Source organism: Trichlorobacter thiogenes, from assembly GCF_900167465.1.
GTDB classification, from domain to species: domain Bacteria; phylum Desulfobacterota; class Desulfuromonadia; order Geobacterales; family Pseudopelobacteraceae; genus Trichlorobacter; species Trichlorobacter thiogenes.
In genome coordinates, this window is record NZ_FUWR01000001.1 from 288500 (window position 1) to 684616 (window position 396117).

The 396117-nt window shown below is 53.2% G+C and carries 388 protein-coding genes, 2 tRNA genes, 1 other RNA gene, 6 pseudogenes and 8 riboswitches (1 of these 405 running past the window's edge); of the genes and pseudogenes, 191 read left to right on the forward strand and 206 right to left on the reverse strand.

The window, feature by feature from the left end:
- The 29 genes from B5D39_RS01375 to B5D39_RS01515 all read right to left on the reverse strand — a co-directional run.
- Positions 1 to 665, reverse strand: the 5' portion of a protein-coding gene (locus B5D39_RS01375) for a TonB-dependent receptor (protein WP_078788589.1). 229 nt of this gene lie to the left of the window's left edge; only the first 665 of its 894 coding nucleotides appear in the window; the start codon lies at positions 663 to 665; the stop codon falls past the left edge of the window.
- A gap of 653 nt (positions 666 to 1318) precedes the next feature.
- Entirely contained in the window at positions 1319 to 2152 is an 834-nt protein-coding gene (locus tag B5D39_RS01380; protein WP_078788590.1) for an adenosylcobinamide amidohydrolase, read from the reverse strand.
- Positions 2145 to 3251, reverse strand: coding sequence for an anthranilate phosphoribosyltransferase (gene trpD / locus B5D39_RS01385; RefSeq protein ID WP_078788591.1), 1107 nt, complete (start codon positions 3249 to 3251; stop codon positions 2145 to 2147). Before trpD ends, B5D39_RS01380 begins: the two co-directional genes overlap by 8 nt.
- On the reverse strand, positions 3248 to 4252 hold the full coding sequence (locus B5D39_RS01390; RefSeq protein ID WP_078788592.1) for a zinc-dependent alcohol dehydrogenase: 1005 nt from the start codon (positions 4250 to 4252) through the stop codon (positions 3248 to 3250). The genes trpD and B5D39_RS01390 overlap by 4 nt, the downstream gene beginning before the upstream one ends.
- Before the next feature lie 100 nt (positions 4253 to 4352).
- Positions 4353 to 4569, reverse strand: a riboswitch (cobalamin riboswitch).
- 38 nt (positions 4570 to 4607) lie between these two features.
- Positions 4608 to 5234, reverse strand: coding sequence for a precorrin-6y C5,15-methyltransferase (decarboxylating) subunit CbiE (cbiE, locus tag B5D39_RS01395; protein WP_078788593.1), 627 nt, complete (start codon positions 5232 to 5234; stop codon positions 4608 to 4610).
- Positions 5216 to 6001 (reverse strand): precorrin-6A reductase, encoded by a 786-nt coding sequence (gene cobK, locus B5D39_RS01400; RefSeq protein WP_078788594.1) that lies wholly within the window; start codon positions 5999 to 6001, stop codon positions 5216 to 5218. The genes cbiE and cobK overlap by 19 nt, the downstream gene beginning before the upstream one ends.
- Positions 5998 to 6666 (reverse strand): precorrin-3B C(17)-methyltransferase, encoded by a 669-nt coding sequence (gene cobJ / locus B5D39_RS01405; protein ID WP_244161320.1) that lies wholly within the window; start codon positions 6664 to 6666, stop codon positions 5998 to 6000. Before cobJ ends, cobK begins: the two co-directional genes overlap by 4 nt.
- A 41-nt stretch (positions 6667 to 6707) precedes the next feature.
- The gene (locus tag B5D39_RS01410) at positions 6708 to 7487 is read right to left on the reverse strand and encodes a cobalt-precorrin 5A hydrolase (protein WP_078788596.1); all 780 of its coding nucleotides are present in this window, start codon (positions 7485 to 7487) and stop codon (positions 6708 to 6710) included.
- On the reverse strand, positions 7484 to 8242 hold the full coding sequence (cobM, locus tag B5D39_RS01415) for a precorrin-4 C(11)-methyltransferase (RefSeq protein ID WP_078788597.1): 759 nt from the start codon (positions 8240 to 8242) through the stop codon (positions 7484 to 7486). The genes B5D39_RS01410 and cobM overlap by 4 nt, the downstream gene beginning before the upstream one ends.
- Complete coding sequence (gene cbiD / locus B5D39_RS01420; protein WP_078788598.1) at positions 8239 to 9315, reverse strand: cobalt-precorrin-5B (C(1))-methyltransferase CbiD; 1077 nt, start codon at positions 9313 to 9315, stop codon at positions 8239 to 8241. The genes cobM and cbiD overlap by 4 nt, the downstream gene beginning before the upstream one ends.
- Complete coding sequence (gene cobI, locus B5D39_RS01425) at positions 9312 to 10049, reverse strand: precorrin-2 C(20)-methyltransferase (protein ID WP_078788599.1); 738 nt, start codon at positions 10047 to 10049, stop codon at positions 9312 to 9314. Before cobI ends, cbiD begins: the two co-directional genes overlap by 4 nt.
- On the reverse strand, positions 10046 to 10834 hold the full coding sequence (locus tag B5D39_RS01430; RefSeq protein WP_078788600.1) for a sirohydrochlorin cobaltochelatase: 789 nt from the start codon (positions 10832 to 10834) through the stop codon (positions 10046 to 10048). Before B5D39_RS01430 ends, cobI begins: the two co-directional genes overlap by 4 nt.
- Positions 10831 to 11517, reverse strand: coding sequence for a precorrin-8X methylmutase (locus B5D39_RS01435; RefSeq protein WP_078788601.1), 687 nt, complete (start codon positions 11515 to 11517; stop codon positions 10831 to 10833). Before B5D39_RS01435 ends, B5D39_RS01430 begins: the two co-directional genes overlap by 4 nt.
- Entirely contained in the window at positions 11514 to 12890 is a 1377-nt protein-coding gene (locus B5D39_RS01440; protein WP_078788602.1) for a cobyrinic acid a,c-diamide synthase CobB, read from the reverse strand. Before B5D39_RS01440 ends, B5D39_RS01435 begins: the two co-directional genes overlap by 4 nt.
- Positions 12887 to 14296, reverse strand: coding sequence for a uroporphyrinogen-III C-methyltransferase (cobA, locus tag B5D39_RS01445; RefSeq protein WP_078788603.1), 1410 nt, complete (start codon positions 14294 to 14296; stop codon positions 12887 to 12889). The genes B5D39_RS01440 and cobA overlap by 4 nt, the downstream gene beginning before the upstream one ends.
- Positions 14297 to 15151, reverse strand: coding sequence for an energy-coupling factor ABC transporter ATP-binding protein (locus B5D39_RS01450; protein WP_244161321.1), 855 nt, complete (start codon positions 15149 to 15151; stop codon positions 14297 to 14299).
- Positions 15152 to 15153: 2 nt separating this feature from the next.
- Positions 15154 to 15882 (reverse strand): cobalt ECF transporter T component CbiQ, encoded by a 729-nt coding sequence (cbiQ, locus tag B5D39_RS01455; protein ID WP_078788605.1) that lies wholly within the window; start codon positions 15880 to 15882, stop codon positions 15154 to 15156.
- On the reverse strand, positions 15872 to 16207 hold the full coding sequence (locus tag B5D39_RS01460) for an energy-coupling factor ABC transporter substrate-binding protein (protein WP_078788606.1): 336 nt from the start codon (positions 16205 to 16207) through the stop codon (positions 15872 to 15874). Before B5D39_RS01460 ends, cbiQ begins: the two co-directional genes overlap by 11 nt.
- Positions 16204 to 16881, reverse strand: coding sequence for an energy-coupling factor ABC transporter permease (locus B5D39_RS01465; RefSeq protein WP_078788607.1), 678 nt, complete (start codon positions 16879 to 16881; stop codon positions 16204 to 16206). Before B5D39_RS01465 ends, B5D39_RS01460 begins: the two co-directional genes overlap by 4 nt.
- A 17-nt stretch (positions 16882 to 16898) precedes the next feature.
- Positions 16899 to 17711, reverse strand: coding sequence for a transporter (locus B5D39_RS01470; protein WP_244161322.1), 813 nt, complete (start codon positions 17709 to 17711; stop codon positions 16899 to 16901).
- Positions 17712 to 17725: 14 nt separating this feature from the next.
- A riboswitch (cobalamin riboswitch) is annotated at positions 17726 to 17900 on the reverse strand.
- Between the two features lie 98 nt (positions 17901 to 17998).
- Positions 17999 to 18192: riboswitch (cobalamin riboswitch) on the reverse strand.
- 209 nt (positions 18193 to 18401) lie between these two features.
- Complete coding sequence (gene metE, locus B5D39_RS01475) at positions 18402 to 20750, reverse strand: 5-methyltetrahydropteroyltriglutamate--homocysteine S-methyltransferase (protein WP_078788608.1); 2349 nt, start codon at positions 20748 to 20750, stop codon at positions 18402 to 18404.
- A 38-nt stretch (positions 20751 to 20788) separates the two neighbouring features.
- A riboswitch (cobalamin riboswitch) is annotated at positions 20789 to 20977 on the reverse strand.
- A gap of 50 nt (positions 20978 to 21027) precedes the next feature.
- Positions 21028 to 21588 (reverse strand): helix-turn-helix domain-containing protein, encoded by a 561-nt coding sequence (locus B5D39_RS01480; protein ID WP_341865405.1) that lies wholly within the window; start codon positions 21586 to 21588, stop codon positions 21028 to 21030.
- A 115-nt stretch (positions 21589 to 21703) separates the two neighbouring features.
- Positions 21704 to 21885: riboswitch (cobalamin riboswitch) on the reverse strand.
- A gap of 83 nt (positions 21886 to 21968) precedes the next feature.
- Positions 21969 to 23843 carry a TonB-dependent receptor plug domain-containing protein gene (locus tag B5D39_RS01485; RefSeq protein WP_078788609.1) on the reverse strand — a complete coding sequence of 625 codons (1875 nt, stop codon included), beginning with the start codon at positions 23841 to 23843 and terminating at the stop codon, positions 21969 to 21971.
- Between the two features lie 17 nt (positions 23844 to 23860).
- On the reverse strand, positions 23861 to 24604 hold the full coding sequence (locus tag B5D39_RS01490) for an energy transducer TonB (RefSeq protein ID WP_078788610.1): 744 nt from the start codon (positions 24602 to 24604) through the stop codon (positions 23861 to 23863).
- A 10-nt stretch (positions 24605 to 24614) separates the two neighbouring features.
- Positions 24615 to 28541: a cobaltochelatase subunit CobN gene (locus B5D39_RS01495; RefSeq protein ID WP_244161323.1), complete on the reverse strand. Its 3927-nt coding sequence runs from the start codon at positions 28539 to 28541 to the stop codon at positions 24615 to 24617.
- Positions 28542 to 28698: 157 nt separating this feature from the next.
- Complete coding sequence (locus B5D39_RS01500; RefSeq protein ID WP_078788612.1) at positions 28699 to 29037, reverse strand: DUF2149 domain-containing protein; 339 nt, start codon at positions 29035 to 29037, stop codon at positions 28699 to 28701.
- Positions 29024 to 29620, reverse strand: coding sequence for a MotA/TolQ/ExbB proton channel family protein (locus B5D39_RS01505; protein ID WP_078788613.1), 597 nt, complete (start codon positions 29618 to 29620; stop codon positions 29024 to 29026). The genes B5D39_RS01500 and B5D39_RS01505 overlap by 14 nt, the downstream gene beginning before the upstream one ends.
- Positions 29617 to 30318, reverse strand: a complete 702-nt coding sequence (locus B5D39_RS01510; protein WP_078788614.1) for a DUF2162 domain-containing protein — start codon at positions 30316 to 30318, stop codon at positions 29617 to 29619. The genes B5D39_RS01505 and B5D39_RS01510 overlap by 4 nt, the downstream gene beginning before the upstream one ends.
- 11 nt (positions 30319 to 30329) lie before the next feature.
- Positions 30330 to 32543 carry a TonB-dependent receptor gene (locus B5D39_RS01515; protein ID WP_078788615.1) on the reverse strand — a complete coding sequence of 738 codons (2214 nt, stop codon included), beginning with the start codon at positions 32541 to 32543 and terminating at the stop codon, positions 30330 to 30332.
- Positions 32544 to 32558: 15 nt separating this feature from the next.
- Positions 32559 to 32743, reverse strand: a riboswitch (cobalamin riboswitch).
- A 98-nt stretch (positions 32744 to 32841) separates the two neighbouring features.
- Positions 32842 to 33147, reverse strand: a riboswitch (cobalamin riboswitch).
- Between the two features lie 193 nt (positions 33148 to 33340).
- On the opposite strand from B5D39_RS01515, the gene B5D39_RS01520 reads away from it, so the two are divergent.
- From B5D39_RS01520 to B5D39_RS01530, 3 genes are all read left to right on the forward strand, one after another.
- Positions 33341 to 34321, forward strand: coding sequence for a response regulator (locus B5D39_RS01520; protein WP_161947402.1), 981 nt, complete (start codon positions 33341 to 33343; stop codon positions 34319 to 34321).
- 24 nt (positions 34322 to 34345) lie between these two features.
- The gene (locus tag B5D39_RS01525) at positions 34346 to 36937 is read left to right on the forward strand and encodes a cobyric acid synthase (protein ID WP_078788617.1); all 2592 of its coding nucleotides are present in this window, start codon (positions 34346 to 34348) and stop codon (positions 36935 to 36937) included.
- 84 nt (positions 36938 to 37021) lie between these two features.
- Positions 37022 to 37708, forward strand: a complete 687-nt coding sequence (locus B5D39_RS01530; protein ID WP_078788618.1) for a hypothetical protein — start codon at positions 37022 to 37024, stop codon at positions 37706 to 37708.
- A gap of 62 nt (positions 37709 to 37770) precedes the next feature.
- On the opposite strand, the gene B5D39_RS17425 is transcribed toward B5D39_RS01530, so the two are convergent.
- From B5D39_RS17425 to B5D39_RS01540, 3 genes are read right to left on the reverse strand one after another with little or no spacing between them, the layout of a single operon-like run.
- A complete protein-coding gene (locus tag B5D39_RS17425; protein ID WP_425274623.1) occupies positions 37771 to 37905 on the reverse strand; it encodes a PIN domain-containing protein in 135 nt (44 codons plus the stop codon).
- Between the two features lie 18 nt (positions 37906 to 37923).
- The gene (locus B5D39_RS01535; protein ID WP_161947403.1) at positions 37924 to 38319 is read right to left on the reverse strand and encodes a type II toxin-antitoxin system VapC family toxin; all 396 of its coding nucleotides are present in this window, start codon (positions 38317 to 38319) and stop codon (positions 37924 to 37926) included.
- On the reverse strand, positions 38306 to 38545 hold the full coding sequence (locus B5D39_RS01540; RefSeq protein ID WP_078788620.1) for a type II toxin-antitoxin system Phd/YefM family antitoxin: 240 nt from the start codon (positions 38543 to 38545) through the stop codon (positions 38306 to 38308). The genes B5D39_RS01535 and B5D39_RS01540 overlap by 14 nt, the downstream gene beginning before the upstream one ends.
- A 223-nt stretch (positions 38546 to 38768) precedes the next feature.
- Here B5D39_RS01540 and cbiB point away from each other — a divergent pair, with 223 nt between their 5' ends.
- Entirely contained in the window at positions 38769 to 39716 is a 948-nt protein-coding gene (gene cbiB, locus B5D39_RS01545) for an adenosylcobinamide-phosphate synthase CbiB (RefSeq protein WP_078788621.1), read from the forward strand.
- A 57-nt stretch (positions 39717 to 39773) separates the two neighbouring features.
- Here cbiB and B5D39_RS01550 read toward each other — a convergent pair whose 3' ends face one another.
- Together B5D39_RS01550 and rfaD are read right to left on the reverse strand one after the other, a co-directional pair.
- Positions 39774 to 40400, reverse strand: a complete 627-nt coding sequence (locus tag B5D39_RS01550; protein WP_078788622.1) for a hypothetical protein — start codon at positions 40398 to 40400, stop codon at positions 39774 to 39776.
- 26 nt (positions 40401 to 40426) lie between these two features.
- Positions 40427 to 41416 (reverse strand): ADP-glyceromanno-heptose 6-epimerase, encoded by a 990-nt coding sequence (gene rfaD / locus B5D39_RS01555; RefSeq protein ID WP_078788623.1) that lies wholly within the window; start codon positions 41414 to 41416, stop codon positions 40427 to 40429.
- 95 nt (positions 41417 to 41511) lie between these two features.
- On the opposite strand from rfaD, the gene B5D39_RS01560 reads away from it, so the two are divergent.
- The 3 genes from B5D39_RS01560 to B5D39_RS01570 are packed head-to-tail and all read left to right on the forward strand — an operon-like array spanning position 41512 to position 45460.
- Positions 41512 to 43530, forward strand: coding sequence for a molybdopterin-dependent oxidoreductase (locus tag B5D39_RS01560; protein WP_078788624.1), 2019 nt, complete (start codon positions 41512 to 41514; stop codon positions 43528 to 43530).
- A 56-nt stretch (positions 43531 to 43586) separates the two neighbouring features.
- Positions 43587 to 44768: a methyl-accepting chemotaxis protein gene (locus B5D39_RS01565; protein ID WP_078788625.1), complete on the forward strand. Its 1182-nt coding sequence runs from the start codon at positions 43587 to 43589 to the stop codon at positions 44766 to 44768.
- Positions 44769 to 44788: 20 nt separating this feature from the next.
- Positions 44789 to 45460: an OmpH/Skp family outer membrane protein gene (locus B5D39_RS01570; RefSeq protein ID WP_078788626.1), complete on the forward strand. Its 672-nt coding sequence runs from the start codon at positions 44789 to 44791 to the stop codon at positions 45458 to 45460.
- 2 nt (positions 45461 to 45462) lie between these two features.
- Here B5D39_RS01570 and B5D39_RS01575 read toward each other — a convergent pair whose 3' ends face one another.
- The 3 genes from B5D39_RS01575 to B5D39_RS01585 form a co-directional block, all read right to left on the reverse strand.
- Positions 45463 to 46674, reverse strand: a complete 1212-nt coding sequence (locus B5D39_RS01575; RefSeq protein WP_078788627.1) for an MFS transporter — start codon at positions 46672 to 46674, stop codon at positions 45463 to 45465.
- 58 nt (positions 46675 to 46732) lie between these two features.
- The gene (locus B5D39_RS01580) at positions 46733 to 48502 is read right to left on the reverse strand and encodes a flavocytochrome c (RefSeq protein ID WP_078788628.1); all 1770 of its coding nucleotides are present in this window, start codon (positions 48500 to 48502) and stop codon (positions 46733 to 46735) included.
- 128 nt (positions 48503 to 48630) lie between these two features.
- A complete protein-coding gene (locus B5D39_RS01585; RefSeq protein WP_078788629.1) occupies positions 48631 to 49959 on the reverse strand; it encodes an anaerobic C4-dicarboxylate transporter in 1329 nt (442 codons plus the stop codon).
- Between the two features lie 419 nt (positions 49960 to 50378).
- Here B5D39_RS01585 and B5D39_RS01590 point away from each other — a divergent pair, with 419 nt between their 5' ends.
- From B5D39_RS01590 to B5D39_RS01600, 3 genes are all read left to right on the forward strand, one after another.
- Positions 50379 to 50678: a nucleotidyltransferase family protein gene (locus B5D39_RS01590; RefSeq protein WP_078788630.1), complete on the forward strand. Its 300-nt coding sequence runs from the start codon at positions 50379 to 50381 to the stop codon at positions 50676 to 50678.
- On the forward strand, positions 50671 to 50850 hold the full coding sequence (locus B5D39_RS01595; protein ID WP_078788631.1) for a HepT-like ribonuclease domain-containing protein: 180 nt from the start codon (positions 50671 to 50673) through the stop codon (positions 50848 to 50850). Before B5D39_RS01590 ends, B5D39_RS01595 begins: the two co-directional genes overlap by 8 nt.
- 455 nt (positions 50851 to 51305) lie before the next feature.
- Entirely contained in the window at positions 51306 to 55091 is a 3786-nt protein-coding gene (locus B5D39_RS01600; protein ID WP_078788632.1) for an ATP-binding protein, read from the forward strand.
- An 84-nt stretch (positions 55092 to 55175) separates the two neighbouring features.
- Here the strand turns inward: B5D39_RS01600 and B5D39_RS01605 are convergent, their stop codons facing one another.
- The 16 genes from B5D39_RS01605 to nadA form a co-directional block, all read right to left on the reverse strand.
- On the reverse strand, positions 55176 to 56225 hold the full coding sequence (locus B5D39_RS01605) for a Fic family protein (protein ID WP_078788633.1): 1050 nt from the start codon (positions 56223 to 56225) through the stop codon (positions 55176 to 55178).
- Between the two features lie 186 nt (positions 56226 to 56411).
- Positions 56412 to 56852, reverse strand: coding sequence for a C-GCAxxG-C-C family protein (locus tag B5D39_RS01610; RefSeq protein WP_078788634.1), 441 nt, complete (start codon positions 56850 to 56852; stop codon positions 56412 to 56414).
- Positions 56849 to 57610, reverse strand: a complete 762-nt coding sequence (locus B5D39_RS01615; RefSeq protein ID WP_078788635.1) for a substrate-binding periplasmic protein — start codon at positions 57608 to 57610, stop codon at positions 56849 to 56851. Before B5D39_RS01615 ends, B5D39_RS01610 begins: the two co-directional genes overlap by 4 nt.
- A gap of 24 nt (positions 57611 to 57634) precedes the next feature.
- Entirely contained in the window at positions 57635 to 59044 is a 1410-nt protein-coding gene (locus B5D39_RS01620) for a sigma-54-dependent transcriptional regulator (RefSeq protein WP_078788636.1), read from the reverse strand.
- A 238-nt stretch (positions 59045 to 59282) separates the two neighbouring features.
- The gene (locus B5D39_RS01625) at positions 59283 to 60056 is read right to left on the reverse strand and encodes an RDD family protein (RefSeq protein WP_078788637.1); all 774 of its coding nucleotides are present in this window, start codon (positions 60054 to 60056) and stop codon (positions 59283 to 59285) included.
- Positions 60049 to 61056: a stage II sporulation protein M gene (locus B5D39_RS01630; RefSeq protein WP_078788638.1), complete on the reverse strand. Its 1008-nt coding sequence runs from the start codon at positions 61054 to 61056 to the stop codon at positions 60049 to 60051. Before B5D39_RS01630 ends, B5D39_RS01625 begins: the two co-directional genes overlap by 8 nt.
- Positions 61053 to 62390, reverse strand: a complete 1338-nt coding sequence (locus B5D39_RS01635; protein WP_078788639.1) for a DUF58 domain-containing protein — start codon at positions 62388 to 62390, stop codon at positions 61053 to 61055. Before B5D39_RS01635 ends, B5D39_RS01630 begins: the two co-directional genes overlap by 4 nt.
- The gene (locus tag B5D39_RS01640; RefSeq protein WP_078788640.1) at positions 62387 to 63352 is read right to left on the reverse strand and encodes an AAA family ATPase; all 966 of its coding nucleotides are present in this window, start codon (positions 63350 to 63352) and stop codon (positions 62387 to 62389) included. Before B5D39_RS01640 ends, B5D39_RS01635 begins: the two co-directional genes overlap by 4 nt.
- On the reverse strand, positions 63349 to 64515 hold the full coding sequence (locus tag B5D39_RS01645) for a DUF4350 domain-containing protein (protein WP_078788641.1): 1167 nt from the start codon (positions 64513 to 64515) through the stop codon (positions 63349 to 63351). The genes B5D39_RS01640 and B5D39_RS01645 overlap by 4 nt, the downstream gene beginning before the upstream one ends.
- Positions 64499 to 66139, reverse strand: a complete 1641-nt coding sequence (locus B5D39_RS01650; protein WP_078788642.1) for a DUF4129 domain-containing protein — start codon at positions 66137 to 66139, stop codon at positions 64499 to 64501. The genes B5D39_RS01645 and B5D39_RS01650 overlap by 17 nt, the downstream gene beginning before the upstream one ends.
- Positions 66136 to 66456, reverse strand: a complete 321-nt coding sequence (locus B5D39_RS01655; protein WP_078788643.1) for a hypothetical protein — start codon at positions 66454 to 66456, stop codon at positions 66136 to 66138. Before B5D39_RS01655 ends, B5D39_RS01650 begins: the two co-directional genes overlap by 4 nt.
- Positions 66453 to 67004 carry a C2 domain-containing protein gene (locus B5D39_RS01660; protein ID WP_078788644.1) on the reverse strand — a complete coding sequence of 184 codons (552 nt, stop codon included), beginning with the start codon at positions 67002 to 67004 and terminating at the stop codon, positions 66453 to 66455. Before B5D39_RS01660 ends, B5D39_RS01655 begins: the two co-directional genes overlap by 4 nt.
- A complete protein-coding gene (locus B5D39_RS01665; RefSeq protein ID WP_078788645.1) occupies positions 67001 to 67600 on the reverse strand; it encodes a hypothetical protein in 600 nt (199 codons plus the stop codon). Before B5D39_RS01665 ends, B5D39_RS01660 begins: the two co-directional genes overlap by 4 nt.
- Positions 67600 to 68487, reverse strand: a complete 888-nt coding sequence (locus tag B5D39_RS01670; RefSeq protein WP_078788646.1) for an RDD family protein — start codon at positions 68485 to 68487, stop codon at positions 67600 to 67602. Before B5D39_RS01670 ends, B5D39_RS01665 begins: the two co-directional genes overlap by 1 nt.
- 60 nt (positions 68488 to 68547) lie before the next feature.
- On the reverse strand, positions 68548 to 69402 hold the full coding sequence (locus tag B5D39_RS01675) for a deoxyribonuclease IV (RefSeq protein WP_078788647.1): 855 nt from the start codon (positions 69400 to 69402) through the stop codon (positions 68548 to 68550).
- Between the two features lie 2 nt (positions 69403 to 69404).
- Complete coding sequence (gene nadA, locus B5D39_RS01680; protein WP_078788648.1) at positions 69405 to 70322, reverse strand: quinolinate synthase NadA; 918 nt, start codon at positions 70320 to 70322, stop codon at positions 69405 to 69407.
- Positions 70323 to 70383: 61 nt separating this feature from the next.
- Here nadA and B5D39_RS01685 point away from each other — a divergent pair.
- A tRNA-Pro gene (locus B5D39_RS01685) sits at positions 70384 to 70460 on the forward strand.
- Between the two features lie 187 nt (positions 70461 to 70647).
- Here B5D39_RS01685 and B5D39_RS01690 read toward each other — a convergent pair.
- The 7 genes from B5D39_RS01690 to B5D39_RS01720 all read right to left on the reverse strand — a co-directional run bounded on the left by B5D39_RS01690 (position 70648) and on the right by B5D39_RS01720 (position 76177).
- Complete coding sequence (locus B5D39_RS01690; protein ID WP_078788649.1) at positions 70648 to 71331, reverse strand: hypothetical protein; 684 nt, start codon at positions 71329 to 71331, stop codon at positions 70648 to 70650.
- A gap of 1 nt (position 71332) precedes the next feature.
- Positions 71333 to 71713 carry a hypothetical protein gene (locus B5D39_RS01695; protein ID WP_078788650.1) on the reverse strand — a complete coding sequence of 127 codons (381 nt, stop codon included), beginning with the start codon at positions 71711 to 71713 and terminating at the stop codon, positions 71333 to 71335.
- A gap of 171 nt (positions 71714 to 71884) precedes the next feature.
- Entirely contained in the window at positions 71885 to 72139 is a 255-nt protein-coding gene (gene rpmA, locus B5D39_RS01700; RefSeq protein WP_078788651.1) for a 50S ribosomal protein L27, read from the reverse strand.
- A gap of 33 nt (positions 72140 to 72172) precedes the next feature.
- Positions 72173 to 72481: a 50S ribosomal protein L21 gene (gene rplU, locus B5D39_RS01705; protein WP_078788652.1), complete on the reverse strand. Its 309-nt coding sequence runs from the start codon at positions 72479 to 72481 to the stop codon at positions 72173 to 72175.
- Positions 72482 to 72760: 279 nt separating this feature from the next.
- On the reverse strand, positions 72761 to 73417 hold the full coding sequence (locus B5D39_RS01710) for a fumarylacetoacetate hydrolase family protein (protein ID WP_078788653.1): 657 nt from the start codon (positions 73415 to 73417) through the stop codon (positions 72761 to 72763).
- On the reverse strand, positions 73414 to 74946 hold the full coding sequence (gpmI, locus tag B5D39_RS01715; RefSeq protein WP_078788654.1) for a 2,3-bisphosphoglycerate-independent phosphoglycerate mutase: 1533 nt from the start codon (positions 74944 to 74946) through the stop codon (positions 73414 to 73416). Before gpmI ends, B5D39_RS01710 begins: the two co-directional genes overlap by 4 nt.
- A gap of 16 nt (positions 74947 to 74962) precedes the next feature.
- Positions 74963 to 76177 carry an efflux RND transporter periplasmic adaptor subunit gene (locus tag B5D39_RS01720; protein WP_078788655.1) on the reverse strand — a complete coding sequence of 405 codons (1215 nt, stop codon included), beginning with the start codon at positions 76175 to 76177 and terminating at the stop codon, positions 74963 to 74965.
- A gap of 330 nt (positions 76178 to 76507) precedes the next feature.
- Here B5D39_RS01720 and mtnA point away from each other — a divergent pair, with 330 nt between their 5' ends.
- From mtnA to B5D39_RS01735, 3 genes are read left to right on the forward strand one after another with little or no spacing between them, the layout of a single operon-like run.
- On the forward strand, positions 76508 to 77548 hold the full coding sequence (mtnA, locus tag B5D39_RS01725) for an S-methyl-5-thioribose-1-phosphate isomerase (protein ID WP_078788977.1): 1041 nt from the start codon (positions 76508 to 76510) through the stop codon (positions 77546 to 77548).
- 1 nt (position 77549) lies between these two features.
- Positions 77550 to 80753: a bifunctional [glutamate--ammonia ligase]-adenylyl-L-tyrosine phosphorylase/[glutamate--ammonia-ligase] adenylyltransferase gene (gene glnE, locus B5D39_RS01730; protein WP_078788656.1), complete on the forward strand. Its 3204-nt coding sequence runs from the start codon at positions 77550 to 77552 to the stop codon at positions 80751 to 80753.
- Positions 80750 to 82006, forward strand: a complete 1257-nt coding sequence (locus tag B5D39_RS01735; protein ID WP_078788657.1) for a glutamate-5-semialdehyde dehydrogenase — start codon at positions 80750 to 80752, stop codon at positions 82004 to 82006. Before glnE ends, B5D39_RS01735 begins: the two co-directional genes overlap by 4 nt.
- A 115-nt stretch (positions 82007 to 82121) precedes the next feature.
- Here B5D39_RS01735 and B5D39_RS01740 read toward each other — a convergent pair whose 3' ends face one another.
- The 13 genes from B5D39_RS01740 to ndk all read right to left on the reverse strand — a co-directional run bounded on the left by B5D39_RS01740 (position 82122) and on the right by ndk (position 93110).
- Positions 82122 to 83696: an NAD(P)/FAD-dependent oxidoreductase gene (locus tag B5D39_RS01740; protein WP_078788658.1), complete on the reverse strand. Its 1575-nt coding sequence runs from the start codon at positions 83694 to 83696 to the stop codon at positions 82122 to 82124.
- A 4-nt stretch (positions 83697 to 83700) separates the two neighbouring features.
- Positions 83701 to 84105: a response regulator gene (locus B5D39_RS01745; RefSeq protein WP_078788659.1), complete on the reverse strand. Its 405-nt coding sequence runs from the start codon at positions 84103 to 84105 to the stop codon at positions 83701 to 83703.
- Between the two features lie 6 nt (positions 84106 to 84111).
- Complete coding sequence (locus tag B5D39_RS01750) at positions 84112 to 85311, reverse strand: hybrid sensor histidine kinase/response regulator (RefSeq protein ID WP_078788660.1); 1200 nt, start codon at positions 85309 to 85311, stop codon at positions 84112 to 84114.
- 18 nt (positions 85312 to 85329) lie between these two features.
- Entirely contained in the window at positions 85330 to 85782 is a 453-nt protein-coding gene (locus tag B5D39_RS01755; protein WP_078788661.1) for a universal stress protein, read from the reverse strand.
- Positions 85783 to 85796: 14 nt separating this feature from the next.
- Entirely contained in the window at positions 85797 to 86177 is a 381-nt protein-coding gene (locus B5D39_RS01760) for a response regulator (protein ID WP_078788662.1), read from the reverse strand.
- A 129-nt stretch (positions 86178 to 86306) separates the two neighbouring features.
- On the reverse strand, positions 86307 to 87149 hold the full coding sequence (locus tag B5D39_RS01765; protein ID WP_078788663.1) for a helix-turn-helix domain-containing protein: 843 nt from the start codon (positions 87147 to 87149) through the stop codon (positions 86307 to 86309).
- Between the two features lie 9 nt (positions 87150 to 87158).
- Entirely contained in the window at positions 87159 to 87905 is a 747-nt protein-coding gene (locus B5D39_RS01770; RefSeq protein ID WP_078788664.1) for a tetratricopeptide repeat protein, read from the reverse strand.
- A gap of 68 nt (positions 87906 to 87973) precedes the next feature.
- Positions 87974 to 88891 carry a PfkB family carbohydrate kinase gene (locus B5D39_RS01775; protein ID WP_078788665.1) on the reverse strand — a complete coding sequence of 306 codons (918 nt, stop codon included), beginning with the start codon at positions 88889 to 88891 and terminating at the stop codon, positions 87974 to 87976.
- 11 nt (positions 88892 to 88902) lie between these two features.
- Complete coding sequence (gene mtnP, locus B5D39_RS01780) at positions 88903 to 89760, reverse strand: S-methyl-5'-thioadenosine phosphorylase (protein WP_078788666.1); 858 nt, start codon at positions 89758 to 89760, stop codon at positions 88903 to 88905.
- Positions 89757 to 91061, reverse strand: a complete 1305-nt coding sequence (locus B5D39_RS01785; protein ID WP_078788667.1) for a sensor domain-containing diguanylate cyclase — start codon at positions 91059 to 91061, stop codon at positions 89757 to 89759. The genes mtnP and B5D39_RS01785 overlap by 4 nt, the downstream gene beginning before the upstream one ends.
- Position 91062: 1 nt before the next feature.
- Positions 91063 to 91590: a V4R domain-containing protein gene (locus B5D39_RS01790; protein ID WP_078788668.1), complete on the reverse strand. Its 528-nt coding sequence runs from the start codon at positions 91588 to 91590 to the stop codon at positions 91063 to 91065.
- The gene (gene rlmN, locus B5D39_RS01795; protein WP_078788669.1) at positions 91583 to 92638 is read right to left on the reverse strand and encodes a dual-specificity RNA methyltransferase RlmN; all 1056 of its coding nucleotides are present in this window, start codon (positions 92636 to 92638) and stop codon (positions 91583 to 91585) included. The genes B5D39_RS01790 and rlmN overlap by 8 nt, the downstream gene beginning before the upstream one ends.
- A 55-nt stretch (positions 92639 to 92693) precedes the next feature.
- Positions 92694 to 93110, reverse strand: coding sequence for a nucleoside-diphosphate kinase (ndk, locus tag B5D39_RS01800; protein WP_078788670.1), 417 nt, complete (start codon positions 93108 to 93110; stop codon positions 92694 to 92696).
- Positions 93111 to 93304: 194 nt separating this feature from the next.
- On the opposite strand from ndk, the gene rsmB reads away from it, so the two are divergent.
- The 4 genes from rsmB to B5D39_RS01820 are packed head-to-tail and all read left to right on the forward strand — an operon-like array spanning position 93305 to position 97786.
- A complete protein-coding gene (gene rsmB, locus B5D39_RS01805; RefSeq protein WP_244161324.1) occupies positions 93305 to 94678 on the forward strand; it encodes a 16S rRNA (cytosine(967)-C(5))-methyltransferase RsmB in 1374 nt (457 codons plus the stop codon).
- Positions 94675 to 95340, forward strand: a complete 666-nt coding sequence (rpe, locus tag B5D39_RS01810; RefSeq protein WP_078788671.1) for a ribulose-phosphate 3-epimerase — start codon at positions 94675 to 94677, stop codon at positions 95338 to 95340. Before rsmB ends, rpe begins: the two co-directional genes overlap by 4 nt.
- A 13-nt stretch (positions 95341 to 95353) precedes the next feature.
- A complete protein-coding gene (locus B5D39_RS01815) occupies positions 95354 to 96286 on the forward strand; it encodes a diguanylate cyclase (RefSeq protein ID WP_078788672.1) in 933 nt (310 codons plus the stop codon).
- A gap of 45 nt (positions 96287 to 96331) precedes the next feature.
- Entirely contained in the window at positions 96332 to 97786 is a 1455-nt protein-coding gene (locus B5D39_RS01820; protein WP_078788673.1) for a transglutaminase-like domain-containing protein, read from the forward strand.
- A 7-nt stretch (positions 97787 to 97793) separates the two neighbouring features.
- On the opposite strand, the gene B5D39_RS01825 is transcribed toward B5D39_RS01820, so the two are convergent.
- The 3 genes from B5D39_RS01825 to B5D39_RS01835 are packed head-to-tail and all read right to left on the reverse strand — an operon-like array spanning position 97794 to position 100443.
- Positions 97794 to 99071, reverse strand: coding sequence for a M16 family metallopeptidase (locus tag B5D39_RS01825; protein WP_078788674.1), 1278 nt, complete (start codon positions 99069 to 99071; stop codon positions 97794 to 97796).
- Entirely contained in the window at positions 99068 to 99502 is a 435-nt protein-coding gene (locus B5D39_RS01830) for an HIT family protein (protein WP_078788675.1), read from the reverse strand. Before B5D39_RS01830 ends, B5D39_RS01825 begins: the two co-directional genes overlap by 4 nt.
- Entirely contained in the window at positions 99502 to 100443 is a 942-nt protein-coding gene (locus B5D39_RS01835; RefSeq protein WP_078788676.1) for a sensor histidine kinase, read from the reverse strand. The genes B5D39_RS01830 and B5D39_RS01835 overlap by 1 nt, the downstream gene beginning before the upstream one ends.
- A 104-nt stretch (positions 100444 to 100547) precedes the next feature.
- Here B5D39_RS01835 and B5D39_RS01840 point away from each other — a divergent pair, with 104 nt between their 5' ends.
- Positions 100548 to 101030, forward strand: a complete 483-nt coding sequence (locus B5D39_RS01840; protein ID WP_078788677.1) for a hypothetical protein — start codon at positions 100548 to 100550, stop codon at positions 101028 to 101030.
- A 60-nt stretch (positions 101031 to 101090) separates the two neighbouring features.
- Here B5D39_RS01840 and B5D39_RS01845 read toward each other — a convergent pair whose 3' ends face one another.
- The 20 genes from B5D39_RS01845 to rpmH all read right to left on the reverse strand — a co-directional run bounded on the left by B5D39_RS01845 (position 101091) and on the right by rpmH (position 120553).
- Positions 101091 to 101645: a YXWGXW repeat-containing protein gene (locus B5D39_RS01845; protein WP_078788678.1), complete on the reverse strand. Its 555-nt coding sequence runs from the start codon at positions 101643 to 101645 to the stop codon at positions 101091 to 101093.
- Between the two features lie 44 nt (positions 101646 to 101689).
- Positions 101690 to 104206, reverse strand: coding sequence for a helicase C-terminal domain-containing protein (locus tag B5D39_RS01850; RefSeq protein ID WP_078788679.1), 2517 nt, complete (start codon positions 104204 to 104206; stop codon positions 101690 to 101692).
- A 1-nt stretch (position 104207) separates the two neighbouring features.
- Positions 104208 to 106154: an ATP-binding cassette domain-containing protein gene (locus B5D39_RS01855; RefSeq protein ID WP_078788680.1), complete on the reverse strand. Its 1947-nt coding sequence runs from the start codon at positions 106152 to 106154 to the stop codon at positions 104208 to 104210.
- A 201-nt stretch (positions 106155 to 106355) separates the two neighbouring features.
- A complete protein-coding gene (locus B5D39_RS01860) occupies positions 106356 to 107042 on the reverse strand; it encodes an ABC transporter ATP-binding protein (RefSeq protein ID WP_078788681.1) in 687 nt (228 codons plus the stop codon).
- A gap of 2 nt (positions 107043 to 107044) precedes the next feature.
- Positions 107045 to 107506 (reverse strand): 23S rRNA (pseudouridine(1915)-N(3))-methyltransferase RlmH, encoded by a 462-nt coding sequence (locus B5D39_RS01865; protein WP_078788682.1) that lies wholly within the window; start codon positions 107504 to 107506, stop codon positions 107045 to 107047.
- Positions 107507 to 107518: 12 nt separating this feature from the next.
- Positions 107519 to 107935 carry a ribosome silencing factor gene (rsfS, locus tag B5D39_RS01870; protein ID WP_139366642.1) on the reverse strand — a complete coding sequence of 139 codons (417 nt, stop codon included), beginning with the start codon at positions 107933 to 107935 and terminating at the stop codon, positions 107519 to 107521.
- On the reverse strand, positions 107932 to 108573 hold the full coding sequence (gene nadD / locus B5D39_RS01875) for a nicotinate-nucleotide adenylyltransferase (protein ID WP_078788683.1): 642 nt from the start codon (positions 108571 to 108573) through the stop codon (positions 107932 to 107934). Before nadD ends, rsfS begins: the two co-directional genes overlap by 4 nt.
- An 8-nt stretch (positions 108574 to 108581) precedes the next feature.
- Positions 108582 to 109622, reverse strand: coding sequence for a bifunctional UDP-4-keto-pentose/UDP-xylose synthase (locus B5D39_RS01880; protein WP_078788684.1), 1041 nt, complete (start codon positions 109620 to 109622; stop codon positions 108582 to 108584).
- A gap of 16 nt (positions 109623 to 109638) precedes the next feature.
- A complete protein-coding gene (locus B5D39_RS01885) occupies positions 109639 to 110535 on the reverse strand; it encodes a formyltransferase (protein ID WP_078788685.1) in 897 nt (298 codons plus the stop codon).
- Complete coding sequence (locus tag B5D39_RS01890) at positions 110532 to 111470, reverse strand: glycosyltransferase (RefSeq protein WP_078788686.1); 939 nt, start codon at positions 111468 to 111470, stop codon at positions 110532 to 110534. Before B5D39_RS01890 ends, B5D39_RS01885 begins: the two co-directional genes overlap by 4 nt.
- A complete protein-coding gene (locus B5D39_RS01895; protein WP_078788687.1) occupies positions 111467 to 112612 on the reverse strand; it encodes a ribonuclease D in 1146 nt (381 codons plus the stop codon). Before B5D39_RS01895 ends, B5D39_RS01890 begins: the two co-directional genes overlap by 4 nt.
- Positions 112612 to 113655, reverse strand: a complete 1044-nt coding sequence (gene mqnC, locus B5D39_RS01900; RefSeq protein WP_078788688.1) for a cyclic dehypoxanthinyl futalosine synthase — start codon at positions 113653 to 113655, stop codon at positions 112612 to 112614. The genes B5D39_RS01895 and mqnC overlap by 1 nt, the downstream gene beginning before the upstream one ends.
- Positions 113652 to 114047 (reverse strand): YbgC/FadM family acyl-CoA thioesterase, encoded by a 396-nt coding sequence (locus B5D39_RS01905; RefSeq protein ID WP_078788689.1) that lies wholly within the window; start codon positions 114045 to 114047, stop codon positions 113652 to 113654. Before B5D39_RS01905 ends, mqnC begins: the two co-directional genes overlap by 4 nt.
- Positions 114048 to 114264: 217 nt before the next feature.
- Positions 114265 to 114912: a 16S rRNA (guanine(527)-N(7))-methyltransferase RsmG gene (rsmG, locus tag B5D39_RS01910; RefSeq protein WP_078788690.1), complete on the reverse strand. Its 648-nt coding sequence runs from the start codon at positions 114910 to 114912 to the stop codon at positions 114265 to 114267.
- 1 nt (position 114913) lies between these two features.
- Positions 114914 to 116788: a tRNA uridine-5-carboxymethylaminomethyl(34) synthesis enzyme MnmG gene (gene mnmG, locus B5D39_RS01915; RefSeq protein ID WP_078788691.1), complete on the reverse strand. Its 1875-nt coding sequence runs from the start codon at positions 116786 to 116788 to the stop codon at positions 114914 to 114916.
- A 30-nt stretch (positions 116789 to 116818) separates the two neighbouring features.
- Positions 116819 to 118201: a tRNA uridine-5-carboxymethylaminomethyl(34) synthesis GTPase MnmE gene (gene mnmE, locus B5D39_RS01920; protein ID WP_078788692.1), complete on the reverse strand. Its 1383-nt coding sequence runs from the start codon at positions 118199 to 118201 to the stop codon at positions 116819 to 116821.
- Between the two features lie 11 nt (positions 118202 to 118212).
- Positions 118213 to 119805, reverse strand: a complete 1593-nt coding sequence (gene yidC, locus B5D39_RS01925) for a membrane protein insertase YidC (RefSeq protein WP_078788693.1) — start codon at positions 119803 to 119805, stop codon at positions 118213 to 118215.
- 18 nt (positions 119806 to 119823) lie between these two features.
- Entirely contained in the window at positions 119824 to 120036 is a 213-nt protein-coding gene (gene yidD / locus B5D39_RS01930) for a membrane protein insertion efficiency factor YidD (RefSeq protein WP_012471661.1), read from the reverse strand.
- On the reverse strand, positions 120015 to 120380 hold the full coding sequence (gene rnpA, locus B5D39_RS17430; protein WP_161947404.1) for a ribonuclease P protein component: 366 nt from the start codon (positions 120378 to 120380) through the stop codon (positions 120015 to 120017). The genes yidD and rnpA overlap by 22 nt, the downstream gene beginning before the upstream one ends.
- A gap of 23 nt (positions 120381 to 120403) precedes the next feature.
- A complete protein-coding gene (gene rpmH / locus B5D39_RS01940; protein ID WP_078788695.1) occupies positions 120404 to 120553 on the reverse strand; it encodes a 50S ribosomal protein L34 in 150 nt (49 codons plus the stop codon).
- 379 nt (positions 120554 to 120932) lie between these two features.
- Between rpmH and dnaA the strand changes: the two genes are divergently transcribed.
- The 4 genes from dnaA (at position 120933) to gyrB (ending at position 127149) form a co-directional block, all read left to right on the forward strand.
- Positions 120933 to 122282 (forward strand): chromosomal replication initiator protein DnaA, encoded by a 1350-nt coding sequence (gene dnaA, locus B5D39_RS01945; protein ID WP_244161340.1) that lies wholly within the window; start codon positions 120933 to 120935, stop codon positions 122280 to 122282.
- Positions 122283 to 122511: 229 nt separating this feature from the next.
- Positions 122512 to 123630 (forward strand): DNA polymerase III subunit beta, encoded by a 1119-nt coding sequence (dnaN, locus tag B5D39_RS01950; protein WP_078788696.1) that lies wholly within the window; start codon positions 122512 to 122514, stop codon positions 123628 to 123630.
- A 7-nt stretch (positions 123631 to 123637) separates the two neighbouring features.
- Entirely contained in the window at positions 123638 to 124744 is a 1107-nt protein-coding gene (gene recF / locus B5D39_RS01955; RefSeq protein WP_078788697.1) for a DNA replication/repair protein RecF, read from the forward strand.
- Positions 124741 to 127149, forward strand: a complete 2409-nt coding sequence (gene gyrB, locus B5D39_RS01960) for a DNA topoisomerase (ATP-hydrolyzing) subunit B (protein WP_078788698.1) — start codon at positions 124741 to 124743, stop codon at positions 127147 to 127149. The genes recF and gyrB overlap by 4 nt, the downstream gene beginning before the upstream one ends.
- Positions 127150 to 127204: 55 nt before the next feature.
- Here the strand turns inward: gyrB and B5D39_RS01965 are convergent, their stop codons facing one another.
- The 3 genes from B5D39_RS01965 to B5D39_RS01975 form a co-directional block, all read right to left on the reverse strand.
- Entirely contained in the window at positions 127205 to 128368 is a 1164-nt protein-coding gene (locus B5D39_RS01965; protein WP_078788699.1) for an RtcB family protein, read from the reverse strand.
- Positions 128369 to 128382: 14 nt separating this feature from the next.
- Positions 128383 to 129441: an RNA 3'-terminal phosphate cyclase gene (rtcA, locus tag B5D39_RS01970; RefSeq protein WP_078788700.1), complete on the reverse strand. Its 1059-nt coding sequence runs from the start codon at positions 129439 to 129441 to the stop codon at positions 128383 to 128385.
- Positions 129442 to 129534: 93 nt separating this feature from the next.
- The gene (locus B5D39_RS01975; RefSeq protein ID WP_078788701.1) at positions 129535 to 130641 is read right to left on the reverse strand and encodes a slipin family protein; all 1107 of its coding nucleotides are present in this window, start codon (positions 130639 to 130641) and stop codon (positions 129535 to 129537) included.
- Positions 130642 to 131333: 692 nt separating this feature from the next.
- On the opposite strand from B5D39_RS01975, the gene rtcR reads away from it, so the two are divergent.
- The 7 genes from rtcR to B5D39_RS02015 all read left to right on the forward strand — a co-directional run bounded on the left by rtcR (position 131334) and on the right by B5D39_RS02015 (position 139777).
- Complete coding sequence (gene rtcR / locus B5D39_RS01985) at positions 131334 to 132941, forward strand: RNA repair transcriptional activator RtcR (RefSeq protein ID WP_078788702.1); 1608 nt, start codon at positions 131334 to 131336, stop codon at positions 132939 to 132941.
- A gap of 104 nt (positions 132942 to 133045) precedes the next feature.
- Entirely contained in the window at positions 133046 to 133501 is a 456-nt protein-coding gene (locus B5D39_RS01990; protein WP_078788703.1) for a CAP domain-containing protein, read from the forward strand.
- Positions 133502 to 133781: 280 nt separating this feature from the next.
- Entirely contained in the window at positions 133782 to 134027 is a 246-nt protein-coding gene (locus tag B5D39_RS01995) for a FitA-like ribbon-helix-helix domain-containing protein (RefSeq protein ID WP_078788704.1), read from the forward strand.
- A 2-nt stretch (positions 134028 to 134029) separates the two neighbouring features.
- Positions 134030 to 134461: a type II toxin-antitoxin system VapC family toxin gene (locus B5D39_RS02000; protein WP_078788705.1), complete on the forward strand. Its 432-nt coding sequence runs from the start codon at positions 134030 to 134032 to the stop codon at positions 134459 to 134461.
- A gap of 171 nt (positions 134462 to 134632) precedes the next feature.
- Positions 134633 to 137179, forward strand: a complete 2547-nt coding sequence (gene gyrA / locus B5D39_RS02005; RefSeq protein WP_078788706.1) for a DNA gyrase subunit A — start codon at positions 134633 to 134635, stop codon at positions 137177 to 137179.
- Positions 137163 to 138779, forward strand: coding sequence for a hypothetical protein (locus tag B5D39_RS02010; protein ID WP_078788707.1), 1617 nt, complete (start codon positions 137163 to 137165; stop codon positions 138777 to 138779). Before gyrA ends, B5D39_RS02010 begins: the two co-directional genes overlap by 17 nt.
- Positions 138770 to 139777, forward strand: coding sequence for an NAD(P)H-dependent glycerol-3-phosphate dehydrogenase (locus B5D39_RS02015; RefSeq protein WP_161947405.1), 1008 nt, complete (start codon positions 138770 to 138772; stop codon positions 139775 to 139777). The genes B5D39_RS02010 and B5D39_RS02015 overlap by 10 nt, the downstream gene beginning before the upstream one ends.
- Positions 139778 to 139996: 219 nt before the next feature.
- Here B5D39_RS02015 and B5D39_RS02020 read toward each other — a convergent pair whose 3' ends face one another.
- The 5 genes from B5D39_RS02020 to B5D39_RS02040 form a co-directional block, all read right to left on the reverse strand.
- Positions 139997 to 140812, reverse strand: a complete 816-nt coding sequence (locus tag B5D39_RS02020) for a flagellar motor protein MotB (RefSeq protein WP_078788709.1) — start codon at positions 140810 to 140812, stop codon at positions 139997 to 139999.
- A gap of 11 nt (positions 140813 to 140823) precedes the next feature.
- Positions 140824 to 141573, reverse strand: a complete 750-nt coding sequence (locus B5D39_RS02025) for a flagellar motor protein (RefSeq protein ID WP_078788710.1) — start codon at positions 141571 to 141573, stop codon at positions 140824 to 140826.
- 3 nt (positions 141574 to 141576) lie between these two features.
- Positions 141577 to 141894, reverse strand: a complete 318-nt coding sequence (locus B5D39_RS02030) for a flagellar FlbD family protein (RefSeq protein ID WP_078788711.1) — start codon at positions 141892 to 141894, stop codon at positions 141577 to 141579.
- A gap of 94 nt (positions 141895 to 141988) precedes the next feature.
- Positions 141989 to 143083, reverse strand: a complete 1095-nt coding sequence (locus B5D39_RS02035; protein WP_078788712.1) for an AAA family ATPase — start codon at positions 143081 to 143083, stop codon at positions 141989 to 141991.
- Positions 143076 to 143438: a PilZ domain-containing protein gene (locus tag B5D39_RS02040; protein WP_078788713.1), complete on the reverse strand. Its 363-nt coding sequence runs from the start codon at positions 143436 to 143438 to the stop codon at positions 143076 to 143078. Before B5D39_RS02040 ends, B5D39_RS02035 begins: the two co-directional genes overlap by 8 nt.
- A 158-nt stretch (positions 143439 to 143596) precedes the next feature.
- Positions 143597 to 143696, forward strand: a riboswitch (TPP riboswitch).
- 72 nt (positions 143697 to 143768) lie between these two features.
- Between B5D39_RS02040 and thiS the strand changes: the two genes are divergently transcribed.
- From thiS to B5D39_RS02115, 15 genes are all read left to right on the forward strand, one after another.
- Positions 143769 to 143969, forward strand: a complete 201-nt coding sequence (gene thiS / locus B5D39_RS02045) for a sulfur carrier protein ThiS (RefSeq protein ID WP_078788714.1) — start codon at positions 143769 to 143771, stop codon at positions 143967 to 143969.
- Between the two features lie 11 nt (positions 143970 to 143980).
- Positions 143981 to 144598, forward strand: coding sequence for a thiamine phosphate synthase (thiE, locus tag B5D39_RS02050; RefSeq protein ID WP_078788715.1), 618 nt, complete (start codon positions 143981 to 143983; stop codon positions 144596 to 144598).
- Between the two features lie 223 nt (positions 144599 to 144821).
- Positions 144822 to 145601: a thiazole synthase gene (locus B5D39_RS02055; RefSeq protein ID WP_078788716.1), complete on the forward strand. Its 780-nt coding sequence runs from the start codon at positions 144822 to 144824 to the stop codon at positions 145599 to 145601.
- Positions 145598 to 146722 carry a 2-iminoacetate synthase ThiH gene (gene thiH, locus B5D39_RS02060; RefSeq protein ID WP_078788717.1) on the forward strand — a complete coding sequence of 375 codons (1125 nt, stop codon included), beginning with the start codon at positions 145598 to 145600 and terminating at the stop codon, positions 146720 to 146722. The genes B5D39_RS02055 and thiH overlap by 4 nt, the downstream gene beginning before the upstream one ends.
- A 275-nt stretch (positions 146723 to 146997) precedes the next feature.
- Entirely contained in the window at positions 146998 to 150117 is a 3120-nt protein-coding gene (locus B5D39_RS02065) for a hybrid sensor histidine kinase/response regulator (RefSeq protein ID WP_078788718.1), read from the forward strand.
- Positions 150118 to 150249: 132 nt separating this feature from the next.
- Positions 150250 to 151122 carry a phosphate/phosphite/phosphonate ABC transporter substrate-binding protein gene (locus B5D39_RS02070; protein WP_078788719.1) on the forward strand — a complete coding sequence of 291 codons (873 nt, stop codon included), beginning with the start codon at positions 150250 to 150252 and terminating at the stop codon, positions 151120 to 151122.
- Positions 151119 to 153116: a putative bifunctional diguanylate cyclase/phosphodiesterase gene (locus tag B5D39_RS02075; protein ID WP_078788720.1), complete on the forward strand. Its 1998-nt coding sequence runs from the start codon at positions 151119 to 151121 to the stop codon at positions 153114 to 153116. Before B5D39_RS02070 ends, B5D39_RS02075 begins: the two co-directional genes overlap by 4 nt.
- The gene (gene dtd, locus B5D39_RS02080; protein ID WP_078788721.1) at positions 153113 to 153550 is read left to right on the forward strand and encodes a D-aminoacyl-tRNA deacylase; all 438 of its coding nucleotides are present in this window, start codon (positions 153113 to 153115) and stop codon (positions 153548 to 153550) included. The genes B5D39_RS02075 and dtd overlap by 4 nt, the downstream gene beginning before the upstream one ends.
- 102 nt (positions 153551 to 153652) lie before the next feature.
- The gene (locus B5D39_RS02085) at positions 153653 to 154471 is read left to right on the forward strand and encodes a GGDEF domain-containing protein (protein WP_161947406.1); all 819 of its coding nucleotides are present in this window, start codon (positions 153653 to 153655) and stop codon (positions 154469 to 154471) included.
- A complete protein-coding gene (locus B5D39_RS02090) occupies positions 154458 to 154742 on the forward strand; it encodes a hypothetical protein (protein ID WP_078788723.1) in 285 nt (94 codons plus the stop codon). Before B5D39_RS02085 ends, B5D39_RS02090 begins: the two co-directional genes overlap by 14 nt.
- 198 nt (positions 154743 to 154940) lie before the next feature.
- Positions 154941 to 155552 (forward strand): fused DSP-PTPase phosphatase/NAD kinase-like protein, encoded by a 612-nt coding sequence (locus tag B5D39_RS02095; RefSeq protein WP_078788724.1) that lies wholly within the window; start codon positions 154941 to 154943, stop codon positions 155550 to 155552.
- 29 nt (positions 155553 to 155581) lie between these two features.
- Positions 155582 to 156733, forward strand: a complete 1152-nt coding sequence (locus tag B5D39_RS02100; protein WP_078788725.1) for an MGDG synthase family glycosyltransferase — start codon at positions 155582 to 155584, stop codon at positions 156731 to 156733.
- Complete coding sequence (locus B5D39_RS02105) at positions 156730 to 157221, forward strand: hypothetical protein (RefSeq protein ID WP_078788726.1); 492 nt, start codon at positions 156730 to 156732, stop codon at positions 157219 to 157221. Before B5D39_RS02100 ends, B5D39_RS02105 begins: the two co-directional genes overlap by 4 nt.
- Positions 157222 to 157272: 51 nt before the next feature.
- On the forward strand, positions 157273 to 157770 hold the full coding sequence (locus tag B5D39_RS02110; protein WP_139366643.1) for a GbsR/MarR family transcriptional regulator: 498 nt from the start codon (positions 157273 to 157275) through the stop codon (positions 157768 to 157770).
- A gap of 77 nt (positions 157771 to 157847) precedes the next feature.
- Positions 157848 to 158762, forward strand: coding sequence for an SDR family oxidoreductase (locus B5D39_RS02115; protein ID WP_078788728.1), 915 nt, complete (start codon positions 157848 to 157850; stop codon positions 158760 to 158762).
- A 145-nt stretch (positions 158763 to 158907) separates the two neighbouring features.
- Here the strand turns inward: B5D39_RS02115 and B5D39_RS02120 are convergent, their stop codons facing one another.
- The 4 genes from B5D39_RS02120 to B5D39_RS02135 form a co-directional block, all read right to left on the reverse strand.
- Positions 158908 to 160023: a 3'-5' exoribonuclease YhaM family protein gene (locus B5D39_RS02120; protein WP_078788729.1), complete on the reverse strand. Its 1116-nt coding sequence runs from the start codon at positions 160021 to 160023 to the stop codon at positions 158908 to 158910.
- 128 nt (positions 160024 to 160151) lie between these two features.
- Positions 160152 to 160661 carry a hypothetical protein gene (locus B5D39_RS02125; RefSeq protein WP_078788730.1) on the reverse strand — a complete coding sequence of 170 codons (510 nt, stop codon included), beginning with the start codon at positions 160659 to 160661 and terminating at the stop codon, positions 160152 to 160154.
- Positions 160662 to 160742: 81 nt separating this feature from the next.
- Positions 160743 to 162101, reverse strand: coding sequence for an MATE family efflux transporter (locus B5D39_RS02130; RefSeq protein ID WP_078788731.1), 1359 nt, complete (start codon positions 162099 to 162101; stop codon positions 160743 to 160745).
- 185 nt (positions 162102 to 162286) lie between these two features.
- Positions 162287 to 165196, reverse strand: a complete 2910-nt coding sequence (locus B5D39_RS02135) for a CHAT domain-containing protein (protein ID WP_078788732.1) — start codon at positions 165194 to 165196, stop codon at positions 162287 to 162289.
- 78 nt (positions 165197 to 165274) lie between these two features.
- Here B5D39_RS02135 and B5D39_RS02140 point away from each other — a divergent pair, with 78 nt between their 5' ends.
- On the forward strand, positions 165275 to 165769 hold the full coding sequence (locus tag B5D39_RS02140; protein ID WP_078788733.1) for a hypothetical protein: 495 nt from the start codon (positions 165275 to 165277) through the stop codon (positions 165767 to 165769).
- Between the two features lie 5 nt (positions 165770 to 165774).
- Here the strand turns inward: B5D39_RS02140 and B5D39_RS02145 are convergent, their stop codons facing one another.
- The 19 genes from B5D39_RS02145 to B5D39_RS02230 all read right to left on the reverse strand — a co-directional run bounded on the left by B5D39_RS02145 (position 165775) and on the right by B5D39_RS02230 (position 179767).
- Positions 165775 to 167010 carry an MFS transporter gene (locus B5D39_RS02145; RefSeq protein WP_078788734.1) on the reverse strand — a complete coding sequence of 412 codons (1236 nt, stop codon included), beginning with the start codon at positions 167008 to 167010 and terminating at the stop codon, positions 165775 to 165777.
- The gene (locus tag B5D39_RS02150; protein ID WP_078788735.1) at positions 167010 to 167963 is read right to left on the reverse strand and encodes an HD-GYP domain-containing protein; all 954 of its coding nucleotides are present in this window, start codon (positions 167961 to 167963) and stop codon (positions 167010 to 167012) included. Before B5D39_RS02150 ends, B5D39_RS02145 begins: the two co-directional genes overlap by 1 nt.
- Positions 167964 to 168065: 102 nt before the next feature.
- Positions 168066 to 168650, reverse strand: a complete 585-nt coding sequence (locus tag B5D39_RS02155; RefSeq protein WP_078788736.1) for a DNA-3-methyladenine glycosylase I — start codon at positions 168648 to 168650, stop codon at positions 168066 to 168068.
- On the reverse strand, positions 168640 to 169242 hold the full coding sequence (locus B5D39_RS02160) for a transglutaminase-like domain-containing protein (protein ID WP_078788737.1): 603 nt from the start codon (positions 169240 to 169242) through the stop codon (positions 168640 to 168642). The genes B5D39_RS02155 and B5D39_RS02160 overlap by 11 nt, the downstream gene beginning before the upstream one ends.
- A 46-nt stretch (positions 169243 to 169288) precedes the next feature.
- Positions 169289 to 170464, reverse strand: coding sequence for an acetylornithine transaminase (locus B5D39_RS02165; RefSeq protein ID WP_078788738.1), 1176 nt, complete (start codon positions 170462 to 170464; stop codon positions 169289 to 169291).
- Between the two features lie 317 nt (positions 170465 to 170781).
- Entirely contained in the window at positions 170782 to 171453 is a 672-nt protein-coding gene (locus B5D39_RS02170; RefSeq protein WP_078788739.1) for a hypothetical protein, read from the reverse strand.
- Positions 171454 to 171588: 135 nt separating this feature from the next.
- Positions 171589 to 172809 (reverse strand): MFS transporter, encoded by a 1221-nt coding sequence (locus B5D39_RS02175; protein WP_078788740.1) that lies wholly within the window; start codon positions 172807 to 172809, stop codon positions 171589 to 171591.
- Positions 172810 to 172867: 58 nt separating this feature from the next.
- A complete protein-coding gene (locus tag B5D39_RS02180) occupies positions 172868 to 174034 on the reverse strand; it encodes a phosphoribosylaminoimidazolecarboxamide formyltransferase (RefSeq protein WP_078788741.1) in 1167 nt (388 codons plus the stop codon).
- A 115-nt stretch (positions 174035 to 174149) separates the two neighbouring features.
- Positions 174150 to 174539 (reverse strand): tautomerase family protein, encoded by a 390-nt coding sequence (locus B5D39_RS02185; RefSeq protein ID WP_078788742.1) that lies wholly within the window; start codon positions 174537 to 174539, stop codon positions 174150 to 174152.
- Between the two features lie 107 nt (positions 174540 to 174646).
- A complete protein-coding gene (locus tag B5D39_RS02190) occupies positions 174647 to 175093 on the reverse strand; it encodes a GNAT family N-acetyltransferase (protein ID WP_078788743.1) in 447 nt (148 codons plus the stop codon).
- Positions 175094 to 175149: 56 nt separating this feature from the next.
- Entirely contained in the window at positions 175150 to 175857 is a 708-nt protein-coding gene (locus tag B5D39_RS02195) for a hypothetical protein (RefSeq protein ID WP_078788744.1), read from the reverse strand.
- Between the two features lie 27 nt (positions 175858 to 175884).
- Complete coding sequence (locus B5D39_RS02200; RefSeq protein WP_078788745.1) at positions 175885 to 176208, reverse strand: DUF1634 domain-containing protein; 324 nt, start codon at positions 176206 to 176208, stop codon at positions 175885 to 175887.
- Entirely contained in the window at positions 176205 to 177035 is an 831-nt protein-coding gene (locus tag B5D39_RS02205; RefSeq protein WP_078788746.1) for a sulfite exporter TauE/SafE family protein, read from the reverse strand. Before B5D39_RS02205 ends, B5D39_RS02200 begins: the two co-directional genes overlap by 4 nt.
- Positions 177036 to 177150: 115 nt before the next feature.
- The gene (locus B5D39_RS02210; protein ID WP_078788747.1) at positions 177151 to 177417 is read right to left on the reverse strand and encodes a Txe/YoeB family addiction module toxin; all 267 of its coding nucleotides are present in this window, start codon (positions 177415 to 177417) and stop codon (positions 177151 to 177153) included.
- Positions 177411 to 177653: a type II toxin-antitoxin system Phd/YefM family antitoxin gene (locus tag B5D39_RS02215; RefSeq protein ID WP_078788748.1), complete on the reverse strand. Its 243-nt coding sequence runs from the start codon at positions 177651 to 177653 to the stop codon at positions 177411 to 177413. Before B5D39_RS02215 ends, B5D39_RS02210 begins: the two co-directional genes overlap by 7 nt.
- Before the next feature lie 222 nt (positions 177654 to 177875).
- The gene (locus B5D39_RS02220; protein ID WP_078788749.1) at positions 177876 to 178250 is read right to left on the reverse strand and encodes a winged helix-turn-helix transcriptional regulator; all 375 of its coding nucleotides are present in this window, start codon (positions 178248 to 178250) and stop codon (positions 177876 to 177878) included.
- Positions 178251 to 178334: 84 nt separating this feature from the next.
- The gene (gene dmpI / locus B5D39_RS02225) at positions 178335 to 178535 is read right to left on the reverse strand and encodes a 4-oxalocrotonate tautomerase DmpI (protein WP_078788750.1); all 201 of its coding nucleotides are present in this window, start codon (positions 178533 to 178535) and stop codon (positions 178335 to 178337) included.
- A 181-nt stretch (positions 178536 to 178716) separates the two neighbouring features.
- Positions 178717 to 178893: a hypothetical protein gene (locus B5D39_RS16900; RefSeq protein ID WP_153304300.1), complete on the reverse strand. Its 177-nt coding sequence runs from the start codon at positions 178891 to 178893 to the stop codon at positions 178717 to 178719.
- Positions 178894 to 179071: 178 nt separating this feature from the next.
- On the reverse strand, positions 179072 to 179767 hold the full coding sequence (locus tag B5D39_RS02230) for a hypothetical protein (protein ID WP_078788751.1): 696 nt from the start codon (positions 179765 to 179767) through the stop codon (positions 179072 to 179074).
- 306 nt (positions 179768 to 180073) lie between these two features.
- Between B5D39_RS02230 and B5D39_RS02235 the strand changes: the two genes are divergently transcribed.
- Together B5D39_RS02235 and B5D39_RS02240 are read left to right on the forward strand one after the other, a co-directional pair.
- Positions 180074 to 180316, forward strand: coding sequence for a type II toxin-antitoxin system ParD family antitoxin (locus tag B5D39_RS02235; protein WP_078788752.1), 243 nt, complete (start codon positions 180074 to 180076; stop codon positions 180314 to 180316).
- 23 nt (positions 180317 to 180339) lie between these two features.
- Positions 180340 to 180618 (forward strand): type II toxin-antitoxin system RelE/ParE family toxin, encoded by a 279-nt coding sequence (locus B5D39_RS02240; RefSeq protein WP_244161326.1) that lies wholly within the window; start codon positions 180340 to 180342, stop codon positions 180616 to 180618.
- Positions 180619 to 180971: 353 nt separating this feature from the next.
- Here the strand turns inward: B5D39_RS02240 and B5D39_RS02245 are convergent, their stop codons facing one another.
- The 9 genes from B5D39_RS02245 to B5D39_RS02285 form a co-directional block, all read right to left on the reverse strand.
- Positions 180972 to 181487, reverse strand: a complete 516-nt coding sequence (locus tag B5D39_RS02245; protein WP_139366644.1) for a hypothetical protein — start codon at positions 181485 to 181487, stop codon at positions 180972 to 180974.
- A gap of 52 nt (positions 181488 to 181539) precedes the next feature.
- Positions 181540 to 181959: a DUF4288 domain-containing protein gene (locus B5D39_RS02250; protein WP_078788755.1), complete on the reverse strand. Its 420-nt coding sequence runs from the start codon at positions 181957 to 181959 to the stop codon at positions 181540 to 181542.
- Between the two features lie 43 nt (positions 181960 to 182002).
- Positions 182003 to 182689, reverse strand: a complete 687-nt coding sequence (locus B5D39_RS02255) for a DUF2461 domain-containing protein (protein ID WP_078788756.1) — start codon at positions 182687 to 182689, stop codon at positions 182003 to 182005.
- A 32-nt stretch (positions 182690 to 182721) separates the two neighbouring features.
- Positions 182722 to 183498: a hypothetical protein gene (locus B5D39_RS02260; RefSeq protein ID WP_078788757.1), complete on the reverse strand. Its 777-nt coding sequence runs from the start codon at positions 183496 to 183498 to the stop codon at positions 182722 to 182724.
- Between the two features lie 129 nt (positions 183499 to 183627).
- Complete coding sequence (locus B5D39_RS02265; RefSeq protein ID WP_078788758.1) at positions 183628 to 183978, reverse strand: MmcQ/YjbR family DNA-binding protein; 351 nt, start codon at positions 183976 to 183978, stop codon at positions 183628 to 183630.
- 39 nt (positions 183979 to 184017) lie between these two features.
- Positions 184018 to 184473, reverse strand: a complete 456-nt coding sequence (gene tsaA, locus B5D39_RS02270; protein ID WP_078788759.1) for a tRNA (N6-threonylcarbamoyladenosine(37)-N6)-methyltransferase TrmO — start codon at positions 184471 to 184473, stop codon at positions 184018 to 184020.
- Between the two features lie 24 nt (positions 184474 to 184497).
- On the reverse strand, positions 184498 to 185397 hold the full coding sequence (locus tag B5D39_RS02275) for an MBL fold metallo-hydrolase (protein ID WP_244161327.1): 900 nt from the start codon (positions 185395 to 185397) through the stop codon (positions 184498 to 184500).
- Complete coding sequence (locus tag B5D39_RS02280; protein WP_078788761.1) at positions 185394 to 185810, reverse strand: tautomerase family protein; 417 nt, start codon at positions 185808 to 185810, stop codon at positions 185394 to 185396. Before B5D39_RS02280 ends, B5D39_RS02275 begins: the two co-directional genes overlap by 4 nt.
- 2 nt (positions 185811 to 185812) lie before the next feature.
- Positions 185813 to 186439 (reverse strand): cysteine hydrolase family protein, encoded by a 627-nt coding sequence (locus B5D39_RS02285; RefSeq protein WP_078788762.1) that lies wholly within the window; start codon positions 186437 to 186439, stop codon positions 185813 to 185815.
- 123 nt (positions 186440 to 186562) lie between these two features.
- On the opposite strand from B5D39_RS02285, the gene B5D39_RS02290 reads away from it, so the two are divergent.
- A complete protein-coding gene (locus B5D39_RS02290) occupies positions 186563 to 187531 on the forward strand; it encodes a GlxA family transcriptional regulator (protein WP_078788763.1) in 969 nt (322 codons plus the stop codon).
- A gap of 7 nt (positions 187532 to 187538) precedes the next feature.
- Here the strand turns inward: B5D39_RS02290 and B5D39_RS02295 are convergent.
- Both B5D39_RS02295 and B5D39_RS02300 read right to left on the reverse strand, forming a co-directional pair.
- Positions 187539 to 188866 (reverse strand): annotated as a pseudogene (locus B5D39_RS02295) (alanine/glycine:cation symporter family protein).
- A 176-nt stretch (positions 188867 to 189042) separates the two neighbouring features.
- Positions 189043 to 189822, reverse strand: coding sequence for a hypothetical protein (locus B5D39_RS02300; RefSeq protein WP_078788764.1), 780 nt, complete (start codon positions 189820 to 189822; stop codon positions 189043 to 189045).
- A gap of 149 nt (positions 189823 to 189971) precedes the next feature.
- Here B5D39_RS02300 and B5D39_RS02305 point away from each other — a divergent pair, with 149 nt between their 5' ends.
- The 21 genes from B5D39_RS02305 (at position 189972) to B5D39_RS02400 (ending at position 209989) form a co-directional block, all read left to right on the forward strand.
- Entirely contained in the window at positions 189972 to 190553 is a 582-nt protein-coding gene (locus B5D39_RS02305; protein ID WP_078788765.1) for a TetR/AcrR family transcriptional regulator, read from the forward strand.
- Positions 190554 to 190613: 60 nt separating this feature from the next.
- Positions 190614 to 191615, forward strand: coding sequence for a YhdH/YhfP family quinone oxidoreductase (locus B5D39_RS02310; protein ID WP_078788766.1), 1002 nt, complete (start codon positions 190614 to 190616; stop codon positions 191613 to 191615).
- Positions 191616 to 191670: 55 nt separating this feature from the next.
- Complete coding sequence (locus B5D39_RS02315) at positions 191671 to 192240, forward strand: flavodoxin family protein (RefSeq protein WP_078788767.1); 570 nt, start codon at positions 191671 to 191673, stop codon at positions 192238 to 192240.
- 23 nt (positions 192241 to 192263) lie between these two features.
- Positions 192264 to 192908, forward strand: coding sequence for a flavodoxin family protein (locus B5D39_RS02320; protein WP_078788768.1), 645 nt, complete (start codon positions 192264 to 192266; stop codon positions 192906 to 192908).
- Positions 192909 to 192990: 82 nt separating this feature from the next.
- Positions 192991 to 193848, forward strand: coding sequence for a 4Fe-4S ferredoxin (locus B5D39_RS02325; protein WP_078788769.1), 858 nt, complete (start codon positions 192991 to 192993; stop codon positions 193846 to 193848).
- A gap of 27 nt (positions 193849 to 193875) precedes the next feature.
- On the forward strand, positions 193876 to 194301 hold the full coding sequence (locus tag B5D39_RS02330; protein ID WP_078788770.1) for a cupin domain-containing protein: 426 nt from the start codon (positions 193876 to 193878) through the stop codon (positions 194299 to 194301).
- A gap of 97 nt (positions 194302 to 194398) precedes the next feature.
- On the forward strand, positions 194399 to 194995 hold the full coding sequence (locus tag B5D39_RS02335; protein ID WP_078788771.1) for a TetR/AcrR family transcriptional regulator: 597 nt from the start codon (positions 194399 to 194401) through the stop codon (positions 194993 to 194995).
- An 80-nt stretch (positions 194996 to 195075) separates the two neighbouring features.
- On the forward strand, positions 195076 to 196416 hold the full coding sequence (locus B5D39_RS02340) for an SCP2 sterol-binding domain-containing protein (RefSeq protein ID WP_078788772.1): 1341 nt from the start codon (positions 195076 to 195078) through the stop codon (positions 196414 to 196416).
- A gap of 114 nt (positions 196417 to 196530) precedes the next feature.
- Positions 196531 to 197316, forward strand: coding sequence for an SDR family NAD(P)-dependent oxidoreductase (locus tag B5D39_RS02345; protein WP_078788773.1), 786 nt, complete (start codon positions 196531 to 196533; stop codon positions 197314 to 197316).
- Positions 197317 to 197350: 34 nt separating this feature from the next.
- Positions 197351 to 198493, forward strand: coding sequence for an efflux RND transporter periplasmic adaptor subunit (locus B5D39_RS02350; RefSeq protein WP_139366645.1), 1143 nt, complete (start codon positions 197351 to 197353; stop codon positions 198491 to 198493).
- Positions 198493 to 201573: an efflux RND transporter permease subunit gene (locus B5D39_RS02355; protein WP_078788774.1), complete on the forward strand. Its 3081-nt coding sequence runs from the start codon at positions 198493 to 198495 to the stop codon at positions 201571 to 201573. Before B5D39_RS02350 ends, B5D39_RS02355 begins: the two co-directional genes overlap by 1 nt.
- Positions 201570 to 202985: an efflux transporter outer membrane subunit gene (locus B5D39_RS02360; RefSeq protein ID WP_078788775.1), complete on the forward strand. Its 1416-nt coding sequence runs from the start codon at positions 201570 to 201572 to the stop codon at positions 202983 to 202985. Before B5D39_RS02355 ends, B5D39_RS02360 begins: the two co-directional genes overlap by 4 nt.
- A 111-nt stretch (positions 202986 to 203096) precedes the next feature.
- Positions 203097 to 204746, forward strand: a complete 1650-nt coding sequence (locus tag B5D39_RS02365) for a DUF3373 domain-containing protein (protein ID WP_078788776.1) — start codon at positions 203097 to 203099, stop codon at positions 204744 to 204746.
- 160 nt (positions 204747 to 204906) lie between these two features.
- Positions 204907 to 205695, forward strand: a complete 789-nt coding sequence (blaOXA, locus tag B5D39_RS02370) for a class D beta-lactamase (RefSeq protein WP_078788777.1) — start codon at positions 204907 to 204909, stop codon at positions 205693 to 205695.
- 17 nt (positions 205696 to 205712) lie between these two features.
- On the forward strand, positions 205713 to 206072 hold the full coding sequence (locus B5D39_RS02375) for a nuclear transport factor 2 family protein (RefSeq protein WP_078788778.1): 360 nt from the start codon (positions 205713 to 205715) through the stop codon (positions 206070 to 206072).
- 111 nt (positions 206073 to 206183) lie between these two features.
- On the forward strand, positions 206184 to 206522 hold the full coding sequence (locus B5D39_RS02380; RefSeq protein ID WP_078788779.1) for a hypothetical protein: 339 nt from the start codon (positions 206184 to 206186) through the stop codon (positions 206520 to 206522).
- A 130-nt stretch (positions 206523 to 206652) separates the two neighbouring features.
- On the forward strand, positions 206653 to 206802 hold the full coding sequence (locus B5D39_RS16905; protein ID WP_153304301.1) for a hypothetical protein: 150 nt from the start codon (positions 206653 to 206655) through the stop codon (positions 206800 to 206802).
- Between the two features lie 135 nt (positions 206803 to 206937).
- A complete protein-coding gene (locus B5D39_RS02385; protein ID WP_078788780.1) occupies positions 206938 to 208131 on the forward strand; it encodes a hypothetical protein in 1194 nt (397 codons plus the stop codon).
- Between the two features lie 133 nt (positions 208132 to 208264).
- Positions 208265 to 208630: a CidA/LrgA family protein gene (locus B5D39_RS02390; RefSeq protein ID WP_078788781.1), complete on the forward strand. Its 366-nt coding sequence runs from the start codon at positions 208265 to 208267 to the stop codon at positions 208628 to 208630.
- On the forward strand, positions 208627 to 209346 hold the full coding sequence (locus tag B5D39_RS02395) for an LrgB family protein (RefSeq protein WP_078788782.1): 720 nt from the start codon (positions 208627 to 208629) through the stop codon (positions 209344 to 209346). The genes B5D39_RS02390 and B5D39_RS02395 overlap by 4 nt, the downstream gene beginning before the upstream one ends.
- A gap of 133 nt (positions 209347 to 209479) precedes the next feature.
- The gene (locus B5D39_RS02400) at positions 209480 to 209989 is read left to right on the forward strand and encodes a hypothetical protein (RefSeq protein WP_078788783.1); all 510 of its coding nucleotides are present in this window, start codon (positions 209480 to 209482) and stop codon (positions 209987 to 209989) included.
- Here B5D39_RS02400 and B5D39_RS02405 read toward each other — a convergent pair.
- A complete protein-coding gene (locus B5D39_RS02405) occupies positions 209979 to 210728 on the reverse strand; it encodes a TIGR03915 family putative DNA repair protein (protein ID WP_078788784.1) in 750 nt (249 codons plus the stop codon). The genes B5D39_RS02400 and B5D39_RS02405 overlap by 11 nt on opposite strands.
- Positions 210729 to 210916: 188 nt before the next feature.
- Complete coding sequence (locus B5D39_RS02410; protein ID WP_244161328.1) at positions 210917 to 212209, reverse strand: putative DNA modification/repair radical SAM protein; 1293 nt, start codon at positions 212207 to 212209, stop codon at positions 210917 to 210919.
- Between the two features lie 241 nt (positions 212210 to 212450).
- Here B5D39_RS02410 and B5D39_RS02415 point away from each other — a divergent pair, with 241 nt between their 5' ends.
- From B5D39_RS02415 to B5D39_RS02430, 4 genes are all read left to right on the forward strand, one after another.
- Positions 212451 to 214787, forward strand: coding sequence for a PAS domain-containing hybrid sensor histidine kinase/response regulator (locus tag B5D39_RS02415; RefSeq protein WP_078788786.1), 2337 nt, complete (start codon positions 212451 to 212453; stop codon positions 214785 to 214787).
- A 34-nt stretch (positions 214788 to 214821) separates the two neighbouring features.
- Positions 214822 to 215910 carry an alkene reductase gene (locus B5D39_RS02420; protein WP_078788787.1) on the forward strand — a complete coding sequence of 363 codons (1089 nt, stop codon included), beginning with the start codon at positions 214822 to 214824 and terminating at the stop codon, positions 215908 to 215910.
- Between the two features lie 499 nt (positions 215911 to 216409).
- Positions 216410 to 216868: a hypothetical protein gene (locus B5D39_RS02425; protein WP_078788788.1), complete on the forward strand. Its 459-nt coding sequence runs from the start codon at positions 216410 to 216412 to the stop codon at positions 216866 to 216868.
- A 21-nt stretch (positions 216869 to 216889) separates the two neighbouring features.
- Entirely contained in the window at positions 216890 to 217792 is a 903-nt protein-coding gene (locus B5D39_RS02430; RefSeq protein ID WP_078788789.1) for a pirin family protein, read from the forward strand.
- Between the two features lie 114 nt (positions 217793 to 217906).
- Here B5D39_RS02430 and B5D39_RS02435 read toward each other — a convergent pair whose 3' ends face one another.
- Positions 217907 to 218119 carry a helix-turn-helix domain-containing protein gene (locus tag B5D39_RS02435; RefSeq protein WP_078788790.1) on the reverse strand — a complete coding sequence of 71 codons (213 nt, stop codon included), beginning with the start codon at positions 218117 to 218119 and terminating at the stop codon, positions 217907 to 217909.
- 9 nt (positions 218120 to 218128) lie between these two features.
- Positions 218129 to 218620 (reverse strand): DUF2975 domain-containing protein, encoded by a 492-nt coding sequence (locus B5D39_RS02440; RefSeq protein ID WP_078788791.1) that lies wholly within the window; start codon positions 218618 to 218620, stop codon positions 218129 to 218131.
- Positions 218621 to 218759: 139 nt separating this feature from the next.
- On the opposite strand from B5D39_RS02440, the gene B5D39_RS02445 reads away from it, so the two are divergent.
- The 6 genes from B5D39_RS02445 (at position 218760) to B5D39_RS02470 (ending at position 224949) form a co-directional block, all read left to right on the forward strand.
- A complete protein-coding gene (locus B5D39_RS02445; protein ID WP_078788792.1) occupies positions 218760 to 219074 on the forward strand; it encodes a hypothetical protein in 315 nt (104 codons plus the stop codon).
- Positions 219075 to 219087: 13 nt separating this feature from the next.
- Entirely contained in the window at positions 219088 to 220893 is a 1806-nt protein-coding gene (locus B5D39_RS02450; protein ID WP_078788793.1) for a serine hydrolase domain-containing protein, read from the forward strand.
- Positions 220894 to 221079: 186 nt separating this feature from the next.
- Positions 221080 to 221820: a hypothetical protein gene (locus B5D39_RS02455; RefSeq protein ID WP_078788794.1), complete on the forward strand. Its 741-nt coding sequence runs from the start codon at positions 221080 to 221082 to the stop codon at positions 221818 to 221820.
- A gap of 401 nt (positions 221821 to 222221) precedes the next feature.
- On the forward strand, positions 222222 to 222743 hold the full coding sequence (locus B5D39_RS02460) for a MarR family winged helix-turn-helix transcriptional regulator (protein ID WP_078788795.1): 522 nt from the start codon (positions 222222 to 222224) through the stop codon (positions 222741 to 222743).
- A 2-nt stretch (positions 222744 to 222745) separates the two neighbouring features.
- Positions 222746 to 223753, forward strand: coding sequence for an aldo/keto reductase (locus tag B5D39_RS02465; protein WP_078788796.1), 1008 nt, complete (start codon positions 222746 to 222748; stop codon positions 223751 to 223753).
- Positions 223754 to 223761: 8 nt separating this feature from the next.
- Positions 223762 to 224949, forward strand: coding sequence for an MFS transporter (locus tag B5D39_RS02470; RefSeq protein ID WP_078788797.1), 1188 nt, complete (start codon positions 223762 to 223764; stop codon positions 224947 to 224949).
- A 245-nt stretch (positions 224950 to 225194) separates the two neighbouring features.
- On the opposite strand, the gene B5D39_RS02475 is transcribed toward B5D39_RS02470, so the two are convergent.
- The 5 genes from B5D39_RS02475 to B5D39_RS02495 all read right to left on the reverse strand — a co-directional run bounded on the left by B5D39_RS02475 (position 225195) and on the right by B5D39_RS02495 (position 227325).
- Positions 225195 to 225527, reverse strand: a complete 333-nt coding sequence (locus B5D39_RS02475) for a hypothetical protein (protein ID WP_078788798.1) — start codon at positions 225525 to 225527, stop codon at positions 225195 to 225197.
- A gap of 90 nt (positions 225528 to 225617) precedes the next feature.
- Positions 225618 to 226127 carry a DUF3106 domain-containing protein gene (locus tag B5D39_RS02480; RefSeq protein ID WP_078788799.1) on the reverse strand — a complete coding sequence of 170 codons (510 nt, stop codon included), beginning with the start codon at positions 226125 to 226127 and terminating at the stop codon, positions 225618 to 225620.
- Complete coding sequence (locus tag B5D39_RS02485) at positions 226117 to 226389, reverse strand: hypothetical protein (protein WP_078788800.1); 273 nt, start codon at positions 226387 to 226389, stop codon at positions 226117 to 226119. Before B5D39_RS02485 ends, B5D39_RS02480 begins: the two co-directional genes overlap by 11 nt.
- A complete protein-coding gene (locus B5D39_RS02490; protein WP_078788801.1) occupies positions 226376 to 226735 on the reverse strand; it encodes a DUF3619 family protein in 360 nt (119 codons plus the stop codon). Before B5D39_RS02490 ends, B5D39_RS02485 begins: the two co-directional genes overlap by 14 nt.
- Positions 226732 to 227325, reverse strand: a complete 594-nt coding sequence (locus tag B5D39_RS02495) for an RNA polymerase sigma factor (RefSeq protein ID WP_078788802.1) — start codon at positions 227323 to 227325, stop codon at positions 226732 to 226734. The genes B5D39_RS02490 and B5D39_RS02495 overlap by 4 nt, the downstream gene beginning before the upstream one ends.
- 139 nt (positions 227326 to 227464) lie before the next feature.
- Between B5D39_RS02495 and B5D39_RS02500 the strand changes: the two genes are divergently transcribed.
- From B5D39_RS02500 to B5D39_RS02530, 7 genes are all read left to right on the forward strand, one after another.
- Complete coding sequence (locus B5D39_RS02500) at positions 227465 to 228397, forward strand: NADPH-dependent FMN reductase family protein (RefSeq protein WP_078788803.1); 933 nt, start codon at positions 227465 to 227467, stop codon at positions 228395 to 228397.
- A 29-nt stretch (positions 228398 to 228426) separates the two neighbouring features.
- On the forward strand, positions 228427 to 228717 hold the full coding sequence (locus B5D39_RS02505; RefSeq protein ID WP_078788804.1) for a YciI family protein: 291 nt from the start codon (positions 228427 to 228429) through the stop codon (positions 228715 to 228717).
- A 220-nt stretch (positions 228718 to 228937) separates the two neighbouring features.
- Positions 228938 to 229309: a hypothetical protein gene (locus B5D39_RS02510; RefSeq protein WP_078788805.1), complete on the forward strand. Its 372-nt coding sequence runs from the start codon at positions 228938 to 228940 to the stop codon at positions 229307 to 229309.
- 97 nt (positions 229310 to 229406) lie between these two features.
- Entirely contained in the window at positions 229407 to 230129 is a 723-nt protein-coding gene (locus B5D39_RS02515) for a hypothetical protein (RefSeq protein WP_078788806.1), read from the forward strand.
- A gap of 18 nt (positions 230130 to 230147) precedes the next feature.
- On the forward strand, positions 230148 to 230612 hold the full coding sequence (locus B5D39_RS02520; RefSeq protein WP_078788807.1) for a pyridoxamine 5'-phosphate oxidase family protein: 465 nt from the start codon (positions 230148 to 230150) through the stop codon (positions 230610 to 230612).
- Positions 230593 to 231033, forward strand: coding sequence for a VanZ family protein (locus tag B5D39_RS02525; RefSeq protein WP_208610532.1), 441 nt, complete (start codon positions 230593 to 230595; stop codon positions 231031 to 231033). Before B5D39_RS02520 ends, B5D39_RS02525 begins: the two co-directional genes overlap by 20 nt.
- Positions 231034 to 231177: 144 nt before the next feature.
- Positions 231178 to 231867 carry a hypothetical protein gene (locus B5D39_RS02530; protein WP_078788809.1) on the forward strand — a complete coding sequence of 230 codons (690 nt, stop codon included), beginning with the start codon at positions 231178 to 231180 and terminating at the stop codon, positions 231865 to 231867.
- Between the two features lies 1 nt (position 231868).
- Here B5D39_RS02530 and B5D39_RS02535 read toward each other — a convergent pair whose 3' ends face one another.
- From B5D39_RS02535 to B5D39_RS02570, 8 genes are all read right to left on the reverse strand, one after another.
- Positions 231869 to 232402, reverse strand: coding sequence for a MerR family transcriptional regulator (locus B5D39_RS02535; protein WP_078788810.1), 534 nt, complete (start codon positions 232400 to 232402; stop codon positions 231869 to 231871).
- Positions 232403 to 232448: 46 nt separating this feature from the next.
- Positions 232449 to 232634 (reverse strand): MerR family transcriptional regulator, encoded by a 186-nt coding sequence (locus B5D39_RS02540; RefSeq protein WP_078788811.1) that lies wholly within the window; start codon positions 232632 to 232634, stop codon positions 232449 to 232451.
- Positions 232635 to 232744: 110 nt separating this feature from the next.
- The gene (locus B5D39_RS02545; protein WP_078788812.1) at positions 232745 to 234187 is read right to left on the reverse strand and encodes a hypothetical protein; all 1443 of its coding nucleotides are present in this window, start codon (positions 234185 to 234187) and stop codon (positions 232745 to 232747) included.
- 20 nt (positions 234188 to 234207) lie between these two features.
- Positions 234208 to 234504 carry a YceK/YidQ family lipoprotein gene (locus B5D39_RS02550; RefSeq protein ID WP_078788813.1) on the reverse strand — a complete coding sequence of 99 codons (297 nt, stop codon included), beginning with the start codon at positions 234502 to 234504 and terminating at the stop codon, positions 234208 to 234210.
- Between the two features lie 4 nt (positions 234505 to 234508).
- Positions 234509 to 234979, reverse strand: coding sequence for a hypothetical protein (locus B5D39_RS02555; RefSeq protein WP_078788814.1), 471 nt, complete (start codon positions 234977 to 234979; stop codon positions 234509 to 234511).
- A gap of 98 nt (positions 234980 to 235077) precedes the next feature.
- Positions 235078 to 236925 (reverse strand): sensor histidine kinase, encoded by a 1848-nt coding sequence (locus tag B5D39_RS02560; protein WP_078788815.1) that lies wholly within the window; start codon positions 236923 to 236925, stop codon positions 235078 to 235080.
- 52 nt (positions 236926 to 236977) lie between these two features.
- Positions 236978 to 237370 carry a GxxExxY protein gene (locus tag B5D39_RS02565; protein WP_078788816.1) on the reverse strand — a complete coding sequence of 131 codons (393 nt, stop codon included), beginning with the start codon at positions 237368 to 237370 and terminating at the stop codon, positions 236978 to 236980.
- A gap of 27 nt (positions 237371 to 237397) precedes the next feature.
- Positions 237398 to 238747 carry a sigma-54-dependent transcriptional regulator gene (locus tag B5D39_RS02570; protein ID WP_078788817.1) on the reverse strand — a complete coding sequence of 450 codons (1350 nt, stop codon included), beginning with the start codon at positions 238745 to 238747 and terminating at the stop codon, positions 237398 to 237400.
- A gap of 221 nt (positions 238748 to 238968) precedes the next feature.
- Here B5D39_RS02570 and B5D39_RS02575 point away from each other — a divergent pair, with 221 nt between their 5' ends.
- From B5D39_RS02575 to B5D39_RS02595, 5 genes are all read left to right on the forward strand, one after another.
- Positions 238969 to 240099 (forward strand): hydrogenase small subunit, encoded by a 1131-nt coding sequence (locus B5D39_RS02575; RefSeq protein ID WP_078788818.1) that lies wholly within the window; start codon positions 238969 to 238971, stop codon positions 240097 to 240099.
- Entirely contained in the window at positions 240083 to 241030 is a 948-nt protein-coding gene (gene hybA / locus B5D39_RS02580; protein WP_078788819.1) for a hydrogenase 2 operon protein HybA, read from the forward strand. Before B5D39_RS02575 ends, hybA begins: the two co-directional genes overlap by 17 nt.
- Complete coding sequence (gene hybB, locus B5D39_RS02585) at positions 241017 to 242282, forward strand: Ni/Fe-hydrogenase cytochrome b subunit (protein WP_078788820.1); 1266 nt, start codon at positions 241017 to 241019, stop codon at positions 242280 to 242282. The genes hybA and hybB overlap by 14 nt, the downstream gene beginning before the upstream one ends.
- A gap of 178 nt (positions 242283 to 242460) precedes the next feature.
- Positions 242461 to 244140, forward strand: a complete 1680-nt coding sequence (locus B5D39_RS02590) for a nickel-dependent hydrogenase large subunit (RefSeq protein WP_078788821.1) — start codon at positions 242461 to 242463, stop codon at positions 244138 to 244140.
- A gap of 218 nt (positions 244141 to 244358) precedes the next feature.
- Entirely contained in the window at positions 244359 to 244841 is a 483-nt protein-coding gene (locus B5D39_RS02595) for a HyaD/HybD family hydrogenase maturation endopeptidase (RefSeq protein ID WP_078788822.1), read from the forward strand.
- A 58-nt stretch (positions 244842 to 244899) separates the two neighbouring features.
- Here B5D39_RS02595 and B5D39_RS02600 read toward each other — a convergent pair whose 3' ends face one another.
- The 4 genes from B5D39_RS02600 to B5D39_RS02620 form a co-directional block, all read right to left on the reverse strand.
- Positions 244900 to 247998 (reverse strand): InlB B-repeat-containing protein, encoded by a 3099-nt coding sequence (locus B5D39_RS02600; protein WP_139366647.1) that lies wholly within the window; start codon positions 247996 to 247998, stop codon positions 244900 to 244902.
- A 160-nt stretch (positions 247999 to 248158) separates the two neighbouring features.
- Positions 248159 to 248836 carry a hypothetical protein gene (locus B5D39_RS02610; RefSeq protein WP_078788825.1) on the reverse strand — a complete coding sequence of 226 codons (678 nt, stop codon included), beginning with the start codon at positions 248834 to 248836 and terminating at the stop codon, positions 248159 to 248161.
- A gap of 455 nt (positions 248837 to 249291) precedes the next feature.
- The gene (locus tag B5D39_RS02615; protein WP_078788826.1) at positions 249292 to 250029 is read right to left on the reverse strand and encodes a hypothetical protein; all 738 of its coding nucleotides are present in this window, start codon (positions 250027 to 250029) and stop codon (positions 249292 to 249294) included.
- Between the two features lie 89 nt (positions 250030 to 250118).
- Positions 250119 to 250673 carry a lipocalin family protein gene (locus B5D39_RS02620; protein ID WP_078788827.1) on the reverse strand — a complete coding sequence of 185 codons (555 nt, stop codon included), beginning with the start codon at positions 250671 to 250673 and terminating at the stop codon, positions 250119 to 250121.
- A gap of 161 nt (positions 250674 to 250834) precedes the next feature.
- On the opposite strand from B5D39_RS02620, the gene thiM reads away from it, so the two are divergent.
- Both thiM and thiE (B5D39_RS02630) read left to right on the forward strand, forming a co-directional pair.
- The gene (thiM, locus tag B5D39_RS02625; protein WP_078788828.1) at positions 250835 to 251638 is read left to right on the forward strand and encodes a hydroxyethylthiazole kinase; all 804 of its coding nucleotides are present in this window, start codon (positions 250835 to 250837) and stop codon (positions 251636 to 251638) included.
- The gene (thiE, locus tag B5D39_RS02630; protein WP_078788829.1) at positions 251619 to 252251 is read left to right on the forward strand and encodes a thiamine phosphate synthase; all 633 of its coding nucleotides are present in this window, start codon (positions 251619 to 251621) and stop codon (positions 252249 to 252251) included. Before thiM ends, thiE (B5D39_RS02630) begins: the two co-directional genes overlap by 20 nt.
- A 450-nt stretch (positions 252252 to 252701) precedes the next feature.
- Here thiE (B5D39_RS02630) and nifJ read toward each other — a convergent pair whose 3' ends face one another.
- From nifJ to ffs, 5 genes are all read right to left on the reverse strand, one after another.
- Positions 252702 to 256283: a pyruvate:ferredoxin (flavodoxin) oxidoreductase gene (gene nifJ / locus B5D39_RS02635; protein ID WP_078788830.1), complete on the reverse strand. Its 3582-nt coding sequence runs from the start codon at positions 256281 to 256283 to the stop codon at positions 252702 to 252704.
- Positions 256284 to 256333: 50 nt separating this feature from the next.
- Positions 256334 to 256927, reverse strand: a complete 594-nt coding sequence (gene recR / locus B5D39_RS02640) for a recombination mediator RecR (protein WP_078788831.1) — start codon at positions 256925 to 256927, stop codon at positions 256334 to 256336.
- Positions 256928 to 257061: 134 nt separating this feature from the next.
- Entirely contained in the window at positions 257062 to 257376 is a 315-nt protein-coding gene (locus B5D39_RS02645; protein ID WP_078788832.1) for a YbaB/EbfC family nucleoid-associated protein, read from the reverse strand.
- Between the two features lie 51 nt (positions 257377 to 257427).
- A complete protein-coding gene (gene dnaX / locus B5D39_RS02650) occupies positions 257428 to 259101 on the reverse strand; it encodes a DNA polymerase III subunit gamma/tau (protein ID WP_078788833.1) in 1674 nt (557 codons plus the stop codon).
- A gap of 52 nt (positions 259102 to 259153) precedes the next feature.
- An RNA gene (gene ffs / locus B5D39_RS02655) (signal recognition particle sRNA small type) lies at positions 259154 to 259252 on the reverse strand.
- Between the two features lie 186 nt (positions 259253 to 259438).
- Between ffs and B5D39_RS02660 the strand changes: the two genes are divergently transcribed.
- Positions 259439 to 261061: a mechanosensitive ion channel family protein gene (locus B5D39_RS02660; protein ID WP_078788834.1), complete on the forward strand. Its 1623-nt coding sequence runs from the start codon at positions 259439 to 259441 to the stop codon at positions 261059 to 261061.
- Positions 261061 to 263079 (forward strand): site-specific recombinase, encoded by a 2019-nt coding sequence (locus B5D39_RS02665; RefSeq protein WP_078788835.1) that lies wholly within the window; start codon positions 261061 to 261063, stop codon positions 263077 to 263079. Before B5D39_RS02660 ends, B5D39_RS02665 begins: the two co-directional genes overlap by 1 nt.
- 2 nt (positions 263080 to 263081) lie before the next feature.
- On the opposite strand, the gene B5D39_RS02670 is transcribed toward B5D39_RS02665, so the two are convergent.
- Complete coding sequence (locus B5D39_RS02670; RefSeq protein ID WP_078788836.1) at positions 263082 to 265448, reverse strand: fatty acid cis/trans isomerase; 2367 nt, start codon at positions 265446 to 265448, stop codon at positions 263082 to 263084.
- An 81-nt stretch (positions 265449 to 265529) separates the two neighbouring features.
- A tRNA-Ser gene (locus B5D39_RS02675) sits at positions 265530 to 265620 on the reverse strand.
- Between the two features lie 96 nt (positions 265621 to 265716).
- Between B5D39_RS02675 and B5D39_RS02680 the strand changes: the two genes are divergently transcribed.
- The 6 genes from B5D39_RS02680 (at position 265717) to B5D39_RS02705 (ending at position 273059) form a co-directional block, all read left to right on the forward strand.
- Positions 265717 to 266478, forward strand: coding sequence for a phosphorylase family protein (locus tag B5D39_RS02680; RefSeq protein ID WP_161947409.1), 762 nt, complete (start codon positions 265717 to 265719; stop codon positions 266476 to 266478).
- A gap of 178 nt (positions 266479 to 266656) precedes the next feature.
- The gene (locus B5D39_RS02685) at positions 266657 to 268048 is read left to right on the forward strand and encodes a HAMP domain-containing protein (protein ID WP_139366649.1); all 1392 of its coding nucleotides are present in this window, start codon (positions 266657 to 266659) and stop codon (positions 268046 to 268048) included.
- A gap of 1 nt (position 268049) precedes the next feature.
- Entirely contained in the window at positions 268050 to 269102 is a 1053-nt protein-coding gene (locus B5D39_RS02690; RefSeq protein WP_078788839.1) for a sugar ABC transporter substrate-binding protein, read from the forward strand.
- 24 nt (positions 269103 to 269126) lie between these two features.
- On the forward strand, positions 269127 to 271388 hold the full coding sequence (locus B5D39_RS02695; protein ID WP_078788840.1) for a PAS domain S-box protein: 2262 nt from the start codon (positions 269127 to 269129) through the stop codon (positions 271386 to 271388).
- A complete protein-coding gene (locus B5D39_RS02700; protein ID WP_078788841.1) occupies positions 271360 to 271746 on the forward strand; it encodes a response regulator in 387 nt (128 codons plus the stop codon). The genes B5D39_RS02695 and B5D39_RS02700 overlap by 29 nt, the downstream gene beginning before the upstream one ends.
- An 11-nt stretch (positions 271747 to 271757) precedes the next feature.
- A complete protein-coding gene (locus B5D39_RS02705) occupies positions 271758 to 273059 on the forward strand; it encodes a sensor histidine kinase (protein WP_078788842.1) in 1302 nt (433 codons plus the stop codon).
- Between the two features lie 22 nt (positions 273060 to 273081).
- On the opposite strand, the gene B5D39_RS02710 is transcribed toward B5D39_RS02705, so the two are convergent.
- Together B5D39_RS02710 and B5D39_RS02715 are read right to left on the reverse strand one after the other, a co-directional pair.
- On the reverse strand, positions 273082 to 273927 hold the full coding sequence (locus B5D39_RS02710) for a carotenoid biosynthesis protein (RefSeq protein WP_078788843.1): 846 nt from the start codon (positions 273925 to 273927) through the stop codon (positions 273082 to 273084).
- A gap of 55 nt (positions 273928 to 273982) precedes the next feature.
- Complete coding sequence (locus tag B5D39_RS02715) at positions 273983 to 275266, reverse strand: O-acetylhomoserine aminocarboxypropyltransferase/cysteine synthase family protein (protein ID WP_078788844.1); 1284 nt, start codon at positions 275264 to 275266, stop codon at positions 273983 to 273985.
- Between the two features lie 148 nt (positions 275267 to 275414).
- Between B5D39_RS02715 and B5D39_RS02720 the strand changes: the two genes are divergently transcribed.
- The 3 genes from B5D39_RS02720 to B5D39_RS02730 all read left to right on the forward strand — a co-directional run bounded on the left by B5D39_RS02720 (position 275415) and on the right by B5D39_RS02730 (position 277236).
- Complete coding sequence (locus B5D39_RS02720) at positions 275415 to 276476, forward strand: NAD(P)H-dependent flavin oxidoreductase (RefSeq protein WP_078788845.1); 1062 nt, start codon at positions 275415 to 275417, stop codon at positions 276474 to 276476.
- Positions 276477 to 276784: 308 nt separating this feature from the next.
- A complete protein-coding gene (locus B5D39_RS02725) occupies positions 276785 to 276991 on the forward strand; it encodes a hypothetical protein (RefSeq protein ID WP_078788846.1) in 207 nt (68 codons plus the stop codon).
- A 20-nt stretch (positions 276992 to 277011) separates the two neighbouring features.
- The gene (locus tag B5D39_RS02730) at positions 277012 to 277236 is read left to right on the forward strand and encodes a hypothetical protein (RefSeq protein ID WP_078788847.1); all 225 of its coding nucleotides are present in this window, start codon (positions 277012 to 277014) and stop codon (positions 277234 to 277236) included.
- Between the two features lie 106 nt (positions 277237 to 277342).
- Here B5D39_RS02730 and B5D39_RS02735 read toward each other — a convergent pair whose 3' ends face one another.
- Complete coding sequence (locus B5D39_RS02735) at positions 277343 to 278275, reverse strand: rhomboid family intramembrane serine protease (protein ID WP_078788848.1); 933 nt, start codon at positions 278273 to 278275, stop codon at positions 277343 to 277345.
- Between the two features lie 165 nt (positions 278276 to 278440).
- Here B5D39_RS02735 and B5D39_RS02740 point away from each other — a divergent pair, with 165 nt between their 5' ends.
- From B5D39_RS02740 to B5D39_RS02805, 14 genes are all read left to right on the forward strand, one after another.
- Positions 278441 to 279385: an ArsR/SmtB family transcription factor gene (locus tag B5D39_RS02740; protein WP_078788849.1), complete on the forward strand. Its 945-nt coding sequence runs from the start codon at positions 278441 to 278443 to the stop codon at positions 279383 to 279385.
- Complete coding sequence (gene ahcY / locus B5D39_RS02745; protein ID WP_244161329.1) at positions 279375 to 280769, forward strand: adenosylhomocysteinase; 1395 nt, start codon at positions 279375 to 279377, stop codon at positions 280767 to 280769. The genes B5D39_RS02740 and ahcY overlap by 11 nt, the downstream gene beginning before the upstream one ends.
- Positions 280770 to 280908: 139 nt before the next feature.
- The gene (locus tag B5D39_RS02750; RefSeq protein WP_078788851.1) at positions 280909 to 281220 is read left to right on the forward strand and encodes a rhodanese-like domain-containing protein; all 312 of its coding nucleotides are present in this window, start codon (positions 280909 to 280911) and stop codon (positions 281218 to 281220) included.
- 4 nt (positions 281221 to 281224) lie between these two features.
- On the forward strand, positions 281225 to 281482 hold the full coding sequence (locus B5D39_RS02755; protein ID WP_078788852.1) for a YkgJ family cysteine cluster protein: 258 nt from the start codon (positions 281225 to 281227) through the stop codon (positions 281480 to 281482).
- 15 nt (positions 281483 to 281497) lie between these two features.
- Positions 281498 to 281827, forward strand: a complete 330-nt coding sequence (locus B5D39_RS02760; RefSeq protein WP_078788853.1) for an RNA recognition motif domain-containing protein — start codon at positions 281498 to 281500, stop codon at positions 281825 to 281827.
- Positions 281828 to 281864: 37 nt separating this feature from the next.
- Positions 281865 to 282629, forward strand: coding sequence for a DUF169 domain-containing protein (locus B5D39_RS02765; RefSeq protein WP_078788855.1), 765 nt, complete (start codon positions 281865 to 281867; stop codon positions 282627 to 282629).
- The gene (locus B5D39_RS02770; protein ID WP_078788856.1) at positions 282629 to 282952 is read left to right on the forward strand and encodes a hypothetical protein; all 324 of its coding nucleotides are present in this window, start codon (positions 282629 to 282631) and stop codon (positions 282950 to 282952) included. The genes B5D39_RS02765 and B5D39_RS02770 overlap by 1 nt, the downstream gene beginning before the upstream one ends.
- Before the next feature lie 66 nt (positions 282953 to 283018).
- A complete protein-coding gene (gene metK / locus B5D39_RS02775) occupies positions 283019 to 284185 on the forward strand; it encodes a methionine adenosyltransferase (protein WP_078788859.1) in 1167 nt (388 codons plus the stop codon).
- Between the two features lie 129 nt (positions 284186 to 284314).
- Entirely contained in the window at positions 284315 to 285406 is a 1092-nt protein-coding gene (gene leuB, locus B5D39_RS02780) for a 3-isopropylmalate dehydrogenase (protein WP_078788860.1), read from the forward strand.
- 30 nt (positions 285407 to 285436) lie between these two features.
- Positions 285437 to 286537: an aspartate-semialdehyde dehydrogenase gene (gene asd, locus B5D39_RS02785; RefSeq protein WP_078788862.1), complete on the forward strand. Its 1101-nt coding sequence runs from the start codon at positions 285437 to 285439 to the stop codon at positions 286535 to 286537.
- A 118-nt stretch (positions 286538 to 286655) separates the two neighbouring features.
- Positions 286656 to 287420 (forward strand): tRNA pseudouridine(38-40) synthase TruA, encoded by a 765-nt coding sequence (gene truA, locus B5D39_RS02790; protein WP_078788863.1) that lies wholly within the window; start codon positions 286656 to 286658, stop codon positions 287418 to 287420.
- Between the two features lie 170 nt (positions 287421 to 287590).
- The gene (locus B5D39_RS02795) at positions 287591 to 289186 is read left to right on the forward strand and encodes an acetyl-CoA hydrolase/transferase C-terminal domain-containing protein (protein WP_078788864.1); all 1596 of its coding nucleotides are present in this window, start codon (positions 287591 to 287593) and stop codon (positions 289184 to 289186) included.
- A 179-nt stretch (positions 289187 to 289365) separates the two neighbouring features.
- On the forward strand, positions 289366 to 290121 hold the full coding sequence (locus B5D39_RS02800) for a DUF4388 domain-containing protein (RefSeq protein ID WP_078788865.1): 756 nt from the start codon (positions 289366 to 289368) through the stop codon (positions 290119 to 290121).
- A 5-nt stretch (positions 290122 to 290126) separates the two neighbouring features.
- The gene (locus B5D39_RS02805) at positions 290127 to 290801 is read left to right on the forward strand and encodes a hypothetical protein (protein ID WP_078788866.1); all 675 of its coding nucleotides are present in this window, start codon (positions 290127 to 290129) and stop codon (positions 290799 to 290801) included.
- 40 nt (positions 290802 to 290841) lie between these two features.
- On the opposite strand, the gene B5D39_RS02810 is transcribed toward B5D39_RS02805, so the two are convergent.
- Positions 290842 to 291783 (reverse strand): tyrosine recombinase XerC, encoded by a 942-nt coding sequence (locus tag B5D39_RS02810; protein ID WP_078788867.1) that lies wholly within the window; start codon positions 291781 to 291783, stop codon positions 290842 to 290844.
- An 8-nt stretch (positions 291784 to 291791) separates the two neighbouring features.
- Positions 291792 to 292157 carry a hypothetical protein gene (locus tag B5D39_RS02815; protein WP_208610533.1) on the reverse strand — a complete coding sequence of 122 codons (366 nt, stop codon included), beginning with the start codon at positions 292155 to 292157 and terminating at the stop codon, positions 291792 to 291794.
- A 159-nt stretch (positions 292158 to 292316) separates the two neighbouring features.
- On the opposite strand from B5D39_RS02815, the gene B5D39_RS02820 reads away from it, so the two are divergent.
- From B5D39_RS02820 to B5D39_RS17395, 4 genes and pseudogenes are all read left to right on the forward strand, one after another.
- Positions 292317 to 292916: a DedA family protein gene (locus B5D39_RS02820; protein WP_078788982.1), complete on the forward strand. Its 600-nt coding sequence runs from the start codon at positions 292317 to 292319 to the stop codon at positions 292914 to 292916.
- A gap of 34 nt (positions 292917 to 292950) precedes the next feature.
- A complete protein-coding gene (gene pgeF, locus B5D39_RS02825) occupies positions 292951 to 293754 on the forward strand; it encodes a peptidoglycan editing factor PgeF (protein ID WP_078788869.1) in 804 nt (267 codons plus the stop codon).
- Positions 293755 to 294120, forward strand: a pseudogene (locus B5D39_RS17435) (magnesium chelatase domain-containing protein); the annotation flags it as partial.
- Between the two features lie 329 nt (positions 294121 to 294449).
- The gene (locus B5D39_RS17395) at positions 294450 to 296015 is read left to right on the forward strand and encodes a recombinase family protein (RefSeq protein ID WP_078788870.1); all 1566 of its coding nucleotides are present in this window, start codon (positions 294450 to 294452) and stop codon (positions 296013 to 296015) included.
- 158 nt (positions 296016 to 296173) lie between these two features.
- Here the strand turns inward: B5D39_RS17395 and B5D39_RS02840 are convergent, their stop codons facing one another.
- From B5D39_RS02840 to B5D39_RS02850, 3 genes are all read right to left on the reverse strand, one after another.
- Positions 296174 to 296764, reverse strand: a complete 591-nt coding sequence (locus tag B5D39_RS02840) for a tyrosine-type recombinase/integrase (protein WP_078788871.1) — start codon at positions 296762 to 296764, stop codon at positions 296174 to 296176.
- Positions 296765 to 297819: 1055 nt separating this feature from the next.
- A complete protein-coding gene (locus tag B5D39_RS02845; RefSeq protein WP_078788872.1) occupies positions 297820 to 298143 on the reverse strand; it encodes a hypothetical protein in 324 nt (107 codons plus the stop codon).
- Positions 298144 to 298660: 517 nt separating this feature from the next.
- The gene (locus B5D39_RS02850) at positions 298661 to 299602 is read right to left on the reverse strand and encodes a replication initiation factor domain-containing protein (RefSeq protein WP_078788873.1); all 942 of its coding nucleotides are present in this window, start codon (positions 299600 to 299602) and stop codon (positions 298661 to 298663) included.
- 421 nt (positions 299603 to 300023) lie between these two features.
- Between B5D39_RS02850 and B5D39_RS17275 the strand changes: the two are divergent.
- Positions 300024 to 300353: pseudogene (locus B5D39_RS17275) on the forward strand (ATP-binding protein); the annotation flags it as partial.
- 13 nt (positions 300354 to 300366) lie between these two features.
- Here the strand turns inward: B5D39_RS17275 and B5D39_RS17280 are convergent.
- Positions 300367 to 301869, reverse strand: a complete 1503-nt coding sequence (locus tag B5D39_RS17280) for a recombinase family protein (RefSeq protein WP_078788874.1) — start codon at positions 301867 to 301869, stop codon at positions 300367 to 300369.
- 14 nt (positions 301870 to 301883) lie between these two features.
- On the reverse strand, positions 301884 to 302576 hold the full coding sequence (locus tag B5D39_RS02865) for a LexA family transcriptional regulator (protein ID WP_078788875.1): 693 nt from the start codon (positions 302574 to 302576) through the stop codon (positions 301884 to 301886).
- Between the two features lie 30 nt (positions 302577 to 302606).
- Between B5D39_RS02865 and B5D39_RS16985 the strand changes: the two genes are divergently transcribed.
- The 48 genes from B5D39_RS16985 (at position 302607) to B5D39_RS03115 (ending at position 355708) form a co-directional block, all read left to right on the forward strand.
- Positions 302607 to 302801, forward strand: coding sequence for a helix-turn-helix domain-containing protein (locus tag B5D39_RS16985; RefSeq protein WP_161947410.1), 195 nt, complete (start codon positions 302607 to 302609; stop codon positions 302799 to 302801).
- A gap of 293 nt (positions 302802 to 303094) precedes the next feature.
- Complete coding sequence (gene trfA, locus B5D39_RS02870) at positions 303095 to 303934, forward strand: plasmid replication initiator TrfA (RefSeq protein WP_078788876.1); 840 nt, start codon at positions 303095 to 303097, stop codon at positions 303932 to 303934.
- Positions 303935 to 304195: 261 nt separating this feature from the next.
- Complete coding sequence (locus B5D39_RS02875) at positions 304196 to 304525, forward strand: hypothetical protein (protein ID WP_078788877.1); 330 nt, start codon at positions 304196 to 304198, stop codon at positions 304523 to 304525.
- 146 nt (positions 304526 to 304671) lie between these two features.
- Positions 304672 to 305316, forward strand: a complete 645-nt coding sequence (locus tag B5D39_RS02880) for a sigma-70 family RNA polymerase sigma factor (protein WP_078788878.1) — start codon at positions 304672 to 304674, stop codon at positions 305314 to 305316.
- Positions 305317 to 305371: 55 nt separating this feature from the next.
- Complete coding sequence (locus B5D39_RS02885; RefSeq protein WP_078788879.1) at positions 305372 to 305833, forward strand: hypothetical protein; 462 nt, start codon at positions 305372 to 305374, stop codon at positions 305831 to 305833.
- A gap of 87 nt (positions 305834 to 305920) precedes the next feature.
- The gene (locus tag B5D39_RS02890) at positions 305921 to 306517 is read left to right on the forward strand and encodes a hypothetical protein (RefSeq protein WP_078788880.1); all 597 of its coding nucleotides are present in this window, start codon (positions 305921 to 305923) and stop codon (positions 306515 to 306517) included.
- Between the two features lie 214 nt (positions 306518 to 306731).
- Complete coding sequence (locus B5D39_RS02895) at positions 306732 to 307613, forward strand: ParM/StbA family protein (RefSeq protein WP_078788881.1); 882 nt, start codon at positions 306732 to 306734, stop codon at positions 307611 to 307613.
- 9 nt (positions 307614 to 307622) lie between these two features.
- Positions 307623 to 307955 carry a hypothetical protein gene (locus B5D39_RS02900; RefSeq protein ID WP_078788882.1) on the forward strand — a complete coding sequence of 111 codons (333 nt, stop codon included), beginning with the start codon at positions 307623 to 307625 and terminating at the stop codon, positions 307953 to 307955.
- A gap of 492 nt (positions 307956 to 308447) precedes the next feature.
- Entirely contained in the window at positions 308448 to 308786 is a 339-nt protein-coding gene (locus B5D39_RS02910; RefSeq protein WP_012468411.1) for a helix-turn-helix transcriptional regulator, read from the forward strand.
- Positions 308776 to 310068, forward strand: coding sequence for a type II toxin-antitoxin system HipA family toxin (locus B5D39_RS02915; protein ID WP_078788884.1), 1293 nt, complete (start codon positions 308776 to 308778; stop codon positions 310066 to 310068). Before B5D39_RS02910 ends, B5D39_RS02915 begins: the two co-directional genes overlap by 11 nt.
- Positions 310069 to 310346: 278 nt before the next feature.
- The gene (locus B5D39_RS02920; RefSeq protein WP_078788885.1) at positions 310347 to 310952 is read left to right on the forward strand and encodes an OmpA family protein; all 606 of its coding nucleotides are present in this window, start codon (positions 310347 to 310349) and stop codon (positions 310950 to 310952) included.
- Positions 310949 to 311701 (forward strand): DsbC family protein, encoded by a 753-nt coding sequence (locus tag B5D39_RS02925; RefSeq protein WP_078788886.1) that lies wholly within the window; start codon positions 310949 to 310951, stop codon positions 311699 to 311701. The genes B5D39_RS02920 and B5D39_RS02925 overlap by 4 nt, the downstream gene beginning before the upstream one ends.
- 54 nt (positions 311702 to 311755) lie before the next feature.
- The gene (locus B5D39_RS02930; protein ID WP_078788887.1) at positions 311756 to 312055 is read left to right on the forward strand and encodes a hypothetical protein; all 300 of its coding nucleotides are present in this window, start codon (positions 311756 to 311758) and stop codon (positions 312053 to 312055) included.
- A 58-nt stretch (positions 312056 to 312113) separates the two neighbouring features.
- The gene (locus B5D39_RS02935; protein WP_078788888.1) at positions 312114 to 312380 is read left to right on the forward strand and encodes a type IV conjugative transfer system protein TraL; all 267 of its coding nucleotides are present in this window, start codon (positions 312114 to 312116) and stop codon (positions 312378 to 312380) included.
- A 22-nt stretch (positions 312381 to 312402) separates the two neighbouring features.
- Positions 312403 to 312981, forward strand: a complete 579-nt coding sequence (locus B5D39_RS02940) for a type IV conjugative transfer system protein TraE (RefSeq protein ID WP_078788889.1) — start codon at positions 312403 to 312405, stop codon at positions 312979 to 312981.
- Entirely contained in the window at positions 312981 to 313928 is a 948-nt protein-coding gene (locus B5D39_RS02945) for a type-F conjugative transfer system secretin TraK (protein ID WP_078788890.1), read from the forward strand. Before B5D39_RS02940 ends, B5D39_RS02945 begins: the two co-directional genes overlap by 1 nt.
- The gene (locus tag B5D39_RS02950; RefSeq protein WP_078788891.1) at positions 313918 to 315198 is read left to right on the forward strand and encodes a TraB/VirB10 family protein; all 1281 of its coding nucleotides are present in this window, start codon (positions 313918 to 313920) and stop codon (positions 315196 to 315198) included. Before B5D39_RS02945 ends, B5D39_RS02950 begins: the two co-directional genes overlap by 11 nt.
- Positions 315195 to 315689: a TraV family lipoprotein gene (locus B5D39_RS02955; RefSeq protein ID WP_078788892.1), complete on the forward strand. Its 495-nt coding sequence runs from the start codon at positions 315195 to 315197 to the stop codon at positions 315687 to 315689. The genes B5D39_RS02950 and B5D39_RS02955 overlap by 4 nt, the downstream gene beginning before the upstream one ends.
- Before the next feature lie 20 nt (positions 315690 to 315709).
- Entirely contained in the window at positions 315710 to 318139 is a 2430-nt protein-coding gene (locus tag B5D39_RS02960) for a TraC family protein (protein WP_244161331.1), read from the forward strand.
- 136 nt (positions 318140 to 318275) lie between these two features.
- Positions 318276 to 320099 (forward strand): hypothetical protein, encoded by a 1824-nt coding sequence (locus tag B5D39_RS02965; RefSeq protein WP_244161332.1) that lies wholly within the window; start codon positions 318276 to 318278, stop codon positions 320097 to 320099.
- 6 nt (positions 320100 to 320105) lie between these two features.
- Complete coding sequence (gene traN, locus B5D39_RS02970) at positions 320106 to 323480, forward strand: conjugal transfer protein TraN (RefSeq protein WP_078788895.1); 3375 nt, start codon at positions 320106 to 320108, stop codon at positions 323478 to 323480.
- A complete protein-coding gene (locus B5D39_RS02975; RefSeq protein WP_078788896.1) occupies positions 323477 to 324133 on the forward strand; it encodes a hypothetical protein in 657 nt (218 codons plus the stop codon). Before traN ends, B5D39_RS02975 begins: the two co-directional genes overlap by 4 nt.
- The gene (locus tag B5D39_RS02980; RefSeq protein ID WP_078788897.1) at positions 324130 to 324600 is read left to right on the forward strand and encodes a hypothetical protein; all 471 of its coding nucleotides are present in this window, start codon (positions 324130 to 324132) and stop codon (positions 324598 to 324600) included. The genes B5D39_RS02975 and B5D39_RS02980 overlap by 4 nt, the downstream gene beginning before the upstream one ends.
- Positions 324584 to 325606, forward strand: a complete 1023-nt coding sequence (locus B5D39_RS02985) for a TraU family protein (RefSeq protein WP_078788898.1) — start codon at positions 324584 to 324586, stop codon at positions 325604 to 325606. The genes B5D39_RS02980 and B5D39_RS02985 overlap by 17 nt, the downstream gene beginning before the upstream one ends.
- Positions 325582 to 326568, forward strand: a complete 987-nt coding sequence (locus B5D39_RS02990) for a type-F conjugative transfer system pilin assembly protein TrbC (protein WP_244161333.1) — start codon at positions 325582 to 325584, stop codon at positions 326566 to 326568. Before B5D39_RS02985 ends, B5D39_RS02990 begins: the two co-directional genes overlap by 25 nt.
- A gap of 23 nt (positions 326569 to 326591) precedes the next feature.
- Positions 326592 to 326984: a hypothetical protein gene (locus tag B5D39_RS02995; RefSeq protein ID WP_078788900.1), complete on the forward strand. Its 393-nt coding sequence runs from the start codon at positions 326592 to 326594 to the stop codon at positions 326982 to 326984.
- Complete coding sequence (locus B5D39_RS03000; protein ID WP_078788901.1) at positions 326962 to 327456, forward strand: S26 family signal peptidase; 495 nt, start codon at positions 326962 to 326964, stop codon at positions 327454 to 327456. Before B5D39_RS02995 ends, B5D39_RS03000 begins: the two co-directional genes overlap by 23 nt.
- 10 nt (positions 327457 to 327466) lie before the next feature.
- Positions 327467 to 327718 carry a hypothetical protein gene (locus B5D39_RS03005; protein ID WP_078788902.1) on the forward strand — a complete coding sequence of 84 codons (252 nt, stop codon included), beginning with the start codon at positions 327467 to 327469 and terminating at the stop codon, positions 327716 to 327718.
- An 8-nt stretch (positions 327719 to 327726) separates the two neighbouring features.
- Positions 327727 to 328467, forward strand: a complete 741-nt coding sequence (locus B5D39_RS03010; RefSeq protein WP_078788903.1) for a hypothetical protein — start codon at positions 327727 to 327729, stop codon at positions 328465 to 328467.
- A gap of 22 nt (positions 328468 to 328489) precedes the next feature.
- Entirely contained in the window at positions 328490 to 332053 is a 3564-nt protein-coding gene (locus B5D39_RS03015) for a conjugal transfer protein TraG N-terminal domain-containing protein (RefSeq protein ID WP_244161334.1), read from the forward strand.
- 3 nt (positions 332054 to 332056) lie between these two features.
- The gene (locus tag B5D39_RS03020; protein ID WP_078788905.1) at positions 332057 to 332371 is read left to right on the forward strand and encodes a hypothetical protein; all 315 of its coding nucleotides are present in this window, start codon (positions 332057 to 332059) and stop codon (positions 332369 to 332371) included.
- Between the two features lie 735 nt (positions 332372 to 333106).
- Positions 333107 to 335446 (forward strand): type I restriction-modification system subunit M, encoded by a 2340-nt coding sequence (locus B5D39_RS03030; RefSeq protein WP_078788907.1) that lies wholly within the window; start codon positions 333107 to 333109, stop codon positions 335444 to 335446.
- Positions 335443 to 336756: a restriction endonuclease subunit S gene (locus B5D39_RS03035; protein WP_208610534.1), complete on the forward strand. Its 1314-nt coding sequence runs from the start codon at positions 335443 to 335445 to the stop codon at positions 336754 to 336756. Before B5D39_RS03030 ends, B5D39_RS03035 begins: the two co-directional genes overlap by 4 nt.
- Before the next feature lie 39 nt (positions 336757 to 336795).
- Positions 336796 to 337521, forward strand: a complete 726-nt coding sequence (locus B5D39_RS03040) for a DUF3800 domain-containing protein (RefSeq protein ID WP_078788908.1) — start codon at positions 336796 to 336798, stop codon at positions 337519 to 337521.
- Positions 337515 to 338057: a hypothetical protein gene (locus B5D39_RS03045; RefSeq protein ID WP_078788909.1), complete on the forward strand. Its 543-nt coding sequence runs from the start codon at positions 337515 to 337517 to the stop codon at positions 338055 to 338057. The genes B5D39_RS03040 and B5D39_RS03045 overlap by 7 nt, the downstream gene beginning before the upstream one ends.
- Positions 338058 to 338208: 151 nt before the next feature.
- Positions 338209 to 341235, forward strand: coding sequence for a type I restriction endonuclease subunit R (locus tag B5D39_RS03050; RefSeq protein WP_078788910.1), 3027 nt, complete (start codon positions 338209 to 338211; stop codon positions 341233 to 341235).
- A 260-nt stretch (positions 341236 to 341495) separates the two neighbouring features.
- A complete protein-coding gene (locus B5D39_RS03055; RefSeq protein ID WP_078788911.1) occupies positions 341496 to 343718 on the forward strand; it encodes an AAA family ATPase in 2223 nt (740 codons plus the stop codon).
- Between the two features lie 2 nt (positions 343719 to 343720).
- Positions 343721 to 344746 (forward strand): 5-methylcytosine restriction system specificity protein McrC, encoded by a 1026-nt coding sequence (locus tag B5D39_RS03060; RefSeq protein ID WP_078788912.1) that lies wholly within the window; start codon positions 343721 to 343723, stop codon positions 344744 to 344746.
- Positions 344747 to 344766: 20 nt separating this feature from the next.
- Positions 344767 to 345600 carry a restriction endonuclease gene (locus B5D39_RS03065; RefSeq protein WP_078788913.1) on the forward strand — a complete coding sequence of 278 codons (834 nt, stop codon included), beginning with the start codon at positions 344767 to 344769 and terminating at the stop codon, positions 345598 to 345600.
- Positions 345601 to 345938: 338 nt separating this feature from the next.
- Positions 345939 to 346229: an XRE family transcriptional regulator gene (locus B5D39_RS03070; protein ID WP_139366651.1), complete on the forward strand. Its 291-nt coding sequence runs from the start codon at positions 345939 to 345941 to the stop codon at positions 346227 to 346229.
- A 131-nt stretch (positions 346230 to 346360) separates the two neighbouring features.
- Positions 346361 to 346996: an NADAR family protein gene (locus B5D39_RS03075; protein ID WP_208610535.1), complete on the forward strand. Its 636-nt coding sequence runs from the start codon at positions 346361 to 346363 to the stop codon at positions 346994 to 346996.
- On the forward strand, positions 346993 to 348954 hold the full coding sequence (locus B5D39_RS03080) for an HAD-IIB family hydrolase (protein ID WP_078788915.1): 1962 nt from the start codon (positions 346993 to 346995) through the stop codon (positions 348952 to 348954). The genes B5D39_RS03075 and B5D39_RS03080 overlap by 4 nt, the downstream gene beginning before the upstream one ends.
- Positions 348951 to 350057 carry a phosphoribosyltransferase-like protein gene (locus tag B5D39_RS03085; protein ID WP_078788916.1) on the forward strand — a complete coding sequence of 369 codons (1107 nt, stop codon included), beginning with the start codon at positions 348951 to 348953 and terminating at the stop codon, positions 350055 to 350057. The genes B5D39_RS03080 and B5D39_RS03085 overlap by 4 nt, the downstream gene beginning before the upstream one ends.
- Positions 350057 to 351979, forward strand: a complete 1923-nt coding sequence (locus B5D39_RS03090) for an ORC-CDC6 family AAA ATPase (protein ID WP_078788917.1) — start codon at positions 350057 to 350059, stop codon at positions 351977 to 351979. Before B5D39_RS03085 ends, B5D39_RS03090 begins: the two co-directional genes overlap by 1 nt.
- A 2-nt stretch (positions 351980 to 351981) precedes the next feature.
- Complete coding sequence (locus tag B5D39_RS03095; protein ID WP_078788918.1) at positions 351982 to 353145, forward strand: hypothetical protein; 1164 nt, start codon at positions 351982 to 351984, stop codon at positions 353143 to 353145.
- 191 nt (positions 353146 to 353336) lie between these two features.
- A complete protein-coding gene (locus B5D39_RS03100; RefSeq protein ID WP_078788919.1) occupies positions 353337 to 353600 on the forward strand; it encodes a WGR domain-containing protein in 264 nt (87 codons plus the stop codon).
- 537 nt (positions 353601 to 354137) lie between these two features.
- Positions 354138 to 355226, forward strand: a complete 1089-nt coding sequence (locus tag B5D39_RS03110; RefSeq protein ID WP_078788920.1) for a tyrosine-type recombinase/integrase — start codon at positions 354138 to 354140, stop codon at positions 355224 to 355226.
- On the forward strand, positions 355223 to 355708 hold the full coding sequence (locus B5D39_RS03115) for a hypothetical protein (protein WP_078788921.1): 486 nt from the start codon (positions 355223 to 355225) through the stop codon (positions 355706 to 355708). The genes B5D39_RS03110 and B5D39_RS03115 overlap by 4 nt, the downstream gene beginning before the upstream one ends.
- On the opposite strand, the gene B5D39_RS03120 is transcribed toward B5D39_RS03115, so the two are convergent.
- The 6 genes from B5D39_RS03120 to B5D39_RS03145 all read right to left on the reverse strand — a co-directional run bounded on the left by B5D39_RS03120 (position 355699) and on the right by B5D39_RS03145 (position 360992).
- Positions 355699 to 355929, reverse strand: a complete 231-nt coding sequence (locus tag B5D39_RS03120; protein WP_078788922.1) for a hypothetical protein — start codon at positions 355927 to 355929, stop codon at positions 355699 to 355701. The genes B5D39_RS03115 and B5D39_RS03120 overlap by 10 nt on opposite strands.
- Before the next feature lie 164 nt (positions 355930 to 356093).
- Positions 356094 to 357770 (reverse strand): UvrD-helicase domain-containing protein, encoded by a 1677-nt coding sequence (locus tag B5D39_RS03125; protein ID WP_078788923.1) that lies wholly within the window; start codon positions 357768 to 357770, stop codon positions 356094 to 356096.
- The gene (locus B5D39_RS03130; RefSeq protein WP_078788924.1) at positions 357767 to 359677 is read right to left on the reverse strand and encodes an ATP-dependent nuclease; all 1911 of its coding nucleotides are present in this window, start codon (positions 359675 to 359677) and stop codon (positions 357767 to 357769) included. Before B5D39_RS03130 ends, B5D39_RS03125 begins: the two co-directional genes overlap by 4 nt.
- 238 nt (positions 359678 to 359915) lie before the next feature.
- Positions 359916 to 360044 carry a YpsA SLOG family protein gene (locus B5D39_RS17400; protein ID WP_279627286.1) on the reverse strand — a complete coding sequence of 43 codons (129 nt, stop codon included), beginning with the start codon at positions 360042 to 360044 and terminating at the stop codon, positions 359916 to 359918.
- A 99-nt stretch (positions 360045 to 360143) separates the two neighbouring features.
- Positions 360144 to 360761, reverse strand: coding sequence for a hypothetical protein (locus B5D39_RS03140; protein ID WP_078788925.1), 618 nt, complete (start codon positions 360759 to 360761; stop codon positions 360144 to 360146).
- 3 nt (positions 360762 to 360764) lie between these two features.
- A complete protein-coding gene (locus B5D39_RS03145; RefSeq protein ID WP_078788926.1) occupies positions 360765 to 360992 on the reverse strand; it encodes a DUF2188 domain-containing protein in 228 nt (75 codons plus the stop codon).
- 171 nt (positions 360993 to 361163) lie between these two features.
- Between B5D39_RS03145 and B5D39_RS03150 the strand changes: the two genes are divergently transcribed.
- On the forward strand, positions 361164 to 362300 hold the full coding sequence (locus B5D39_RS03150) for a helix-turn-helix domain-containing protein (RefSeq protein ID WP_078788927.1): 1137 nt from the start codon (positions 361164 to 361166) through the stop codon (positions 362298 to 362300).
- Positions 362281 to 362802 (forward strand): hypothetical protein, encoded by a 522-nt coding sequence (locus B5D39_RS03155; RefSeq protein WP_078788928.1) that lies wholly within the window; start codon positions 362281 to 362283, stop codon positions 362800 to 362802. Before B5D39_RS03150 ends, B5D39_RS03155 begins: the two co-directional genes overlap by 20 nt.
- A 397-nt stretch (positions 362803 to 363199) precedes the next feature.
- Here the strand turns inward: B5D39_RS03155 and radC are convergent.
- The 21 genes and pseudogenes from radC to B5D39_RS03255 all read right to left on the reverse strand — a co-directional run.
- A pseudogene (gene radC, locus B5D39_RS03160) lies at positions 363200 to 363574 on the reverse strand (RadC family protein); the annotation flags it as partial.
- Positions 363575 to 363772: 198 nt separating this feature from the next.
- Positions 363773 to 364285 carry a CHC2 zinc finger domain-containing protein gene (locus B5D39_RS03165; RefSeq protein WP_078788930.1) on the reverse strand — a complete coding sequence of 171 codons (513 nt, stop codon included), beginning with the start codon at positions 364283 to 364285 and terminating at the stop codon, positions 363773 to 363775.
- Positions 364286 to 364311: 26 nt separating this feature from the next.
- Positions 364312 to 366030, reverse strand: coding sequence for a cobaltochelatase CobT-related protein (locus B5D39_RS03170; RefSeq protein ID WP_078788931.1), 1719 nt, complete (start codon positions 366028 to 366030; stop codon positions 364312 to 364314).
- A 9-nt stretch (positions 366031 to 366039) separates the two neighbouring features.
- On the reverse strand, positions 366040 to 366924 hold the full coding sequence (locus B5D39_RS03175) for a DUF3150 domain-containing protein (protein ID WP_078788932.1): 885 nt from the start codon (positions 366922 to 366924) through the stop codon (positions 366040 to 366042).
- Positions 366925 to 367001: 77 nt separating this feature from the next.
- The gene (locus B5D39_RS03180) at positions 367002 to 367334 is read right to left on the reverse strand and encodes a WGR domain-containing protein (protein ID WP_012468349.1); all 333 of its coding nucleotides are present in this window, start codon (positions 367332 to 367334) and stop codon (positions 367002 to 367004) included.
- 10 nt (positions 367335 to 367344) lie between these two features.
- The gene (locus B5D39_RS03185) at positions 367345 to 368268 is read right to left on the reverse strand and encodes a CbbQ/NirQ/NorQ/GpvN family protein (protein WP_012468348.1); all 924 of its coding nucleotides are present in this window, start codon (positions 368266 to 368268) and stop codon (positions 367345 to 367347) included.
- The gene (locus B5D39_RS03190; protein WP_078788933.1) at positions 368258 to 368671 is read right to left on the reverse strand and encodes a TSCPD domain-containing protein; all 414 of its coding nucleotides are present in this window, start codon (positions 368669 to 368671) and stop codon (positions 368258 to 368260) included. The genes B5D39_RS03185 and B5D39_RS03190 overlap by 11 nt, the downstream gene beginning before the upstream one ends.
- A gap of 99 nt (positions 368672 to 368770) precedes the next feature.
- Entirely contained in the window at positions 368771 to 369040 is a 270-nt protein-coding gene (locus B5D39_RS03195) for a hypothetical protein (RefSeq protein WP_078788934.1), read from the reverse strand.
- Positions 369037 to 369237, reverse strand: coding sequence for a hypothetical protein (locus B5D39_RS03200; RefSeq protein ID WP_078788935.1), 201 nt, complete (start codon positions 369235 to 369237; stop codon positions 369037 to 369039). The genes B5D39_RS03195 and B5D39_RS03200 overlap by 4 nt, the downstream gene beginning before the upstream one ends.
- Before the next feature lie 84 nt (positions 369238 to 369321).
- Positions 369322 to 370296: a PD-(D/E)XK nuclease family protein gene (locus B5D39_RS03205; protein ID WP_078788936.1), complete on the reverse strand. Its 975-nt coding sequence runs from the start codon at positions 370294 to 370296 to the stop codon at positions 369322 to 369324.
- A 12-nt stretch (positions 370297 to 370308) separates the two neighbouring features.
- The gene (locus B5D39_RS17080) at positions 370309 to 370473 is read right to left on the reverse strand and encodes a hypothetical protein (RefSeq protein WP_139366652.1); all 165 of its coding nucleotides are present in this window, start codon (positions 370471 to 370473) and stop codon (positions 370309 to 370311) included.
- Between the two features lie 124 nt (positions 370474 to 370597).
- Positions 370598 to 371554 carry a hypothetical protein gene (locus B5D39_RS03210; protein ID WP_078788937.1) on the reverse strand — a complete coding sequence of 319 codons (957 nt, stop codon included), beginning with the start codon at positions 371552 to 371554 and terminating at the stop codon, positions 370598 to 370600.
- 109 nt (positions 371555 to 371663) lie between these two features.
- Positions 371664 to 372083 carry a single-stranded DNA-binding protein gene (locus B5D39_RS03215; protein WP_078788938.1) on the reverse strand — a complete coding sequence of 140 codons (420 nt, stop codon included), beginning with the start codon at positions 372081 to 372083 and terminating at the stop codon, positions 371664 to 371666.
- 518 nt (positions 372084 to 372601) lie between these two features.
- Complete coding sequence (locus tag B5D39_RS03220) at positions 372602 to 373003, reverse strand: hypothetical protein (protein ID WP_078788939.1); 402 nt, start codon at positions 373001 to 373003, stop codon at positions 372602 to 372604.
- A 21-nt stretch (positions 373004 to 373024) separates the two neighbouring features.
- Complete coding sequence (locus B5D39_RS03225) at positions 373025 to 374509, reverse strand: conjugal transfer protein TraH (protein ID WP_078788940.1); 1485 nt, start codon at positions 374507 to 374509, stop codon at positions 373025 to 373027.
- Positions 374510 to 374549: 40 nt separating this feature from the next.
- Positions 374550 to 375389, reverse strand: a complete 840-nt coding sequence (locus B5D39_RS03230) for a conjugal transfer protein TraF (RefSeq protein ID WP_078788941.1) — start codon at positions 375387 to 375389, stop codon at positions 374550 to 374552.
- Positions 375386 to 376852 carry an HD domain-containing protein gene (locus B5D39_RS03235; protein WP_078788942.1) on the reverse strand — a complete coding sequence of 489 codons (1467 nt, stop codon included), beginning with the start codon at positions 376850 to 376852 and terminating at the stop codon, positions 375386 to 375388. Before B5D39_RS03235 ends, B5D39_RS03230 begins: the two co-directional genes overlap by 4 nt.
- A complete protein-coding gene (locus tag B5D39_RS03240) occupies positions 376849 to 378222 on the reverse strand; it encodes a type IV secretory system conjugative DNA transfer family protein (protein ID WP_078788943.1) in 1374 nt (457 codons plus the stop codon). Before B5D39_RS03240 ends, B5D39_RS03235 begins: the two co-directional genes overlap by 4 nt.
- Positions 378197 to 378907, reverse strand: coding sequence for a hypothetical protein (locus B5D39_RS03245; protein WP_078788944.1), 711 nt, complete (start codon positions 378905 to 378907; stop codon positions 378197 to 378199). Before B5D39_RS03245 ends, B5D39_RS03240 begins: the two co-directional genes overlap by 26 nt.
- On the reverse strand, positions 378894 to 379400 hold the full coding sequence (locus tag B5D39_RS03250) for a lytic transglycosylase domain-containing protein (RefSeq protein ID WP_078788945.1): 507 nt from the start codon (positions 379398 to 379400) through the stop codon (positions 378894 to 378896). The genes B5D39_RS03245 and B5D39_RS03250 overlap by 14 nt, the downstream gene beginning before the upstream one ends.
- A gap of 456 nt (positions 379401 to 379856) precedes the next feature.
- Positions 379857 to 381434: a sigma-54-dependent Fis family transcriptional regulator gene (locus B5D39_RS03255; protein ID WP_208610536.1), complete on the reverse strand. Its 1578-nt coding sequence runs from the start codon at positions 381432 to 381434 to the stop codon at positions 379857 to 379859.
- A gap of 191 nt (positions 381435 to 381625) precedes the next feature.
- On the opposite strand from B5D39_RS03255, the gene B5D39_RS03260 reads away from it, so the two are divergent.
- The 6 genes and pseudogenes from B5D39_RS03260 to B5D39_RS17290 all read left to right on the forward strand — a co-directional run bounded on the left by B5D39_RS03260 (position 381626) and on the right by B5D39_RS17290 (position 385802).
- Complete coding sequence (locus B5D39_RS03260; RefSeq protein ID WP_078788946.1) at positions 381626 to 382219, forward strand: carboxymuconolactone decarboxylase family protein; 594 nt, start codon at positions 381626 to 381628, stop codon at positions 382217 to 382219.
- A 50-nt stretch (positions 382220 to 382269) separates the two neighbouring features.
- Positions 382270 to 383256: an alpha/beta fold hydrolase gene (locus B5D39_RS03265; RefSeq protein WP_244161336.1), complete on the forward strand. Its 987-nt coding sequence runs from the start codon at positions 382270 to 382272 to the stop codon at positions 383254 to 383256.
- Between the two features lie 128 nt (positions 383257 to 383384).
- Positions 383385 to 383852 (forward strand): nuclear transport factor 2 family protein, encoded by a 468-nt coding sequence (locus B5D39_RS03270; protein ID WP_078788947.1) that lies wholly within the window; start codon positions 383385 to 383387, stop codon positions 383850 to 383852.
- 26 nt (positions 383853 to 383878) lie between these two features.
- Positions 383879 to 384502, forward strand: a complete 624-nt coding sequence (locus B5D39_RS03275) for a pyridoxamine 5'-phosphate oxidase family protein (protein WP_208610537.1) — start codon at positions 383879 to 383881, stop codon at positions 384500 to 384502.
- A 139-nt stretch (positions 384503 to 384641) separates the two neighbouring features.
- Positions 384642 to 385220: pseudogene (locus B5D39_RS17285) on the forward strand (beta-ketoacyl synthase N-terminal-like domain-containing protein); the annotation flags it as partial.
- 12 nt (positions 385221 to 385232) lie between these two features.
- A complete protein-coding gene (locus tag B5D39_RS17290; protein WP_279627287.1) occupies positions 385233 to 385802 on the forward strand; it encodes a beta-ketoacyl-[acyl-carrier-protein] synthase family protein in 570 nt (189 codons plus the stop codon).
- A 68-nt stretch (positions 385803 to 385870) separates the two neighbouring features.
- On the opposite strand, the gene B5D39_RS03285 is transcribed toward B5D39_RS17290, so the two are convergent.
- Positions 385871 to 386692: an AraC family transcriptional regulator gene (locus B5D39_RS03285; protein ID WP_078788949.1), complete on the reverse strand. Its 822-nt coding sequence runs from the start codon at positions 386690 to 386692 to the stop codon at positions 385871 to 385873.
- Positions 386693 to 386799: 107 nt separating this feature from the next.
- Here B5D39_RS03285 and B5D39_RS03290 point away from each other — a divergent pair, with 107 nt between their 5' ends.
- The 10 genes from B5D39_RS03290 to istA all read left to right on the forward strand — a co-directional run bounded on the left by B5D39_RS03290 (position 386800) and on the right by istA (position 393749).
- Positions 386800 to 387060, forward strand: a complete 261-nt coding sequence (locus B5D39_RS03290; RefSeq protein ID WP_078788950.1) for a hypothetical protein — start codon at positions 386800 to 386802, stop codon at positions 387058 to 387060.
- A gap of 140 nt (positions 387061 to 387200) precedes the next feature.
- Positions 387201 to 387464 (forward strand): hypothetical protein, encoded by a 264-nt coding sequence (locus B5D39_RS03295; RefSeq protein ID WP_078788951.1) that lies wholly within the window; start codon positions 387201 to 387203, stop codon positions 387462 to 387464.
- 80 nt (positions 387465 to 387544) lie between these two features.
- Positions 387545 to 388177 (forward strand): peptide-methionine (S)-S-oxide reductase MsrA, encoded by a 633-nt coding sequence (msrA, locus tag B5D39_RS03300; protein ID WP_244161337.1) that lies wholly within the window; start codon positions 387545 to 387547, stop codon positions 388175 to 388177.
- Between the two features lie 70 nt (positions 388178 to 388247).
- Positions 388248 to 388799 (forward strand): peptide-methionine (R)-S-oxide reductase MsrB, encoded by a 552-nt coding sequence (msrB, locus tag B5D39_RS03305; RefSeq protein WP_078788953.1) that lies wholly within the window; start codon positions 388248 to 388250, stop codon positions 388797 to 388799.
- The gene (locus tag B5D39_RS03310; RefSeq protein WP_078788954.1) at positions 388796 to 390319 is read left to right on the forward strand and encodes a mercuric reductase; all 1524 of its coding nucleotides are present in this window, start codon (positions 388796 to 388798) and stop codon (positions 390317 to 390319) included. The genes msrB and B5D39_RS03310 overlap by 4 nt, the downstream gene beginning before the upstream one ends.
- Positions 390320 to 390323: 4 nt before the next feature.
- Positions 390324 to 391013, forward strand: coding sequence for a TVP38/TMEM64 family protein (locus B5D39_RS03315; protein WP_078788955.1), 690 nt, complete (start codon positions 390324 to 390326; stop codon positions 391011 to 391013).
- A gap of 55 nt (positions 391014 to 391068) precedes the next feature.
- Positions 391069 to 391212 carry a carboxymuconolactone decarboxylase family protein gene (locus B5D39_RS17295; RefSeq protein WP_244161338.1) on the forward strand — a complete coding sequence of 48 codons (144 nt, stop codon included), beginning with the start codon at positions 391069 to 391071 and terminating at the stop codon, positions 391210 to 391212.
- Between the two features lie 5 nt (positions 391213 to 391217).
- Positions 391218 to 391403, forward strand: a complete 186-nt coding sequence (locus B5D39_RS17300) for a carboxymuconolactone decarboxylase family protein (protein ID WP_244161343.1) — start codon at positions 391218 to 391220, stop codon at positions 391401 to 391403.
- Positions 391404 to 391418: 15 nt separating this feature from the next.
- Positions 391419 to 392369: an arsenosugar biosynthesis radical SAM (seleno)protein ArsS gene (gene arsS / locus B5D39_RS03325; RefSeq protein ID WP_078788956.1), complete on the forward strand. Its 951-nt coding sequence runs from the start codon at positions 391419 to 391421 to the stop codon at positions 392367 to 392369.
- A gap of 414 nt (positions 392370 to 392783) precedes the next feature.
- On the forward strand, positions 392784 to 393749 hold the full coding sequence (gene istA / locus B5D39_RS03330; RefSeq protein WP_279627288.1) for an IS21 family transposase: 966 nt from the start codon (positions 392784 to 392786) through the stop codon (positions 393747 to 393749).
- Here istA and B5D39_RS17440 read toward each other — a convergent pair.
- A pseudogene (locus B5D39_RS17440) lies at positions 393730 to 394227 on the reverse strand (enoyl-CoA hydratase/isomerase family protein). The gene istA and the pseudogene B5D39_RS17440 overlap by 20 nt on opposite strands.
- Positions 394228 to 394305: 78 nt before the next feature.
- Positions 394306 to 395679 carry a multiheme c-type cytochrome gene (locus tag B5D39_RS03345; RefSeq protein ID WP_139366655.1) on the reverse strand — a complete coding sequence of 458 codons (1374 nt, stop codon included), beginning with the start codon at positions 395677 to 395679 and terminating at the stop codon, positions 394306 to 394308.
- A gap of 238 nt (positions 395680 to 395917) precedes the next feature.
- Between B5D39_RS03345 and tnpA the strand changes: the two genes are divergently transcribed.
- Positions 395918 to 396117 (forward strand): IS200/IS605 family transposase (gene tnpA / locus B5D39_RS03350; RefSeq protein ID WP_139366656.1); only part of this gene is annotated, 200 nt, incomplete at its 3' end.

A 396117-nucleotide genomic window follows, 5' to 3' on the forward strand; every position in this document is an offset into this window, starting at 1 on the left:
TGATAACCGTCCCGCTCTGTGTTGCCGTAACGCTCAGCTGCTGCAGAAACACCACCCGTGTCCAGCCGGGAAACGCTTAGCGAGTACTGCAGCAGGTTGGTACCGCCATTGATACCGGCGTTTTCCCGTGCCGTGGCAAAGGAACCGCCCTCTGCAGACAGAAAACCTTTCAGCTTGCCATCGCCACGTTTGGTGATGATGTTGATCACCCCGCCGATGGCGTGGGAGCCGTAGAGGGTACTCTGTGGACCACGCAGGATCTCGATCCGCTCAATGTTGTCGGTGGTCAGGTTGGAAAAGTTGTAGCCACCACCACTGGAAGAGGGGTCATTCATCTCGATGCCGTCAATCAGCACCAGGGTATGCTCTGATTTGGCCCCACGCATGAACACGGCTGTGGTGCCGCCAAAGCTGCCGGTGCGGACCAGATCCAGCCCCGGCACCATCCGCAGTGCATCGGCCACGGTCCGTTTTTGCTGCTGCTCAATCTCCTTGGCAGTGACCACGGTTATCGAGCTGCCCACCTGCTCAATCGGCACCTCATCACGGGTGGCGGTAACCACCACCTCACCCAGTTGTGTGGTCTTTTCCTCTGCCACTGCAGATCCACAGACTGCCAATACCAGCCCCAATGCTACCGCATACTTCTGTCTACTGCGTTTCATCTACTGCTACCTCCCTCGGGTTATTCAGATGGAGCGGTCTTCCGGCTTAACCGGGTCATCAAAAACTGTTGCGGAGGCTGTCTACTGCGTTGCGCGGTGCTCACTCCCTCGGCTACCTAGCTTGGTATGCCTCGGTCGTTGTGTTCCATCCAGCCTTCCTCTCGACGTTTTTATGTCCCGGTATGGGCACCCTACTAGTCCGCCTTCCCAGTTTCCCAGTGGCTGTACCCTCCGCTTCCATTTTAAGGCGCTGGCTGCGTTGGCTTCGTCGTCGGCTTCCTCAACGTACTTTGTAGTACGCCTTCGTCGCCTCCTCCTTGCCGTCTTGCCATCATCCTTAAACTGAAAACGGAACTGACTTGGGTTGGACGTTCGTTCCCTTCACGGCTGCGGGGCAGCGGGGGCATTTAACCCCTCTTCCTCAACTCCATCTGTTGTGAAAATAAACTATGTTTGAAGCATTAACAGCTTAACGCAGAGATGCAGAGCTGCGGAGATGCAGAGAAAAATCAATAAAATTGTATAACTTTTCTGGTTTGACGGCTTAATTCCTTAAACTTTATGTTTCTCTCTGCGAACCTCTGTGTCCTCTGCGGTGAACGGTTTTTATAGGATGCTTTTCTCTGTGCCTCTGTCCCTCATGCCTCTCTGCGTTAAGGTTTTTTCTTCAGCTTGAATCCGTTCTGCTTTTCCAACGCCTCCAACACTGCCTGATGTACGGCCTTGGCAATCAGATCACCGATCCGGCTGTGGCCACCGCTGTAGGTGACCTTGGGGCCGGTGGTGCCGCTTACTACAATTACGCTGTCGGTGCCGGTGCCGGTGGCCTGCACCCCTTTGGTGTAACTGCTGGTCACCTTCAGATCTTCCAGCGCTGTGGTTTTAGCCTCGGTGATGGTGACCACGGCCCGGGCCAGGGCTCCGTCGGTTAAACGTGCATTGGTCAGCACAATGATGTTGATGGTGCCGGCTGGCGGGTCGGATGGCTCGATATTGGTACCTTCGTCAACACCGGCCCTCAGGGCATTACTTTTTGCTCCGGCCGTGACCAGCGCTGTCACGGTAAAAGGTGGAAATTGTTTGGTCACTACAGCCAGGTTATCCATATCCGCTGCCGTGCCCACCAGGGTCAGGTCTGCAGGCTGCAGGCCCAGTTTATTAGCGATCATCCCTTTGCGTTGCTGTTCATAGGTCTTGCCACCGCACTGCAACTTGGTGGCCAGCTCAACAGCCAGTTTCTTCCAGAGCAGGGGATGGGCGCTATGGTTAATCGCTCCCAGGCCATTGATGATGCCGTCGCTGGTGGAGAGCAGGTGACGCCGCTCGGGTAGTTGTACAATCAGGCTCTTCTCCCAGAGACCGTCCCGTTCAGTCTTCAGTATCCGGGCGGTTGCACCGAGTTCGGGCGGTAATGTCAGGTTGGCTGCGAACAGTGGTGCAGCCATGAGCAGGCAGATGATTGTCAACATCGGGATGATTTTACGCATTGCAGTCTCCTTTTTTTACCCGTTCAAACCGCTCCAGCCCGACTTCAGCGTTGCTGTTCTGGCAGGCAACCCACTGCTGCAGTCTGCTCAGGGCTGCACCGCTAGCCAGGGTTTCCTGTGCCATGGTAACCCCCTGTTTCAGATCCGTCGCCTTACCGGCAGTCCAGAGCAGCGCACCGGCATTCAGACTGACAAATTCCTCGCAGGCACTGAAACGACCGGTACCGCTAATAACCTGCATGAAACGCCGGATCTCGTCTTCCCGTGCGTTACAGGCGGCAATCTCCTCACCGCGACGGCAGGCCAGCCCCAGATCTTCGGGGACGATGGTGAACTGTTCCTGCTGTTCTCCCTGAAAGCGGCAGACCGTTGAAGGGCCGCAGATTGACAGCTCATCCATCCCCAGGCCGCTGGTCTGATCAATGCCATGTACCACCATGCCCTGTTGGTAGCCGATTTTGGCCATGACCGCTGCGGTGGCAGGTACCATCTGGCGGCTGTAGACCCCCCGTAGCGCCTGACGAGGGCGGGCTGGATTGGCCAGTGATGCTGCAATGTTAAGGGTTGAACCAAAGCGGATCTGGGAGAGGATGCGCCCCAGGCCACCGGGGTGGATGGCCGGGGACATGCCGTTAAACAGGCCGATTCCGGCCTGACGGATGCTGTCGGCCACCTGCGCAGGGGCACAGTCCACATCAATCCCCACTGCTTCCATAATATCCACGGTGCCGCAGCGTGAGGTAATGGCCCGGGCACCGTGGCGCGCCATGACTACCCCGTTGGCTGCCCCTACAATGGCAGCGGCGCTGCTGACGTTGAAGGTCTTGAAGCCGTCCATGCCGGTGCCGGAGTTCTCAAACAACCCGTCCGGCAGATCTTCCGGGTGGATCGTGTCAAACTCGTCAATGGCCTGCCAGGCCCCGGCGATCTCGTCAACGGTTTCGCCCTTGGCGGTCAGTGCTGCCAGCAAGGCCCCCTGCTGCAGTTGACTTTGCCGGTCCAGCATCAGTTCACGGAACAGCAGATAGCTCTGCTCCTGTGTCAGGTCCTGTTTCTCAATCAGCAGCTGAATCTGTGCACCAAACTGTTCAGGGGTCATGGTGTGCAGGCCTCCGGGTAAAGGTGGATCTTCATGCACTGACGGCTGGCCACCAGCTCAAGGGCTTCAGCCAGTTTAGACAGCGGCATCCGATGGCTGATCAGGTCACCTACCTCAAGCCTGCCGGACTGCAGCAGGGCGATCGCCTGTCTACCGTGACGGTAACAACAGCCGTAGGCCCCCACCACCGTCTGCTCCAGATAGTGCAGTTGGTTGAAATCAGTAGTGATAGCAGGGGTTTCTTTTGAGAGTCCGGAAAAGACCACCAATCTGCCACGGGGCGCCAGGCGGGTCAGGGCCTGTTGATAGGCGTCATTATTGCCGACCGCCACCACGCAGACATCAAACAGTTGCTCAGGGGGCTCAGCTACACCCTTCGCCAGTTTTCTGCGTTGTGGGTCCGGTTCAATCACGGTGGGCAGGGCATCGTAAGCGGTTGCTGCTCTGGCCAGCAACTGTCCTGCCGGACCGCCGCCCCAGATGGCAATGGTCTCAAAGGGAGCCAGTCGGGCCAGTTCCAGTGCATTCAGGCAGCAGGAGAGTGGCTCGGCAAAGACCGCCTGCTCATCACTCAGCCCTTCCGGTAAGGGGATCAGGCTTTTCAGTGGCGCAACCACGTAACCGGCAAAACCACCATCGCGATGGAAGCCCATAATCCGCATGAAGCGGCAGAGATTTTCAGCTCCAGCTTTGCAGGCCGGACAGCTGCCGCACCATTCACCGGGGTAGACATAACATCTCTGATGTAAAAGAGTTGTGTCGCATCCCGCTCCCAGCGCTACTACCTCCCCCACCACCTCTTCACCGGGAATACAGGGCAGTACCAGATCACGATGTCCGACCTGGATGATCTTCAGGTCAGTGCGGCAAAGACCGGTTACGGTGACACGCAGCAGCACCTCACCCGGTCCCGGTTGGGGAACCGGACGCTGTTCAAACTGAAACGAGCCGATCTCACGCACGGAGACCGCCTGCATGGTGGCGGGTAACGGTTGGGGCATGGCCGGACTACCGTAACCTGTTGGTTGAATTGAATTTGTTGCTGGAAGCTGAAAAGATTTCCGGCGCGGATTGCTGCTGGTTGTACATGTGTTGCCTCCCCCGAAGCCTACGAATGGAGCGGTGTTCCGGCTCAGGGCGACCTACTTGCCCGCCTTCCCAGGATAATATCCCAGTGGCTGTACCCTCCCCGGAACTGGGTTGGGTTGGACGTTCGTTCCCTTTACGGCTGCGGGGCAGCGGGGGAATAGCTCTATAACAAGCGGCACCCCTCTTCCGCGCTTCCATTCGGTTTTTGAAATGATCGGCAGTATGGTTAGCCTTTTTAGCGTGAAAAAGCAAGCCCTGCAGCGGGGGTTAAGGGGCGTGTCGCAGTAAAATCAGGATGTTCAGATCTGAGCAGGGGAGCTGTAGCAGACTGGGCAGGTCGGTGCAGGTAGATTTTTCCGTGGGCAGCCCCAGGTCTTCACAAAGCCATGCCGTGCAGGGGGCTGATTCCTGTTTCAGCAGTTCCCGGGCAATCACCTTTGGGCTGTTCTCCTGATCAGTCAGGATGCAGACTTTGTCTGCCGCAGCAATCCTGTCAAGGATATCACCAAGTTTTCTGCCGTGGGCCGATACCACCAGCGCATCATCCCAGGGTTCTTTGATCATGGCAAAGGCGTATTGTATGCTGGAGATATTACTGATGATTCTGATCCGCTGCTTGGGCAGGTGGTTCAGCAGGAAGCGCCCCACACCAAAGTAGAGCGGGTCACCGGAGGCCAGCATGGCGGCCCTTTTGGTGGTCGTTTCAAGCTGGTGCAACAGATCAGGCAGTTTTCCCAGAGGGATCTTCTCGCCAGGATGTTCAGAAAACAGCGCCAGATGGCGCGGGTGGCCGATCAGCAGTTCTGCCTGCATGATCGCCTTGCGGGCGGCGCCGGTCAGGCTATCCAGGCCGCCGATCCCCATGCCGATTAACGTTATTTCCGGTTGCTGCATGATTGCTCCAGGTGTGTTGCGATTGCGGTAATGATCTCGGTGATGGTGGTAAACGCCTCACAACCGCCCAGTTGCTGCGGCTGATGGATCAGGATAACCCGGCAGCCGGTCCGTCGGGCCGCCTCCAGTTTTTCCGGCAGGCCACCGGCAGCGCCGCTGTCTTTAGTCACCAGAACACCGATACCAAGCCGGTTGATCAGCTCTGCAGTCTCCTGGACGGAAAAGGGGCCGCGGGCTGCAATGATCTGATCAGGTTCAAGTCCGGCTGCACGGCAGGCCTGCTCCGATTCCGGGTGAGGCAGCACCCTGGCAAAGAGCGGAATACCGGCAGCTTGAACTGCCGCCGTATAGGGCAGCAGATTGCGGGAACCGGTGGTCAAGAGGATCGGTCTGCCAAGGGAAACCGCCTGCCGGGCTGCCTCGTGATGCCCGCTTACCCGGACCACCTCGTCTTCGCGGCAATCGCAGGCCGTGCGTTGCCAGCGCAGGCAGGGGATACTGACGGCGGCTGCCGCTGCCCGGGCGGTTGTGTGGGCCTCGGTTGCAAAGGGATGGGTGGCATCCACCAACACTCTGACCTGCTCCTGCCGGAGCAACAGCTCCATCTGTTGCTGATTCAGGCGGCCATGACGGCGCATAAGCAGCGGGTGCTCCGGCAGATCCAGCGGAACGTCGGTTGCCGTTGAAATCAGGGTCTGCCAGCCCTGGGCTGCACAGGCTGCGGCCAACGGGGCCGTCTCGCTGGTACCACCCAACAGCAGGATCACAGGCGGTAGCCCCGCGCCGTAACCAGCATACCGTTTAGCTCACGGGTGTCTGAATTGCCGATAATCACCAGCGAACGCATGGTGATGGTCTGCTCCAGCAGGTTGCCCAAGGTGGTCAGGGTAGTGGTTTCATCCGCTGCACTGGCTGCGGTGACAATCCCCACCGGGGTGGCTGCCGGACGGTGGCGCAGCAGGATCTCCACCGCCTCTTCCAACTGTCTGACCCGCTTGGTGCTGCGGGGGTTGTACAGCGCCAGTGCCATATCGGCCTGGGCCAGCAGTTCGATCCGTTGCCTGATCCGCTCCCACGGAATCAGCAGGTCGCTCAGGCTGATACAGGCATAGTCCAGCATCAGCGGCGCACCCAGACGGGCCGCTGCGGCATTGGCCGCAGAGACACCGGGGATGATCTCGATGGTGCACTGAAAATCGTGGGCCTGGGCCAGTTCCAGGGCCAGACCGGCCATGCCGTACACCCCCGGATCGCCGGAAGAAACCAGCGCCACCGTCGCTCCTTCTGCGGCGCGGCGCAAGGCAGCCATGCAGCGTTCCCGCTCCTGCTTCATGCCGGAGACGATCAGCTCCTTGCCGCCAGTCAGGTCAGCCACGGAGTCTATGTAGGGGGTGTAGCCCACCACGACGCTGCTTCGACTGATGGCCTGCACAGCCCGTCCGGTCCGGTCAAGGGGGGCGCCAGGGCCCAGCCCTACGACAAACAGTCTTCCTGCGCCACCGCCACGGTGACCCCCTGTATGATGGTTTTGGGTAGTAGTAATTGTGTTCTCCTTCCGGCCAGAAGCGCTGCCGGTTCTGCAACCGCCGGTAGCCCGACCCTGGTTTGTACAAAATCGGAACGGCTAAAACAACGGGCCGTTCCCCTGATCTCTGCAGAGCTGATGATCCGCAGTGGCAGCCCCAGCCTGTGCGCCGCCTGCAGCAACCCTGCCTCATCCGCTTTCAGATCTGCCGATGCCAGCAGACGCACCTGATCCATCCGGCAGCCTGCCAACTGCACCCCTTCGGTAACGGCTGCCATAACCCGCTCCGCCGCTGTCCCCCGGCGGCAGCCGATGCCAACGATTATCCGCTTGAGCGCCTCAGATGAGGTGGTGATGACCGGCTCTGCTCCGATCAGATTAGCCAGCCGCAGGGCGCAGTCATTGGCGCCCCCTTCATGACCGGAAAGCAGGCTGATTACCCAGCGGCCGTGCAGATCAGTCACCACCACTGCCGGATCGCTCAGCTTGTGCTGCAGCACCGGGGCCAGCGCCCGCACCACCACCCCGGCAGGGGCGGCATAGACCAGCTCACGGTAACGATTGAAGATCTCGGCAGTCAGCGGGATGATGGCGCTGAAAACAGTTACATCGTCAGGCAACTCCGGCACTGCCTGATGAACATACAGATCCGCCTCCGGCTCATGGCAACGGATCTTTTGCAGCAGGGCCAGTCCTTCTGCAGACAGGGTGATCAGTGCGGTCTTCATGGCGTTGTGGCGTTGCGGTATTCGTGAGAAAATCCGGCATCATACAGCTTTGATACCGGGATGTCGCGCCCCAGGGCATGGCCCACCACAATCAGTGCGGTCTTGCGCAGTCCGGCCTGGGCCGCCTGCTGCGGGATATCCGCCAGAGTACCCTTCAGGATCTGCTGATCCGGCCAGGAGGCGTGGTACACCACGGCAACCGGGCAGTCCGGGCCGTAGAACGGGCTCAAGGTGGCGCATACCTCATCAATCTTGTGGGTTGAGAGATAGATACAGAGGGTGGAACAACTGGCCGCCAGTAAGGCCAGATCCTCTTTTTCCGGCATCGGTGTCCGCCCGGCGGTGCGGGTCAGGATCACGGTCTGGGACACCTCCGGTGCGGTCAGCTCGGCCTTTAGCGCAGCGGCAGCGGCCTGAAAGGCGCTGATACCCGGCACCACTTCATAGCTGATGCCGTATTGATCAAGGGCGTTCATCTGTTCGCGGATCGCACCGTACAGGGCCGGTTCGCCGGAATGGAGCCGAACCGTAGCAAGCCCCCGCTTTGCGGCATCCCGCATGACCGCCACGGTCTCTTCCAGAGTCATGGCTGCAGAGTCATGACGTTCCGCATCAGGCGGCAAGAGGGTCAGGATATCTGGATTTACCAGCGATCCGGCATAGATACAGACCGCTGCCTGCCGCAACAGCCGTTCCGCCTTGCGGGTCAACAGCTCCGGGTCGCCCGGTCCGGCGCCAACAAAATATACCATCATAGAAGAGATTCCTTTCCTTGCCAGGCGGTGAGGTCGCCACTGCTGCCCAGCCGGTCACCGTTGTTATCGGTCAGCACCACCGCCACCGGAAAAGCGGGGGCAAAGGTGCGGATAATTGAGGCCACAATCGCATCGGCCAGGCTGTTTCCCAAGATCAGGCGAGCTGTTGGTGTAAGGGCCTGAAACAGCCCCTCCACCGTGGGTGTCCCGTCCGGCGCCGTGCCGAACAACTCAGCACAGCGTCCGGTTACCAGCGGCAGGGCAGAATCGGAACGGGCAGAATGGGTATCCCACTGACCAGCCGCCAGCTTGACCAGCTTGCCGGGGTGCCCCAGCAACAAAAGCCGTTCAAGGGGTTCGGTTACAGCCAGCTTCAGCAGATAGCCCCACTCATTGCCCACCTCCACCAGTTGGTGTTCCCTGATCCTGCACTGCCGCTCGGCTGCCCGTGCCCCGATATGCCCCGGCACCAGGATCGGATCGTTGATGCCGCAGGCCAGGGTGATGGCAAAGGAACAGCGAATGGTCTCCTGCACCGCCTCGTGGCTGAAAGGCCGCACCCGGCCGGTGGTGCCCAGTACCGACAGCCCCCCTGTAATCCCCAGACGGGGGTTAAAGGTTCTGGCGGCCAGCTCTCTGCCGCCGGGAATGGCAACGGTGATGACCAGCCCGTCCCTGGTTATCTGTCGCACCGCCTGCTCGATCATCCGGCGCGGGGCCGGGTTGATGGCCGCTTCTCCGGGAGGGATTGCCAGGCCGGGCAGTGTAACGGTGCCGACCCCTTCACCGGCCTGAAACCTGATTTCGCTGCCGGGACAGCGGGCAACCGTTACCACCACGGTGGAACCGTGGGTCACATCCGGGTCATCTCCGGCATCTTTCCTGATTGATGCGCTGCAGCTTTCATCACCACGGGACAGACCGGCAACCGGCAACTGCACCGGACTGCCGTCCGGCAGGATCAGTTCAATACAGGGAGGAACCGGCTGACCATACAGCGCCAGGGTGGCCGCCTGTGCGGCGGCAGCGGCACAGCAGCCGGTGGTGTAGCCTCCTCGCAGCTCCTTACTCACTCCCAGCCTTTCCGTCCCAGTTGCACAATCACGGTGGACATATAGCCCATTGCATCCGGCAGGTCGTCGGTCAGGCGGTTGATGATCACTTCACGCCCCTCCTGTTCCACATGGCAGACCAGTCTGGCCCGCTCCAGCAGGCCCTGCCGGGTAAGCAGTTCGGTCAACGCCTTCAGACGAGGTCCCACCTTGTACAGCACCAGGGTTTCACATTGCTGTAGCGCTGCTTCAACCTGTTCCAGCCGGACTGCAGGCATCAGGATCAGGCGGTCATCCTGAATGGTCAGGGGATCGCCGAATCGGGCAGCGGCGGCCTGCATGGCGCTGATGCCCGGCACCAGATGTATCCGTTCAGCGGGCATCCGTGTTGCCAATGCCTCCAGCAGGTAGGCGCTGGTGCTGTAGAACAGCGGGTCGCCGATGGTGATCTGCACCACCGACTGTCCCTGTTTGCAGCGCGTTGCAGCCAGATCGGCAGCATCGGCCCAGCACTGACGGGTTGCGTCCTGATTGCGCTCCATCGGGTAGCTGTTTTCAATCAACTCCTGTTGGTGCAGCAACGGTCGAATGGCGGTAACCGCCAGACTTTCATCGCTTTTACTGGAGCGGGGGGCGATGATGACGTCGGCAGTCTCCACCAGCCGGGCAGCCCGCAGGGTCACCAGATCCGGCGCACCCGGCCCGACCCCCACCGCATAAAAATGACCGGGCAACGCCTGTTCAAATGGGTTCATCGGGTTCCTCCAAATCCGCCGCTGATGGCGTTCTCAAGATGCTGACCGTACAGTGCAAGTATCTGTTCATTCATGCCTGCCGGACCGCTGCAGGTGGTGACGCCGGCCCCGACCTGAGACTTCCAGGAGTCCTCTTCATCCCCCATGATGTCGTTCATGACATGGTCACCTGCCACCAGCATCAGCGGGATAAAGTGGACCGCACCGCAAGTCTGGGCCATTTCCCGCGCCCTGTCCAGGGGCGCCGTGCCGGGGTTGTCCCCTTCAACGGTGGCCACCATCACCTGGGGATTGCGGGCCTCGATCAGGGCGGCAAACTGTCTGATTTCATGATTGAACTGATCGTGCTGTTCATTGCCGTGGCAGCCGATCACCGTGGGAATCCCAACCGGAATTTCCGATTCAAGGGCGCTGATGACCGCTTCAAGATCCTGTTCTGTGGTCAAAAGCGGCGTGGCGCAGACGGTTTGCAACTCCGGTTCTGCGGCAATGGCAGCGGTAATCTTGCCGAATTCCTGTCCCGGCACGATCAGAAACGGCAGCACCGCCACCCGGCTGAGCCCCTGCTGTTTGAAATCAGCCAGCAGCTCCGGCAGGTTGGGCACCGCAATCCCCCGCTCTTGCAATCTGCGGATCACCATTTGAGAGGTAAAGGCACGTTTGATCGTCATCTGCGGATAACGGGCCGCCATCTGTGCTTCAATCCAGTCATAGACCTTCAGGCCCGCATCGGCGGTGGTGCCAAAAAATACCAGTGCCAATGCCTGGTTGGTAGTGGTGGTCATGGTTCTTTCCCTTCTTGCTGGTTGGCGATGGAACAGACGGCATGCAGGGTTGCCACTGCCAGCGGAGATCCGCCCCGTCTGCCGGTTATGGCGATGAACGGCACCCCAAGCTCCATCAACTCTTCTTTGCTTTCAATCACATGCACAAACCCCACCGGCATGGCCACCACCAGCGCCGGTCTGATGCCTTCTTCAATGATCATCCGGTTCAGTTCCAGCAGCGCCACCGGCGCGTTGCCGAACAACAGGATGCCGCCGTCCGCCATGCTGCGGGCCTTACGCATGGCAAACAGGGAACGGGGCAGGCCGCTCTGGCGGGCCTCTTCCGCCACATCGGCATCTGCCACATGGCAGCAGACCGATTCCGGGCCGTAGGCCGGACAGACCGAGCGCAGGCGGGGTAGCGACAGGCCGGAGCGGATCATGTTGGAGTCGCTAAAGACCGGTCTGCCTGCCTGCAGTGCTGCTGCGCCTGCCGTCAGGGCATCGGGAGAAAAGCGGATCAGCTCGGTCAGACCAAAATCAGCAGTGGTGTGAATCAGGCGACGTACCACCTGCCACTGGTCAGGTAGAAAGCCATGTTCCGGTGCAAGTTGGTCAATACAGGCAAAGGAACGCTCTTCAATCTGCTCGCCGCTTAACGGCCGGGCCAACAGCGAATGAAGCAACGGTGTACGGGTCATAGAAAACTCCTGCAGGTCTGGACAAAACTGGCGGCTGCTTCAGGGTGGGCGGCAAACTGCAGGTGAAGGTAGCTTGCCAGAATTCCCTGCTGGGCATAGCCGTCCCGGCTTGGTTGGGTGGTTCGACGTTTCATAACCAGGTACGGGCGTACCGCGGTCTGACCGGTTTCTTCAATAATCTCTGAATAGTGGAACTCATGCCCCCGCAGGGTCTGACCGGCGTTTCCCAGCAGGCAGTCCTGGGTCAGGGTGGCTTCAACATAGCCTAACGCCTTCCGTCTGGGCAGCATTCTGGTCCAGAACGGCAGCAGTCCGGCCATCTGGTGGCGGCTGCCGTCCAGCAGTTCAATCCCCCGGGACAGGTACATCAGACCGCCACACTCCGCATAGAGAGGCCTGCCGGTGGCGCTGAAAGAACGGATCGCCTCCAGCATCCGGCCATTGGCGGCAAGTTGCGCCCCATACTCTTCAGGATAGCCGCCCCCCAGATAGATCCCCTGCAGGTCAGGAGGCAGGCCGTGATCCAGAAGCGGAGAAAACGGCACCAGCTCTGCACCCTGGGCCGCCAACGCCTCAAGGTTGTCCGGGTAGTAAAAGTGGAAGGCCACGTCTCTGGCAATGCCGATCCTGACCGGTTGGTGCGATGCTGCGGCCTGCAGCTGTGGCGGGAGGTGCAGCGTTGGCGCAGCAGCAGCCAGTGCCAGAATGCTGTCAAGCTGCAGACTGCATTCCACCTGATCAGCCAGTTCAGCCAGCAGGGTTGGTGTCAGCAGGTCGCTTCCGGCGGTTACCAGCCCCAGGTGGCGGCTGGGCAGGGCGGGCAGCCCGTTACGCGGTACCGCCCCAATCAGGGGGGGCAAACCTGCCGACTGCAGGGCATCCGACAGCATGGCGGCATGGCGGTCGGAACCGGACTGGTTGGCAATGACACCGCTGATCTCCACCCCGGCCTCAAAACCGCAGAACCCCCGAACCACGGCAGCCAGACTGCGGGCAACTCCGTGGCTGTTGACCACCAGCAACACCGGCGCAGCAAGCCAGCGGGCGATTTCAGCGCTGCTGCCTGCGGATGTTGTGGCATCGGCGCCGTCAAACAGCCCCATTACCCCTTCAACCACCGCAATGTCGGCATCGGCGGACTTTTCTGCAAACAGCCTGCGGACGTAATTTTCGCCGCACATCCAGCCGTCCAGGTTGTAGCAGGGCCTGCCGGATGCCAGGGCTAGCCAGGTGGGGTCAAGAAAATCCGGCCCCACCTTGAAGGTCTGCACCTTGAGCCCCCGGCGGGTAAGTGACGCAACCAGCCCCAGGGTGAGGGAGGTCTTGCCGACACCGCTGCCGGTACCGGCGATCATGATGCGGGGCAGGTTCATGCTTCGGTCCCGCTTATGGTGACGCAGGGAAACCAGTCCATGGCCGGAATTACGTTTACCACATCCCCCACCACCACCAGACCGGGCCGCTCGGGCCGGTGCCGTTCTGCCAATCCGGCAATGGTTGCCAGGGTGCCCAGGTAGCGGGTTTGGGTTGGATGGGTGCCTTTGGTGATCAGCGCCACCGGCGTGGCAGGAGCCCGGCCGCAGCGGATCAGGTTTCCGGCAATTTCCTGCAGCACGGTACTACCCATCAGCAGTACCAGGGTGTCCGGCCCCTGGGCCATCCGCTGCCACTCCTGATCCGACAGCAGTTCGCCTTCCTTTTTATGCATGCTGTAGAAACCGACCGATGAGGCGAATTCACGATCGGTTACCGGGATGCCGGCATAGGTCGGTGCTGCCAGCGCGCTGGTGACACCGGGGATGATCTCAAAGGGGATACCGTGCTTGGCCAGCAGACGGGCCTCTTCTCCCCCCCGGCCAAACATCAGCGGGTCGCCCCCCTTCAGGCGTACCACCGCAGCGCCGGTTGCAGCCTTTTCCAGCATCAGATCGTTGATTTCAGCCTGTGTACGGCAGGTGCCTCCCTTATGCTTGCCCACATCAATATGCTCAGCATCCGGGCAATACTGCTGCAAAAACAGCGGGTTGGCATAGCCGTCGTACAACACCACCTCTGCCTGTTGCAACCGCTCCGCACCTTTGACGGTAATCAGACCGGGATCGCCGGGTCCGGCGCCGATCAGGCAGACCGGCTGGATGGTTGTTGTGGCGGCCTTGATCCCTGCTGCGGCAGCGAGCAGCTCGCGGGCCTCTGCATGGTTGCCTGACCTGATCAACGACAGCGCCCTGCCGGAACAGCGGGACAGTGCCCGCAGGCCGCTTTTGCGCTGCTGTTGCGCCAGTCGTTGCCACGCTGCAGAACCACGGATTTCCTCTGTCATGGCACCATATACGCTGTATGCCTCGTCGTAGCGTGCTGCTGCCTGATCACGCAGCATGCGGCTGAAGGCCGGATTGACACCGTCGGTGCCAAAAGAGACGGTCAGCGTTCCCTGTCGCAGGGTGGCAGGCAGAAAGAAATCACCGGCATCGGCCTGATCGGTACGTTGCGCCAGAACGCCCAGTTTCTCAGCATCAGCAAGCACTGAAGCATTCACCTGCTGATCATCGGTGGCGGCAATGGCCAGAAATATCCCTGCCAGCAGACTGCTATCATACGGTTGGCAGAGACAGGTTACCCCGGCCTGCTGCCAGACCGGATCATGGCAAAAGGCAGGCGCAACAGCGGTGACACGTGCTCCGTACTCAAGCAACTTCATGCACTTGCGCGCAGCAACAAGTGATCCGCCCACAATCAGGCAGGGGCGGTTATCCATCTGGATATGGATCGGGAGAAACATTTAAATGCTCCTAACAGATACAGACTGTTGTCTGATCAAGGCGGTCAGTTCACTGATACTGCGGGGTGGTACTGCTTCTGCAGGGATTAACCGCTGTTCAAGCAGACTCTGGTAGACCGTGATTACAGCGGGGATGCCAAGGGCCTGTCCGGAAAAAAGATGCAGCAGATCCGGTAACTGTCCGGTCTGGAGGGCATGCATGCAGCTTCCGTTGGCAAGCAGCAGCATCTGGTCTGACCAGCGGTAGATGAAATCGATGTCATGGCTGGCAATGATGATGGTCATGCCGCGCCGGTGCAGGGTTTCAAGGATCGCTTCAAGTTCATCCTGCATCGGTTGGTCAAGTCCGGCCATCGGTTCGTCAAGTATCAGCACCTCCGGCTCCATTGCCAGCAGACCGGCGATACACACCCGCTTTTTCTGGCCATGGCTTAATGCATGCACCGGCTTGTCGGCATAGGCACCCATGCCGACCGTCTGCAGTGCCGTCGCAACCCTGGCCCGCACCTCTGCTGTCCCGAGCCCGAGATTGATCGGGCCGAAGGAGACATCCTCCTGTACGCTGGCAGATAACAGTTGGCTGTCGGGGTTTTGAAACAGAAGCCCCACCTGCGAACGAAGCCGCTGCAGGCCTAAGCGGCTATAATCAAGCGGCAGGCCGTTAAAGCAGACCGTTCCGTCAACAGGTCGAAGAATACCGTTTAGCTGCAACAAAAGAGTGGTTTTGCCGGCTCCGTTAACCCCCATAACCGCAGTGCGGCTGCCGCGTCTGATCGTCAGGCTGCACTGGTCAAGCCCGTTGCTGCCGTCAGGATAGCGGTAGCTGACGGCAGCAAGTCTGAAAAGTTCAGGCATGGTCATACCGGTAAAAGGGCAATCATGATCAGGCCTGCACCGGCACAGAGCGAAACAGCCAGATCGCGCCTCGCATGACCGTAGACAGGCGTAAGAAAGCGCAAGCTGCCATCATTGCAGCGTGCGCTGGCCGCCAGATCAAGGGCGGCGGCCCGTTGCCAGACCTGCAAGGTAACGGCGGCGACCAGTTGCCCCAGGGCGCGCAGGGAATGGCGATAGTTGGCATAGCCCAGGCGGGCTGACTGGGCAGTCCGTATCTGCTGCACGGCATCCGAAAAAACAAACAGCATCCGGTAGCCGATCACCGCCATGTCCAGGAGCAGGTCAGGTAGTTTCAGTTTACGCAGTAATGAAAGTATCTCGGTCATGGGGGTGGTCAACGCAACAAACAGCAATGCGGTAACCGAAGCGGCGGCTCTGCCGCAGAGTTGAGCCGCCTGATCACGACCGGCGCCGGTAAACGTGATGCCGGAGCTGTCAAATGACACCAGCAGGGTCAGGGTACTGAGCCCCAGGAAGAGCAGGGCAGGGGCAATGGCACGCAGATACCGGCTGACCGGGATACCGGCTCCGATGATGGTGATCAGGGCAATGACAAACGCCACGGTTCCTGACATTCCGGGCCGCCCGGCCAGAAAAGCGGCACTGATGCCGCAGAGGCAGAAAACCGCCTTGGCGGCAGGAGAAACCTGCCGCCAACGGTTATTGTATGCAGATTGATCAATCAACACGGGGGCGGTTCAGTTCCTTCTGCAATCTACTCCTGGTTGCTGCGCTCCCTAGATAATAGCCGATAAATCCGGCCCCCAGTGCTGCCTGCAGTGCAAACAGCAGTGATTCTATTTCGCCGCTGGGCGGCTCAAAAAAAGGCTCAAACCAGGGCTTGTAGTCAGGGACAATCTGTTTGATCAGATCCTCTGCCTGCCCATCGGCACCGGCAAAAATTTCAACCTTTTTCCCGTCCGGTCCTGGTTCGGGGCGCTGAACCGTAACAAGCGGAATCAGTGCCAGTACAATAACGGCAATGATCAGAGATATATTTTGATACGGTTTCATGCCTTCACCTCCTGGGGGATCGGCAGATTCATCGATTGCAGCTCACGGGCGTTGTAGCGGGCCAGGGCGTTGAACACCAGCACGGTCAAAAAACCCTCGCTGGCTGCCAGCGGGATCTGGGTCAGGGCAAAGATACCGGCAAACTTGGCAAGGGAAGCGGTAAAACCGCCAACCGGATCAGGAAAGGCCAATGCCAGTTGCAGCGAGGTGGTAACGTAGGTCAACAGATCGCCCAGGGCAGCAGCCAGAAAGACTGAAAGCCCAAAAGGGAGTTTAATCGCCTGGGCCATGCGAAAAATGCCGTAAGCCGCAAAGGGGCCAACAATTGCCATGGAAAAGATGTTGGCCCCCAGTGTTGTCAGGCCCCCATGGGCCAGCAGGATCGCTTGAAACAGCAGCACTATCGCACCCAAGGGGGCCATTGCTGCCGGGCCGAACAGGAGCGCACCAAATCCGGTACCGGTTGGATGGGAACAACTGCCGGTAACTGACGGGATTTTTAATGCTGAAAGTACAAAGGTAAAGGCGGTGGCCACCCCCAGCAACATCCGCTGTTCCGGGTGTTCGGCAACCCTTTTTTTAATGCTGTAAATGCCGTAGGCAACGAACGGGGCCGAAGCTGCGCTCCAGGCCACGGCATGTTTGGCCGGTAGAAAACCTTCCATGATATGCATAGCAGACTCCTTTCGGGTTAAAACTTCAGTACGAGACCGTACACCGCAGTCACATCGGTTTCAGGTTTGGTCAGACCGAACTTGATACCGGCATCAGCATCCAGATGGTCATTGATTTGGTAACGCAGACCGGTGAGGGCATAGACCGGTAGTTCACTCGATGCCTTATCCGGGTTAGTGGCAAGGCCGAAATCAGCCACTGCAAAGAGTCCTTTGGCAACTTCAGCCTCACCGGCGATGGAACCTGACCAGAGATTTCTGCGTTGCGAGCCGTCATCTTCACGGTAATGGTGATACTCATAGCCCAGGTTAGCATGCAGGGCATATTTGCCATCCTCAAACTCCTTGGTGGCAATCAGGGTGCTGCCATACTGCCAACGGCCCTCCGACAGACCGGCGCTGTATTTGCCGGTTGGCATGATGACACTGGGTTTGATAGCCAGGTTGATACCGCCCAGTTCTGCAAACTTGTATTTTACTTCCAGTGTCATGTCACCGAATCCATCGGCATTAGAAATAGTTCCGTCCACGTTGCTGCGTTCGTTGAACAGATAGGGAATGGCCAGAGAGACACCCAGATCTTTGTACAAGCCGGTGGTAATCTTGACCTCTCCATCCACGGTATTGGTCTTGGTCGTGGAACCGTCAGAAGTATGTTTGTCATAGCCATAGGAGCCGTTCAGCTCAATTTCAACCTTGCCGACATCAACGGTACCGGCGTCATCAGTGGCAAGTGGTGGGCCTGCCAGAGCCGGAATAGCCCCTGCCAGCAGACATCCCGCCAGTAAGCCTCGTACCAGCCTTTGCGTACATTTTCTGCTTTTCATCATACATCCTACCTCCCTCGGGTTATTCAGATGAAGCGGTCTTCCGGCTCAAGGCTGCCTACTTACCCACCTTCCCAGGAGTGCTCCCAGTGGTTGTTTCACTTTGCGGTGACGGGCTTTCGTTCCCTTTACGGCTGCGGGGCAGCGGGGGCATTTAACCCCTCTTCCTCGACCCCATCTGTTTTAAATTTCTGCACAAAAAAAGTCCGCAACTGCAATGGCAGATGCGGACTTATCGTATTTAAAGTCGGATTAATAGTTTCACTCACCCTTTACCAGAGGGTTCAATTGAGTGCTTATAATCATCGGCAGGTCTTCTGGCTTGCGATTCATCCTCCGGGCGCCTTCCCAATCAAATGATCAGTGACGTTATTGCCCTTTGTCCTCGCTTACAGCGGCGGGTCCGCGGGGGATTCCTTCCGTACGGAAATACACCCCTCTTCCCTATCAAGCCCGTATGGGCACCGTGATTTTTTTATTATGCTTCTGTCTAACAACGGCAGAATATGACGAGGTACCTTCCTAATTGAATACTTGCATCATGTCAAGGTGTTACTCATTCACCATACTCCTGCAAAGGTTGAAATGCCTATTAAATGTGGTACGGACCGATGATCGCATCATACAAATCAAAGGGTGCCTTCAGATCAATAAAATTGCCGGGCTACGGCGAACCGCAACCCGGCCGGTATGTCAGATGTCGGCTCCAACTGCCGTTATTGTCTGTCCTGTTGCCGGTGGTGCAACAGCCGGGAACGTTCCTGATGATGCTCCGGCGGTCAGTTCCAGCCGGATCTGATGGGCTGCCGTGACCAGATTCCGTAACGAGGCTAGAGTTTCCGGCCACTGGCGGGTCTTCAGGCCACAATCCGGGTTGATCCAGAGCCGCTCCGGCGGGATGACCTGCAACGCCAGACGGATAAGCGCCACGAGCTCTTCCTCCTCCGGCACGCGGGGACTGTGGATGTCGTAGATGCCCGGACCAATTTCGTTGGGATAGTGATACTGGCGAAAAGCGCTCAGCAGCTCCATCTTGCTGCGGCTGGCTTCAATGCTGATCACATCGGCATCCATCTCAATGATCCAGGGCATGATGGCGTTAAATTTACTGTAGCACATATGGGTGTGAATCTGGGTACTGTCGGCTGCGCCGCCAACGGTCAGACGGAAGCAGTCAACCGCCCAGCGCAGATAGCGTTCAGCATCCTTTTGGCGGAGCGGCATCCCTTCCCGCAGGGCAGCCTCATCAACCTGAATGATGCCGATCCCGGCCTTTTCAAGATCGGCAACCTCATCACGGATAGCCAGGGCGATCTGTTTGCAGACCTCGGCACGGGGCAGATCGTTACGCACAAAGCTCCAGTTCAGGATGGTAACCGGGCCGGTCAGCATCCCTTTCACCGGTTTTGCGGTCAAGGACTGGGTGTAGCTGATCCAGTCCACGGTCATCGGGGCCGGCCGGGCAACGTCGCCATAGATCACCGGCGGCTTGACGCAGCGGCTGCCGTAACTCTGCACCCAGCCGTTTTCCATGAAGCAGAAGCCATCAAGCTGTTGCCCGAAATACTCAACCATATCATTGCGTTCAGACTCGCCATGCACCAATACATCCAGGCCGAGCCGTTCCTGTTGTTCAACTGCGGAGCGGATCTCTGACTGAATGAAGGAACGATAGGCCGCTTCAGCCAGGGTGCCTTTATGATAGCTGTTACGGATGGAGCGGATGGTCGTGGTCTGGGGAAACGACCCGATGGTGGTGGTCGGCAGCAGCGGCAGTTGCAGCCAGGCATCCTGGCGTTGTTTACGCACCGGATACGGGCTTGTCCGGGTCAACATTGATTCGTTGACCGCAGCCGCACGTTCACGAACCTCCCGGCGCAGGATACCGGTATCGTTGCACTGTTCGGAAAATAACTGGTCGTTTTCCCGCAGCAGCGGTTCATGTTCACCCTCGGCAATTGCTGCCAGGACGGCAACTTCACGGCATTTCTGTACCGCAAAGGCCATCCGGTCCTTGATCCCGGGCGCAAGACGACGTTCTTGCAACAGGTCAACCGGCACATGCAGCAGCGAGCAGCTTGAGGCTACCATAATCCGGTCGCTGCCGATCCGGCTGGTCAGTTGTTCGATCACCTCTTTGGATTGACGCAGGTTGTTTTTCCAGATATTCCTGCCGTCCACCAGCCCGGCAGACAGAATGGTGGTTGCCGGCAACAGATCAAGTACCTGATCAAGCTGTCTGCGGCCCCGCACCAGATCAAGGTGCAGGCCGTCGCAGCCGGTTTCCAGCGCTGTGGTCAGGTTTTCGTCAAGGGAACCGAAATAGGTTGCCAGCAGCAGTTTTGCGTTGCCTGCCGCCTGCTTCAGCTTGCGATAGACCGGTGCAAACAGCTCACGCACCTGCTGCGGCAGGTCGGTGCAGAGGATCGGCTCGTCAATCTGAATCCAGATGCAATAAGGTGCCAACTCGGCCAACACCGAGCAGTAGACATCGACAATGGCATCCAGATACTGCCAGCGGTCAACCCCGCTGTACTCCATCCCCAGGCTGATGTAGGTCAGTGGGCCGATCAGAACCGGCTTGGCGCGAAATTCACGGGACAGGGCATGTACCGTATCTCGAACCAGTTTGTCCGAGGAACGGCGTATGGTCATGCCGGGGGTGAACTCCGGCACCAGGTAGTGATAGTTGCTGTCAAACCATTTGGTCATCTCCATGGCCGGGATATTGGCAGCGGCATCCCCCCGCGCCATACGGAAATAGCGGTCAAGCTCCAGTTCGTCCGTAACCGTTTGAAACCGTTGCGGGATCATGCCCAACAGGCAGGTGGTATCCAGCATCTGGTCATAGAATGAAAAATCACCGACGGTTACCATTGACAGTCCCTGATCCCGCTGGAACCACCAATGCCGTTCCTTCAGCGCATTTTCGCAGGCAAACAGATCCTCTTTTTTACTGGTGCCTTTCCAATAGCTTTCAAGTGCCTTCTTCAGTTCGCGGTTAGTGCCTATCCGCGGAAATCCCAATACGTGTGTCTCCATCACAATCATCCTTTCTTTGTCTAAACGCGAGACCAAACAACATACCTATGAACAGGACGTCTTCTGGCTCCCAGACCCGTGGAGCCGCTGCCTTCCCGCTTCATGCGAAACAGTGGCAACGGCAGGGAACTGCTCTGGTTACAGCGGCGCGTCCGCGACGGATTTTCACCGTCTTCCGTTTCCTGTTCATTCCTCTTTGCCAACAGATCTTGTTTTCTTGCCCGCCATATCACGCCGGGCCTGCAACACCTCCTTCAGCGGTATAATCAACCTCCGGCTAACGACCGACCACCTTGAGCAGGATGGTCTCATCCTGATTTGCAAGCGACAACTGGTGGTTGACGGTGGCATCGAAATAGATGCTGTCTCCGGCCTCCAGCCGTATCGTGCGTTCATCAAAGGTCAGCTCTGCGCTCCCTTTGACAACAAAGATAAACTCGTCCCCTGCGTGGCTGTGTGAATCGCCAGCCACCTGCTCCCCTGAATTTGAGACCATACAGGGCTCCATCTTTTTGTGCTGCTTCTGAGGCGACAACGCATATGAACGGGCATGAACGGCCTCTTCCAGACAAACAGGCCGACGCTGATCGGCACGAACCAGCTCAAAGCGCTGCTCATGTTCTTCATCAAAAAGATCCGCCATTTTAATATTAAAAAACCTTGCAATCTTTGTGAGTGTCGCAATGGGAGGCGATACATTGTTGTTTTCTATCTGTGAGATCAAAGCCGGAGAAAAGCCGGTTTCACCTGCTACTGCCTGAAGGGTCAACTGTCTGGCATGACGGAGTCTCCTTATTTTTGCGCCGATATTGTAGCTGTTCATGCCAATCTCCGACATTTCCTTCTCCTTGTCGCGGCAACAAAAAAAGCCCGCCTGTGCCAAAGCAACAGACGGGCTTTCCGTATTCAAAGCCTGATGATAACGTTTCACTCTTCCCAGACCACGGGGAACCTTTGAGCGCTAAGATCAGGCAGGTATTCCGGCTTGCGAGTCATCCTCCAGACGCCTTCCCGGCATTATTGCTGCCAGTGGCATTGTGTCTTTTGTCGTCGCTTACGGCGGCGGGTCCGCGGGGGAGTTGCACCCCTCTTCCCTATCAAGCCCGTATGGGCACCATGATCCGATATTCAGTTGTTATTGCTACGTACAACTACACAGGTGAGATACTCTTCAATCATCCATCCTGTCAATAAAAGACAACGTATTGTGTTGGTTCTCTAAAACCTCACCTGAACGCCGCCTAAAGCGCGGATGCCATCATCCGGATAGCCGAGATGGCTCTGATAGGCTGCATTAAACAGGTTGTCAACCTTGACGTAGATATCGGCCTTGGCGTTCTTGAAAGCAACCGGTTGCGTGATCCTGAGGTCTGCCGTCACGTATTCATCCAACTTTTGTGCAGGCAGGTTCTCAACCTGGCTGTAGCGTGCGCCTTCGTACCGTACGGTAGCCTCCAAACGGGTTTTCAAGGTCGGCACGGTATACTGTATCGTTGTCTTCAGTTTCAGATCCGGCGTGTAGGGCAGCTTTGTACCAAGATCTTTGTCCTTTGATTGTTGATAGACAAACGACAGGTCACTGCTGAGTCCTGCCATCCAGCTATATTTGGCGCTCAGCTCGATCCCCTGCCGTTCTGCGCCGGAGATGTTGATCGGACGGTAGATCAGATCAGTGCCACGGCGGGAAGTGATCAGATCCCAGGTGTCAACCCGGAACAGGGTGGCCTGAAGCTGTGATTCTTTGGCTGGTTTGTACTCAATAGACAGGTCGGAGGTCAGCACTTTTTCCACCTTCAGATCGGGGTTGCCCCGGCTCTGGTCAATGGAACCGTGGGTGCTCTGATACAGTTGTTCAAAGGTAGGGACGTTGGTTACATAGCCGACTCTTGCCTTTATCTGCCAGTTTTTGCGTATGCCCCACCCCAGGCCCAGTGACCCTCCGGGATTGAAGCCGAAGTCATTGGTAACATCACCACGGGCGCCGACGGTTGCGGTGAAATCGCCAAACCGTTTGTCAAACTGGGCATTCAGGCCGTTTCTGAACCGGTCGTGCCGACCGGCAAGGGTGTGTTCGAAGTTGTCGAATTCCGACATGCCGCCGATCCGTAACTCCCACTTTTCAGCGTCGTCAAGCCAACTGGTGTCCAGTTTCAGACCGACCTTTCGATCATCAAGGGTGGCGGTATAGCCCTGCTGAGACCGGTCCTTCAGGTTGAGCAGATCACTGTAGCTGTTCAGGGTGTAGGAGCCGGTTTCCTGTATGGCACCGCTTATCCGTCCGTCCAATGAACCTTTGCGGTACTGCTGCCGGGCGTCAGGCGTTACGTTGTCAGTTGGGCCGGGAATACCGTATTCTGCCTGATAGTAGCGCCCGTTGAGCTCGTATTTAGTGCCGTCTTTGGCTGTTCTGCCCCAGTTTGCACTGACATTCCCGTCGTTTCTGTCGCTATTTTGCCGCTTGCCGTCGCGATGGTTGAAGGAGCCTGACAACAACAGGCTGCCGTCACCCAGCTTCAGCGTCTGGCTGGCGCCGGTCTGTATAAGTCCGTAGGATCCTCCTGCTGCCTTGACACTGCTGGACAACGCTTCGCCCTTGCCTGCTGCCTTGATTTCCCTGGTCACAATGTTGATGGCGCCATCACTGCCACCCGGTCCCAGCCAGACCGGCACCGGTGGCTTGAAAACCGTTACTGATTCAATGATGTCAACCGGAATGCTGTTCAGATCCATGCTGCCTGACTGGTTGCTGTTCAGCGGCCTGCCGTTCAGCAGTAGCAGAACGCCGCTGGATTTTCCGGAACCCCTGATGGAGATCCGGGAACCCATGCCTGAAGTGGGATACACCTCTACACCGGGCATGGTTTTTAGTATTTCTTCCACGTTTGAGTGGTTCCGTTTGACGATCTCGGTTCGGCTGACGCTGTTGACATCCTGCGGATAGTTTTTGATATACTCTTCCAGCCGGTCAGCGGTAACCACCACCTCGCCCATGCTGTAGGCAGAAGGGGCCGGCTGCTTTGTCTCTGCATAAACAGCCCCTGAAATTAGCGGTACAACGGTCAATGCGTGGGTTAGCAGTATTTTGTAGTTCATCAGATCTCCTGGTGGATTTAATAGAGCCGGAAGACCACCGGCATGGTGATCTCGGCGGCAACCGGCGGTTTCGGAAAAGGGGCCACACTCTTAACTGTTTCTACGGCGCTATTGTCCAGCAGCGTATGGCCGCTGCTCTCTTTGACATGGATTGAGCGGACGCTGCCGTCTTCAGCCACTACAAATGCCAAAACGACTCTGCCGCTCCAGCCCCTGCGGCGTGCAAGCTGGGGATAGGCAAGATGTTGTATGATCAGGTCGCGAATATAGGTGAAATGCGCGTTGATATAGCGTTGCTGCGCCTTTGCCTCTGTTACCGCTCCCCCACCACCTGAGGGGGGCGACGACGCTGCTACCGTTTTTTTACCTGCCGATTCCCCTGTGGATGGCGAGGTGCCCCCATGAGCACCGGTCTGTGCGGCTGCCGGTTGACGTGACTGCGGCGCCGCGGCGCTTTGCGGTGCTGCTGTCCTTTCCTGCGCTACAGCGCTGCTCTGCTGCGGAGCTGGTGCAGGAAGCGGCTTCTGTTGAGGCATGGGAACCGGTGCGGCCTTCTTTGGGGGCGGAGCCGGCTTCGGCAGCCCGGCACCGGCTGCAGGCGCGGCTTTCGGTGCAGCGGTGACCATCCCGGGCCGTAGCGAGGGGGCCAGAGTCAGGTCGATCATAACCGGCTTTGGCTGCTGCAGGTGTGGACCGGCGGCAATCAATAGGCCGACAGCGCTCAGGTGCAGCGCCAGAGAGAGACCGGTCCATTTGATCATCGGAGCACCTCTACCGTCTCCTGAATCCCCAGCCAACCAACCCGACCACCCCTGCAAACCCCAGCATAAACAGCCAGGGGATCGGGGCCGAGGCAGCGCCGCTCTGTTGCCCGCCGGTTTCTTTCATCTCAAACCCTTCCACCTGTTTACCCTTTGCCGCCTTGCCGCTGCCGTCCGGCGCTGCACCGTTTGCCCCCTGTTTTGATGGTTGTGCGGTTGTCTGCGCTGCGGACTGTTGCGCCTTTTGTCCGCTTTTGCCTGCATCAGGCTGTTTCATATCCTGCAGAGCCTGTTTAAAGCCGGGTACCAGCGGCTTCAACCCCGGCACGGAAAGCAGGGTGGCAGTGGCAAATTCAGTCAGTTGCGGGTTGTTGCAGGTGTGGTCGCAGCAGGCCAGCCCCACTTCCTGAACCGTTTTTGCGTATTCTTCGGCCAGCTTTTCAACCACTTGGCTGTCCGGTTTCCAGTACTGTTTGCGCACCGTCTCCAGCATCCGGGCCACCACCGACTGGTAGGCCCACATGTTCTTTGATTTGCGGAACATATCCTTGATGCCCAGGCCGTTGCGGTCAACTACCCAGGTTTCATGCATCTCCTGCCATTTGGCGGCATCAACCGCCTCCGGCACGGTTACCTGCCAGCCCCAGAGGTGCTCGGTCACCTTGTCCACAAACCGCGCCCCTGCGTACCCCTCCTTCATCATCGCCTTGATCCACTCCGGGTTTAAGTAGCGGGAACGCATCTCCCGTCCCATCATCTTTTCAAGGGTCTCCTGAACCGGCTTCTTCGGGTTGGTCATGTTGGTGACATAGACCTCCGGGCTTTTGCCGTCCACGGCCCGGATCGCCATGGCGGTTCCCCCCAGGTACTGGAAGAAGTCGTCATTATCCAGGGTGGCAATGACATTGGAAGAACGGCTGTGAATGGCAATCTTGCTGCCGGACAGGGCGTTCTTCAGCAGGGTTTCCCCCAGTTTCCTGCCGCCATGCTCGGCGCTGTCCCCCCAGAACCCCTGGCCGTAGAGGTGGCTCATCCTCATAAAGTAGACATCAATCACCTGTTTTTCGTTATCCCAGGTGTTGGAGGCTACAATCACCTTGTCCAGATTGGTGCCGTAGGCCCCGGACGGTTCGGTAAAGATGCGAACCGAGGCCAGCCGCTGCGCCTTGTCCTCCGGCACCCCTTTTTCCAGCAGCATCTTTCTGGTCTTCTCAACATTGCGGCGGATCAGGTTATCCTCTTCCTGCTGATCCCGTGCCGTACTGACCGCCTTGTCCAGCAGATCCATCAGGTTGGGAAACAGGTCGCGATAGAGACCTGAGGGGACCATGGTAACGTCAATCCGTCCCCGTCCCAGTTCGCTACGGGGAATCAGTTCCACCCCCTGCACCCGTCCCCGCTCATCCCACTTGGGGCGCACCCCCATCAGGTACATGATCTGCGATTCCATCACCCCTTCATGGCGGATGGTCTCCGTTGCCCAGATGTTGAAGGTCAGTTTGTCCGGGTAGACGCCGTGACGTTTGCGGTAGCCCTCAATCAACTCCTGTGCCAGCTTTTTCCCGGTGTTGTAGGTGCCGGGTGAGGGGACAAAGGCAGGGTCAAAGGAGTAAAAATTCTTGCCGGTGGGGAGCGAATCCGGGTTCCTGATCGGGTCATTGCCACTACCGGAAGGGATATAGCGCCCTGCCAGGGCAGCCACAAATGAATCAAGTTCCCGCTTGCCGCTTGCCTCAATGGCCTGCTCCATGGCAGCTATCCGTTTTTCCCGCTCGGCAGGGGCAAGGTTTTTCTCAATGGCAACCACCGCCTCTGCCGTACTGCGGCGGTAGCCTGCTTCCGGAGATCTGCCAAAGGTGTGCAGACCGAACGGCGAGATCTTTTCGCCGATCTCCCTCAGGTAGTCGTCCAGCTCTTCCACCTGCTCAGGGGTGCTGATGCCGGTCAGTTTCAGATCGGTCAGCATCCCGGTCTTGCGGGCCAATGCGTTGATATCCTCCAGCTTTGCCGCTGCAAGCTGCAGTGACTTCTCGCGGGCGGCGTTGTAGTCGCTGATTAATGCCGCAAGCTGCTTTGCCTCACGATTCATCCCTGACTTGTCCAGGGGAGGTGTCATGTAGTCAATAACCGTTGCCATGCCGCGCCGTTTGGCCTGCAGCCCTTCTCCCACGTCATCCACGATGTAGGGGTAGATGTTGGGCAGATCCTGAATCAGCAGTTCCGGCGGGTCTTCGCGGGTAAATCCCACCTCCTTGCCGGAGAGCCACTCATGGGTGCCGTGGGTGCCGATATGGGCCACGGCATCGGCCTTGAAGCCCCGTTTCAGCCAGAGGTGGAAGGCGATATACTGATGGTGCGGGGCGATATGGATATCGTGGTACAGCTTCTTGATATCCTGCTCCCACCCCCGTGACGGCTGGGGGGTGAAAAGGATATTGCCGTAGCGGACACCGGGCAGCACCAGAAATTTATTCCCCTTCTGGTCGCTCCAGGTCATGATCTGCGCCTTGTCCGGCTCCCCCCAGTCCTTGACCACTGATTTGCGGAATCTGTCTGGCAGTTCCATGAACCAGCTTTTGTAGACCTGGACCGGCAGCAGTACGGCATGGCCGCTACGGGCCAGCCGGTCGATCTCCGCCGGGGCCCAGTTGCCGATGTTCCGGCCATAGGCATGGACCTCATCAAAAAGCTGCTCTTTGGAAACAGATCTGGCGCCAGCATCGTACCCTTCGATCTTTAAGCGGTTCAGGAGTTCATACAGGCTTTCCGGCATGACATTCAGGTAGGCGGCCCCGATATTCTGCTTGCCCGGCGGGTAGTTGTAGTAGATCAGGGCGATATGCTTGTCGCGGTTCTGCTTCTGCTGCAGGGCCAGCCAGCGTTTGACCCGCTGGGTCAGCCGTTCGATCCGTTCCGGTATCGGGCGGGTCTCGACATACTCCATGCCGCTGGCCTTGTCCTTTACCCGCTCCTTGCTGGCCACCACGGTGGGCTGGATAATACCGGCCAGCTCCGGCAAACCGATGGAAGAGCTGCGTTCAAAGATATCCAGACCCACCGGCGATTTTTCCCATTCCTCCTGTGACTGGGAATGCAGGCTGATGGCATCAATCACCGGCACACCAAGCCGGGTCAGGATCGGCACGGCCCGTTGGGGTGTGATGCCAACCTTTAAGGCAATCCCCACCACCACCTGCACCCTGGACTTGCCGTTTTCGTCAAAGAAAAATTGCTCTACAGATTTTTCCGATGGATAGCCAAAGACCGGCAGCACATTAAGGCCCTGTTTTTCCAGCGCATCAATCAGGCTGTCCAACAGCGCAGTTTCGCCGTTATCCACCAGGTTTTTAAAGAAGGGGATGCCGACCCAGGGGCCGGGCCTGCTGCGGTACAGGCGCTGATACTCTGCAAAACCGGTGACGGTCCGGTGGCCGTCTTTCAGATAGATACCGAACTGGGGAACCTGAGCAGGCGGCGCTGCCTTTACGGCTATACCGCAATCCCGCTGCAGCAGATACAGCACCATGTTGACGCAGTTTTCCAGTCCCCCCTGCTGCTGATAGGCAGCAACGGTCCGGTCGTTTTGCAGACCAAGTTCCTGGTCATCCTTGCCGTACATGCCACCCACGGCGTAGACCTTCATCCCCTGTCGCATCATGGCCTGCAGGGATGCCTTGAACGGCTCCAGACCACGGCGATCCATGATATGGACGACACTGAACCCTTTGCCTCCAGGCTGTAACGCCGGGAGCGCTGCGGCATCCCCCTTGGTCAGCACCTCAAATCGCACCCTGCCGGTCAGCTCGGGGTGGCGCTCCCTGATGGCCTGCACGGTTTTAACTGCCAGACTGCTGTTGTAATCTCCCAGGATCAGACGGACCTGGGCCGTTGTCCCGGCTGGGGCTGCGCTGTTGGAGGAAAATGGAAACACAAGCATTATCAACATGGTTGCCAGAATCAGCCACGCATTGCTTCGATTCCAGCTCAAGGATGATCTCAAGGCGGCGAGGAATTTGGCGACGCAGGCGTACACGAAGTACGTTGAGGAGCCAACGACGAGCCAACGAAGAGAGTGCCTTGAAATGGAATCGAAATTATTCCGGAACATAGATCACCTTCCCGTCTTTAAGTTGATAGGCAGTGCCCAGCCGTTCACCCTCGCCGGAAAGCCGCTTGTCGGTAACCTTACGGACCTTGATCTCCTTGCCCTTTTTGCTGATTACCTCAATCCTGCCGTCGGCAGCCTTCTTGGTGATGGTTACCTCTGACTTCGGGTCCATCAGGTCCAGCATGTTGTAGGCCATGAACAGGGCGATCATCATGCTGACGATAAAGACCACGCTGACGTCAAACAGGTTGGCAACGCCGGAGATCGGGTCTTCCAGCGGTTCGTCGTATTTTTCAAAGCGGTTGCGGCGTTTAAGATAGCGCATCGCTACGCTCCTCCTGCACCGGTTCGCTGGGGCCGCCCAGCCGTTGCCGCAGCATCTTCTCGGTAAAAAACTCCATCTCCCGCAGGTCGGCCCGCACCCATTTTTCCTTTACCAGCGACATCAGGTAGGCCAGCACGCTGCAGCCCAGACCGACCACCACGGTGGTAAAGGCGGTAACCATGCTGCCTGCCATCTTGGGCATGTCACCCTGGGCCAGCGATGAAAGGGAGATTCCCATCGGGATCAGGGTTCCCATCAGGCCCAGCGCCGGTCCGACCCGGATTACAAAACGGATTTTATCCAGAGATTTGATCTGGGCCAGCTCTGCGGTCTGCAGCAGCCGTTCTGCCTGCAGATCAAGATCCGGCGCTGCTCCGGCTTCTTCCAGCGTTGCAGTCAACTGTTTCTGGAAGCGTTCAAGGGGGATTGAGGTGTCACGACGGCGCTCAATCCATTCCCTTAAAAAACCGCCGGAAAAGATGGCAACCCAAGCCACCAGCAGCACCAGTCCGGCCACTACGGGAAACAGCAACACCGATGAAATCAGATATAAAAAGGTCTCAAGACCGGCCAGAATGTTCATTTGGTATCTCCTTTGCGCATAAAAAAACCTGCCAGCAGCGCCGCAGCCAGCAGTATCACCAGCAGCAGCGTCTGGCTGTTGTTCCCGCCTGCTGCTGCCGGTTGCAACTCCTTCAGAAATGAGCCGTACATCCCCTTGGCCTGTTCAACCTTGGCCGGAAGAAACAGTGAGGCGATGAAGTACAGTCCGATGGTGATCATGGCCAGCCCCAGGGCCGGGATGCTTCCCTCGCTTTTCCCGGACTGTGTAAGCAGCATCACCAGCAGGGTCATGACGGTAAAGGAGATGCCCAACACCACCCCCACGGCCCAGGGCAGCAGCGGCAGGCTGTGCAGGGCCGTCCAGGTGGAAAAGGTCATGGCGGTCAGGCAGACCGGGCAGGGGATCAGTAATGCCAGAGAAGAACCGGGGGTGCATGCTGTTCCTGGCTTGCGTACCAGCCAGCCGCCCCAGAGGATCATCCCCAGCGCCATAACCCCATGCAGCCAGGGACCGCCCTTGAGCAGCGGTTCAAGCAGCTTCAGCAACCGCTCGGCCAGCAGGGCAATCAACTCAAACAGCAGCAGATACAGCCCCAGAGTCAGTGCGATTCCTTTGCGGCTGACCTGACCATATCCCAGTCCGGCGCCGGTCTTGACGGCAAAGATTCCCAGACTGAACAGGGTGCCACCGACCCAGAGCGCGATATTCAGATCCATAACGCTTCCTTTCAAAACTTGAAGCCCAGTTCTGCGTAACAGGAACGGCCCGGTGCCAAGGAGGAAGAGTAGTAATGCTCGTCAAACAGATTGGTGACAGACAGCGAGGCGGTTGCCCAGGCGGTAATCTTGTAACGCAACTTCAAGTCCACGGTAAAATAGGGGTCATAGCTGCCCTGTACGCCGTTGACGGTGTCGGTGTTGGTGTCGCTGGAATAGCGCTTACCCACATAGCGACCGGTTGCCGTTGCTCCAAAACTGCCGTAATCCAGATCAGCCCCCAGATTGAACATATGTTCCGGTACATCGGTTACCCGTTTGCCTACGGTTGCGGGAACCGCACTGTTTTCCCTGATGGTCGCATCGGTGTAGGTGTAGTTGGCAAACAACCGCAACAGTGAGTCAAATTTCTGTTCTGCCTCCAGCTCTACCCCCCTGCTTTCGGCCTTGCCCGCGTTGGCCTTGTCTTTCCAGGTGGGGGTGGTTGAGGTGCTGTAGATCAGGTCGCTGATGTAGTTCTCAAAATAGGTGGCGGTAAATTTTGAACCTTGCCAGAGCCGCTGGCTGACACTTGCATCCCAGGAGATGACGGTTTCCGGTTTCAGGTTGGGGTTTCCGGCGTAGGTGGTGCCGCTGGAGGTGGTCCAGGTGCGGTAGAGATCATACACCGTGGGCGCACGAAATGCCTTGCCGCCGGATAGTTTGAACGTGGTTGTGTCAAACGGTCTGTAGACCAGCGCGCCTTTGGGGCTGAAGGCATCGGCGCTACGGGAATCGTAGGTTTGGGGATAGCCGACGCTGCCGACCTGATTGGCGTAGCCGTCGAAGGTCTCCCACCAGTCCTGCCGAAACCCGGCAAACAGGGTCAGCTTATCCAGCAGTGCTATTTCACCCTCCGCAAAGAGAGCAAAGGTGCGGTCGGTTCCCTTTGATTCGTAGCTCAGGGCTCCTTTGGAGTTTTCATCCTGCCAGTTAGAGAGATTGTGTTCTCTGGAATGGGACCAGCCGCTGCGGTAGGCACCACCCACGGTCAGCAGATGCTTATCCAGAATTGGTATTGAAGCCTGAATATCGGCGTTAAAGGCGGCTGCCGGGGTGTCGGACAGCTTGCCCGGCCCGCCGTTGCGGGTACCGCCGTTGGGCGGCGCAGCCGAGGTGGGGGTGGTTCCCCAACTGCTCATCTGATCAAGATAACCCAGGTTCAGCTTGTACTTGACCGTTGCCAGTTCTGTTTCAGCGCCAAATCCGTACAGGTGCTGATCACTGCCGCCATTCCCCCCCAGAAAGGATGCCTCCCGTACTGTGCCGTAGCTCCAGACTTCAGCGCCGCTGCTGTTGCGCAGGTAGGTGGCCGGATTATCATAGGAATATTCGCCGGTTGACTTCATAAAAGATAGCTTGAGCTTCGTATTGGAAGGTAGTTCGAGCTCTGCCTTGGCGGTCAGGTTGTCCTGCCAGGCACCGTTTTTGCCTTTGTCTCCCAGCCGATAGCGGGTTGCGCCGGTATAATCAGTGGTCGGCTCCCAGCCGGTGATACCGGCAGTCGGCTTGCTGCTTTGTACGTTGCTGTCACTGCGGTAGCCGTCGGTGGCCAGATAGTCGTTATGCAGGTAGAGTTTGATTCTTCCCAGATACTTGTCACCGTAGGAGGCGGCAACCCGCCTGGTATTTTGCATGCCGTTGGGGCTGTCCAGGGCAAAACCGTAACCGCCAGTCAGGGTTAGTTCCTGCTTTTCAGGCATTCGGGTGATCATGTTGACCACCCCCCCCATGGCATAGCCGCCGTAGAGACTGGAGGCCGGACCTTTAACCACTTCAATCCGTTCAAGGCTGCCGGGCGAAACACCTACGGACACCACCGATCCGGCGTAAGGACTGTTGATGGTAATGCCGTCCAGCATCACCAGCGTGCGGGACTGCCCCGGAATGCCGCGCAGGGTAATGGCTGACATCCGGTCCATCATCCCCTTGCCCCGGGTTGTCATAACGCCGGGAATGGTATTAATCGCCTCGTCCACTGTTGTGATAGTCCGTTTTTCCATTTCCTCCTTTGTTACAACAGAGATGCTGCCCGGTGCGGTTGCCAGATCCTGTTCGGTTCTGGTTGCCGTCACGACAACCTGTTCCAGCCTTGCCTCACCTGGAGCGGTTTCCGCCTGCGCTGATCCGCACACCGCCACGACCAATGCCATCACTACGGCACATTGTTGCCTGTTCTTCTTCATTACGTTCCCCCCTCGGGTTAATGTACAGATGGAGCGGTCTTCCGGCTCAGGGCTACCTACTTGTCCACCTTCCCAGGATAATATCCCAGTGGCTGTACCCTCCCCGGAACTGGGTTGGGTTGGACGTTCGTTCCCTTTACGGCTGCGGGGCAGCGGGGGCATTTAACCCCTCTTCCTAAACTCCATCTGTCTGAAATCATGCATAAAAAAAGTCCGCTTGCGCATACCACGCAGGCGGACTTATCGTATTTAAAGTCTGGCTCATCAAGGCGCACTCACCCTTTACCAGAGGGTTCAATTGAGTGCTAAGATCATCGGTAGGTCTTCTGGCTTGCGATTCATCCTCCGGGCGTCTTCCCAATCAAATGATCAGTGACGTTATTGCCCTTTGTCCTCGCTTACAGCGGCGGGTCCGCGGGGGATTCATCCTGATTCCATATCAAGGCGCAAGCTTCGTTGGCTCGTCTTCGACTCCTCGACGTACTGCGTGTACGCCTGCGTCGTCGAATTCCTCGCCGCCTTGCTATCATCCTTGATCTGAAATCAGGGGTACACCCCTCTTCCCTATCAAGCCCGTATGGGCACCGTGATCCATGTATTTAACTTCTGTCTGTTTTGACAGAATATGTGGTAGTAGCTTTTGCTCTTCCTCGCTTCCATTCGGTGTAGAAATGTCAGTAACAGATGCCAAGAAACCAGTTGGCTGTCAAGAATTTACTCAAAAGGTTGCGGTTGTTTTTTCACACTTCATACCGTACTATCCAGCATTAATTTGCAAAAACGTTTGGAGCTTACCCATGGCATTACCGGCAAATATCCTTGTTGTTGACGATTCACTGGCAAACGGCAGCGTTATTGTTGATATCCTTGAGGCTCAGGGATATCTGGTGTCTGCCACCTCATCGGCTGAAGAGGCGATTCCGCTTTTCAATGAGCAGGATTTTGATCTGGTGCTGACCGGCCTGATGCTTTCCGGCATGAGCTGTTTCAATATGATGAAGGTGCTTAAGCGCCACAAGCCGGAGATCGATGTTATTGTCCTTACCTCCAATGACTCAAGTTACAACATCATCAAGGCACTGCGTCTGGGGGTCTATGACTATATTGTCATGCCGCTGGATGATGAGAGTGTGCTGTATAATGTGATTGAAAAGGCCCTTGAAAAAAAGGAGCAATTGCGTAAAAGAGCGCATCTGCTTGGAGAACTAACCAGAAAAAACAATGGTTTGCAGGAAACGCTGGAGATGATGAAGTCTGCCAACCAGATCAGCGCGGCGCTTATGTCAACCTTCAGCGTGCCGGAGATCATGAAAAAGCTGGTGGAGCTGGTTACCGAGCATTTGCGGGCGCATCGTGGCTACCTGCTGCTGCTGGACAAGTCAGGCACGACCTTGCAGGCAAAGGTGGCTACCGGTCTGGACCCCCTCTATTCACAATACTATAGCCTGGCCTTGGGCAAGGGGATTTCCGGTAAGGTTGTTGAAGAGGGTAAGCCGTTGATTATCTGTGATATCACTGACGAGGGGTTTGTGGATTGCGTCAGGGAGGAAGACCCTGACGGCGCCATGCTGGCCGGTCCCAGCGTGCTTTCGGTGCCGCTGCGTGTGCAGGATAGGGTCGCCGGGGTTTTAACCATCTCCGGTGGTGTCAGTGGGGAACCGTTTCATAATGACCACCTGGAATTTCTCACCATGCTTTCTCGCTATGCAACCATCGCCCTGGCAAATGCAGGTGTTGTCTATAACCTGAAAAAACAACTCGCCGCATCATCAGTATAATCTGTTTGCCCATCCTGGCCTGACATGACCAACCAGAACCAACAACCGGTACGACATAGCCATGGCGGCAATCTGCGCTGTCTGAGCACCCTGTCAGGTATTCCCCAAACTGAACTGCTTGATTTTTCAGCTAATATCAACCCGCTGGGGCCGCCGGACTGGTTGCGGCCGCTGATTGAAAGCCGGATCAGTGATCTGATCCATTATCCTGACCCGGATGCAACCGAACTGGTTGAGGCGATAGCTGCCCTGCACCAGATACCGGCTGACCAGATCCTGGTGGGTAATGGCGCCACTGAACTGCTGCACCTGCTGCCCCGGGCGCTGGGCTGTTCCTCACTGCTGTTACCAGTGCCCAGCTATGCGGATTATGAGGAACCGGCCCGGCTTTCCGGCCTGAGCATTGAGCAACTGCCACTCTCCCCTGATACCGGTTTTGTACTTGATCCAACCTGCCTTGTACCGTTCTTGAAGCCAGCCCAGCTGGTGCTGCTGGGCCAGCCCAATAATCCCACTGGTCGTACCTTTAATGCTGAAGCCCTGCGCCGGATTGCGCAGGAACATCCAGGCACCCTGTTTGTGGTGGATGAATCGTTCATCGGCTTTACCGACGGCAGCCAGAGCCTGCAGCAGAATCGTCCTGAAAATGTCCTGATCCTGACTTCGTTGACTAAACTGTACGCCATTCCCGGTCTGCGTCTGGGCTACCTGACCGGCGCAACCGGGCATATCCAGCAGCTTAAAAACTATCTGCCCAACTGGACCGTTAACAGCCTGGCCCAGGCAGTCGGGACGCGGGCTGTGCAGGATATGGATTACCTGCAGCGGACCCGCAGCTTTGTCATCCAACAACGTGAGTCGCTGGTGGCTCTGCTGTCCTCCCTGCCCGGCCTGACGGTCTATCCCGGTGAGGCTAACTTCCTGCTGCTGCTGCTGGATCATGCGTCCCTACATGCACAACAGCTTGCCGATCAAGCCCTGCAGCAGGGGATCGCCCTGCGGGTCTGCAGTAATTTCAGCGGCCTTGATCAGCGTTACTTCCGTGTGGCCGTGCGGACTGAAGCGGAACAGCAACGGCTTGTTCATCTGCTGCGATCTGTGCTTGATCCGGCAAAAGTAGCGGTAATAAAGCCGAAAAACCCGGCGATCATGTTTCAGGGCACTGGCTCCAATGCCGGCAAGAGCATCCTGACCACGGCGCTTTGCAGGATTCTGAGGCAGGATGGCCATGACGTGGCGCCATTCAAGGCCCAGAACATGTCGCTTAACTCCTTTGTGACCCGCCAGGGGGGCGAGATGGGGCGGGCCCAGGTGCTGCAGGCCCAGGCCTGTCGGCTTGAGCCGGATGTGCGGATGAATCCGGTGCTGCTCAAGCCCAACAGCGAGACCGGCTCCCAGGTGATCCTCTGCGGCAAGGCAGTGGGAACCACCCATTTTAAAGGTTATGCAGAGCAACGGGCTGAGATCTTCAAGACTGTACAACGCTGCTACGATGAGCTGTCCGCAGAGCATCAACTGATGGTGCTGGAAGGGGCAGGCAGTCCGGCCGAGGTCAACCTGAAGGCCAATGATATCGTCAACATGAGGATGGCGCAGTATGCCAATGCCCCGGTGCTGCTGGTGGGAGATATTGACCGGGGCGGCGTCTTCGCCTCCTTTGTGGGAACCATGGAGGTCTTGAACGAGGCAGAACGGGCCATGGTGGCCGGTTTTGTGATCAACCGCTTCCGGGGCGATGCAAGCCTGCTGGGGGATGCCCTTGAGTACACCCGCTTCCACACCGGTAAGCCGGTGCTGGGCACAATTCCCTACCTGCGGAACCTTGGCTTGCCGGAGGAGGATTCGGTCTCCTTTAAACAGGGGCTGTTACCGATTGGGGCAAAAGATACACAACTGGTTGATATTGCCGTGCTGGATCTGCCCCATATCTCTAACTTTACCGACCTTGACCCGCTGGGGCTTGAGCCGGATGTGGGCCTGCGAATCGTGCGCACACTGGCAGAGCTTGGCCAGCCCGACGCCCTGATCATCCCCGGCAGTAAAAATACCCTGGCTGACCTGGCCTGGCTGCAGCAGACCGGCTTGGCAGTAGGCATCCTTAATCTGGCACAGGCTGGACAGACTGAGATCATCGGCATCTGCGGCGGTTTCCAGCTGCTGGGTAACGGGATCAGCGATCCCTACGCCATTGAATCCGGGGCCGGGGAACAGCAGGGGCTGGGTCTGCTGGCGATAAACACGGTTATGGCTGAAGAAAAGACCACCCTGCAGACCCGTTGTCGCCATCTTCCTTCCGGCTGCATGCTTTCCGGCTATGAGATCCACCACGGCATCACCACTGCAGAAGGGGTTGAACCACTGATCACCGGGCAGGATGGTAGGTTGCTTGGGGTAGGCAGTAGCAGCGGTATAGTTTGGGGCAGTTACCTGCATGGGATCTTTGATGCTGATCCGTTCCGGCGCTGGCTGCTGGATCGGCTGCGGGGTCGTAAAGGCTGGCAGACAGATGGGTTGATCCGGGCCTGTTATGATCTGGAACCAGCGCTGGATCGGCTGGCTGACTGCGTGCGGGGGAGTCTGGATATGAAGGCAATCTATCGGTTGTTGCGATTGTGACCTGCATCCCGGTCACATCCTGTTTGGGAAGATCACCGGTTCACACGCACGCGCGTGAACCGGTCAATAATGAGTTAAACGACTATGAGACCAATTGACAAAAATTTAGCTGAATGGAAGTCTTCTCTTTGCGGATCTGTCGACGTCGGAGGTCTCTACTCTCGCAATGCTATTGCACACAAATGGAAAGCGCCATTTCGAAGCCTGACGCTTAGGGAAATTGTTGCATGGCGTACACAAGACCTTCTTGAACAGTCTTTGCTGCTTTATGACACGAATCACCTTCTTGGTGCACGAATCCTCCTAAGGTCAGCATTTGAAACTGTTTCGGTGTTGATCTACATAAATCAACTTACGCGGAAGGTTCTATCAGGAAAGCTAGATTTTCATGAGTTTTCGGAGAAAACCTCCATATTACTGCTTGGGTCTCGGGATAGTTCGACTATGCATAAGGCAATTAATATTGTCACAGTTATTGAGAAATGTGATGCGCGATACCCAGGCCTCAAAGATCTCTACGCTTCACTTTCAGAAAGCGCACATCCGAACTACGAGGGAACATGCATTGGCTATTCAGTTGTTGATAGAAAAAACTATATCACAACATTTTCAAACAGATGGAAGGCGTTGTACAGCAAGAGCCACATCCAAAATATTGAACTTTGCACAACTGTATTTTACAGCGAGTACAACGAAGAATGGCCTGATGCTTTTGAAGATCTTGAACTATGGATTACACAAAACGACGACAAACTTGAGGCAACTAAGTAGGGTGTTTAGCTAGGTGGTGGCAGACGGGCTACGCTTCGCTTGCCGCTGCGCCCCCGGTCCGTTCACGGTAACGTTCCTTTTACCGCCACCTTTAGCAGCGCTTTATCAAAGGTAAGTAGGGTTTGTTTCTCCTGCAGAGAAGTGGCCGCCAGCAGGCAATCCACAGGATCAAGTGTTGTTCTCATAAAGAGACCAATATGCGGGAGTAGTACCGGTTACCAGACAATCTGGATACCGCTGACGGCAGCCAGTTTTTTGTCCGATGTTACTAGCCGTGCCTTGTTCAATACAGCAGTTGCGGCAATCAAGCGATCTGCCGGGTCACCGTGGGGGCAGAAATCAGTCAGCACGCTTTTTGCGGCAATCTCCGGTGTGACGGGCTGCACTTTAATGGAGCGGGCTGCAAGTACAAGCTGGATAAAGGTCTTTGGATCAGTGCCCGGATCAATACGACCTTTGGATATCAGCATGGCAATCTCCCATAGCGATATATCCGCACAGGCAAGCGTACCTGCCTTGTCAGCCTGCTTGATTGCGGTGATTGCCTTGGCACTGAGGCGTTCCGGGGTCAGTGCGTCAAAGATAAGGGCGCAGGTGTCAAGTATCAGCACGCTCTGCCTCCCATTCAGTATCAATCGGCGAAACCACATCGTCAACGCGGCAATGGGCACGAAGCGCCTGCAGTTGTTCCCGTGCGCTTAAGCGCGTATCCTCCGGTGGCACCAGTCGGGCAACTTCCCGACCTCTGGAGGTGAGAGAAAGACCTTCTCCCTGGCGGACCTTGCCCAGATATTCCGGGATATGTTTGCGAAACACCGTTACGGGTACTTGTTGCATGGCTGGCTCCCTTTGCTCATTGATGTACACTTTAAGTGTACGTTAACTGGTTTGGATGGTCAATAGATTTGTGGTAACGACAGGACAAAATAGTAGTTGGACTGCACTGCCGGTTTTTCGACAAAGGTAATTTCTGAATCAAATTGCCGGGTCTGGGCCTTCGTTTTTTATCAATCTACGAAAATCCGTTCAATCCGCGTTATCCGCGTGCTATTAACAGTCTGTGATCCCTCTCTACCAACAAATACTGCTGGCGATTCTACTGGACCTACTGCTGGGTGATCCCCGTTGGCTGCCCCATCCGGTGCAGGGGATCGGCTGGCTGGCTCAGGGCTTAGAAGCACCGCTGCGTCGTTTGATTGCCAACCCCAAGCTTGCCGGTATCATTGCGGTGTTGCTGATGGTGGGCAGTACGGTGCTGATTGCCTTTGGGCTGTTGAAGGCTGCTGCTCTGCTGCATCCACTGGCCGGTGATGTCGTAGCAATACTGCTGCTGTACACCTGCTTTGCAACCCGCTCACTGCATGACCATGCCCTGGCAGTCTATCGCCCGCTGAAGGCAGGTAATCAGACAGAGGCGCGGCAACGGGTCAGCTGGCTGGTGGGACGGGATACAGAACAGCTGGATGAGGCAGAGGTGACCCGCGCAGCAGTGGAGTCAGTGGCAGAGAATACGGTGGATGGCTGCACCGCGCCGTTGTTGTACGCCTGTCTGGCTGGGCCGCTGGGTGCGCTGGCCTACAAAGCGATCAGTACGCTTGATTCCACTTTTGGCTATAAGAATGAACAATATCTGCAGTTTGGCTGGGCATCAGCCCGGCTGGATGATCTGGCAAATCTGATACCCAGCCGCCTGACCGCCCTGCTTACAGTTGCGGCAGCCTTTGTGCTACGGCTGCGTGCGGGCAATGCCTGGAGGATCTTTTGGCGGGACCGCCACAACCACCCCAGCCCCAACGGCGGGCATATCGAGGCTGCAGTGGCCGGAGCCCTGGGGGTGCAACTGGGTGGGGTTAACAGCTACTTTGGCCAACCCAGTACCAGGCCGTTTATGGGTGATCCGCTGCAGCCTCTGGCAGCGCGGCATATCCTGCAGGCGGCACGGCTGATGTGGTTGAGCTATGGTCTGACAGCACTGCTGGGAATTGGAATACGATTACTGCTACGATAAAAACAAACGGCACCCAGGTTATCCGGATGCCGTTTGTGCATGATGCGCGGTAGAACCTTAATGCGGCAACATCTGACCAAAGGTATGGATACGGTGTGCGCCGCCGTGGATCTGCAGACCGCCTCCCTGGGAGCCGTCGTCAAAGATGGATGAACCCAGCATGACGATCTTTTTGTTACCCATGTTCAGGTCATTATTCAGGGTAAGGGTCTGGCGGAAGTCAGGGTTGTCGTAGAAGATCGAACTGCCGTGCAGATGGACCCGGTTGGCACCGCCACGCAGGATCAGGCCGCCCCCTTGGGAACCGTCGTCGTAGATCGAAGAACCCTGCATGATGATTTTTTTACTGCCCAGATTCAGGTTGCTGCCGATGTTGATGGTCCCCTGACGGAACTCCGGCTGATCGTAGATGATCGGGTTGCCGTGCAGGTGAACCCGGTTGGCACCGCCACGGATAATCAGGCCGCCCCCCTGGGAGCCGTCGTCATAGATGGTTGAGCCGAGCATGATGATCCGGTGGTTGCCCATGTTGAGGTTGCCGTCGTCCTGCATATAGGAGGCCAGCTGTTTCAGGCGCTGGATCTCATGGGGAGCAAAGGCGTCATGGGCCGCTCCTGCGGCAAAGACAGTCAGCAGGGTCACCAGAATACCGATGATGAAGCTTTTTGCGTCAATGCTTTTCATGATGGTTCCTCCTTTTGTACGTGGGTCTACTCATCCCCCAAATGCTTGTTTGGGATCAGGTAGTTACGGATGTAATCGCTGACTGCTGCCTCCAGACTCATCGTCGGGGCAGTGTAGCCGGTCTGACGGATCTTCTCGGTCTCGGCGCAGGTGTGATACTGGTAGGTGTTACGGATTGACTCCGGCATGTCGATGTAGTCAATGGCCACCGGCAGGTCCATGGCGTTGAAGACTGCTGTTGCCAGCCGGTTCCAGCTGGCGGTGCTGCCGCCACCCACGTTGAAGATACCGGCTGCTTCGCGGTTGTCAAGAAAGTGCAGGGTCATGGCTGCCGCATCCTTGACATAGACAAAGTCCCGTACCTGCTCACCATCGGCGTAGTCGGGGCGGTGGGATTTGAACAGCTTGAGCCGGCCGGTCTCGGAGATCTGTTCAAAGGCCTTCTGCACCAGGGAGCGCATCTCCCCCTTGTGTTGCTCATTGGGGCCGTAGACATTGTAGTATTTCAGTCCCGCCAGCTCTGTCAATAATCCCTGCTGTTGCGCCCAGAGATCAAATAACTGCTTGGAATAACCGTACATATTCATGGGGCGTAGCTTGGTCAGCCGTGTCTCATCATCGGAAAAGCCCAGTTCACCGTTACCGTAGGTGGCAGCACTGGAGGCGTAAATAAAACGGGCACCCTGCTCTTTGGCAAACAGGGCAGCCTTGCGGGAGTATTCAAAGTTGTTACGGATCAGGTAGCTGGCATCCCGTTCCGTGGTGGCAGAGCAGGCCCCCAGGTGGATGATCGCCTGCAGCGGTCCTGAAAGGCGGGATGGCAGGCTGCCGTTGTCCAGCAGTGTCTCAAAGGCGTCTTTTTCAAGGTAGTCCCTGAACTTGAGTGGTGCCAGATTACGCCACTTTTCAGTCAACCCCAGGTGGTCAACCACCATAATATTTTCACTACCGCGTTGATTCAGGCCATGTACAACAGCGCTGCCGATCAGGCCGGCGCCTCCGGTTACAATGATCATTTCTTGATTCCTCCCTCACGATTCTGTTAGGGATGATTACCGAAGATAACACTGCTGTCAAATGTAATTCCTTACACATCTGCTGGAGGTGTTCAATGCTCTGCCGTTCTGTCTGTCCCTATGACTGTCCTGATGCCTGCGGTCTGTTGATAACCGTTGAAAATGATCAGGCGGTCAAGATTGCGGCTGACCCGAATCATCCGATTACCCAGGGGCTGATCTGCGGAAAGATGCGGCAGTACCAGCAGACCGTCCACTCGCCTCAGCGTCTGACTACGCCACTGCTGCGGACCGGTCCCAAGGGGAGCGGCCAGTTTAAACCGATCAGCTGGGACGAAGCTGCGCAGCGGATCTGTTCCCGCTGGCAGGAGATTATTCCGCAGTATGGTGCTGAGGCAATCCTGCCCTATTCCTATGCCGGTACTATGGGGCTGGTGCAGCGCAACAGCGGCCATCCTTTTTTTCATAAACTGGGGGCCAGCCGTCTGGCCCGCACCATCTGTACCCCCGCCAAGGATTACGGCTGGAAGGCGGTCATGGGGGATACCCCGGCCCTTGATCCTGCAGAGCGCAGCAAGAGCGACCTGATTATCCTCTGGGGACTGAATGCCGCTGCCACCAGCATCCACAGTATGGCTGTTGCTCAGGCTGCCCGGAAACGGGGGGCGCAGGTCTGGGCCGTTGATACCTACCAGACCCCCACCTGTGATGCCGTGGATCAGGCGATTATTGTTAAGCCGGGTGGAGACGGAGCCCTGGCTCTGGGGATGCTGCAGGTGATGGTGGCAGAAGGACTGCTGGATCAGGCATTTATCCGTGACAATGTTATTGGTTTTGAGGAGCTTTGCAGCCAGATTCTGCCGGATTGCAGGCCAGAACAGATGACCGCCATTTGCGGGCTTTCGGCTGATACGATCCGTGATTTGGCACGGGCCTATGCTACAGCCACAGCACCGTTGATTCAGGTGGGTGGTGGTTTGACCCGCTATGGTAACGGTGCCATGACGGTTCGCTGCATCGCCACCCTGCCCGCTGTGATCGGGGCCTGGCAGCGGCCGGGCGGGGGACTTTTCTGCGGCACCTCCACCGGCGCTGCTTTTCCGCTGCAGCTGGTCACACGGGAGGATTTCATGCCCAGTCCAACCCGGATCGTGAACATGAACCAGCTGGGGGCAGCCCTGAAAAATCTTCATGATCCCAGAGTGATGTCGCTGTATGTCTATCATTCCAACCCGGCTGCCATTGCCCCGGATCAGAATGCGGTTATCAAAGGGCTGGAGCGGGAGGACCTGTTTACGGTGGTGCATGAACGTTTCATGACCGATACCGCCCGCTATGCCGACATTGTCCTGCCTGCCACCAGTTCTCTGGAACATCCTGACCTGTACCGCAGCTACGGCAGTTATCAGGCCCAGCGCTGTAGCGGGGTGATCCCGCCGCTGGGTGAGGCAAAGTCCAACTGGGATACCTTCTGCCTACTGGCACAGGGGCTGGGCTGGGATGAACCGTTCTTCCGCCAGTCAGCCGACAACCTGATTGATCAGCTGCTGGCAGAGCCCAATGACTGGCGTGATGTTGCAATTACTGAACAACTCCGGCAGGGGGAGCCGGTTGTGATGACGCCCCCAAGCTCGCCACGGGGGCCTTGGCTGACACCGTCAGGAAAGATTGAGCTGCGTAATGAGCGGGAATTACATCCCTTGCCCTGCCTGTTGCCCACCCATGCCGAGGCAGACCGGTTTCCGCTGCGGCTGCAGCCAAGCGTCAGCCTGCACAGCCTGAACTCAAGCTTCAATGAACGGGATGACCTGCTGCAGAAACGTGGTGAACCAACTCTGCTGATGAACCCGGCAGATGCCGGGGCACGACAGCTGCAGGATGCTGAACTAGTTCATATCTATAATGATCTGGGGGCCGTTGAACTGTTGCTGAAGGTAACGCAACAGGTGCCAGCGGGGGTCGTGGTCAGCGAAGGGATCTACTGGCTTGATCGCAGCCAATCAGGGCGTGGTATCAATGCCCTGACCTCGCAACGTCTGACCGACTGCGGTGAGGGCAGTACTCTGTACGATGTGGCGGTTGAAGTGTCAGCTGCAAAAAAAGCAGGCAAATAGCGATAAAATAGAGTACTATGCACACTATTTTCTGAACAATATACTTGGAGAGCACCATGAATTTCATCCTGGACCGTTATCTGGCCTTGAAGATCAAAACCCGTATTTACCTGCTCTGTGCCTGCTACAGTCTTTGTATTATTCTTGGTGTCGGGGCTGGACGATCGCTTCCCTTGACCTATTCTATTTTAACTACCGCCCTGTTTGTGGTGGCTGGAGCCTTTTTCGGTGGCCTGCTGTTCTGGTCAGTTAATGATGCCCTACAGCGTATTCTTGGCTACCTGAAGGAGATGACCGACGGCAACCTGCGTCAGACCATCTCTGCCAAGCGCAATAATGAGATCAGCGCCATTATCCGTTCCATCGGCACCCTGCAGACCGCCATGCAGACCATGATATCAGGTATTCGTCATACCACCGACAGTGTTGCCACTGCCTCGGATCGCCTCCGCCAGACCGCTGAAACCATTGCCGATGGCACCGGCAGCGCTGCCACCCAGTCCGATGCGGTCAGCCAGTCAGCCGATGGTATGGCCAGTGTCAGCAGTGAGATCGCCTGCAGTTGCGATACCATGTCGGCCATGGCCACCGAGGCTGAGCAGGTTTCGCGGGAAGGAGAACGGATCATCTCCGGTATGTCCGTGGTGATGGGCAGTATTGAAGGTGTCATGACAGAGACAACCTCTGCAGTCAAAAACCTGGGCGCCACTTCCAACCAGATCGGCGACATCCTGTCCACCATCGGTGATATTGCCGATCAGACCAATCTGCTGGCTTTAAACGCCGCCATTGAGGCAGCCCGGGCAGGTGATCAAGGCCGTGGATTTGCCGTGGTGGCTGATGAAGTCCGTCATCTGGCAGAACGGACAGCCACTGCAACCCGTGAGATTCAGGGGATTATTACCGCTTTGCAGCGTGATGTGCGAGCCGTGGTCGGCTCCATGGAACAGAGTGCTGGCAGTGTTCATGAAGGGGGCGAAGGGGTGCGGCTTTCCTGCGAGGCGATCAGCACCATCCGTGAAAAAATCTGTGAACTGCTGAGTCAGGTATCCCATGTTGCTTCGGCTGCTGCCCAGCAATCAAGTTCAACCGTGGCCATCTCTGACAGTATGCACGGTATCACCTCGGTGATCCGCGAGGCCGCCCAGGGGGCTGATGAAACCAAGATTGCTGCAGCCCAGATGGCATCCTCATCGGCAGAGCTGCAGCAGATGGTCAGTAAATTTAGAATCAATTAACCGTACAAGAAAGGCATGTTATGCAAAAAACGATACGAACCGTACTTATTTCCTGTTTCCTGCTGCTTGCCACGCTAACCGCCCAGGCTGCTGATCAACCGGCAGCAGCGGCAACTCCAGCTGCTGCTCCTGCGCCCGCTGCCCCGGAGGCTGTACCAGCTCAACCTGCCTTAAAACCTGCTCCCGGCCTGTCGCTGTTGCCAACAGCCAAAGAGGAGGCAAAACCGGTTGTAACGATGAAGATCGGTGTGGTGGATATCAACAAGGTGTCAACGGATACGACCATGGGTAAGGCTGCCCAGGCCCAGATCAAGGCCCAGCAGGCCAAGTTGCAGAAGCAGGTGGAAGGCAAGCGGAAGCAGCTGGACAAGTTCAAGGCTGATACCGAGCGTCAACTGCCCACCCTGACACCCCAGCAGCGTGAGGCCAAATCAAAGGAATTTCAGAAAAAGATTGAAGAGTTTCAGAAGTTTGGCATGAAGGCAGAAAAAGAGTTGATGGAGAATCAGCAGAAGTTGACCAAGGGACTGTTTGAGGCGATCGGCAAGGCAGCAGATGAACAGGGCAAGGCCAAAGGGCTCGCCGCAGTGGCCACCAACCGTGATCTGCTCTATCTCAGCTCAACTGTTGCAATGATTGATGTTACTGGTGATATTATTAAATCATTGGATGAGAAGCGTGCTAAGAAGTAGATTTAGTTAATGCGGATCAAGGGGCGTACGCTGGCCAGAATTACCCCGCCGCAGATGGCAGAACCAAAAGACAGGGCTGCACTGACCCCGATTGCCCCGGCAAGGAAGCCCATCAGGGCGTGGCCAAAGGGTGCCATGCCGATCAGCACCAGGGTGTAGACCCCCATCACGCGGCCACGCAGTATTTCAGGGCAGTGGTGCTGCAGGTGGCAGCTGATCATTGCCAGAAAACAGACCATTCCGGCACCGGTAAACAGCAGTGCCAGCAGGGCAGACTGGTAATCACGGGAATGGGCAAACAGAAAGAGACAGCCCGCAAACAACAGTCCGGCCGCCACCATCAGGCGGCCTTTCTTATGGATAACACGTTGCCACGCCACCAGCAGGGCTGCCAATAGTGAGCCAACTCCGCTGGCTCCGGCTAAAAGTCCCAACCCCTCGGGTCCCACCTTAAGTATGCCATCAGCAAAAATCGGTAGCATCGGTACAAAGGGGATACCAAACAGGCTGATCACTGCCACCAGCACCATGATCAGGCTGATCTGGCGTTCTCCTGCCACATAGCGGACCCCTTCTCGTAACCCCTCAAGCATACTGGAACGTAATTTTGTGCCGATACAGTCGCTGGTTTGGGGCGGGATCAGCAGCAATGAAGCGATACCGGCCAGAAAACTGATGGCATTGATCAAAAAACAGACGGACAGACCGGCAGTTGCAATGGTAAAGCCAGCCAGAATCGGGCCGATAATCCGGGTGGCGTTAAACACCACGGAATGCAACGTAATGGCGCTGGTCAGCTCTGATCTGGTGACCAGTTCAGCCAGAAAGGCCTGCCGGGCAGGCAGCTCAATGGCATTGACGGTCCCCAGCAGAAAGGCCAACGCCATGATCCAGCCGACCGTGATCTGTCCGCTGAGGGTCAGGCCAGCCAGCAGCAGGGCCGGTAGTATGGACAGGGTCTGGGTCATGATCAGCAGTCGCCGTCGATCGATTGTGTCCGCGATGACACCGCCAAACAGCGAAAAAAGCAGTACCGGTGCAGACAGGGCCACAGCCACAAGGCCCAGTGAAAGTGGTGATTTGGTCAGGGTGTAGACCAGCCAGCCCTGGGCTACCGACTGCATCCAGGTACCGGTCAGCGAGATGGCCTGGCCAGTCAGGAACCGCCTGAGGTTTTTGTTGGCAAGGGCTATGAAGCGTGTTGATGGTTGCATGGAGAAAACTCCCGGCAGGGGTAGACCTGTCAGCCTACCCCTGCTCAGTCGTTAGGCGCTACTTTGTTGCTGATTTCGCCAGTTTGGCAGCGTTTGCTCCGGCAATCCGGCCAAAGGTGATGGTCTCGGAGATGGAGTTGCCCCCCAGCCGGTTGGCGCCATGCACCCCGCCGGTTACTTCACCGGCAGCATAGAAACCGGCAATCGGCTTGCCGTCCTTGGCGATTACCTGAGTGTCGGTGTTGATCTTCAGGCCGCCCATGGTGTAATGCACGCCCGGCTTGATCTCAATGGCGTAGTACTTGGCGGTCCGTAGCGCACGGGGCAGGTCAGGACGCTTGAATTCAGCATCACTCTTGGCATCAACCGCCTTGTTGTAGGTCTCGATTGAGGCCGCAAGGGTATCGGCAGGCATCTTCAGAGCTGCTGCCAGCTCCTTGATGGTGGCCCCTTCCTTGACCAGCTCCAGGTGGAAGTAGCCGTCGATCTGCTTCAGGCTCTTGCGGATTGCCTCATCAAAGATCAGGTAGGCCGACTTGCCGGTCTGCTGCAGGATCGCCTCAGAGGCCTTATCGCGGGTGGTCAGTTCGTTCACAAAGCGTTTGCCCTCATGGTTGATCAGGATAGCGCCGTTACCCCGCACCGCCTCGGTAATCAGGATCCGGCTGCCAGCTGCCACGGTGGGGTGAATCTGGATCTCTTTCATATCTTTCAGCTCGCCGCCTGCCTTGGCTCCCAGTTCAAGTCCATCACCGGTTGCGCCGGGCTGATTGGACGTGGTCATCCCCTTGAATTCAGGACGATAGAAGGCCACTTTTTCGGGATTGGCAGAGAAACCACCGGCAGCCAGCACCACTGCCTTAGCCTTGATGTTATAGCTGCCGCTATGCTTACCTTCCACTTCAACACCGGTTACCCGACCCTGCTTGTCTTCAATGATCTTGACCACCTTGCTGTTGACCCGGACATCGATCTTGCGGTCAGCAGCGTTCTTGCGCAGCACGTTGGCAATATGGGCCCCCACGGCATGGCCGCCGGTGGGACGGTGGGTACGGTAGACACTGGCACCGGCCATCCGGCCAACATCGCTGATATCAGCGCCGATAGAGGTCAGCCAGTCAACCGAGCCGGATGAGTTCTGGGCCAGAATCCTGACCAAGGCAGGGTCATTGGTGTTTTTGCCACCTTTCATAGTGTCCTGATACATCAGCTCAACAGAATCCTTGATCCCTTTGGCCTTCTGGAATTTCGTGTCGGCAGCGTTCATGCCGCCTGCGGCCAGCATGCTGTTGCCACCGGTAATGGGCTGTTTTTCCAGCAGAATGACCTTTGCACCGGCATCATGGGCCGTAATGGCGGCGGTCATACCGGAGGCTCCAGCCCCGATCACCACCACATCAGCAGTTTCAACCTTCTTGGCTGACTTCTTCAGCTTCAGCGGCACTACTGGGGATGCACCGCCTGGAATCGGCATATCGTAGGTATGGCATTTCAGGCAGTAGGCCTGCGAACGGCTGTGTCCGCTGTGGCAGGTGGTACAGTTGAGCTGGCCCAGGTGGGATTTGTGGGGGTTGATATGTGCCTTGGCCTTGGCACCCACGGCATCAAGATCACCGTGACAACCGATACAGCTCTGGTTGATCCCTTTTTCACTGTCATCAACCGTGATCTTCTTGGCGGTGCCATGGCAATCAGCACAGCCGATCTGCTTGAGCTTGTGCAGCTCCGCCAACGCGGTCCCTCCTGCTGCGGCCTGTACCAGACCAGCGGGTAACAGCAGGCCTACAAGAGCCAGCAGCATAATGATACGTCCAAACGTCTGTTTCATGGTGTTCTCCTCTCTGTACAGGTGATACGTGAAACTGCGGCGGCCTCACCGGTATCCGGTCAGACCGCCTGATGGTATCTGATAAAAGGCTATCGCTTATTTGACGGTTGTCAACCGGTGAATCTGTCTTAGAAGATCATGCGCGAGATTACATAGGCCACCACGGTTGAGGTGCTGACCCCGATCAGGCCAGGGATCATAAAGCTATGGTTTAACAGGTACTTGCCGATACGGGTGGTGCCGGTACGGTCCATGTTAATGGCTGCCAGGTCACTAGGATAGAAGGCAAAGAAGAAGTAGGCGTAACTGGCAGGCATCAGACCCAGCAGCAGAGGAACCGGCAGGCCCAGGGCCAGACCCAGCGGCAGGGTGATGGCCAGTGTGGCGGCCTGGCTTTTCACAAAGGCGGAGATACAGAAGGTGGCGATGGCAAAGGTCCAGGGGGCTATTTTGACCATGATGCCGATGTTATCAACCAGAAAAGCCTTGTTGGCGGAGATAAAGGTATCACTCATCCAGGCGATACCGAAGATGGAGACCACGGCAATCATACCGGCAGTAAAGACGCTTGAGTGGGCGATATCTTTTGCTTTTACGTTACCGGCAAACATGATGAAGGCGCCAAAGGCAAGCATCACAAACTGTACAACCGTGGTCATGGCAACCGGTTTTTTGTTGGCTGCCAGCGGCAACAATTCCGGGAAACTTGCCAGGAAGATGATCGTACCAACACCGGCAAAGAACAGCAGCACTGAAAATTTGGCGGTTGTGGAGATCTTCTGGTCAAGGGTAGTCACGCTGGCGTTCAGAGAGTCACGGAAATCAGGATCTTCCAGGCGAGCCTGGAACTCAGCATCCTTATCCAGGTCCTTGCCACGGTTAAAGCTCCAGGCAGCGGCAGCCAGCACGCCGATCACGCCGGCAGGCATGGTAACCATAATGATGTCGATCAGGGTTACCGGATATCCGGCCTTGGCGGCAAAGCCGAGGAAGAAGGTCACGGCAGCAGCCACCGGGCTGGCAGTGATCCCCATCTGGGAGGCCACGCTGGAGATGGCCATCGGCCGTTCAGGGCGGATACCGGTCTTCAGCGCCACGTCAGAAATAACCGGCAGCAGGGCATAGACCGCATGGCCGGTACCGCAGCAGACCGTCAGGAAAAAGGTGGAGAGCGGAGCAAGAATAGTGACGTACTTGGGTTGTGAACGCAGCAGCCGCTCGGTCAACTGCACCAGATAATCAAGTCCACCTGCCACCTGCAGGGTGGCAGAAGCGGTTACCACCGCCAGGATGATCAGCATCACGGCGATTGGCGGTTCCGATGGAGCGCTGCGGAATCCCAGAGTTAGCAAGGCAACCCCCAGGCCGCCGATCAGGCCAAGGGCAACCCCACCCCGACGGATACCGATTAAGACCGCACCCAGTACCAGTATGAATTGAATCCAGAACATTGCCATGACAGGCCTCCTTGACGTTATGTCGTCTGTTGTGCCCCGCAGGGCGAAAGTAGTAAGAGTTGTCATGGTAGTGAGCAGACAGCGTGCCAATGCGCTGATTTGTTTGTAAGTTGCTGCTATGACAAAGCTAATCTGGGGTGATGGGGCGTCGTGTGCGGGTGAAGGGGTATAACGTTGGTTATGGCAGGAATTGTGCGGTTTAGTGTTAGTTATTTGATATCAGCATGTTAAGTTGTAATAACCGACGTTATCGCTATAACGCCGGTTATGGGGGAAGGGTTTTTACTTGGGATGTTTGTGATTTCAACGGTGTCAGTGGCAATACGCGCCATTTTTTATCTGCTTGTTCCCTGGCGGCCCTTCTTGCATTTTGGGCAGTGCAATGTATACTCCTGCGAATCAATCCTTAGGAGCGCGGTATGGTCAGCAATAAAAACGATATCATCATGTTCCTGCAAACGCACAAGGATGAAATGGCGCAGCGTTTCGGTGTGGTGAGCGTCGGCCTCTTCGGTAGTTATGCCAGAGGAGAGGCTCGCGAGGATTCTGATATCGACATTGCCATAGAGATCAGATCTAAAAAGAAATCCTTGGGGAATTTTCTTGGCATCAGGCGCTACCTTGAACAGCAGCTGGGCAAGACGGTTGATCTTGGCATTGAAAGCACCTTAAAGCCGTTGGCGCGTGAGATGGTCGCCAAGGAGATAATCCATGTCTAAACGTTCGCAGCTTCTCTATTGCCAGGATATATTGGAATCAGGCGCGGCAATATCTTCGTATGTACAGGGTATAACCTGTGATGCCTTTATTCAGGATCGCATGCGTTACTCTGCGGTAATCCGGGAGTTTGAAATTATCGGTGAGGCCGTGGGTAAGCTGTGCAGAAGATAGTGAGCGGAATTAAGTAAACTGTCCCCGGAATCTGGATTGATAGCGTAAACAAAAGAAACGTTGGTTGCAGGAAGCGAAGGGGGCAGGCGGCTTTTTATAAAGTAGCCGGCCCCCTTTTTTTGCCTTTTTGTTTCTAAAAGATGATGGTTCTGTCTCTGATACTTAAATTGTGCTTATGGTTAATATGCTGGTCATTAGGTGTGTTTATGCATAGTATTTTAGCCAACTCTCAGTCGCTATGATTGACCGGATCGAGACGGCAATTCGTGTGAATTTGGAGAGGATCTGTGAAGAGGCGGAGCTGAGTCAGGTTGAGAGAAACTTTCTCTGTGGACGGCAGTTTCTCAATCCGTTTTCTATTGAGTGGTGATCTAGAAGAACAAGAAATGGGCGAGCGATTTCACTCGGACCTTTTTGTTTTACAGAACTCTAAGTAGCTAGAGGAGTTTACAACGATGTCAAAGGTCAACCAGATTCAACAGGCCCTTCTTGAGCTAGATGGGGGACAGTTCCAGAAGCTGGCAGACGCATATCTCGTCGGTAGAGGCGTTGGACGTGTTAACTCCATCGGCTCTGTTGTGGCTGCGAATAAGGTAAAGGTCGGTACACCTGACGCTCTTTTTGCGACACCAAATGGTACCTACATCTTTGCTGAGTACACCACGCAACAGGTTGGCCTGCTGGCTAAGATGAAGGGAGACCTCAGCAAGTGCTTTGATGAAAGCAAGACTGGGATCCCTATCGACAAGATCGAACGAGTCATTTTTTGTTTCACTGGAAGGCTTGGCACCGGAGAGGAGAACGAGCTGGCTGAAGAGTGCCAGAAGAAGGGTGTAAATCTTGATCTATTCGGGATTGATGCTCTCGCTTTTGACCTGTACAGCAAATATCCCGGCCTTGCACTTGACTTCCTGGGAGTCCAGATAGATACCGGCCAGATCGTGCCACCCGAGCAGTTCATAACTATTTACAACAAAGGCAAGCTGGCGACTCGACTCGATCTCGGTTTTCACTTTCGGGAAGAGGAGCTTAGCAAATTGCTTAATGCGCTTGAGACAGAAAAACTGGTGATTGTCTCAGGGCGGGCCGGAGTTGGGAAATCGCGATTAGTGTTAGAACTATTCAGGAGGTTTACGGATGCTCACCCTGAGTATGAAATGTTCTGTATTTTTGGACGCAATCGCGATTTATGGGAAGACCTCCAAACCCACTTCAGGAGACCGGGCAAATTTCTCATACTCGTTGATGACGCAAACAGGGTGAGCAAATTCGACTATATCGTCGACATAATCTTGTATCAGCGCGAAGATCAGCAGATTAAGGTGGTCGTCACTGTTCGTGACTACGCGCTTGCAAAAGTCCTAGACGCAGCGCGTCCTTTGGGTGGTTGTGCTGAGGAGGAAATCGGGCCTTTTGCCGATGATCAGATCAAAGGGCTTATCACTGACGAATATGATATTCACAACTACCATTATTTAAATCGTATCGCTGACATCGCACAAGGCAATCCAAGATTGGCAGTCATGGCTGCTGAAGTTGCAAAGTCTGAGTCATTGAGCAGTATCTCCGATGTGTCTGGACTCTACGACAGTTACTTTTCTTCAATCCGAGATGATCTAAAAGGTGAGGGTGCCGACTTACGAAGTACTGACCTTTTGAAAGTATCCGGCATCGTTTCCTTTTTCAAAGCAGTGGACCGCACAAACGAAGAGATGATGTGTACGGTCGAGAAAGCTTTCGGCATCCCCCGACTTGCCTTCTGGGAAGCGGCTGATCGCCTTCATGACCTGGAGGTGCTCAACATGCACGAGGATGAGGTTGTTCGTGTTTCCGATCAAGTTCTCGGGACCTACCTCTTCTATTTAGCTGTCTTCAAAGAACGTGCTATTGATTTTAGTGTCATCCTAGAGCATTTTTTTCCAAGGCTGAGACAACGGTTGATTGATTCGATCAACCCAGTTCTCAACGCTTTCGACAGCACGTACATCATCAATGAAATGCGTCCACACATCGAGGTGTTATATGCCAAGCTGGAGGAGGAGAGGGATACGCAGGGAATTCTGCATCTACTTGACGTTTTTTGGTTTGTAAAACGTACCGATACATTACTCTGGGCTCAGGAGATGATTGAGGAGTTGGAGATTGAGACGGTGGATGTTGTTGACGTCTCTTTCAAAAAAAGCTCTGAGGCGGTGTCTTCGCCTTCAATTTTAAGCATTCTCCGGCCGTTTGCCTGCTCCTATGTAGAAGAGGCCCGGATTGCGCTTGACCTCATTATCCGCTATGCAATCAAAAGGGCAAAAGAGATTCCGCTTATACTCCGGGTGATTACCGAAGACTATGGTTTCATGCCGGAATCCTATCTAAGGAAGTTCGAAATCCAGCGCGGCGTTATTGATGTGCTCTCTGCCCATGTCAAAGACGGGAATCCATTTGTTTCGCGGCTATTTATGTCTATCGCTCTCGATTTTCTTGGTACCCACTTCAGTAATCACAAAGCGAAAGATAGGCGGACCATTGCTTTTTGCCAATTTGACTTACATGCTACGCCGGAACTGGTTTCCCTGCGTAAGGCGATCTGGGTGACACTGGCAAGTCTTTACATGGATTTAGATCTACAGAAAGATGTGATGCGGTTGATTGCACGCTATTGCTCTGATCGTTACAGGTTAAGAGACAGTGACTTCGTGGAGAGTGATGCGAAGGAGGTACTTCCTTTCCTTGAGTCAGTCCTCACCCCAGAAAACTATCGACACTGCATCATACTAAACGACGTCCTTGACTTACTTGAACGGCACAAGATTAAGATCCCGGAAGGATTACGAGAGCGATTCTGTAACAACACCTATCAAGTTGCCAGAACACTCCTGGAAGAGTATTTCGACCAAAAAATTGATGAGAGGTTATCTTACGAAGAATTCTGGCAGCAGAAGCAGGCCAAATTGGAGCAGTTGACGGCTGGCTACACTTTTGACGATTACGCACTTTTTTTTGATCACTGCATGGTCATACAAGAGGCACTGACCGAGAAACAAAACACCTACCAATTTGCCCTTGCAGTAGAAAATACACTCTGCCCGCTGGCAGAGCGAGACAGTGATCTATATGAGCTGGTGTTGGAATATTACCTCAGACTTCAAGAGCCAATAAGGCTTCCCGGCTACCAGCTTGTAAAGAAGCTTTATGATATTAGAGGTTTTGACGGCACCATTAGACTTCTGTCTGGGCCGGAGTACCCGACAAAACAACGATGGCTTTTCTATCTCCATGAGGTCCTTCCGGAAGAAGCTGTGGACAATGAAAAGCTTGCTCACCTCTACAACCTCTACACAACAATAAATCTTTCAGATCTCCCTTATGGATTCGACTATCTCGTCAAATATCTCCCACTCGATTCGCGGATCGTCGCAAAGGTTGTAAGTACAATCATAGCAAAGCTGGCCAAACAGCCAGAATTTGTGGGAATTCTAGAACCATTATTCAATCCGCATATGGAAGTGGGCAAAAAGATACTTGAGGTGTTTGCACATGATCATCAGCTGCTTAAAGAGACCTATCTAGCCGTGGAGGCGGGTAACCGCCATAGTGACTACAACGGCAAGCTGTTTTCCCATCTTCTCGACATCGACCTAGCGTTTGCCGAAGAGTATGTGACCTGGAAATACAAGATATCTGGGAAGGGATGGTTAAGTAGCCACGATGACAGCAGGGATTACACTTTCATTTGGGAACGTACGGATCATCAAGAAGTTATTAATCTATTATTAAATGCCGTATATGAACATGAAAAGGATAGCTACATTTCAATCGATCCCTATCTCTTGGCATTTTTTAGGCTCAGAGAGGGGAGTAGCGATATGAGCATAGACATTAAGAAGAGGCAGGATGACTGTCTACTCCGGATCATCGCAGAAAGAAACAAGGATATCAATATCATGCGCTATCTCTTCGGAGTCATTTCGGAGTTCTTGCCTGAGAGAAGGCTGGTCTTCGTTGAGCAGTTCGTTCAGCAAAACAAGAGCTTTGATGCCTTTGAAGGTCTCCCTTTGGAGCCAAATTCGTGGAGTAGCAATGGTAGCTGGGTGCCAGTACTCCAGGGACGTGTGAATTTCTGGGAGTCATTGCTGCCTATGTTGAACACTGTAGAACTCCTTCGGCACAAGCAGTATGTTGAGCGCCACATTAATGACTTGCACGCTAATATTGAGAGAGAGAAGAAAAAAGATTTTATGGAGGACTAGTAGAGACTACCCCAGCAGGAATTTTAGGGACAGCAGACCTATTAACGGAGGCGGCCAATCGGCCGCCTCCGTTATACCGCCATCTTATCTCCCCACCGAGTACCACGTTCCCTTACCCGAGCCATGTTGTTCCAAATATCCCTGCTGAACCAGTTGGCGCAGGTGCAGCTTGACCGTGTTGCGATTGGCGGACAGGAGGGTTACGGCATCGGCAATGGTGATCCTGCCTCGCTCCCTAGCGATGGTCAGCATATTTTCCTCCAGCGGCGCCAGCTTCTCCAGCAACTGTTCTTGCTCGATCTTGCCGAGCAGGATCTCTTTCTGCTTTTTCAGGCTGGTCAGGAAGAAACGCAGCCAGTCATCCAGATTTTCCTCTTCGCTTCGAATCAACTTCTGTGATGCCCGCAGTGCCCGGTAATAACCATCCTTGTTTTCCTCTACGATCCGTTCCAGCGAACTGTACGGCACATGGCGGTAGCCGCTTTGCAGGAGCAGCAGCGTGGTCAGGACACGGGAAAGGCGGCCATTGCCGTCCTGGAACGGGTGGATGGCCAGAAAGTGGACGACAAACGCTCCGATCACCAGTAGCGGATGTAGCTCTTTCTCCCGCAGGGCGAACATTGTTCCGCTGACCAGTTCAGCCATCAGTCGCGGCGTGTCAAAAGGGGACGCTGTCTCAAAAACAACGCCGATGCTTTTGCCATCGGCATCAAAGGCCTCCACGTTGTTAGGCAGGGTCTTGTACTCTCCCCGGTGGGCACTATCTTTGCTGCTGTACTTCAGGGTAATGCCGTGGAGCTGTTTGATGTGGTTCTCGGTAAAGGGGATATGCTTCCATGCATCATGGATCGTATTCATCGCCTCGGCGTAACCGGCTACTTCCTCTTCATCACGGGAGCGGAACGATTGCATTTCCAGATTCGCTAGTAGCGTTTCAACCTGAAAATCAGACAGTCTGGATCCTTCAATTCTGGTGGATGAGCCAACGGATTCAATGGTTGCCACACGTTTAAGCGAACCGAGCTTGTCAGGAGCCAGCCGGCCAAGCAGTTCCCAGCGTCCCTTGAATTCATCGAGTTCGGCGATAAGATTCAGTATCTGGGTAGTAATGGTAATTGAAGATGTTTTGATCATAGGTTTGTGCTCCCACCCAAAACAATACCCTTAAATACCCACAAACGCAATCAGGATTACCCATAAATATACCCGAAAACACCCGCATGAACACCTGATACAGAAAAGGGGACAGGTTGAATTCTAAAAATGCGCCTGTCCGCTAAGGTTCTAGAATGATCAACAAAACTAACGACCTCCATATCTTTATGCTGTTTTTAGCAGATAGCCATGCTCCTGCAAAATATCATACAGCATCCCCGCTGCTTCGGCGGTCAGGCTGCGGCAGGCTGTTCTGGTGTCGTCAGTGCTGAAACTGTCACGAAGGGTCTGGCAGATGCTGGCGTCGAAACGTGCTATGAATCGCTCCCGGTAGGCAGCGCTGATCCGGTAGGCCGTTTCTCTGCCCTGTTCCGGGGTTGTCCTGCCGCAAAGCAGGCCGATGGCAAGCACACCGCCGGTCAATGCGCCGCATGCCTCCTGTCGGGAACCAGCCAGACCGCCGCCAAAGCCGGTCGCCATCCGGCAGGCGATCTCAGTTTGCTCAGGACAAAACAGTTGGGTGATGGCTGATGCCACGGATTCAGCGCAATGCAGGCCGGACTCTGAGTGGGCAAGCGCCAGTTGTTTGACCTGTATACGACTCATGGATGTATACTCCTTTGTTGAGCTTCCCAAAGAATCTTTTCAACATCGATTGTGGCGGCAATAGCCTCCAGGTGGGCCATTACTTTGGGGGCGTCTGGATAATTCTTTGCAAGTACCAGATATACATCCTGTCTCGACAGAACTTCCCAGAGAATTCCCGGTATGGGCGTGGTCGCAAGAACTTCAGAAGCCGGTCCAACATAATCAATCACGTAATCTGCACGTTGCACCGCCAGCATTCTGAATGCTGCAGTAGGGGTCTGCACGACATTGTTGGTGATCCGATTGCGTTTGTCGTCAAAGAATCTGAAGAGGCTACCATAGCTGTAGCCGTGGATGGTAATGATGTTCTTGCCAGCCAGATCGTTAAGGCTCTTGATCGGTGCCTTGCCATCAAGGTGATACACCCGGATTTGCAAAACTGTCACGGGTTTGCGACTAAGTAAGCAACATTCCTGTAAGGCCGGAGATTTAACCAGCATGGAAAACTGCGCCGTACCGTCCTGCAGGCTCTTAAACATCCTCGCGGCTGGATAGCTGCGGCTATGCCAGGGAATGTTAGCTTTGCTGAACAGTTTGTCTGCCACACACAGTAACGGGTTGAGCGGTTCACCTGTCTTGGCGGTGCGAGTCGTCCAGACAGATTGTTCGGGGGATACATACTCGATAAAGGCTGGCGATTTTAGAGGTGTATCATCAGCACCCCAAGTCGGAACAGTCATAGCCACCAATAGAAGCGTACTGAGCAGCTTTTTCATCTGAGCTACCTCTCATCTCTATTTTTACAGGTCACGTTGCTTCAACCGTTTAGAGAGGGCCGGCTGCGAGATCCCCAGCAGGCGGGCTGCAATGGTCTGGTTGCCGTTGCTGCGCTGCATCGCCTCATTGACCAACAGCTCGGCTGCCTCGCTGAAGGTCGGTAGCCGTTCGCAGCAGAGAAACGGGTTGCGTCGTTCCGGGGCGGCTGTTGTCGGAGTGGCTGCCTGGGGGCCAATGGCGTTGATGAAGCGTTCCATAGAGAGTACACCGCCAGTGTGCAGACTGACCGCATCATAGACCAGCGCCTTCAGCTCCCGTACATTACCGGGAAAGGAGTAGGTGGCCAGCAACTGGGCCAGTTCCCGCGGGGCAGTTGGTTTTTTCTTGCCCAACGCCTGGGCCGCCTCAGCCAGAAAGTGTTCCAGCAACAGCGGGATGTCGCAGCGCCGGTCCCGCAGGGCTGGAATCCGTACCTGATGGGTCTTCAGGCGGTAGTAGAGATCACGCCGGAACTGGCCTGATGCCTCTTTAGTTGCCAGATCAGCATGGGTGGCCACGATCACCCGAGCCCGTAAACGCTTGGGGCGATCACTGCCCAGCGGGTAGTATTCACCTTCCTGCAGCAGCCGCAGCAGCTTGACCTGCGAGGCGATGGAGAGATCACCGATTTCGTCCAGAAACAGGGTGCCGTCGCTGGCCTCTTCGATCATCCCTTTGCGGGGTTGGTCAGCACCGGTGTAGGCGCCGCGCTGGTGGCCAAAAAGGGTGTCGCTGAAGACGGTGTCATCCAATCCGGCCACGTTGACCGCCACCAGCGGTCCCTTGCAGCCGGAGGCAGCATGGGCAGCCCGTGCCAGCAGTTCCTTGCCAGTGCCACTTTCGCCAGTAATCAAGAGCGGTTGGGGGCTTTTAGCAACTGCTTCGATATAGGCGAACTGGGTCAGCATGGCTGGATCACCAGTGACAAACGGGCTGAACAGTTCCGGTCTGCGCAGACCTCCGCTTAGCAGGCGGCTATGCATCTCCCGGTTTTCCCGCTCCAGCTCCAGCAACCTGATCGCCCGCAGCACCCCGCCGGTCAGGCGATCCTCTTCCACGGTCTTGACAAAGTAGTCAAAGGCTCCTTTTTTGATGCAGTTAACCGCTGTTTCCACCTGATTCAGGCCACTGATCACGATGCAGGTGATTTCAGGGTGCTGCTCAGCGATCAGGGTCAGCAGCTTTTCACCTGAGAGGTGGGGCATGGTCAGGTCCAGCAGCACCAGGCCAAACCCGCCCCCGGCCAGTATCTCCATGACTTGGCGGCTGTCAGCACAGCTGCGGATATTGGTGATGCCTGCAGAACGTTCAAGGGTCAGGGATACAGAGCGCAGCCAGGCCGGTTCATCATCCACCAGCAGGATGCCAAAGGAGGGGAAAAGGGGTTCAGACATGTGCAGACTCCTTTATAGAGAACCGATGAAAGGCCATGATGACAGAACGCAGATTCTACGGATTTACGGAGATCTTTAAACCTTAAGACGACAGTTACTCATGTGGTGCCGTAGAGTACGCGGAGAAAATCGGTGTGTTACGAAAACGGAAGGAGTAGCCCGACGTGTTTGCCCATAAATACGGTAACTACTTGATGTTAACCTTTGCGTCTCCGCCTCTTGCGTGAGTAATGCTGTTTCAGGACTGCCGCCCGCGCTGTTCAAACAGCAGTTCCACCACATTGCGGACATAGCGTTCATCGGAAACCCCGTCCACCGCTTCGCCGGGGAAGGCCACCTGGCTGCGGAACAGGGCTGCCAGTTCACGGAACAGCTCCAGCCGGGCAGCCGGGTCAAGTTCTTCCCGCCGGATCAGGGCCCGCAGGGCAATCGCCCCTTCTTCACGGCTGACCTTCTGCCGCAGTCGGGCCACCAGATGGGGATAGGCCGCCAGTGAGTTAAACTTCTCTGTGCCAAGCTGTTCCAGATCAGGCAGTTGCACCTTGGGGGTACGGATCACGATGGTTCCGGCAGCCAGATCACCCAGACGCTGGCATTTGCGGCTGGTCAGGCTGGCAATCCCCCCCACCAGATAGAGCGCGGGCAGAGAATCAACGATCCGCAGCAGGTTTCTGATCACCACCTGACTGAACTGTAGTTTTAAGCCTTGTTCATCCATGACTCGCAGATGCAGCAGGCGCTTGCCCACGGTCTGCCCCTGCCAGTACCATTCACAGCCGATGCCGTAGCCGATGGAGATCACAAAACCGGACAGGATCGTCAGGGCCATAAAGATATCCTGGCTGATCAGCGCAAACAGCCTTAAGACCGTACTGATGGTGGTGGTTGCGACCGTGATACAACTAAAGTCCACCAGCAGCGCCAGCAGACGACTGGTGGGACCGGCCAGTAGCAGGGAGAAGCGGATCCCCTCCGGGGTGCGAATCTGCAGGGTAGTGGTCTGTTCAGCCACGCTTAGCCACCTTCCCGCCCCGGCCTGAACGGCCCAGAAACAGCACCAGCAGGCACAATTCAACCACGCCAAAGGCGATCTTGACACTGTAGGGCAGCACCGGTTCGTGATACTGGGAGAAAAATGCCTCCACAATACCTGCCCAGACCAGCATCAGCCCTACCCCGCCGATCAGGGTGGTCAGATCAGCCCAGACCTTCCGCATCCGGGCCACCAGGGTCAGGCCGCTGCCCTTGCCGATCAGGGTCGTTGCCAGCACCAGACCGGCCTGCCCGGCGATCAGGATGGCCGGTATCTCAATCACCCCATGGGGCAGCAGCCAGCCAGCCAGAAAAATCCCCTGTCCGGCAGCAAGGTAATCCAGCACCACCGCCCCCAGGATTACGCCGTTGTAGAACAGCAGGATGATGGTCCCCACCCCCCAGGTCATGCCGGTGGCCATGCAGGCGATGGAAACCTGGGTGTTGTGGGTCATCAGGCTGCTGGAAAAGGTTGCCTTGTGACCGGCCAGCCGCTTGCCCGCCTCCTGCTCTTCCTTGGCCACCCGCTCTGTTGGTGAGCCATGCAGATGATCAAAGGGCAGCAGCATCCCCTTTTCTTCCGGCGCCACCATCAGGATGGCTGCGCCAAAAATCGCGCCAACAATGGTGATCAGTACGGCCAGTTGGAACTGGCGGATATGGCGCCTGAAGGTTTGAGGGAAGCTCTCCAGCAACCAGGTACGGGGCACCAGACGGTGGGCATTGTCTCTGGTTGAGTGGATCTCGCCATAGGCCCGGGCCACCAGACTTTCCAGATAGCGACGGAACTCAAGCGGCGCTGCCAGACCATCAAGCCGGGCCAGACCGGCGCTGGCCCGCTGGTAGAGGTAGTGAAAACGGGCAGCCCCCTCAACCCCCAGCCTGCAGGCCGGATCGTTCTCAACCCGTTTGAGCAACCGCTCCAGTTCATCCCAGAACGGCTTTTCTGTTGCCGTAAAACGTTCCAGATCGATGATCATAGCAGTTGTTTCCGTTTCACATCCAGATAATGGGAGACCAGATCAGCAGACAGCCGCTCATCCTTCACCAGCAACAGCCTGATCCCCTGCAGACGCAGCTTCTGCTGCAGCTCCCGCAACTGATGCCAGGTCAGGTGTCCGGCCAGATGGCGATACAGTTCATCGCTGCTGCGCAACCTGGCATCGCTGAACAGCGGGGCAGCGGTGGATGGTTGCGGCATGGCAACACAGATCAGATGGCGGCGGGACAGAATCCGGATGGCCCGGACAAACTCCTCGGCCAGGGCCGGTTCATCCAGCGGCGCAATAAAGATCAGCAGGGCTCGCCGACGCAGGCGGGCAGCCATGAAGGTGGCCAGTTCACCAAAGGAGGGGCTGTCCTCACCGGGCTGAACGGTGTAGAGCAGGTCGCGGCAGTGGCCAAAGTGGGTCTTACCGGTCTTGGCCCGCACAAAGCCCTGTACCCGACTGCCAAAGGCCGCCACCCCAAACAGGTCTCCCTGCCGCTGGGCCACGGAGCCCAGAATCAGGGCGGTACGCACCGCCTGCTCCAGAAACGGCTCACTACCCCCTTCAGCGGTGGGCACCGGCCTGCCGCTCAGACGGGAGCTATCAATCAGCAGGTAAACCTCTTGGGTCCGTTCAATCTGGTACTCTTTGGTGATCAGCTGACGACGTTTGGCAGTGGCCTTCCAGTGGATATCCGCCAGACTGTCGCCGGTCTGATACTGGCGCAGACGGTCAAACTCCCTGCCTTGGCCACGTTGGCGCTGGGCCTGCAGCTGCCGGTCATTGCGTTCCAGAAACAGGCTTGCCAGACGGCGGCGTTCTGCCCGTAGATTGGGATAGACCCGCAGTTCTGTGGCGACCTGATGACGGGTCTGCAACCTCCAGAGGCGAAAAGGGGAACCTATCCGCAGGGCGCATTCTGTTACCTGAAACCTGCCCCGTTGGCTGCCGGTCAGGGGCCAGTCCAGACAGACCGCATCCCCTCCCTTGGTCAGCTTCAGCCGGGTTTCCCGGAAAGGGGAGCTAAAGCTGGTGGGCAGGCCCAACCCCACCTGCAGATCAAAACCAGCCTGATTAATGGCCCGGATGGTGATCCCCAGTTGGCCTGATCGGCCACAGATCAGCGACAGACGCGGGGGAGCCGTCACGGTCAGCTGGTTACGGTAACGGAACAGAGCCAACAGATCAGCCAGCGCAACAATCCCCACCAGTGGCGGCACAAAGAGCAGCAGCGGCCGGAACTGGGGGGTAACCGCATACAGCAGGGCAGCCGGAATCAGGGTGGCGGCAATAAGCCGCAGTATGGCCGGGGCCGGGATGATCACCGGGGAACCGTGACCTCCTGCAGGATCGAGCCGATCACCTCGCCGGGCGTCAGTCCCTCAATCTCGTAATCAGGCTGCAGAATCAGGCGATGCTCCAGTACCGGCAAGGCCATCATCTTGATATCGTCCGGGGTGATGAAGTCACGACCTGCCACGGCAGCAGCAGCCCGGGCAGCCAGGATCAGCGATTGTGAGGCGCGGGGGCCGCCCCCCAACAGTACGGCATGGTGGCTGCGGGTGGCTCGCACCACCTCCAGGGCATAGGCGGCAATCTCATCCTGCACCACCAGCGTCATCAGGGCCTGGCGCAGGGTCACCAGATCATCGGCGCTGATCACGCAGCGGACCGTATCACCGGCCAGCACCGTCTCCGGCGCATCGTTCCCCAGGGTGCGGCGCACCAGGGCCAGCTCCTCTTCACGGGTCGGTGGCGGCATGGTGATCTTCAGCATGAAGCGGTCCTTCTGAGCCTCCGGCAGCGGGTAGGTACCTTCAAACTCCACCGGGTTCTGGGTGGCAAAGACCGTAAAACTGGCAGGCAGGCTGTAGCTCTTGCGGTCAATGGTCACCAGCCGTTCCTGCATGGCCTGCAGCAGGGCAGACTGGGTCTTGGACGGGGCGCGGTTGATCTCATCGGCCAGCAGGAAGTTGCAGAAGATCGGGCCTGGGTTCAGCACGAACTCGTTTTCCTTCATGTTGAAGATGTTGGAGCCGGTGATGTCGGTGGGCATCAGGTCCGGGGTAAACTGGATCCGGGAAAAACGGCCGCCCACCACCTTGGCCAGGGTGCGCACCAGCAGGGTCTTGCCGATCCCCGGCACCCCTTCAATCAGGGCATGCTGCCCGGTCAAAAGCGCCACCAGCACCCGGTCAATCACCTCATGCTGGCCGATGATCACCTTGCCCAACTCACCCTTTAGCGCCTGTACCACTGCGATCAACTGTTGCAACCCCTGGTTCATCGTCTCATCCTCTCTGCCCGCAGCCGGGCAATCCGCTGATAGCGTGCCACCGGATCATCCTGCGCAGTCATTGCATCGTGTAGTTCTTTACGTAACCCGGCATCCTGCTCCAACTCACGTTTAAAGCTCTTTTGCCATTCCTGACAGCAGACCTTCAGCAGCTGATTGACCGGAATGTTCCGTTGCAGCAGGCTCACCAGACCACTGAAACTGTCGTGGGTCACCCCAACGGCCCGATCATCGGAACCTGGGCCTGCAGCAGAGATCAGGGGGATTGACTGCTGCCAGATATACAGCCCTGCCAGCAGCAACAGCACCCCAATAAGTGGCAGCAGGCCAAAACGGCGGGCCAGCGCCATGATGCCCCCCTGCTCACTCACCCCGAGATGGTATTCATCAAAGATAATTCTGCGGTGTTCCCCCATCAGCCAGACCAGCAGCGCTGCCTGGCGATCTGCCTTGAGTGCCTCGTTGCTGAAGAGCGAACTGTCTGACACCAGCACCAGACTGCCGCTGCCGATACTGCGCTCCAGCAGTACCGCCTTCCCATCAACGGCATAGATGGTGCGCCAGCCGGTTGGCGGCGGCTGCAGGGTCAGACGTGACAACAGGCGGATCTCTGCTGGCAGGGCCAATCCCGGCTCAACAAGGGTCGCCTTGACCAGCGTCTTGTCAGGGGCTTCTGCTGCGGGAAGATAACCTGTGCTGATCCCCCATGCGGTATCCGCTGCTTTAACCGGCTTTGGTGGCTTTGGACCAACAGGTTTTGCTGCAGGTGCAGATGTACACGCCGGTGCTGTGGTAACCGGATTAAAGGCAACCACCACCCGATTGCCTGCCGCAACCAGCTGATCCAGCTCGGCAATCTCTTTCTTGTCAGCAGTAGCCAGTTCGTGGTGACTATTGCCCAGCAGCAGGATCGTGCTTGCGGTTACCTTCTGGTGGGCAAGGGAGCGATAATTACGCTGTAGCTTAACCCTACCGGTGCGCTCCAGGGCCTGGTACAGCGCCATGCTTCCCTGGGGATCACTGCGCAGGGATGAACCTGCCGGAAAGATATCCCCGGCTTCAAAACGCAAGGCAAAGAGCTGGTAGAGGGAGGCAGCCGCCAGAACCAGCAACAGGCAGAAGGTGAGGATCAGCAGTTTACTGCGTGCGGACATCGCTGGTGATCCTCCGGTGGTTATCTAGGTAGCTGCGGACCGTCTCGTCATCCGGCAGGTGCATACCGTACCAGGCTGCCTCAAAGATCCGCAGGTTCAGAGAAAACGCCTCGCTTAACCGGGGCATGGCATGGCTGAAGCGCAACAGCTCCCGCTCGTAATCGTGGTTGGTCTTGCAGCGGGCGATGCTCACCAGCTTTGCATCGGCCAAGGCAGCCAGTGTGGCCAGGTACAGCGCCCGCAGCCCCAGACGCAGCTCTCCTTTTTCCAGCAGCTCACGGGCCAGGGCCAACCAGCGTTCTTCGGTCAGCTCACTGGCAATAACCGATTCATCGTGGAGATCAGGCGTCACCTGCAGGGTGTGCATCGGCAGTTCTGCTTCCGGTTTAGGGGTGCGACGCAGCCGACGCCAGGCAAAGATGGCCCCAAAGCAAAGCAGCAACGCCAGCAGGACGTACATCAGCAGCAGTGCAATATCTGAAAAATTACCGCCCCAGTTAGGTTTTGCCCCGGAAAATGACGGCTTGGGCAGTTTTTTATACAGCCATTTGATGACATCGCCAATCCAGCTTCCCACCGTACCGGCGGTATCCTGGACCCAGGTAATGATGGACTGCATGAAACCGGGCAGTTCTCTCTTTTCCAGCTGGTGGTGTTCACGTGGCAGACGCCAGGCAAAACGCGGGTCCTTGATCACCTGCTCAACTGCCCGATCAAGCTGGGCTGCGCGTTGCTGCAGCTGTTGTTGCGGTTCAACAACCGGCGAAGCAGCGTGGGCAGGCAGAGAGACACAGGTTAGAAGGCTGAAAGAGAGAAGAAGCACCAGCAGGGTTGCCCGGCCTGAAACCGTCTGTATCTGGGCCCGCAGATCAGCGCCGCTGGACAGAGATTCCCCATAGTGGCAGCGCAGCACGTAGCAGGCCTTGATCAGTGGATCAAGACAGAGCTGGGTGATGACGGCGATCGCAGCCCAAAAGGTTGAGTTAAGCAGCATCTGGTTACTGCGGGTAAAGATGGTCTCAATCCCGAACAGGCTCTTGAGCAGACGGGGCAGGAAGTAGACACCAACCGCAATATTGGCAAACAGCACAAGAAAAACAAGTGATAACAGCGCCAGCAGCAAGTGGTTTTGACCGGGCCAGAGCAGGGCCAGCCGACGTGCCTTACGTTGCACGGTGCGCCAATCCGGTCCGCCCAATACGGTAATGTTCTGAAAAAAGGCATAACACCAGCCAAACGGCAGGGTTATCAGCCCAGCCAGCGGCAGGATGATAAAACCCCACGGCTGCAGGCCGCCCTGCACCATGACACTACCGGTAAGGGAAGGCAGCTCGGCAGCCCCCCCCAGTTGCATCAGCAGACGACCTGAAAAGCGGCTTTGCCAGACCTTCATCCAAATAAACAGGATCGACAGGGCCAGCGCACCTCCGGCCAGCCGCAGGTCTGCATCGGCACTGCGGCTCATATCAGCCCAAAACCAGAGCAGCACCAGCATAAACGGCAGGGTGCCCAGATAATAGCTGGCCAGGGTATCCAGCGGAGTCTGGCGCAGCAGGGCGGTGGCCTGTTCCAGCAGTTCCACAGCCCCGATCCCTTTTTCAAGACTCTTGGGACGCAGGATCATGGGTGTTCCTCAAACAAACGCCAGATATGACCTTCATGAAATGACGAGGGGATCAGCAGCAGGCCGCGGCCTGCCATGAAAAAGCAGAACCAGAGAATCAACAAACCGATCCCAAGCTGCATAACGCCGGTTAGAATGCTGCGGAAACGGAAAGAACGGGCTGTATCGGCCGGTCGCCCCAGGCAGCGGGCACAGGTCATTCTGCCAGCATGTTCCGTGACACATTCACGGCAGAAAAAATTGCCGCATTGGGCACAGCGGGCCACTGCCTCGCGGTTTGCATGGTTAAAACAGCGCTGAACCTTCAGACTGCTCATGGGGTTGGTGACGGTGCCGGGGTGGAGGGTGCGCCTGTCCGTTGGTTGTCATAACGGGACAGCAGTTCACTACGCAGCATACTGCCCTGCTGGGCAGCGACCAGAGGCCGCAGTTCCTGAATCAGGCGGGTTACCTTACGGGTTCGCTGCAGGGCAGGGATATCGACCAGCCCCAGCGGGGTCAGCAGATTGGTCTTGCAGGTGGGACCTTTGAGCAGATTGACCAGAAAAACGATCAGAAACGGCGTACCTACAATAAAAAGTGCAATGGTGCCGCCTGAAAAAATATCGTTGGTATTCAGGATAACGATCCCGCACAGACCAACGACAATCCCCAGCAAGATATTAAGCAGCATCCAGGTCTTGGTGCGCTGTGACACGATCCCTTTCAGGTCTTTCAGGTAAATCCGCACATAATCTTCGGTATACCCGGTGGATTTAACTGACAGCAGATGGTCATCACCCAACCAAAGCGAACAACGCATGATCATGGCAATGCTACCACGGGCTATACGGCGGTATTTGATCGGTTGGGCCGGGCTGGTCATGAGTTCCACTTCTGAAACAGGAATACACCCAGCGCAGCCCAGCCAATTATTTGCAGCACTGAAAACAGCAGCGCCAGAATAATCCGTATCCTGGTGCGGGGCAGGATACTGGAAGGTTTGCGCCAGGCAGTTACAGCAAGATACAAGGCGATCGGCGCGGTGATTAGGGTTACGGGCCAGATCAAGAGCGGTAACAGGGTTGTGTTCAGGGCAATGCTGTCATGCAGGGTTCGCTTGGTGACCAGTTCAGAAAGCTGTTCATTCTGGCGGCCCTGCTCCAGGCAGACCGGACAGAGGCAGCGTCCAGCCAGATCAATCTCACAGAGACTGCAGATAAAACGGCCGCAACTACTGCAGATTTTAACCGCCTGCTTGTCCGGGTGATAAAAGCAGCTTGCCTCCCCCTCTGCCACCTGCAGACCGACACTGCCACCTTCATGCAGTGGTCGCAGAATAGCCGGAAACAGTTCAACCTGCAGCTGCCTTGAACAGTGCGGACAGTGGATTGATTCACCACTGTTGCAAAGTGCTGCCGGTAACGGTGTATGGCAGGAGCTGCACAGCAGAGGGAAAAGCGAACGTTCACCAGAGGTCATTACTTGAAAACCACCCTGGTGTTACAGATCCGGTCGTGCAAGGTACGTTTTTCATCATCAAAGGCAGCCATAATATAGCCGATCGCCATGATCATACCGCTCAGCATCTCAGCAAAATAACGTCCCACCGCACGGCCAGCGCTGATCTTGTCACCATCAGCAGTGACCACCTTCAGACCACAGGCCATCTTGCCGGGAGTTGCCTGATGATTTCCACTCAGAAAGTAGATGTTGTAGGCAATACCAACTCCAACCTGGATACACACATTCATAATGGCTGCCACAATTGCCATCTGTGGGGAGTTGTTTGAGGCGATCAGAAAGGTTGTTGCCATGGTGGTGGCAAAGTTTACGACCCAGAGGATAATACCGTCGATCATTTTAGCACCGAAGCGGATCCAGAAACCGGCATAGCGCAGATCGCCGGTATTTCCCATCCCCATGGCCAGCATCTGCACGTAGGTCGGCTTGCAGGAGGCGCAGACCAGCTTATCGCCAAAGCGGACCATCTGGCTTTGGGCAAAACGCCCCTTGCAGACAGCGCAGTTGCCGGAGCTTCTGTCTTCAGCTGCAGCAACAGACGGAGGAAGTGTAATGGCTCCATTGCCCGCTGCTGACTGGCGGTTGCGGGCTGCCTCGCAGGCGTTGCAAAGTCCGCCGCTGCCTTCGATAATCCCGCCACAGGCCGGGCAGGGCCGTAGTGGAGCCGGTTCAGCTGCCAGCGCTGGCGGCACCGGGATTACGGGCGGGGCAACAGCTGCTGATTCCAGTGGAGGGAGCGGGAAACTTTGCTTGCAGCGGGGGCAGTTGATACTGGTTGCACCGACAGGTCGTTTTGAATCGTCCAGCTGGCCGCTGGCGCCGCAGTGGGGGCAGGTAATCGTCATGCTCACCTCATGAGGGATAGTAAAAACACCGTAATTGTTATAGCGCGGTTTTCAGGATTGTCAAACTTCTGGTAAGCTTCTCAGCAGAGCCAGATTGACCTGGTCCATGGCATCGTCATCCCCCTTGGGGGTTTCCAGTATCTTCGGAATGGCAACAAAACGGGGGTCGTTCATGATGAAACGAAACGGCTCCAGCCCCAAGGTGCCCTGACCGATATGCTCATGGCGGTCCACTCGGCTGCCCAGCCCTTTTTTGGAATCATTGAAGTGAAAACAGTGCAGCCGCTCAATCCCCAGCAGCCGATCAAACTGCGCCATGACATCTGCGTACCCTTCCGGTGTGGCGGTGTTGTAACCGGCAGCAAAGGTGTGGCAGGTATCAAAGCAGACTCCAAAGCGATCTGGATACTTTGAACCGTTGATGATGGTCTGCAGCTCTTCAAAGGTGCGCCCCAGGTTGGTGCCCTGTCCGGCAGTGGTCTCCAGCAGTATCAGTCCTTCATACTCAGGGGTCTGTTCAAACAGCTGATCAAAGGCACTGATCACCCGCTCTAGCCCGACCTCAGGTGAATCGGTGGTGTGGGAACCGGGGTGCATCACGATCTTGTTGATCCCCAGCCTGGCACAGGTGGCCATTTCATCGCCAAAGGCGATCAGGCTCTTGTCGCGGGTATCCCCTTCCGGGGCTGCCAGATTGATCAGGTAGATGTCGTGAGAGATGACCTCATGCAGGCCAGAGGCAGCAAAGCTGCTGCGGAACAGGTCCGCATCCTTGTCGCTGATCGGCTTGCCTTTCCACTGGTTGGAGGAGCGGGTAAAGATCTGCAGGGTACCGCAACCGGCAGCAACGGCCCGCTCAATCGACTTATGCAGGCCACCGGAGATGGACATATGGGCGCCAAGATAATCAGGCATGGTTAATCCCTCGGTACAGCAAGCATTTTATCCAGCGCAGCCTGGGCCTTAAGCCTGACCTCTTCGCTCACGGTCACGGTCGGCTGCATGGTCTGCAGCGCCAGCAGGATATCCTCCAGAGAGGTCAGCTTCATGTTGGGGCAGATCAGGGCTGGCGAGGCCAGGATAAATTCTTTGTCCGGGCTATCCTCCCGCAGCTTGAAGAGAATCCCGGCTTCGGTGCCGATGATGAACTTTTTGGTCGTACTCTTAGCACAGTAGCTATACATGCCGCTGGTGGAGCAGACATGGTCAGCCAGGGCTGAGACCTCGGGGGCGCATTCCGGGTGGCAGATGAACAGGGCGTCAGGATGGGCGGCCTTGATCTCCTGTACCCTGTCAGCGGTCAGCCGCTCATGGGTAGGGCAGTAGCCTTCCCAGTAGATAAACTCCTTGTCCGGCAGCTGTTTGGCGATCCAGCGTCCCAGGTTGCGGTCCGGCGCAAAGATCAGCTTCTGCTCTTTCAGAGACCGCACCACCGAGACCGCATTGGCTGAGGTACAGCAGATATCTGACTCTGCCTTGACCGCTGCCGACGAGTTGACATAGGTCACCACCGGCAGGCCGGGGTGCTGAGCCTTCAATGCCTGCAGACCGGAAACATCCACCATATCAGCCATGGGACAACCGGCATCGGCCCGTGGCAGCAACACTTTTTTACCGGGCGAAAGAATTGCGGCAGATTCAGCCATAAAATGCACACCGCAAAAGACAATCACGTCGGCAGCGGTCTTGGCGGCCTCCATGGAAAGCTGCAGTGAATCGCCGGTGATGTCGGCAATGGCCTGCACCTCGTCACGCATGTAGTTGTGGGCCAGCAAAACGGCATTGCGCTCCTTGAGCAGGTGCCGGATTTCAGTACGGATATCAGCGGTGGACATGTCCCCTCCAGTGCGACTTGCTGTTGACAAGCGCAAGCATAAAAAGTTATATATTTTTCTTCGGGATGTAGCGCAGCCTGGTAGCGCACCTGCTTCGGGAGTAGGGGGTCGCTAGTTCGAATCTAGTCATCCCGACCAGAAAAATTAGGGGGTTACGCCTAAAGGCGTGACCCTTTTCTGTTTTAAGCCCTTACACACCTAATTCCAGGCAACCGATGAACATTTTTAACAAAGTCCTGAAGCAAATACAATGCCTCATCAAGCATTACGGCCCCATGCTGGTGCAGGGGGCCGTAATGTTGTGACGATATATAGCTACAATCAGCTACTTGGCCGCGGGTGGTGTTGTCGTTTGCGGTGTTTGAGCTGCTGCTGCCGGTGCAGTTGAAGCCTTTTTTAATGCCTCAATCTGGGCAGCCAGGGCGGCTTTTTCATCAGCAAGCACTAGGTTCTGCGTCTCCAGCTTTTTCTTCTCTGCAGCAACCTGCTCAAGTTGCGCAGAAAGCTTTGCCTGATCAGCCTTTATGGTGGTCAACTCTTTGGAAGCGGTCTCACACTTCTGCAGATCCTGACGCAGCTTGTCTTCGCTCTGCTTACGCTCTTCAAGTTGCTTAACCCTGGCCTTCATCAGAGTCAGCTGTTTATCAACCGCAGCAGTTTCCTCTCCAGCACGACCTGTGGCAGCCCGTGAACCAGTTAGAACCAGCGCCATATCTACCATCTGCAGGTTATGGGCAATCTCCTGTTCTGCTTCCGGCTTAAGCCCGCCAAGCCCCATCCACTGCCGCCCCTTATCATAGCCCTGCTCTGCCTTTTTTAAGGAGGCACGTGCCTTGTCTATTTCCGTCAAGGCCTGGGGATAATTGCCTACCTTGGCTGCAAGTTCTTCAATACCGGTCTTTGCCGCAGCAATTTTTGCAGGATAATCAATCTTATCTGCTGCAAAGGCTAAAGATCCGCTGCAGATGACACTCACCATAATGAGAACGAACAGATACATTCGTGTCATATCACTTCCCTCCTGTCTGCAACAACTGATCAAACTGAGCCTCAAGTTTTTTCAATTCTGCTCTCCGCAGCACTAACTGTTCAGCTGCCTCCATCTCGGCCCCCTTGGCCTCGGCAATGGTCAGCTGAAGATCCACCAGTTCTGCTTTTTGCAGCGCAAGCGGACCGTTTTTTGCGGCGATTGCCGCTTTTACTGCACCAAGCGTCTCCTGGGCCGTAGCAAGTTGGCTTTTTGAATAATCAGCAGCCTTACCTGCGCTAATTTTTGCAATCCGCTCAGTCAATGGCTGTAACCTGTCAGAAGCATCTTTCAGTTCATCAGCAAACCCGCTGCCTGCCGTAAAAACCAGCAGACAGAATAGTCCTGCTATCAGACGTTTCATACTATAGTACCCCCTTTGGTAACGTTAGCGTGCAACCGCAAGCTGTTGCTACCCTATACACCCGGAACCGCATCCGGTCAAATCAGCGGCCTTGATTTACCCCGGACTGCGGGCACAAAAAAACCCGACGGTAATAACCGTCGGGTTTTAAAAACAGGGTGTGGCTCAGAATCAGGAAGGATAGACAGAAACCTTCTTACGATCACGGCCCATACGCTCAAACTTGACAACCCCTTCAATCAGAGCGAACAGCGTATGGTCTCTACCACAACCAACATTGTTGCCTGGATGAATCTGGGTACCACGTTGACGATAGATGATATTGCCAGCCAGAACTGACTCGCCACCAAATTTTTTACAACCAAGTCGTTGACCGTCAGAATCGCGGCCGTTACGTGAACTACCACCAGCTTTTTTATGTGCCATGGTTCTTTCTCCTCAAAAAATAATCGTAAGCGCTTAGGCGCTAATCTTCTCAATCTTCAGTACCGTGTGGTACTGGCGGTGTCCGATCAGCTTGCGGCTGTTCTTACGGCGCTTTGACTTGAAGACCAGAATCTTCTTGTCACGGTCTTGCACAACAACCTTGGCAGTTACTGATGCACCAGCCACCAGGGGAGCTCCAACCTTAACGGCATCGCCGCCAATCATCAGAACCTCTGCCAACTCAATCGTGTCACCCACGACGTTGTCCAGTTTTTCAACCTTCAGGAAATCGCCTTCAGCGACCTTGTATTGCTTGCCACCCGTCTTAATTACAGCATACATAGTTTGGTACCACCTGTTCGTATTTTACAGAGTTGTGGACTATAGTTAAAGGATTCCACTACGTCAAGCACTTTTTCTGATGAGCAAATAAAAATCTCGAATAATCTGCAACTACGAGCAGCTACAACTCTGCTGATCCTTATGGTACGAAAGCCGCACCCCGCACTTCTGGCACCGCCAGAAGAGACCGCCTCAGCCAGGTAGCAGGATCATCTTCCCTTTGCATTCCGGGCATTCTTTTTCATTTTGCATCTGCGACTCCTTTTCCAGGTATAAAAGCTATGCAACCGTCACGCAAACACTACCCACTCCGGCAATGCTGGCCTCCATCCGGTCTCCGGCCTGTACCCGGCCAACCCCGGCAGGGGTGCCGGTCAGGATCACGTCCCCTTCTTCCAAGGTAAAGATGCCGGACAGATAGCTGATGATCCTGGCCACGCTGTTGATCATCAGTCCGGTTGAGCCGTTCTGACGCTGCTCACCATTCAAGGCCAGACAGATGGTCAGGTTTTGCGGATCAGCCACCTTGTCAGCCGGTACAAAATCAGACAGCGGGCAGGAGGTATCAAACCCCTTGGCGATCTCCCAAGGCAGCCCCTTTTTCTTCAGATTGTCCTGCACATCCCGCAGGGTCATATCAATTGCCACACCATAGCCTGCCACATGGGCAAGCGCGTCAGCTTCAGCAATATCCTTACCTTCCGAGCCGATCAGCACCGCCAGCTCTGCCTCATAGTGACAGTCACTGCTGTAAGCCGGAATCACCACTGCCTCGCCGTTACCTATTATCGCCGTGGATGGCTTCATAAAAATTATTGGCGCAGAAGGGGCCTCATTGCCCAGCTCTTTGATATGATCCACATAGTTGCGGCCAATACAGAGGATCTTGCCGACGATATATTCGTTGTCTATTGCCGGGATTGATACGGTTTTCATAGCAGGCTCTCTCCGGTCATCTCTTGAGGCTGTTGCATCCCCAGCAGTTTCAGCATGGTTGGTGCGATGTCGGCCAGCTTGCCGCCCTCTTTCAGCGTAGCCCCCTTGCGGGCATCATCCACCAGAATCAGCCAGACCGGGTTGCAGGTGTGGGCGGTGTACGGTTCGCCGTTTTCATCAGCCATCTGTTCTGCATTGCCGTGATCAGCGGTAATCAGCACGCTACCACCCAGCTGACGGACTTTTTCCACCACCTTGCCAGCACAGGCATCCACCGCCTCTACGGCACGGATCGCTGCTGGCAGAATACCGGTATGGCCAACCATGTCGCAGTTGGCAAAGTTAAGGATAATCACATCATAAAAATCCTGATCCAGCCGTTTAACCAGCTCATCAGCCACCAGGTAGGCGCTCATCTCCGGCTTCTGGTCGTAGGTGGCCACCTCTTTAGGGGAAGGGATCAGGGCACGATCCTCATCGCTAAACGGGGCCTCGACACCACCGTTAAAGAAGAAGGTGACATGGGCGTATTTTTCGGTTTCGGCAATCCGCAACTGCTTCAGACCCGCCTCTGCCAGTACGCCCCCCAGCAGGTTGGTCAGCTCTTGCTGCGCATAGGCGATCGGCAGACCAAAGGTGGCATCATATTCGGTCATGCAGACATAGCCGGAGAGCTTCGGTACCCGCTGGCGCTGAAAACCGTCAAACTGCTCAAAGGTCAGGCTACGGGTGATCTCGCGGGCGCGGTCTGAACGGAAGTTAAAAAAGATAATCCCATCACCGTCATTGACGGTACCTACCGGAGTACCATCCGCACAGATCACACAGGGCAGCACAAATTCATCATGCACACCAGCCCCGTAGCTGGACTGAATCGCCTCTGCTGATGAGGCGCGACATGTCCCCTGGCCCAGCACCATGGCGTTATAGGCCTGTTCAACCCGTTCCCAGCGGTTGTCCCGATCCATGGCATAGTAGCGTCCCATCACCGTGGCAACCTTGCCACAACCGATCGTACCCAGCTCTGCCTCAAGCTCTTCAAGATAACCGGCTCCACTCTGGGGCGGTGTATCCCTGCCATCCAGCAGGCAGTGGATGAATACGTCCGTCAGCCCCTGTTGCTTGGCCAGCTTGACCAGGGCATACAGGTGGGTGTTGTGGGAGTGTACCCCGCCATCGGACAGCAGCCCTGCCAGGTGCAGGCGTCCACGGCTGGCCTTAACCTTGGCAATACAGTCCAGCAGGATCGGATTGGTGAAAAAATCGCCATCATCAATGGACTTGGTGATCCGGGTGAAATCCTGATAGACAACCCGACCGGCCCCCAGGTTGAGGTGCCCCACCTCGGAATTGCCCATCTGGCCTTCCGGCAGCCCCACTGCCATGCCGGAGGTCTTAATCTGCACATGGGGAAATTCCTGCAGGTATCCAGCAAGATTAGGGGCCTTGGCCATGGCAACGGCGTTGCTGTCAGGACAGGGGTTGATACCCCAGCCATCCAGAATCATCAGCATTAACGGTTTTTTCATATACGAATACCTCTGGCTACATCCGCGGTCCCATGGGCGAGCCACCCATGCCGGATGATTTTTTCTTTGTCTTGTCAATCTGTTCTACGATCACCTGATCGCCTTCCTTCAGACCACCCTCAACAAGTTCGACAAAGCTGGCATCGCCAAGACCGGTGGTGACCGGTACCGCCACCGGCTTATCCTCTTTCAGCAGATACACCTTCTGTTGCGCTCCGCCAGACTTGCCTTTACCACCCCCTGCCGGTCTTTGGCCTGCCTTTGCTGATTTCTTATCCGTATCTGTCTTGGGGCGGAAACGCAGTGCCGCAGCAGGCAGCTTCAAAACGCCATCACGGCGGCCGGTCTCAATCGAGACATTGGCGGTCATGCCAGGCTTCAACTGCAGGTCCTTGTTATCCACCTGCACCACCACAATATAGGTGACCACGTTCTGGACCGTAATCGGGGCAGAGCGGATCTGGGTGACACGTCCCTTGAAATTGCGGTCAGGGTAGGCATCAACCGTAAAGCTGGCAGCCTGATCCAGACGGGCACGGCTGATGTCTGCCTCATCCACGCTGGTCTCAATCTGCATCTTGGTCAGGTCCTGGGCAATGGAAAACAGGGTCGGGGTCTGAAACGAGGCAGCCACGGTCTGGCCCACATCAATACTGCGTGAAATAACAACGCCATCCACCGGAGAACGGATCACCGAATTTTTCAGGTTAGTCTCAGCCTGCATCAAGGTGCCACGGTACTGAGTCACGCCGGCCTCAGCCGACTTGATCCCTGCCAAGGCCGAATCATACGCGGTCTGGGAGGCATCAAAATCACTCTGGGCAACAATCCCTTGGCTGATCAGCTGTTTATTACGCTCAAGGGTCCGTTTGGCATCCGCCAGAACGACCTTTGCCTTCTGCAGGTTGGCCTGGGCATTCAGGAAGTTGCCTCTGGCCTGCTCAACCTGGGCAAGAAACAGGGCCGGATCGATCTCGGCAATCACCTGTCCTTTTTTCACCCTTGAGTTGTAATCAACCAGCAGTTTTTGAATGGTTCCAGACACCTGCGAGCCAACCTGCACCGTGGTGACCGGATTCACCGTGCCGGTGGCTGAGATGGCAGCAACAACGTTCCCTTTTTCAAGCGGGACCGTCTTGTAGCTAACCTTGGGGGCGCGTCCGAAAAAGAACCAGACGCCAGCGGCGATGGCACCAACAAGTATGATGGCTATAATAATATATTTTTTCATGATTCAGCAGATTACGCACAAAAAAACCCCGTGTCAACCGACACGGGGTTCGTTGTTGTCTGCCTGCCGATACGCTTTCGGCAGGCTAGCTTCGGCACCCTTCCTTGCAGTGGGATACCGGACGGATTCTAAAGTGTGCAGTCCACATAACAGGATTCTCCTTTCGGGCGGAGTTAACTGATGTATAAAAATAATAATAACCGCTACCACAAAAGTCAATCCCGCAAGCGTCATTTACTTTGTAATGCCGCCAATGACGGCTTTTGCTTGAAACAGACCGTGGCCGACGTTATAACTGTTCCGAACAACAAACAAAACGAGGTGCCACAGATGTCTTTCCGAACCATAGAATGGCGCGATGACGCCGTGATCATGATTGACCAGACCCGCCTGCCGATGGAAGAGATCTATCAACGCTACACTGATTTTAATGCAGTGGCAGAGGCGATCAAGGGGATGGTGGTCCGCGGGGCACCGGCCATCGGCGTAGCTGCTGCCATGGGCGTTGCCTTGGGAGCGCGGGAGATCATTGCCGACACCCAGGAATCATTCTTCCGCCAACTTGATAATGTCTGCGATGTGATGGCCCGCACCCGGCCAACGGCAGTCAACCTGTTCTGGGCCATTGAGCGGATGAAGCAGAAGGCACAATCTCTGAAAGGCAGCCCGCTGGACACGATCCGGGCCGGACTAAAGGAAGAGGCGATCCGGATTGAGGCAGAAGACCTGGCCATCTGCAAAAATATCGGCAAACACGGCGCAGATCTGATTCCAGTTGGGGCAACAGTACTGACCCACTGCAATGCCGGCGGTCTGGCAACTGCAGGCTACGGCACCGCCCTGGGGGTAATCCGGGCAGCCCATGAGGCAGGTAAAAAGATTCAGGTCTTTTCCGACGAGACCCGCCCCTGGCTGCAGGGGGCCCGCCTGACCACCTGGGAGCTGATGAAGGACAAGATCCCGGTCACGCTGATCTCAGACAACATGGCCGGTTTCTTCATGTCACGGGGCGAAATCACCTGCTGCGTGGTGGGTGCCGACCGGATTGCTGCCAATGGTGATACCGCCAACAAAATCGGCACTTTCAGTGTGGCGGTGCTGGCCAAAGAGCATGGTATTCCGTTCTATGTGGCAGCTCCGGTTTCCACTCTGGACCTGTCCCTGAGCGACGGTTCACAGATCCCGATTGAAGAACGCCCGACAACCGAAGTCACCCATATCCGCGGCCTGCCGATTGCACCTGAGGGGGTTAAGGTGCGTAACCCCTCCTTTGATGTGACACCGGCAAAGTATATTACCGCCATCATCACCGAACATGGTGTGGCCAAGGGTAACTACCAAGAGGAGCTGGCAGCCCTGGCTGCTGTCTGATATGCCAGGCACCCGTTTTGACCATAACTTTTCCTGGATCATGGCCCTTGAGGATGAGCCGTCCCGTGATCAGGAACTGATCCGGCTGCTTGAGCAATCCGGCTTTGCCTATGGCGCCCGCTCGGCAACCAATCTGCTGCTGATGGCAGGCCTCTTTTCCGCTGAAACCCTTCTGAAGATTGCATTGGCAGCGCTGCATACCCCTTCGCCGGACATGGCCTTAAACGGCTTTGAGCGTCTGGTGGGGATACTTGACCGCAGCCACCTGATGACCGTCATCGCCAATCGTAGACGTCTGAGTCAGTGCATGTTCCTGTGCGGAGCCTCGCCTTTTCTGACCAACCTGATCTTTAAGGAACCGTCCTTTTTCTCCCGCCTCTTTGCCGACAATGAACTGGATCAGTCCCGCACCAGGGCCGAACTGCTGGCTGCCCTGCGTCGCAACACACCGGACCATGCTGACCTGCAGAGCTTAATGAAGGTCTTGCGTTGTTTCAAACGCTTTGAAATCCTGCGGATTGCCGCCCGCGACCTGAACGGACTGGCACCACTGGAAGAGGTGACCAGAGAATTATCAGATCTGGCAGCGGCCACGCTGCAGGTGGCCTACGAGACCTGCCACCACCTGCTGACACAGGAGTATGGCAAACCGCTTAAGCAAACCGATGATGGCCCCCGGACAGCCGTAATGACTATCCTGGGCATGGGCAAATTCGGGGGCCGGGAACTTAACTTCTCTTCTGACATCGATATTATCTTCTTTTATGAGACCGATAACGGCGAAACCGCTGGTATTGACGATGACCGTGGCGGGCGCAAGGGAGTGATCTCCCTGCATGCCTTCTTTAACAAACTGGCTGAGCAGGTCACCAAGGCGATGAATCAGGTCACTGAAGACGGCTTTGTCTTCCGGGTGGATGTGGGACTGCGACCAGAAGGCAAATCAGGCGACATGGCGGTATCGCTGCGTTCTGCCGAGATCTACTACGAATCATGGGGACAGTCCTGGGAGCGGACCGCCATGCTCAAGGCCCGGCCAGTGGCTGGTTCACGGGAACTGGGTGAACAGCTGCTACAGACCCTGATCCCCTTTGTCTATCGCAAATACCTCGACTACACCCTGATCGAGGATATGAAGCTGATGAAGCAACGGATTGATGCCTCCCTGACCCGTAACCGTGAAGGAGAGATCAACCTGAAGCTCGGCAGGGGTGGTATCCGGGAGATTGAGTTCTTTATCCAGGCCCTGCAGCTGGTCTATGCAGGCAAGATGCCCCGCCTGCGTGAACGCAACTCACTGATTGCGCTGGAACTGCTGGCAGAGGCAAAGCTGATCAGCGATGATGACCGCCAGCAACTGAGTGATGCCTACCGTTTTCTGCGTACCGTTGAGCACCGTATTCAAGTGGTGCAGGAACGCCAGACCCACAGCCTGCCGACCAAAGAGGATGAACTGCTGGCACTGGCCCGCCGCAGCGGTTTCCTGCGGGATAACGGACTGCAGCGTTTCAAAGAGACCCTTGAGCAACATCGCCAACGGGTAGCCGCCATCTTTGGCAGCCTGTTCCACAGCCGCGATGAACAGTTGCAACAGCAGCAGGCAAGGCCGGAAATCCTCTATCTGTTGGATACCAAGGCAGAACCGGATCTGGTCAAGGATATGCTGGCAGAACGGCGGCTGGAGGATGTGGACCGCGCCTTTGATAACCTGGCCCTGCTGCGCAGTGGCCCGATCAAGGGCAATGTCACTGAACGTAACCGCCGTATCCATGCCCAGATCGCGCCGCCATTCCTGCAGGCATTGCTTGATGCACCTGACCCGGATATGGCCCTGGCCCATACAGAGCGTTTTCTCTCGGCAATTAGTGGCAGATCATCCTGCTATGCCCTGCTGGCTGAAAACCACGATGCCCTGCGGCTGCTGGCCACCCTGTTCGGCACATCTGCCTTCCTGTCCAAGATCCTGATCAGCCACCCGGAACTGCTTGAATCAATGGTGGCCCACACCTACGCCTCCATGGTCAAGCCACGGGAGGTAATGGATGAAGAACTTACAGGCCTACTGCTGCAGGCAGAGGATTTTGAAGAACGGCTGGATGTCTTGCGGCGTTACCGCAATGAAGAGTTCCTGCGGATCGGCCTGAACGACATTCACGGCCATCTGGGCCAGGGCGCGATTGCCTCCCAGCTCTCCTGCCTGGCCGAGGTCTGCCTTGAAGAGGCCTACCGGCTGGCCACCACCGAACTGGCCCGCTTTGGACGCCCCCGCTATCAGGATAACAGTCAGTTCCACAGCGCAAGCCTGGCGATCGTCGGCATGGGTAAACTGGGTGGTGAAGAGCTCAATTATCACTCAGACCTGGATATCATCTTCATCTACGACCATCAGGGGACCACTGACGGTGAAAAACAGATCAGTAATCACGAGTACTTTGCCAAGCTGGCCCAGAAGCTGATCTCGATCCTCTCCACCGCCACCCGTGAAGGCTATGTCTACAAGCTGGACACCCGCCTGCGCCCATCGGGCAATGCCGGACCGCTGGTTACCTCGCTGGAATCGTTTCTGACCTACCACCGCACAGAAGCCCAGGTCTGGGAACGTCAGGCCATGGCAAAGGCCCGGGTGGTACTTGGCGAACCTGTCCTGCGCAGCAGCATTGATGCCGTTATCCGGCAGACCGTCTATGGCGCGTCACTGGGAGAAGAGGGAAGACAGGAGATTCACCGCCTGCGGATGCGGATGGAAAACGAGATCGCCAAAGAGACCGCCGGTTCCTACAACATCAAGACCGGTCGCGGTGGCATGGTGGATGTGGAGTTCATCGCCCAGTATCTGCAACTGCGCTACGGCCAGCGCTACCCTGAACTGCGCACCCAAAATACGGTGGTGGCGCTGAAAGAAGTCCAAATCCTCGACATTATTACCGAACAGCAGGCAGACATCCTGATTGCCGGCTACAAATTTCTGCGCAAGCTGGAAAACCGGTTACGCCTGCTGCATGACCACTCCATCAACGACCTTGCCGGGGACCAGCGCTACTTGGACAAACTGGCCCGCCGTCTGGCCTATGATCCGCAGCTGCGGCATCCGGGCGAGGCACTTTTGAAAGACTATGAGGCCACCACGGAAGGGATTCGGGATGTCTTTGAACGGATTCTGGGTGAGTTGGCAGAAGAACATGTTATCAAGGAGAACACCCCATGACCATTGCAGAACAGGTAGCCACCATAGCCAAAAACGCCCGCCAGGCCTCCATTGCCTTGGCCCGGCTTTCCACCACCGTAAAAAATGAAATGCTGCTGAAGATGGCCGAAGCCCTTGAGGCTGGCAGCGCCACGCTGATTGCCGATAATGCCAAAGATCTGGCAGCGGGCAAGGAGAAAGGTCTATCCGATGCCATGCTGGATCGCCTGATGCTGGATACCAAGCGGATCAAAGGGATGGCTGATGCCCTGCGCGAAGTGGCTGGCCTGCCAGACCCAGTAGGCGAGGTCACGAAGATGTCGAAACGGCCCAACGGGATCATGGTGGGTAAGATGCGGATACCGCTGGGGGTGATCGGGATTGTCTACGAGTCCCGTCCCAATGTGACTGCCGATGCGGCAGCACTCTGCCTTAAATCCGGCAATGCCGTGGTGTTGCGGGGCGGCTCCGAGGCAATCCACTCCAACCGGGCCATTGCTGCCATTCTGCAGGGGGTGATGAAGGAGCTGAATATACCTGAAGCCGCCCTGTCTCTGATCCCGTTCACGGAACGGGAAGGGGTGCTGGAGATGCTGAAGCAGGAGGAGCTGATTGACCTGATCATCCCCCGTGGTGGCGAGAGCCTGATCCGCTTTGTGGTGGAGAACTCCCGCATCCCGGTCATCAAGCATTACAAAGGGGTCTGCCACCTGTTTGTGGATGCCACAGCTGATTTTGAGATGGCCACCCGGATCATTATCAACGCCAAGACCCAGCGCCCCGGTGTTTGTAACGCATTGGAAACACTCTTGATCCATAAAGATGTGGCAGCTGCCTTTATCCCGGCCTTTGCCAAGACCCTTGGTGATCTTCAGGTAGAACTGCGGGGAGATGAGGAGTTCAGAAAGTACGCACCCCAGGCAAAGGTTGCCACGGAAGAGGATTGGGCTGCCGAGTATCTGGAGCTGATCTTGGCCTGCAAGGTGGTGGATGATATGGATGCGGCCATTGACCATATTAACCAGTATGGCTCGCTGCACAGCGAGGTGATTGTGACCAGCAATTACGCCAATGCCCAGCGTTTTATCCGGGAGGTCAACTCTTCCTGCGTGCTGGTCAATGCCTCCACCCGCTTTAACGACGGTGGCCAGTTGGGCCTGGGTGCTGAGATCGGCATCTCCACCACCAAGCTGCATTCCTTTGGTCCAATGGGGCTGGAAGATCTGACCACCACCAAGTTTATTGTCTACGGAGATGGGCAGGTCAGGAGTTAAGCTTTAAACACCCTAACGCAGAGAGGCATGAGGAGCAGAGATACAGAGAAAACAAAGCTTTTGGTTTTAATGCGCCCCTATTGGTTTATGCTTTTCTCTGCGTTAAGGTCTATTGTCAGCTCATCTGTTCCGCAATCTTATCCGCCACCCGTACCCCATCCAGGGCCGCCGACATGATCCCCCCTGCATAGCCTGCACCTTCACCACAGGGATACAGGCCGCGCAGGGTGGGGGACTGGAAGTCCTCCCCCCGCAGAATTCGTAGCGGGGCTGAGGTGCGGGTCTCCACCCCGGTTAAGGTCGCCTCCCGTGTCACAAACCCTTTCATCTTCCGATCAAATGAGACAATTCCTTCTCGCAGGGTCGTGCTCACATACTCTGGCAGCAGGGTTGCCAGATCTGCCTCAACCGTGCCAGGACGGTAGCTTGAATGGTAGCTGCCAGTGCCCTGACCGATGAAGGCCAGCAGGTTCTGGGCCGGGGCATGGTAGTTGCCGCCACCAGCGGTAAAGGCTGTCCGCTCCCACTGTTGCTGAAAACGAACCCCGGCCAGCGGATCGCTACCATCAAAGTCTTCGGGACGCACATTGACTACCAGAGCACTGTTGGCAAGACCGGAATCCCGCCCCAGATTACTCATGCCATTAACCACCACCATCTCTGCCTCAGAAGAGCTGGCAACCACCAGCCCACCTGGACACATGCAGAAGGAATAGCAGCTGCGTTTGGTCAGATCGTTATTGTAGGTCAGGGCATAGTCAGCCTTGGGCAGGGCAGGGTGGGGCTTACCATACTGGATCCGGTCGATCACCCCTTGGGGATGTTCCACCCGCAGGCCAATGGCAAACGGCTTGGGCTCCATCACCAGATTCTGGCGGGACAGCATGGCATAGGTGTCTCTGGCGCTGTGGCCAATGGCCAGTACCAGATGTTTGCAGGGAAGTTCGTCCTGACCATTGCTGCGTACAGCGCTCAGCTGGCCGCTGTTGCAGACAAGATCCGTCAGACAGGTGGAAAAACGGATGTCAGCACCGCTTTCCAACAGACCCGCCCGCAGGGCGGCGACCACGCTACGCAGCCGGTCCGTACCAACATGGGGCTTGGCCTGGTAGCGGATCTCCGGCGGCGCGCCAAAGCGGATCAGTTGATCCAGCACCCAGCCGGTATTGGGGTCACGCAGGCGACAGGTCAGCTTGCCATCGGAAAAAGTACCGGCACCACCTTCGCCAAACTGGACATTGCTTTCTGTATCAAGCTGGCCATCCCGCCAGAAGCGAGCCACATCTTTAACCCGCTCCTCAACCGGCTTGCCCCGTTCAAGAATAGTAGCAGCAATACCGTAGGCTGCCAGCCGCAGGGCACAGAACAGTCCGGCCGGTCCCATGCCGACAATCACAATCGGATCAGTGCTGCTACGTTTGGTAAAAATCTGTGGGGTTTCAACCGGAAGCTGCTCAAGATTGGGCGTGCCCTGGTGACGTTTCCAGAAACCGGCCTCGTCGGCCAGACTGAAACTCACGGTGTAGACCAACAGCACCCGAGGTTTTTTACGGGCATCAACCCCCTTGCGCAGGATGCGGAACTGTTGCAAGACGGCAGGGTCAAAACCAAAGAATTTTGCTGTCAGTGCAATCAGACGGCCTTCATCCTCGCCTGGCTGGAGGGTGAGATTACGAAAAAGAAACGGCATGGTATCAGTTGAGGGTGGCCTGGGTCTTGGCGCGTTCGATCAGTTGTTCAACCAGAATCACGATATCAAGTGGCGCGGTGGATTTGGGAATATGGAAACGGGCCCCCATTTCAGGGGTTTCATGTTCGTGGGGCCCTTCCTGAAACATGGAGGTCAGCAGGATAATGATCGGCTGCCGCTCGCCAGCCACCCGGTTGATCTCCATGCAGGTGCTGACCCCGCCCATACGGGGCATGACCAGGTCAGAGATAACCACGTCAGGAAACTTTTCAAGGTAGAGCTTTACCCCTTCAATACCATCGCTGGCAACAAAGACCGTGAACCCGTTTTCCTTGAAGGCATCCGAGAGAATCCGCTGAAAAAAGGGATCATCATCAATAACAAGAATATTAGCTGCTGTAGCTGTCATGAACCCTCAGTGAGTACCCTTTGCCTGTTCACGGGGAATGGTTACCAGAAACGTGGTGCCTGCCTTTGATGTCTGCTCAACCACCACATTGCCATGGTACAAGCGGGCGATACGCCGTGCCACCGGCAGCCCGATACCGGTACCGCGACTTTTGGTTGAGAAAAACGGTTTAAAGATGGCCTCCAGGTGCTCAGCAGCAATCCCGCTGCCATTATCTGCAACACGAATCTCGATTAACCCTTCCGGACTGGTGATCTGAATTGACAACTGTCCACCCTGTGGCAACTCTTCAACCGCATTCATCAACAGGTTGGTAAAAATCTGCTCCAGCTCTGTCCGATCAGCCTTAATCGGGGGGACCGCTTCAGGGCAGTTGAAGCTGACCTTGATCTGACGCGCCTCGATCTGTGGCGAAAAGATCTCCAGTGCATCCTGCACGACCTGATCCAGTCGGATATCATCCACCACCAGCCGGGTCCGGTTGGCAGCATCCACCAATTTGCGGATGATACCATCAATCCGGTCCACCTCTTTCAGAATCTTACTGAGGTAGTCGCCGATCTCCACCTCTTCTACCCCCTGCCCCAGCAGCTGGGTAAAGAGTGAGATGGAGTTGAGCGGATTACGGATTTCATGGGCCATACCGGCCGCCAGATACCCCAGTGCAGCCAGCTTCTCAGTCTGCGCTATCTCGCTCTGGGCCCGGTGCAGCGCCTCAGTCCGCTCCTGCACCCTGGTCTGCAGTTCGCGGTTCCAGGTTTCGATCTCCAGCAGCAGATGCTCACGCTCTGCCTGCAGCGCCTGATTGGCCAACTCAATCTCCCGCAGCTTGAGCACTCCCTCAATACGGTCAGACAGGATGCGAGTGTCAAACGGTTTCAGCAGGTATTCCGAGGCCCCGGCCTTCATCAGTTCTACCGCCAGCTCTTCGTTGCCCCTGCCGGTTGCCATAATGACATAGCAAGAGGGGTACTGAGCCTTAATCTCCAGCAGGGCAGAGAGACCGTTACGATCAGGCAGCTGGTAATCCATCAATACCAACTCCGGCTGATGCGCAGCCAGCTGAGCTAAACCATCGGCAGCGGTTCCGGCAGTCAGCACACGATAGCCTCGGCGCTGCAGAATTATGCTCAGCATCGTTTGAATTGCTGGATCATCATCGACAACCAGTACGGTTGTCGTGACGGCTAGATCACCTGGGTGCATGCAGCAACGAACCCGGCGTTATGGTGTGACAGGAAGGCGGATAGTCATAACCGGACAGGGGGCGCTGCGCACCACCCGTTCTGCAGTGCTGCCAAAAATCAGGTGATCAAGACCGGTGCGACCGTGGGTACCGATGACAATCAATGAAATTTCCTGCTCTGTTGCAACGCGGATAATCTCTTCGTAGGGGACACCGGCAACCACTGATGTTTCAAAGGCGCTGAACTCTTTAATATTTTCAGTACAAAATGTTTCCAGCATCTTAACGGCGCCGGTTTCAATCTCTTGCTCCAGCTGTTCAAAGGAGATATGGGGCACGTAAAAACCACGCAAATCTACCGGCTCATTGATGACATGCAGTACCAACAAAGATGAATTGAAACTCTTGGCCAGCGTCAGGGCGTATTCGCAGGCAACCTCAGAATAGTCGGAAAAATCAATTGCCAGCAGGATTTTTTCAAAACGTTTCATCAGTGATTCTCCTCTCACGTGGCAGGCGGCGGGAACATCTTCCCCATCACCTTTCGCAGCTCCTCCAGCCTCAGAGGCTTGTTCAGATACTCAAAGGCGCCCAGGTTCAACGCCTCAAGGTAGGATTCAACCTCACCAAAGGCGGTAATCATGATCACGTTGCTGGTCGGGTATTCCCGATTCAACTCACGCAAAAAGGTAAGTCCGTTCATCTCCGGCATATTCAGATCGGTAATAATCAGTTCAGCTGGATTGTTTCTCAGGCTGCTTAACGCCTCTAAACCGTTTGCAGCGGTATTAACCTCATACCCTTCGCGGCTCAAAAGACGAGTCAGGGCGATACGAGTGTTTTCCTCGTCATCAACCACCAGAATTCTTTTGAGCTGTTCTGCCACGCCTCACTCCAACCAGAAAAGTACCTGCTTGAGGTAAGTCTAACACGGCGTCCCGGTCTGTCAAGGCGAGTGGATAAACCTTTATGACAGGTATAGTGGACAACGGCCATAGCAGCCAAGAAATCCCGGTTACTGCTTGATCCCATGTGCATCAAGAATGATATAGGCCGGTTTGCCGGGTGATGCCTGTAGCTTCAGGGGGGTGCCGTTCAGTTCGATCTCAACACTGGAGGCATCTGTCAGGTCCAGGGCAATGGTGCGGGCTGCCTTCCACTCAATCAGATCACCACTGGTCAAGTCATACCCCTGGGAAGCAGCATCATCAATAATCACGGACAATGAACTGTTCCGGTTAACCTTCATCCTGACCATGAAACCATCACGCGGCTTTATAAGGGGAACTGCCGGCTCTGCTGATTTTTCCACAACAGGTGTTTGAACTGTTTGCGGTTCAGGGGTGACCGCAGGTGCTGCCTGAACGCTGGAGAGAACCGGCTGAACAGCAACGGTCGGCACCGGCTGCGGTTGTTGCTGAAGCGGTGGTGGCAGGGGGCGTTTTGGTGCAGAGGGTGCCATAAACATGGCGGATACAATCAACGCAACCAGCAACACAGCAGGCAGGAGCAGGCGTTGCCAATTGAAGCTGAAGCCGACTGTTGTCTGATGAGCCTGTTCTGTCTTGGCCGGCTCATCAGAAAGAGCTGCCTCCTGCTGACCAGCCAGCTGAATCAGCTCTTCTGACTGCAGACCAAGATAGGTTGCATAGGTTCTGAGGAATCCTTTGAGATAGGCCGGACTGGGAAGGTCCTGAAAACGATCCTCCTCCAGGGCCCGCAGGTAGGTTTTACCGATTTTGGTGGCTTCAGCCGCCTCTTCAATCGAAATATGGCTAAATTTGCGACAACGGCAGAGAATAGAGCCAACGGTATGCTGTTCTGCTTCGTCAATGGTCACCTGCTGATCATGTTCCACTGTCGGCTCCTACCTGAGCAGGTCAATATAACCCATAGCACTGTGACCAATTTCAGAATCAGGTGAAATCCTGACCACTTCTTTAAAGGCAGCCTTGGCTGCTGCCAGCTTGCTTTGCTTCATCAATGCCAGCCCAAGATGAAAATGTGCCTGGTTATAATCAGGCGCGATCTCAATGGCACGGCGATATTCATCAATAGCCTGCTGTGTTTTACCCTGGGCAAACAGCACACGTCCGGTGGTTACCTTAATCATTGGATTACGCGGATCAGCAGCCCGAACAGCCTGCAACTCCTCCAGGGCCGAGCTGTAATCCCCTTTGCCAAGATAGGCCAGAGAGAGGTTAATCAAGGCATGGTCATGATGGGGATAAAACAGGTCATCCTTGACAGCCCGAAACTGTTGGATGGCATTATCCCAGCGACTGGTTTCAAGATAGAGCACCCCTAAATCATTACGGGCTTCTGAATAATTGGGGCGCAGGGCCAGGGCCCGCAAAAAACGTTGTTCCGCAAGATCAAGACGTCGCTTACCGGTCAGGGCCCGCCCCAGATTGTATTGCAGCTCTGCATTATTGGGGTCCATCTTTTCCGCTTCCGTTAAATCGGTCAACGCTGCGGTGTAGTTACGCTCCTCAAGGTATGAGACCCCCATCTGGAAATGATACGAGGCGGGACGCCCGCTTGACGAGGTGGCAGCACACCCGGTTAGTGTGGATACAACCACCAGAACTGTCAGCAGGGTTCCATAGCGCATGGGGGCTCCTTGTTGTTGGCTAAAAACACGTAACATGCTGTAAAAGCTACCAGACAACCGTATGCTTGTCAATTAAACCCCAGATCCCGAAAACTGGTCAACCCCTTGAAGCTGCGATAGCGGGCCTCAATCTCCGGATAGGTCAAACGCTTCATCCGGTTCAGACTGAAATCCTCCACATTGAAGGAGGCCATCACCGAACCAAAAACCAGGGCCTGCCGGATCCCTTCTTCAGACAGGTCACCGGTATTGGCAAGATAGCCCATGAATCCACCGGCAAAGGTATCGCCAGCACCGGTTGGATCAAAAACCTCTTCCAGGGGCCAGGCCGGTGCGGCAAAAACGGTATCGGCAGTAAACATCAGCACGCCATACTCGCCCCGCTTTACCACCAGACGCTTGCAGCCCTGGTTGATCATCTGACGGGCCGCCTTAACCAGGTTTGCCTCACCGGTCAGCATGCGGGCCTCCCCCTCATTGATCACCACAATATCCACCCGCCGCATGACCTCTTTCAACGCCTCCGGCTTGGAGGAGATCCAGAAGTTCATGCTGTCGCAGGCGGTCAGGCGGGGTTTCTCCACCTGATCCAGCACCTGCAGTTGTAGTTCAGGGTCTATATTGGCCAGAAAGAGGACATCAGTATTGCGATACGTCGCAGGCAGTTCAGGCTTGAAATCCAGCAGCACATTCAACTGGGTGTCAAGGGTCTGGGCCTCATTCAGGTCATAGCCGTACTTGCCGGACCAGTGGAAGGTCTTGCCCGGAATCCGCTGCAAGCCCTGCAGATCGATCTCCCGCGACTTGAGAAAGCTGACATGCTCTTCAGGGAAGTCCTCACCCACCACCGCCACCAGCGAGACATCGCTGAAAAAGCTGGCCGAGGTGGAAAAATAGGTGGCAGAACCGCCCAGGACATTCTCTCCCTTGCCAAAGGGGGTCTCTACCGTATCAAAGGCAACCGTACCGACAACAACAATACCCATTATAGAGCTCCTTAGTTCAAATACTTGGAAACAATCGGACCGAGCTTGGCAACGGTGGCTGCCGGAATCACGGAACGATCAGTAATAATAGCGCTCGCCAGGGCACTGCCACAGCAACAGCTCTGCTCAAGCAGCGTGCTGTCGTGCATCAGCTGCCGGATGATCGCCTTGGACATGACCACATTCTTGTGCATGATCTCCAGAATCGCCTCCACCGTGACATCATCATGGGTTTCATGCCAGCAGTCATAATCAGTGGAGAGTGCAATCACACCGTAGCAGAGCTCAGCCTCACGGGCCAGCTTGGCCTCAGTCAGGTTGGTCATACCGATGATATCCCCCCCCATACTGCGGTAGAGGTATGATTCAGCACGGGTGGAGAAGGCAGGCCCCTCCATACAGATGTAGGTGCCCCCTTTGTGGGTCACAGCACCGGCAGTTTGAGCAGCCCGGAACAGCTTGTCAGACAGACAGGAGCAGACAGGATCGGCAAAACCGACATGGGCCACAATCCCGTTTCCAAAAAAGGTGGCATCCCTGACCCCTTTGGTACGATCAATAAACTGATCTGGTATGACAATGTGGCCAGGCACGACCTCCTCTTTCAGGCTACCCACGGCCGAGACCGAGATGATCCGCTGCACACCCAGCTGCTTCATGCCATAGATGTTGGCCCGATAGTTGACCTCCGATGGCAGCAGGCGATGCCCGCGACCGTGGCGAGGCAGAAAGGCCATCTTTACGCCATTCAGCACGCCGGTTATATACGCATCTGAAGGTGAGCCAAAGGGTGTTTCAAGGACTACTTCCTCAACCTGCTCCAGCCCTTCCATCTCATACAATCCGCTACCACCAATTACGCCAATCATTCCGGTGTCCCCTCTTCCTGCGTCTCTTGCTGTTCTTTTTCCTGCTGTTCACGCTGTTTCTTCCGCAACAGTTTCTCTGCCACCATGGCTGCCGAGGCCTCACGCTGCGCACGCAACAGCTCGCTGCCGGTGTGGGCGGTACTGGCACCCATACAGAAAAAAACTGCAGGATCGTGCTCCGAAGCACGGGCAACCGCCGCCCTGAAGCGGATCAACCCGACAGCCGTCTGTTGTTCATCCAGACCCGGCAGCAGGATTGCAAAACCGTCACCTCCGGTACGAGAGACCAGGTCTTCGGCCCGGAACCCCTCCTTCAGCAGACGGGCTGCCTTCATCAGGATCAGGTCACCCCGTTCCCGGCCCTGTTCATCATTGGTCAGCTGCAGGTTATCAAGGGAAGCGATCACCACGCTGACCGGAAAGCGTCGGCCACGGGAAAGCCGCTCAAACTCGGTATCAAAGTAGGCCCGGTTATAGAGGCCGGTCATCGGATCATGGACCGTCAGATAGGCCAGTTGCTTCTCCCGCTGACGCCGCTCTGAGACATCATGCCCCACACTGAGGATCTCCGGCTGCCCCTTTTCATTGTAGGCAGGGGAGTTATTCCAGGCCACCCAGATCCGGCTGCCGTCCCAGCAGATCGTCTCATGTTCCGAGGTACGGAACTGCTCAGGGTTGGCACCGATTTCCGCAATTAACTGCCGCAGGCTCTGTCCGGTACTTTCCACCTCCGGCACAATGGTACCCACCAGATGCCGACCCACCAGTTCTTCCGGCAAAAACCCAAAAAATTCACAGACATGGGAGTTTGCAAAGGTAATGATGCCATCGCTGGTCCAGCGCAGGATGAAACTGCTGGAACGCTCCACCAGTTCCCGGTAATTGCGTTCGGAAAGCCGCATCCGCTCTTCAATCCGCACCCGGTCAGACACATTGCGGGTCACTCCCTGAAAACCGACCAGATCCCCTGCCTCATCACGGATAGCAGAAACCGACACCTCGGCAGGGACAAGGTTGCCGACCTTGGTAAGTATCAGGACCTCCAGCAGCCGATGGCCAGCTTTTTTCCCTGTCTGTTCTTCAGCCACTCTGGCAGCCAGACGGCCCAGTACAAAATCACGGGAGGCAGGAGAAAGCAGTTCAGGGAGAGGCCGGCCCAACAGCTCTTCAGGGCTATAACCGAATTGCGTTGTGACCGCATTATTAACGTAGCAGAAACAAAGCTCGCGGTCAGTCTGCCAGATCACATCCGGGCAGTTTTCAACCAGACCTTGATAGAGAGAGCAGGGTTCAGGATGCATGTCACACCTCGCAGGCGGTCGCTACAAAGCGGCAGGTACGGGCACCATTGGCCCAGCAATCCACCTCACGCACTACAAAAGGTCGTCCGTTGTAACTCTCCAGCAGTGCAGCGATGAAACCTTCATCATAGGTACAGATCGCATTATCCAGCACCGGCAGACCTGAACAATCCAGGTCCTCTGAGACCGTCACCACAAACTGCCCGTTAATCAGGTCGGCCTCTTCAATGGCCAGAATCCCGATCCCCAGGTCACGCAGGGCCTGGCCAAGCCGTTTGGAGAAAATTTGCAGGTCGGCCACCGGCCCGATCAGCTGATCATAAAAATGTTTACCGGAAAGGTAGCCAGCTTCATATAACATGCTGTCGGCCACAGTCGTGCCGTAATGTTTTTCCAGCACCTCACGCAGGGTAAACTGCATCAGGCGGTAGGTCTCAACCCGCATGGTCGGCCCCAGGTTTGGGCGGCCAACCTCAAGATTTCCCAGCAGTTCCCAACTAAAGGGATGCTTGCACGCAGGATCAGTCATCGGAGGACTCCAGAGCTGGCTGACAATCCAGCTTTCCCTTCAGCTGACCGCAGGCAGCCGAGATATCACTGCCACGGCTGTCACGGGTGATTACGGTAAAATGCCGGTCCAGCAAGTACTTGTGGAACGCATCCAGCGCCGCCCTGGTGGGTGGCCTGAAATCAGCCTTTTCATGGGGGTTAAACGGAATCAGGTTGATTTTGCAGGGGATATCAGACAAGAGCCGCACCAGCCGCTTGGCATCCTCAGGTGTGTCATTCAGCCCGCCCAGCAGGACATATTCGATGGTTATCTTGCGTCGTCCCGGCAGGGGGTAGTTTTTCAAGGCAGCCAGCAGCGTAGCGATCGGATAGGCCTTGTTGACCGGCATAATGCGGTCCCGCAACTCATCGGTAGTGGCATTCAGAGAGACAGCCAGGTTGACGGTTATCTCACGCCCCAGCCGTTCCAGCTCCGGCACCAGGCCACAGGTGGAGACCGTTACCCGCCGGGAGGAAAGCTGTAGCCCGTTGTCCTCTGCCATAATCTGCAAGGCGCTGATAACATTATCCAGGTTATGCAGCGGTTCGCCCATCCCCATCATCACAATGTTGCGCACATCCACATCACGCCGCACCGCCAGAATCTGATTCACAATCTCAGCGGTGGTCAGATTACGGGTCAGATTAAAGGTGCCGGTCAGACAAAAGGCACACTGCATGGCGCATCCGGCCTGGGATGAAATACAGAGGGTGTTGCGATCTTCATCAGGGATGATGACTGATTCCACCGCATTGCCGTCTTCAAGCATAAACAGGTACTTACGGGTGCCGTCGTTGCCCACCTCAATGGTTTCAGGCTCAAGACGACTGATGTAGGCGGTCTGTGCCAGCTCAGTACGCAGCGCCTTGGAGACGTTGGTCATCTCATCAAAGCTGCTGGCATCATGCTGGTACAGCCATTTAAAGATCTGGGTTGCGCGATAGCGTTCTTTGCCCTGCCCCTGAAGAAACTGTTCCAGGGCAGGCAGAGTCAGGTTTTTGAGGTCGGTCAGGAGGGGATTGGGCATAGGTTACACAAAAAAGCGGCCCTGTCACGTTGGTGATAGGGCCGCTTCCGTTTGGCTAGCCCACCAGCTCGAAGCTGTTGAAGAAATACGGAATTTCAAAGGCTGCGGTCTCCGGCGCATCGGAACCGTGGGAAGAGTTTTCCTCGATATTCTTTGCAAACTCCTTGCGGATAGTGCCTGGCTCTGCATTGGCAGGGTTGGTGGCGCCCATCAGAGTCCGCCAGTCAGCAATGGCATTCTCTTTTTGCAGGCAGAGCACGATCACTGGTGAACGGGACATGAAGCTGCAGAGGTCGTTGAAGAACGGACGCTCTTTGTGAACATAGTAAAAGCCTTCTGCCTGGGCACGGGAAAGGTGAATCTTCTTCATACCAACAATGGCAAAACCGGCTTCTTCAATCTTGGTGATGATCTTGCCTGACAGGCCCCGCTCAACAGCGTCCGGCTTGATGATGGCAAAGGTGCGTTCCATAACTTTTCTCCTTCGTAATCAAGTATCAATGAAAGGATGCTCATAGCACGTGACTACGTGAAATGTCAAGCTGTTACGGGCTATCGACACGACACCGGCAAACCTTACAGAGCCAGCTTGAGCTGACCACAATCTGCAGCAACAATACGTTAAATGATTGCCAATACAGCCTGTTACGTTCTATGCTGCGATCCATGTCCAAATCAAAACCTGCCATACAAGCAACCAGCTCACCCCGTCAGGCCGCTTATACCACTTTGCAGCGGCTTGTTAACAGTGACCTGCATGCCGATGACCTGATTGATCAGGAACTGTCCCACAACCAGCTACAAGGGCCTGATCGCGGCCTGTTTGCCGAACTGGCCTTCGGCGTGCTGCGCCGTCAGGGGAGCCTTGACCACTACCTGAAGCAGCTGGTGCAGCAACCCCTTGAACGGCTGGAGCTGCCGGTCCTGTTGCTGTTGCGCCTGGGGCTCTACCAACTGCGCTACCTGGACCGGGTACCCAGCCACGCTGCAGTGCATGCCACCGTAGAACTGACCAATGTCATCCTGCCCCGCGCCAAGGGGTTGATCAACGGCGTCCTGCGCAGCTACCTGCGGCAGCAGGAGTCTCTGACCCTGCCCGACCCGGCCCAGCAACCGGTAGCCTGGCTGGCTGCAGCCTATTCTCTGCCTGGCTGGCTGGCTGAGCAGTGGTTGCAGCAGTTTCCCCAAAGCGAGGCGGCCGGTCTGGCTGCAGCATCAACAGAAATTCCGCCGCTAACCCTGCGTGTCAACAGCCTCAGGACCACCCGCAACGCACTGCTGGAGCGCTTACAGGCTGCAGAGTTTATTGCTGAACCATGCCGGTTTGCCCCAGAAGGGATCCAGATCCTGCAACGCTGCCAGATTACCAGCCTGCCCGGTTTTACTGAAGGCCTGTTCATGGTGCAGGATGAGGCCTCTCAACTGGTCGCCCACCTGCTGGCACCCCAGGCCGGTCAACAGATCCTTGATATGTGCGCTGCACCGGGCGGTAAGGCCACCCATCTTGCTCAGCTGATGAACGACCAGGGCTGCGTTACCGCAACAGACCTGAACGCCCGCCGTATCCGCCGGATCTGTGAGTCTGCGGAACGGCTCGGCTTGACAAGTATTCAGGCTGTGGCCGGTGATGCCCTTGGCAACGACTATCTTGAAGGGATGCAGTTTGACCGGATCCTGCTGGATGCACCCTGCTCCGGCCTGGGTGTCATCCGCCGTAACCCGGAGGCAAAATGGCGCTTGACCCCTGCCGAGATCAGCCGTTGTGCTGCCCGCCAGCGCCTGTTGATTGATGCAGCTGCTGCCCGGCTAAAACCAGGCGGTGTGTTGGTCTATGCCACCTGTTCCACTGCAGTGGAAGAAGATGAAGCGGTAATCAAGGATTTTCTTTCACGTAATCCCGAGTTTGTGGTAGAAAATGGCGCTCAGTTCTTTCCTGAATGGGCTGATCTGTTTGACAACTCCGGCTATCTGCGTGCCTGGCCCCACCGCCACGGAACCGATGGTTTTTTTGCTGCACGACTGAAGAGGATTGACCGATGAAAAAGATAGCGCCATCCATACTTTCTGCTGATTTTTCCCGTCTGGGGGACGAAGTCCGGGCTGTTGAGGCTGCCGGTGCTGATTACATCCATATTGATGTCATGGATGGTCGCTTTGTACCAAACATCACCATCGGCCCGTTGGTGGTTGATGCCGTGCGCAAGGTTACCAGCCTGCCGCTGGATGTGCACCTGATGATTGAAGAACCGGAGCGGTATGTGGAGGAGTTTGCCAAGGCCGGTGCCGATATCATTGTGGTGCATGCCGAGGCCTGCCGCCACCTGCACCGGGTGGTGCAGCAGATCAAGGGACTGGGCAAGAAGGCCGGCGTCTCTCTGAACCCTGCCACTCCGTTGAATGTACTGGACTATGTCCTTGAAGAGCTTGATCTGGTGCTGCTGATGACCGTTAACCCAGGTTTTGGCGGCCAATCGTTTATTGAGGCCTGCATCCCCAAGATTCAAGCCTTGCGTGGCATGCTGGATCGCCGTGGTTGTGAGGCAGAGCTGGAGATCGACGGTGGCGCCAAGCCGTCCAATGTTGCACGGATTGCCCATGCCGGGGCCGATGTCCTGGTGGCCGGCAGCGCCGTATTCGGCAGCCATGATTATGCTGCCACCATTGCTGAGATGAAACGCCTGATGCAGGAACCTCGCCTGTAAAAAAGGGAGTCTTATGGCAGACAGTGTACTGATCATTGACGATTCTGAAGCTGTCCGGGAAAAGATCATCAAGACCCTGGAGTCTCGTGATCTTTTTTCCCGTTTTTATCAGGCTGAAGATGGCCTGGAGGGGTTTAAGAAGCTGCTGGCATCGCCGGTGGATATTATCCTTTGCGACCTTGAAATGCCCCGCATGGATGGCTTCAAGTTCCTGGGGATGCTGAAGGGGCGGCCGGAAGTATCCGACACCCCGGTCATCATCCTGACCGGCAACGATGACCGCGAACTGAAGATCAAAGGGCTTGAGCAGGGGGCCTGTGACTTTATCACCAAACCGTTTGATCCTGAAGAACTGGTGGCCCGGATGCGGGTCCACCTCAAGATCAAACACCTGCAGGATGACCTCAAGCGCTCCAATGAACTGCTGCTGGAGCTGTCCAATACCGACCACCTGACCGGCCTGTTTAACCGGCGCTTCCTGATGGAGGCACTGGACAAAGAAGTACAGCGGGCGCGGCGCAAAGATGGCCAGGTTGCCCTGTTGCTACTGGATATTGACCACTTTAAACTGGTTAACGACACCCACGGCCATCTGCAGGGTGACGTAGTACTGCAGAAGGTGGCGCTGCATATCCAGAAAGAGCTGCGCAGCTATGATATTGCTGCCCGCTATGGCGGTGAGGAGTTTGTTGCGGTCTTGCCGGACACCTCCTTAAAAGAGGCCTTTAACGTGGCGGACCGGATCAGGCTTTCTGTGCAGGGGATGCGCTTTGCCGGTTCACTCTCCAATGAACGGGTCACGGTCAGCCTGGGGGTAGCCCTGTTCCCATCCCCCTGTTTTGATGACATCGATGGTCTGTTGCGCTCTGCTGATGAAGCGCTCTATCAGGCCAAGGAGCGGGGACGCAACCGGGTGATTATCAGCGATCCCGGCTGTAAACAGTAAGCCGACGACACAAACCATACCTCTTTACTAACAGGACTATGTACCATGCTACAGCTTAAACGATCTTTTTTTTATCTGTTGTCGGCGGCCCTGGCCGCCGTTTTTTTATCTCTGCCGGTCTTTGCTGCTGCACCGAACCAGCTTGCAACGCCCCCTTTGGGCGAACGATGGTTTGCCATCCTGATCGACAATGAGCAGGTTGGCTTCTACCACCAACAGACCACTGCCCTGCCGGAAGGCGGCTACCGGATTGAAGGTGATGGGTCTGTTCGGATGAAGGTGATGGGCTTTACCAAAGAATCCAGCTCCCGTGAGATCTATCAGGTCGGGCCAAACCTGGCCTTGAAGACGGTTGAGGTGGAACAGACCATCAACGGCAGTAAATCTCGCCTGAGCGGTAAGATGATTCCTGGCGGTCTGCAGATTAGACGGGAGGCAGATGGCAAAAGCAGCCTGAAGACCCTGAAGGCCAAGTCCGAACTGTTTCCCGGCCCCACCTTAAACCTGATACCTCTTTTCAAAGGCACGGCAACCGGAAAAACCCTGCGGGTATTCAGCTTTGACCCGGAAGAACTGGCGATCAAAGAGGTTAAGATCACGGTACAGGGAGAGGGAAAGACCCCGGAAGGAGTACATGCCTTTAAGCTACGTAACAACCTGTATCCCTTTGTTGATAACGAGATCTGGCTTGACCAGCAGGGCAACACCCTGCTGGAATCGGTGCGGGACGGCCTGGTGATTACCAAGGCTGAGCCGCCAGAAAAGCTGGCAGCCTTTGTCAGCGGCATGGCCCTCTCAAAAAAGGATCTGATCTATGACTTCAGCCTGGTTCGGATCAATCCTCCCCTGAAAAAGGCCCCGGCAAAACTTGCTGGACTGTCTGTTGCCATCACCGGTTACGGCGATCAGATCCCTGTGTTGAGTAACGGCTCGCAACAGGTTGAGCGCCAGCAGGGCAGGGTGGTCATTACAACCGGCAGCCTGCGCAAGCCAACTGACATGCTACTCAAACAGGCAGCAGAAGCCTATCTGCAGCCATCGGAAGGGATTGAGTCTACCTCGGCAGAGATTTCAGCCAAGACCAAGGAGTTGACGAGCAGCCTAAAGACCGATCAGGAACGGATTCAGGCACTGACAGCCTGGACTGCCAGCTGGATTGAGGACAGCATTGAAGATGGCGGTAGCGCATTAACGGCACTCAGTAAAAAGAAAGGCAACTGCCAGACCCACGCCAAACTGTACAGCGCCCTGGCCCGTGCTGCGGGTATTCCGACCCGTTTTGTCTCCGGTCTGGTTTCCCAGGACGGGGCCGGTTTTTTATACCACAGCTGGGCGGAAAGCCTGGTGGAGGGACGCTGGATAGCGGTTGACCCCACCTTTAATCAGGTTCCGGCTGACCCGACCCACCTGGCCTTTTTTGAAGGAAACCGGCTGGCTGATCTGTCGCCACTGGTGGGGGTGATTGGTAAAATCAAGGTAACCATACTGGAAGAACGATAACACTGCCCTAAACTTGCAGCAATTGTGCAATTTCCTGCTGATCAATACTCTCTATCGGCCCGATAACCCCTAGAAAACGGTTTTCGGGCCGAAACAGTTCTGCTGCCAGCCTTTGCAACTCTGCCGCAGAAACCTGCGCAACCAGCTGCTGGTCATCATCAATACTGCGGGCCACCCCCATCAGGGTGCCCCAGCCAAACCGGATCCCCATCTCGCTAACCGAATCCCGGCTGTAATCCAGATCTGCCAGGTAGACAGTTCTGACCCGCTCCAGCTCCGCCTCCGGCACCGGAGACGCTGCCAGTAACCGTAACTCTTCCAGGGTTGCCTTAAGCACCGTTGCCAGATTTTCAGGCGCGGTTGAAAGATCAATCGAAAGGCAACCGGTTTCATCATAACTGCCGATTGAGGCATCAACCGAATAGATCAGCCCTAACCGCTCCCGCAACGCCAGGTGCAGCCGGGAGCAGCCACCCCCTGCCAGAATTCTGCGCAGCAGCTTCAGGGTAGTCAGCTCCGGCGCTGCGCGGTGGCAGGCCCGAAAGGCAAGCTGCATCGTGATCTGGCTGTCAGAATCCCTGACAAATCGGCAGCTTGGACCAGCCTCCAGCGGCGTCACAACCGGCTGTATCACCGGCAGATCTGCCCCTTGCCAGCTCCCCATGACACGCTCTGTTGCCTCAACAATCTGGCTATGCTGCACAGGACCTGCTGCCACCACCACGGCATTGTTGGGGCGATACCAGGTGGCAAGGTGCTGTCGCAGATCCTGCTCCGTTATCCGGGCAATATCCTCCAGACTTCCCACTGTGGACTCCCCCAGCGGGTGACCAGGCCAGAGCATCCGCCCCACCACCACATCAGGGCTGATCTCATCGCCATCCTGACTGATATCCTCCAGCGCCTCTTCACCGATAATCCGACGTTCCAGCTCAATCCCCTCCAACCGGGGCCGCAACAGCATGGAGGCCAAGATTTCAAGCCCCTGGGCGGCAAAACGGGGGTGAATCCTGCCATAGTAGCAGGTTGAGTCAGCATCGGTGGCTGCATTGATCCCGCCCCCCAGCGACTCGAAGGCAGCCTCAATCTCGAGCGAACTGGCGTACTCTGCAGTGCCGCGAAACAGCATATGCTCCAGAAAGTGCGATAACCCGGTCCTGCCAGGGGGATCATTGCGCCCCCCCACCTTCAGGTAGACCGCCACATCAGCGCTGTGCAGGTGAGGCAACTCCACCGTAACCACCTGCAGACCATTGGCCAGTGTTGTACAGCAGGGTCTTTTCATCGGCTCTCCAGTGCCTGGCGGATCTGCTCACAGCGCTGGCGGTAGCCTTCTTTTGAAAGGTGGCTCTCTGCATGGGGTTCCGACCAGATCGGCCTGGGCCATAATGGTTCACTGCTGAAGCGCGGCACCAGATGCCAATGGATGTGGGGCACCATATTACCCAACAGCTCGTAATTGATCTTGTCCGGTTTAAAAAGAGCGGCAAGGGCTGCTGAGGTGCTAGTCACCTCTTCCATCATCCCCTGGCGGGTCTTAAGGTCCAGATCAAACAGCTCGGTAACATGTTGCTTGCTAAACAGCAGACAGTAACCGGGAAAAAACTGATCACGGTTCAGGATCAGGTAGCTGTACTCAAACTCCATAATCTGCAGGTCGGCATCATCTTCCCAGCGGCTGCACATCGGGCAGGTTACACTATTTTCAGAACTCATTATTTCTCCACAAGGGGTAGTTGCAGGGTAATGGTACAACCACAGCCAGGACCGGCGCTTTCAGCCTGCACTGTGCCGCCGCAGCCTTCAATAACCGACTGGACGATATACAACCCCAGGCCGGTGCCGCGAATCCGTTCATCCGGCTGTTCTACCCGGTAGAAACGGCGGAAGATTTTACGCAGTTCTGCTGCAGCAAGGCCACGACCATGATCTTTCACTGAAATAGCCGCCCAGCGGCCTTTTCGGCTCAGCCGCAACTCAAGCTCCGGCACACCGGGCGAGTATAGTACGGCATTTTCCAACAGATTGCGCAGTACCGTGCCCAGCTCATCCGGCTCCACCGCCGCCTTCAGATCAGGCTCAAGCTGCAGCTCAAGCCGGGTACCCGGTGGCAGGCGGTCACGGTTATCATCCAGATATTTTTGCAAAAAGGCCGAAAGATCAATGGTCCGCCGATCAGCCGGGCGGCGACGCTGCTCAATCCGGGCGGCCAGCAGCAGGTTGTCAATCTGGGAGTGCAGGCGATGGGTATCATCCAGCATGGTATCCACAAAACTGTCAAGACGTTCTGCCGATGGACGGCGTAGCTGAATGGTCTCAAGATGAAGCTGGATTGATGCCAGGGGTGATTTCAGTTCGTGGGTCACCTGGGTGATAAATTCACGTTGTTCCTGATACAGCCGAGATTGGCGGCGCCAGAAGATGAACAGTGTATAGACACCGGCCAGAATCGCCGCCAGCAGCAGCAACCCTTGCACCAGTGGTGACCAGCCCTCGGTTCGGGCCAGCAGCTCCGGGCTGTAACGGGTAGCCAGTTCTTTTAGCTGACGATGCCGGCCCACAAACCAGGTTACCCACAGCACCACCACCGCTACCCAGACCAACTGGATGGCGACCAGCGCAATCACCGGATTAAAAATACGACGAATCAGCTTCATCTGGTATGACACGTCTTTCCTGGTTGAATTTGTAACGCCGTTCTGTTATAACCCAGACCCGCTGCAGATGACACCACTAAATACACGCAAGTAAGGAAAATGTAATGGCATCCTACGACTTCACCCGCCTCAGACGTCTCACGATCATCCACAACGTGGTGCAGGTCGGCCTGCTTGGGCTGTTGATGTTTATGGCCTACAATTTTATGCTGGCTTTTGCCAAGTACGGCATGTCCGGTTTATTTGTCAAAAGCTTCATCATGGCGGTGGTCGTGCAGCTGATCTGTATGTATCCTGCCTGGTGGCTTGCTCGCAAGGATGTTGAGGTTGAAGTTGAGACAAGCCTTGTGGGGGTTACGCCTGAACAGCTGTTGGCACTTCGCCGCAGACGGCTGCTTGGAGATATCTGGAAGATCTCTGCCCTGGGTGCCTTTGTGGTCTTTGTGTACATGTCACCCAGTGTGGACAAGGGACGTGGCGCATCGTTGATCCTGTCGGTTTCCTACTATTCGTTCCTGCTGGTGGCCCTGACCTACTTCCAGTGTTTCAACTTTATTACCAAAAAACGCCGCAAGGAACTTGCCTGAGAACCTGATTAACCCCATCTGCAAAACGGCCCGGTAGGCACCGGGCCGTTTTAGTTTCAGTTAATCACGGCCATGTCCATGGCCATGCTTTTTATGTTCCTTCCACTCTTCGCGCTCTTCCCGTCTTTTTTCTTTACGACGATCCTTCTCATCACGCCACTCTTCTTTTCCCTCTCTGCCGGGCCTGAAATGTTTACCACGGTAGTGATCACGCTTTTCATGATAGGCTCGATACTCATGGTCACGGTATTCGCGGATCTTCTCAACCTTGTACCGTCTGACCGGCGCCGGAAGCTGCTCGTAGCGGGTTACCACCCAGGGACCATTATAATGATTGGCCCGATACCAGTGATTACCCTGAAAGAGGTAGTAGACGCCGGAAATCAGAACCATATCATGGGGCATATCCACCCCTACATAAAATCCCAGAGAAGATGGTGCCAGAAAGAGCGGCGGTGCATCAAAGACCACCCGGGGAGCAACCACGGCCACGCGCGGTGGCGGAGGCGGTGTAGGCACGCCCAGATTAACATTGACGTTAAAATTAGACTCAGCAGTTCCAAGTGACGGGACCGCCAAAAGTGCTGCCAGAGCCAGAGCTGTTGTGATTCGCATCTGCTGTTTCCTCCTTAGTATAGAATGTCTTGATCGTAGCATATTCAGTGCCATGATTGGAAAAACTGTTCCATCCGGCTGAATACCTCATCCAGCGGAGCGATCAGTTGCGCTGCCTCCGGCAGGGATTTCCTGAAGCGGCTGCCGTAATTCTTGGTCACCATCCGGCTGTCCAGAATCAGCACAGCCCCACGGTCGGTCCTGCTGCGGATCAAGCGGCCAAAGCCCTGGCGCAGCTTAAGCACCGCCTGGGGCACTGACATCTCCCGGAACGGATCTCCACCCAGGCTGGTGATCCGCTCTGCCCTGGCCTGCTGGATCGGTTCAGTGGGCACCTGAAACGGCAGCCGGGCAATCACCACCAACCGTAGGGCATCCCCCTTGACATCCACCCCTTCCCAGAATGAATCAGTACCGAACAGCACGGCATGCTGTTCCTTGCGGAAACGAGCCAGCAGCTGATGCCTGCCGCCCCCTTCACCTTGACGCAGCACGGTCAGCCCCTGATTCTCCAACGCTGACTTGAGCGCAGCATGGGTCTGACGCAGCAGGTTAAATGAGGTGAACAGTACAAAGGCACCCCCCTGCGAGATGCTGACCGCCCGCAGCACCGCATCAGCCAAAGGCTGACGGAAGCTATGGCTGGTGGGATCAGGCAGGTCACGGGGGATAGCCACCAGCGACTGTTCTGCATAATCAAAGGGAGAGGCCAGGGCCAGCTCCTGCAGCCGCTCCGGCTCCAGCAGATCAAGGCCGGTACGACGACGCAGATAGCCGAATGAGCCTCCCACGGTCAGGGTGGCTGAGGTCAGCACCACGGTGGGGATAGGATCAAGCAGTGCGATCTTGATGGTCTCAGCCACATCCAGCGGTGCCACACAGACCGTGGCCTGGCTGCCCCGGCTGGTCTGCTTGGCCTCCAGCCAGCAACAGGCCTCAGGGTCATCGGTACAGAACCAGGCCAGTTCACGGCTGATCGCCACTAACCTCTGACCAATGCCAAAGGCATCAGTCAGCAACCCGTTCACGGTCTGCATGACCGTGTCCGGCAGTTTGGCAGCAGCCCGGTCCAACGCCCCCAGACCATCAGCCAGCTCCTGCAGCTGCTCACCCAGACGCTTCAGACGGCTCTCCAGCTCATGCCAGAACGGTGTGGCCCGCACCTCTGTGGTAATCCTGCGCTTCAGCTCACCACCACGCTGATCATCCCCTCGCTGCATCTCACCTTGCAGGGCCTGGGCAAGCCAGTCCAGCTCACGGTCAACCGCACCTGCCAATTCATGGACCTGGGGCAGCAGGGCAGCCTCAATCAGCCCGGACAGCTCCTGATACAGGGCATCCAGCTCCTCCGGCAGTTCCTTGCCGATCTTGGTGTTCAGTACAGACAGGATACCAGCCCTGCCACCGGATGGCGCCAGTCTGGACAGCTGCTTCATCAGGCCAGCCCGGCTGATCCGCACTGACAGGGCGCCGGTGGCAGCCTCTTCCAGATGGTGGGCCTCATCAATGATCAGGCGGCTGAAGGGGGGCAGGATGGCAACCGCATCATAGCCGCTCTCACGGCGCAGAGCGATATCAGCCAGTAGTAGGGCATGATTCACCACCAGCAGCCGTGCCGAAGCAGCATCGCGGCGGGCCTTATAGAAGAAGCAGCGGTTAAACTCCGAACAGCGGGAACGTCCACACTGGTCTGCCTCGCAGCGCAGGTCATCCCAGACCTCCCAGGCAGGGTGGAAGGAGAGGTCGCTCAGGCAACCGCTGCGGGTGGTCTCGCTCCAGGCAGCTATGGCCTGCAGCTCCTCTGAGGCGCTGTCCGGGAACAGGGACGGCTCATCCATCACCCCGCCCAGTTTACGCAGGCAGAGGTAGTTGCCCCGTCCCTTGACCAGGCAGGCGGTGAACTCTGTGGCAGCATGGCGCTGCAGCAGGGGGATATCCTTCTTGATCAGCTGTTCCTGCAGGTTGATGGTGTTGGTGGAGATCACCACCCGTTGGTCATTACGCATGGCCCAAAGCAGGGCAGGCACCAGATAGGCCAGCGACTTGCCGGTACCGGTACCGGCCTCGATCAGCGCCACGGTGTTGTCGTTAAAGGCACCCGCCACGCTAAAGGCCATCCGCACCTGTTCATCCCGTTTTTCATACCCCTTCAGATGCTTGGAGAGCATCCCGTCATTGCCAAAGACCTTTTCCAGCTCATCAAAATTGAGCCGTTCGCCAGTACGGGGGGTGTGGGGCGCAACCACCAGATAGCAACGCTGGCAGTCATTATCGATGATGCCGAAACCAATCCCGTTGTTACCGCAAATGGAGGCCAGATCAAGATCAGCATCAGAGGGGGTCAGTTCACCGGAGGGGTGGTTGTGTAGCACCATCTGCCCGGCCGAAGCGCGGGAAAGGATGGCTGGCACAGCGTGCCTGTTGCCACGGGCGATCGCATCGGCAGAGACCATGCAGCCGTTATCGTCCAGATCGGCAATGAAGAAGACCTCATTACCACGAGCCTGTTTGATCTCAAAACGGATCAGGGCGCTGCAATCAGGGGAAAATTCAGCGGCCATCTCAGGCGCAGCTTTCCCACTGCGCGTACAGTTCCTCTAATTTGGTGTTCAGCGCCGTGTGCTGTTCACCGGCAGCCAGACCCTGCTCTGGATCATCAAAGAAGCCAGGCCGGTTCATCTCTGCCTCAAGCTCAGCAATCTTTTGCTCAACCGTGGCGATCTCCTTCTCAATCGCCTGCTGCTGCTTCTCCTTGGCCTGCTCTTCTTTTTTACGGCGTTTCTGCTCCTCGCGATCTTTAAGACGGTCTTCCTTGTTCTGGGGAGGCAGTTCACTTACGCCGGTTATTGCTGCTGTCGTTTCTACTGCCTGCTTAGCCGGACGGCCTGAAGTTGGAGGTGTATCCAGTTCACCGGACTTTTTTTCCAGGTAGTACTCATAATCGCCGTAATAATCGATCAGCTTGCCTTCGCCAACCTCCACAATCCGCGTTGCCAGACCGTTCACAAAGTAGCGGTCGTGGGAGACAAACACCACGGTGCCGTCAAACCCCTTCAGGGCATCCAGCAGCACCTCTTTACTGAATAGGTCCAGGTGGTTGGTTGGTTCGTCCATCAAGAGCAGGTTGGAGGGACGCAGCAGCATCTTGGCCAGGGCCAGACGGTTCCGTTCACCACCAGACAGCACCCCGACCTTTTTATGGATATCATCACCGGAAAACAGGAACGCCCCCAGGATATCCCGCAGCTTGGGCACCATCTCGTAGGGACAGTCACTGTACAGCTCATCATAGGCAGTTCTGGTGGCATCCAGCACATTGGCCTGGTCCTGGGCAAAGTAGTCAGCCACCACATTATGGCCCGGCTTCAGGCTGCCCTCCTGGTACTCGCCACCGGCCAGCACCGCCATCAGGGTGGATTTACCAGCCCCGTTGTGTCCCACCAGAGCAACCCGCTCCCCTTTTTCAACGGTCAGATCCACCTTGTTCAGGACAACATTGCTGCCGTAGCTGCGGGTCAGCCCCTGTAGTTCCAACACAATCCGACCGCTCTTGGGGGCATCGGGGAACTGAAAGCGGATCTTCTTGCGCTCCGGCGGCAGTTCAATCCGTTCCACCTTTTCCAGCTGCTTTATCCGTGACTGCACCAGCGAGGCCTTGTTGGCTTGATAGCGGAAGCGGCGGATAAAATCTTCGGTCTTCTGCACCTCTTCATCCTGCAGCCGCTTGGCCTCCCGTAACGCAGAGACCCGTTCTTCCCGTTGGATCAGGTAGCTGGAGTAGGAGCAGTGATAGTCGGCAATGGTATGGTTCCAGACCTCGGCGATCCGTGAGCAGACCTGATCCATAAAGAAACGGTCGTGGGAGACCAGAATCACTGAGCCAGGGTATGAACAGAGGTACTGCTCCAGCCAGTTGCGGGCCTCGATGTCCAGGTGGTTGGTCGGTTCGTCCAAGAGCAGCACATCCGGTTTTTGCAGCAGCAGGCGAGCCAGGGCGATCCGCATCTGCCAACCACCAGAGAACTCACCACAGTCCTTGTGCCAGTTTTCCTTGCTGAAACCGAGACCCTTCAGTACGGTGCCGATCTCGGCCTCCATGGTGTAGCCGCCACGGTGGCGGAACTGTTCCTGCAGTTCGCCATAGCGTGTCAGCAGGAGATCATGCCCGGCTGCATCATGGGGCATCTGCTCCAGTTCCTGTCCAAGACGGTGCAGTTCTTCTTCCAGTGCCAGCAGTTCTGACAGGGCTGAGCGGGCCTCATGGAACAGCATCCTGCCGCTGCTGACAATACCGTCTTGAGGCAGGTAGGCGGCCCTGGCACCCTTGGCCAGCTGGATATCACCGGCACTTGACTCTTCAAGCCCGGCAATGATCTTCATCAGGGTTGATTTACCAGCCCCGTTTTCACCGATCAGGGCAACCCGCTCACCCTTACGCAGGTGCCAGGAGATGTTCGCAAACAGAACGCGACCGGAATAGTCTTTAGAGAGGTTAACAAGTTGGAGCATCTTAAAACCCTGATAGCACGCGGATGACGCGGATTGAACGGATTAGCACGGATTTAAAACCGGAAATAAGGGGATTAACATCTTAAAAGCAAAGGGTACTTAATATTGTTTGACTTAATTCTTGTTTTTGAAGTTTTACCCATTCCTTTTGCCTTTATCCGCGAAAATCAGCCATATCCGCGTCATCCGCGGCCCATGCCTTTACCCTTCAGCGGTGTCTGAAATAATAGAACCATCGCGGAAGGTAATCCGGCGGGAGGCATATTCTGCCACTTCCGGTTCATGGGTGATCATCACAATGGTAATCCCCTGCTGGTTCAGGTCAGTGAAGAGCTGCATGATTTCATGGGTGGTGGTGGTATCCAGGTTGCCGGTCGGTTCATCAGCCAGGATCACCGCTGGCTGATTGACCAGGGCGCGGGCAATGGCTACCCGCTGCTGCTGACCACCGGAGAGCTGGGCACTGGTATGATTGACCCGGTCTCCCAGACCAACCCGCTCCAGGGCTGCCTTGGCCCGGCTGTGGCGTTCTGCTGCTGGAATACCGGCGTAGACCAGTGGCAGTTCCACGTTTTCCAACGCCGTGGTGCGGGGTAACAGGTTAAACCCCTGAAACACAAAGCCAAGTTTTTTATTACGCACCTCGGCCAGGCTATCCGCTGTCATACCGGCGGTATCAATCCCATCCAGCCAATAGGTACCACTGGTCGGTTTATCCAGACAGCCCAGGGTGTTCATGCAGGTAGACTTGCCACTGCCAGAAGCACCCATGATCGCTACGAACTCCCCAACACTAATGGCAAAGGAGACCCCCCGCAGTGCCTCAACGATGTGGTCCCCTTCGCCGAACAGACGGCGGATATTTTCCAGTTTGATGACTTCAGGCATGGTTAGTGGTGGTACGGCTCATTATTCAGAATGGTGCAGGCCCGATAGATCTGCTCAAGCAGGAACGGCCGCACCATCTGGTGGGTAAAGGTCATGGCGGAAAGTGCCAGCACTTTTGCGGCGCGGTTACGAACTTCATCGCTGAAGCCATAGGAACCGCCAATGGCAAAGACCAGCTCGGCAGTGCCACTGTCGCGATGTTTGCCGATAAACTCGGCAAATTTGACGGAATCCAGCTGCTGGCCCCGTTCATCCAACGCCACCAGCACGGCGTTGGGGGAAAGCTGTTTCAGTAACCGCTCACCTTCGCGGCGGCGGCCCTCTTCCAGGGGGGCATCCTTCTCATCTTTCAGTTCATCAATGGCCAGCGGCAGATAGCGGCCAATCCGCCCGCTGTACTCTGTGACCCCTTCCTTGATCCAAGGGTCACGGGTCTTTCCAAGCCAGATAATACGAAGCTTCATGAGATTAGTTGATCAGATGGTGAACGAATCTTTATTGGCAACATCAGTGGCCTGCAGCGCTGCTGATAGTTCCACCTGCTCTGCCTTTTCCCACAGCCCGTCCAGGTCGTAGCGCTTGCGCTGCTCTTCATGGAAGATATGCACCAGCACATCACTGTAATCCATCACAATCCATTTACCTTCGGTCTCCCCCTCAATCTCCTGAACCTTGCCAAACTTTTTCAGTTCTCTGCGGATATGGTCACAGATCGCCTGATTCTGCTTGTCGGACTGGCCGGAGATGATCACCAGAAAATCGGCAATGGTGCTGATGGCGGTAATGTCCAGCACCCGGAGGTCGTAGCCCTTCTTGTCGCTGGCCAGTTCGGCGCAACGGGTCGCCCGCTCAAGCGGAGTCAGGGTCTGTTTTTCTGCAATTTTTTCGGTCATGGTTGATACAATCCCTTCTGGGTAATAAATGATTCAATTTCAGGTGGAACAAGATAGCGGATCGATTGGTTCCGGGCCACCCGTTCGCGCAGTTGACTGGATGAGATATCCAGCCTGGTTCCGATCACAAAACGGATACTGGTGCCGCTGCTATGTCGCAACAGATTGTCGGCCTCGTGTATAAACTGATCCCGTACCGTCTCAGGCAACTGCTGCAGAGGCTCGGTAATCTCTTTTTCAGGCCGTTCCAACACTATCAGTGAGGCCAGCGGGAAAATGGCTGCATAGCGATGCCACAGTCCCAGTTCAAGAAACGAGTCACTGCCGATTATAAAATACAGTTCATCTCCTGGCCGCTCTGCCCTGAGGGCGGTCAGGGTATCGACCGTGTAGGACTTTCCGCTCCGGCGTGCTTCAATATCACTGAACCCGAAGGCCGGGTTGTCTGCAATGGCCTGTTGCACCATGGCTGCCCGCAGTTCAAAGGAAACATCTCCGGCCAACGGCTTGTGAGGCGGGTCTGCAGCCGGGATGAACAGCACCTGATCCAGAACGGCTGCCTCCCGGGCCTCTTCGGCTATCCGAAGATGCGCCAGATGGATCGGGTTAAAGGTACCGCCCAGCAGACCGAGTTTCATGGCTGTTCCTACAAGAACTCTGACAGTTTTTCCCGCTCATCCACCAGATAAAACTCCAGGGTTTTGCGTAGGGCATCATCAATGGTGGTGGTAGGCTCCCAGCCCAGACATTCCTTGGCCCGCTTCACCGACGGTACCCTGGTCAGCATATCCTGGTAGCCTTTACCGTAGAAGCTGTCTGATGAGGTCTCCACGATCTTGCACTTGTCAGCCTTTTCCTTGTACAGCGGGAAGGTTGCCACCATGTCACGTAGCTTTTCAGCCAGCTCCTTGACCGACAGGTCATTTCTGGGATTGCCGATATTGAAGATCTTGCCGTCAGCGCAGCCGTTCTTGTTCTCGATGATCTTCATCAGGGCATCGATACCGTCTTCAATAAAGGTGAAGGAACGGCGCTGATTCCCCCCATCCACCAGCAGGATCGGCTCTTCTGCCAGGATGTTGTAGAGGAACTGGGTCAGTACCCGTGAGCTGCCTTCTTTTGCAGTGTGGATGCTGTCCAGTTTGGGACCGATCCAGTTAAAGGGGCGGAACAGGGTGAATTTAAAATTTTCATGGTTGCCGTAGGCGTAGATCACCCGATCCAGCATCTGCTTGGCGCAGGAGTAGATCCAACGCTCCTTGGCGATCGGACCCAGCACCAGCGGAGAGTTTTCCTCATCAAACTCACTGTCCGGCGACATACCGTAGACTTCGGAGGTGGAGGGGAAAATAACCCGTTTTTTATGTTTCACGCACAGACGAATAATCTTGAGGTTTTCTTCAAAATCTAGTTCAAAGACCCTCAGCGGATCCTTGACATAAGTGACCGGTGTGGCAATCGCCACCAATGGCAGTACCGCATCGCACTTCTTGATATGGTACTCGATCCACTCCTTGTTGATGGTGATATCACCCTCCAGGAAGTGAAACCGCTCATGCCCCAGCGACCGCTCCAGCTTGTCGCAGGCCATATCCAGACCGTAGACCTCCCAGTCAGTGGTGGTCAGGATCCGATGGGTCAATGCATTGCCGATAAAACCATTTACGCCGAGTATCAGTACTTTCATTATTTTCTCCTAAGTATTATGCGAATCGATCAGATTCGGTAAATAAACATGCTGTTGCTTCTGTTTCCTGCCCACCATCAAACTGCACCCTGTGCAATTCCAACAGCCCATTGCCAGTGCCGATACACAACGGATTTAGTGAGACTACCTGCCCAGGTGTACCGCTACCCGCTAACGGCCTGGCTGACCAGACAATCAGTTTTTTCCCGCTCAACTTAGTAAAGGCGCCGGGATAGGGGTGGGTTACGCCACGAATCAGGTTATAGATCTCAACCGCACTTTTGGTCCAGTCAATCCGGCCATCTTCCGGCTTGCGGCCACCAAAATAGCTGCCTGCTGCAAGGTCCATAGGGATGCGTCCAGCATTGCCATCCACCAGCCTGGGCCAGGCCCTGCGCAGCACCGTTACAGCCGCTTCGTTTACCTTGCCAAAGACATCGTGGGCCGTGTCGGTGAACGCTATGCCAACCTTTTCCTGATCAACAATATCACCGGCATCCGGCTTGGCAACCATGTAATGCAGGGTTGCGCCGGTCTCGGTCTCGCCGTTGATCACCGCCCAGTTGACCGGTACTCTTCCGCGATATTTTGGCAAGTAGGAACCATGCAGGTTCAGCGCCCCTTTGTCTGGTAGCTCCAGCAGCTCCGGCTTGATCATATTGCGATAATAAAATGACAACAGAAAATCAGGCGCGATCTGACGCACCCGCTGGATGTTCTCCGGCTCATTGATTGAGCTGGTAAGATACGGAATCTTGTTGGCCTCTGCCAGTTCACGCACTGAACTGAACCAGATCTGCTCCGTAGGGGAATCCTCATGGGTAAAGATCAGGCTGATCTCCGCCCCCTGACGCAGCAGCTCTTCAATGCAGCGGTAGCCAACATTATGGTAGGCACAGATGACAAGTTTCATGGCTCATTGAACCCGTAGGTCTTTCTTACCACAAAGCGTGGTCGTTTGCGGACTTCCTGATAAATCCGGCCCACGTATTCACCCACAATACCGATCCCGAAGATGATGATCCCGATGAAGAAAAACAGGATGGCAAACAGGGTGAAGACCCCTTCCACCTCTGCACCAATCATGAAACGTCGAATGAACAGGAACAGGGCAAAGCCAACTGACAGAAACGAGGTGATGATCCCCAACAGGGCAAACAGTTGCAGCGGTACCACGGAAAAGCCGGTCATCAGGTCAAAATTAAGTCGAATCAGGCGATAGAATGAGTACTTACTCTCTCCCAACGTTCGCTCGGCATGGCCCACCATGATCTCTGTGGGATTGGAGGAGAAGGTTTGCGCAAGGGCCGGGATAAAAGTGGTTGATTCACTGCATTGGTTGATGTTGTTGATAATGTTGCGATGATAGGCCCGTAGCATGCAGCCATAGTCGCTCATCTGCATTCCGGTCATCTTGTTGGTGGTGATGTTGACAATCCGCGATGCAACCCTGCGGAAAAGTGTATCCTGACGTTTTTCACGGATGGTGCCGACCACATCATGGCCAGACTCAATCGCTGCGATCATACGGGGAATCTCTTCCGGCGGATTCTGCAGATCTGCATCAAGGGTGATTACAATTTCACCCGTGGAGCGCTCAAAGGCCGCTAAAATGGCCATATGCTGGCCAAAGTTACCGTTAAATTCCACCACTTTTACACCGGGATAGCGCTGTACATACTCCTGCAGCATCTCCAAGGAGCGATCGCGGGAGCCATCATTGGTGAAGATGATCTCAAACGGCCGCCCCAGCGCCTCTGCCACCGGATAGAGTCGATCTATCAATGGCTGCAGCGACTTTTCCTCGTTGTACACCGGCACGACGATACTGACGTATGGCGCTGTCATGCTGTTTGGATCTCCTTTGCCAGAATCTTGACCATCTCTGAGCCCCACACCCCTATCTGCCACTGGCGAATACCGGGTATGGTGTCAAGTTGTTCAACTGTTGTTGGTTGCTGTTCTGCAACCCGCTCCAACAACCAGTTAGGCGCCAGTAGCCCGGACGCTAACCTCATTCGGTTACTAAGCTCTTCTCGCCATTGCTTGAGCCGTGCAATCCGTGCCTTGATACCGGGATTGGGCTCTCCTTTGCCACGTGGAAAACGTGGAAGCTCTGCGTCAGCTACCCCAAGGCCCTGCCTGACTGCCGCCAGCAGGTGATCACCATATCGTCCAAGAAGGCGTGGCGTCAGCCCGGCTATTCCGTTCATATCGCGAACTGTGCCGGGTAGCAGTTCTGCAATTTTAAGCAATGCCTCTGCCGGCATAACCTTGAAGGCAGGTCGGTCGGCCTCCCGTGCCTGCTGATCCCGAAACTGCAGCAAAGCCTCCAGTACCGCCAGATTACGGGGCCTCAGCTTACCAGCACCCTTGCAGTTCAGAAATAACGGCCCGTTGCCCTTTTCTGTAACCCGGTTGCCAACCAGCAATGCACACTCCTCAGCCACCCATGCCCTGCGGCCAAGCTGTTCCAGGCGCTCTTGCAGTCGATCTGCCAGCTCCAGCAGATGGGCCGTATCGTGGGCAGCATAGTCAGCCATTTCCGTGGTTAACGGCCGCTTACTCCAGTCTGCCTTCTGAAAGCGCTTGTCCAGCTCAATACTAAAATGCTCACGCAGCAGCGCGGCCAGTCCGAACTCTGTGGCACCGGTAAATTGTGCGGCAACCATGGTATCAAACATCAGATTAACCACAATCCCAAAGTCGCGGTGCAGTGAGCGGATATCATAATCGCCACCATGCAGCACCGTAAGTAGACCTGGCTTTGCCAGTAACGCCCCAAGCGGCGCGAGATCGGTAACTTGCAAGGGATCAATCAACCAGTTACCACTACGGTTTGAAAGCTGTAGCAGGCAGACCTTTTCACGGTAGTGGTGCATGGAGTCTGCTTCAAGATCAAGCGCAAGCGCTGTTTCATTGGCCAGTTCAGCACAGAGCTGCACAAGCTGATGATTCTGCTCTACCACGGTATAGCGCAATGCTGGCATCAGAACTGCCTCAATAGGGCATAGCCGGTGCTGCGCTGGGCAGCGCTGAAGCCAGCACCCTGTATCAGCTCAATCATCTCCTGTTGCGACATCCTGAAACAACAGCCAGCCGCAGCTACCACATTTTCTTCCAGCATGGTGCCACCCAGATCATTGGCGCCAAAGTAAAGCGCAACCTGGGCCAGTTTTGCCCCTTGGGTCACCCAGCTGGCCTGAATATTCGGGATATTATCCAGCACAATTCTGGACAGCGCCAGCACCTTGAGGTATTCCACTCCAGTGGCTGTAGATCCTCCCAGCTCTGTGTTTCCAGGCTGATACGTCCACGGTATGAACGCCGTGAACGACCCTCCAGAGGACTGCATTTCCCGTATTCTGAAGATATGTTCTACGATCTGCTCCGGTGTCTCTGTGCTTCCAAACATCATGGTTGCTGTGGTGGTCATACCCAGTGAGGCTGCGGCCAGCATCACCTCGCCCCAGCGCTTCCAGCCGATCTTTTTGGGGGAGATGGCCTGACGTACCTCATCCACCAGTATCTCTGCACCACCACCGGGTACCGAAGCCAGACCCGCTGTCTGCAGACGTTCAAGCACCTGCAGAATCGTAAGACCATGCCGGTCTGCCAGATGGCAGATTTCAGCCGGTGACAGCGAATGGTTTTGTACAGTGGGAAAACGTTTGCGAATCTCGCCAAACAGTTCTTCAAAATAGCTAATGGTAAGGCTCGGGTGCAGTCCGCCCTGCATCAATAGCTGCGTACCGCCATGTTCCACCAGTTCAGCGATCTTGGCAAAAATAGTTTCATGGTCCAGCAGATAGGCATCTGAAGCATCTGCATCACGGTAAAAGGCACAGAATGAACAGCGCGATTCACAGACATTAGTGTAGTTGACGTTACGGTCCACCACAAAGGTGACCCGATTATCCGGGTGCAGCCTCTGTCTGATGCTGTCTGCCCAGCGCCCAAGCTGCAGTAGGTCACCTTTCAGTAACAGCTCAAGCGCTTCTGAGCGGTCTGGCGTCTGTCGCTGCCCCATCATGACAGCAGCCCCTTAACCAACAGTTCCTTTACCTCGCTGGGAATTCGTTTTGCCTTCAGCCCTGGTGTTACGCAGGCCAAGGTAACCTCTGCCTGCACCAGTAGCTGGCCATCAGCATCACGTAACACCTGCTGCTGCAGGGTAAAGGAGGAGCCCCCCACCCGTACAGGTACGGTTGTTACCCGTAGCAGCTCGTCATGTTTTGCCGGGGCCTTAAAATCAATCGCCATCCGTACCACTGGAAAGACTGCACCATCTGCTGCCAGTTGCGCAACCGAGCAGCCCTGCTCCCGCAGGAACTCGGTTCTGGCCCGTTCCATATAGTTCAGATAATTTGAGTGGTAAACCACCCCGGCAGCATCGGTATCTTCGTAGTAGACTCGTATCTTCATAATCGTTCCAAGCTTGTCACTCTACTGCAGTTGGCCCTGCACCGCAACCGCAGATGCTACGTCAGCGTAAAATCAACACGCCCGCAGCGAATTAAACAAAAAGGCGCCAATTTCAGGCGCCAGACGATTTTACACCAAAACCCATAGACAACCATCGACCATCTCAAAAAACCGCCACAGAAGACAATTCTAGCAGCACCCAGCTCAAGCCCTGTGTTTATCGAGCTTTGCGCATGATCACCAGACTACGTTCACCCATTTTATGTGGTAAGCGGTAGGCTATTGGTGGTTCGAGCCCAAATCCTGCTGACTCAATTTGGCCTTGCTGCTGTTTTGCTTCTTTCTCACCATCCACACCACGCATCGAGATCAGCCTTCCGGTAGCCGATACCAGAGGTGCAGCCAACTCGACAAAAAGAGCCAGACTACTGAAAGCCCGTGACGTCACCAGACTGAATGTGCCAGGTCGATCAGCTGCCAGCTGTTCGACCCGTCCATGCAGCGGCTCAAGATTTGCCAGCTTAAGCAGCCTGCAGATATGTTTTTGAAAACTGATCTTTTTCCCAACAGCATCAATTGAGGAGACCAAACAATCAGGCCTGGCAATAGCAAGCACCAAGGCAGGAAAACCGGCCCCAGAACCGATGTCCAGTACCCGATCACCCGATCTGAGCTCAGGCACCAGATGCAATGAGTCAATTAGGTGCTTGATGGTCATCTCATCCCTGCTGGTGATAGCCGTCAGGTTGATCTTCTTGTTCCAGCGCAGCAACTCCTGCAAAACCAACTCACAGGCGCCGACCTGTTGCTCCGCAAGCTCAAGATTCAGTTCTGCAACAGCCTTGGTCAGCAGCTCACGGTTCACCCTACTGCTCTCCTCTGCCTTTCAGCATCACAGACAGTATTGCAATTGCCGCAGGAGTGACACCCTGAATCCTTGCTGCCTGGCCCAGAGTATCGGGCCTGAAGCGCTCAAGCTTTTCCCGTACCTCTGACGTTAGCCCGGAAATAGCTTTGTAGTCGAAGTCAGACGGTATCCTGGCCTCTTCCTGCTTTCGCATCCGCTCAATCTGCTCCAGCTGGCGCTCAATATAGCCCTGATACTTAACCTGTATCTCTACCTGCTCCCGCACCGCACCAGGCAATCCTGTCACCTGAGGATCAATTTCCCGTAGCTGTTGGTAGCCTATTTCCGGCCTGCGCAGTAGCCGTTCGTAACTGGCACCCTTCTGTAAATCAGCGCAGCCATGTCGCTCGCACCAGCTCTTTTCTTCGGGGTTCAGACTGAGACGGGTAACACGAACCCGCTCCAACTCCCCCTGAATCTGCTCCCGCTTGCGACAAAAAGCATCATAGGTGGCCTCGTCAACCAGGCCAACGGAATAACCGATCTCACGTAGTCTGATATCGGCATTATCTTCACGCAGCAGCAGCCGGTATTCCGCCCGCGAGGTAAACATCCGGTACGGTTCTTTGGTGCCCAGCGTGACGAGATCATCCACCATAACCCCAATGTACGACTCATGCCGACCCAACATAATCGGCTGCCTTCCCTTAACCTTAAGGGCAGCATTGATGCCTGCCAGAATACCCTGTGCTGCCGCCTCTTCATATCCGGAGGTCCCGTTAATCTGCCCGGCATGAAAAAGATTTTTTATCAACTTGGTTTCGAGGGTAGCATGTAACTGCACCGGATTGACGTAATCGTACTCAATGCCGTAGGCCGGTCGCATGATCTCGACATTTTCAAGGCCAACCATAGATCGATAAAAAGCGATCTGGATATCAATTGGCAACGAGGTGGACATACCACTGGGATAGTATTCTACCGTTTCAAGTCCTTCCGGCTCAATAAAAGTCTGGTGCCGTTCTTTATCGGGAAAACGGACCACCTTGTCTTCAATCGAGGGACAATAGCGGGGGCCGATCCCCTCAATTACGCCGGCATACAGTGGTGAGCGATCCAGACCACTGCGGATAATATCGTGAGTCCGCTGATTGGTGTAGGCAATATAACAGGGCACCTGCGGCATGGTGATCCGCTCCGTACTGAAGGAGAATGGCACTGGCGGATCATCGCTGTACTGGGCCTCAAGCTTCCCAAAATCAATGGTTCTGCCATCCAGTCGAGCCGGTGTCCCGGTCTTAAGTCGCCCCACCTCAAAGCCAAGCGACTTCAACTGATCCGAAAGCCCCAGCGAAGGCAAATCCCCTGCCCTGCCACCAGCATAATTGATCAGACCGATATGAATCAGCCCCCGCATAAAGGTACCGGTCGTCAACACAACCGTCTTTCCAAGAAAGCGGATGCCACTGCGGGTATCCACGCCGTGCAACTCCTCACCCTCAAGATGCAGCGCCGTAACCTCACCCTGCTTGACATGCAGATTAGCCTGTTGTTCAAGCACTCGCTTCATCCGCAAACGATAGAGCTGCTTATCAGCCTGGGCGCGACCTGCCCGAACCGCCGGTCCTTTACGCGTATTCAACACACGGAACTGAATGCCGGCCGCATCGATGTTTTTTGCCATCTCACCACCGAGGGCATCAATTTCACGCACCAGATGCCCTTTAGCCAACCCTCCGATCGAAGGGTTGCATGACATCACCGCCATGCCATCAAGACTCATGTTTAGCAGCAAGGTCAAACAGCCCATTCTTGCGGCGGCCAATGCAGCCTCGCATCCGGCATGTCCGGCCCCAACAACAATCACATCGTATTTGGTTTCATAGCTATGCATCATGGCCACCATGTTCCACGTGAAACATCATTACTTCCCAATACAAAATGAAGAGAAGATCAGATCAAGGAGATCATCAGTCGTGGTCTCTCCAGTAATCTCACCTAAAGCATCAAGTGCAGCCCTGACATCAAGAGCCAATAGCTCCGGGGGCAACCCAAGGGACAAATTTTCCGCAAAGGCATTAAGCGATTGTTGGGCGCGAATAAGGACATCTCGATGACGAACGTTTGAGATCACTGCGCAGTCATCGGATGAAAACGCCGAAGACTGCACAAAATGACTATAGATCTGAGAAGAAAGCTGATCAACGCCCACTCTATTTTTGGCTGAAACGCTACAAATCCCCAATGGCGCAGCAAAAGCAGATACGTCGAGTAACTGGGGCAGATCCGCCTTGGTCACCACCAGCAGATACGGAAGTGCTGCGAGTGACGTTACCAGGTCTGTCAATTCATTGCTCAACGGAACAGTTCCATCAACAAGCAACAACAGTAAATCAGCCTCCGACACCTTGTCCAGCGCCCGGCGGACGCCTTCCTGCTCGACACAATCCGCGTGATGGGCACGGATACCAGCGGCATCAATGATCTTAACCGGCAACCCCTGCAGTGAAACCGTCTCCTCAATCAGATCACGAGTAGTGCCGGGCAGTGCAGAGACAATCGCACGATCAGTCCCTGACAGAGCATTTAATAAGCTGGATTTCCCGGCATTGGGAAGACCAAGCAGGAGGACCGAAACACCATCACGCAGCACCTTTCCGGTTGCAAAGGTAGCGAGCAACTGGCTGATTCCGGCAAAAACCGATGCAATTCTGGTTTCAATGACGGCAAATACAGCTGGATCAACCTCATCCTCAGGAAAGTCTATATGGGCTTCCACCAAGGCCAAGGCCTCAATAAGCGGCGCCTTCAAAGCAGTCAACGAACGGGACAGATGCCCTTCCCGCTGAGACTGAGCCAGACTTAAAGATCGTTCAGTACGGCTGGCGATCAGATCCATGACCGATTCTGCCTGTGCGAGGTCGATGCGACCATTCAGGAAAGCCCGACGTGTAAATTCACCCGGTTCAGCCAACCTTGCACCAGCAGAAATACAGGCCTGGAGTATCGCACGAACCAGATAATAGCCACCGTGACAGTGCAGCTCAAGCACATCCTCACGGGTGTATGAGCGGGGAGCACGCATCAGAACAGCCATACCTTCATCAATCAGACTGCCGTCAGGCGGGTTAATCAGGCGGCCATAGAAAAGGCGGTGGCTCTCAAAGCCACCGCCATTCTTCGTGCATGATCCTTTAAAAACCTTCCGGCCGATATGCTCTGCATCAGGTCCACTGACCCGGACTATCCCCACTCCTCCTGAACCAAGTGGGGTTGCTATGGCGGCAATGGTATCACGAATATACATGACGCACCGGATTAGTCTTTAACAAGCTTATTAATATAAGCCTGCTGGCCAATGGTCAGTATGTTGTTAATAAGCCAGTACAGAACCAGGCCAGAGGGGAAGCTGAGAAACATAAAGGTAAAGATGACCGGCAGGCCCAGCATTATTTTTTGCTGCATCTCATCCATGTTGGAAGGGGTCATCTTCTGCTGAACAAACATCGTGACGCCCATAATAACCGGAGTTACGTAATAGGGGTCCTTGTCTGACAGGTCAGTGATCCAGAACATGAACGGGGCATGACGCAGTTCTATCGAGAACATCAGCGCCTTGTAGAGAGCAAAAAAGACCGGAATCTGAACGACCATTGGAAGACATCCACCAAGCGGGTTTACCTTATGGTCACGATATAATTCCATGACAGCCCGGTTCATGGCGTCCTTGTCATTTTTATGCTTTTCCTTCAAAGCAGCCATCTTAGGCTGCAACTTGCCCATTTCCTTCATTGATTTATAGCTCTTGTGGGTAAGCGGAAAGAAAAATATTTTAAGAATAACGGTGATGATAATGATTGCAATGCCGTAGTTGCCAACATAACGGTAAAAGAACTTAAGTGAATAGAGCATCGGCTTGGCAAGCGCAGAGAACCACCCCAAATCAAGTGACTGCTCAAGCGAACTACCCTGTGCCTTGAGAATATCGATCTCTTTAGGACCAACAAATAACTTATGTGCAACAGTCACTGCCTGACCTGGAGCCACTGAAAACGCTGGGGTTGTTATGTCAGATTCCAGGAAACCGGTGGCACCCTTCTTCAACTCAACTGAAGCGATACTGTTGTTAACAGAAAGCAAGGCGCTCAAAAAATATTTATCATTAATGGCAGCCCACGTTACGCCCTTGTCATACTTCTTGGTGGCCGAAGCAACGTTCTTTGGTGCGTCGGTATGCAGAGAACCATCAGCATACAGAGAAGAGCCATAGGTTTCATAACGACCATCTTTTTGAGGCGGCTCAAACGGAGAGGTAATCAGATGCTGAAAAGAACCTGCAATGGGAGCTGCAGAGTTATTGACAAGCTGCGTATCCAAGGCAATCCCGTAACCGTTGCCATCAAAACTATACGTCTTTCGGACAACGAATCCTTGAGCATCAACATAGGTGAAAACAAGCTGCTTCTTTTCACCGGTCAAGACCTTTAGCGAACTTACGTTAGGGCTATAAGCAGCTTGAGCTGAAAGCGCAAAACCAACGCCTCGGGTTGAAAAGGAAGGTAAGGCAGGATCGGCATTGGCAAGTAGTTTTACCTGCACCGCGCCAGGCTTGTTGGTCTCACGGAAACCTTTCAACGTCAGGCTCTTCAAAGAAGCTCCCGCAGCACCAAAGACAGCAGTATAACGCTCGGTTTCTACGGTTACATCAGCCGAAGAAACCGACTTGGGCGCAACCACCGGAGCACCAGTCGCAGTTTGAACCGTTACTGCGGGAGGAGCACCGACATTCTCGGTTTTAACTGGAACAGAAGCAGCAGGAGTGACTGCCTTTTTTTCTGGACCGTAAAAAAACGAAAACAGGTAGAAAACACCGATGGAAAGTACTACTGCGAGTATAGTCCTTTTTTCCATGAAAACACTCCGTGGTCACTAGGAGACAGGATCATATCCACCCGGATGCCAGGGATGGCATCTAAGCAGACGGGATACTGTCAACAGCATACCTTTATAGGGGCCGTAACGGCGTATAGACTGCAGTGAATAATCAGAACACGTTGGGTAAAAACGACAGGAACCTGGAAGCAGGGGGGAAATACATAACTGATATGCCCGGATAGCTGTTATAAGGATTCGTGACAGCATGTACGTGAACCGATCTGCTGAAAAGCCCGTTGCAGCTCACTACTAAGAACCGCGACGCTCTTTTCAGCAGCCTGGCGTCGAACAATTACATTCAGATCTACGCCGGGCAACAGTGAACAATGATGACGAAAGAACTCTCTGATATGACGCTTAAGACGGTTTCTTACTACTGCATTACCTGTCTTCCGGCTGGCTGTAATCCCCAGACGGGGATATTCATAGCCGTTCTCTCGCCAAACAACAAGAAAAGACCGTCCGGAGACTACAGTCTTACTGTCGGACAGTCTTAGGTACTCTGAACGGCTTAGCAGACGATACTGCTTAGGAAAGCTGTCGCCACTCACCGAAACTACAGGTACAAATAAAACTATTTACTTGCAATCTGAACAGAGAGACGTTTACGACCCTTGGCACGACGACGCTTAATAACCAGACGACCGTTTTTGCTCGCCATACGTACCAGAAAACCATGAGTACGCTTACGGGATGTATTACTTGGTTGAAATGTTCTTTTCACGACGCTGCTCCGAATACAATGTATTTATGTGGTAAAATAAAAAGGTACCACGTTTTCCTGCACACAGGAACGGAACTTATAATCAAATAAACCTATATTTGTCAAGGCTTTTGTTTTTAGGAAAACCTTGATTTGACATTGAAAAATAGTGGCGGCTCTGTTAAGGTTTCAAGCCCAAAATTAGATAAAGTTGGGTATAAATTTGGATAACTAATTTAATTTACAGCTTTTCATAGTTATCAACAGGTGTTGATAACTATGTTTATAACCGCATTTAGAAAACAAGTCCGTACTACTAATTTCTACAGCTGCGTTAATGACAGCACTGCCCCGAATGGATTGGAACCAGATCAATATGCCATCTTCAAAACAGACTACCATGCATACAATCTGGAATCAGACTGCAACAAATCTGGAAAAAGTTATATCTCCTCAAAATTATGCAAACTGGATTCAGCCTATTCAGTTCAGTCACGCTGATACTCAATCAATCTATCTCAGTGTTCCTAATCTGTTTTTTAAAGAATGGCTGGATGATAACTACGTTGACCTGATCAATAGCGCACTATCGGTTACCGCAGACAAAAATATGCTGGTAAGCTTCATTGTGCAGGAAAAAGATCCTGAAACACTTCCTGAGGAACCACAAGAGGCACCTCTGGTTAAACAGACCACTACTAATCAGCAAAAAGAAACTCCTCTACACAAGGAAACTCCAACCCTGAACCCTCGTTATACCTTTGATCAGTTTGTGAGTGGAGTTGGAAACCAGTTTGCCCATGCCGCAGCTATGGCAGTAGCAAATAACCCGGCGATAACCTATAATCCGCTCTTCATTTACGGAGGTGTCGGCCTCGGTAAAAGTCACTTGTTAAATGCAGTTGGCCACAAAATTATGAGTGATAATAACAACACCAGGGTATGCTACTGCTCAGCTGAAAAATTTATGCATGACATGGTAAATTGCATAAAATTGAATAAAATGGATGAATTCAGAGAACGATTTCGTTCAATAGATGTACTTCTAATTGATGACATCCAGTTTATTGCCCGAAAAGAACGTACGCAGGTTGAATTTTTTCATACCTTTAATGCGCTTTATGAAGCAGGTAAACAAATCATCATCACATCCGATAAATTCCCCCGTGAAATAGACCTGGAAGACAGGTTACGTTCACGGTTTGAATGGGGGCTTATTGCCGATATTCAAGCACCTGATCTTGAAACCAAGATAGCAATTCTCAAGAAAAAGGCTGATAGCAATAAAATACAGTTGCCTGATGATGTTGCCTACTTTCTCGCATCAAGCGACACCCGCAATATCAGAGAGCTTGAAGGTATGTTAATACGACTGGGTGCTTACAGCAGCCTGCAACATATTCCAATCACACTGACCATGGCAAAAAACAACCTGAAAGATATCCTGGTTGATAAACGGAAAGAGATCACGGTTGAACTAATCCAGAAAACCGTTGCAGATCATTTTGGCCTTAAAGTGGCGGATCTAAAATCTGAAAAACGTCTGAAGGCCTTTGTTCAGGCCCGCCAGATTGCCATCTGGCTTTGCCGCGACATGACGACTGCCTCGTATCCTGATATTGGTTCACGATTTGGTGGGAAAGATCACTCAACCGTTATTCATGCTACTAAAAAGATAGAAAAATTACTGACTGAAGATCCTAACCTATTAAAAACAATGGACGAATTAAAAGAGATCATACTTCACTAAAAGTTGTTACCACTACCTGTGTATACAACTGTTGATAGCTGTGGGGAAAATCATACCTGTGCATAAGTGACCTAAAGTGTGGTCTGTAATCAACAACCAAGATTAACGATAAAATAAGTTATTTTAGTAGGTTAAAAGTTATACACGCTTTCCACAGGACTAATAATAAATATAAAGACTTTAAAGATTTAAATACTACTTATTGAAATACAAAACCAAGGAGTCTGACATGAACTTCAAAATCGACAGAGACACCTTTTTAAAGGCGTTGCAAAAAGTGCAGGGAATTGTCGAAAAGCGGACCTCAATGCCGATTCTATCCAATATTTTGATTGAAGCTCAAGGGGACTCACTTGAGATACTTGCCACGGATCTGGAAGTAGGTCTCAAAGGTAGCTATCCAGCTAAAGTGGAAACAGATGGCCGAATTACGGTTGGTGCAAAAAAACTGTATGAAATAGTAAAAGAGCTGCCAAATCAAGAAATTACCTTTATTTCAAAAGAGAATGACTGGGTAGAAATTACCTGCGGCAAGGTTAAGTTTAATATTGTTGGATTACCGTCTGATGAATTTCCTGCTGTTGCGTCGGTAAAGGATGCACAACTGCTTGAACTTGAAGCGTCATTATTAAGAAAAATGATCGAAAAAACATCCTATGCCATCTGCAATGACGAAACAAAATATAACCTGAATGGTATCTTTACCAGGGTTGAACAGACTGAAAACGGTCAGGTTTTAAAGATGGTTGCAACCGATGGACACCGCTTGTCAATTGCGTCAGGCGCCTTTAGTGGAACAGCTAATCCTGAGTTGCTAAAAGGGGTTATCCTTCCTAAAAAAGGTGTCTACGAGATTAAAAAAATTACTGATGAAGGTGACGGGCTGCTGCAATTCGGTTTTGTTGATAGCAGTGCCGTACTTAAAAAAGGTGATACCACACTGGTTATGCGGCTGGTAGATGGAGAGTTTCCTGATTACACACGGGTTATCCCTGCAGCAAATGATCAGATTGTAAAGGCACCAAGAGAAGAGCTGATCCATGCGGTACGGCGGATGGCTATCCTTTCCAGTGAAAAATTTAAGGGAATCATGCTGGAGATTGAAGGAAACGGAGTAAAAATATCATCAAGCAATCCAGAGCTGGGTGATGCCATGGAAGAACTGGATGTGCAGTATGATGGCACCCCGTTCTCAGTTCGTTTTAATGCACGTTATCTGCTTGATGTGCTGATGGTGGCAGAGAGTCAACATGTGTTAATGAAATTTAAAAATGAGCTGTCGCCTTCAATTGTAACGCCAGATTCAGATGATGAACTTCTGGCGGTTATCATGCCAATGAGGCTCTAGTACAGACGTGTTTGTAAAACAGGTATGGCTTGAGCAGTACCGAAACATACAAACAGCCTGTATCCAGCCGGCACGGCACCTGACTGTCCTGTATGGTAGTAACGGTCAGGGAAAAACAAATTTTTTAGAGTCTGTATACCTGCTTGGAAATGCACGGCCATTTCGTTCAGCAAAGGTACCGGATTTAATCTGTCATGACAGTAAAGCAGCCGCTGTTCGCGGGTCAGTACTGTCAGCAGGTATTGAAAGTGATATTTTACTTCGACTGGAACAAAACACCCGCCGGGTAACAGTTGATGGCAAGGCAATCCAGCGGGCAGCGGATCTGCATGGAAAGCTGGCAGTAGTTATCTTTTCTCCTGATGATACTGCCATGGTCAAGCTGGGGCCAGAAACCAGGCGACGATATCTAGATCGATCACTGTATGCCAGTGATGCAGGTTTTCTGCAGGATTATCACAGCTATTACCGGATTCTCAAGCAACGCAATGCCCTGCTAAAGACCAATCAACAGGAAGGGTTGGATCTTTGGACTGAACAGTTGGCAGAAGCCGGTATCAGGTTGATGGATCATCGGCAACGCTACACTGACCGACTCAATCACCTGCTCCAGCAAAAATATCAGCAGATAGCTGGAGAACAGGAAAAAGTAGCGCTTATATACCAGCCTGATGTGCCCTGCCCATCAGAAGAAAACAGAGTAGAAACACTGCAGACTGTGCTGAATAATCAGCGAGAACAGGATCTGCGTTACAAAACAACCGGTCGTGGACCACATCGGGATGATCTGACTTTTTTGATTGGAGGACGGCCCCTGAAAGGTTTTGGTTCCCAGGGGCAGCAACGCAGCTTTGTACTGGCACTGAAAATGGCAGAACTAGACCATCTACACGAAACCTTTGGTGAGATGCCGGTGCTGTTACTTGATGATATCGCTTCTGAACTGGACCTGGAGCGGATGAAAAACCTGCTGAGCTATGTGCGGCAGCGTGAGGTCCAGACACTGATTACAACAACCGACGTAACTCCCTTTCTTCCGGTGTTGCAGCAGGACAGCAAACTATTCCGGGTTGAAGAAGGCAGACTGACGTACGAAGGAAACGGAACACCATGAGCGAGCTTGAACAGAACGGAACAGCAGCATCAAACGACTATGGCGCCGGCAGTATCAAAGTCCTTGAAGGGCTTTCAGCAGTACGGAAACGCCCGGCCATGTATATCGGTTCTACTGCCAGTGCTGGTTTGCACCACCTGGTGTACGAAATCGTTGATAACTCAATTGACGAAGCATTGGCCGGCCACTGCAACGAAGTCACCGTAACCATCAACACCGATGGTTCAATCACGGTGGTGGATAACGGACGTGGTATCCCCACTGACATGCACCCCACAGAAGGACGTTCAGCAGCCGAGGTTGTTCTCACCGTCCTGCATGCCGGGGGCAAGTTTGATAACGACTCCTACAAGGTCTCGGGCGGTCTGCACGGGGTTGGCGTCTCGGTGGTCAACGCACTTTCCAAGTGGCTTGATCTTGAAATCAGGCGGGATGGCAAGATCTGGCGTCAGACCTATCACCGTGGTGAACCGCAAGCACCGCTGGAGGTAACCGGCAACACACGGCGGCGTGGTACCAAAGTCACCTTTATGCCCGATGAGGAGATCTTTGAGACCACGGAATACTCCTTTGATATCCTCTCCCAGCGTTTACGTGAATTGGCGTTCCTGAATGCCGGGGTGCGGATCAAGATCAATGATGAACGGGCTGACGGGAAATCCCATGATTTCTTCTATGAAGGCGGCATCAACTCCTTTGTGGAATACCTGAACCGGGCCAAGACAGCGCTGCATCAAAAGCCGATCTACTTCAAAGGGGAAAAAGGTGGTGTGGAGATGGAAGTCTCCATGCAGTACAACGACACCTATGATGAAAAGATCTTCAGCTTTGCCAACAACATCAACACCCATGAGGGCGGTACCCACCTGGCAGGTTTCAAGGCAGCCCTGACCCGCACCATGAACACCTATGCAGCCGGTAACAACCTGACCAAAAACGCCAAGGTAGCCATATCCGGCGATGACCTGCGGGAAGGCATGACCTGTGTCATCTCGGTCAAGATCCCTCAACCGCAGTTTGAAGGCCAGACCAAGACCAAGCTGGGTAACTCGGAAGTTAAAGGCTATGTTGAATCGCTCTTAAATGAAAAGTTGGCGGTCTATCTGGAGGAAAACCCCCAGGTAGCTAAACGGATTCTGGAAAAGTCCATTGAGGCAGCCCGTGCCCGTGAGGCTGCCCGCAAGGCCCGTGACCTGACCCGCCGTAAAGGAGCCCTTGATCTGGGCGGACTGCCGGGCAAACTGGCTGACTGCCAGGAAAAAGATCCGGCCCTGTGCGAACTGTACCTGGTCGAGGGTGACTCTGCAGGTGGTTCTGCCAAACAGGGACGTGACCGTCGTTTCCAGGCGATCCTGCCGCTGAAGGGTAAAATCCTTAACGTTGAAAAGGCCCGTTTTGACAAGATGATCTCCTCCCAGGAGATCCGCACCCTGATCACCGCCATGGGTACCGGTATCGGCAAGGATGACTTTGACATTGCCAAGCTCCGTTATGGCCGGATCATTGTCATGACTGACGCCGACGTGGACGGTTCACACATCCTGACCCTGCTGCTGACCTTCTTCTACCGCAACATGCAGGAGCTGGTGGAACGCGGCCACCTCTACATTGCCCAGCCGCCACTCTACAAGGTCAAGCGTGGTAAAAAAGAGCTGTACCTGCGTAACGAAGCAGCCCTGCAGACCTTCCTGCTGGAGGAGGGGGCTGAAGAGCTTATCCTGAGTATGGAAAAAGGGGATCGTTCCTACATAGGCAAGCAGATCATTCCGGTGGTACGGCAGCTGATTGAGTGGCGCGCCCTGTTTGAAAAGGTAGTTAAAAAAGGCATTCCTGCAGACCTGCTTGATCTGCTGATCAGGGCCGGAGTAAAGCCGGGTATTGAAGAAGTGGCGGGATTAGAGTCGTACCTGAATATCATGCAGGGACTGATTGACGACTGTGATTACCAGTACCAGGCAGAGGATGAGCGGGTCACCTTCAGGATCGGCAATCTGCGTTCCGTGATTGACAATCAGACGCTTCTGGTCCTTGCCGGCCATGAATATGAACTGCTGGTAGAGTCAAACCGCAAGGTGGCAGAGCTGATGGCAGGCGGACTGGCCCGCCTGGAAGAAAACGGCAAAGGCCTTCTTGAGACCAGCCGTCATGAAGAGCTGCTGACCTACTTCCTTGACTATGCCAAAAAAGGTCTGGCGATCCAGCGCTACAAAGGTCTGGGTGAGATGAACCCGGATCAGCTCTGGGAGACCACCATGAACCCGGAAAACCGGATTCTGTTGCAGGTCAAGATTGAGGATGTTGTTGAGGCAGATCAGATTTTTACGGTGTTAATGGGTGATCAGGTTGAGCCCCGCAGGGAATTTATTGAGCTGAATGCCCTGAATGTCGTCAACCTGGATGTTTAATCCGTGAAGATTAAAGAGCACGGCAGAGATGGCTTTACATTTCTGCCGTGCTTTACTACCCCTTGATAACAGCCATCGGTTCAAGCCGCACGACAGTATCCACAAGATCCCGCTGTTCCTCCATGACCAGATCGATATCCTTATAGGCGCCTGCAGCCTCCTCCAGGTCTTTTTTCCCCCGCAGGGCATGCAGGATACCTTTCTCCTCAAGAGTCTTTTGTTCTTCTTCCAGATCAAGGTTCCTGATGGCTGCTTGTCGTCCCATTTTTCGGCCAGCCCCGTGGGAACAACTCATGAAGCTATCAGGGTTTCCTTTTCCTTGCACGATATAGCTGGCTGTTCCCTGTGATCCAGGAATGATACCCATTTCCCCCTCTCGGGCCGAAGTAGCTCCCTTGCGATGGACAAGGACATTTTGCCCAAAATGGTTCTCCATGGCGGCATAGTTGTGATGGATATTGATTTCGTCTCCAAAGGTTACGTCTGGGATTGCCTCGCAGAATGCGTCGCGTACCCGGCTCGCCATGAGCTGCCGATTAGCCAGGGCAAACCCAAGGCAGTAGTGCATCTCACGCAAGTAGACAGAGGCCTCTTCTGTTTCTAACGGCAGGAAGGCCAGCTCCCATTTTTTAGGAACCTGAACATGCCACTGCTCATTCAGTTTCATTGCAATCCGATTATGACGGTTCGCAACCTTAAGCCCGAGGTTGCGGCTGCCGGAATGGATCATGAACCAGATATGACCGTCGGACCCCTTCTGAACCTCAATAAAGTGGTTGCCTCCACCGAGGGTGCCTAACTGCTTGCAGGCAGAGCGATACTGGCAGCTAACCTCTGGATAACGAGCTGGGTCGTCCAGCAGCGGCATAAGGCTTTCGTCTTGAGGCTGCTTGTGGTGTTCAAAACCCACCGGAATTGTTTTGCGCATCGTCCCGATAACCCGTTTCAGGGTCTGTATATCGATTTCCTCAAGACTTGTGGGCACGGCCAGCATCCCGCAACCTATATCGACTCCTACGGCATTGGGGATAACAACGCCTTTTGTAGCAATGACGCCGCCGATGGGCATACCGTATCCTTCATGGGTATCAGGCATCAGACAGACCTGTCGGAATACAAAGGGAAGATTGGCAAGGTTTCGTGCCTGTGCAAGGGCATTACCCTCAGGCTCATTACACCAGCTCTTTATAACAACATGTTCGGTATCAATGTATTTCATGGTACTAACTCCTTTCATAAGCTTGAGTAGGCTCGGCTACCCACCAGCGGCGGCTTGCCATCAATGGAAACTAACCAGGTCTGCTCATCCTGCTGTTTAACTTTCAGATCCAGATCGAGGAAGTAACGCAGCACCTCGATGTTAGTGGTCGTATGTGCTGTCGGTGAGAGAGTGCGGAATGATCCTGCTCCGGCCAATGCCAATGGCAGCAGGAGCTGATCCGCCAAATGTCTTCCCACTGGTGCGTCAGAGGCAAGATATTCCTGTGCCTCCCTTACGGCACGATCAGCCACTGTTTCTGCGCTTACACCTGATTCGCCGAATCCAGTAAAAATCTCTGTGACCTGTTCGCTGGCCACCGTAATAACAAGGGCGTTTCCTGGCCCACTTGAATCCGGCACCTCCACGGATCTCAGGCAGTCGGCATCCCATGCCAGCTTTTCTTTCACCACCGCAATCTCTCGATCTGCAATGGAGTATGGCAAACGGGCAACAATGGCCCGGGCAGAACGATCAACAATGCCACCGCGCTGAAGAAGGTGGAGTGGTGTCAGCTTCCTGGAAGGTGTTATTTTGACTCTTATACGGCCACCTCCTGCAGGATAGAAGCCTGGGCGTTCCAATGCTGCCTTAACGGATGGTCCCATCTGATTCAATAGCGGCAGAAATGAACCAGCAAGGAAATCAAAGGGAGGTGCAGCAGCGTTATGAGTTCCTCCTTCAAGTACAATTTCAGAGGGATCATCAGCAACAATAAGCGCTGGCAACACGGTTTGGAGCACAAGGGTGCAACTTCCGGCGGTGCCGACAGCAAAATGGTACTGCCCGGAGCTAAGGCCGGTGGGTGCAAAGGTAATACGAGATGAGCCAATACTGTTTCCTGAAACAGCGGCTTTTCCTACCTCAACAGCCGCATTTACGGCAGTCAGGTGTTGACGCATCAGCCCAGGTTTTTTCCTCCGGGCACGTATATTTTCAATACAAAACGGTTTTCCTGTAACCAGGGAAAGAGCCAGTGCAGATCGTAAAATCTGCCCGCCACCTTCTCCTTGCGAGCCGTCTATAGTAATCATGTCAATTTTCCTCCAATGCATAGAAAGGCCGAAGCCGGTTGAAAATAGTTTTAATAGTCAGGTGATCAGCACCTGGATAAGTATAAAGTTTTGTTACAAAAGATTGACAACTCTGTCGGTCAGCCCCTTTTCTCCCAGAACCACTTTCAGTTCTGAGCAGCTGGCTACCTTTTCCAATACCTCCAGCTCGCGCAGGCGCATAAGGGTCGGGTTGCTTTCCAACAACTTGGCTGTATTGGACTGGCTACGCATAGCTGCGGTTTCCTCTCGGCGAATAATAAGGTTGGCCTCAGCTAGCTTTCGGGCCTCAATAACTTTGTTCATCAGTTCCTTCATCTCGCCCGGCAGGATGAGATCACGAATACCAATACCGATGACCCTTACACCAAATTCAGATGTACGACGGCACAGCGCCTGTTCCATTTCTCCGGCCAAACGTTCTTTCCCCTCCAGCAACCCATCCAGCTCATAGCTCCCGACTATGGCCCGAAGGGTCAACTGGAATTCTCTATACAGAGATTGGGAAAGGTTCTCAACTGCAGTTACCGACAGGTGCGGATCGGTCACCTGGTAAGTCACCTGGGCATTTAGGCGTAACGTGACTTTATCCCTGCTCATGATCTCCTGCCCTCCCACATCCAGCACAGTTTCCCGAAGGTCAATCTGCTTGAGATGGACTTTGCCCATCTGTTTCCAGAAGAGGTAGCGCCCGGGCTTAAGGGTCTGCACATATTCTCCATCCTTGAAATAAACTGCTGCCCAACCTTCCTCTACCACGACATTCTCAAGCAGCTCGGAAGAAGAAGGGGAGCTCAAAATTGCATTCATATCCTTATGGTTGAATTGAACCGTGCGTGCATCCACTACCTCGGTTCTGATCTCCTTAAATTTGCTCCAGAGTGCGTGGAGACCGGGACCAAGGATACGGTCAAAGCGACCATCTATCCAGACCAGCGCACGTTCGTAATCCTTGAGGTCCACAACCAGAGCTTCATTCCCCAGGGTACCCGACTTTACGATGAGGTCTAGTGCTTCATGATGTAGCCAGGGACTCCGCTGGGAAACAACATCCACCCGGACTGCGTTAGTCGGATCCCAAAACCAATGCTGCCCTTGTCCCAGTAACCCTTTAAATTCATGATCTTTGAAGTGTAATCCTTTTTCATGGGAATGAACCTTTACATAGCCAATTCCGTACATGGTGAACCTCCACGAGTTAAGTACATTGATAACAATAACAGTTGCCGTCAGGGGGCGAGGCAATTCCTGGGCCGCACTGGATACGCGGGGCAACGTTTGAGCCGGTGGCGAGGTTTCATTATTCAGATGCGGAGGGAACCATCATTTCTGACATGGCGGCTGTCGCGTATGATTGGTATCCGCTTCCTTTTCATGATGACTGCTCACCTGCGAAATTCGTTTGCCGCAAGGCGCATTAACAGCGCTGATCTCCGGCAGTTACTAAACCGGTTTGCCTAAGTGTGACTCGCCCCCTTCGGGCATTGGTGTACCGCCTAAGCGGTGAAGACGGGTTAATAGCCCGTTGCTGGAGCAGGACTCGAACCTGCAACGCCCGTGCATTACACGGTGCTCTACCATTGAGCTAACCAGACGCTGTCATAACCTTCGTTAGAATCCGGTTAGGTACACATAACTCTGACCGCATTGTTCTTTAAATGTCGGAAAGTAATGTGCCGTCGGCCTGGTCATGACTGCGTGTTTAATATCCTATATACAACTGCCATGCCAGCGGCCTAGTATTTAGTGCTTGTTTTATATAATTGTATGTAATTGCTATTGTTTATTTCGAAGTTGATCGTCATCATCATACGATAGTGGTAAATCGCCAGGTGCTATGTTATAAATTTATATAAAATTGTATAGGATTTTATATGAACAAGAATGTGGTTATCGGCCTGTTGGGGCCTGTTTTGGATAGTGGGAAAGAACCCAAGCGGTGGGAACGGTGGCGACCAACGGTATCAGTTTGTCAGCACGAAGAGCTTCTCGTGCATCGCTTTGACCTTATCTACCAGCGTCGTTATGCATCGCTGCTTAAAAGTGTTATTGCCGATATCCGGCAGGTCTCACCTGAGACCGAAGTCGTTCCTCATTGCATTGAGTTCCGTGATCCCTGGGACTTTGAGGAGGTTTTTGCTGCGCTGCACGACTTTGCCAGAGGATATGCTTTTGACACGGAGCAGGAAACGTATCTGGTACACATCACTACCGGGACTCATGTGGCCCAGATCTGCATGTTTCTCCTTACTGAGGCCCATTATTTCCCGGCCAAACTGATCCAGACCGGTCCAACGAATCAGCCTGAGCAGAAGGTGGCCGGCAACTACACTATCATTGATCTGGATCTCTCAAAATATGACCGGATCGCTACCCGCTTTAACCAGGAGAAGCGGGATGACATATCATTTCTCAAGTCAGGTATTGAGACACGCAGTCCACGTTTTAATGCACTGATAGAACAGATTGAACGGGTTGCCATAAACTCGGTGGACCCGATTTTATTGATGGGGCCCACGGGTGCGGGCAAGTCTCAATTGGCACGCAGGATTTTTGAGCTCAAAAAGGCCCGTCGTCAGGTTTCCGGTCTGTTTGTTGAGGTTAACTGTGCTACTTTGCGTGGAGATGGTGCCATGTCGGCACTTTTTGGCCATCGTCGCGGGGCGTTTACCGGCGCCATTCAGGATCGTCACGGGCTGTTGCAGTCGGCTGATAAAGGCATGTTGTTTCTCGACGAGATTGGTGAGCTTGGGCTTGATGAACAGGCAATGTTGCTACGGGCGATTGAGGAGCATCGTTTCCTTCCTATTGGCTCTGATACCGAGGCCCAAAGTGATTTTCAACTTCTCTGCGGTACGAACCGGGATCTTGGACAGGAGGTTGCAAAGGGGCGCTTCCGGGGTGATCTGCTTGCACGTATCAATCTTTGGACCTTTTGTTTGCCCGGGCTGGCAGAACGGACTGAGGATATTGAACCTAACCTGGAGTACGAACTGGAGTGTTTTGCGGAGAAAAACGGTAACCGTGTCAGCTTTAACCAGCAGGCCAAGAGGCGGTTTCTTGCATTTGCCATAGGCCCTGAAGCCCGTTGGTCAGCAAACTTTCGTGATCTGAACGGTGCGGTTAAAAGGATGGCGACCCTGGCTCCGGCGGGACGGATAACCGTTGAGGTGGTAGAAGAAGAGATTCAGAGGCTGCGCAATTCCTGGCGAGACAAGGCTGACGATCCGGGCCGTTCCCTGCTTAGAGAGGTATTGGGTGAGGAGTCAGCAGCAGAGTTGGATAGTTTTGAGCAAGTTCAGCTTGCCGAGGTTGTGCGCGTTTGCAGAAGTGTCGCCACACTCTCTGGGGCAGGACGCAAGCTGTTCTCCGTTTCACGGCAAGGGAAAAAAAGTAGCAACGATGCTGACCGGTTACGAAAGTACCTGGCGCGGTTCAATCTTGATTGGGATAGAGTAAGGCAAGGTTCAATAATGTCCTGATTGTCGTCGTGCCACTGAAAGATGTGCGAGCACAGCTGTTTTCTCGCTCCAACGACCTGTACAAAAGAACAAAACTAACTTTGAAAGCATCGGGGTAACAATTCATGCAATACCTGCTCTGCTTTGTTTTGTTGATGGTAAGTACTGCTGCCCATGCAGCCGACACAGAGCCCGAAAACCTGCTTGCCTTGGTGAATCGGGCCAGAGCAGAGGCACGTACCTGTGGTGAGAGGCAGTACGATGCCGTATCGCCGTTGACGGCAAACGCAGCTCTACAGGCTGCTGCCCAGGGACACGCTGCAGACCTGGCGGCCCGTAATGAACTAAGCCATACGGGAGCCAATGGCAGCAAGCTGTCTGACCGGGTGAAGCAGCAAGGCTATACGTATCGTCGTGTTGGTGAAAACGTGATCAGAAGTCCATTTGGTGTCCAATCAGCCATGAAAAGCTGGTTGAAAAGTCCCGGCCACTGCGCCAATATCATGGCCCCTGATTTTACCGAATTTGGCGCTGCTTTTGAAGGGCTCTACGGCGTACAGGTATTCGGGAGAGCTAAATAAAAGGCTACTGCAGCTAGTCAGGTGACGGGATGGATCTGTTTGACGAAGAGCCACTTCCCGCAAAGTACTTACCTTCAAGCCAAGCACAGTGCTGATGGAGGCACTAATGGCGAACATGCGGCGGCATGATTCGCAAGGTCAGAACTTGCAATGTTTCATAGAGGCTGGTTAACGTGGCCACTACTATGTCTTTAAAGCAATTCCAACACCAACTCAATTTTATTGCCACAACTGCCATCATTGAGTACATTGATAGCAACGCAATCAATGGAGGCATCTCATGGCCAGCCTTACAATCAGAAATCTTGATGAATCATTAAAGACTAAACTTCGCCTGCAGTCGGCACAACATGGTTGTTCCATGGAGGCTGAGGTGCGCAACATCCTGCGTCAGGTTCTCTTGCCCTCCTCAGCGCCAGCTGATTTTGCTGCCCGCATTAATCAACGTTTTACAGGGCTTGATGCAGATGTCCTGCCAATTCCTGAACGCCAGGAAACACGTACACCGCCGGACACGGATCTATAGCCATGAATGGTATTATTCTGGATACCAATGTGCTGTCTGAGCTGATGCGGGCGCAACCAGATCCCATGGTATTAAGCTGGTTTTCAGGTCAAACAGATGCACAGTTTTATACAACCGCCATTACCAAGGCCGAGATTTTATTGGGAATAGCCTTGCTGCCTGTCGGCAAGCGCCGGGATATGCTTGCAGATGCGGCTGAAAAGATGTTTCAGGAGGATTTCTCAGGCAACTGCCTAGCGTTTGATGAATCCACTACAGTTCTTTATGCTACCGTTGTTGCAAACCGCCGAAGGTCTGGTTTTTCAATGACAACCGAAGATGCCCAGATTGCCGCGATAGCCTTGAGTCACAACCTGCCGCTTGCCACCAGGAACACCAAAGACTTCCTGCATATTGATGGACTAATACTTTACAATCCCTGGGCACGGCAATAATCAGGTGATCACCCTTGGCCTCGAACCCCTTCTTCAAAACATCATAGAGTCTGATTGCCGTGGCTGGCTTATCCCACAGACCTTTTGCACGGCATGGTGTACAAGTAGCAGAGGATGTGGTATAAATTTTCGCTTTTATAGCTTTAGATTCTACGCAGTGAAGGAACTCCCATGCAGGAACAGGTAATGCAGAAGGTTGCAGTTAATATTGAAGATGAGATGAAGCGCTCCTACATGGATTATGCCATGTCGGTTATTGTTGGCCGGGCACTGCCGGATGTACGGGATGGACTCAAGCCGGTACACCGCCGCTGTCTGTACGCAATGAACGATATGGGTAACGACTATAACAAGCCCTATAAAAAGTCGGCCAGGGTCGTCGGTGATGTTATCGGTAAGTACCACCCCCACGGTGACACTGCGGTGTATGACACCATTGTCAGGATGGCACAGGATTTTTCGCTGCGCTACCTGTTGGTGGATGGTCAGGGTAACTTTGGTTCGGTGGATGGCGATAGCCCGGCAGCCATGCGGTATACCGAGATCAGGATGAAGCAGCTGACCCATGAGCTGCTGGCTGATCTGGAAAAAGAGACCGTCCCGTTTACCCCCAACTATGATGAATCCCTCTATGAGCCGTCTGTGTTGCCAGCCAAGTTTCCCAACCTGCTGGTCAACGGTTCATCGGGTATTGCGGTCGGCATGGCCACCAATATCCCACCCCACAACCTGGGTGAGATCATTGATGCCATCATTGCATTGATCCACAATCCAGCCCTTTCCTATGAAGAGCTGCTGGAGCTGGTACCGGGTCCTGATTTTCCCACCGGCGGCACCATCTATGGCCGCCAGGGTATTATTGATGCCTACTCAACCGGACGTGGCATCATTCAGGTTCGTGCCAAGGCCCATGTTGAGAACAGCAAGAAGCACGATCGCGAGTCTATTGTCGTCACCGAGATCCCCTATCAGGTCAACAAGGCTCGCCTGATCACCAGTATTGCCGAGCTGGTCAAGGAAAAGAAGATCGAGGGAATTTCAGATCTGCGGGATGAATCTGACCGTGATGGTATGCGGATCGTGGTGGATCTGAAAAAGGACGAAAATGCCGAGGTGCTGCTGAATCAGCTCTATAAGCATACCCAGATGCAGACCTCCTTCGGCATCAACATGCTGGCCATTGTCCACAACCGTCCCAAGCTGATGTCCCTGGCTGAGATGATGCACTACTTCATTGAGCACCGCCGTGAGATGGTTACCAAGCGGACCCTGTTTGAGCTGAAAAAGGCTGAGGCCCGCGCCCATATCCTGGAAGGTCTCAAGATCGCGCTGGACTGGCTGGATGCGGTGATCGAGCTGATCCGTGAATCCAAGACCCCGCCAGAGGCAAAGCTGGGCCTGATGGAAGGACGTTTTGCAGACCCTGATTACCTCCAGCGACTGGACCTGCCCCGCCCTGCTGGCTATGAGAAGGCGGTCCAGCTGTCGGAAATTCAGGCCCAGGCCATTCTGGAGATGCGTCTGCAGCGCCTGACCGGTCTGGAACGGGACAAGATCATTGCAGAGTACGAAGATATCCTGCGTCTGATCGCCCGTTTGAAGGAGATCCTGGGGTCAGATGCCGAGATCATGAAGATTATTGTGGGTGAGCTGACCGATATCAAGGAGCGTTTTGGTGACAAGCGCCGCACCGATATCGTGCTTCAGACTGCCGATATCTCCCTGGAAGATACCATTGAAGATGCCGAGATGGTGGTCACGGTCTCCCACACCGGCTATATCAAGCGCAGTGCGGTTGATCTGTACCGCGCCCAGCGTCGGGGCGGCAAGGGTAAGACCGGCATGAAGACCCGCGAAGAGGATTTTGTGGAGCAGCTCTTCATCGCCTCCACCAAAGACTTCCTGCTGTTCTTCTCCGACATGGGGCGGGTTTACCGGATCAAGGTCTATGAGATCCCGGAAGGCAGCCGTACCACCAAGGGCAAGGCGGTGGTGAACCTGGTCAATGTACAGGAAGGCGAGAAGATCACGGCGATTATGCCGGTCAAGGATCTGAACCGCGAAGACCTGTACCTGCTGATGGCAACCCGCAACGGCGTGGTCAAGAAGACCCCGCTGGTGGAGTATCTGAACATCCGTACCACCGGTATCAATGCGGTTAATCTTGATGAAGGGGATAAGTTGATTTCCGTTGCCCTGACCGATGGCCAGAAGGATGTCTTCCTGGCCTCCCGCCATGGCAAGGCGATCCGTTTCCCTGAAGCAGATGCCCGCCCCATGGGCCGGGTTACCCGTGGTGTACGGGGTATGAACCTTGAGGCGCGGGATGAGGTGATCGGTATGGAGGTGGTTGATCCAACGGCAACCGGTTCCACCATCTTTACCCTGACCGAGAACGGGTTTGGCAAGCGGACCGATCTTGATGAGTATCGCGGCCAATCACGTGGCGGCAAAGGCTTGATCACCATCAAGACCACCACCCGTAACGGTCTGGTGGTCGGCGTGATGCAGGTTAATGATGAAAACCAGCTGATGGTCATCACTGACCAGGGCAAGATCCTGCGGGTGCCGGTGGCTGGCTTCTCGGTGATTGGCCGTAATACCCAGGGTGTCAGGGTGATGGTCACTGAAGAGCAGGAAAAGATCGTTGCCGTGGCCAAACTGGCTGAGCGGGATGATGACGAAGGTCTGGAGCCGGAAGGTGAAGAAGAAGCCTGAGCCGATGGAGCTGACAGCAGTTACCCGTCTGCGCACGGTTGATACCAGCTATCGTGAACGGCGGCGGATCATCCGGTTGCTTGACTTTCTGACCCGTGATCAGTTGACCCGCGACCAGTTGGAGCGGATCGGTCGCCGTTTGCAAAAATCGGGTCGTCGTGCCTTGCCGCCGCTGGTACGGCGGCTCTGGCGTGAGCAGGACCATGAACGGCTCTATCGCTATACCTGTATGCTGGACTTTTTTGATGCCACCTCCTGGCTGGACCAGCTGGTGGCGTTAACTCTTAAACGTCGTGATCTTGCTGATGAAGGCAGGTTACCGCTGCTGGAAATCCTGCAGGATTACGGTGTTGATGTCTCCTCCCCGCCTTTTTCCCGCGATGATGTAAGCAGTGCCACCCTGAACAGCTTTCTTGACCTCTGTCTGCAGGAAGGGGCCTGGGGTATGGTCCGTTTTATGGACCGTTTCCTGAATGCGGATGAGGTGCTGCGGGATCAGTTGATCCGTCGGCTTGGCAATCGGACTGATCATGGCGCTGAATCAGCGGCGTTGCTGCGTATGCTGGCCTATTTTGAGTATAGCGAAGTGGCAACTCTGGCGGTGGAAAGCCTGGGTACCCTGCGCCATGGCTGCGCTGTAACGGTACTGCAGTCACTAACGCATCTGACCGTTGAAGGGCTTGAGGAACAGGTGAACCGCAGTATCCGGCGGCTGGCATTCCTTGGCATTACTCAGCCTGAACCATTAGGCGCGCTGTTTGCAGAACCGGCCGCCCTAATTACCGCACAGGCTGCTCCGTTGGATTGCTACGGGGTACGTACGGTCTGGTTTTCCTGGGAGATTGCTGATGGCAGTCTGGCTGGTCTGGTGCTGCAGCTGGGGGAACATGACGGGGTACGCCATGCTGTGGCATCTCGTTTCCAGAACCGGCGTGAGCATGACGACTATCTGGATGAAGTTAACGCAGAAGAGGGTCTGTTTCCGGTTGGCCTACCCTATGTTATCAACTTGTTGCGGGATGCCATGCTGCAGAGCATAGAGCGCAGTTTCTATCTGCCGCCTGACCTGTATGCCTGCCGCTACCTGCTTGGGGAAACCGACCTGCGTCCTGCTGATTATGTGCCGGGTTTTCCGGTTGAACTGCTTGATGGCTTGATTGAGCGGATGGCCTCGCTGCTGGCAGGCTGCGAAGAGCTGCTGGATGAACCGTTTTTTGAGGGTTGGCTCTTTACTGATCCACTGATTTACGAACTTGCTGAACAGTGCGGAACCGTTCCGCTGGGCAGTTGTTCTGAAGAGACGCAACAGCTGGTGATTGAGCGTTTCTGTACTGAATTGATCGAACCGGATAAACCGGCTTTGTTGCGTCGGCTGCTGTTAACCGCAGACTTTATGGTGCAGACCGATTGCCGCAAACGATCGGTTCAAAAGGTCTTGGCCCTTGGGCTGAGTCTGGCAGGATCAGCACTATCGCTGAGCCGTCATCCGTTTATCAGTCGATTGGGATTTGACAGCATTGAGATGGCTCGACAGGCACTGGTTGAAGGGTTCGACCCGCGTAAAAATCTTGCCTACGATGATGATGAGGAGTGGGAATGAAGATCGGGGTGATCGGAGCAGGTAGCTGGGGTACTGCCCTGGCCAATGTGGTTGCTGCAAACGGCCATGAGACAACACTGTGGGCCTATGAGCCGGAACTGGTTGCCGGAATGTCTGCAACCAGAATCAATCATCTCTTTTTACCCGGTATTGAGCTGCACCGCGGCTTACAGTACACCGGCAGCCTTTCAGAGGCGGTACAGGGTGCAGAGCTGGTGCTGCTGGTAACCCCTACCCAGGTCATGCGCGGTGTGCTTGCCAGTCTGCAGACCGAGATTGATTCATCAGCGGTGCTGGCAAGTGCTTCAAAAGGGATTGAGCTGGGCACCCTCTGTACGGTATCCCAGATCTGCAGTCAGGTGCTTGGTGAGGCAGCAGAGCAACGTTTTGTTGCCCTGTCCGGCCCCACCTTTGCCAAAGAGGTGGCGCTGGGGTTGCCTTCCCTGATTGTTGCCGGATCAACCAATCAAGTCGCTGCTCATACGGTTCAGGCTGCCTTCAGTAATCCGGTCTTTCGGGTCTATACCAGTGATGATGCCATCGGAGTTGAGCTAGGGGGTGCAGTTAAGAACGTGATCGCCATTGCAGCCGGTATCAGTGATGGCCTGGGATTTGGTCATAACACCCGGGCAGCCCTGATTACCCGTGGTCTGGCAGAGATGAAACGTCTGGGGCGGGCCATGGGGGCGCAGGATGCAACCTTTGCCGGTCTGGCTGGCATGGGAGATCTGGTGCTGACCTGTACCGGTGATCTCTCCCGAAACCGTACCGTAGGGGTCAAGCTGGGGCAGGGACAGACGCTGGAGGCGATCATGGCAGAAATGCGGATGGTGGCTGAAGGGGTTAAGTCTGCTGAATCAGTTAATGCCCTGGCCCAGCGTCTTGAGGTAGAGATGCCGATTACCCAGAAGGTCTATGAAATCCTTTATGGTAATAAACCGGCCCGGCAGGCTGTGCTGGAGCTGATGTCACGTGATCTGAAACCTGAACAGGCCTGAGTAGCCCGTACTTTGGCCTGTTGTTTGCCTGATTCAGTCAGCAGCCCTGCATCCTGCAGCAGGTCTACAACTGTCCATATCCCACCAGCAACTACAATCACCCCACCCATAAAAACCATCGGTTCCATAGTACGCCTCCTTTTGCTTTAGGAGACGATACCATAGGGCTATGACACAATATGTCCTTTTGGGAATCTACTGATCAGCTTTGCTGCAAAATCAGGGCTCGCCCTGCTCTGCATCGCCTGAAAGCAGCACAATATCTACCCGCCGATTCTTGGCGCGACCTTCAGCGGTGGTGTTTTCTGTTGTGGGACGGAACTCACCGTACCCGGTGGCAGACAGCTTGCCTGGTTCAACGTCGTAATTTTTCTGCAGGTAGCGTAGCACATTGGTGGCGCGGGAGACCGAAAGCTCCCAGTTGGAAGGGAATACAGGGGTACTGATCGGTATATTGTCGGTATGGCCTTCAACCCGTAATGGGTTGGAATATTCGGTCATCGCCTCAAGGATCGTGTTTAACAACTGATAGCCGGCCGGCTTGATGACTGCAGAGCCTGAATCAAAAAAACCAGCCTCTTTCAGACTGACTACCAGACCGCGCCGGGTAATTCCGATGGTAACCTTGTTTTGGGCGCCATGTTTAATCAGGTAGGCCTCAATGGCTGACTGGATCTCTTTAAACTCTTTTTCTTCTGCCTTGCCTTTACCGCGCCCTTTATCCATACCGCCCTGTCTGGGGCCAGCGGGAGGCATCTTGTTAATCATCGGGATTACGGCCATTTCAGGCTTTATGGCAGGTATCGGCTTGATATCCTGAGACTGCAGCACCCCTTTTTGACCAGCAGCAGCCTGGGTGGAATAGCCGAAGGACTCCCGCATGGAAGCTGCCACCTCCTCAACCTTTTTCTTATCGGTCTGGGACATGGCATACATGGTGACGAACACGGCAAACAGCAGGGTGATGAAGTCTGCGTAGGAAACCAGCCAGCGTTCGTGGTTCGCATGCTTTTCAGGTTCTTTTTTCAGCGCCACTCAGCAGGCTCCTAGTGTTCTTCACCGGCAAAGGCCTTCAGCTTTTGCTCGATAAAGTGGGGGTTTTCACCGTTTTGGATTGCGATCAGACCCTCAACGATCATAACCCGCCGCAGCACTTCTTCCTTCATCCGGATCTTGATTTTAGAGCCGATCGGCAGACAGATAATGTTGGCGGTCATCAGGCCGTAGATGGTGGCAACGAAGGCGGCCGCAATACCGGCTCCCAGTTTTGAGGTATCAGACAAGTTACCCATAACGTGGATCAGACCGAGCACGGCACCGATAATACCGATGGTGGGGGAGTAACCGCCAGCTGCCTCAAAAAACTCAACCGAGTGTTTTTTATGATCCTCGTAGGCCATGATTTCGGCCTCAAGGGTTTCACGGAGTTTCTGGGGATCAATACCGTCAACCACCAGTGAGATCCCCTTTTTGATAAAAGGATCTTTGGCGTTCTGAGCTTCCTGCTCCAGGGATATCAGGCCGTTACGGCGGGCCTTGGTGGCATAGCCGATGATATCTTTGACCACCGCTTCCGGGTCAACCTTTGGGGGTAGGAAGGCGGTCTTGATGTCCTTGAATCCGTTGATACAGGCTTTAAGCGGAAAAGAGATAAAAACGGCACCAAAGGTACCGCCAAGCACGATCATGGCTGAGGTGGGAGAGATCAGGGCGCCAATATGCACCCCTTCCAGCACGGCACCACCAAATACAGCACCAAAGCCGAGAATAATACCAATAATTGTTGCTAAATCCATAGATCAGGTGTCCTGGCGGTGGAGTGGTTGTAGTGCTGCTTTGGTGTTGGCGTTAAGAAAATGCTCACTCTCGCTACGATGATACTGAGCGTTGCGCTGCCGCCGCAAGTAGGCACGACCGTTGGGAACTGCAACGGAACGTCGCAGAATCTTGGTTCTAAAGGCGATGATCCGGTTCAAAATAACCTGACAATGTTCCCTCACCAGAAAATGATGGCCGTTAAACAGGGTAATAACGGTGTCAGGGGTCTCTTCTACACTGACGATATGGTCAGGGTTTAAAAACATTACTTGTCGGTCAAGGCGGGTGACCAAGATCATATCGATCCTTTGAGTTAATTTTTCGCTAACAATATCAAACAACTGGATCTGGTCAAGCTTTTTCGGCGGATCAAGCGGCAGGCGTCATAGACAATCAGGTCAGCATGGCGTCTATCGCATCAAAACTTATATACTTTTCGGCAATTGAGTTAATAAGTTCAATCTTTTCCGTATCGTCAGGCCCTATTTTTGAAACATGCTCTCGCAGGCGGTAATAGACCTGTGAGGTGGTATCTTCGATTCTGATGTACGGTATGTTGCTATCCTCCAGGATTCGTTGCGTAATGTCGGAGATTGGTGCATGGCCGGCTACAATCAGCCCTGCCAGGCGTTGGCGGAATTCCGGGATATGGTGTAGGGATGAGGCGGTTACGATCAGTTCATCACGGGAACTGGTCACAATCAGCAGGGTTGATTCCTCCAGGCTGTCAATCACCCGCTGGGATGAGGCTGCCCCCAGCTGGATCGTGTGACAGATCCGGCTGCGATCAGTCGGGTCGCCATGCAGTGGTAGCTCAAGCAGTTCACCAACATGCTGCAGGGTCGGGTCAGCCAGAATGGGAGAATAGTCAAAGGCGCTGCTGACCAGCAGATCCTGGCTTTGAAACGCCTTGGTCAGATAGGCCATTGATCGCTCCCGTTTTTCCGGCACCAGTTTGTTGGCCATGATGACCCGTACCTTGGCCTGTTCCCGGGCATACAGGGCCAGGTTCAGTTCCACTGCGTCGATCACATTGCCGATCCCGCCGCCGGTTACCATCAGCACCGGAGCGCCCAGCATGGCAGCCACCTGGGCGTTGTTCACCCCCACCACTGAACCGACACCGCCGTGCCCGGCTCCTTCAATGATCAGAAAATCAAGATGTTGTTCCAGTTCTGCACAGGCCTTGAGAATCGCCTGACGCGGTGCCTGTGGATCAACCTTGCCATCCAGAAACTGGCGGGTTGAGCCAGGGGTCAGGGTCATGGGGGACATCAGATGGGCAAACTCATCCATGCCAAAGACACTGGAAAACATGGCGGCATCCTTGTCCATGGTCAGGCCGCGGTACTGGATACATTTGGGGCCGATCGGTTTCATAAAACCGACACGACGGTATTTTTGACGGGCCAGATGCATCAAAGAGAGCGAGATGGTGGTCTTACCGCAATGCTGGCCGGTTGCACCGATAAAGATTTTTTTACACATGCTTGATCCCTCCCGGAGTTGGTGGGTCCTGAAGCTCACACAAATTCATATAGCGGTCACGTCCATTGTGAAAGCGGATAATGCGAATGCCCATACCGCTCTTTTTTACCAGATGAAACAGGTTCTGAGGCACCCGCTTGGCCCACATCACCCGTGCATCAAAACTGATCGGCTGCTCATCAAGCAGCAACTCGACCCTGAGCACGGTATTGGGGTTACAGACATTAGCGGTCTTGATAAACATACCCATAGGTGAAAGATCCTCTGTAAAGGCCCTTCTGCTTCCTTCAGCATCTGTACCAAAACAAAGGGCAATCCGCTTCCGTTTCCGGGCTGTAATCCGTGTGCCTGCCATACGTAGTTATCCTCCGATCTGCTAAGATATTCATAAGCATACCACAGTATTAAAAAACCGCATCTTTCTCCCCCAGAGTGCTGCTGCACAGGGGAGAATACCGTTGACAATTAATGGCTAATCCACTAGGTTTGGCCCAGTTCTTTATGATTAACCATCTGAACCGCTAGGGGAGTTTCGACTGAGAGCAGCAACTGGCTGCGACCCTTGGAACCTGATCCGGGTAATTCCGGCGTAGGGAAGCGGACGATTTTGAGAAGTGTATCAAATTCCGAATCGCCGCCCCTGTAGCTACAGAGGCGGCTTTTTTTATTGCAGGAGGAAACGGTTATGCAGGTGAGTATCAATGGAGAAATACGGCAGCTTGTCGATGGCTGCACCGTCAGGCAGATGCTGGAAGAGTTGCAGATTAAGGCTACACGGGTGGCGGTAGAGCTGAACCTGGAGATCGTTCCCAAGGCAGATTTCGCCGAGCGGACCCTACAGGATGGGGACAAAATCGAGATAGTCCACTTTGTAGGGGGAGGATAGCGAGGCCCATCGTGATTGATTTTTCACTCTATCTGATTACTGATCGTAATCAGACCGCAGGCAGACCGCTTTTGGACGTGGTTGAGGCTGCGCTTGAAGGTGGTGTGCGGGCAGTACAGCTGCGGGAAAAGGATTTGACCCCGGCTGAGTTGTACGAACTGGCCTGGGAAATGAGGGCGCTGACCAGCCGCTATGATGCCCGTTTGCTGATCAATGAGCGGATTGATATTGCCCTGGCTGTTGAGGCTGATGGTGTCCAGCTGGGGGTCAATTCCCTGCCGGTCACGGCAGCCAGGCGGATCGCACCTGATCTGTTGATCGGCTACTCCAGTCACGGGGTAGGTGAGGCTGTAGCAGCCCTGGCCAAGGGGGCAGATTTTGTCACCTTTGGCCCGGTCTTTCCAACACCTTCCAAGGCCACCTATGGTGAGCCGGTGGGGTTGGGAGAGCTGGGACGGGTTTGTCGGCAGGCGGTCGGTGATCTGGTTTTTGCCCTGGGTGGGATTAAACGCGAAACTATAGAACAGGTAACCGCTGCCGGCTGTTACCGGGTGGCGTTGATCTCGGATATTCTGGCTGCGCCAGATCCCGCTGCAGCTGCCGAGGCATTCCGGCGCGGACTGCAATAAGTTTAAACTCTGGGTAACTATTCAGTAGTAATGCAACAGTTCCAACTACCAAAGACATTTTTACAGGGATAAAAAGGATGAACAGGATAAAACCATCTAAACCAGGTTCCCTGATCTGATTTTTTGATTGTATCCGCTTGTATCCCTTGTATCCCTGTTACATTGCTTATTTGCTGAATAGTCACAACTTTGGGCTCAGAGCCCGCTACTGAAAGGTACAGATATGGATGAACTTATTATTGCTGGCCGTTCTTTCCGCTCCCGCTTAATGGTGGGTACCGGGAAATTTTCTTCCAACGCTGAAATGGCCGCCACCATCGCTGCTTCCGGTGCTGAAATCGTGACGGTTGCTCTGCGCCGTGTCAATATTGACGACCGCCAGGATGATTTACTCAATCATATTGACCGTACAACATGCCTGCTTCTGCCTAACACCAGTGGTGCCCGTGATGCCGAAGAGGCCATCCGACTCGCCCGTCTGTCCAAAGCCGCTGGCTGTGATCCCTGGATCAAGTTGGAGGTCACGCCCGATCCTTACTATTTGTTGCCTGATCCTGTCGAAACCTTAAAAGCAGCAAAAATATTGGTCAAAGAGGGTTTCATCGTGCTGCCCTATATCAACGCTGATCCCGTACTAGCCAAGCACCTGCAAGAGGTAGGCGTTGCTACCGTCATGCCTCTGGGCGCCCCCATCGGCTCAAATAAAGGACTAAAAACACGGGACAGCATAGCCATAATTATCGAGCAAGCAATCGTGCCGGTGGTTGTTGATGCTGGTTTGGGAGCACCATCACATGCCGCCGAAGCAATGGAACTCGGGGCCGACGCCGTAATGGTCAACACGGCCATTTCTGTTGCCGGTAATCCGGCCCTCATGGCGACTGCCTTTAGCCAGGCTGTTATTGCCGGACGGAATGGGTATCTGGCAGGGCTCGGCAAAGAACAACACAAAGCCGTCGCATCCAGCCCACTCACCGGCTTTTTGCGCGAGGAACAATCATGAGTTTCGCAGATGAAATAGTACGTTATCCCGTAGAACAGATCCTGGAGCAGATGTCCACGACCACGGCGAGCCGCGTGGAACAAGTCCTGGCTGCCGAGCGGATAAACGAGCGTGACCTGATCACCCTGTTATCACCAGCCGCTGAACCATATATTGAAGCCATGGCGCAAAAAGCTCATCAGATAACCAGGCAGCGTTTTGGCAACACCATCCAGCTGTATACGCCGATGTATTTGTCTAACGAGTGCAACAATGGCTGTAAATACTGTGGGTTTAACGCCAAAAACAACATTCCCCGCGTCACCCTTACCCCAGCCGAGATTGAACAAGAAGCGCTGGCCATCCGTAATTACGGTTTTCGTTCAATTTTGCTCCTGACTGGTGAGCACCCCAAAAAGGCTGATAACAACTATCTGGCTGCGGCAGTAAAGCAGATAAGGCCACTCTTCAGTTCCATCAGTATTGAGGTCTACCCCATGGATACTGAAGGCTATCAGCAAATGGTTGCCGCTGGCGTTGATGGATTAACCATCTATCAGGAAACCTATGATCGTGACCTCTATAAACAGCTTCACCCCTTTGGCAAAAAAAGTGATTATACGTGGCGCATTGAGGCGCCTGACCGTGCCGGGCAAGCAGGCCTGCGGCGCATAGGTGTCGGGGCTTTACTGGGGCTTGGCCCCTTTGCAACAGAAGCATTTTACACCGGTTTTCACGCATATTACCTGGCCCGCCACTACTGGCGCAGTCAAGTCAGCATCTCCTTTCCACGTATTCGCCCTGCCGATGGCGGTTTTGCCCCCATTAACCCGGTCAGCGACAAACAACTGGTGCAGATGGTGTGTGCCATGCGCCTGCTCATCCCTGATGCCGGGCTATTCCTCTCCACCCGAGAAAATGCCAAGCTGCGCGACAGTTTAATGCGCCTTGGCATCACCCACATGAGTGCCGGATCGTGCACTGCCCCTGGTGGCCACGCCAACAAAGGGGAGCATACGGAGCAGTTTGTCATCGATGATGACCGCACACCAGAACAGATGAGTGCTATGATCCGTGCGCAAGGCTATGAAGCGGTTTGGAAAGACTGGGATAGCGCGTTTTTAAACGCAAGCGCCGTATAACGATGCACAAACAGAGCAGTGGACTTTTTGGAGCGATTGCCCCCCGGGTCAGTATCCAGCGCCTGTATGGCTTATCATCGCTTGAAATCAGGGTCGCTCCACAATGGGGTTTGAAGAATAATCAAATGTGGTATGCTGTACTGAACGGATTGAAGTATCGGGGCAGTTGGTAGGGAAGCAGGTGTTATTAGCGACCTCAGGCGATTGAGCGGTAGGAGGCACTATCATGCCCAACTGTTTGCCCCCCCGGACCTTGTTCAGTAGGGACGTGCCCCATGGTCTTCAGCAGCTTTCGACATAAGCTGATTCTTGCCTTCAGCCTGTTTATTACGGTGCTGCTGGCAGGCATTGCCTGGGGAACCTATGCCTGGTTCAAGCATCAGACCCAGCAGATGATTTTTCGAGAACAGAGTGCCATGGTCTCCTCTCTGGCCCGTGGTCTGGATGACAAGCTCCTGTCCGCTCATAATGCCTTGATTGCCGTTGCAAAGGTTGCACCTGCTGAATCAGTTACCAGGCATGCGCAGATGCAGGCTTGGCTGGATAACCGTACCGGTATCCGTTCCATCTTTAACCACGGCCTGTTTCTGTATGATCTCTCCGGTACACTTTTCGCGAACAGCCCCCGTACTCCTCAGTTAATCGGCAGTTCCTACGCCTTTCGGCCCTACTTTCAAGATACCATCAAAAGCGGCAAACCGGTTATTGCGCAGCCTTTTATCTCATCGGTCAACGGCTCTGCAGTTATCGCCATGACGGCTCCAATCCATGATCGTGAGGGGAGGATTATCGCTGTTATGGCAGGCCTGATTGACCTGCGCAATGACAGCGGCTTTTTCCACGAATTGAGCCGGGTCAGGGTTGGCAGTTCCGGCTATCTGTATCTGTTTGGGCCTGATCGGACCATTATCCTGCATCCAGATCCCAGTCGGATTATGAAGCGGGATGTGCCTAAAGGCTCCAATAAACTGTTCGACCGTGCCATTGACGGGTTTGAAGGTGCTGGCGAGACCGTAAACAGCCGAGGCAGACATTTCCTGGCTGCCTTCAAGCGCCTTCAGTCAACCAACTGGATTCTTGCTTCCAATTTCCCTATTGAAGAAGCCTACGCACCGATCACCAGTTTCAGGACAATCTACCTCTGGGGTATGGCAGCGGTTGTGCTGCTAAGCATTGCTGCAGCCTGGTTGCTGGGGCAAACCATTACCCGTGGTATTACCAGTCTGGCCGGGCAGGTGCGTAATCTGAACACGCAAACTGGAGTGGTTTCGCAGATTGAAATGCCCGGTGATGATGAGCTGAAGCTGCTTGCCGATTCGTTTAATGAGCTGCTGGAAGGGGTTGAAAAGCGGGAACAGAAGCTGCTGGATTTCTCGGTTACCATGGAGCAGAAGAATGTGGAACTGGGCATGGCACTTGCCATGGCAGAAGAGGCAACCAAGGCCAAAAGCGCCTTTCTGGCAACCATGAGTCACGAAATCCGTACCCCGATGAACGGAGTGATCGGCATGACCGGCCTGCTGCTGGACACAGAGCTGTCTGAAGAGCAGCGCAGGTATGCCGAGATTGTGCGCAGAAGTGGTGAGAACCTTCTGGATATCATCAATGATATCCTTGATTTTTCAAAGATTGAGGCGTCCCGTCTTGAGCTGGAAGAGATGCCGTTTGATCTGCGGATGACCCTGGAAGATACGGTTGAACTGCTTGCACCCCGTATCTTTGACAAGAGAGTTGAGCTGATCTGTCTGGTTGACCCGGATATTCCCTGGGAGCTGGTGGGTGATCCGGGGCGTTTGCGGCAGATCATTCTGAATCTGGCAGGCAATGCCATTAAATTCACGGAGCAGGGTGAAATTGATATCAGGGCTGATCTGGAAAGCGCTTCAGCAGATCAGATAACGATCCGTTTTTCAGTACAGGACACCGGTATCGGCATACCAGAGCATCGGCTGGAAGCGGTCTTTGCCCCCTTTACCCAGGTAGATGGTTCCACTACCCGCAAATTTGGCGGTACCGGACTGGGGTTGGCCATCAGCAGGCAGTTGGTGGAGCTGATGGGAGGAGAGATCGGGGTTACCAGTCAGGAGGGAAGAGGGTCCTGCTTCTGGTTTACAGCCAGATTGACTGCTGTGGCTGATCCATCTGATGTTGCACCACGTTTTGCGGCGATTGATAGCTTGCATCTGCTGGTGGTTGATGACAACGACACAAACCGGCAACTGTTGATAACCCTGCTTTCCGGTTGGGGCTGTCGCTACGATACCGCCAGCAACGGCTCCACAGCCTTGGGACTGCTGCAGGAATATCATGCCGCAGGTGACCCCTTTCAGGTTGTCTTGATTGACTCGATCATGCCAGAGATGAATGGAATGGCACTGGCTCAGATGATTCGACAGGGTCCGGCCTTTGCAGAGACCAAGCTGGTCTTGTTAAGCGGGTTGGGGGTCAGGGGCGAAGCGGCAGAGCTCCACCAGGCCGGTTTTGCAGCATGGTTGACCAAACCGATTCGACAGCAACAGCTCCATGACTGTCTTTCACTGCTTGCGGGTCGTACCAGTGCCCTCCAGCCGCAGGGTGATGATCTTATCACGCGCCATACGGTCCGGGAGGCGCAACGTCACAACGCCCGTATTCTACTGGCAGAGGACAACCCGGTGAATCAGGCGGTGGCCTTGGCCATGCTGCAAAAACTGGGGTATCGCGCTGATGTGGTTGCAAATGGGCAGGAAGCGATTGAGGCGCTGTCACGCATCAACTATGATTTGGTGTTGATGGATTGCCAGATGCCTGAACTGGATGGCTTTGAAGCCACCTCGCTGATTCGGAGCAGCACTACTCCTGTGTTGAACCATGGCGTGCCGGTTCTTGCCATGACCGCCAACGCCATGGCCGGAGACCGGGAACGCTGCCTCAGGGCCGGTATGGATGATTATCTGTCCAAACCGGTCAAGCAAAAGGAGCTGGAGCAGGCGCTGGACAGGTGGCTGACCACGTCTGAGAGCAGGCCGATTGTGCTGTTGGATGCCGCGCCAGCCTTGTCACCGCCGGATGCCGAGGATCAGTTGCAGCTCTTTGACGAACAGGAACTGCTGGATCGACTAGATGACAACCATCCGTTGCTGCTGGAGATCACCAGTATGGCTTGTGCTGACTTACCAGTGAGGCTGCAACAGATGCAGCAGGCGCTCATCTCAGAAGATCGGGCTGCACTCAGGCAGACTGCCCATACGATCAAGGGAATGGCGGCTAACCTGGCTGCATACCGGTTGCAGCGGGTGGCTGGCCAGCTTGAAGACAAGGCTGAAAGCGTTGATGTCCGTCAATTACGGTTGTTGGCAACGCAGGTTAATGAGCAGGTAGATACTCTGGTGGAGCTACTGCTTAAAAAAGGCTAATCGGGTCGCGCTGGCAGTACAGCAGGATGACGTACCTGGATAGATTTCTGTAACCGGATCAGTTTTAAACTCTGGAAACAGCGGTTGATAAATGGTATGTTGGCAAAATTTTTAAGGAGTAGCTCATAGACCATGATCCTGCCCCGTTCCATGCTTTTACTGGCTGCCTGCCTGTTCTGTTTTCTGCTGTTGTTGGGAAGCGGCCTTTCCCACGCCGCTGAACCGACTAAAAACGAGTATGTACTGGGGGTTTTTCCATTTCTCCCCTCTGCCAACCTGGAAGGGATTTTTGCCCCGATAGCAGCAGAGTTGTCCAAGGCGTTGGGAAAACCGGTACGGCTGCGTCTGACCAGCAGCTATGATTCTTTTGTTCAGGCGCTGCAGGACCAGACCTTTGACATAGTCCATATTCACCCCTTTGACTATGTCCAGTTCGGGCGCCAGAAGGGGTATCACCCCCTGGTAGCCAGATCTGAAGACCTCTTTGCCCTGTTTTCCGTAAAAAATGGTTCTCCCATTGCAAAACTGTCTGATTTAAAAGGTAAGCGTCTTGGTACACCGCCAGCAACCGGCGCGGTCACCTATTTGGCGCTTGATGCAGTACACAAGGCTGGTCTTACGCCGGGCAAAGACCTGGCGGTTCGTAATTTCCCCAATCACCTGGCCTGTCTGCAGCAACTGCAGATCGGTTCGATTGATTCCTGCGCCACCAGCTCTGGTACCTCGAAGACCTTTGAATCCCAGTTTGGCCTGCCGCTTAAACGGATCGGCCATTCCATCTCTATCCCCCACACCCTGTTTGCGGCACACAAACGGATTCCAGCCACAGACCGGGAGATCATCAAAAAGACCCTGCTGACCAGCTCCCTTGCCCAGGTTGATCCACACCTGCGCCAGCTGTTTATTGAAACAGGGAGTGCCAGTACAGGAAGCTACTTTAAGGCGGTCAGCGACAGGGATTACGAATCAGCCCGACGGATTTTGAAACGGCTGGGCACCCATTGATAACCATCTCGCTTAAATACCGGATTGCCCTGGTGGTTTTCATCCTCCAGATAGCAATTTTTACCCCCCTGCTTTGGTTTACCTTTGCCGCCTACCGTGATTCTGACCTGAAACAGCTACAGACCCGTGAGGATGTCTTTATGGGGCTGGTTTCGCAACTTGGGCGGAAAGCACTGCTGACAGCAGAACCAACGGACTTCCAGCTTTTTATCGCCCCCTTCAGTACAGCCCCCCATATCAAGCGGATCATTCTGTTGAATCAGTCCGGTATCGTGGTTGCCAGTACAGTCCCCTCTGATCTGGGCAACCCGGCGCCTGTGTATACCCACAGCAGGAATATTGTTTGCAAAACCAGTGAAATAGCCAATGCCGCCGAGAAGCTGGGTTCGATTTCGGTCCATTTTTCACGCATAGAGATGGAACGGAATGTCAGGGCTCTGTTGTTGTGGGGCGTCCCGATTGCTGTGGCAGGGGTGATCCTGAGTGCCTTGATCGGGTTGGGGCTGGCATCGTTGCTGACCTGTCGCCTAAAGACACTGGAGCAGGCTAGCCGTCGCATGTCTGAAGGGGAGATGGGGGTCACCGTTGAGATTTCCGGCAACGATGAGGTCGCTCGCCTGGCCCAGGTTTTTAACGAGATGTCCGGCAGCCTGCTTTCACAGTTTGAAGAGCTGCAGCAGGTTCAGCAGGAGTTGTCTTTTCAGGCCCAGCATGATCCGTTGACTGGGCTACCGAACCGTTTGCTGTTCGATCTGCGTTGCAGCCAGGCCATTGCAGCTGCCCAGCAGCATCAGCATGCCCTTGCGCTGCTGTTTTTTGACCTGGACCATTTTAAAAATATCAATGACAGCTATGGCCACCAGATAGGTGACAGTGTCCTGCGTTCTGTGGCAGCCCGCCTGACCCTGGTCTTGAAAGATCACAACCTGATTGCCCGGTTGGGTGGTGATGAGTTCTGTGTGCTGATGGAAAAGGTTGAAAAGCAACAGGAAGCAGCCGAAGTTGCCCAGTCAATTCTGGATATGCTGGCAGTACCGCTGGACTGCGAGCAGCATGAGTTCTTTCTCTCTGCCAGTATCGGCATCTGTCTCTATCCGCGGGATGGTGAGGATGAGGTCAGGCTGCTGCGCAATGCTGATACCGCCATGTATCGCGCCAAAACCGCCGGACGGGGGGCCTATCGTTTCTATTCCCATGAACAGACGTCGTCAGTTCGGGAGCGGACCAGTATGGAAAGCCGTCTCCGCAAAGCGATTGAGCGTGGTGAGCTGCGTCTGAACTATCAGCCCCAGATCTGTCTTGATACGGGCGCCATCATCGGGGTTGAGGCGCTTGCCCGTTGGTCAAGCCCGGAGTTTGGTCTGGTGGCGCCGGATAAGTTTATTCCGATTGCCGAAGAAAGCGGCCTGATCATTCCGATGGGTGAGTGGATACTGGATGATGCCTGCCGCCAGATGCAGCAATGGCGCCAGCAGGGCACTGCAATACCACGTGTGGCGGTTAATCTGTCGGCCCTACAGGTCCAGCGTGGCGATGTGACGGCATTAGTTCGACGTGCACTGGATAGTACCGGTTTACCAGCCAGCTGCCTGGAATTGGAGATAACGGAAGGGTACATCCTGCAGGATGCTGACCGGGCGATTGAGGTGTTGCAGCAGTTGCGTGATCTGGGGGTGTCCATCGCCATTGATGACTTTGGTACCGGCTTCTCGTCACTTTCCTATCTGCATCGTCTGCCGATCGACCGGCTCAAAATAGATAAATCCTTTGTACAGGAGATCGGCTCCACCTCACGGGCCGCTCAGGTGGCCCAGGCAGTGGTCCGTCTTGGCAAGACCCTGGGGCTTTCTATTATTGGTGAAGGGGTTGAGCATCCCCACCACGCCGATGCATTGCGCGAATGGGGCTGTCATGAAGGACAAGGATTTCTGTATGCCCATGCCGTTGCTCCAGACCAGCTGCATCTGCTGGCACCGTTTAAGAGGAAACCATGAGAGCGGTGATTCAGCGGGTCAGTTCTGCATCGGTTACGGTGGATGGTCAGGTGGTGGGCCAGATCGCTCAGGGTATCATGGTGTTGCTGGGGGTTGAAAAAGGGGATACCGAGACTCCGGCAGACTGGCTGGCTGAGAAGATCGTCGGGCTACGGATATTTGAAGATGAGGCAGGTAAAATGAACCGCTCGTTGATAGATATTGGCGGAGCAGTGCTGGCGGTTTCCCAGTTTACCCTGGCTGGTAACTGCGACAAGGGGCGCCGCCCCTCCTTTGATACCGCAGCGCCTGCAGAAGAGGGCAAGCGGCTGTATGATTATTTTGTCGAGGCATTGAAGCGTCAGAACGTGCCGGTGCAGACCGGTATCTTTCAGGCAGATATGCAGGTGGCCCTGGTTAATGATGGGCCGGTGACCTTTATTCTGGAGCGTTAAGCAATGTTTTCTCTCTCTTTAGGATCCAGAATAGATCAGCTGCTGTCCTTGTATGTCATTGACATAATGAATACATTGCTATTTTTGGCAGCCTTGCTGCTCATGATCGCACTCTTGTTTGTACGCAAACTGGCCAAAGAGCTGCCCAAAGGACGTACCCGTAATTGGTGGAAAATTCTGGGTGGCCTGATTGTCCTGTTTATCTGCGGTTACTTCAGCTTCTACCTGATGAAATTGGGCACACAGTACAGCAGTTCCGAGATGCTGGTGCCGGTCATTTTCTTTTTTGGTGCCATATTTGTACTGCTGGTCTGCGTACTTGCCTACCGCACCACCTGTGAGCTGAAGCGGATCTTTGTGCTGGAGCAGGAGAGCATTACCGACCCGCTGACCGGTATCTTTAACCGTCGCCATCTTGACCGGCGCCTGCAGGAAGAAGTCCTGCGTTGCCACCGCTACAACCTCTTGCTGGCGGTATTGCTGGTGGATATCGACCATTTCAAGAAGGTGAATGATACCTGGGGACATCAGGTTGGTGATCTGGTTTTAAAGCACGTCTCCAGGATATTTGTTGAGGTGCTGCGCCAAACCGATATGGTTGCCCGCTTTGGTGGTGAAGAATTTGTGATTCTGCTGCCCCACACCCCGGAAACAGAGTCATATAGTCTTGCAGAACGACTGCGGAAAACAGTTGAAAGCACCCCCCTGCAGTTCATGTCAGACGGTACATTGACAGAGATACGCGTCACGATCAGTATCGGCAGTGCCTGCCTGTTACCTGAAAGTGATTCGGCCTTTGATCTGCTGGAACGTGCTGATAAAGCGATGTACCGGGCCAAGCATGATGGCCGCAACCGGGTGGTGCGCTGTCCTGGCCATAGCCCCGTGCAGCCGGGGAGATATCAGCATGAAGGTCGGTAATCTTCGTGATGCCGCAACAAGCGGCGGTTTCTGGATGGCGTGGCTGTTACTGATAACAGCCGTCCTGATACCGGTTCCCACTGCCAGTTTCTGTCTGGCCTTTCTGGCGGTCACCTGTGGGGTGTTTCCGTTGGCGTTTGGCTCCCGCAGGCAACGAATTGGTGCCGTTGCTGCCCTCGTCCTGAGTATTCTGTTGGTCTTTTCACTGGTTGATAAGGCCAAAAACGATCCCTGGTTCAAAAAACACCGCAGCACAAGTTCGCCTGCCTGAACAGATCAGCCAACCTGCCACCTACATTCAACGCCCTGGCTGTAGACACAAATTGTACAACGCCCCCAATCATCAGCCATCAATTTTAGCTCAATACCTTATATAACCTTGCGATACCTATACATTGGGTCGTTTGGTGGTATATTGGCATACTATCTGTAATAGCTATAACGATTCATGAAATGAGGTCCTCAAACTATGCTGCTGCCAACCTATCGCTTTCTGATCATTGTAGCCTGTTGCCTGACCATCCTGGCCGGTATTGCCTGGGCAAATGCTCCTGCTGTAGCCACAAAGCCTGCTGCCAATCAAACGGTAGTAATTCGCTCCTCTGAGCATCTCTACAACCTGCCCGGCCTGGGTAATGCAGGCAGGGTTGCCCCAGGCGTCTATCGCGGCGAACAGCCCGGACCGGGCGGCTATACAACCCTGAAGCAGCTGGGGGTCAAGACCGTGATTGATCTGCGTACCAGTGAGAGCGAAAAAGCCCAGGTGGAGGCAGCCGGAATGCGGGCGATTGCCGTACCGATTGAGATGACCCGCAAGGGACTGAAGGAAAAGGTTGATCAGGTGGTGGCGCTGATGGCTGATCCAGCCAATCAGCCGGTTTACGTTCATTGTCGTCATGGACAGGACCGTACCGGCATTGTGGTGGCAGCCTACCGGATGACACTTGACAACTGGAGTCTGAAGGATGTTGAAGCTGAGATGCAATCCTTCGGGTTTAATGATGTCTGGGTCAACTTCAAGAAGTTTATCCGCAGTTACAAAGTACCGGCTGGTAAGGCACTGCAGCCTGTTGCCAACTAATCAGACCAGCTGTGCAGAGGAGAACCACCATGAGCAGCCAGACCCCAGCAAAAAAGAAGCTCGTCATATTCAGTGTCTCTGCCGGTGCAGGCCATGTGCGGGCTGCTCAGGCCCTGGTTGCTGCGGCCAAGCAATCCTATCCTGCTGTTGAGGCGGTGCATGTGGACCTGATGGAGCTGGTGCCGCAACTATTCAGAAAGGTCTATGCCGATTCCTACCTGAAGGTGGTGGAAAGGCATCCGGCGCTCTGGGGCTACCTGTACGACAAGAGTGACCATGAAAAGGCCGACTCAGGCCTGAACAAACTTCGGCGGGCCATTGAACGGTTGAATACCCGCAAACTGGGTAGCCTGCTGCGGGAAATGCAGCCTGATTACGTGATCTGCACCCATTTTTTACCAGCAGAACTGCTGTCCCGGAAAATCAGGGCGGGCAAATTCAACGCGCCGGTCTGGGTACAGGTAACCGACTTTGATTTCCATGCGCTCTGGATTCAGCAGCAGATGAGCGGCTACTTTGCGGCCCATGACGAGGTGGCCTGGCGGATGGCCGAGCGGGGGATTCCTGCGGATACGATCCATGTCACCGGCATTCCGATCATGCCAGCCTTTGATCGTCAGTATGATCGGGCAACCTGTGCTGCCGAATTTGGTCTTGACCCCAATCGCACCACGTTGCTGATGATGTCCGGCGGCATGGGGGTTGGCGGCATAGAGCAGCTGGCTGAACGGCTGCTGCATCTGAAAGGAGACTTTCAGATTGTGGCCCTGGCCGGACGCAATGAAAAGCTGCTGACTGACCTTAAAGTGGTGGCCATGCAGCACCCCGGGCGCCTGTTTCCCCTGGGGTTCATCAACGTTATTGAGCGGGTCATGGCGGCCAGTGACCTGGCCATTACCAAGCCGGGCGGCCTGACCACCTCGGAATGTCTGGCAGTAGGGTTGCCGATGATCGTGGTCTCCCCCATACCAGGCCAGGAGGAACGCAATGCCGATTTCCTGCTGGAAAACGGCGCAGCCCTCAAGGCCTGCGATGCCGGTGCCCTGGCCTGGCGGGTACAGCATCTGCTGGACAACCCGAAACGCCTCGACAGTCTGCGTAGAAACGCTCTGAACTGCGGCAGGCCTGATGCAGCCCGCAGGGTGCTGGCAACGGTCCTGGGTGAAGCACCACAGCCATGAGTAAGACTCCGCATCGTTGGCCCCATCTGCTGATGCTGCTCTGCGGTGCTGCAGTGATCGGCTTTTTCTTTGGCATGACCGAGATCCAGATCGAAGGGGGCAATGGCTGGGCCTGCGCCCTGCCCACCTGGCGGATTGAATCTCACCCGTTGCTGGATATCTTCTGGGGTGGCAGGCCCATGACCGGCTACCATGCCTGGGTCTTTTCCTTCATGCTGCTGCTGTTTCACTTTCCTTTGCTGCTGATCTGGCGCTTTAGCTGGCGTCTGGAGGCCCGCTGCATGGGCAGCCTGATGCTGTTCTGGATTATTGAAGACTTTGTCTGGTTTGTGATGAATCCCTGCTACGGCCTCAGCAAATTTAAGCCACACTTCATCCCCTGGCATAAACACTGGCTGCTGGGTATGCCCACCGATTACCTGACCTTCAGCCTGGCCGGACTGCTGCTGATCTGGTGGTCATTTCGAGGAAAAGAGATAACCGCTTGACAGCTAACAGCAGGCTTGCTATGTTCACAAAAAAATGAACAAAGGTTTTGTATGGAACCGGAAGTACTAGACAGGTTTGTTGAATCATGGGGGGCGATGGGCTCACTCTGGGGGGTAAACACCTCGGTTGCCCGTATCCATGGCCTGTTGATCGCCTCTGACCAGTCCTGGTGCCTGGATGATATCAGCCAGCGCCTTGCCATCAGCAAGAGCAACGTTAGTATGTCACTCAAGGAGTTACGGACCTGGAATGTTATCCGCAAGGTCTATAAGCCGGGTGATCGCCGTGAGTTCTACGTCTGTGAGCCGGATGCCTGGAAGATGCTGTTTAACATCATGCGGGAACGGAAACGGCGGGAGTTTGATCCGGTGGTGGCCCATATCAAGGAAACCCTGGAAAGTGCGGCCTCTGCGCCGGATGGCATAGCCCTGGAGCGTCTCAGGCAGATGGAACAGATGCTGGCCACCTTTGACAGCCTTGCCAACAAGCTGCTTTCAAGTGAAACACAGGCGCGGGCGGTGATCGGTTTTTTCATGAATAAGATATAGGTGTTGGCTCTTTTTTTTGGGCAGTGTTGTTCACAAAATTCTGAACACACAAAAACAAATTAGAAGGGGGACAGGTCATGAAACAGAATGAACTGCATGTTGTCACCGGGGCATTTGGTTATTCGGGAAAGTACATTGCACAGAGGTTGCTTGAGCAAGGGCATCGCGTGCGTACCATCACCAGTAAGCAACCGGTACTTGATCCATTTCAGGGACAGGTTGAACACCACCCGCTTGCCTTTGACAATCACAACCAATTGGTGGCCTCCCTGCGCGGCGCATCGGTACTCTATAACACCTACTGGGTGCGCTTTAATCATGCTAACTTCAAGCATATTGAGGCGGTAGACAATACGATCAGACTGTTTAAGGCTGCCAAAGAAGCTGGAGTGCAGCGGGTGGTGCATGTCAGCATCACCAATCCATCTGAAGAATCAACTCTGGAATATTTTCACGGCAAGGCAGTTCTGGAGCGGGCATTGCGAGAGTCTGGCATGTCATACGCTATTCTGCGTCCCACGGTGCTGTTTGGTAAAGAAGATATCCTGATCAACAATATTGCCTGGGCGCTGCGTAAACTACCGGTGGTGGGGGTCTTTGGTGATGGCTCGTATCGTCTGCAGCCGATCTATGTAGACGACCTTGCGCAGCTGGCAGTTGAACAGGGAGCAGCAACTGAAAGCAGGACAATCAATGCCATTGGCCCGGAGACCTTCAGCTACCGCGAACTGGTGGCAACCATTGGCAGTATTATTGGCAAACATCGGCCGATTATCTCTGTTTCACCAAATCTGGGCTATTTGGCCTGCTCAGTGATTGGCAAACTGGTTGGTGATGTCTTTATTACCCGTGAGGAGATTGAAGGACTGATGGCTGATCTGCTGTATGTGGACGCGCCACCCACCGGCAGTACTCGGCTGACCGATTGGGCGCGTAAGCATGCAGCTACGTTAGGGGCAGCATATGCCAGTGAACTTGGACGACGTCGCTAAAACAGTAGGTTGATAAATTCGAAAACAGCAGGTACTCACAAGCCGCGAAGGCGCGGAGTCTGAAATAAACACTTGATGTTCTCCGCGAGCTTCGCGGCTCCGCGTGAGTTATCGCTTTTGTTACGAGGAAGCCCGGCTACAACAGTTAATTACCGAACAGATCGAGGTTTTTCAGAGTCGCAAAGGGTTGGTTGCCGAAGCTGTCTTTGGATGGTTTCGGCTTTTCCTTTTCAGCAGGCGCTGCCGGTTCCGGTGCTGCCTCTGCCAGCGGTTCAGACAGGGCAATCATCTCCTCTTCTCCCTCATCCTCCATGCCGTTGCCGGTAAAGAAGTAGAGATTATAGAGCCGGTGGTGGCTGGTCCAGCGGTTGCCCTGGGCGGTTTCCTTGGCAATGTGGGAACGGATGCCATTGATCTTGGAATCCATGTCATCCAGGTAATGCAGGATGGTTGCCTCAACGGTCTTGGGCCGTTTGGGGGAGCCGTAATCATACTGGCCGTGGTGGGACAGCAGCAGGTGTTTCAGCAGCATGCCCAGTTCACGGGGGAAGCCGGGAACCGTGGCGATCCGCTCGGTCAGCATTTCTACACCGATGCTGATATGGCCGATCAGTCGACCTTCGTCGGTGTACTCAAAGGCGCGGTCATAGGACAGTTCTGCCACCTTGCCCAGATCATGCAGCAGGGCACCCACCACCAGCAGGTCACGGTTCAGGCCTGGGTAGAGCGGTACTATTGCATCCACCAGCCGCACTACTGACAGGGAATGCTCCAGAAGCCCGCCAATATAGACATGGTGCATCCCCTTGGCAGCCGGGGCCTTGCAGTAGCCTGCCATGAACTCCGTATCATTGCAAAAGCCATCCATCAGCGCCTTCAGATAGGGGTTGGTCAGTGATGCCACCACACTGGCCAGTTCGGCCCGCATCTCTGCCTGGGGTACGGGCGAGACCGGCACAAAATCCGCCAGATCCACCCCTTCTTCTTCAAGTCGTTTGATCTCTTTGGCCACCAGTTGCATCTTGCCCATGTAGAGCGAGGCAGTGCCGCGAATCTTGACAAAATCACCCTTCTGAAAGGCCTTGTCCAGCTCGTCCACGTTGTCCCACAGTTTGCCGTCAATCTCACCGCTCTTGTCCATGAACTTCAGGTTCATGTACGGCTTGCCGTTCTTGGCCATGGCCATGGTCTTTTCCTTGACCATAAACGGTGAATCAACAACATCTCTATCTTTCAGTTCAGCGATAAATTGTTTGGACATCGGGCTCTTTCAGATCTCGGGAATTGGGTGTCACAGGTAGGACTTAGCTGGTATCAGCAGATTTTGCAACCATGAAAAAACTGCCTGACCGGTTGTGTAGCCGTGTCAGGCAGCCTGAGCAGACAAAATTACTTCGTTATACAGCTATAAAATTCAGGTTCACCGATCACAATCCGCTTGGCGGTGTCGTGGTTGATTCGCAGCTCGCTCTGAACAAAGATCTGTTTGCTGCCACCGGTATCAAAAGTAACGTCCACCGTCTCGCCCGGCTCAACCGTGACAGATTTCAGTATCTCACCATTGCGGTCTTTGTTTTTAAAGGAAAACTCCATCGGTGCCTTGATGCCGTCATCAATATAGATTTTAGCGCGGAAACTGGCAAAAGAGCCGGTTGCCTTCATGGTGCCGCCAAAATAGGCCATACTCTGTGGTTTGGGGTTGGTGATGCCCCAGCGAAAGCCGTGCAGGATGGATTTGTCACTGGTAACGGCGCTGCCGTAGTAATCCTTGTACAGTTTGCCGGATTTAATCGGTAATGAGCGGGTCTTGGTGCAGTCTCCTCCCTCAGCAACGGCAACTGCCGTAATCATCAGCAGGCAACAGGACAGCATCAGTGCGATCTGTAACAGTTTCTTCATGGTTCTCTTCTCCTTTGTGTAAGACTGGCTACAAATTAAATTCTACCAAAGGACTTGAATTTAGCAATGGCAACAACGCTTTTATATGTCAGCCGTGCCGCGCACAATCTGTATCTTTCTCCAGTGTCCGGTTCTAAAGCGCAGCAGCCAGACAACTGCCGTACAAAAGACAAAACAGGTTGCCAGGGTCCATTCAGCCACCAGGCCGGGCATGGTGCGATCAATCAGCCAGAGCAGGGCCACAAAGATGGCCGAAGCCAGGGAAAAGGTGCGGGCAATCCAGCGGGTCTCACCTGCTGAGGCCAACACGCAGCCGATCATGACATTGGCCGCATCAAAGATGCAGTAAACAGCCACAAACTTCATCAGCAGCGTGCCGGTTACGACAATTCCGGCAGATTCCGGGCTGTTGCCGGCAAAGATGGCGTAAAGTGGCCCTGCGGTAGTGGCAAACAGTGTGGCCATCAGCAGCATCCAGACCTCACAGACCGCCAGAGATTGCCAGGCAATGGCTGGCACCTCATCATCCCTGCCAGCGCCACGGGCGTGTCCCACCAGAACACCGGCAGCCTGCCCCAACCCCAGGGCAGGAAAAAAGGCGATGCCGTTAATCCTGAAGGCGATACTTGATGCTGCCAGCTCAACAATGCCGAGCCGTCCCACCACCACCAGAAACAGGGTCCAGGCGGCCAGCTCGCCACTGATCCGCAGCCCCATTGGTGCAGCCAGCGATAGAAAACGGCGAAACTCCACCCGGTTCAGGCAGCGGGCAGCAGAATTCCTGAATCCGCCTGATCGTGCAAACAGGAAGGCGTACAACAGTGCCGCAATCAGCTGGGCTGTCACGGTTGCAAGGGCGGCACCGGCAATCCCCATCCGGGGCAGACCCCATTCTCCCAGCACCAGCCCCCATGCCAAAAGTGCATTAACAACAAGGGAGATAAAGGTAACAGCCGTGACCAGCGCAGGTCGGCCGATGCCGGAAAGCCAGCCAGCCAGGGCGCTGCCAAAGACAGGAAAGAATGAACCGGCCATGCAGATCCAGAAATAGGTCTGTTCATCCCGGGCCACCTGTGGTGCATGGCCGGTCAGCAGAAACAGCTGCGCCAACGGCCAGGCAGCCAGCAAGGCGACTATTCCTGAGGCCAGGGCGGTGTATATACCGAGCCAGGCTGATGATACCACCCCCTGGGGGTTACCATGGCCATGGTTGTGAGCCACAAAGGTACCGGCATACCCGGCAGTGCCAAACAGAAATCCCTGAAACAGGATCACCGCCATACTGGATGGACCGATTGCCGCAAGGGCCTGACTGGAATCATAGGAGAGCACGATGGTGTCAATGATCTGCATCATCGTGATTGCTGAAGTTGAAAGGATCATCGGGCCTGCCAGCTTCAGCAGGCGGGGGATATGATTAAACCTGAGGCGTTGTTTCATGGTCTGTTATTAGCATGCTCTACAGGCTGCTGTCGAAGCCTTATCAGTTATGGTACGGCGTAACAGCTAAAATCAACCCCCCTCAATCCCCCCTTATCAGGGGGGAAGCCTTTAAGTCTCCCCTGATAAGGGGAGGTTGGAGGGGTTTGGTGCGAAACAATAGATGTTCAAGCGTTCCAGAGTCATTAGTCAGGGCTGCCCACCAGCTGGAATGCCCCCCAGTAGAAGGGGTGGGGATATTTCTTCAGCATGGTCCGTTGTGCCTGCCGCAGCGCAGCTGCCTTGGGGGTTCCAGCGGCCATCAGACGATAGAATTCAGTCATCAGTTCGGTGGTCTCCCGGCTTGGTACTGACCAGAGGCTTAAGACCACGGTTTTGGCGCCAGCCAGAATAAAGGCCCGTTTCAGGCCGAAGACCCCTTCACCGGCCTTGATATCCCCCACCCCGGTTTCACAGGCTGAAAGGGTGACCAAATCAGTCCCCAACAGGCGCATCCCCAGAATCTTTTCAGCCGTCACCAGACCATTGTCCTGCCCCTGTGCCAAAGAGCGGTTTACCCCTGCCAGTGCAATCCCGGAACGGAGCATCGGGTTGGTCAGCTTGGTTTGGGCTGCCCCACTAGCTGGTTTCACCAGTTGTACAGCCTTAAGACCTCGGGTCTCACTGCCACCGGGTAGCTCGTCCTGCAGGAAAAACCCGTGGGTTGCCAGGTGCAGTATCCTGGGCTGTGATTGGGCAAGCAGGGTGGATTCAAGCGCCTGGCGACCAACAAGATTTTGTACTTTGAACGGTGTCCCCTGCCTGAGCAGTCCGGCAATGGCATCGGTCTCCACCTTGGTATCGGGTAGCCTGTTGAACTGCAGGGAGGTAAGCTGAGCAAGCAGTGTATCCTGGTTGCGACCTGCTTCACCCGCAGGTAAGGTCAGATCGTAATCAGGATCAGCAAACAGCAACGCCTTTCCCGAGCTGGCTACAAAGCTGCCAAAGCGGGCCATATCCCGACCTGAGCCAACATAGCTGATGGCATACTGTTCCAGCAGGTAGGGCTGACCTTTACCACGCAGAATTTCAAACGGCAGCAGGTGCAGACCGGCATCAGGGCTGATGATAAGCGATGAAACCCCTTGTAGGTAGGGGAGCAAGGGTGCCACTAGCTTGCTGTGGAGTTCGACAGCCACAGCAGCAAGTCGGGCTGGATCAGCTTTGCCGGCACCGGCCTGTGCAGCAATCTGGCGACGGTAGTCAGTAGTCGCCTGGTTAATGCTGTTTGCAGGCCCCAGGTCCAGCAGCTGTGCCGCTGCACCCGGCTGATTGCTGACAATAAAGGCAAGGTAGCGCAGGCCGCGCAGTTCCAACGGCTGGTACTGCCAATCCTCAACCAGCGCAAAATCAATATAGGCCGCACCCTTTGGCAGCAGCCTGCGCAGCTCTGTGCTGGTAAATCGCTGAGATGAACCGGCCTTGGCATAGACAGCGCTGCGTTTGGTCAGATCTGCCTCCAGATGTTCTTTGCGATACTCAAGCAGCTCGATTCTGGCAGCGTGGCTCTGGGCTGAACCGGGATTAGGCTGAATCAGCTGCAGACCAGCCAATTCTCTGCGGACAGCGATCAACTCATCAAATTGTCGCTTCAAGGCAGGGTCATCGGTCCTGTAGAGGGCATCCAGATAGCGCCCCTGGGACTCCATCACAATCCCCTTCCAGCGCAGCCAGGTATCCAGTGCAGCACTCGCAGCACCAGGATCCTGTGCCAGCACCTGGCGGGTATGGGCCAGATACTGCCTGACAAACGCCATCTCGTCCCGTAAGTAGGACAGCTTCTGCTGCTCGGTCAGCAGCAGGAACAGGTCATCACGCTTCCGCTCACTGATCCTGAGCGCCTCCCCCTGCAGCCGGTGGGCCTCCAGGTGCTTGCCCTGCAGCCGCAGGGCATCTGCCAGATTGGTCATCCGTGTAGCAACTTCGGGGTGATGCGAACCGGCGGAACCTGACCTGCTGTCTGCCAGCAGTGCCCGCAACTGCAGCTCAGCATCTGCATAACGATCCTGCAGCAGATAGTTAACGGCAAGGTTGTTCCGCTGCATCAAGGTGTTGGGATGGGTGCTGCCCAGCGCCTGTTGGCTGATGAACACAGCCTCTCGCTGCAACTGCTCAGCCTGCTGGTAGCTCTCCCGTCGCTGATACAGCAGTGCCAGGTTATCCAGATAGATGGCCAACTCTGGATGTTGGTTGCCATAGACTTTGCGGGCAGACTCCACGGCCTGACGCAGTAACGGTTCTGCCTCTTTCTCACGGCCATTGTCACGGTAGATCATCCCCAGATTGTTCATCTCACGCATCACTCTGGGATCATCAGGCGTAAGGGTCTGGAGTTTGACCTCCAGCGCTGCCGCAGTCAGTTCCATCGCCTCACCAGCCCGCCGCATCTTCAGGTACAGGCCGGCCAGATTAGACATCCGCTCTGCCAGAAACAGGCGTTTATTGTCCATGGAGAGGTTCATCCGTATTGCAAGGGAATCTGGCTGAGCCTGCTTTAACGCCCACTGGTACTCGGCCTTTAAGATCGGCTCTGCCTCTGCATAACGGCCCTGATCCTGATAGAGCATGGCGAGGTTGCCGGAGATTGACAGCAGTGCCTCATCATCCTTTGGCTCTATCTGTTTCAGGGTGGCAATCGCTTCCTGGTAGAGCTGCTCAGATTCCCGATACCGACCGGTCTCGCGGTACAGGCCGGCCAAGTTTTGCAGGGCCGCTGCATAATCGTGAGGTTGTTCCCGCTGTAGCTTGCGGCTTATCTGCAGTGCCTGCATAAAATACTGTTCAGATTCACCAAATCGTCCCATCTTGCGTAAAATAGAAGCAATCGTATCCAGGCTCATGGATATTTCACGATGATCTGTACCAAAAAGTTTCCGGGAGGTTGCCAGCACCCGCTGTGCCTGCTTCAATGCCTCATCATAACGCCCTGATGCCTGCAGTTTCTGGGCATAGCGACGCTCCATGAGCAGGTCACTGGCCTCTTCATAACTGGCAGCCAGGGCAGAGATCGGGCAGGTCAGCATGGTCATTAGCAGCAGCAGAAGCATGGAGCGCATTGTTTTCACCTCTTGCTTTTCATTGGTGCAGGATGTGGTACAGTTGAAACGTCTATAATCCTATTGTGGAGGTATGCCATGAAACGTTTGGCCTGCTGGTTTGCAACTGTCGTGATTGCCCTGTTGGTTCTGCTGCCAGCTCTGGTATCTGCTGACCCAACCGACGATATCAACAATAGCCGCCGCTCAAGGATGCTCCGTCGTGGGGTTCCTGCTGCAACAGCTCCGGCAGAACGGCCAGCAGTCACAGAACCAACAGCAGAAACCCCTCAAAACGTCTCAGATGATGCCACCTTTGGCTACACCAAAGAAAACCCGATCAAAATGGGCGGTGCTGATCTGTCTGAAGGGATTGCCGGTTCAAAATATTACCTGCGTTCTCTGCGGGACAAGAACAACAAGCCGTTTAACGTCAATCGGATCGGCAATGTAGGGCCGGGAGAAGACGGGCATATTGTTGACCTCTACCAGTTGGTTGATTCAGAGGGGACCACGTTCAAGCTGTACATTGATGCGTATCACCCGGAAATTCACCCTAAAGAGGCCAAAACACCCAAAGGGATGACCAGATAGCTGTCTTATTCCCCGGCAGGGCAGTTGCGGGCAAACAGAAACAGCAGGCTGGTCAGCAGCAGGCCTGCCACCGGAAGGCTGAAGGCTGCCCGAAATCCCTCCGGCGTGTAACCGCCGTAATGGGCAATCACCACACCCATCCCCTGCTGGGCAACAGCCGCCCCCAGCAGCACAAAGAAATTCAGCGAGGTCAGGCCGGTCCCCACCATGCTGACCGGCACCATGGCCCGGATGATCGGATAGATCATCACGCCGGTTGAGACCGTCAGGCCGATGCCCAGAAAATAGATTGGCAGCGCCCAGAGTGGTAGCAGTGTCAGCCAGCCCAGAAAACCGGACATGAGCGCAGCAAGACAGAGCTGGCCGACCAGCAGGGTACGGCTGTAGGAGCGAAAGATTCTCTGCGCGATCCGGTCAGTCAGCATGGAACCGATGATAAAGCCGACCGAGGTCCACATCAGCATCTTGCCTGCCCCTTCCCGAGTCAGGCCGATCAGATGCATCAAAAACGGCCCGCCCCATAGCCCCTGCACCGCCAGATAGTTGCCGTACCAGCAAAAGGCGATGGCAGCCAGCAGCCAGAAAGAGCGGTCACGGGCGATGATTCCCCAGGCTGCCAGCATGCCCGGTTTTTCCTGATGTTCAGGGGGAGCTGTTCCAGGCGGATAGGTTGGGCGGTCCTGTACCTTCAGAAAGATCAGCACGGTTACCAGGCCCTGCAGCAGGGCAATTATCAGGAATGATGAACGCCATCCCATGTAGCCTACGGCAAAGGCCAGCGGAGCGGTTCCGGCCAGATTGCCCAGGTTACCGGCAGCCACCATCAGACCGGATGCCTTGCCGAACTCCTGCCTGGTGTACCAGTGGCTGAAGATGGTGAAAGTGGCCATCAACACCGCGGCGGTGCCGATGCCGATTAATACCCGGCCAGCCATGGCGGTTGCCAGAGAACCAGCCTGGGAAAACAGCAGCCCTCCCAGGGTGGTTAACAGGCCACAGCCGGAGATCACCAGACGGGGCCCAACCCGGTCAATCAGCGGCCCCAACGGAATTTGGGCCACGGCATAGACGTAAAACAGGATGCCAGCCAGACTGCCCAACTGTTCCGGTGTCAGGGCCAGATCACGGCTGACATCAGCCGACACCACGGCCAGTGAAACCCGGTAGAAATAGACCAGGATGTAGATCAGGGCCAGGGTAAAAAACAGGCGCCAGCGTAGTGTCGTAAAGGATGGTGACATTAAGATTCTTCAGGCAAGACAACGGCCTTGAATTTTTCCAGCAGGCGGGGGCTGAAGACATCCTTGCCAACACTCTCCATCAATGCCAGTGCCTCGTCCTTTGTCATTGCTTTCTTGTAGGCCCGGTTTGAGGTCAGGGCGCTGAACACATCGCAGATTGCAGTCACCTGGGCAGTACGGGGGATCTCGTCACCTGCCAGCTGGAAGGGATAGCCTTCGCCGTTATTTCGTTCATGGTGGTAGCGGACCGCTGCCAGGGTGATCTCGCTGAAGCCCCCCAAATCACGCAGGCATTCGTACCCCCGCTCCGCATGTTTTTTGATCAGGTTGTATTCAAAATTGGTTAGAATATCGGTCTTTTCAAGGATGCCGCTGGGCACGAAGATCATTCCCACATCATGCAGGATGCCGCCAATCCCCACATCCTCAAGCTCATCGGCTGTCAGCCCAAATACCTCGGCATGCACCAGCAGTGAAAGTGAGGCAACATGCACGCTATGGGCAAAGGTATAAAAATCATGGCTAACAATGGAGTGCAAGGCATCCAGCGGATTCGGATTGCCGGCAATATACTGCAGCAACTGGCGGACCAGATTCCGACAACGATCCAGGTTTGAGAGCTTGTCCGGCATCTCAAAGACATCCATCACATAGTTCATGGCCACCTGGGAAAGCAGCTGCCCCTTGACCGGTCCAGAGATGTCACTGTCTGCTAGGATGTCTGAAATACTATCCTCAAGAAAATCGCAAACTTCCCGGATGCTTCCAGAACCAACATACAGCTGCTCTACCTGATTGTTGTTCAAGCGCTGCAGGTCAGCCTTGCTGATAGGGCGATCTGCCGGCTTATACAGCACCAGATTGGTGCCGCTTTGCATGTAGAGGGCAACCTGCGGAAATTTGTCAGGATTGATACAGGCGACATGTACCGGACGGTATTTTTGATCAACCATGGGAGCTGCTCCAGGGATGCTTGGGATACACTCAGCGCGACTAGGCAGGTATCATTTTACCTGAAACAGAGCGGTTGTAATGAAAAATATGGCTGGTTCAGGTTATTTGTTTTGTAGCTCCTGCCAGCGGAAACAATCAACCGTGTGGTCATTTACCATCCCTACGGCCTGCATCATGGCATAGCAGATGGTGCTGCCTACAAAGCGAAAGCCGCGTTTTTTCAGGTCGCGACTGAGGGCGTCGGACACCGGCGTACTGGCCGGTATCTCTTTGATACTGCGCCAGGCATTCTGGATCGGCCTGCCATCCACAAAACGCCACAGATAGGCATCAAAGGAACCGAACTGTTCCTGCACCTGCAAAAAGGCCTGGGCATTGGTGATGGTTGAGGCCACCTTAAGGCGGTTACGGATAATACCTGGGTTCGCCAGCAGTTCCACCTGTTTTGCCTCGTCAAAACAAGCCACCAGAGCCGGATCAAAGTTCTCAAAAGCAGCACGGTAGGACTCGCGCTTACGCAGCACCGTAATCCAGGATAGGCCGGCCTGCGCCCCTTCAAGGGTCAGGAACTCAAACAGCAGACGGTCATCGTGGACAGGTACGCCCCACTCGCGGTCGTGGTAGTCGCGATAGAGCTGGTCATCACTGACCCAGGCGCAGCGGATTGGGTGGTCGTTATGTCTCATATCTACTCCTGATTTTTGGCAGTACCTCAATATCCGGCAGATTGTTGTAGACCTCTTCCACTGTAGCACAGGCGGTCAGTACCTGCACCACCACCGCTAGCGGCTCAGGCCAGATCTCCGGCAGGTCAACCTCATCCGGCACATGCAGTTGAAAGGCCAGCCGTTCCATTGGTGGACAGAATTGGGCATCCACCCCCGGCTTGTTACCCCGTGGATCAATCCGGTACCAGCCGTAGCCTTCCAGCCAGACCGCATTCAGACCATGCAGGCAATAGGGCGGACCACTGTCACCAGCCGACAGGCGCTGGTAGCACAATCCGGCCGCGATACCATTGGCCCGCAGCAGCGCTGCCAGCAGATGGCTCTTGGCATAGCAGTAACCGGTTCCCTGCTCCAGCACATCCGAGGCAGTGCAGGTAACCGGGTTCTGGCGGTAATCCCAGCTATGCCTGATTTGGTCCCTCACAAACTCGAAACAGCGCCGGGCAATTTCGGTCTTGTCGTTTAATCCTGCAGCCAGCTCCCTGGCCTTGGCCAGCACAGCAGGGTGCTGCCAGTTGATGATCTCGGATGCTTGGAGATACTGTTGCATGGGCTGTGTCCTCCGTCTGATCAGTATACCTGCAACTGATTGCCGGTCATACTGATTGTGCAAAAATCTGATCCAACAGGCTCAGGCAGAGCGCCACCTCATCCTTCGTTACATTCAGGGCCGGCATGAAGCGCAGGGTATCAGGCCGAGCCGCGTTGACCAACAGACCCTGCTCACGGGCCACCTCGGCAATGGTGTCTCCGTTGCCTGCTGGCAGCTCAAGTGCCAGCAGCAGCCCGCTGCCCCGCACCTCACCCAGTCCATACTTGATGGAGAGCCTCCGCAATCCCTCTGCCAGTTGCGCCCCCCTGTCACAGACCTGTTCCAGAAAGCCTGGCTGCAGCATGGTTTCCAGCACAGCGCAGCCAACCGCAGCCATCAGCGGATTACCGTTGTAGGTGCCCCCCTGATCACCCGCATCAAAACAACAGACCGCCTCTTTGGCCAGCAGGGCAGCCAGGGGCACTCCGCCGCCGATCCCCTTGCCCAGGGTCATGATATCCGGCTCTATCCCGGCCTGCTGATAGGCAAACAGAGAACCGAGCCGCCCCATGCCGGTCTGCACCTCATCAAAGATCAGCAGCAGTTGATGGTCGTCAGCCAGCTGCCGTAAACCCCGCAAAAATGCCTGGCTGGCTGGAATCACTCCGGCCTCACCCTGGATCGGCTCCAGCATGATCGCCACGGTGCGTTCAGTAATGGCCGCCCGCACCGCATCCAGATCATTCAGTGCTACTTTGACAAAACCGGGCACCTTGGGTTCAAACAGCCCCTGCCAGTGCGGTTTGCCCGAGGCAGACATGGTTGCCAGGGTACGGCCATGGAAGCCGTTGATCATGGTAATGATCTCATAGGCCCCCTGCTTGTGCAGGCTGCCCCACTTACGCGCCAGTTTGATAGCCCCTTCATTGGCCTCTGCCCCGCTGTTGGCGAAGAAGCCCCGTCCAAAGCAACTGTTTGTGGTCAGCAGATCAGCCAGACGAATGGCCTGCTGGTTGTAAAAAGCCGGACTGGGGCTGATCAGCCGGGCTGCTTGGTTGCTGATGGCTTGGCTGATCACGGTTGGCGCATGTCCCAGGCTGTTGACTGCCCAGCCCTGGATAAAATCAAGGTAACGCTTGCCGCTGCTGTCTGTCAGCCATGAGCCCTGGCCCTCCACCATCACAATCGGTGGCCGCTTGGTAATGGTCATTAACGAATCAAATGCGCTGCTTTTGGACATGGTTCCTCCTCCTTGGTACGCCGTCTGCGGAGGGGAAAATAAAAAAGCCCGCCTCCATGGGAGACGGGCTTGGGGTAATTGGTTGTGATGATTCTAAATTGAACGTACCTTACTCCATTGCACCGTGCATGGTGACACCTGCTTGCGCTATGAAGAATTTACGTCGGATCATGGTGAGGAGCTTGCCTGAAAATTTGCGGGCTTGTCAATTATTTTCAGGGTAGAGAGGGGCACTTTCCTTTTTCTGTTAACTAACGGCTGAGGGGTGCAGTAATGCGTCAGCGTCTGTGTGCCGTCATCTGGTTAAGCATATAGAATTATGCAGGATTTCTTGTGATAAAATCTCGAATGCCAGAAATCATTATAATTACTTGCTCTTGCTTGTATTCCTCATATTTTCCATGTGCTGCCTTATTTCTAAGGTCAAGCCATGCCGTTACGCTTTTTTGATCGAGCTTCGTATATGTGCCTACTGCAACTAGATCAGTATTCATGCTTTCGGCCTTCTTCGGGGCTACATCACCATTAGATTTTGTTGTCTCAACTTCAACTCCAGCTTTATGGCATAATTCTCGAAGGTGACTCTCCAAAGTTGATCCTGCAATAACTGCTGCAGCGTCTTTGTAGCCGGAATCACACAAATGCAAGGCCATTTCCAAAAAGTCAGCAAAAATGTCGCTATGCACAATTTCAACAAGTGAACGTGTATAGCCAGATTTTAAGTCCTCCAGAAGAGCTTTTGCAACGCCAATAATGGATGTCGTGTGTAGATGCAGGCTTTGCATGGATTCAAGCAAACGAGTAACTTCTTTTGCGTATGTTGATTCGTTTCCAGTGATGCGATTGATTGCCGCAATTGTGCGGGTAATGAGCGCCTGCCGAGTGTCCTTGGGTAAATCACTCAAATCGTCATGTTGGGATTGCTGTTTTAGTGAATTAAATTCATTTATTATTGTCTGAAGTTGTCCCTCAAAAATTGCAGTATTCATGATTCATCCTTTTTTCAGCCTATTCAGTATTGGCCGGTTCACTCTTATGCGCACGTGAACCGTTGATGCCCTCAAACGGAACATTTATCCAACTATAGCCCAATATCCCGCTGTTGCAACCACTCGCTACTTTTCTTACCTTTTATCCAACCGATCAACCTGCGCCAGTTGTGGAAACAGTCGTATCCAGAGCCCCACCACCAGCAGGGTGCCGATACCGCCGATCAGTACCGATGGTACCGTGCCAAACAGGGCCGCCGTAGCGCCGGATTCAAATTCCCCCAGTTGGTTGGAGGTGCCGATAAACAGAGAATTAACCGCACTGACCCGGCCGCGCATCTCATCCGGGGTTTCTATCTGCACCAGGGAAGAACGGATCACCACGCTGATCACATCCGCTGCCCCCAGCACCACCAGCGCAGCCATCGAAAGCCAGAACTCCTGAGAAACCGCAAACACAAGGGTGGCAACACCAAACAGGGCAACAGAGCGGAACATGGTGCGTCCCACACGGCGTTTCAGCGGCCTGCGGGCCAGCCAGAGCGACATAGCCAGGGCGCCGATGGCCGGTGCCGAGCGTAACAGCCCCAAGCCCCAGGGGCCGGTGATCAGGATATCGCGGGCATAGATCGGTAAGAGCGCGGTGGCGCCACCCAGCAGCACGGCAAACAGATCAAGCGAGATGGCCCCCAGCACTACCGGGTGCTGTTTGATAAAGGAGATACCGGCAAACAGGGAACGGTCTGTAACGGCTTCCGGCCTGGTGCTTTCTGATGCGGGTTGGATGCAGGAGATCAGGATACAGGCTGCCAGAAACAGCAGGCCAATGGTGCTGTAGACCGTGGTCACCCCGGCAGCATAAAGGATGCCGCCCACTGCCGGGCCCACAATGGTGGCGGTCTGGTTGGCCGAGGCAGACAGAGCCAGGGCGCGGGGCAGCTGTTCACGCGGTACCAGACGCGGCACCAGGGCATGCATGGTGGGGTATTCAAAGGCCCGTGCGCTGCCGATGATAACCATGATGGCCAGCAGTACCTCTTTGCCAAGCAGGTTGTAGTACCCGCCAACTGCCAGCGCTACAGCTGCCAACGCCTCAATAAACTGGCAGGTGCGGGCAATGGTGCGGCGGTCATAGCGGTCAGCAATCTGGCCTGCCAGCAGGGTCAGCAGTACCATCGGCAGAAACTGGGCCAGCCCCACCAGGCCCAGGTACCAGGCGCTGCCGGTAATGGCGTACATCTGCCAGCCCACCGCCACCCCCAGCATCTGAAAGGCGATTGAAGAGGACATCCGGCCAAACAGGAACAGGACCAGTGGTTTGGAGTGCGGATTTTCAGGTGTGTGAGCAGGAGTCATAAAAGTCGGGATTGTGCGGAGCAGGCTGCTGCGGCCTGCTCCGCTTCCCGGATAGTAGTTAGTGCAGGAACAACCGCACGCCGGTATGGAGCATGGTCATGCCGTACTGTTGTGCTGCCTCGGTTACTTCTTCGTCACGCAGGGAGCTGCCTGCATGGGCCACAAACTGCACATTACTGCGGTTTGCCCGGTCAATGTTGTCTCGGAACGGGATATAGGCGTCAGAAGAGAGGCAGATCCCCTGGAACTGCTGCATCCATGCCATCCGCTCCTGGCTGGTGACCGGTTCAGGCGCCTGAGTCAGACCGGAGAGCATCTGGGCACGCTCAGGCTCGGAAAGCTGATCCCAGAGCAGAAACTGATCCACGATATTGGCCTTTTCAGGTTTTTTAAGACCATCTTTAAAGGCCAGCCCCAATACCTTGGGATGCTGTTGCAGCAGCCATTTTTCTGCCTTGTCACAGGCCAGCCGGGTGCAGTGGACGCGGGATTGCTGGCCAGCCCCCATGCCGATTACCTGACCTTCCAGGGCAAGACAGACCGAGTTGGATTGCGTATATTTCAGGGCAATCGTGGCAACGATCAACGTCTCCAGCACCTCAGGTGTCAGCGGCTTGCCGGTGGTCACGGCCTGCTGGAACAGTTCAGCGGAGATCTTTGCTGTATTGCGCTGCTGGCGCAGACCAAAGCCGAACAGCTCACGGGATTCGATCCCTTCAGCCTCATAGGAAGGATCAATCTGGAAGATCAGGTACGAGCCACCCTTTTTGGCTTTCAGGATCTCCAGTGCTTCCGGTTCAAAACCAGGGGCGATGATCAGATCAGACACCTCTGTCTTCAGTACCTTGGCCAACGAGACATCCACCACGTCACTGACCGCAGCCACATCACCAAAAGAACACATCCGGTCGCCGCCCCTGGCCCTGATATAGGCATTGGCAACCGGCGACAGCTCACCCACGGTAAGGAACTGCGAGGCGCAGTAGGTCTCGGAAAGCGGTCCGCTAATGGCAGCCCCTGCCGGACTGGTATGCTTGAACGAGGCAGCACCCGGCTTACCGGTGGCAATTTTCAGTTCACGGGCAAGTTGCCAGGCACCAAGGGCATCAAGAATATTGATGTAGCTGGGAGTGCCGTTTAAGACCTTAAAGCCGGAGTTCTCCGGCACCACGATGCTGGCAGGGACCTGGTGGGGGTTACAGCCATACTTGAGTTCAATGTTCATTCGTGCATCCTTTCAATCGGGTTCTGATTTAACCGTTTAAGCATGCTGTTACAATATCTGCAACATGAATTGCGGTAGTATTTAGAAGCGGAATGACGTGGGCCTGTTCCGGCAGCTACAGCTCTACCTTGTAGGTAAGCGTCAACTCATCACCGCACATGCCGCGAATGCCCCAGTTTTCTTTGGGGGTCTCAACGAGGGTTATCTCAATGTCCTGCGCTACGATGCCGCAGGTCTGCTCAATATTTTTGAAGATCATCCTGATCAGGGCTTTCTTGACCTCAATGGAGCGCCCTGCAAACAGTGAAATCTCAATGATAATGTAGTTACTGCTGCGGTCTGCCGGAAATATAAAGTCGTCCGGCTCCAGCTGAATAAAACGCTGAAATTTTTTGTCTGGAGGGAGATTTAACGCAGCAACCGCAGCGTTATGAAGTGCCTTAGAGAGTAGCGTGCGATGGTGTTCAATTGTGGTACGCAGTCCATAGATTTTGATCTGGGCCATTGTCAGTTTTCATCCGTTCGAGAATACCTGTGGACAGGGCACAGAGCAGGTTATTATCAGCGCGCAACGTTGTAGCGGGGCTCTGGAACAGCTTTTCAATACCCTGGTTACAGACTTAGCCGCAACGGTACCATCTCCGACAACCGGAAGCCATGGCGTTCATAAAATTTGATGGCACCGCTGTTGACCCGATCCGTGAGCAGGGTGATACGTCGGCATCCCTGTTGCTTTGCAAATGCAATGGCTCCGTTTAAAAGGGCTGATCCACTGCCGCTGCCGCGTTGGGCAGGATCAACCACCATATCTTCCAGGATAGCCACCTGCTCGCCCAGGGCCGTACTGACAGTATAGAGCAGGTTGACCATGCCGGTGATGGTCGCACTGTCCCGAAGCACCAGAATATGACCCACAGCGGGATTTTCAATAATACGTCGCAATCCTTCGGCCTGCCGTGACGGATCAGGCGTAAAGTCAGCTTCCTGAGAGAACAGGATCGTTAGAAGCTCGGTCAGACGCGGGATGTCGTCACATGTGGCAATAGTGATGGTGCTCATGGCAATCCTCTTTTGGGATGGTTGCGTGGTTTTCTGCAACTGGTGCGGTCTGGTTCTTACTCGGCATCAACAACCTTGCCATCCACAAAGATCACCTTCAGATCAGCATCACAGTAGAGAAAGATGGTCTTTGTCCCCAGCAGGATCTGCTTTTGCGGGGCTCCAAAGGTTGTAGTCACTTCCGCCAAGGTCTGGCCAAGTTTGATGGTACGGGTTGGGTTGACAGCCTTGCGCGGTTTTGTGGCAGGCCGGGTCTCTTCTTCCGTATCAAACCACTCATTAATGTCATCAAGCAGTTGATTGGTGGTCAGACCGGCCAGCCCACCCTCATACTGGAAACGGACAGATGCCTGCAGTGCCTGCGGCCCCCGCATGCCGGGCACACTATAGGTGGCAACGGTGTACAGATCGAGCTGCAGGTAGTTGTCGCCGGTGCTAACGCCGTACAGATAGAGTCGTTCACCCGGCTTCAGCGTGGCGTTGTGAACATCGCCAAGGGATAAGTCACCACCACCGGCCATGACCAGTTGCCGGTTTTTTACCAGGTTTGGTTTAAACATCTTGCTGGGCCGGTTTACCCCTAACCCTGCCCGGCGTGGGGTCAGCACATTGCCAATCGCCTTGAAATCACCAAAAAATCCGGGAATGGTGATCCGGTAGTTGCTGGTTACCGCCGTGGACAGCTCGTCAGGAGTGGCAGCCGATGCCAGGGAAGCCACAGACAACAGCAGCAGGATAGTCATAAAGCGGATCTGAAAATACATAGGTGGTCCTTTTCTGTGTAGAGGGGATTAACCGTGTCCTTGTCCCAGCAGAATACCGGCGGCCAGGGCACAGATCACCACCAGGCAGAAGCAGGCAAAGCGCCAGTCCTTTTCCCGCACAAAGATCAGGCCTGCGGTAATCACCCGCATGATCGGTGTGGCCAGCAGCGCCAGCAGACCGGCAGTAATCAGGCGGGTGGCAACCGCCTCGTTGCCCAGCAGCATAACGCCGATACCGGCTGCAATCAGTACAGCGGCAATAAACGAGCCGATCCGCAGCAGCCGGGCCAGGCTCAGTTCAATCGGTTCATGGGCTGAAGTGGTGGTGCTATCCGGCTTGTGTGGTGTCATTTCAGCCCCCGGTAGATCATTTCAAAGGCGGTGTAGATGATGATCGGAATAAACAGCTTGCGGATGGTGGATGATTTGAGCCTGACCATCAGCTTGGCACCCAGGATCGCCCCCAGCAAGACTCCCAGCACCACCGGCCCGGTGATCATCGGCTTGACATCGCCACGGGCAAAGTAGACCACCGCGCCGGAGGCGGCAGTCACGCCGATCATAAAGTTTGAGGTGGCGGTGGAGGCCTTAAACGGTATCCGCATGATCTGATCCATGGCCGGAACCTTGAAGATGCCGGCTCCAATCCCCAGCAGACCAGCTGCAATGCCAGAAAAGTACATGACGATCAGCCCTGGAATGGTGCCGGTTACCTGATAGTCGATCCTTTCCCCTAATTGGCGGTCAGTGTAGGAGCCCTGCAGTTGCAGTTTTTGGGAGAGCCGGTCCGGCACCACCCCTTCCGGCAGTTCATTTTTGCAGGTCTTGAACATGTTGTAGCCAGAATAGGCCAACAGCAGCCCAAACAGGATGTACAGAAAACGCTGGTTAAGGTAGCCAGCAATCAGTGCGCCGGTAAGTGCGCCGGTGGCGGTCCCCATCTCTAGCCAGATGGCAACGCGGGTGTTGGTCAGGCGATCCTGCAGAAAGGCCACTGCCGCGCCGGTGGAGGTGGCGATGATCGAGACCGTTGAGGCGGCAACTGCTGTCCGCATCGGAACCCCGAACAGCAGCGTCAGGACCGGCACAATGATAATGCCACCCCCCAGCCCCAGCATGGAACCGAACACCCCGGCGGTAATGGCAATCAGAAATATTTCAAGCGTCTGTACAAGCATGCAGCTCCTCTGCCCCAGATTCGGGTGGTGGCATCAGTGTTTCTTTTCCTGTTCAATAGCAGGCAGACAAACGGGTTAACTACACTCTTCTGGTTGTGTAATGTCAGAGCTGGTTTTACTCATAGTGCGTCCACATTCTGAGAACCTTAACGGTCTTGATGTCGTCCAATACTTGGTAAACGATTCGATGTTGAATATTGATTCGCCTTGAATAGGCACCGGACAGGTCGCCTACAAGCTTTTCATAGGGCGGAGGGTTCTGAAAAGGGTTCTCTTTCAGGATTTCAAGGATCTTTTCAGCGTGTGATTTGAGATTTGAGCGTAAAAGCTTTTGCGCATCTTTTTGAGCCTGCTTCGTGTAAACAAGCTTCCAGCCTACCATGCCAGCTCCTCGCTGCATTCTTCGATTGGAGCACTAAGGCCCTTCTGGATGGATTCGCGCATGCCAGGAATGGAAGTTAAGAAAAGAGTTTCCTGGATTGCACGCCAATCATCTTCTGAGACAAGAACCGCTGAATGACGTTTGCCAACTATTTGTATTGGATCGTGGGACAGGGCGACATCGTCTACAAGGTTGTAGAGACTCTTTCTTGCTGCAGTGGCTGTTACTGTTGTCATTGGGGTAACCTCCATTTGTCGTACGTATAATCGTACGATATGGTGTGGCTAAAGTCAAGTTTGCGTCATGCGGAATATCTTGGTTCTAATTCGCTATTAACCGGTTGGAAAAGGTGACTATCATTGTCTTTGCTTGGAATAGATAGCCAGAGGTAGTAAGACGGGGACTTTTCTGTTGTGTCAAGAGAGGGTTGTTCTTGAGTTTCTTAGCTCAAAAGATTGCTAGGGATCAGTTTGTTCCATCTTTTCAAGCAGGCCTGGCCTGTTGTAGTCAAAGACCTCTTTTGACCATACTGCAGACCATTTTCCCAGCGGCAAGATGATGGTGCGCAGTTCATTGCCTCGCGGCGTCAGTACGTAACCATCAAGGGTCTTTTCCACCAGATCGGCCTCACGCAGATCTTTGATGCGGCTATTCAGGATGGAAGGGGAGATATCACCGCAAAGTTCCTGCAGGTTGCGGAATGTACAGGGGCCTTTTTCCAGGTTCCAGAGAATACCAAGCGCCCAGCGACGGCCCAAGAGGTCAAACAGGGCGTTGATCGGCGTACCGGAGAGAGAACCACGTACCTTGTTTCCGGGGCTTGGAATGGACATCGGAAGCGATTATCTCCTTGGGGTTGTAGATGAACAGACACTGATTCGGCTGCCGCGGACAACGAAATCAGTGTCTGGTGTGAATTAACGAGCCTGAGCCGCTTTGATTTCGGCGAGCGTCAGGCCTCCAATTCCGATGTTGGTGCTGTCAAGTTCGTTAATGAAAACAATGAACTTCTCAGCGGGGATATTTGTGACGTCTACAGCGGTCTTTGTCAAGTTTTTGATCAAAGCCTGCTTGGTTTCAGTATCTACGCTGTGCATCTCAATGTTAATAACCGGCATGATAATCTCCTTGTCATTTTTTAGTAGCGCGCTACACATTTAATAGCATGCTACTAAAAACGAAGCAAGAGTTTATATCACGATGCGGCCTTGCACGTTTCCAGTAGCTCTGGTAGCCGCCTAAAATAATCATCCAGCGTAACCGCCGTAACCTCTCGATTCAGCGGTCGGGTAGTGTCGCTCAGCGACAGCAGCAGCCCGGTGCCGGGCCAAGCTCTGCAAACAGCTCGCGGAAGCTGGTAAGCGTGCGGGCCTGCTGTGGCGTCCGGGTTTTGGTCAGTTTAATCTCTACGGGAACCATCTGCCCGGCTGATGGTTCAATCAGCAGATCCACCTCCAGTCCGTTTCCGGTCCGCATGCGCGATTTCAATGCAAATTTAAAGTGGCATTTTAAATTTGCATTGGCTGTGATGAGGCATTTTCAGCCTGACTGGTTGGGAATTGGGTGTTCCCGCCGTTGATTTCTCTCTTTTTGTAAATTGTGTAGTTTTGACACCAATTGCCTCACTTCCTCTTTCCCCTGCAGCTTCCTGATGCTACCTCTTGACTTTTTTATCCCTGAAATAATCTTTTGAAACCTTCAAGACAGCTCCCAGAGTCCGGCAGCTGCTCGCGTTGCATTTTTTATATAACTGTCTGTCTATCAGTTGCTGAAGCTTTTCGTCGAGTGTCCAGGAACCGTCTGCCGCAGGCAGATATACGGCGAAAACATCGAACGGCTCCGTACCGGTCGGTCCGATACCTGTAATGGCCGCTACGTCTATGACGATGGCTCGTTGGCCATTTCCCTGGACATCGCGAAAGGCAACCGATTCGATATGATCAAAGGACCATTCCATTGCCGGATGAGTTGGCAGAGGCCGGATTTCCCCATTCTTCCGGTCGATGATCAAGAAAGAAACGGATTGAGACCAGGTCCTGGCCGCCTTTGTACCCTGTTCATAATCGGCCTGGACAGGAACGAAATAGACGTCTTCCAGCCCCTTTTGTTCAGAGGCTATCCTGAAAGACTGCTTTTGCAGGTCATCTTGCCAATAAAGTCCCGGATACTTTGAAAGCTCTTGCTGGGGGACCCATTTTGATTCGAGCGGCTTGAAAATCCGTTGGAGTTTGGTTTTATCTCCGGCATCAATCGGCTGCACAAGAAACTTACTTTCAGCTGCCGCTAAACTGCCTGATGCCCCTAAAATCAAGCAAAGCATGAAAACAAGCGAGATTTTTGAATAGAACATATTCTCTCCTGCTGTTTCTATCGGATTGCTGCGGATACTGGAGGCGCCTCAAGGCGGACCAGGTATCTACACTAGAGAAATCAGTTTCACGCGGAGTCACGGAGGCGAGAAGAGTGAAATCAGCTGGTTACGCCATCTTGCAGTACAAATTGCTTGATTATATCCGCGAGCCTCTCGGCTCCGCGTGAGTAACTGCCGTTTTCAGGTCTACATCCTGCTCAACGGTTTGGTAGAACCGCTGGCCCTTTACCAATACCAATAAATATTATAAGGTAAAAGTGTATCAGCATCAATGGAGGTGATCTCATGCAAAAAAACACCAGTGTTACCCTTGGCAAACACTACGAAAATTTCATTTCCCAGCAGGTTGTCCAAGGCCGTTTTGGTTCTGCAAGTGAGACAATCCGTGCCGGTCTACGACTTTTGGAAGAACGGGAGACCAAGCTGTCCCTGCTACGCCGTGCGCTTGTTGAGGGTGAGGAAAGCGGCACTGCTGATTACTCGCTCAAGAGCTTACTCGCAGAGCTTGACGGTGAAGGTTTTAACTGATGCCCGCTTTTACCCTCACAAACATGGCAAAGGCAGATATGAAAGAAATTGCCACGTTCACACAAAACCGATGGGGGCGCGAACAGCGCAACTTGTACCTGCAAATGCTTGATGTTTCATTTCATCAGTTGGCCGCCAACCCGCTAAAAGGAAAGGATTGCAGTGATATTCGAATTGGCTATCGGAAATTTAATGCGGGTAGTCATGTAATCTTTTACCGCCAAACTTGTGCCGACATGATCGAGATTGTCCGTGTTCTGCACGGGCATATGGACATTGAAACGCGACTTTCTGAGCGATAATACGGGAAGTATCCCTAATTATTCCTATAAATAAATCTGTCACCTTTGTTTTGTTTGAAATACAAACATGCCCTGCCTTTAACATCTCCCCCGACTCAATCGACCGCTTTAAATCGCTGCAAACTAACGCATTGCATTGGTCAGCCTTTTCAAGGGCACCGGTTGGCGGGAGCTCTTTTCGATCTACGCCAGCCAGGTTGTAGGATTCGATCCAGGCATGCATCTCAGATGCTTTCAGCCTTCCTGAAGCAGGCATAGAAGGTTTGCCATGTCTTATGATGACTATTTTCATTTTCTCAGTCTTTGTAGATAACGACGTGGAGACTCACCAGTGCCTATGGCCCGCCACCTGATTAAGAGCTAATTCTATATATTGCGCAAACTTGACACTCTTGGGCATGGTGATCTTCTGGGAATTGCGTGCGTAGGATGTCTCTAATTCTGAATGCTTCTGCCAAATCGCACAATAATCCATTTTCCATAATCAGATGAGAAAAAATCCCTTCTTCATCAGTTCCCCAATTTGTAAGCATTGAAATATCTAAATGCGAGTCAAGCAGATCAAACCCTAGCAATTCTGGGCTCGCTTCATAGCAAATTTCTTCTGGGAAATCGATCCCAACTATTTCCGCATTTTCATACTGTTTTTGAACTTTTTTTGCATATTCAAAATTTGTGATCAGTGAGATCTTGAAGTCTTCCTGAACGCAGTTCTGCCAGTCCTCGTTGGATTTCGGCTCAAAGAGGTCACCTCTCATAACTCCGTCCACCGACTCAAATCTGGTTAGGTGGAGCCCTCTCCATTTGAGATAGTCACTCCATCTTTCGCCATCTTCCGGCCCAAATTTTTCGATTACTTTGTAGTACATAATTCTCTTAACGGGCTGAGGGTGTGCGAGGGGGCACCGCACTACCCGATGGTTAAGGCTCATTACTGTCCCCAATTGCTGGGGTGTCGTCAAACACCTCCAGTTCGTGCTTTTCCCTAACCCATGACCGGATTTTTCTGACAGTTCTGTTTTTGTATTCTTCCCAAAGAATCTCAGTTCCATCCTCGAGCTCACCATAGATTGGAAGAAGACTCGTCAAGCCGTCTACGACCCAATGTCCTGTCCTTTTGCCTTTTTCATCTTGAAAGGTCGAGGAACTCTGTGCGAGCTGCAATACCTTCTCATATGCGGCGTCTCGGTCTGGGGCTTTAAGAATTATAGTGTTTTCCCAGGCGTCAGTCCTGCTATTCGGGGAAGGGTTCGGATCATCATCCCAGACAGGACGCTCAATGTATGAGGCTATCCACCATCCGTATGGTGAGTGATTTCGGTGTGGTATTTTCTCTGTCATTTTAATTGCCTTAACTCACTATTGACCGGACCAAGCGATGTCATCACCCCTGCTGTACCATCTGCCAGAACAGTTCATACAGCGGTTGCAACTGCCGGAAGCCTGCGGCCAGATCATCACCGATAGCCTGGCTGAAGAGCCGACCGTCAAGCTCACGGTTGCAGACCAGGTAAATGTTCTTGCGGCAGTGCCAGCTCTGCAGGTCATCCGGCAGGGTCGGGTTCAGGGGGCGCTTGTAGCAGTCGCCTTCCAGGGCAAAGGCATCCTGTTGGGCAAGCCAGGCCACGGTTGCGCGGAAGCGGGCCGGCTTGGTCTCGATCAGGCGGCGCAGGTTGTCCATGGTCTGCCGTGAGGCACTGTAAAAGCCCATGCCGTAGCGGTAGCTGTCGGCGGTGATCTCAAAGAAGAAACAGGGGGCGGTCTTCCAGTCGGGGCTGTAACGTTTGAAGGTGATCCAGAGGCAGGTCTTGTAGGGCGATTTGTTATGGGAAAAGCGGGTGTCGCGGTAGATGCGGGAGATGGTCTTGTCCACTGCCGGGATAGTGATTAGATCGGGATCAAGGGCCAGCATGCTGTCAGCCAGTTCACAGACCAGCAGCTTGAGGGGGGCCAGCAGTAGTTTCTGATACTCGTCGCGATGGGCTTCAAACCAGGCCTTGTTGTTATTGACCGCCAGCTGCTCGAAAAATCCCGGTGCCAGCGGTGAAAATCCGTTAAACCGGTCAGCCATCCAAACCTCCAGACAGGTTCTGCACGGACCGGTCAGAAATGCCGGACATATCCGGCTGGCTTAAAGGGAGGCACCGGACCGGTACCACGTTCAATACTGCTGTTGTGGCGCTGCATTACCTTCAGATGCTGGGTGACTTCGCCGGGTAGCAGAATTTTTTCTTTAACAAAGTACTCGCCCAGCCGTGGCTGGCTGTGGTGCTGGTGCCTGACCAGAAAGGCAGCCTGTTTTGGAGACAACATGCCCAGAGCAACCGCCTTTTCACCAAACACGCCGGGAATATCGGTGGCGGCGCGGACAATCTGGATATCCTTATCCGTCAACCAGCCCCAGGCCTTGGCAATTTCGCCGTAGGGTGGGCGCTGGTCACGCTGCCAGCGCATGCCGCGCACCAGATCCTGCCAGGAGATTTCAGCGGCAAAATACAGAAATTGGCCGAATTTAAGCTTGTAGGTGGGGAAGACGCCGCTGTAGTACCGCTCGTGTTCTTTTTTTTGCAGTTTCTCCACAACCGGACGCACCGGCTTGACAATCGTTGGCCGGGCATAGCTGCTGAAGGGGTTTGAAGATTTAGCTGTTGTTGGTCCGGTAGCCTTTTTCTGGGCTGACTCAAGGTGTTCAATCAGGATATCCCGTGCCGACACCAGGGAACTGACCGCCTCACCGCAGTGTTGCGCCACGCTCTGGGAAGAATCCGGGTGAAATATGCGTACCCGGCGCCGGAATGCCGATTTTACTTCGGCAGCGGTAACCCGCCGCAGATCAGTGGCTTCGCCAAACAAAATCTTTACTGCGTCTGATGGATGCATGGGTGATCGTTACTCCTCATCAGCAGAATTCAGACAGCTTCCCCGGTGCTATTTTCGACCACCTATTTGTACTCTGGTATCAGGCTGCTGACAATAGCTGACATCATTTTTTCGTTCAATCAGGAGCCGTTAGCCCAGCGCCTCCCGTTCTGCCTTGCGCAATCCCTTAACCACCAGCCGGTAGGATGCCTCAATCATGGTCAGCAGCAGCTCCTGCGGCACTGATCCATCCAGCGTCACCGTGTTCCAGTGGTTCTTGTTCATGTAGTAGCCCGGCTGGATGGCACTGAAGATACGGCGCAGTTCATCCGCCTCCCCTGGATCAGATTTCAGGGTGATCCGCAGCGGCTCTTCCTGCCAGGCCACCAGCGCAAACATCTTGCCTGCCACCTTGAACACCGCCGCATCAGGGCCAAAGGGATACTCCAGCACCGCCCCTTTTTTGCCCAGCAGCAGGCCTTCCAACGCTTTGTAGTCCATATGCCTGTAAACCTCCTTGTGCGATGTACAGCGCCGGGTCTATTCCCGGCCTTCCGGTTTTTGACGCCACGGAACCTGGGCTGTCCAGCCCGGGTTTGCATCTGGAATGGCATCGTATTGGGGAATGTACGGCTTGATGTCCAAAAGCGGTGTCTCATTCAGCATATCAACACCTTCAACCATAAGCGCTGAACCATCTCTACCGAGCAGCCTGACAATGGAAAGCCCGATGTTGTTTGGCCTGCACGGGTGCCGGGATGCGTAAATGCCGTGCGGGGTCTCATCCAAAAAGGTAGGCCGGGCCAGTATGATCTCACCTGAGCGGTCAAACAGGTAGAGCAGATAGATATGGGAGAAGGTCTCAATATCTTTCAACCCCTCGGCATACTGCGCTAACAGCTCTACCCGGCCTGCGGCGTTGGTAGCATACTGTGGTTGGATCGGGCAGTCCTGCTTGGTGAGATACGGTGTATAGATCGTGCCGATGGCGTGCATGGTCTCGCCTTTCTGAAACACTGACTACTTTTTACCCGAATAGCGTGCCTTCACGTTATGACCAACCATCCACTCGGCCTGAGTCCGTTTTGGCAGTTGTTTCAACAGTTCCGTAGTAATGACATCCGTAGTGGCCCCTTTGGCAGCCATCTCCCGTGCCGTTGTATCAAAGGTGATCAGATACGCCTTCATCTCCTGCAGATCTTTCTTGGTGGAAAGCGGGCCGTGGCCGGGAATAATCCGTTCAACATCCAGGGTCAACAGGCTATCAATGGTTTTGCCCCAGCCGGATAGGTCACCATCGGCCAGAAAGGGGTGGAAGTCGGTAAAAAGGATGTCTCCGCTGAACATAATTTTCTGTTTGGGCAGGTAAACTACCAGGCTGCCCTCGGTGTGGGATGGAGCCACCCGTATCAACTCCACGGTCTCGCCTCCCAGATCAATGGTCAACCGGTCGTTGAAGTACAAGGATGGCAAAACAATTCCAGTTCCAGCCATATCTTCCGGCTTCAGGCCGAAGTTGCCAGCATTCTTCAAGGTATCTGCTCCCACCTTCGCCAACAGTATCTGATCCGCACTGTGGGAGATGATGATTGCACCAAGTTCTGCAAAGACGCAGTTGCCAAAGGCGTGGTCAAGGTGGGTGTGGGTGTTGACCACATACTTGATCGGCTTCTTGGTGATCTTGCGGATATCAGCCAGAAAACGCTCCCCTTCCTTGGCAGAGATCAGGGTGTCCACCACCAGCACCCCGTCCCGCCCGATTACGATTCCGGCGTTAGCAGCGAAACTGTGGGCAGGGGAGGCATCCTTCTCTCCCAAGTATGAATAGACGTTGTCAGACAACTTGATCAGGTCAGCAAAGGCGGCCTGGGTGGTCAGTAACAGCAAGGCAACAAGCGGCAGCAGCAGTCTCATGTTCATAGTTTTCCTCCGACAGAATTAGATGCGGCAATAAAGCGGTATTCCTGCGTCATCCCCTGATAGCCCCACGCATCAGCGTTGACCTCATGGATGACAATGTAGCTGGCTTCGTCCTGTTTTCCCAACAGCCCTTCCATTGCAGAAAAAATGGCACGAATATACTCCGCTTTTTGCTGTTTCGTATTGGTACCACAGGTGATCTTGATTTCAAGGTAAAAGCTGCTGGTATCTTTGCTGGCAAGTGAGGCACCACCAATAAACCAGCGGCCTACCGGAACTGATTCCACAACCACGGCGGTCAATTCCGGCTTCTTGCCCAACAGCTCTGCCGTAAGACTGGTCAGTGTCCTGGCTACATCTTCACAGATCGCCTGCGATGGTTCTCCTGAAACTTTGATGTTGAGATAGGGCATGATCAAACTCCTTTTATGGCACGTTGGTGAGAGGCAAAGATGGTGTCCCGCTCTGGTTCTGCTCCGCTGGCAATACTCTGAAGCCATTCTTCAGTGGTCATCACCGCTGCAAAGCGAGCCTGCAGCACCACCGTCGTTACCCGGTGAATCTCTTCGGCAGTGGCGCTACCAGCCTTGTTTGCATAGGGTAGTGATCCGCTTGCGTCGGACAGGAACTCCACCTGAAAACCCCGGTGCAGGGCAGCAATGGCAGTGGAGAGATCACAGTTGTGGGTTATGTAACCGACAATGGCCAGTGTGGTTATCTGGCGTTCCTTGAGCCAGGCCTCCAGATCAGTCTTGCAGAAAGCCACCGGCATATCTTTTTGCACATAATGGTCCCATCCCCGTGAAGTCACCACCGGGTGCAGCTCAGCACCTGTAGTCCCTTCAGCCATGAATGGCGCCGATGCAGGCAGGATGTTCTGCACCGCCACAACCGGAATCCCGGCAGCCTTGGCTGCATCCATGGCCCGGCCAATATTGGCTAGTGATTGTTCCACCGGCGGCCAGGTGATCGGCAGGTTACCGCCAATGTAGTCGTTCTGCACGTCAATCACGATCAAGGCTCTGCGAATAGTGGTTTGCATGCGGTACTCCTTGTAAGTGAACTGTGTATCATGGCTTGAGTATCTGCCAACACCTCACATAAAACCAGTGGCCTGATTGACATAATTTGCTATTATCGGGCCATATTTAGCCGGGAGACCTTTATGCAGGCCGAAACCATTGCCGTGATCGCCTTTGACCAGATCAGCCCGTTCCTGCTTGCCATGCCCTGTACCGTGTTCAGGGATGACCCAACCAGGCCGGATGGGCCACGCTTCAAGCTGCTGGTCTGTTCTGCGGAAAAGCGCACAATGCAGAGCAGCGCCGGTTTTGCCATACAGACCCGGCATACCCTGAAGGATGCAGAACAGGCTGATATCGTAATCGTACCCAGTTGGCGTGATCCACAGGAGTTGCCGCCGCAACGGCTGTTGGATTGCCTGCAGGCCGCCCATAAACGGGGGGCGCTGGTGGTGGGATTATGTTTGGGAACCTACGTGCTGGCTGCAGCCGGGTTATTGAATGGACGCCCGGCAACCACCCACTGGGGCTGGACAGAGGATCTGAGGCAGCGCTATCCGCAGATAACACTGAAGCCGGATGTGCTGTATGTGGATGATGGGGATATTGTTACGTCGGCTGGGGTGGCGGCGGGGATTGATTGCTGCCTGCATCTGTTGCGCCGCTTGCATGGTGCTGAAACTGCCGCCCATGTGGCCCGGCGGATGGTGGTGCCGCCCCACCGCCAGGGGGGGCAGGCCCAGTTCATTGAGCTGCCGGTTACCAGGAGTGCGGCAGAGGACCGTTTTGGACAAAATCTGGAATGGCTGCAGCTCAACCTTGATCAGTCACACTCACTGGATAGCCTTGCGGAACGGTTCATGATGAGCCGTCGTACCTTTACCCGCCGTTTCCGTCAGGTGGCCAGTTGCACGGTGGGGGCCTGGCTGCTGAACCAACGCCTGGCACTGGCTCAGCGTCTGTTGGAAACCACGGCAAAACCGATTGATCTGATTGCACAGGAGGCGGGCTTTGGTTCAGAGGCAGCCCTGCGGCAGCAGTTCAGCAAGGTGCTCAAGACCTCGCCAGCCCGCTACCGCAGGGAGTTTCGGGGGAGTCGTACAACACAATAGCCAAATGTCAGGGCTTCCACTTAAAGTAGCGATAGGTCTCTTCCTTAACGACCTTTGAAAGTATCAGCAGGCCAATGGTGTTGGGGATGATCATCATGCCGTTCATCAGATCAGAGAAGTTCCAGACAAACTCAAGTTTCATCATCGAACCCACCAGCACGACACAGACAAAGACCACCCGGTACGGCTTGATGGATTTTGGTCCCAGCAGATATTCAATCGCCTTTTCACCGTAGTAGTTCCAGCCGATCAGGGTTGAACCGGCAAACAGTGCAGTTGCGATGGCTACCAGTATCACGCCGGACTGGCCCAGTACGGCGCCAAAGCTGACGCTGGTCAACTGGCCTGCTGGCACTTTTTCAAGCCAGGCAGTGCCGGTTAAAATGACCAGTGCGGTCATGCTGCAGACCACCAGGGTATCAATAAAGGTCTGGGTCATACTGACCAGAGCCTGCTTGACTGGATCATGGGTGCGGGCCGCAGCTGCGGCTATGGGTGCTGAACCCATACCGGATTCGTTGGAGAACACACCTCGGGCAATACCAAAACGCATGGCAGCCGCAATGGTGGAACCGGCAAGTCCGCCCCCTGCTGCTGCAGGGCTGAAGGCACCCTGAAAAATCAGGCCCAGGGCATGGGGGATCTTGTCCAGACTCAGCGCCAGTACCACCAGTCCACCGACTACATAGCCGACGATCATGAACGGCACCAGTATTGAGGTGGCCTTGCCAATGGATTTGATCCCGCCCAGAATTACCAGCCCGGTCATCAGCATCAGCACCACGCCGGTGACCCAGGTCTCTACATTAAAGGTGGATTTGAAGATGGTGGCCACGGCATTGGCCTGGGTCATGTTGCCGATGCCGAAGGTGGCCAGGGCGGTAAAGACCGCAAACAGCCAGCCCAAGCGGGGGAGGTTGGCCCCTTTTGCCAGATAGTACATCGGACCGCCCCGCATGCCGTGGGGCCCTTTTTCGCGGTATTTAACCGCCAGCACCGCTTCGGCGTATTTTGTTGCCATCCCCACCAGGCCGGTCATCCACATCCAGAACACCGCCCCTGGCCCCCCAGCGATATGGCGGTTGCCACACCAACGATATTGCCGATTCCCACCGTTGCTGCCAGGGCTGTCATCAAGGCTGCAAAGTGGCTGATGTCACCGTCAGCGGCATGCTCCTTGTGCCAGATCAGCCGAAAGGCGTGGGGTAGTGCGGTAAACTGGACACCACGCAGGATAACCGTTAGATACAGTCCGGTGCCAACCAGCAGAGCCAATATCGGCGGTCCCCAGACAAAATTGGACAACGTGGCTATCAGGGCTTCAATGGTCTGCATCGGGTCTCCCTGCGCGTTGTGGATTGCCCGCTTGTTGGCCGGGCTGGTTGCAGCGCGGCGCTACGGTACCGTAAATGACTTAAAAAATCAGGTAAAAATTGGTGTATTGGATGAATAAGGGAGAATATTTTCTGCATTTTTACGGAATTAAACAGGTGTCAGGATGGATATCGGGGTTATCCCTTGATGCTGACACCAGCCTCTCTAATGGCTTCTGCGGCTGCTTGATATGCCTGCATCTGCAATGCGGTTTGGGTGGCGGGATCGTTGGGTTTCTGCAGTTTACGCTCAAGCATCTGTTTTACGGATTGAAACAGTTGCTTCAGTTTTTCAAGTTCTTCTTTTTCCGCACGATCAGCAGCGTTCTCACTCTTGATTTGATTGGCCTGCTCAACGGCGTCGTTTTTCGTAGCGGCAGCATCTGTATCCGTTGCTTCGGCAGACTCTCCGTCTGATTTAGACTGCTGTTCAGTATCGCTGTTTTCCGCTGCAGCTTCAGCAGTTGTTTCCACCGAGGCAGCTTCGGTCTGCGTTGCAGAATCAGTGGCAGTACCGGAGGTGGCGCTTGTGGTGGCAGTGGCTTCAACAGCACTACCTGAACTGGAAAAGCCGTCGCTTCCGCTGCTGTCACTAAGCGAAGCTATCTGCGCTGCAATCTGTTTTAGCTCTGCCTTAAGGGATTTTGCAGCTGAGGCGCTCATAAACGGGATCATCTGCTTCAGCATCTTCAGCCGTTCTTTCAGCATCTTTGCTTTTTCAGCCTTGCTTTGCCGATCAGATGTTTTTTTATCCGGTAAACTTTTCAGGGCTTCCCGTGTCTCTGCCAACCGCCTGACCTGCTGTTCGTAATATTCGTCACTACGGGAGGTGCCACCGGACTTCAAGCCACTGAAGAACGCCCGCTCAGAACTGGTAAGCGGTACGTTGTACTGTGTAAGCAGGGATGAGAGTTCCATGCAGCCAACCTCCAGTTGCTCGATACAGTACATATATCGGCAGGAGAGAAGGTTGGCTGAATAGTAGTGGCGATAACGCGCAGACTCCCTGTGCCGCAGGCCACAAAAACAGGTTGACAGACTAGACCGATCAGTCTATTTTGCACCCCATGGAAAAGAAAGATACCCGCAGTGACATCATCAAAGTAGGTACAGAACTGATCTCCCGTCAGGGCTACAACGCCACCGGCATTGATATGGTGTTGAAGGAGGCCGGAGTTCCCAAGGGCTCGTTCTATCACTACTTCAAGAGCAAGGAAGAGTTTGGTCTGGCGGTGATGGACGTTTTTGCCGACTACTACAGCCAGCGGATGACCGCGTTGCTGCAGGATACAGCCCTGTCTCCATTGTCCCGTATCCAAAAATTACTGGAAGGTTCGCTGCAACGTTTTAGCAATAACCAGTGCAGCAAGGGCTGCCTGATCGGCAATCTGGGCCAGGAAATGGCTGACCAGAACGAGCGGTTCCGTGCCCGGCTGGATGAGATCTTTGACGATTGGCGCAGGCTGTTTGCTGTTTGTCTGTCTGAAGCTCAGGCCGTTAAAGAGTTGGACAGTCGCCTTGATGTTGAGGCATTGGCTTCCTTTGTCCTGTCCGGCTGGGAAGGCTCTATTCTGCGAGCCAAGGTAATGAAATCACCGCAACCGTTGCAGGATTTCATTGAAGTGCTGTTTAAAGTAACGCTGCGCTAAAAAAATTTAGCCAATGGCTAGACGACCGGTCTAGTTTTTGATGACAAAGGAGAGAACACTATGGATTCGCACACGACATTCAAGGCCCTGGTGGTGACAAAAGGCGAAGATAAGCAGTTCACACGGACTATTCAGGAGCGGACGATTGATGCATTGCCACCGGGCGATCTGCTGGTGCGGGTCCGTTATTCGTCGCTCAACTACAAGGACGCCCTGTCAGCAACCGGTCACCCTGGCGTAACCCGCCAGTTTCCTCACACACCGGGCATTGATGCGGCCGGTGAGGTTGTCAGCTGCCCACGCGGCAGATTTTCTCCGGGCCAGCAGGTGTTAATCACCGGTTATGATCTGGGGATGGAGACCGACGGCGGCTGGGGCGGTTTTATCCGTATTCCCGCTGAATGGGCGGTAGCATTGCCGAGCGGCCTTGACCTGCGGGAGAGCATGGTGATCGGCACTGCAGGATTCACTGCAGCGCTTTCGGTGCTGAAGCTGGAGCAAGCCGGTGTCAGGCCCAGTGATGGAGATATTCTGGTCACCGGCGCCACCGGCGGGGTGGGCAGCATTGCGGTTGCCATCCTTGCCAAGGCCGGTTACCGGGTGGTGGCTGCCACCGGCAAGAGCAGCGATGAACCATTCCTGCGAACACTGGGCGCGGCAGAGGTGATCAGTCGCGAGCAGCTTACCGAAGGGCTGGAACGTCCCATGCTGAAAGAACGCTGGGCCGGTGTGGTGGATGTGGTGGGTGGCCAGATGCTGGTTGCGGCGCTTAAATCAACCCGCTATGGCGGCGCTGTTACCTGTTGCGGACTGGTGGGATCAACCGATCTGGCCATGAACATCTATCCTTTTATTTTGCGCGGGGTCAGCCTGATTGGGATTGATTCGGTCAACTGCCCAATGGAACCACGCCTGCAGGTCTGGGAACGGCTTGCCGGTGCCTGGCGGCCGGAACATCTGGCGGCAATCGCCCATGAGGTTACCCTTGAAGAACTGGAAGGGCAGATACAGACCATCCTGCAGGGCAACATGCGGGGCCGGGTGGTTGTCTCACTACCATAACACCCTGTAATCTCTGATTGTCAAAAAACTACTTAACACGTACTGGAGGAACACCATGAAGATTGTCAGCCTGCTGGGAAGTCCCAGAAGCAACGGAAACAGCGCCACCATTGCCAATCACCTGATGAAAACAGCTGCCAACCTGGGCGCAGATACCCAGAGCTTTGAACTGAACCGCCTGACCTATCGCGGCTGCCAGGCTTGTTACGCCTGTAAAAAAGGGCGCGAAGATTGCGTGTTAAATGATGGCCTGACGGAGGTTTTATCAGCAGTGGCTGCGGCTGATGTGGTGGTGCTGGCAACGCCGGTCTATTATGGTGACCTCACCATGCAGCTCAAGGGGTTCATAGACCGAAGTTATTCCTATCTGGTGCCGGACTACATCACCAATCCGCAGCCCAGTCGGCTTTCACCCAAAAAACTGGTTTTCATTCAGACCCAGGGCCAACCGGAAGAGAGCATGTTTGCCGATGTCTTTCCGCGCTATGACTTTTTCCTGAAGTGGATGGGCTTTACTGAGTCCAGCCTGATCCGGGTCTGCGGTATCGGGCCAGCCTCTGTGGATGCCGTGCCTGACCATATCCTGCAGCAGGCCGAAAAGGTCGCACAGCAGCTGGTGTCTTGACCTGACAAAAGGAGATACGACAGATGAAGATCATCGCTATTAATGGGAGTCCGAGAAAAAAGTGGAACACGGCTACCCTGCTGAGCAAGGCCTTGGAAGGCGCTGCCGCCCAAGGTGCGGAGACAGAGCTTATCCACCTGTATGATCTTGATTTCAAGGGTTGTGCGAGCTGTCTTGCTTGCAAAACCAGAGGAGGCAGCAGCTATGGCCGCTGCGTACTTAAAGATGATCTGGCGCCGATTCTGGACCGTATCGCCGCGGCAGATGCCCTGCTCATTGGTTCGCCGGTCTATTTTGGCTCGGTTACCGGCGAGACCCGCAGCTTTATGGAGCGGCTGTTGTTTCAGTATCTGACCTATACCGTTCCTTACGGGACCCTGTTCCCCAAAAGGATCAAGGTTGGTTTCATTTACACCATGAACGTCACGGAAGAGCGCAGCAAGGAGTTCGGCTACGAGTACTTCATCAAATCCAATGAGCGTTACACCCAGCTGTTGCTCGGTCCGGCCGAGACCCTCTGCAGCTTTGACACCTGCCAGACCGAGGATTACAGCAAGGTGGTGATCGAGAGCTTTGACCCGGTCCACAAGCACCAGCGTCAGCAAGAGGTCTTTCCGCAGGACTGTGACAAGGCCTATCATCTGGGGGGGCGCCTGGTAACGCCGTAAGAGCAGCGACAAGACCAGTCTGGCATGAGATAGCTACGTGATTGTCTTGTTTTCACGGTCAGACAGATGGTGAGAGGGACGTATGGATTCAGTCACACAGATTGAGGAGATCATCCGCAGCTTCTGGGCCTCTGACCCCAGCAACAGCTTGCAGCTTGCAACCAATGAAAAGGCCTGGCTAGAACCACAGGTTGCGATAGCGCGGGGAGACGATCCCCTGTTTCTTCGCTTAAAAGAGCTGATCGGCCCCTTCCTCTGGACACCGCAAGAGGCCTATGACCTGGCATTTCCAGAAGCGCCGGCAGCTGCAGAAGAGCTGCGGGTGATCAGCTATCTGCTGCCGCAGACACCGGAAACCCGCGCTGATCAGCGCCAGGAAACCACCGTGCCAGCCGAACGCTGGGCCCGTTCACGCTTTCACGGCGAAGAGTTCAACTGTGCATTGCGGCTGCACCTGGCAGACAGACTGACACAGGCCGGGTATCCTGCAGTGGCGCCGGAACGGTTGCCCGGTTTTGCCTACCAAAAGTCAGAACGTTTCGGTCTGGCCTCCAACTGGTCAGAGCGGCATGTTGCTTTTGTTGCCGGACACGGCACCTTTGGCCTTTCAGATGCCCTGATCACCCGCTGGGGCAAGGCTGTGCGCTTTGGCTCGGTGGTTGCGCGCATCAACCTGCCGGTCACACCGCGAGTGTACGGTGATGACCATCATGCCTGGTGTCTCTGGTATGCCAAAGGCACCTGCGGCGCTTGCGCCAGACGCTGCCCGGTTGATGCCATTACCACAGACACGGGGCATGATAAACAGGCCTGTTTTAGCTATATCCGTGAGACAACAGCACCGTATGCAACCGCAACCTACGGCACCGGAGCCACCCCCTGCGGACTGTGTCAGGTCAAGATCCCCTGTGAGGCGAGAGTACCGGCTGCACTGCTTTAACCAATCCGCAGAAGAAAGGAACATGCGATGACAACCAAGGCTAAAAACTACAGCGCAGAACATATCGGGCCGTTTGAGGAGTTGCTCAACAAGGATTTTATGGGCTTTCACGGCAAATACTTCATCGGCAAAGAACTGGGCCTGACCGGTTGTGAGGTCTCCCTCAACCGCCTGCCGGCAGGCAAATTCATGCCGTTTATCCACAGCCATAAAAAGAACGAAGAGCTGTACATCGTGCTGCGGGGCAGCGGTATGTTCTATGTGGATGGCGATGAATTTCCGATCCAGGAAGGCAGTTTGGTCCGGGTTGCACCGGAGGGTGAGCGCGGCTGGAAGGCCGGTGATGAAGACCTGTACTTTATCTGTATTCAGTCCGAGGCTGGCAGTCTGACGCAGGCCACTCTTGAGGATGGCAAGCGGCTGGAAAGCAAGGCATCGTGGATGAAGAAGTAGAACGTTCTTGGATAAAATCAAAACTCAGGTTCGCTGTATTTAACGTTTCAATAAAAGTGGTTGACACATTGGACTGGTCGGTCTAATAATGGTAACCATGAAACGGATTCATAACAAAGAAGATATCGTTCAGATTGGGCTCGACCTCGTGTTAAGCAAAGGTTTTAACGCTACCGGAGTCGAGACAATTCTGAAGCAGGCAAACATTCCTAAGGGGTCATTTTATAACTTTTTCTCCAGTAAGGAAGAATTTGCTCTTGCGATAATCGACAGATATGTTGCTGACAGGAATGAACTTTTTTTCCCCATCATCAGTGATGAATCGGTGTCGCCGCTAGAACGCGTCAAAAAGAGTTTTGAAAAGCTAATCGCTATTTTTGAAGATTATGACTGCTCCAAGGGCTGCTTACTTGGCAACTTGGGCCTGGAAATGTCGGATCATTCTGAAAACGTCCGGCAATGTCTTGAGCAGGCTTTAGAAGGCTGGACTACAGGATTGTCTGGGTTGCTTCTCCAGGCTCAGCAGGAACAGGCGATCCCTGCGAATTTAGACGTGGAAATGCTGGCGGAAAACTTGATCTCGTCATTCCAGGGAGCATTGCTTCGCTCTAAAATCAAAAAGTCACCAGAACCGTTACGGAATTTCATTCATTTTTATTTCGATATATTTCTTGTTGGGAAAGAAGAGCAGTAGTCCGTATTTTTTTGACCGGTATTACATAGACCGGTCTAGGCGAATATCTGAATAAGACATACAATTGGAGATTGTTATTTATGGAGCTGAATCAGCACCCCACGGTAATCCGCTATCATGAGAAAATCGCGGCAAGGGCATCACGTATAACAGCGCAAAAGCTGAATGCCAAGGAACTGCGCGAGATCTGCCTTGAAACAGGGGTGGATGATGTGGGGTTTGTGGAGATCAACAACGCACTACTGGCCGATCAAAAAGCGGATATTTTGCAGATGTTCCCCTGGGCCAAAACGCTCATCAGTTTCGTTGGGCGGATTAACAGGGAAAATCTGCGAAGTCCCGCACGTTCAATTGCCAGCCTCGAACTGCACCAGGTCGAGGAACGGTTGACCCATGCTGCCAATGCTTTGGCAGCGGCACTCGAACGCAAGGGCATCCGCGCCGCAACGCCAGCTGGCGGGTTTCCCATGGAAGCGGACAATTGGTTGCGCGGCAAAATGCAGGTGATATCGCACAAACCGATTGCTGTAGCTGCCGGGCTTGGCAAAATGGGGCTTCATCGCAATGTCATCCACCCCGTATTCGGCAGTTTCGTGCTTCTCGGCACCGTGCTGATTGAAGCCGAATTGGACGAATACAGCACTCCATTGGACTATAACCCGTGTATTGATTGCAAACTCTGTGTTGCTGCCTGTCCTACAGGTGCCATCGGTCCAGACGGATTTTTTAACCCGGTAAACTGCATGACTCATACCTATCGTGAACTGCTTGGTGGTTTCACCGATTGGGTTGAAAATATCGCGGATAGCAAGAACTCAATCGATTACCGAGGCAAGGTAAGTGACGCTGAAACCGTATCGATGTGGCAGACCCTGGTGTGCGGACCTTGCTACAAGTCAGTGTATTGCTTGGCCGTCTGTCCAGCAGGCGACGAGGTGATTCCGCAGTATCTGGATGACAGGAAAGCGTTCGTCAATGACGTGGTCAAACCGCTGCAACAAAAGACAGAGCCGGTGTATGTCCTGCCCGGTTCGGATGCAGAGCATCATGTTCTCAACAAGTTCCCCCATAAGAAGATAAGGCGCGTGGGGAATGGTGTACGACCGCCGACAATAGCGGCTTTCCTTACATCCATGCCGATTGCCTTCCAACGGCACAAGTCTGAAAGATTGAATGCCACCTATCATTTCACGTTTAGTGGCATTGAGAGGGCTGAGGCAACGGTCGTTATCAAAGACAAGACGCTCAAAATTGAGCAAGGACATGTAGGCGTTGCGGACGTTAGCGTACGTGCAGATGCAAGAACCTGGCTGCGCGTGCTGCATAAGGAAACATCGATGATCAAGCAAATTGTCCTGAGAAGAATTCGCGTCAAAGGCCCGTTGAATCTGTTTAAGGCGTTCGGGAAATGCTTTGCCTAGAGGTTTCAATGCCACCGGGGTTGAGATGTTTCTAAAACAGGCAAAATTAGGCAAAACCTTGCCCATTATTACGTAGACTGGTCTAGGCAAATACTTGGAAATTGAGGTACCAAAATGACGACAAAAGACAATTCATGGGTTCTCATCACCGGCGCATCGAGTGGCTTCGGTGAAGAGTTTGCCCGTCAATATGCCGAGCAAGGGCATCCACTGGTCCTGGTGGCGCGCCGCTTGGATCGGCTTCAAACACTGGCCGAGGAGTTGCGCCGATCATTCCAGGCTGAGGTCATTGTAGAGCAGGTCGATCTTTCTGATATTGAGGCAATAACCGGACTGCATGAACTGCTCCGCGAGCAAGGAGTTGTCGTTGAGATCCTGATCAACAACGCCGGCCACGGGCTGCAAGGCCCGTTCCTTGATAGCCAGCTGGATGCAGTCCTGGCAATAGTGCAGCTGGATGTGGCGTGCCTGACTGCAGTGACCCATGTCTTTGCGCAGGATATGCGCAAACGCGGGCATGGAAAGATACTGCTCGTCGCCAGTTTATTGTCCTACCTGGGCGTGCAAAATTTCGCCGTGTATGCGGCCGCAAAGGCCTATGTATTGCGGCTTGGTGAGGCGCTACATCGAGAGCTAAAGAGCGACGGCATAACAGTGACAACGCTCTGCCCGGGCATGTCCGACACCGGATTCGCTGCAGCGGCGCACCAGAAGCTTACACCCGCGTTGAAACAGTTGATGATGCAGCCGGCACCCGTAGTAGCCGCTGGAATCCGCGCATTGCAGGCCGGACGTATCAGCGTCGTACCGGGCTGGATCAACAAGGCCAACGTGATCTTTACCTGGGCAACGCCACGCTGGCTGCATCAGGCTATTTTTTCTCAGATCATGAACGCATAGCAACGCGGCTAACCATCCGGGTGAGGATTTATATATGAAAATAGCAGCATTAAAGGACGTTGGTGGATTGGCGCTCAGGTATCGCATGGCGTTTGTTATGGGAGTAGTGATCATCATTGTCGGTGGCGTTGTTTTGGCGAAAGACAAAAAGAAGTCTGTCGAGTCAGCAACCCATCGTCTGGTTCGTTCGTATACCGTCCTTTCCGCGCAGGGCAGTGCAGCGGAATATACCGGTACGATTCATGCCCGCACGGAAAGCAATCTCGGCTTTCGGGTGCCTGGAAAAATCATTGAGAGAATCGTTAAAGCAGGGGATCACGTCAAGCGCGGCCAAGTCTTAATGCGTCTTGATCCGACAGACCTGCGACTTGCCGCCACTGCAGCCCAGGCAGCAGTGGAAGCGGCACGGGCGCAGAATAAACGCGCTCTTGCTGATGAACTGCGTCAGCGTGATCTGGTTGCCAAAAAAGCCGTGTCTGTACAGGAATACGAACAGGCCAAATCTTTGGCAGACGCTACCACCGCACAGCTCAACTCCGCCGTTGCGTACTCCAGGCAAGTGGAAAATCAGGAAGGGTATGCCGTTCTTAAGGCCGATGCAGATGGCGTCATTATGGAAATTCCGGCAGAGGTTGGACAGGTGGTGGCTGCGGGCAGCGTGGTGATTCGGCTCGCCCATAATGGCGCCCGCGAAGCCGTGGTCAACCTTCCTGAAGGGTATGTAAAGAGTGCAAACTCCACAGCAACCGGCTGCTTGTATGCAGAGCCGGGACGGAGATTCCCGGCAAAGTTACGTGAATTATCCGCCATGGCCGACCCTCTTACCCGAACCTATCAGGCGCGCTACAGCCTGGGGGACGTAGGCGCACATGCTCCTCTCGGCGCCACTGTAACGATTCATCTGGATGGAGAACGCACACAGAGCGCGGTCCAGCAGTATGAAATTCCGGTCGGCGCACTGTACGACGGTGGTACTGGCACCAGTGTGTGGGTAGTAAATCCTGCAACTTCATCCGTATCCCGCCGAATGGTCGTCGTTGCCAAGCTCGGCAGCGAGACAGCCCTGATCAGTAAAGGGCTTAAGGCCGGTGAACAGATTCTTGCGCTGGGCGCTCACCTTGTCAAGGAAGGGGAAAAAGTCAAGATCCTCTCCAGCCCTGCGAAGGAGCAAAAATAATGACCGGCTTCAATCTCTCCGCTTTTGCGGTTCGCGAACGGGCCATTACCCTGTTTATGATTATTGCCATTATGCTGGCCGGGGCATATGCCTTTCTGCATCTGGGACGCGCAGAAGACCCGAAATTCACCGTTAAGACCATGACCGTAACAGCAATATGGCCGGGAGCCACTGCAAAGGAAATGCAGGAACAGGTGGCTGATCGACTGGAAAAGCGCCTCCAGGAACTTAAGTTTTATGACCGGGTGGAAACCGCCGCATCCCCCGGCATGATCTTGATGAAGCTCTACCTGAAAGACGCCACGGCTCCTAAAGATGTGCCGGATGAATTCTATCAGGCCCGAAAAAAGCTGAGTGATGAGAAGATCCATCTACCCCAGGGGGTGATTGGCCCACTGATGAATGATGAGTTTTCTGATGTGTATTTCGCCATGTATTCCGTGGAGGCAAAGGGGCTGCCCCACCGGAGCCTTGTGCTGGAGGCAGAGGCGCTTCGTCAGCGTTTTTCCCGGATCGACGGTGTGGAGAAAGTCACTATTCTCGGCGAGCAGGATCCAAAAATATACGTGGAGATTTCCTATAAGCGTCTGGCAACGCTTGGCGTAAAGGCGACCGATCTGTTTCGTGCCTTGCAGACCCAAAATGATGTGACCCCTTCGGGCTTTGTGGATACGGCTGGACCGCGGGTCTATCTGCGGCTCGACGGTGCCATCAACGGCATTGAGACCGTCAAGGCGATTCCGGTGGCAAGCGGAGGGAAACTCTTGAAAATCGGCGACGTAGCCGAGGTCATCCGTGGCTACGAAGATCCGGCAACCAAGCAGATCCGTAATCAGGGAGAGCCTGCGCTCATCCTGGCGTTGGTGATGAAAAAAGGCTTCAACGGCCTGACCTTGGGCAAGCTGCTGAAAGCCGAAGAGACGGCAATTCGCAAGGAGCTGCCCGTTGGCCTGACGCTGTCAAAGGTATCGGATCAGTCCCACGTCATTTCCGAGGCCATCGGCGAATTCATGCTCAAATTCGTGGTTGCCCTTGCTGTTGTGATTGTGGTGAGTCTGGCAACGCTGGGATTTCGGGTCGGGATCGTCGTGGCTGCTGCGGTGCCGCTTACCCTTGCTGCCGTGTTCGTCATCATGCTGATTACCGGAAGGTATTTTGACCGGATTACCCTGGGAGCGCTGATTATTTCCTTGGGGCTGCTGGTGGACGACGCCATCATCGCCATTGAGATGATGGTGGTTAAAATGGAAGAGGGATTTGACCGGATACAGGCAGCGACGTTTGCCTGGACATCCACGGCCGGCCCGATGCTTTCCGGTACGCTGGTTACCATCGTCGGCTTCCTGCCGGTTGGTTTTGCCAAATCAACGGCAGGCGAATATGCGGGCAACATATTCTGGGTAGTGGCCTTCGCGTTGATCACCTCGTGGTTTGTTGCTGTCCTCTTCACCCCCTATCTGGGCGTCAAACTCCTGCCTGATATCACGCCGGTTTCCGGAGGGCATGATGCCATTTATGCCACGCCGAACTACCAGCGGTTTCGTGCCATGGTGCGGCAGGTAGTCGATCACAAATGGCTGGCCGCAGGGGTTACCATTGCGCTTTTTACGTTGTCTGTGGTCGGCATGAAGTTTGTGGAAAAACAGTTTTTTCCCAACTCGGATCGCCCGGAATTAACGGTTGAGGTCAACCTTCCGCCTGGGTCTGCCTTTGCCGCCACCGATAGAACGGTCAAAAATATCGAAAAAACGATTATGGCCGAACCGGAGGCCAGTCTGGTTACCAGTTATATCGGCCAGGGTATGCCGCGCTTCATACTGCCGACCAATCCGGAATTGCCCAACCCGGCGTATGCTCAAATCGTCATTCTCACCAAAGGTTCTGCGGCACGTAACGCACTTAAGAAAAAACTGCGCAATCAGATTGCCCAGGGTGCGTTCCCGGAAGCACGTGTGCGGGTGAAACAGTTTGTATTCGGCCCGCCCGTACCATTTCCGGTGCTCTTTCGCGTCATGGGGCCGGACCCCAACGAACTGCGCCGGATTGCACGTGAGGCGAGAGCTATTATGCTGGAGAATCCGAACCTGCGTGATCTGCATCTGGATTGGGGTGAACTGACGCCAAGTCAGCGCCTGGTGCTTGATCAGGATCGCCTGCGCCTGCTCGGCCTTACTCCCCAGGAAACCGGGCTGCAGTTACAGGCTATTTTGAACGGCGCACCCACCACGCAGATGCGTGACGGCATCCGCTCGGTTGATCTGGTGGTTCGCGCACCAGGTTCCGAACGTCACAGCCTGGAAAATCTTGGCAATGTCTCCCTGACAACCACGGACGGGCGCTCGATCCCGCTATCACAATTGGCGCATTTTGAATCCCGCATGGAAGACCCCCTGTTGAAGCGCTACAACCGGGAGCCGTACATTTCTGTTCAGGGCGACGTTGTTGATGGGGTCCAGCCGCCGGATGTAACGGCTCAGATTCTTCCCAAACTGGAAAAACTGAAAGCGGCACTACCGGCTGGATACCGTATAGAAACCGGTGGTTCTGTAGAGGAAAGCAAGAAGGCCGATACGGCGCTCGGCAAGCTGTTCCCGCTGATGGTACTGCTGATGCTGGTAATCATCATGGTTCAGGTCCGGTCGTTTGCCGCCATGTTCCTGGTGTTTGCCACAGCGCCCCTTGGGTTGGTCGGGGCAGTGCCAACCATGCTCATATTCCATCAGCCGTTCGGATTTAATGCAATTCTGGGATTGATCGGACTGGCGGGAATTATTATGCGCAACACGCTGATTCTTGTGGATCAGATCAAACAAGACCAGAAAGCCGGACTGGCCGATTACGACGCGATCGTAGAATCAACCGTACGCCGGGCTCGGCCGGTCGTTCTGACTGCCGTAGCGGCCATGCTGGCCTTTATCCCGCTGACGTTTTCCAGTTTCTGGGGCTCGATGGCCTATGTTCTGATCGGCGGAGTCGGCGTCGGAACAATCCTGACGCTACTCTTCCTGCCTGCCCTCTACGCAATCTGGTTCAAGGTGAAACGTCCTCAGAGCGTCACTGAAGGAGAGGCACGACCATGATCCGCAGCATTGTAACCGCACATATCGTTCTCATCTGTCTGGCTGGTTGCAGCATGAAGCCGGACTATGTCCGGCCTGAAGCGCCAATTTCCGTTGCCTGGCCCACCGGTCCGGCCTACAAGAGCAACTCCCCGCAGACGGAAGATTTGACCGTTGCCTACAAGCTGAAATGGAATGAGTTTTATGTTCATCCGCAGCTCCAGAAATTGATCGCCCTGGCACTGGCAAACAATCGTGATCTGCGGGTGGCCTCGCTGAACGTAGAAAAGTCACGTGCCCAGTACAGGATTCGGCGCGCTGATCTCGTACCGACTATCGCTGCTAGCGGCAGCGGCACGGTGCAACGACTTCCGGCGGATGTTTCTCCAAGCGGGCAAGCCATGATTGCCCGCAACTACAATCTGAGTCTTGGTCTTAGCAGCTATGAAATCGATCTATTCGGCCGGGTCCAGAGCCTGAAGGATCAGGTGCTGGAACAGTATCTTGCCACTGAACAGGCGCGTCATAGCGTTCAGATCAGCCTGATTGCGGAGGTGGCCAACAACTATCTGACACTGGCCGCCGACAAGGAACGGCTGAAACTGGCCCGTGAGACCCTTGCAAGCCAACAGGCTTCCTATCAGTTGATTCAGAGCCGTTTCATGGCTGGTGCCTCCTCAGAGTTAGATCTGCACCAGGCCCAGACCAGTGTAGATGCGGCCAGGGTGGATGTAGCCCGCTACACCAGCCTGGTGGCTCAGGATGAAAACCTGCTGACCTTGGTTGTTGGTACCCAGCTAGCGGCGGAACTTTTGCCAACCGGGTTCAGTAGCGTGGGAACCCTGCGGGAACTGCCACCCGGAGTACCGTCCGAGGTACTTCAGCGCCGCCCGGATGTGATGCAGGCCGAACTGCTGCTCAAGGCAGCCAATGCCAACATCGGTGCCGCCCGGGCCGCCTTCTTTCCGCGTATCACCCTCAACACCAGCATCGGCACTTCCAGTGACCAACTGACCGGACTGTTCTCGCCCGGCTCCCTTGCCTGGGGCTTTGCCCCGCAGTTCACCCTGCCTATCTTTGATTACGGCAGGAACATGGCCGGACTGACCGTTGCCGAGCGTGATCGGGATATCTATCTGGCTCAGTATGACAAAACGATTCAGAGCGCCTTCAGGGAAGTAGCCGATGCTTTAGCCCAAAACGGTACTGTATCTGAGCAATTACAGGCGCAGCAGTCGCTGACCGAGACTACCGCCAAGAGCTACCGCCTGTCTCAGGCTCGCTACCAAGGCGGGGCAGCAAGTTATCTGAACGTGCTGGATTCACAGCGTTCTCTTTACCGCGCCCAGCAGGGTCTGATCAGCGTCAATCTGACACGGCTCACCAATCAAGTCACACTCTACAAGGTGTTGGGCGGTGGGAGCGAGCAATGAAGGATGTACAACATTTCACCGCCTCTGCATCTGCCACGGCGTATGGAGTGCGGCCTGATTCAGATAAACAATTGAGCAGCACAATCTACTGGTAAAGAAAGGAAGAAACGTATGCGTAAAGCAAACAAGTTGATTCTGTCCACTGTACTTGCCCTGGCCATCCCGGCTGGCGCCATGGCTGCAGAAGCAGATCTGCAGGTCAAGATTGACAAGCTGTCCCAACAGATGGAAGACCTGAAGGGGCAGGTGCAAAAGATTGAAGACAAGTCTTTGGGTAAGTGGCTGCAAATTGGTGGCAGTTACCAATTCCGCATGGATAGCCTGCATGGCAAGACCGCTGCATACACTGACGCATTTGGAACGTTATCGAACTTGCAGAGCTATGCCCAGGCACAGTATATGGCAGGCAACGCAGTCCCCTATAACACCTTGAACACTGTTTTTGGTTTGAAGAGCTACGGAGCCATCAATGGCTTTTTGACAACGCCGGGGAATTTGGCGGCTTTGCAAACAATGATGGGGACCGCTGGAGTTGTCCAGGTTCCCGCGTATAAGCCTCAGAACGAGACCATGTACACCAACAAATTTGCCCTTGATCTGAAGGCCAAGGCGACCAAGGATGTCACCGTTAACGTCAAGCTGGGAATGTACAAGGTGTTTGGATCACAAGAAGAAGCACCGATTACCAGCAATGCCTACTTTGCAGATCGTACCGGCGTGTTTGATGGCACGATTGGGCATGTGCCATCAAGCAGTTATCTGAATGTGGATCGCGCCTATGCCACCTGGAGCAACATCATGGATCAGCCGGTCTGGTTCTCAGTTGGCCGTCGTCCCTCTACTGATGGTGCCCCTACCAACCTGAAGTCCAACAGTGAGCGGCCTGGCAATGGTGGCACCCCCGCCCTGCTGGTTAACTATGCCTTTGATGGCATGACCCTGGGCTATGCCCCTGATATTGACTTTCTGCCCGGCTTCTATGCCAAGATCTGCTATGGCCGTGGTTTTGACTCCGGCTACCGTGCAACCCCCACTAACAGCCTGAAAGACAGTGACATGATGGGGGTGGCGATACTTCCGGTGGATACTGACCCTCTACGGGTTTGGTTCCAGTGGAACCGTGGTTTCAACATCTATGACTTTCCAGCCATGAAAAATACAAAATTTGGCGATACCGCACAAAGTGTAAACCTTGGCTCGATTGACTGGTACGGCATCGGCGCCATGTCTACCCTTAAGAAGGTTGGCCCTGGCGACCTGAATTTCTTTGTGGATAGCGGTATGAATATAACCCATCCAACCAACACAGTATCTGCAAACGCCATGTTTCAAGGCCTGTTGACCGGATCGCCGCTGAACCCGGAAGCCCCTACAGACAAAACCGGTTATGCTGTGTTTGCAGGTGTGCGCTATGATCTTCCCACCAAGACCAAGCTTGGTTTTGAATTCAATTATGGATCAAAGAACTGGATTCCCTACTCTCCTGCTGCCGATGACATGTGGACCGCTAAGGTTGGCACCCGTGGCAAGGTGTACGAACCTTACGTCATCCAGGAACTGGACCTGAAGCCGGTCTCGTCCATCTTTGCCAAGGCCTTCTTCAAACTGGGCTACCAGTACTATGACTTTGAGTACACCGGCAGCAACAACTGGGTTGGCGCACCGATCAAAATTTCTGATATCACTGCCAACACCATGTTGCTTCAAGCTCCTGTAAAGTCTGCCCATGACATTTATGGCACCTTCGAAGTTCATTTTTAACCCTGTTTAACCGCAGTACCTCCTTGTGGTGGGCAGGCCTTCGGGCCTGCCATTTTTTTGTGATAGAAAGGCGTGGAGCATAGAAACATCTGCATAGACAACCCCAAAACTCTGTCGTATAGGATAGCTGACCCCATCAATCCCCCGCAAGGAAACGGCCATGAATCGTCTGATCCTGCTTTGTCTGTCCCTGGTGCTACTCCTTGTGGCCAGCCCGGCCTTCTGCGACGATGCCGCGCTTGCCAGGCTGTTCAGTGATCGCAAAGTCAACGGCACCCTCCTGATCGCCAATCTGGACGGTACCGCCCTGTACCTGCATGACGCGGCCCGCGCCAGCACGCCGCTGCTGCCCGCCTCTACCTTCAAGTTTCCCAACACCTTGATCGCCCTTGATGAAGGGGTAATAACTGAAAAGGAACTGCTGAAATGGGATGGCACAGAAAGGGGGCTTGCAGCCTGCAATCGGGATCAGACCCTGGCCAGTGCCTTCAAAAACTCCTGCGTCTGGTGTTATCAGCAACTGGCGCAACGGGTCGGCACCGCTCGCTATCAGCACTGGCTGAAGCAGATCGACTACGGCAATGCCAACCCCGGCCCGGAACTGACCACCTTCTGGCTGTCCGGTGATCTGCGGATCAGCGCACAACAGCAGATTACGTTTTTGCAAAAACTCTACAAACATGAACTGCCGTTTAAGCCTGCATCCTATGATGCATTACGCAGAATCATGCTGGTGGAGGAAAAGCCCGGCTACCGCCTCTACGCCAAGACCGGCTGGGCAGGTTACGGAGAAAAAGCCACACCGCAAATCGGCTGGTACGTGGGCTATGTTGAAACCGGAACGGATGTCTGGTTTTTTGCCCTGAACATGGCTATAACCAAACCAGCAGATGGCGCCTTTCGTCAGCAGATGGTGATGGAGGCGTTGAAGCTGAAGGGAATTCTGTAACACCACGGAGGGCAGCAATGATTGATCAGGCCTTTGCACACAGCTTTGCCAATGAATGGATCGAAGCCTGGAACAACCATGATCTGGAGCAGGTACTTGTCCACTATGCCGATGATTTTGAGATGCACTCGCCGGTGATCGCCCAGATTGTGGGGGAACCATCCGGCATGCTGCAGGGCAAGCAGGCTGTAGGTGCCTACTGGAGTCAGGCCTTGCAACTGCTGCCTGATCTGCAGTTTGAGCTGATCACAGTACTTGCCGGGGTCAACAGCATTACCCTTTACTATCGCGGCGCACTGGACAGGCTGGCTGCCGAGGTGTTTCTTTTCGGGCCGGATGGCAAGGTAATTAAGGCCTTTGCCCATTACGGGGTGTAGGAGCCTGCCCCGACTTTTCTGCTGGTACGTTTCAAAAAACATGTTCCGTATGTTGGCTTTCACGGTTTGCATCTGCATGCAGATCTGTTCATATCAAGCTAATGGTGTCCCATGACCAACAACCCAACCTACCACGACAGCCTGATTACCATAACCGCTGATGAGATTGTCTTTGCTGATTACTATTTCCCGCGGCATACCACCAAGACGGTCCCTCTGGCGGATATCGCCTGTATTACGGTCTGTGAGCCCACCATCTGGAACGGCAAGTGGCGGCTGCACGGCACCGGCAATATCAAGACCTGGTTTCCAGCAGATTACGACCGCCCCAGACGTGATAAAATCTTCATTGCTGACCTGACTACCCAGTGGATCAATATCGGCTTTACCGTGGAAGACAGTGCCCAGGTTGAAGCGATCTTCCGGCAACTTGGGTTGATCAAAGGCTGAATTTTCAACAGAGAAAATATCTATTCAGAATCTATTCGTTAAAAGGCTTATGATGCTGATGTAATTGGAATTTTTTAGTGATAAATCTATTCAGTATCTATTCATATTCAAGGTTTAGCAAGCCAACATCATGGATAATCAGGAACGGCTGCTGGCCTTTCTGGCAACCGGCATCTACTCCTCGCCAGTAGATACAGCAGCGGTTTGGCTTCAGCCAACCGGTCACGCGACTTTCCGAATCATTTCGGTTGGTCTGCGCAGAAAACCTGGCAGCGGTTGAGCGACTGAAGATGGCGCCATGCCTGCTTTGATAGTCTGAATTGTGGAATAATTGTTCTATTTGGGGGGATCACCGGTTCACGCGCGCATGCGCGTGAACCGGCCAATGATGAGTTATGCGGGAAAAGAAGAAATTATGTCTAAAGAAATTCAAAGAGCGGTGAGGATGACACAACGGTGGAATGTCTTTAGGCCACTTATTGAGGCTGGACTCTCTCCTGCTGAAATAAAAACTTCGATCATTCAAATTCTAAGCCCTTACTTCAAAGACCAATCACTGCTGAAGGAATATGCTGTAGAGCTGATACCGGGAGAAGCATTTCGAGTAGCCAGAATCAAGAAGGATTCATGGACAGCGCTGGCATTTGACCATGTAACCAGCATTTACAGGTCAGCTGAGGCTGTAAATCCAGAAGCATGCTACAAGGCTTGTGCTGAATCCGAGAAGGATATTCTGGCAGCAGCTTCAAATCATTGGAGCCAACTGTATCTGGAAATAGATAAGGCTGAACTGCCCCTGGAAGAGTTCAGGCATGAGGTCTTTAGGAATATTGGGGCGCTTATAGAGTCATACCTTTTCCCTCATCTCAGGGACCTTCTAGCCCAAAATAGATTGAAGCGAGGCAAAAAGCCGGAATATTCTCAGATCTCACGGTTGAAGCTAGGAAACGTGGTTAATGAGTTGCACAGCTCGATCAGCATGCCAGAAATTGTTGCGCCACCGCCATGGGGAATTCACCTGAACCAGTGGCGCAACATTGCACAACATCATCGGTCCTGTGTTCGTGAAGAGTTAGTCTACGGATACTACGGTGAAGCTCCAAATGAGCGGGAAATAAGATTGACGAGAGGTGAATTATGGGATGTGCTTCAAAAGACATATGCCATCTGTGAGTTGATAAATACTGCTCGAACTTTGTTCGTCATTGACAACATAAAAAGAATAGAGGCGTATTTTTCGGAAGACTTAACCTTACGTCAAGACGCATTCATATTATCATTTGCGACCTCGATAGCGACCCAAGGTTTTGAACTTGCAGATCTCCAGCTAAATGCTGAATCAGCCATAGCCACCGTTGTAGAAGTCAGTGATGAACCTCCCAAAGAACGCAGAATTCATGCAAGTCAGTTTGTCTACCCACTTTGGTGCCAGTTAAAGAAAGATACTGTCATAGTGAAATATTTTGATAAAGAAGGAAGTCTACGAATGACAGCAAAAGCAAACAGTGCTGACTGCAGAAGGATAGCTGATGGTGAAATTCCTTTCTCAGAGCTAGCCAGCCTCGTTGAGCTAGAGATAGATGGAAAAGCAGTTCCGAGGAAACACTAGGCGAGCATAACCAGCGGCGACAGCGGTCTCCGCTGACGCTCCGCCGCTGCGCTCTCAGCTGTTGGACTAAAACTTCTGGAATGAGTACCGTTCTGTTTGATTGCTGTTTATTACCTGTTGGAGGAAGCTGCTGATGCTTGGAAACCTGACCCTGATTCTGCTCTGCCAGCTGATTGGTGAAATCATCACCAAGGTGACCAAACTGCCGGTGCCTGGACCAGTGATCGGCATGGTTATCCTGTTCTGCGGCCTGTTCTTTAGTAAAAAAATGCCTGCTGAACTGGAATCAGTGGCTGGTTTTCTGCATCGCTATCTGCCGCTGCTGTTTGTTCCGGCCGGTGTTGGCGTGATTACCAACCTTGATCTGATGCTGCGCTCCTGGGCACCGCTGGCAGGCGCCATTATCATCGGCACCGCCATAACGGTTGCCGTAACCGGCCTTGTCATGCAGCTGGCAAGCCGTCGTCTGAAACCAGGCCAGCAGGAGCTGCAGCCATGAGCGGGGATATCACGCAACTGTGGGTCTACCTCTCCACCAGTCCGCTATTGTGGCTGACCGTGACCCTGTTGGCCTACCAGCTGGGTGTCTGGGTATTTCAGCGTTTTGGTTTTAGCCCGATCCTTAACCCGGTGCTGACAGCCGTACTGGTACTGGTCATACTGTTGAAGCTGACTGGTACAGAGTATCAGGCCTATTTTAAAGGTGCCCAGTTTATTCATTTTCTGTTGGGGCCAGCCACGGTTGCCCTGGCAATTCCGCTCTACCGTGAGGTAGCGACCATACGCAAGACCTTTGTGCCGATTCTGATTTCACTGGTGATTGGCTCGCTGGCTGCCATGGTGAGCGCAGTGGGTATCGCCTGGGCTCTGGGGGGTGAACGGTTGCTGCTCTTGACCCTGGCTCCCAAGTCGGTTACCACGCCAATTGCCATGGGGATCTCTGAACAGATCGGCGGCCTGCCTGCATTAACTGCAGTGGCAGTGGTGCTGACCGGCATTACCGGTGCGGTGATCGGTGATCTGGTGCTGAACTGGATGCGGGTGCATGATGAGACCGCCCGGGGCATGGCCTTTGGAGTTGCCTCCCACGGTATCGGCACTGCCCATGCCATGCAGAAAAGCCGGGTGTCCGGGGCGTTTTCAGCACTGGCAATGGCCTTGAACGGTCTGCTGACCGCTCTGCTACTGCCTGTGCTGGTCAGCCTGCTGCGTTAAACAGTGTCTTACGATGCGGATTGCTGCGGCCGTGCCTGCCAGATTTGACAATCCACCATATTCTGTTAAAAGTATCCAATAAACAGCTTACCAGGCCAACAACAAGGAATTCTCAGCTCTCCGATAGATCCCTATGAAAAAAGACTTTGTACGTTTTATAGCATTGCCCGCCTGTGTCTGCCTTGGCTCACCGGTCGATTCTTCGCTGCCCGCTGCCTATACGGCGGTGGTGCATGCCGTGCATGAGATTGTGGTTGCCGGATGTGAAAACGAGAGCATCGCCATCAGCAAGATGAAGGAAAAGCGGAAGCAGTTGGGCAAGAAGACCGTGTTTTCAGAGATTTCCATTGAACCCAAAACTGCCGGAATTGTGAAGTATCACCCGACACCGTTTGTTGCCGGACATAACATCATGACCACACCGGATGCAGATGGCGCCTATCCGGCTAAAGTGCTTTTAAAAGCGCAGCAGTTCCCTGACGGTCAGGGGCTGTGGATACAGTACAGCATCAAGGATGTGGTCTCCGGCGACAAACAGCAGCGCCACATGTACTGCGAAAAATATAAGTCCATGTTGTATTGCGGGTCACTGCCGGCCAGTTACGATCTGCGGTCCCACATGAACGCCATCCTTACACCGTAAACTCAATCAGGCAACTTCGCGTCTTCAAAGGTACTTTACCTTGTTGTAGTTTCAGATTGGTCCGCTCCGGGATGGCCAGGGTGCTGAAGTAGCTGCGCCACAGCTCTTGAAACTGAGCTTCTTCTGGTGTGAGATCAGGTTGGGCTGTCACCTCCATCGGCAGCAGCAGCCATTCCTTCTTTTCAGCATCGTACAGAATCCCCTCACCATGGCGCTGGTCATGGATTACCCATTGCTGGTCACTGAACCGTTCGGCAAAGTGGGCCCCGATCAGCAGCAGTATGCGGTGGTCAGGTGCTATGGTTGCGTAGTACAGCCCGCCCTGCAGCTGCTGGAACCTAACAAAACCCAGGTAGCGGTGTGCCTCTCGTGCCACCTGTTGGGACAGCTTCCAGACCGGCGCTACCTGTGGATGGGCCAGCATGCCGTCAATCTTCCTGCCTTGTTCAGCCTCCAGCAGAAGATAGTGGTAGATCAGCAGTTCCTGTTGGGGGTGGTCGGCCAGCAGACAGCGCCGCAGCAGTTTGAGTGAATTGTCGGAGAGACGTTTGGTCAGACGTTGCCAGAACGTCTCTGCCACAGCCTGATCCGCACTGATGCTGATTTCGCTGTTGAACAGGCTCTGCTGATCAAGCGGGGTGACACTGATCCGCTCTACAACAGCCCGTTCTGCCAGCAACCGGGCGTAAAGAGTCAGCAGTCCGGCCAAGGTGCCATCATAGCAATACTGACAGTTCATCTTTTATCCTTAAAACGGCAGTTACTCACGCGGAGCCGCGAAGCTCGCGGAGAAAATCAAATAGTTACCTAAAAACAAGGAACAACCCTACAGGTGAAGCAATGACATGGCGTAACCAACTGCTTTTTTAGGATAATGAGCCATTTTGCGCTCTTTGTGTTCTTTCGCGGCAATTGCTTTCATGTTGTTCACAGCTCACCCGTAATCAGGCTGGCGGTTTCATCAACTACCGGCTGTTCCAAATCAAGACTCAGCTGTACCGGACGCTTCTGTTTTGGCCCATCCACCAGCCTGCTGCGCAGGCTGCTATTCTCAAGTTTGATCTCTCCGACATATCGGCCACGGGCAGTAATGAAGTAGCGGGCCCGCTTCATGACAATCCCCAGGCGGGTCAGATCGTCAATCCCCAGATGTCCCTGCCGCCGGGCCTGAATAATCCGCTGGGCAGAGCGGACCCCGACCCCTGGCACCCGCAGCAGCTCTTCATAACTGGCACGGTTGATCTCCAGCGGAAACAGCTCCAGGTGGCGCAAGGCCCAGCCGGTCTTGGGATCAAGTTCGCTGTCCAGATTGGGGCTGGCCTCATCCAGCAGCTCATGGGCGGAGAAGCCGTAGTAGCGCAGTAGCCAGTCTGCCTGATACAGGCGATGTTCACGCCGCAGTGGCGCCTCGGGCCGGGCTGGCAGACGGGTGTCTGCCACGGTGGGAATGAAGGCAGAATAGTAGACCCGCTTCAGGTCCAGCCGCTGGTAGAGTTGTTCAGACAGGGTCACGATCTGGCGGTCAGATTCACCCGTGGCCCCCACAATCAGCTGGGTGCTTTGCCCGGCCGGTGCAAAACTCGGCACCTTGCGGGATTGCTTCCGCTCGGCCCGGTTGGTGACTATCAGGTTGCTGACCTGACGCATCGGCTGGATCACTGCATCACGGCTCTTGTCCGGTGCCAGCAGTTGCAGGCTTTCACGGGTGGGCAGTTCCAGATTGACGCTGACCCGGTCCGCCCAGAGTCCTGCCTGCTGCACCAACAGCGGATCAGCCCCCGGCACCAGCTTGAGGTGGATGTAGCCGTTAAAGCGGTACTGTTCCCGCAGGGTGCGGACCGCCTGAATCAGCAGCTCCATGGTGTAGTCAGCAGAACGGACCACGCCGGTGCTGAGGAACAGCCCTTCAATATAGTTGCGGCGGTAAAAGCCGATGGTCAGCTCTGCAACTTCAGCCGGAGAAAGTGTTACCCGTTGCACGTCATTGCTGCGGCGGTTGATGCAGTAGGCGCAATCGTAGATGCAGCGGTTGGTCATCAGGATCTTGAGCAGCGAGACGCAGCGGCCATCACTGGTCCAGGTGTGACAGATACCGGTGGACGCAGCAGAGCCGATCCCGCCGTTGCTGTTAGCACGGGAGCTGCCGCTGGAAGAGCAGGAAACATCATACTTTGCCCCGTCTGCCAGTATTTTCAGCCTGTCCATCAGGTCGGTTGCCACAAAAACGCTCCTGTTATTCAATCTTGCTGCAGCATACCATATCCCTGTGACAGGATAGGTCATTCTGAGGCACTTAATGCTGCCAGTAGCAAAATCGACCTAATCACTTTACTTTATCTGACGGTATATTAGACTGGATTTCTGATGTGTTGCAAAAGCAGGTTTTGCGCGGTGACGGTTACGCCTCTTTTGTATGCCAGGTAATTGATTACTTCACACTGAGCAAGGAATTATAAGGCCGATGGAACAGCTACGAATGAATGAAGAAAAGTTGCGGCTTTTTGTCGAATATGCTCCGGCTGCCCTGGCGATGTTTGATCAGGAGATGCGCTACCTGTATGCGAGTCGCCGTTGGCTTACTGATTATCAGTTAGGTGACCGGAACCTACGGGGGATTTCGCACTATGATATCTTTCCTGAAATACCGGAACGGTGGAAAGAGCTGCATCGTCGTTGTCTTGCAGGGGAGGCCCTGACTTCTGATGCTGATCGTTTTATACGTGCCGACGGATCGGTGCAGTGGCTGCGCTGGGAGATCCGTCCCTGGTTTTGCAATGCCGGTGATGTCGGGGGGATAGTCATCTTTTCTGAAGATATAACCAAGGTCAAGCAGGCGGAAGATGTGCTGCGTCGTTATGAGCTGCTTTCCAAACATAGCCGTGACATCGCCCTGTTTGTTCGCAGAGGAGATGGTCGTATCCTGGAGGCGAATGATGCTGCTGTCAGGACCTATGGGTATAGCCGTGAAGAGTTGTTGAAATTGACCATTCTGGATTTGAGAGATGCTGATCATGTACATTTTGCTTATTCCCAGATGGAAGAGGCAGATACGCATGGCATCCTCTTTGAAACCGTACACTGCCATAAAGATGGTAGTACCTTCCCTGTGGAGGTCAGCTGCTGCGGGGTAGATATTGGTGATGACCGGATTCTGCTCAGTCTTGTCCGGGATATTAGCAAACGTAAGGCTTCGGAAGATGAGCTGAAAAGGAACGCTGAAGTTGAGCATGCCCGGCTGACTGAATTGGAAGCACTCATGCAGGCAGTGCCGGCAGCAGTTCTGATCAGTCATGATCCGCAGTGTCGGGTTATCACCGGGAACCATGCCGCCTATGAGATGCTGAGGATGGAATATGGGACCAATACCTCAAAAAGTAATCCCGGCACCCATACAGACCATTTCAGGGTTTTTCATGGGGGCAAGGAGTTGTCTATTGAGGAACTGCCACTTCAACGGGCGGTAACCAGCGGAGTTCCCGTTTGTAATTTTGAAGAAGAAATTGTTTTTGACAATGGTGACCAGGTTTCAGTCTATGGCAATGCAGTACCGTTGAAGGATACGAACGGTAACATAACCGGTGTGGTGGCTGCCTTTGTTGACATTGGCCAGCGGGTGCGGGCTGAAGAAGAGGCACGAGAGGCACGAGAGGCTGCCGAGGCTGCCAATCGTGCCAAGAGTGCATTTCTTGCCAATATGAGCCATGAGATCCGCACCCCGCTCAACGGCATTGTCGGCACAGCACAATTGCTTGAATTTACTAGATTAACCAATGAACAGAAGGAATATCTTGCCGATATCAAATCATCATCTTGTACGTTGCTGTCACTGCTGAATGATGTGCTTGATCTCTCAAAGATAGAAGCTGGCAAGATCACGCTTGAATCTATTGATTTCAGGCTGCGATCAAGTATTGGTGGAGTTGTTAACTCTTTGAAATCGCTGGCGCAGTCCAAAGGATTACCGATAGAGGTACATATTCCAGATGGTGTGCCAGACTGTCTGAAGGGGGATCAGACCCGCTTCAAACAGGTGTTGCTCAACCTGCTTGGTAATGCTGTTAAATTTACCGAAGCAGGTACTGTTTCGCTCTCTGTAGCGGTCAAAGAACAGCACGAAGATCAACTGCAGCTTGAGATAGAAGTGAAAGATACAGGGATTGGCATCTCTTCCCAAATGCTTGAAACAATCTTTGAGCCATTTACTCAGGCAGAAGCCACCCTCTCCAAAAAATACGGTGGAACCGGTCTTGGCCTTGCCATCTGTAAAAGGCTGATTAACATGATGGGTGGTCAGTTGTGGGCAGAGAGTATCGAGGGTGCCGGAAGTACATTCCACCTTATAGCACCGTTTAGCGTGTGTGAAGTTCAAGACGAAGATGGTGTAGATGCCACTGTTCCCAAAGTATTGCCAGAATGGAGTGGGCCGCAGTTACGCATTCTGCTTGCTGATGACCATGAAATAAACCTGAAGTTTACCAGCAGGTTACTTGAAAAATTTGGTCATACGGTCATGCTGGCTCGTGATGGACAGGAGGCGCTACAGGCATGGGAACAGCATGATCCTGATCTGATTCTGATGGATGTGAGCATGCCGATCTTGAGCGGTATTGAGGCCGTCGGAATAATCCGGGAAAAGGAACTGGCCAGTAACCTCCATGTCCCGATAGTCGCTCTGACCGGCCATGCCACGCTTCAAATCAAAGAGCAGGTAGCAAACCAGGGATTTGATGGCTGCCTGATCAAGCCTATTCCCCTGGATGTTCTGCTGCAGGAGCTGCAACGACATTTCCCAGCATAGTTACAGCAATATCCGGTTAAGAAGGAGGTCAACCATGAAACTTTTTTCAACCTGTACCATTGGTGCTGTCAAGCTGCAGAACCGTATCGTCATGGCACCCATGACCCGTTCACGGGCCACCAATAATCTGCCAAACAGCCTGATGGTTGAATACTATAGCCAGCGTTCAGGCGCTGGCCTGATCATTACTGAAGGAACCTCGCCATCTCCCAACGGACTTGGCTATGCCCGGATACCGGGTGCGTTTTCAGCGGAACAGACTGCGGGCTGGAAACAGATCGCTGATGCGGTTCACCGGGGTGGAGCCCGTATCTTCATGCAGCTGATGCATTGCGGACGGGTGGGAAACAACCTTAACCTGCCAGCAGGTGCAGAGCTGGTGGCTCCTTCGGCAATTACCCTGGCGAACAAGATCTGGACTGACAGCCAGGGGGAACAGCCCTATGACCAGCCCCGGGAGATGACGCCAAAGGATATTGAGCAGGCCATTGCAGAGTATGCACTGGCAGCAAAAAATGCGGTTGCAGCCGGGTTGGATGGGGTTGAGGTGCATGGCGCCAATGGCTATCTGATCAACCAGTTTCTGGACCCAGGCTCAAATCAGCGCCGTGATGCATATGGCGGTGATGCAGCCCGCCGCAACCGGTTTGCCCTGGATGTGGCTGCTGCGGTGATCGCTGAAATCGGGGCTGATCGGGTTGGTATCCGGCTCTCGCCCTATGGTGTCTTTAACGAAATGAGCGGTGACTATGACGGTATTGCGGAACAGTACGTTGCGCTGGCTGCAGCAGCAGGCGGGTTGGGGCTGGCCTACCTGCATCTGGTGGATCACTCTGCCATGGGGGCGCCCAAGCCGGAACCAGCCACTGTGCAAGCCATCTGTCAGGCGTTCCGTGCAGCTGGTGGAGCTGCGGTGATCCTTTCTGGTGGGTATGATGCTGCACGGGCCGAGGCTGATCTGCAGAGTGGTGCAGCAGACCTGATCGCCTTTGGCCGCCCTTTTATTGCCAACCCGGATCTGGTGGCACGTCTGCAAAGTGGCAAAGAACTGGCGGTTCCAGACCAGGCCACCTTCTATTCACCGGGGGAAGCTGGTTACACCGACTATCCTGGCATGCCGTAAGCAGTACGTTTTTTTCGAATGCGGTAGCCGCAGACAGACCGGGTAGCTGCGGCTACCGCATTTCTCACAAGCGGTCTCAATATGAAACCAGATCTCAGCATGAGACCATATCCTGGCTGAACCAACAGCCTGTTCTGATTGCCAGCTACCCATAACAACCAACCAGGCTCTCTCACCACCCTTCCCATTTTGTCAAGTTCAACCGTTAGTTTTGATTATTCCTGCGACTAAACAGGCATCTGCATTGCATACAGATGCCTGCAGGAGCTCTAAGATGTGGCTTTAATACTGCTGTAGTATAGCCATGGCCTGATTTCAGAGGTCACAGGTGACAATAATTGTGGTCAAATTAACGGCCTGAGTGGACCAACAAAAGGAGTACATTATGGAAAAGATTGCCTGGATTGAATCATTTGAGGAGGGGCTCCAAAGGGCCCGGTCAGAAAACAAACTGATCTTTGCCGATTTCTTCAACCCCAACTGAATTGGCTGCAAACAGATGGACGCGGTCGCGTACATCGATGCCGAGGTGATTGGCTTCATAAACAACACCCTGATTCCCCTGCGGCTGGCAGCGGCCGATCCTGTGCTGGGGCCGCGCTACCGGGTCAAGTGGACCCCAACCCTGCTGATCCTCGACGCAGAAGGGGTGGAACAGTATCGCACACTTGGTTTCTATCCGCCGCAGGAGCTGATCTCCTCGCTGCTGCTCGGCATCGGCAAGGCCCGCTTCAACCAGCCTGACCGTCCGGCAGCCGGTGACTGTTTCAGCGATATCATCAGCCGCTACCCGGCAAGCCCCCAGGCCCCGGAGGCGGTCTACCTGCACGGCGTCTCACGCTATATCGAAACTCATGATGTCACCAACCTGATCGCCATCTACGACCAGCTGGCAGCCGGCTACCCTGACAGCATCTGGCTGACCAGGGCCGATCCCTACCGCCTGCTGAAGGCGTAATCTGTGATGAGGTGATCAAGCATGCCGCCACGTTCCATCAGCAAGGTGTTTAAAAGTATTCCAACCATTGAGGGGGCCGGTGTCCACCTCAAGCGGGCCTTTGGTTACCATCAACTGCCACTGTTTGATCCGTTTCTGATGCTGGATGATTTTCATACCGCTAACCCGGACGAGTATCTGGCCGGCTTTCCCTGGCACCCCCACCGGGGGATCGAGACCATCACCTACATCCTTGAGGGGCGGGTGGAACATGGCGACAGCATGGGCAACAGCGGGGTGATCGGGGCGGGCGACGTGCAGTGGATGACCGCCGGTAGCGGCATCATCCATCAGGAGATGCCGAAGCTGAGTCCCAGCGGCACCATGTGGGGCTTTCAGTTCTGGGCCAACCTGCCGGCCAGCCAAAAGATGATTGCACCCCGTTACCGTGATGTCCCGGCTGCCATCATCCCCGAAGTAACCCTGGAGAACGGGGTCACCATCAAGGTAATTGCAGGAAAGGTGGCTGGTGTGCAGGGACCGGTACAGGATATCCTGGCCGACCCGGAACTACTGGATGTACGCCTGCCTCCGGGTGCCGTCTTTGAACATGCCGTAACCGATGGCTACACCGTGGTGGCCTACCTGCTGCACGGTCAGGGCTACTTTGATCAGGGTCGCGATCCCTATGCCTACGACTATGCCGGTACAGGCTGGCTGGATCTGGAGCGGGACTGCTCCTTTGGTCCCGAGACAACCATCCTGTATGAGCACCAGGGGGAGGGCATTCGGGTGACTGCCGGCGATCAGGGGGTGCGCTTTCTGCTGCTGGTCGGCAAGCCGCTGGGTGAGCCGATTGCCTGGCAGGGGCCGATTGTGATGAACAGCCGCGAAGAGCTGCGTATCGCCTTTGAAGAGTACCATAACGGCACCTTTGTGAAGTAGATTAGCATGCTGTACTGTTGAGAACTACGGGCGTCCATAACCAGACGCCCGTAACTGTTTTATGGCTCACCAGCCCACGGAGGCCGGAGTGGATGCGGGGCTGCCATGCGGCCTTTACTCCTCATCCGCCTTAAATTCCAGCAGATCACCGGGCTGGCAGTCCAGATAACGGCAGATCGCCTCCAGTGTGGCAAAGCGCACCCCTTTGACCTTGCCGCTTTTCAAGAGTGATAAGTTGGCCTCGGTAATGCCGATCTGCTCGGCCAGGTCACGGGATTTAACCTTGCGCTTTGCCAGCATGATATCCAGATTCACCACAATCGGCATAGCGCTCCCTTACACAATCTGACTGTTTTCATCATGCAGACGGTAGGCCTCATCCATCACCACCCCCAGCATCTGTACGGCACCGCCAACTATCAGCAGATACAGGTCTGCCGTACTCAATCCCACGCTAATGGAAAGCTTGCCCTGCACTGCCATTGACAGCAATCCGGAAAGTGTCGCCGTGTACAGCGCATTTGCTCCGCCCAGCAGTAGCAGACCGGTACCAAAACGGCGGTACTGAACGCCGGTTTCCCGTCGGAACAGTTCTCCCTTGGCATAGGCGCTGCAGATCCGGAACAGGGCTGCCAGGGCATATGCGGCAGCTACAAGCGGAAGCAGTTCCACCAAAAAACCTGCAATCCTGACACCGCTAGACAGGCCTGCAGGCCCGACCTGCGTTGCCAGGGTTGGAGGAAGCCAGGCAACAATCTGCGGTGCTGACCAGCGTAGTACGGCAATCACCAGCGTCAGCAGCCATAGCAGCACAACCGTCCACTGCATGATGCGGCTCTTTGTTGTCAATTGTTGAGGCAGCAGGATGCACCTCCTAAATTTTTATTGTAAAACAATAATTTTTTATTGTACTACTCATAATAACTCACCGCCTGCTTCAAGGCAAATCTGTTTGAGGAGGACCACCATGTCCCTGACACAGCTACTTGGCGCAGCACTGCTGTTGACAGCAGTTTTGGCTAATGATGCAGATGCAGCAGATACGATAGACAGCGGAAGGACGGCGGCTCCGGAACTGTCCCGCATGGCCCTGCAGCCTGCAGAGCTTCCGGATTACCTTACCAAGCGCCCTGACGTTGCCACACGGGACAGCTTTGTGCCATCCCAGGACCGGCCCTGGTATCTGCAGGTACTTGAAAATATGGCAATAGGTACAGCAAGCAATGCCCAGCTGAAGGAAACAGACGGCCGTCCCCGCACCCCCACCACACCGCAGCCATAACAGGGAGGCATCTATGCTTCAGATCCCAGCAACAGTAAGCCGTTATGCACTCGTTATCATTATCAGCGTTATACTGGCGGGCTGCGCCACTGCACCGCCGGTCAGGCCAACAACCCTGGTTCCCGGTGAGTACGGGTATCTGAAAGAACATGTGGCCTGGTTGATCCGTAAAGAGATGGCAAAAAACAATGTCCAGGGGCTGTCAATTGCCCTGGTTGATGATCAGCGGGTGGTTTGGGCCGAAGGGTTCGGCTTTGCCGATACTGCTGCCAAGGTCCCGGCCACGGCGGATACGGTCTACCGGATCGGCTCGGTTTCCAAGCTGTTCACTACCATCAGTGCCCTGCAACTGGTGGAGCAGGGCGGGCTTGCGCTGGATAGCCCGTTGCAGCAGTACCTGCCTGATTTTTCGATGCGCAGCCGTTCGGGCACTACTGCCCCCATTACCCTACGCAGCATCATGACCCACCATTCCGGCATACCGTCTGATTACCTGAAAGGGATGTGGACCACTGATCCTCAGCCGATCAGCACGCTACCGACCTCCATCAGGGATGAGTATCTCGCGTTTCCGCCCAACACGGTTTTGTCCTACTCGAATCTGGGTATGACGCTGCTGGGGCTGGCAGTGCAGAACAGTAGCGGTCAGGAATTTTGCAGACATCTGCAGCATCAGTTGCTGCAGCCGTTGGGCATGCAGCAGACCAGCTGTTCCAATGCGTTGCCACGCACCGCCCAGGCAGCCAGGGCCTATAGCAACGACATTGAGAAGCAGGAACCACCATTGCGGGATGTCCCGGCCGGTGGCTTGAACAGCTCGGTCAGCGACATGAGCCGCTTTATCCGCATGATCCTGGCAGAGGGAGCACTGGATGGCCGCAGGATCATCAAGCCGGAGACCGTGCGGGAGATGCTGACCCCCCAGAACAGCGGCGTTGCCCTTGATCGTGGCTTTCGGATCGGTCTGGGCTGGATGCTGGGCGGCCTGGGTGGCATCAATATCCAGCAGGCCGGTACGGTTGCCCATCACGGCGGCGCTACCCTGTACCACCGTGCCCAGCTGGTGGTGCTGCCCGAGGTCAAGTTGGGGGTGGTGGTGCTGTCCAACACCGATGCTGCCCAGCAAAGCGTGAACACGATTGCCACTGAAGCGCTGAAGCTCGGGTTGGAGATCAAGACCGGCCGCACACAGCCGGATCGTCCGCAGCTGCCAACCGGCAACTATCTGAGCAGCCAAGAACTGCAGGCCTATCAAGGCAGCTACGCCACCCAGGCCGGACTGGGCAAACTGGAGGCAGCCAGCGACTATCTTAAGGCATCATTGATAGGCCAATCCTTCCGTTTGGTGCCCCGCAGCGATACAAAACTGCAACTGCAGTACCGCCTGCTGGGGCTGTTTCCGATTAACCTGGGGGAACTTGGCCAGTATGGTGTTGGTCGTGCCCTGGTGGATGGCCATGAACTGCTGACGGTAGCGGATCAAAATGTAGAGCTGGTCATTGGCGAGAAGGTCAAGCCGGTGCCGTTGTCAGTGGCCTGGCAGCAACGGCTGGGCAGCTATCGTATCACCAACCTGGGTAACGACACGCCGTTTGCCGATGAGATTACCCTGCGGGTGGCAGATGGTCTGCTATTGCTAGACTACACCTTGCTTGAATTCGGGAAGGCCAAAGTCTGTCAGGTCATCAGACCGGTTTCCGACAACGAAGCGATAGTCGCGGGGCTTTGGCGCGGTGCCGGTGAAACCATCCGGGTGATCAGGGAAAACGGGCAGGAACAGCTTGTTTTTGCAGGCTACCGACTTGAACGGGTGAAGTAAAAATCCGAATGTAACTGGCAGTTGCATAGCTCCGTGCAATGCTAGTATTTGTTGATTACGTCATTTTGTATTCTGACCAGCGTCATTCTTCCGCCAGTAGAAAAAACAAGCTGCCGGTTCATGTGCGCGCGTGCGTGAGCCGGTCAATTACGAGTCGGCTATTCACTATTTTTAAGTGAGGATTTTATGGAAAAAACAAAGAGCGACTGCCAATTTTTGTTCTCAGTCATGAAGAGATGCCTGTCGAATGGCATCGGATTGTTGGTAATGGTATGGCTATCCGTCTTTCTCGTGCCGGAGGACGCCCAGGCAGTGACATTTTGCAACCCGGAGTACATGCCTCCCGGCTCTTGCGTTCCGTATGATCATATGCTGGAAAGACAGAAACAACGCGAGCAGATGATGTATGAACAGCGAACCCGGATATGGTCTCCAGCGCAGTGGGATGATTTTGTAAGATCGGCAAAAAAGTATGACCAAAGTAAAGCGGAGGAAGCAAGACAAAAGCTGGAGCGCTGGGACTTTCATCAATCAAAACCGGATGAACGAGTGAAGGCTTGTCAGGCGACTTTCATGAGCCTGCGCAATGGCGTGATGTTCATTGATATGGATGGCAGCACGAAAGGAACATTCATCGGATTTTTCGGCACGGGTGTGCCCAAGCCTAGCAAGCCTGATCAGGTCAAGGTCAGCCTGACCCAATCCGGTGAGACGCAGACGGTTCAGGCCTATCACCTCTACCTCCCTTGGGACGGTAAATTCGGGGTAATTCTCTTTGCTATTCCATCCACGAAGGCACTGATCGAATCCATTGAAGATATCCAAGATTATACGGTTGCCATGAATGGAAAGACGCTCGTTAGCGGCAAATGGCATAGTGGACTAAAGGCGCGCAACTGGTTACGCGATTGCGTGAGCAGGCGTTGAAAATATGAAATGAAGTCGCCCAACGCTTCAATTTAAGGGGGCCTGCGCGGTTTTTCGCGCAGGTCTATCAATTCAAACGTTATGCGTAAAAGCAGCACCTTAATCAATAGGAGTAAAAAAGCACTACACATCAGGATAGATACTACCGTCACTGCCGCTTGAACTACGTGCCCCCAGCCTCATTCCAATGAGGAAAATCAAGCCAAATGCAAAACTGAATTTCCAGCCCCAAAGCCAGATCCGCCCAAAACCGGAGGGGCACCGGAGGGGCCATTAAGGCAATTTGCACCAGCAACTCCTTGCTGTGCTGACATCAAAGAACATGATTTTAACATGATGCTTGACAAATTTATTTAGTCAGCTAAATATAAATGCACTAAATAAATACTCAAGGACATTTTATGTTTGATATTCTGGACCTTCCTGACAGCACCACCATTGCCAAACTTGCGCAACGCTACCCGATGCTGGAGATCCCTGCCTTTGAGACCTGGCTTTCCCTGATGCGGGTTTCAGGCGATTGCATGGCTGATCTGGACCAGTTTCTTGCCCGTTACAACCTTTCACAACGCAAGTTTTTTGTTCTAATCCTGTTGATGCGGAATCCCGGCGGGTTGAAGGTATCGCAACTAGCAGAGGGGACAGGTGTTTCCTGCGCCACCATGACCGGCGTGGTGGATGGCCTGCTGAATGCCGGACTGATTACCCGAGAAGCTGATCAGCAGGATCGTCGCGCCTTTGTGGTGGAGATCACCGATACCGGTCAGGCATTGCTGGATAAGCTCCTGCCCAAGCATTACCAGCGTTTGAGCGGGATTATGGCAATGCTTGATCCAACAGAACGGGCGCAGCTTCAGACGCTCTTGACCAAGGTCCGTGCAGGACTGGAAAGCTTACGCACAGTAGACAACGAAGGAGCATAAACATGAAACAAAGAAAACTCGGAACACAGGGATTAACCGTATCAGCCCAGGGCCTGGGCTGCATGGGGATGTCAGACTTTTACGGTGAGCGTGATGAGGCAGAGTCAATCGCCACCATCCATCGGGCACTGGAGCTGGGTGTGAACTTTCTGGACACCTCGGACGCCTACGGTCCCTTCACCAATGAAGAGCTGATTGGTAAGGCGATCAAGGGCAAGCGGGACAAGGTGGTCATAGCCACCAAATTTGGCCTTTTACGCAGCGCCCAGGCAGCTGCCGACGGTGGCTGGGCACCGGTGACCGGCATCAGCGGCAAGCCGGAGTATGTCAAATCCGCCTGCGAAGCGTCGTTAAAGCGCCTGGGGATCGATTGCATTGATCTCTACTACCAGCATCGGGTGGATGCCGAGGTACCGATTGAGGAGACCATCGGCGCCATGGCTGATCTGGTGCAGGCCGGTAAGATCCGCTACATCGGCCTGTCAGAAGCCAGCCCGGCAACCATTCGACGGGCCCATGCCGTGTACCCTATCAGTGCCCTGCAGAATGAGTATTCGCTCTGGACACGCGACCCAGAGGATGAGGTGCTGCCCACCCTGCGTGAACTGGGGATCGGTCTGGTACCTTACAGTCCCCTGGGACGGGGCTTTCTGACCGGAGAGCTGAAGAGTCCGGATGATTTCCCGGCCGATGACTACCGCCGCAATTCACCCCGCTTTATGGGTGAAAACTTCAAGAAGAACCTTGATCTGGTGGCAAAGATCAAGGCGATTGCTGTGCGGAAAGGGATCACGCCGGGCCAGTTGGCCCTGGCCTGGGTGCTGGCCCAGGGTGACGATATTGTGCCGATCCCCGGCACCAAGCGCAGGAAATATCTTGAGGAGAATGTCGCTGCCACGCAGGTGATGATCTCAAAAGAGGAGTTAGCAGAGATTGCTGCGGTCTTCCCCTGTGGCCTGGCCAGTGGTGAACGGTATCCAGCCTACATGATGGCGTTTTTGAACCGGTAATCGCGTTTATGACTCAAGCAGGCTATGGCAAGGCTTCGTTTCTGATACTTTGCCTGATCGGGGCAGCCACCTTTTTTAGTTCGTACCTGCGTATGCCGGTGCTGCCGCTGTTTGCGGCAACGCTGGGGGCAGGTCCGGCTCAGGTGGGGCTGATCAACGGCGCCTTCATGGTGACGGCAGGTGTTTTGTCCATCCCTGCCGGCCTGCTGGTGGACCGGCTTGGCCGTACCAAGCCGGTGATCGGTGGTATTCTGGCAACCGCTGTTTCTTCGCTGCTGGTAACCCAGTGCAGTTCTCCGCTCCAGATGGCAGCAGCCTATCTGCTGTTTGGGGCCGGATTGGCAGCCTTTGCCCCTGCCATGCTCTCACTGGTGGCAGATATTGTACCGCCTGATCGGCTTGGTCGGGCCTATGGCTGGTACACCACCGCCATTTATGTTGCCATGACCCTGGGGCCGGCATCCGGCGGTTATCTGGCCAAGACGGTTGGCCTGCGCAACGTCTTTTTTGTCTCTGGTGCTATGCTTGCAACCATGGCACTGCTTGCGCTGTTAACGCTACCCCGCACCGCCCCACGTCACAAGACTGAACTGCACGCTGCCCTTGCTGCCAGTCTGACCCTGCTGCACAATCGTCCCCTGCGGGCCTGTCTGCTGGCAACCGCTGGCAGCTGTATCGGCTTTGGGCTGTTTATTACCTTTCTGCCGCTTTTTGCTGCATCCCACGGCCTTGATCCTGCCCAGGTAGGGTTGGTGTTTGCTGCCCAGGCCATCACCAATGTGGTGGGCAGGGTACCGATCGGCATGATTGCCGACCGGATTGACCGCCGTCTGCTGGTTGCAGCAGGTCTGTTCTGTCTGGCCCTTGCCCTGCCAGCCCTGGGACAGGCCACGCAGTTGTTCTGGATGGTGGTCTATGCGATTGGAATGGGGGTTGGTATGGCTTTTACCTTTACCGCCATCAGTGCGTTGATTGTTGAGCAGGTCCCCACGGCGCAGCGGGGGCTGGCCATGGGGATGTATAACAGCTGTATCTACCTGGGGCTGATGACCGGTTCCACCGCCATGGGGATCGCCTTCAAGTGGGTGGATTACCCCACCGGCTTTGCCGTTGCCGGTGTCATTGCGCTGCTGACCATGCTGCTGTTTCTGCTGTTGATGGACAAGCCGCTTACCCTTCGCAGGAGCAGCAGTTGACCTGAAAAAAGCAGTTCACGCAACGGCGCAACGACGCTACGCATAAAAACAACATTTTGTATAAACCGAGCCTCTTACCAAGTGGGTAAAACGGAATGTTTCTGTAACTGTTTGGTTTTCGTTGCGAGCGTTGCGGCTTTGCGTGAGTAACTGCCGTTTTAAGGGTTGATCCTCTCTTTTCTGTGTAACAGAAAAAGGCCGCTCTGAAGCGGCCCTTTTGGTGGCAATGAACTGCAAAACGGTAATTACTGTGTATTGGCAGTCCGATTGTTGTGCTTTTTACGATAGATGTTTTTACTGGCCCGGTTCTGATCGTGAGCTAACTTGGCCCGCTCTGCCTTGGTCAGGTTGCCGTCTGCCTTCATCCGTGCTTCTTCTTGAGCGATACGCGCCTGCTGGGCTTCCAGGCGGCCTGCCTCTTTCGGTGTCAAGGCACCGCTCTGTACCCCTTGCTCAATACGTTGCTCTTGTTTCTCCTGTCTCCGATCAATACGTGGGTCATTGGTGCCGGCAAAGGCTGAACCGGCAAACAGTGCTGCTGCAACGGTGATACAAATAGCCAGGGTGATTTTAGACATAATCCGCTCCTTCAAGGTTTTGTTTCCTGCCTGCTCTCTACAACGGATACGATTTGGTTTGGTTGACACTAAATCTGCTACCGGTGATTTTTATTCCTGCCCCTGCCGGGAGCGTAGTTTCTGACGCACTGCACGTCGTTCTTCCTGAGACATGCCCTTCCAGTTCTGACGGATGTTCTTGCGTTCTTCCGGCGGGATACTCTGCCATTGCTTACGCAGTTCCTGCCGCTTTTCAGGAGGTAGCTGCTTGAACCAGCGGAACCGTTCGCGGATTTTTTCCTGTTCTCCCGGTGGGAGTTGACGGAATTCCTTGAAGCGTTGCTTGATCTGCTCTCGTTGTTCCTGAGGAAGCTCACGCCACTGCTTAAAGCGCTTTTTTGCATCCTGGCGCTCTTCAGGCGTCATCTGCTGCCAGCGGGCTGCGCCACGCTGCAGGGTTTCCTTTTGCTCAGGTGAAAGAGTGGACCATTTGTCGGCAAACGGCTTCAACAGCTGCTGCTCTTTTGGCGTCATCTCTTCCCATTCACGGGCCTGAGCCAAGCCTGTTGCCATCAGCAGACTGACGCTTACAACGGTAGTCAGCAGAAATTTATTTTTCATAATCTTGATCCTTCTGTGGTTTCTTGCGTGAATACAGCTGTTTTTTCCGATCAGCTTGTCTTGATCTGGCATCCTGCTCTTTTTTCTGTTGGTCAGTGTCCTGTTCAGCAAACTGAAGCGGATCTATTGCCTTGCCGGTGCTGGTTTCGTACCTGCCCAGAAACTCCAGAAACTCGGCATCCGGCAACTGTTCGCCACTGGCCCGGGCAGTGGCAGGAAGCAGCGCAATCAATGCCAGACAGATCAGGCTAGTGCGTCGCATCGGTCTTTGCCAGCCACGCATAAAAATCCATATCTTTGTACATATCCAGACTCCCCTGGTGTGCCAGCAACTCCATCTCATCAATCCGGTTTTCCGGTATACCAGGGCGTGATGGATGCCAGTGGGAGATCAGGATCAGCAGCATGATTGCGGTGGCAAAACCGGCCAGCCGCTGGGGGCGCAGGAACCCCCATACTGCAAACGGTTTTTTGGTTGCCTGGGCCATTGCCTTGGTGCGACCTTCACGCAACCGCGTCGTGATTGAGGGATCAAGCTGATCAAGCCCGGCATCCAGCTCCTGCTTGATCTGGCTGATCATTGGATCATCCTGTTTATAGGTTGTCATGGTTGATACTCCTCCAACTTTTGCCGCAATACCTGTACTGCCCGAAAATAGTGGGTCTTGACGCTTCCTTCTGAACAGCCCATGGCCTGGGCGGTTCCCGCTACGTCCAGCCCTTCCCATGATCGAAGTAGAAAGGCCTGCTGCTGGCGTAACGGAAGTTCACTGATAACCCGTTCCAAACGCTCCCCCAGCTGTGCCTGTTCCAGTAACCGTAAGGGAGTCTCTTCCCGCGGATCAGCTACTTCCTGAAAGGGATCATCAATTTCATCATCCTGGCGGTTACCGCCAAGCCAGCCCATAAACCGCATCCGTACAGAACGACGGCGATGAGCATCGGTAATCTTGCTCTGCAGCACCTTGAAAAAGAGTGGCGGCCACTCCTGATCAGGCTTGTCACGGTAGCGTCGGACAAACTCAAGCATCGCATCCTGGACAACATCCAACGCCTGATCATCAGTGCCCATGGCAAACCGGGCCATGCGGAAGGCCCGCTTTTCCACATCAGCCAGATAGAGATTGAGCCGTGCTGTGGTGTCCAGAAAATACTCCCTGTTTGATGCTTGTAACCTGATCTGTCTTCTATAACGCATTATGGCAGAAATGGTTGACAGGTTTCAGCCGGTCATTCGTAATTTTATATCAGGCAAGCCGCAATGGCCGGGTTCCCTGTTTGACTCAGCGGATTACTGCGGTATTATCAGCTATCTCACCTTATAGGAGGGCTCTCCCATGCGTATCCTTTTCCTGGTTGTCTGTCTGCTACTTGCCTCCCTGCCCGCCACTGCCGCTGTCATCAATGTCGAGTTCAATTTTACCCCCTATTTTGCTCCTGCTGACCCCACTGCCAAGCAGGTGGACACCATACCGGGTAAGGCGGTGGTCTATCTCAACAATCAGGTGCTTGCGGAACAGGAACTTGAAAAGCGGGATCTGCCAGTGCTGTTTGAAGAACGGGAGATCTCTCCGGCGGTCTGGATACTGGCCAGTTCAATGGGGTCGGGTCTGCGTAAAGGTGCCAACAGCATTCGGGTCGAGTTTACCCCTGCAAACCCGAGCCAGCCCTATCTGGCCCGATTTACCTGGTCGGAAGTAACTGACAAGGAAACCCGTACTGATGACGGTGCGGGTCGTAGCACTGCCACCAACTATGGTGGTACCGGCAAGGAAGAGCGCCCGGTCAAGGGCAAAGTGGTGTTTGAGCGGGGCTTTACTGCTGATTTTGCGGTTGATCATGCCTGGCACCATTATCCACCAATCACCGCAGTAAGCCCGGCAGACAAGGCCAGCCTGATTGCCCTGCTGAAAGAGCGGGCCACACTGTTCAAACCCAACTTTGCTGCTGCCTACAAACTGCTGGAGAAACAGCCCAACCTGACCGTACCAGCCATGAAAAAGGCCAAATGCCTGGAAAATGCCTACAAAGTGGGGATCCGGGTTAAGGCACCCACGCTAGAACAACTTGAAACGGTTATTACCAATGCCCCTGAACTGCTGCTGCAGGGCAAAGCTGGCAGCCCGCTGCATCCGATTAACCGTGCCGCTTTTAAGAAGATCAAAGGTGATGAAAACCAGATGTGTGCTGCCATGGCCCTGTATACCCTTTATCCACCCCGCCTGACCGTGGTGCGTACACCGACCGGCACGTGGGAGGTGGTTGAGTAGCTTAACAATACCCAAAGGAGCAACAACCGATGTTCATCGTATCCGTAACCTACCAACAGCCGCTGGAGGTGGTGGACCAGCATCTGGCCGACCATCTTGCCTTTCTTGACCGTTACTTTAGCCAAGGCACCTTTATCGCCTCTGGTCGCAAAGTACCCCGTACTGGCGGGATTATCCTGGCCACCGGAGTTACACGGGAGCAGCTTGATGCGATCCTGCTGGAAGACCCGTTTAACCAACACAAGATTGCCAGCTATGAGGTCACTGAATTTGAGCCGAACCGGACCGGGCCGGAGTATGCCTGGTTTTTGAGTTTGTAGGGTGTTTGGGAAAAACACCGGCCGTGTAGGTGCATATGTGAGCCGGTTAATAATGCATTAGACAAAAAGGGTGTGTTATGAATCCTACGGATGCTTGTGCGTTTAATAATGTAACTAGCTATATTTACAAACTTGGACACTTTTGCAGTCTTTTAACAGCATAGAGTTGTTTTTACGCTTATATTTATACAAAAAATCAGGCTGCGATCAGAAGGATTTCTTGAAGTATAGCCGAGCTGAAATAGGAGATGAATTACCAGAAAATCCGATTACGGACTATCGAGCATTTAAAGCACTTTGTACTGCTTTTAATAATCTTCAGGAAAATGACCGCAAGATAGATTTTTCAGAACTCATTGAATTGCGGGACGCGTTGGCGCATGGTCGAGTATCGGGAGATGACTTGGGAAACATGCTTGTAGTTAAATATTCTAGTCCCCAGAACAGAAAGGTAAGGGTGGAATACAAGAAACAACTGACTCAAGCTGATTTTGAGAGAATAACTGATCGAATAGTCTGGCTTTCTATGGAAATATCAAGGCGAATGGGGGCAAAGATGCCAGATGAATTTGATCCGAACGAGTACACTTAAGAATCTGTCGTGGGATGAAAAGAGAACCTAGCTGTTCAATTAATGGCTTGTTTGAGTCGTGACATCAGCTTGAAGTTACAGGAAAGTAACCAGCAAAATGAACTGTTTTATCGCGAAAATATGGCTGATGATCTTTACATTACTGGTGCTGCTGCATACAGGGACAGCTATTGCTGCAGAAAGCGCGCAGCAGCACCCGCGTTGTGACTATGTTGCATACCAGCGACTTCCACTCACTAAAAAGCTGCACGGTGTAGATGGGGCGCTTGTCATACTAAGGGATCGAAGTGTTCTGGCTGTTGAACAGTATTCATTTGAGGATAATGAGACATCCTGCAATGCCCGCCTCCACCTTGAGGGGCCTGGCAACACGCCTATAGCAACCCATGCACTGGAGCGGCCCATTGCCAGGATTGAAGCGACCAATCTTGTTGGGGGAAGACCGGCAAGTTTTGCGCTGACCGTTGATTACAGCTCCGGCATAGGGTCTTATTCAGGGCCAGCCACCAGGTTTTTTGATGTCGTTGCAGGGGAAATCCGTTGGTTACAGGCGAAAGATAAAAAAACAGGTACACTACAAGAGCTGGTTGTGGCCAGTACGCTAAAAACCGAATGGAAGCTGGTCCCGAACGGGCAACATCAAGATATTCTTGAGGTTCGTTGCAGGCCCGCATTCAAAGGTGAGTATGATGATTCGTTTGAAGTCACGTACAAGCGTTATCGCTTCAATGGCCATGGCTGGATGCAGTACAGCAGGTCAGAAAAAGGTTTTTGGGAAAGTGACGGTACGTTTCCCCAAGTGACACTGTTTCCCCGATAAAAACAAGGGGAGTGCTTCATGCAGCATGAACTACGCCGTAAAGATCGCGGCATGCCTGAATCCGAAGCCAGAGAGCTGTTGGAGCGGGGTGAATATGGCGTACTATCCCTTTGTGGCGCTGATAATGAGCCCTATGGTCTGCCGCTTAGCTACTGCGTGCTGGACAATGCCATCTATTTTCACTGCGCCCTTGAAGGCCGCAAGCTGGTGATACTGGCTGCCAACAGCCGCGCCTCATTCTGCGTGGTGGGGGCAACAGAGGTCCTACCGGAGAAGTTTTCTACCCGATATGAAAGCGTCATTGTATCCGGCAATGTGACTGAGGCACTGGGTGAGGACAAACAGCGCGGCCTGGCAGGTCTGGTGGCAAAATATTCCAGCAGCTTCATGTCGGAAGGGCTGCACTATATTGGCGTGCAGTGGCAAGCAACCAGAGTCTTTAAGCTGAGCATTGACACTATCAGTGGCAAGGCAAGGCGCTGAGAAATATCAGGCAATGGATCTGACAACCGGCCCGGGCAGGCCACACAAAGGTAGCTGGTTATGGCAGGTTTTGCTGGCAGCATGTACAGCCAGTATCCTGTACCTGTCGCTTATCCCTGCTCCGCCAGCGGTCAGTACGGGCTGGGACAAGTCAAATCATGCCCTTGCAATGGCCGTGGTAACGTTACTTGCCCACCGCTCTGCGCACCTTAAACCGTGGTCACTTTACTTTGCGTTTGGCTATTCCCTGCTGCTGGGTGCCGCAATTGAGCTGCTGCAAGGATGGTGTACCACCACCCGTTCTGCTGAATGGCTTGATCTGGTGGCTGATCTGGTAGGTATCGCAATTATGAGTATACTTTTAAGGCTTTACGAAAAAAGAACCGCAGACAGAAGAATGAGTTCACCCCCGCCTGCCTGAAGGTCCGCATAATTTCATTTCTCCACACAGGACTGTCCGACTGTTACAGAAAAATCCGTGGTGGCATTTCAGTTTCTTGAGTATGCGGCGTTACCTGCCGATATAGTTAGCATTGTATATCGTTTGCAGTGCTCAGGAGGAGTTATGTTCACCGCCGCCACATGTACCACGCCCATGCCAACGGCAGCCCCCTTAACCTTTTCAACCCGCTCCCTTGACCTGATGCAACGCAGAGGGGTTACCGATCAGGAACGTGAACGGTTTGCCGCTATACTTGCAACTGCCAGTAATGCCGGGGGTTGTAGCGATCCCAAGTCTTTTTTGAGTAACCTCTCTAGCGATGAGATGGAGATTTTACGGAAGGTCCACTGCCTTGCAGACCCGATTGCAGTAAATAACCTTGATTTTGAAGGGGCCTACAACCTGTTGATGGCGCCTGGTGAGGCAAAGGATCTTAATAACGATGGCCTGCTGGGAATCGGAGCGGGAAAAATCTGGGAGTATCCACCTCCAAACGCACCCGAGGCGGTCAAAAAGGCCTGGGAGGCAGCCACGGCAGGCGTGCCGGAATCAGAGAAGTGGCTGAAGATGGCCCCTTTTATGGCTGCAGCAGCCTGTGCAAACCTGAAGTCTGATTTAAGCGGTTTCTATGAGCCGGGGGAGACCGGTTATAAAAATATCTATGCCGATCCTGGCTTTAGCTACATTGGTCAGGTGCGGGATATTTTGAGCATGATGGATCGCTTCAAAGGGCAGAATGATGTGCACTATCAGGAAAATAAAGAGTTTCTGCTTTCCTTTTTAAAGGAGCTTACGGTCAACCACGCAGTCTAAGCTAGTTAGCCCACTGCCCTGCTGACAAATCCCTGATCAGCAGGGCTTCTTGTTCATCAATCCCCAATGAGAGCAGAAAGGCATGATGGGCCTGGGGGGCACGGCGCTCAAATTCAACGTGCCACTGTTGCATGGCTGCTTCGTCCATGCCTGCAGCTCGCAGCATATCAATCCAGGTCTGTTTATCGATTGCAATCGCCAGCTCTCCCCCTGCCTGCAGATTCAGCATTCCGGCCAGCAGTTGCTGCTGGGCCTGCAGGTTTCTGATTTCACACCCGATCGCCTCCAGCCGTTGCCGGATCACCAGTTCGCTGCCTGCTTCTGCGGTTGCCAGAAGGCGACGGATCGCTTCAATGCCCAGCCCGGCTTGGCGGTAGGAACAGATGGTTGCAAGCCGCTCTTTGTCGGCAGTGGAATAGCAGCGGTAGCCGGCCTCACTGCGTCCCGAAGGCTGTAACAGGCCAATCCGGTCATAGTAAAGCAGGGTGCTGCGGGAAAGGCCGAACAGGCGCGCCAGTTGGGTAATGCGGTACATACGGGCTCCAAAAGGTACGGCCCCGAAAACCGGGGCCGTGTAGTGTCTATCTGCTTGCTTTACGAATCTCGGTAATCCGCTCTGCTGGTAATCCCAGCCACTCCAGAAAACTCTGGTGTCCTGCCGGGTTCTGCTGCTCAAACAGGCGGTGCCACTGTTGCATGGTTGCTTCGTCCAGGCCGATCTCCCTGAAGCGTCCAACCCATTCTTCTACGGTTACGTTCGGTTGCATGATGCGTCTCCTTGGTCTGTGGTTTGATGTCGTGGCCATGACAAGGATCAGGCTAAACTGTGAAGCTGTAGACGGGTCAAGCAGTTTGTTGCAACCTTTGAAGAGCTGATTCAGGGTTTTTTAGCCGGTTGCTCTGTCTTGGTCTCCTTCAGCATCTTTTCCAGCTCATAGCCCAGCATGGCCTGGGTCACCCGGTCGGTTTCCAGCAGATCGCAGGCAACATGATGATCATCCTTGGCACAGAGCTTCTTCAGCCCCGCTTCCACCCCTTCATCACCGGTTTTGCCAACGGTGTAGATCCAGTTTTCACAGCCGACCCGCACCCCTTTTTCGCAGACCTTGGCATACTGCAGCGCAGCCTCTTTCCAGTTGTTGGCAAGTGCAGCCATGGAGCCCAGGCGGTTGCAGCCCTGGGTATCACCGGCCTGGCAGCAGACAGCAGGGTCTTTGTCCAGGCCACAGTTTGATGAAAGCGGTTCTTCTTTGTAGATGATGGGGGCCTGACAAACCTGTTGAGGGGCACTCTCCCTGCGGTAGACTTCAAAGTTGTTCCAGTCATCCATCCCCAGCAAAATGGTGTCGCTCAGGCGGGCAAAGACAAAATCGCCCCCCTTGTCGTGGCGCAGCTTGATCAGTCCATCTTCCAGCCGGGCCCGCAGCTGACTGCCCAGCGAGATGGTTACCATGCCCCGATCTTTGAAAACCATCGTTCCGCTCAGGGCCGAGACCGTACTGAGGTATTCGCCACAGGGCAGGGTTGTGGCAGAAGCCAGTGCCTTTGGGAATTGCAGGCTGATCAGCTGTTTGTGGCGGGCACAGGCATGCTCGTCAAGATTTGCTTTGCATAGAGTTTCAAACAGCTGTGCGCTCTGACTGAACCGTTGCGCACGCCAGAGCTGCTGCACTGCCTTGCGGCACAGATCAGGGGTCTTGAAGCGGCTGCAGGAGTCGGCAATTTCGTCAAGCTGAGCTGCTGGTAACGGCTTTTTCTCGGCATACATGCCGCTAAACGGATTATCCCGTTTGTTGGCTGCCTTGTCGTACAGCTCCAGCAACCCTAGGCAGGCCTGTGGCTGAGTACGGCACTGCTGCTGCAGTATCGGAATGTTGGCACTGCTTTGGGCGTCTGCGACACAGGCATTGCTATCACCGGCTGCACAGCATTCCTTTTCCTTGCCGTAGCTGCATTCCGGCTTTGTCAGGTAGCCCAGTTTTTGAAGGGAAGGACAGCTGTTGCGCTGTTGCTGGATATAGATAGTGTCGCCCCAGCTGCTGTCAGACTTTTTCAGCTGTTTGCCGTTGCCGACGAACTGGTACTGCTGGCCGTAGCCGGTTTCATAATTGCGCAGCCAGACCGATTGCCCGGCCCGGTAGTACTGGTGTACCGCCTGCACGACCCCATCCTTGTTGTATTCCTGCACGGTTCCATCCGGCTGAAACAACAACCGATAGCCGATCTTCTGATCAAGGTAGCTGGCGCAGGGAGCCGCCCAGGCAGGGCTGAAACAGCAGAAAAGGACGAGCGCAAGGCAGAGAGTTGTCCAGCGAGGCATGAAGATCTCCTTAAGGGTGATTATTTATTTGGAGGAGCTGAGCTTTTTCTGCCAGCATCGTGGTACAGGGTGTAGGGCAGTAGCAAGGTATCGGCAGTCAGGCTGAGCGGGAAATCCATGAGCGCAAACGGCCAGAAGAGTGACAGAATGCCAGCGGAATCATCACCCGCAGCCCCGATCACAGCTACATTTACCTGCGTGCCGCAATAGACCAGTGAATCTGCATGGGGCCGATCGGCAAAGGTCTCGGAAAAGGTTGAACAGCCGCTGGTCAGACATAGTAATGCTACGATTACATAGAGCCGGTATCGATACATACCGCTACTTGACCGGTGCAGCGGGCTCTGTCTGCTTTTTACCTAGAGCGCGTTGCAGCTCCTTAGCATTAAGATGTTTTTCAAAACCGGAGAAATATTTTGAAACCTCACCATTGGCCATAAGTCCCTGCATGGCCACCTGTCCCAGCACGCCAAAGCTCGCCTTAAAGGTGTCGTCTCCTTCAAAATCAACCGCTTGCCTGGTTTCAGTCTTGCAGCTTACGGTGAGCAGCCGCATCACCAGTTTGCCGGTTTCCTTGTTGAGCTGTTCCCCCATCTCCGGTGTTACGCCGCTTAAGGCTTTAACATCGGGGTGGGTCGCCATGGCAGCAAAGATCCATTTGATCAACAGGGTCTTGTCAGCCTCACTGGTGGATCTGACTAGGCATTTGGACATTTCATCGGTAAAAGGACCGGCATACGCGGTTGTTGCCATAGCGGTAAGGATCAAAAACAACACTACTTTTAATCTCATAACGACCTCCGTGGGGATATTTGGATACAATGCGGATGTTCAGCACCGTTTTACTCTTGTTGTGTGCGCCATGCAAGCATGCCTTAAGCTGATTTGGGTCAGGTGGATGATGACGGCAGGGTGACCGTAAAGCGTGCGCCGCAGCCAGGGGCACTAAAAACTTCAATGGTACCCGCATGGTTACGGACAATGCCCCAGGATATGGCAAGCCCCAGGCCGGTGCCGTTCTGTTTGGTGGTGAAGAACGGTGAAAACAGCCGTTCCTGTTGCTCCGGGTCGATACCGGGGCCGGTATCGGCTACCGTAATCGAGCAGGTTGCCTCAGGATCAGCCTCAGCGCTGAGGGTTAGTTGTCCCTCTCCACCCATGGCCTGCAGGCCGTTCAGGATCAGGTTGGTAAAGACCTGACGCAACTGCTCCCGATCTGCCTCCAGCTGGATGGCTGTCTGCTGGTAGCTGCGTTCAATATGGTACGTTGCCAACGGAATCTGATGGCCGATCTGGTCCAGGATCTCATCTAAAAGTCCTGCCAGGGAAAAACGGCTGACCTGGCGTTTGTCCTGACGGGCCAGGGTCAGCAGGCTGGAGGTAATCCGGTTGATCCGGCCGGCCTGGGTCAGGATCTCGCTAACTTCTTCCTGATCCTCTGCACCTGCAGGGATCGACATCTGCAGCAACTCGGCATTACCCCGGATAATCGCTAGCGGGTTGTTGATTTCATGGGCCACCCCGGCAGAGAGCATGCCCAGCTCTGCCAGCCGTTCAGTGCGGGCCAGCTCCTTTTCCGTCTCTAGCAGTTGCCTGCTCTTCTCCTCCAGTTCAATGGTCCGCTGCTGCACCTTTTGTTCAAGGGTATGGTTCAGGGTGCTGACCTCCTCTTCCCGTTCACCAAGGCGTTTACCCAGGCTGGTGGTCAGCCCGATTGCCAGCAGGGTCAGGACCAGCAGCAGGGCCGCAAAGGTTAGGTTGAGGTTGTTGCGTAAATGGAGGTAGGGACGTTCAGGCAGCCCCACATACAAAGCACCGATCACGGTGCCATCCGGGTCACGTAGCGGTTCATAGGCCGCAAAGTAGCGCTCATGCAGCACATAGGCCGGTGCAATCCAGCGTTCACCCTGCTGCAGCACCTGTTTTACCACCTCGGCTGAAAGTCGGGTGCCGGTGGCCCGCTGACCATTTTCATTGGTAACCGTGGTGGCGATCCTGACATCATCCAGAAAGATGGTGGCGGTTTCCCGCGAGGAACCATCCTGTTGCTGTGGTGCAATAACGCGGGTTATCCGGTCTGCCAGCTGTTCATTGTTGTTGAGCAGTTGACCGGCCAGCAAGGCACCGTGGATCTCTCCATCAGCGCCTAAAATCGGCGTGGCGGCTATCAGAAACAGGCCACGTTGTTCAGCGGTCTTGCTGGTTGGCACGGCATGTTGTGAAGGAAGCAGTGGAACCAGCATCTGGTCCGGCAACAGCGGGTTTTCCTGACCGGCCTGCAGGTTGGAAAACAGCATGCTGCCCTGGCTGGGGCGTCCGGCAAGGGCCTCAGCCACCGGCTTGAGATGGCGCAGGGTATCACCGGAACGCTCTGGATTGGCTGCCCGGTAACGGACCTGACCATAGCGATCCACCACGGTCAGAAAGCTGAAGCTGCGACTGCCGGACAGCAGTGCCAGCAGTCGGGCCAATTCGGAGGCTGCCGGTCCTTGTAGGCTGCGGGATAACTCCGGGCTGCGGCTGATCAGCTGCACCCCTTCAGCCAGCCGGTTCAGCTCCCCTTGATACAGCTCTCTGGCTGTGCCAAGGTCGCTGCGGGCCTCTTCCTGGGCCTGTCCAGCCACACGGGCGGCAATCAAACGATCACCAATCAGCCAGCTGACCAGCAGGGCCACCAGCAGCGGCAGCAGGGTGGTGAGCAACAGGCGACGCCGGATATGGACACGGGTACTATTCATCGCTAATAGCCGCAAAAGAACGCAGAGAGCTCAAAGAAAATCTTGAAGGATGTCATAAGGCGCCGCTTGATGCAGAAGATAAGGCGAATTTACGAACTTGAAATTTAAAACTGCCAAAGTTGACCAACAGACCATGTTCAATGCGAGAGGCCTTTAAATACCCCAGAAGCTGGGCAGTATGTTCATCATTAAGTGCCTTGCAAGCCTTGAGTTCAATAATTAAACGGTCTTCAAGGAGCAGATCAGCAAAATATTCACCGATAGTTGTGCCGTCTTCATCATACACCTGCAGGGGGTGCTGTTGCCTGACCTCTAAGCCAGCCAGACCTAAACGATGAACCAAGGCATTCTCGTAGACTTTTTCCAAATGTCCGTGACCAAGATACAGGTGAATTGCGTAGGCTGTTTCCCGGACAATGTCACATAACTGGTTAATGCTTTTCATCTTTGCGTTCCTTGCGTTCTTTTGCGGCTATTCCGCCTTGTATTCCAACAGCTTGCGATCCAGGGTCTTACGGGAGACTCCCAAAATCTCGGCGGTCTTGCTCTTGTGGAAGCCGGTCTGTTTATAGACCCCCAGGATATGTTGCCGTTCCAGTTCATCCAGGGAGATCAGCGGTGTGACCTCGTCGTTGCGCAGCGGTGTGGTTCTGTTGCAGACCGGTAGCAGGTCTGAGGTGAGCAGGTTGCCCTGGGCCAGGATCACGGCCCGCTCGATCACGTTTTCCAGCTCACGCACATTGCCGGGCCAGTGGTAGCGGGACATGCAGGTCAGGGCATCAGGGTCAATGCCATGCAGCTCTTTTTTCATCCGGGCTGCAAAGCGGCGTACAAAGTGGCGGGCCAGCGGTTCAATATCTTCAGGCCGTTCCCGCAGGGGGGGCAAGGTCAGGGAGATGACGTTCAGGCGGTAGTAGAGGTCTTCCCGGAAGCGCCCTTCAGCAACCTCCAGTTGCAGGTCGCGATTGGTGGCAGCCACAAAACGGACATCAACCGTGCTTGGCTTGGTGGAGCCGATCGGCATGAACTCCTTTTCCTGAATCACCCGCAACAGCTTGGCCTGCACCGTGGGTGAAACATCACCGATCTCATCCAGAAACAGGGTGCCGCCATCCGCCTCTTCCAGCAACCCCTTCTGGTTCATAATCGCACCGGTAAAGGAGCCTCGCAGGTGGCCAAAGAGCTGGCTTTCCAGCAACGAGTCCGACAGGGCGGCACAGTTTAGCGAGACAAAAGGTCGTTCGCGACGGCCGGAATTGCTATGCACGGTGCGGGCTATCAGCTCTTTGCCGGTGCCGGACTCCCCCAAAATCAGGATATTGGCCTCGCTTGAGGCAACCTGCAGGGTCAGATCGTAGACTTCACGGAAACGGGGGGAACTGAAGACGATTGAGCTGTCATCCCCGCCCCGCTGTAACTCCTCCCGCAGGCGTCGGTTCTCATCAGCCAGTCGATGGTGTTCAAGCGCCTTGGCCAGCACCCCCAAGATCTTCTCTTTTGGAAACGGCTTCATCACATAATCATACGCCCCCAAGCGGATGGCATGTACTGCATCATCCACGGTGCCGTGGGCGGTCATCACCACCACCGGCATGTTCGGGCGCAGCTGGTGGGCCTGTTTCAGGATCTCAATACCGTTGATGTCCGGTAGGCGGACATCCTGCAGCAGCAGGTCAGCCGGTTCTGCAACAGGTGCCTGCAGCCGTGCCAGCAGCGCAGTGCCACTGCTAAACGTCTCCACGGTATAGCCTTGTGTTTTAAGGAGCTTAGCCAGGTAACGCAGGATACCTTCTTCGTCATCACAGATCAGGATACGGGGCATGGACTGATTCCTTTGATCAAAGGGTGAGCATAAAGACAAAATGATACAATTCAGGACAAATGTATACAGTAATTTTGTCCGGCTGTGCCGTAAACGACCAGTCCTGAAGACGTAACACACTATATTTACATCATTATGTCTGTTGGCATAACTCCTGCTCTCTCCGCTGCTCGATACAGTTTGTATACAGGAAAAACCTGCAAACTACTGCGGAGGTACGAATGAGTCAGCTAGGGCATTTTTTCGGCAACGGCATCAGTCGCCGGGATTTTATCAAGACCTGTGTGGCAACAACGGCGGTCATGGGGCTGCCGTTCAGCATGGCGGCCAAGGTGGCAGAGGCTGCCCAGGCGCCGGATCGGCCGCCGGTGATCTGGTTGCACTTTCAGGAATGTACCGGCTGTTCTGAATCGCTGCTGCGGGCCAATCATCCGGCTCCGGCCACCCTGCTGCTGGAGATGATTTCGCTGGATTACCACGAAACCTTGATGGCCGGTTCCGGCCACCAGGCTGAAAAGTCGCTGCACGATTCCATGAAGGCCAATCATGGCAAGTATATCCTGATCGTGGAAGGGGCCATCCCCACCAAGGAAAACGGCATCTACTGCAAGGTGGGGGGCAAGACCGCCCTGGAATCGCTGCGCAAGGCAGCCGAGGGGGCAGCTGCCATTATTTCAATCGGTACCTGTGCCAGCTATGGCGGTATTCAGGCTGCTCCGCCCAACCCCACCGGCGCTGTAGGGGTACGGGATATCATCAAGGACAAGCCGATCATCAACATCCCCGGCTGCCCCCCTTCGCCCTACAACCTGCTTTCCACGGTGCTGTATTTCCTGACCTTTAAAAAGCTGCCGGAACTGGATGAGATGGGCCGCCCCAAGTTTGCCTATGGCCGCCGGATTCATGAGCATTGTGAGCGTCGTCCACACTTTGATGCAGGCCGCTTTGCCAAGGCCTTTGGTCACGAGACCCATGCCCAGGGCTACTGTCTCTACAAGCTGGGCTGCAAAGGGCCAGCCACCTATGCCAACTGCTCTGTGCAGCGTTTTAACGACGTGGGGGTCTGGCCGGTTTCAGTGGGGCACCCCTGTATCGGCTGTACTGAGCCGGATATCCTGTTCCGCACCGCCATTGCTGACAAGGTCCAGATCCATGAGCCAACGCCGTTTGACAGCTATGCGCCGGTGGATCTGAAGGATAAGGGCAAAGGGGCCAGTCCGGTTACCACCGGTATTCTGGGCCTGGCTGCCGGTGCTGCCCTGGGGGCCGGTGCCATGATGGCCCGCAAGCTGCCGGATGCGGAACAACCTGCTGAGCACGGGCAGGGAGGCGACCATGAGCCAAAAGAGTAGGCGCGAGTTCCTGAAGCTGGCAGGTCTGGCCGGTGCAGGACTGGTGGCTGCGCCTGCCGTGGCTCTGGCGGGTCACCCGGTGGCCGGTGCCAATGATGAAGAGCTGGGCATGCTGTACGATGCCACCAAATGTGTTGGCTGCAAGGCCTGCATGTCAGCCTGCAAGCGCGTGAACGGTGATTATGGTTCCCTGTCCTATGAGCAGGCCAAGTTTGATCCTGACAAGCTCTGGGATGCCCCCCAGGATCTGACCGGCTCCACCCGTACCCTGATCAAGCTGGTCAAAGACACCCCCAAGGAGTGGTCCTATGTGAAGTACTCCTGCATGCACTGCCAGAAGCCATCCTGCGTCTCGGTCTGCCCGGTGGCTGCCATGACCAAGGACAAGATCACCGGCATTGTGGACTACAACAAAAACACCTGCATCGGCTGCCGCTACTGCCAGATCGCCTGTGCCTTCAACATACCTAAATTTCAGTGGGAAAAGGCGATCCCCCAGATTGTGAAATGCGACCTCTGCAAGAACACCAATCTCAAGCAGAAGGGGATCTCAGCCTGTGCCGAGGTCTGCCCCACCGGTGCGATCATGTTCGGCAAGCGCAAGGATCTGCTGGCTGAGGCAAAAAAACGGCTGGCCGAACATCCCAAGCAGTATGTCAACCATATCTACGGCGAGCATGAGCTGGGGGGCACCAATCACCTCTACCTGGCTGCACTGCAGTTCAAGAAGCTGGGCCTGCCGGAGCTGAAGGGAGAGGCACCGGCCGAGTTTTCTGAAAAGATCCAGCACACCATTTACAAGGGCTTTATTGCTCCAATCGCCCTCTACAGCACGCTCTGCTTCATTGCGGTCAGAAACATGAAAAAGGGTAATGGCCATGCTGAAGAACAGAAGAAAACCGATGATGGGGGGATCAATGAGCCACGATGAGTATCAGATTCACAAGGCAAAGATCCTGACACCTGCTTTCTGGGTGCTACTGACCCTGACGGTGATTGGGTTTGCCTTGATTGCGGTCCGCTTTATCTGGGGGATTGGCGCGGTTTCAAACTTAAGCGACGGCTATCCCTGGGGGATCTGGATCACCTATGATGTGGCCACCGGCACCGCCATTGCCTGCGGCGGGTATGCCGTGGCGATCCTGATCTATATCCGCAACAAGATGCACTACCACCCCCTGATCCGCTCAGCGGTGCTGACCTCGCTGTTCGGCTACGGCCTGGCCGGATTCTCAGTCATGGTGGATGTGGGTCGTCCCTGGAACGCCTACAACTTCTTTGTGCCCTCACAGTGGCAGGCCAACTCAGCCATGTTTGAGGTGGCGCTGTGCGTCATGGCCTACACCACCGTGCTGGCGATCGAGTTTTTACCGGCAGTGTTGACCCGGCTGCAGGAGACCAACTGGAGCAGGGCCCGTAGTTTTCTTGAAAAATACCATGGCCGCTTCGGACTGGACACGCCGGTGGTGCTGGAGAAGCTGGAAAAACTTGGCCAGCGTGCGCTCTGGTTGCAGCCCAGGCTGGACAAGGTGCTGATCTTTGTGATCGTGCTGGGGATCACCCTGCCCACCATGCACCAGTCCTCGCTGGGATCACTGCTGCTGATTGCCTCCACCAAGCTCTACCCGTTGTGGCACACCGGTTTTCTGCCGCTGTTGTTCCTGATCAACTGCATGTTCATCGGCTACTCCATCGCCATCCTGGAGTCGATCATCTCCTCCTACGGCTTTAAGCGCCCCTTTGAGATTGATCAGCTTTCCGGCCTGGCCTCGATCACCCCCTACCTGACCAGCATCTGGCTCTGCGTGGTGGTGGGTGATCTGGTCTGGCGCGGTCAGGTGGCCAATGCCCTGCGGTTTGATTTCTATTCCGCCTTTTTCCTGCTGGAGTTCGGGCTGGTAGCCACCGGCTCTCTGCTGTTGTTCTCAAAGAAACGGCGTCAGTCCCCCCGCTGGCTGTTCATTACCGCAGTCCTGATCGTGCTGGGTGGCGCCCTGTACCGCTTTAACGTCTACCTGATCGGCTTTAATCCCGGCCAGGGCTGGCGGTACTTCCCGTCTTTGGCAGAGCTGATGATCACGGTCGGGATCGTGGCGTTCGAGATCCTGGGGTATCAGGTGCTGGTCAAGCTGTTCCCGGTTCTGCCACGGCTGCATGGCCATGAAGTGGTGGAAAAGGTGTAATAACCGCAAAAAACAAAAAATATTGGCCGCGAAGGATCGCAAAGAACACAAAGATTAAAGACAGGGGTTGAATCAGTAACTCATTTTATTTTGATCTGATTTTAATGGATTTACTCAATAAAGACTTTTTTGAGTCCCTTGCGTTCTTTTGCGGCAAACAGATAAGGAGATCAAACAGATGGCGCGAATCACGATAGACCCGATTACCCGCATTGAAGGACACCTGCGGATCGATGTTGAAGTAACCAACGGACAGGTCAGTAAGGCCTGGTCATCAGCCCAGATGTGGCGCGGTATTGAGACCATTCTCAAGGATCGCCCGCCCCAGGATGCCTGGATCTATGCCCAGCGTTTCTGCGGGGTTTGCACCACGGTGCATGCCATCTCCTCGATCCGTTCCGTGGAGCATGCCCTCAAGGTTGAGGTGCCGCTGAATGCCCAGTACATCCGCAACATCATCATGGCCCAGCATTCGGTGCAGGACCACATCGTCCATTTCTACCACCTCTCGGCCCTGGACTGGGTGGACATTGTCTCAGCATTGAAGGCTGATCCCAAGAAGGCCGCCTCCATCGCCCAGTCGGTCTCGGACTGGCCCGGCAACAGTGAGAAAGAGTTCAGTGATGTGCAGAAGCGGCTGAAGGCCTTTGTGGATTCCGGCAAACTGGGGATCTTTGCCTCCGGTTACTGGGGCCACCCGGCCATGATCCTGCCACCGGAGATCAACCTGATCGCCACCGCCCACTACCTGAAGGCGCTGGATTATCAGCAGAAGGCAGCCCAGGCGGTTGCTATTCTGGGGGGTAAGAACCCCCATATCCAGAACCTCTGCGTGGGTGGTGTGGCTACGGCCCTGAACATGGAAAACCTGGCCACCATCAACATGGAGCGGATCGCCTACCTGAAGGCGCTGATGACCGAGACCCGCGACTTTGTCAAAAAAGTCTACTACCCGGATCTGCTGGTGATCGGCAAGGCGTACAAGGAGTGGTTCAAACATGGCAAAGGGGTGGTCAATTACCTGGCCGTGCCTGAGTTCCCGGAGGATACCAAAAACACCAGCTTTGCCCTGCCGGGCGGCCTGATCATGGGGGGGGATGTTGCCAAGGCCCGCATCATCAGTAACCATCAGGACCAACAGCTGATCGGCAGCATCAAGGAATCAGTTGCCTGTGCCTGGTATGAAGGCAAGTCATCCCTGCATCCCTGGGAAGGCGAGACCAAGCCGGACTACACCGACTTCCAGGAAAACGGCAAGTATTCCTGGTGCAAGGCACCTCGCATCGACGGCAAGCCGATCCAGGTCGGGCCGGTAGCCCAGTTGTTGGCAGGCTATGCTGCCGGTAACCAGCGGGTACGCAAGCTGGTGGACAGCACCTGCAAGGCTGCCGGGGTCGGGGTGGCTGACCTGCACTCCACCATGGGCCGCCTGGCTGCCCGTGGCATCCGCGCCCATCTGCTGTCTGACCTGTCACTGGAATACCTGGACAAGCTGGTGGACAACGTCGGCAAGGGGGATAAGGCCTATGCCAACCATACCGAGATCCCGTCCGGTGAGCATCGCGGCGTCGGCTTCCACGAGGCGCCTCGGGGCGTGCTGTCCCACTGGATGGTGATCAAGGACAAGAAAATCAAGAACTATCAGGCCGTGGTCCCCTCCACCTGGAACGCCTCACCACGGGATGCCGAAGGCAATGCCGGTCCCTATGAGGCCTCGCTGCTGGGCAACCCGGTGGCCAAGCCGGATCAGCCACTGGAGGTACTGCGCACCGTACACTCCTTTGACCCCTGCATCGCCTGTGCGGTGCATACTATTGACCCGGAAGGAAAAGAGATCACGAAGGTAAAAGTGGTGTAAGCAACCCCTTGATTGCCGCGAAAGAGCGCAAAGAACGCAAAATTGACACAGAAAGAGCAATTTACCGCAGAGAAAGGCAGGAGGAAGATCCTTTTCCGTTTTAGATTCAAAACCAAATTTTCTTGGTTTTCCTCTGTGAACCTCTGCGGCCTCTGTGGTAAACGCTTTTCTTTGAGATCCTTGCGTTCTTTTGCGGCCATAAATGAAAGCAGGTACGTATGAAAGTTCTGATTTTTGGTGCAGGTAATCTGTTGCTGTCCGACGAGGGTTTCGGGGTCCATCTGGTCAAGTATCTGGCCGACAACTACAGCTTTGATGACGATGTAGAGCTGTACGACGGCGGTACCCTGGGCTTCATGGCCTCCCACAAGCTGGAAGAGGCTGGCCGGGTCTACATGGTGGATGTGATCACCACCCCCGGCGAACCGGGGGCGCTCTTCCGCTTTGAAAAGGATGCCTTTATCGGCCGCACCATCCCGATCAAGATGTCGCCCCACCAACTGGGGATTCAGGAGATGCTGCTGTTATCCGAAATCAGGGGTCGTTGCCCGGATCAGGTCACCCTGTTCGGGATAGTGCCCAAGAGCTATGAGGCAGGGATTGAGCTGTCACCGGAGCTGGCAGTACGTCTGCCCCAGCTGGCAGGTATGATTCAGCAAGAACTGCAGGCGGAAGGGATTAAAATGGAAGCCCGCTGCTAACGGGCTTCCAACCTGCACTCTACGGCCTGTTTGGCTGCCTTCCATTGTTTTTATTACCTCAATTGATCGTAATGTTTTCGACGGTGATTGTTCCGCTTTTTACGATAAAGGGACTTGTTATAACGGTCTGACCGACGTTGTTCGAGTACGTGGCGTTATATCCGCCCTTGAGTGTTACTGATGCACCGTACAGGTCAAAGGCCTGGGTATTGTCGTATGTCGTTGCCTGCATCTGGATGACGTCGTTATTTATTGCTGCGGCATAAGCCTGCTGTAAAGAGCTAAAGTACGTCGGAGGTGAACCGGCGATCCTCATGGTTCCTGTTACGGGTGTTGCGTCAAAGTTGGCGGTAATGGTTCTGGAGCCGTTCAGGGTAAATGTCAGCGGCCCATTGAGAGAGCTTGCATCCCCGCTCCATGAGCTGAAGGTGTAGCCCGTAGCAGGCGTTGGAGATAACGTTACAAGAGAGCCGATACTGTAGTTACAGCCGACTGAACAATCAGGAGTTACGGTCCCCGCTCCCGGTGGGGAGACGGTCGTTGTCAGTGTCAGTAGATTCCCATACAGGCTGGCGGTATAGGGAGCCCCGGCGTTATGGCTGATCGTCAATGTACCGGTTTCCATGGACGTTCCTCCGTCGGTAAAGGAAACTGTGATGATGCAGGTTTGACCGGCGGCGAGGTTGGTCGGACAGGTGTTACTTTGATCAAATCCGGGGCTGATGGTGATAACAGGCGTGAGTGAATTGCCGGTGATGTTCTTCAGAGTCATCGTTTGAGGCGGGCTGGCTGAGGTTTCAAAGTAAAGCAGATCAGGAACCAGGGGAGATTCACCGCTGCCAATCAGCACTTTTGAAGTAAAGGGAGCCAGAGTGAGATTACCCGTAATCTGGTTTTGATCTAAGTCCAGATATCTTTTGTTGCCCAGATCAATCTGCTGGCTGTTTTTGGTGTCGTTGTAAAGGATGGCCGATAGCGGGGTGTCGCCTGAGTTCTGGGTGAACCAGTTGGTTTTAGAGTGGCTGTCCAGGCTGCTGAAACTTTTCCATCCCGCAAAGGTGTAGCGGGTCCAATTGGGACCATACCCGATATGGTTGGTGATATAAGGCTGGAAAAAATAATTGTAATCCGAGGACAGTAGATTACTGAGGCTTGGCGTATATACTGTCCAGGCGTTGTTGGTCAGGCCATACATAATGTTGTTGCTGACGGTGGCCCGGGTGTTGCTGCCCGCCAGATTGATCTGGCCGGTATACATAGTTCCGGCGGCGGCGTTGTAAACCGTATTTTGCCGGATCTGACCGGTAGATTCCTGATATAAAATACCGGTAAAGGTAGTGTTGATAATCGAATTGCCCGTAACCAGCACGTCCCGTGAATAATTGTCGATATAAAGCCCCATCCCAAACAACGGGCGATAGGTGCTGTTGCAACCATCCGTATTGCCGGGGATATCAACAATGATATTGTTGCTGATCGTAAGGTCATGTACGGCTGAAGCAGCTAGGTTGTCATTGCCAAAAGTACGCACCCCGCCGCAATCGCCTTTGGTGTAACAGGCCTGCGTAATAACATTGCGATCAAGGGTATTGTGATGGCCGAACAGATCCACGCCGTTGTAGGCGATCTGCTCCAGTCGGTTACCGGTGATAGTATTATTGTTGCCGGTGTCGTCAGCCTTATCAATTTTTATCCGAATCCCGTCGCCATCCTCCGTGCAAGAGCCTCCACTTGCGTCATAGGCGCAGCCCAACCCGGCCGCTCCCAGGTTTTTCACCAGACCAACATTCCGAATAACATTGTCAATCAGGGTTGACTGCCGTGCGTAAACGTTGATACCCATACTGTTGGCGCGCTCGATGGTATTAGTGCTAACGGTAAGATTATAGCCTCCGCGCCAACCATCGGGTCGGCCATCCTGCGCGCTGTAAACCCACGTCATCAGGTTTATTCCGATACCATCAACATCCATGACACTATTGTTTTGCAAGGTAAGATGATGATTTTCGTAACCTGCCAAATTGGTGGGCGTAGCGATGCCGTGTCGAAACCAGCGGCGCACATCCAGATTTTCAACTCCAACATACGAAATGCCGCTGCCGGTCAAATCTTGCCCCAACATGACCCCGCCCCAGGAACGGTCATCAGTTTTCAAAACAACAGAACCCTCAATCTGACCGGCGGCTGGCGTGCCCAGTTCAGTATAGAGGTAAACCCGGTTGTTGGCCGGGTTGTAATACCACTCCCCCTCGCGGTCAAGCGTGCTTAGGTGGTTATTAAGAAAATAGCCCCAACCGGTGCAGTTGCCGTCCCAGCAATCGAGATTAGCGCCCACAGTCAGGGTTGAGCCGGAGTCGGCGGTCACTTGACGGTTGAGTATATACCAGCGCATCCCCTTAATATGCGCCACAGCGCCACTCCAATCACCGGTCGGAAGCTGGGCATCAGTGAATCGGTTGGCCGCAGGTTGGCTGTCAATGGTCGCGTAACCATCACCGGCATCAAGGTTAGGCCAGCGGCCCAGGGTAAGCCGGTCGCTATTGCGGAAAAGCTGGTTGACACCATGGGGAAATTTACCCGCATTGGCCCCGGCTGACAGGTCGGCATAATAAATAGTGCCGCTATAAGCAGACCAGCCACTAATGGATTGTGCGCCGGATACTATGGGTTTATTGATGCAACCGGCAGGGTAGGAACCGAAAGTGATCAGATTCGTCTCCGTCCCCGACTTAGTAATGGTCAGCATCTCCCCACGCCAAGTATCGCCGCATTTGAACAGCACCGTGTCGCCGGGCTGCAACGCCAGCGCGTTCACTTTAGCTATTGTTTTGAAGGGACCATCCGAACCTGTCCCTGATGACAGGCCGGTGTTGCTATCTGTGCCCTCGCTTGAGGAAACATAATAGGTGGTGTTAGTCGCGTAGATCTTGCTCTCTAAGCTGGTAACCGTGGGTATGGATGAGGCCTTAACAACCTGTTCGCTAGACGCGGCGACCACACCTTGGTAAGCATCGGTAGATTGGGGCGAGTGATCGGTATAGGACCCGGTGTCAGCGGCCCAGACTTTTTTAGGCGGGAGAGGATGCCCCAGTATAAGCCCTAGCGCCAACAACCATATGAAAACGCGTGCTTGAGAAGCTGTTTTCAGTCTCAGCATAGCTTTCCTCCCTTGGCCATAAGAAAATCAGCCCCCATAACCGGTTAACAGACAACATCGGGCCACCCTTGAATATTGAAAAGGTCATCACCTGAAGCATACTATTCTGCTTTAAAGAGTGGCCGCTTTGTATTTGAACGGTGTGGGCGGTGAGCGGGATTCACCGCTCCACCGGCCTGGTTGGGCTTATCCATTTGATTTCAGGAGATTCTATGATCCCGCTGAAATAATCAGTTTCAGAGCCTTTGCTCATCTCAACTGTCACTACTTGATCGGATGCATTGAAATATACTCGTCGGATGTGAATGCCATGATCGTCACCAGTATAAGGACCTTCCTTAATTTTCGAATATGAATAAACTACATGCTTGGGAATACGTAGAGACTCTTTCGGCTTTCCAAATAATTCGAAAATTCGTTTTGAATCTAGTCCTATCAGTTCGGCATTATTCATCTTAGTGTAACCATTATTGAATACAAAACTAACCTTGTCCTCCTCCGAGAACCAAATTCCAAGGAAAGCGTCTTTTCCATTTCCACCTACACCATGAAATTCTGCAGCTGAAGGATCAAGGCCAGCGTTACCATTAGTAAAAATCAAACAGTGTAAAAAGTTGATTTGTTTTATGTAAAGCGGTTCGCCAAGTAATTCTCTTACTTTCTGCATGTTAGTCCCAGGCTTGAGCGATGAAAGTTTGCAGTCTGAATATGGCACAGAAGCAAATATAGTGTTGAAGTTGTAATCGGTTACTTCAGGAGGGGAGCAATGCGCTGATTTATTGAACATCAGAAAAGGAGCCGCAACTATGATAATGCAACATATTATCCACTTACTCAATTTCAGTTCTCCTTTGCCCAACTCGTAATTCACCGGTTCACGCGCGCACGCGCGTGAACCACTCATCCCCCAAAATGGAACATTTCTTCAGGTCATTTTCAGTAAGCCGGTTAGAGCAAAGATGTACCATGAAAACCCGAACATGCAATCCGAATTTTCATGGTAAAACCTTGCCAGAAAGCTCATTTATCGGTCTGAAACAGGCCGGTTAAGAATACTGATCACCTCTGTGGCGATGAAAACACGGTCCCGTATGTGGCTCAACAACTCCGTTCTCTCGCATGATGTTCAAAGCGGCATTGGCCGTCGGGAATGAGGTGTTGAACACCTGCTGGATTGAGCGAACCGTGACAACCGGGTGAGCGATGAGGTATTCAGGGAGCCGGTGGGGCGTGTTGGAGGCCCGCTGCCAGCAGACCTCCAACCCCATTTAGATAAAAACTGAAAGGTTGCGATTACTGGCGGGATTTCTTCAGGTCGTCGTAGCATTTCCAGCGTTTATAGTTGTTGTCGTTCTGCTCATTCCAGAAGCAGTCTACCGCCTGTTTATCTGCCTTCCACTGTTTGTAGCACGCAAGCCCCTGGGGCTTGGAACATTCTTCCACCAGCGTACAGCCACAATCCTCCGGTGTTGGGCCGCATTGCCGCTCAAGAAATGCGGTCACGGTATCCTGGCCTTTGGGGCAGGTGAAGACCGGACCGTTTTCCATACAGGGGCCGATCACCACACCAGGTCCAAAGAGCAGATCCTTGCGAGACCAGCAGGCAGCTGCCTGTTTGCGCACCTTGCACTCTTCCGGCTCAACGGTGCCGGACAGCCCGAACTTGGGCTTGCCGTATTTTGCACAATCAAGCATTTTGGTGGTGGTGCCGATCCGCACTTCGCATTCCTTTGAGCTGCCGTTACGGCAACAGACACTGGCTCTTTCAAACAGCCGACAGCCGCACTTCTGCAGTTCAACCACGTCATAATCCCAGCAGGTCCCCACCGGAGTCAGATATTTTTTACCATTCAGCTCATTGGTGGGGCGCTGCCCACCCCTGTTTTTCAGCTCCAGTACCCGGCCTTTGACATTATGCTGCTGCTCCCAGAGACTGGTAACCTGTGCCTTGGTCGGCTCTGCAACAGCAGGTTGAGCAAACATACCAACTGCGGTGAGTACGCCGCATACCAACAAGAATAACAATCTCATGGTGCCTCCTGTCATGCTTCAAGAGAGTATCTGGTACATACGCTGAACTATAGCGGAGAATTCAACTGCCGCAACCTGCTGCAGAAAAATTACCGTAAAACCCCTCCCGGTGGGTACTTCTGCCTGACCACCAGAGCCGGATCAAAGCCCTGCTGTTTGGCCCGCTGGAGAATGGCGGCATAGAGGGTATCGTCCATGGTGCGGGTTCTGCTGAGAATCCAGAAGTATTTGCGGTTGGGGGTGCCGATCACGGCATACTCGTACTCCCTGCCCAGCTCAATAATCCAGTAGTCTCCCCGGAACGGCCAGAAGAAGGAGACCTTCAACTTCGCATTGCTGGCACTGTCAACCACCCAGGCATGGCCCTTTGACTGGCGCTGTTTGCCATCCCCGCTATCCTTGCAGCGGTTCAGTACCTCAATATCGCCGTCATCCCGCAATGTATAAATGGCACTGCTCTCCAGGCAGCCTTTTTGAAATCGGTTCGGATAGCGGGCTATCTCATACCACTGCCCAAGGTAGCGTTTCAGATCAACCTTCTGCACGGTCTGCAAAGGCGGTAGACCGGTGTCAGCCTGCGCCGATCGTCCGCCCAGGCAAACGGCTGCTATGAAAATCAGTGCAAAAAACAGTGCAACTTTCATGGTGTGCCCTACTTTCTGTTGAGCCAGGAAAAAGCAATTGCCCCGCGTGAGTAACTGCCGTTTTAAGGTTGAACTTCCTGTCATCTACTGGTACTGCCTAAACTATTACTACAGCAGTGTACCAGATTTTCAGCCAGTACAGCTGCCCAAACGAGGGAACCATGCCAACCATCCAACAACAGGCCGCACGCAATCTGACCAAACTACGGGAAACCAGACCGCTGATCCATAATATCACCAACTTTGTGGTGATGAACTTCACTGCCAACATCCTGCTGGCAGCCGGTGCTTCGCCGGTCATGGCCCATGCAGAAAATGAGGTGGAAGAGATGGTTGGCTTTGCCAGAGCGTTGGTACTGAACATCGGCACCTTAACCGATGACTGGGTTGATGCTATGGTCAAGGCCGGCAAAAAGGCCACCAGCCTGGGGGTGCCGATCATCCTTGATCCGGTGGGTGCTGGAGCCACGGCGCTGCGTACCAATGCAGCCAAACGGATACTGGCAGAGACGAAAGTCAGCGTGGTGCGGGGTAATGCCTCCGAGATCCTGGCACTGGCCGGTGCCCAGACCAACACCAAAGGGGTGGATGCTGCTGATTCGGTTGGTCAAGCCACAGACCAGGCGATCCGGCTGGCTACAGAGCTGGGGGTGCCGGTGGCCATTACCGGGCCACAGGATCTGATCACCGATGGTAAGCGGGTGATCAGGGTCAACAACGGCCATGCTTTGATGAGTAGCATCACCGGTACCGGCTGCGGCGCCACCGCCATCATTGGCGCCTTTAGCGGGGTTGATCCTGATCCGGTCTCTGCTGCTGCAACAGCCCTGGCCTACTATGGGCTGGCTGGCCAGCGGGCAGCGGCTGATGCCAATGGCCCTGGCTCCTTTATGATCCGCTTTCTGGATGCCCTGTATAACTTGCCCCCTGAGGAGCTTGAGCGCGATGCGCGAATCAGTGAATAGCTGGCTGTTGCTGAATCTGGTCACTGACCGCTCCCTAAGCCAAGGGCGGTCGTTGGTGGAGGTGGTGGCTGAAGCCGTGGCTGGCGGCGTCACCTGTGTGCAGTTACGGGAAAAAACCTGTAGCACCCGCCAGTTTCTGGATGAGGCGCTGGCGCTGAAGGCATTGCTGCAGCCACTGAGGGTGTCGCTGATCATCAATGACCGGGTGGATATTGCCATGGCAGTTGGTGCAGATGGTGTGCATCTGGGACAGAGCGATATGCCGATCAGCCATGCCCGCCATCTGCTGGGGCCGGACTGCCTGATCGGGATTTCAGCTGAATCGGTGCAGGATGCGCTTGCAGCAGAACAGCAGGGGGCAGACTACATCGGCATCAGCCCGGTCTTCAGCACCCCCACCAAGACCGACACAGCCCCGGCTTTAGGGCTGAATGGTATCAGGCAGATCCGTGAACTGGTCCGTATCCCGCTGGTGGGGATTGGCGGTATCAACCTGACTAATGCGCGGCAGGTCATTGCAGCCGGTGCTGATGGGGTTGCGGTGGTCTCGGCCATTATGGCGGCGGAATCACCGCGACAGGCGGCAGAGGTAATCAGGCGGGAGCTGGGGTAATGGGGCTGCGGATGACCTACCGCGCATGCTTAACGCTCGGCCACGAGCCTGAGCACGTGTTGGGCATTTTCACTTGATAATCAAGCCAGTTCTATCCCCAATACCCCTTTCAATTTAGTTCGATAGTACCACTGACCAAATACTTAAGATTCGCTTTAAAATCACCTTTTTCCAACTTAGGTATGAACTCTCAAACGTCGACTTAAACTTACCAATTCTAGTCTCCGCAGAGCGCATTATCATTTGCGTAGCATAATGAGCTCCCCTCCAGTTTGGTTACTATGAATGCACCTCTGGTTTTGCGGTAGATGGTATGGCCGTAATAGGGACAGGCCACCTTGCGTGGTAGCTTGGTATGTCCGTGATTGCTTCAATACACTCACGCAAAACAAAAGGCCCCCCATTACCGGAAGGCCTTTTGTCGTACTTACCTTATTGCCACTGTGGAGACTACTTCTTCTCGCAGCTGTCTTCGAAGCTGAGTGCTGCCAGCTTCTGGTAGTAGGCAAGGTGTGCCTTGGACCACTCACCGGCCTTCTTCATCATTGCCTCTGCCCCTTTGGGGTTGGCCTTCTTGAGCATCCGGTAACGGTTTTCGTTATTGGTGTACTCTTCGAAGCTGATGGTTGGGGCCTTGCTGTCCAGTTGCAGCGGGTTTTTACACTCGGCTGCCAGGGCAGGATTGTAGCGGTACAGCGGCCAGTAGCCAGACTGTACGGCCTTCTTCTGGGCATCAACACCGGCAGTCATATCAATGCCGTGGGCGATACAGTGGGAGTAGGCAATGATCAGTGACGGACCATCAAAGGCCTCGGCCTCAAGCATGGCCTTAACGCACTGAGCTGGGTTGGACAGTGCTACGGTGGCCACATAGACCGAACCGTAGGACATGGCGATCATGCCCAGGTCTTTCTTGGCCATCCCTTTACCGCCAGCAGCAAACTGGGCTACTGCACCGATCGGGGTGGACTTGGAAGCCTGGCCGCCGGTGTTGGAGTAGACTTCGGTATCCAGAACAAACAGGTTGATGTTCTTGCCGGAAGCGATGACATGGTCCAGACCACCGAAACCGATATCGTATGCCCAGCCGTCACCACCGATACACCAGACTGATTTCTTAACCAGATAATCAGCAATCGGTGCCAGCAGCTTGGCAGTGGCATCTTTACTGCCTTTGATGGCTGCCTTCAGCTTCTCAACCCGGCCACGCTGGGCTTCGATGCCTGCCTGGGTGGATTGATCAGCAGCAAGGATCTCTTTGAACAGCTTTGCATTGGCAGCAAAGGCCTTGTTCTCAGACAGGGTTACCAGATACTCACCGGCAGACTTGGTGAACTGGTCAACGGTCAGACGCATACCGTAACCAAACTCGGCATTGTCCTCAAACAGGGAGTTTGACCAGGCCGGGCCACGACCATCAGCACGCTGTGCATAGGGGGTGGTAGGCAGGTTGCCGCCGTAGATGGAAGAGCAACCGGTTGCGTTGGCAACGATCATCCGATCGCCGAACAGCTGGGTCAACAGCTTGAGGTACGGAGTCTCGCCACAACCGGCACAGGCACCGGAGAACTCGAACAGCGGGCGGACCAGCTGGTTGTTGCTGAGGGTATCCAGTTTGAGCGTACTTGCATCAACATCAGGCAGCTTCAGGAAGAAATCGAAGTTTTCTGCCTCAGAGGCACGCAATGGTGGCTGGAAGGTCATATCCAGCGCCTTGTGCTCTGCATTGGTCTTGTCCTTGGCAGGACAGTTGTGGGCACAGGCGCCGCAACCGGTACAATCTTCCGGTGCAACCTGTACGGTCAGCTTCTTGCCTTCCTGACCCTTGATCTTGCAATCAGCAGACTTGAAGGTCTTGGGAGCATCCTTCAGCAGTTTGCCGTCAAAAGATTTCATCCGCACTGCTGCGTGTGGGCAGACAAAGGAGCAGATACCGCACTGGATACAGAGTTTCTCATCCCAAACCGGGATTTCAGTGGCGATGTTGCGCTTCTCGTACTGTGAAGTTGCAGTGGGGAAGGTACCATCAGCAGGCATCTTGGACACCGGCAGCTGGTCGCCCAGACCGGCCACGATCACACCGGTAACATCCTTGACGAACTTAGGAGCCTTGCTGGAAACAGCAGCAGCCATCTTCAGCTTGCTGGATGCCTTGCTCGGTACCTTTACTTCATAGAAGTTGTTCAGGCCGGCATCAACCGCCTTGTAGTTCATCTCCAGAACTTTTTCGCCAGCCTTGCCATAGGACTTCTTGATGGCGCCTTTGATGGAATCAACCGCATCTTTCAGCGGAATGATATTGGAGATCTTGAAGAACGCGGTCTGCATGATCACGTTAATACGGGGTCCGAGGCCGATTTCATTGCCCAGCTTAACGCCATCGATCACGTAGAACTTGAGTTTCTTGGCTATAATCTGCTGCTGTACTTCCTTCGGCATGGTGTCCCATACCTCTTCCGCAGAGAAAGGGGCGTTCAGCAGGAAAGTTGCGCCGGTCTTGGCTTTGGCCAGCATGTCGTACTTCTCCAGGAAGGAGAAGTTGTGGCAGGCCACAAAGTCTGCCTCTTGCACCAGGTACGGGGCGCGGATCGGCTTTTTACCAAAACGCAGGTGCGAGGTGGTCATGGAACCGGCCTTCTTGGAGTCATACACAAAGTAAGCCTGAGCGTTGTTATTGGTTTCTTCACCAATGATCTTGATGGAGTTCTTGTTGGCGCCAACAGTACCGTCGGAACCGAGACCGAAGAACATCGCCTCATAGGTGCCGGGCATCGGGTTGGTGAAGGAGTAATCAACCTTGAGGCTGCTATTGGTGACATCTTCCTCAATACCAACCACAAACTTGTTCTTTGGCTTGGCTGACTTCAGGTTGTCCAGCACGGCCTTGGCCATGGCCGGGTTGAACTCTTTGGAACCGAGACCATAACGACCACCAACGATGACCGGATAGCCCTTCATCTTCAGCTTGCCGGAAGCCATTGCCTCGCCGATGGCGGTGCGAACATCCAGATAGATCGGTTCGCCCAGTGAACCAGGCTCTTTGGTACGATCCAGAACAGCAATCTTTTTGACGGTCTTTGGCAACGCCTTGATGAAGGCGTCCAGTGGGAAGGGGCGATACAGACGGATTTTCACCACGCCGACCTTCTCACCTTTTTTAGCCAGGTTCTCAACAGTGTCCTGAACAACATCAGCACCGGAACCCATCACCACCACAACACGCTCGGCATCCTTGGCGCCAACATAATCAACCAGCTTGTACTTGCGGCCGGTCAGCTTGCCAAACTTGTCCATCTCTTCCTGAACAATCTTCTCGCAAACAGGGTAGAAGGGGTTGACGGTCTCGCGACCCTGGAAGTAGACGTCCGGGTTTTGGGCAGTACCACGCATGACCGGCTTGTCAGGGTTCAGGCCCCGTGCCTTATGCTCAGCGATCAGCTTATCGTCAACCATGGCCCGCATCTCATCAAAGGAGAGCTCAACCACTTTCTGGATTTCGTGGGAGGTGCGGAAACCATCAAAATAATGCAGGAACGGAAGCCGGGCACGCAGGGTGGAGGACTGGGCGATCAGGGCAAAGTCCATAACCTCTTGCACGTTGTTGGAGCAGAGGAAGGCCCAGCCAGTTGAGCGGCAGGACATTACGTCGGAATGGTCACCGAAGATCGACAGTGCCTGGGCAGCGATGGCGCGAGCCGAGACATGGAATACGGTGGAGGTCAGCTCGCCGGCGATCTTGAACATGTTGGGGATCATCAGCAAGAGGCCCTGGGAGGCGGTGAAGGTGGTGGTCAGAGCGCCAGCCTGCAGGGCGCCGTGCACAGCACCGGCTGCGCCGCCTTCTGACTGCATCTCAACCACGGACGGGACGTTGCCCCAAATGTTCTTCTCACCCACGGCGCTTTTGGCGTCGGAGATCTCACCCATGACCGAGGACGGGGTAATCGGGTAAATGGCAATAACTTCGTTGGTGGCGTGGGCCACGTGGGCTGCGGCGGTGTTACCGTCGATGGTGACCATCTTCTTGCTCATGCTGCTCCTCCTGTTGATGTGGTACTGATAATGTCCGATGCTGAACGGATCTAAAGTTCGCTTCTTCCCTTCATGGCCCACTGCACTGTGGCAGGGTCCACAAATTCGATATCACTGCCCAGCGGGATGCCGTGTGCCAGCCGGGTGACCCTGACCCCCAGCGGCTTTAGCTGTCGCGCCAGGTAAAGGGCGGTTGTTTCACCTTCCACCGTAAAGTTGGTGGCAATCACCACCTCCTCCACCGTGCCCTGTTCAATCCGCGTCAGAAGTTCCTTGATCCGCAGATCATCAGGATTGACGCCATGTAACGGCGAAATCGCCCCCTGCAGCACATGGTAGCTACCGTGATAGGCGTTGCTCCGTTCCAGAGCCAGCATATCCTGCGAGGTCTCAACCACACAGATCACACTGCTGTCACGGCTGCCGGTGCAGATGGGACAGGGGTCCTGCTCAGTCAGTGCAAAACAGACAGAACAGGCACACACCCGCTCCTGGACCTGAACAAGCGCCTCTGCCAGGGAACCAAGATTCTGGGGTGACTTAAGGAGATGAAATGCCAGGCGCAGGGCGGTACGTTCGCCAATCCCGGGAAGTTTCTTCAGTTCTCCCACCAGCCGTGTCAATGTTGGGGCATGTTGTAGCATAGAATAATGGCCAGATAAAACAATTTTTTATAATTATAGTGTGGTTAAAAATATGCAGACGAAGGGAGCCCCGCGTCTGCACGTTTCCATTGAAATCAGCCAGTTCAATTACAGCACGAGTAAAAGCTGGATAACTAGAACAGGCCGGGAATACTCATGCCGCCGGTGATTTTTGACATCTCTCCGGACAGCTCGGCATGTACTGTTTTTAATGCCTCGTTTACGGCTGCGATGATCAGATCCTGCAGCATCTCAACATCATTGGGATCAACCGCCTCAGGCTTGATGGTCAGTGATTTAATCTCATTCTTACCGTTCACCACAACGGTTACAGCCCCACCGCCAGCTGTTGCAGAAGCCTCTTTCAGGGCTGCTTCTTCCTGCAGTTTCGCCATCTTCTGCTGGATCATCTGGGCCTGCTTCATAATTCCTGCCAAACCTTTAGACATGGTGTAACTCCTCCTTTGGTGTCATCTGAAACGATGTTACGCTACACAGCATTACAGCTCTTTAATTTCAACGATCTCTCCACCAAGTACCCGTAATGCCTCTTGCACCACCGGGTGCTCATTTACTTCACGCTGGATTGAGTCCCGTCGCTGCTCCTCATCATGCTTTTTTTTTTCAGCCAGTGAACAGGGGGATGCACCATCGCCAGCCGCTGTAATCGACACGACCTTGACCACGGTGGGCTGGTGCATGTACAGGGCAGCCAGTGCATCAACCGCTTTTTTGTTATCAACATCCTGCAGGCTGGTCAGATAGTAGGAGCCTTCCGGAAAGCCGATCTCGATCCGATCCGGGGCATAGGCCAAGGGTGAGCCATGCTCAAGCAGTGCCCCTAAAGCAGGTTTCTGCTCCAGGCAGAAGGTGACAAAACGCTCCCACCCCCCGCCAACACCACCAGCAGGTGCCACCGGTGCTGGTGCAACTGACGCAGCAGCAGCTTCCTGACGGGGTGGAGCTATGTTTCTGGGGGTTGATTGCTGCGCCGTAGCCGGGGCAGACCACAGCTCCGGGGTCGTCTGGGCAATGCCGGTTTCCAGATGTTTAATCCGATCAAGCAGCTGTTGGATCGGCAGCACCGGTTGCAGGTTCGCCATCTTCAGCAGGGCCATCTCCAGCAACAACCGCGGAAACGAGGCGTGGGCCATCTCACCTTCAGCCTTAACCAGCAGGGTCAGGCGACGCTGAATATCGGCAGCACTCTGTTCCCCGGCCTGCTGTCGCAACTCTTCAAGCTCTGCTTCTGCCAGATCAAGGATCTCGCCAGGTTTGGGAACCGAGCGGATAATCAGCAGATTGCGGAAATGGATGATCAATTCCTGGGTAAACTGGCGCACATTATAGCCAAAGGCATCCACCCGGCGCACACCTTCCAGCGCCCCCTGGGTATTGCCAGCAAAGACCGCGCTGGAAAGCTCTGCCAAAAGGCGTCGATCCACCACCCCAACCAGCGTGGCCACATCCTCATCAGCCACGGTATTGCCGCAGAAGGCCAGCACCTGATCAAAACAGGTGATGGAATCCCGCATGCTGCCGTCACCCTTGCGGGCAACCAGAGCCAGAGCGGCATCACTGATGACGATCCCTTCCTGATCAGCAATCTCGCGCAGACGACCAACAATCTTGATCAGCGGCACCCGTTTGAAATCAAAACGCTGGCAGCGGGAGAGGATGGTAATCGGCAGTTTGTGCGGTTCAGTGGTGGCAAAGATGAACTTGACGTGGGGCGGCGGTTCTTCCAGCGTCTTCAACAGGGCGTTGAAGGCGTTGGTGGAGAGCATGTGCACTTCGTCAATGATATAGATCTTGTAGCGGCTGTGGGAGGGGAGATAGCGGCTGTTGTCCCGCAGTTCACGGACATCATCCACACCGGTGTTGGAGGCACCGTCAATCTCGAAGACATCGGTGGAGCTGCCGTCAGTGATCTCTTTGCACTGTGGACAGACATTGCAGGGCTCCAGCGAAACACCCTGCTCACAGTTAAGGGCCTTGGCCAGAATACGGGCCGTACTGGTCTTGCCAACCCCCCGGGCACCACTGAACAGAAAGGCATGGGCTACCCGGCCGGTATCAATGGCATTCTGCAGGGTACGGCTGACATGCTCCTGACCGGTTAATCCGGCAAAGGTTTGTGGGCGATATTTGCGGGCAAGGACTTCGTAGGACACGGGTGACTTCCTGAACGTGGACATGCAGTACAAATAAGTTGTGGACGGAGATGATAGCCGGGTTTACCTGCGGCACACAGCGACAGCCGCTGCCGTTGCTTCCTTCCGGACCTGGCGGAGTTCACAGCCTGCCGTTGCGCAGGGCCCGGCTATCATCTCCGTCCACAAACAGAAAATGCTGAGGATTGAGCAGGTTGTCTGCATACCATACCGCTACGGTTTTGTCAAAACCTGTTCAACCTATCAGCACTGCTTCAAACAGCCGGTTCATACTTGCAGTGCTGCCGGGCTGTGTTAAACTCCTGCCAACTTTGCGTCCATGGAGGCTGACCAGCCCATGCCATATCAATCACTATCAACCCACATACTACTGATTATCTGCCTGTTCTTATCTTCTACCGTGGCGACCCATGCGGCTCAAACCGACAATCAACCGACGGCACAAACCACGGCTACGGTGGTGGTTTTCAACCGTCCGGTGGTTGAATTCCGTGCTCCATTGCTGGGGGTTCCGATTGGAGAGCGGGCACAGCGGGCCAGTGAGGTATTGCGCCGTATGCTGGCTTCCAGCACCAGCGGCAAGGTCACCACTCAGCAGATTCCCCAGGGGATTTCCATTATGCTGGACGGGGTACTGGCCTTTACCATGGTGCCTGAAGATGCTGACCCACTGAAACAGGAATCCCTGGAACAGGCGGCCAAAAATGCCGTAGCCGCCCTGGAACTGGTGGTCCGGGAAACCCGAGAAGCACGCGACCTGAAGCTCTTAATGCATGCAACAGGCTTTGTGCTGGCTGCCACCCTGGCATTTCTGCTGCTGGTCTGGCTGCTGCACCGGGCCAGAAAATGGCTGACCTTCCGCCTGGCCAGTCTTGCCCATACCCATGCAGAACGTCTCAGCGTGGGTGGCGAGTCGCTGATGAACCGCGAGCGACTGCTGCAACTGGTGCGGCGGGCAGTCACACTGGCATACTGGGCACTGGTCCTGTTTCTGTTCTACGACTGGCTGGGTTTTACCCTGGGACGGTTTCCCTATACCCGGCCCTGGGGAGAGCGACTGACCCAGTATCTGCTTGATCTGATCGCCCGCTTTGGGGGCGCCATTGCCCGCACCATACCGGATCTGCTGGTGGCAGTCCTGATCTTCCTGATCGCCAAGTTCATCATTGACCTCCTGAAAACCGTCTTTGAGCGGGTTGAGCAGGGCAAGCTGCAGCTGGCCTGGCTGGACCAGGACACGGTCAGCCCCACCCGTCGCCTGATCTCGGCCGGTATCTGGCTCTTTGCCCTGGTAATGGCCTATCCCTACCTGCCCGGCTCCGGCACTGAGGCGTTCAAGGGGCTTTCGGTACTAATCGGCCTGATGGTCTCGTTGGGGGCTTCCAGCCTGGTGGGTCAGGCGGCCAGCGGCCTGATCCTGATGTACACCCGCACCATTCGGGCCGGTGAGTATGTCCAGATCTCCGGTCACCAGGGCACTGTCATGGAGCTGGGGCTGTTCACCACCCGGATCCGCACCGGCCTTGGTGAAGAACTAACCCTGCCCAATGCCCTGATCCTCGGCAATGTCTCCCGCAACTACTCCCGCACCGTGGGTGATGGCTTTATACTGGAGACCGGCGTGACCATCGGCTATGACACCCCCTGGCGCCAGGTACATGCCATGCTGATTGAGGCTGCAACACGCACCCCCGGTGTACAGTCTGATCCCGGCCCCCGTGTCTTTCAGACCGCCCTGTCTGACTACTACCCCGAATACCGGCTGGCCTGTCAGGTTTTGCGGACAGGACCAACCCAGCGTGCCGAGGTATTAAGCACCCTGCATGCCAATATTCAGGATGTCTTTAACGAGTATGGCGTACAGATCATGTCGCCCCACTATCTGGGAGATCCCCCTGAAGCGAAGATAGTACCCAAAGAGCAGTGGTATCAGGCACCTGCCCAGAAAGCGGAACCGTAATGCCGCAGGCATTTGTACCGCTTACCAACGTCGATGCCATCAGCCGGGCACTGGAACGTCTGACCGTAGCGGTTGACGATCCACTGCCGCTGCTGGTGCAGCTGTTTGATGCAATACGGCCTGAGCGTAGCCGGGACCATGCAGAGGCGTTGCAGCGTTGGCGCAGGATGTTGCAGCTACTGACTATCCCCCGCTACCACGATGGTCTGCGTACCGCCCTGCTGACGCTGTTTGCCCAGCGCCGCCAGCTGTCGCTTTACAGCGAATCCGGCCTGCTGCCTAACACCGGTTTTTTCTCTGAACTGCATCGCAAGCTGGTGCATCGCATCCTGCCGGAACTGGCAGATCCTGCTGAGCTGCGGGACTGTATCCGACTGCTGTTTCATCGACCAGGCGACGGGGTCTGGCTGAGCACGATCCCCCTTGAAGAGCAACTGGCCTTTTGGCAACTGCTGACACCACCTTCACCACGGATGCTGGAGCAGCTGAGCGAGGCCTGCCTGGTACTGTCCCACCGGATCTGCGCCATGGGGCTTGAACCGGAACTGCTGCGGGTACTGCCACAGCTGAAGACAAGCCGTTCTCCGTTTCTGGCACTGCATGAAGAGCTGGCCTGGTTCACCGTCGAGGCGTTGCGGATTGAGGATGAGACCTCCCCCAATGAAGAGGACAAACGGCACCTGTTGGTGCTGACTGACCAATGCCACGAGGTAGTACGTCGTGCCCATCAGCAGGCAACCGCCGTGGCCGGCACCAGCATGTCGCTGACCTTTCTGCTGACCAGACTTGAGCAGCACCTGCAGCGGCTTGAGCTATTGGTGGAGGTGCTGGCGATCCGGGTGCAGACCGTACCGGACAGCCTGGTGGTGGAACGCTGGAGCGCTTTTCTGGCTGATGCGGTGCTGGGTGAGCTGCGGCGCAACAGCCTGAGCAAGCATTTTGCCGATCTAAGCGGCCAGATGGCACTACTGGTTACAGAAAATGCCGCCCGGACCGGAGAACACTACATCGCCTCGGATCGGCAGGAGTGGTGGGGGATGCTGCGGGCCGCTGCCGGGGCAGGAGTAATCATCGCCCTGCTGGCGCTGGTGAAGATCAAAGGGGCTGGCCTGCATCTGCCGATCCTCAGCCAGGGGTTGCTGAACGGCCTGATCTATGGGGGTGGTTTTCTACTGGTGCATCTGCTGCACTTTACCATCGCCACCAAACAACCGGCCATGACCGCTGCTGCCATTGCCGCAACCGTCTCCCAAACCAGGGGACGGCTACGGGATCAGGAGCGGCTGCTGGAGCTGATGATAAGCACCGCCCGCAGCCAGTTTGCAGCAGTACTGGGTAATGTTGGCGTGGCCTTCCCGCTGGCATTGCTGATCGGCCTGGTGGTCGGCCTGCTGCAGTATGAGCCGGTCTCATCGGCAAAGGCCCATACTCTGGCCCAGGAACTGAACCCGTTTACCACACTTTCGCTCTTCTATGCCGCCATCGCCGGTATCTGGTTGTTTGTAACCGGCCTGATCTCCGGCTATATCGACAACCTGTCAGCCCATAGCCAGGTCGGCCCGAGGATTGCCCGGCTGCCCTGGCTTAAGCGGCTAACCGGCGCAGCTGGTGCCGGACGGATCGGCAGCTATATCAGCAGCAATGCCGGCGGCCTGACCGGCAACCTGTTTTTCGGCCTGATGCTGGGGGTTACCCCGGCGGTTGGCCAAATGCTAGGTCTGCCACTGGATATCCGCCACATCGCCTTTTCAGCAGCCAATATCGGGTATGCTGTGGCCAGATTCAATTTTATACTGCAGCCATCCCTGCTGCTCTCAGCTGTAGCCGGAGTCATGCTGATCGGCCTGATCAACCTGCTGGTCAGCTTTTCCCTGGCGCTCTGGGTGGCCATGCGCTCACGGGGGGTGCCATTCAGCTCTGTCCGTTCGCTTCTTTTGCCGCTACGCCGCCGTCTGTTCAGCCATCCCCTGGAATTTATGCTGCCGGTGGAGCCGCGCCAGGAGCCCCGTACCCCCTGATATTAATTGGCCTGATAATAGTACCGGTTCAGATCCAACAAACCGCCATGTGTTGTATTTTCACTGTCAAATCGTTTTTGAAACCAATCGTAGGAATCCCAGAAACGCTCATCAGCCCGGTTGATCCCATATTTACCAAGTCTCGCCAGATCCTCCGGTGTCCCCTTGAAATTTGCCAGCAGATCAAAGAAATCCGGCAGATTATTCTCTGTCACATCAAAAAAGTAGTTGGGATACGGACCGATCAGGCCGGGGATAAAATCGGCATCATCCTTGGTCGGGTCCAGACGGCCATCCTCGCCAAACAGGAAGGCCACGTTATCATGCCAGCGGTTGATCACAATTGAATGAACCAGATCTTTGCCGTTGTTAAGTCGAATCCGCAGATAGGCAAGGTTTGAGTTGGAGTCGTTGACCATCGCCACAAACGGCATGCCGGGCCGGGCAAGGGAGCGGAAGGCCCGCATATAGTCACCCATGGTGCGGAATTTTTCCGGCAGTTTTGGATAGCTGGCCCCGGCCCGCAGGTAGTTAATCGGATCAAAGCCGATACCGGTTGCCGGCAACAGGTGCTTGTCCACAACATGCTCAACAAATTCCCGCTTGGGGTCACTGGTGGCAAAGGTGATCTTCGCTGGTCGTGGCGAGGGAAAGTAATCCACTTTTTTCAGATCAAGCCCCAGATACCAGGACTGCATCAGCTCCTGCCGTTTGTCCGCTGGCAGGAAATCAAGAAAGCTGCTCTCTCCTTCCATCCGCAGCGTATCCATGTACAATCGTAATGACAGCTGGTGGGCAACGTTGCCATAGACATCAAATCCGGCCACCAATGCGTAGTAAATCCGCTCCAGCAGGGGATAGTCAATCACCCAGAGCGTCTTGGGCAGGTTGCCCAACGCCCCTTTGTGTACGGTGGCATTATCAAAATGGCGGTAAATCGTCAAAAGTGGTGCATCAGTGGCCTGATTGCCCTTCCAGATAGCACTGTAATCCTGTCCGGCATAATGATGGGCTGCATAGAAATTCTGCCGCGCCTGGTAAAAAGTAAGTGCCCCCTTACTATAGCGATCCGTAACCGCCGAGAAGATCCCCATATTACTGCCCTGCTCAATCGGCATCCGCAGGTTGTCGTTAAGCAATCTGATAAAACCGGGATAGGTAACCGCCAGATCATGGTCAGGGTCCATGAACATCACCCAGAAGTGGTCGTTGATCACGTTCAGGGCGATTTGCCCCTTACAGACCGGACCATGGACAAAGGTCATGATAATATACTGGGCATTATCCAGCAGAAACTGATAGCGGGAGCGGGGCGGAATCTGCTCAAAAGAGCGAAACGGATTGGCGCTCAACTGTGCTTCGTAGCCCACCAGATGTGGGGTTTGCAACCACTCCGGCTGGATAAACAGTTCCTGAATCCGCTTCATTCGGGCATCATCCAGCTCAACAACCATATGGGTCTTGTGGACGATGGTTGCATGAATTTTTCTGAAACGGTAGTAGACCCGTGGCACACCGGGATCATCGTAGGGCCGTACGCTTGGGATCAGGTCCAGCGGATTGCCAAGTGCGGTGCGGGAACGGACCAGCTCATAAAACTCATTGGTACTGGTAGCAAATTTCAGGTGAGCCAGAAAGAGATGTTCGTACAGATAGCGAGCGGTCATGCCGTGCTTGGCATCGTCCTGATTCAGAAATGACTCCCACTGGCCTATGGCACGGGCATCTGCTGCTTTGGGGCTGGTTAGGGCTGACTGTTGCGCCTGGTCCGGTCCTGTAGCCCCCTGCATCAGCCAGCCTGCAATCAGATTAAATTCATCCTGCTTCAGGGGCGGAAAACCAAACGGCATACCGCGATTGGGGTGCTTGGCAAGGTAGCCGCCTAATTCGCCCTGATCCTTGGCACAGGTCAGATCATCAACTTCAGACCGGTATTCACCGCTGCTTTTGGGATTTTTGATCTTGTGGGCCAGCATCTGGATCATCAGCGAATCATTCAAATTGCCGGACACCGTACTCTGGGTGACGCTGAAGAACTGTTTTTTTCTCCACTGTTCCGTTGTCTGGGCATCAATAAACAGGCGGGTCGGCTCCATGGTATGCAGGCGGGAAGCGTTATACACCGCCTGCTTTGAGGCACCGCGGTCAAGCCCCTCAAAAGAATCAAGCTTAAGTTGACAGGGCGAGTTGTAGCAGGAATGGCAAACCGTGCAACGCTTATCCAGCAACGGCTTGACCTCTTTCTGGTAGTTAATCTGGTGGGTGGGGGGCGTTATCACCACCGGCGGCAGCGGCTTGGCAAAGCAGCCCGCCAGAACCAGGGTCAGTAACAACAGGGCACAACGAAAAAGCGGGGAGACAGGACGCATACGAGCTGTCCTCCTTAACATGATGGGTGATGGATACAAAAAAAGGGCTACGACAGTACATGCGTAGCCCTTTGAATAGTATGGCGGAGAGGCAGGGATTTGAACCCTGGGTACGGGATTAGCGTACACACACTTTCCAGGCGTGCTCCTTCAGCCACTCGGACACCTCTCCAGGAAGAACTTTTTTATTTACAGGAATAGGCTCTGTTTGTCCAGAATTTTGATGAGGGGCTTTTCAGGGGCATCAAATAGGGGTACAGTACACGGCATGGATACGGTCAAGCATATCGGTATTATTGTGGCAATGCCTGAGGAACGGGTTGCCTTGGTCAAGCGGCTGCAGCAGGTCAAGCGGCGTCTGATGGACGGCACCCCTTTTTATCAGGGTCTGCTGGAGGGGCGTAAGGTTACCGTAGTTGAAGGCGGCATGGGAACCGCTGCCGCCGCCCGCGCAGCACGGCAGCTGATTGGCACAGACCGACCAAGCATACTGTTGTCTGCAGGATTCTGCGGTGCCATTCGCCCCGGCGCCCAGGTGGCCGATCTGATACTCTGCAAGAAGCTCTTCACCGACAACGAAAACGGCCTGCACGAAGTGACTCTGCCGGGGAGCGAACTGACCACTGCACGGTTGTCCGCTGAACTGCAGCACAGAGGGTTACGGACCTGGCAGGGCAGCTTTATTACCACCGGAAGGATCGTCACCAAAAGTGCCTGTGCCGAAACCCTGCCTGAAAACCTGCCGACCCCGGTGCTGGAGATGGAGAGTGCCGCCGTTGCTTTGGCCGCTGCCGCCGCAGGGATCCCGTTTTTAGGGATACGTGCCATCAGCGATGATGCTGCCGAAGAACTGGGCTTTTCGCTGGATGAGCTGACCGATGAACAATTACGAATCAGTATTCCCCGCGTATTATTCACCTGCCTGAAAAAACCACGCATTATCCCCCAACTGGCACGTTTGGCCGCCAACAGTGGCAAAGCCGGGAAAAACCTTGGTATCGCCCTGCAGCAGATCCTACCGATGCTGTAGTCAGCGTACCGCTTGACCGCACCAATTTCTGCCTGTTTTCCCCTGCATAACTTGCTTGCATTAGCACCAAACTGCGGTACGCTTCTCCCTACAACCTTGGCACATAAAGCGATACCTGCCACGCCACACTGACCTGCTTTGTTCGGCTTTAAAAGAGGTGCGTACGGTGGAAATCAATATGATCCTCCAGAAGCTGCACGGACTTTTCCTGGGAACCCTGCGCCGTCAGCTGATCTTCGGTGTAGCGGTGGTACATGCCCTGATGATGACCCTGTTCGTCGGCGACCTGACCATGCGGCAAAAGGCGCTGTTGCTGGAGCGCCAGACCGAACAGGCGGTTGCGCTATCCGCCACTCTGGCCACATCATCGGCTGGCTGGCTGGCAGCAAATGACCTTGCAGGGTTACAGGAACTGGTAGAGGCGCAACGCCACTATCCCGAACTTCAGTTTGCCATGCTGCTGAATACAGAAGGAAGGGTTCTGGCCCATACTGACCGTTCCCGCATCGGCCTTTACCTGCTTGATCTGCCCAAGACATCACAGCAGACCATACTTTCAAAAACTCCTGCCCTGGTTGATAACGTGGTCCCCGCCATGATCGGCAGCAGACAGGTCGGTTGGGCCCGGGTTGGTGTTGGCCAAAGGGAGGGAAGCAGAAAGCTGGCGGAGATCACCAGAAACGGTATCTTCTATGCCCTGACCACCATCGTCATCGGGTCGCTGATCGCCTGGCTAATGGGCCGCCGGATTACCAGCAGACTTTACCTTGTCCAGCAGACCATTGATGAAGTCAGCTCCGGGAACCGGAGTGTCCGCTCCTCAGTACCGGGGGATGACGAGGCCGCCGTCATGGCGCGGGAGTTCAACACCATGCTGGATCGGCTGGATGCGCGGGATGTCGAGCTGCGCACCAGTGAGGAGCGCTACCGTCTGGTTTTTGAAAACTCGCCGGTCTCGATCTGGGAAGAAGATTTCTCCGGAGTACGGGAATTTTTCAACCGTCTGAAGCAACAGGGAGTCACCGATCTCGATGAGTACTTCAACCAGCACCCGGAAGCGGTGCAGCAGTGTGCGGAGCTGACGAAGATCGTCAATGTAAACCATGCTGCCTTGGCATTACACGGGGCAGCAAGCAAGGAAGAGCTGTTAGCAGGTTTAGTCAATACCTTTACTCAGGAGTCGTTCGAGACCTTCCGACGGGAATTGATCTGTCTCTGGAACGGAGGGACCGAAATGGTGTGGGATGCTGTGGTCAAGACGCTTACAGGCGTCCCGCAATACGTGACGGTCTATTTCTCGGTCTGCCCCGGCTATGAAGAGTCACTTGCCAAAGTTATCGTCTCACTTGCCGACATCACTGCACGCAAACGGGCAGAAGAGGGGCTTCTTACACTGAACGATGAGCTTGAAGAGCGGGTACTACAGCGCACCGCTGAACTGGCTGATAAAAACGAAGAGCTGCAACGGATGAACAAAATCTTTGCGGGCAGGGAACGGCGGATGGCTGAATTGAAGGAGCAGATCAAGGCATTAGAAAAAATGACAACAGCATCTGAAAGGAGCCTTTAAGATGCATATAATCAGATTGCTGACCCTCATTGCACTGGCGGTAATGCTAACGGCAGGTAGCGCATGGGCCAAAGAGTACCGCATCGGCGTGTTGTACTGGTCCAGCAACATCCCCGGCCAGGTGGCCATGAGCAGGGGACTTGAGGCTGAGGCCAACAAGATAAATGCCCAGGCAACGGCTAAGAACAGACCGACTGTCAAGCTGGTGATACGGACTGCCGGGGATGGCGCAAACGGAATTGAAAACCAGATCCGCCAGATGAAGGAGCTGATCCGAGCCAAAGTGGATCTGCTGATTGTGCAACCCACCGACAACGCAGCTCTGGCCGAACCGTTGCGTCTGGCCAACCAGGCCGGGATCAAGGTGGTTGCCTATGATCAGTATATCAGCGGCGGCACCCTGGCGGCCTACCGGACCTCTGACAATTACCAAGCCGGCTATCTGGACGGCGAGTATATCGCCGCAAAATTCCCCAAGACAAAGGAACTGCGCGTGGTGCTGGTGGAATACCCCCATGTCTCCTCCACGGTGGAGCGGGTCAACGGTTTTCTGGAGGCTCTGGAGCAGGCCGGGCAAAAATACCGGGTACTGAAGTCATACACCGCTGTTGAACCGGTTGGCGGGACAAAGGCCGGTGCATGTATCCTGAAGGATTTCCCGGCCCGTGGCTCCATTGACGTGGTCTTTACGGTTAACGACGGCGGTGGGCTGGCGGTGGTGGACAAGCTGGCCAAGGCCGGTAGAAACGAGATCATGGTAGCCACTATCGACGGTGATCCTGCCTCAGTCAAAAACATCCGGGAAGGTCGACTGACAGTGATCGACTCAGCCCAGTTCTGCGGACCCCTTGGCGCTGAGGCGCTCAAGGCGGGCTATGCGCTGCTTAACAACGAAAAGGCCCCCTACCATGCGCTGGTGCCGGTATTCCCGATTACCAAAGAAACCCTAAAACAGTATCCCGGCTGGATGGGGCCGATCCCCCCGGCCTTTACCAAACCCTGGAAAAGTCCTGTACCGCAATGGCGCGGTGTTATGCGCGTTGTGAAACCGTAATACGATCAGAAAAAAGGCCGTCCCATGACCACCTCACGTAACCCGATCATCGACCGGGTAGACAGAAAACTTGCCTTCAGCTTCGGTGCCTTGACCCTGGTGCTGATGCTGCTGGTCACCAGCGTATCAAGCTACCTGTTCATCAGGCTGCAATCCCGGGAAGAAGACCGGCTGGCCGGAGCGCTGGCCAGGATCATTGGCGAATCAGTCAGCAAGGTCAGCTTCTCCGGCACCTATCATGCCCGCCTTTTTGTTGAGGAAATCAAGGCCAAAACCCCTGAGATCGACGCTGTTTCTGTTGAATCAACCGACGGCCGGATCATTGCGCACAGCGATCCCTCCCATAATGGCAGAGCGGTAAACGGCGAAGACCTTGCCATGCTTAAAACATCTCTTGCCGGCAAGACAACGGTGGTCAGTGAACGCACAACCGCACGTGGTGCAACGGTAAAGATCATTGTGCTGCCCTATGGCGGTGGCATTGATGCCGATATCGCCGGCGTCATCCGGTTGGTGGTTAATGTTGACAAGACACGCCAGGACCAACAATCCGGCATCATCGGCATGCTGCTGATAACCGTGCTGCTCTCCTGCGTGGCCGTCTTTATCATCCTGCTGCTCAGCAGACATTTTGGCTCGGCAGTCAAGGAACTGGCCATGCAGTTGCAGGCCATCCTCGATAACTCTCCGGCCTTGATCTACGTGAAAGACCGCGAGGGACGCTATCAGTTCGTTAACAAGGCCTGGCGCGAACTTTTTTGCACCAGCGGCGATAACGTCAAAGGTAAGACCGATCTTGAACTGTTCCCGGAGGAAACTGCACGCCAGTCTATGGCAAACGATCAGCTGGTCATAAATTCAGATACTCCGTTAACGATTGAAGAGCAGGCCCTGGTTGGAGGTGAGCTGCGCCATTATCACGGCACCAAGGTTGCGGTGCGGGATAGCAGTGGCACCACCTACGGACTTTGCGGCATCTCAACAGATGTATCGGAACGCAAACAGGCCGAAGACACCCTCCGTGAAAGTGAGGAACGCCTCCAGCTTGCTACCCAGAGCTCTGGAATAGGAATCTGGGACTGGGATCTCGTCACCGATAGCCTGGTCTGGGATGAGAGCATGTACCGCCTCTACGGCCTCCGGCGCGAGGATTTTAGCGGCGCTTACGAAGCCTGGTTCCGCTGCATCCACCCCGACGACACGCACTTGACCAGCGACGCCATCCAGGCTGCACTTCTCGGAGAAAAGGAATATGCCCCGGAATTTCGGATTGTTCGACCGGACGGCACCGTCAGGCTTATCCAGGCTGCGTCTAAAACTTTCAGGGATCCAGACGGCAAACCACTGCGCATGATCGGCACCAACCTGGACATTACCGAACGCAAACAGGCGGAGGAGCAGATCAGAAAGCTGAATGACGAACTTGAACAGCGGGTACAACAACGCACAGCAGAACTGATGGAGCGGAGCCGCGAGCTGCAGGACAACCAGCAGGCCCTGATAAATATTGTGGACGACCTGAACCAAAAGACTGAGGAGCTCGAACAGGCCAATGCAAAATTGCATGACCTGGATCAGCTGAAATCCATGTTCATCGCCTCCATGAGCCATGAGCTGCGGACACCGCTTAATTCGATCATCGGTTTTTCCAGTATTATCCGTGATGAATGGCTTGGTCCGGTCAATCCTGAACAGAAGGAAAATCTTGATACCATCCAGCGTTCAGGGAAACATCTGCTGAGCCTGATCAATGATGTAATCGACGTTTCCAAGATTGAGGCAGGCAGGATTGAAGTACGTCTGGAAGAGTTTGATCTGTATGACCTGTTGATGGAAGCGGTTCAGTATCTGGAAAAAGATCTCCGTGAAAAACAGCTGGATCTGCACCTGAACATAGATCATCGCCCGGTCTGTACTGACCGGCGCAGGTTATTGCAATGTGTTATCAATCTGCTGAGTAACGCCGTGAAATTTACTGAGCAGGGCGGGATCACCGTTACGGCACAGTTTATGGCAACCGGACCGGTTGTGATCGCTGTTCAGGATACCGGCATCGGCATTGCCGAGGAGGATATTCAGCAGCTCTTTAAGCCGTTTGTACGGATCACGTCACTGCTGAAAACCGTTACGCCAGGCACTGGACTGGGTCTGTATCTGACCAGAAAGCTGGTTGTGGAAGTACTGGGCGGTGATATACTATGCACAAGCACTGTAGGCACGGGGAGTACCTTCACGTTGAGGATTCCGGAGCGTATATATGAAAAAGGTACTGGTAGTAGAGGATAACAGTGATAACCTGCGGCTGATCAGCTATGCCCTGCGGCGCCACGGCTACGAAGTGATTGCTGCTGAAACCGGCGAAAAAGGGGTGGAGCTGGCCATAGCCGAACGCCCTTTCTTCATTATAATGGATATCAACCTGCCCGATATCGACGGCCTTGAAGCCACCCGTCGCATTCGTAAAAGTGGCGCCAACGGCAGCATTCCAATTATCGCCATCACCTCCTATGCCATGGCCGGGGATATGGATCAGGTGCTTGCAGCCGGATGCACCGGTTATTTTGAAAAGCCGATTGATCCATTGACTATCCTGGACAAGATCCACGTTCTACTTGGCATAACGGAACAGACAGCAGCCGATTGAGAGGGATAGCGATGAATGTCCTGATTGTTGAAGATGACACCTGCGCCCGAAAAATGTTGCGCATTACCCTTGAACACTACCTCTGTACTGTTATTGAGGCAGTGGACGGGCAGGAAGGACTTGAGCTGGCTTACCGTCATAGGCCTGATGTCATCATATCCGATGCCCTGATGCCCCGCATGGACGGTTTTCAACTGCTGCGGGCGCTTAAACGGGACCCCGAACTGCGCGTGATCCCCTTTATTTTCTACTCATCAACCTACACCGGCGAAAAAGAACACGAACTGGCCCTTTCCCTCGGGGCAGAGGCCTTTATCAATAAACCGACAGAACCGGCAGAACTATGGGAAAAGACCTGCAGCATTATGCAGGCCTGGGAGGCACGGCAAAAAATGCCTGCTCATCCAGCTATTGATGAGAGTGACGAACAGTACCTGCGCGAGTACAGCCAGATTGTGGCTACCAAGTTAGAGGAAAAGGTCAGGGAACTGGAAGATGCATTGGCCTTGCGCAAGCAGGCTGAAGAGGAGTTACGCCGCCTGAATATTGAGCTGGAACAGCGGGTTGCCCAGGAAGTACAAAAAAATCAGGCCAAGGATCGCATTCTGGCGTATCAGGCACGACTTACGGCCATGGGTGAAATGCTCAGTAACATAGCCCATCAGTGGCGACAGCCACTTAACAATGTCTCGTTGATTGTTCAAAACCTGCAGGCCGAATTCGACGATGGTGCGCTTACAAAAGTCTCATGCAGTGAGTATGTGGGCGAGTGCATCAACATCCTGATGTATATGTCAAAAACCATTGATAATTTCTGCGCGTTTTATCAGCCGGACTCCGGTCGCCAATCCTTTGATCTGTATCATGCCATCGCGGAATCAACCACCCTGATCAAGGAAGACCTGGAATCCCGTGGTATTACCCTTAGGTTGGTTAAGGATCACGATTTAGCTGTGCATGGGTTTAAAAAAGAGTTTTCCCAGGTGCTCTTGAACGTCATCCAGAATGCAAAGGAAGCGATTCTTCTGCGCCAGTCTGTGGCTCCATTTGTTGAAATCGTCTGTTCACCTGCAGACGGGTTTGCACGGGTAACGATCAAAGACAATGGTGGCGGTATCCCATCAGAGATACTGGATAAGATTTTTGACCCGTACTTTACCAGCAAGTTCAAGTCACAGGGTGCCGGTATGGGACTGTACATGTCCAAGATGATTATTGAAAAGCATATGGGAGGCAAAATTTCAATTGCCAACACCGTTGAAGGCGCAGAAGTCACCATTGAATTGCCGCTTGAATCTGGTTCGGTTGCTTAACCTGTAGAACAAACCTGCTCGGCTACCACCTGCCCAGCGGTGACCAGGGGTAATCCTTGAGATGCTCCCGCAGCTCCTCTTCGCGGTAACGGTTGACCCGCTGCAGGGCCAGTACGGTTACCAATACAATCGGCAGAGTAAAGATGAAGATGCCGGTCATGGCCAGCAGCTTCTCACCAATCCAGAGTGTCACCCCCCAGTTAAACAGCAACACGGAAAGGTACAGAATCGGCCCCAGCAGTGATCTGAATGGCATCATGAAGATGCCACGCGGAGTTTCCGTCTCCTGCCTGCGATCAACCCACTGAAAGGCAGCCACCAGCACAAAGCTGGTCAAGAGCCAGCCGATGTAGTTGGACAGCGGCACTCCGAAATGCACCCCCACCTCTTTGTAACCGTAGATCTGCCCTAGAAACCAGCGGCTGCCCTGTAGTGCCACCGGATCAATGATAATATCCAGAAAAGTCTGCAGGAACGCACCCAGTACCAGGGCTGCCCATGAGCTGCGGATAGTACGGGTCTCCAGGGTGATCAGGTCTGAACCACGGGTCGCCAGGGGGGACAGAATCAGCAGGGCGGTGGTGTAGCTGCAGTAGGTCAGAAAGACGTAGGAGAGCGAGTCAAAGAACGGCACCCCCCAGATCCAGAGCTCTTTGGTCTTGGTGGTGTCTATGTAGTAGTACCAACCGTAGGGGATACCGGTGGTGATGGACAGCTTCTCAGAGATAAACGCGATCAGATAGCCCACCCCGGTGAAGGTCAGGGTCTTTTTCCAGCCCACATGGGGGACGCAGGCCAACAGAAACGCAGCAAAAAAGGCGAACACATAGGGACGCATGGTGAAGGTGCCGATGGCGATGTCGAGCATGGGAATCCTGTACGAAAACAGGGGCGCAGCCAACTGCACCCCTTAGGTAAGATAGTTATTTTTGGCTGATTGCCAGGGCCTGATCCACATCCGCAATTAGATCATCAATATGCTCAATCCCCACCGACAGGCGGATCAGATCCGGGCTGACCCCGGAAGAAAGCTGCTGCTCTTCGGTCAGCTGGCGGTGGGTAGTGCTGGCCGGATGCAGTACGCAGGAACGGGCATCTCCCACATGCACCACCAAGGCGATCAACTTGCAGGCCTCCATAAACTTCTTGCCTGCTGCTGCCCCACCCTTGATGCCAAAGGTCAGCACACCGCTGGCACCCTTGGGCAGGTATTTCTGTGCCCGGGCATGGCTGGGGTGACTGGCCAGCCCAGGGTAGCAGGCCCATGACACAAAGGGATGGGATTCCAGGTGTTTTGCCAGCGCCAAGGCATTCTCACTATGGCGCTGCATCCGCAGCGGCAGGGTGTGCAGCCCCAGGTTGAACAGGAAGGCATTCATCGGCGCCACCGTGGCCCCCAGATCCCGCATCAGCTGAACCCGCGCCTTGATGACATAGGCTGCCGGGCCAAAGGTCTTAACATACTGCATGCCATGGTAGCTGGTATCCGGCTCCACCAGCTCAGGGAACTTACCATTATCCCAGTTAAAGTTGCCACCATCCACAATCACACCGCCTACGCTGGTGGCATGGCCATCAATATACTTGGTGGCTGAATGAACAATGATGTTGGCCCCCAATTCAAAGGGACGGCAGAGGTAGGGGGTTGCCATGGTGTTGTCAATAATCAGCGGTACCTGTTGCGCCTTGGCCACACTGCTGAACTTCTCAAAATCCAGCACATTCATACCGGGGTTACCGATGGTTTCGGCATACAGGGCCCGGGTGGTGGGCCGGAAGGCGGCAGCAATCTCTTCTGCCGAGGCATCAGGGTTCACAAAGGTAACCTCTATCCCGAATTTAGGCAGGGTGGCTGAAAACAGGTTATAGGTACCGCCATACAGTGTGCTGGCAGAGACAATATGCTGTCCAGCCTGACAGATATTCAGGATAGCCAGACTGATGGCTGCCTGACCGGATGAGGTGGCCAGGGCTGCCACGCCTCCCTCCATCTGGGCGATTTTCTGCTCAAAGGCATCAGCAGTGGGATTACCCAGCCGGGTGTAAAAAAAGCCTGGTGCCTCCAGATCAAACAGCTTTGCCACATAATCAGCGCTGTCATATTTAAAGGTGGTGCTTTGCACAATCGGCACGATCCGCGCTTCACCAGCCTTTGGTTCGTATCCGCCCTGAATTGCCAGGGTTTCCAGCTTCCAGTTCTTGTCCATTCGATAGCCTCCTTACAAAGAGATGTTTCGCATTATGAAGTATCCGACCGCTCCGGTCAAGAACAACGCTTTTACAGAACTATTACAACGCCCATCTGACTGTTGTTGTATAGAGAATAGCATCAGTGCTGCATCGGGAGGATTGATCATGGTCAAAGAATTGAAAATTGGCAAGCATACCGCACGGTTTCCGGTTATTCAGGGCGGTATGGGAGTGCGGATATCCGGCGGAAGTCTGGCTGGCCACGTTGCCAAGTGCGGCGGAATTGGATTGGTGGCTGCAGCAGGAATCGCCCTGAACAGTGACCACTATACCGGTACCAACTATTTCCAGGCCGAGACCCAGGCCTTTCAAACCGAGCTTCGCAAGGCCCGCGCCATTGCACCGGATGGCATTATCGGCGTTAACGTGATGGTGGCGTTGTCAGATTTTGAACCGCTGGTAAAATCTGCTATTGAGGCCGGAGCCCAGGTAATTGTCTGCGGTGCTGGTCTGCCGCTTTCCCTGCCTGAGCTGACCGCCCATGCCCCTGATGTGGCCCTGGTACCGATCGCATCATCAGTTCGGGCTGCCCAACTGATTGCCCGTACCTGGGAAAAACGCTACCACCGCCTGCCTGATGCCGTGGTGGTGGAAGACCCGGACACGGCCGGTGGCCACCTGGGCGAGAAGATGGAGAATATCGGCAAGGGGGATTATGACCAGTACGCCACGGTGCGAGGGATCAAACAGTTCTTCCGTGATGAATACCATGTTGAGATACCGATCATTGCTGCCGGTGGTATCTGGGATCGGGCTGATCTTGAGCATGCCCTGGCTGAAGGTGCTGATGGCGTACAGATGGCCTCACGCTTTGTCTGCACCGAAGAATGTGATGCCGATGATGCCTTCAAACAGGCCTATCTGGACTGCAAGCAGGAAGATATCGGCCTGCTGATGTCACCTGCCGGCCTGCCTGGGCGCGCCATCCTGACCAACACCCCCAACATCCGCCAGTATGATCTTGACCACCACACCCCCTGCCGGATGGGCTGCCTCAAAAAATGCTCCTACAAGGAATCCGGCGAACGGTTCTGTATCGTCACCGCCCTGGACCGCGCCCAGCAAGGCGATGTGGAGACCGGCTTGGTCTTCTGCGGTACCAATGCCTGGAAGGCAGACAAGATCACCACGGTACAGGCGATCTTTGATGAGCTGTTTGGGGAATAATGCTTGCTGTTGCAGCATAGCTTTTAAAAACCCGCCGGTTTCCTGGCGGGTTTTTTGTTGTCTTTTTTCGTGCCATGGGGGTCAGGCCTGTCTTTCTGTAATTTTCAAAGCAGGCAGTTTAACCGGCCTCGATTCTCCGTAAGGACAGGTTCCCCCTGCTCAATTATTGATATGGCCACACAACTACAAACGCTGTCACACAATCGGCACTTGTCTTGGGAGCCACAACCGAAATAGACTAACATAAAATTTATCTTCAATTATTTTAAACAGATTGATCCAAATAGCATTGGACTGGAGGACGCAGAATGTATCTTGCACGGGATAAAAACAATGATCTGTATCTGTTCAGAATCCTTCCTGAACGACGCCGGGAGTGCTGGTGGGCTGATGCTGCACTTGACGGTTCGTACCTTCGTCTCGACAAACAACTCTACCCTGAAATCACCTGGGACACAGAACCGTTAGAGGTGTCATTAGTACCATTTCAGCAGTCTATTGATAAAACAGCCTAAAGCCCATAAAGGACATAGCCATGCAAAAAAATGAGGCCTATTTTGCCGCAATCGCAGAACGACTACGCAATGAACATCTTCCGGAAATCCCTATCCAGCATGAGTGGCTGGAGTTATCAACTCTGTTGTCACAGATGGAATCACCGCACCTGAGGGAGATCGGCCTGAATGAACTGGCCCGCCATGCAAGGCAGGAAGCGAACTTCAGACATGCGGGTAGCAGCAAAAGTATCAGCACGCACTAAGATATTTTAGCAGACTCTGCTGTGATTGCAGGTTTGAACAAGGCTGTGGCCAGCCGGGGCCGATAATCTTCAGCTTGCTGCCTGGCTTGTACCCCCGAGCTTCCCGTCAGCTTAACGCCAACCACCACGCCCCTGCCACACAGACCATACTCAGCAACCCCAGCAGCAGATTCGCCAGGCGAGGTACAGGGCCAACTCGGCCGATCAGCAACTCAACAGCCACACCCAGCGGTATGCCGGACACAAGCCCGAACAGATGCGCCCCAAGATCGGTGTTCTTTCCTTCTGAGCCAAGTACCACCAACAGCGCCACTGCTCCGGCTACCGGCAAGGGCCAGCGGTACTGCTGGTGCTGACGGTGTCTGATGACACGTACCCCTGCCAGCATCCCCACCACACCAAAAACCGCTGTTGAGGCCCCCACTGAATTGTGAGCTGCTGATTGCAGGCAGGCGTTGGCAAGATTACCCGACAGACCGGCCAGCAGTGTCAACGACCAGGACAGACCGGTTCCCCATTCCCGGCAGAGCAGAAAAACAAAAAGCCCGCCAATGGCAAGGTTACCCAGCAGATGTGACAGGTCGGCATGCAGGGTCAAGGCAGTGATCAGCCGCCACCACTCACCTGCCCTGATGCTGCCTGCCTGGACCATGCCGAGGCTGAACCAGTCCGGTAGTGCCCCGTTGATCATAACAAGGTCTGCACGGACAAAGTTGTGGAAGGCCGCCAGCAGGATCAAAATGGAAAGTGTTGCCAGTACGCTTTGATCCAGCTCACGGGTGGGGGGTGACGGCGGGGGCCAATTGCGATTCTCTGTTTCATAGCATTGCAGTTCATAGATGGCAGCCTGCAGATGCTCTTCCGGCACCAGTAGCTGCATCTCTGACTGATCAGGGGTTAGCCGATACGGGATTTCCCTGGCCGACAGAACCAGCAGCCAGACCGGCTTTACCTGTTGCTCCGCCATGCCGACTGCAGCAGGGTCAAGGGGCAGCCATACGTCCCATTGGGCGGTTACGGTTTCATTCTGAGCATCCATATTTTAACTATAATCACAGCCTGGCGGCTTTACCAGCTGCTCTGTGATTAAAATTCCATCCCTAAGGTTGAATAAGAGGTCAGGGCTCTGATTTCTGTTGACTCAGCAGCAGGCAAGTTGCTATATCAAGAAAAGTTGATTTAAGTATTTTAGGAAAACTGATCTATGCTTCTTGATGTTCTCAAAGCTCTGGCAGATGCCAGCCGTCTGCGTCTGGTGGCGATCCTGCTGCGTGGTGAATTTACCGTGCAGGAGCTGACCGCCATCCTTGCAATGGGACAGTCCCGCATCTCACGACACCTCAAGATCCTGACCGAGGTGGGGGTGTTGTCGGTTAAACGTCAGGGGACCTGGAGCTACTATCGCGCCAGCAGTGAGTCGCCCTTTTTCCACGCCATCAGGCCGGTGCTGGAACAGGAGCTGGAGACACTGCCGGAGCGGGAAAAAGATCTGGCGCAGATCGCTGCGGTGCTGGAAGCCCGCCGTCAGCGCAGTCGGCAGTTTTTTGATCAGCATGCTCGCCAGTGGGATAATCTGGCCCGCACCCTGCTTCCGGTGCCGGACTACCGGGAGCAGTTGCTGGCGCTGATACCACAAGGGAAACAGGTGGTGGAGATCGGGCTTGGTACCGGTGGCCTGCTGCCTGCCCTGACCCAAAAGGCCTGTTCCGTGATCGGGGTTGATCACTCTCCGGCCATGCTGGATGAGGCCCGCCGCAGGCTGGATGCCTCCGGTATTGCAGGGGTTGACCTGCGGCTGGGGGAGATGAACCATCTGCCGCTGCCGGATCGCTCCGTGGATTGCGCCATCCTGAACATGGTGCTGCATCACGCGGCTGATCCGCCCTCGGTGTTGGCAGAGATAAAAAGGGTGCTGGTGGGTGGTGGATCGCTGCTGCTGGCAGATCTGGCCCGCCATGAACGGGAACTGGCCCGCGAGCAACTGGCTGATCAATGGCTTGGGTTTGAAGAGGAAGAGTTACGGCACTGGCTGAAAGAGGCTGATTTCGGCACGGTTGCCATTGCACAGGTGCCGCCGCTGCAAGGTCAGGAAGCGGTGCTGTTGATACAGGCGTACACACCAACAAAGGAGAATGAACATGGGAACTGATTACATTGTAGCTGACCTTGGCCTGGCGGATTGGGGCCGTAAAGAGATTAAGATAGCCGAGACCGAAATGCCGGGCCTGATGGCTATACGTGACGAATATGCTGCCAGCCAGCCGCTGAAAGGCGCCCGGATTACCGGTTCTTTGCATATGACCATCCAGACCGCTGTGCTGATCGAGACCCTGGTTGCACTGGGTGCCCAGGTGCGTTGGGCATCATGCAACATCTTCTCTACCCAGGACCATGCTGCAGCGGCTATTGCTGCTTCCGGCGTGCCGGTCTTTGCCGTTAAAGGTGAATCTCTGGTCGATTACTGGGACTATACCCACAAGATCTTTGAATGGGCTGATGGCGGATTCTCCAACATGATCCTGGATGACGGCGGTGACGCGACGCTGTTGCTGCATATCGGCGCCAGGGCTGAAAAGGATGCCAGCGTTCTGAGCAACCCCGGCTCTGAAGAAGAGACGATCCTGTTTGCTGCCATCAAGGCCAAGCTGGCCGTTGATCCAACCTGGTATTCAACCCGTCTGGCTCAGATCAAGGGAGTAACCGAAGAGACCACCACCGGCGTCCACCGCCTGTATCAGATGCATGAGCGTGGCGAGCTGGCCTTCCCGGCCATCAACGTCAATGACTCGGTTACCAAATCCAAGTTCGACAACCTCTACGGCTGCCGCGAATCACTGGTGGACGGCATCAAGCGGGCAACTGACGTGATGATTGCCGGCAAGGTAGCCTTGATCTGCGGTTACGGTGATGTCGGCAAAGGTTCTGCCCAGGCGATGCGTGCCCTGTCTGCCCAGGTCTGGGTGACCGAGGTTGACCCGATCTGCGCCCTGCAGGCTGCCATGGAAGGCTACCGCGTGGTGACCATGGAGTATGCTGCCGACAAGGCCGACATCTTTGTCACCTGCACCGGCAACTACCATGTCATCACCCATGAGCATATGCTGAAGATGAAGGATCAGGCCATTGTCTGCAACATCGGCCACTTTGACAACGAGATTGAAGTTGCTGCCATGGAGCAGTATCAATGGGAAGAGATCAAGCCCCAGGTGGATCATATCATCCTGCCATCCGGGAACCGGATCATCCTGCTGGCCAAAGGCCGTCTGGTGAACCTGGGCTGCGCCACCGGCCACCCCAGCTATGTCATGTCCTCATCCTTTGCCAACCAGACCATTGCCCAGATCGAAATCTTCTGTAATCCAGGCAAATATCCGGTCGGCGTGTATGTGCTGCCCAAACATCTGGATGAGAAGGTTGCCCGGCTGCAGTTGAAGAAGCTGAATGCCCAACTTTCCACACTGACCAAAGAGCAGGCTGACTACATCGGCGTGCCGGTTGAAGGGCCGTACAAGGCAGAGCATTACCGTTACTAAAGAAATGCGCTTTTTCCGCAATCTCGGCGTTGGGCTTCGGATTCGGTTGTGCGGCATAGCAGATCTATGCCTCCGCCCGAATCCTTGCCCGCCTTGACCTTACGAAAAAATCAGATTTCAGGGGTTTTGGATACATTCAATGCAACCCAAAGAACTACAGAAACAGTTAAAATCAAAAACACCACCCACGGTGTTGGATGTACGCAGTGGTATGGAGTACCGCATGGGGCATATCCCCGGTTCACTGCTGCTGCCGTTCTGGAAGGTGCTGTTCAGAATGACCGGTTCATTGCCGCAGGACAAGCAGGCACAGTTGGTGCTGTACTGTGAATCCGGGGCGCGGGCCGAGATGGTTGGTTCCATGCTTGCCAAACGGGGCTACAGCAGGATCGCCTACCTGGATGGCGATATGCCCGCCTGGCGTCAGGCCGGGCTGCCGTTGGAAAAATAACACCATGGAATGTCGGGCCGGTTGCGCAGCCTGCTGTATCGCCCCCTCCATCAGCTCTGCCATTCCAGGCATGCCTGAAGGAAAACCGGCTGGTATACGTTGTGTTCAGTTGACGCTGGAAAACCGATGCCGTATCTTTGGTGAACCAGAACGTCCGGCGGTCTGCAGCAATCTGCAGCCAGACAAAGAGATGTGCGGCGAGAGCGCTGCCGAAGCGATGCACTGCCTGACAGGCTGGGAACAGTTGACACAACCGGATTGAAAGAGGGACCAGCGCATGGCTAAAGAATTATATGTGGGGCACCTGCCCTATGAAGCAACCACGGAAGATCTGCGCAGGATGTTCAGTGTGGCTGGCACCGTGACCTCAGTGCATATCATTACCGATCCTGAAACCGGCAAATCAAAAGGGTGCGGTTATGTGCGGATGGCTGATGAAGAGCAACTGAAAGAGGCGATTGAGTGTCTGGACGGTGCATTGATGGAAAACCGGGTGATTACGGTCAGCATTGCCAATCCACAAAAAGCACATGAAAAGCCACTTACCCGTGGCGCTGGCAATACCCAGCCTGGGTCGCGGCGGGCACGGGCACGCCAGAAGCCGTAACACCAGAAGGTTACGTATACTCAGGGAGGTCATGACCATGGAACAGCTTGAGCATTTTCTTGCCGTTGTCAAAGAAACCGTTAATTCGGTCACACAGCCGGTTGGCGTTACCATTGTCAGGGACCTTGCACTGATTGCAGGTAAGAAGATCCGGGTCAAGGGGCAGCGTCTGACCGTCTGCCAGCAGATCGCCTACAGCCGGATGTACGGCTGGTCCACCTGGACAGACAAGAACAGCGCCCATTGTGTGCTGGGGGCTGGTTGTGTCGGCCTGATTACGCCGCCGCAACGGGTGCTGGATGGTTCGGTTAATAACGGCATCTATCAAAAGGATCAGGCTGCTGCCGCTGCCATGCAGCAAGCCATGCCCCGCCTGGCACCTGATGTACAAGGGCTTTTGACCTATCCCCTGGCCCGTCCGGTGGAAGGTATGGTTCCTGATCTGGTGGTGCTGTATGTTAACTCAGCCCAGGCCATGCGGTTTGTACAGGCCTTCCTGTTTCACAAAGGGGGCGAGTTTACCATGAAAAGTTCCGGCGATGCCGGGGTCTGCTCCCGGGCCGTGGCCCAGGTTGCGCTGACCGGCGAGCCCACGGTGGAGATCCCCTGTCTGGGTGATCGCCGCTTTGGCATGACCCAGGACCATGAGCTGTGCATCGGCATCCCGTTTGCCTGGCTAGGGCGGACTGCAGAAGGGCTGGCAGCCACCCACAAGGCCGGTATCCGCTACCCGGTGCCGTTCCAGATCCCGTCCGGCTGCGACTTACCGCCGGATTACATCACTGCTGAAGGTGATTGTTAATGAACATGGACCCCCTGTTGCTGCCGCTGTTTGTGGTGAATATCCTGTTGGTGCTGGTGGATGCCTCGGTGGGCTACCACCTGGCCCCACTGCTGTTTCAGGCAGGTGGCGGCGATCCCGATGCAGCTGAATCCGGTGTGGGCTCTGTTCGCAAACTGCTGACCGGCGTGGTGCTGCTGTATATGTTTTTCAACTGCTTTGCCTTTTTCCGCTATAATGGTCCGTTGCTGCTGTTGGTAACCTGCCTGGTGCTGTTTGATCTGGGCGGCCAGCTGTACATCCGCCACCGCAGCAAAAACCATGCTGATGCTGAGGATCAATAACTACGTTTAACGAGTTTGTTTTGTCTGGCAACAACCTATATTTTACGCAAAAGGAGTTTCACGCACATGGCTGAAAAATTTATCTTTACTTCTGAATCCGTATCCGAAGGTCACCCTGACAAAATGGCTGACCAGATCTCTGACAGCATCCTTGATGCGATCCTGGCCCAGGACCCAAAGGCCCGCGTGGCCTGCGAAACCATGGTGACCACCGGTATGGCCGTAATTGCCGGTGAAATCACCACTACTGCCGTGGTGAACTATGCAGAGATCGTCCGTAACACCATCAAGGAGATCGGCTACTGCGGTTCTGAAACCGGCTTTGACTATGAGACCTGCTCAGTACTGGTCTCCCTTGACCGCCAATCCCCGGACATTTCCCAGGGTGTCACCGAGGGCGAGGGGATGTTCAAGGAGCAAGGCGCTGGCGACCAGGGCCTGATGTTCGGCTATGCCTGCAACGAAACCCCGGAGCTGATGCCGATGCCGATCCAGCTTTCCCACCAACTGGTCAAGCGTCTGGCAGATGTGCGTAAATCCGGCCTGCTGAAGTTCCTGCGTCCTGATGCAAAATCACAGGTCTCGGTTGAGTATGATAACGGCAAACCGGTGCGGGTCAACACCGTAGTTATCTCCACCCAGCACACCCCTGATGTAAGCCATGAAACCATTGTTGAAGGGGTCATGGATGAAGTCGTCAAGAAGGTGATCCCTGCCCATCTGATGGACAGCGAGACCCGTTTCTTCATCAACCCCACCGGCCGTTTTGTGGTGGGTGGCCCCATGGGCGACTGCGGTCTGACCGGCCGCAAGATCATCGTGGATACCTATGGCGGCATGGGTCGTCACGGCGGCGGCGCCTTCTCCGGCAAAGATCCTTCCAAGGTTGACCGTTCCGCTGCCTACATGGGCCGCTATGTTGCCAAGAACCTGGTGGCCGCCGGCCTGTGCGAGCGTTGCGAAGTACAGGTGGCCTATGCCATCGGTGTGGCAGAGCCGGTCTCAATCATGGTCAATGCCTTTGGTACCAGCGTAGTGTCTGAACACCGTCTGTCAGAACTGGTGCGGGAAGTCTTTGACATGCGTCCCCGCGCCATCACCGAGCAGCTTGACCTGCTGCGTCCGATCTATCAGAAGACTGCTGCCTATGGTCACTTTGGCCGTGAACTGCCTGAGTTTACCTGGGAAAAAACCGATAAGGCAGAGATCCTGAAACAGAAGGCTGGACTGTAACCGGAGCCGTCAATCCTGACGTTTATGCAAGGGGCGGTCTCCAAAGAGATCGCCCCTTTTTCGCGATGATTGACAAACATCTAATGTATACAGTAAGGTAGCGCACTTTTTTTGACAGAGGGGTGGAACATGGCGAAGACTTTTAAAATTGCGGTCCTGCCGGGTGATGGTATCGGACCTGAGGTGATGGCTGAGGCAACCAGGGTACTGGACGTGATTGGCCAGAAATACAACGTAACCTTTGAAGGCACCTTTGCCAATGTGGGCGGTGCGGGCATTGACAATGAGGGCAAGGCGTTGCCCCAGACCACCATTGATATCTGCAAGGATTCCGATGCAATTCTGTTCGGTTCGGTGGGCGGCCCCAAGTGGGAAACCCTGCCCCCGGATGAGCAGCCTGAGCGAGGCGCACTGCTGCCGCTGCGCAAGATCTTCGGTCTCTACGCCAACCTGCGTCCGGCCATTATCTTCCACTCCCTGACCGGCGCTTCATCGCTGAAAGAGGAAGTGATTGGCGGCGGCTTCAACGTACTGGTTATCCGCGAGCTGACCGGCGGCATCTACTTTTCCCAACCGAAAGGGATTGAGGGTGAAGGCCGCAACCGGATCGGCATCGACACCATGAAATACAGCGTGCCGGAGATTGAGCGGATCACCCATGTTGCTTTTCAAGCAGCCCAAAAGCGGGGCAAAAAGGTCTGCTCCATTGACAAGGCCAACGTGCTTTCCTCTTCCGTGCTCTGGCGCGAAGTGGTGATTGATATTGCCAAGCAGTACCCTGATGTGGAGCTGTCCCACATGTACGTGGATAACGCTGCCATGCAGCTGGTCAAGTGGCCCAAGCAGTTTGACGTGATCCTGTGCGAAAACATGTTCGGCGATATCCTCTCCGACGAGGCAGCCATGCTGACCGGTTCTTTGGGGATGCTCCCCTCTGCCTCCCTGGCTGAAGGTAGCTTTGGCATGTATGAGCCATCCGGTGGTTCAGCACCTGACATCGCTGGTCAGGGGATTGCCAACCCAATCGCCCAGATCCTGTCCGCTGCCATGATGCTCAAGTTCTCCTGTGGCATGGTTGAGGCGGCTGACGCCATTGACACCGCTGTGGAGACTGTGCTGGATCAGGGTTACCGTACCCGCGACATCTTCCAGAACAAGTCGGGCGAGAAGCTGGTGAATACCAAAGAGATGGGCGACGCCATTATTGCGGCGCTTGGCTAAATTACAACTCTTCACAAAGGAGTGATCCCTATGAAAGTCGGAATCGTTGGTTGGCGCGGCATGGTCGGCTCGGTCCTTATGCAGCGGATGCAGGAGGAGAACGACTTTGCCCTCGGTTTTGAGCCGGTCTTTTTCACCACCTCCCAGGCAGGTCAGCCTGCCCCGATGGGGGCAGGCACCCTGAAAAAGGCTGATGATATTGAAGAGCTGAAAAAGCTGGATGTAATCATCACCTGCCAGGGGGGCGATTATACCAAGGCGGTCCACCCGGAACTGCGCAAGCAGGGCTGGAACGGCTACTGGATCGATGCGGCCTCCACCCTGCGGATGGAAGATAATGCCGTGATCATCCTTGATCCGGTTAACCGCAACGTGATCGATAAGGCGTTGGCCAATGGCCAGAAAGATTTTATCGGCGGCAACTGTACGGTAAGCCTGATGCTGATGGGCCTGGGCGGTCTGTTCCGGGCCGGTTTGGTGGAGTGGATCTCCTCCATGACCTACCAGGCAGCCTCCGGCGCAGGTGCCCCCAATATGCGTGAACTGCTGTCCCAGATGGGAGTTTTGCAGGGTGTGGTGGCTGAAGAGCTGAAGGACGCCGGTTCTGCCATCCTGGAAATCGACAAGAAGGTGACTGAAACCCTGCGTGATGGCTCCATGCCAACCAAGGAGTTCGGCTTTCCGCTGGCAGGCAACGTACTGCCCTGGATCGACCGTGAGGTTGAGGATGGCCAGAGCCGCGAAGAGCTGAAAGGGTTCCAGGAGACCAACAAGATCCTGGGTTCCCACAACCCGATCCCGGTGGACGGCATCTGCGTACGGGTTGGTGCCATGCGCTGCCACAGTCAGGCCATCACCATCAAGCTGAACAAGGACCTGCCACTGGCTGAGATTGAGTCGTTAATCGCCAATGACAACCAGTGGGTCAAGCTGATCCCCAACAACAAGGCCGACAGCCTGGCCGGTCTGACTCCGGCTGCGGTCTCCGGCACCCTGACTGTACCGGTCGGCCGGATCCGCAAGATGAAGATGGGCCCCCAGTACGTGCAGGCCTTTACCTGCGGCGATCAGTTGCTGTGGGGTGCTGCAGAGCCGTTGCGCCGGATGCTGCGCATCCTGCTGGAGAAGTAGAAACGGTCTTTTTTCGTTTTATATGCTGTATCAAGCCCCCGCGCCGCTTCTGGCCGGGGGTTTTGCTTATCCCGTTTTTTTTCTGTGAACTCTGTGTCCTCTGTGGCAAAAGATTAGTATGCGAACAATTAAACTCATCATCCAATACGACGGCACTAACTACTGCGGCTGGCAAGAGCAGACCAACGGCATCTCAATCCAGGAAACCGTAGAGCTGGCCCTGGCCAAAATCCTCGGCAAACGGGTGCGGGTACAGTCATCCGGTCGCACCGATGCCGGGGTCCATGCCGTTGCCATGCCGGCGGTGTTTCGCACTGAATCAACGATCCCGCTCAAGGCATTTGTGGATGGCGTCAACACCCATCTGCCGCAGGATATTGCGATCCAATCTGCCGAAGAAGTTCCTGCCGATTTCCGTGCTATCGGTGGTGCCCGGGCCAAGACCTATCGTTACACCATCTACAACAGCCCGATTCGTAGCCCACTTAACTGTCGTACCTCCTGGCAGGTGCGAGACACACTGGATTTACAAGCAATGCGGCAAGCGGCAGACTATTTTGTGGGTGAGCATGATTTCGCTGCGTTCCGTGGCGCCAATTGCAGCGCGGTTACCAGCCATCGCAGGATTGATGCTGTCCTGATCAACCAGCAGGGGGCGTTTATTACCATTGATGTTACCGGTGGCGGATTTCTGAAGTATATGGTGCGGATCATGGCCGGGACTCTGGTGGATGTGGGGCGAGGCCGCTTTGCCCCAGAGCATGTAGCCACCCTGCTGGCAGAACCGGACCGACAGCGAAGTGGTGTGACAGCACCGCCTCAGGGGCTTTGCCTGCTGCAGGTCGTATACCCTGATAAATCCGTCATGCAAAAAACTGAATAAATTGCCTTGACTCTGGGAACACGCTTAAGTAAAATCCGGTTCTACTTTACCGTAAGTAATGTAGAATTTTTATAACGATTTGTTTTTACATTATTTTTTAAAGTTCTATTCGCCGTTGCGTATATGCTTCGACGCTGTGTAGACACAAAAACAAAACAGGAGGTAGTAAGATGTCAGAGTACGGAACTTTGCAAGACCGCGTTCAGTGCAAATCACTGCTGGACAAGGTAAAAACCCCCGAGCAGTGCATTGATTTCTTCAAAGACGGCATGAACCTTGGCTGGTCAGGCTTTACTCCGGCTGGTTACCCTAAAGTGGTACCTATCGCCCTGGCTGAGCATGTTGAGAAAAACAATCTGCAAGGCAAACTGAAGTTCAACCTGTTCATCGGCGCCTCCGTTGGTGCAGAGACTGAAAACCGTTGGGCAATCAACGACATGATCGATCGTCGCTGGCCATATCAGACCGGTAAAGACATCGCTGCCGGTATCAACGCCGGTCGCATCCGGATGGGCGATAAGCACCTTTCCCTGTTTGCTCAGGATCTGGGCTATGGTTTCTACACCAAGGATTCCCCAACCGGCAAGCTGGACCTGGCCATTATTGAAGTTTCCGAGATTCTGGAAGACGGCAGCCTGGTTCCGACCTCTTCCTGCGGCGTTATCCCAGAAATCCTGATGATCTGCGACAAGGTCATTATCGAGGTAAACACCGGACAGCCTTCTTTCAAAGGTATCCACGACCTGCTGACCCCCCTGACACCGCCTAACCGTCAGGTGTTCAACATCACCCGCGCTGATTCCCGCATCGGTTCCATCTCCATCCCTTGCGATCCGAGCAAGGTTATTGCCGTGGTTGAGTCCAAACTGCGTGACCAAGGCCGTGCCTTTGCTGAGCAGGACGACACCTCTGAGGCAATTGCCAACCACATCATTGACTTCTTTACCCATGAAGTGAAGGCTGGTCGCCTGCCCAAGAACCTGCTGCCGATCCAGTCCGGTGTTGGCTCCATTGCCAACGCTGTTATCGGTGGTCTGGCAAAAGGTCCCTTCCAGAACCTGACCGTGTTCACCGAAGTTCTGCAGGACACCATGCTGGACCTGTTTGACTCCGGCAAGCTGGATTGTGCATCTTCCTGCTCACTGTCTCTGTCTGCCGACCCGGGCTTCCCGAAATTCTTTGCCAACATGGACAAATATTTCGACAAGATCACCCTGCGTCCGCTCTCCATCTCCAACGCACCTGAGCCGATCCGTCGTCTGGGTTGTATCGCCATGAACACCCCGGTTGAGATTGACATCTTTGCACATGCCAACTCAACCCTGGTTGGCGGTACTCGGATGATCAACGGCCTGGGTGGTTCCGGCGACTTCCTGCGTAACGGCTACCTGAAGATGATGCACACCCCTTCAAGCCGTCCAAGCAAGACCGACCCAACCGGTATTTCTTGCGTGGTGCCACACTGCTCACACATTGACCACACTGAGCACGACCTGGACTGCGTGATCACTGAGCAGGGCCTGGCTGACCTGCGTGGTATGGCTCCTAAGGACCGTGCCCGCCGGATCATTGAGAAGTGCGCACACCCAGATTACAAAGCTCAGCTGACCGAGTATCTGAACATTGCCGAGGCAGATTGTCTCAAGCGCAAGGTTGGCCACGAGCCACAACTGTGGGATCGTGCCTTCAAGATGCACCTCAACCTTGAGAAGAACGGCACCATGAAGCTGAAAAACTGGGACGTTAAAGTCGATCTCTGCGAATAGCAGCATCATTAGATAGTTGTATAAAAAACCCCGCCGGTTTTCCGGCGGGGTTTTTTATTTCTCTCTGTCAGATTTTGCAATAAAATTCCTCCTTGCGCTTAGGCAATAAAGTGCGTAAGATCTCAAATTCATGATATCCGCTCTTCTATTCAGGGCATATTCCACACGGGAGTTCATTCATGGCAGACGCAGTTAACGGCTTCCAGGGTGAGATTGCCGGTCTTTCGCTCGCCGACGTCATCCAGATCAAGGGACATAATCGCTATTCAGGCTGCATTACGGTGGAATATCTGGATCACCGCGGTGCGATCTATTTTGTCGATGGTGAAATTATCCATGCCGAGCAGGCCTCATTCAGTGGTGAGGATGCCATCTATGAGATTCTGAAGTGGCCTGGCGGCAACTTCAGCCTTGCACCAGAGATGACCACCAACGTCTGCACCATCCACTGCAGTCTTAACTTCCTGCTGCTGGAAGCACACCGCAGGATGGATGAAGAAAATAATGCTGCTGCAACTGCTGCTCCTGAAGAATCATTTGCGGATGTAATTGAAACCAGCGAACGCCGTAAAGAGCCCCGGCCGGTTGATCCGGCAAGCCCGCAACGCACCATGAGTGCCGCAGCTGCCAGGGTTATGCAGATTGATGCCATTACCTATGCCGTGTTGCTGGATAAACAGGGGCATCCGATTCAGGATGACAGTATGGAGGCTGAGGCACTATCAGCCAAGACCCTCTTTCTGGCCCAATCAGGCAACACCTTGGGTGATTTTCTTGGCTTGGGAGAGCTTAAATCGGCTGCTGTTCAAACCCAGCATTTTGATCTGCTGATGTATGATTCAAAACAGCACTATTTAGGTGTTGCTGTGGCTGCCGGCAACAAACTGGATGCCATTGAAGCTGAGATCAGAACCGCTCTGGTACCGGGGAGGTAGGGTTCATGCAGACTATCCTGCAACAGATAACCGCAATAGACGGCGTAATTGGCAGCACTATCTACAATGATCAGGGCAAGATCCTTGCTGCAGCCTGTCCGCTCATACTTGATGAAAAGCAGCTTGGTACTGCTGCCGGAACAATACTTGACTGTCTGCACGCACTTCAGATTTCACAAACCATGTCCAGCATGGAACTGCGCTTTTCCGAAGGTCGGCTGATTGTCAGACCGTTAATCGGCGCCTTCATCAGCGTGCTCTGCTCAAAGAATGTTAACACGTCCATGGTTAACATAACCCTGAATCTTGCCCTGCGTAAGCTTGAACAGTTGGTCCCTAAACCTGGTGCGGCACCGGTTGTGGCAGCAACGACTGCCAGCGGCACTGAAGGTATGATGTTGCGGATTGCCCATCTCCAGAAAGGTGATGTCAGCAGCAGTTTTGATCAGCTGGGTATGGTTGCCGTCAGTCAGGCAACAGCCAAACATATTAGTAACTTTTTTGGAAAATCCAGCAAGAAATTCAAGGTCATCACTGATGCAGGGGGCGGGGGCGTTTTCCCGGTCATGATTATCAATGATGTTGAAATGCAGTATGATAATGCGCTGGTGGTTGGACCCGGTATTGAACGCAAACTGAAGGTCGAAGAGGGAGCTAAAATTACCATCGAACTGGCCTGAGATATCTTTGAATTACGGACGTAAGACAAGGGAGGTGACGTTAGTCGCCTCCCTTGTCCTGTTCATGGGCGCGGGGATGGGCCTTGTCATACACCTTCAGCAACTGATCAATCCCGACGTGGGTATATTTCTGCGTGGTTGACAACGAAGAATGCCCCAGTAGCTCTTGGATTGAGCGCAGGTCAGCTCCTGCCTCAAGCAGGTGGGTAGCAAAGGTGTGACGTAAGGTGTGGGGTGAAACAGACTTAAAAGTTGAGATTAGCTTCGACCATCGCTTGACCAGCTCTGCAACAGCCCTGCGGTTAATTCGAGCGCCACGGCTGCCAAGAAAAAGCGGAGCATTATCATCAGGGTGGCCCCGTTCAGCCAGATAGCGTTCCAAGGCCACCAGTGCAACTGCACCTATCGGAACAATCCGCTCCTTACTTCCCTTCCCTAGCACGCGTACCATACCGGCAGCGCGATCAACATCCCCGATTGACAGATTAGTCAGTTCGGAAACACGCAAACCACTTGAGTAGAGCAGCTCAAGAATAGCGGTATCCCTGTTTTTACATGGCTCATCACCAGCCTGTTGTGGCGGTGCTTCAACCAGCGTAACTATCTGGTCAATGTTTAGGTGGAAGGGAAGCCGCTGTTCACGCTTGGGTGTGGCAATCAACTCAGCCGGGTTAACCTCAAGCTGTCTGGTCCGTATCAACCAAGCAAAAAATGCCCTGATAGCTGCCAGCTTTCGCCCAATGCTACTCTTTGCATAGCAGTTTGGGTGAAGCTCGCTGACGCCGTTTAAGCGGGCCAGATAAAGTCGTAGCAGCAGGTGATCAACATCTGAGGCAGTACTGCCCTCACCACGCTCCTGACAGACAAATGCAGTAAATCTGCTCAGGTCATTACGATATGCAGCAATGGTATGGAGCGAGGCATTACGCTGCGTTGCCAGAAATTCAAGAAATGCGGCAACCTGTGCTGATAGCCCTGCCATCGGTAAAGCTACTTGAACTCAGGCAGGGGAGAGGTTATCTTCCAGCCTTCACCAGCTTCAGGATCCTGTGGATTTTCCTCCAGCAATACCCAGGTTTGATGATCGGTGATGGTTTTTAAGCGATTGTCAGGCAAAACAAAATAGTCAAATTCTACCGTGGCCTCTGCCTTCTTTTTCTCAGTCATGCACTGCTTGGCCAGAATGCGGTAGTCAACCATTGATACATTACGTCGACGGATCGACTCAGCTGTCTTATCAAAAGCAGGACGTTGCTTTGGAGTAACAAAAACAATACCAACCTTTTCTGCCTCGTTCCAGCGGACCATGCGACTGTAATCCTTGATCATCTTGTCACAATTTTCCTGGCTTTTCATGTTTCTATAAGCAGCGCATCCGCCAAACAGTAATGGTGCAACAAGCAACAAAACAACAAACCTGATTTTCATTGAAAAACTCCCTTCATGGGGGCGGTTGTGCCGCCCGTAATTTTAAGGTATAAAGAGGTGCATTTTGCCCAACAAAGGAACGTCATGCTGCACTCATTAATTCACTGGCTACTGGAAACCATCGGTTCTATGGGGTACCCCGGCATCTTTTTACTGATGGCCATGGAAAGCTCCATCATCCCGGTCCCCAGTGAACTGGTGATGCCACCGGCTGGTTATTTAATCCATCAGGGGCGGATGGACTGGCTGCCGACCATTCTGGCTGGAGCCTTTGGCAGCCTGGCCGGTGCCTATGCCAATTACTATGCCGCCCATTATCTGGGACGTCCCCTGATTCTTAAATATGGCCGCTATGTACTGATTCCGCCGGACAAATTTCAGCGAGTTGAAGCATTCTTTCTACAACATGGTGAGATATCAACCTTTATTGGCCGGCTGCTGCCGGTAATCCGACATCTGATCTCTATCCCGGCTGGCGTTGCCGGTATGAACCACCTGCGTTTTTCTCTCTACACCCTGTTGGGAGCTGGTCTCTGGTGCAGTATCCTGACTTGGATCGGCTATGCCATCGGCCAGAATCAGGAACTGGTTGTGGCCTGGTCCCATCGTGCCCTGCTCTGGGTCGTACTTGCCAGCTGCGGGCTGGTGGCATGCTACGTCTGGTGGCATCGCCGCCGCAGGCATTAAACCGTAATACGCCTTGAAAGGCAAAGGAAATCAAATGGAAACAACCCGCATCGGACGCATTCACTATCTTGCGCCCAGCTTTGAAACAACATCCCCGGCAACGATTCAGGGCTTCACAACCCGCCATGAAGGTATCTCGCGACCACCTTACAACTCATTAAATTTGGGTATGAATACCGAAGATTCTCCCCATAATGTTGAAGGAAACCGCAGCCTGCTGGCCCGGGCCTTTGGCATTACCCAGGAACGTCTGGTCACCGTTCGCCAAAATCATGGCACCGATATTCTGGTTATTGATGCACCCAACGATGATTTTTCCCACTTTACCGGCCTTGAGGCGGATGCCATCATCACCAATCAGCCCGATGTGATGATCGGGGTCACCGTAGCAGACTGCGTGCCGATCCTGCTTTTTGACCCGATTAAAAAGGTCATTGCTGCGGTTCATGCCGGGTGGCAGGGCACCGCAGCACAGATCGTATTACAGGCGGTGGAAGGGATGGCCAAGATTTTTGGCTGCCGTACCAAAGATATACAGGCTGTTATCGGCCCCTGCATCAACTCCTGCTGCTATGAGGTAGACCAACCGGTTAAAGATGGATTTAAAAACCTCACGGTGCTCTGGAATGCCGTTGCTGAGCCGACAGGAGCCGGTAAGTGGCGCCTTGATCTTGCCTTGGCAAACCGGATGCAACTGGAGGATGCCGGCCTGCGGGTTGATGCAATCCAGACGCTCGGTCACTGCGTCTGCTGTCAAAAAGAATGGTTTTTCTCCTATCGTCGTGACGGGGGAGAAACCGGACGTCAGATGGGCTTTATCATGCTGAAGGAAGCCTAAATGCTGGCCAAGGTCCTGAGTGCCGCCGTTGTCGGTATCGACGCTATTCTGGTTGATGTTGAGGTGGATATTGCCCAGGGCTTGCCTCAATTTTCCACGGTGGGACTACCGGACGGTGCGGTAAAAGAAAGTAAGGATCGGGTCAAGGCAGCTTTAAAAAACAGTGGCTATGATTTCCCTCCACGCCGGATCACCGCAAACCTGGCACCGGCAGATCTGAAGAAAGAAGGATCTGCCTTTGATCTACCGATCTCCATCGGCATCCTGGCTGCCACTGGAACCATCACCGGTGATCGCCTACAGCGCTATATTCTACTGGGTGAACTCTCCCTTGATGGCAGCCTGAAGCCGGTGCGGGGCGCCTTGCCGGTGGCGGTAGCTGCCCGCCAGGCTGGACTTTCTGGTCTAATTCTGCCGGTTGAAAATGCTGCCGAAGCTGCTGTTGTTGAGGGGATTGAGGTACTGCCGGCTGCCACCTTGGCCGTTGTGGTTCAGTTCCTGCGTGGTGAGCTGGAGATCATACCCAAACAGATTGATCTGCATCAACTCTTTCAGCAACAGGAAGAGCATGGTGAGGATTTTTGTGAAGTGCGGGGACAGGACCATGCCAAGCGGGCCATTGAGGTCTCAGCTGCGGGGGGGGCACAACCTGCTCATGTTATATATAGGTGGACCCATAGTGGAGGGGTTCATTTATGCGTAAAGCCTACAGTTACAAGCGATTCAGCACACCAGAGCAGCAAAAAGGGTTTTCTTCTGATCGTCAGAATGATGGGACAGAACTGTACTGCCAGAAAAACAATCTTGAATTGGTAGCCAGTTATGACGACCTGAAAGGGGTTTCAGCTTTTCGCGGCAAGAATACCACAGGGGACCACAGACTAGCAGCATTTCTAAAGGATGTTCAGGCGGGAAGCGTACCAGCTGGCAGCGTCCTTATTGTGGAATCATTGGACAGGTTGAGCCGACAACCCCCGATGAACGTTATTATAACTATTATCGGGCCTATCATCCTTGCTGGTATTGATATAGTTACGCTCTACCCTAGTCCTAAAATATTTACGCAGAAAAATATGGAGAATGACCCGCTGTACTTACTTGAAATCATCTTTATGGCTAGTCGTGCCAACGAAGAAAGCAAGGTTAAGTCAGAGAGAGGCAAGGACAACTGGTACAGAAAACGCAAAGAGGCGAACAGCAATCCTTTGACCTGCAGAACTGTTGGATGGGTTGAGGTGGTAAAAGATGCCGCCGGTAACCGTACCAGAATAGAATTGATCCCAGACAGGGCAGCAGTTGTGCGAAGTATATTTGTAGATAGTCTAGCCGGTAAGGGTCAAGAGTCTATAGTTCGAAGCCTTAATGCAAGCAAAGTCCCTTGCTTTGGTAAAGCTAAGCAATGGCATAAGTCATATATAGCTAAGATACTCTCTAACCCTGCTGTCATAGGCACATACGAAGCACATACTAAAGTGGATGGAGTAAGAGTACCGCAAGAGCCAGTGAAAGGGTACTACCCTGCTATTGTCTCAGAAGAGGATTTTTACAGAGTCCAGCAAAAACGGCAAGCGCATTGTGTTAAAGGGCAAAAAACAGAGATTAAAAACATACTAAGTAATCTGGGTAAGTGTCCCGTATGTGGTGGTACTATGACCAGAAAGTACAGCGGCACTCGCAAGGGTAAGAGTAATGGAGAGAGTCTAGTTTGTGTTGCGGCTAAGGTTGGGGCCGGTTGTGAGTATCACAGTGTCAATTACAACATGGTGGAAAAGTCACTGATTGCGGGATTATCTACAGCCAAAATAACAGCAACTAGACCCGTAAAACTTATGGCAGAGATTTTGCGGCTAAAGAATGCTGTTGATGAGCGTCAAGGGCAATTAGATAACACCGTGGACGCAATCACAGCAGGCAAACTAGTTGATGAACTGCAGGAGCAGTTGCAGATAACTGGACAGTACGACGGTGTACCTATAACACTGGTTCAAGTTGTAGCTGGTTTGGAGCGTGATATTGCGAATTATAATACACGGATTGACACGCTAACCCGCAATGCAAAACTGACACAACCGGTTATTATAAAGCAGCAGGTAACTAGATTACGGGCATTAGTTCGGTCTGAGGATATTGACAGGGCAGCTATAAACGCAGTACTGCATGAGTTGTGTGAAGCCGTGGTGGTTGATTACAATCAGATGGTGTTACAGTTCATGTTCCGGTTTGGTTCAGTTGTTGAGATTCCATTGTGTAAAACTATTTAAGAAATCTTGCTATTTTTAGGAAAAGCAATCGCTTTTATCGTTTATTGAATCAAAATCTATATATATTTAACGAAAAAATGGTTTAACAAGTTTCTCCTTGGGTAAACCTGCTGAAGGGATGCCATAAACACCGGTACCGCCCCAACCTTCTGTCTTTACTACAGTTCTTTCATGTATGCCGCTTTGATCTCTTCGGGCTGGATGCCCAGATAGGTTAAAGTCTGTTTCTGGGTTGCGTGGTTAAACATCTGCATGAGTGTTGGTATGTCAGTGCCAAACTGCGTGCGGTGCATATAGCCAAACGTCTTACGCAGCGTATGGGAACCATAGTTACCCTTGAGATTGATCTGGTTGCACCACCCTTTAACTATCTTGTTAATGTACGGGACCGTCAAAGCGGCTTTGCCTTTGCGGGATTGGAATAGTGGTTCCTGATCCTGAACGTCTGGCATTGTAGCCAGTAGCAGTTGAATAACGTTATAGACTGCATTGTTGACAGTAATGCTGTTGTCTTTACCTGTCTTCTGTTCTTTTATAATGAAGTGGTCACCAGCCTGCAGGTGCTTAACCATGCCAACAGTAAGGGCTACCAAGTCACTTGCACGCAGCTTAGTATTGATGCCAATGGTGAATATGGCTAAATCTCTGGGATTGTCTGCTAAGAGCTTCTTAATGGCTTTAATGTCTTTCAGTTCTTTGATCGGCTCAACCTTGATGGAGTCGCCTGCTTTTGGATGATTGGGGTTCATGGTCACAGCCTCCTGCGTATGCTAAGTTTCTTTCACTCAATGACTAATACTTAGCATTCAGATTCTGTCTTGTCAACGACTAAAATACAAAAAAGACCGCTAGCCCTTATAAACAGTGGGGTTGTGGTCTTTTCTCTAATGCTAACTTTTGCGTATTAGTTGGCATTCAGGTTTTTTGCTAGGCAGATTTGACAAAAGGGAAATGGTGTATACAATAAACAAAAATTTTAAAAGGAGACTTCATTGAAACGCATACTTCTAGGACTGGTTTTGACCTCTGTTTTAACTTCTGGATGTGCCCCTACTAAATTGTGTAAGCCTGGAGGGGATTTCTCTGGAGATATGTATTCTTGTAAACTCAGGGCAAGACAGATGGCACAATTCGGGGATGTATATAATCCGTTCGTGGAACAGTCAGAACTAAGAGATTGTATGAGTTATAAAGGATGGTCGAAGTGTTCTGAATAATTTACTTAGAGAGGAACCACTCACGGTCTCTAGGGCAGTTGCTACAGAGTTCTTCTAAAACTTCTAGCAGAGCAATGGGACCGTGTATCGCCTGCACGCTGGCAGCTTGTTCTGGCCAGTTTTCAACAAAATTGAGGCAATGGGTACAGGGCATTTAAAAACACCTCCTAAGGGGTTGTAGAGCTTCTGGGGTTGTATAGCAGATTCATTGAGTTTGGAGAAGAAATTTAATGTTGCAATAATAGCTAGTTATCTATGAATAGATAGTTATTTACATAAGGCTGGCGCAGAAATTGCTTGACAAAAAATCGAAAGTATGATAAAATCAACACCGTGTCCTGGGAAAAATTTAATAGTAAATTTTTAGCAAGATAAACTTACGGGCATATGTAGCGGTTTTCATAATTTTACTTATAAAATTAACTTTTAGATAAATTGAAAAAAGAGGAGCCGGAGGCCCCCCTTTTTCTTTTATCATTTATAAATAGGTTGCAATCCCTGCAACGGGGACTATGAAATTTAGGTTACTGCACATGTGCCTATCCTCTGCAGGTGGGTTGCCCTACAGATTTAAGCTCTTTATTCGGTTATTCTAGTGTGTAAAGATTCCCACCCCCAACTTCTGAAAGAGTTGACGAGACAACATGGTAATCCTTGCCCATGATGTTTAGGGTACTGTCAGTAAGCATTTCAAATGTGAAGAACTTCCTTGTTTCATTATCCCAAAGGCCCGCCACAGACCAGCCAAGTCCACTTACCGCCTTAATCCCGTCTGACTCAACTTTATTTTTCATCCTTCTGATTGCTATGGTGGCTTGGCTGTAATTCCCTTCCAGATCTTTGTAGTAAACGGTTGTTTTTTCACCAGCTAGATTAAATGGTCCTGTTAAGACTGATTTGAGATTTATCATTTTAGTTCTTTCTTAAAGAGAGTGCCGTTCCGGCAGTGTTTTTGTATGTTATTTTTTACTTCAACTATTCGGCGGCTTTGGCTGTTCCGTCGGATGCTCCACAGCCAGCCGCTGAATAGTTAATTAAAGGGTGGAGTTCGGGTCAAAAAGCTCCACTTAAAGATTTAATTACTCGCGCGAGCGTTTCAAACTCATAAATCTCTAACTCTGCGATGTTTTTTAAGATGTCACTAAACCTTTGGGAAAAAATTTTGCCGTTATATTGGTTTGAAATACTCATGTTAGTAATCCCTCTCTTGAGATTGAATCTCTATTAAGTCGTCAATCTGGTCTTTGATTAGATATAGGTCTTCTAGGCTAGCTTGTTCCAAAATTGTACAGAGCGAGTCAATTTTATTTGATGATAGTGACATTTTTAGTTCTCCTGTTTATGATGTTTTTTTATGATAGAAATCATGTGTTAAGGTTGAATAAATCAACTGTAAAGACAACTATTGTATGTATTCAGAGGATAGCATTAATAGCAAAGTGGTAGTAGTAGTTGCTCTTCTTGGTTCTCTTCTATATTAATTACTTTAGATTCACTATATTTCTTCTCAACTAGTTCTATTATTGCGTTGTACTCGTTTTCTTCAAACTCAACTTTCCGCTTAAACATAATATCTACAAGTTTCTTTATCTGGTTTGCTCTCATTGGTTTTTGGGGAATAACTTTATCCAGTAGTCTAGGCTCTGATTCTTTTAACCACTTCTTCCATTGGGGAAGGATAGCTTTTCGGCTTTTGTTAGAATCTGTGCTTTTGGGATCTCTAAACTTAATGTCAAACTGTCCAGCAATGTAGGATTTAATAAGCTTTTCAAGGTTAGCTCGATCTTTCCTCCACTCTTGGAAAAACTGCCTAGCGTGCCTACCGGAATATTTTATTTCTGCACGTACTATTTTACTGAGGGATAGATTATGGAATTTTCCAGCTTCATACAAAGATAGTTGAGGAGATGAGCCGAAATTGATTGTTCTGATACTATCCTTTGATTTAAAGGGTGCTGATTGCACAGTTTTTGCAGTAACTAGTTCAGCTTGGTAACACTTCCAAAGCTGGAGGAATGAGAGTTCATCGGTATCAATTTTTGCATGGATGTCGGATACCGTGTATTTATCGTTGATTAGTTCGCATATTTTCTCGACGTTGATACAGGCGTGATCGAATGCTGAACCATTAATCTCTATGCTACATTGATAATATTTAGCTAGTGGATTCCAGAACACTATAATCATATTTTTGAAATTAAAAGCATACTCATAGTGTCTCTTTGCCGATGTCTGATTTTTAAGTTTAACAAAGTTATCAAGGTTTAGGCTAAACAGTTCAACTGTCATTGTGTTAATATCAGTTTCTGTTATTGATTTATTATCATTATTAGGATAAAACCTTAATTGATGAAGGCCTGCTATGTTCATTTAGTTCCCTTCAATTAAATTAATTGAAGTATTAGTAGTAATACCTCACTTAATATATATACTAGTTAGTAGTAAAATTTATTAGCAGAAATCAGGAAGGTTTTTGCGAGGTTCTTTAAAGGATGTTTATTGGCTGGTAGAATGTATTTACTAGTGTTTATTGTGGAACGTGCGAGGATTACCCTTAACTAAGATTAGTTAAGACTTGGTTAGATCTCAAATCTGACCAAGTCTGATTTTACGCTAATGGTTATTGCAAAAACAAATAGCAGCCATTTTGGCAATTATGCCCTGAAAAATGAAATATAGATTGTGCTGGTGCATGTTGGTATAAGTATAAAGAAGGAGTAAATGAGGTGGCGAATAAAGGTCTTGCTAACTACAACATCCTGATGATCGGGCCGCCCGGATCCGGTAGACCATGCTGGCCAGACGAATCCCTTCTATCCTGCCTCCCCTTGGCTTTGATGAAGCCATTGAAACCACCGCCGTATTCAGTGTCAGCGGCTTGCTGGAATCCGGCCATGCCCTGGTCACCAGTCGACCATTCAGGTCACCACATCATACCATCTCGGACGTTGGTCTGATCGGTGGTGGCTCATCACCACGACCCGGTGAAGTGTCTCTGGCCAATCACGGCCTGCTGTTTTTGGATGAGTTACCGGAGTTCAAGAAAAACGCCCTTGAGGTGCTGCGCCAGCCCCTTGAAGACGGCAAGGTCACTATCTCACGCTCACTGCAGTCCCTGACCTATCCCTCCCGCTTCATGCTGGTGGCAGCCATGAACCCCTGGAGATGTGTGAACCTTTCTCTACTGGCGCGAACGAAGGGATATAAAAGAAGACAAAATGAAGGGAATCCTCGCCGACATCAATCCTCTCGACAAGTTCTTTTACGACTTGCTGCCTAGCCTCATAACTCAACGATGGCCACAGTGACGCCAGCGTAGTTGCTCTCTCGATTACATACGACTTGCCAATCTCATTTGTTTTGATGAAATCAATCTCTGCCTGCAGGCGGGGGATCTCCAGGGTAATGTTGTCAAGTCTGGTCTTGATCGGATCATATCTTTCTTTGAACCCGTTTTGATCAAGAACCTGCTTACCGTACAAGTCAATTAAAACATCAACTTTCCCGTTTACTTCCTTCTGCTCTTTCTTCAGCAGTTCAAGCCTCTCCTGCTTTTCCACCAATTCATTTTCCAGATCTTCGTTGGCACCAAGCTGTTCAGGTGCGACAACCACCTCCTTCAAGGCATTCTGGAAGTTCTCCTCGATGATGTCCTCGTTGATTCTCATTCCACATTTCTTGCAAGCATAACGGGGAATCTTCATCGACGGATATGGAGCAACGTACAGTTTTTCTCCGCACTGGCATTTCAATATTCCTGAAAACAAAAACCTTCCAACCTTTGGAACCGATTTGAATGATGTGTATCGTCGAGCAGTCTCCTCAAAGATTTTATTGGCTGCGTCCCAGTCCTCTTCCGACACCAGCGGTTGCACGTTGGTATAGACCCAATCTGACTCCGGTTTCAGCACCCAATTCTTCTTGTTACCAAGACTCTTTGCGTAGTTGGCTCTGCGTATGCCCTTGTAGATTGTATCCGAGAGAAGCCGCTTGAGAGATGTCGGCCTGTAAACCTTCTTGCTCCTTGAATAGAGCCCTTCATCTTTGAGTTGATTACAGGTGGTGAGCAGCTTGCCGGTTTCAAGGAATATTTGGTATGCCCTTTTGACGACTGGAGCTTCATCCGGATTGGGAACGATCTTTCCATCAACCCAGTGATAACCGAAGGCCCCCTTTCCACCAGTATTCTTTCCCAACTTTGCCCTGATAGGAATTGATGCGGCGACACGGGCAGAGATCTCCTCACGCTCCCACTGAGCCAATGCGCCGATAACGGTATAGAGGAGTCTGCCGGCAGGAGAGGACGTGTCAATACTCTCTTCAAGGCTTACGAGTGCAGCGTCGTGCTTTTGGAAGTAGTCGGAGATTTCTAGGAGTTGTTTGGTGTTGCGGGCAAGGCGAGCAAGTTTTGAGAAGATAAGAGCCTGTATTCGACCAGCGGCTACGTCATCAAGCATTCTCTTGGCTTCGGGATTGTCAAGGACATCCTTGCCTGAAACGCCTGACAGATCATACAAGTCTACTATGTTCCATCTCTTGAGTTCTGCATACATTCGAGCACGGGCTTCATGATTCTTTGGCGATTCTCCCCGCGCCTGGTCTTCTGTTGATACCCTTATCCATATCCCAACGTTCATCCCGTCATTCCTGTCTAAATCACCCCGCCGGCCCAAACCACCCTACCGACGATCTTAAGATTTAACGCCTCATCCCCATGCAGAATTTCAGGCTCGTATAGGGTGTTATCGCTTCGGATCACAACAGAGCCGTCATACTTCTTCTGAAGACGCTTCACAAGTAAGGCATCGTCGTATTGCACAACGTATATAGCGCCATCTTCAACCTTCGACGTCCGGACATCGATCAAGATCAAATCGCCGTTGCTCAGGGTAGGCTCCATGCTATCGCCTTGAACTGAAATGAGTGCCAGAAAATCCCTGGGGATTCCCAACACATTTTTTACCCACTCCGTCTTGAAATACAAGTGATCTACAATCTGTTCGCTATGAATAATTGCACCTCCGCCAGCACTGGCCTTGACCTCGTAACGAGGAACCCGGACGTAGCCATCAGCCTCCGAGACAAGTCCATTGTCACGGCATACCGTCGGAAGAGAACTATCATCTGAGAAAATCCACTGCAAATTGATGTTATGCCTGATACACAATTTGATGATTTTATCATACGGGACTGTTCCCCGCTTTTTCCAGGTTCCAAGCAGCCTTGGGTCGCTTTCTAGCGCTTTTGCGACATCCGTATCATTCTTCAGATCAAGGGCTTTTTTCAGCTTTTCGATGATAGTTTCGATCAAATTATCATCATTTTGCAGATTTTGGCTTGACATGGTTTTCATCCTTATGCAACAATAATCATCATGATGAGGAAAGCGCTTAAAATAAAGGTCCTGATGATGCAGAAAGGAATATCAGGATCACATATCGCTGAAAAAGCAGGGGTACATCGTACTGCGGTCTATCACGTAATCAGCGGCAGAGCCAAATCACAACGCCTGCAAAGGCTGATTGCCCAAGAATTAGGTTGGCCATTTGATGCACTTTGGGCCGATTGATGATATTTACAAGCGGTTTATCGTCTATATGAAACAGACAACCGTCATTTACTCATCATTTATAGCATACGTATTTATTATTTTCATCAAAATGTTTAGTTAATCTTCTGTTTGTTGCGAGCAGGCCGTGAAGGTAACCATCGAATACAGAAAATCTCCAGACCCTGAAGCCAGGTTTGATCGTGTGATGGATATTATCCGTCGGGACCTTGAGCGACAGGCTTTTGTGCGCGAAACTGACAGGATCAGAGTTTCACCAGCACCACCTCCTCCGCGATCACGGGAGGTGGCCATTGCAACATAATAGACTCCAACACAGAGTAGGTTCAGTTGACGATAGAAGCAGCGTTGATTCGTTCGAACGCATTCTCGAAAGCCTAGCAGCGAGACCGAAGTATCTTCCAGAGTGGCCTGATACTCAAAGAGCAATGCCGAATGAAATCCTTCGTTCGGCACTTTTCAATTGCCGGAACCGTAATCAAGCTCGTCTCTTCATGAAGGACGCAGAAATAGCTGTGATCGGAGACGGCCAGGTAATTTATCGTGGTGAGGAACTGCGCCAGGATGATGAACTTGTCTGGTTGCACCTGATGCACCTGGCAAAAAAGACCCATCTTGGCGATTGCATCGACTTCACCCCCTATTCTTTCATCAAAATGCTTGGCTGGCCCATCAAGGGCCAAAGCTACGACCGACTCCGTGTCTGCTTGAGCAGGATGCAGGCTACAGCAATCCGCTTCCAATCAAAACGCCTTGATACCTTCATCAGTGTTTCTCTGATCCTTAAGTTCAGATCCAGAAACGATAACAATGAAAATCTGTCTCGATGGGAAGTCTGGGTTGGCGAGGAAATGCGCCTCCTATTTGACGAAGAGTTCCTGACGAGAGTGAACTGGGAAACGAGGCGAGCGCTTCCAGACGGCATCGCATCCAAGTTGTTTGGTTACTGGTCAAGTCATCGGAAACCTTTCCCGGTAAAGGCTGAGACTCTCATCAAGCTGTGCGGTTCCGAAATGGAGCTGAGGCATTTCCGTATCGAATTGAGAAAAGCGCTCGATGTTCTCGTGAAAGTGAGTTTCCTCGAATCCTGGGAGGTCAAGGATGACCTGGTTACCGTCGCACGGAGGCATTGACCTATGACTTACCAAGTATTGACTTATGACCGGCGAACTACTGACTTTTGACCGACAAAGTATAGACCTAAGCCCTACAGGTACTGACTTTTGACCGGCAAACCTATTGACTTTAGACCGGCAGAACTATTGACCTTTGGCCGACAAGCACATCGGAAATTCGTTTTGCAGCACGCGATGTTACAGAGTTTTCCACAACCCCCTAACCTTCTTTTAACCTTTTATAACCATTAGGGGCTGAAAAACATCAAGGAGGCCCCCATGAACTGCCCAGTTCCTGATGACGCAGTGACAATTGTCATCGCTTATTTACGTCAGCAAGGACTCACCATTACCCATACCGGAAATGCATACCGCCTGGATGAAGGCCTGCCGAACATCAATGTCGTCATCAAGGCATTCCGTGATCAAACCATCAGCATTGCTGAAGACGGTACCATTCATCTTTTTGGCATCTACCTTCCTTCAGGATGGGACACCGTGAGAATCAGGAGAAAGGTTGAAGATCATCTTCGGAAGATCTCCTCTACAGAGGAAATTATCCGTATCGCTTCATGCTTGGGAGTAAGACTTTCTGAACCTGGCAGGTGATCCGGGAACACCCGGCCTCCAGTCGTAGTTAGACAACCTAATAGCACAGATTCAATCTGGCACGGCCGGGCACTTCAATGTGCTGGCAAAGCCGGTCTACGGAGAAAACTTCCGTGACCGGCTTTTTTTGTTTGAGCGGAGGTCACATGGATTTCTTCAAGGCAGTGCAATGGGTGCAGGACAACGAACCCACGATCAAGAGCAAGATCAGGCAGTATCGGAAATTCACCCCCTATGAAATGTGCGACTTTCAGCAAGAGGCATACGAGGCTGCATTCGTCGCGGTTCTTCGCAGTCAGGAGAAGAATATCCCGTTCGAGGCTGCCTTCTGGACCACATTCCGGAACAAGATCAGCGTTCTGACTCCCGACCCTAACTTCACCCATGGGTCCAATTCGATTCCTTCGCATATCTGTTATGGCGACATTGAGGCAGTCGAACAGACGATTCACGGGAGTGATGATGGTGCTGACATCGAGGCGATATTCGAGGCTATTTCCCACCACTTGACGGAAAAGGAAAGGGAAACTCTATCTCTCTCCCTGGGGGTTGCGGATCAAGGGAAACTATCCACATACGAGATCGCTGATCTCTACGGCTGTTCTGACTTTAATGTCCGAGACACTCTGAAAAGGGCGTTCAGACGAATAAAGCAGCTAGCAGACAACGGAACCATAGTCGTTGACCGCATGAGGCTCGTGACCCAACAGCACCAGGAAATAATGTCTGGCTGTGTAGCCATTCAGGACTTCACGCCTTTGGGTTTTTCAGCAAGAAGCCCGCCTTCCTGATTTAGGATCTTCACGGCAACAGCAGTTGACTATTACAACCTGTAAAGGAGCCATTATGAAACTCAATACTGCAATCACGAAGTTCAAACCATTATCCCAGAAGGTGCTCAGGCGCCTTGCTGAAGACCGCATCATCGAATTCCCGCTTACTGACAGTAATCAGCTGCTTATTTCTGCTCTCTGTCGAGTCTGGACAGACGAATGGTACGTTGCCCAAATGAATAAGACCTTCAAACCAGACAAAAGGGCGGTCATGCTGGCTTTCCCCGATTTCGGCAAAATTGAACGATACATCCTTAGTAGCTACCTCAATCTCAAACCTAGAGCAAAACTCAGCGTTAGAGAGATGGCAAGTCGCATCCAGCAGCACTTCGAGGTCGAGTATCCGCAATTCAAAATCCACCGGGTTCGACAGGCGGCATATAACCTTCGCCGTCATTCTCGTATCGGAAGCCGCAAACATACTTTGATCCAGCTGGCCATGTTGGAGGGTAACCACGATAATTTTTGGTCATAAACATCTGTCAGAGTCGACAACTAAACATATCTATAAGAACTTGTTCTTTTAGATATGTTGTACCTCATCAACGCAAGGAGAATCGGAATGAGAGTTGAAAATCTGGAAGAAAAGCTCAACTCGCGAATCGTTGAGGCATTTAACGCCGGTTTGAGCGTCATTGAAATAAGCAGGGCGGTGAATAAAAGCTGGGTCGCACATATCCATAACCTACTCAAGGGTACCGGCGACATTGATACCCTTGAAAAAGTTGGACTACGCCGTTCATACGGAATCGATGACAAGTGGGAATCAGCACTGAAAAAAATAGGGTATTCCTTCCCGCGTTGGTGCATAGGATGGGGTTTTGATCCTGTAAAAGCAGCACGAGAACTGGCACTAGGTGAACAGGGCGACATCCATGAAGCATTGAAGAGAGACTTTCCTGCCGTTTATGCGCGGATGTTTGGCGAAGATCCGCCGCAGAGGGTCCCAACCACCAGAATACACGATCCACATCCATCAGTAACAATCGTCTGGCATCCCGACCGCAATGCCTACGTTGCCGAGATGATCGGCAATCCTGCGATAAATGCCGGCGGCATCGATCTGGAGCATGCACTGCAGCGTTTCCAGGTGGCGCTCCGTTATGATGAGCAAATCAAACGACTAGAACTCTTGATCGCTCAGAGACAAAACCAATAACGCAACATGGAGACAATAGCTCTCCATGTATTACAAACAGAGACAAGGAACCTTTTTGGGGGAATAAATAGGTACCTAAACAGGGTCCATAATCGGAAGGAACCTAAATATTCCCCGAAATATTCCCCCAAAACGTCTCCTTTACCTTCCCCCCCGCAAGATTATAGGTGTAGGGGACGTTTTGTTCCCCAAAATATTCTCCAAGGAGGCAATCATGAGTGTGCTGGTTTGTGATCTGGGTTTTTCGTCAGCAAAGTGGATGTATGAGGATCGTAAGGGGAGAATTATTTCCGCATTCAGATATGACGGAGATAATTTGATGGTGGGAGAAGAAGCACTTCTGTCATCGGGTTCGTCCTACCTGAAAACGATGGAAGAGCTTGTGAGGTTCTATCCAGAGTTTGTTGGCCACTGCTTCAAGGCAGCCAAGGCTGAAGGGACGGTCACACTCGCGGTTGGTCTGCCATTTTCCTATTGGCAGGATCAAAACAAACCTGGCGGAGCGGTTCCGGCCTTAGCAAAGGCATTGTCTGGAGCACTCGTCACTGATGTCGCCATATTCCCGCAAGGTCTCGGTGGACTCAGGGATTACTTGGATAATGTCGAGGAACGCCCTGAGGGCAACGTGCTGGGAATAGACATCGGATTCAACACCATCATCTTTACGCTCTTTTCTCCTCAGAAAAGACAGATCATCTACGGCAAGACCCTCAACAAACGGGGTGTTCACCAAATGGCAACCAGCTATCTGCTGCCACGCATCAAAGATCTGGCACCTTCCGGCACTTTTACCCCGGTCGAAATAGCTTTCCTGATCGAGAAGGGTTATCTGCAATACGGATTCGAGCGACACGATGTCAGAAGAGAAATCAGCGATGCCGGCGTTGCCTACATCGAGCACATCCTTCGGGATGTCCAGGGAGAGTTGCAGGCGCACGTTGGAATGCATGCCGACTTCGACCGGGTATTGCTGTTTGGTGGCGGAGCCGCACTGCTCAAGGATGGCTTTCCGGCAAAGAATATTGAGGTAATCGTCCTGCCGGTTCCGGAATTTGCGAATGCCCGCGGATTCCGTTCACTCGCTGGCGGAATGTGAGCGTGAATCATGGCCCAGTTCACGCTCAAGATAAAAACCTATGATCCCGACATCGTCAATGCTTTCGCACGCCTTCGTAAAAGCCGGAAGCAGTCGGCCTTTACCCACGAAGCCCTTAAATACTTTCTGGCAACGGAACAGGGGGCACAGGTTATGGCGCTCATGGCCAAGGGATACGAAGAACCACTGAAAGCCACCACTAAAGCAAATCGGAATGAATCACCCATTACGATACGTGAATCAACACCATTAATGCCAACGACTCTTGAACGTCAGGCGTTACCACTTGGGGAACTGTCGGAAGACTACTGTGCCACAGTTCTTGGCAATATACTGAAATGACGAAGTAAAGTCAGATCAAAATATATGACGAATATGGCGATATTGTTGCTCAGGAACTTGGTTATATGAAATTTGAGCGGAAGCATGACTAGGCAAGAAGTTTATAAGGTAATTGATCTTATTGCGGCAATTCTCATGGAGAATCCATCTATCGTCCCGGGTCAAGATGGGGTGACGACAGCTAATTGGCTTCGATCCCTGTTTTTTGACGAAAAGTCTGGAACTCTATACTTTGGACGTGATGAAATCTCGCGCAAAGAGTTGGAGTTAATACTGTTACTAAGGCAACGCAACATCTCTCCGATGGATTTTATAAAAATGCTCCAACAGGAACATCAGTTGGCGAGGTTATCAACGAAGTAAATCGGGAAATATTCTATCACTTTTTGCGAGAAGAAAGATCTCAATAATCGTTGACGCATCCTTCTAATTTGACTATTATCGTAATCACGAAGCTATCACATGACTACGTTAATGCTCAATAGGTGATCTATGGCGTCTCCAGTCAACCGTACATATCTCCGCCAGACCCGGGATGCTGCAGAGCTGTTGGGCAAACTCATCCGGCTTGGCAGGAAAGAGCGCAAGATGACTGAGGAAGACCTGTCCGGACGGGCGGGGATTTCAAGAAGGACTTTGCAGAAGATCGAGCGTGGCGATCCGAAGTGTGAGATCGGCCTGGTGTTTGAGGTAGCCAACCTGGTTGGGGTAAACCTGTTTGGGGATGAAGGGAACGCGAATATCTCCAGAAATATAAGCCGGGTTGACGATAAGCTGGCTCTTCTGCCGCAGTTGGTTCGCAGCTCTATGAAGGTAAACGATGAATTCTGAGTACAAAGAATTATATGTCTGGATTTGGCTCCCTGGAGAAACAGATCCGGTGGTGGCCGGAATGCTTACAACCGTAGGGACGACATATGTCTTCAACTACGGTAAAAGCTACCTGCAGCGCGACAATGCTATTTCGATTTACGACGCTGAACTTCCCCTGCGTCAGGGGCTACTCCCTCTCCTATCTGGGCTTTCCATCCCGGGGTGTTTACGGGACGCAGCTCCTGATGCCTGGGGGCGCAGGGTAATACTCAACAAGAAGTTCGGAAATAAAGCGCCTGGAATCGACCCGTCAGCACTCGACGAACTCAGTTACCTTATTGAGTCCGGGTCCGACCGGATAGGCGCCCTTGATTTCCAGTTATCGCCTACGCAGTACGAGCCGCGATATGCCTCCGGAGCCCCCATTGAAGAACTGATTGAGGCGACCGAGCGTGTCGAGAAGGGAATTCCGCTAACTCCTGAGCTTGCACAGGCCCTTCAGCATGGAACCTCTATCGGTGGAGCACGACCCAAGGCCCTCATTGAAAGTAATTCCCGGAAATTCATAGCGAAATTTTCCACTTCCACCGACCTCTACTCCGTCGTCAAAGCAGAGTATGTCGCAATGAGACTAGCTGCCATGGCTGGCATTGATGTGGCGCCGGTCTCTCTGGAACATACCGCCGGCAAGGATGTGCTGCTTGTCGATCGTTTTGATCGGAAGGCAACGGCCAATGGGTGGCAGCGCAAGAGCCTTGTTTCGGCTCTGACGATGTTGACTCTGGATGAGATGATGGCCCGTTACGCAAGCTATGAAACGTTGGCCGAAATTATCCGGAGTAAATTCAGAAATGCTCCCGGAACATTGCGCGAACTGTTTTCCCGCATCATGTTCAATATTCTGGTCGGCAATACTGACGACCACGCCCGCAATCATGCAGCTTTCTGGGACGGACAGATGCTGACGTTAACCCCGGCATACGATATCTGCCCACAGGCTCGCCATGGGCAGATCGCCACTCAAGCAATGCTGGTCATGGGAGACGACCGTTCAAGTCGGATCACCACCTGCATTGCTGCCGCTCCGCAATTTCTTCTCACCGAAGATGAGGCCGTCAACATTATCGCTAAACAGATCCAGTGCATCGAGCAGAATTGGGCGACTGTCTGTGACGATGCATCGTTGAGCGAAGTTGATCGAAATCTGCTGTGGGGGAATCAGATATTGAATCCATACGTTTTCGAGGGGCTAGAACCAGGCCCCCTGAAAGACCTCGCCAGACGGCACGAGCGGGGATGAGCCTGAAAGCCGCGAACTTCTTTATGGAGTTTGCGGCTTTTTTTATACATACACCCTTCTTCTGTAACCCAATCATTTTCACCACTCCTCATATTTGAGCAATTCACGCTACTCGCTTTCCCGCCACAACTGGTAACGGCAAGTGTATGGCCGTGGCCGCCAGTCGTGGCCTATCTTAAGAATTTTCCTGCCTCGTCAAAGAGGAATTCGCAAAGACCACCCTCGCACCTTCCCCCCCAGAAGATAATCAATATGAAGATCAAATTTCCGGAGGACTCATGCTGGCAAAGTTCATGACCACTGCGTCACTCGTTTTTCTCATTCCACTGTCAAGTTTCGCTTCGGAGATACGCCAACGACCATTCGCGTATTCCTTTGATGCCGCATCAGCCCAGAGTGGGGACACTTTTGTTGTCTGTTCCGATTGCCCGGACAACAAGCTGACCATCCTCCCTGCCATTGCCAAGCTTGCGGTGAGAATGAGCGACCCGATGACAATACAACCACCAGCTACGCAACCAGACGTTGTCACTGTTACACCCAGAAATGAGCTGTCTGAAATCAAAGGGCTACTCGGGACAGTTCACTTTCAGCTGAACAGTTCCAGGCTTTCCAAATTTGAACAGGACAATCTGGAAAAGCTATCAAGGGATATTCCCGCAGGTAATGCCGTCAATGTAACCGGATACACCTGCACAATCGGTACGGATGATTACAACAAGAAACTGTCCTTCAGAAGAGCAGAGGCCGTCGCCACGGCACTGAAGGCCAAGGGGGTGAACATCGGCACTATCGAAGGCAGAGGCAAATGCTGCCCTGCCTCGCAGGACAAGCAACAGAACAGAAGAGTAGAAATCATCGGATTACAAAAGGAGGGAATGTGAAGATCGCAAATAACAAGAAACTTATGGTCGGCGGGCTGATGATGTTCATCGTGACTGCGGCGGGTTTCTCTATGGCTAACGACAATCTAAGAACGGAGAAAGAGACCCTGATGAAGACCTTTCCAAATATGAAATTGGATGGCTTCAGGGAATCGCCGCTCAAAGGCCTATATGAGATCACCGCAGGCGAACAGGTATTTTACTTCAGCCCCGAAGGATACCTCTTTTTTGGTGAAATCTGGACCAAAGACGGCAAGAACCTGACAGCCGAGATGCGGGAGAAGGTTGTTACAGAAAGAATCAACAGCCTCCCCCTGGATAAAGCCCTGAAAATCGGCAACGGCCCGAAAAAGGTCATAGAGTTCACCGACCCTGACTGCCCCTATTGCCGCAAAGTTGACAACTTCCTCTCGAAGCGAACTGACGTGACCCGTTACGTCTATTTCGTCCCACTACGTAGGATACATCCCGACGCAGAGAAAAAGGCTCGCTACATCCTGTCGCAATCTGACAGGGACAAGGCATTCCATGATGTATTCGAGGGAGTGCTGGACGGAAAGCCAATCTCCATAACCGATGACACACAGCAACAGCAACTGGAGGAGATGGAGAAAATTGCTGCTGGGCTTGGCGTACGTGGAACACCGGCACTCTGGATCGAAGGTGCTCACGTGAATGGTGCAGACATCCAACGGATCACCGGGTTGCTGGACAAGGGAAAGGAGGTGAGTAAGCCGCAATCACACTGAATCTATTTCGCAACATCGTCTGACCATCACACCAACAGCTCAAAGGAGAAATGAATGCACAAGCGGAAAATGCTTCTGATGACCCTCGTTGCGATGATCGTAACGCTGGCAGCATCCCAGGCCATGGCCCTCGTTGCCCCCGTAGCCGGTTCGTTCGGTTTCGAGGCCTACGACTTCTTCATCAACAACATCCTCAAGGGACCTTTCGGCGCCATCGCCGGTGTCCTTTCCATCATTGCCGGCGTCGTCGTCATGATCCAGCAGAAGATGGTCCCGGCAGTCCTCTGCATCCTGGGAGGAGTACTCGTCATCAACTCGGACAAGATCGTCACCTCACTCGGGATGATCATCTAGCCACAACCGGGGGGCGCAAGCCCCCCTCACCATCTTGTAGCCATGAACGGAGACGTACGTGATCCGCAAGTTTCCCCAATATCTGACGCAACCTTTTCAGGTTCTCTGGTTCGAACCCGATGACCTGGCCATCATGACGGCAAGCTTTATCCTCGCCCAGCAGTTCGGGGGGTATCTCTGGCTGACAATGATCATCGTACCGTGGGCATACAGCCGCTTCAAACGACAGTACCCGCGAGGCTTCCTGCGTCACGTTCTCTATTTCATCGGCCTGGCACCGATGAAGGGGTACCCGCAGTTCTTCGAAAGAGATTTTCTGGAATAACCACAAGCAGAGGGAGAAAGAAGTGAACCTCGACATATTTCTACAGAAAAGTTCCAACATTTTCGCCGAAAACCGGCTGCTCAAGTTCGTGGTCGTAGCACTTGGCATTGCCGTTGTCATCAACACAGCCGGACTATTCACTGCATTGAACAGTCAGCGGGTGATTCTCGTGCCGCCGACCATCAATTCAAAGATCTCGGTTTCCGGTGACAAAGCCTCGGATGAATACCTCAAGGAATTCACCCGCTACATCCTGAGTCTGGCGCTTACCTACAACCCGGTCAACGTCCGGTCGCAGTTCAGCGAGCTGCTAGCAGTCTACGACCCCGCCGAATTCCAGGCATCACGGAAAGAGTTGTACGAACTGGCGGACAAAATCGAAAACACCAAGGCCTCCAGTGCCTTTTACATTCATTCAATCATCAATGACGCCGAGAAGCGGCGTCTCGTAGTGACCGGTACCAAGAAGACCTACATGGTGGATCAGAAGGCAGAGGACGTTCTGAAGGTCTACCTCATCGAATACCGCTTCGAGAACGGAAAATTCATCCTGGTGCGGCTCTATGAAAAGCCGGCGCTAGGCGAAAACAAGGGGGCGTGATGCGCAAAACGATAGCTTTACTAACCGCATTGCTGGTGCCGACATTGGCGCATGCATTGGAACAAGGTGCTATCCATAAACAGAAGACTGCAATTGACCAGGCTATCGAAAAGCCGGTCGAAGGTGAGTTTCCGACCGTTGTCTTACCAGAATCGTCAACCGGTATTCGGCTGTCGAGTTCCGACATAAATCGGATCTCCTGCCCAGGTGACATTCGAGAAGTCCTGACCTCAACCGAGAAAGGGATAACGATCAAGATCACCGGCAAGGATGCCTTCGTGAAGTTCAAGGTGACCAAGAAGGGGGACAAGTTCTTCTACTCATCTACACCGACCGAGCTTTATGTCGTATGTGGCGAAAAAGTCTTCAGCTTGGTCGCATTTCCCCAGAGAGTGCCATCCCAAACAATTCGCCTCACTTCCGGCCAGGAGAAGAAGATCAAAGAGAACCTGTCTCTCTATGCCGGCTTACCCTTCGAGAAGAAAGTACTCAAGGCGATCAGGGAAGTCTACACCGAGAACATTCCTGACTCCTACACCATCAGCAAAAAGGAAAAACGATTCTTCACATTCCGGGAAATCCTTCTGACCCTCAAACGAACCGTGGACATCGAGGGTGAAGGTCTCCGGATCAAGGAGTTCGAGGCATCGCTGCGGGGCGAAACTCCTGAGTTCAAGATGAACGAGAAGATGTTTCTGCGTACGGCGCTGGTGGACAACCCAATAGCTGTATCACTTGAACGTCATGTTCTGCGAACAGGTGACTCTTCCAGAGTGTTTGTGGTGGAGCAGCGTGCCGAGAAACAGGGGGTTCGTAGACTGACCGGTGACCTGCCGGTAATGGATCAGCCAAGGCAGAGTCTGCCTGCAAACAAGTCGGGAAACCAAAAAGAGCCAACAGAAAACCGTACCGAGTCAGATGTCCAGGAGGCAGACGATGAAAAATAAGCTCCTGTCCTACTGGAACGGACTCAGTGGCAGTCAGCGCCGGAATCTTGCCTGGTGTGCGGCAGGCTGCATTCTTGTGACCGTATTCGCGATTGGATATTACGCCATGAACAGAGGGAAAGATTCCGTTTCCACAAAAAGTGCGAAACAAGCGCCCTTGAGCATCGAGCCAAAACTCCTGGAAAAGTCACAGTTCCTCGAAAGTCAGAAGGAGATTGCCAAGCGTGACGACAAAGTTGCCGAACTCCAGAAAAAACTCGATGAGATCACCCGAGAGAAAAAGGGTGACCCGACTCCAGCACCGGTGCTTCAGGCCGGCACTACACCCGCTGTACCTGGTGACAATCATCTTGCCGTCACTGCTCAACAGCAGGGCCAGACGCAAAAGGCCGGTTCCGGCAGGACAGTGATATCAAAACAGCCGTTGCCGCCACTTCCGCCGATGCCGCAAAGCAGCAGCTTCTCGCTTCCTCCCCCACCTGCCGCACCTCAAGGAATGGCTGCAGGCCAGTTGCAATCTCCACCCGAAACCGAAATCGGCGATATCGCCATCGTTTCGTCTCCTGGATCAGGCAAACCCGCCAAGGCTGATGCGGAAGATAAAAAAAAAGACGTCGGGACCGTCTCGGTCTATCTGCCACCTTCCTTTATGGAGGCGACTCTGTTGAGTGGCTTGGACGCTCCAACCACTTCGGAAGCCAAAGGAAATCCGGTGCCGGTGCTGCTCAGGGTAAAGACTCCAGCGGTACTGCCCAATAGCGTCAAGGCAAACCTCAAAGGGTGCTTTGTTATCGCTGACGGCAAGGGGAACCTGGCCACCGAGCGTGCGGAACTGCTGCTCGTTTCCTTGTCATGCCTCGACCGTAAGGGGCAGGCGGTAGTCGACCAGAAGATCAAAGGGTTCGTCGTTGATGAAGACGGCAAAATTGGCCTGCGAGGCCGGGTCGTTGCCAAGATGGGCTCCATGATCGCCAGGAGCATGTTGGCCGGCTTCTTCGGCGGTGCCGGTGACGCGATTAAGTCTGCGGCCACGACCATGTCCGTAAGCCCTCTCGGTACGACACAAACCGTTGACCCCAAAGACATTGCCATGTCTGGGCTTGGGTCCGGCCTGTCGAGTGGCTTCAAAGAGATCCAGAAGTTCTACATGGAACTGGCCAGGCAAACCATGCCGGTCATAGAAGTCGGAGCCACAAAGCCGGTGACACTGGTCATTAGCGAAGGAATCAATCTGGACATCAAGAAAATTGCCAAGGGAGGCGGAAAGTGAAGAAAGCCCTTATTACTATAGGAATGCTGACAATGAGCGGCTGTGCCCTGCTCAACCCCTACGAAAGCAGCTTTAGCTGCCCTGAAACCAGCAACGGCAAGTGCGTTTCGGTGCAAACCGCCTACAAGGAATCGACAGCAATCCCTGGCAAATCAAGCGAAGCACCTGCAGAACACAAGGAAGACGATTGTAATGCTGACAGTGCTGCAGCCGGTCTCTGCACCGAAGGCAAGAAGGATATCTCCCTGCATCCGTCCGCCAAAGAGAACGGTACCTACAACCGCTACCAATCGGCACTGTTCGACAAATTCAGCGGACTCCTGAAAGAACCGGTCACACCGGTTGTTGCTCCCCCGAAAACCATGCGGGTGCTCCTTCTGCCATACACCGGCCAGGACAATGAATTCTACATGCTGCGTTATGTCTACTTCTTCGTTGATGAACCGCGCTGGTTGATGGGTGACTCCGTTACATCCGGCGAGGAGGACTAGACATGGGCGTTGCGTCAGCGTTGTTTGGAAGTGGAGGGGGCTTCACCAGGAGCGAGTTACGCCGTCTCTCCGAACGGGACAATTTTTCCGAATATTTCCCGTGGATTGCCCATGACCCCAAGAATCAGATCTACCTGAACACCGATAACACCTTCGGGATGATGTGGGAGTGTGCTCCACTGGCTTTTGCCTGTGAGACTACCATCAGGACCCTGGAGGGGATATTCCGTGTAAACCTGCCTGACGGTTCGATCATGCAGTTCATTCTATTCGCCGACCCTTTTGTTAAGCATATTGTGGATACCTATACTTCCATGAAATTGCGCGACAGCAAACTGGTACGCGATGTTTCTGACAACGTGTCCCGCTTCTTTCAGGAAGGTGTGGAAGGTCTCGGCTGTCTGAGCGGTATTCCGATCCGGAACTTCAGGATGTTTTTTACGGTCAAGTTTCCGGTGAAGGACAGTGCCCATGTAAATCTTGAAGAAGTGTTCGGCACGATCCAGGAAGTGCTGCGTGGCGCCGGCCTTTCACCGGTCGTTGTCAATCCGGGTAACTTGCTGGATTGGCTGCGGCGCATGCTGAATGAAGACCCGTCTGCAAATAGCAGCCACTATGACGAACGCAATATCATCCGTAAGCAGGTACTGCTCGGGACCAAGGTAGAGAAAAGGTTCTCTTCTCTCAAGTTCGGTTCCCGGCACTTCCGCTGCGTCACCCCGAAGTCATTCCCTCTGAACGGCGATCCGATCCAGACCAACCAACTCTTCGGCGGGATCATGGGGATGGCGACCGACTCTGATCAGATCCGGACGCCATTCTTCTTTACGCTGAATATCGTCCTACGGAACCAGAAGAACAAGCTTCACACCAAGTGCAACCTGGTCCTGCAACAGCAGGGTGTCGGCAGTTTCGCCCCATCGCTGGCCAGAAAGAAAGACGAGTATCTCTGGGCGGTCGATGAACTGGAACGGGGCACGAAGTTCTACCGTGTCATTCCTATCATGTGGGTCTACGGCAGTGACGAATGGCTGGTAAACGAGTCCGTCACCAGGGCCAAGCGGGTCTGGGAGGGGCAAGGATACGTCATGCAGGAGGATAAGGGGATTCTTCCCATCCTGTTCATTTCTTCTCTGCCATTCGGTCTCTACGACCACGGAAGCAACATCGACACTCTCGACCGCGACCATATTCTTCCGGTGGATAGTATTGCTGTCACCCTGCCGGTGCAGGGGGACTTCTCCGGACTAGGCAAGCCGGTGATGCTCTTCGCAGGCAGGAAAGGGAATCTGTTCGGCCTCGACATCTTCAACAAGGGAGTCAACAACCACAACGCCATGGTCTGCGCCTCCAGCGGCGCCGGCAAAAGCTTCTTTATCAACTATCTGGTCTACAACTACTTCGCCATGAAATCGAAGATCCGGATCATCGACATCGGCGGCTCCTACAAGAAGATGACCAAACTGTTCGGTGCCCGCTATCTGGACTTCAGCGAGGACTCCCAGGTCTGTCTGAACCCCTTCACCAACATCATCGATCCCGAGTACGACATCCCGGTTATCGCTCCCATCGTTGCCCAGATGGTCTTTTCCACCGGCAAGACCATTCCCAGCGAGACAGAGATGACCCTGATCAAGGGAGCAGTTCGCTGGGCCTGGCAGCAGCAGGGCAATGATGCAGATATCGATACCGTCTACGAGTACCTGTTCAATTTCGACCAGTACTCCTCCGAGGGTGGCGAGATCAAGGAGGCTGCTTCCCGGCTTGCTTTTAACCTGGCCGACTTCAAGAGCGACGGAACCTTTGGCCGTTTCTTCAACGGCAAAAGCAGTCTCGACATCTCCAACGACGAATTCGTGGTGCTGGAACTGGAACATCTCAAGTCCCGTAAGGAACTGTTCCGGGTAGTCACCCTTCAGGTGATAAATGCCGTAACCCAGGATCTCTATCTCTCCGACAAGTCGGATCAGCGACTGATCGTTTTTGATGAGGCATGGCAATTCCTTGGAGAGAGTTCGACCCTGAAGGAGGTCATTGAGGAAGGGTACCGTCGTGCCCGCAAATACCATGGCAGTTTCACCATAATCACCCAGTCGGTACTCGACATGAAGCTCTTCGGCGGGGTTGGCGATGTCATCAGGAATAACTCGGCCTTCAAATTCTATCTGGAGTCGTCCGACTTCGAGAAGGCTCTGGACGAGAAGCTGATGGATTACGACGATTTTACCATGCGGATTCTCAAGTCAACGAAGAGCAACAAGCCCAAGTACTCGGAGATCTTCATGGACACTCCTTTCGGCGTCGGAGTCGGCAGATTGGCCGTAGATCCTTTCTCCTACTACGTTTTCACGTCTGATGCGAGTGAGATAACTGAAATAGAGGCAATGGTTGATGGCGGAGTGAGTTATGAGGATGCAATCCGTGAGATGGTCAAGAAATACCGCAGTTAGTCTGATGATGTCTGTGACGTTAGGCAGCACGTCTGCCTTCGGAATCGATGGGAAGACCGCTGGCCAGAATGCCGGTCAGTCGGCGCTCTCCCGGTTCGGCAGTAAGAATTCTGTCAACAGCAACATCTCGTTGCCGATGACCAACTCATCGAACCTCATGCAGACGGTGAACGGCGCTACCAGCTTCCCGGCAACCCTGAACGCTCCCTCATCGGCAAAATTCCTGGAGGTGATGATACAGCCGTCAGGAACCGGTGACCTGCAGCAGGTTATCGTCAGCCAGGATCTAAACACTGATGGCACCATCGACAATGTTCACGCTGTGCCGTCGCTTGTGTCAGGGGTCTGCGCCAACGGCTTCATCTCCTGTAATGCCGGTAGCTGGACGAATTGCAAATATTATACGTGGGCCGCCGATGCTGATGGCCGGGTCACTGAAGCACCGGCGTCCATTACCGATCTCGGTGGCTGCTATTGCATCAACAGCAGTTGTGGCAGCAACCTGGTCTGGGTCAACAGCGCCATCGTGTTGAAGGATATCGGTGGGGGTATTGTCAATGCAGTTCATACCAGCAATACCTCCTTCACCATTACCAACGTCAATACCGACATCACCACCATTACCTATTACGGGCAAGTGACCACCAAAACGAACAATGCCGCCACGAGTGTCGCGGCATTCGCTTCCTCCCCAACAGTGGATACCCTGACGGGGTATTACACCAACTGGCCCCAGCTGACGGCAGCTCGGGATTCTGCTGCCATCTCCCAATCATCCGACCCGAGCAGTTTCTACTACATGATCTCCAACTCGGGTGCGGCCCGGGAGGCTCAGGGCAAGTCAAGCATCTGCACGGTTGACCGGGCTGGCCGTGTTGATACCTCCACCACGTCCTTCAACGACTCAGGAAGCAGTGCCCTCTGTACCGATCACCTGGTCTACATACGGGTTCATAAGGCCGATGATCTAACCTATCAATTGGAATACCTGGATACCGGCCCCGGAGGACCGGGAGCGGCCCACAACAACTGCGGCGGCAGTCCGGGCGGAGATGGCTGGCATACAGTTAAACCCGTCACTGTGTCCACACCAGACCCGGCCAAGCTCGGCCAGCTTATGTCCGCCACCTTCAACATGAACAACATGAGTGGCGGCGGCTGCAATTCCGCTTCGGCATCCGTGGACGGAGTCATCAACGGATTCGACACATCAGTCCAGACCGGCATTGTCTGTCCGGCAAAGGGTGCTCAAGGTGTCTCGTTCGACTGGAGCTATTTCTTCGACTTCAAGGAGGACACCTACACGGAAGCCGTTGAGGATAAGTGTGCCGCCTTGGCCAACGATCCGGACTGTCGCTTGAAGGAAGAAGAAATCGACGGAGTCGTGACCTACCAGAACTTCAATCCGACCGGTTTCAACCAACTTCCTTCCTGTAAGAATTTCACCGGCCAGGTGGGTACCAACAAGATTTGCCGGGACTGGTGGCACAAGAAGCGTACGTACGTCTGCGGCAGTCAGCAATACGACTTCTCTGATGTGGCAACCCGTTTCGGGAAGGTGGTTTCCTCTGCCAGCGACAACACAGCGAATCTGACGTTCCAGGACCCACGACTCGGCCCTACGGGGTGGAACATTGTCAACGGCAGTATCAACCTGCCACAACGTGACCCGGCGTCCGAATGTGAAGTGGCCTGCAAGACCCGCATCGCCAAGACCGACACCCAGGTAACAACGACCGGAAATGTTACCGACATGCGTGTTCCCGCCCAGTCATACGACATTTTCTACAAGACCTGCATCAATAACAGCTGTCCTGCCGACCCGGGCGAAGAAATCGTCATTGATTGCCAGTGCATCAACGAGTTCGCTGAGGCTGCCACGGTCATCCAGACGCTCAGACTGGCAGGCAAAGACAATATCTGTTCGAGTGGCCAGAAGCAGCCGATGCAGTCGAGGTAAAAACAGATGCTATTCCGTATCGCCTATTCAGTTCTTTATGCCGTTCTCCTGCTCTCCCTCTCCGGGGTAACCACCACGGCGCAGGCAGTTGTCAGTTGCCAGGACACCATCTCGACCGGTACCACCTATCGCTACATTGATGCCCTGGCTTTCTTCACCGAATTCAACGGCAAGACCTACGCCATTGCCAAATCAGCCGTCAGTGGCAGCCAGTCGCTTCCCGACATCTATTTCGACTTCTCGGCGAACATCAGCCGGGAGTACCTGATGACCGGTACCGACACGGCCTCGCTCAAGAGAATGCTGTCTCTCGGACAGTTCGGGGCGGCCAAGCCGGTCAGCGTGGACAGCCAGCAAGCACTGGATTTCCTGATCAAGCGCTATGGCACCTATCTGGGGACAGCAACCTCGGATAAGAGCACCTACATCGACGCCTGGAAAGAGTTCGGCCCCGTTGGATTCAACGCCATAGATGGATCGGGACTTCCATTCACAAAATGGCCGGCTGCTGGCGCCTATACCGGGCAGGACCCGCAGGCAGTCGTCATGGGAAGTGACGGGATCTGGGCCAGCGGTCTCGATGGGACAAGAAGCTCACAGATCGTAGAGTTCCCCGGCAAGCTCGACTGTGCCCTGTCGTACATCGATCCAGGCACGATCACCCCTCCACCGCCGCCACCTCCTCCGCCACCTCCTGATCCCAATGCCATCAATAACATCATGTGCGGTCAGGATCTGAATAACAACGGCTATGCCGGTGACCCGGGAGAAACAGCCAACTGCATTCAGACGACTCAAGGACAATTCTGCCCGGTCGGTTCCACGGAATGCGTCGAAACCTATACGGCACCAGTCTGTCCGGTTGGCTCTACTCTGGAAACAACCCGTGATATGTGTCAGGCAACGGCCCAGAACGTTTGTGGCAGCGGCTACACCTGGGACTCTGGTATCGACAAATGCATCGCGACTGTGGTCTGTCCGGAAAACGGTACCTTCAATCCGGTTGCTGACCGCTGTGAGAAACTGGTTCAAAACGATTGTCCCGTTGGCTATACCTATGACGCCAACCCGGCCAGCCAGACCTACGACCGTTGCGTGAAGTCGGCAACGTGCACTGACGGAGGAGCGTTCATCGCGGCCAAGGATCGGTGCGAAAAAGCCTGGATGCCGGTCTGCGACACTGCCAATGGCTATGCTTACAACGGCACGACCGGCAAGTGCGAACGGTCGCCGATCTGTACCTATGGCAGCTATAACGCCACCTACAATCTCTGCGTCCAGCCTTTCGTGCCATCATGTCCAAGCGGCTACAGCTATAACAACTCCCGGGGGCGCTGCGAAAAAGCTCCCGAATGCCCGGCAGGTACCACGTACAATGTGGTCACAAACAAGTGTGACGCCATCACCGGTGCCAGCTCACAACAGGTTTTATCCTGTAGTCCTCAATCATTTCTTTGCGCACCGTATGCCGACTCCTGCTGCAATGTAAGTATCTCCTGCCCCAATGGCCCACAAGGACAGGTGAGTGTTGCAGCTAATTATTGTTGTCTCGGTTCTGACGCCATCACGATTCAGTCACCCCTCGACCTTCTGACCCGAACCGAGTTGACCAGTACCGGTTATGCCCTGTCGGCGTTGCAATGCGACAGCGTCGGCAACTGCAGCTACTATTTCATGGACCGCTATTGCTCAGACGGTTCACCGGCCAGTGCCTGGATGTTGTCCGGTTCATTCACGATGGCTTCGACACAGATGGTTTGTCCTGCCGGTCAGGCTCTCATCAACGGCAATCAGTGCCTTTCCGCCACCAACCCGACCTGTTCAGGCGGCAACTTCGACCCGAACATGGATGTCTGCTGGGCCGCCTATACACCAACATGCACTCAAGGGACGTATGACAGCGCCAGCGGGCTGTGCATTCTTGCGCCTTCCTGTCCGAACGGCACCCTGAACACCACAACTGACCTCTGTGAAGCAACCATCACCAGGGACTGCGGCACCTACTCCTTTGATGCTGCCGCCAATCTCTGTTTCTCTGCACCGGTATGCGCCAATGGCGCTTATGACGCAGCACTCAACGTCTGCCAAGCCACGCTGACTCGTAATTGTGGCACCTACAGTTGGAGCCAGGCTGACTTCAAGTGCCTTCAACCCGTTGCATGTCCAAAAGACCCTGCTTTCTCCCAGGCCGCTACCACTACGTTCTCAACCACGCTCGACAAGTGCGTATCAGAAGTCCAGCACGACTGTCCGGCGGGAACAACATACACACCGCTTCCCATCGGCAAATGCGAGGCAGTGCCAATCTGCAGTGGCGCCGGCATCTACAATCCGCAGAAGGACAGCTGCTTTGAGGGGTTCAATACCTGTCCGCTCGGGACTCAGTACGCTTGCATGGAATACCAGAACAAGATGCAGTGTTCCCCGAACCCCTGTTTCAACCCCGGAGCGCCCGGATCTGAGGTGACGACCACTATCGACGAGTCAATGCTTCAGGATGACGGGCCAAAAGATGCAAATGGCAACTGCCTCGGCCAGATCTACATTTTCAACGGCAAGGCGTCACGTTGCCGTCCCCCCGGCTTGACGGTCGGGTACCTCAATAACTGCTGCGAAAGCGACAAGGTGGCTTCGGAGGATACCGGCAGCAGCATCTCGACAGCGGTTCAGGGCATTCAGATGGCCTATGAAATAGGTCAGGTCGCCTATTACGGCAACGCACTGGTGACCGGTGCCGCGCAGATTTCTGCCATATCGACCACCGCTACCGGTGCAGTCACCTCCATGACAGTTGTTTCCGCTGCCGGAACTACGACAACACTTTCGGGAGCGGCTGCAACTGGAGCTTATGCAACCATGGCCAGTGGTGCTACAGGAGCATCGGCCATCGGTGCCGGACTTCAGGCCTATGCCGCTGCACTGTTCAATCCGGCCACCATCATCATCGCGGTAGTCGTCCTGGTAGTGATGAAGGTGCTGATGGGGAGCGGATGCGATCAGGGTGACATTCAGACCGGGATGCAGAATGCCGCCAAGGATTGTCATTACGTGGGGGACTATTGTTACAAAAAATGGCCGCTGGTGGGATGTGTGCAGAAGGCCAAAAGCTTCTGCTGCTTCAACTCGAAAATGGCGAGGATCATACATGAACAGGGGAGACCGCAACTTCAATCGTTTCAGCCGAATGGCGGCTGGGGTGTGCCCGAAGCACCCAACTGCCGCGGCTTTACGCCAGACGAATTCCAGGCACTGGACTTTTCGAGGATCGATCTTTCGGAATACTTTGAAGACGTACAGAAGGATCTTGCTACCAAGATTGATGGTTCACAGCAGACCATCATGCAAAACATCCAGAACAAGTACCAGGCGACGCCGAAATGATCAGGCGCACAGGATTGGCAGTGATAGCCCTGGTGCTTGGTGTTACGTCGGTGCAAGCCAAGGTGATTGGTACTTACGGAACCACGTACCGAATCACGGAACGGGATGCCCTGGCCGAGATCGAAGAACGTGCCCGGCAGGTGGACTGGAACAAGGTGCTGGACAAACGCAAGGTCGAGAACTACCAGGGACCGCCGGAAAAGGCGAGCCTGCCCCGAGCGAAGCGGAACCGGAGCTTCCCGGTTGACATGACCTATACCACCGAGATCGACGTACCAGACGGCAAGGGGGGCATTCTCTACCCAAAGGGGTACACCTTCAACCCGCTCGATTACGTTACCTATCCAAAAACGCTGGTGGTCATCGACGGCACTGACCCGGAGCAGGTGAAGTGGTTTGCCGCATCCGAGTATGACAAGCGGCTCGATGTAACGCTTCTGCTTACGGAGGGGAATTTCGGGGGTGTGTCGAAGCGGATCAGTCGTCCATTGTTCTATGCCGACCGGAAGATGATCGAACGCCTCAAGCTGAAGGCCGTACCATCGGTCATCAAGCAGAAGGGTCGGTTGATGGAGGTAACTGAAGTCGCGCTGCCGGTTGGCAAGGCAAAAACTGCGTCCAGATCGTCACAAGACAAGAAAGGAGCCCAATGAATTCACTTATTACTCAATCACTCTGTATGGCTGGCATCTTGGCGCTTTGCGCCGGCTGCTCACACGAATCCTGGACGAACGTCGAGGAAACAACCCGACTGCCGTCCGTGGCGGCACCCATCCTGGCACCGGTCAACTGGGTTGCCAAAGCAGGGAGGGCTGTCACCAGCAAGTCCTCGGAATCTTCAGATACAGATAGAGGTAAGCAATTTGTCCTGTCGCGAAAAGTTATGGATGACTTCAGCAGTAACGGGAAATTCATGGAAGAGTTGCTGGCAGTGCAGAGTCGATTCCGTGACCACGACTGGGGTGCTGTTTCGCCAGAGCAACTAGAGGCCAACAGCAGTTCCAATCGTGGCAAAGGATCTGTCGGTCGATATCCGACCGGAAGCAACGGAGCGGTCATCATAATCACGGACGAAGGGTCCGAATTCAAGGTGCGGTATGAGGATGAACCTGAGCAATAACATAACTATCATCGTATTGGTCACGCTCTTTCTAATAGTACCAGTTGCCTACGGGGCTGGCGGTGCTTGCAAGGGTAAGGTGCTCAACCCAGTGACCGATATTTGCTGGCAGTGCATGTTCCCCGTGAAGATGGGGAGCGTCTCCTACGGCAATGGCGCCGAGCCGGCTCCCGGCAACGTCACTTCACCGGTCTGTGCCTGTCCGGACAGCAAAGGGATACTGATCCTTGGCGTGTCAACTGCTTTCTGGGAGCATGCCCGTCTGATCGAGACGGTCAAGGACCCGTTCTGCTTCCCGGTCATGGGCACCGGCATGACCAACCCGAAACCAGGCTTTTCATCCGGAGAGATCCGCAGCAAGGGGTACGGCGATTCGGACTTTGCTTTCCAGCAGGCACATTACTTCTACTTCCCAGCCTGGTCGATCCTGAAGCTGTTCATGGATTTCCCCTGCGCGGAGAACCGGGCGTTCGACCTGGCCTACATGACGGAAGTCGATCCCATGTGGAACGATGACAGCCTGTCCTTCATCATCAACCCGGAGGCGCTCCTGTTCGGTAATCCGGTTTCGCAGTTGGCGTGCGTTGCCGACAGCGTGGCGGCAACTGTTACGTATCCGATTGATCCCCTGTTCTGGTGTATGGGGAGCTGGGGCTCTTTCTATCCCCTGTCAGGGAGCATGATCGAAAACAATCCCCTCAACGTCAATGCCGGGCTGGCGGCCCGGATGCTGTTCAAGCTCGGTCGTGAAACACTTCTCTATGATACCGGCATCAACCAGTGCGCAAGTGCCGGTGTCGTGACGCCGATTCTCGTCAAAAGCAATTACCGTCTCCAGATAGCTAGACCGGTACGTGGTAACGACTGCATCCCCATTGGAAGGCCCTCGCTGATCTGGGGAACGGCAAAGAACCCGCCTTTCGGTACTACCAACACGTCTCCTGACAATTTTCTCTGGTCACTGACACGAAGGAGGGTCTGTTGCGTCGGCTATGCGCTCAATTGATGTCCTGTTTATTTATCGCTGCACCCTGGACGGTATCTGCTGCCGGTAATCCTGGATATATCACTACCCCCGATACCTGCTGCATCGTGGACAGGATCGTCGAGGACACGGTTTATCTCAATAAAGTGGGCACGTGTAGCGGCAAACCCGGCAGAGCCTTCATCCAGACAAAACTTAAAAAGGTGAAGGTCGTTGTGAATGGAACCGTGTGGAAGGAGACTGACGTGGAAGAACTGAGTGTGCCGGATCTTGCCAATACCTTGGCCAAGGCCGACCAAATTGCAGAGCGATTGGCAATTCCCAAAAACCGCAATGAACGCGAAATGTCTGACTTGGCCGGAACGCTTGATTCCTACTACCACTCTGATGAATTTCAGTTGCGCGTATTGAGTGAGACAGAACGAATCAAGACAGAAGTCTTTGGGGATAAGGTCACCGGATACTACGCAGATAAGGCCAAAAATGAAAGCAAAGGGAAACTCACCAACTCCGAGCGCATCTATGTTTTCGTTTCCTCGGCAATGCCGCTCCAGACGATCAGGAACTATGCCGCTTCTGTGTCCCGCCTTGGAGATCCGAACGTCACCCTGGTCATGCGCGGGTTCGTAGATGGGATGTCGAAGATCCAGCCGACCATCAGTTTCATCGCCTCAGTACTCCAGCGTGACCAGTCGTGCCGCCCACAGGAAGGAGAATGCGAGATGGTACCGGCAAGCCTGGAAGTAGATCCCCTGTTGTTCCGGCGGTACCAGATTGACCGGGTACCCGCCGTGGTTTATGCCCGAGGGCTCAAAGCTGAGGATGCCGGCTTGAGTGAAGGTGATGCCAAGAATGCCACTATTGCGGATTTCCATACGGCGTACGGCGATGCTCGCCTGGAATATCTGCTTGATCAGATCCAGAGGGAAACAGGATCGCAGTCCTTAGCCGCTCTGCTTGCCGTTCCGGCAAACAAAAACTGAATAAGGAAAGAGGGAACATACGCATGAATGATGAAACCAGCATGGAGACAAACATCTCTCAGGAGACTGAAGACAACAAGGATGCCGTTTCGGTACCTAAAGAGTATCCCAAAAAGCATCCCAAACAGCATCCAAGTCTTGTTTCCACGATAGCGATCTGTGTGGTGGTCTCTATAGGAGCATCTTTGGCCACCATAGTTGGCTATGACCGATGGTTCGCGCAGAAGGTAGTTGCAGTCGATATCAAGGGGTACATCGCTCAGCAGCGGGACAACTATCTGGCCGGCAAACTGAATGATGACGAATTGAAGAAGAGTTTCGACCGACTGGAAAACGTCATCACGGCAATTCCAAAGAACCGGGTGATCATCATGGGTGACGCGGTGGTACGCAATGCCGAAACCGTTAAACCTTGATTTCCATAACTGGCGGCTCTGGCTGGCTATCACTTGCCTGATAGTTGCGGGAACTCTGATCCCCTACAAGTTCAGTGTCACTCTCACGCCTTCTCTCAAGCACCGGATCTACTGGCTCACGCGTAACCCGGACAAGGTGGTGAGGGGTGATTACGTACTGTTTCACCATAAGGAATTTGCGGCCAAGGTTGGTATGAAAAAGTCGGAGGAGATGCTGAAGGTCATCGGCTGCAACGAAGGGGATCAGCTCACCGTCGATGCGGAGAAGAAGTTCTACTGCAACGGCGAGTATTTGGTACGTGCCAAAGACATCTCACTGAAGGGGGAACCACTGCAGCACTTCGTCTTCAATGGTCAAATCCCCAAGGGAGTCATGTTCGTCATGGGACAGCACAAGGACAGCTACGACTCCCGCTATTTCGGTTTCGTGGACAAGAACCGCATCCTGGCGAAAGCCTACCCGATCTTTTGAGAGGAATTCCGTGCCCATTGAGAAACTCAACCCCCTGCATTATATGGGGCAGGCTGCGTATACCGGCTTCTGGCAGAAACTATTCGCGACGCTGCTCTACGGTTTCTGGGGGCGTTTCTTCTTCGTTGCCCTTGTGATCTCGGCCTTCTGGGTAGGAGTCCGACAGCGTAATCCTACCCTGGCTGCCATCTGCCTGCTGCTGGCGGCAATCGTCGCCTATGGCGGAGGGATCATGAACCTGATCAGATCGTTCACGGGATAGGAGAGGACGTGTCGAAGGATAGTAACAGCACTCCGGATATCATGCCGGTACCACCAAGCAATGAGATCCACCCGCGAGGGCTCCTGGAGGCAATTTCGTACATCGATCAGAACTTCGCCAACGAACTGGGAGGCTGCATGATCAAGTCCCGCTTCCTGACCACCAAGCAGCGACTTGAATTCATGGAAGTGGGATTCAGGAGTTCATTTGCCTCTGGGATTGTTTCGGCATTCCTGACTCCTGTTGCCATAGGGGTGATTGAACAGTACATCCCCATGTTCGGTGACCCGTCGCCGACCTTCTTTGACAAGTTCAGCGCCTTCCTGTTGGCGCTGGGGTTCTCCTTGGGCTACGCCATCTTCATGGCCAAGGCCTCAACGTGTTTCATCGGCGAGTACACACGTGCCATGGTGCTAAACCTCCTGGGCGGAATGATCTTCGGGGCCATCGTCAAGGCGGTTGTGGCCTTCATTGCTTTCCATTTCCTCTATTTCAAAATTTTCACAGACAAGAACGTGGTGTGGGCAGTGACCAAGCTCTACTACACCAAGACCTCTCAAAGCACCGTTTACTCAATATATAACTGGGTCCAGGGATTCAAGGGGATCTTCCTTATTTCAGCCTACTTTGTCCTGATTTCCACGGCGGTGTTCATCATCATTCCCATTATCGCCATGCTATTCGCATGGAGGCGCAACCTTAAACTGATTGATGCAGGAGTAGTACATGTCGATACGGACAGTATCTAGGCTCGTTCTTACGGCACTCTTGGTGCTCATCCCAACCATGGCTTTGGCTCTGGACATGGAGTTCTACGTCTGGGGAGGCCACGATGCCGTCGTGAATGCCTTCGGTAAGCTGGCACTGATCTTCGGCGACAACGCTTACAAGTCACTCTATTTCGTTGTCATCACCGCCGGGCTCTTCTTTGGCGGGGTGACGGTCTTTGCCAAGTCGCTGGGAACAGCCAACGGCTCCGTCATGACCTGGATTGTGCCGACTTTGATCGGCGTCATGGTCTATCTCGCCTTGGTCGTCCCCAAAGGGACTATCCATGTCTATGATCCGGTCTTCAATAAGAACCAGGCGGTGGGCGGAATACCTGACGGCGTTGTGGCAGTGGCCGGTATTTTGAACAAGATCGAGCGGGGTCTGGTGGATATCGTCACCACTGCCGGTGATCCGTTGAACTACCAGACGCAGGCCGGTGGGAAAGGATTCCTGGGGCTCGCTCAACTGACCAGTATTCCCCTGTCAGCAGTGGACAGCAATCTGGACGCTTCTATGCGGAGATACGTCAAGGATTGTGTTTCCTACGCACTGATGAACCCCAATGCCAACCTTACGGTGGATGAATTGCGCAAGACTACCACCAACTTTGTTGGCTCCCTGGACAAAGCGATCAACCCGGCCATCTGGACGGTCTACTTCAATGCCGCCAACCCGCAGGGCCAGGCGCTTACCTGTACTGACTCCTGGACCAACATCAAGGCTGCGCTCACCCCGGCCAATCTGGGGAAGAATATTGAATCGGTTTGCGCCAATCTTGGTTACGACGTTACTGATGCCGCTGCCCTGACCCAATGCAAGACGGTGCTGAACAACGTGAACGCCGGGACCGGTCTCGGAGCGGCGAGCATTGATGACTTCCTGAAACAGGCATACGTCTCCCAGAGGCTGGAGGAGATTTTCCGCAGTGGCAACGCATCCGGCGCCACCAACTATCAGTTTCTGCTCAACGCCTCTGGGGCTATGAAATCAGCAAACGAATGGCTGCCGATCCTGAAGGCGGCGCTCACGGCCATTGCGGTTGGATTGTTGCCTTTCCTGGCACTCTTTATCCCAACGCCGCTGATCGGTAAGGCTGTGGGAATCATCGCTGGCTTTTTCATCTGGCTCACTGCCTGGGGTGTCACCGATGCCATAGTTCACCAATTTGCCGTGGACTATGCCAATCGGGCCTATGAGATGGTGCGGCAGAACAAGCTCGGCATGGATGCGCTCTACTTCTTCCCCGATCAAACGGTGAAGATCCTTGGGATGTTTGGCACACTCCGGATGAGTGGGATGATGCTGGCTACAGTTATTACCGGGATGTTGATTCGGTTCGGCGGGCACGCTATGTCAATGATGGCCGGGGGGATGGTCAATCAGGTGCAGTCGGCAGGTACCCGGGCGGCACATGAGGTGGAAGATCCAGCCGGCAGAGCATCAGCCATGCAGCGCAACGTGACAGCCATGCCTACGCAGGCATGGAGTAACGAGCACAGCTTCCAGGCGAGACAGGCGCAATCGCTGGTCGGGATGTCGGCCAAGACAACTGCATCGAGTGATATGATCCGGGACTTCGGGATGGATTTTTCGAGCAGGATCTCTGCCGATAGCGAGATTGGCAGATCAATCGGTTTCGGTGGTAGTGGTAGGGCCATGAGGGAAGGCGGTCTTTCATCTGCCTACGAATTGAAATCATTTGATGGCCGGCTGGGACTCGACAAGTCTGCTGCGACCAAGGATGTTGTTTCAGGCAGCTATGGTGGCGACACTCTGGCATTTGCCAAGATGGGAGTTGCCAATGACCGAGCCTTGGCAAATGTCTTTGGGTCCGGTGAAAACTACTCAGACTTCCTGACTGCCAACATGGACAAGAGTGTCGGACAATTGCAGGGGGAAATGGGTGCTTATGCTGCAGCCAGGTCATTGGGTTTCAGCGGAAATTGGCGAGATTTCCATGCCATGCGTTCTGAGGTTACGGCCCTTGGGGATTTTGCCAATGCCGATGCGGTGAACAGAATTGCCGATAACTACGGGATCTTTTCCGGGCAGCTCATGCAGATGAATGCCCAGTTCCAGCAGAGCAAGCATGCTTCAGAGGTAACCGGGCTCTCGAATCAAATGGGCGGTCCGGTTGCTGCCGGCACGGAAGCTGGTCATGTTTTGGCAACGGAAACCGGTGGCAAGATCCAGGGAATCTATGCAGGTGGTGGTTACGACAACTATCAGCAGCTGACCAGCAATGATGTTTCCGGGAGGATCGCCCGCAATCAACTGGTCCACGCAGCAGCGGATCAAATGGTAGGCAGGATTGCTCCTCAACTCAAGAACGATCCGGAGATGTACCAGAACGGCCACCTGACCGAACGGGGCTTTGCCGAGATGCAGAAGGCAATGGAGGGTCAAAACATCAACTTCACGACATCTGACGGCAAGAGTGCTGTCAATGTCGGCATGGATGGCGGGATTGTTAACTCGTCTGATTCCGGCACCGTTGCCAAAGGGGACAGGAATCAAGCACTCGAACTGCAGAAGCAACTTCGTGCTTCCGGCTTCCAGAGTGCTGCAGCCCATGTCGCCAAGCTGTCCGGCCAGGCATTTGACTACAAGGCTGATTACGACCGGAACGGTAACCTTGCCTCGTTTGCCGTTGATCAGGGTGGCCGGGTGCAGAAGTTTGATCTCGGTCAGAGTAAAACCGGGACTGATATCGAGCGCCTGGATCGGAACGTGTCAACTACTGACAAGGGGCTTCGTAAGACAGTCGGGGACTTCATCAAAACCGGTTATGAGAACCAATCCCTGAATGTCTCGCGCAAATCAGGCAGTTATATGATCCAGGCTGGCGGCAAGCAGATGATGGTCAATGGCGACTGGTATTACGCCAAGAATGACAAGACCGGCAAGATGGAGGTAGTTGGTGGGTCGTTCTCCAACGGGCTTGACGGAAATGTCCTCATGTATGCCAAGGACAAGGATGGTAACCTGCACTACTCCCAGGTGCAGGGGAAGATGGACAAGAGTGGGAACCTGGTTGCAGGGCAGCGTTCAGAGATTACTGAGGATCAGTTTGTTCAGTCGTCACAACAGGGGGCGGCGGTTGTCAGTACGAGATCGGGAGGTGGCATTACCGGGAGTGTTCGTGCTGATGGCGGAGTTAAGGCGGATTATTCGAGTTCGCAGGTGGTTGGGACGAGGGTTGAATCCAAACAAAATCTGGCAGGTAGCGCTGCATCACAGGAGTTCAGGGACGGCCGTTCAATTGATGCTGGTGCGGCTGCAACAACGATTGCCGTTGGTCAGGGGGCTTTGCATGAGACTGCGGGAATGGTTGGGGATGTTGCGAAGACAGTTGGCCCTTATAAAGCTGCAGTTACAAAGCGAGAGGAAGCAGCTAACGTCGCTGCGAGCGCTGCTGAGCGTGAGATAACGCATACCGCTGAGCAGCAAGCTCGAAATGTTCAACAGCAAGTACAAAGAACCAGCAAAATTCTACAACACCAGAGCAAAACATCGCCACTCCCCAGAGGCGGTGGACCACAGCCACGAAGCACAAGGAGGTAATGTGTGATTGAAAAGATACTATTCGTATCTGACGGGATCATTGCAATTATGGGGAATGGGTACGTGCCGGCGGAACCAATGAACAACGTAGTTTTTGATCTAACAGAGTACGGTGTTGAACTTCGTGTTTCAGGTGTTCAAATACCTCTACCAGCTGAGGCTCTCGAACACCTTGAGCAAACTGAAGGCACAAACGTTCACTTTTATGAATCCGACTCGTATGCTCTTGTTGCACCTTATCGTGGCTGTATTGAAATCAGCCGAGACGAAATCCTGAAATTGAAAGGGGCTTGGGAATATATTCGGCCTCACCAGTGATGAAAGGCGGAAGAGTCTTTTCTTCTCCGACGATCACGAAACAGTCGAAACGGAGTGCTATAGATTATCCAGTTCATATACCACTCATATTCCGCAGCGGACATTGTCGGTCTCAATTCTGGAGCCGCGTATCCATATTTCAGAAGTGACCAAATTGAAAAACCTTTCAACGCTCCAATATAAAGACGTAGGTGAACACGATCAAGGATTATGTAACATAAAGCCAATACAGCAATACCAAGTGTCCAATACCAAAATGACGAAATGAAAAATACACCTACCAGTGCTCCCGCAAAAAGGCATGGGAGCAGAGTTCCTACTGCCGATACAACGATTGCTTGAAGTTTTCTCGCCATCATATCCTCCCTCCTTTCTCGACGGTCAATATTCATCAACATTTCAGGTTAAGTTTGACCAGCCTGAAATGAATTGTCAATCCGAAATTGCATAGCAACGTAAATATATTAGCATGTTGCACTACTCTGTTCTGTTCGGACAGGGAGCTTCCTTGGCGTGTCTCTCGCCAATATTTGTATCAAATTGACTTTCAAGGCGAAAAGAGGTATTAACATGGCGTAATTTCATGCATTTATGGAGGGTAAGGAGATGGGCTCAGCGCCCTTCAGGACATATTGCTCGAACTGAAGCCGCATTGTCTCCTAAGTGCTGACAGGCGGCTTCTTCGTTAAGTTATTCAGAAATTCTTTGAACTGCAATTTTCAGGAGGCACACCAGTTGGATCATTCTGCTCACAATAAAATTGTCTCCTTCATCTGGTCCATTGCCGACGACTGCCTGCGCGATGTTTATGTGCGCGGCAAGTACCGTGATGTTATTCTCCCCATGTTCGTGCTGCGGCGCCTCGACTGTCTACTGGAACCGAGCAAAGATGCCGTCATGGAAGAGGTCAAGTTTCAGCGTGACGATGCAGGACTTGCCGATCACGATCCGGAGGGACTCAAAGAAGCTTCCGGCTACGTTTTTTATAACACTTCTCCTTGGACTCTGAAAAAGCTTGTTGAAACCGCAGCCAATAATCGCCAGATCCTTGCGGCCAATTTCAAGGCGTATCTCGACGGTTTCAGCGATAACGTCAAGGAAATCGTCGATAAGTTCAAGCTGCGCTCTCAAGTCAGTCACATGGCTGATAAGGATGTACTGCTTGAGGTGTTGGAAAAATTTACTTCGCCCAACATCAACCTCACTCCCAACGAAGCGAGGGACCCGGATGGGCGCAAGCTGCCCGAATTGACCAACCTGGGCATGGGTTATGTTTTCGAGGAGTTGATTCGCAAGTTCAATGAAGAGAACAACGAAGAGGCCGGTGAACACTTCACTCCCCGTGAGGTAATCGACCTGATGACCCATATCCTCTTTGAGCCGGTGAAGGATAAACTGCCGCCGGTCATAACGGTGTACGATCCGGCATGTGGTTCAGGTGGGATGCTCACTGAGGCCCAGGATTTCATCATCCACCCTGAAGGACAGATCAGAGCAAAAGCGGAAGTATACCTCTACGGCAAGGAAATCAACGACGAGACTTACGCCATCTGCAAGTCGGACATGATGATCAAAGGTAACAACCCGGAGAATATCCGCTGCGGATCAACCCTTGCGGATGATGAGTTTGCCGGTTTGCGTTTCGACTTCATGCTATCAAATCCTCCCTATGGTAAATCATGGGCTGGTGATCAGAAATATATTCTCGATGGAAAGCAGGTAATGGATCGCCGCTTTGAAGTGCCGTTGAAAGATTTTCGTGGCATTGAGGAATCCGTTGCCGCCACTCCCCGTTCCTCTGACGGCCAGCTTCTGTTTCTGATGGAGATGGTCAACAAGATGAAGGATCTGGATAAGGGGCCCGGCGGATCACGTATCGCCTCGGTACATAACGGCTCATCGCTCTTTACCGGTGACGCCGGCGGTGGAGAGAGCAACATCCGCCGTCATATCATCGAGAACGACTACCTTGAAGCTATCATCCAATTGCCGAATAACCTCTTCTACAACACCGGCATTTCAACCTACATCTGGGTGCTCTCAAACAAGAAGGTTGAAAAACGTTGCGGCAAGGTGCAGTTGATTGACGCCAGCCAGATGTTCCGTAAGCTTCGCAAGAATCTGGGAGCCAAAAACTGCGAATTTGCACCGGAACATATTCGCGAAATTACCCAGTTCTATCTCGACATGCCGAATGACGGTGTCTCCAAAATTTTTGACAATAGCGATTTTGGTTATTTCAAGGTCACCGTCGAACGTCCCAGCCGTAAAGCTGCCCAATTTTCGCCGGATAGGATTGCCACCCTCCGTTTTGTCCCTGCATTAGCTGATGTCATGGAGTGGGCCTACGAAAAATGGGATGATGAGATTTATTCGAAACTTTCTGACCATCGCAAGACCATTGAGGCCCACCTGGAGAAGGAAGATATCAACCTGACAGCGAAGAACAGCAAGGTGCTGCTCAATCCGCATACCTGGGAGAGTCAACGAGCCCTGCTGGGAGTTGCACGGCAATTGATGGAATCCATCGGCCAGGAACTGTTCATGGATTTCAACATCTTCACGGAAAAGGTTGATGCCTGCCTTAAGGCCAATAAAATACAGATCTCTGCCAGTGAGAAGAATCAGATCTACAACGCCGTGAGCTGGAGTGATGAAAATGCCGAACGGGTGATCAAGAAGTTTCACAAGATTAGCGGCAAGAAACTGGATGAGCTTTTGGTGGAACTTTCCTGCCGTCAGGAGCAATTGCATGATTTCGGCTACTGGCCGACAGACTCCAAAGTCGAGTATGTTGAGTACGAAAGCGATTCAGACCTGCGTGATACTGAGAATGTACCGCTGAAGGATAACATTCACGATTATTTCCGGCGTGAGGTACGCCCCCATGTTGATGAAGCCTGGATAAATCTGGATCAGACCAAGATTGGATACGAAATCAGCTTCAACAAGTATTTCTATCAACATAAGCCGCTACGGTCGTTATCAGATGTGTCTCGCGATATTCTGGCGCTGGAAGCCGAAACAGAGGGACTGTTGAAGCAGTTGGTGAGTTTTGGGGAGGCTCTGGAGTGAATCAGGCGATGGAATTTCCGCGATACGATTCCTATAAGCCAGCCAATAGCTCGTGGCTTCTGGAAGTCCCCGGCCATTGGAAGCTACTTCCGGGTCTTGCAGTATTGAAGGCAAATAAGGATAAAAATGTTGGCATGATCGAAGAGACCGTGCTGTCTCTTAGCTACGGCAAAGTTATCATCAAGCCACCTGAGAAACTCACCGGACTTGTTCCTGAGTCATTTGAAACGTATCAAATTATCAATCCGAACGATATTATCATCCGTCCTACAGACCTGCAGAATGACCATACCAGCCTTCGGACTGGGTTTGCAAAGGATCGTGGGATTATCACCTCAGCATATATCTGCTTGAGGCCTGAACCATCACACAACCCAGCTTTTATACACTATCTGCTTCACGCCTATGATCTTCTCAAGGTTTTTTATGGTATGGGTTCCGGGCTGCGCCAGAATCTGGACTACAGAGACTTCAAACGGCTTGAACTTTGTATCCCCCCTCGCGATGAACAAGACCGGATTGTTAGTTTTCTCGACCAGAAGACTGCTGAGATCGACGAAGCCGTCGCCAAAAAGCAGCGCTTGATTGATTTGTTCAAAGAGCAAAAAACCATCCTGGTCAATCAGACCGTGACAAAGGGGCTGAATCCTAATGTCCCGATGCGTGATAGTGGTGTTGAGTGGATTGGGGCGGTGCCGGAACATTGGGAAGTTAAGCGGTTACGATATCTTGGGACTACACAGAACGGAATTAGTGCAAGTGCCGAGTATTTCGGTTCAGGGTTCCCATTTGTCAGTTACGGTGACGTTTATAACAACCGAGAGTTGCCAAAGGCAGTCAATGGACTTGCAAAATCAACTGTTCATGACAGAGATCAATACTCTATTGTGAAGGGTGATGTTCTCTTCACTCGAACATCTGAAACTGTCGAAGAAATTGGATTCAGCTCGACGTGCATGGAGACTATAGAAAACTCAACATTCGCAGGATTTTTAATCAGATTCCGACCTCGAAAGGGCAGACTGTTTCCAGGCTACTCAAAATATTACTTTAGTGCTCAACTGCATCGTTCATATTTTGTTGGAGAAATGAATCTGGTTATAAGAGCCTCACTCAGCCAGGAATTGCTAAAAAAGCTACCAGTTCTAATTCCGCCTTATGCTGAACAGGAATCTATTTTTGAATTTTTAGAAACAGAGTCCGCCAAAATTGACAACGTCATTGTCTTGCAACGACAGCTAATCGACAGCCTCAAGGAATACAAAATGATTTTGATATCCGAAGCTGTCACAGGAAAAATAAAATTATGATCATGCAGTCGATTTCAGGATATGCCGTGAGGTATAGCAATGGATAATTCATCAATACCGGATTCACAAAAATTCAAGATCTTCTGTGATGAAAGTTGCCATCTTGAGAAGGATACCAGCAATGTGATGGTGCTTGGAGCCTTGAGCTGCCCAGAAATCTCAGTCCAGCTCCTGAACCGTAAAATCAAATATCTTCGTCACAAGCACAACTACTTGACCGAACTTAAATGGACAAAACTGATCGGCAAACAATTTGAATTTTACAAAGATCTTTTAGATCTGTTTCTGGACTCTGAAGAACTGCATTTCAAGGCAACCGTTGTTATCAATAAAAATTATCTTGATCACGATGAGTTTAACCAGGGCTCGCACAACAATTTCTACTACAAGATGTTTTTCTATGCCCTGCGTGATTTTATCAATCCCGGCGGCAGTTACAAGATTTACCTCGACTACATGGATACTCATGGCAGGGACAAGGCCGCCAAGCTCATGGATGTGCTGCATAACAGCAACTACGGCAATGTGAATACTACCGCCTACATCATTCGTTCCTATGAATCACAGTTGATACAGCTGTGTGATTTGTTGATTGGAGCGCTCTCCTATGCCAACCGCGAGGATATTGAGCGTAAGAGTACTATTAAAAATGAAATTGTCGGTTACCTGGAAAAACGGCTCTGTAGGCAATTAACAGTTGGTACGCCGCCTTGGGAGGAGAAGTTTAATATTTTCCGCTTCTCTCCGAGGAGGAAAGTGTGCTGACTCCCACCCTGAACCTGGCCACTGTAGATGCAACCGGCGTTTACGATTATCTGTATGGTTTTTTCCAAAGAGACTTTGTCCGCCAACGTACGATGCTGAATGGGACAATATATATCGACCCGCGAAGCAGGAATCTTGAAGATGGTAAGGAAAAGGATTTCTGGCATTTAACGACACGTACCAATAAATATTTTGTCAAACAGGGTAACCGTCATGTGCCCGTTGAAGAACGTTTGCTGGATTATGCCCGTGCAGAGCGGATCGAATGGGTCCGGCAAATAATCACCAACCATGTACACGCCAAAATAAAGATTTTCTATCATCAGGAGAGTAATCCAAGGCGTGATATCAGGCTGTATCTGTGGGCGTTTGAGGATGATTTTGTTGTTATCTTGCAGAAATTGGGGCGTAGTACATCATTTCTCGTGACGAGTTTTTACATAGATCAGCCTGATAAACGAACTGATTATGATAAACGCTATAGAAATTACGTAACGGGAGCAAATTCAGTTGTAACAGGTTGTGAATGGTTTTAACGGTTAGGAGGGGGGAAAGGTCGCCTATTCTCGACCGGGCGTATCGGCCACCTCTGTCTACACAATGGTAGATGAGCGATTCAAGTATACATTTTTTATTTCTGTGAGCAAGAAAAATCTACGGATACGCATATAGACAATTGGGGGTTCAATGGTCACCAAAACCAACGAACAAGCACTGGAAGCCTGCATCGAAAAGGCCCTGACAGGGACTTGCCGCGAGCAGTTAAAGCTTGAAGGTGTTGGTGTTGCCGAAGCCAATGAACAATATCGCAGTGGTCACCTCTACTGGCTGGGTGAGTCGTCGGATTTTGATCGCGAGCTTGCGATAGATCGGCGTCTATTCTGGAATTTCCTCGAATCAACCCAGGCGGAAGAACTGGCTAAGGTCAAAGACCGACCCAACTGGCAGCGGTTGATTCTGGAACGCCTGAACCGTAAAATTCAGAAAGATGGCATCCTCAAAGTACTAAAGGGCGGCCTCCGTATCGATGACGCCCACTTCACCCTTCTCTACAGCCAGCCCTACAACACAATCAACCCCGAAGTCGAAAAACTCTTTGAGCAGAACATCTTCTCGGTCACTCGGCAGGTATATTACTCCCAAGCAGATCCTCTCAAATCCATCGATATGGTGATTTTCATCAACGGCATTGCCGTTGCTACCTTTGAGCTGAAAAATGCCTGGACCGGACAGAGCACCTATCACGCCATGAAACAATATCGGAAGGATCGTGAACCAAATGAGACGCTGCTGCAGTTTGGCCGTTGCCTGGTTCATTTTGCAGTGGATACCGATGATGTCTATATGACGACACGCCTTGATGGCGATAGGACCAACTTTCTGCCTTTCAACAAGGGACACAACTACGGCAAAGGGAACCCGCCGAATCCGACCGGACACAAGACCAGTTATCTCTGGCAGGATGTCCTCTCTCGACAGAGTCTCACCGCGATTATCGAACATTTTGCCAAGCTTGTTGGTGAGAAGGAAAACGACCCACTCAAGAAGAAGAACCTTATCTTCCCCCGCTATCATCAGTTGGAGGTCGTGCGCAACCTGCTTGCTGATGTCCGCTCGCGGGGCGTCGGCCAGACCTACCTGATCCAGCATTCCGCAGGATCGGGCAAGTCAAACTCCATCACCTGGACCGCCTATCAGCTAATTGAAGTCTATGCCAAGGATGGCAGCCATCCAGTGTTCGATTCAGTTATCGTGGTTACCGACCGTCGGGTGCTGGACAAGCAGCTTCAAAACACCATCAAGCAGTTTTCCGAAGTCAAAAATATCATCGCCCATGCTACCAGTTCTCAGGAATTGAAGCAGTCGCTGGAAAGCGGCAAGAAAATTATCATTACCACCATCCAGAAGTTTCCCTACATCGTCGATGGCATCGCAGATATGTCTGACAAACGCTTTGCAGTCATCATCGACGAAGCACACAGCTCGCAAAGCGGGTCGGCTGCCGATAACCTCAACCGGACTCTGGGGGCCGATGAGGATGAGGTGCAGGATGCCATTCTGGAAATAATGAAGAAGCGCAAGATGCGGGACAACGCCTCGTACTTTGCTTTCACAGCCACCCCCAAGAACGCTACCCTGGAACGATTTGGGGAAAAAACATCGGAGGGGAAGTTTATCCCGTTCCACCTCTACTCTATGAAACAGGCCATTGAAGAGGGGTTTATCCTTGATGTCCTGGCCAATTACACCACGTACAGAAGCTACTACCAGATTGAAAAATCCATTTTGGAGAATCCACTGTTCGACAGTGCCAAGGCACAGAAAAAGCTGCGGGCCTATGTGGAGGGGGATAAGGAAACCATTGCCGTCAAAGCCGATGTCATGGTTGGCCATTTCCTTGAGCAAGTAGTAGGACCGAAGAAGCTCAAGGGGCAGGCCAAAGCAATGGTGATTACACGCAATATCGAATCAGCGGTTCATTATTTCCATACCATCCGCGACGCGATAAAAGGGCAACCCTTCAAGGCAATGATCGCCTTCTCCGGCAAAAAGACTGTTGATGGCGTCGAGTACACCGAAGAGTCCATCAACGGTTTCCCGTCAAAAGATATCGAGGAAAAATTCGATTCTGGAGAATACCGCCTGCTGGTGGTGGCCAACAAGTATCTGACCGGCTTCGACCAGCCTAAGCTTTCCACCATGTATGTGGATAAGAAGCTGCAAGGTGTATTGGCGGTGCAGGCTCTCTCTCGCTTGAATCGGTGTTCCCACGCACTGAACAAGCGCAAGGAAGATACATTTGTCCTCGACTTCTTCAATTCCACCGATGATATCAAGGATGCATTTGATCCTTTCTACACTTCAACCGCACTTTCCAAGGCAACTGACGTCAACGTACTCCATGACACCAAAGAGAAACTGGACGAGGTTGGCGTCTACGAGTGGAAGGATGTCGAGGCATTCTGCACCCTCTATTTCTCCGATGCCGAGGCAGAATATCTCAGTCCGATTATTGATCTCTGTGCTGACCGGTTCAACCGTGAACTGGAGCTGGATGACGACGACAAGATCGACTTCAAGATCAAGGCGAAGCAGTTTGTAAAAATATATGCTCAGCTGGCGTGCATCATGCCGTTCGATAATATCGAATGGGAGAAACTGCACTGGTTCCTCAAGTTTCTCATTCCAAAGTTGAAGATCAAGGATAAGGACAAGGACACTCTGGATGAACTGCTGGAAAGTGTTGACCTTTCAACCTATGGCCTGGAGCGGGTCAAGCTGAAAGAGAGTATCGGCCTGGACGACAGCGATTCCGAGCTTGATCCGCAGAATCCGAATGTTCGTGGAGTTGGGCCGGATGGCCCGGTTGACCCGCTTGACGAAATTATCAAAGCCTTCAATCAGAGGTGGTTCGCCGGGTGGGAAGCAACTCCCGAGGAACAACGAATCAAGTTCATTAATATTGCCCAGAATGTCTTCAATAACCCCAACTATCAGACGCAGGTTGTCGATAATCAGGATGAGCAGAATAGCCGAATTGCCCTGGAAAAGCTGATCAGCCTAGCAGTCAGCCAGGAGCGAAAGCGAGAGCTGGACCTGTACAAACGCTACGCTCAGGACCCGGAGTTTAAATTGGCCTTTGATTCGAGCATTATGAGGATGTTGGCGAACAAGGAAATATCTAAGGTTGTTTTTGAGACAATGGCGCAATAGAGCAAGATCCGGCCAAAGGAGAATTGTATGGCAAATCTACCTGGTCCTCAACCCGATATCAAATATTGTCCGATTTGCAAGGGAGAGGTCGAGAACGTACCTCGCAGTAAAATGAGATCAAAAGGTTATACAAGAAGAGATGGTACCGTTTCTGATCATACCCATACATACGATTGCAAATCATGCAGCACGAGGTTTGAGATAAATCAGGACAGGTAATGACGTAATAACAATTGCTATAACTAGCGGAGGCATAAAGTATGGCTGACAAAATGTATTCGGAACTTATTGAGAGCTTTATTTCAAATTATGCTCCGCCGGAACGTATTGCCGCACGAAAAGACGCAGAGAAAGAAGCACGGGACCTTATTGCAGAAAATCTCGGTCATTTATCAAAGGACCAACTTTCTCAGTTTTTCAAAGTTGCGGACCGTGACTATGAAAATGGTAGTTTGAAAGAGGGTCGTTATGGCATCACATTTTTGGGTAATAATAGGAAGCTCATTGCTGAACAACCTGAAACTGTAAATAAATGGATCAAGGAATTATGGGAAGTTTCAGAAGCAAAGGCTTACAGTCTTGTTGATCAGTTTTTGAAAGAAAAGCCCATCAAGGGAGCTGGAGGTGGGTTTCCTTCATTTATTCTTTATTTGCGCGACCCCGATTTATTCAATATTTGGATTAAAGTCATGATTGGCGGGATAAATGTTGTAACAGACGAAGTTCTCGCACATGATTACAAATCCTACAATTCTGCCGTAAACAGTTTCAGGGAAACTTACCACCTTGAACCTCAAACATTGGACATTGTCTTAACTCTCATTGGTCGAGAAAACACGCCCGTTCCTGAGACTAAATCAGAAGATACAATTTCGGCCGATTATTTATTTTCAACTGCGAGTTTTGAATTGCTGGATAAATTACATGCAGCGCCTGTAGCAGTCACTTATCATGCGAACAAAGAAAATTTCAAAAAATTAGTCGAGTTCCCTCTCCAGTCCCTTCTAAAGGAAGTTGTCACACATCTCCCATGCAAAATGATTTCCAAAATGGAAACAGAGAAGAAGATTTTTGCACGGATATTGAAAAACGATTATGGAAAGGGAGGAGCTTGGGATTTTTATTGGGGAGCGCTCTTTCCAAAAGGTGGCGAAAGAACCACCGATGCACAATTGTTTGTCTGGATGGATCATGAAAGCCTCGAAGCAGGCTTTTACATGGGAGAACATGGAAAGGAACAAAAAGAACGTTTCTTAAAGAATGCGGGGCTTTTCGGGAAAGATATTGGAAAATTATTGGATGCTCAAACCAGGGACAAGTCTCTGTCGTTAGGTGGTGAGGATAGATTGTTTAGTGGCAATGACCTCACATTTGAGCAATGGCTAAAAGAAGTTTCAACCACGAGTATGAGAGCTGGTGTATCAATTAAAAGGGCTGAAGTGTTGACAAGCAGCAGGAATGAGCTCGTTAACAGAATATCAATTCTATTTAAGCAACTTTTCCCATTAGTTCTAATGGCAACCACAGAAAATCCCATGAGTGAAGTTGATGATTACGTTGACGACAAAGTATCCAAACCACCAATACTACCGGTTTTAGATAGCCCTAGTTACAATATAGACGATGCAATGGCGGAGGTTTTTATAGAGGAGTCTGGGTTTCAGGAAATCCTGGACCTTATTCAATACAAGAAAAACATCATTCTCCAAGGACCGCCGGGTGTAGGAAAAACCTTCATTGCCAAAAGATTGGCCTATGCAATGATGGGCGTAAAGGATGCGAGTCGGGTCGAGATGATTCAATTCCATCAATCTTACTCCTACGAAGATTTTATCCAGGGATATCGCCCCAATGGTGATGGAGGGTTTGAGCTTAAAAATGGCATCTTTTATGATTTCTGCCGTCGTGCCCAAGAGGACGATCTACGTGATTACTTCTTCATTATTGATGAAATCAATCGCGGCAACCTGAGCAAGATTTTTGGTGAATTGCTCATGCTGATTGAGTCTGACAAACGAGATAAGTCATTTGCAATGCCACTTACATACTCGCGCACCGCTGCCGACCGGTTTTACATCCCAAAGAATCTTCATTTTATCGGCACTATGAACACTGCTGATCGTTCCTTGGCGATTGTTGATTATGCTCTCCGACGTCGGTTCAGCTTTGTCGATCTCAAGCCTAATTTTGGCGATAAATTCTCCGAACACCTTGAATCGAAAGATGTTCCAAAAGATCTGATAAAGCGGATTATTGACAAGATAAACCAACTCAATAGCGATATTTCCAGCGACCAGAAGAATTTGGGGGCAGGATTCTGCATCGGGCACAGCTTTTTCTGTCCAAATGGAGGAATTGCCAAATATGATCAGGTATGGTTTGAAATGATCATAAAACGGGAAATTGCTCCTCTTGTTCGCGAATACTGGTTTGACGATGAAAATAAGGCTCAGCAAAAAATAGCGGGATTGCTGTCCGTCTGATCATGCATATTCCGATTCAAAATATTTATTACCTCCTCTGCTACGCCTGGAACAAGCTAGAAGAACGAGACATTGTTGATGTTCCGGTAGAAGACTGCGCTAACATTGTCGATCTATTGGCAAAGGTATTGATCGGAGCGACAACGCATCTGTTGAAGCGGGGCCTGGATCGGGGTTATATCGAACATCATGAGGATCGCCCATCCCTGAGAGGGAAGGTGCTCTTTAACCCCTCTCTCAGGCGCACCCTTTTTCATCAGGGCAAGGCTCATTGCCACTTCGATGATCTGCACTACAACGTTCTTCATAACCAGATACTGAAAACCATCATTCACCGCCTCATCTTGGAGAAAAGCCTTGATTCTGACTTAAAAGAACAGCTGGTAGGTATTTACCGCAGATTTCATGGTATTGATGAAATAGAGCTCGGTGGTAAAACCTTTAGATCTGTTCACCTCCACAGAAACAACTACTTTTATGACTTCCCAATGAAGGTTTGTGAACTGGTATACGAAAATCTTCTTGTCGGAGATAGGGCTGGAGACGCACGTTTCCGGGATTTTTTACGAGACAAGAAGATGTGGCAATTGTTCCAGGAGTTTGTCCGTAATTTCTACCGGCGCGAGCTGCCAGGATTTAAAGTTACTGCCGGCGGGATTCCATGGAGAGGGCATGGGTTGTCGGATCGCGCTACAGCATCGCTTCCCAGGATGAATACCGACATTACATTAGTGTCTGGAGATAGAAAGATCATAATTGACACGAAGTTCTACAAACAGGCATTAGTGACCCACCACAGCAAAGAGATGGTGAGGCCAGATCATTTATACCAATTGTTTGCCTACATCAAGAATGCGGCTGGTAATGATGCGCCTCACCTTTATGAAGGAATGCTGTTGTATCCGTCGGTTGTCGAGGATCTTGAACTCCAGTATGAGATTCACGGCCATAGGATGAGTGTACGGTCGATCAATCTGAATCAGGGCTGGAAGGATATCCATAATAGTTTATTATCGTTCGTAATTTAACACCGGTTGATGGAGATGTTATGGCACGAAAGAGGACCAGTCCATTTGAAGATATGATTCTGATCGTCAGCAAATTGCCGTGGTGGGCTGGTCTTGCCTTATCATTGGTGTCATACATGGTTCTGCATGCAATTGCCTCGCGTCCAGTCATGCCATCTGCCGCTACGCCTGGTCAGATGGGTGATGCAGTTGCAAAGAGCCTTTTTACAACCATGGCTATGTTTGGCCAGTTTGTACTTCCAATTGCTTTTGGCTTCGGGGCTCTTCTTTCAGGAATTTCGGCACTACGCCAGAAGAAGCTCTACGATAACGTGGCGACTCGACCTGGTGTTGCTGCTTTGAACGAGATGAGCTGGGCTGATTTTGAACGCCTGGTGAGTGAATATTACCGGCGCAATGGATTTCAGGTGACACGTGAGGGTGGCAACGGTCCTGATGGAGGCATTGACCTGGTTCTCCGGCAGAAAAGTGAAACGTATCTTGTCCAATGCAAACAGTGGAAGGCCTACAAGGTTGGGGTGCAACCGGTGCGGGAGTTTTATGGTGTGATGACAGCGCGTGGTGTTGCTGGTGGATACTTCGTGACGTCCGGAGAGTACACCGGCGAGGCGAAAACATTTGCCTATGGACTCAATATCACTCTCATCGACGGTCGCAAGTTACGCGAGATGATAGATGTTGCCAGCAAAACGGTTGCAGTATCAGCACCATCACAACCAGCAGTGACACCGCCTGTTTGTCCAAAGTGTAGTGCAAAAATGAAAAAGCGCGTGGCACGCCAAGGTACTAATGCCGGCAAGGAATTCTGGGGTTGTGTCGCTTATCCTAAGTGTAACGGGACAGCTCCTCTATGATGCTTAAATATATTTACTAAATCTGCTTGGCAAGGTTATTTGCCCCGGAGAATTACGTAATAAGTCCTGTAGATAGGAAGCAATTATGATAGGTTATTTTCACAAGTCGTACGAAGGTGGGGATATTCATCCCATATTCTTGGTATTCTTTCAATTGATCAACTAAGCTTAGCATTTGGTATCCAAGTCTCACCATTTTCGTAGCCACCACATTCCCAAATTTTATTTCACTTGCCACAATTGATACGTGTAATACATTATAAATGTACTTTGTACATTTTTAGTGGTTCTAGTAAATTATTGATGTATTTTGTACATATTTAATGTATAACCTGATTATGGATTATGAAACCTTTAAGGGATACGTGCGTAAATCGGGCTTGGAACTCAAAGAGTTTGCCGGGCTTATTGGCATGAATCATAAGTCTGTTTCTAACTATTCAAAACTTGGTGAGGTTCCGAAACACGTCGCGATTATTGTTTTTATGATGGTTGAGCTGGGGCGGCTTGATGTAGACATAATGGTTCTATTTGCCAAGTTGGAGAAGACGGAGCAACAGGTTCGTAAACAGCGAAAAAATGCATCTCGTATGAAACCGCTGTGCGGACAAAAAATAATAAATGTATGATAACGAAGCTTAGGAACCTACCTAGTCATTTCATCGGAGACGAGACCGGTTAAATTGAGGCGACCCATTCTCAATTATTGTAATACCTCTGAAATCAATAAATATTCCGGAACAAATGAGGAGGCTCTGCCATGAATAAAAAGAACTGTACTGAAATGAACACCTGTTTAAATGATACTTCTGACGCCAAGTCTCTTGTTGTTGAACCAGAAATTAGTTTTTACCGCTCAAATGAAAAACCTTATGGAGTATTCAGCAACCTTTATAAGAGAACTATTATTTTTGAGGGTCGAGAATATCTTACATCAGAACATGCATACCAAGCTGGTAAGGCCAGGAAAGAGGAAGTAAAGGAGTGGATTTTAAGCGCGCCGTCTCCTGCATTAGTTGCTATGGCGGCCCATGGACTATACTCTTGGGACATCGTATCTGACTGGTCTGCCATCAAATTTGATAGAATGCGCCAGGTACTTCGTGTTAAATTTACCCAGCATGAAGACTTGCGCGAGCTACTTCTTTCAACTGGTGAATCTCGTTTAGTTGAAGCTGGCAAGACAGACAACCCAGTTAACCGACTTTGGGGCGAAGTAAATGGGAAGGGTAAAAACATGCTTGGTGTGCTTTTAATGGAACTGCGCGAGGAATTACGTAGAGAAGGTCAATCAAAAAAACTTATACCATTTAAGCGGGCTAAGTCCGTACAAAAACGCACACCAGAATTCGTTGAATATAAATCTGAATCCGTCTTTAATGTGAGTGCCCGTTGAATTATTATGAGACAGAGCTTGAGAGGCTCAACACAACATATTTAGAAGCATTAACTGCTGATGTTGGTGAACTCAAAAAAGCGATTGCTGGAGCCAGCAACTTGAGCATAATTGGTGTCGGCTCGGGTGGGTCGTTCACAGTTGCATCATTATTATGTAACCTACATGAGGCGTACACAGGAAGAGTTTCGCGACCATCGACGCCACTTGAGATCATCTGTAATCCTACTCTTTCATCAGCAAGCCCTGTTTTCTTAATATCTGCCGAGGGCAAAAACCCTGACATCATAGAAGCTTTACTTCGTGCAAGAAGTCACAGTGCCAGAAGTGTACACGTTCTTACTAACCGCCAAGACAGTCCTTTAACCCAGTCAATCGCAAAACTGACCGATATAAACACGCACGTATTTAACCTTACACAAAAAGATGGGTATCTAGCAACTAATAGCCTTCTTATGGATGCAGTACTTGTAGCGCGAGCCTATGGCGAATTGGACGGCCAGAAGGACCAATTTCCTTTAAACGTTTGTGACCTCACATTAAATGGGCAACCCATTCAGGATTGGCTTGATACTACGGATGAGTTTGTAAAGGAAGTCGTGAGCCGTGGAAATGTAATAGTCACTTACTCTCCTTTACTGACTTCTATTGCTGCTGATCTAGAATCTAAGCTTGCTGAGGCAGCCCTACTGCATTGCCAGCTAGCTGACATAAGATCATTTGCACACGGACGGCATCTGTGGCTGGCTGAACGCTCATCGGACTGTGCCATTCTTGCTCTCGTGGAACCGTCTCTAGAAGGGTTATGGTCGCACATGCGAACAATGTTACCTTCTACAATCCCCACTCTGACAATGTCGACGGGAAGCGGGGCACCATGGGATTTGATTGCGGGGTTGGTAGCGCAAATGTATCTTGTATCTCGCATTGCAAGAGAAATTGGAAAAGATCCAGGACGGCCTACTGTGCCACAGTTCGGGCGAGACTTATATTACGCCGATTTACATAAGTTTATACCAAAGCCAATAGAATCAGATGATCGTGGTGAACGTTCTAAGTATGAAGTTCTTGGTGCTCGGTGGCCGTCCAAATTTCGTTACGGCTCTATGAGGCGAAATCTCAACGCATATAAAATTGAACTTGAGCGCCAGAAATTTAAAGCCATTGTGTTTGACTATGATGGTACACTTTGCACTTCGCAACGTAAAGATGCGCCTCCACCCGAATCTATATTGAATCAATTGACGCGTCTAGCAGACGCAGGAATTATAGTTGGCATAGCATCGGGCCGAGGAGGGTCAATTCAGGAACACCTGAGAAATGTATTACCAAAAAACGTGTGGCCTCAATTCAAATTAGGACTATACAATGGGGGATGGATTACAAGTATTGATGGACCAGAACCTTCGGGCAAAGACACAAGCGAATTTTTGAGCCATGTAACTCGAATAGTCAGAGGGCTCAAAAATTTTGGTGTACCAATAGAAACAATAAGAACGACTCAACCTTATCAAGTTAGCATACGTTTTCTAGAAGGAATCGCCACAGATCAAATGTGGTTTGTGATTGCCGATGCTCTGCGACATGCCGGGCTCGATCTCTCAAGAATGGTACGAAGCAAACATTCAGTAGATGTTTTAGCTGGTGGCGTAGGGAAGTCACGCTTGATCGCCCAAATCATTCAGGAAAGTAAAATAGACCCTTATCATATTTTAACTATGGGTGACCAAGGTGCTTGGCCGGGCAATGATTCAGCACTACTCGAACACAAATTCTCGTTAAGCGTAGACCTGCCGTCACGTAGAATTGACCGGGGGTGGAAGCTTTCTCCACCACATAAGAGAGATGTAGATGCAACCATATGGTATTTAGAGCGTATTCAGTTATTACCTGAAAGTACTTTTTCTATTTGTATTACCGACAATATTATTTCTGAAACCGATCGTGAACCGGTATGAATGATCAAAATGCACAACAGTTATTAGCAAAAGTAATGGGTTGGGATGATCCAAGTGTAGTCCAAGAGCACGTCCCTAACTTGCAATTGTTAGCAGATTATAAGTATGACCATTACCAACGGTTTGGTCCGGGGAGAAGATTTGTTGAGAGTTTAGCGCATTGGCTTAAACAATTTGACACGCATGATCGTTCAACGGCCCTAAAACTTGTTATGGAGAGGCTAATTTATATATCAGAAGGTGAACTTTCTCATCTTGTACAAACTGCTTATCCAGATTGGATTATTCAAGAACGCATTCGACTTGTTGCAGAAGAGAAAGACATTCCTGTTCATTGTATTGGCAAAATTGTAAATGATAGACGTTTTATTGAGTTGGGGATTAAATCTCTATATTTGGGTCTCAGCGACGGAGCCAGAACCAACGAAATCAGGCGCGCAAGTGATGGCGACATTAGTAATGAACAAATTTGGCAGGCATACGAACTTGGTGAGGGAAAAGCCAAAGAAATGGTCGAAGAATTAACCAGCTCCTTATCTAAGGCTGAGTTCAAATCAGCCAACCCAAGGTTCAATATGATCTGGTTGCTCGATGATTTTTCCGGAAGTGGGAACACCTACATCCGTTTCGACAATGTAAGCCAAAAGTTCAAAGGGAAAATAAAGAAAATTTATGAAAGATTGCACAAAGGGGACCTCATTGATACATCCCACTATGAGGTATATTTATTGTTGTATGTTGCAACACGTCAAGCAGTAGACCATATTGAATACTGGGCAGAACAATTCACATCAGAGAATGGTTATAACCCGCTCCAAGTACGAGTTTTGTGCGTAATTGAACCAGAAGTTTCGTTTATGAGTAATACAGATACAGAATTGCAGGATTTGATTAGTAATGAGGCTTACTGTGACAGCAGGGCGTCTGACAAACACTTTAGAGTAGGAGGAACTACCGACCTACGTTGGGGATTTGCTGGCTGTGCACTCCCGATTGTCCTGTCTCATAACACTCCAAATAACTCCATATATATTTTGTGGGGACCTGAAACATTTAATTTTCATGGTCTCTTCCCACGGGTAAGCCGTCACCGAGAATTCTAATGACATATAGAGCAAATCCATTTCTTGAGCGCATGTCTGAGCGCACTACTTCCGACCAAGACTTCGTACGGTTATTTTCGCCTAAAATTCTTGAGCGATTGCCTGAAGATGCATTTGTAGGAGCCGTTCACATTTTCAGAAGTCCACCAGGCGGTGGTAAGACAACATTGTTGCGTGCCTTTACCCCAACAGCATTACGTGCATTTTGGAATTCACGAAAACTGTCTGAAATGAATGAAGCCTTCCAGCGTCTAATTTCACGGAAGGTATTGGATGAAAGTGAAGGCCCACAACTGCTCGGGGTTTACCTTTCATGTGCTTCTGGTTATGCAGACTTACCACCAGGGGCGGCTTTTGCACAAGAGGGCTTATTGCGTGCGTTACTTGATTGCAGAATTGTTCTTCGTACTTTGCGGAATCTGCAATCTTTTCTGGGATTTGCTTCAATTGAACAATTGGACACTATAAAGATCGAATATGATGAACCTGCCTTAGATATTAAGTCGATCCCCTTGGCTGGTACTGCAAAAGAGCTTGTTCTATGGGCAGAGCAACATGAGCGCTACGTATATGCCCAGCTAGATGCGCTCGAATCCCCCCCTAGCGGCGAGACACCTGCCCACGTACGTTTTGAAGGTATACTGTGGCTTCAGGGAATACGGTTTATTCGAGACGGGAAAAATATAGCGCCGCAACGATTGTTGATGATTGATGATCTTCATAAACTTCGTCGTAAGCAGCGAGAACTTCTCATTGAAGAACTAACTGAATTAAGGCCAAGAATACCAATCTGGCTTTCTGAACGTAATATCGCACTTGGTTCGGAATTGTTATCTCAAGGCGCACGTGAAGGTCGCGATTTACGTCATTATGACCTTGAGGAATTGTGGAATTCAGGACGAGGATACCAATTTGCAGCTTATGCACAAAATATTCTCGAAAGACGATTATCCGCTCAAGACGTTATCCCTAAAGGTAATTTTGCGCAATATTTACGTTCAGAATTTCACCCTGATGAAATGCATGCGGAGATTGTTCAGGGGGCTGAAAAATTTAAGGCACAAACGCTGCGACACCGCAACAACACCCAATATACGGATTGGTTAAAAAGAGCCGATGAATGTATTTCAGAGGCGAGCATCGACTCTCTTCGAGAGCTTTATACAACTCTTATCCTTATTGTTCGCAACGAAGGAAAACGTCAGTTATCGCTTGAATTGATGCCACTTTCTTCAGAAGAGCTTGAGGGTCGTGACAGTTCACAAGTTCAAGGTGCTGCAGAGATATTCATACATGATGATCTGAAAATTCCTTATTACTTTGGGATAGACCGCTTATATGCTATGGCAACAAATAATGTAGAAGAATTGCTAGGGCTTGCGGCGGCACTTTATGAAGGCCTACAAGCTAAACAAGTGTTAAGAAGGCCTGAACTCTTACTGTCACCACACGAGCAAGAAAAGCTTCTCAAGGAAGTTTCGAAAAGGAAGCGTGATTTTATACCGAAGTCACATACTGAAGGAAATAGAGCGCAAAGACTTCTTGACTCAATTGGTGTATTTTGTCGTGAAAAAACGTTTCAGCTTAATGCCCCATATGCCCCTGGTGTAACGGGGATAAGACTTTCAATAGCTGAGCTAGAAAAATTCCATAGGCCTCACGGTCTTTTGTTGGAACAAATTGCAGTGTTAAGAAACGTACTATCTGAAAGTGTTGCGGAGAATTTATTAGTTGCTCGCTCTAGTACAGCCAGTACATCCCGTGATGCTGGAACTGTTTTCTATTTAAATAGAACTTTGTGTGCTCACTATGGCCTACCGTTACAATTTGGCGGTTGGCAGGACGTCAAAATCGAAGAAATGATTGATTGGATGCAATATGGTCGGATGCCTGCCCGAAAAAAACTTTTGGAGACAACTTAATCATGCTCTGGAAACACTATGTATTTCGGCGAGGAGATGGGGTTCACGATCTGTGGGATCAATTATTCCAAGATCGTCCAGTTAGGTTGTTATATATTGCAGGTAGTGGGTTCGATGTTCGGGGGAAATCAGTTCTTTCTGAATTTTTACAAAACATCAGTTCTACAGGACGCACTGTTGAAAAAGCAGAGCTACTATTAGTAGGGTTAGAGGGTTACGAGCTAAATGACGAATTGAAAAAGCAAACTGAAAACAATAACCATGAAATGCTTGAACTATTCAAAGAAATTGGGGAAGTAAAGAGTGTCAACATTGGGTCGCAATCATCAGATGAGGATGATCTTAGTGCCAACAATGCACTGAGATACGGCACTGTTGCGGTGCTCTCTCATATAACGGACCAAACAGATATTATACTAGATGTTAGTTCATTGCCCCGCGTTGTTTACTTGTCATTAATGACTAACATTCTTAGAAAGCTGATCGTTGACAAAAACGCCCCTAATGCGCTTTGGGCAAATGGTATAAACTTTCAAATACTGGTGGGAGAAGATGCAACTCTTGACAGTAAGATACTGTCAGAAGACCCAAGTAACGATTTGGTGTTGATCCCCGGTTTCTCTAGCGCTCTACACGCTGAGAGTGTACAAGATTGGCCCCTCGTTTGGTTTCCTATACTTGGTGAAAATCGTGTTAGCCATTTTGATAAAGTCATGAGGTCATTAATTCCAGATTCTGCCGAGATATGCCCAGTTGTACCCCATCCCTCTAGCGATCCTCGAAGAGGAGACAGGTTGCTAGTGGAATACAGACGCCCATTGTTTGCAGCAAGACAGACACCTACAAATAATATCCTCTATGCGCACGAAAGCCATCCTTTTGAAGCCTACCGTCAACTTCTTCTGGCAATGCAACGATATCGTGAAAGCCTAACACTGCTTGGTGGTTGTTGTCTTGTTGTGACACCACTGGCTAGTAAACTTATTACAATCGGATCAGGGTTGGCATGTTTTGAAATGAGACCAACTGAAATGACAGCAGATTATGGAGTTGCCATTCCATGCGCAGAGCCTAAAAGATATATAGCTTCTATCGAAGATCTTCACACATCGAAACCAGAGATCACAGTGTTGTTACTTACTGGAGAAGCCTATCTGTCGACTTGAAATAACATTTGGAACCACAATAAATACTATTTACTTATTTTTATTCTGATTGCTTAATTGAGTTCATCCCCTTCATCACATTCCGGATATTAAAAAATATATTGTTAATTTTAAATATCTTTCCGTTCCACCTTCCCCCCCGATAGATATACATAATAGAAGCATAAATTCCTACTGACTCAGGGATGCTAATGCAGATCATAACGAGATTCACCGGATTTTCTCGGTGTCAACTCGTCCTGATCAACCCTTCAATGAATCGACGACGGATCTACTTTCTGGAGATCTGCCAGGGACTCTTTCATGTCGTGCTGTTCAGGGCATGGGGAAGGATTGGGTATCGGGTGCGCTGTAAAGAGGAATGGTACCCCAAGATTGAGGATGCCGTTAAGGAGGCTAATCGTCTTTATCGCGAGAAGACACGGAAGGGGTACCAGGAGACGAATCACTACTGAGGAGTCTACATTTTGTGCATTTTGTTGAAGCCAGTGGAACCTCGGCAAGTTGCTCAAACCTCTCCACAGAATCATGGCCGGTTCTTAACGAGACCTATGAAAAACCTTTGCTCGATTATTGTCCTCCTTCGACAAACATCGGAGAGCAGGAGAGCAGCAGAAGATAACTATACATTTCCCCAATTATGTATAGGTATTCCGCCTAGAAAAGCAGCCAACTGACTGGCCGGTTTTACGTCACACTTCGACAGAAAATTACAAGGGGGGTCAGGTTGTCAAAGATCACGGAACGCGCTCTCAGCAAAGCATGTATTTCAGCAAACAACAATCAGCTCAAATTCTGGGACTCGGGTCTGAAGGTCGAGCGAACCGGGACCGGGTTCACCGTTAACCGTCTTTATCGACGCCCACGGCCAGACCGGGTGCCAAGTTTATCGCTCTACCATGGTCCCCCTCGGGAAGTCATGGCATTCATCAACGGGTTTATCAGCGCCGTAGCGCAAACTTCCATGATCAGCAACGAATCGGAGAATTCGCATGAATAATGATATCATCCCGACCGGTGGCCCCCATTCGGCACTGATCTCCAGCCAGATTCCGGACAACCTGCCAGCGGATCTTGAAGCCGCAGTACGAAACTGGCTGGAACGTGAAGTTGCCCTGGGTGATCCACGCGAAGACACGATAAAAACCTACACGTCCCACCTCAACCATTGGCTCCGCTGGTGTAACGCCCGTGGCGTCACTCCGGCTGCCATGACCCAGGCCGATGTGGAGAGCTTTCGCCACGAACTCATCCAGGCCGGCATGAAAGCATCGTCAATCGCGGTAAAGCTGACCGTCATCAGACGATTTTACCAGGTCGCCATGAACCGGGGTTTGATCACCATCAATCCGGCGGCCAATGTTCGCCCCCCTGTCGCACGGGAAGCTAAATCTGAGCAAAAGCATCTCACCGCCGGCCAGGCGGAACTGTTAATCATGCACCTTCCCGAACTTGGCAGCATCAAAGGGTTGCGCGACCGGGCCATCATTGCCCTTATGCTGCTCGAAGGGCTCCGGCGTGTCGAAATCAAACGGGCCAACGTCGAAGACATTGAAGAAGTCGAGGGCGGTGTGCGCATTCTGGTCCACGGCAAACGCAAAGACGGTTATATCTACCCCCGGGAAGATACAGTGGCCGCCATCCGGGCCTACCTTGCTGCCAGGGGTGAGGTTGCCGTCGAGGAAACTACCATTCATCACCGGCAAGCGTTCGTTACGCCAATGTTTCTCAGCGTGCGCAAGAATGGCCGAGGCAGGGGTCGGATATCGCGTATCGGCCTCAATAGTGTCATTGACGGCTACCTGAGCAAAGCGGGTCTGAAACGGAAACGGGTTTCCTGCCATGCCCTGCGGCACACCTGCGGCACAATGCTATACGATGTCACCAAGGATATCCGGGCCGTCCAGGATACGTTACGCCATGAGGACATCAGCACCAGCGCCATCTATGCCGCCAGTGGCCGGGAGCATAAACGCTTCACCAGAAAAATTCCTCTGGCAATAACTACGGCGCCGACACCGCCGGTTGATGATTCATGCATACCATCCGCTCCTGACCAGGAGACAGAGGAGTCGCCATGATTCTCTGGGACCATGAAGGCAAGCCCGTTGTCTGTGATCACAAGGATCTCACCCCTGGAGTGCTAACCATGATTTCCGGGATAAGCGACCGCTTCGATCGCGGAGTCTGCCCTTTTTGTAACAGAAGCTATTCACAGGAATTGTCATGCCATCACCTGCGCAACATATTGGTTGTCGAAGGAGACGCCTATTGGCACCGCACCTTCATCAACATATCGGGCACTCGGTTCCTGTCAGTCAGCAATGATGACGGACTCAATGGCCCGGCGGTTCAACATTGTGAAACCTGCACCTCGCCCCAGCAGAAGGTCGGCATGATTCATGTGAGGTTCACCGAGGAAGACGATCCGCGCATTCGGGTTGTATCCTATTGTTCCGATGTCTGCGCCTCCGTGCATTGGCAACTCGACTTGAAAAGAACCCGAGAGAAACAATTCGTTCAGCAATGGCTCCAGGACAGCAGCGTTCAAACTCATATCTGACGACGCCGTTGGTCGACCCGCTTCTGCAAGATGAATCCTGCCCAGTTCTCAACCGGCATGGTTTCCATGGCGTCCTGATTTATCCCCAACTCGGCTGTGTTCAACTGCACAATCCGGACTGTCATCTCCCATCCAGCCATACCAGACCCAAAAGGTTTATCCGCCGCAGACACCAGCGGCAGGATCTCGGTAATGCCAGACTTCACCGCTTGGTCAGCCATGCGAATCCTGGTTGAGTCCCGAAGTTCGTTCCAGTTGTTCGCGTTGGTGTGCAACTGTTCAGTTCCAGCTTTTTGAAGATTTGCAGATCAACAGCAAAAGCACTGCGCAGTTCGCTACCCCACCGCGAACCAAAATGTTGTGGCAGATGGCATACTCAACACAATCAAATCTCCTTACGCTGGCTCAAAAACGGCGTGGCATAACTTAAGAATTCCAGGTGAGGCGTTCTCTGCTCTTGCCATCGGTACGGATTGGATGGTGGCATTTCCCGATAATCGCTCGACGTCAGTACAAGCCGTCGCTTGGCACGTGATACTCCAACAAAGAAGGCGCACCGCTCAGCATCTGCGTCACCCCAGAATGTCTGATTTTCAACGCCTAGGATAATCACAGAATCGAACTCTAATCCCTTGCTCTTATGAACGGTCAGTATTCGTACGGTTTGGTCATCGGAAAAACGCTCCAGGGCTTTGGGCAAGTTGGGATCATTTTTAAGAATTTCTTCAATTTTAGTCTTGGTTTCTTGGGTGATTTCCACGAGCCGAGTATGAGATTCGTAGTCTGGCGAAAGCGCAACCAGTGCTTCAATGCCAATTTTATCCAGAAAGCTACATACATAACCCCACCAATCTGAGGACTTTTCATCAATCAACTCAGCGGTTGAAACACTTTTTCGCTGCGCCTTGATAAAGCGCTGGAAATCCTGAAAAACGTCAGAGCGTACCTCATCACTGGCGAACGGAGTCAACTGATTCATCAGTCGAATCCATGCCTTGGGCTCTCGCCGACCATAAAGACAGGATAGATAATCGACAATGAGCCTTGCTGCCGGTTCCGTGGAGATGTCCTGCATTTGCTGCTCATTGCGGAAGGGAATGTTCCGACTCTCAAGTGCCGCCATCAGATGATTGGCATACAAGTCTAGCTGTTTGGAAACCAGAACGGCAATTTCGGAAAGCGGGATCTGCTTGGTTCTTGCCCATTCGGCAATCAAATCGGCCAAGTTTTCTGCCTCCTGCCGGCTGTTCTCGAAGTGCCAAGCGTATACTTCGCCTCCCACGCCTACAATTTGCTCATTTGGCATGACGGACGCAGGATCAAGTATGCGAATTATCTCGTTCTGAACGCGTAATAGACGTGGTTTGGAACGAAAGTTGCGGTACATGTTGAGTGGTATCGCCGTAAAGTCCGCAGTGAAAGTATCGAAGATGCCATCAAGGGCACCTGCCCAGCCCATGATTTTCTGTTTGGTGTCACCGACAGCTGTTAAGCGAATAGCCGTGCCTTGAAATGTAAGCTTCACTAGCTCGTATTGTAGGTCCGTGCAGTCTTGGAACTCGTCCAGGAAAATGTCGCTATATGTCTGACGAATTGAATTTCTGGCGAAAGGGGATATTTTGAGTATCTGAATTGCCAAGGGAACCAAGTCACCGAACTCGATCTGCTTTCGAGTCACTCTTCGGTCGCCTATTTTGTAGTCCACATCCAGAGCGTCAAGGCCAGTCAGTAACGGCCTAAAGCGATCAATAATTCGCTTGGCAAAGGCATGGAAGGTGTAGCTATCGAATCGGGATGCTAACTCTAGCCCGCAACGGCGCCGGACTCGCTCTTTCAGATTCTTACTGGCATCCACTTTGAAGGAAATTGCAAGAATCCGTTTTGGATAACGGCATCCTCCCGTGCGCAAGAGAAAGTCTGCGCGCTGCGCGAGCATTTCCGTCTTGCCCGCGCCTGGACCCGCCGTCAGCGCAAGGCAGCATTCAAGCTCTTTCACTGCACGTAGCGCGTTGGGTTCAAGCGTTAGCCCATCGGCAGGATGCCAAGCCTCACCCGCGATCACTCAGGTAACTCCGAGAGTTTTGCGATTACGGCGTCAGCCAGTCTGTCAAGGGACTCTGGCATGCTGTCGAGCAACCTCTTGTCGCTCAGTTGTGCCAGCGCTTCAATGTGAGCGGCAGGCTTACTGCCAAGCTTGAAGCGCTTGTGATATGTGCTGAAAAGCTCGAGCTCACCGTCACTATATTGGGCTGAGTCGTGATGACTGTCCCCCAATACCGCCTTCACTGTAGAGTCACTATTCGAATCCCTTTCGACGCAGTATTCGTTTGGGTAGGCCATAAGCATCGCGAAGTCGAGATCCATCGGATAGGAAAAGTAGACACCTCTCTCCTCAAGGACGTCAATATAGTTTTGATAGTTACGTACCAGGTACTCGTTAGATTTCCAATTTGGAATAGCAAAATCATTCGGAAGTGTGTTTTCAGGGCAATGTTCTGCCAATTGATCATTAACGTACTTGATCCGCCCCCAACCTCCTTGATATCTGGCCACGTCCAGATCAAGCAAAGTGATATAAGGAATCTTAAGTTTGGAAAGTAGGCGCCAAAAATGGTTAACGTGCCGGCCGCCCAGAGGCGCAATTGTCACCGCAAGCTCATCTACTGGCGCGCCTTTTGCGCGTAGAATCCTCGGTAACACGATTTCCTCGCTATCGCCCTCGCCCAATATTACGAGTCTGGAGAAGTAAATCTCTGGGAACGCCTGCACGGCTTCACGGACAAACTTATGGGCTTGGTCAGTCTTCTTGGGCAGGCAAATGCGCGTGATGCGGGTCGTTCGGTTTTTGCCGAGCCGCAGATATCGAATATGCTTGGGGTCAACACGATGGAGCATTGAAGGGGCATGCGTCGCAATCAGGGCTTGAGCGTCCTGATTGCTTGTCATGGAGACGAGCGTGGTGACTATTCGGCCCAGATAGTGTGGCGAAAGGCTGTTCTCTGGCTCTTCGATGGCTACCAGAGTGAATACCGGTGGGCGCAACCTTTCTGGGTTAAATGAGCCGTCTTCACCGCTTAGGGCGGCGCGTCCAATCGCTTGGGACGACAGTACAAGCGACAGGTAGAGCATTGATTTCTGGCCGTCGCTCAGCCTGGAATAGTCGACTAGATCCTCATTATGCCCAGGTGAGAAGGAGATGGATAGATGCCGTAGCAAGGCCTCAATTTCGGAGGCCACAAAGGTGATCTTGGGGTCAGTAAAGAAGCTACCTTTATGAAGGGTTCCCCATATCTCCTTTAAGCAATTACTAACGGTTGCAACAGACTTATTGGCCGCAAGAGTCTCGCTGATCTGGTCCGTGAGTCTCACAACATCCGCCCGCTCAGTATCCCAATTCACCGCACGTAGCAAACGGCCAAGCAACGCGCTGGCACCATATGCGATGTGGTCGGCAGGATCCCGCCGCGCTGGCAAATAGTGGACTTGCACATGGTTACGCTCCGCTCTGGTTACTTGCGCCACTGTCAATGGAGAACCATCAGCGTTGACATCCAGCACGTACACCAAAGTCTCTTCAATGTCACCATCCATACCCATACTGGCGTTGAGGCGATATCGAACTCGAGGAAGGGCTTTGGGATCGTCAAGGCGCATATGGCTGAAATGGGGGGCGACCGTTGAGTTGCTGTCTTCATCTTCTAGCTCGGGGAAATCGAAATCAGCCTCTATCCACAGGTGCCGCTCATCGGGCGATTCTTCTTCATTTTCATTGTATGGAACGTGGAAATCCGAACGCCGAATCCGCCGCAATGATGGATCAAATGCGAATAGACGACAAAGTGCCTGGAGAGCCGCCGTCTTACCAGAGCCGTTAGGGCCAATCAAATAAGTAATGTCATCAAGTGACAATTCTGTGGGGCCTGGTCCAAATGACTGAAAGTTAGACAGACGGATGATTTTTAGTTTCATGTGTGATGATCCTTACTGCTCTTGATTTTTTTAGGTCCCTGACACTTTCCGTGGCCACTGGAGTTGAACTTGACCCTATTCCTATCCCGTCATGGCCGGTGACTGAAATCTCCGGCGATATATCTTCTCAAAGGTATTTGGGGACGCTCCATTGTAGGCCTCCAGTCAAGATTGCAACAACGAACAAGGGTTTTATTATAACGCCGCAAAATGACTAAAGCCACCCTTTCGGGTGGCTTTAGCACTCAGGAACTGTGCCGTCTTTAGCCAGGCGTCCCTTGGGGCAATAACCACCGACCGGGATGCCGGCTTTTATCGCGGCGTCAAGTCCAGCTCGATCTGCACCAGCCTGTCTCCCCGATACAATTTTCCAGTCATACCGTCACAAGACATTACCCCATATACGAACGTCATTATCAGTTTCTATATTCGAAAGTTGCTCATGAATTATTTTATTCATGTCTACCTATTTTTTCGGGGGAGGCGGCGATGTGGAGGGACCTTGCCCGGTTGAAGGTGTTGGAAGTTTGGGTGGAGTATAACCAGCATCCGGCTTTGGGTTGGATGGGATTTGAGCCGGAGCATATCCTCGATTACCACCTGGAGTTGCGATTTTATTGTTCATATCCATGTACCTTTTGACGTTGAATGACGTGAAAACAATCGTTAATACCAATCCGGTGACAAACAAAACTCCGGAAACCATGTTGAGATATTTTGTTCTTTCGGCATGCTGGTTTGGCAAACCGGCATTTTCGTAGTCCATAGCAATATGCGATTCAAGGCGTTGTTGCTGCACATCAATGGCTCTTCTGCTTTCGAACTGCGAAATAAGAACGCATGCGATAGAACTTCCAAATGAACACCAGGCAATTATGATGATTGGCAAGTCAATGACATCCTTCAGGGGAACAATATCTTTGATGAATGTCATGGACAAGGCTAGTGCTCCTGCAGAGAGCGTCAATATGGCTTTGTCAGTGTTCTCACTCGCCGACTTGCCCGCTTCCCACAGATGTTTACGATACTCCAGAAAGAGAGCATCATCATTATTTTTTCTCTCTACTCTGCGTCGGTGCCGCATCTACTAGCCTCTGGGAGGGAAAGGATCGTTGCCGTGGCTGTCAGAACCGGATATTTTCCCATCCCTGTTGTGGATAACGAATTCTGTTTTCTGGTTCTGACTGATTATTCTCCCCTGATCAATAGCCTCCCTCTTTGTTTCGGCATGAACTGACGCTCGCTGCGCACCAGCCTTAACAACATCCCACCCCCCGCTGGAATTCGGTACTACGTGATGTTCTTTTCGAGACATGGCAAATCTCCTTTAAATGTTTCGACACCATATGTGGTGCCCATGTTATGTATTCACCCAATATATTGTTTCATACGGTTTTTGTCAACCAACTATATAATAATTTATTATATGATTGACGTGCAAGCATAAATTATTTATATTTGCTGATAGCAGAAAGGGGGGATTTTGATGTCGAGAATGGAGTTAGCGGAGCGCCTGCGAAAGGCTCGGGAGGTCGTCGGATTGTCAATCGGCGAAGCTGCAACACGACTAGGCTTCAGCAATTACCAAACGTTAAGTAATATCGAAAAAGGGGAGCGAGAGGTTAAGGCTAGCGAGTTAGCGCTTTTTGCCAAGACCTACTTCTGCAACCTTAACAATCTGCTAATGGGAGAAGAGGTTCCGCAACCTGCCGTACATTTTCTATGGCGACGGGCACCATCTGAGAGAAAAGCAGAAATTGAGGCCTCAATTAAACACAGATTCGAGGAGTACCATCTTCTGGAAAAACTGCTTGGATTGACTGATGAAGGAACTGGTCTCGCAATAGCGGTTTCACCGGCAGACATTCGAAATTACTACCAGGTCGACGCCCTAGCAGCTAAAGTGAGCAATCTTCTCAATATGGGAAGCAGGCCGGCATTGTCACTCCAGAAGATAATGGAGCAGGTACTGCGTACGAAGATTCTCTTTGTAGAGTTGTCAGAATTTGGCTCGGCGGCCTCAACGGTTCACCCGGAATTTGGCGCAGCTATCGTTGTTAATAGTGAAGAAGCACCTTGGCGAATCAATTTCACGCTTGCCCACGAATTATTCCATATTATTACCTGGAATACGTTCAATCCTGCTGATCTTGAACAGGATGACGTCTTGTTCAAGGACATAGAGAAAAAGGCCGAGCGATTTGCCTCAACTCTTCTCCTGCCGGAAAGCGCTGTTCGAGAAGAACTGAATGCACGGATAAAAGAACAGAAACTTTCTTTTTCGGATATCGTTGATGTAGCCCGGGAATTCGGAGTTTCAACGCAGGCGTTGCTGTATCGTATGGCCAACATGCGCTTGATCGAATGGGAGAAGGCGAACGATCTAGCGAAGAACGATGAGCTTCTTATGATTGACCGGCGTATAAGAAGTGATGCAACTAACGAAGCCCCCTCCTCGGAAAGATTCTCACTCCTGGCAGTAAAATGTCTTCGTAAAGGACTGATTTCTCGCGGTAAATTTTCTGAGCTACTTGAAATCGATCGCGCAGACATCGATGAGTTCCTAGAATATCGAGGATTAAGCGAGGCGGAGGGCGAGTCGATTGAAATTATGGCTTCTTGATGCTGATGTAATCATCAAACTTCTCGAAATTGATGTATTCGACAAATTGGTCGACATGCATGATCTACATGTCGCGTCTACTGTTGTCTTTGAGGTTAAACATTACAAGAGAGACGGAAGAAAAATCTTAGTAGATTTTCGTGCGCAATACATTGACTCAGGACGTGTGACAGAAACCTTCGCAACTGCTGATGAGATGCAGGAAGTACTAAAACGTTTGCCACCGCTTAGGCGACAGAGCATCCATGCGGGAGAAACTGAATCGCTAGCAGTTCTAGTTCGCCAGGAAGAACTTACCATATGCACATTCGATTCGGCGGCAATAAAGACACTTCCTTTTCTGGATGTTACCGAACGCGCCGTTTCTGCGGAACGCCTCTTAAGAACTTCTGGCTTGACCCTGTCACCGGGATACAAGCTTGATCCCAGGTTGAGCGAAGAGTACTTCAAGTCTAATATCGAACAGGGCTTGCGGGAATTTGTTTATTCCCACTCAGGCTGAGCAAATAGGCTTCGGCTAGATTATTGTGTATTGCCACAGCTAGATTATTGTGCTGAAAATAAAAAAAGGCGACCACTTGGGCCGCCTCTATCCAGGCCGGACGGGCATCCGGCCTGAAGATGTCAGCAGGGTCTCCCGCCGGCATATATGGCAAGAACCTCGAATTCGCCACCGACTATGTTGTTCCGGTGCAGCGCCTTCTCAAATTCCTCCCAGCTCAGCGTGAATTCCCTACCATTGATACGTGCTCGAACTGACATGACTCTATCCCCCTTATCGTTGTGATGGTGGCCCAAAAGGGCTCCCTACAACCACCGCTGGAACAGTGGCTCTAAGGAACCCTTTTGGGCTGGGGGAAGAGCCGAGGGAGGGCGCTTGAGCGCCGCTCCCTCATTATTTACAAGAGTCCCCGTTCGACAAAACTCAGGAACTCGTCATCACCGACTATGATGTGATCCAGCACCTTGATGCCGAGGATCTCGCCACTTTCCTTGAGACGTCTAGTGATGGCGATATCTTCCTGACTGGGTGTCGGGTCACCTGTAGGATGGTTGTGCACGAGGAGCACGGCCGCCGCATTCGAGATGCATGCCGTTTTGAAGACCTCGCGACTATGGACGATGGCCTGATTAAGCGAGCCAATCGATACACGATCAAAGCAGACGATCCGGTTTTTGCCGTCCAGATGCAGGACGATAAAGTGCTCCTTCGTCTCCAAACGGAGATCCCGGAACATCTCGAATACCTGCTGGGGTTGTGTAAACCGCATCGATACCCATTTTGGGGCGTCATCTCTGACAACCACGTTGCGGTAACGTGCTTCGATTGATTTTATGAAAATTCTTTTTGTTGTCGGTGCTGCTGGTTCTCCGAAGAGATCGAGATTCATGTCCGCCTCCTAAAATGTTGAGGGCGGATTCCCCCAAGGGGCAGTGTCCGCCCCCATAGGGTTGATTGTTATTGATTCAGATTACTGGAGCGCCAGTACAGCTTCCCGGAAGTTCACACCATCCAGTTCCATCGTGGCGCTGATCGAATCCCATGACCGGTTGCAGACAAAGCAATGGACATGGTTATCGTAGAGCGCCATGGACGGATTGCGGTCCTTGTGAAACGGACAGCATCGATGTCTCCCGTTAGGAAAGTCGATGATACTGGTAATGGGATACTGCCGGGCCTGCTCGATCATCTCAGTGGTGATCTTGCCGGCTACCGGTACCGCTTCCTTGCCGTTGACGTGGTTAAGCAGAGCTGTTGCCTCAAGCTTCAGAGGCCGCAACTCCTTCTCCTGGTCTTTGATAAATGATGCGGTCAGGGCCTTGACCAGCGGATCGGAACTTCGCTCGATCCGCCGTTGAGCTCCCCAGATTTCACGCTCCAGATGTTTGATTTGCGGTTGCAGAAAGGCCAGTCGGCGCATGATCGCATAGCGTTCCGGTACGCCGAATTCCTTCGCCGCAGAGATGACGGTTTTCACAGTCATTCTTCTCACACCTCCTATAAACGACTTTATCGTGTCAGTTTGTCCTGCAGCATACCGAAAAGCGCAGGTGGCAATTCTTCGACGCTATAGACGACGCCGTTGGTCGGGAAGAGCGTACGTACCGACTCTTCGCAGATACCAAGCCCCATGGGCTCGATGCCTTGTTCCAACAACCACTTGATTGCCCTCTTAGAGGTACGCCGGTCATCTGGTTCGCCGTCAGTGACGGTGAGCAGGATTTTCCGTGGTTCCTCTCTTTTGAGCAATTCCACCCCAGACCAGTACAGTGCTTGGGCCAAAGGTGTGCCGCCGCCTGCCGACATCCCGAATTTGGACGAGCAGGGACGCTCTCCAAACCGCACCAAAGGTGCTACCCCATCGCTGTTGCCGACTGGAAACGCGGCAACGGCAGCAAAACATCCAGGTATTGAATCAAGGGCCTCTGCCACAACATATGCAGTTTTAGAGGCAACCTCGATTTTCTGGTGTTGCATGCTCCCGCTCCTGTCCACGAGGATCATGATGGCGGTATTGACCTCCGTTTTCTCCTCTTGGTGCAGAAACAGCCTGGTGTCGTTTAATGCAAGACGATGCACCACCCGGTTATCTATCTTGCTACCGGTGCGGCGTGCATGACGTCTCCTCAGTCGGCTTGCCTGGATTAATCCGCTAAGCCGGGCTCTGAGCAGCGCTGTATGTCTTCTGGTTTCATGGATATCGATGGGAAAGGTGCGCAGAGAGGCCTCCGGTGGAAGCAGAACGCCACCCCGATTGCCGACGGTTTCACCCTCCGTTATCAGTTCATGTTTGAGAATTTCACCGACATCGCCAAACCCGCCAGGATCACAATCGAGCATTTCCTGAAGGGCCTCGGGATTACCATCCAATTGCCCACCGGAACCACTCTCTGGAACAGAAGGCGATGGATTGGCTGTAGCTTGGGACTGAGAGTCTTTGCATGCTGCAGTACCGGTGCTATCACCATCGGGTGATGAATCATCGGTATCCTGTTTCGGTTTTCCTGACTGTTGGTCAGTGCCGGATGTCTGATTGTCTTCTTCCTGATCATTGGAACTGCCATCAGGTTTTGACCCATCAGAGCTGCAGGTGGCTTTCGTCTTCTGGTCTTGCTGACGTTTCCGTTCCTGCTCCTGTTGCTGTTTTTCATCACGGATCAACCGCAGTATCTCTTCCGCCATGGATTGTGAGTCCCTGGTGGAGACGAGATTCGGAATTCTCTCGGTCAGGTCCAGCAACTTTTTGTATCCGGTGCCGAGAAACGCGTTGACCGTACTGCTGGTCATGGCAAGGATGTCACTGAAGTCCTGATTCAAGGTTAGCCGCCCCCTGGCGCATAGCCATGCCAGTAGGGTCTGTGGTGGGTCTTGAAGTGACGGTGTGAAACTCCCCTGTTGCTTCAGGTGCTCGGCCAGATCTTTCAAATTCGACCGGCACCCGGGATACTTCGCTCCCATCATCTTCTCGATACGGATGTCTTCAAGAATGTTTGTCAGGCACTTGAGCATGGAGGTACTACTTTTAACGCTGAAATCCGTGAACCGGATGTGGGCGCTCTCGTGGTCGATATAGCCACGTGCAAGCAGTGCCGCCTCTTTGCTGTCCGGCAGGGACGGAAGATTGATAATCCGTCCGTTGGTGTACGCCTGGTCGCCAGAGATCTGTACCTGAATGTCGTATTTTTCCCCGAGTGCCTTGGCAACCAGGGGTAGTGTGGTGTGTTTCATGGCGGCCTCCTAAAAGAACCATTCGCTGGGCAGGCTTACCGGCTCAGCGGATTTGGTTTCGAGAAGGATGGTTTCGGCAACCTCGTCTTCTTCCTCTGCCGGGACTTCATCCAGCGGCAAATCGCCGAGGACATGCAATATCCCGATAAGTGAGGTGAGATTCCGTCCTTCAATGGGACCACTCTTTGGTAATGAGGCCAGTACTTCTTCAATCTGAACAGCCAGAGTAAGCAGGTAGGGAGAGAGGAACTCAAGACCACGCAATTTGTCGAGCATGGACTTGATCGGGCGTAGCGCTTTCCGGGTTACGGAAGGGCGTCCCTTGTACGACTCCTCCCATGCTTGTCTGGCTTGTTGATTGATTTCAAAGATTAGCCGTTCTGACAGGGTACTGGCATGTTCGTTCAGCCCCTTATCCAGTCCGTCGATGTTCTTGACCTTGAACGCCTGGACTGCGAAGCCCAGACGGCGTGCCGCTGTTGATGCTGGTTCTACTCCCTTTTCGATGATGGCTGCCCATTCGGGGTTCGCATCAATCCATTCCCTCAGACTGCGGTCGTACTCCGACAGAAATTCCTGTTTCTCCTTCTCGAACTCATCCCGGACACCGTCGAGGATCTTCATCACCTCGTCGGCCTTATCCTCCGGTATGGCATAGCCACCGAGGAATCTGACTCCTACCGCTTCACACTGCCGTTCGGCACGACGCTTCAGGGCGCTGAATACGGCAAGTTTCTCCGGGTCGCAGATCTTCTTGCTACCGAGAGTGGCCAGTTTTTCGGGAGGGAGTTTGGAAAAGTCGAGTCCAAGGTCTTCCGGCGAGAGTTTCTTCCGGCCAGTCCAGAGTGAAATGGACAGGGACACAACTACCAGCTTTGAAAGTATTTCGTTCATGTTCATTCTCCTTTGATCAGTATGATGGTGTGATCAAGGGAGGCCCCCATCAGGGAGAAGGCCTCCCCTGAAGGGCGTTAGAAGAACCAGTCCTTGGTGTTTGCACCGGACATAAGATCCTTCATGATTGTTTTGTCGGTCTGTTTACGTGGTGTTGGCTGGACAGGTTCACGAGGCGGCGATGAGGCAACTTCGTAGTACCCTTTGGCCAGCTTTTCCTTCTTCTTCTTGGAAACGAACGTGAATGCCTCGGACATTGAGTTGACGTCATAAGACTTTGTCTGCCCCTGGCTGCGCGTAGGCCCCCAATTGACCGTAACCCGCGGCGGATCGTCATGAATCTGGGCGATCCAGAACTTGCCGCCAGCCGTAGTGTTGCATTGGAGATGGAGATGCTGTCGTAATGCCATGTAGCACCCCCTATCCGCCGAAGACGCGTTGCGCCAGTTCGTGCAACGCCTCGCGGCTTTCCGGCTCTGCTCGGTACCCGAGAGCACGATCAAGAGCATGGATGATCGGGTTTTTCCCTTCAGCAGATGCCGGGCGGAAGAGATACACAAGCTTCGCCCATCTGACGAGGGTTCTGGTGGAGAAAGTGACTTCTATTTCCCCTTTGATGAAGAGTTTGCGGATTTCGTTGGCGTAGGATACCAGTGCTTCCCTGACCGTATCAGCCAGGCTGGGCATGGCTTTGGCCAGAATCTGTCTTTCCTGGACTTCGTCAGGATAGTCGACTTCAACCATCCAGAAACGATCCAGAAATGCGCCGTTCTGCCGTAAAGTCCCTTGATAGAGACCTGAGCGATCACCGCTGCCGGCGGTGTTGGCTGTCGCAATGAAGCGAAAGCCCGGTGCCGGCTTGATGACTTCACCACCCTTTTCCGGAATGGTGAGGGGTCTTCCTTCTACGATGCCGTTCAAACCTGCTGCAGTGGCGGGATCGAGCAAGTCGATCTCGTCCAGCAGGAACCAGTGACCTTCTTTCATGGCCATGGCGAGCGGTCCGTAGACGTACTCCATCGAGTTGTTGACGATTACGTGATGCCCCACAAGTTCCGGGGTTTCGAGTCTGCTGTGCCCTGTGACGACCATGACCGGAATATTGAGCCGGGCAGCGGTCTGCAAGACAATCGAAGACTTGCCGCTGCCGGTCGGACCGGTCAGGTACAGGCCGTCGTTGGCGCCCATCATGTACCAGGAAAGTACATCCGACAGGATTTCCTTCCTGAACACATAGTCGCTGTCAACTTCAGGGATAAATGGGTTGTCGGACTGAGGCCGACCTTCCACGCAGAGACTCTCTTTCACAGGAATATTGAATATGTCCTTGATGCTATATTTCATGGTGATCAGCTCCTTGTCCGATTTGGTTAAGTGCTGCGAAGTCAGCTTCCTCGATGAGGTCGTTGAGATCGCGCCCTGTTTTCATATGCTCCAAAACGATGCCTATGGATTCGGCAACGCAATTGAGGCAGGTATTGGCCCCGAGATGACAACCTATTCCGGTGAGAGCCTTGAACGCATCGGTTGGCTCCAGTCCCGAACGGAGACCGTAGGAGACCAGGCGAGCGATACCATCGGCCATGGCAGAACCACAACCTCCGGCCTTGCCGAAGCGGATGAAGACTTCCATTGGTGCAGCTGTTGTCGGGGACATGGTGACGGTAGTGTAAATTTTCCCGCAGGCAGACCGGCGTTCGATGGTGAAGCCGGGAACAGCCTTGGGTCGTGGAATTTTAGGACTCATGGATGCCTCCTTGTATTGACGGCGGGATACCTCTCCTTTGCGGAGATGACATGCATTCCGCCAAGGGTGATGGTTAATTTCGCTGTCCTACTAAGACATCTACGAGGGGGGAAGTAGGCGCCAGGCGGTGATGATTCTTGGTGAACCATTTACCAAGCGGGCCACGACGAAAACCCCCTTGTACCTGAATTTGAGTGGTTTCGTGTTGAGGAGAGGCAGAAGATGACGAACACCTTCGAGAGCTTCCAAAGGGATGTCACGTTCCAGAACCCGGTTGGCTCCGTGTAACGAGAGATTAACCTCATTCACAACGGCATCAGTCGAGCCCGTATCCTCTTCTGTATAGATGGCAATGGTTGGCTCCGTCATCCGCGCACCTCCTCCCACCCCACAGGATGAACCTGCGGTTCAGGCGCTGCTGCGGCAATCATGAACATGAAAAGCATCGCCGCGATGAGCAACAGTGAGGCAATGGCATGCAGGACCTCTTTCAGGTCTTCATGCCTATTCTCACAGGAGAAGGATTTAAGGTCGGGGGGCAGCGTGCCGGTACGATAGATTTTCATCGAGAATCTCCTTTCAATGGGGGCGCACGCCTCCAAGAATGGAGATTTCCCATGGGGAGCGTAACGCCCCCTTGTGGGGTTGGATCAGGCCGCCTGTGCTGCGAGCGGCATGAATGGTTTGATTTCAAGCTTTAGAAAGCCAGACTTCGGTTTCGTGACTTGATCATAGATATCCGGATACGAGTTCTTCAGCTTCTTGCTGTCGACGATTACCGAGTCTGACACTGATGTGACATTAACAAGGATACCGTCCGAAGCCCCTTTATACGCACCATTCACAAAAGTGAGGATGTCGTTTTTCAGAACTTCCAGACGAGTGTCGAGAGCTTTTTTCTGCTCGTTCAATTCCAGGTATGCTTTGCTGGCTTGATGGATTTCCGGAGGAAGTTCCATATCAACCACATGCGAAGGGCAATCCTGGCGAAACGTGCAATAACCGCAGAGAATGCCTGGTTCCGTTCTAGGTGCACACTCGCCTCGCGTTGCCGATAGGATGTGCTGAGCTTTTTCCATAAGCTGATTAAACACCAGCCTGTTGGGTGCATAGTTATTGAATTCCCGGTATGTTCCAGCATTTAAGTCAACCACTAGAATTGATCCGCCGATTTGCACTTCCGGATCGAGGGTGAGTTGCAGCAGGCCCATCTGGACGTGCAGCTGATCCACCCAGGATGCGTAAGGTTCATCGGGGATGCCATCGGTCGACTTCATCTCCACGATGTGCAGCCTTTTGGTCTGCCGGTTCGCATAGAACAGAAAGTCAATGTGACACCTGATTTCAGGGATGTCCGGGTGACGTACTTCGACTTCTTCCTCGAAGAGGGCGCCGCCAGTCTTGAAGAACTCGGCATACATGGCTTGCGCAGCATGGCCACGGGAAAAGCGCAGGAGTGTCGAGATGTCGTGACTGGACGGGCATTGTTTGCCGAGAGCCGCTTTACGCGGGCAGCCAGCAATGTCGGAGGCTCCGACGTACACAGTTCGGTCACCAAGATGTGATGATTGTTTCTGCTGATGGGTCGGAATAGCACGTCCCAGAAATGCAGCGAGTTTGCTCATGGCTGTCTCCTTTCAAATCAGAAACGGCAGGGTCCCGACTGCGGTGAGCAGGGAACCGAAAATAACGCCGGCAATGATTCTGGTGACATCGATGCTGATCTGTCGCTCCTTAACGGGCGTATAGACCGGTATCTGACAGCCTTTGATTGTTACGTGTTTGATGATGTGGGTAGTCATGATCTTGTCTCCTTGTCTGTGGGTTGTACCCGGCAGAGGAGACAAGACACCCCCGGTAGGGAGAAAGTCGTTGTCTCCCTGCTGAGGTAGGTTGTGAGTGAGGTTCAGTCTGGAACGTCAGGCGTTACCGGTACTGCCAGCATTTGCCTTTGCCGTCCCATTTGAAACCGTGGTCTTTCAGCCATTGGCGGGCTGAGGTGTCGTTGAAGTCCGGGAAGGCGGAGATCTCCGATTCATCTGCGGAGAGTTCCATCCTGATTCCCTTAGCCGTCAGATACCCGATGATCTTGGAAGTCGAAACTGGTTCGGCTCCGTGTGATGATGGGGTGTTGTCCGGTCTGGCAGACTGCGAATTACCGGAAGTAGTGCTGGTGTTGCCGGCACTGTTTCCTCCGTTGTGTTCCGTCTGTCCGTAAAGGTCAGGATCTTCCTCGATGTCCTGGGTGAAGATGTCCGAGGCAGCGGTTGAGGTGAGTACTGCATCCACCAAGCCGCGTTTCTTAGCCATTTTCAGACAGGTGTTGTAGAAATCGGCAGGATTGTCGTGTTCGACTTTTTCTCCCTGCCTGGCGATTTTCCAGTTGCCGCTGTCATCCTTTTTTGCGCTGAAGCCGCGTCCACCAATGATCTCCTGTGCCAATGCCGGGTTCTCCTTGCGAAGATCCCAGTACTCCCTCGGTACCGGCTTGTTGGTCAGTTCAACCGGTCCGACGCGGAAACGATACTTGCTTTCCATGGTCGAACAGGAACCGACACCCGTACCGAGACGCTGGCCTGCCGGTGAGTAGAGCGTCACCTTGATGCGATACTCACGATGGCCGAGATGCAGGTCGATGGTTTCCACATCCACGTCGTTTGCCAGTCTGAAGGTGAGCATGAGCTTTTCGGCGCCCGGTTTGAGAAGAACTGCTTTGTCTCCGCAGCCGGGAATGGTGCCGTAGTGCTCGCCTGATTTCATGACGTCACGCATGACGTATTGAATCAGGTTTACCTGGGCCTTCAGTTCACTGATGTTGACAGCGTGGTGAGTGAGGGATGATGCTGCGGGGTTGATGGGAATGATTTGAGCTGGTGCGTTCATCTGTCTGTCTCCTTTTCTGTGGGTTGTGTCCGACAGAGAAGACAGACCAATCCCTTTGGGGACTTGGTAATGTCTCCCCGTAGGACTGTTGAGTTGTGGTTACTGGTTGTTAGAACGGATCGGTGTCATCGTGCGGAATGTCCTCATGTGCCTGGCTATTTGATGGCTGATCGTCACTCCCGTCAGGAATGCTGCCATTTTTACTACCCAGCATAAGAAGCTTGTCGCCGATGATTTCGGTTGTGTAGCGATCTTTACCGTCCCGATCTTGCCATTTGCGGGTCTTGAGTTTGCCGTCGAGATAAACACTTTTTCCTTTCGACAGATACTCGCCAGCTACTTCTGCGAGACGTGCGTATAGGACGATGTTGTGCCACTCGGTCCGGATCTCCCATTCGCCACTTTTGGTTTTTACCTTTTCACTGGTCGCGAGTGAAAAACTTGCGACAGCGGTGCCTCCTGGTGTGTACCTGATTTCAGGATCACGACCCAGGTTGCCGATGAGTTCTACGCGGTTCAAACTTGCCATACTGCCTCCTTGTGGTTTTCCCGAAGCAAAGAGACAGATGTCTGTCCCGTAGGGAGAGAACAAAATGTCTCCCGGTCGGGATGTGGTGAAAGTATCCGCCGCTTACAAAGCTTGTCGCGGATTTTGAACAACAAAAAACCCACTCCGGCCATTGCCAGAATAGGTCACTGTTCTTCGTGATTATTGGTTATCAGAGGCACGCGCTACATTGATGGGCGCACCTTCAGATTGGATTCAAGTCGCATTACCCATACGACTGATCGAGGAAGGCATAAGCCGTTCCTGGTGTCATCCGGAAAGGGGCAACTGCGGCCTTGTCTTTCCAGGTAGTTCATCCCTGCCGGGGGCATTTCTTCTTCGGGCTATCCGAAAAAGTCTATCCGGGGCTCAAAGGCCGCACGGAGTCTCTTGAAAGAGTCTATAATACTGAAACGCTATCGATATTCCTCTTACAAGTCAAGAGGATTCACCCGGGACGACCCATTTGGCATCGTCCCGGTTCGACTGAAACAGAGTAATCATTTCTTGCCGGTTTCTACCCCAGGGACTGCCTGCTTATCCTGCTTTTTGAGAGGGTTATCGAATCCCCGTGGCGGCTTGTACGTGTAGTCGAGCAACTGGCACATTTCGGCATTCATGAGATTTAGTTCTTCCTTAATTCGCCGGCTCCGGTCGATGTAGCTCTTCACTACCTCAAATGTCAGGGACTCCCTCCTCCCCATGTTCATCCGCATCTGGTAGACGAGATTATCGTTTGAGTTGAGAATGTTGATGAAGTCGCCGGTATCACGAGCGCGACAGAAAACAACACTTGTATCGTCCCGTTTCGCATTCTCCAGCTTTCTAGCCTGCCAGTCGACTTTCTTGGAAGCAGGAGAGGTGCTGTTACCCTTATCCGCCTTGTTAGTCTTGTCTGCCATAATTCCTCCCTTTCATTGTTGTTAGATTCTGCCGGTAGCCCTCATGGCGATTCCTTTGCCGAACCGGTCTGATAATTCCGAAAACACTGTGTCGTCGAATTTCTTCATATTCTGGACGATCATTTCCACCGCATTGATCTCAGAAGCTGCATTGGCGTAACTCTGCTGGGCAACGCTCAGAAGTTGCAGCGTCTTTTCCTCAAGCGTCTGGATATGCTGCATACCTTCGCCGAGGAGCGCCAACTGGCAGGTCTCCGGCGAAGCCCCGGCTTTATTACCCTTCTGGGTAGACATGATGTTGCGGGCCATCTCCTGCAACTGGACTGCACGCCCAAACAGGTCGAGCAGCATGTAGTAGCCGTAGGCCCGGGCGGTCAGTTCTGCCAGTTTGCCGATGACCTCACCCTCGGTATTGGTGGCAGTGGCATTCTTGAGGATCAGCCCGACCGACAGCGGCGTACTCTTGAGGAACGCCTCCTCGTCGACGGTAAGGGCGGTCTTCGATTTGATCTTAGTGGCGATGGACTGCATCTTGCCGGCCACATAGACCATCAGGTTCTTGTTGGCATCGGTAATATCGGCACAGGCCCCGGCGGTATCCCGTCCTTGCGCGGAACCGCTTATGAAGGAGTCAAAGCTGTTGTTCTTGTCGCACGGAGGAATGTATTGGGCCTGGTAGGTGGTACCGGTCGTCGCCGGGTTCTGGATGATTACATCGCCGATGAAACCACGTACCAGTTTGACGTACTCGCTGCTCATCCCTTTCTTGCCGGCCAGGTTCTCCAGGACCGACCCATCCCCGAAGACCTGCAGGACTTCGGTCGGGCAACCGGCAGTGGCGCTGGTGGCTGAGGTCTGGGTTGTGCCCGGAACGCCAGGCTTGTTACCGGCATTGGTCTTCTGTTCGCTCTCGAACAGCTTGCTGACATCCTGGTAAAGATCCTTGGCGCCGCTCGACACCATGAAGTCGGTTTGAGCTGTTTTCATCTCAGCTTTCAGACTGTCCGACATGACTGACGAAAACGGACTGGCAGCGGTGGCCACCAGTGCCTTGGCCGCCTTGCAGTCGTTCAGTTGCAGCGAGTTCAGCCGGTCGGTGATGGCTTCGAGGGTCTTGATGGTATCGGCCACTTGGGGTGCCAGGGTCTTCAGGGCAATGTCGAAGGCTGCTGCCGGAGCTGCCGACAGGATGTTCTGGAGCTTCTGGACCAGATAATCCACGTTCAGGAACGAAAAACCGCCGAGGAACATATCGATCCCGCCGCAACCGGATTTCAGCTTTGGCAGCGAGGCCGTGAACAGATGGTCATCGGTGTTTGCCCACCTGGCAGAGAAACTGCCGCCAGTGTAGTAGCCACGCTTTGACCCTTCATAATAGCTGGGCGAAGTGGAGCTTTTCTGCTGTACCCAGTCATCGACCCAGCCAGACCAGGAAAGTACCGGGTTCATGGCAATGGTTGCCGCCAGGCAGGCAGCGGTGGTTCTGGTAAGTACGGTTCGTTTCACTCTGACACCTCTTCTCTCTGTTGCTGTAGGACCAGCAGACTCATGGCCGCTCCTTTTCCTGAAGACGGCGTTTCTTCACGTCGAAGCTGCCTCCCTTCTGGAATTCGTAGAGTGAATACTCCTCAGGGGAGATATCCCCCTTGAGGAGGCGGACGGCCCGGTATGCCTTGTCCTCGATCTCATCGGCTGAGATGACTCCGGCTGACACCGGTAGATAATCCTGATTCCCTTTCTGGATCAGAATCAGGGTCGGCGTGATCTCAACGCTGAACTTGGCTGCCAGTCCCGGGTTCTCACTGATGTTGACCCTCTTTATGGTCCAGCCGGTCTCGTTGGTGAACCAGTCAAGGATACGGGATTGCTCATCGCAGTAGCTGCAGTCAGGTCTCTGGAAATAGATCAGGGCAAAGTCATCCCGGTTGTCCCGCAATATGCGCTGCCGTTCCTCGTTGATTTGGGAGATTCGGGCCAGGTTGCCAGGAGTGGTGATCGGATAGTCCTTCTTGGTGGTCAGCTCCGGATACTTCTGCCAGACGAACTGGGCCACGTTGGAAAAAGCCAGCGCCTTCTTGCGGGCGATTTCCTGGACCTCGAAATACTCCTTCACATTTTCTTCGCTCGGCTTCTGGACAGCCTTCTTCTTCAATGCCTCGGCGAACTCCTGGAACTGGTCAGGATGCATCTCCCAAACCTGCTCATAAGAATAATCCTTGAGCGATGGCGTGCTCTTGGGCGGTTTCTTCTTCTTTTCCTGCTTTTCGGCCTGCTTCTCAGGTTCTTTCTGATACCACCACCAGCCCTTGGCCGAGTCGGCATAGTAGCCGGCAGAAGCGGTGGTCACGGAGAGTTGGAGAATAGAAGCCAGTATCAGTCTCCTCATTCTTTGTCCTCCGCATGCTTTGGTCTGATGTCCTTGACGATTTTTCTCAAGACAGGGGGTTTGGTGCTTTCCAGTTCAGAGGTGAGCACACCAAAGGCATCGACCCTGAACGGGATCAGGAGTTTGTTGAATGACTTATCGTTATTCGACACGATGGATGTATTCGTTGTGTAGTACGCACTGGTCATGAGTTCCGTGGCAATGGCATCTCTGGAGGCACTCAGTTCCCATACGACGGTATAGAGAAGATTACGTTTGGTTTCTTCATCAGCATCAGCCACCAAGATCATGGGATCGCCATCGCTAACTTGATGGATCACCTGCCAAAGTGCTTCTGGCTTCACATAGACCAACCCATTCGGCAGTGAAACGGCCAGCCACTTGACTCCGGACGAAGTTTTCTCCACCTGGTTGATCAATCCGTGGATGCCACCAAGGATCGCATCGGCATTGAACCATGCAGGAAGCTTTATCTTCTGGGAAACGTACTTTCCCGATTCTGGAGATCCGAGCGGGTGATCCCATTCCTGCGAATTTTTTTCTTTAGCGACAGGAACATCAGGTTGTGGAAGTGACTCATCTATTGGCAGCGAACTTTCTTCGGAAGCCCTCACCTGCGCCATCTGCCCAAGAAAAGCCCCCATTTCATCATTACGAGACTCCTGGTCACACCGCTTCAAGCAGGCCGTGAGCGGGTTGTTCGGAGTTATCTGGTGATGATTGCGGATGATGCTGTCGAGCTCAGCCCTGTTCGACAGCGCAACGTATTCCGGAATGCTCGCGAGTATGAGGAGCGCTATTTGCGGATGATCTGCAGTCGAATAATACTGGCTGTGGAAAGAGGGAATTTTCCCGATGTCATGCGCCAATGACACGATGAGGACTGTAGGGAGCATGATTCTTTCAGAGTTCTTTTCTACGAACTTGCGGGCAACCCCGAGAGAATGCCGATAGAGTGGTACGGTAGCCAATTGGGCAAGAGCTGCTGCCCCGTACGCCGAATCCGGATCTGATATCTGCTTGCCGACAGCTGCGTATTTCTTGATCCCGACAACCGATGGGCAGGTACCTTCCGCGTCAAGGATCTTAAGCAGATAGACGATCACAACCTTGCGGTTCCCATTGATAAGCGGTTCCGGTTCCACAATGTCCCTGTAGAACTCTTCAATCTCCGAATGCCGGAATGTCGGCCTTGGAAATGCGGCTTCCTCCTCCTGTTTTGGTGTGGGTTCACGCCAGAGTCGAGACAGATCAGTGAAGTGAACAACACGGCCTGTCCATACTGAAGATACCGTGGCGAGATCGGTGCATGGCAGGTCATCATCCGGTTCCAGCTCCGAAATTGACAGTGGAACCCACGGTTCTTGCTCTACTTCAGCCGGACGCCTGGTTAAAATTCGCCACAGGTTGTAAGTGACCATCAGGAAACCGATAACGCCACAGCAGTAGAGCAGGATTATCATGCGGCCCCTCTGCTCATGGTTATGGAAGATGGCGCCGACGGGAAGACTATCTTCAACTGCGGGTCTCTGGCATCACGAGTCACACCCTTGTACCTACCGGAATAGGTCAGCATGTAGAATTCCCTTGGTTGCAGCCCCAGAATATCCTGCACTTTCAAAATGTCCTGTTCCACCTCACGGGTAGTGACCTGGTTGGACCCGAAAATACCCGTAAGCACATTGCGTACGCCAAAGTGCCGCACGACATACTCTGATGTTTCTGCATCTGAACAGCGCATAAAGATTTTGGTGTTGGTGTTGTCGAGGATCGATTTACCGTATTCCTCGCCAATAGCGGCATATATTTGATTCACAGACTGGGCGAAGGCATGCACCATCACGTCTGCTGACCCAGCCTTCGCGAAAAGGTCCTCAATGCCTTGGTAGAACAGGCTCTGGGCCTCATCTATGTAGATGGACAGCGGTGGGAATACTTTCTGCTTGTCAGAGAGATAGACTCTGCCGATGAAGGACTGGATCATCGACAAGAGGACTTTGCCAAGTGTTGTGGCTGCCTCCCTGGTAATCATGGTACCGGTGTGCACGACCATGATTACCCCTTTCTTTCGTTCGAGTCGGCTGATGAAGCGGTTGCTGTCGGCCTGACCGATAATCTTGCCGATGTTGCCGGAGGAAAGCTCCATCAAGCAGGTGCGTAATGTTGAAGACACCTTTGAATAATACTCTTGGGGAGATTCAAGGATGTCCTGGATCATGCCGGCGTTTAGCAGCGCCTCGGGTGTCTTGATTTCCTGCAGTAGCCCCATTGTGCTACTCAATGATGAGCGGCGAATGCTTTGTCTGATAGCATCCATATTTTGCTTGGGAAGACGTTTTTCCCAATCGGCGATAATGATGTTGGCTGAGATGATGGCAGTAGTGATTTCCTTTGCAATGTTGCGGTAGAATGGCTCACGTCCACCTTGGATGCCTGAAACGATATGTCCGACGAGTTCGTCCGGCATGAAGTAATAGGCCATAGGATCTATGACCGCTGAGTATTCCGGGAAAATCGGCGTTACCAGCATCAAATCCTTGAGTCTCTCCGCCTTACGGGCAACTTCGAAGATCTTGGTGAAGATCTGCTGGTCACCTTTGGGGTCGAAGTAGACCACGCTGTTGCCTTTCATGATGTCCTGCTCAATTAGGTTCTCGCAGAGTCGCGTTTTGCCGACCCCGGTAGTGCCAAATACAAACATGTGCCTTTTTCGGTATTCATCAGGTATCGAAATCGGAACGATCCGGGTTGGTCGTTCCATCTGGACTCCGGTGCCGATGGAGGTCATGAATTCCAGGTTGGTGGTGCTACGGCGCGATGAGGACTTGAACATGTTCCCTCAACTCCTTTCCGACTGTATTAATCGATTTTTTGGGTATCCGAACCGGCGTAACAACTTCACTGAACCCTCCTGCAATACGCCGTCGACATTTGATCCCGGCAATACCGGTCAGGTCTTGAAGCAGCAGAGCCGGCAAGGCACGGGATGTCCGGTTCAGAATGAGTCTAACCTTTGCAATGTCGCCTCCCACCATGACGGGGCGCACACTCGTCACCAGAAAGCTGCGCTGCTCACCTATGCGATAACGTGAACGTTCATGTGGCGGCTGATAGCGTAAAGGGCATTCCCCGAACAGGATCAGTGGCTTAAGGATGTCATCAATTTCCAGTGTAACGTGTAATGTCCCTCGGGAGCCGATACGCCCCACGGCCCCACAAAAAACCCTCCCCTGAAGTTCCTGCAGTCTTTTTGCTTCCAGCTGGTTCTGACGTTTTTGCAGTTCCACTTCGACACTGTGAATGATATGCCGGCGAAGCTTCTTGGGAATGTCCTTCAACTGCATTTCGACCGGGTGTCCCAGCTTGGGATAGGCAATAATTTCCAGCTCCCCCTCTGCCCGGACAGTAACCGTCCTCTGAAAAGCTGCCATCAGTGTCTTCGCCACAGCGCATTCAACAGCATCGACTATCTCGTCCTCCGGCAATCCGTATTTGTGGAGTAGATCAGCGGAGAGCATTGCCGAACACCTCATCCCATGGTGATTCGATCCTGGGCGTGCTGATGGCTGCGATGAGCGTCGCCGCCTGTGGCTTCGTATGCTCAGCGAGGATGCGATACACTTTTCCGGCGTAACGGTCCCCTTTCGACGGGGTGCGCGAGTTGTAACAACCGACAGCCCGCCAGGTGTAGCCATAATCCTGGATACATTGGGCCAGTACCCAGGCCCCCACTTTCACATTCGTGCATGGTTCTCCCAGTTCATTCCATGTTTTGCCAAGCCTTTTTGCCCAACTGGAATTGATCTGCATCAGTCCATAGTCGTAGCTTCCGTTACTGTTGCGATTGATTGCACGGGGGTTGAAGTTGCTCTCCGTCTTGGCGATGCTCCAGAGCAGTTGTGGCGATATGCCGTATTGACTCCCGGCCTCCTCGAAGCAGAAAGATTTGGCCTGGATTGGCACGCAGACAAGGCTGATCACGAGCAGGCAGATGCCTGGTAATCGACACATTCGTTCCTCCTGACTGATAATCTTGTAGGGGGGAAGGTGGCACCGTCTTGACAAGAAGATTTGATCTGTTCCGTAACCAATAAAAATTCCGGATGGTTTTTTTATGCTTCTGGCTGGCTGGATTTGTTTTAGAGAAATGTTGGATGGTTCCGAATTTTACGGAGTTGATATTAGAGGAATATGTATAGAAAAACTTTTTTTGAGTTCACGGAGTATGTGATATTTTTGCCTGGATATGAATTCTAAGTTTGTGAGTCGTTAATGCTCTGTACGGTATATTTTCCTCCTACGATTCTTGCACGATCCCTATTATCTAAAGCAGGAAGTTTTCCTTTTCCAGGGAAATAATTTTAAATTTCTGCTTTCATTTAAGGATGACCCGCTGCTTAAATTGAAATGGATCACCTCGTCGCAATTAAATATTCACTTCGTATTACTAATTCACAATAAAAATAGTCATTTAGTTATATTGAGTGCTTTAATTCGTGAAGCAAGGGTAGAGGGTTTCATTCCGAGAATTACGGCGGCTCCGTCATTTCCGAATATTTTACCATTGGTCTGCAGCAGGGCAGCTATTATGTTCGCACGTTCTGTGTCTTTAATTTGATCGCGAGTAAGGATGGTCTCGCCGTCTTTTGGGGATATTTTTACAGGGACAGATAGATAATTCGATGTGGAGGATGATTCAATTCCAAGTATTCCGCCTTTAGAGAGAATCATTGCTCTCTCTAAAGAGTTTTGTAGCTCTCTAACATTGCCAGGCCAATCGTAAGAAGTCAGTTGATTTATGCTTGCCTGCGTTATTTTAGGGACGGGACGATTCATTCGGCGGGCAAAATATTTAATGAAATGAATAATCAAAGGGGGTATATCTTCACGCCGTTCTCTTAACGGAGGGATATCAAGTGGAAAGACACTTAATCTATAATATAGATCCTGACGAAATCGTCCGGCATCAACCTCCTTCCTCAAATCACGATTAGTTGCCGCAACAATACGGACATTTATTTTCCGTGTTCTTGTGTCACCGACACGCTCTATTTCCTTTTCCTGCAATACTCGTAACAACTTGGCTTGCATGGGAAGCGGTACTTCGCCAATTTCATCCAGGAACAGAGTACCACCATCGGCCAATTCAAAACGTCCTGGCCTGTCCTTGAGGGCACCAGTAAAAGAACCTCTCACATGCCCAAAAAATTCACTCTCAAATAAAGTATCCGGCACTGCTCCACAATTCACCTTGATGAGAACTCGATCATGCCGAGGACTTTTCGCATGAATTGCATTTGCAACCAATTCTTTCCCCGTACCACTCTCTCCTGTTATCAATACAGCTGCATCCGTAGGTGCCACTAGCTGTATTTGTTGCATCATTTTCTGCAGGCACGAACTATTGCCAATGATCCCACCGCCAAATCCATCAGTGATTTCTTCACGCAGGTAGTTGTTTTCCTCTTCCAGTCTTGCCTTCAAGTACTCGATCTCTTCAAAAGCCCTGGCGTTGGCAATGCTTACCGCTGCATGGGCAGAAAAAACTTGTAACCATTCAAAGTCGAGCTGACTTAGTACTCCAGAATCAAATAGTCCAAGAACTCCCAGGATATCTCCTCGATAAACGAGAGGCTGGGCCGCAAAAGTCTTAATTTCTTCATTCCTAAACCAATCGCGATCCACAATCCAATCTTCGCTGCCTTGCAAATTGGTCATTAATATTGGTTCGCCGGTTTTACCAACGAGGCCGACTTTCCTCACGCCGAGGGGAAAGCGTTGAAACGCACCGTTCAAACGCTGATGATCAGTACAATGCTTGGAATTTCCTGCGCTGGCAACGAGGTGCAGACAGTTTGTCCTGTCAGGGCATTCTGAGAGGAAAAGGCATTTTTCACAAATATCGCCAGGCTTTTTCAGCCAAATCCTTGTGAGCACAACATTTGTACATGTCGCAAGCCCTCCAGTGATTGATTGTAGAACTTCTGACAGGGAAAGATTTTGCGCTACGGAAACCATCACTTGTGGAAATGTAGAAGATAGCATATGGAAACACTACGAAATATCAGAGCAACTTACAACTAATTTTCGTAATTTACGATTATTCGTAACAGTCAGCAAATAGTTAATCTACAAATTGCGGTGTAATTTTAGGCTGTTGCGGAATACGACTCATTGGCACAATACCTGCTCCTGTTAGATCGAAAGAAAAATTAAAAGAACAGAAGGAGTACACAATGAACCGCATTTCTCAAATAGACCCGACTTTAGTAACAGGCAAGGCCAGTCACTTGTTAGAAGGTGTCCGCTCAAAACTTGGAATGGTACCAAATCTTTTCAGGGTTTTAGCGAACTCTCCTGATGCCCTTGATGGTTACCTCAAGCTTAGCGGAGCACTTTCTACAGGGATTCTTGACAACAAAGTTCGCGAACAGATTGCTCTGGCCGTCGCTGAAATCAACAAATGTGATTATTGTCTAAGTGCCCACACAGCTCTCGGTGGTCTTGTTGGTCTGTCTGACGATGACATCTTGAAAGCCAGGCGTTCATCATCAAGTGATTTACGGACCGATGCAATTTTAAAATTGGCTCGAGCTATTGTCATTCAACGAGGTGAAATAAGTAACACTGATTTTGAATCTGCACGGGCAGCAAGTCTGTCAGATGCAGAAATAGTCGAAATAGTTCTCAACGTAACAGTGAATATTCTGACAAATTATATCAATCATGTGGCGCAGACTGTAATTGATTTCCCTGAGGTCAGTGCAGGTGTAGACGGTAATAATTCTTCGCCCTGCGATTCAGTAACTTGCGGTTGCGGAGGAGCATAATGTTTTGCTTGCTTACTCCAACAGGAAAATTACAAAAAGGAGATATTCAGATGAAACTCACCATGACACGAAGTATTGTTTTTTTCATTGTTGCGACGTTGGTCCTTACTCTTGTTTCTAATAACCTCGCATCCGCGGAAGAGCTGTCGCCAGCCGCCAAAGCGGCGACCATGAAAGTCGAATATAAAACCGTTAAGGTTGGTGACCTCGAGATCTTTTACCGCGAAGCCGGTCCTAAGGATGCCCCGACCCTACTGCTGCTCCATGGCTTTCCGACGAGTTCTCAGATGTTCCGCAATCTGATTCCGGCTCTTGCAGACAAATTTCATGTGGTTGCCCCGGACTACCCTGGATTTGGACACAGCTCAATGCCTTCACACGAAAAATTCGCCTACACGTTCGACAATATTGCCCGGGTGATGGAGGAATTCACCGAATTGATCGGCCTTCAGCGATATGCCCTCTATGTCCAGGATTATGGTGCTCCGGTCGGATACAGAATAGCTGTTAAAAATCCGAAGCGCATAACAGCAATTGTAGTGCAAAACGGTAATGCCTACGATCAGGGGTTGGACAACGATTTCTGGAAGCCGCTCAAAGCCTACTGGAAAGAGCCTGGTGACAAGGGGAAGCGGGATGCATTACGGGGCTTTCTCACCTACGATGCAACCAAGTGGCAGTATACCCATGGGGTAAAGAACATTGAACTCGTCAGCCCGGACGGGCCGGCTCACGACCAGTTCATGCTTGACCGTAAGGGTAACGACGAAATCCAGCTCGACTTGTTCCTGAGTTACGGCAGCAATCCACCTCTCTACCCGAAGTGGCAGGAGTATTTCCGCAAATACCAGCCGCCGGTTCTCATCGTCTGGGGAAAGAACGACCTGTTATTCCCGGCTGCCGGTGCTGAACCATACAAGAGGGATTTGAAAAATATTGAATACCATCTGCTTGATGCCGGCCACTTTGCTTTGGAGACGGATGGGGATTATATTGCGATGAAAATGAGGGCATTTCTCGAAAAAAACTTGAAGTAGAAACCAGCAATTCAGGGACAGGTCGGTGGTAACTTTTTAGCCGGCCTGATCTCCCAGCTTCAGTCATTGAATTTAAGGTCTTCAGCAGCCACCTTCGATAACTAAACATAAAGTAAGGGCTCTGACACATGACACCAACAATAATAAAGCCACCTTTCACTGAAGAAACTGCTCGTGCAAAGGTCCGGACTGCCGAAAATGCTTGGAACAGCCGGGATCCTCAGCGGGTATCAATGGCTTACTCGGAAAACTCTGAATGGCGAAATCGCGGCCTGATTTTTTGCGGACGAGACAGTATTCGCGAGTTTTTAGGCTACAAGTGGTTAACTGAACTTGATTATCGCCTCGCCAAGTCACTCTGGTCTTTTACGGAAAATCGGGTTGCAGTCCGATTCCAATACGAGTATCACAACACTGACGGTCAGTGGTTCAGAGCCTATGGAAATGAGTTATGGGAATTTGATGAGGAGGGTTTGATGCGACGTCGTGAGGCAAGTATCAATGATGTGTCTATAGAAGAACACGAGCGTAAATTTTTCTGGTCAGCACCAGGTCCCCGTCCAGAAGATGATAGTGGCATTCCTGAAATAAGATGATTTCAAGCACCACAGGAAGGAGAATCATGATGCAATCTTATCCCAGCGACATAGCTTTCACCCCCTCAGTAAAGGCGATTCAGACACGAAATGGCTCCCGTGCAGCATATTCAAAAGTAGAAAGTGGTCGTGGCTGGCAAACGAAGATCACACCTGAGCTTGTATCATTTCTTTCGCGGCTGGACATGTTCTATCTTGGCACGGCCAACGCCGATGGCCAACCCTACATTCAATATCGGGGAGGCCCTCCGGGGTTTTTGAAAGTCATCGATGGCCAGACTCTCGGTTTTGCCGATTTTTCAGGCAATCGTCAGTATATAACAGTCGGCAACCTGTCTGAGAACCCCAAAGCATTCATCTTTCTCATGGATTATGCCCGTCAAAGCCGAGTTAAAATCTGGGGAACGGCAGGTTTTGTTGAAGATGACGCAGAACTGCTCGAAAAGCTGACAGACCCGGCTTACCAGGCAAGAGTAGAAAGAGCAATCGTTTTCACCATCGAGGCGTGGGATGGAAATTGTTCCGACCACATTCATCAGCGATTTGCACAGCATGATGTGGCTGATGCTATTGAGCGGTTGCAACGTAAAATAAGTGAGCAGGAGCTAGAACTGAGTAATAAACAGCGCAGCGAGCCATCGACATCCTGAAGGCCCGGCTGAACGTGCTCGAACAGAAGACTCTTTCCAATACTGGTGAATAAATCAGAAAATGGAGGCAGCGTGGCAACAAGAAAGACGATCGAATTAAAACGTGTAGTTGTCACTGGCCTTGGAGCAATTACAACCATTGGGCAACACGGTACCTGACCTGTGGGAAGCCGTAATTAGCGGCAAAAGCGGAGAGGGGCCGATAACCCGTTTTGATGCATCGGGGTTTAAGACCAGATTCGCCTGCGAGGACAAAGGCTTTGATCCACGAGATCACTTTGATTCCAAGGAATCCAAAAAATATGATCCCTATTGCCAGTACAGCCTTGTGGCAGCCGATGATGCAATCCGTGATGCTTTGTTGAATCAGGCTGAATACAACAGCGAAAGAGATCGAATACGCTCTGAGACGTGGTAAGCCCAGGTTTTCTCCGTTCTTCATCCGAAAATATTCTCCAACATGGCTTCCAGTATGATATCGATTACTCATGGCCTGTGCGTGATCAATTTTTCCACGGTGTCTGCATGCGCATCCTCTGCAAATGCTGTATCTGACGCATTCAACCATATTCGCTTTGGTAAGGCAAATTTCATCATCACCGGCGGCGCAGAAGCAGTGATTACGGAATCAGCAATAGGCGGATTTAATGCGATGAAAGCGCTATCAGAACGAAATGATCACCCGCAGGGCGCCTCACGTCCCTACGATATCGCCAGAGATGGTTTTGTCATGGGAGAAGGGGCCGGCGCAATCGTACTGGAAGAACTTGAACATGCAGTGAGACGCGGGGCACGAATATACGCTGAAGTCCTGGGAGTCGGCTTTGGTTCTGATGCGCATCATATGTCCGCCACTCATCCTGAAGGTAGAGGCGCATTTCTCTCAATGCGTGATGCATTGCAAGATGCCGGTATTGATGCGTCAAAGGTTGATTACATAAATGCTCACGCCACTTCAACGCCGCTGGGAGACTTGAGTGAGATTACTGCTTTTGCAAAACTGTTTGGTGAACGTTTGGACACGTTGTCAATCAGCACCACGAAATCAATGACCGGCCATCTGCTTGGCGCATCCGGTGCTATAGAGGCCATTATCTGTATAAAAAGCATAGCTGATAATATTGTTCCACCCACGATCAATACTGAAGTTTTGGACACTTCAATTCCAGAAGGAATGGACATGACCTTGTCTTCAACTCGTAATAAAAAAATATCTATCGCAATGAATAATGCGTTCGGGTTTGGTGGACATTGTTCAACCAATATTTTTAGTAATTATGATGAAGAGGATGGGATGTAACGCAACATGTTGTCTCAAACCATAATTAGCGATCATATTGCCAATATAATTAACTGGTTAAGCTGAACTCACTGGTTCGCACGGTACCAATCTCTGGGCGAAGAACCGGTTTTATTGGAAAATACTCTGGTAAATGAGGCGCAACCGGAATAGCCCACGGTCTGTGCAACTATATTAATTGGCATCCCTTTCTTTAACAAAGTCATTGCGATACTGATTCGCCAGTCGGTTAGATAGTTTATAGGAGTAGTGCCAACAACCCTGTGAAAATTGCTGGCAAAACGAGCACGAGACATTCCAGCGATCTTGGCAAGGTCTTCCAGTGAAAAAGATTGTTCAGGATGTTCATGTATTGCTGTTATTGCTCTGCTTAGCCTCTCATCGGCCAATCCAGCCAGAACACCGCAGTTCAGAGATTTCTCTTCGATAACAAAACGCAACAGTAGAATAATTACATATTCGAAAAGTCTATTCATCGCCGCCTGCCTTCCCGAGCGATCGTTGAATGCCTCATCAAAAAGAATCATGACCGCCTTTTCAATTTCCCGGGACGATGACAGAGGAATCAAAATAAAATCCGGCAAAGCACTAATGAGCGGGTTGTTCAACCCACTTGCAAATTCAACCAGAGCGCACGTTATCTCCGCAACCGGACCAAATCCACTATGAAATTCGTGTTTGAGCGGACGTGGTAAAAACAGCAAGTTTGGCTGATAGATATCAATTTTATCATGGTGCTGAATTGAAGCAGTTAGGCAACCACTCCGGATTACATGTAAACACCCTAAACCAACTGTGTCATCGAAAACCGCATCACCACAAACAGGTCCTGTGTAAACCTCCCTTGCGGTGAGAGATACATTGCTGAATAGTGCCTCTAACTTATCCATATTGATACTCCTGGCAAAGAAATTGAGACTATGTGCAAACACAGTAACGGTAAATCCTGTTATAAAAACACTCAGGTAGTCAATTAAATAAATTAGGAGGTTTGAAAATGAAAACAAGAATGATCATTGGATTACTGGCAGTTTGTTTGTCAGGTGCAATGCCTGTTCTGGCAGCAGAAATGACTCAAGAGCAGGAGATGGCAAGAATGTGTGCCCTTGAAGCTGAGACGATTCAGATGAAAATACACCGATTGGAAAGGGAAGTTGCCAACGGTAAATCAAAATTGAAAATGGAAGACATCAAAAAACTCGAGTCGAAATTGGAGGAGGCAAAGAAAATACTGGATGATCTTAACTCAGGCGGTTAACACTAAGTTGTTTCTGGTATCGCGTTACAGGTGACTGTAATAATTATTCAAGCTTTTGAATCCAAGCAATTAATTTCTCGGAAACATTTAGAAGATTGAATCAATGCCCGTACAAATAAACTAATCATACTGGAGAAAAAATGAAAAGAATATTGCCCTTTCTTGTTGCAGCTGTCGTAACCGTTGCATTTGCCGGTATTGCCATTTCTGCTGACCCAATGATGAAAGACGAAATGAAGTCTGCCGAAAAAGGTGAAATGAAGTCAGCTGCAAAAGAGGAAATGAAGCCTGCCGCTAAAAAGAAGGTAATGAAACCTAGAAAAGCCAAGAAGGTTATAAAAAAAACTGAAGAGATGAAAGAAATGGCGCCTGCAGCACCGATGACAGCCCCTGCAGCGAAGTAATTTATACTTAGTTTTTAGTGAAAGAGGCCATGTCTTCAGATATGGCCTCTTTCCAGTTGAACCGTGAAGGAGATCGTCGAGTGAAAACATTGATAAGCAGTTATTGCATGGCGTTAGCTGTGCTCTTCGTAATTATCGTGGCAAGTAATGCTTCTTCAGCGACAACACAAACAGCGGGTACTTTGGAAAAAGCCGCGTTTGCCGGAGGCTGCTTCTGGTGCATGGAGGCGCCTTTTGACAAGCTCCCAGGCGTTGTGTCCGTTCTCCCCGGTTATATCGGCGGTAAAAAGAAGAATCCGACTTACAAAGAGGTTTCAGCAGGCGGGACCGGGCACGCAGAAGCGGTAGAGATCGCCTATGATCCGGCAAAGATCAGCTATAAAAATCTTCTGGCGGTATACTGGCATAATATCGACCCGACGGTAATTAATCGCCAGTTTTGCGATACGGGAGACCAGTACCGGAGCGCCATATTCTACGATACGGAAGAACAACGCCGTGTTGCCTTGCAATCAAGAGCAGCCCTTGAAAAAAATAAGCCCTTCAAGGAATCTATTGTAACCGAAATAACTGCCGCCGGAGAATTTTATCCAGCCGAGGAATACCACCAACACTACTACAAGAAAAATCCGCTCAGATATAAATATTACCGAAATGGATGTGGTCGTGATAAGCGTCTCAAGGAATTGTGGGGCAGCGCAGCAGGACATTAGTTTCTCAGAAATTAACGCACTTATACTATTAAGGGCTGATACTTCTAGAAGCAAATAATCGGAGAACTCCATGAAAATTATTGCACGTCTGCTACTCCTGTTTCTGATCTCAACTGTGATAGCCTGCACCGGCAGCAAAAACAGCGAATCAGGAGTCGGCTCATCCTCTCCTACAAATAGCGGCAAGATAAAGCTTTATTCCGCCGCCACGAAAGGATTCATCGTGAGCGATAAGGTCGTCAAAAGCCTTGAAGAATGGCGTAAACAGCTGACTCCTGAGCAGTACCACGTCACTCGCGAGCAGGGAACTGAAAAGGCTTTCACCGGCGCCACCTGGAATAATCACGAAAATGGAACATATCAATGTGCCAACTGCGGCAATGACCTGTACCGATCGGAACATAAGTATGAATCCGGCACCGGATGGCCGAGTTTCTGGCAGCCGATCTCTCCGGAAAACATCTCGACCCGTGCAGATAATAGCCTGTTCTCAAAACGGACGGAAGTTATCTGCTACCGCTGCGACGCCCACCTGGGCCATGTATTTGAAGACGGACCGAAGCCAACCGGTCTGCGCTACTGTATGAATTCTGCTGCCATGAAATTTGTAAAGCTGCCATGACTTCTCCAATCGAATTACTACCTGATTCACCGGAAAATCGTGAGCTGGAAGAAAATGTTCACCCGCCGAACTGGGTCAATCCCGAGCCTGCGCCATGTTATAACCTTGTGGTGATAGGTGGCGGCACAGCCGGTTTGATATCGGCTGCCGGTGCTGCCGGATTGGGGGGGAAAGTTGCCTTGATTGAGCGGCACCTGATGGGTGGAGACTGTCTGAATGTCGGCTGCGTCCCCTCAAAAGGGGTTGTCAGTGCATCCCGCGCCGTCCACCATGCCCGTAACTCTGCAAAATTTGGAGTAGTGGATGGCAGTGGTCTGAGGTTTGACTTCGATACGGCTATGGAGCGTATGCGCCGGTTGCGGGCAGACATCAGCCATCATGACTCTGCTCGGCGTTTCCGAGACGAACTGGGAATTGACGTGTTTATTGGACAGGGTAGCTTCAGCGGTTCCGACACGGTTGAGGTTGCAGGTAAAACTCTCCGCTTCAAAAAAGCCTCCGTCTGTACCGGTGCCTGCGCCGCCGCCCCACCCATACCGGGGTTGGAAGAAGCCGGGTACCTTACCAACGAAACCTTATTCTCTCTTATTGAACTTCCACCTCGTATGGCGGTGATCGGTGCCGGTCCCATCGGTTGCGAGATGGCTCAGTCATTTGCACGCTTTGGCAGCAGTGTATCCCTTATTGAAATGGGACCCCATATTCTTGGTCGTGAAGATGGTGACGCTGCAGAAATTCTCCATAGAGCATTTATCCGTGAGGGGATTGATCTGCAACTTGGGGTGAAAATCATCGAAGTCGAAACAAGCGGTAGTGATAAGATTCTTCATCTTGAACGTGATGGCAAACGGATAGATGTGACTGTTGACGCCATATTGGTGGGAGTTGGACGTGCACCAAATCTCTCAGGTCTTGGTTTGGAGAAAGCAGGAATCAAGTTTGATAAGACCGGTGTAGCGGTCAATGACTACCTGCAAACCTCAAATCCGAATGTCTATGCAGCAGGCGATATTTGTTTCCCCTTCAAATTTACCCACACCGCTGACGCCCTTGCCCGTATCCTGATCGCCAATGCCCTCTTCATGGGGAGGCAGAAGGTTTCTGCTCTTACCATTCCTTGGTGTACCTATACCGATCCGGAGATTGCTCACGTGGGGATGTACGAAGGTGATGCCAAGGAAAAAGGGATTGGATTCACCACGCTCACTGTCCCGCTATCGGACGTCGACCGGGCCGTTCTGGACGGCGAATCTGAGGGCTTCGCCCGGGTTCATCTGCGCAAAGGAACGGACAAAATTCTTGGTGCAACCATAGTCGCCCGTCATGCCGGGGAGATGATCAACGAGTTTTCACTGGCCATCACCAATGGTCTTGGAATATCAGCTATCGGCAAGACTATTCACCCGTATCCGACCCAAGCCGAGGTAATCAAGCGGCTGGCAGACGCCTATAACCGAACACGCCTTACGCCTTTTGTCAAAAATTTGCTTTCCGGCTGGTTGGAGTGGCAGAGGGGATGATTCTATGAATATCAAAAAAATCGCACTGGCTCTGGTCGGTATCGCTGTCATTATACTATTCTTCTATTTTGACATGCAGCGCTTTCTGACGTTGTCTGCTCTCAAGGCCAACCGCCAGACGCTGCTGGATTATTATGCCGCCCACAAGTTATTCACGATGGCCGGCTTCATGGCGATCTACATCGTCCAGACCGCCCTATCGCTTCCCGGTGCCGCCATTTTGTCACTGGCAGCAGGAGCAATCTTTGGTTCGATAATGGGCACGGTTTACGCCAATATGGCTGCAACGATCGGTGCTACCCTTGCTTTTCTCGTGACCCGCTATCTGTTGCGTGATGTTGTTCTGAACAAATTTGGCAGCAAACTGGAAGGAATGAACCGAGAACTTGAAACCCGCGGATTCAGTTATCTGCTGTTTCTTCGCTTGGTGCCGCTGTTCCCTTTCTTTCTGATCAACCTGGCTGCCGGCCTAACGCGCCTGCCGTTGCGAGCATTCTTCTTCGGCACCATGCTCGGTATCATTCCGGGGGGCTTTGTCTACGTCAATGCCGGTGCCAGTCTGGCGACCATTGATTCGCTCTCCGGCATTGCTTCACCAAGGGTGCTTGGCTCATTTGCTCTGCTCGGGCTGTTTGCACTGGTGCCGGTGTTATACAACAAATTCAAGAACAAGAAAGGAGCAACAACCGTATAGAGGTTCAGTCATTGATAGCGAATCATAATATTGAAAAATTTAACAGGAGAAACGCATGACTGATACCTATTACAATCCTGCCGATTTGCAGAAATTTGGAGACATTGGAAAAGACGCACCTGAACTGGCTAAAAAGTTCTTTGACTATTATGGGGCGGTATTTGCCGACAGGCACTTACAGAACGGGAAAAGTCCCTGATTGCGCTGGCCGTTGCCCATGCAGTCCAATGCCCCTACTGCTTTGATGCTTACACCCATGCCTGCCTGGAGAAGGGTTCCAATCTGGAAGAAATGACCGAGGCGGTTCATGTGACGAACGCAATTCGTGGCGGAGCCTCATTGGTGCATGGAGTCCAGATGAGAAAGATTGCGGGAAAAATATCCCTGTAAACCTCGGAGATTTTCATGACGTTTAAGGAAGTGCTGCACGCCCACGGGCTGAATCTGGCACGAAGCGATACAAAATGGCTCCAGGTCAACGTGGGACTTGCCTGTGATCTACATTGCAAGCACTGCCATCTTGAGGCTGGCCCGGCACGGACTGAGTTGATGGAGTTGAAAACAGTGGAAGAAGTCATTGCCTGTGCTGGTCGATTTTCATTCGATACCATCGACATTACCGGTGGTGCTCCGGAACTGATGCCACATCTGCCACGACTGGTAATAGGACTCGCATCTTTGACACCAAAGCTGGTGGTTCGCACGAACCTTGTTGCGCTGTCGCGTTCGGAATCAGAAAAACTCATCGAACTCTATGTGCAAAATCATGTGTCTATCGTTGCCTCTCTGCCTTCGTTGTCCTCAAGCCAGACCGACGCCATGCGTGGTGAAGGGGCGTGCAAGACAAGCATTGGAGTATTGCAGCAGCTCAATTCTGTAGGTTATGGCATTGAAGGAAGTGGTCTGTACATTGATATAGCAGCCAATCCGACCGGAGCATTTCTTCCCGTGACGCAGGGTCCGGCAGAAGAACGCTTCCGCAAGGAATTGCATCGAAAGTACGGCATCAGCTTTAACAAGCTATTAACCTTTGCCAACGTACCTTTGGGGCGTTTCCGCACCTGGCTGGAGCGTTCAGGCAATCTGGATGACTATCTGCTGAAGCTGAAAGAGCGTTTCAACCCCAGTACCATCTCCGGACTCATGTGCAGTTCACTTATCTCGATTAACTGGGATGGATATTTATACGACTGCGATTTCAATTTGGCGGCAGAACTGCCACACCAGGGCAAGAGGAAACATATTTCCTCGTTTACTGAACTACCTCAGTGGGGCACACCTATTGCCGTTGGCGACCATTGTTTTGCTTGCACTGCTGGTGCCGGTTTTACCTGTGGAGGGAGTATTTCCGTATGAACAAGCTAAGCCGTTGGGGAGTAACCTCACGAATATTGGTTTTATCACTCAGCTGCGCCGCCTTGCAGTTCTCATACTGCCAATGGCAATTGCCCTGACGTCATCAGTGGTTAGATATGCTGATGAAATCGCAATAAGCAACTTCGGTCATTGAACCGTATTTATAGGTTTCGAACATTCCCCTTACAAGGTTCGATCTTCCTGTGTCAGTGCATATTCCGGATGAATCCGACCACCGTTCCGGCGTAAAACCGACCGCAATTCCGATTTGAAACCGACCAACATTCCGCTGGCAATCCGACCAGCGTTCCGGAATGAATCCGACCACCAGGTTGTAGTCGCAAGGTAACTCAACAGCGTATTGTACCCCTCATTTATTTGAGGAGGTCATCAATGCCACAGAATCGAGTTACTATACGTAAAATCCGGGAGATACTCCGCCTTGCCTGGTCATGCGGGCAGACAAGACAATCCATTTCTGACAGTTGCGGTATCGGCAATACAACCGTCACCGATACTCTGTACCGGGCTTCCGCTGCCGGTCTGTCCTATCCCTTGCCCACCGACTTTGATGATGAACGGCTTGAACGACTTCTCTATCCTCAACATCCTCGTGCCGTAACCAGTAGGCGGACACCTCCCGACTGGGCATCTCTGCATAACGAACTCCTCTCCCACAAGAACCTGACGCTGATGCTTCTATGGCAGGAGTATAAGGAACGGGAACCATCCGGTTACCAGTACAGTCAGCTCTGTGACCTGTTCCGGTTCTGGCGTGGCAAGCTCGACCTGTCCATGCGTCAGAAACATCGTGCCGGCGAGAAGATGTTCGTGGACTATTGTGGTCAGACTATTCCGCTTGTTGACTCTAGCACCGGAGAGATACGTGACGCTCAGGCGTTTGTTGCGGTCATGGGAGCCAGCAACTACACCTATGCCGAAACCACATGGAGTCAGTCCCTTGCTGACTGGACAGGTTCACATGTCAGAACGTTCTCCTACTTCGGTGCCGTTCCTCATTGTCTCGTTCCAGATAACTTACTGTCAGGAGTCACCAAGACCTGCCGATATGAACCTGGCATCAATGCCACCTATCAGGAAATGGCAACTCATTACGGCACCGCTGTTATTCCCGCCCGTGTCCGCAAACCACGAGACAAGCCTAAGGTCGAAGTCGGTGTCCAGTTCGTGCAACGGTTCATTCTTGCCGGATTACGACATCACACCTTCTTCAGTCTGGCAGAAGCGAATGCTGCTATCAGAGGACGGCTGGAACTTCTGAACAACCGTCCCTTCAGAAAGCTCCCCGGCACCCGCAAGAACCGCAGTAACCAGTCGGATCTTCAGCGCCTCTGCGGCGTCAATCCTTCGTCCAGTTAGACAGAGATCGCGGGCGTACCCAGAGGTGGCCAAAAGAGGCTGACATGGCGGCAATCGGGATATCGCAGAAACAGGCCAGATCAAAGCCGCCCATTGCCGGCCCGTTTATCATTGCGATGGTCGGCTTGGGAAAATTTCACAAGTTGAGGTGATATCGGGAAGAAGATGCCAATAACTCGGCATGGCGTTCCGCCTGCTTGAATTCATCCAGATCGAACCCCGCTAAGAAGGAACTCCCTGCTCCAGTTATGATAACGCACTCTACCCTATCGTCAGCTTGCCACGTTGACAGACAGTCAGATATTTCCTGCTTCATCAGAATGGAAATCGCATTACGTCGCCCAGGAAGGTCGAGAGAATGTGCTGATTCATATCCGGACTCGTACATACAGCTCATAAGGCTGTCATGGAGTGAGCAATGAGAAATCTTTGGAATGTGTCTGTCACACGTAGTGTTGCAAATTAAAATATGTGCCATTATTCCAGGTAAAGAACACTTTTTTGGGACTATCCTAGATATTTTCAGTTATCTAGGACAGCCCCATAAAAGAAGGTATTATTTCATATAATATCGAGCTCCGTCATGACATCTAGAGCATGAATTCGGCATAACACTCGAGAAGGCAGGCATTTTGTTTCTCCTCATTGCGCTCTGTTGGGGGGCGTTTGAGTGTATTTTTTGGTACATTGAATAGACATTTGACGGATAAATTATGTCGCCTACATGTGAAGTTACATCACCCTCTATCATTGCACGATTTTTTTTGTCATTTGGGTCAGCAATAGACTTGTAACCTCCCATCATTCCGGTCTTTGGCATGTGGCATGTTTGACAACGTCCAATAGGTCTTGAATCATCTAATGGAGTGTATCCGACTGCTAGGCCCATTCCAGCCTTATTGTTCATGTGTTTAACAACCTCATGAGCCACTTTGTTCATAGCTGTATTTATTTTTAGCTGTTCAATAGGGTCGGTAGTTTTAGAATCATAAATTGGTTTGCTTGATCCATTGAGATACGTATTTTGGCCATATGCAGCATTTATTGCCGCCACGTCATCCTTTGTAATGCCAGAAAATTGCCCAGTCGAGGCATGGCAACGGAGACAGATCGTATTATTTTTAAATTTTGTTCCTTGATAGTCATATTTATTCCCGGATGAATCTACCGAAAGTGCATGGGTCGGTCCTTGATATAGACTGTGAACAGAATGACATGAGGTGCATGTTACTTTCTCAACAGGGTTGTTTGCGTGTACAGAATGTTCAAATTCATAAGATTGTTGTTTATGATGTCTTCCATGTTTACCATCCCAACTTGTAAAACCGTTACCATCCTTCCAGCCCGGCATGAAATCTGCGAGTTCATATACGCCTGGGACAAAATTGCCATTACCAAGTTTGTTTTTATAATTGTCATTCCAAGGATATTTTAATGCACTTTTAGGGCTAGCGCTTGTAGGGAGAGCCAACCCATGGCATCTTGCACAGGTTTCGCGTTCCGCCTTTGCAGTTAACCTGGTAGGAATGATAATCTTTTTTGCTCTGCCTGGATTGCTGGCGTGTTCTGACCCAGGTCCGTGACAATTTTCACAACCTACACCTGGTTCGAGATAGCTAAACTCAGTGGTAAGCATGTCCGCATCTTTCGTTACCTGAACCTTCAAACCAACAACATGGCAGCCAGCACATACCCTGGAGTACGTCTCACCCTGGTCTACCCAGGCGTTCTTCATATTACCGCCGCGTGTAGCACGGAAGTCGGCAAATTTTGGAGCTTCATCTCCACTTTGAGCTACGAATATCGGCAGCATCAACAAATCCTTGTCTGATCCCGTATATGGATAACCTGTCCAATTCGGACTTTTGCTTGCTGGAACATCTTGCACCCTGGCATAAAAATGCTGCTTAAAAATACCTACATTTGGCAAATGAGCACTAGTCCCTGGTTCAATATATTTATTTCCCTGCCCACCAACGGTAGCAATTATTGGGATAAAAACACCAGAAATACATGCATCAGCTGCGTTACCACCAAAGGCAAAGCCTTTAATTGAAGGTTTTCAGTAAACCACCGGCTCTGCCGGTGAGACTTGAAAAGGCTCTGCCGTTCCAGCGATAGTTCCTCCTGAGGAAAGCCCCTAAAGGCAATCAACAGGAGGAACTGCCATGCGAGAGTGGCAAAGTTTAGCCCATGTAAAATGGGAGTGCAAATATCATGTTGTGATCGTGCCGAAATACCGTAAGAAGGTTCTTTACGGCAGGCTTCGAGGAGAAGTTGGCAAAATCATCCGTCAGTTATGTCGGCAGAAGGAAGTTGAACTTATCGAGGGTCATGCCATGCCTGACCACATCCATCTGGTGTTGAG

Excerpts from the sequence above, each read along its gene's own strand:
- B5D39_RS01380 (WP_078788590.1), bottom strand. The coding sequence starts at position 2,152 with ATGCGTAAAATCATCCCGATGTTGACAATCATCTGCCTGCTCATGGCT.
- trpD (WP_078788591.1), bottom strand. The coding sequence starts at position 3,251 with ATGACCCCTGAACAGTTTGGTGCACAGATTCAGCTGCTGATTGAGAAA.
- B5D39_RS01390 (WP_078788592.1), bottom strand. The coding sequence starts at position 4,252 with ATGCCCCAACCGTTACCCGCCACCATGCAGGCGGTCTCCGTGCGTGAG.
- cbiE (WP_078788593.1), bottom strand. The coding sequence starts at position 5,234 with ATGCAGCAACCGGAAATAACGTTAATCGGCATGGGGATCGGCGGCCTG.
- B5D39_RS01410 (WP_078788596.1), bottom strand. The coding sequence starts at position 7,487 with ATGAAGACCGCACTGATCACCCTGTCTGCAGAAGGACTGGCCCTGCTG.
- cobM (WP_078788597.1), bottom strand. The coding sequence starts at position 8,242 with ATGATGGTATATTTTGTTGGCGCCGGACCGGGCGACCCGGAGCTGTTG.
- cobI (WP_078788599.1), bottom strand. The coding sequence starts at position 10,049 with ATGAACCCATTTGAACAGGCGTTGCCCGGTCATTTTTATGCGGTGGGG.
- B5D39_RS01430 (WP_078788600.1), bottom strand. The coding sequence starts at position 10,834 with ATGACCACCACTACCAACCAGGCATTGGCACTGGTATTTTTTGGCACC.
- B5D39_RS01435 (WP_078788601.1), bottom strand. The coding sequence starts at position 11,517 with ATGACCCGTACACCGTTGCTTCATTCGCTGTTGGCCCGGCCGTTAAGC.
- B5D39_RS01440 (WP_078788602.1), bottom strand. The coding sequence starts at position 12,890 with ATGAACCTGCCCCGCATCATGATCGCCGGTACCGGCAGCGGTGTCGGC.
- cobA (WP_078788603.1), bottom strand. The coding sequence starts at position 14,296 with ATGTTTCTCCCGATCCATATCCAGATGGATAACCGCCCCTGCCTGATT.
- B5D39_RS01450 (WP_244161321.1), bottom strand. The coding sequence starts at position 15,151 with ATGCCTGAACTTTTCAGACTTGCTGCCGTCAGCTACCGCTATCCTGAC.
- B5D39_RS01460 (WP_078788606.1), bottom strand. The coding sequence starts at position 16,207 with ATGAAACCGTATCAAAATATATCTCTGATCATTGCCGTTATTGTACTG.
- B5D39_RS01465 (WP_078788607.1), bottom strand. The coding sequence starts at position 16,881 with ATGCATATCATGGAAGGTTTTCTACCGGCCAAACATGCCGTGGCCTGG.
- B5D39_RS01470 (WP_244161322.1), bottom strand. The coding sequence starts at position 17,711 with ATGATGAAAAGCAGAAAATGTACGCAAAGGCTGGTACGAGGCTTACTG.
- metE (WP_078788608.1), bottom strand. The coding sequence starts at position 20,750 with ATGGAGACACACGTATTGGGATTTCCGCGGATAGGCACTAACCGCGAA.
- B5D39_RS01480 (WP_341865405.1), bottom strand. The coding sequence starts at position 21,588 with ATGTCGGAGATTGGCATGAACAGCTACAATATCGGCGCAAAAATAAGG.
- B5D39_RS01485 (WP_078788609.1), bottom strand. The coding sequence starts at position 23,843 with ATGAACTACAAAATACTGCTAACCCACGCATTGACCGTTGTACCGCTA.
- B5D39_RS01490 (WP_078788610.1), bottom strand. The coding sequence starts at position 24,604 with ATGATCAAATGGACCGGTCTCTCTCTGGCGCTGCACCTGAGCGCTGTC.
- B5D39_RS01495 (WP_244161323.1), bottom strand. The coding sequence starts at position 28,541 with ATGCTTGTGTTTCCATTTTCCTCCAACAGCGCAGCCCCAGCCGGGACA.
- B5D39_RS01500 (WP_078788612.1), bottom strand. The coding sequence starts at position 29,037 with ATGCGCTATCTTAAACGCCGCAACCGCTTTGAAAAATACGACGAACCG.
- B5D39_RS01505 (WP_078788613.1), bottom strand. The coding sequence starts at position 29,620 with ATGAACATTCTGGCCGGTCTTGAGACCTTTTTATATCTGATTTCATCG.
- B5D39_RS01510 (WP_078788614.1), bottom strand. The coding sequence starts at position 30,318 with ATGGATCTGAATATCGCGCTCTGGGTCGGTGGCACCCTGTTCAGTCTG.
- B5D39_RS01515 (WP_078788615.1), bottom strand. The coding sequence starts at position 32,543 with ATGAAGAAGAACAGGCAACAATGTGCCGTAGTGATGGCATTGGTCGTG.
- B5D39_RS01520 (WP_161947402.1), top strand. The coding sequence starts at position 33,341 with ATGGCATTACCGGCAAATATCCTTGTTGTTGACGATTCACTGGCAAAC.
- B5D39_RS01525 (WP_078788617.1), top strand. The coding sequence starts at position 34,346 with ATGACCAACCAGAACCAACAACCGGTACGACATAGCCATGGCGGCAAT.
- B5D39_RS01530 (WP_078788618.1), top strand. The coding sequence starts at position 37,022 with ATGAGACCAATTGACAAAAATTTAGCTGAATGGAAGTCTTCTCTTTGC.
- B5D39_RS01540 (WP_078788620.1), bottom strand. The coding sequence starts at position 38,545 with ATGCAACAAGTACCCGTAACGGTGTTTCGCAAACATATCCCGGAATAT.
- B5D39_RS01550 (WP_078788622.1), bottom strand. The coding sequence starts at position 40,400 with ATGAAAAGCATTGACGCAAAAAGCTTCATCATCGGTATTCTGGTGACC.
- rfaD (WP_078788623.1), bottom strand. The coding sequence starts at position 41,416 with ATGATCATTGTAACCGGAGGCGCCGGCCTGATCGGCAGCGCTGTTGTA.
- B5D39_RS01560 (WP_078788624.1), top strand. The coding sequence starts at position 41,512 with ATGCTCTGCCGTTCTGTCTGTCCCTATGACTGTCCTGATGCCTGCGGT.
- B5D39_RS01565 (WP_078788625.1), top strand. The coding sequence starts at position 43,587 with ATGAATTTCATCCTGGACCGTTATCTGGCCTTGAAGATCAAAACCCGT.
- B5D39_RS01570 (WP_078788626.1), top strand. The coding sequence starts at position 44,789 with ATGCAAAAAACGATACGAACCGTACTTATTTCCTGTTTCCTGCTGCTT.
- B5D39_RS01575 (WP_078788627.1), bottom strand. The coding sequence starts at position 46,674 with ATGCAACCATCAACACGCTTCATAGCCCTTGCCAACAAAAACCTCAGG.
- B5D39_RS01580 (WP_078788628.1), bottom strand. The coding sequence starts at position 48,502 with ATGAAACAGACGTTTGGACGTATCATTATGCTGCTGGCTCTTGTAGGC.
- B5D39_RS01585 (WP_078788629.1), bottom strand. The coding sequence starts at position 49,959 with ATGGCAATGTTCTGGATTCAATTCATACTGGTACTGGGTGCGGTCTTA.
- B5D39_RS01590 (WP_078788630.1), top strand. The coding sequence starts at position 50,379 with ATGGTCAGCAATAAAAACGATATCATCATGTTCCTGCAAACGCACAAG.
- B5D39_RS01595 (WP_078788631.1), top strand. The coding sequence starts at position 50,671 with ATGTCTAAACGTTCGCAGCTTCTCTATTGCCAGGATATATTGGAATCA.
- B5D39_RS01600 (WP_078788632.1), top strand. The coding sequence starts at position 51,306 with ATGTCAAAGGTCAACCAGATTCAACAGGCCCTTCTTGAGCTAGATGGG.
- B5D39_RS01605 (WP_078788633.1), bottom strand. The coding sequence starts at position 56,225 with ATGATCAAAACATCTTCAATTACCATTACTACCCAGATACTGAATCTT.
- B5D39_RS01610 (WP_078788634.1), bottom strand. The coding sequence starts at position 56,852 with ATGAGTCGTATACAGGTCAAACAACTGGCGCTTGCCCACTCAGAGTCC.
- B5D39_RS01615 (WP_078788635.1), bottom strand. The coding sequence starts at position 57,610 with ATGAAAAAGCTGCTCAGTACGCTTCTATTGGTGGCTATGACTGTTCCG.
- B5D39_RS01620 (WP_078788636.1), bottom strand. The coding sequence starts at position 59,044 with ATGTCTGAACCCCTTTTCCCCTCCTTTGGCATCCTGCTGGTGGATGAT.
- B5D39_RS01630 (WP_078788638.1), bottom strand. The coding sequence starts at position 61,056 with ATGATCATCGATCTGGAACGTTTTACGGCAACAGAAAAGCCGTTCTGG.
- B5D39_RS01640 (WP_078788640.1), bottom strand. The coding sequence starts at position 63,352 with ATGAACCAGGGGTTGCAACAGTTGATCGCAGTGGTACAGGCGCTAAAG.
- B5D39_RS01645 (WP_078788641.1), bottom strand. The coding sequence starts at position 64,515 with ATGTCCGCACGCAGTAAACTGCTGATCCTCACCTTCTGCCTGTTGCTG.
- B5D39_RS01650 (WP_078788642.1), bottom strand. The coding sequence starts at position 66,139 with ATGATCCTGCGTCCCAAGAGTCTTGAAAAAGGGATCGGGGCTGTGGAA.
- B5D39_RS01655 (WP_078788643.1), bottom strand. The coding sequence starts at position 66,456 with ATGAGCAGTCTGAAGGTTCAGCGCTGTTTTAACCATGCAAACCGCGAG.
- B5D39_RS01660 (WP_078788644.1), bottom strand. The coding sequence starts at position 67,004 with ATGACCAGCCCGGCCCAACCGATCAAATACCGCCGTATAGCCCGTGGT.
- B5D39_RS01665 (WP_078788645.1), bottom strand. The coding sequence starts at position 67,600 with ATGACCTCTGGTGAACGTTCGCTTTTCCCTCTGCTGTGCAGCTCCTGC.
- B5D39_RS01670 (WP_078788646.1), bottom strand. The coding sequence starts at position 68,487 with ATGACGATTACCTGCCCCCACTGCGGCGCCAGCGGCCAGCTGGACGAT.
- B5D39_RS01675 (WP_078788647.1), bottom strand. The coding sequence starts at position 69,402 with ATGCCTGATTATCTTGGCGCCCATATGTCCATCTCCGGTGGCCTGCAT.
- nadA (WP_078788648.1), bottom strand. The coding sequence starts at position 70,322 with ATGTCCACCGCTGATATCCGTACTGAAATCCGGCACCTGCTCAAGGAG.
- B5D39_RS01690 (WP_078788649.1), bottom strand. The coding sequence starts at position 71,331 with ATGACACGAATGTATCTGTTCGTTCTCATTATGGTGAGTGTCATCTGC.
- B5D39_RS01695 (WP_078788650.1), bottom strand. The coding sequence starts at position 71,713 with ATGAAACGTCTGATAGCAGGACTATTCTGTCTGCTGGTTTTTACGGCA.
- rpmA (WP_078788651.1), bottom strand. The coding sequence starts at position 72,139 with ATGGCACATAAAAAAGCTGGTGGTAGTTCACGTAACGGCCGCGATTCT.
- rplU (WP_078788652.1), bottom strand. The coding sequence starts at position 72,481 with ATGTATGCTGTAATTAAGACGGGTGGCAAGCAATACAAGGTCGCTGAA.
- B5D39_RS01710 (WP_078788653.1), bottom strand. The coding sequence starts at position 73,417 with ATGAAAACCGTATCAATCCCGGCAATAGACAACGAATATATCGTCGGC.
- gpmI (WP_078788654.1), bottom strand. The coding sequence starts at position 74,946 with ATGAAAAAACCGTTAATGCTGATGATTCTGGATGGCTGGGGTATCAAC.
- B5D39_RS01720 (WP_078788655.1), bottom strand. The coding sequence starts at position 76,177 with ATGAAAAAATATATTATTATAGCCATCATACTTGTTGGTGCCATCGCC.
- mtnA (WP_078788977.1), top strand. The coding sequence starts at position 76,508 with ATGTCTTTCCGAACCATAGAATGGCGCGATGACGCCGTGATCATGATT.
- glnE (WP_078788656.1), top strand. The coding sequence starts at position 77,550 with ATGCCAGGCACCCGTTTTGACCATAACTTTTCCTGGATCATGGCCCTT.
- B5D39_RS01735 (WP_078788657.1), top strand. The coding sequence starts at position 80,750 with ATGACCATTGCAGAACAGGTAGCCACCATAGCCAAAAACGCCCGCCAG.
- B5D39_RS01740 (WP_078788658.1), bottom strand. The coding sequence starts at position 83,696 with ATGCCGTTTCTTTTTCGTAATCTCACCCTCCAGCCAGGCGAGGATGAA.
- B5D39_RS01745 (WP_078788659.1), bottom strand. The coding sequence starts at position 84,105 with ATGACAGCTACAGCAGCTAATATTCTTGTTATTGATGATGATCCCTTT.
- B5D39_RS01750 (WP_078788660.1), bottom strand. The coding sequence starts at position 85,311 with ATGCACCCAGGTGATCTAGCCGTCACGACAACCGTACTGGTTGTCGAT.
- B5D39_RS01755 (WP_078788661.1), bottom strand. The coding sequence starts at position 85,782 with ATGAAACGTTTTGAAAAAATCCTGCTGGCAATTGATTTTTCCGACTAT.
- B5D39_RS01770 (WP_078788664.1), bottom strand. The coding sequence starts at position 87,905 with ATGCGCTATGGAACCCTGCTGACAGTTCTGGTGGTTGTATCCACACTA.
- B5D39_RS01775 (WP_078788665.1), bottom strand. The coding sequence starts at position 88,891 with ATGGGTATTGTTGTTGTCGGTACGGTTGCCTTTGATACGGTAGAGACC.
- mtnP (WP_078788666.1), bottom strand. The coding sequence starts at position 89,760 with ATGATTGGCGTAATTGGTGGTAGCGGATTGTATGAGATGGAAGGGCTG.
- B5D39_RS01785 (WP_078788667.1), bottom strand. The coding sequence starts at position 91,061 with ATGCATCCTGAACCCTGCTCTCTCTATCAAGGTCTGGTTGAAAACTGC.
- B5D39_RS01790 (WP_078788668.1), bottom strand. The coding sequence starts at position 91,590 with ATGACTGATCCTGCGTGCAAGCATCCCTTTAGTTGGGAACTGCTGGGA.
- rlmN (WP_078788669.1), bottom strand. The coding sequence starts at position 92,638 with ATGCCCAATCCCCTCCTGACCGACCTCAAAAACCTGACTCTGCCTGCC.
- ndk (WP_078788670.1), bottom strand. The coding sequence starts at position 93,110 with ATGGAACGCACCTTTGCCATCATCAAGCCGGACGCTGTTGAGCGGGGC.
- rsmB (WP_244161324.1), top strand. The coding sequence starts at position 93,305 with ATGTCCAAATCAAAACCTGCCATACAAGCAACCAGCTCACCCCGTCAG.
- rpe (WP_078788671.1), top strand. The coding sequence starts at position 94,675 with ATGAAAAAGATAGCGCCATCCATACTTTCTGCTGATTTTTCCCGTCTG.
- B5D39_RS01815 (WP_078788672.1), top strand. The coding sequence starts at position 95,354 with ATGGCAGACAGTGTACTGATCATTGACGATTCTGAAGCTGTCCGGGAA.
- B5D39_RS01820 (WP_078788673.1), top strand. The coding sequence starts at position 96,332 with ATGCTACAGCTTAAACGATCTTTTTTTTATCTGTTGTCGGCGGCCCTG.
- B5D39_RS01825 (WP_078788674.1), bottom strand. The coding sequence starts at position 99,071 with ATGAAAAGACCCTGCTGTACAACACTGGCCAATGGTCTGCAGGTGGTT.
- B5D39_RS01830 (WP_078788675.1), bottom strand. The coding sequence starts at position 99,502 with ATGAGTTCTGAAAATAGTGTAACCTGCCCGATGTGCAGCCGCTGGGAA.
- B5D39_RS01835 (WP_078788676.1), bottom strand. The coding sequence starts at position 100,443 with ATGAAGCTGATTCGTCGTATTTTTAATCCGGTGATTGCGCTGGTCGCC.
- B5D39_RS01840 (WP_078788677.1), top strand. The coding sequence starts at position 100,548 with ATGGCATCCTACGACTTCACCCGCCTCAGACGTCTCACGATCATCCAC.
- B5D39_RS01845 (WP_078788678.1), bottom strand. The coding sequence starts at position 101,645 with ATGCGAATCACAACAGCTCTGGCTCTGGCAGCACTTTTGGCGGTCCCG.
- B5D39_RS01850 (WP_078788679.1), bottom strand. The coding sequence starts at position 104,206 with ATGGCCGCTGAATTTTCCCCTGATTGCAGCGCCCTGATCCGTTTTGAG.
- B5D39_RS01855 (WP_078788680.1), bottom strand. The coding sequence starts at position 106,154 with ATGCTCCAACTTGTTAACCTCTCTAAAGACTATTCCGGTCGCGTTCTG.
- B5D39_RS01860 (WP_078788681.1), bottom strand. The coding sequence starts at position 107,042 with ATGCCTGAAGTCATCAAACTGGAAAATATCCGCCGTCTGTTCGGCGAA.
- B5D39_RS01865 (WP_078788682.1), bottom strand. The coding sequence starts at position 107,506 with ATGAAGCTTCGTATTATCTGGCTTGGAAAGACCCGTGACCCTTGGATC.
- rsfS (WP_139366642.1), bottom strand. The coding sequence starts at position 107,935 with ATGACCGAAAAAATTGCAGAAAAACAGACCCTGACTCCGCTTGAGCGG.
- nadD (WP_078788683.1), bottom strand. The coding sequence starts at position 108,573 with ATGAAACTCGGTCTGCTGGGCGGTACCTTTAACCCGATCCATCTGGCG.
- B5D39_RS01880 (WP_078788684.1), bottom strand. The coding sequence starts at position 109,622 with ATGAAAGTACTGATACTCGGCGTAAATGGTTTTATCGGCAATGCATTG.
- B5D39_RS01885 (WP_078788685.1), bottom strand. The coding sequence starts at position 110,535 with ATGAAACTTGTCATCTGTGCCTACCATAATGTTGGCTACCGCTGCATT.
- B5D39_RS01890 (WP_078788686.1), bottom strand. The coding sequence starts at position 111,470 with ATGACAGCGCCATACGTCAGTATCGTCGTGCCGGTGTACAACGAGGAA.
- B5D39_RS01895 (WP_078788687.1), bottom strand. The coding sequence starts at position 112,612 with ATGCCAGCATTGCGCTATACCGTGGTAGAGCAGAATCATCAGCTTGTG.
- mqnC (WP_078788688.1), bottom strand. The coding sequence starts at position 113,655 with ATGATGGGGCAGCGACAGACGCCAGACCGCTCAGAAGCGCTTGAGCTG.
- B5D39_RS01905 (WP_078788689.1), bottom strand. The coding sequence starts at position 114,047 with ATGAAGATACGAGTCTACTACGAAGATACCGATGCTGCCGGGGTGGTT.
- mnmG (WP_078788691.1), bottom strand. The coding sequence starts at position 116,788 with ATGCATAGCTATGAAACCAAATACGATGTGATTGTTGTTGGGGCCGGA.
- mnmE (WP_078788692.1), bottom strand. The coding sequence starts at position 118,201 with ATGTATATTCGTGATACCATTGCCGCCATAGCAACCCCACTTGGTTCA.
- yidC (WP_078788693.1), bottom strand. The coding sequence starts at position 119,805 with ATGGAAAAAAGGACTATACTCGCAGTAGTACTTTCCATCGGTGTTTTC.
- yidD (WP_012471661.1), bottom strand. The coding sequence starts at position 120,036 with ATGCTGTCACGAATCCTTATAACAGCTATCCGGGCATATCAGTTATGT.
- dnaA (WP_244161340.1), top strand. The coding sequence starts at position 120,933 with ATGCATACAATCTGGAATCAGACTGCAACAAATCTGGAAAAAGTTATA.
- dnaN (WP_078788696.1), top strand. The coding sequence starts at position 122,512 with ATGAACTTCAAAATCGACAGAGACACCTTTTTAAAGGCGTTGCAAAAA.
- gyrB (WP_078788698.1), top strand. The coding sequence starts at position 124,741 with ATGAGCGAGCTTGAACAGAACGGAACAGCAGCATCAAACGACTATGGC.
- B5D39_RS01965 (WP_078788699.1), bottom strand. The coding sequence starts at position 128,368 with ATGAAATACATTGATACCGAACATGTTGTTATAAAGAGCTGGTGTAAT.
- rtcA (WP_078788700.1), bottom strand. The coding sequence starts at position 129,441 with ATGATTACTATAGACGGCTCGCAAGGAGAAGGTGGCGGGCAGATTTTA.
- B5D39_RS01975 (WP_078788701.1), bottom strand. The coding sequence starts at position 130,641 with ATGTACGGAATTGGCTATGTAAAGGTTCATTCCCATGAAAAAGGATTA.
- rtcR (WP_078788702.1), top strand. The coding sequence starts at position 131,334 with ATGAACAAGAATGTGGTTATCGGCCTGTTGGGGCCTGTTTTGGATAGT.
- B5D39_RS01990 (WP_078788703.1), top strand. The coding sequence starts at position 133,046 with ATGCAATACCTGCTCTGCTTTGTTTTGTTGATGGTAAGTACTGCTGCC.
- B5D39_RS01995 (WP_078788704.1), top strand. The coding sequence starts at position 133,782 with ATGGCCAGCCTTACAATCAGAAATCTTGATGAATCATTAAAGACTAAA.
- B5D39_RS02000 (WP_078788705.1), top strand. The coding sequence starts at position 134,030 with ATGAATGGTATTATTCTGGATACCAATGTGCTGTCTGAGCTGATGCGG.
- gyrA (WP_078788706.1), top strand. The coding sequence starts at position 134,633 with ATGCAGGAACAGGTAATGCAGAAGGTTGCAGTTAATATTGAAGATGAG.
- B5D39_RS02025 (WP_078788710.1), bottom strand. The coding sequence starts at position 141,573 with ATGGATTTAGCAACAATTATTGGTATTATTCTCGGCTTTGGTGCTGTA.
- B5D39_RS02030 (WP_078788711.1), bottom strand. The coding sequence starts at position 141,894 with ATGATCTTGGTCACCCGCCTTGACCGACAAGTAATGTTTTTAAACCCT.
- B5D39_RS02035 (WP_078788712.1), bottom strand. The coding sequence starts at position 143,083 with ATGTGTAAAAAAATCTTTATCGGTGCAACCGGCCAGCATTGCGGTAAG.
- B5D39_RS02040 (WP_078788713.1), bottom strand. The coding sequence starts at position 143,438 with ATGGCAGGCACACGGATTACAGCCCGGAAACGGAAGCGGATTGCCCTT.
- thiS (WP_078788714.1), top strand. The coding sequence starts at position 143,769 with ATGCAGGTGAGTATCAATGGAGAAATACGGCAGCTTGTCGATGGCTGC.
- B5D39_RS02055 (WP_078788716.1), top strand. The coding sequence starts at position 144,822 with ATGGATGAACTTATTATTGCTGGCCGTTCTTTCCGCTCCCGCTTAATG.
- thiH (WP_078788717.1), top strand. The coding sequence starts at position 145,598 with ATGAGTTTCGCAGATGAAATAGTACGTTATCCCGTAGAACAGATCCTG.
- B5D39_RS02065 (WP_078788718.1), top strand. The coding sequence starts at position 146,998 with ATGGTCTTCAGCAGCTTTCGACATAAGCTGATTCTTGCCTTCAGCCTG.
- B5D39_RS02070 (WP_078788719.1), top strand. The coding sequence starts at position 150,250 with ATGATCCTGCCCCGTTCCATGCTTTTACTGGCTGCCTGCCTGTTCTGT.
- dtd (WP_078788721.1), top strand. The coding sequence starts at position 153,113 with ATGAGAGCGGTGATTCAGCGGGTCAGTTCTGCATCGGTTACGGTGGAT.
- B5D39_RS02085 (WP_161947406.1), top strand. The coding sequence starts at position 153,653 with ATGATCGCACTCTTGTTTGTACGCAAACTGGCCAAAGAGCTGCCCAAA.
- B5D39_RS02090 (WP_078788723.1), top strand. The coding sequence starts at position 154,458 with ATGAAGGTCGGTAATCTTCGTGATGCCGCAACAAGCGGCGGTTTCTGG.
- B5D39_RS02095 (WP_078788724.1), top strand. The coding sequence starts at position 154,941 with ATGCTGCTGCCAACCTATCGCTTTCTGATCATTGTAGCCTGTTGCCTG.
- B5D39_RS02100 (WP_078788725.1), top strand. The coding sequence starts at position 155,582 with ATGAGCAGCCAGACCCCAGCAAAAAAGAAGCTCGTCATATTCAGTGTC.
- B5D39_RS02105 (WP_078788726.1), top strand. The coding sequence starts at position 156,730 with ATGAGTAAGACTCCGCATCGTTGGCCCCATCTGCTGATGCTGCTCTGC.
- B5D39_RS02110 (WP_139366643.1), top strand. The coding sequence starts at position 157,273 with ATGGAACCGGAAGTACTAGACAGGTTTGTTGAATCATGGGGGGCGATG.
- B5D39_RS02115 (WP_078788728.1), top strand. The coding sequence starts at position 157,848 with ATGAAACAGAATGAACTGCATGTTGTCACCGGGGCATTTGGTTATTCG.
- B5D39_RS02120 (WP_078788729.1), bottom strand. The coding sequence starts at position 160,023 with ATGTCCAAACAATTTATCGCTGAACTGAAAGATAGAGATGTTGTTGAT.
- B5D39_RS02125 (WP_078788730.1), bottom strand. The coding sequence starts at position 160,661 with ATGAAGAAACTGTTACAGATCGCACTGATGCTGTCCTGTTGCCTGCTG.
- B5D39_RS02130 (WP_078788731.1), bottom strand. The coding sequence starts at position 162,101 with ATGAAACAACGCCTCAGGTTTAATCATATCCCCCGCCTGCTGAAGCTG.
- B5D39_RS02135 (WP_078788732.1), bottom strand. The coding sequence starts at position 165,196 with ATGCGCTCCATGCTTCTGCTGCTGCTAATGACCATGCTGACCTGCCCG.
- B5D39_RS02140 (WP_078788733.1), top strand. The coding sequence starts at position 165,275 with ATGAAACGTTTGGCCTGCTGGTTTGCAACTGTCGTGATTGCCCTGTTG.
- B5D39_RS02145 (WP_078788734.1), bottom strand. The coding sequence starts at position 167,010 with ATGTCACCATCCTTTACGACACTACGCTGGCGCCTGTTTTTTACCCTG.
- B5D39_RS02150 (WP_078788735.1), bottom strand. The coding sequence starts at position 167,963 with ATGGTTGATCAAAAATACCGTCCGGTACATGTCGCCTGTATCAATCCT.
- B5D39_RS02155 (WP_078788736.1), bottom strand. The coding sequence starts at position 168,650 with ATGAGACATAACGACCACCCAATCCGCTGCGCCTGGGTCAGTGATGAC.
- B5D39_RS02160 (WP_078788737.1), bottom strand. The coding sequence starts at position 169,242 with ATGCAACAGTATCTCCAAGCATCCGAGATCATCAACTGGCAGCACCCT.
- B5D39_RS02165 (WP_078788738.1), bottom strand. The coding sequence starts at position 170,464 with ATGTCCAAAAGCAGCGCATTTGATTCGTTAATGACCATTACCAAGCGG.
- B5D39_RS02170 (WP_078788739.1), bottom strand. The coding sequence starts at position 171,453 with ATGAATACTGCAATTTTTGAGGGACAACTTCAGACAATAATAAATGAA.
- B5D39_RS02175 (WP_078788740.1), bottom strand. The coding sequence starts at position 172,809 with ATGACTCCTGCTCACACACCTGAAAATCCGCACTCCAAACCACTGGTC.
- B5D39_RS02180 (WP_078788741.1), bottom strand. The coding sequence starts at position 174,034 with ATGAACATTGAACTCAAGTATGGCTGTAACCCCCACCAGGTCCCTGCC.
- B5D39_RS02185 (WP_078788742.1), bottom strand. The coding sequence starts at position 174,539 with ATGGCCCAGATCAAAATCTATGGACTGCGTACCACAATTGAACACCAT.
- B5D39_RS02190 (WP_078788743.1), bottom strand. The coding sequence starts at position 175,093 with ATGAGCACCATCACTATTGCCACATGTGACGACATCCCGCGTCTGACC.
- B5D39_RS02195 (WP_078788744.1), bottom strand. The coding sequence starts at position 175,857 with ATGTATTTTCAGATCCGCTTTATGACTATCCTGCTGCTGTTGTCTGTG.
- B5D39_RS02200 (WP_078788745.1), bottom strand. The coding sequence starts at position 176,208 with ATGACACCACACAAGCCGGATAGCACCACCACTTCAGCCCATGAACCG.
- B5D39_RS02205 (WP_078788746.1), bottom strand. The coding sequence starts at position 177,035 with ATGCTTGTACAGACGCTTGAAATATTTCTGATTGCCATTACCGCCGGG.
- B5D39_RS02210 (WP_078788747.1), bottom strand. The coding sequence starts at position 177,417 with ATGGTAGGCTGGAAGCTTGTTTACACGAAGCAGGCTCAAAAAGATGCG.
- B5D39_RS02215 (WP_078788748.1), bottom strand. The coding sequence starts at position 177,653 with ATGACAACAGTAACAGCCACTGCAGCAAGAAAGAGTCTCTACAACCTT.
- B5D39_RS02220 (WP_078788749.1), bottom strand. The coding sequence starts at position 178,250 with ATGTCCATTCCAAGCCCCGGAAACAAGGTACGTGGTTCTCTCTCCGGT.
- dmpI (WP_078788750.1), bottom strand. The coding sequence starts at position 178,535 with ATGCCGGTTATTAACATTGAGATGCACAGCGTAGATACTGAAACCAAG.
- B5D39_RS16900 (WP_153304300.1), bottom strand. The coding sequence starts at position 178,893 with ATGCGGACCGGAAACGGACTGGAGGTGGATCTGCTGATTGAACCATCA.
- B5D39_RS02230 (WP_078788751.1), bottom strand. The coding sequence starts at position 179,767 with ATGTTCTATTCAAAAATCTCGCTTGTTTTCATGCTTTGCTTGATTTTA.
- B5D39_RS02235 (WP_078788752.1), top strand. The coding sequence starts at position 180,074 with ATGCAAAAAAACACCAGTGTTACCCTTGGCAAACACTACGAAAATTTC.
- B5D39_RS02240 (WP_244161326.1), top strand. The coding sequence starts at position 180,340 with ATGGCAAAGGCAGATATGAAAGAAATTGCCACGTTCACACAAAACCGA.
- B5D39_RS02245 (WP_139366644.1), bottom strand. The coding sequence starts at position 181,487 with ATGTACTACAAAGTAATCGAAAAATTTGGGCCGGAAGATGGCGAAAGA.
- B5D39_RS02250 (WP_078788755.1), bottom strand. The coding sequence starts at position 181,959 with ATGACAGAGAAAATACCACACCGAAATCACTCACCATACGGATGGTGG.
- B5D39_RS02255 (WP_078788756.1), bottom strand. The coding sequence starts at position 182,689 with ATGGCTGACCGGTTTAACGGATTTTCACCGCTGGCACCGGGATTTTTC.
- B5D39_RS02260 (WP_078788757.1), bottom strand. The coding sequence starts at position 183,498 with ATGCATCCATCAGACGCAGTAAAGATTTTGTTTGGCGAAGCCACTGAT.
- B5D39_RS02265 (WP_078788758.1), bottom strand. The coding sequence starts at position 183,978 with ATGGACTACAAAGCGTTGGAAGGCCTGCTGCTGGGCAAAAAAGGGGCG.
- tsaA (WP_078788759.1), bottom strand. The coding sequence starts at position 184,473 with ATGCACGCCATCGGCACGATCTATACACCGTATCTCACCAAGCAGGAC.
- B5D39_RS02275 (WP_244161327.1), bottom strand. The coding sequence starts at position 185,397 with ATGAACATGAGACTGCTGCTGCCGCTTGTTGCCTTGCTGTTACTGACC.
- B5D39_RS02280 (WP_078788761.1), bottom strand. The coding sequence starts at position 185,810 with ATGCCCTATCTCAACATCAAAGTTTCAGGAGAACCATCGCAGGCGATC.
- B5D39_RS02285 (WP_078788762.1), bottom strand. The coding sequence starts at position 186,439 with ATGCAAACCACTATTCGCAGAGCCTTGATCGTGATTGACGTGCAGAAC.
- B5D39_RS02290 (WP_078788763.1), top strand. The coding sequence starts at position 186,563 with ATGCAGGCCGAAACCATTGCCGTGATCGCCTTTGACCAGATCAGCCCG.
- B5D39_RS02300 (WP_078788764.1), bottom strand. The coding sequence starts at position 189,822 with ATGGAACTCTCATCCCTGCTTACACAGTACAACGTACCGCTTACCAGT.
- B5D39_RS02305 (WP_078788765.1), top strand. The coding sequence starts at position 189,972 with ATGGAAAAGAAAGATACCCGCAGTGACATCATCAAAGTAGGTACAGAA.
- B5D39_RS02310 (WP_078788766.1), top strand. The coding sequence starts at position 190,614 with ATGGATTCGCACACGACATTCAAGGCCCTGGTGGTGACAAAAGGCGAA.
- B5D39_RS02315 (WP_078788767.1), top strand. The coding sequence starts at position 191,671 with ATGAAGATTGTCAGCCTGCTGGGAAGTCCCAGAAGCAACGGAAACAGC.
- B5D39_RS02320 (WP_078788768.1), top strand. The coding sequence starts at position 192,264 with ATGAAGATCATCGCTATTAATGGGAGTCCGAGAAAAAAGTGGAACACG.
- B5D39_RS02325 (WP_078788769.1), top strand. The coding sequence starts at position 192,991 with ATGGATTCAGTCACACAGATTGAGGAGATCATCCGCAGCTTCTGGGCC.
- B5D39_RS02330 (WP_078788770.1), top strand. The coding sequence starts at position 193,876 with ATGACAACCAAGGCTAAAAACTACAGCGCAGAACATATCGGGCCGTTT.
- B5D39_RS02335 (WP_078788771.1), top strand. The coding sequence starts at position 194,399 with ATGAAACGGATTCATAACAAAGAAGATATCGTTCAGATTGGGCTCGAC.
- B5D39_RS02340 (WP_078788772.1), top strand. The coding sequence starts at position 195,076 with ATGGAGCTGAATCAGCACCCCACGGTAATCCGCTATCATGAGAAAATC.
- B5D39_RS02345 (WP_078788773.1), top strand. The coding sequence starts at position 196,531 with ATGACGACAAAAGACAATTCATGGGTTCTCATCACCGGCGCATCGAGT.
- B5D39_RS02350 (WP_139366645.1), top strand. The coding sequence starts at position 197,351 with ATGAAAATAGCAGCATTAAAGGACGTTGGTGGATTGGCGCTCAGGTAT.
- B5D39_RS02355 (WP_078788774.1), top strand. The coding sequence starts at position 198,493 with ATGACCGGCTTCAATCTCTCCGCTTTTGCGGTTCGCGAACGGGCCATT.
- B5D39_RS02360 (WP_078788775.1), top strand. The coding sequence starts at position 201,570 with ATGATCCGCAGCATTGTAACCGCACATATCGTTCTCATCTGTCTGGCT.
- B5D39_RS02365 (WP_078788776.1), top strand. The coding sequence starts at position 203,097 with ATGCGTAAAGCAAACAAGTTGATTCTGTCCACTGTACTTGCCCTGGCC.
- blaOXA (WP_078788777.1), top strand. The coding sequence starts at position 204,907 with ATGAATCGTCTGATCCTGCTTTGTCTGTCCCTGGTGCTACTCCTTGTG.
- B5D39_RS02375 (WP_078788778.1), top strand. The coding sequence starts at position 205,713 with ATGATTGATCAGGCCTTTGCACACAGCTTTGCCAATGAATGGATCGAA.
- B5D39_RS02380 (WP_078788779.1), top strand. The coding sequence starts at position 206,184 with ATGACCAACAACCCAACCTACCACGACAGCCTGATTACCATAACCGCT.
- B5D39_RS16905 (WP_153304301.1), top strand. The coding sequence starts at position 206,653 with ATGGATAATCAGGAACGGCTGCTGGCCTTTCTGGCAACCGGCATCTAC.
- B5D39_RS02385 (WP_078788780.1), top strand. The coding sequence starts at position 206,938 with ATGTCTAAAGAAATTCAAAGAGCGGTGAGGATGACACAACGGTGGAAT.
- B5D39_RS02390 (WP_078788781.1), top strand. The coding sequence starts at position 208,265 with ATGCTTGGAAACCTGACCCTGATTCTGCTCTGCCAGCTGATTGGTGAA.
- B5D39_RS02395 (WP_078788782.1), top strand. The coding sequence starts at position 208,627 with ATGAGCGGGGATATCACGCAACTGTGGGTCTACCTCTCCACCAGTCCG.
- B5D39_RS02400 (WP_078788783.1), top strand. The coding sequence starts at position 209,480 with ATGAAAAAAGACTTTGTACGTTTTATAGCATTGCCCGCCTGTGTCTGC.
- B5D39_RS02405 (WP_078788784.1), bottom strand. The coding sequence starts at position 210,728 with ATGAACTGTCAGTATTGCTATGATGGCACCTTGGCCGGACTGCTGACT.
- B5D39_RS02415 (WP_078788786.1), top strand. The coding sequence starts at position 212,451 with ATGGAACAGCTACGAATGAATGAAGAAAAGTTGCGGCTTTTTGTCGAA.
- B5D39_RS02420 (WP_078788787.1), top strand. The coding sequence starts at position 214,822 with ATGAAACTTTTTTCAACCTGTACCATTGGTGCTGTCAAGCTGCAGAAC.
- B5D39_RS02425 (WP_078788788.1), top strand. The coding sequence starts at position 216,410 with ATGGACGCGGTCGCGTACATCGATGCCGAGGTGATTGGCTTCATAAAC.
- B5D39_RS02430 (WP_078788789.1), top strand. The coding sequence starts at position 216,890 with ATGCCGCCACGTTCCATCAGCAAGGTGTTTAAAAGTATTCCAACCATT.
- B5D39_RS02435 (WP_078788790.1), bottom strand. The coding sequence starts at position 218,119 with ATGCCGATTGTGGTGAATCTGGATATCATGCTGGCAAAGCGCAAGGTT.
- B5D39_RS02440 (WP_078788791.1), bottom strand. The coding sequence starts at position 218,620 with ATGCAGTGGACGGTTGTGCTGCTATGGCTGCTGACGCTGGTGATTGCC.
- B5D39_RS02445 (WP_078788792.1), top strand. The coding sequence starts at position 218,760 with ATGTCCCTGACACAGCTACTTGGCGCAGCACTGCTGTTGACAGCAGTT.
- B5D39_RS02450 (WP_078788793.1), top strand. The coding sequence starts at position 219,088 with ATGCTTCAGATCCCAGCAACAGTAAGCCGTTATGCACTCGTTATCATT.
- B5D39_RS02455 (WP_078788794.1), top strand. The coding sequence starts at position 221,080 with ATGGAAAAAACAAAGAGCGACTGCCAATTTTTGTTCTCAGTCATGAAG.
- B5D39_RS02460 (WP_078788795.1), top strand. The coding sequence starts at position 222,222 with ATGTTTGATATTCTGGACCTTCCTGACAGCACCACCATTGCCAAACTT.
- B5D39_RS02465 (WP_078788796.1), top strand. The coding sequence starts at position 222,746 with ATGAAACAAAGAAAACTCGGAACACAGGGATTAACCGTATCAGCCCAG.
- B5D39_RS02470 (WP_078788797.1), top strand. The coding sequence starts at position 223,762 with ATGACTCAAGCAGGCTATGGCAAGGCTTCGTTTCTGATACTTTGCCTG.
- B5D39_RS02475 (WP_078788798.1), bottom strand. The coding sequence starts at position 225,527 with ATGTCTAAAATCACCCTGGCTATTTGTATCACCGTTGCAGCAGCACTG.
- B5D39_RS02480 (WP_078788799.1), bottom strand. The coding sequence starts at position 226,127 with ATGAAAAATAAATTTCTGCTGACTACCGTTGTAAGCGTCAGTCTGCTG.
- B5D39_RS02485 (WP_078788800.1), bottom strand. The coding sequence starts at position 226,389 with ATGCGACGCACTAGCCTGATCTGTCTGGCATTGATTGCGCTGCTTCCT.
- B5D39_RS02490 (WP_078788801.1), bottom strand. The coding sequence starts at position 226,735 with ATGACAACCTATAAACAGGATGATCCAATGATCAGCCAGATCAAGCAG.
- B5D39_RS02495 (WP_078788802.1), bottom strand. The coding sequence starts at position 227,325 with ATGCGTTATAGAAGACAGATCAGGTTACAAGCATCAAACAGGGAGTAT.
- B5D39_RS02500 (WP_078788803.1), top strand. The coding sequence starts at position 227,465 with ATGCGTATCCTTTTCCTGGTTGTCTGTCTGCTACTTGCCTCCCTGCCC.
- B5D39_RS02505 (WP_078788804.1), top strand. The coding sequence starts at position 228,427 with ATGTTCATCGTATCCGTAACCTACCAACAGCCGCTGGAGGTGGTGGAC.
- B5D39_RS02515 (WP_078788806.1), top strand. The coding sequence starts at position 229,407 with ATGAACTGTTTTATCGCGAAAATATGGCTGATGATCTTTACATTACTG.
- B5D39_RS02520 (WP_078788807.1), top strand. The coding sequence starts at position 230,148 with ATGCAGCATGAACTACGCCGTAAAGATCGCGGCATGCCTGAATCCGAA.
- B5D39_RS02530 (WP_078788809.1), top strand. The coding sequence starts at position 231,178 with ATGTTCACCGCCGCCACATGTACCACGCCCATGCCAACGGCAGCCCCC.
- B5D39_RS02535 (WP_078788810.1), bottom strand. The coding sequence starts at position 232,402 with ATGTACCGCATTACCCAACTGGCGCGCCTGTTCGGCCTTTCCCGCAGC.
- B5D39_RS02540 (WP_078788811.1), bottom strand. The coding sequence starts at position 232,634 with ATGCAACCGAACGTAACCGTAGAAGAATGGGTTGGACGCTTCAGGGAG.
- B5D39_RS02545 (WP_078788812.1), bottom strand. The coding sequence starts at position 234,187 with ATGCCTCGCTGGACAACTCTCTGCCTTGCGCTCGTCCTTTTCTGCTGT.
- B5D39_RS02550 (WP_078788813.1), bottom strand. The coding sequence starts at position 234,504 with ATGTATCGATACCGGCTCTATGTAATCGTAGCATTACTATGTCTGACC.
- B5D39_RS02555 (WP_078788814.1), bottom strand. The coding sequence starts at position 234,979 with ATGAGATTAAAAGTAGTGTTGTTTTTGATCCTTACCGCTATGGCAACA.
- B5D39_RS02560 (WP_078788815.1), bottom strand. The coding sequence starts at position 236,925 with ATGAATAGTACCCGTGTCCATATCCGGCGTCGCCTGTTGCTCACCACC.
- B5D39_RS02565 (WP_078788816.1), bottom strand. The coding sequence starts at position 237,370 with ATGAAAAGCATTAACCAGTTATGTGACATTGTCCGGGAAACAGCCTAC.
- B5D39_RS02570 (WP_078788817.1), bottom strand. The coding sequence starts at position 238,747 with ATGCCCCGTATCCTGATCTGTGATGACGAAGAAGGTATCCTGCGTTAC.
- B5D39_RS02575 (WP_078788818.1), top strand. The coding sequence starts at position 238,969 with ATGAGTCAGCTAGGGCATTTTTTCGGCAACGGCATCAGTCGCCGGGAT.
- hybA (WP_078788819.1), top strand. The coding sequence starts at position 240,083 with ATGAGCCAAAAGAGTAGGCGCGAGTTCCTGAAGCTGGCAGGTCTGGCC.
- hybB (WP_078788820.1), top strand. The coding sequence starts at position 241,017 with ATGAGCCACGATGAGTATCAGATTCACAAGGCAAAGATCCTGACACCT.
- B5D39_RS02590 (WP_078788821.1), top strand. The coding sequence starts at position 242,461 with ATGGCGCGAATCACGATAGACCCGATTACCCGCATTGAAGGACACCTG.
- B5D39_RS02595 (WP_078788822.1), top strand. The coding sequence starts at position 244,359 with ATGAAAGTTCTGATTTTTGGTGCAGGTAATCTGTTGCTGTCCGACGAG.
- B5D39_RS02600 (WP_139366647.1), bottom strand. The coding sequence starts at position 247,998 with ATGCTGAGACTGAAAACAGCTTCTCAAGCACGCGTTTTCATATGGTTG.
- B5D39_RS02615 (WP_078788826.1), bottom strand. The coding sequence starts at position 250,029 with ATGAGATTGTTATTCTTGTTGGTATGCGGCGTACTCACCGCAGTTGGT.
- B5D39_RS02620 (WP_078788827.1), bottom strand. The coding sequence starts at position 250,673 with ATGAAAGTTGCACTGTTTTTTGCACTGATTTTCATAGCAGCCGTTTGC.
- thiM (WP_078788828.1), top strand. The coding sequence starts at position 250,835 with ATGCCAACCATCCAACAACAGGCCGCACGCAATCTGACCAAACTACGG.
- thiE (WP_078788829.1), top strand. The coding sequence starts at position 251,619 with ATGCGCGAATCAGTGAATAGCTGGCTGTTGCTGAATCTGGTCACTGAC.
- nifJ (WP_078788830.1), bottom strand. The coding sequence starts at position 256,283 with ATGAGCAAGAAGATGGTCACCATCGACGGTAACACCGCCGCAGCCCAC.
- recR (WP_078788831.1), bottom strand. The coding sequence starts at position 256,927 with ATGCTACAACATGCCCCAACATTGACACGGCTGGTGGGAGAACTGAAG.
- B5D39_RS02645 (WP_078788832.1), bottom strand. The coding sequence starts at position 257,376 with ATGTCTAAAGGTTTGGCAGGAATTATGAAGCAGGCCCAGATGATCCAG.
- B5D39_RS02660 (WP_078788834.1), top strand. The coding sequence starts at position 259,439 with ATGCCATATCAATCACTATCAACCCACATACTACTGATTATCTGCCTG.
- B5D39_RS02665 (WP_078788835.1), top strand. The coding sequence starts at position 261,061 with ATGCCGCAGGCATTTGTACCGCTTACCAACGTCGATGCCATCAGCCGG.
- B5D39_RS02670 (WP_078788836.1), bottom strand. The coding sequence starts at position 265,448 with ATGCGTCCTGTCTCCCCGCTTTTTCGTTGTGCCCTGTTGTTACTGACC.
- B5D39_RS02680 (WP_161947409.1), top strand. The coding sequence starts at position 265,717 with ATGGATACGGTCAAGCATATCGGTATTATTGTGGCAATGCCTGAGGAA.
- B5D39_RS02685 (WP_139366649.1), top strand. The coding sequence starts at position 266,657 with ATGATCCTCCAGAAGCTGCACGGACTTTTCCTGGGAACCCTGCGCCGT.
- B5D39_RS02690 (WP_078788839.1), top strand. The coding sequence starts at position 268,050 with ATGCATATAATCAGATTGCTGACCCTCATTGCACTGGCGGTAATGCTA.
- B5D39_RS02695 (WP_078788840.1), top strand. The coding sequence starts at position 269,127 with ATGACCACCTCACGTAACCCGATCATCGACCGGGTAGACAGAAAACTT.
- B5D39_RS02700 (WP_078788841.1), top strand. The coding sequence starts at position 271,360 with ATGAAAAAGGTACTGGTAGTAGAGGATAACAGTGATAACCTGCGGCTG.
- B5D39_RS02705 (WP_078788842.1), top strand. The coding sequence starts at position 271,758 with ATGAATGTCCTGATTGTTGAAGATGACACCTGCGCCCGAAAAATGTTG.
- B5D39_RS02710 (WP_078788843.1), bottom strand. The coding sequence starts at position 273,927 with ATGCTCGACATCGCCATCGGCACCTTCACCATGCGTCCCTATGTGTTC.
- B5D39_RS02715 (WP_078788844.1), bottom strand. The coding sequence starts at position 275,266 with ATGGACAAGAACTGGAAGCTGGAAACCCTGGCAATTCAGGGCGGATAC.
- B5D39_RS02720 (WP_078788845.1), top strand. The coding sequence starts at position 275,415 with ATGGTCAAAGAATTGAAAATTGGCAAGCATACCGCACGGTTTCCGGTT.
- B5D39_RS02725 (WP_078788846.1), top strand. The coding sequence starts at position 276,785 with ATGTATCTTGCACGGGATAAAAACAATGATCTGTATCTGTTCAGAATC.
- B5D39_RS02730 (WP_078788847.1), top strand. The coding sequence starts at position 277,012 with ATGCAAAAAAATGAGGCCTATTTTGCCGCAATCGCAGAACGACTACGC.
- B5D39_RS02735 (WP_078788848.1), bottom strand. The coding sequence starts at position 278,275 with ATGGATGCTCAGAATGAAACCGTAACCGCCCAATGGGACGTATGGCTG.
- B5D39_RS02740 (WP_078788849.1), top strand. The coding sequence starts at position 278,441 with ATGCTTCTTGATGTTCTCAAAGCTCTGGCAGATGCCAGCCGTCTGCGT.
- ahcY (WP_244161329.1), top strand. The coding sequence starts at position 279,375 with ATGGGAACTGATTACATTGTAGCTGACCTTGGCCTGGCGGATTGGGGC.
- B5D39_RS02750 (WP_078788851.1), top strand. The coding sequence starts at position 280,909 with ATGCAACCCAAAGAACTACAGAAACAGTTAAAATCAAAAACACCACCC.
- B5D39_RS02755 (WP_078788852.1), top strand. The coding sequence starts at position 281,225 with ATGGAATGTCGGGCCGGTTGCGCAGCCTGCTGTATCGCCCCCTCCATC.
- B5D39_RS02760 (WP_078788853.1), top strand. The coding sequence starts at position 281,498 with ATGGCTAAAGAATTATATGTGGGGCACCTGCCCTATGAAGCAACCACG.
- B5D39_RS02765 (WP_078788855.1), top strand. The coding sequence starts at position 281,865 with ATGGAACAGCTTGAGCATTTTCTTGCCGTTGTCAAAGAAACCGTTAAT.
- B5D39_RS02770 (WP_078788856.1), top strand. The coding sequence starts at position 282,629 with ATGAACATGGACCCCCTGTTGCTGCCGCTGTTTGTGGTGAATATCCTG.
- metK (WP_078788859.1), top strand. The coding sequence starts at position 283,019 with ATGGCTGAAAAATTTATCTTTACTTCTGAATCCGTATCCGAAGGTCAC.
- leuB (WP_078788860.1), top strand. The coding sequence starts at position 284,315 with ATGGCGAAGACTTTTAAAATTGCGGTCCTGCCGGGTGATGGTATCGGA.
- asd (WP_078788862.1), top strand. The coding sequence starts at position 285,437 with ATGAAAGTCGGAATCGTTGGTTGGCGCGGCATGGTCGGCTCGGTCCTT.
- truA (WP_078788863.1), top strand. The coding sequence starts at position 286,656 with ATGCGAACAATTAAACTCATCATCCAATACGACGGCACTAACTACTGC.
- B5D39_RS02795 (WP_078788864.1), top strand. The coding sequence starts at position 287,591 with ATGTCAGAGTACGGAACTTTGCAAGACCGCGTTCAGTGCAAATCACTG.
- B5D39_RS02800 (WP_078788865.1), top strand. The coding sequence starts at position 289,366 with ATGGCAGACGCAGTTAACGGCTTCCAGGGTGAGATTGCCGGTCTTTCG.
- B5D39_RS02805 (WP_078788866.1), top strand. The coding sequence starts at position 290,127 with ATGCAGACTATCCTGCAACAGATAACCGCAATAGACGGCGTAATTGGC.
- B5D39_RS02810 (WP_078788867.1), bottom strand. The coding sequence starts at position 291,783 with ATGGCAGGGCTATCAGCACAGGTTGCCGCATTTCTTGAATTTCTGGCA.
- B5D39_RS02815 (WP_208610533.1), bottom strand. The coding sequence starts at position 292,157 with ATGAAAAGCCAGGAAAATTGTGACAAGATGATCAAGGATTACAGTCGC.
- pgeF (WP_078788869.1), top strand. The coding sequence starts at position 292,951 with ATGGAAACAACCCGCATCGGACGCATTCACTATCTTGCGCCCAGCTTT.
- B5D39_RS17395 (WP_078788870.1), top strand. The coding sequence starts at position 294,450 with ATGCGTAAAGCCTACAGTTACAAGCGATTCAGCACACCAGAGCAGCAA.
- B5D39_RS02840 (WP_078788871.1), bottom strand. The coding sequence starts at position 296,764 with ATGAACCCCAATCATCCAAAAGCAGGCGACTCCATCAAGGTTGAGCCG.
- B5D39_RS02845 (WP_078788872.1), bottom strand. The coding sequence starts at position 298,143 with ATGATAAATCTCAAATCAGTCTTAACAGGACCATTTAATCTAGCTGGT.
- B5D39_RS02850 (WP_078788873.1), bottom strand. The coding sequence starts at position 299,602 with ATGAACATAGCAGGCCTTCATCAATTAAGGTTTTATCCTAATAATGAT.
- B5D39_RS17280 (WP_078788874.1), bottom strand. The coding sequence starts at position 301,869 with ATGAACGTTGGGATATGGATAAGGGTATCAACAGAAGACCAGGCGCGG.
- B5D39_RS02865 (WP_078788875.1), bottom strand. The coding sequence starts at position 302,576 with ATGTCAAGCCAAAATCTGCAAAATGATGATAATTTGATCGAAACTATC.
- B5D39_RS16985 (WP_161947410.1), top strand. The coding sequence starts at position 302,607 with ATGATGAGGAAAGCGCTTAAAATAAAGGTCCTGATGATGCAGAAAGGA.
- B5D39_RS02875 (WP_078788877.1), top strand. The coding sequence starts at position 304,196 with ATGAACTGCCCAGTTCCTGATGACGCAGTGACAATTGTCATCGCTTAT.
- B5D39_RS02880 (WP_078788878.1), top strand. The coding sequence starts at position 304,672 with ATGGATTTCTTCAAGGCAGTGCAATGGGTGCAGGACAACGAACCCACG.
- B5D39_RS02885 (WP_078788879.1), top strand. The coding sequence starts at position 305,372 with ATGAAACTCAATACTGCAATCACGAAGTTCAAACCATTATCCCAGAAG.
- B5D39_RS02890 (WP_078788880.1), top strand. The coding sequence starts at position 305,921 with ATGAGAGTTGAAAATCTGGAAGAAAAGCTCAACTCGCGAATCGTTGAG.
- B5D39_RS02895 (WP_078788881.1), top strand. The coding sequence starts at position 306,732 with ATGAGTGTGCTGGTTTGTGATCTGGGTTTTTCGTCAGCAAAGTGGATG.
- B5D39_RS02900 (WP_078788882.1), top strand. The coding sequence starts at position 307,623 with ATGGCCCAGTTCACGCTCAAGATAAAAACCTATGATCCCGACATCGTC.
- B5D39_RS02910 (WP_012468411.1), top strand. The coding sequence starts at position 308,448 with ATGGCGTCTCCAGTCAACCGTACATATCTCCGCCAGACCCGGGATGCT.
- B5D39_RS02915 (WP_078788884.1), top strand. The coding sequence starts at position 308,776 with ATGAATTCTGAGTACAAAGAATTATATGTCTGGATTTGGCTCCCTGGA.
- B5D39_RS02920 (WP_078788885.1), top strand. The coding sequence starts at position 310,347 with ATGCTGGCAAAGTTCATGACCACTGCGTCACTCGTTTTTCTCATTCCA.
- B5D39_RS02930 (WP_078788887.1), top strand. The coding sequence starts at position 311,756 with ATGCACAAGCGGAAAATGCTTCTGATGACCCTCGTTGCGATGATCGTA.
- B5D39_RS02945 (WP_078788890.1), top strand. The coding sequence starts at position 312,981 with ATGCGCAAAACGATAGCTTTACTAACCGCATTGCTGGTGCCGACATTG.
- B5D39_RS02950 (WP_078788891.1), top strand. The coding sequence starts at position 313,918 with ATGAAAAATAAGCTCCTGTCCTACTGGAACGGACTCAGTGGCAGTCAG.
- B5D39_RS02965 (WP_244161332.1), top strand. The coding sequence starts at position 318,276 with ATGACCAACTCATCGAACCTCATGCAGACGGTGAACGGCGCTACCAGC.
- traN (WP_078788895.1), top strand. The coding sequence starts at position 320,106 with ATGCTATTCCGTATCGCCTATTCAGTTCTTTATGCCGTTCTCCTGCTC.
- B5D39_RS02975 (WP_078788896.1), top strand. The coding sequence starts at position 323,477 with ATGATCAGGCGCACAGGATTGGCAGTGATAGCCCTGGTGCTTGGTGTT.
- B5D39_RS02980 (WP_078788897.1), top strand. The coding sequence starts at position 324,130 with ATGAATTCACTTATTACTCAATCACTCTGTATGGCTGGCATCTTGGCG.
- B5D39_RS02985 (WP_078788898.1), top strand. The coding sequence starts at position 324,584 with ATGAACCTGAGCAATAACATAACTATCATCGTATTGGTCACGCTCTTT.
- B5D39_RS02995 (WP_078788900.1), top strand. The coding sequence starts at position 326,592 with ATGAATGATGAAACCAGCATGGAGACAAACATCTCTCAGGAGACTGAA.
- B5D39_RS03000 (WP_078788901.1), top strand. The coding sequence starts at position 326,962 with ATGCCGAAACCGTTAAACCTTGATTTCCATAACTGGCGGCTCTGGCTG.
- B5D39_RS03040 (WP_078788908.1), top strand. The coding sequence starts at position 336,796 with ATGGATAATTCATCAATACCGGATTCACAAAAATTCAAGATCTTCTGT.
- B5D39_RS03050 (WP_078788910.1), top strand. The coding sequence starts at position 338,209 with ATGGTCACCAAAACCAACGAACAAGCACTGGAAGCCTGCATCGAAAAG.
- B5D39_RS03055 (WP_078788911.1), top strand. The coding sequence starts at position 341,496 with ATGGCTGACAAAATGTATTCGGAACTTATTGAGAGCTTTATTTCAAAT.
- B5D39_RS03060 (WP_078788912.1), top strand. The coding sequence starts at position 343,721 with ATGCATATTCCGATTCAAAATATTTATTACCTCCTCTGCTACGCCTGG.
- B5D39_RS03065 (WP_078788913.1), top strand. The coding sequence starts at position 344,767 with ATGGCACGAAAGAGGACCAGTCCATTTGAAGATATGATTCTGATCGTC.
- B5D39_RS03070 (WP_139366651.1), top strand. The coding sequence starts at position 345,939 with ATGGATTATGAAACCTTTAAGGGATACGTGCGTAAATCGGGCTTGGAA.
- B5D39_RS03075 (WP_208610535.1), top strand. The coding sequence starts at position 346,361 with ATGAATAAAAAGAACTGTACTGAAATGAACACCTGTTTAAATGATACT.
- B5D39_RS03085 (WP_078788916.1), top strand. The coding sequence starts at position 348,951 with ATGAATGATCAAAATGCACAACAGTTATTAGCAAAAGTAATGGGTTGG.
- B5D39_RS03090 (WP_078788917.1), top strand. The coding sequence starts at position 350,057 with ATGACATATAGAGCAAATCCATTTCTTGAGCGCATGTCTGAGCGCACT.
- B5D39_RS03095 (WP_078788918.1), top strand. The coding sequence starts at position 351,982 with ATGCTCTGGAAACACTATGTATTTCGGCGAGGAGATGGGGTTCACGAT.
- B5D39_RS03100 (WP_078788919.1), top strand. The coding sequence starts at position 353,337 with ATGCAGATCATAACGAGATTCACCGGATTTTCTCGGTGTCAACTCGTC.
- B5D39_RS03110 (WP_078788920.1), top strand. The coding sequence starts at position 354,138 with ATGAATAATGATATCATCCCGACCGGTGGCCCCCATTCGGCACTGATC.
- B5D39_RS03115 (WP_078788921.1), top strand. The coding sequence starts at position 355,223 with ATGATTCTCTGGGACCATGAAGGCAAGCCCGTTGTCTGTGATCACAAG.
- B5D39_RS03120 (WP_078788922.1), bottom strand. The coding sequence starts at position 355,929 with ATGGCTGACCAAGCGGTGAAGTCTGGCATTACCGAGATCCTGCCGCTG.
- B5D39_RS03130 (WP_078788924.1), bottom strand. The coding sequence starts at position 359,677 with ATGAAACTAAAAATCATCCGTCTGTCTAACTTTCAGTCATTTGGACCA.
- B5D39_RS03140 (WP_078788925.1), bottom strand. The coding sequence starts at position 360,761 with ATGCGGCACCGACGCAGAGTAGAGAGAAAAAATAATGATGATGCTCTC.
- B5D39_RS03145 (WP_078788926.1), bottom strand. The coding sequence starts at position 360,992 with ATGTCTCGAAAAGAACATCACGTAGTACCGAATTCCAGCGGGGGGTGG.
- B5D39_RS03150 (WP_078788927.1), top strand. The coding sequence starts at position 361,164 with ATGTCGAGAATGGAGTTAGCGGAGCGCCTGCGAAAGGCTCGGGAGGTC.
- B5D39_RS03165 (WP_078788930.1), bottom strand. The coding sequence starts at position 364,285 with ATGACTGTGAAAACCGTCATCTCTGCGGCGAAGGAATTCGGCGTACCG.
- B5D39_RS03170 (WP_078788931.1), bottom strand. The coding sequence starts at position 366,030 with ATGAAACACACCACACTACCCCTGGTTGCCAAGGCACTCGGGGAAAAA.
- B5D39_RS03175 (WP_078788932.1), bottom strand. The coding sequence starts at position 366,924 with ATGAACGAAATACTTTCAAAGCTGGTAGTTGTGTCCCTGTCCATTTCA.
- B5D39_RS03180 (WP_012468349.1), bottom strand. The coding sequence starts at position 367,334 with ATGGCATTACGACAGCATCTCCATCTCCAATGCAACACTACGGCTGGC.
- B5D39_RS03185 (WP_012468348.1), bottom strand. The coding sequence starts at position 368,268 with ATGAAATATAGCATCAAGGACATATTCAATATTCCTGTGAAAGAGAGT.
- B5D39_RS03190 (WP_078788933.1), bottom strand. The coding sequence starts at position 368,671 with ATGAGTCCTAAAATTCCACGACCCAAGGCTGTTCCCGGCTTCACCATC.
- B5D39_RS03195 (WP_078788934.1), bottom strand. The coding sequence starts at position 369,040 with ATGACGGAGCCAACCATTGCCATCTATACAGAAGAGGATACGGGCTCG.
- B5D39_RS03200 (WP_078788935.1), bottom strand. The coding sequence starts at position 369,237 with ATGAAAATCTATCGTACCGGCACGCTGCCCCCCGACCTTAAATCCTTC.
- B5D39_RS03205 (WP_078788936.1), bottom strand. The coding sequence starts at position 370,296 with ATGAGCAAACTCGCTGCATTTCTGGGACGTGCTATTCCGACCCATCAG.
- B5D39_RS17080 (WP_139366652.1), bottom strand. The coding sequence starts at position 370,473 with ATGACTACCCACATCATCAAACACGTAACAATCAAAGGCTGTCAGATA.
- B5D39_RS03210 (WP_078788937.1), bottom strand. The coding sequence starts at position 371,554 with ATGAACGCACCAGCTCAAATCATTCCCATCAACCCCGCAGCATCATCC.
- B5D39_RS03215 (WP_078788938.1), bottom strand. The coding sequence starts at position 372,083 with ATGGCAAGTTTGAACCGCGTAGAACTCATCGGCAACCTGGGTCGTGAT.
- B5D39_RS03220 (WP_078788939.1), bottom strand. The coding sequence starts at position 373,003 with ATGGCAGACAAGACTAACAAGGCGGATAAGGGTAACAGCACCTCTCCT.
- B5D39_RS03230 (WP_078788941.1), bottom strand. The coding sequence starts at position 375,389 with ATGAGGAGACTGATACTGGCTTCTATTCTCCAACTCTCCGTGACCACC.
- B5D39_RS03235 (WP_078788942.1), bottom strand. The coding sequence starts at position 376,852 with ATGATAATCCTGCTCTACTGCTGTGGCGTTATCGGTTTCCTGATGGTC.
- B5D39_RS03240 (WP_078788943.1), bottom strand. The coding sequence starts at position 378,222 with ATGTTCAAGTCCTCATCGCGCCGTAGCACCACCAACCTGGAATTCATG.
- B5D39_RS03245 (WP_078788944.1), bottom strand. The coding sequence starts at position 378,907 with ATGCTCTCCGCTGATCTACTCCACAAATACGGATTGCCGGAGGACGAG.
- B5D39_RS03250 (WP_078788945.1), bottom strand. The coding sequence starts at position 379,400 with ATGTGTCGATTACCAGGCATCTGCCTGCTCGTGATCAGCCTTGTCTGC.
- B5D39_RS03255 (WP_208610536.1), bottom strand. The coding sequence starts at position 381,434 with ATGCTATCTTCTACATTTCCACAAGTGATGGTTTCCGTAGCGCAAAAT.
- B5D39_RS03260 (WP_078788946.1), top strand. The coding sequence starts at position 381,626 with ATGAACCGCATTTCTCAAATAGACCCGACTTTAGTAACAGGCAAGGCC.
- B5D39_RS03265 (WP_244161336.1), top strand. The coding sequence starts at position 382,270 with ATGAAACTCACCATGACACGAAGTATTGTTTTTTTCATTGTTGCGACG.
- B5D39_RS03270 (WP_078788947.1), top strand. The coding sequence starts at position 383,385 with ATGACACCAACAATAATAAAGCCACCTTTCACTGAAGAAACTGCTCGT.
- B5D39_RS03275 (WP_208610537.1), top strand. The coding sequence starts at position 383,879 with ATGATGCAATCTTATCCCAGCGACATAGCTTTCACCCCCTCAGTAAAG.
- B5D39_RS17290 (WP_279627287.1), top strand. The coding sequence starts at position 385,233 with ATGGGAGAAGGGGCCGGCGCAATCGTACTGGAAGAACTTGAACATGCA.
- B5D39_RS03285 (WP_078788949.1), bottom strand. The coding sequence starts at position 386,692 with ATGGATAAGTTAGAGGCACTATTCAGCAATGTATCTCTCACCGCAAGG.
- B5D39_RS03290 (WP_078788950.1), top strand. The coding sequence starts at position 386,800 with ATGAAAACAAGAATGATCATTGGATTACTGGCAGTTTGTTTGTCAGGT.
- B5D39_RS03295 (WP_078788951.1), top strand. The coding sequence starts at position 387,201 with ATGAAAAGAATATTGCCCTTTCTTGTTGCAGCTGTCGTAACCGTTGCA.
- msrB (WP_078788953.1), top strand. The coding sequence starts at position 388,248 with ATGAAAATTATTGCACGTCTGCTACTCCTGTTTCTGATCTCAACTGTG.
- B5D39_RS03310 (WP_078788954.1), top strand. The coding sequence starts at position 388,796 with ATGACTTCTCCAATCGAATTACTACCTGATTCACCGGAAAATCGTGAG.
- B5D39_RS03315 (WP_078788955.1), top strand. The coding sequence starts at position 390,324 with ATGAATATCAAAAAAATCGCACTGGCTCTGGTCGGTATCGCTGTCATT.
- B5D39_RS17295 (WP_244161338.1), top strand. The coding sequence starts at position 391,069 with ATGACTGATACCTATTACAATCCTGCCGATTTGCAGAAATTTGGAGAC.
- arsS (WP_078788956.1), top strand. The coding sequence starts at position 391,419 with ATGACGTTTAAGGAAGTGCTGCACGCCCACGGGCTGAATCTGGCACGA.